Source organism: Vibrio sp. GJ43-1 (genome assembly GCF_055808835.1).
In genome coordinates, this window is the sequence record NZ_CM147884.1 from 403,700 (window position 1) to 865,072 (window position 461,373).

At 44.9% G+C, this 461,373-nt stretch carries 300 protein-coding genes, 10 tRNA genes, 9 rRNA genes, 101 pseudogenes, 1 riboswitch and 1 other annotated feature (1 of these 422 running past the window's edge); of the genes and pseudogenes, 271 read left to right on the forward strand and 149 right to left on the reverse strand.

Annotated features, from left to right (window positions below; all coding sequences use genetic code 11):
- The first annotated feature begins 567 nt into the window (after positions 1 to 567).
- The 20 genes and pseudogenes from AC0L66_RS02015 (at position 568) to AC0L66_RS02110 (ending at position 20,249) form a co-directional block, all read left to right on the forward strand.
- Positions 568 to 1,702 (forward strand): annotated as a pseudogene (locus tag AC0L66_RS02015) (polysaccharide export protein).
- A gap of 206 nt (positions 1,703 to 1,908) precedes the next feature.
- Positions 1,909 to 2,351, forward strand: a pseudogene (locus AC0L66_RS02020) (arsenate reductase/protein-tyrosine-phosphatase family protein).
- A gap of 97 nt (positions 2,352 to 2,448) precedes the next feature.
- Positions 2,449 to 2,808 (forward strand): four helix bundle protein, encoded by a 360-nt coding sequence (locus AC0L66_RS02025; protein ID WP_473568222.1) that lies wholly within the window; start codon positions 2,449 to 2,451, stop codon positions 2,806 to 2,808.
- A 143-nt stretch (positions 2,809 to 2,951) separates the two neighbouring features.
- Positions 2,952 to 5,123 (forward strand): annotated as a pseudogene (locus AC0L66_RS02030) (polysaccharide biosynthesis tyrosine autokinase).
- A gap of 295 nt (positions 5,124 to 5,418) precedes the next feature.
- The gene (gene tviB, locus AC0L66_RS02035) at positions 5,419 to 6,699 is read left to right on the forward strand and encodes a Vi polysaccharide biosynthesis UDP-N-acetylglucosamine C-6 dehydrogenase TviB (protein WP_473568224.1); all 1,281 of its coding nucleotides are present in this window, start codon (positions 5,419 to 5,421) and stop codon (positions 6,697 to 6,699) included.
- Positions 6,700 to 6,769: 70 nt separating this feature from the next.
- Entirely contained in the window at positions 6,770 to 7,867 is a 1,098-nt protein-coding gene (locus AC0L66_RS02040; RefSeq protein WP_473568226.1) for an NAD-dependent epimerase/dehydratase family protein, read from the forward strand.
- Positions 7,864 to 9,147 (forward strand): oligosaccharide flippase family protein, encoded by a 1,284-nt coding sequence (locus tag AC0L66_RS02045; protein WP_473568228.1) that lies wholly within the window; start codon positions 7,864 to 7,866, stop codon positions 9,145 to 9,147. Before AC0L66_RS02040 ends, AC0L66_RS02045 begins: the two co-directional genes overlap by 4 nt.
- Positions 9,144 to 9,521, forward strand: coding sequence for a hypothetical protein (locus AC0L66_RS02050; RefSeq protein WP_473568230.1), 378 nt, complete (start codon positions 9,144 to 9,146; stop codon positions 9,519 to 9,521). The genes AC0L66_RS02045 and AC0L66_RS02050 overlap by 4 nt, the downstream gene beginning before the upstream one ends.
- A 41-nt stretch (positions 9,522 to 9,562) precedes the next feature.
- Positions 9,563 to 10,213, forward strand: a complete 651-nt coding sequence (locus AC0L66_RS02055) for a hypothetical protein (RefSeq protein WP_473569295.1) — start codon at positions 9,563 to 9,565, stop codon at positions 10,211 to 10,213.
- A complete protein-coding gene (wzy, locus tag AC0L66_RS02060) occupies positions 10,138 to 10,395 on the forward strand; it encodes an O-antigen polysaccharide polymerase Wzy (protein ID WP_473568232.1) in 258 nt (85 codons plus the stop codon). The genes AC0L66_RS02055 and wzy overlap by 76 nt, the downstream gene beginning before the upstream one ends.
- Complete coding sequence (locus AC0L66_RS02065; RefSeq protein WP_473568233.1) at positions 10,396 to 11,361, forward strand: glycosyltransferase; 966 nt, start codon at positions 10,396 to 10,398, stop codon at positions 11,359 to 11,361.
- Between the two features lie 172 nt (positions 11,362 to 11,533).
- Positions 11,534 to 12,625, forward strand: a complete 1,092-nt coding sequence (locus AC0L66_RS02070; RefSeq protein ID WP_473569171.1) for a glycosyltransferase family 4 protein — start codon at positions 11,534 to 11,536, stop codon at positions 12,623 to 12,625.
- Between the two features lie 17 nt (positions 12,626 to 12,642).
- Positions 12,643 to 13,710 carry a glycosyltransferase family 4 protein gene (locus tag AC0L66_RS02075; RefSeq protein WP_473568235.1) on the forward strand — a complete coding sequence of 356 codons (1,068 nt, stop codon included), beginning with the start codon at positions 12,643 to 12,645 and terminating at the stop codon, positions 13,708 to 13,710.
- Positions 13,711 to 13,822: 112 nt separating this feature from the next.
- Complete coding sequence (gene gmd, locus AC0L66_RS02080; RefSeq protein WP_473568236.1) at positions 13,823 to 14,860, forward strand: GDP-mannose 4,6-dehydratase; 1,038 nt, start codon at positions 13,823 to 13,825, stop codon at positions 14,858 to 14,860.
- Complete coding sequence (locus AC0L66_RS02085) at positions 14,860 to 15,333, forward strand: NAD-dependent epimerase/dehydratase family protein (RefSeq protein WP_473568237.1); 474 nt, start codon at positions 14,860 to 14,862, stop codon at positions 15,331 to 15,333. The genes gmd and AC0L66_RS02085 overlap by 1 nt, the downstream gene beginning before the upstream one ends.
- A gap of 67 nt (positions 15,334 to 15,400) precedes the next feature.
- Positions 15,401 to 15,724 carry a hypothetical protein gene (locus AC0L66_RS02090; RefSeq protein WP_473569172.1) on the forward strand — a complete coding sequence of 108 codons (324 nt, stop codon included), beginning with the start codon at positions 15,401 to 15,403 and terminating at the stop codon, positions 15,722 to 15,724.
- A gap of 41 nt (positions 15,725 to 15,765) precedes the next feature.
- Positions 15,766 to 17,203, forward strand: a pseudogene (locus tag AC0L66_RS02095) (mannose-1-phosphate guanylyltransferase/mannose-6-phosphate isomerase).
- 85 nt (positions 17,204 to 17,288) lie between these two features.
- Positions 17,289 to 18,711: pseudogene (locus AC0L66_RS02100) on the forward strand (phosphomannomutase).
- Between the two features lie 224 nt (positions 18,712 to 18,935).
- Positions 18,936 to 19,835 carry a transposase gene (locus tag AC0L66_RS02105; protein WP_473568239.1) on the forward strand — a complete coding sequence of 300 codons (900 nt, stop codon included), beginning with the start codon at positions 18,936 to 18,938 and terminating at the stop codon, positions 19,833 to 19,835.
- Between the two features lie 189 nt (positions 19,836 to 20,024).
- On the forward strand, positions 20,025 to 20,249 hold the full coding sequence (locus AC0L66_RS02110; RefSeq protein WP_473569173.1) for a VanZ family protein: 225 nt from the start codon (positions 20,025 to 20,027) through the stop codon (positions 20,247 to 20,249).
- Positions 20,250 to 20,412: 163 nt separating this feature from the next.
- Here AC0L66_RS02110 and wecA read toward each other — a convergent pair whose 3' ends face one another.
- Positions 20,413 to 21,489 carry a UDP-N-acetylglucosamine--undecaprenyl-phosphate N-acetylglucosaminephosphotransferase gene (wecA, locus tag AC0L66_RS02115; protein WP_473568240.1) on the reverse strand — a complete coding sequence of 359 codons (1,077 nt, stop codon included), beginning with the start codon at positions 21,487 to 21,489 and terminating at the stop codon, positions 20,413 to 20,415.
- Between the two features lie 322 nt (positions 21,490 to 21,811).
- On the reverse strand, positions 21,812 to 22,951 hold the full coding sequence (locus AC0L66_RS02120; protein ID WP_473568241.1) for a UDP-N-acetylglucosamine--undecaprenyl-phosphate N-acetylglucosaminephosphotransferase: 1,140 nt from the start codon (positions 22,949 to 22,951) through the stop codon (positions 21,812 to 21,814).
- 661 nt (positions 22,952 to 23,612) lie between these two features.
- Here AC0L66_RS02120 and AC0L66_RS02125 point away from each other — a divergent pair.
- The 6 genes from AC0L66_RS02125 to proX all read left to right on the forward strand — a co-directional run bounded on the left by AC0L66_RS02125 (position 23,613) and on the right by proX (position 29,700).
- Positions 23,613 to 24,368, forward strand: coding sequence for an alpha/beta hydrolase (locus AC0L66_RS02125; protein ID WP_473568243.1), 756 nt, complete (start codon positions 23,613 to 23,615; stop codon positions 24,366 to 24,368).
- Between the two features lie 2 nt (positions 24,369 to 24,370).
- Complete coding sequence (locus AC0L66_RS02130) at positions 24,371 to 24,622, forward strand: hypothetical protein (RefSeq protein ID WP_473568245.1); 252 nt, start codon at positions 24,371 to 24,373, stop codon at positions 24,620 to 24,622.
- A gap of 33 nt (positions 24,623 to 24,655) precedes the next feature.
- Complete coding sequence (locus AC0L66_RS02135) at positions 24,656 to 26,035, forward strand: MBL fold metallo-hydrolase RNA specificity domain-containing protein (RefSeq protein WP_473568247.1); 1,380 nt, start codon at positions 24,656 to 24,658, stop codon at positions 26,033 to 26,035.
- A gap of 385 nt (positions 26,036 to 26,420) precedes the next feature.
- A complete protein-coding gene (gene proV / locus AC0L66_RS02140; protein WP_265676714.1) occupies positions 26,421 to 27,608 on the forward strand; it encodes a glycine betaine/L-proline ABC transporter ATP-binding protein ProV in 1,188 nt (395 codons plus the stop codon).
- A 3-nt stretch (positions 27,609 to 27,611) separates the two neighbouring features.
- Positions 27,612 to 28,688, forward strand: a complete 1,077-nt coding sequence (proW, locus tag AC0L66_RS02145) for a glycine betaine/L-proline ABC transporter permease ProW (RefSeq protein ID WP_473568248.1) — start codon at positions 27,612 to 27,614, stop codon at positions 28,686 to 28,688.
- A gap of 4 nt (positions 28,689 to 28,692) precedes the next feature.
- On the forward strand, positions 28,693 to 29,700 hold the full coding sequence (proX, locus tag AC0L66_RS02150; RefSeq protein WP_473568250.1) for a glycine betaine/L-proline ABC transporter substrate-binding protein ProX: 1,008 nt from the start codon (positions 28,693 to 28,695) through the stop codon (positions 29,698 to 29,700).
- 266 nt (positions 29,701 to 29,966) lie between these two features.
- Here the strand turns inward: proX and AC0L66_RS02155 are convergent, their stop codons facing one another.
- Both AC0L66_RS02155 and AC0L66_RS02160 read right to left on the reverse strand, forming a co-directional pair.
- The gene (locus AC0L66_RS02155) at positions 29,967 to 30,197 is read right to left on the reverse strand and encodes a hypothetical protein (RefSeq protein WP_428795084.1); all 231 of its coding nucleotides are present in this window, start codon (positions 30,195 to 30,197) and stop codon (positions 29,967 to 29,969) included.
- 233 nt (positions 30,198 to 30,430) lie between these two features.
- A complete protein-coding gene (locus tag AC0L66_RS02160; RefSeq protein WP_473568252.1) occupies positions 30,431 to 30,724 on the reverse strand; it encodes a hypothetical protein in 294 nt (97 codons plus the stop codon).
- A gap of 512 nt (positions 30,725 to 31,236) precedes the next feature.
- Here AC0L66_RS02160 and rfbB point away from each other — a divergent pair.
- The 22 genes and pseudogenes from rfbB (at position 31,237) to AC0L66_RS02270 (ending at position 51,625) form a co-directional block, all read left to right on the forward strand.
- On the forward strand, positions 31,237 to 32,298 hold the full coding sequence (gene rfbB, locus AC0L66_RS02165) for a dTDP-glucose 4,6-dehydratase (RefSeq protein WP_473568254.1): 1,062 nt from the start codon (positions 31,237 to 31,239) through the stop codon (positions 32,296 to 32,298).
- A 76-nt stretch (positions 32,299 to 32,374) separates the two neighbouring features.
- Positions 32,375 to 33,264 (forward strand): annotated as a pseudogene (rfbA, locus tag AC0L66_RS02170) (glucose-1-phosphate thymidylyltransferase RfbA).
- Between the two features lie 8 nt (positions 33,265 to 33,272).
- Positions 33,273 to 34,155 (forward strand): annotated as a pseudogene (gene rfbD / locus AC0L66_RS02175) (dTDP-4-dehydrorhamnose reductase).
- 12 nt (positions 34,156 to 34,167) lie between these two features.
- Positions 34,168 to 34,713 carry a dTDP-4-dehydrorhamnose 3,5-epimerase gene (gene rfbC / locus AC0L66_RS02180; RefSeq protein WP_473568255.1) on the forward strand — a complete coding sequence of 182 codons (546 nt, stop codon included), beginning with the start codon at positions 34,168 to 34,170 and terminating at the stop codon, positions 34,711 to 34,713.
- A gap of 222 nt (positions 34,714 to 34,935) precedes the next feature.
- A complete protein-coding gene (locus tag AC0L66_RS02185) occupies positions 34,936 to 35,589 on the forward strand; it encodes a class I SAM-dependent methyltransferase (RefSeq protein WP_473568257.1) in 654 nt (217 codons plus the stop codon).
- Between the two features lie 133 nt (positions 35,590 to 35,722).
- On the forward strand, positions 35,723 to 36,769 hold the full coding sequence (locus tag AC0L66_RS02190; protein WP_473568258.1) for a hypothetical protein: 1,047 nt from the start codon (positions 35,723 to 35,725) through the stop codon (positions 36,767 to 36,769).
- 3 nt (positions 36,770 to 36,772) lie between these two features.
- The gene (locus AC0L66_RS02195) at positions 36,773 to 38,128 is read left to right on the forward strand and encodes a lipopolysaccharide biosynthesis protein (RefSeq protein WP_473568259.1); all 1,356 of its coding nucleotides are present in this window, start codon (positions 36,773 to 36,775) and stop codon (positions 38,126 to 38,128) included.
- An 82-nt stretch (positions 38,129 to 38,210) separates the two neighbouring features.
- Entirely contained in the window at positions 38,211 to 38,618 is a 408-nt protein-coding gene (locus AC0L66_RS02200) for a sugar 3,4-ketoisomerase (RefSeq protein WP_473568261.1), read from the forward strand.
- Positions 38,605 to 39,066: an acyltransferase gene (locus AC0L66_RS02205; RefSeq protein ID WP_473568262.1), complete on the forward strand. Its 462-nt coding sequence runs from the start codon at positions 38,605 to 38,607 to the stop codon at positions 39,064 to 39,066. Before AC0L66_RS02200 ends, AC0L66_RS02205 begins: the two co-directional genes overlap by 14 nt.
- 1 nt (position 39,067) lies before the next feature.
- Positions 39,068 to 40,169 (forward strand): annotated as a pseudogene (locus AC0L66_RS02210) (DegT/DnrJ/EryC1/StrS family aminotransferase).
- Positions 40,169 to 41,395 carry a glycosyltransferase family protein gene (locus tag AC0L66_RS02215; protein WP_473568264.1) on the forward strand — a complete coding sequence of 409 codons (1,227 nt, stop codon included), beginning with the start codon at positions 40,169 to 40,171 and terminating at the stop codon, positions 41,393 to 41,395. Before AC0L66_RS02210 ends, AC0L66_RS02215 begins: the two are co-directional and overlap by 1 nt.
- A 12-nt stretch (positions 41,396 to 41,407) precedes the next feature.
- Positions 41,408 to 42,178, forward strand: coding sequence for a glucose-1-phosphate cytidylyltransferase (gene rfbF / locus AC0L66_RS02220; RefSeq protein ID WP_473568266.1), 771 nt, complete (start codon positions 41,408 to 41,410; stop codon positions 42,176 to 42,178).
- 3 nt (positions 42,179 to 42,181) lie between these two features.
- Complete coding sequence (locus AC0L66_RS02225; protein ID WP_473568268.1) at positions 42,182 to 42,397, forward strand: NAD-dependent epimerase/dehydratase family protein; 216 nt, start codon at positions 42,182 to 42,184, stop codon at positions 42,395 to 42,397.
- Entirely contained in the window at positions 42,327 to 43,277 is a 951-nt protein-coding gene (gene rfbG / locus AC0L66_RS02230) for a CDP-glucose 4,6-dehydratase (RefSeq protein WP_473568270.1), read from the forward strand. The genes AC0L66_RS02225 and rfbG overlap by 71 nt, the downstream gene beginning before the upstream one ends.
- Positions 43,268 to 43,720 (forward strand): dTDP-4-dehydrorhamnose 3,5-epimerase, encoded by a 453-nt coding sequence (locus tag AC0L66_RS02235; protein WP_473568272.1) that lies wholly within the window; start codon positions 43,268 to 43,270, stop codon positions 43,718 to 43,720. Before rfbG ends, AC0L66_RS02235 begins: the two co-directional genes overlap by 10 nt.
- 79 nt (positions 43,721 to 43,799) lie before the next feature.
- Positions 43,800 to 44,824, forward strand: a pseudogene (locus AC0L66_RS02240) (DegT/DnrJ/EryC1/StrS family aminotransferase).
- The gene (locus AC0L66_RS02245; protein ID WP_473568273.1) at positions 44,808 to 45,719 is read left to right on the forward strand and encodes a glycosyltransferase family 2 protein; all 912 of its coding nucleotides are present in this window, start codon (positions 44,808 to 44,810) and stop codon (positions 45,717 to 45,719) included. The pseudogene AC0L66_RS02240 and the gene AC0L66_RS02245 overlap by 17 nt, the downstream one beginning before the upstream one ends.
- A gap of 103 nt (positions 45,720 to 45,822) precedes the next feature.
- Positions 45,823 to 46,956, forward strand: a complete 1,134-nt coding sequence (locus AC0L66_RS02250; protein WP_473568275.1) for a glycosyltransferase family 4 protein — start codon at positions 45,823 to 45,825, stop codon at positions 46,954 to 46,956.
- Positions 46,957 to 46,961: 5 nt separating this feature from the next.
- Positions 46,962 to 47,894 carry a UDP-glucose 4-epimerase family protein gene (locus AC0L66_RS02255; protein WP_473568276.1) on the forward strand — a complete coding sequence of 311 codons (933 nt, stop codon included), beginning with the start codon at positions 46,962 to 46,964 and terminating at the stop codon, positions 47,892 to 47,894.
- Between the two features lie 23 nt (positions 47,895 to 47,917).
- Positions 47,918 to 48,469 (forward strand): sugar transferase, encoded by a 552-nt coding sequence (locus AC0L66_RS02260; RefSeq protein ID WP_473568278.1) that lies wholly within the window; start codon positions 47,918 to 47,920, stop codon positions 48,467 to 48,469.
- A 38-nt stretch (positions 48,470 to 48,507) separates the two neighbouring features.
- Positions 48,508 to 50,410, forward strand: a pseudogene (locus tag AC0L66_RS02265) (polysaccharide biosynthesis protein).
- 47 nt (positions 50,411 to 50,457) lie between these two features.
- Positions 50,458 to 51,625, forward strand: a pseudogene (locus AC0L66_RS02270) (nucleotide sugar dehydrogenase).
- A 164-nt stretch (positions 51,626 to 51,789) separates the two neighbouring features.
- On the opposite strand, the gene rraA reads toward AC0L66_RS02270, so the two are convergent.
- The 8 genes and pseudogenes from rraA to priA form a co-directional block, all read right to left on the reverse strand.
- Positions 51,790 to 52,305 carry a ribonuclease E activity regulator RraA gene (rraA, locus tag AC0L66_RS02275; protein WP_473568280.1) on the reverse strand — a complete coding sequence of 172 codons (516 nt, stop codon included), beginning with the start codon at positions 52,303 to 52,305 and terminating at the stop codon, positions 51,790 to 51,792.
- Positions 52,306 to 52,384: 79 nt separating this feature from the next.
- On the reverse strand, positions 52,385 to 53,314 hold the full coding sequence (locus AC0L66_RS02280; RefSeq protein ID WP_473568282.1) for a 1,4-dihydroxy-2-naphthoate polyprenyltransferase: 930 nt from the start codon (positions 53,312 to 53,314) through the stop codon (positions 52,385 to 52,387).
- A gap of 179 nt (positions 53,315 to 53,493) precedes the next feature.
- The gene (hslU, locus tag AC0L66_RS02285) at positions 53,494 to 54,828 is read right to left on the reverse strand and encodes an HslU--HslV peptidase ATPase subunit (protein WP_473569174.1); all 1,335 of its coding nucleotides are present in this window, start codon (positions 54,826 to 54,828) and stop codon (positions 53,494 to 53,496) included.
- Between the two features lie 45 nt (positions 54,829 to 54,873).
- On the reverse strand, positions 54,874 to 55,407 hold the full coding sequence (gene hslV / locus AC0L66_RS02290) for an ATP-dependent protease subunit HslV (protein ID WP_428753977.1): 534 nt from the start codon (positions 55,405 to 55,407) through the stop codon (positions 54,874 to 54,876).
- A 342-nt stretch (positions 55,408 to 55,749) separates the two neighbouring features.
- A pseudogene (locus AC0L66_RS02295) lies at positions 55,750 to 56,300 on the reverse strand (SPOR domain-containing protein).
- Between the two features lie 83 nt (positions 56,301 to 56,383).
- Positions 56,384 to 57,391, reverse strand: coding sequence for a DNA-binding transcriptional regulator CytR (gene cytR, locus AC0L66_RS02300; RefSeq protein ID WP_265676725.1), 1,008 nt, complete (start codon positions 57,389 to 57,391; stop codon positions 56,384 to 56,386).
- 216 nt (positions 57,392 to 57,607) lie between these two features.
- Positions 57,608 to 57,988 (reverse strand): hypothetical protein, encoded by a 381-nt coding sequence (locus tag AC0L66_RS02305; RefSeq protein ID WP_473568285.1) that lies wholly within the window; start codon positions 57,986 to 57,988, stop codon positions 57,608 to 57,610.
- 29 nt (positions 57,989 to 58,017) lie between these two features.
- On the reverse strand, positions 58,018 to 59,931 hold the full coding sequence (gene priA, locus AC0L66_RS02310; protein ID WP_473568287.1) for a primosomal protein N': 1,914 nt from the start codon (positions 59,929 to 59,931) through the stop codon (positions 58,018 to 58,020).
- Between the two features lie 280 nt (positions 59,932 to 60,211).
- Here priA and rpmE point away from each other — a divergent pair, with 280 nt between their 5' ends.
- Together rpmE and AC0L66_RS02320 are read left to right on the forward strand one after the other, a co-directional pair.
- The gene (gene rpmE / locus AC0L66_RS02315) at positions 60,212 to 60,427 is read left to right on the forward strand and encodes a 50S ribosomal protein L31 (RefSeq protein WP_265676727.1); all 216 of its coding nucleotides are present in this window, start codon (positions 60,212 to 60,214) and stop codon (positions 60,425 to 60,427) included.
- Positions 60,428 to 60,782: 355 nt separating this feature from the next.
- Positions 60,783 to 62,047, forward strand: a pseudogene (locus AC0L66_RS02320) (malic enzyme-like NAD(P)-binding protein).
- A 203-nt stretch (positions 62,048 to 62,250) separates the two neighbouring features.
- Here AC0L66_RS02320 and metJ read toward each other — a convergent pair.
- A pseudogene (metJ, locus tag AC0L66_RS02325) lies at positions 62,251 to 62,572 on the reverse strand (met regulon transcriptional regulator MetJ).
- 249 nt (positions 62,573 to 62,821) lie between these two features.
- Between metJ and AC0L66_RS02330 the strand changes: the two are divergent.
- The 3 genes and pseudogenes from AC0L66_RS02330 (at position 62,822) to metF (ending at position 67,683) form a co-directional block, all read left to right on the forward strand.
- Positions 62,822 to 63,993, forward strand: a pseudogene (locus AC0L66_RS02330) (O-succinylhomoserine (thiol)-lyase).
- Between the two features lie 8 nt (positions 63,994 to 64,001).
- Positions 64,002 to 66,428: a bifunctional aspartate kinase/homoserine dehydrogenase II gene (locus tag AC0L66_RS02335; RefSeq protein WP_473568288.1), complete on the forward strand. Its 2,427-nt coding sequence runs from the start codon at positions 64,002 to 64,004 to the stop codon at positions 66,426 to 66,428.
- 361 nt (positions 66,429 to 66,789) lie between these two features.
- Positions 66,790 to 67,683: a methylenetetrahydrofolate reductase gene (metF, locus tag AC0L66_RS02340; protein WP_265676731.1), complete on the forward strand. Its 894-nt coding sequence runs from the start codon at positions 66,790 to 66,792 to the stop codon at positions 67,681 to 67,683.
- A gap of 170 nt (positions 67,684 to 67,853) precedes the next feature.
- Here the strand turns inward: metF and AC0L66_RS02345 are convergent, their stop codons facing one another.
- The 3 genes and pseudogenes from AC0L66_RS02345 to argE form a co-directional block, all read right to left on the reverse strand.
- Positions 67,854 to 68,393, reverse strand: a complete 540-nt coding sequence (locus AC0L66_RS02345; RefSeq protein ID WP_265676732.1) for a PadR family transcriptional regulator — start codon at positions 68,391 to 68,393, stop codon at positions 67,854 to 67,856.
- A gap of 387 nt (positions 68,394 to 68,780) precedes the next feature.
- Positions 68,781 to 71,416 (reverse strand): annotated as a pseudogene (gene ppc, locus AC0L66_RS02350) (phosphoenolpyruvate carboxylase).
- Positions 71,417 to 71,728: 312 nt separating this feature from the next.
- Positions 71,729 to 72,869 (reverse strand): annotated as a pseudogene (gene argE / locus AC0L66_RS02355) (acetylornithine deacetylase).
- 155 nt (positions 72,870 to 73,024) lie between these two features.
- Between argE and argC the strand changes: the two are divergent.
- The 4 genes and pseudogenes from argC to argH all read left to right on the forward strand — a co-directional run bounded on the left by argC (position 73,025) and on the right by argH (position 78,341).
- On the forward strand, positions 73,025 to 74,029 hold the full coding sequence (argC, locus tag AC0L66_RS02360; RefSeq protein WP_473568291.1) for an N-acetyl-gamma-glutamyl-phosphate reductase: 1,005 nt from the start codon (positions 73,025 to 73,027) through the stop codon (positions 74,027 to 74,029).
- Positions 74,030 to 74,044: 15 nt separating this feature from the next.
- Positions 74,045 to 74,875: an acetylglutamate kinase gene (gene argB, locus AC0L66_RS02365; RefSeq protein WP_265676736.1), complete on the forward strand. Its 831-nt coding sequence runs from the start codon at positions 74,045 to 74,047 to the stop codon at positions 74,873 to 74,875.
- Between the two features lie 106 nt (positions 74,876 to 74,981).
- Positions 74,982 to 76,202, forward strand: coding sequence for an argininosuccinate synthase (locus AC0L66_RS02370; RefSeq protein WP_265676737.1), 1,221 nt, complete (start codon positions 74,982 to 74,984; stop codon positions 76,200 to 76,202).
- A gap of 263 nt (positions 76,203 to 76,465) precedes the next feature.
- Positions 76,466 to 78,341: pseudogene (gene argH / locus AC0L66_RS02375) on the forward strand (argininosuccinate lyase).
- A 256-nt stretch (positions 78,342 to 78,597) separates the two neighbouring features.
- Here argH and AC0L66_RS02380 read toward each other — a convergent pair.
- Positions 78,598 to 80,052, reverse strand: a complete 1,455-nt coding sequence (locus tag AC0L66_RS02380; protein WP_473568293.1) for a dihydrolipoyl dehydrogenase — start codon at positions 80,050 to 80,052, stop codon at positions 78,598 to 78,600.
- A gap of 167 nt (positions 80,053 to 80,219) precedes the next feature.
- Positions 80,220 to 80,948, reverse strand: a complete 729-nt coding sequence (locus tag AC0L66_RS02385) for a redoxin family protein (protein ID WP_265676740.1) — start codon at positions 80,946 to 80,948, stop codon at positions 80,220 to 80,222.
- A gap of 162 nt (positions 80,949 to 81,110) precedes the next feature.
- Between AC0L66_RS02385 and oxyR the strand changes: the two genes are divergently transcribed.
- The gene (gene oxyR / locus AC0L66_RS02390) at positions 81,111 to 81,992 is read left to right on the forward strand and encodes a DNA-binding transcriptional regulator OxyR (RefSeq protein ID WP_265676741.1); all 882 of its coding nucleotides are present in this window, start codon (positions 81,111 to 81,113) and stop codon (positions 81,990 to 81,992) included.
- Positions 81,993 to 82,185: 193 nt separating this feature from the next.
- On the opposite strand, the gene AC0L66_RS02395 is transcribed toward oxyR, so the two are convergent.
- Complete coding sequence (locus tag AC0L66_RS02395) at positions 82,186 to 84,822, reverse strand: penicillin-binding protein 1A (protein WP_473568296.1); 2,637 nt, start codon at positions 84,820 to 84,822, stop codon at positions 82,186 to 82,188.
- 145 nt (positions 84,823 to 84,967) lie between these two features.
- Here AC0L66_RS02395 and pilM point away from each other — a divergent pair, with 145 nt between their 5' ends.
- The 19 genes and pseudogenes from pilM (at position 84,968) to AC0L66_RS02490 (ending at position 105,201) form a co-directional block, all read left to right on the forward strand.
- A complete protein-coding gene (pilM, locus tag AC0L66_RS02400) occupies positions 84,968 to 85,948 on the forward strand; it encodes a pilus assembly protein PilM (protein ID WP_265676888.1) in 981 nt (326 codons plus the stop codon).
- Positions 85,949 to 86,548 carry a PilN domain-containing protein gene (locus AC0L66_RS02405; protein WP_265676887.1) on the forward strand — a complete coding sequence of 200 codons (600 nt, stop codon included), beginning with the start codon at positions 85,949 to 85,951 and terminating at the stop codon, positions 86,546 to 86,548.
- The gene (locus AC0L66_RS02410; protein WP_473568298.1) at positions 86,545 to 87,204 is read left to right on the forward strand and encodes a type IV pilus inner membrane component PilO; all 660 of its coding nucleotides are present in this window, start codon (positions 86,545 to 86,547) and stop codon (positions 87,202 to 87,204) included. The genes AC0L66_RS02405 and AC0L66_RS02410 overlap by 4 nt, the downstream gene beginning before the upstream one ends.
- A pseudogene (locus AC0L66_RS02415) lies at positions 87,150 to 87,640 on the forward strand (pilus assembly protein PilP). The gene AC0L66_RS02410 and the pseudogene AC0L66_RS02415 overlap by 55 nt, the downstream one beginning before the upstream one ends.
- 52 nt (positions 87,641 to 87,692) lie before the next feature.
- Positions 87,693 to 89,356: pseudogene (locus AC0L66_RS02420) on the forward strand (type IV pilus secretin PilQ).
- Between the two features lie 251 nt (positions 89,357 to 89,607).
- Positions 89,608 to 90,069 (forward strand): shikimate kinase AroK, encoded by a 462-nt coding sequence (aroK, locus tag AC0L66_RS02425; RefSeq protein WP_473569175.1) that lies wholly within the window; start codon positions 89,608 to 89,610, stop codon positions 90,067 to 90,069.
- Positions 90,070 to 90,098: 29 nt separating this feature from the next.
- On the forward strand, positions 90,099 to 91,184 hold the full coding sequence (gene aroB / locus AC0L66_RS02430; protein WP_265676883.1) for a 3-dehydroquinate synthase: 1,086 nt from the start codon (positions 90,099 to 90,101) through the stop codon (positions 91,182 to 91,184).
- Positions 91,185 to 91,428: 244 nt separating this feature from the next.
- On the forward strand, positions 91,429 to 92,571 hold the full coding sequence (locus AC0L66_RS02435) for an ATP-binding protein (RefSeq protein ID WP_473568301.1): 1,143 nt from the start codon (positions 91,429 to 91,431) through the stop codon (positions 92,569 to 92,571).
- Positions 92,553 to 92,879 carry an SPOR domain-containing protein gene (locus AC0L66_RS02440; RefSeq protein ID WP_473568302.1) on the forward strand — a complete coding sequence of 109 codons (327 nt, stop codon included), beginning with the start codon at positions 92,553 to 92,555 and terminating at the stop codon, positions 92,877 to 92,879. The genes AC0L66_RS02435 and AC0L66_RS02440 overlap by 19 nt, the downstream gene beginning before the upstream one ends.
- 109 nt (positions 92,880 to 92,988) lie before the next feature.
- Positions 92,989 to 93,885 carry a Dam family site-specific DNA-(adenine-N6)-methyltransferase gene (locus AC0L66_RS02445; RefSeq protein ID WP_473568304.1) on the forward strand — a complete coding sequence of 299 codons (897 nt, stop codon included), beginning with the start codon at positions 92,989 to 92,991 and terminating at the stop codon, positions 93,883 to 93,885.
- Positions 93,886 to 93,955: 70 nt separating this feature from the next.
- Complete coding sequence (gene rpe / locus AC0L66_RS02450) at positions 93,956 to 94,630, forward strand: ribulose-phosphate 3-epimerase (RefSeq protein ID WP_265676880.1); 675 nt, start codon at positions 93,956 to 93,958, stop codon at positions 94,628 to 94,630.
- Positions 94,631 to 94,642: 12 nt separating this feature from the next.
- Positions 94,643 to 95,338, forward strand: a complete 696-nt coding sequence (locus AC0L66_RS02455; RefSeq protein WP_265676879.1) for a phosphoglycolate phosphatase — start codon at positions 94,643 to 94,645, stop codon at positions 95,336 to 95,338.
- Between the two features lie 165 nt (positions 95,339 to 95,503).
- Positions 95,504 to 96,521: pseudogene (gene trpS, locus AC0L66_RS02460) on the forward strand (tryptophan--tRNA ligase).
- Between the two features lie 263 nt (positions 96,522 to 96,784).
- Positions 96,785 to 99,399: pseudogene (locus tag AC0L66_RS02465) on the forward strand (ExeM/NucH family extracellular endonuclease).
- 168 nt (positions 99,400 to 99,567) lie between these two features.
- Positions 99,568 to 100,146, forward strand: a complete 579-nt coding sequence (locus AC0L66_RS02470; protein WP_473568307.1) for an aminodeoxychorismate/anthranilate synthase component II — start codon at positions 99,568 to 99,570, stop codon at positions 100,144 to 100,146.
- 391 nt (positions 100,147 to 100,537) lie between these two features.
- Positions 100,538 to 101,748, forward strand: a pseudogene (locus tag AC0L66_RS02475) (aspartate aminotransferase family protein).
- A gap of 82 nt (positions 101,749 to 101,830) precedes the next feature.
- Positions 101,831 to 102,851: pseudogene (astA, locus tag AC0L66_RS02480) on the forward strand (arginine N-succinyltransferase).
- An 87-nt stretch (positions 102,852 to 102,938) separates the two neighbouring features.
- A pseudogene (gene astD / locus AC0L66_RS02485) lies at positions 102,939 to 104,399 on the forward strand (succinylglutamate-semialdehyde dehydrogenase).
- Between the two features lie 10 nt (positions 104,400 to 104,409).
- Complete coding sequence (locus AC0L66_RS02490) at positions 104,410 to 105,201, forward strand: 2-oxoadipate dioxygenase/decarboxylase family protein (RefSeq protein ID WP_473568309.1); 792 nt, start codon at positions 104,410 to 104,412, stop codon at positions 105,199 to 105,201.
- A gap of 96 nt (positions 105,202 to 105,297) precedes the next feature.
- Here AC0L66_RS02490 and crp read toward each other — a convergent pair whose 3' ends face one another.
- From crp to AC0L66_RS02515, 5 genes and pseudogenes are all read right to left on the reverse strand, one after another.
- Complete coding sequence (gene crp, locus AC0L66_RS02495; protein WP_009602948.1) at positions 105,298 to 105,930, reverse strand: cAMP-activated global transcriptional regulator CRP; 633 nt, start codon at positions 105,928 to 105,930, stop codon at positions 105,298 to 105,300.
- A 244-nt stretch (positions 105,931 to 106,174) separates the two neighbouring features.
- Positions 106,175 to 107,045: pseudogene (locus AC0L66_RS02500) on the reverse strand (phosphoribulokinase).
- 229 nt (positions 107,046 to 107,274) lie between these two features.
- The gene (locus tag AC0L66_RS02505) at positions 107,275 to 107,487 is read right to left on the reverse strand and encodes a YheU family protein (protein ID WP_250617910.1); all 213 of its coding nucleotides are present in this window, start codon (positions 107,485 to 107,487) and stop codon (positions 107,275 to 107,277) included.
- A 51-nt stretch (positions 107,488 to 107,538) separates the two neighbouring features.
- Positions 107,539 to 108,546: a hydrolase gene (locus AC0L66_RS02510; protein ID WP_265676872.1), complete on the reverse strand. Its 1,008-nt coding sequence runs from the start codon at positions 108,544 to 108,546 to the stop codon at positions 107,539 to 107,541.
- Positions 108,543 to 109,931 carry an aminotransferase-like domain-containing protein gene (locus AC0L66_RS02515; RefSeq protein ID WP_473568312.1) on the reverse strand — a complete coding sequence of 463 codons (1,389 nt, stop codon included), beginning with the start codon at positions 109,929 to 109,931 and terminating at the stop codon, positions 108,543 to 108,545. Before AC0L66_RS02515 ends, AC0L66_RS02510 begins: the two co-directional genes overlap by 4 nt.
- A 130-nt stretch (positions 109,932 to 110,061) precedes the next feature.
- Here AC0L66_RS02515 and AC0L66_RS02520 point away from each other — a divergent pair, with 130 nt between their 5' ends.
- A complete protein-coding gene (locus tag AC0L66_RS02520) occupies positions 110,062 to 110,658 on the forward strand; it encodes a LysE family translocator (RefSeq protein ID WP_265676870.1) in 597 nt (198 codons plus the stop codon).
- A gap of 72 nt (positions 110,659 to 110,730) precedes the next feature.
- Here AC0L66_RS02520 and AC0L66_RS02525 read toward each other — a convergent pair whose 3' ends face one another.
- Both AC0L66_RS02525 and AC0L66_RS02530 read right to left on the reverse strand, forming a co-directional pair.
- The gene (locus AC0L66_RS02525) at positions 110,731 to 111,210 is read right to left on the reverse strand and encodes a TIGR02444 family protein (protein WP_265676869.1); all 480 of its coding nucleotides are present in this window, start codon (positions 111,208 to 111,210) and stop codon (positions 110,731 to 110,733) included.
- Positions 111,210 to 113,130, reverse strand: a pseudogene (locus AC0L66_RS02530) (ABC transporter ATP-binding protein). The gene AC0L66_RS02525 and the pseudogene AC0L66_RS02530 overlap by 1 nt, the downstream one beginning before the upstream one ends.
- A gap of 145 nt (positions 113,131 to 113,275) precedes the next feature.
- Between AC0L66_RS02530 and kefG the strand changes: the two are divergent.
- The 8 genes and pseudogenes from kefG (at position 113,276) to rplI (ending at position 119,119) form a co-directional block, all read left to right on the forward strand.
- Positions 113,276 to 113,890: a glutathione-regulated potassium-efflux system ancillary protein KefG gene (gene kefG, locus AC0L66_RS02535; protein WP_265676867.1), complete on the forward strand. Its 615-nt coding sequence runs from the start codon at positions 113,276 to 113,278 to the stop codon at positions 113,888 to 113,890.
- Complete coding sequence (kefB, locus tag AC0L66_RS02540; protein WP_473568315.1) at positions 113,874 to 115,670, forward strand: glutathione-regulated potassium-efflux system protein KefB; 1,797 nt, start codon at positions 113,874 to 113,876, stop codon at positions 115,668 to 115,670. The genes kefG and kefB overlap by 17 nt, the downstream gene beginning before the upstream one ends.
- Before the next feature lie 63 nt (positions 115,671 to 115,733).
- Positions 115,734 to 115,913 carry a YheV family putative zinc ribbon protein gene (locus AC0L66_RS02545; RefSeq protein ID WP_473569176.1) on the forward strand — a complete coding sequence of 60 codons (180 nt, stop codon included), beginning with the start codon at positions 115,734 to 115,736 and terminating at the stop codon, positions 115,911 to 115,913.
- 100 nt (positions 115,914 to 116,013) lie between these two features.
- Entirely contained in the window at positions 116,014 to 116,601 is a 588-nt protein-coding gene (slyD, locus tag AC0L66_RS02550) for a peptidylprolyl isomerase (protein ID WP_428754042.1), read from the forward strand.
- A gap of 104 nt (positions 116,602 to 116,705) precedes the next feature.
- Positions 116,706 to 117,648, forward strand: a pseudogene (locus AC0L66_RS02555) (isoaspartyl peptidase/L-asparaginase family protein).
- A 188-nt stretch (positions 117,649 to 117,836) separates the two neighbouring features.
- Entirely contained in the window at positions 117,837 to 118,226 is a 390-nt protein-coding gene (gene rpsF / locus AC0L66_RS02560; protein WP_250617921.1) for a 30S ribosomal protein S6, read from the forward strand.
- A 179-nt stretch (positions 118,227 to 118,405) separates the two neighbouring features.
- Positions 118,406 to 118,633 carry a 30S ribosomal protein S18 gene (gene rpsR / locus AC0L66_RS02565; protein ID WP_000090472.1) on the forward strand — a complete coding sequence of 76 codons (228 nt, stop codon included), beginning with the start codon at positions 118,406 to 118,408 and terminating at the stop codon, positions 118,631 to 118,633.
- Between the two features lie 33 nt (positions 118,634 to 118,666).
- Positions 118,667 to 119,119 carry a 50S ribosomal protein L9 gene (gene rplI / locus AC0L66_RS02570; protein WP_265676863.1) on the forward strand — a complete coding sequence of 151 codons (453 nt, stop codon included), beginning with the start codon at positions 118,667 to 118,669 and terminating at the stop codon, positions 119,117 to 119,119.
- A 141-nt stretch (positions 119,120 to 119,260) separates the two neighbouring features.
- On the opposite strand, the gene AC0L66_RS02575 is transcribed toward rplI, so the two are convergent.
- Positions 119,261 to 120,028 (reverse strand): DUF481 domain-containing protein, encoded by a 768-nt coding sequence (locus AC0L66_RS02575; RefSeq protein WP_265676862.1) that lies wholly within the window; start codon positions 120,026 to 120,028, stop codon positions 119,261 to 119,263.
- A 174-nt stretch (positions 120,029 to 120,202) separates the two neighbouring features.
- Here AC0L66_RS02575 and AC0L66_RS02580 point away from each other — a divergent pair, with 174 nt between their 5' ends.
- Together AC0L66_RS02580 and alr are read left to right on the forward strand one after the other, a co-directional pair.
- Entirely contained in the window at positions 120,203 to 121,597 is a 1,395-nt protein-coding gene (locus AC0L66_RS02580; protein WP_265676891.1) for a replicative DNA helicase, read from the forward strand.
- Positions 121,598 to 121,606: 9 nt separating this feature from the next.
- Entirely contained in the window at positions 121,607 to 122,707 is a 1,101-nt protein-coding gene (gene alr, locus AC0L66_RS02585; protein WP_265676861.1) for an alanine racemase, read from the forward strand.
- A 90-nt stretch (positions 122,708 to 122,797) separates the two neighbouring features.
- Here alr and AC0L66_RS02590 read toward each other — a convergent pair whose 3' ends face one another.
- Positions 122,798 to 123,229 (reverse strand): secondary thiamine-phosphate synthase enzyme YjbQ, encoded by a 432-nt coding sequence (locus AC0L66_RS02590; protein ID WP_265676860.1) that lies wholly within the window; start codon positions 123,227 to 123,229, stop codon positions 122,798 to 122,800.
- Between the two features lie 306 nt (positions 123,230 to 123,535).
- Between AC0L66_RS02590 and pgi the strand changes: the two are divergent.
- Positions 123,536 to 125,189: pseudogene (pgi, locus tag AC0L66_RS02595) on the forward strand (glucose-6-phosphate isomerase).
- A 70-nt stretch (positions 125,190 to 125,259) separates the two neighbouring features.
- On the opposite strand, the gene AC0L66_RS02600 reads toward pgi, so the two are convergent.
- Positions 125,260 to 125,733 (reverse strand): RDD family protein, encoded by a 474-nt coding sequence (locus AC0L66_RS02600; protein WP_265676858.1) that lies wholly within the window; start codon positions 125,731 to 125,733, stop codon positions 125,260 to 125,262.
- Between the two features lie 193 nt (positions 125,734 to 125,926).
- Here AC0L66_RS02600 and AC0L66_RS02605 point away from each other — a divergent pair.
- From AC0L66_RS02605 to AC0L66_RS02620, 4 genes are all read left to right on the forward strand, one after another.
- Positions 125,927 to 126,014: transfer RNA gene (locus tag AC0L66_RS02605), tRNA-Leu, on the forward strand.
- A 263-nt stretch (positions 126,015 to 126,277) separates the two neighbouring features.
- Positions 126,278 to 127,237 (forward strand): hypothetical protein, encoded by a 960-nt coding sequence (locus AC0L66_RS02610; RefSeq protein ID WP_265676857.1) that lies wholly within the window; start codon positions 126,278 to 126,280, stop codon positions 127,235 to 127,237.
- Between the two features lie 41 nt (positions 127,238 to 127,278).
- Positions 127,279 to 128,055 carry a hypothetical protein gene (locus AC0L66_RS02615; RefSeq protein ID WP_265676856.1) on the forward strand — a complete coding sequence of 259 codons (777 nt, stop codon included), beginning with the start codon at positions 127,279 to 127,281 and terminating at the stop codon, positions 128,053 to 128,055.
- 126 nt (positions 128,056 to 128,181) lie between these two features.
- Positions 128,182 to 129,441, forward strand: coding sequence for an HD-GYP domain-containing protein (locus AC0L66_RS02620; RefSeq protein ID WP_473568319.1), 1,260 nt, complete (start codon positions 128,182 to 128,184; stop codon positions 129,439 to 129,441).
- Positions 129,442 to 129,452: 11 nt separating this feature from the next.
- Here AC0L66_RS02620 and AC0L66_RS02625 read toward each other — a convergent pair whose 3' ends face one another.
- On the reverse strand, positions 129,453 to 130,739 hold the full coding sequence (locus tag AC0L66_RS02625; protein WP_473568320.1) for a polysaccharide deacetylase family protein: 1,287 nt from the start codon (positions 130,737 to 130,739) through the stop codon (positions 129,453 to 129,455).
- A gap of 193 nt (positions 130,740 to 130,932) precedes the next feature.
- Between AC0L66_RS02625 and AC0L66_RS02630 the strand changes: the two genes are divergently transcribed.
- The 16 genes and pseudogenes from AC0L66_RS02630 (at position 130,933) to AC0L66_RS02705 (ending at position 147,643) form a co-directional block, all read left to right on the forward strand.
- Positions 130,933 to 131,238, forward strand: a complete 306-nt coding sequence (locus AC0L66_RS02630) for a PTS sugar transporter subunit IIB (protein ID WP_265676853.1) — start codon at positions 130,933 to 130,935, stop codon at positions 131,236 to 131,238.
- Between the two features lie 37 nt (positions 131,239 to 131,275).
- Positions 131,276 to 132,603, forward strand: a pseudogene (locus tag AC0L66_RS02635) (PTS sugar transporter subunit IIC).
- Positions 132,604 to 132,625: 22 nt separating this feature from the next.
- The gene (locus AC0L66_RS02640; RefSeq protein WP_428754063.1) at positions 132,626 to 132,937 is read left to right on the forward strand and encodes a PTS lactose/cellobiose transporter subunit IIA; all 312 of its coding nucleotides are present in this window, start codon (positions 132,626 to 132,628) and stop codon (positions 132,935 to 132,937) included.
- A gap of 4 nt (positions 132,938 to 132,941) precedes the next feature.
- Entirely contained in the window at positions 132,942 to 134,258 is a 1,317-nt protein-coding gene (locus tag AC0L66_RS02645; RefSeq protein WP_473569177.1) for a 6-phospho-beta-glucosidase, read from the forward strand.
- Positions 134,259 to 134,280: 22 nt separating this feature from the next.
- Complete coding sequence (chbG, locus tag AC0L66_RS02650; protein WP_473568322.1) at positions 134,281 to 135,000, forward strand: chitin disaccharide deacetylase; 720 nt, start codon at positions 134,281 to 134,283, stop codon at positions 134,998 to 135,000.
- 137 nt (positions 135,001 to 135,137) lie between these two features.
- The gene (locus AC0L66_RS02655; protein WP_473568324.1) at positions 135,138 to 136,283 is read left to right on the forward strand and encodes a LacI family DNA-binding transcriptional regulator; all 1,146 of its coding nucleotides are present in this window, start codon (positions 135,138 to 135,140) and stop codon (positions 136,281 to 136,283) included.
- 439 nt (positions 136,284 to 136,722) lie between these two features.
- Positions 136,723 to 138,275 (forward strand): 16S ribosomal RNA (locus AC0L66_RS02660).
- Positions 138,276 to 138,343: 68 nt separating this feature from the next.
- Positions 138,344 to 138,420, forward strand: a tRNA-Ile gene (locus tag AC0L66_RS02665).
- Between the two features lie 39 nt (positions 138,421 to 138,459).
- Positions 138,460 to 138,535: transfer RNA gene (locus AC0L66_RS02670), tRNA-Ala, on the forward strand.
- 317 nt (positions 138,536 to 138,852) lie between these two features.
- Positions 138,853 to 141,742, forward strand: a 23S ribosomal RNA gene (locus tag AC0L66_RS02675).
- Between the two features lie 94 nt (positions 141,743 to 141,836).
- A 5S ribosomal RNA gene (rrf, locus tag AC0L66_RS02680) occupies positions 141,837 to 141,952 on the forward strand.
- Positions 141,953 to 142,360: 408 nt separating this feature from the next.
- Positions 142,361 to 143,915 (forward strand): 16S ribosomal RNA (locus tag AC0L66_RS02685).
- A gap of 78 nt (positions 143,916 to 143,993) precedes the next feature.
- Positions 143,994 to 144,069: transfer RNA gene (locus AC0L66_RS02690), tRNA-Ala, on the forward strand.
- 302 nt (positions 144,070 to 144,371) lie between these two features.
- A 23S ribosomal RNA gene (locus AC0L66_RS02695) occupies positions 144,372 to 147,261 on the forward strand.
- A gap of 131 nt (positions 147,262 to 147,392) precedes the next feature.
- Positions 147,393 to 147,508: ribosomal RNA gene (rrf, locus tag AC0L66_RS02700) — 5S ribosomal RNA — on the forward strand.
- The 16S, 23S and 5S rRNA genes sit together here with 4 tRNA genes alongside, the layout of an rRNA operon.
- 58 nt (positions 147,509 to 147,566) lie before the next feature.
- A tRNA-Asp gene (locus AC0L66_RS02705) sits at positions 147,567 to 147,643 on the forward strand.
- 301 nt (positions 147,644 to 147,944) lie between these two features.
- Here the strand turns inward: AC0L66_RS02705 and lysC are convergent.
- Positions 147,945 to 149,239: pseudogene (gene lysC / locus AC0L66_RS02710) on the reverse strand (lysine-sensitive aspartokinase 3).
- A 158-nt stretch (positions 149,240 to 149,397) separates the two neighbouring features.
- Positions 149,398 to 149,575, reverse strand: a riboswitch (Lysine riboswitch).
- Between the two features lie 187 nt (positions 149,576 to 149,762).
- Here lysC and AC0L66_RS02715 point away from each other — a divergent pair.
- Positions 149,763 to 150,881, forward strand: a complete 1,119-nt coding sequence (locus tag AC0L66_RS02715; RefSeq protein WP_473568326.1) for a pyridoxal-phosphate-dependent aminotransferase family protein — start codon at positions 149,763 to 149,765, stop codon at positions 150,879 to 150,881.
- A 93-nt stretch (positions 150,882 to 150,974) separates the two neighbouring features.
- Here AC0L66_RS02715 and AC0L66_RS02720 read toward each other — a convergent pair whose 3' ends face one another.
- From AC0L66_RS02720 to pepA, 3 genes are all read right to left on the reverse strand, one after another.
- Positions 150,975 to 153,848 (reverse strand): valine--tRNA ligase, encoded by a 2,874-nt coding sequence (locus AC0L66_RS02720; RefSeq protein ID WP_473568327.1) that lies wholly within the window; start codon positions 153,846 to 153,848, stop codon positions 150,975 to 150,977.
- Between the two features lie 97 nt (positions 153,849 to 153,945).
- Complete coding sequence (locus AC0L66_RS02725) at positions 153,946 to 154,401, reverse strand: DNA polymerase III subunit chi (RefSeq protein WP_428795248.1); 456 nt, start codon at positions 154,399 to 154,401, stop codon at positions 153,946 to 153,948.
- Positions 154,402 to 154,439: 38 nt separating this feature from the next.
- Entirely contained in the window at positions 154,440 to 155,948 is a 1,509-nt protein-coding gene (gene pepA, locus AC0L66_RS02730) for a leucyl aminopeptidase (protein ID WP_265677580.1), read from the reverse strand.
- A gap of 191 nt (positions 155,949 to 156,139) precedes the next feature.
- On the opposite strand from pepA, the gene lptF reads away from it, so the two are divergent.
- Entirely contained in the window at positions 156,140 to 157,255 is a 1,116-nt protein-coding gene (lptF, locus tag AC0L66_RS02735) for an LPS export ABC transporter permease LptF (RefSeq protein WP_265677579.1), read from the forward strand.
- Between the two features lie 3 nt (positions 157,256 to 157,258).
- A complete protein-coding gene (lptG, locus tag AC0L66_RS02740; RefSeq protein ID WP_265677577.1) occupies positions 157,259 to 158,329 on the forward strand; it encodes an LPS export ABC transporter permease LptG in 1,071 nt (356 codons plus the stop codon).
- Positions 158,330 to 158,421: 92 nt separating this feature from the next.
- On the opposite strand, the gene yacG is transcribed toward lptG, so the two are convergent.
- The 8 genes and pseudogenes from yacG to nadC all read right to left on the reverse strand — a co-directional run bounded on the left by yacG (position 158,422) and on the right by nadC (position 165,778).
- Positions 158,422 to 158,619 carry a DNA gyrase inhibitor YacG gene (yacG, locus tag AC0L66_RS02745; protein ID WP_250617368.1) on the reverse strand — a complete coding sequence of 66 codons (198 nt, stop codon included), beginning with the start codon at positions 158,617 to 158,619 and terminating at the stop codon, positions 158,422 to 158,424.
- A gap of 24 nt (positions 158,620 to 158,643) precedes the next feature.
- On the reverse strand, positions 158,644 to 159,384 hold the full coding sequence (gene zapD / locus AC0L66_RS02750; RefSeq protein WP_428753412.1) for a cell division protein ZapD: 741 nt from the start codon (positions 159,382 to 159,384) through the stop codon (positions 158,644 to 158,646).
- A 32-nt stretch (positions 159,385 to 159,416) separates the two neighbouring features.
- Positions 159,417 to 160,025 (reverse strand): dephospho-CoA kinase, encoded by a 609-nt coding sequence (gene coaE, locus AC0L66_RS02755; RefSeq protein ID WP_265677573.1) that lies wholly within the window; start codon positions 160,023 to 160,025, stop codon positions 159,417 to 159,419.
- A complete protein-coding gene (locus AC0L66_RS02760; RefSeq protein WP_265677568.1) occupies positions 160,022 to 160,897 on the reverse strand; it encodes a prepilin peptidase in 876 nt (291 codons plus the stop codon). The genes coaE and AC0L66_RS02760 overlap by 4 nt, the downstream gene beginning before the upstream one ends.
- A 42-nt stretch (positions 160,898 to 160,939) precedes the next feature.
- A pseudogene (locus AC0L66_RS02765) lies at positions 160,940 to 162,168 on the reverse strand (type II secretion system F family protein).
- A gap of 78 nt (positions 162,169 to 162,246) precedes the next feature.
- Positions 162,247 to 163,938, reverse strand: a pseudogene (gene pilB, locus AC0L66_RS02770) (type IV-A pilus assembly ATPase PilB).
- Between the two features lie 3 nt (positions 163,939 to 163,941).
- Positions 163,942 to 164,388: a pilin gene (locus tag AC0L66_RS02775; RefSeq protein WP_473568330.1), complete on the reverse strand. Its 447-nt coding sequence runs from the start codon at positions 164,386 to 164,388 to the stop codon at positions 163,942 to 163,944.
- A gap of 499 nt (positions 164,389 to 164,887) precedes the next feature.
- Positions 164,888 to 165,778, reverse strand: coding sequence for a carboxylating nicotinate-nucleotide diphosphorylase (gene nadC / locus AC0L66_RS02780; RefSeq protein ID WP_265677556.1), 891 nt, complete (start codon positions 165,776 to 165,778; stop codon positions 164,888 to 164,890).
- 177 nt (positions 165,779 to 165,955) lie between these two features.
- Here nadC and ampD point away from each other — a divergent pair.
- From ampD to lpdA, 5 genes and pseudogenes are all read left to right on the forward strand, one after another.
- Positions 165,956 to 166,496, forward strand: a pseudogene (gene ampD / locus AC0L66_RS02785) (1,6-anhydro-N-acetylmuramyl-L-alanine amidase AmpD).
- Positions 166,497 to 166,884: 388 nt separating this feature from the next.
- Positions 166,885 to 167,652 carry a pyruvate dehydrogenase complex transcriptional repressor PdhR gene (pdhR, locus tag AC0L66_RS02790; protein ID WP_473568332.1) on the forward strand — a complete coding sequence of 256 codons (768 nt, stop codon included), beginning with the start codon at positions 166,885 to 166,887 and terminating at the stop codon, positions 167,650 to 167,652.
- Between the two features lie 62 nt (positions 167,653 to 167,714).
- Positions 167,715 to 170,379: pseudogene (gene aceE / locus AC0L66_RS02795) on the forward strand (pyruvate dehydrogenase (acetyl-transferring), homodimeric type).
- A gap of 26 nt (positions 170,380 to 170,405) precedes the next feature.
- Positions 170,406 to 172,316, forward strand: a pseudogene (gene aceF / locus AC0L66_RS02800) (pyruvate dehydrogenase complex dihydrolipoyllysine-residue acetyltransferase).
- A 278-nt stretch (positions 172,317 to 172,594) separates the two neighbouring features.
- Positions 172,595 to 174,025: pseudogene (gene lpdA, locus AC0L66_RS02805) on the forward strand (dihydrolipoyl dehydrogenase).
- 117 nt (positions 174,026 to 174,142) lie between these two features.
- Here the strand turns inward: lpdA and AC0L66_RS02810 are convergent.
- Positions 174,143 to 174,763: a LuxR/HapR/OpaR family quorum-sensing transcriptional regulator gene (locus AC0L66_RS02810; protein WP_265676513.1), complete on the reverse strand. Its 621-nt coding sequence runs from the start codon at positions 174,761 to 174,763 to the stop codon at positions 174,143 to 174,145.
- Positions 174,764 to 175,281: 518 nt separating this feature from the next.
- On the opposite strand from AC0L66_RS02810, the gene hpt reads away from it, so the two are divergent.
- Entirely contained in the window at positions 175,282 to 175,812 is a 531-nt protein-coding gene (hpt, locus tag AC0L66_RS02815; protein ID WP_250617381.1) for a hypoxanthine phosphoribosyltransferase, read from the forward strand.
- 88 nt (positions 175,813 to 175,900) lie between these two features.
- On the opposite strand, the pseudogene can reads toward hpt, so the two are convergent.
- Positions 175,901 to 176,561 (reverse strand): annotated as a pseudogene (can, locus tag AC0L66_RS02820) (carbonate dehydratase).
- A gap of 235 nt (positions 176,562 to 176,796) precedes the next feature.
- Here can and AC0L66_RS02825 point away from each other — a divergent pair.
- The 5 genes and pseudogenes from AC0L66_RS02825 (at position 176,797) to hldE (ending at position 184,893) form a co-directional block, all read left to right on the forward strand.
- A pseudogene (locus AC0L66_RS02825) lies at positions 176,797 to 178,465 on the forward strand (SulP family inorganic anion transporter).
- A 202-nt stretch (positions 178,466 to 178,667) separates the two neighbouring features.
- Positions 178,668 to 179,593 (forward strand): annotated as a pseudogene (locus AC0L66_RS02830) (ABC transporter ATP-binding protein).
- A 1-nt stretch (position 179,594) separates the two neighbouring features.
- A pseudogene (locus AC0L66_RS02835) lies at positions 179,595 to 180,367 on the forward strand (ABC transporter permease).
- Positions 180,368 to 180,438: 71 nt separating this feature from the next.
- Positions 180,439 to 183,288: a bifunctional [glutamate--ammonia ligase]-adenylyl-L-tyrosine phosphorylase/[glutamate--ammonia-ligase] adenylyltransferase gene (gene glnE / locus AC0L66_RS02840; RefSeq protein ID WP_473569178.1), complete on the forward strand. Its 2,850-nt coding sequence runs from the start codon at positions 180,439 to 180,441 to the stop codon at positions 183,286 to 183,288.
- A 174-nt stretch (positions 183,289 to 183,462) separates the two neighbouring features.
- Complete coding sequence (gene hldE, locus AC0L66_RS02845) at positions 183,463 to 184,893, forward strand: bifunctional D-glycero-beta-D-manno-heptose-7-phosphate kinase/D-glycero-beta-D-manno-heptose 1-phosphate adenylyltransferase HldE (RefSeq protein ID WP_265676518.1); 1,431 nt, start codon at positions 183,463 to 183,465, stop codon at positions 184,891 to 184,893.
- A 104-nt stretch (positions 184,894 to 184,997) separates the two neighbouring features.
- On the opposite strand, the gene tolC is transcribed toward hldE, so the two are convergent.
- A complete protein-coding gene (gene tolC, locus AC0L66_RS02850) occupies positions 184,998 to 186,311 on the reverse strand; it encodes an outer membrane channel protein TolC (protein ID WP_473568334.1) in 1,314 nt (437 codons plus the stop codon).
- Positions 186,312 to 186,546: 235 nt separating this feature from the next.
- Between tolC and nudF the strand changes: the two genes are divergently transcribed.
- From nudF to parC, 6 genes and pseudogenes are all read left to right on the forward strand, one after another.
- Positions 186,547 to 187,170, forward strand: a complete 624-nt coding sequence (nudF, locus tag AC0L66_RS02855) for an ADP-ribose diphosphatase (protein ID WP_265676520.1) — start codon at positions 186,547 to 186,549, stop codon at positions 187,168 to 187,170.
- Positions 187,171 to 187,172: 2 nt separating this feature from the next.
- Complete coding sequence (locus AC0L66_RS02860; RefSeq protein ID WP_265676521.1) at positions 187,173 to 187,625, forward strand: DUF1249 family protein; 453 nt, start codon at positions 187,173 to 187,175, stop codon at positions 187,623 to 187,625.
- A 29-nt stretch (positions 187,626 to 187,654) separates the two neighbouring features.
- Complete coding sequence (gene cpdA, locus AC0L66_RS02865) at positions 187,655 to 188,479, forward strand: 3',5'-cyclic-AMP phosphodiesterase (RefSeq protein WP_265676522.1); 825 nt, start codon at positions 187,655 to 187,657, stop codon at positions 188,477 to 188,479.
- Positions 188,480 to 188,500: 21 nt separating this feature from the next.
- A complete protein-coding gene (yqiA, locus tag AC0L66_RS02870; protein ID WP_265676523.1) occupies positions 188,501 to 189,088 on the forward strand; it encodes an esterase YqiA in 588 nt (195 codons plus the stop codon).
- A 229-nt stretch (positions 189,089 to 189,317) separates the two neighbouring features.
- Positions 189,318 to 191,198 carry a DNA topoisomerase IV subunit B gene (parE, locus tag AC0L66_RS02875; RefSeq protein ID WP_265676524.1) on the forward strand — a complete coding sequence of 627 codons (1,881 nt, stop codon included), beginning with the start codon at positions 189,318 to 189,320 and terminating at the stop codon, positions 191,196 to 191,198.
- Between the two features lie 5 nt (positions 191,199 to 191,203).
- Positions 191,204 to 193,484 (forward strand): annotated as a pseudogene (gene parC / locus AC0L66_RS02880) (DNA topoisomerase IV subunit A).
- An 83-nt stretch (positions 193,485 to 193,567) separates the two neighbouring features.
- On the opposite strand, the gene degS reads toward parC, so the two are convergent.
- From degS to zapG, 4 genes and pseudogenes are all read right to left on the reverse strand, one after another.
- Positions 193,568 to 194,509, reverse strand: a complete 942-nt coding sequence (gene degS, locus AC0L66_RS02885; protein ID WP_473568336.1) for an outer membrane-stress sensor serine endopeptidase DegS — start codon at positions 194,507 to 194,509, stop codon at positions 193,568 to 193,570.
- Positions 194,436 to 194,633: a hypothetical protein gene (locus AC0L66_RS02890; RefSeq protein WP_473568337.1), complete on the reverse strand. Its 198-nt coding sequence runs from the start codon at positions 194,631 to 194,633 to the stop codon at positions 194,436 to 194,438. The genes degS and AC0L66_RS02890 overlap by 74 nt, the downstream gene beginning before the upstream one ends.
- Positions 194,634 to 194,860: 227 nt before the next feature.
- Positions 194,861 to 196,229: pseudogene (locus AC0L66_RS02895) on the reverse strand (Do family serine endopeptidase).
- Positions 196,230 to 196,359: 130 nt separating this feature from the next.
- Positions 196,360 to 196,816: pseudogene (gene zapG, locus AC0L66_RS02900) on the reverse strand (Z-ring associated protein ZapG).
- Positions 196,817 to 196,958: 142 nt separating this feature from the next.
- On the opposite strand from zapG, the pseudogene zapE reads away from it, so the two are divergent.
- From zapE to sspB, 8 genes and pseudogenes are all read left to right on the forward strand, one after another.
- Positions 196,959 to 198,060, forward strand: a pseudogene (gene zapE, locus AC0L66_RS02905) (cell division protein ZapE).
- A 213-nt stretch (positions 198,061 to 198,273) separates the two neighbouring features.
- Positions 198,274 to 198,702 (forward strand): 50S ribosomal protein L13, encoded by a 429-nt coding sequence (rplM, locus tag AC0L66_RS02910; RefSeq protein WP_244358259.1) that lies wholly within the window; start codon positions 198,274 to 198,276, stop codon positions 198,700 to 198,702.
- Positions 198,703 to 198,717: 15 nt separating this feature from the next.
- Positions 198,718 to 199,110, forward strand: coding sequence for a 30S ribosomal protein S9 (gene rpsI / locus AC0L66_RS02915; protein WP_250617398.1), 393 nt, complete (start codon positions 198,718 to 198,720; stop codon positions 199,108 to 199,110).
- 458 nt (positions 199,111 to 199,568) lie between these two features.
- Positions 199,569 to 200,161, forward strand: a pseudogene (petA, locus tag AC0L66_RS02920) (ubiquinol-cytochrome c reductase iron-sulfur subunit).
- Positions 200,161 to 201,426, forward strand: coding sequence for a cytochrome b (locus AC0L66_RS02925; RefSeq protein WP_265676531.1), 1,266 nt, complete (start codon positions 200,161 to 200,163; stop codon positions 201,424 to 201,426). The pseudogene petA and the gene AC0L66_RS02925 overlap by 1 nt, the downstream one beginning before the upstream one ends.
- On the forward strand, positions 201,423 to 202,160 hold the full coding sequence (locus tag AC0L66_RS02930) for a cytochrome c1 (RefSeq protein ID WP_473568339.1): 738 nt from the start codon (positions 201,423 to 201,425) through the stop codon (positions 202,158 to 202,160). Before AC0L66_RS02925 ends, AC0L66_RS02930 begins: the two co-directional genes overlap by 4 nt.
- Positions 202,161 to 202,248: 88 nt before the next feature.
- Complete coding sequence (gene sspA / locus AC0L66_RS02935; RefSeq protein ID WP_265676534.1) at positions 202,249 to 202,884, forward strand: stringent starvation protein SspA; 636 nt, start codon at positions 202,249 to 202,251, stop codon at positions 202,882 to 202,884.
- Positions 202,885 to 202,890: 6 nt separating this feature from the next.
- Positions 202,891 to 203,391: a ClpXP protease specificity-enhancing factor gene (sspB, locus tag AC0L66_RS02940; protein WP_265676535.1), complete on the forward strand. Its 501-nt coding sequence runs from the start codon at positions 202,891 to 202,893 to the stop codon at positions 203,389 to 203,391.
- A 105-nt stretch (positions 203,392 to 203,496) separates the two neighbouring features.
- On the opposite strand, the gene AC0L66_RS02945 is transcribed toward sspB, so the two are convergent.
- The 3 genes and pseudogenes from AC0L66_RS02945 to AC0L66_RS02955 form a co-directional block, all read right to left on the reverse strand.
- Complete coding sequence (locus AC0L66_RS02945; RefSeq protein WP_473568341.1) at positions 203,497 to 204,636, reverse strand: glycerate kinase; 1,140 nt, start codon at positions 204,634 to 204,636, stop codon at positions 203,497 to 203,499.
- 9 nt (positions 204,637 to 204,645) lie between these two features.
- Positions 204,646 to 205,911: a GntP family permease gene (locus AC0L66_RS02950; protein WP_265676537.1), complete on the reverse strand. Its 1,266-nt coding sequence runs from the start codon at positions 205,909 to 205,911 to the stop codon at positions 204,646 to 204,648.
- A gap of 162 nt (positions 205,912 to 206,073) precedes the next feature.
- A pseudogene (locus AC0L66_RS02955) lies at positions 206,074 to 207,215 on the reverse strand (sugar diacid recognition domain-containing protein).
- 93 nt (positions 207,216 to 207,308) lie between these two features.
- Between AC0L66_RS02955 and AC0L66_RS02960 the strand changes: the two are divergent.
- The 6 genes and pseudogenes from AC0L66_RS02960 to AC0L66_RS02985 all read left to right on the forward strand — a co-directional run bounded on the left by AC0L66_RS02960 (position 207,309) and on the right by AC0L66_RS02985 (position 213,403).
- Positions 207,309 to 207,680 (forward strand): YacL family protein, encoded by a 372-nt coding sequence (locus tag AC0L66_RS02960; RefSeq protein WP_265676539.1) that lies wholly within the window; start codon positions 207,309 to 207,311, stop codon positions 207,678 to 207,680.
- A 208-nt stretch (positions 207,681 to 207,888) separates the two neighbouring features.
- On the forward strand, positions 207,889 to 208,227 hold the full coding sequence (locus tag AC0L66_RS02965) for a P-II family nitrogen regulator (RefSeq protein WP_250617406.1): 339 nt from the start codon (positions 207,889 to 207,891) through the stop codon (positions 208,225 to 208,227).
- An 18-nt stretch (positions 208,228 to 208,245) separates the two neighbouring features.
- Positions 208,246 to 209,478, forward strand: a pseudogene (locus AC0L66_RS02970) (ammonium transporter).
- A 173-nt stretch (positions 209,479 to 209,651) separates the two neighbouring features.
- Positions 209,652 to 210,662, forward strand: coding sequence for a Fe(3+) ABC transporter substrate-binding protein (locus tag AC0L66_RS02975; RefSeq protein ID WP_265676542.1), 1,011 nt, complete (start codon positions 209,652 to 209,654; stop codon positions 210,660 to 210,662).
- Between the two features lie 84 nt (positions 210,663 to 210,746).
- Complete coding sequence (locus AC0L66_RS02980) at positions 210,747 to 212,372, forward strand: ABC transporter permease (protein ID WP_473568344.1); 1,626 nt, start codon at positions 210,747 to 210,749, stop codon at positions 212,370 to 212,372.
- Positions 212,372 to 213,403, forward strand: coding sequence for an ABC transporter ATP-binding protein (locus AC0L66_RS02985; RefSeq protein ID WP_265676544.1), 1,032 nt, complete (start codon positions 212,372 to 212,374; stop codon positions 213,401 to 213,403). Before AC0L66_RS02980 ends, AC0L66_RS02985 begins: the two co-directional genes overlap by 1 nt.
- Positions 213,404 to 213,469: 66 nt before the next feature.
- On the opposite strand, the gene AC0L66_RS02990 is transcribed toward AC0L66_RS02985, so the two are convergent.
- The 12 genes and pseudogenes from AC0L66_RS02990 to AC0L66_RS03045 all read right to left on the reverse strand — a co-directional run bounded on the left by AC0L66_RS02990 (position 213,470) and on the right by AC0L66_RS03045 (position 229,086).
- Complete coding sequence (locus tag AC0L66_RS02990; RefSeq protein WP_265676545.1) at positions 213,470 to 213,745, reverse strand: ribbon-helix-helix domain-containing protein; 276 nt, start codon at positions 213,743 to 213,745, stop codon at positions 213,470 to 213,472.
- Between the two features lie 88 nt (positions 213,746 to 213,833).
- Positions 213,834 to 214,397, reverse strand: coding sequence for a DJ-1/PfpI family protein (locus AC0L66_RS02995; RefSeq protein WP_473568346.1), 564 nt, complete (start codon positions 214,395 to 214,397; stop codon positions 213,834 to 213,836).
- Between the two features lie 255 nt (positions 214,398 to 214,652).
- Positions 214,653 to 216,065: pseudogene (locus AC0L66_RS03000) on the reverse strand (phosphoglucomutase/phosphomannomutase family protein).
- A gap of 57 nt (positions 216,066 to 216,122) precedes the next feature.
- The gene (locus AC0L66_RS03005) at positions 216,123 to 218,528 is read right to left on the reverse strand and encodes a glycoside hydrolase family 94 protein (RefSeq protein ID WP_265676548.1); all 2,406 of its coding nucleotides are present in this window, start codon (positions 218,526 to 218,528) and stop codon (positions 216,123 to 216,125) included.
- 76 nt (positions 218,529 to 218,604) lie between these two features.
- Positions 218,605 to 220,518 (reverse strand): beta-N-acetylhexosaminidase, encoded by a 1,914-nt coding sequence (locus tag AC0L66_RS03010; protein WP_265676550.1) that lies wholly within the window; start codon positions 220,516 to 220,518, stop codon positions 218,605 to 218,607.
- A 12-nt stretch (positions 220,519 to 220,530) separates the two neighbouring features.
- Positions 220,531 to 221,408, reverse strand: a pseudogene (locus AC0L66_RS03015) (glucosamine kinase nucleotide-binding domain-containing protein).
- Positions 221,401 to 223,127 (reverse strand): annotated as a pseudogene (locus AC0L66_RS03020) (glycoside hydrolase family 9 protein). The pseudogenes AC0L66_RS03015 and AC0L66_RS03020 overlap by 8 nt, the downstream one beginning before the upstream one ends.
- 68 nt (positions 223,128 to 223,195) lie before the next feature.
- Positions 223,196 to 224,188 (reverse strand): ABC transporter ATP-binding protein, encoded by a 993-nt coding sequence (locus tag AC0L66_RS03025; protein ID WP_265676554.1) that lies wholly within the window; start codon positions 224,186 to 224,188, stop codon positions 223,196 to 223,198.
- Positions 224,189 to 224,236: 48 nt separating this feature from the next.
- On the reverse strand, positions 224,237 to 225,226 hold the full coding sequence (locus tag AC0L66_RS03030) for an ABC transporter ATP-binding protein (RefSeq protein WP_265676555.1): 990 nt from the start codon (positions 225,224 to 225,226) through the stop codon (positions 224,237 to 224,239).
- 2 nt (positions 225,227 to 225,228) lie between these two features.
- Positions 225,229 to 226,254, reverse strand: a complete 1,026-nt coding sequence (locus AC0L66_RS03035) for an ABC transporter permease (protein WP_265676556.1) — start codon at positions 226,252 to 226,254, stop codon at positions 225,229 to 225,231.
- 2 nt (positions 226,255 to 226,256) lie between these two features.
- Positions 226,257 to 227,243, reverse strand: coding sequence for an ABC transporter permease (locus tag AC0L66_RS03040; RefSeq protein ID WP_250617419.1), 987 nt, complete (start codon positions 227,241 to 227,243; stop codon positions 226,257 to 226,259).
- 159 nt (positions 227,244 to 227,402) lie between these two features.
- Positions 227,403 to 229,086 (reverse strand): annotated as a pseudogene (locus tag AC0L66_RS03045) (ABC transporter substrate-binding protein).
- A gap of 803 nt (positions 229,087 to 229,889) precedes the next feature.
- Here AC0L66_RS03045 and AC0L66_RS03050 point away from each other — a divergent pair.
- Complete coding sequence (locus tag AC0L66_RS03050; protein WP_473568348.1) at positions 229,890 to 232,616, forward strand: ImpA family metalloprotease; 2,727 nt, start codon at positions 229,890 to 229,892, stop codon at positions 232,614 to 232,616.
- 95 nt (positions 232,617 to 232,711) lie between these two features.
- Here the strand turns inward: AC0L66_RS03050 and AC0L66_RS03055 are convergent, their stop codons facing one another.
- From AC0L66_RS03055 to AC0L66_RS03090, 8 genes are all read right to left on the reverse strand, one after another.
- Positions 232,712 to 233,005, reverse strand: coding sequence for a D-fructose-6-phosphate amidotransferase (locus AC0L66_RS03055; RefSeq protein ID WP_265676560.1), 294 nt, complete (start codon positions 233,003 to 233,005; stop codon positions 232,712 to 232,714).
- 397 nt (positions 233,006 to 233,402) lie between these two features.
- The gene (locus tag AC0L66_RS03060) at positions 233,403 to 235,238 is read right to left on the reverse strand and encodes a hypothetical protein (protein WP_265676561.1); all 1,836 of its coding nucleotides are present in this window, start codon (positions 235,236 to 235,238) and stop codon (positions 233,403 to 233,405) included.
- A gap of 11 nt (positions 235,239 to 235,249) precedes the next feature.
- Positions 235,250 to 236,521, reverse strand: coding sequence for a polysaccharide lyase family 8 super-sandwich domain-containing protein (locus AC0L66_RS03065; RefSeq protein WP_473568350.1), 1,272 nt, complete (start codon positions 236,519 to 236,521; stop codon positions 235,250 to 235,252).
- Complete coding sequence (locus AC0L66_RS03070) at positions 236,457 to 236,843, reverse strand: hypothetical protein (RefSeq protein WP_473569180.1); 387 nt, start codon at positions 236,841 to 236,843, stop codon at positions 236,457 to 236,459. Before AC0L66_RS03070 ends, AC0L66_RS03065 begins: the two co-directional genes overlap by 65 nt.
- A complete protein-coding gene (locus AC0L66_RS03075; RefSeq protein ID WP_473568352.1) occupies positions 236,776 to 237,591 on the reverse strand; it encodes a hypothetical protein in 816 nt (271 codons plus the stop codon). The genes AC0L66_RS03070 and AC0L66_RS03075 overlap by 68 nt, the downstream gene beginning before the upstream one ends.
- 10 nt (positions 237,592 to 237,601) lie before the next feature.
- A complete protein-coding gene (locus AC0L66_RS03080) occupies positions 237,602 to 238,957 on the reverse strand; it encodes a polysaccharide lyase family 8 super-sandwich domain-containing protein (protein ID WP_473568354.1) in 1,356 nt (451 codons plus the stop codon).
- Entirely contained in the window at positions 238,920 to 240,020 is a 1,101-nt protein-coding gene (locus tag AC0L66_RS03085) for a hypothetical protein (RefSeq protein WP_473568356.1), read from the reverse strand. Before AC0L66_RS03085 ends, AC0L66_RS03080 begins: the two co-directional genes overlap by 38 nt.
- Positions 240,021 to 240,040: 20 nt before the next feature.
- Entirely contained in the window at positions 240,041 to 240,994 is a 954-nt protein-coding gene (locus AC0L66_RS03090) for a hypothetical protein (protein WP_265676564.1), read from the reverse strand.
- Positions 240,995 to 241,640: 646 nt separating this feature from the next.
- On the opposite strand from AC0L66_RS03090, the gene AC0L66_RS03095 reads away from it, so the two are divergent.
- The 8 genes and pseudogenes from AC0L66_RS03095 (at position 241,641) to AC0L66_RS03130 (ending at position 248,029) form a co-directional block, all read left to right on the forward strand.
- Positions 241,641 to 242,213 carry a DeoR/GlpR family DNA-binding transcription regulator gene (locus AC0L66_RS03095; RefSeq protein WP_473568358.1) on the forward strand — a complete coding sequence of 191 codons (573 nt, stop codon included), beginning with the start codon at positions 241,641 to 241,643 and terminating at the stop codon, positions 242,211 to 242,213.
- Between the two features lie 21 nt (positions 242,214 to 242,234).
- On the forward strand, positions 242,235 to 242,723 hold the full coding sequence (locus AC0L66_RS03100; RefSeq protein ID WP_265676566.1) for a PTS sugar transporter subunit IIB: 489 nt from the start codon (positions 242,235 to 242,237) through the stop codon (positions 242,721 to 242,723).
- 113 nt (positions 242,724 to 242,836) lie between these two features.
- Positions 242,837 to 243,505: a PTS N-acetylgalactosamine transporter subunit IIC gene (gene agaW, locus AC0L66_RS03105; RefSeq protein ID WP_473568360.1), complete on the forward strand. Its 669-nt coding sequence runs from the start codon at positions 242,837 to 242,839 to the stop codon at positions 243,503 to 243,505.
- 13 nt (positions 243,506 to 243,518) lie between these two features.
- Positions 243,519 to 244,334 (forward strand): PTS system mannose/fructose/sorbose family transporter subunit IID, encoded by an 816-nt coding sequence (locus AC0L66_RS03110; protein ID WP_265676568.1) that lies wholly within the window; start codon positions 243,519 to 243,521, stop codon positions 244,332 to 244,334.
- Between the two features lie 13 nt (positions 244,335 to 244,347).
- Complete coding sequence (gene agaF / locus AC0L66_RS03115) at positions 244,348 to 244,788, forward strand: PTS galactosamine/N-acetylgalactosamine transporter subunit IIA (protein ID WP_473568361.1); 441 nt, start codon at positions 244,348 to 244,350, stop codon at positions 244,786 to 244,788.
- Positions 244,789 to 244,966: 178 nt separating this feature from the next.
- Positions 244,967 to 246,015: pseudogene (locus AC0L66_RS03120) on the forward strand (glycoside hydrolase family 88/105 protein).
- Between the two features lie 339 nt (positions 246,016 to 246,354).
- A pseudogene (locus AC0L66_RS03125) lies at positions 246,355 to 247,504 on the forward strand (S-(hydroxymethyl)glutathione dehydrogenase/class III alcohol dehydrogenase).
- Between the two features lie 192 nt (positions 247,505 to 247,696).
- Positions 247,697 to 248,029 carry a DMT family transporter gene (locus AC0L66_RS03130; RefSeq protein WP_265676292.1) on the forward strand — a complete coding sequence of 111 codons (333 nt, stop codon included), beginning with the start codon at positions 247,697 to 247,699 and terminating at the stop codon, positions 248,027 to 248,029.
- Between the two features lie 353 nt (positions 248,030 to 248,382).
- On the opposite strand, the gene AC0L66_RS03135 is transcribed toward AC0L66_RS03130, so the two are convergent.
- From AC0L66_RS03135 to rpsU, 7 genes and pseudogenes are all read right to left on the reverse strand, one after another.
- Positions 248,383 to 248,712: a hypothetical protein gene (locus AC0L66_RS03135; protein WP_473568363.1), complete on the reverse strand. Its 330-nt coding sequence runs from the start codon at positions 248,710 to 248,712 to the stop codon at positions 248,383 to 248,385.
- Entirely contained in the window at positions 248,651 to 248,950 is a 300-nt protein-coding gene (locus AC0L66_RS03140) for a hypothetical protein (RefSeq protein ID WP_473568365.1), read from the reverse strand. The genes AC0L66_RS03135 and AC0L66_RS03140 overlap by 62 nt, the downstream gene beginning before the upstream one ends.
- Before the next feature lie 321 nt (positions 248,951 to 249,271).
- A tRNA-Ile gene (locus AC0L66_RS03145) sits at positions 249,272 to 249,347 on the reverse strand.
- Between the two features lie 142 nt (positions 249,348 to 249,489).
- Positions 249,490 to 251,338, reverse strand: a pseudogene (gene rpoD / locus AC0L66_RS03150) (RNA polymerase sigma factor RpoD).
- Positions 251,339 to 251,421: 83 nt separating this feature from the next.
- Positions 251,422 to 253,193 (reverse strand): annotated as a pseudogene (dnaG, locus tag AC0L66_RS03155) (DNA primase).
- A 116-nt stretch (positions 253,194 to 253,309) separates the two neighbouring features.
- Positions 253,310 to 253,753, reverse strand: a complete 444-nt coding sequence (locus AC0L66_RS03160) for a GatB/YqeY domain-containing protein (RefSeq protein ID WP_265676290.1) — start codon at positions 253,751 to 253,753, stop codon at positions 253,310 to 253,312.
- 27 nt (positions 253,754 to 253,780) lie between these two features.
- Positions 253,781 to 253,996, reverse strand: a complete 216-nt coding sequence (gene rpsU, locus AC0L66_RS03165; RefSeq protein ID WP_001145625.1) for a 30S ribosomal protein S21 — start codon at positions 253,994 to 253,996, stop codon at positions 253,781 to 253,783.
- 232 nt (positions 253,997 to 254,228) lie between these two features.
- Here rpsU and tsaD point away from each other — a divergent pair.
- Positions 254,229 to 255,245 (forward strand): annotated as a pseudogene (tsaD, locus tag AC0L66_RS03170) (tRNA (adenosine(37)-N6)-threonylcarbamoyltransferase complex transferase subunit TsaD).
- 181 nt (positions 255,246 to 255,426) lie between these two features.
- A pseudogene (locus AC0L66_RS03175) lies at positions 255,427 to 256,240 on the forward strand (alpha/beta fold hydrolase).
- Positions 256,241 to 256,270: 30 nt separating this feature from the next.
- On the opposite strand, the gene plsY reads toward AC0L66_RS03175, so the two are convergent.
- Positions 256,271 to 256,867 carry a glycerol-3-phosphate 1-O-acyltransferase PlsY gene (plsY, locus tag AC0L66_RS03180; protein WP_265676288.1) on the reverse strand — a complete coding sequence of 199 codons (597 nt, stop codon included), beginning with the start codon at positions 256,865 to 256,867 and terminating at the stop codon, positions 256,271 to 256,273.
- Positions 256,868 to 256,972: 105 nt separating this feature from the next.
- Between plsY and folB the strand changes: the two genes are divergently transcribed.
- From folB to AC0L66_RS03195, 3 genes are read left to right on the forward strand one after another with little or no spacing between them, the layout of a single operon-like run.
- Positions 256,973 to 257,332, forward strand: a complete 360-nt coding sequence (gene folB, locus AC0L66_RS03185; RefSeq protein ID WP_265676296.1) for a dihydroneopterin aldolase — start codon at positions 256,973 to 256,975, stop codon at positions 257,330 to 257,332.
- Entirely contained in the window at positions 257,329 to 257,811 is a 483-nt protein-coding gene (folK, locus tag AC0L66_RS03190) for a 2-amino-4-hydroxy-6-hydroxymethyldihydropteridine diphosphokinase (RefSeq protein ID WP_473568367.1), read from the forward strand. The genes folB and folK overlap by 4 nt, the downstream gene beginning before the upstream one ends.
- A 16-nt stretch (positions 257,812 to 257,827) precedes the next feature.
- Positions 257,828 to 258,631, forward strand: coding sequence for an undecaprenyl-diphosphate phosphatase (locus AC0L66_RS03195; protein ID WP_265676286.1), 804 nt, complete (start codon positions 257,828 to 257,830; stop codon positions 258,629 to 258,631).
- A 102-nt stretch (positions 258,632 to 258,733) separates the two neighbouring features.
- On the opposite strand, the pseudogene AC0L66_RS03200 reads toward AC0L66_RS03195, so the two are convergent.
- A pseudogene (locus AC0L66_RS03200) lies at positions 258,734 to 259,955 on the reverse strand (multifunctional CCA addition/repair protein).
- Positions 259,956 to 260,041: 86 nt separating this feature from the next.
- Here AC0L66_RS03200 and AC0L66_RS03205 point away from each other — a divergent pair.
- A complete protein-coding gene (locus AC0L66_RS03205) occupies positions 260,042 to 261,727 on the forward strand; it encodes an ExeA family protein (RefSeq protein ID WP_265676283.1) in 1,686 nt (561 codons plus the stop codon).
- 1 nt (position 261,728) lies between these two features.
- Entirely contained in the window at positions 261,729 to 262,403 is a 675-nt protein-coding gene (locus AC0L66_RS03210) for a general secretion pathway protein GspB (protein WP_473568369.1), read from the forward strand.
- Positions 262,404 to 262,589: 186 nt separating this feature from the next.
- Here AC0L66_RS03210 and AC0L66_RS03215 read toward each other — a convergent pair whose 3' ends face one another.
- From AC0L66_RS03215 to AC0L66_RS03230, 4 genes are all read right to left on the reverse strand, one after another.
- Positions 262,590 to 264,368, reverse strand: a complete 1,779-nt coding sequence (locus AC0L66_RS03215) for a PglL family O-oligosaccharyltransferase (protein ID WP_265676281.1) — start codon at positions 264,366 to 264,368, stop codon at positions 262,590 to 262,592.
- 208 nt (positions 264,369 to 264,576) lie between these two features.
- On the reverse strand, positions 264,577 to 267,414 hold the full coding sequence (uvrA, locus tag AC0L66_RS03220; RefSeq protein ID WP_265676279.1) for an excinuclease ABC subunit UvrA: 2,838 nt from the start codon (positions 267,412 to 267,414) through the stop codon (positions 264,577 to 264,579).
- Positions 267,415 to 267,581: 167 nt separating this feature from the next.
- Complete coding sequence (gene galU, locus AC0L66_RS03225; protein WP_265676277.1) at positions 267,582 to 268,451, reverse strand: UTP--glucose-1-phosphate uridylyltransferase GalU; 870 nt, start codon at positions 268,449 to 268,451, stop codon at positions 267,582 to 267,584.
- Between the two features lie 164 nt (positions 268,452 to 268,615).
- Positions 268,616 to 269,263, reverse strand: a complete 648-nt coding sequence (locus tag AC0L66_RS03230; RefSeq protein WP_265676275.1) for a LuxR C-terminal-related transcriptional regulator — start codon at positions 269,261 to 269,263, stop codon at positions 268,616 to 268,618.
- Between the two features lie 263 nt (positions 269,264 to 269,526).
- On the opposite strand from AC0L66_RS03230, the gene AC0L66_RS03235 reads away from it, so the two are divergent.
- The 10 genes and pseudogenes from AC0L66_RS03235 to tldD all read left to right on the forward strand — a co-directional run bounded on the left by AC0L66_RS03235 (position 269,527) and on the right by tldD (position 283,514).
- Entirely contained in the window at positions 269,527 to 270,087 is a 561-nt protein-coding gene (locus AC0L66_RS03235; RefSeq protein WP_473568372.1) for a single-stranded DNA-binding protein, read from the forward strand.
- Between the two features lie 269 nt (positions 270,088 to 270,356).
- Positions 270,357 to 272,350 (forward strand): annotated as a pseudogene (gene csrD / locus AC0L66_RS03240) (RNase E specificity factor CsrD).
- A 397-nt stretch (positions 272,351 to 272,747) separates the two neighbouring features.
- Positions 272,748 to 273,792 (forward strand): annotated as a pseudogene (locus AC0L66_RS03245) (rod shape-determining protein).
- Positions 273,793 to 273,853: 61 nt separating this feature from the next.
- Positions 273,854 to 274,718: pseudogene (gene mreC / locus AC0L66_RS03250) on the forward strand (rod shape-determining protein MreC).
- Between the two features lie 16 nt (positions 274,719 to 274,734).
- Positions 274,735 to 275,223 (forward strand): rod shape-determining protein MreD, encoded by a 489-nt coding sequence (mreD, locus tag AC0L66_RS03255; RefSeq protein ID WP_265676268.1) that lies wholly within the window; start codon positions 274,735 to 274,737, stop codon positions 275,221 to 275,223.
- Positions 275,213 to 275,824: a Maf family protein gene (locus AC0L66_RS03260; RefSeq protein ID WP_265676266.1), complete on the forward strand. Its 612-nt coding sequence runs from the start codon at positions 275,213 to 275,215 to the stop codon at positions 275,822 to 275,824. Before mreD ends, AC0L66_RS03260 begins: the two co-directional genes overlap by 11 nt.
- Positions 275,825 to 275,841: 17 nt before the next feature.
- Positions 275,842 to 277,311: a ribonuclease G gene (gene rng, locus AC0L66_RS03265; protein WP_265676264.1), complete on the forward strand. Its 1,470-nt coding sequence runs from the start codon at positions 275,842 to 275,844 to the stop codon at positions 277,309 to 277,311.
- A 10-nt stretch (positions 277,312 to 277,321) separates the two neighbouring features.
- Positions 277,322 to 281,224, forward strand: a pseudogene (locus tag AC0L66_RS03270) (YhdP family protein).
- Positions 281,225 to 281,227: 3 nt separating this feature from the next.
- On the forward strand, positions 281,228 to 282,061 hold the full coding sequence (locus AC0L66_RS03275; RefSeq protein ID WP_265676261.1) for a carbon-nitrogen hydrolase family protein: 834 nt from the start codon (positions 281,228 to 281,230) through the stop codon (positions 282,059 to 282,061).
- 7 nt (positions 282,062 to 282,068) lie between these two features.
- Positions 282,069 to 283,514: a metalloprotease TldD gene (tldD, locus tag AC0L66_RS03280; protein WP_265676260.1), complete on the forward strand. Its 1,446-nt coding sequence runs from the start codon at positions 282,069 to 282,071 to the stop codon at positions 283,512 to 283,514.
- A gap of 125 nt (positions 283,515 to 283,639) precedes the next feature.
- On the opposite strand, the gene AC0L66_RS03285 is transcribed toward tldD, so the two are convergent.
- Positions 283,640 to 285,016 carry a PhoH family protein gene (locus tag AC0L66_RS03285; RefSeq protein WP_473568374.1) on the reverse strand — a complete coding sequence of 459 codons (1,377 nt, stop codon included), beginning with the start codon at positions 285,014 to 285,016 and terminating at the stop codon, positions 283,640 to 283,642.
- A gap of 489 nt (positions 285,017 to 285,505) precedes the next feature.
- Between AC0L66_RS03285 and rapA the strand changes: the two are divergent.
- From rapA to AC0L66_RS03300, 3 genes and pseudogenes are all read left to right on the forward strand, one after another.
- Positions 285,506 to 288,416 (forward strand): annotated as a pseudogene (rapA, locus tag AC0L66_RS03290) (RNA polymerase-associated protein RapA).
- 149 nt (positions 288,417 to 288,565) lie between these two features.
- Entirely contained in the window at positions 288,566 to 289,303 is a 738-nt protein-coding gene (locus tag AC0L66_RS03295; RefSeq protein WP_473568376.1) for an RluA family pseudouridine synthase, read from the forward strand.
- A gap of 46 nt (positions 289,304 to 289,349) precedes the next feature.
- Positions 289,350 to 290,378 carry a D-2-hydroxyacid dehydrogenase gene (locus tag AC0L66_RS03300; RefSeq protein ID WP_265676254.1) on the forward strand — a complete coding sequence of 343 codons (1,029 nt, stop codon included), beginning with the start codon at positions 289,350 to 289,352 and terminating at the stop codon, positions 290,376 to 290,378.
- Between the two features lie 110 nt (positions 290,379 to 290,488).
- On the opposite strand, the gene AC0L66_RS03305 is transcribed toward AC0L66_RS03300, so the two are convergent.
- The 4 genes from AC0L66_RS03305 to argR form a co-directional block, all read right to left on the reverse strand.
- Positions 290,489 to 290,929, reverse strand: coding sequence for a universal stress protein (locus tag AC0L66_RS03305; protein WP_265676253.1), 441 nt, complete (start codon positions 290,927 to 290,929; stop codon positions 290,489 to 290,491).
- Positions 290,930 to 291,010: 81 nt separating this feature from the next.
- A complete protein-coding gene (locus AC0L66_RS03310) occupies positions 291,011 to 293,590 on the reverse strand; it encodes a TRAP transporter permease (RefSeq protein WP_473568378.1) in 2,580 nt (859 codons plus the stop codon).
- A gap of 364 nt (positions 293,591 to 293,954) precedes the next feature.
- A complete protein-coding gene (locus AC0L66_RS03315) occupies positions 293,955 to 294,923 on the reverse strand; it encodes a TAXI family TRAP transporter solute-binding subunit (protein WP_265676251.1) in 969 nt (322 codons plus the stop codon).
- Positions 294,924 to 295,256: 333 nt separating this feature from the next.
- Positions 295,257 to 295,727, reverse strand: coding sequence for a transcriptional regulator ArgR (gene argR, locus AC0L66_RS03320; protein WP_265676249.1), 471 nt, complete (start codon positions 295,725 to 295,727; stop codon positions 295,257 to 295,259).
- A 335-nt stretch (positions 295,728 to 296,062) separates the two neighbouring features.
- Between argR and mdh the strand changes: the two are divergent.
- Positions 296,063 to 297,001: pseudogene (gene mdh / locus AC0L66_RS03325) on the forward strand (malate dehydrogenase).
- 120 nt (positions 297,002 to 297,121) lie between these two features.
- Positions 297,122 to 297,313, forward strand: a complete 192-nt coding sequence (locus AC0L66_RS03330) for a hypothetical protein (RefSeq protein WP_265676247.1) — start codon at positions 297,122 to 297,124, stop codon at positions 297,311 to 297,313.
- A 91-nt stretch (positions 297,314 to 297,404) separates the two neighbouring features.
- Here AC0L66_RS03330 and ispB read toward each other — a convergent pair whose 3' ends face one another.
- Positions 297,405 to 298,376: an octaprenyl diphosphate synthase gene (gene ispB / locus AC0L66_RS03335; protein WP_265676246.1), complete on the reverse strand. Its 972-nt coding sequence runs from the start codon at positions 298,374 to 298,376 to the stop codon at positions 297,405 to 297,407.
- A gap of 273 nt (positions 298,377 to 298,649) precedes the next feature.
- Between ispB and rplU the strand changes: the two genes are divergently transcribed.
- The 6 genes from rplU (at position 298,650) to folA (ending at position 302,610) form a co-directional block, all read left to right on the forward strand.
- Complete coding sequence (gene rplU, locus AC0L66_RS03340; RefSeq protein WP_005437376.1) at positions 298,650 to 298,961, forward strand: 50S ribosomal protein L21; 312 nt, start codon at positions 298,650 to 298,652, stop codon at positions 298,959 to 298,961.
- Positions 298,962 to 298,981: 20 nt separating this feature from the next.
- Positions 298,982 to 299,236, forward strand: a complete 255-nt coding sequence (rpmA, locus tag AC0L66_RS03345) for a 50S ribosomal protein L27 (protein ID WP_250617468.1) — start codon at positions 298,982 to 298,984, stop codon at positions 299,234 to 299,236.
- Positions 299,237 to 299,524: 288 nt separating this feature from the next.
- Positions 299,525 to 300,697 (forward strand): Obg family GTPase CgtA, encoded by a 1,173-nt coding sequence (cgtA, locus tag AC0L66_RS03350; protein WP_250617469.1) that lies wholly within the window; start codon positions 299,525 to 299,527, stop codon positions 300,695 to 300,697.
- 131 nt (positions 300,698 to 300,828) lie between these two features.
- Entirely contained in the window at positions 300,829 to 301,596 is a 768-nt protein-coding gene (locus AC0L66_RS03355; RefSeq protein WP_265676245.1) for a threonine/serine exporter family protein, read from the forward strand.
- A 5-nt stretch (positions 301,597 to 301,601) separates the two neighbouring features.
- Positions 301,602 to 302,075 carry a threonine/serine exporter family protein gene (locus AC0L66_RS03360; RefSeq protein WP_390902950.1) on the forward strand — a complete coding sequence of 158 codons (474 nt, stop codon included), beginning with the start codon at positions 301,602 to 301,604 and terminating at the stop codon, positions 302,073 to 302,075.
- 52 nt (positions 302,076 to 302,127) lie between these two features.
- On the forward strand, positions 302,128 to 302,610 hold the full coding sequence (gene folA / locus AC0L66_RS03365; RefSeq protein WP_265676243.1) for a type 3 dihydrofolate reductase: 483 nt from the start codon (positions 302,128 to 302,130) through the stop codon (positions 302,608 to 302,610).
- A 115-nt stretch (positions 302,611 to 302,725) separates the two neighbouring features.
- Here the strand turns inward: folA and AC0L66_RS03370 are convergent, their stop codons facing one another.
- The 6 genes and pseudogenes from AC0L66_RS03370 to lptD all read right to left on the reverse strand — a co-directional run bounded on the left by AC0L66_RS03370 (position 302,726) and on the right by lptD (position 309,664).
- Positions 302,726 to 303,529, reverse strand: coding sequence for a symmetrical bis(5'-nucleosyl)-tetraphosphatase (locus tag AC0L66_RS03370; protein WP_473568382.1), 804 nt, complete (start codon positions 303,527 to 303,529; stop codon positions 302,726 to 302,728).
- A gap of 143 nt (positions 303,530 to 303,672) precedes the next feature.
- Positions 303,673 to 304,053, reverse strand: coding sequence for a Co2+/Mg2+ efflux protein ApaG (gene apaG / locus AC0L66_RS03375; protein ID WP_265676240.1), 381 nt, complete (start codon positions 304,051 to 304,053; stop codon positions 303,673 to 303,675).
- Positions 304,054 to 304,112: 59 nt separating this feature from the next.
- Entirely contained in the window at positions 304,113 to 304,919 is an 807-nt protein-coding gene (rsmA, locus tag AC0L66_RS03380) for a 16S rRNA (adenine(1518)-N(6)/adenine(1519)-N(6))-dimethyltransferase RsmA (RefSeq protein WP_265676239.1), read from the reverse strand.
- On the reverse strand, positions 304,916 to 305,908 hold the full coding sequence (gene pdxA, locus AC0L66_RS03385) for a 4-hydroxythreonine-4-phosphate dehydrogenase PdxA (protein ID WP_473569181.1): 993 nt from the start codon (positions 305,906 to 305,908) through the stop codon (positions 304,916 to 304,918). Before pdxA ends, rsmA begins: the two co-directional genes overlap by 4 nt.
- Before the next feature lie 25 nt (positions 305,909 to 305,933).
- A complete protein-coding gene (gene surA / locus AC0L66_RS03390) occupies positions 305,934 to 307,238 on the reverse strand; it encodes a peptidylprolyl isomerase SurA (protein WP_265676237.1) in 1,305 nt (434 codons plus the stop codon).
- A gap of 94 nt (positions 307,239 to 307,332) precedes the next feature.
- A pseudogene (gene lptD / locus AC0L66_RS03395) lies at positions 307,333 to 309,664 on the reverse strand (LPS assembly protein LptD).
- A gap of 153 nt (positions 309,665 to 309,817) precedes the next feature.
- Here lptD and djlA point away from each other — a divergent pair.
- Positions 309,818 to 310,665 (forward strand): annotated as a pseudogene (djlA, locus tag AC0L66_RS03400) (co-chaperone DjlA).
- The gene (locus AC0L66_RS03405) at positions 310,665 to 311,207 is read left to right on the forward strand and encodes a DUF924 family protein (protein WP_279348314.1); all 543 of its coding nucleotides are present in this window, start codon (positions 310,665 to 310,667) and stop codon (positions 311,205 to 311,207) included. Before djlA ends, AC0L66_RS03405 begins: the two are co-directional and overlap by 1 nt.
- 42 nt (positions 311,208 to 311,249) lie before the next feature.
- On the opposite strand, the gene AC0L66_RS03410 is transcribed toward AC0L66_RS03405, so the two are convergent.
- From AC0L66_RS03410 to leuA, 5 genes and pseudogenes are all read right to left on the reverse strand, one after another.
- Positions 311,250 to 311,984, reverse strand: a complete 735-nt coding sequence (locus tag AC0L66_RS03410; RefSeq protein WP_473568384.1) for a DUF547 domain-containing protein — start codon at positions 311,982 to 311,984, stop codon at positions 311,250 to 311,252.
- A gap of 250 nt (positions 311,985 to 312,234) precedes the next feature.
- Positions 312,235 to 312,837 carry a 3-isopropylmalate dehydratase small subunit gene (gene leuD, locus AC0L66_RS03415; protein WP_265676233.1) on the reverse strand — a complete coding sequence of 201 codons (603 nt, stop codon included), beginning with the start codon at positions 312,835 to 312,837 and terminating at the stop codon, positions 312,235 to 312,237.
- 10 nt (positions 312,838 to 312,847) lie between these two features.
- On the reverse strand, positions 312,848 to 314,254 hold the full coding sequence (gene leuC, locus AC0L66_RS03420) for a 3-isopropylmalate dehydratase large subunit (RefSeq protein WP_473568385.1): 1,407 nt from the start codon (positions 314,252 to 314,254) through the stop codon (positions 312,848 to 312,850).
- Between the two features lie 147 nt (positions 314,255 to 314,401).
- Entirely contained in the window at positions 314,402 to 315,490 is a 1,089-nt protein-coding gene (leuB, locus tag AC0L66_RS03425) for a 3-isopropylmalate dehydrogenase (protein WP_265676231.1), read from the reverse strand.
- Positions 315,491 to 315,548: 58 nt separating this feature from the next.
- Positions 315,549 to 317,098: pseudogene (gene leuA / locus AC0L66_RS03430) on the reverse strand (2-isopropylmalate synthase).
- A gap of 400 nt (positions 317,099 to 317,498) precedes the next feature.
- Between leuA and AC0L66_RS03435 the strand changes: the two are divergent.
- The 7 genes and pseudogenes from AC0L66_RS03435 to AC0L66_RS03465 all read left to right on the forward strand — a co-directional run bounded on the left by AC0L66_RS03435 (position 317,499) and on the right by AC0L66_RS03465 (position 327,893).
- Positions 317,499 to 318,152, forward strand: a complete 654-nt coding sequence (locus AC0L66_RS03435; RefSeq protein ID WP_473568387.1) for a TetR/AcrR family transcriptional regulator — start codon at positions 317,499 to 317,501, stop codon at positions 318,150 to 318,152.
- A gap of 17 nt (positions 318,153 to 318,169) precedes the next feature.
- Positions 318,170 to 319,483: pseudogene (locus AC0L66_RS03440) on the forward strand (efflux RND transporter periplasmic adaptor subunit).
- Positions 319,480 to 322,581 carry an efflux RND transporter permease subunit gene (locus tag AC0L66_RS03445; RefSeq protein ID WP_473568389.1) on the forward strand — a complete coding sequence of 1,034 codons (3,102 nt, stop codon included), beginning with the start codon at positions 319,480 to 319,482 and terminating at the stop codon, positions 322,579 to 322,581. The pseudogene AC0L66_RS03440 and the gene AC0L66_RS03445 overlap by 4 nt, the downstream one beginning before the upstream one ends.
- A 162-nt stretch (positions 322,582 to 322,743) precedes the next feature.
- Positions 322,744 to 323,323 (forward strand): annotated as a pseudogene (locus tag AC0L66_RS03450) (phosphatase PAP2 family protein).
- A 10-nt stretch (positions 323,324 to 323,333) separates the two neighbouring features.
- Positions 323,334 to 324,377, forward strand: coding sequence for an MJ1255/VC2487 family glycosyltransferase (locus AC0L66_RS03455; RefSeq protein ID WP_473568391.1), 1,044 nt, complete (start codon positions 323,334 to 323,336; stop codon positions 324,375 to 324,377).
- A gap of 548 nt (positions 324,378 to 324,925) precedes the next feature.
- Positions 324,926 to 325,885, forward strand: coding sequence for a transcriptional regulator LeuO (gene leuO / locus AC0L66_RS03460; RefSeq protein WP_473568393.1), 960 nt, complete (start codon positions 324,926 to 324,928; stop codon positions 325,883 to 325,885).
- A gap of 175 nt (positions 325,886 to 326,060) precedes the next feature.
- Entirely contained in the window at positions 326,061 to 327,893 is a 1,833-nt protein-coding gene (locus AC0L66_RS03465) for an AMP-dependent synthetase/ligase (protein ID WP_265676222.1), read from the forward strand.
- A gap of 152 nt (positions 327,894 to 328,045) precedes the next feature.
- On the opposite strand, the pseudogene AC0L66_RS03470 reads toward AC0L66_RS03465, so the two are convergent.
- Positions 328,046 to 329,337 (reverse strand): annotated as a pseudogene (locus tag AC0L66_RS03470) (peptidoglycan DD-metalloendopeptidase family protein).
- 129 nt (positions 329,338 to 329,466) lie between these two features.
- On the opposite strand from AC0L66_RS03470, the pseudogene tyrS reads away from it, so the two are divergent.
- A pseudogene (gene tyrS, locus AC0L66_RS03475) lies at positions 329,467 to 330,655 on the forward strand (tyrosine--tRNA ligase).
- A 162-nt stretch (positions 330,656 to 330,817) separates the two neighbouring features.
- Here tyrS and grcA read toward each other — a convergent pair.
- A complete protein-coding gene (grcA, locus tag AC0L66_RS03480; protein ID WP_250617491.1) occupies positions 330,818 to 331,195 on the reverse strand; it encodes an autonomous glycyl radical cofactor GrcA in 378 nt (125 codons plus the stop codon).
- Positions 331,196 to 331,564: 369 nt separating this feature from the next.
- Between grcA and nfo the strand changes: the two genes are divergently transcribed.
- From nfo to AC0L66_RS03495, 3 genes are all read left to right on the forward strand, one after another.
- On the forward strand, positions 331,565 to 332,416 hold the full coding sequence (nfo, locus tag AC0L66_RS03485; RefSeq protein ID WP_265676443.1) for a deoxyribonuclease IV: 852 nt from the start codon (positions 331,565 to 331,567) through the stop codon (positions 332,414 to 332,416).
- A 351-nt stretch (positions 332,417 to 332,767) separates the two neighbouring features.
- Entirely contained in the window at positions 332,768 to 333,454 is a 687-nt protein-coding gene (gene ung / locus AC0L66_RS03490) for a uracil-DNA glycosylase (RefSeq protein WP_265676442.1), read from the forward strand.
- Between the two features lie 85 nt (positions 333,455 to 333,539).
- Complete coding sequence (locus tag AC0L66_RS03495; protein ID WP_265676439.1) at positions 333,540 to 334,091, forward strand: hemerythrin domain-containing protein; 552 nt, start codon at positions 333,540 to 333,542, stop codon at positions 334,089 to 334,091.
- Positions 334,092 to 334,151: 60 nt separating this feature from the next.
- Here the strand turns inward: AC0L66_RS03495 and AC0L66_RS03500 are convergent, their stop codons facing one another.
- The 12 genes and pseudogenes from AC0L66_RS03500 to AC0L66_RS03555 form a co-directional block, all read right to left on the reverse strand.
- Positions 334,152 to 335,339, reverse strand: a complete 1,188-nt coding sequence (locus AC0L66_RS03500; protein ID WP_473568395.1) for a hypothetical protein — start codon at positions 335,337 to 335,339, stop codon at positions 334,152 to 334,154.
- Positions 335,336 to 335,962, reverse strand: a complete 627-nt coding sequence (locus tag AC0L66_RS03505) for an energy transducer TonB (RefSeq protein WP_428754563.1) — start codon at positions 335,960 to 335,962, stop codon at positions 335,336 to 335,338. The genes AC0L66_RS03500 and AC0L66_RS03505 overlap by 4 nt, the downstream gene beginning before the upstream one ends.
- Positions 335,962 to 336,366: an ExbD/TolR family protein gene (locus AC0L66_RS03510; RefSeq protein ID WP_265676434.1), complete on the reverse strand. Its 405-nt coding sequence runs from the start codon at positions 336,364 to 336,366 to the stop codon at positions 335,962 to 335,964. The genes AC0L66_RS03505 and AC0L66_RS03510 overlap by 1 nt, the downstream gene beginning before the upstream one ends.
- Positions 336,363 to 336,959 (reverse strand): annotated as a pseudogene (locus tag AC0L66_RS03515) (MotA/TolQ/ExbB proton channel family protein). The gene AC0L66_RS03510 and the pseudogene AC0L66_RS03515 overlap by 4 nt, the downstream one beginning before the upstream one ends.
- Positions 336,949 to 338,293: pseudogene (locus AC0L66_RS03520) on the reverse strand (MotA/TolQ/ExbB proton channel family protein). Before AC0L66_RS03520 ends, AC0L66_RS03515 begins: the two co-directional pseudogenes overlap by 11 nt.
- Entirely contained in the window at positions 338,293 to 339,060 is a 768-nt protein-coding gene (locus tag AC0L66_RS03525) for a DUF3450 domain-containing protein (RefSeq protein ID WP_473568397.1), read from the reverse strand. Before AC0L66_RS03525 ends, AC0L66_RS03520 begins: the two are co-directional and overlap by 1 nt.
- A 288-nt stretch (positions 339,061 to 339,348) precedes the next feature.
- Positions 339,349 to 339,618, reverse strand: coding sequence for a (2Fe-2S)-binding protein (locus tag AC0L66_RS03530; protein ID WP_473568399.1), 270 nt, complete (start codon positions 339,616 to 339,618; stop codon positions 339,349 to 339,351).
- 127 nt (positions 339,619 to 339,745) lie between these two features.
- Positions 339,746 to 340,096 (reverse strand): hypothetical protein, encoded by a 351-nt coding sequence (locus AC0L66_RS03535; protein WP_473568401.1) that lies wholly within the window; start codon positions 340,094 to 340,096, stop codon positions 339,746 to 339,748.
- 10 nt (positions 340,097 to 340,106) lie between these two features.
- Positions 340,107 to 340,388: a hypothetical protein gene (locus tag AC0L66_RS03540; RefSeq protein ID WP_473568403.1), complete on the reverse strand. Its 282-nt coding sequence runs from the start codon at positions 340,386 to 340,388 to the stop codon at positions 340,107 to 340,109.
- A 129-nt stretch (positions 340,389 to 340,517) separates the two neighbouring features.
- The gene (locus AC0L66_RS03545) at positions 340,518 to 340,787 is read right to left on the reverse strand and encodes a GyrI-like domain-containing protein (RefSeq protein ID WP_265676428.1); all 270 of its coding nucleotides are present in this window, start codon (positions 340,785 to 340,787) and stop codon (positions 340,518 to 340,520) included.
- Positions 340,788 to 340,869: 82 nt separating this feature from the next.
- Positions 340,870 to 341,121, reverse strand: a complete 252-nt coding sequence (locus AC0L66_RS03550; protein ID WP_473568405.1) for a hypothetical protein — start codon at positions 341,119 to 341,121, stop codon at positions 340,870 to 340,872.
- Between the two features lie 176 nt (positions 341,122 to 341,297).
- Positions 341,298 to 341,483, reverse strand: a complete 186-nt coding sequence (locus AC0L66_RS03555) for a DUF3545 family protein (RefSeq protein WP_250617504.1) — start codon at positions 341,481 to 341,483, stop codon at positions 341,298 to 341,300.
- A 702-nt stretch (positions 341,484 to 342,185) separates the two neighbouring features.
- On the opposite strand from AC0L66_RS03555, the gene AC0L66_RS03560 reads away from it, so the two are divergent.
- The gene (locus AC0L66_RS03560; RefSeq protein WP_473568407.1) at positions 342,186 to 343,628 is read left to right on the forward strand and encodes an alanine/glycine:cation symporter family protein; all 1,443 of its coding nucleotides are present in this window, start codon (positions 342,186 to 342,188) and stop codon (positions 343,626 to 343,628) included.
- Positions 343,629 to 343,741: 113 nt separating this feature from the next.
- Complete coding sequence (gene yaaA, locus AC0L66_RS03565) at positions 343,742 to 344,515, forward strand: peroxide stress protein YaaA (RefSeq protein ID WP_473568409.1); 774 nt, start codon at positions 343,742 to 343,744, stop codon at positions 344,513 to 344,515.
- Between the two features lie 101 nt (positions 344,516 to 344,616).
- Here the strand turns inward: yaaA and srmB are convergent.
- Together srmB and AC0L66_RS03575 are read right to left on the reverse strand one after the other, a co-directional pair.
- Positions 344,617 to 345,845, reverse strand: a pseudogene (srmB, locus tag AC0L66_RS03570) (ATP-dependent RNA helicase SrmB).
- Positions 345,846 to 345,940: 95 nt separating this feature from the next.
- Positions 345,941 to 346,664 (reverse strand): annotated as a pseudogene (locus AC0L66_RS03575) (tRNA1(Val) (adenine(37)-N6)-methyltransferase).
- 292 nt (positions 346,665 to 346,956) lie between these two features.
- Here AC0L66_RS03575 and brnQ point away from each other — a divergent pair.
- A complete protein-coding gene (gene brnQ / locus AC0L66_RS03580; RefSeq protein ID WP_473569182.1) occupies positions 346,957 to 348,270 on the forward strand; it encodes a branched-chain amino acid transport system II carrier protein in 1,314 nt (437 codons plus the stop codon).
- Positions 348,271 to 348,460: 190 nt separating this feature from the next.
- Here brnQ and fldB read toward each other — a convergent pair whose 3' ends face one another.
- Entirely contained in the window at positions 348,461 to 348,979 is a 519-nt protein-coding gene (fldB, locus tag AC0L66_RS03585; RefSeq protein ID WP_265676449.1) for a flavodoxin FldB, read from the reverse strand.
- A gap of 157 nt (positions 348,980 to 349,136) precedes the next feature.
- Between fldB and xerD the strand changes: the two genes are divergently transcribed.
- The 8 genes and pseudogenes from xerD to AC0L66_RS03625 all read left to right on the forward strand — a co-directional run bounded on the left by xerD (position 349,137) and on the right by AC0L66_RS03625 (position 357,905).
- Positions 349,137 to 350,045 (forward strand): site-specific tyrosine recombinase XerD, encoded by a 909-nt coding sequence (gene xerD / locus AC0L66_RS03590; RefSeq protein ID WP_390902956.1) that lies wholly within the window; start codon positions 349,137 to 349,139, stop codon positions 350,043 to 350,045.
- A 72-nt stretch (positions 350,046 to 350,117) separates the two neighbouring features.
- Positions 350,118 to 350,906 carry a bifunctional protein-disulfide isomerase/oxidoreductase DsbC gene (gene dsbC, locus AC0L66_RS03595; protein ID WP_265676421.1) on the forward strand — a complete coding sequence of 263 codons (789 nt, stop codon included), beginning with the start codon at positions 350,118 to 350,120 and terminating at the stop codon, positions 350,904 to 350,906.
- 37 nt (positions 350,907 to 350,943) lie between these two features.
- Positions 350,944 to 352,683, forward strand: coding sequence for a single-stranded-DNA-specific exonuclease RecJ (gene recJ / locus AC0L66_RS03600; RefSeq protein ID WP_265676446.1), 1,740 nt, complete (start codon positions 350,944 to 350,946; stop codon positions 352,681 to 352,683).
- 103 nt (positions 352,684 to 352,786) lie between these two features.
- Positions 352,787 to 353,885 (forward strand): peptide chain release factor 2 gene (prfB, locus tag AC0L66_RS03605; protein ID WP_265676420.1). Its coding sequence is split into 2 segments (ribosomal slippage): positions 352,787 to 352,861 and positions 352,863 to 353,885, totalling 1,098 coding nucleotides; the frame shifts between segments, so codons are not numbered across the junction.
- A gap of 30 nt (positions 353,886 to 353,915) precedes the next feature.
- Positions 353,916 to 355,434 (forward strand): annotated as a pseudogene (gene lysS, locus AC0L66_RS03610) (lysine--tRNA ligase).
- A gap of 213 nt (positions 355,435 to 355,647) precedes the next feature.
- Positions 355,648 to 356,976, forward strand: coding sequence for a sigma-54-dependent transcriptional regulator (locus AC0L66_RS03615; RefSeq protein ID WP_265676418.1), 1,329 nt, complete (start codon positions 355,648 to 355,650; stop codon positions 356,974 to 356,976).
- A gap of 441 nt (positions 356,977 to 357,417) precedes the next feature.
- Positions 357,418 to 357,543: a hypothetical protein gene (locus AC0L66_RS03620; RefSeq protein WP_265676417.1), complete on the forward strand. Its 126-nt coding sequence runs from the start codon at positions 357,418 to 357,420 to the stop codon at positions 357,541 to 357,543.
- 107 nt (positions 357,544 to 357,650) lie between these two features.
- Positions 357,651 to 357,905, forward strand: a complete 255-nt coding sequence (locus AC0L66_RS03625) for a DUF1127 domain-containing protein (RefSeq protein ID WP_265676416.1) — start codon at positions 357,651 to 357,653, stop codon at positions 357,903 to 357,905.
- 88 nt (positions 357,906 to 357,993) lie between these two features.
- Here AC0L66_RS03625 and AC0L66_RS03630 read toward each other — a convergent pair whose 3' ends face one another.
- A complete protein-coding gene (locus AC0L66_RS03630; protein ID WP_265676415.1) occupies positions 357,994 to 359,028 on the reverse strand; it encodes an NADP(H)-dependent aldo-keto reductase in 1,035 nt (344 codons plus the stop codon).
- Between the two features lie 155 nt (positions 359,029 to 359,183).
- On the opposite strand from AC0L66_RS03630, the gene AC0L66_RS03635 reads away from it, so the two are divergent.
- A complete protein-coding gene (locus AC0L66_RS03635; protein WP_250617517.1) occupies positions 359,184 to 359,492 on the forward strand; it encodes a DUF6482 family protein in 309 nt (102 codons plus the stop codon).
- On the opposite strand, the pseudogene mutH reads toward AC0L66_RS03635, so the two are convergent.
- A pseudogene (gene mutH / locus AC0L66_RS03640) lies at positions 359,484 to 360,159 on the reverse strand (DNA mismatch repair endonuclease MutH). The gene AC0L66_RS03635 and the pseudogene mutH overlap by 9 nt on opposite strands.
- Before the next feature lie 619 nt (positions 360,160 to 360,778).
- Here mutH and rppH point away from each other — a divergent pair.
- From rppH to AC0L66_RS03665, 5 genes and pseudogenes are all read left to right on the forward strand, one after another.
- Positions 360,779 to 361,297, forward strand: a complete 519-nt coding sequence (rppH, locus tag AC0L66_RS03645) for an RNA pyrophosphohydrolase (protein WP_250617519.1) — start codon at positions 360,779 to 360,781, stop codon at positions 361,295 to 361,297.
- A 2-nt stretch (positions 361,298 to 361,299) separates the two neighbouring features.
- A pseudogene (ptsP, locus tag AC0L66_RS03650) lies at positions 361,300 to 363,542 on the forward strand (phosphoenolpyruvate--protein phosphotransferase).
- A 32-nt stretch (positions 363,543 to 363,574) separates the two neighbouring features.
- The gene (locus tag AC0L66_RS03655) at positions 363,575 to 364,366 is read left to right on the forward strand and encodes a sulfite exporter TauE/SafE family protein (protein WP_265676412.1); all 792 of its coding nucleotides are present in this window, start codon (positions 363,575 to 363,577) and stop codon (positions 364,364 to 364,366) included.
- A gap of 32 nt (positions 364,367 to 364,398) precedes the next feature.
- Positions 364,399 to 365,214: a prolipoprotein diacylglyceryl transferase gene (gene lgt / locus AC0L66_RS03660; RefSeq protein WP_265676411.1), complete on the forward strand. Its 816-nt coding sequence runs from the start codon at positions 364,399 to 364,401 to the stop codon at positions 365,212 to 365,214.
- 11 nt (positions 365,215 to 365,225) lie between these two features.
- Positions 365,226 to 366,077, forward strand: coding sequence for a thymidylate synthase (locus AC0L66_RS03665; protein ID WP_265676410.1), 852 nt, complete (start codon positions 365,226 to 365,228; stop codon positions 366,075 to 366,077).
- Positions 366,078 to 366,129: 52 nt separating this feature from the next.
- Here AC0L66_RS03665 and AC0L66_RS03670 read toward each other — a convergent pair whose 3' ends face one another.
- Positions 366,130 to 366,870, reverse strand: coding sequence for an SDR family NAD(P)-dependent oxidoreductase (locus AC0L66_RS03670; protein ID WP_473568413.1), 741 nt, complete (start codon positions 366,868 to 366,870; stop codon positions 366,130 to 366,132).
- A gap of 99 nt (positions 366,871 to 366,969) precedes the next feature.
- Entirely contained in the window at positions 366,970 to 367,290 is a 321-nt protein-coding gene (locus tag AC0L66_RS03675; protein ID WP_473568415.1) for a hypothetical protein, read from the reverse strand.
- Between the two features lie 260 nt (positions 367,291 to 367,550).
- Between AC0L66_RS03675 and AC0L66_RS03680 the strand changes: the two genes are divergently transcribed.
- Positions 367,551 to 368,123, forward strand: a complete 573-nt coding sequence (locus AC0L66_RS03680) for a Slp family lipoprotein (protein WP_473568417.1) — start codon at positions 367,551 to 367,553, stop codon at positions 368,121 to 368,123.
- A gap of 99 nt (positions 368,124 to 368,222) precedes the next feature.
- Here the strand turns inward: AC0L66_RS03680 and AC0L66_RS03685 are convergent, their stop codons facing one another.
- Positions 368,223 to 369,368 (reverse strand): Na/Pi symporter, encoded by a 1,146-nt coding sequence (locus tag AC0L66_RS03685; RefSeq protein ID WP_265676445.1) that lies wholly within the window; start codon positions 369,366 to 369,368, stop codon positions 368,223 to 368,225.
- 405 nt (positions 369,369 to 369,773) lie between these two features.
- On the opposite strand from AC0L66_RS03685, the pseudogene nhaR reads away from it, so the two are divergent.
- Positions 369,774 to 370,666 (forward strand): annotated as a pseudogene (gene nhaR, locus AC0L66_RS03690) (transcriptional activator NhaR).
- Positions 370,667 to 370,833: 167 nt separating this feature from the next.
- Positions 370,834 to 371,133: an ArsR/SmtB family transcription factor gene (locus AC0L66_RS03695; protein WP_265676406.1), complete on the forward strand. Its 300-nt coding sequence runs from the start codon at positions 370,834 to 370,836 to the stop codon at positions 371,131 to 371,133.
- A 123-nt stretch (positions 371,134 to 371,256) separates the two neighbouring features.
- On the opposite strand, the gene rpsT is transcribed toward AC0L66_RS03695, so the two are convergent.
- The gene (rpsT, locus tag AC0L66_RS03700; RefSeq protein ID WP_102469934.1) at positions 371,257 to 371,517 is read right to left on the reverse strand and encodes a 30S ribosomal protein S20; all 261 of its coding nucleotides are present in this window, start codon (positions 371,515 to 371,517) and stop codon (positions 371,257 to 371,259) included.
- A 258-nt stretch (positions 371,518 to 371,775) separates the two neighbouring features.
- Between rpsT and murJ the strand changes: the two genes are divergently transcribed.
- The 6 genes and pseudogenes from murJ (at position 371,776) to ispH (ending at position 379,334) form a co-directional block, all read left to right on the forward strand.
- Positions 371,776 to 373,338: a murein biosynthesis integral membrane protein MurJ gene (murJ, locus tag AC0L66_RS03705; RefSeq protein ID WP_473568419.1), complete on the forward strand. Its 1,563-nt coding sequence runs from the start codon at positions 371,776 to 371,778 to the stop codon at positions 373,336 to 373,338.
- A gap of 69 nt (positions 373,339 to 373,407) precedes the next feature.
- Positions 373,408 to 374,344, forward strand: a pseudogene (gene ribF / locus AC0L66_RS03710) (bifunctional riboflavin kinase/FAD synthetase).
- A 62-nt stretch (positions 374,345 to 374,406) separates the two neighbouring features.
- Positions 374,407 to 377,249, forward strand: a pseudogene (ileS, locus tag AC0L66_RS03715) (isoleucine--tRNA ligase).
- An 8-nt stretch (positions 377,250 to 377,257) separates the two neighbouring features.
- Positions 377,258 to 377,761, forward strand: coding sequence for a signal peptidase II (gene lspA, locus AC0L66_RS03720; RefSeq protein ID WP_473568421.1), 504 nt, complete (start codon positions 377,258 to 377,260; stop codon positions 377,759 to 377,761).
- Positions 377,762 to 377,894: 133 nt separating this feature from the next.
- Positions 377,895 to 378,326, forward strand: coding sequence for an FKBP-type peptidyl-prolyl cis-trans isomerase (fkpB, locus tag AC0L66_RS03725; RefSeq protein WP_265676400.1), 432 nt, complete (start codon positions 377,895 to 377,897; stop codon positions 378,324 to 378,326).
- Positions 378,327 to 378,377: 51 nt separating this feature from the next.
- A complete protein-coding gene (gene ispH / locus AC0L66_RS03730) occupies positions 378,378 to 379,334 on the forward strand; it encodes a 4-hydroxy-3-methylbut-2-enyl diphosphate reductase (RefSeq protein ID WP_265676399.1) in 957 nt (318 codons plus the stop codon).
- Positions 379,335 to 379,499: 165 nt separating this feature from the next.
- On the opposite strand, the gene AC0L66_RS03735 is transcribed toward ispH, so the two are convergent.
- Positions 379,500 to 380,984: a carbon starvation CstA family protein gene (locus AC0L66_RS03735; protein WP_265676398.1), complete on the reverse strand. Its 1,485-nt coding sequence runs from the start codon at positions 380,982 to 380,984 to the stop codon at positions 379,500 to 379,502.
- A gap of 277 nt (positions 380,985 to 381,261) precedes the next feature.
- Between AC0L66_RS03735 and AC0L66_RS03740 the strand changes: the two are divergent.
- A pseudogene (locus AC0L66_RS03740) lies at positions 381,262 to 381,604 on the forward strand (DUF2799 domain-containing protein).
- 98 nt (positions 381,605 to 381,702) lie between these two features.
- Here AC0L66_RS03740 and murQ read toward each other — a convergent pair.
- Both murQ and AC0L66_RS03750 read right to left on the reverse strand, forming a co-directional pair.
- Positions 381,703 to 382,654: pseudogene (gene murQ, locus AC0L66_RS03745) on the reverse strand (N-acetylmuramic acid 6-phosphate etherase).
- Positions 382,655 to 382,662: 8 nt separating this feature from the next.
- A pseudogene (locus AC0L66_RS03750) lies at positions 382,663 to 383,783 on the reverse strand (anhydro-N-acetylmuramic acid kinase).
- Positions 383,784 to 383,911: 128 nt separating this feature from the next.
- Here AC0L66_RS03750 and nagZ point away from each other — a divergent pair.
- Complete coding sequence (gene nagZ / locus AC0L66_RS03755) at positions 383,912 to 384,898, forward strand: beta-N-acetylhexosaminidase (RefSeq protein WP_473568423.1); 987 nt, start codon at positions 383,912 to 383,914, stop codon at positions 384,896 to 384,898.
- 98 nt (positions 384,899 to 384,996) lie between these two features.
- Here nagZ and btsR read toward each other — a convergent pair.
- Positions 384,997 to 385,723: pseudogene (gene btsR / locus AC0L66_RS03760) on the reverse strand (two-component system response regulator BtsR).
- Positions 385,724 to 386,103: 380 nt separating this feature from the next.
- Positions 386,104 to 387,423, reverse strand: a pseudogene (locus AC0L66_RS03765) (LytS/YhcK type 5TM receptor domain-containing protein); the annotation flags it as partial.
- A gap of 259 nt (positions 387,424 to 387,682) precedes the next feature.
- Here AC0L66_RS03765 and AC0L66_RS03770 point away from each other — a divergent pair.
- Together AC0L66_RS03770 and tyrA are read left to right on the forward strand one after the other, a co-directional pair.
- On the forward strand, positions 387,683 to 388,756 hold the full coding sequence (locus AC0L66_RS03770; protein ID WP_265676391.1) for a 3-deoxy-7-phosphoheptulonate synthase: 1,074 nt from the start codon (positions 387,683 to 387,685) through the stop codon (positions 388,754 to 388,756).
- 8 nt (positions 388,757 to 388,764) lie between these two features.
- A complete protein-coding gene (gene tyrA / locus AC0L66_RS03775; RefSeq protein ID WP_265676390.1) occupies positions 388,765 to 389,892 on the forward strand; it encodes a bifunctional chorismate mutase/prephenate dehydrogenase in 1,128 nt (375 codons plus the stop codon).
- Between the two features lie 91 nt (positions 389,893 to 389,983).
- Here tyrA and AC0L66_RS03780 read toward each other — a convergent pair.
- Positions 389,984 to 390,990, reverse strand: a pseudogene (locus tag AC0L66_RS03780) (M23 family metallopeptidase).
- 148 nt (positions 390,991 to 391,138) lie between these two features.
- A complete protein-coding gene (gene ettA / locus AC0L66_RS03785; protein ID WP_265676388.1) occupies positions 391,139 to 392,806 on the reverse strand; it encodes an energy-dependent translational throttle protein EttA in 1,668 nt (555 codons plus the stop codon).
- A gap of 304 nt (positions 392,807 to 393,110) precedes the next feature.
- Here ettA and AC0L66_RS03790 point away from each other — a divergent pair, with 304 nt between their 5' ends.
- Positions 393,111 to 395,054: a transglycosylase SLT domain-containing protein gene (locus tag AC0L66_RS03790; protein ID WP_473568425.1), complete on the forward strand. Its 1,944-nt coding sequence runs from the start codon at positions 393,111 to 393,113 to the stop codon at positions 395,052 to 395,054.
- Positions 395,055 to 395,125: 71 nt separating this feature from the next.
- A complete protein-coding gene (trpR, locus tag AC0L66_RS03795) occupies positions 395,126 to 395,392 on the forward strand; it encodes a trp operon repressor (protein ID WP_473568427.1) in 267 nt (88 codons plus the stop codon).
- A gap of 48 nt (positions 395,393 to 395,440) precedes the next feature.
- On the opposite strand, the pseudogene yjjX reads toward trpR, so the two are convergent.
- A pseudogene (gene yjjX / locus AC0L66_RS03800) lies at positions 395,441 to 395,973 on the reverse strand (inosine/xanthosine triphosphatase).
- Positions 395,974 to 396,158: 185 nt separating this feature from the next.
- Here yjjX and AC0L66_RS03805 point away from each other — a divergent pair.
- Entirely contained in the window at positions 396,159 to 396,818 is a 660-nt protein-coding gene (locus AC0L66_RS03805; protein ID WP_265676379.1) for a YiaD family glycine zipper/OmpA-like lipoprotein, read from the forward strand.
- A 59-nt stretch (positions 396,819 to 396,877) separates the two neighbouring features.
- Here the strand turns inward: AC0L66_RS03805 and pheA are convergent, their stop codons facing one another.
- The 4 genes and pseudogenes from pheA to bamD all read right to left on the reverse strand — a co-directional run bounded on the left by pheA (position 396,878) and on the right by bamD (position 401,243).
- On the reverse strand, positions 396,878 to 398,059 hold the full coding sequence (pheA, locus tag AC0L66_RS03810) for a prephenate dehydratase (RefSeq protein ID WP_473568429.1): 1,182 nt from the start codon (positions 398,057 to 398,059) through the stop codon (positions 396,878 to 396,880).
- Between the two features lie 11 nt (positions 398,060 to 398,070).
- Positions 398,071 to 398,192: a sequence feature (Phe leader region), on the reverse strand.
- 106 nt (positions 398,193 to 398,298) lie between these two features.
- Entirely contained in the window at positions 398,299 to 398,637 is a 339-nt protein-coding gene (gene hpf / locus AC0L66_RS03815; RefSeq protein WP_250617550.1) for a ribosome hibernation-promoting factor, HPF/YfiA family, read from the reverse strand.
- A gap of 304 nt (positions 398,638 to 398,941) precedes the next feature.
- Positions 398,942 to 400,384, reverse strand: a complete 1,443-nt coding sequence (locus tag AC0L66_RS03820; protein ID WP_473568430.1) for an MltF family protein — start codon at positions 400,382 to 400,384, stop codon at positions 398,942 to 398,944.
- Positions 400,385 to 400,517: 133 nt separating this feature from the next.
- Positions 400,518 to 401,243 (reverse strand): annotated as a pseudogene (gene bamD / locus AC0L66_RS03825) (outer membrane protein assembly factor BamD).
- A gap of 132 nt (positions 401,244 to 401,375) precedes the next feature.
- On the opposite strand from bamD, the gene rluD reads away from it, so the two are divergent.
- The 11 genes from rluD (at position 401,376) to AC0L66_RS03880 (ending at position 412,666) form a co-directional block, all read left to right on the forward strand.
- A complete protein-coding gene (gene rluD / locus AC0L66_RS03830) occupies positions 401,376 to 402,353 on the forward strand; it encodes a 23S rRNA pseudouridine(1911/1915/1917) synthase RluD (RefSeq protein WP_265676376.1) in 978 nt (325 codons plus the stop codon).
- Positions 402,353 to 403,081: a peptidoglycan editing factor PgeF gene (gene pgeF / locus AC0L66_RS03835; protein ID WP_473568432.1), complete on the forward strand. Its 729-nt coding sequence runs from the start codon at positions 402,353 to 402,355 to the stop codon at positions 403,079 to 403,081. Before rluD ends, pgeF begins: the two co-directional genes overlap by 1 nt.
- 84 nt (positions 403,082 to 403,165) lie before the next feature.
- Positions 403,166 to 405,739 carry an ATP-dependent chaperone ClpB gene (gene clpB, locus AC0L66_RS03840; protein ID WP_473568434.1) on the forward strand — a complete coding sequence of 858 codons (2,574 nt, stop codon included), beginning with the start codon at positions 403,166 to 403,168 and terminating at the stop codon, positions 405,737 to 405,739.
- A gap of 574 nt (positions 405,740 to 406,313) precedes the next feature.
- Positions 406,314 to 407,870, forward strand: a 16S ribosomal RNA gene (locus AC0L66_RS03845).
- 67 nt (positions 407,871 to 407,937) lie between these two features.
- Positions 407,938 to 408,014 (forward strand) — tRNA-Ile (locus AC0L66_RS03850).
- A gap of 39 nt (positions 408,015 to 408,053) precedes the next feature.
- Positions 408,054 to 408,129: transfer RNA gene (locus tag AC0L66_RS03855), tRNA-Ala, on the forward strand.
- A gap of 317 nt (positions 408,130 to 408,446) precedes the next feature.
- Positions 408,447 to 411,335 (forward strand): 23S ribosomal RNA (locus AC0L66_RS03860).
- 132 nt (positions 411,336 to 411,467) lie between these two features.
- Positions 411,468 to 411,583 (forward strand): 5S ribosomal RNA (gene rrf, locus AC0L66_RS03865).
- A 58-nt stretch (positions 411,584 to 411,641) separates the two neighbouring features.
- Positions 411,642 to 411,718: transfer RNA gene (locus tag AC0L66_RS03870), tRNA-Asp, on the forward strand.
- A 36-nt stretch (positions 411,719 to 411,754) separates the two neighbouring features.
- A tRNA-Trp gene (locus tag AC0L66_RS03875) sits at positions 411,755 to 411,831 on the forward strand.
- A gap of 526 nt (positions 411,832 to 412,357) precedes the next feature.
- Positions 412,358 to 412,666 carry a hypothetical protein gene (locus AC0L66_RS03880; protein ID WP_265676109.1) on the forward strand — a complete coding sequence of 103 codons (309 nt, stop codon included), beginning with the start codon at positions 412,358 to 412,360 and terminating at the stop codon, positions 412,664 to 412,666.
- A 31-nt stretch (positions 412,667 to 412,697) separates the two neighbouring features.
- On the opposite strand, the gene AC0L66_RS03885 is transcribed toward AC0L66_RS03880, so the two are convergent.
- From AC0L66_RS03885 to rdgC, 3 genes and pseudogenes are all read right to left on the reverse strand, one after another.
- The gene (locus AC0L66_RS03885) at positions 412,698 to 412,952 is read right to left on the reverse strand and encodes a YfhL family 4Fe-4S dicluster ferredoxin (RefSeq protein ID WP_265676108.1); all 255 of its coding nucleotides are present in this window, start codon (positions 412,950 to 412,952) and stop codon (positions 412,698 to 412,700) included.
- 1 nt (position 412,953) lies between these two features.
- A pseudogene (gene trhP / locus AC0L66_RS03890) lies at positions 412,954 to 414,340 on the reverse strand (prephenate-dependent tRNA uridine(34) hydroxylase TrhP).
- A 137-nt stretch (positions 414,341 to 414,477) separates the two neighbouring features.
- Complete coding sequence (gene rdgC / locus AC0L66_RS03895) at positions 414,478 to 415,386, reverse strand: recombination-associated protein RdgC (protein WP_265676106.1); 909 nt, start codon at positions 415,384 to 415,386, stop codon at positions 414,478 to 414,480.
- 194 nt (positions 415,387 to 415,580) lie between these two features.
- Here rdgC and phoB point away from each other — a divergent pair, with 194 nt between their 5' ends.
- From phoB to AC0L66_RS03910, 3 genes and pseudogenes are all read left to right on the forward strand, one after another.
- Positions 415,581 to 416,270, forward strand: a complete 690-nt coding sequence (phoB, locus tag AC0L66_RS03900) for a phosphate regulon transcriptional regulator PhoB (RefSeq protein WP_042500693.1) — start codon at positions 415,581 to 415,583, stop codon at positions 416,268 to 416,270.
- 19 nt (positions 416,271 to 416,289) lie between these two features.
- A pseudogene (gene phoR / locus AC0L66_RS03905) lies at positions 416,290 to 417,587 on the forward strand (phosphate regulon sensor histidine kinase PhoR).
- The gene (locus tag AC0L66_RS03910; protein ID WP_473568436.1) at positions 417,587 to 418,558 is read left to right on the forward strand and encodes a PstS family phosphate ABC transporter substrate-binding protein; all 972 of its coding nucleotides are present in this window, start codon (positions 417,587 to 417,589) and stop codon (positions 418,556 to 418,558) included. Before phoR ends, AC0L66_RS03910 begins: the two are co-directional and overlap by 1 nt.
- Before the next feature lie 146 nt (positions 418,559 to 418,704).
- Here the strand turns inward: AC0L66_RS03910 and ppx are convergent, their stop codons facing one another.
- Both ppx and ppk1 read right to left on the reverse strand, forming a co-directional pair.
- Complete coding sequence (ppx, locus tag AC0L66_RS03915) at positions 418,705 to 420,216, reverse strand: exopolyphosphatase (RefSeq protein ID WP_473568438.1); 1,512 nt, start codon at positions 420,214 to 420,216, stop codon at positions 418,705 to 418,707.
- A 1-nt stretch (position 420,217) separates the two neighbouring features.
- Positions 420,218 to 422,304: pseudogene (ppk1, locus tag AC0L66_RS03920) on the reverse strand (polyphosphate kinase 1).
- 272 nt (positions 422,305 to 422,576) lie between these two features.
- Here ppk1 and AC0L66_RS03925 point away from each other — a divergent pair.
- From AC0L66_RS03925 to phoU, 4 genes are read left to right on the forward strand one after another with little or no spacing between them, the layout of a single operon-like run.
- The gene (locus AC0L66_RS03925; protein ID WP_473568439.1) at positions 422,577 to 424,808 is read left to right on the forward strand and encodes an ABC transporter permease subunit; all 2,232 of its coding nucleotides are present in this window, start codon (positions 422,577 to 422,579) and stop codon (positions 424,806 to 424,808) included.
- Between the two features lie 20 nt (positions 424,809 to 424,828).
- Positions 424,829 to 426,475, forward strand: a complete 1,647-nt coding sequence (gene pstA / locus AC0L66_RS03930; RefSeq protein ID WP_265676100.1) for a phosphate ABC transporter permease PstA — start codon at positions 424,829 to 424,831, stop codon at positions 426,473 to 426,475.
- A gap of 2 nt (positions 426,476 to 426,477) precedes the next feature.
- Positions 426,478 to 427,296, forward strand: coding sequence for a phosphate ABC transporter ATP-binding protein PstB (pstB, locus tag AC0L66_RS03935; protein ID WP_265676099.1), 819 nt, complete (start codon positions 426,478 to 426,480; stop codon positions 427,294 to 427,296).
- Positions 427,297 to 427,311: 15 nt separating this feature from the next.
- Positions 427,312 to 428,013, forward strand: a complete 702-nt coding sequence (gene phoU, locus AC0L66_RS03940; protein ID WP_265676098.1) for a phosphate signaling complex protein PhoU — start codon at positions 427,312 to 427,314, stop codon at positions 428,011 to 428,013.
- A gap of 87 nt (positions 428,014 to 428,100) precedes the next feature.
- Here phoU and AC0L66_RS03945 read toward each other — a convergent pair whose 3' ends face one another.
- The 4 genes from AC0L66_RS03945 to AC0L66_RS03960 form a co-directional block, all read right to left on the reverse strand.
- On the reverse strand, positions 428,101 to 428,583 hold the full coding sequence (locus AC0L66_RS03945; protein WP_265676097.1) for a hypothetical protein: 483 nt from the start codon (positions 428,581 to 428,583) through the stop codon (positions 428,101 to 428,103).
- A gap of 185 nt (positions 428,584 to 428,768) precedes the next feature.
- Positions 428,769 to 429,707 carry a LysR family transcriptional regulator gene (locus AC0L66_RS03950; protein ID WP_473568441.1) on the reverse strand — a complete coding sequence of 313 codons (939 nt, stop codon included), beginning with the start codon at positions 429,705 to 429,707 and terminating at the stop codon, positions 428,769 to 428,771.
- A 59-nt stretch (positions 429,708 to 429,766) separates the two neighbouring features.
- Entirely contained in the window at positions 429,767 to 430,528 is a 762-nt protein-coding gene (locus AC0L66_RS03955; protein ID WP_473568443.1) for a copper homeostasis protein CutC, read from the reverse strand.
- Positions 430,529 to 430,744: 216 nt separating this feature from the next.
- Positions 430,745 to 431,353: a peroxiredoxin C gene (locus tag AC0L66_RS03960; protein WP_250618263.1), complete on the reverse strand. Its 609-nt coding sequence runs from the start codon at positions 431,351 to 431,353 to the stop codon at positions 430,745 to 430,747.
- Between the two features lie 187 nt (positions 431,354 to 431,540).
- Between AC0L66_RS03960 and AC0L66_RS03965 the strand changes: the two genes are divergently transcribed.
- A complete protein-coding gene (locus AC0L66_RS03965) occupies positions 431,541 to 432,446 on the forward strand; it encodes a hydrogen peroxide-inducible genes activator (RefSeq protein ID WP_265676094.1) in 906 nt (301 codons plus the stop codon).
- A gap of 123 nt (positions 432,447 to 432,569) precedes the next feature.
- On the opposite strand, the pseudogene AC0L66_RS03970 reads toward AC0L66_RS03965, so the two are convergent.
- Positions 432,570 to 433,038, reverse strand: a pseudogene (locus tag AC0L66_RS03970) (CBS domain-containing protein).
- A 258-nt stretch (positions 433,039 to 433,296) separates the two neighbouring features.
- On the opposite strand from AC0L66_RS03970, the gene queA reads away from it, so the two are divergent.
- The 5 genes and pseudogenes from queA to secF all read left to right on the forward strand — a co-directional run bounded on the left by queA (position 433,297) and on the right by secF (position 438,989).
- Positions 433,297 to 434,349: a tRNA preQ1(34) S-adenosylmethionine ribosyltransferase-isomerase QueA gene (gene queA / locus AC0L66_RS03975; protein ID WP_473568444.1), complete on the forward strand. Its 1,053-nt coding sequence runs from the start codon at positions 433,297 to 433,299 to the stop codon at positions 434,347 to 434,349.
- 168 nt (positions 434,350 to 434,517) lie between these two features.
- Positions 434,518 to 435,651, forward strand: a complete 1,134-nt coding sequence (gene tgt, locus AC0L66_RS03980) for a tRNA guanosine(34) transglycosylase Tgt (RefSeq protein ID WP_250618266.1) — start codon at positions 434,518 to 434,520, stop codon at positions 435,649 to 435,651.
- Positions 435,652 to 435,821: 170 nt separating this feature from the next.
- The gene (yajC, locus tag AC0L66_RS03985) at positions 435,822 to 436,151 is read left to right on the forward strand and encodes a preprotein translocase subunit YajC (protein ID WP_265676090.1); all 330 of its coding nucleotides are present in this window, start codon (positions 435,822 to 435,824) and stop codon (positions 436,149 to 436,151) included.
- A gap of 22 nt (positions 436,152 to 436,173) precedes the next feature.
- Positions 436,174 to 438,030, forward strand: coding sequence for a protein translocase subunit SecD (secD, locus tag AC0L66_RS03990; RefSeq protein WP_265676089.1), 1,857 nt, complete (start codon positions 436,174 to 436,176; stop codon positions 438,028 to 438,030).
- A gap of 9 nt (positions 438,031 to 438,039) precedes the next feature.
- Positions 438,040 to 438,989, forward strand: a pseudogene (gene secF / locus AC0L66_RS03995) (protein translocase subunit SecF).
- 150 nt (positions 438,990 to 439,139) lie between these two features.
- Here secF and suhB read toward each other — a convergent pair.
- Positions 439,140 to 439,943, reverse strand: coding sequence for an inositol-1-monophosphatase (gene suhB, locus AC0L66_RS04000; RefSeq protein ID WP_265676087.1), 804 nt, complete (start codon positions 439,941 to 439,943; stop codon positions 439,140 to 439,142).
- Positions 439,944 to 440,120: 177 nt separating this feature from the next.
- Here suhB and trmJ point away from each other — a divergent pair, with 177 nt between their 5' ends.
- The 20 genes and pseudogenes from trmJ (at position 440,121) to AC0L66_RS04100 (ending at position 458,827) form a co-directional block, all read left to right on the forward strand.
- Positions 440,121 to 440,852 (forward strand): tRNA (cytosine(32)/uridine(32)-2'-O)-methyltransferase TrmJ, encoded by a 732-nt coding sequence (trmJ, locus tag AC0L66_RS04005; RefSeq protein ID WP_265676086.1) that lies wholly within the window; start codon positions 440,121 to 440,123, stop codon positions 440,850 to 440,852.
- Positions 440,853 to 440,964: 112 nt separating this feature from the next.
- Positions 440,965 to 441,471, forward strand: a complete 507-nt coding sequence (gene iscR / locus AC0L66_RS04010; RefSeq protein ID WP_265676085.1) for a Fe-S cluster assembly transcriptional regulator IscR — start codon at positions 440,965 to 440,967, stop codon at positions 441,469 to 441,471.
- Between the two features lie 29 nt (positions 441,472 to 441,500).
- Positions 441,501 to 442,715: an IscS subfamily cysteine desulfurase gene (locus AC0L66_RS04015; protein ID WP_473568447.1), complete on the forward strand. Its 1,215-nt coding sequence runs from the start codon at positions 441,501 to 441,503 to the stop codon at positions 442,713 to 442,715.
- A gap of 33 nt (positions 442,716 to 442,748) precedes the next feature.
- Positions 442,749 to 443,129 (forward strand): Fe-S cluster assembly scaffold IscU, encoded by a 381-nt coding sequence (gene iscU, locus AC0L66_RS04020; RefSeq protein ID WP_265676083.1) that lies wholly within the window; start codon positions 442,749 to 442,751, stop codon positions 443,127 to 443,129.
- Positions 443,130 to 443,185: 56 nt separating this feature from the next.
- On the forward strand, positions 443,186 to 443,509 hold the full coding sequence (iscA, locus tag AC0L66_RS04025; RefSeq protein ID WP_265676082.1) for an iron-sulfur cluster assembly protein IscA: 324 nt from the start codon (positions 443,186 to 443,188) through the stop codon (positions 443,507 to 443,509).
- 49 nt (positions 443,510 to 443,558) lie between these two features.
- On the forward strand, positions 443,559 to 444,074 hold the full coding sequence (hscB, locus tag AC0L66_RS04030) for a co-chaperone HscB (RefSeq protein ID WP_265676081.1): 516 nt from the start codon (positions 443,559 to 443,561) through the stop codon (positions 444,072 to 444,074).
- A gap of 23 nt (positions 444,075 to 444,097) precedes the next feature.
- Positions 444,098 to 445,947, forward strand: a pseudogene (hscA, locus tag AC0L66_RS04035) (Fe-S protein assembly chaperone HscA).
- Between the two features lie 19 nt (positions 445,948 to 445,966).
- Positions 445,967 to 446,305 carry an ISC system 2Fe-2S type ferredoxin gene (gene fdx / locus AC0L66_RS04040; protein WP_265676079.1) on the forward strand — a complete coding sequence of 113 codons (339 nt, stop codon included), beginning with the start codon at positions 445,967 to 445,969 and terminating at the stop codon, positions 446,303 to 446,305.
- A 21-nt stretch (positions 446,306 to 446,326) separates the two neighbouring features.
- Positions 446,327 to 446,527 (forward strand): Fe-S cluster assembly protein IscX, encoded by a 201-nt coding sequence (gene iscX / locus AC0L66_RS04045; RefSeq protein ID WP_265676078.1) that lies wholly within the window; start codon positions 446,327 to 446,329, stop codon positions 446,525 to 446,527.
- A gap of 176 nt (positions 446,528 to 446,703) precedes the next feature.
- A pseudogene (pepB, locus tag AC0L66_RS04050) lies at positions 446,704 to 448,000 on the forward strand (aminopeptidase PepB).
- Positions 448,001 to 448,062: 62 nt separating this feature from the next.
- Positions 448,063 to 448,488, forward strand: coding sequence for a nucleoside-diphosphate kinase (gene ndk, locus AC0L66_RS04055; protein WP_265676076.1), 426 nt, complete (start codon positions 448,063 to 448,065; stop codon positions 448,486 to 448,488).
- Between the two features lie 184 nt (positions 448,489 to 448,672).
- A pseudogene (rlmN, locus tag AC0L66_RS04060) lies at positions 448,673 to 449,798 on the forward strand (dual-specificity RNA methyltransferase RlmN).
- Between the two features lie 496 nt (positions 449,799 to 450,294).
- Positions 450,295 to 451,258 (forward strand): annotated as a pseudogene (rodZ, locus tag AC0L66_RS04065) (cytoskeleton protein RodZ).
- Positions 451,259 to 451,266: 8 nt separating this feature from the next.
- A complete protein-coding gene (gene ispG / locus AC0L66_RS04070; RefSeq protein WP_473568448.1) occupies positions 451,267 to 452,391 on the forward strand; it encodes a flavodoxin-dependent (E)-4-hydroxy-3-methylbut-2-enyl-diphosphate synthase in 1,125 nt (374 codons plus the stop codon).
- A 24-nt stretch (positions 452,392 to 452,415) separates the two neighbouring features.
- Positions 452,416 to 453,684 (forward strand): histidine--tRNA ligase, encoded by a 1,269-nt coding sequence (hisS, locus tag AC0L66_RS04075; RefSeq protein ID WP_265676073.1) that lies wholly within the window; start codon positions 452,416 to 452,418, stop codon positions 453,682 to 453,684.
- Positions 453,685 to 453,768: 84 nt separating this feature from the next.
- A pseudogene (locus AC0L66_RS04080) lies at positions 453,769 to 454,385 on the forward strand (YfgM family protein).
- Positions 454,386 to 454,395: 10 nt separating this feature from the next.
- A complete protein-coding gene (bamB, locus tag AC0L66_RS04085; RefSeq protein ID WP_265676071.1) occupies positions 454,396 to 455,553 on the forward strand; it encodes an outer membrane protein assembly factor BamB in 1,158 nt (385 codons plus the stop codon).
- Positions 455,554 to 455,724: 171 nt separating this feature from the next.
- Positions 455,725 to 457,214 (forward strand): annotated as a pseudogene (der, locus tag AC0L66_RS04090) (ribosome biogenesis GTPase Der).
- A 70-nt stretch (positions 457,215 to 457,284) separates the two neighbouring features.
- Entirely contained in the window at positions 457,285 to 458,148 is an 864-nt protein-coding gene (locus AC0L66_RS04095; RefSeq protein WP_265676069.1) for an alanyl-tRNA editing protein, read from the forward strand.
- Between the two features lie 442 nt (positions 458,149 to 458,590).
- On the forward strand, positions 458,591 to 458,827 hold the full coding sequence (locus AC0L66_RS04100; protein ID WP_265676068.1) for a zinc ribbon domain-containing protein: 237 nt from the start codon (positions 458,591 to 458,593) through the stop codon (positions 458,825 to 458,827).
- Positions 458,828 to 458,881: 54 nt separating this feature from the next.
- On the opposite strand, the gene xseA is transcribed toward AC0L66_RS04100, so the two are convergent.
- Positions 458,882 to 460,249 carry an exodeoxyribonuclease VII large subunit gene (gene xseA / locus AC0L66_RS04105; RefSeq protein ID WP_473568451.1) on the reverse strand — a complete coding sequence of 456 codons (1,368 nt, stop codon included), beginning with the start codon at positions 460,247 to 460,249 and terminating at the stop codon, positions 458,882 to 458,884.
- Between the two features lie 243 nt (positions 460,250 to 460,492).
- Between xseA and guaB the strand changes: the two genes are divergently transcribed.
- Positions 460,493 to 461,373, forward strand: the 5' portion of a protein-coding gene (gene guaB, locus AC0L66_RS04110; RefSeq protein ID WP_473568453.1) for an IMP dehydrogenase. It continues 583 nt past the right edge of the window; only the first 881 of its 1,464 coding nucleotides appear in the window; it begins with the start codon at positions 460,493 to 460,495; the stop codon falls past the right edge of the window.

Consider the following 461,373-nt stretch of genomic DNA (forward strand, 5'->3'; position numbering starts at 1 on the left):
TATAGCATATCATGCTGTAAGAGCTTGGATTTAGGTGTGAAGTAAACAGAACACATAGTGAAACAAGATAGGCAACCAGTGACTTATTGATTGTAATGGCGTTTTCAATGTGGATAATACGGGCTCAGTAATAATTGGATCGCACGCGCAATTATAAAACATCTAAAAAACATAAAAAGCGATAAGTTACACGGTGAAAAGAGCGGTTTTACCTTTTTAACCGCGAGTTCATAAGCAGTAGTGCGACATCGTTATGTCATGCTGATGACTTACGCTAACAGGACAACACGTCGTTGGGTTTCTGGCTATCAATGGTAGCGAGCTCAAAGAATGACACAATGCGAACGGATGCATAATAGGGTTATATGCTTAACACCAGCGGGCGGTAGCGTCTTTGAACGCAACATGATCGCCTGCCCAAAAAGGTAAGCAAATATCACGTAGCCCTTGATTCTGAACCCCATCCCCAGAACAATAGACCCCAAAGGACAATATTTCCAGGAACCAGGATCTTTTTCCTCATGTTCCAGGAAACTAGGAACCTAATCCCAGGAACTCAAAAGCCCCATGAATAACGTTAAAAAACTCACCATCACGGCATTATTCCCGTTGTTGATTGCTCGATTGTACCTTGCCAGGTGGCCACATTTCAACCAGCGACAAAAACGTCATTCAAGCTGAGGGCGAAACCACCGACTTATCGGAATTAGTGAATGTTTACCCACTCACACCAGAGCGTGTGGCGTCTTTTAAAATTCCAGAACCCGTGTCAACGCCAAATCCAGAATTGGATTTAGAAGTGGCCAACTACCAATACCGCGTAGGCCCAGGTGATATCCTTAATATTACTATTTGGGATCACCCAGAACTCACCATTCCAGCGGGCTCATATCGTAGTTCAGCAGAAGCGGGCAACTGGGTCAGTGCCGACGGCACTATTTTCTACCCTTATATTGGATTTGTTGAGGTAGCAGGTAAGACTGTCCGAGAGATCCGTAAAGACATGACAGACCGACTGGTGCAGTACATTGAAAGCCCACAAGTGGACGTGAATGTAGCGGCGTTCCGCTCTAAAAAAGTTTACGTCACGGGTGAAGTATCCAGCCCAGGCCAAAAACCTGTCACCAATATCCCCATGACACTGCTAGATGCGGTGAACTTAGCGGGCGGTTTAGAAACCGACGCTGACTGGCGCAATGTCACGGTAACCAGAAATGGCAAAGAAGAGCGCATATCGTTATACGCCCTCATGCAAAAAGGCGACTTAACCCAAAACCGCCTAATGCAACCGGGTGACATCATCCACGTGCCACGTAACGACGCACAGAAGATCTTCGTGATGGGTGAAGTGGGTGAGCCACAAACCCTGAAAATGGACCGCAACGGCATGAGCCTAACCGAAGCGCTAAGCACGGTAGGCGGCATCAACGAAGTCGCTGCAGCGGCAACGGGCATTTTTGTTATTCGCCCTACTCGCGTGGATGAACAAGACAAAATTGCCAATATCTACCAACTCAACATGCAAGACGCCACCGCACTGTTTCTAGGCACAGAATTCGAACTCCAGCCTTATGATGTAGTCTACGTCACCGCGACACCACTCGCGCGCTGGAACCGTTTAATGACTCAGTTACTACCAACGTTAACGGGTCTTAAAAATATCGGTGATGCGGGTAACTCTTATAGAGGGTGGGGGAATTAAGAGGAATAAGAGCGGACCTATGGTGCTATGGCCCTATGGGAGTGGCATGTCGAGAGGTGTAAGTGCTTGACATGCTGTGCGCTTGGTTTTTGCTAGAACCACAGAACCACAGAACCACAGAACCACAGAACCACAGAACCACAGAACCACAGAACCACAGAACCATAGAACCACAGAACCGTTTTTAACCAGGACCGCTTTTAACCATGTTTAACAAAATCTTAGTCGTCTGCGTAGGCAACATCTGCCGCTCCCCTATAGGCGAGCGCATGCTGGCACAACTGCTACCCAACAAAACCGTGGCATCCGCTGGCATCGCCAGCGCCAAAAGCGGCCTAGTCGGCAAACCGCATCGGACAAAACCGCTATTCAAGTCGCCGCCGAGCACGGTGTAGATGTAGAAAACCACGCATCACAGCAGCTTACAAGCGAGTTGTGCAAAGACTACGACTTAATCCTAGTCATGGAAAAAGGCCACCTAGAAGCTCTAACCAGCATTGCCCCAGAAGCCCGCGGCAAAACCATGCTCTTCGGCCAATGGATAGGACAAAAAGACATCCCCGATCCCTACCGCCAAAGCCGCGAAGCGTTTGATCACGCGTATGAGTTGATTGAGCTGAGTGCGAAGGAGTGGATAAAAAAACTGTAAGAGCGGGGTGGAGCGGACCTATGGACCTATGGCCCTGTGGGATGTGAACAAATACTTGCCCTGTTTTACTTTGGTTGGGCTTTGAGCAGAGAATGCGATGAGACTACTAGGGTTTGAACAGTTAGAATTATGGAAAAAAAGTTCTCGATTGACGGTTGATATAGTACGGCAACTTGAACATTGTAAAAACTATGGTTTTAAAGACCAACTTTCTCGTAGCGCACTTTCTATTCCTTCGAATATATCTGAAGGTGAAGAGCGAGAAACACCAGCTGAATCTGCAAGGTTTTTGTATTACGCAAAAGGTTCGTGTGGAGAGCTGATTACTCAAGTGTATATAGGAATTGAACTTGGGTATTTTAGCAAAGAGCAAGGGCTCATATTTATAAACGAGGCGAAGCATATCTCCGTGATGTTAGCTAAGCTCATCAAACTCAGAAAGGGTGTCGTAAAATGAGTGTCATTTAGGCTTGTATTTGACGTCAAGCACGAAAAAATGGACCACAGGACCACAGGACCACAGGACCACAGGACCACAGGACCACAGGACCACAGGACCATTTACCCTTTAACCGCTTAAACTCCGGAACCTATTCCCCAATGCAGAACCCAAAACCATCCCAAAACTCCGTTTCTTCCTCTTCCGACGAAATCGATCTAGGTAAACTATTCGGCATCCTCCTAGACGCCAAATGGCTCATCATCGTCACTACCTTCGTATTCACCTGCTTCGGTATCGCGTTTGCCTTGCTATCCACGCCTATCTACAAAGCCGATGCTTTAATTCAGGTCGAGCAAAAGAGTGGTGGCATGTCTTCCTTGCTAAGTGAAGGCTTAGGCGACATGTTTGCGCAGGAGTCTTCTGCCACCACAGAAATTGAGCTGATTAAATCGCGTATGGTATTAGGCCAAACGGTAGACAAGCTTAACTTAACTACTGTCGCTGAGCCTAAGTACTTGCCAGTGATCGGTAAGGGCCTAGCAAGGTTAACTGGTCAGCAAGCGTACATTGATGTGGGTCGTTTAGAGGTGTCGGAACGTTGGCACTATCTAGATGATCAAACACTATTGTTGGTACAAACCGATGATGACAATCAAGGCTTTGAGCTACGTGACGCGCAAGACAACGTATTACTAACGGGTAAAGCAGGCGCAATAGCGGAAGGCAATGGTTATCGCGTGTTTGTCACTTACTTAGAAGGTAAGCAAGGGCAAGAATATACTTTAGGGAAAAAGCCAAAAATTGATGCGATTACCGAGCTTCAGCAAGCACTTTCCATTTCTGAGCGTGGCAAACAAACCGGTATTTTGCAGCTGTCTCTTGAAGGGGAATACAAGCTTGTTATCGAGCGTATTGTTAATGATATTAGTCAAAACTACTTCTTACAAAATGTTGCACGCCAATCGGCAGAAGCTGAGAAAAGCTTAGAGTTTTTACAAGGCCACTTGCCGGATATTAAAACCAGCCTAACGGCAGCGGAAGACGTATTAAACCAATACCGTCAAGACAATGAGTCGGTCGATTTAGGGTTAGAAGCACAATCCACCCTAAAGGTAATGGTAGAGCTAGAAGCGCAGCTTAATGAGCTGACGTTTAAAGAAAGTGAAGTGAGCCAGCGCTTTACCAAAGATCACCCAGCGTATCGTTCGCTACTAGAAAAGCGTGAAACCCTGTTAGGGAAAGAGCGCGCCTAAACAAACAGATTCAAAAATTGCCAAAAACGCAACGTGCTGTATTACGTATGACGCGTGACGTAGAAGTAAACCAGCAAATTTATGTGCAGTTGCTTAATAAAGTGCAAGAGCTGCGCATTATGAAGGCGGGCACGGTAGGTAATGTACGCATTGTCGATTCCGCGCAATCACACACCCATGCAGTAAAACCAAAGAAACCGCTAATTGTGGTATTGGCTACGCTATTGGGCGGCATGCTAAGCGTGGCGTTTGTACTCGTAAAAGCGGCGTTCCATAAAGGTGTGGAATCGCCAGACGAGATTGAAGCGATTGGTCTTCCGGTATACGCCAGCGTGCCTAAGTCGGATATGCAGTTGCAGCTGACTCACCTTGCCAAACGCCACAAAGGCAAAGACAAGCTGCTAGCAGAAAGTAACCCTGCCGATCTATCCATTGAAGCACTGCGTGGCCTACGTACCAGCTTGCACTTTGCCATGATGGAAGCGAAAAACAATATTCTAATGATATCTGGCCCTGCGCCGGGCATTGGTAAATCTTTCATTTCCACTAACTTTGCTGCAGTCGCTGCAAAAACAGGCCAAAAAGTACTGCTGGTGGATGCGGATATGCGTAAAGGCTACTTACAAAAGCAATTTAACTTAAAGTGGGATGACGGCCTATCTGAACTGTTAAGTGGCAAGCTTACCACCGAGCAAGTCATTAAACCCACAGATATTGAAAACCTACACGTGATTACCCGTGGGCAAGTGCCACCCAACCCATCCGAGCTGTTAATGCACCCACGCTTTCAAGAGTTTGTGGAGTGGAGCTCAGCAAACTACGATTTAGTTATTATTGATACGCCGCTTGGTGCTTGCGGTCACCGACCCTAGTATTGTTGGCGCCTTAGCGGGCACAACCTTAATGGTGGCACGCTATGGCCAAAATACCTTAAAAGAGATTGAAGTGGCGCAAGGGCGCTTTGAGCAATCCGGTATTGAAGTGAAAGGCGTGATTTTTAATGCGATAGAGAAGAAGGCATCTAGTGGATATGGGTATGGGTATTATAACTATGCGTATACGAGTGATGAGAAATAATCGCAGGGATTTAGTTGCTAGCACTATCTTCCTCTTCGTGTTACATCGTCATCCTCGCGAACGGGAGGATCTCCCAAGGCGGATAGTGAACTAAATTGGGGTACCTATTGAGACGGTTTTAAGAAACATAGAAAAAATCTATGCTTTATAAGGGATTGCCCGCAATGGGCTGTCTCAAATGGGTAATAAGTGTCTCAGTTTGTGTAATAAAACTGAGACATTTTTGTGAGTAAGTGACTCGAAGAATTAAGAATTAAGAATTAAGAATTAAGAATTAATTATTTTAGGAATAAAAATGACATCCATGTTTGAAAATACCAAAGTAGCGATAATTGGCTTGGGTTATGTTGGCTTACCGCTTGCAGTAGAGTTTGGTAAAAAAATGCCAACATTAGGTTTCGATATCAACCAATCTCGCGTTGATGAGCTTAAAAGTGGTTCAGATTTTACGCTTGAATGCTCAGAAGAAGAACTTAAAGAAGCGGAGTTTCTTACATATACAGCAGACCTTAATGAACTCAGAGAAGCTAATGTTTACATTGTTACAGTACCGACGCCAATTGATGAACATAAGCAGCCTGATTTAACCCCATTGATCAAAGCATCAGAAGCTTTGGGTACGATTGTAAGTAAAGGCGATGTTCTCATTTATGAATCTACTGTATACCCTGGTGCTACCGAAGAGACGTGCCTACCTGTGGTAGAGCGAGTGTCAGGCTTAACGTTTAATAAAGACTTCTTTGCTGGTTACTCACCAGAGCGTATTAACCCAGGCGACAAAGAACACCGAGTGACGAATATCTTAAAAGTCACAAGTGGCTCGAATGATGAGATTGCGGAATTTGTTGATCAACTTTACAAAACTATCATCACTGCAGGCACTCATAAAGCTTCAAGTATCAAAGTAGCAGAAGCGGCGAAGGTAATAGAGAACACTCAACGTGATGTAAATATTGCATTGATTAATGAACTTTCAATTATCTTCAATAAGCTAAATATCGATACCTTAGAAGTATTAGAGGCTGCAGGCACTAAGTGGAACTTCTTACCGTTCCGTCCTGGTTTAGTGGGCGGTCACTGTATTGGTGTTGATCCTTACTATCTGACACATAAAGCACAAACTGTTGGTTATCATCCTGAGATGATATTAGCAGGTCGGCGTTTAAATGATGGGATGGGACAGTATGTCGTGTCTGAGCTAATTAAAAAAATGCTTAAGAAGCGTATTCACGTTGAAGGAGCTAACGTATTAGTAATGGGCTTAACCTTTAAAGAGAACTGCCCAGATCTGCGAAATACTAAAGTGGTTGATATTGTTTGCGAGTTAAAAGAATACAATATTAATGTCGATATCACAGATCCTTGGTGCTCTAATGAAGAAGCGCAGCATGAATATGGCTTAACGTTAACACAACAGCTGAATCAGAATTACTACGATGCCATTATTCTAGCGGTCGGTCACAATGAATTTAAAGAGCTGGGTGCTGAAGAGATCCGCAAGCTAGGTAAAATTGAGCATGTTCTTTATGACTTAAAATATGTGTTAGACAAAAGCGCAGTGGATATGCGTTTGTAGGCGGTAAGTCGATATTATTAGCGTTATTTTAATAACGCTAATAAGTTTTAAATTAGCTATTGGTATAAATATGTCTCGTTTTGATGAAATAAAAAAAGAATTACTCAGTGCACCTAAAACGTGGCTGGTAACAGGGGTTGCAGGATTTATAGGCTCAAACCTGTTAGAAACGTTATTAAAGCTTAATCAAAAAGTAATAGGATTAGACAACTTTGCAACAGGCCATCAATATAACCTTGACGAAGTGAAAGGTTTAGTCGCTTCTGAACAATGGAAGAACTTTAGTTTTATTGAAGGAGATATTAGAAACTATGACGATTGTGAACAAGCAGTTTCGAACGTGGACTATGTTTTACATCAAGCCGCGCTAGGCTCAGTACCGCGCTCTATCGCAGATCCAGTTGTGACAAATTCAGCTAATATCACCGGGTTTTTAAACATGTTGCAAGCTGCAAAAGAAGCGGGAGTGAAAAGCTTTACCTACGCTGCTTCAAGCTCTACTTATGGCGATCATCCTGCATTGCCTAAAGTGGAAGAAAATATCGGTAACCCGTTGTCACCTTATGCAGTAACTAAGTATGTTAACGAATTATATGCAGATGTATTTAACCGTACTTATGGTTTTAAAGTGATTGGATTACGTTACTTTAATGTATTTGGTAAGCGCCAAGATCCAAACGGTGCTTATGCTGCAGTTATCCCTCGTTGGACTGCAGACCTGATAAATGATGATGAGGTATTTATCAATGGTGATGGTGAAACAAGCCGTGATTTTTGTTTTATCGAAAACACAGTGCAAATGAACATTTTAGCTGCAACTGCGAGTGATGAAGCGAAAGCCCAAGTTTATAACGTAGCTGTAGGTGATAGAACAACACTTAATGCGTTATATGGCAGTATCCAAAATTCGCTTGCAAAGAATGGAGTTGATAACCAAAACAAACCCACTTATCGCGATTTCAGGGCAGGGGATGTACGTCATTCTCAAGCCGATATCAGTAAAGCAAAAAACAACTTAGGTTATGAGCCTGGCTTTAATATTCAACAAGGTATAGATAAGGCGATGCCTTGGTATATTGATTCATTAATTAATATGACTAAGCTGACAGGAGTGCCTCTATTCACTGATTATGCTTTATCATATTTTCTAGAAACGGAATTTTTATGAGCATGTCGCTTCTCGGAAGCTTAAAGTGGAGTGCAATAGGTGTAATATCTAGATATTTTCTTCAAACCTCTGCAATATTAATTCTATCTAGATTACTAGCTCCCGATGAGTTTGGGCAATTCGCGGCTCTTATGATTGTGATATCTCTAGCGTTAATTGTAAGTCAATTAGGCATGGGGCAACTAATCGGCTCTTGTAATAAGGAGGAAATAGACAAGAAATTTCCACAAAGTCTAATTATCGGGTTGTCTATTTCCTCTTTTATAGCATCCTTTATTTACATTTTTAGTGAAGAAATTGCAAGTTTTCTCAATGTAAATAATCATCATTTACTAGAGACTTTATTATGTTCAATAGTTATAAGATCGATTTATACCCCCTTTGAAGGCCTATTGATTTATCACCATAGATTTGATTGGATCGCAAGGATTGATTTTATTTCATATTTTTTAGGTTATTTTATTGTAAGCGTTGTGTTTTCATATCTTGGCTTTGGAAGCTACGCCTTAGTGTTTGCAAATATATTTCAAGCCTTTATGTCTTTATTGATTATTATACCTATGTACCTCAAACTTCAATTTAAGTGCAATCTTAATTTCTCTTATCATGAACTGATAGTTACTTTAAAAAGAGCAGGGGTAATATCTTATGGCCAATTATTAAGTGGTTTGACATCTCAAGTTGATAACTTTTTTACAAATAAGTATTTAGGTGTTTCTAGTTTGGGGGTTTATACCCGAGCATATCAACTAATGGTTGTACCTTGTAATTTTACTGGTCAAATTATTAATAGGGTAATAATCGGTAGGTTTTCAAATACTACAGATAATTATGAAAAAGTAATAAAATACAGCTTGTTTATAATTTTCTTTGTGTCAACTTTGGTTTCTTGTGTAATACTCACATTTGGCAATAATTTGATTGTAATACTGTTAGGTGAAGGATGGTCAGCAGTGCTTACACCATTACTAGTATTAAGCTTTTCAATTTTCCCTCGGATGATATATAAAATCACCGAGCCGATATTAATTGCGAATAAATGTGAAGGTAAGCTAGCTGTTGGCCTTAAATTATACCTTGTTAGTATGTGTTTATTGTGTTTTTTACTAAAAGATTTTGGACTTGTGGGTATTAGCTTTGCTGTTTTGTTGTCGACATATCTTTATGGAGCTGCTTCATTGCGAAATATAGTGAAATTATTCCCTATGCTAGCAACAAGTGCAATTATTTCTCTAGCTTCAAGTGTCTTAATGTCAATGTTGATTTGGTGGTTAAGATGAGAGTAATTCAGTTTTCAGTGCTCATGTCTATTGTTTTAATCTTAACTTTATATGCACTGATTTGTAGCGAACCTTATGTTTTTTTAGTGATATCTATAGGTCTTAGTTTTACGTTTATACTTAGAAGTAAATTCGATATTACGAACCCAGACTTTTGGTATGTTATAGCAATAAATGCCTATCATTTAAGTATATTTGCACTTGATTATATAGGCTATAGGGTTGTCGATAATAAATTAGAATTAGCATTTGTTAATTTATTATCATTGCTGGGGTATTTTCTTGCTTCAGCTATCTTTATGAGAAATAAAAATTCAAATGATGAGTTTAAGGATACTATCAATATTTCTCATGGTGTGGTTAGGTTTTTTTAATTGTAGTATTTGCTCTAACATTATTGATACCTTTAAGTTTTTTGACTTCAGGTGCTACAAATAAAGCTGAATTTGATAACCAATTCGGTTCAATATATTCAATATTTAACTTTGTTTTTATTTTGTATTTATTACAAAGAGATGAAAGTAAGCTAATATCATTCACTATCGTACTCCCTGTTATATATCTTTTTCTTTCTAGTTTGTTATTAGGGGAAAGAAATGTATTTTTCTCATTTATGTTACTTATTATATTCTTTGCTTTTAGGCGTTTGAACGTAAATAAAGTTCATTTGTTTAGTGCTTGTGTTTTATTGATGGCATTAATTCCTATACTGGGTCAGTTCAAGAACTATTTTACTAGAGCTGATTTTGATGTGGGGACTAAAGAACCTATGTATATTTCTTTGTTAAATGGAGAGTTTAGAAGCGCAGGTTATAATATAAATTACATTTTAAGTGAAAACGTTGAATTGAAGTATGGTTATAGTTTAATAAATGACATTGTTCGTAGTGTAGTCCCTAGAAGAATATACTCAGTAGAAAATAGTGTTAGTTGGTATAACAATACATACCACCCACAAATAGTAGCGCAAGGGAGGGGTACGGTTTTTCATTGGCTGCTGAAGGGTATGTTAATTTTGGTTTTCTTGGTGTTTTTATTTGGTTTTTTATTGCGGGTTTTTTTGTGATTAGTTTATATAATAAGTCTTATAAAAGCAATTTTTATTTGGCTGTATACCTGATTATGCTTCCTATTTTTATATATGCAATAAGAGGGGATTTTTCTACGATTATGTCCCCAGCATTTAAACAAATAATCCTGCCGTACTTATTTATTTATTTATTTTGTAATTTGTTAAGGAGGGTCTAATTGAATCTAATTGTAATTAGTGAGCCTGAATTGATTTTTGGTCAAGGAACAAGAAATAACGCACTAAATGAGATTCTTTCATTTTATCTTGAGCATAATAAATCGGTCACTTATCTTTCTGCTTGTGATTCGTTACAAGAATTTAATGTCAATGGTGTCGACTACCTTTCATTATCAAGTTATTCAAAAAATAGTCGGTTTATATTTAATGATTTTTTTCATATTCGTAAAAAATTCAAGTCAATCATAGATAAACATGAAGATGTACATGTACAGTTTCGTTTGCCTTCAATATATACAATGCAAATATACTTTATCGTTAGAAGTTTAATTCCAAAGAGTAACATTAGCTTTTATATAGCAGGAAATTGGCAAGAAAGCTTAAAGTTTAATTATCCTGATAAATTGTATTTAAGCCAAGTTTTGCCAGTATTTCAAAAGCAGATTATCAAAGCCGGAACATGTGTATTTACCGGGAATACCTTACTAAACCAAAATATAAATTTTGTAAAAAGGGCTTTTGCATTTTATTCAACAACACATGCTAGAAAAGATGTCCCTAACAGCATAACCGATAAAGGGGATCGTACCAGCATCTGTTTTATTGGGCGACTTGAAAAGCTTAAGAACTTTGATTTTTTTATCAAACTAGCACAATCTGAAAAAATCAATAAAAAGTATATTTTTCACGTTCTCGGCGATGGACCCGAGGCTCAAGTTGTTAAAGATATTTTAGTTAATGATGGGATATCAAATGTAATATTACACGGGCATGTAGGTGATCGGCTTGAATTCGATCAGATAATTTCAAATTGTAAGTACTTTGTTTTACCTAGTTATACTGAAGGTACATCAAAAGCACTGCCAGAAATGATGTGTCGCTCAACTATTCCTATTGCATTTAAAAATGTTGGTTCAAATAACGATATTTTAGATAAAAGTAATGGCTTTCTTACTCAGGTGTAAATGATTTAGACTCCGTTGTTGAATTTATTAATGATGTAGATACTGACCAAGAGAAATATCTGAAGCTACTTCAAGGGGTAACGATTACGCCCAAAAATATGCAATTGAAAATCAACTTAAGAGCATGTTCGAGTTCTTATATGCTAAGAATGAAGTTTAAAATGAAACTGTTATATTTTCTGCAAATACATCTTGGTATTTATATAATTTTAGGCGTTCAACAATTCAAGCTGTTCTCAATCTAGGCTATAAGGTTGTATGTTTTTCTCCTGAGGACGATTACTCCGAAGAATTGAAAAATATTGGATGTGTTTGGGAGCCTTTGCGCATGAATAATAAATCTACAAATCCAGCGCTGGATTTTTTAGTTGTAGTTCAATTCGTAATGGTTTTTTTGAAGTATCGGCCTGATTGTTGTTTTAATTTTACGATTAAAAACAACATTTATGGCACTTGGGCTGCGAAATTAATTGGTGTAAAAGCTATTAATAATATTTCTGGGCTAGGTACGGCCTTTATTCATGATAACTTAACCTCAAAAATAGTTAAGTTTTTATACAAAGTAAGCCAACCTTATGCAAAGGCTGTATTTTGCCAAAATCCTGATGACTATAAAACCTTGTTAACACACCAATTAGTCTCTAAAGATAAACTTCGGTTGTTACCTGGTTCAGGGGTTAATATTGAATTATTTAACCCTAGCTTACGTAAAGAAAAGAGCAACACATTTAACTTTTTATTTGTTGGGCGTATGTTAAGAGATAAAGGTATGATGGAACTCATCGGTGCTTTTAATCTAATCGACCAAACGCTATATCCATGCACTTTAACTTTATGTGGTTTTGCTTCTTCTGACAATGTCTCGGCTATTTCTGAAGATACCATTCATGGATGGGAAGTTAATCCTAATATCAGATGGATAGGTTCAAGTAATAATATGCCTTCTGTTTATGCTGATGCAGACTGTGTTGTCTTACCTTCGTATAGAGAAGGGATGCCCAGAAGCTTACTAGAAGCAGGAGCGATGGGAATACCCTCAATAACAACAGATGTACCTGGTTGCAGAAATGTGATCACGCACAAATATAATGGTTTGATTTGTTGTGTTAAAAATCCTAGCGATTTACATCAGTCAATGGTCTCAATGCTTAAACTTACTATTGATGAACGTACTCAAATTTCGAATAATGCTAGAGACCATGTAGTTGAATACTACAATGAAAGTATTGTTATCAATGAAGCTGTTCTAGCTATTAAACTTTAATCTCTGATAGGAATGTTATGAATATATATTATTCTTCGCTTTATTACTTGAATGATTTTTCTAGTGGGGCCAATAAGAGGTTTGATGAAATTGGCAAACGGCTATTAAGTGAATATAATACTAATTTTAAGTGTATTGTGACGATTGATAATCGGCCAGTTTGGTGCCCCTCAGAACATTGCATTTTTATTAAATGCTATTCTAATAAAGCTCAGCGGATTATTTCATGGCTTGACCTCTCTTTTAAGCTAGCTCGCTTACCTAAAGGGGTGTTTATTAGTGATTTTATGCCCACGCCTTTGTTTCTGCATAGGCACTATCATTTCCAAACCATTTATGACTTAAGAAACTTTGATGGTTTTGGTCGAGGAGGTCTTGGGATGTTGACTGAATTTTTTCAAAAACGGCAATTATCAAATGCTGATAAAGTAATAACGATAAGCGAATACACATCTTCAGCTATTCAGAATTATTGTTCAATCGAAAGCAATGATATCATAGTATCTTATTGTGGAGTTGAGGATAAAAAAATTGATAATGTTGGGGTGCGAGATATTGACATACTTTATGTCTCTACTTTTGAAGAGCGAAAGAATCATAGGAACCTAATTGAAGCCATAGAGCTTTTTGATGAAGCCTTAAATATTGTTTTTGTAGGCTCAGATAACGGCCTTAAAGAAGAGATTGTTAATTTATCTTTGTCACTTCAGGATAAGGGACATAGCGTCCTGTTTTTGGAGCAAATATCAGATAAAGAGCTCTGCGATAACTATTGTAGAGCTAAAGTGTTTTGTTTTCCCTCTTTCTACGAAGGGTTTGGTATGCCTTTAGTTGAAGCATATCAATTTGGATGTAATGTGGTTTGTTCTGATATCGATGTATTTAAAGAGGTTACTTTAAATAAAGCAATATACTTTGACCCGAATAATCCGGATGATATTAAGAATAAGTTGCAGACTGCACTCAAAAAAAATATCGTACCATCTATTAGTCGAATAAAAGAAATAGTTGATTTTTACTCTTGGGATCGTATATTTACTAATATGAATGGTTTGATCAATCATAGCATAGAGAAAAAAGATTGATATTGGCAAGTGTCGTACTTCGCAGTTGAGTTCGGGAGAGTTAACTATATGCATAATAGTTAGCTAATATTAAAAGAATAGAATGGTTAAATAAATAATTATAGGAATGGAAATGAATAAAGTAGCAGTAGTTACAGGTGTGACAGGCCAAGATGGTGCATATTTAGTTGAATTGTTGCTGGGTAAGGGTTATAAAGTCTATGGTGCATTTAGAAGAACAAGTAGCGTAAATTTCTGGCGACTTGAAGAAATGAATTTACTTGGACATGAACGTTTCGAGCTTGTGGAGTTTGACCTTACTGATTTGTCAAACAGTATTCGTTTGATTGAAAAATGTCAGCCTGACGAAGTATATAATTTGGCAGCACAAAGTTTTGTTGGTGTATCATTCGAACAACCAGTAACTACTGGTGAAATAACTGGTATTGGTGTCGTTAATCTACTTGAAGCAATAAGAATTGTAGATTCATCGATTAAATTTTATCAAGCTTCTACATCTGAAATGTTTGGTAAAGTTCAGGAAGTTCCTCAAAAAGAATCAACTCCTTTCTACCCTCGAAGCCCTTATGGTGTTGCTAAGTTATATGCACACTGGATGGTTATTAACTATCGTGAGTCATATGGTATTTTTGCTACTAGTGGTATACTTTTTAACCATGAATCACCGCTTCGGGGTAAAGAATTTGTAACCCGAAAAATTACTGATTCGGTAGCAAAAATAAAGCTAGGTAAGTTAGATGTATTAGAGCTGGGTAATATTGATGCCAAACGAGACTGGGGGTTTGCTAAAGATTATGTCGAAGGGATGTGGCGTATGTTACAAGCTGAAAAACCTGAAACTTATGTTTTAGCAACGAATAGAACAGAAACTGTAAGGGATTTTGTGACAATGTCATTCAAGGCTGTAGGTATTAATCTTGAGTGGACTGGTAAAGATGAACGTGAAGTTGCTACAGATATCTTAACGAATAAAGTGGTTGTTAGGATAAATCCGAAGTTTTATAGACCAGCAGAGGTTGAACTTCTTATTGGTGATCCTAGTAAAGCGATTGAAGAGTTAAATTGGAAGCCTCAAACTAATTTAGAGCAATTATGTGAAATGATGGTAAAAGCAGACTTAGCGCGTAATGAAGCTGGTTTTTCATTCTAATGGTAAATAAAAAAGTTTTAGTCACGGGCAGTTCAAGTTTTACTGGGGCTTATGTATTAAAAGAACTTGAACTGAATGGTTTTTCATTTATTGATTCTGCAGATAGTAAAGTTGATTTGCGTAACCTTGATAGTGTCGTTGAGATGATTGAAAGGGTTAAGCCTGACTATGTCATTCATTTGGCTGCGCTCTCATATGTTGGTCACGATAACTTAAATGAAATATATGAGACTAACTTACTTGGCACAGTGAACTTGCTTCGTGCACTAGATGAATCGCAACTGAAGTTACGTAAGGTAGTATTAGCAAGCTCTGCAAATATATATGGTAATGTTGTCGGAAAAATTAGTGAAACTCAGGCTCCCTTACCTGTAAATCACTATGGTATATCGAAATTTGCGATGGAGATGGCTGCAATGCAATGGGTAAATAAACTACCCATTACGATCTGTCGGCCTTTTAATTACACCTAGTGTTGGCCAAGCAGACCATTTCTTAGTTCCTAAAATAGTTAAGCACTTTCAAGAGAAAAAAGAGTTTATAGAGCTAGGAAACATAGATGTATATCGAGATTTCTCTGATGTGAGAGATATCGCTAAGTGGTATGTCAAGCTACTTAGCTCAAATTCTGATAGCGTTGTGGTCAATTTTTGTTCTGGAAAATTGACCTCTTTACGAGATATTGTGAGTGAGTTAAATACGTTGGCTGGTTATCATATTGAAGTGAAAGTTAATCCTGAGTTTGTAAGGCAAAATGAAATTATAAAGTTATGTGGTAATAATAAACGATTACAAAAAATTATTGATAATAATGATCACAAGTCTATCAGAGAGACGCTTTCTTGGATGTATCATAATTTTTGATTGATTTTTTTCTTTCGCAGTTAACTATATTTGGATAAGTAATGATTCTACCTATAATTATGGCTGGAGGCACTGGTTCTCGCTTGTGGCCGCTTTCTCGTGAACTTTACCCTAAGCAGTTTTTAACATTATCCGGTGAACAGTCGATGTTGCAACAAACCTTTGCTCGTTTGCAAGGGCTTGATCACCAGCCACCCTTGTTAATCTGTAATGAAGAGCATCGCTTTATTGCAGCAGAGCAAACGCGCTTAGGTGGCTTCGAGCATTCTGGAATTATTTTAGAGCCTGTTGGCCGTAATACTGCCCCTGCTATTGCTCTTGCCGCACTTCAAGCTTTAAAACACGTTGAAGGTTCAGATATTGAGCCAATACTATTAGTGCTTGCAGCTGATCACTTGATTGAAAATCAAATGGCATTTCAGCTTTCAGTGAAGCAGGCCTTAGCTCATGCAGAAGCTGGCCAGTTAGTCACTTTTGGTATTGTACCGACTGCCGCTGAAACTGGGTATGGTTATATTAAGCGCGGAGCGTTGCAGAGTAATACAGCGTTTAAAGTTGATAGCTTTGTAGAAAAGCCCGACTTAAGCACTGCTCAAGCGTATTTAGATTCGGGGGAATATTACTGGAATAGTGGTATGTTTATGTTTAAAGCTTCTCAATATATTGAAGAGTTGAGAGCGCATAACCCAGCTATACTAGAAGCTTGTGAAAAATCCATGAGTGTAACCCAAGCTGATTTAGACTTTGTACGTTTCGATAAAGACGCGTTTGAAGCTTGTCCATCTGATTCTATTGATTATGCGGTGATGGAACCTGTTTGCTCAGCTAATGGTTCAGGTAACCTTGTTGTAGTTCCTATGGATGCGGGTTGGAGCGATGTAGGGTCTTGGTCTGCATTATGGGATGTATCTGAAAAAGACAGCAATAATAATGCTCATAAAGGCGATGTGATTGCGGTTAAATCGACGAATAACTACGTACATTCTGAAAACAAGCTTATAGCAACTGTAAGCGTCGATAATTTAGTGATTGTTGAAACTAAAGACGCCATTTTGGTCGCTGATAAATCACAAGTTCAGGATGTCAAAGCCATTGTGCAGCAACTAAAAGACACAGAGCGTTCGGAATATAAGATTCATCGTGAAGTTTATCGCCCTTGGGGTAAATATGATTCGATTGATTTTGGTGCTCGCGACCAAGTGAAACGCATTACGGTAAATCCGGGTCAAAAACTTTCGATTCAAAAACACTTTCATCGTAGTGAGCACTGGATTGTTGTTGCTTAGTACCGCAAGTGTGACCAATGGCGATGAGGTGGTTTTGGTGACAGAAGATCAATCAACTTACATTCCTTTAGGGACAATTCATGCTCTAGAGAACCCAGGTAAGATCCCATTAGAAATGATTGAAGTGCAAACGGGCTCATACCTTGGTGAGGACGATATTGTCCGCTTTGAAGACAGATATGGTCGTATTTAAGGGGCCGAATTATAGTCGCTCGTTTTAAGGTGCCTATAATCACCTATAGTTATTCAGTATTTCACAATATGTGTAGATTTTACTTATGTTAATTAGCTCGAAAGTAATTAAAGAATCCGGTATTCAATTTGGCACCAGTGGTGCGCGTGGTTTGGTAGAGCAGTTCACTGCTGATGCCTGCGCTGCTTTTACTCATGCATTTATGCAGTGTATGCAAGGGCAGTTTCAATTTAAAACCGTTGCACTTGCCATTGATAATCGCCCGAGTAGCCCTGAGATGGCAAAAGCTTGCGCTAAAGCCTTAGAGCAGCTAGGCCTTGAAGCGGTTTATTATGGCGTGGTTCCCACACCAGCGCTTGCCTATGTGGCCATGCAAGACAATATCCCTTGTATTATGATTACTGCAAGCAGTCATATTCCTTTCGACCGCAACGGTCTTAAGTTTTATCGCCCTGATGGTGAGATCAGTAAAGCGGATGAGCAAGCGATCTTAAACGCAGAGGCATCATTTTCTGCAATTAGTGATTTACCTGAATTGGTGGTCAGCCAACGTGCAGCAACGGACTATATTGCTCGTTACACGGAGTTATTTGAGCCGTCATTGTTAAGCGGGAAACGTATTGGTATTTATGAACACTCAAGTGCTGGTCGCGATTTATATGCGCCGCTATTTACCAGCCTTGGCGCCGAAGTGGTGTCACTAGAGCGTAGTGATGAATTTGTCCCGATTGATACTGAAGCGGTAGCTGAGGCGGATAAACTCAAAGCACTGAATTGGTCTAAGCAATATCAATTAGATGCGATTTTCTCGACAGATGGGGATGGTGACCGTCCGCTTGTGGCTGATGAGAACGGAGAGTGGTTGCGCGGTGATATTCTTGGTCTGTTATGTTCAAGTGCAATGAACATTGAAGCACTAGCCATTCCTGTTAGTTGTAATACTGTGGTTGAGAGTATAAAAGCGTTTAAACATGTCGAGCGTACAAAGATTGGCTCGCCTTATGTGATTGCTGAATTTACGTCGCTCGCAAAGACTTATACATCTGTTGCTTGGCTTTGAAGCTAATGGTGGCTATTTACTTGGTAGCGATGTCCAAGTAAATGGAAAAACACTAAAAGCACTGCCAACGCGGGACGCCGTGTTACCAGCACTAATGCTGCTTGCTACTGCGGGTAACGATAGTATTTCTCCACTGGTAGGTGCCTTACCTCAACGAGTCACTGCCAGTGACCGCATTCAAAACTTCGCCACGGAAAAAAGCCTGCAAATTTTAGCTGACGGCCAGACTAATCCAGAGCTATTACTCGCTAAGCTTGGTTTTGAAAATGCAGTGATTGAACATCTAGATATGACTGATGGCTTACGCTTAACTCTTGATAATGGTGATATTATTCACCTTCGCCCTTCTGGTAATGCGCCTGAGTTACGTTGCTATGCGGAATCTACGTCTATCACGAGCGCGACACAGTATGTTGATAAGGTTTTAGCAGAAATACAGTCCATCTAAACGATAGTAATACAAAATATACAGGACACCCATGTATTTGACGCCCTCTCAATCCCCAACTAGGCTTACTTTATCTGTTTAGATTTTGTTCACCTTGGTGGTTAGGATGACGCAAGCTCGCTCAACTCAAGTTTCCCTTCAAGACACGGCGCACTATCACTGTATTTCACGGTGTGTGCGCCGTGCTTTTTTGTGCGGCGAAGATGCTTACTCAGGAAAAAGCTTTGAGCATCGCTGAGCTTTGGCTGGTAGAACGCATGCGTTTGCTAAGCCAGGTGTTTGCCATTGATGTGTGTGCGTATGCCATTATGTCCAATCACTATCATTTAGTGCTGCATGTGAATACGGCTTCGGCAGAGTCTTGGAGCCATCAAGAGGTCGCACAGCGGTGGACAACGTTATACAAGGCGCCTTTGTTGGTCAGTCGCTGGCTGGGTGATGAGTTAACGTCCAAAGCTGAAATCAACAAAATACTGGCGCTTATTGACGAATGGCGTGAGCGCTTAACCGATATCTCTTGGTTTATGCGCAATATTAACGAGTTTGTCGCTCGCGAAGCCAATAAAGAAGAAGGGTGTAAAGGCCGCTTCTGGGAAGGGCGCTTTAAGTCTCAGGCGTTGTTGGATGAAAAAGCACTGCTAAGCTGCATGGCTTATGTGGACTTAAGCCCCGTTCGAGCGGATATGGCGCAATCACTTGAAGAATCTGAATTTACTTCCATTTATGAGCGTATTCATTCGGTGGCCTGCAAAGGCGATGAGGGAAAAGGTGAGGTTGCCTCTTTACCTACTAAAGGGCTCTCTGGCTTTTTAGGGAATGAGCGAGAAATGCAACCCTCGGTGTTTTCCAAGATAGGTGGTATTGAGTTCTCTTTGTTGGATTATTTAGCGCTAGTAGAAGCATTAGGCCAAGCGGTGCGGCCAAACAAGCGTGGTTATATTCCGCCATGTAATAATACGATTCTTGAACGGTTAAATATGAGTGCTGATGAATGGCTAACACTGTCTGCAAGCTTCGGAGGGAAGTTTCGTTGTGCCGTGGGAACAACCAAAGAACTAGAAAACTATGCATTGCATACAAACCGAGCCTGGGTGGCAGGAAAGTGTTCAATGATGTCTAGTTAGCAATTTAAATCAAGTCAGTAGAAAATTGAATAATATGAATGTCCCAAACTCTATCAGGCAGCGCTGGCGCACCCGCGCTATTCATTAATCAGTAAGCTATGTCTAGCTTGTGTTCTTGTTGCCATTGTTTACTTATCACTTACCCCAAATAATGCTGCACTCATTATTGCGTTTGATGGGGCAGATAAAATCAAGCATGCCTTTGCCTATTTTGTATTAGGAGTGACCGCTTCTTTCGCGTTGCCAAAGCGCTACTATGTTCTGGCGCTAATCGGCTTTTGGTCGATGAGTGGTGTGATTGAGATTTTGCAAGGGATGCAACCAACAAGAACGGCTTCTGTTTACGATTTAGTGGCCAACACCGTTGGGCTAACGTTCGCTTATGTGACAGTAAAAGCTTTTAGCAAAACGTAAGATAACTAGTTTGATGTCTGTCATTCATAGCGATGATCGTTAATTCAAGTCAAATCATTAACATCTAAAAAGCGAGTAGAGGAGAATATCCTTTACTCGCTTTTTTCGTTTATTCCGCTTGCTCGCTGACAAAATTTACAGGAATAGGGCGGATGCGGGGCTGTTAATTTTCCGCCAGCGACGGTTCATCAGCCTTTCCCAGCTTTTTTCTAATAAAGCGGGTGACCTTAAAGATGTGTGATAGGCACAGTGCGTAGGCAATAAAGCACACAATAAAGCCGTAGAACATAATCGGCTCTGGGATTTGCGCCATTTCACCATAAATACCAAAGCCAGTGAGTAGCGAAGCTAGGCTACAGATGGCCAGCAAGGTCTGACGTGAGCTTAACCCTAAGCGTTGGCAGATATGGTGCAAGTGCTCACGGTCTGGCTTGAAGGGTGAGTCGCCACGGCGCACGCGTCGAATCATAATTGCTGCCATATCCATTAATGGTAAGGCAATAAGCCAAAGGGCCGTCACAGGGCGCATGATGGTACCCGTTTCGCCTTGGCTGCTGCTAAGCAGTAACCAAATCACGGTAAAACCAATCATCATACTGCCAGCGTCGCCCATAAAGACTTTACGCTCGCGTCCAAGTAAGCCTAAGTTCATGCCAATGTAAGGAATCGCGGCCACAATGAAAATAAGGCACAGTAAACCCAATTCATGATGGCTTTCCTGATACAGTAAAAAAGCCAACGCGCTAAAGGAAACAATCGCCAGCCCACCTAACAGTCCATCAATGCCATCGACCATGTTAAAGGCGTTAATCGCACCAATGACACCAAGTACCGTGATAAGTACCGCAAAGCCACCCAACTCTGTGTGGCCTAAACCAAACATATTACCGAGTGTGTGCAGCTCTAAATCGGCAAAGTGCATCATGGCTAATGACAGTAGTGCTTGGCACAGCATGCGGGCTTTAAAGCTGATGTCGTATTTGTCATCCAGTGCGCCTAATACGGTAAGCGCACAAATAGAGAGAAGAAACAGTGGCGCATGCTCTATGGGCACGTTAAACAGTAATACCGTTAATGTCACTGTGGTGCAAATGGCGATCCCCCCAACGAGAGGCACGACCCCTTGATGGTGCTTGCGGGCGTTGGGCTTGTCGACTAAGCCAACCATTTTGGCCAGCCTACGTGCGAAGAAGAGCGTGATAAACGCGGTGATGAAAACGAAGCCGAGAGTTGAAATCATGTTAGCCACTGAGTTATAAGGTTTTAGTTGTTTTAGTTGTTTTAGTTGTTTTAGTTGTTTTAGTTGTCAGTGTTATCTGACGCGAAAAATTGTACAGTATTTGTGGGATAATATGAAGCGAAACACGTATTTACGACTGTTAGATATCTCGCATAATGATACATGATACATGATGCAGTCAGATATGACCTTTAGTGCACGAGTGAGCGTAGCTATGTTTAGCTATATTTAGCTTAGGTATGCTGATCTTCGCGATGTTGAGATTAGGTGTCTTACATCAGATGAAGAAGTGGTTTATTGCGCTTCGTTTTACAGCTCGCTTTCATAGCTTGGAGCATGGGTTTTTCTGCGCATAAGCCGGATAAATGCCGTGATTCTGAAGATTTTGCTGAGTAACCAGTAATACACAGCGAAGCTTATAATAAATAGATAGAACATGGTGCTTTCCGCCGCTCCTGCAAGTTCGTGCGGTAATGCCAACCAAAGCAAAGCTGGCAGCTACGATGGAAATTAACACCAGGGTTTGACGTGAGCTCAAGCCGATACGTTGGAAAATATGGTGAAGGTGCCCTCTATCAGGGGTCATTGGAGATCGTCCTTTTTTTATGCGCCGACACATAATGGCCACCATATCCATAAGGGGAACAGCAATAAGCCACAATGCCGCGACCGGACGAATACTCAGTTCTGTTGGATTATTTTGAGGGACATAGTAAGCCCAGGTGGCACTATTACTTGCGTTAGCAATCGAATGAGCATTAGAGGAAGGTTGCGTTAACGTAAACAGTAACCAAATCACCACAAAACCGATCACCATACTGCCCGCATCGCCCATAAAGATGCGATAGCGCGTCCCAAATAATCCTAAGTTCAGAGCGAGATACGGCAGCAGTGCGGCAATAAAGAGCAAGCAAAGCTGTAGATGAGCAAGGTTATTTTCTAGATAAAACAAAATCCCCAAGCTAGTAAAGGTAATGATGGCCAGCGAACCCAGTAAGCCATCAATACCATCCACCATATTAAAGGCGTTAATGGCGCCGATGACGGCAATGATGGTCATGGGTATTGCCAGTAATTCAAATTCAACATAGCCGAGACCAAAGGCATTACCGAAGGTGAGTAACTGAATGTCGGCGAGCATGGCCACGCCAGCGGCTAGACTGGCTTGTACCAATAACCGAGCACGGCAAGACAAATCAAAACGGTCGTCCAGCACACCCATAAGTAAAAGCACAAGCATAGTGATGATTAACAAGGCCTGGTGCGGAATAATATTAGGAGAAAAAAGTAGGACTAGGCTGATTACTACGCCCATGGAAAGGCCGCCAATCAGTGGGACTTGTCCCTGGTGGCGTTTACGGTTTGTGGGGCTGTCGACTAAGCCAACAGCAGGGGCGAGTTTGTGATTGAAAAATAGCACTAAAAACGTGCCAATGAAGACGCAGGTGATTTGCCAAGCCATAATTGAACCAACTTCCGTGTTAAGTCTATTATTTTATTGCTTATTTTATTGCTTATTTTATTGCTTAATTTATTGCTATCTGGGGCCCTTGCTCTTCACATGGCTACCCGTCGATAAAGGCAGCATTTTTGCTACAGGTTAAGGTGCAGTCACTCGCAGACGAGACGAGTAAAAAGCTTTGATAATTTATGTTTAGGTTTTTTAGATATTATCGTTTGCCATGACAGATAGAGATTAAAGAATAATTGATATTTTTAGAGTTACAAGTGGGGGGGAACGGTAGACTGGTACGTAATATTGCACTAACTATCTAGAACACAAGCAGTAAGTGTCGTTTTTTTATGCATTGGCTTGGTTATGAAAAAGTGACTTGATGTTTAATAGTGGGATCTATGTCGATAATTGTCGGAGTAAGTTAAGTGCGTTCAACTCTCCCCTCTACACGTTCCCCTTCAAGACAAGGCGTACTACCTCGGCATGTCACGGTGCGTACACCGTTGTCCGCTCACTCTTTATGTGAGTCATTGTAACGCCACCTTCTCGAGTGCTCCTTCACTCGCAAATATTGACTAGCTTCGCGCTAATGCCCGGTTTTTTCCTATGCTCTCTAGATGTTTAGACTAGGTGTTTAGAGCAGAGCTTTAGAGCAATAGGAAGCGACATGTTATTCATTACCAACCGAATTCCCATCCAATCAGCGCGTTCTAGAAAGCACCGTCCCATTTCGTTTAATGCGCAAAATACCGATATCTCTAAATGGCTTTATTTCTGTGAGCGGCGTGGGAAGGGGGAATATGTGGAAATCTTATCAAGCGCGTTATTCGCTAGGCTGAAAGCGCTCCCTGCCCACACTCAGATCCTATTTTACTTGCATGGCTTTAATAACAACATGGAGCCAGAAGTCTTTGAGCGCAGCGCCAAGTTGCAAGCATTATTAGACGCGCAGCAACCAGGTTTGGCATTCGTCGTGCCGATCATTTGGCCCTGCGATGATGACCATGTTGTCGCGATTGCAGACGATTATTGGGACGACCAAAAAGCCGCCGAGCACTCTGGCGTGGCGTTTGCGCGGTTATTGTATAAGTTTGATCGGTGGCGTCGGGAAGCCAGCCAGCAGCAATTTCCGTGTTTAAGGCGAATGAATGTACTGGCGCATTCCATGGGAAATCGGGTGTTGAAAAGTGCCATGACATCGTGGGTGAATGATGAGCGGCTTGGTGGCATGCCCCAGCTGTTTAGAAATGTCTTTATGGTGGCAGCCGATGTGGAAAATCATTGTTTAGAAGAGGGGCAAGATGGTCGTCATATTATTGATTCGGCGAAAAACGTGCTGGTGTTTTATGCCAGTGATGATTTGGCGATGTCGGCGTCTAAAGTGGCGAACTTAAGGCACATGACGGCGTCTCAGCTAGGTTAGGAATGACAGGCCCTGAGCGGTTAAGTGCGCTGCCAAAAAACGTGTGCGAGTTTGACTGTGACGGCTTTAATCAACGCTTTGATTACCCCGCGGGGCATAGCTACTTCTTAACGGACAGCAAGGGCAATGTCAGCCCTATTATTTCAAGTATGGTCAGTGCGATGAAAAACGGGTATGTGGAAGGGGAACGAAGCCTGCGGCTAGATGTGACAGAGCCAGAGCTAGAACCAGTAACCGCGGGTCAGTCATCATAAGGTGATAGACAATGTCATAAAGAAGGAGAAGGAATGAGACAGGCGAGCAAATTTGTCACGCTGACGGATCAAGTATGTGTGACGCATCATGGTGGTAAGTCGTCGGTCACAGGCTCTTGCCATGAGTTAACGATAAATGGGCACTCACTGCTGATTGATTGTGGCTTATTTCAAGGTTGCGACGCGGCGAATCGCTCGCTCGATATTGAGTTTAATATCGGCCATATTCAGGCGTTAGTGCTTACTCACGCCCACATTGATCACATAGGCTGGCTACTACCTTGGTTAGTGGCGGCGGGCTTTCAAGGTCCGATTTATTGCACGCACGCGACGGCGCACTTAGTGCCGTTGATGCTAGATGATGGCTTAAAGCTGCAATTAGGCTTAACACGCCAGCAACGAGTGCGCATTCTAGAGCGAATTAAACGCCAGCTACGGCCAGTGGATTATGCGACCTGGGTGCCGGATAAAGCTCGGCGACAAGGCTACTTTACCTACCTGCGTTTTAGCCCAGCAGGGCACATTTTAGGGAGTGCGTACGTGGAAATAAAGCTGCCTAACCATGAAATAGCGGTATTTTCCGGCGATCTTGGCCCGAAAAACACGCCATTATTGCCCGATCCTCAGCCGCCAAAACGCGCCGATTATCTGTTTATTGAAAGTACCTATGGCAACAAACAGCATGAAAGTGTGCAAGCGCGAAGTGAGCGACTACTTACGGTTATCACCAAGAGTCTACAAAACGGTGGAACCATTATTATTCCGGCATTTAGCGTAGGACGAACCCAAGAATTGCTGTATGACATTGAGTCATTACTGCATCAACGGCAGTTATCTCAGTCATTGCCAATCATCATTGATTCCCCAATGGCAGCAAAAATTACCACGGCGTATCGACAGTATCGAAAATTGTGGACGAGCGAGGCGAAGAATAAGCGCAATGTTGGTCGTTATCCGCTTAATTTTAGTCAGTGCGTGGTGATAGATAACCATAAAGCGCACCGAGCCTTAGTGAATCGCCTTGCGTCTACGGGTGAGCCCGCGATAGTGATTGCTGCGTCGGGCATGTGCATGGGTGGGCGCGTGATGGATTATCTGCAAGCACTGCTGCCCGATGCTCGAACGGATGTGATTTTTACTGGCTACCAAGCCAAAGGAACAGTCGGCCGATCATTACAAGAAGACGTGAATTCGGTGTGGATAGATAACGTGAAAGTGGCCGTGCAAGCCAGTATTCACACGATGTCTGGGTATTCGGCGCACGCTGATCAGCGTGATTTGCTGGACTTTATTATCGGCGGTAAAAGCCACTTAAAGCAGCTGCATCTCATTCATGGTGAAACGCAGGGTAAAGCCGCGCTGGTGGCGCATATTACGCCGCATTTAGCGCCTTCAACACGCGTCTTTTGCTAACGTCTGATGGATGACTTTTTGAAGACGTTGCATGGAACTTGGCTATCAGCGATCAGACGATTGAAATGACGCTCGGTACTCTTGGTTGAAATTTAATTAGTACTCAAACTATTATTGCGCCTTTAATGTCAGCGCTGTGTCATGGCGTGGCGGCTTGTTCCCTGATTGCGGTATTGTTTAAAAGGATAATAATGAAAGGCTAAGGATGATTCTTGGATTAAACTCCTTTTAATCAATGCTTTAATATGATGTTAATGCAAAATAATATCTTGTGTGGATAAGGTTTATGCAGTGGAAGTGAATGATGCACCTTGATTATTAAAGGTAAATTACTTAGAGTACTAACCGTTTATTATGATGGCGACACCTTAAAAGGACAAACAATATGGATCCCATACTGGAAGTTAAGGGACTGTACAAAGTGTTTGGAGAAGACACTGACCGCGCATTTTCAATGATCAACGAAGGTGCCGACAAAGACGAAGTATTCGAAAAAACGGGCTTAACCATTGGGGTTAACGACGTTTCTCTCAGCATTAATGAAGGCGAGATTTTTGTTATCATGGGGCTGTCTGGCTCTGGAAAATCGACGCTCGTGCGCCTGCTTAACCGACTCATCGAACCCACTCGTGGCAACGTGCTACTTAAGGGCAAAGACATTGCCCACATCTCTGAAGATGAACTTCGCCAAGTGCGCCGCAACAATATCTCTATGGTGTTTCAAAACTTTGCCCTCATGCCTCACATGACGGTGATTGAAAACGCGGCCTTCGGTTTAGAGCTGGCGGGCATTGAATTAGAAAAACGTCATGAAAGTGCACTGAGTGCGTTAGAGCGCGTTGGCTTAGGCGCTTACCCAGAATCGTATCCAGATGAGTTGTCGGGTGGCATGAAACAGCGTGTCGGTCTGGCCAGAGCGCTGGCGTGTGATCCTGATATCTTACTCATGGATGAAGCCTTTTCCGCGTTAGATCCGTTGATTCGTACCGAAATGCAAGATGAGCTGATTCGTCTGCAAAATGACGACAAGCGCACCATTGTGTTTATTTCTCATGACTTGGATGAAGCCATGCGTATTGGTGATCGTATTGCCATTATGCAGCATGGTGAGGTGGTGCAAGTGGGCACACCGGATGAGATTCTAAATAACCCAGCCAATGATTATGTGGAAGCCTTTTTCCGAGGCGTCAATGTGGCTAGCGTACTGACTGCTAAAGACATTGCTCGTAAAAAGCCTGCCGCAGTATTTAAAAAATCTGAACACGACGGTCCGGCGTCGGCTTTGCAAATCCTTATGGATAACGATAGGGATTACGGCATCGTTGTAGAAAAGACCAGCCACTATTCTGGCATTGTGTCTGTTGACTCGTTGCGCCTAGCGCACAAAGAAAACCGTACGTTAGTGAGCGCTCAGCTGGAGACAGGGTTAACCCTTAAGCCGAATCAACCCATTAACGATATTTTGGGTGCAGTCGCGAGCGTGCCGTATTCCGTCCCTGTGGTGGATGAAAACGGCCACTACTTTGGGGTTGTGACCAAATCACGACTGCTTCAGACGTTAGATAAGGGATAAATCATGTCATCAGAAACAAGCAACGATCCGTGGTCACAGCCTGCCAGTCAGCCTGCTGCGGATCCTTGGGGTCAAACGGCGGAGTCTCCGGCAGCGAATGACTGGTTAAGCAGTGAAACGGTGGAAGAAACCGCCTTTGATATCTTGAACCCTTTTGAAGAGGCGGTACTTCCCGTCGATAACTGGGTTGAATCTGGTTTAAATTGGTTAGTGGAACATGGCCGTCCGGTGTTTCAAGCCATTCGCGTGCCGATCGACTTTATTCTTAGTTCATTTGAAACGGCATTAGTGTCTACACCTGCGCCGTTCATGCTGGTGCTATTGTTTTTATTAGCGTGGCAATTTTCTAACTTAAGGTTAGGCCTGGCGACGGCGGTGTCGTTTACCTTTATTGGCTTAATTGGTGCTTGGTCTCAGGCAATGGTGACACTCTCGCTGGTCATGACGTCGGTATTTTTCTGCCTGCTCATTGGCTTGCCCTTAGGGATTTGGTTAGCGCGGAGTGATACCGCGGCTAAGTTTGTACGCCCTATCTTGGACGCGATGCAAACGACCCCTGCCTTTGTTTATCTGGTGCCTATTGTCATGCTGTTTGGCATCGGTAACGTACCGGGTGTGGTCGTGACCATTATTTTTGCGCTGCCACCTGTGGTTCGTTTGACGATTTTAGGTATTCAACAAGTGCCGGAAGAGCTCATCGAAGCGGGTCACTCGTTTGGTGCCAGCAAGAAACAGATGCTTTATCGAATTCAGCTGCCACTCGCGTTGCCAACAATAATGGCAGGCGTGAATCAAACCTTAATGCTGTCGCTGTCTATGGTGGTGATTGCCTCCATGATTGCGGTGGGGGGGTTAGGTCAAATGGTATTACGCGGCATTGGCCGTTTAGATATGGGCTTAGCCGCGGTGGGTGGCCTTGGCATTGTTATTTTAGCGATTTTACTCGACCGCATCACTCAAGTGCTAGGGGTGAATGCAGGCAATACCAAGTTGCGTTGGTATCACACCGGGCAAGCATCGATTGTGTTGAACTTGTTTGCTCAGAAACGTACTCAAAAAACTGAAATTTTGGAGAAATAAAGAAATGAAGACTTCATGGAAGAAAAGCTTAGCGGTTGGCGTTGTGTCTGCCTTAGCAGTATCAAGCAACGTTTGGGCTGAAAAGCTACCGGGCGAGGGCGTAACGGTGCAACCGGTACAATCGACAGTAGCCGAAGAGACGTTTCAAACCCTAATTGTTAACCGTGCGCTTGAAGCGCTGGGTTACGATGTAAAAGACACCAAAGAAGTCGACTACAACGTGGGTTACACCTCGATTGCTAAAGGCGATGCGACGTTTCTAGCGGTGGGTTGGTTCCCGCTTCATGGCGATAAGTACACCAAAGCGGGGGGCGATGAAAAGTTCTACCGTAAAGGCCAGTACATCAGTGGTGCGGCGCAAGGCTACCTCATTGATAAAAAGACCGCCGAGCAATACGGCATTACCAATATTGGTCAGCTAAACGATCCTAAAATTGCTAAGTTATTTGATGCAGACGGTGACGGCAAAGCAGACCTAACGGGTTGTAACCCAGGTTGGGGCTGTGAAATGGTGATTGAAGAGCAGCTAACGGCGTTTAAATTGCGCGATACCGTGAGCCACAATCAAGGTAACTATGCGGCGATCATCGCTGATACCATTTCACGTTATAAGAATGGCGAGCCCGTGCTTTACTTTACGTGGACACCGTATTGGGTCAGTGGTGTATTAGTACCAAATAAAGATGTGGTGTGGCTAGAGGTCCCATTCTCGGCATTACCGGGTGAGCGTAAGGGTGTGGATACCACCTTACCAAATGGCAAAAACTACGGTTTTGAAATGAACGCGATGAACATTATCGCGAATAAAGCGTTTGCTGAGCAAAACCCAGCAGCGGCTAAGCTTTTTGAAATCATTAAACTTAACATCAATGACGTGAGCGCGCAGAATATGATGATGAGTAACGGTAAAAACAGCACCGCAGATATTGAATCGCACGTGAATGGCTGGATTAAAGCCAACCAAGCTCAATTTGATGCATGGGTAGCGGAAGCGAAAAAAGCGGCGCTGTAGTGTCCGATTATATGCGGTAAGAGCTATCAGCGACCGCATATAAAAACGACCACTTAGTAAAAAACCAGTGACGTAAAGTCGCTGGTTTTTTTGTGGACGATTTATAGAACTGGTCTTATTAACCCGTTGTTTATCGTAAGTCGTTTTTTACTCGTGGTGTGTTTGCGTTCTATCCTAGTATCTAGTATCTAGTACCTAGTACCTAGTGCCTAGTACCTAGTGCCTAGTACCTAGTACCTAGTACCTAGGAACCAGGAACTTAAAACCTAGTCCGGCATGGAGCGGCGCATGTCGTCAGACTTTTTGAAAAACCAAAATGATCCAATGCAAAAGAAAAGTGCACAAAGTGAAGCGAGGATGATTTGGATATTGTCGGTCATTAACAGTGACCCAATTGCGGCCATGGCCATGGTAATCACGGCAAGTTCAATAAAGCGTCCAGCGCCTTTGTTTTTGTGGCGAAATGACGCATAACGAAGTGTAAGTGCAAATCCCATGGGTAATAGACTCCTAGTGTTGGTAACTGCTCACTTCCTTGGTGCAGTATTCATGAGTGATTAATATTATTAATTAGTAACATTATTAGAATACGGCAGTCAGAATCGATTCATTAACTCAACCCACTAAAAGTGGAATGAACCTCTAATTTATAACATTATCAGTTATAGGTTGTGCGCAATAACTACTCACACCAGAGCGTTGTATTTATTCTGATTATGCCTTTGGTCTATTACCAGTGTAGATCAAGATCTTGCCCTGTGAGTACTTCTACTTCTATGGTTTGCCAGCGTTCAATGAGCATTGAGACGTCTTGGGCGTTCAAGCGCTTTTGTTTGAGCTGACCTTGTTTTGTTTTGAGTTCAAGCATGAACTGGCTAGTGTTTGAGGTCGAGGCTGAGGTTGCGTCATTTTCGATGCTTTTCCAGCATAGACTCGATGCGTTGGGGTCTTCTATTGGTCCCCAAGCAAGAGCAAATCGGGTGGTGGGGAGTTCTACCCATAACGTCAGAGAGCTGCATTCCATAAATCTTCCTTGATAACGGTCTGTAATGGGACGATACGCTATCGCCTTTAATTATATTGCACATGAGGTAACGGCTAATGTTTATGTGGTGCTTGTTATAATTGTTGCGCAATTGTTAATGTATCGTCTTTGGCTTTTATTGTCTAGGGAGAGATCGCCAGGGCCATAAATCTAGTCAACAAGAGATGAGTTAAATGGCTAATGTTGAGTGCTCAAACATCGTAAGTAATGACATTTCATGATTAGTGAAACGTAGGACAAAGAGGCATGAGTGTGGAAAATGACCGAGCGGCTTCTTTCAACTAAACTTATCAGGTAGATACTGGTGTAAAGCATCAATTTGGCGTTGGGATAAGGTATCGCACTCAACAATGAAGTCAGGTACAATTTGGGCAGTTTAACCTTGTGTGATGCGTCTAATGCAAACATTAAGGTTTCCAATTAAATCGCAGGAATATGGCCTTTGGGAGCGTAACCTAAGGGCGGTAGCGTGCTTAACGATAAGGTAGGGTATGAAAATATTGGTCACCGGTGGCGCTGGATTTATCGGCAGCGCCGTTATTCGCCACATTTTAGACAATACAACGGACAGCGTGGTGAATGTTGATGCATTAACGTACGCGGGGAACTTAGAGTCACTGCCTAGTGCTGAAGCCAATGAACGTTATGCCTTTGAGCACGTTGATATTTGTGACCTTTTATCTTTAGAGCGTGTCTTCGCTAAGCATCAACCGGATGCCGTCATGCACTTGGCTGCGGAGTCGCACGTTGACCGTTCAATAGACGGCCCTGCGGCGTTTATTCAAACCAACTTAGTTGGCACCTTTAACCTGCTTGAAGTGGCGCGCCAATACTGGAAAGCACTAGACAGTGAGCAGCAAGCGGCATTTCGATTCCACCATATTTCTACCGATGAAGTGTATGGCGATTTAGAAGGCACGGATGACCTATTCACCGAAGACACTTCTTATGAGCCAAGCAGTCCGTATTCTGCCAGTAAAGCGGGTTCCGATCATTTAGTGCGCGCATGGGGGCGAACGTATGGTTTCCCTATTTTAGTGACCAACTGTTCGAATAATTATGGGCCTTACCACTTCCCTGAAAAACTGATCCCACTCATGATTTTGAATGCCTTAGAAGGTAAACCTCTCCCTGTTTATGGTGATGGCATGCAAATTCGCGATTGGTTGTTTGTGGAAGATCACGCGCGCGCCCTTTATAAAGTGGTCACGGAAGGTGTAGTAGGAGAAACCTACAATATTGGCGGTCATAACGAAAAAGCCAATATCGAAGTCGTGAAAACGATTTGTACCTTGCTAGAAGAGTTGGTACCGAATAAACCCAAAGGTATTGCACAGTATCAAGATCTCATTACTTATGTGACCGACCGCCCTGGACATGATGTGCGCTACGCGATTGATGCTTCTAAAATTGAGCGTGAGCTTGGCTGGACGCCAGAGGAAACCTTTGAGTCAGGCATTCGGAAAACCGTTGAATGGTATCTCAATAACCGTGAGTGGTGGCGTCGCGTTTTAGACGGTTCTTATTCCGGTGAGCGTCTAGGCACAAAATAACCGACTTCATTTATTTCAACTCTGTGTTAGGGCTCTTCCCTAGGACCGAGCACTAAGAACCAAGGACCGATTTCTCATGAAAGGCATTGTTCTCGCGGGTGGCTCAGGCACCCGTTTGTACCCTTTAACTCGCGGTACCTCTAAGCAGCTACTTCCTATTTACGACAAGCCAATGGTGTATTACCCGATTTCGACACTGATGCTTGCTTAGGTATTCGTGATATTTTGGTCATTACTACACCAGAAGACCAAGCCGGTTTTCAGCGTCTACTTGGTGATGGTTCCGATTACGGTATCAACCTTGAGTATAAAGTTCAGCCAAGCCCGGATGGGTTAGCGCAGGCGTTTATTATTGGTGAAGAGTTTATTGGTGAAGATTCCGTTTGCTTGGTTTTAGGTGACAACATCTACTACGGTCAATCATTCTCGCAAACACTAAAAAATGCCGCGAGCCGCGAGTACGGTGCGAGTGTCTTTGGTTATCAAGTGAAAGATCCGGAGCGTTTTGGTGTTGTCGAGTTCGATGACAACATGAAAGCAATTTCGATTGAAGAAAAGCCGACACAACCTAAGTCTGATTACGCGGTAACGGGTTTGTATTTCTATGATAACCGTGTGGTGGAATGGGCCAAGCAAGTTAAGCCTTCTGAACGCGGTGAACTAGAAATTACCACATTAAATCAGATGTACCTTGAAGATGGCTCGCTTAACGTTGAGCTTCTTGGGCGAGGCTTTGCGTGGCTTGATACGGGCACACATGAAAGCTTGCATGAAGCGTCTTCTTTTGTTCAAACCATTGAAAATATCCAAGGGTTGAAGATTGCGTGTTTGGAAGAAATTGCTTGGCGCAATGGCTGGCTAAGTGATGACGAAGTACTCAACATCGCGAAACCCATGATGAAAAATGAATATGGTCAGTATCTGGCGCGTTTGGTTGAAGAAAAGCGTAAGAAGGCGTCACGATGACAGCGAAGATGAAAAAGGTATTAATTACTGGCGCACATGGTCAAGTAGGGTATTGCTTAGTCACGCTGTTGTCACAAAGAGCGGATGTCGAGGTGGTTGCCTATGATAGGGCTGATCTTGATATTACCAATGAAGATCAGGTTAATGCGCTTGTACGAGCGCTTCAACCGGACACTATTATAAATGCGGCCGCTCACACGGCGGTCGATAAAGCGGAAGACGACGTTGCCCTAAGCTATGCGATTAACCGAGACGGTCCTCGATATTTAGCGCAGGCTGCAGAACAGTGTGGTGCGGTCTTATTACACATATCAACCGACTACGTGTTTGATGGCACGAAGCCTGAACCTTACACTGAGAATGACGTAACCAACCCACCTAGCGTTTACGGGCAAAGTAAGTTAGTCGAGCGAACAAGCTGTCGCTGAGAGCTGCGTGCGTTATGCGATTTTACGTACCGCTTGGGTGTTTGGTGTGCATGGTAACAACTTCGTGAAAACCATGTTGAGATTAGGCAAAGAACGTCCAGAGCTGGGCATTATTGGCGACCAATTTGGCGGCCCAACGTACGCGGGTGACATTGCGACGGCACTTATCACCATGATGGATGAGTTTCAGCGTGGTGAAGCAGATATTTCGGGTGTTTATCACTTCTCCGGTTCGCCTCACGTTAGCTGGTATGAGTTTGCTCAGGCTATCTTTGCTGCAGCGGGTGAGCATGGCGCGCTAAGCTCGCTCCCAACAGTGAATGAAATTACCGCCGACCAGTACCCACTTCCTGCGCCACGCCCTGCAAACTCACGTTTGGATTGCACTAAAATCGAATCCGTATTTGGTATTAAGCCAAGTGACTGGAATCAGGCTCTAAAACATATAAAAGCGTATTGCTAGGTGTAAATTGTCATGAAAGTTATTGATACCAATATCCCAGAAGTCAAAATAATTGAACCACAAGTGTTTGGTGATGAGCGTGGTTTCTTTATGGAAACCTGGCAGCAAAAGAAATTTGAAGAACTCGTAACGGGTAAGCCAACGCCATTTGTGCAAGACAACCATTCTAAGTCCAGTAAAGGTATTTTGCGTGGCCTGCATTATCAAACCGAAAATACGCAGGGCAAGCTAGTGCGTGTTGTTTCCGGTGAAGTATTTGATGTCGCTGTGGATGTGCGTAAAGACTCGCCTACGTTTGGTCAGTGGGTTGGCGTGTATTTATCGGCGGAAAACAAACGTCAGCTTTGGGTGCCGGAAGGCTTCGCCCATGGGTTTTACGTGACCAGTGACGAAGCTGAATTTGTGTATAAGTGTACGGATTACTATAACCCTAGCGCGGAGCATTCAATTCTTTGGAATGATCCGGAGATTGGGGTTGAGTGGCCCGTTGAAGGCGAGTTGCTGCTGTCAGATAAAGATGTTCAGGGGCTTATATTGCATCAATCACCATGCTTGTAGCCAACTAAAAGACACGTTATAAACTCGGTGTCATTATCAGAATATTCATGAAAGTTCCTATTTAAAAGGTTTGGTGGCATATCAAGAAAGAGGTAATAGCGGTGATTTTGGGTTTTTAAATTAGTTGAATTGACATGAATTTTCGGTGTTCTGGGTAGTTTTGAAGGTTAAGCCTTTGTCGACCGAGATGTTTACGAATTTTCCGAAGGGAAGAAAACGAATATGATTAAATTAGATAATACGTATAGACATGACATCATAAGGCTAATCGAGGGCGATGATCTTGTCGGTGTTGAGCTAGGTGTTGCGTCAGGGGAATTTTCCAAGAGAATGGTCAATACAGGGCGTTTCTCACATTTTTACGGCGTCGATATGTATGCAGATATGCATGATATAAATGAGTATAAAAAAGCGCTGTTAAACGTTGGGATGAAAAGCAATTATAAGCTGTTAAAAATGACGTTTGATGAAGCTTTGGAGCTGTTTGAAGACAACAGTTTAGATTTTATCTATGTTGATGGTTATGCTCACTCCGGTGAAGAGGGCGGAAAAACGATTATTGACTGGAGCCGTAAGGTCAAGATTGGTGGATTGATTGCTGGTGATGACTATCATGAAAGGTGGCCGCTAGTGGTTCAAGCTGTAGACTCGTTCGTTGAATCTATTGATGGAGAGTTGCACATTACCGATTTGGTGGAGAATGGACCGACAAGTGAGTTTCCTTCTTGGGGAGTGATTAAGAAGAACGAGAGCAATATCAGCTACGATGAAGACTTAGTTAAAAAAGGCGCGTTGGAGAATAAGAAGCATCAACTCATCTACTTAACGCAAATTATTAGAAATATACTTACTCCAAACTTCATGAAGAGAAAGTAACCACTATTCTTGTTAACTAGGTGCATCCGAGAAACCAATGGATTCCTAATAGCTTCTTGATAATCAGATCAATCTGCCAACTGAATAAAATAGTGTATGTGCAGTGGCTTGTTATAGATAAAGGCGATAAATAATGTCTGAACATGAGAGTGAAATAAGCGCTCGTAAAATAGTTGATGTTTCCGGTTACATGATGTCGGGAAAATCCTCTGCGTCCGATTTGCTACGTGAGTTTTCTGGTGTTTATGTTCCTGATTATACCCATGAATTTGATCTTCTTCGAATGCCTGATGGATTGTGTGATTTAAGGCGCAATATCGTTGATAACTGGAATCCAATGAGAGCTGATGCATCTTTGAGAAGGTTTGAAGCACTGATTGAAAAGTTAGCGAGGAGCCCGACAGGTTTTAGAAAAATCTTTCAGATTGGCTTCGGTTATGAATCGAGATACCCTGGGATAAATGCAGCGACAAAAACGTTTCTTGAAGGCATCACCGATCAATCATGGAGGATGAAGTGGCCTTATGTATTGATGGAAATGTCGAACCTTGAAGCGTTGCTTGTACGTGTTATTTCTAAGCTAAAAGGGCAATTTCCGTGGCCAGAAATAGAATATCGTATGGTGAAATCGTCGACTTTTGACCACCATGCTAAGCGGTATGTTTCTAGTTTGCTTTCTCATGATGATAATACAGATGCCAGTACTATTGTTACAATGAATGCTTTAGAGCCATTCAACCCCACATATGGCCTTAATTTTCTAGAAGGTGGGCGCTCTATTGTTATTGACAGGGATGTGAGAGATATCTATATCAACTCCATTACCCAAGATGATAAATATAATTCAGATGTTTCTACTTATTCAAAAATATCGGGCTCCTTTGATATAGATGTCTTTATTGCAAGGCAGAGAATGCTTCGCGATCATGTGTCTAAATCAGATGATAACAATGTATTGCGACTGAACTTTGAAGACCTTTGTTATTCTTATGAAGAATCGGTAAACAGAATTATGAGCTTAGTTGGGCTTTCAAGTGATATGCATTTGAGAAAAAACGAGTTTTTTGACCCAACTAAGTCGATAAAGAACACCAAACTCTGGGAAAACACTTCTGGTGATACGCTTAAAAAAATAGCACGTATTGAAAAAGAGTTACCACACCTCTGTTATGATTACTGATGTATGAGTAATGCGAATAATATAAAAAAGGCCATTGTTTACTATACGTTAGGAAGTCTTTTTACAGCGTTGGTTGGTTTTATCTTTATCCCGTATTACATGAGAGAATTCTCTACGTTTGAGTATGGGGTATTATCTTTGATTCAGTTGCTGGGTGTGATCTCTTCAGCTGTATTTTATTTTGGTATTTCAGCTTCACTGAATCGTTACTATTTCGATGTTGATGACTCTGAGGAACAGAATCATTGCGTATACACTGCGATTGTTCTTTCCTTCATGGGTGTTTTGTTGCAAACAGTTTTTGGGTATTTTGTCTCATCATTTGCTTCTAATATGTTGTTCTCTAATGTTACATGGAGTTGGGCTGTTTTTCTTTCTCTTGCCAATGCAGCATTAATTTTTTACAACCAGATTTTCTTGATACTGTATCGGTTGAAAAACAAGCCGAGCTCTTTCTTTTTATTCAGCCTTCTGAATTTAGTCTTCAATGTCGGCTTTATCTATAGTCTTGTTGTGGTAGATGGGCGCGGTGTTAATGGTGTCTTTGAGGGTGCAGCTATGTCACAGTTGTTGATGGCAACAGTATTAACCTGGTGCAACAGAGAGCTGTTATTTAATGGTAGGTTTTCAACAAATATTGCTAAGAAACAGCTACGTTATGGTGTGCATTTTATATGGTCTAGTATCGCGGCGTTATCCATACTTTGGATAGATCAGTTCTTTATCAATAAATACCTTTCTATAGAAGATGTCGGTGTCTACGCGGTTGCTGCTAAATTTGCAACGGTAATGACCGTTCTTTTCGTCAATCCGTTCTCTCAGGTCTTACAGCCAGTGGTAATGGAAGCGATTAAGGATGACGTTAAAGCACGTGAAAAGATAGAGAACGGCTTCAAAGCATACGTTGTAGTCGGTGGTATATTGTCCTTTTTAGCTCCAGTATTTTTAGAAGAAATTATATATTTATTCAAACCTCACCAGGATTACCTTCAGGCAATTTCGTACATGTTTCCGCTGTTCTTTGCAACGACGGTATATGGAATGGTAAATGTCGTTACGTTAGGTTTTTTGATCAAGAATAAACTTGGCCCGCAGTCCAAGGTATACCTACTTTTGATGATATTGAACATTGTCCTCAACATTGTCTTGATTCCAAACCTTGGTGTTTGGGGAGCTGTTGCTAGTACTTTAATAACCTACTCTTGTTCTATTCTAGCGCTCGGAATTTTTCCAATAGAGTGTTCTATGCTCGATATTCATATGGTACAGCGATTATGGCAGTATTGTTGTATTGTTTCTGTGCCTATTTTAATACTGTTTTTTTATCTGAACTTGATGTCATTTATCGATTGGCGCTAAAGTTTACTTTATTTTTATTGCTTCCAAGCTTATTACTTTATTTTTTGATTAAGAATCACAAGCTGAAAATTCGAGGATAGTTATGTCATTTACTGAAACTATTGATTTTGGTGTACTCGGTGATCATCGTGGTAGCTTGATCGCGCTTGAATCGATGAACGATATACCATTTGAGTTTAAGCGCGTTTACTACATCTTTGGTACAAAACCTGGTGTGGCTAGAGGATTTCATGCCCACAAGAAAACTCGACAAGTCGCTGTTTGTATCAGTGGAGAATGCGAATTGTTGATGGATAACGGTGTAGGGAAAGAGTGGATTCAGCTCAACTCTAATTCTCGTGGCGTCATGATTGAACCGCTTGTATGGCATGAGATGCATAATTTCTCAGAACACTGTGTGTTGCTGGTTATTGCAGATGATCATTACGATGAGAGTGATTACATCAGAGATTACGATACGTTTTTAGGAGTTATCGATGTTCATTCATGAGTTAAGTGACGTAAAATCATCCAAGATTGGTAAAGGCAGCAGAGTTTGGCAGTTTGCTGTGGTTTTTCCTGAGGCGACTATCGGTCGAGACTGCAATATTTGTGCACATACCTTGATCGAAAACGATGTCATTTTAGGAAATAATGTGACCGTTAAGTCTGGCGTCTATTTATGGGATGGGCTTAGAGTCGCTGATGAGGTGTTCATTGGTCCTAATGTGACCTTCTGTAATGACAAATATCCACGCTCTAAGCAGTATCAAGATGCATTCCCACTGACAACACTTGAACAAGGAAGCTCTATTGGGGCAAATGCGACGATTTTGCCCGGAGTTACAATAGGTAAAGGTGCCATGGTAGGGGCCGGAGCTCTAGTCACGAAAGATGTACCAGAAAATACGTTAGTTGTGGGCAACCCTGCGAGAATAGTTAGGAATATTGGTAAGTAAAATGGTTTCATTTCTAGATCTAAAAGTAGTAAATGCTCAGTATCATGAAGAGCTTAAACAGGCGAGTGCTCGAGTAATTGATTCAGGCTGGTACATTATGGGCAAAGAGCTTAACGCTTTCGAACGTGAATTTGCAAAAGTGACAGGCAGTCAACATTGTATTGGTGTTGCAAACGGTTTGGATGCGCTTACCCTAACCTTACGTGCATGGAAAGAACTAGGTTTGATGTCGGACGGAGACGAAGTATTGGTGCCTAGCCAATACATACATAGCCACAGTACTTGCCATCACAGAGAACAATTTAAAACCCATACTCGTTGACCCTAATCCAGCGACGTTTAATCTCGACATTGAAGGCTTGAAAGCTAAGCTAACCACTCGCACCAAAGCAATATTACCTGTGCATCTTTATGGTCAGATTTCACCGATGCCAGAAATTTTTGACTTTGCTCAGCAACATGGTTTACTTGTTTTGGAAGATTGTGCTCAATCTCATGATGCATCAATCAACGATAAGAAGGCTGGGACATGGGGTAATGCCGGGGCTTTCAGCTTCTATCCGGGCAAGAATTTAGGTGCGCTTGGAGATGCTGGTGCTATTACCTCTGATGATCCAGAATTCATTGAGGTTATCCAGGCGCTCAGAAATTATGGCTCGCATGAAAAATACAAGAATAAGTACCAAGGTCTCAACAGCCGACTAGATGAAATGCAAGCTGCGCTGCTTCGTGTAAAACTCAAGTATTTGTCCAAAGAAACAGAAACAAGGCGCGATATTGCCCAGTATTACCTTGCAAATATTCATAACGAAAAGCTGCAGCTTCCGACGGTAAGCAGTAGGGAGTCACATGTTTGGCATTTGTTTGTCGTTCAAAGTGAGCAGCGACATGACTTACAACAACATTTAGCAAGCAAAAACATCCAAACACTCATTCATTATCCTATTCCTCTGATGAATCAGGAAGCGTATTCTGGTTTGTGGTCGACGTCGGACTTTCCGAGAGCCGTTGGTATGAGTGAGCGTGTCTTATCGCTACCGATGTCACCTGTGCTGAGTGAGGCTGAGGTGGCTGAAGTTGTTGAAGCTGTAAACTGTTTCTGATGAATATTGCTTTTTATTTCCCATACCCATCTGTTGGCGGTGTCTCAATCCTGTTTTTGAGATACGCCCAGCTTTTGTCAGCTAGACACAATGTCATCATTATGGACCTCGATGATGGTTATATGGCGCAGAACGTGCCACAGGACTGTTCTTTTTTGTCTTATGACAAACTGGATTACTTACCTGAAGATACGATTCTGGTAACGCAGTCTTGTCCGCTGTGGCGTATTCCTTATCTAGAAAATGCTCCTAGATCGACAAAGCTTTTTTATTGGAACCTGCACCCTGATAATTTATCACCTTTTATTCATATCAAAGCTGGTTACATAGCGAGGGCTGTGCGAAAAGGGATCAATGGGCTTGCTGTTTTTCGCAAACGTAAGCTGCGAGCATTGCTTGCTGATCTTGTGGATACAAATGGCATTGTGTTTATGGATGGTGAGAACCGTTCTCAAACAGAGAGGTGGCTTGGGGTGTCGATACCTGAGCCAGTTTACTGCCCAATAACGAATCAAACCGAAGCATCAGAGACGAATCTATTTTCGCCTCTAGGTCTCGAGAAGAGTGTCAGGGTAATATCTATAGGTAGAACTGAAGGGTTTAAGACCTCCATTATCTTGCACCTCATAGAGCGACTCGATGCGATTCAAGCACACAATATTCATCTGACATTGGTAGGGTCTGGGACAGATGTCGAATTGGTCAAGTCGGCATTGAATAAAACCACCAAACTGACGTTTGAACATATCGAAGAGGTTCATTACTCAGAGATCCCGAACTTAGTGCAGAAACAGCATCTATCTTTTGCTATGGGTACCTCTGCATTGGACAGTGCGAGTATTGGCATCCCTACGATTGGGTTGGATTTCAGTAATGAGCCTATTACAGGGCTTTACCGCTTTCGGTATTTGTTTGATGCTAAGCTATATAATGTCGGCTGCAATATTGATGGCCCTGATTTTTTCGAGCAAGAAGACACTCTTGCTTCCCTCATCAATGAGCTTTGTGTCAATGGGAAAAATATTTCCAATAAAACGATGAACTATTATCAATCACATCACTCTGTAGAAGTGGTTGAACGATTAGAACATGCTCTTGAACACAACGGTGCGAGTCTAGCTGAACTCTTGGATAAGGGTTATCACTGCGCAGACATAGTCACTTCAGTTGTGATGGCTCTTATGAACAAAAACAAGATTGATGATTCTGGTCTTGTTAAGTACTAAATAGAAGGTTATATGAAAGTTCTACTACTAGCAGGTGGTTTCGGTACGCGTTTAAGTGAAGAAACCGACCTAAGACCGAAGCCTATGGTGGAGATTGGTGGTAAACCAATCTTGTGGCATATCATGAAAATGTACTCTCAGTATGGCTATAACGACTTCGTAGTCTTGCTGGGTTACAAGGGGTATTACATCAAGGAATACTTCGCGAATTACTTCTTACATCAAAGCAATGTAACGATTGATTTGTCAAACAATGAAATGCAAATCCATAAGAACACTTCTGAGCCTTGGAAGGTAACTCTGCTTGATACAGGTTTGAACTCGATGACTGGTGGTCGCGTCAAACGTGCACAAGAGATCGTGGGCAATGAACCCTTTATGCTCACATATGGAGATGGCGTTTCCGATGTCAATATCGATGAGCTAATGAAGTTTCATAAAAGCCACGGCAAGTCGATCACGATGACATCGGTTCAACCTGATGGCCGTTTTGGGGCAATTGAAATTGAAGGAGACAAAATCACTCAGTTTTTAGAAAAGCCAAAAGGTGATGGTTCCTGGATTAATGGCGGCTTTTTCGTTTGTCAGCCTGAAGTCTTTGATTATATTACTGAGGGTGATAGCACGGTTTTTGAACAAGCTCCTTTACAAAACTTAGCGACAGCTGGGGAACTGTTTTCATATAAACATGAAGGGTTTTGGAAGTGTATGGACACTCTCAAGGATAAAAATGATCTTGAAGGCATGCTAGAAACAAACACAGCAAAGTGGAAAAGTTGGTAAATTATGTTTAATGATGTTTATCGCGGTAAAAAAGTGTTGGTCACAGGGCATACTGGTTTTAAGGGCACCTGGTTGACAACTTGGTTGTTGGAGCTTGGGGCGGATGTATGTGGTCTCTCTATTGATATCCCAACCTCACCATCAATGTTTGAAGAACTTAAGATCGAAGATAGCATTCAACATCATTTTGCTGATGTTCGTGATAGAATCGGCTATTGAAAAAATTATTAATGACTATCGCCCAGACTTTATATTTCATTTAGCGGCACAACCTATAGTGTCTCTGTCTTATACTGACCCACTTGCAACGATATCAACGAATGTTATGGGTACAGCGAATGTACTTGATGTCCTTAGAAGCGTGGACTTTGAATGTAATGTTGTCATGATTACAAGCGATAAGTGCTACGAAAATGTTGAGTGGGTGTGGGGATATAAAGAAACCGATGCCGTGGGTGGCAAGGATATTTACAGTGGTTCTAAGGGGGCTGCCGAGGTTATTTTTCACGCGTACCATCAATCATTTTTCATGAATAGTGGTAAGGTTCGCGTAGTCACTGGGCGAGCAGGGAATGTAATTGGCGGTGGAGACTGGGCGGCTGATAGGATTGTCGCTGATTGTGTTCGCGCATGGAGTTCTAACAATAAAGTTGAAATTCGTTGCCCAGAAGCAACACGACCTTGGCAGCATGTTCTGGAGCCTTTAAGTGGTTATCTTATGCTGGGTGAAAAACTTGCTAATAATCCAAAACTGAACGGCGAACAATTTAACTTTGGCCCTCGAGCGGAACAAAATCATACTGTGTTAGATTTACTGTCTAATCTGAGTGATAAATGGGGTTTTAGTGACTCAGAAAAGGCATTTACGGTTACGGATAATTTACCTTTTCATGAGGCTGGTTTGTTAAAATTAAACTGTGATAAGGCCCTGTTTCATCTTAAGTGGGAAGCAACACTAAACTACGTTGAATGCACTCAGTTGGTGAGTGATTGGTATGTTAATTTCTACAAAGGCGGTGAAAGTGCGCTGGATTTCACTATAGCGCAAATCAATGAGTATGCCCAAATTGCGAGAAAGAAGAATATTCAATGGTTATGAGTCTAATTGATGGCGTTATTGTTACTCCTTTAAGGGTTATTCCTGTTGATAAGGGGGATGTATTGCATGGAATTAAAGCCTCAGAAGAGAGCTTTGCTGGCTTTGGAGAGGCTTATTTTTCGACCGTTCACTACAAGCAAATAAAGGGATGGAAAAAGCATACTGAAATGACAATGAATATTATTGTTCCAGAAGGAGCCATCAAGTTTGTCATGTATGATGATCGTTTGGGTAGTCCCACTAACCAGTGTTTTTTTTCGATTACAGTTGATAAGCAAAATTATTGTCGCTTGACTGTGCCCCAAGGGGTTTGGATGGCATTTAAAGGCGAAGGTATGGGTACTAATTTACTGATGAACTTTGCCAATATGGAACATATTCCCCAAGAGGCTGAAAATCAACCGATTGAGGCTATTTCATTTAATTGGAGTGATGATGAATAAAATTAGATTATCCAAATCCTCGATGTCTTCCCTTGAAAAAGCCGCGGTTGTTGATGTTCTTGATAAAGAATATCTAGGTATGGGGGCTGAGACACAAAGGTTTGAAATGGAGATTGCTTCATTTTTAGGGGTTGACTTGGATTGTGTTGCGGCTGTGAATTCTGGGACGTCAGCTCTTCATATAGCATTGGCGGCTATAGGAATTGAACCGGGTGATGAAGTAATTGTACCATCGCTAACCTACGTCGCTTCTTTTCAAGCCATTACTGCGTGTGGAGCTGTGCCTATTGCCTGTGAAGTAAATCCAGACACTCTGTTTGTGGACGTTGAGGATGCAAAAAGTAAGATTACAGTAAATACAAAGGCAATTATGCCAGTTCATTACGCGAGCTCTTCTCTTGGAATCTCACAAGTTTACGACTTAGCCAGAGACTACAATCTTAGGGTGATTGAGGACGCTGCTCAAGCATTCGGATGTTACTCATTGGGAAAAAAGTAGGCAGCATAGGCGATGTGATTTGCTTTAGTTTTGACGGTATAAAGAATATTACGTGTGGCGAAGGTGGAGCGGTCGTCGCATTTGATAAAAAAACAATCAACAATATCAAGGATATGCGCCTTTTAGGAGTAAAGAAAGATACCGAGCAACGTTATGCTGGTCAGCGTAGTTGGGATTTTGATGTTGAGCTACAAGGGTTCCGATATCATATGAGTAATATTAATGCAGCAATAGGGTTAGCGCAGCTATCTCGTATTGATGAATTCACGGTGAATCGCCAAGCAATCTCAAATAAGTATCTTTCAGCATTAAAAGATGTACCAGAAATTATGCCTTTAAAGCTTGATTATGAAAATATAGTCTCACATATTTTTGTAACGTTAGTAGAGCGTCGTGATGAGCTACGAAACTTTTTACTGTCCAAAAATATTGAAGTCGGCATCCATTATAAACCGAATCATTTGCTTAGTAAGTTTTCAACGGGCGCATCGCTTCCATTGACAGAAGGCATATATGATAAATTACTGACACTCCCGATACATAACGATCTGACGGATGAAGAACAAGATTACGTAATAGATAGTATTTATGAATTCTTTAACTAACAAGCCTTTAGTTTCGATTATTATTAATTGTTTTAACTCCGCGACCTACTTGAGAGAAACGATTGAAAGTGTACTAAACCAATCTTATGAAAACTTTGAGTTGGTATTTTGGGATAATCAATCAACGGATGCTAGCGCAGATATAGTGAAAAGTTACGATGATGATCGAATTAAGTATTTCTATGCAGCTGCTCATACGTCGTTAGGGGAAGGAAGAAATCTTGCTTTAGCTAAGACTAGGGGTGAGTTTGTTTCTTTTCTTGATGCCGATGATGCTTACTCTCCAAACCGTCTTGAAGTTTGTGTAAATGCATTTAGCGATAATACGATTGGCCTTGTCTACACGAATGGTGAGATTGAGAACTCCGGGAAGCGTTCACCGTTTTATAACGATAGTCAGCAATCTGGAAATGTTTTTGAACTCTGGCTAAAAAGTTATAAGGTTATGATTCCTAGTGTGATGTTTCGGCGTGAATGTTTGAGTACTCTAGGTCATTGGGTTGATACTCGATTTTCAATGGTTGAAGAGTATGACTTTTTCCTAAGAATTGCAAAGCAATGGCAGATAGCCTACTGCCATGAAAATGTATGTATTTGGCGTGAGCATGCAGGGAGTATGACGTGGTCAAAAACAGGTCGTTGGGGGCAAGAATTTGCTTTGTTATCATCAAAAATGTTTGATGAGGGACTTGCTACTGTTGAGCAACTCCAGACTCTAGAGAAGAAATCAGCATACTATTTGTATTTAGGTGGATTAAAAGAGCATATGCTAAAGCGAGTAGTACTTAAGCCTTATATATTGAAAGATGCGAGAGTTTTTATTTTATATATTTCTTCATTTTTAGGTATTCAATGCAATTTGTTTCTTCTTAAATTTGTAGGTTTGATAAAGTAGGAACAGACTCGTGATCTATTTGTTTGTAAATTTAAACGCGTGGCTAGGCAGTGGTTATCTTTCCGCTGCTAAAAGTTTATTTAAAATTTTATGAGGTAAACGAATGAGGCTTGTATATGTCGTTAACGTCTCTTGGTTTTTTCATTCCCACTTTATCCGCTTGGCAAAACACAATTTAGAGAAAGGCTACACGGTCCACATCATTACCGGTGATGAAGAAAAGCGCGAAGAATATGAAGCCCTAGGTTTTCATTATCACAATTATGGTGTGACTCGTGACGGTACTAATCCACTTAACGAGTTCAAAGTTATATGGACGTTATTTAAGCTGTTGAAGCAAATCAAGCCTGACCTTCTTCATGCGTTCACAATAAAACCAGTGCTATATAGCGGATTTTTAACGAAGCTCTTCAAAAGTATTCGACCACGTCGATCTGTATTTTCGATTACTGGACTTGGTTCGCTGTCTCTCGCTGAAACCCCAAAAGCTCGTCTATTATGGCGTGTCGTTGAGTCTATTTATCGGTTTGTTCTTTCACAGCGTCAAGCTACTGTCGTGTTTGAAAATGATGATGATCGCGCTCTATTTGTTAATGATGGCATTGTACCTGAATCGCGTGCAGCATTGGTTAACGGAGTAGGTATTGACACCCAATACTTTGTTCCAGCTGATGTTAAAAATGATAAACCCGTTGTCGTTTTTTTAGCGAGAATGCTTAAAGATAAGGGGGCTCGAGAGTTTATTGAAGCTGCTCGCATCTTGAAAGAGCGTCAAGTTAATGTGCGACTGCGTATGGTGGGTGGTGTTGATGATGAAAACATTTCCTCGCTCAAAGAATCTGAACTTGTTGCCGCGAATGAGGCTGGTCTGATTGAATTTCTAGGGCATCGAACTGATATAATAAATATCTATCAGGCGGCAGATATCGCTTGCTTGCCATCTTACCGAGAAGGGTTGCCAAAATCACTTATTGAGGCTGCATCATGTGGGTTAGCTATCATTACCAGTGATACACCAGGATGTAGGCAACTGATTGATTCAGTAGGGCCAAATGGTTTACTCGTGCCTGTCAAAAATCCCTATGCGCTTGCCGATGCCATCCAACAGCTAGCTGAAGATCGGGCATTAAGAAGCCAATACGGGAAACGTAGTCGTATGATGGCACTGGAAAAATTTGACTATAAAAGTGTACTCGCATCATTTGACGTCATTTACGAAGAACAAAGGAAGCGATAGCCAATATGATGAAAGTTTTTCTTACCGGGGCTAGTGGATTTGTTGGTCACCATATTCTGTCTGCATTTAGTCTTAAGTATGAAGTAACCTGTTTTGGTCGTCAGCGGCCAATTAGTTGGCAAGGCGACTTTGTAAAAGGACAGCTGCAAGATATTGAAACGGCAAAATTAGAACTTGCTAACGTTGATGTTGTCGTTCATAGCGCCGCACGTGCTCATGTTATGCAAGACAGTTCCAATAACCCATTGGATGAATATCGAAAGGTTAATACGGTTGGCACGCTGGAACTTGCCCAACAAGCTGCTTCTCAAGGAGTAAAGCGTTTTATTTTCATTAGTTCGATAAAAGTAAGCGGTGAGGCCACCACTTCAGATGCTTTTGTTGCGGATGGGATGCGATCGCCTCAAGACGATTACGGACTATCTAAGTCAGAAGCGGAAACTCAGCTTTTAGAGTTGGGAGAGCAAACTGGAATGGAGATTGTGATCATTCGTCCTCCTTTGGTTTATGGGCCGGGAGTGAAGGCTAATTTTGCTTCGCTATATAAGTTAGCAGGGAAAGGCTGGCCCTTACCTCTCGGTTGTGTAACGAATAACCGTCGTAGTTTAGTGTCGATATACAATTTATTAAGTCTTATTGAAGTTTGCCTTGAGCACCCTAATGCTGCGAATCAGGTCTTTTTAGTATCTGATGGGCAAGATGTATCGACTCGAACGTTGATTGAACTAATGGCGAGAGCTCAAGGACGTAAACTCTTGATGCTTCCAGTGCCAACTCGTTTGTTTGAATTTGCAGGACGATTGACGGGGAAATCCGCTATGGTTGAACGTCTCACTGGTTCTTTACAAGTCGATATTCATAAAAATGAACGTATGTTAGACTGGAAGCCTCCTTTTACTATGGAGCAAAGTCTTACTCTGATGAGCAAAGCGCTTTAATTACAATATATTGCGAGAAAGTGATGTTACGTCTTTTGGATTTTTTGATTGCGTTTTTTGGGCTGTTATTTTTGTGGCCTATTTTGGCTATTGTTACGGTCATTGGCCTATTTGATACTGGTTCCCCGATCTTTATCCAAGAGCGTGTAGGTCGAAATAAAAGGCCATTTAACCTGATCAAGTTTCGAACTATGTCGCTGGAGACCAAGTCCGTTGCTAGTCATTTAGCAAGCCGTAGTTCTATTACTAAGCTTGGTGCATTTTTACGTAAAACCAAAATTGATGAACTACCACAGCTTATCAATGTCGTGAAAGGTGAGATGAGTTTAGTCGGTCCGCGTCCAAACTTGTTCAATCAAGAAGAGCTCATATCTGCGCGAGATGCTGTAGGTGTATACGATGTTTTACCCGGTGTGACGGGATTAGCACAGGTGACTAACATTGATATGTCCACACCGGAGTTGTTAGCTAAAACGGATAAAGAAATGATTGATACCTTAACGTTATCACATTACTTCCGTTATATTTTAGCCACGGCAACAGGTAAGGGCATGGGCGACCGCGTTTCCAAGTAGACAATATTTTCGTTATACCTTTATAGTAAGGAGCCTCAGTGCTTTCTCTTAACCCAATATGGGCGATGCCAAGGCCATTAAAAAGAGTCGTGAGTGTTGCCTGTGATTTATTGTTTATCTTCCTCTCGTTTTGGGGCGCATTTTACGCCCGTATGGGCTATATCGATGAGTTTTGGTTTGATATTGACTATTGGTTTGTCTTAGCCGCTGTATCTGGTGTGACAGTGCTAACTTTTATCAATACGGGCTTGTATCGAGCGGTTTTACGATACTTGAGTTTGCACGCTGTTATTACCATTGCATTTGGCGCCATCATTTCATCGCTTTCTATCGTTCTTTTTGCTCATTATTTTCAGGCTTTCCTGCCCCGCTCTGTCCCTATTATTTATGCGACGTTTTTAGTGTCATTAAGTGGCGGTGCTCGATTATTGGTTCGAATGCTAGTCTCTGATTTGATTGTGAGGGGGCGAACACCTGTTCTCATTTACGGGGCTGGAAATGCTGGAAGGCAGTTGTATAACTTGATTGCACAGGGAGAAGAGTATCGCGTTGTTGCATTTATCGATGATGATCGGAAAATGCACAAGACGACCATTCAAGGCGTCACTGTTTTTCGGCACAAATATTTAAGTAAACTGATAAAGAAAGAAAAAGTTGAAAAAGTATTGCTGGCAATGCCGACGGCATCAAGAAATGAGCGTAAGCGCGTTATTGAAAGTGTGTCTCAGTATCCCGTAGAAGTGATGACCATTCCAAATTTGGTAGATATCGTTAATGGTGAATATCAAATTGATCAGCTTAAAGAAGTGGCGATCGAGGACTTGCTAGGGCGAGATCAAGTTGCACCGAATCAAGCGTTATTGGAAAAAAACATTAAAAGCAAAGTGGTGATGGTGACTAGGTGCGGGTGGGTCGATTGGCTCTGAGCTTTGTCGTCAAATCATAAAACATCAACCCACAGCTTTAGTCTTGTTTGAACTATCAGAATATTCACTGTATCGAATTGAACGTGAGCTCCAGCAGCTCGTGCCACATATTGATATTGTGCCGATCTTAGGTAATGCGCAAGACCAAACCCGATTGGTTCGCACTATGTCTGCGTATCAAGTCAAAACAGTTTATCATGCTGCGGCATATAAGCATGTGCCTTTGGTGGAATACAATGTGGCTGAAGGGATGCAGAATAACGTCCTTGGCACCTATCGTACGGCGTTGGCTGCGATTGAAGCGGATGTAGAGTCTTTCGTATTGATCTCTACAGATAAAGCGGTTCGTCCGACGAATGTTATGGGAACAACTAAGCGTTTGGCTGAATTAGGCCTTCAATCGTTGGCAAAAGAATATCAAATATCGCATAACACGATTTTTTCTATGGTACGTTTTGGTAATGTACTTGGGTCATCTGGGTCTGTGATCCCATTGTTTAAGTCTCAAATTGCAGGCGGGGGGCCCGTTACGGTGACGCATAAGGATATTATCCGTTATTTCATGACGATCCCTGAAGCGGCGCAGTTAGTTATCCAAGCTGGGGCGATGGGAACGGGGGGCGATGTCTTTGTACTTGATATGGGCGAGCCAGTTCGAATTTCTGATCTTGCTAAAAACCTGATTCACTTATCTGGTCTTGAAATCAAAGATGAGCAAAACCCAGATGGCGATATTGAGGTGATTTATTCAGGGTTGAGACCGGGCGAAAAACTGTTTGAGGAGTTATTGATTGGTGATAGCGTTTCCAAAACGAGTCACGATCGAATAATGATGGCGCAAGAGGTCTCTATGGACACTAAGCAATACAAAGCGTTACTTGACGAAGTCCAGCAAGCCGCAGACAATTTTGACCAAGAAACATTAAGACGTTTGATGCTGGAAGCGCCAACTGGATTTGTGCCAACAGATGGCATTGGTGATTTAGTCTGGAATCAAGCGAATCAAGCGAATTAACTATAACTGGATGTAATGTAGTCCAAACCAATGTGTAAGATGAAACTATGAAAATTGCTGTTGCAGGAACCGGCTACGTAGGCCTATCTAATGCGATGCTCCTATCTCAAAATCATGAGGTAGTGGCGGTCGATATTAATGAAGAAAAAGTGGCGCTGTTATGTAACGGTCAGTCTCCAATCGTCGATACTGAAATTGAGGCGTTTCTGAAACGTGATGATCTGAATTTTACCGCGACGTTGGATAAAAAATTGGCTTACTCGAATGCCGATTATGTCATTGTCGCGACGCCTACGGATTACGACCCACAAACTAACTACTTTAATACCGGTTCCGTAGAAGCGGTGATTAAAGATGTGCTTGCGGTGAACCCAAGCGCGGTTATCGTGATTAAGTCGACGGTGCCTGTTGGGTACACAGTGCGGGTACGCGAAGAACTAGGCACAGAAAACGTCATTTTCTCGCCAGAGTTTTTACGCGAAGGCAGTGCGCTGTTTGATAACTTGAATCCGTCTCGCATCATCATTGGTGAGCGTAGTGAACGCGCAAAAATCTTTGCTGATCTGCTGGTTGAAGGCGCGCAGAAAGAAAACATCGATGTGCTGTTTACTGACTCCACCGAAGCAGAAGCGGTTAAGCTGTTCTCTAACACTTATCTTGCGATGCGTGTGGCGTATTTTAACGAGCTGGATTCTTACGCAGAAGCGGCGGGCTTAGATACTCGCCAAATCATTGAAGGGGTGGCGTTAGACCCTCGTATTGGCGGGCATTACTGCAATCCTTCGTTTGGTTATGGCGGTTATTGTCTGCCAAAAGACACCAAGCAGCTGCTGGCAAACTACCAAGAAGTGCCAAATAACATTATCGGTGCCATCGTAGACGCTAACCGTACCCGTAAGGACTTTGTCGCGGAATCGATTATGAAGCGCAATCCAAAAGTGGTGGGCGTGTATCGTTTGATCATGAAGTCGGGTTCGGACAATTTCCGCGCGTCGAGCATTCAAGGCATCATGAAGCGTTTAAAAGCCAAAGGCATTGAAGTGATTGTTTACGAGCTAGGTGTTAGAAGAAGAGCATTTCTTCCATTCACGTGTTATTCGTGATGTGGCGGCGTTCAAGCAAGAGGCCGATGTCATCATCTCTAACCGTATGTTGCCAGAGCTTGAGGATGTGGCTGAGAAGGTATACACCCGAGATTTGTTTGGTAACGACTAGTTATTGCTAAAGAGACGACTAGCTATTGCTACAGAGATTAGTGATTAGTGATTAGTTTCGACTGATATAAAAAACGAGAGCAATGTGCTCTCGTTTTTTTTGATTCAATTTTTATCATCTCTGCGTAGACTGGGAGCTTGTCAGCTTGTACTTAGCTTTGCGGCTTACTCTTCTACGTCTTTTTCATCTATCTCTAAATTCACATCAAGCGGCTCTTGAGACAGGATGATGCCCGTGTTATCGGCGTACACATAATCTTCTGGTAGGAAGGTTACTCCGCCAAAGTTGACGGGTACGTCAATCTCGCCAATTTCGCTCTGCGCCGCACCTACAGGGATAGACGCCAGAGCTTGTATGCCAAGGTTCATCTCTTCAAGTTCATCGACTTCACGGACGCAGCCATAGACGATGATGCCTTCCCACTCGTTATCTTCCGCCAGCGCCGCAATTTCTGCATCAATGAGTGCTTTACGCAGTGAACCACCGCCATCGATTAATAGGATTCGACCTACGCCATCTTGCTCTAGGATGTCGCGGATTACACCGTTATCCTCAAAACATTTTACCGACGTCACTTGACCAGCAAAGGAGGCACGACCGCCAAAATTGCTGAACATAGGTTCGACCACGTCGACTTGGTCTAGGTAGATATCACATAGTGCTGAAGTACTGTATTCCATGGCGATTCTTCTGTTCAGTTAGCAAAGGGTATGTTTCGAGTATATCGGGTGACTAAGTCAATGCAATGACAAGGCGCAATTAAGTCATCAGAGTTTGAGCTATAACAATTCCAGAAAACAAGATATTAGTGACAAGTGAACATTTTACCACGACTGGCATCATCGGGGCGATCTGAGCAGGCTCAGTGGCACGCCATACGGCACTGGCATGGCGCCCAACCACGATAGCGCTCAGCGCAAAGGGCAGAATCACCCAAAGTGGGGCAGAATGTGTCAGGGATTGGGCGACTAAATACAGAGCAAAGGCAATGATGGCGCTGCTGAGTAGCAAGGTATGGTAGCGCTTAGCTCGTTGCGCGCCCAAGCGAACGGCCACGGTGCGCTTTCCACATGCGTTATCATTGTCAATATCGCGCATATTATTGACGTTTAACACTGCGACCGCGAGCAACCCACAGCCAATAGCTGGCAGTGCTAACAACGAGTCGATGTGACCTGTGTGTAGAAAATAGGTACCAGTAACGCCAAGTAATCCAAAAAAGATAAAAACAGAGATGTCCCCAAGGCCGACATAGCCATAGGGCTTATTGCCAACGGTATAAGCAATGGCAGCAATGATGGCCAGTACGCCAAGGGCGATAAAGGCGAGAATGTTTTGCAGTGAATCTAAGGCGTGAAAGATGAGCCCAAGACCAGCGAATACCGTGAGCACAATATTAAAGATGATGGCTTTCTTCATCTCTTGCTGTGTCACTTCGCCAGATTGAATCGCACGCATCGGCCCTAAGCGATTTTCGTTGTCTGTCCCTTTAACAGCATCGCCATAGTCGTTGGCTAAGTTCGACAGTATTTGTAACAAGGTGGCGGTGACGAGCGCCAGTAAGGCGATACTCCAAGACATGCTACCCGTTGAAAAGGCGAGGGTGCTGCCAGTGACGATGGAAACCAAAGCGAGGGGCAGTGTTTTTGGTCGGGCTGCATCGAGCCAGATTTGGACTGATTTATTCATAATTGCTTATTTCTGATACGCGTACAAAGGAGTATACGCAATTTTGGCAGAGCACCAAATTCTCAGCGACAAATAAAAAGTGAGGTTAACAGTATGCCGTTAACCTCACTCCATTTATTTATTGCACTTGCAAGGATCTACATAAATTTAGATACCGTGCGCATGGTCGATATTTGAGATTAAAGAATGAATCGGCTCAGATCTTCATCATCAACAAACTCGCCAAGGCGTGAGGTGACGTAAGCGGAGTCAATGACTAAGCTTGCGCCAGATTTTTCTGTTGCATCGAATGAAATCTCATCCATTAAGCGTTCCATTACTGTATGCAGTCGGCGAGCACCAATGTTTTCTGTGGTTTCATTAACCTTCCATGCCGCATCGGCAATTTGCTGGATGCCGTCTTCGGTAAACGAAACATCGACGTTTTCGGTCTTCATTAGCGCGGTATATTGCTCGGTTAACGACGCTTTTGGCTCGGTAAGGATACGTTTAAAGTCGTTGCTGCTTAGTGCTTCAAGTTCAACACGAATCGGTAAGCGGCCTTGCAGCTCAGGGATTAGGTCTGATGGCTTCGCCACTTGGAAGGCGCCTGAGGTGATAAATAGGATATGGTCCGTTTTTACCATGCCGTGTTTGGTTGACACCGTACTGCCTTCAATCAGTGGAAGCAGGTCTCGTTGCACCCCTTCACGTGACACGTCAGGGCCTGAAGCTTCGCCGCGCTTACAGATTTTGTCGATCTCATCGATAAAGACAATACCATTGTTTTCAACGTTATAGATGGACTGCTCTTTCAGCTCTTCTTGATTAACCAGTTTCGCGGCTTCTTCTTCAGTGAGCGCTTTGAAGGCATCTTTGATCTTCAGCTTGCGCTTTTTCGTAGTATCGCCGCCTAAGTTCTGGAACATGCTTTGCAACTGGTTGGTCATTTCTTCCATACCAGGAGGCGCCATGATTTCCACGCCCATTTGCGAGGCGGCGACATCAATTTCAATTTCTTTGTCGTCTAGCTTACCTTCGCGCAGTTTTTTACGGAACGTTTGGCGAGTATTGGAAGCCGTGTTGTCTTGTTGTTCATTCTGGCCCCAAGCATCGCGTGCTGGTGGCAGTAGGGCGTCAAGAATGCGCTCTTCAGCTTGCTCTTCAGCGCGGAATGTCACCTTTTCCATTGCCTGCTGATGAGTCATCTTAATGGCCACATCGGTCAGATCACGAATGATGGTTTCGACTTCCTTACCCACGTAACCCACCTCAGTGAATTTCGTGGCTTCGACTTTGATAAAAGGCGCGTTGGCTAATTTTGCAAGACGGCGAGCAATTTCGGTTTTACCGACATCGGTAGGACCGATCATCAGAATGTTTTTTGGAGATACTTCAACACGCAGACTTTCTTCAAGCTGCATACGACGCCAGCGGTTACGTAGTGCAATCGCCACTGAGCGCTTTGCGTTATCTTGGCCAATAATATGGCGGTTAAGTTCGTGAACAATTTCACGAGGGGTCATTTCAGACATCATTATTCCTTACAAAGATTGGACACTATTTTTGTTTTTATGGCGTTACTTTTCGCCGCTTTCTAGTTCTTCAATAGTGTGGTTGTGGTTAGTGAATACGCAAATGTCACCTGCGATTTTGAGTGACTTCTCTGCGATTTCGCGAGCATCAAGATCGGTGTTTTCAAGCAGAGCCATCGCTGAGGCTTGCGCAAAGTTACCACCAGAGCCGATGGCAATAAGGTCATTTTCTGGCTGAACCACATCACCATTACCAGTAATGATCAGAGACGCCGTTTCATCGGCAACCGCCAGTAACGCTTCTAATTTACGTAATGCGCGGTCGCTACGCCAATCTTTAGCCAGTTCTACAGCGGCCTTGGTGAGGTGGCCTTGGTGCATTTGCAGCTTGCTTTCAAAGCGCTCAAATAGTGTGAAGGCATCCGCAGTGCTGCCAGCAAAGCCTGCAAGGACTTTATCGTTGTAGAGGCGGCGAACTTTACGGGCATTGCCTTTCATTACAGTATTGCCAAGGGACACTTGCCCATCACCAGCAATTACAACTTTGTTATTTCGACGTACAGATACAATAGTAGTCACGGTGTATGCCTCATAAATTTTAGATTTTATTTCCAGTATGAAATGGATATGCGGACGAGCGAAAAGAATTTCAAGGGAAGAGGTGGGGTTATTGGAAAAGCGGTTCTATGGTTCTATGGACCTGTGGCCCTTCTATAGGTGTGACTTATGGTGTGTAACGGCTGGCTTTTTCATTAAGAGCGATAGCTCTGTTTTATGACATCCCTCCAGCAGAGGAGGGATGCTCTGATTAGGTTTTTTAGCTCATCATGGTTTACAGTTCAAACCGTAGTGTGATTGGTTAGAACCATAGAACCATAGAACCATAGAACCATAGAACCATAGAACCATAGAACCATAGAACTATTGCGTTTCTTTCCAAATCGCACACGGCTCTATCTTAGCGCGTTGTAATTTGTGCTTATCTCGCTCGGCATCGCGTTTGAGCTTGTATGGTCCAAGAACCACGCGGTACCAGCTGCTGTTTTCTTTCTTTCTAATTTTACTCGAGAGGCCTTGGAAGGCGATGTCCAGTTTACGAGCGTCAGCTTGTGCCATGGTTTTATACGCGCCGCACTGCATGATGTAAGGGATAGCAGAGACAACTTGCTCTTTTGCTTTTACTTCCACTTCACGTTTTGGCAGGGTCTCAACATAGTCCCACTTCTCTTCTGGAGGCGGCGGGATAGGCTTAGCCTGCTTTGCTTTAGGCTTGCTGACTGTTTTCGCTGGTGGTGTCGGCTTTGCTGGCTCTGGGTCTTGATTGAGCAGATATAAGCCGTAGCCAAATCCGCACGTCAAAATGATGGCAAGCAGTCCGCTACGCCATGGCTTTTTACCTGTTGGTTTCTTTTTGCAGGACGACGGCCAGTATTCGCACCTTTGCCTCGTCTAACGTAATCTCGGTTTGCCACTGATGACACTTCTAATGTTGAAGTAAATAACTGACCTCATGGTAAATACCACGAGGTCAACTTGCAAGTCAGCAAATGGTTGGTTAGATGATTCTTGGAGGAGCCGCACTGTCGCGTATCACAAGTTCGGTATCCAGTAGGCGAGACCCAGCTCTAACGTCTACACCTTGCAGTACTTCTAGCATGGTATACATGGCTTGACGGCCAATTTCATACCTAGGCTGTGAAATGGTCGTCAGTGGTGGATCGCAGTATTGAGCGAATTGAATATCATCAAAGCCGACAAAGGACAAATCTTGCGGAACGCGCAAGCCAAGTTTTTTGGCCTCTTGCATCGCGCCAATGGCCATAATGTCGTTGTGGCAGAAAATAGCGGTGGGTGGCTCGGGTAGCGCTAATAACGTCCGAACAGACTTAGCCCCCGCTTCAAAGGTAAAGTCACCTTTGGCAGTGTAAGAAGGGTTCATCGGGATACCTGCACGACGCAGCGCCTGCTGGTAACCTTGCTGTCGGAAGCGACACAAAAATGCGGTGTCGGGTCCGGATATTTGTGCGATACGCTTGTGACCCAATTGCGATAAGTAGTTCACTGCCTCAAAAGCAGACGTCAGGTTATCGATATGAACGGTAGGCAACTCCAGTTCAGGCGCAAATTCGCACGCCATCACAATGGGAGGGAGGTTTTTTTGCTCTGGCTTACTAATGTCAAACGGAAGATCCGTTCCGAGCAATAGCATGCCATCAGCTTGCTTGGTGAACACCAAATTAACAAAGGAGTTTTCGCGTTTTTGCGATTGTCCACTGTCGCCCAATAGCACTAAATAGCCATGCTCGATTGCTGCATCTTCAATACCACGGATGATCTCTGAAAAATACGGATCGCAGATGTCAGGTACAATAGTGACGATGGTTTTCGATTCGTTACGACGCAGGTTTCGAGCTAGGGAGTTTGGTGAATATCCAGCTTCTAATACCGCCTCTTCCACTCGTTTTCTCGTGCTGGATGAGACCTTTTCAGGGTTCATTAATGCACGTGAAACGGTGGCGGTAGAAACCCCTGCAAGCTGGGCAACATCCTTCATTGTCGCCATACAATACTTTCCTCATGTTTTGCTAATTTAATGAAATACCTATTTCACTGATTGCTTTTCAGTGCACTTTTTGGCGGTTTTCGCCACACTTTGCTATTTAAGTTATCTTTCTTGTTATGCCATTTTACTGAGTTTTTAATCAACGAATCGTCGTCAATTAATCAGGATGGCTAGGATAAACAAAGCGAATAAACAGGTCTTGATTATCATGACGCATTAATGGAAATTATTCATTTCCAAACAAAAAGTTACGGTCCATTTAACAGAAATTGCATCATAGTTGTGAAGTATATCACATCTGAAGCGGATGATATTTCTATAAGTAAACGTTTGCGATGGTCTAGCTAAGGTCTTGTGGCTCGATATCCATCGACCAGCGCACTTTTTCGCCAATGGTAATTGAGTGATCACCAGCTTCGCACTGGAAATGATTTTTTGCATCACGCTACGTGACGGTACCTGCAAAATCAGTTGCCACCGTGACTTACCTGCTCGTTTGGCGATAGGGGCTGGGGTTGGACCCAGTACCAGGCAGCTATTATCAAACAGTGGATGCGCTTCCAAGGAGTAGCGAACCTGACGTAGAAACGTCTCCACATCTGCGGGGTTATTGGCTTCACAACGGATTAACGTGAGGAAGCTAAATGGAGGCAGCTGTGCCAGTTTTCTTTCTTGCAGAACGGTATCGGCAAAGTGTCGATAGTCCTTGTTGAGTAATGACTGCAGTAAAGGGTGATCGGGGTGGTGGGTCTGCAGTAAGACTTCCCCGGTTTACTCGCTCGTCCGGCTCGGCCTGCGACTTGAATAAATAACTGAGCTAAGCGCTCTGACGCGCGAAAGTCGCTGCTATAAAGAGACCCATCCACATCAAGTAAAGCAACGAGTGTGACATTGGGGAAGTGGTGTCCTTTCGCCAGCATTTGCGTACCAATTAGTATTTGGTATTCGTTTTTCTTTATCGCATCTAGCGCTGCTTCAAGGCTGCCTTTTCGGCGCGTACTGTCTCTATCAATTCGAATGGTTTTGTATTCAGGAAACAACTCGCCGAGTTGAGATTCCAATTGTTCAGTGCCTACACCTACAGTGACCAGTTGATGTGAGCCGCAGCCTTGGCATTGGTGGATAACGGGGTGTTGGGAGCCGCAATGATGACAACGAATTTCATTACTGGCCTGATGATAGGTGTAATAGGCATCACAGCGCTTACATTCGGCGATCCAGCCACACTCGTGACACATTAACGCTGGGCTGAAGCCTCGTCTATTGAGAAACAGCATCACTTGATTGCCTGCGTTTAAATGGCGACGCAATTGCGCAATTAACGGGGCTGAAAGCCCACTCTCTAAATACTGACCTTTTACATCAATGACTTTATTGGTGGTGGGGACCGCAAGTCCTGCTCGCTGACTCAATATTAAGTGGTGGTATTTACCACTTAACGCGTTTTGCAGCGTTTCCAATGACGGAGTTGCAGAGCCAAGAATAATCGGAATCTGTGCTTTGTTAGCACGCATGACTGCGACGTCACGGGCATGGTAGCGTAGGCTGTCCTGCTGCTTATAAGAGGTGTCATGTTCTTCATCGACAATAATGATACCCAGATCAGCAAAGGGCGTGAGTAATGCCGAGCGTGTGCCGATGACAATACCCGCGACTTTATCTCTTGCGCTGAGCCAAGCGTTTAAGCGTTCAGTATCATTAAGCCCTGAATGGATGACTTCCACTGGCACATTAAAACGTTTACGAAAGCGATTAATTGTTTGTGGCGTTAAGCCAATTTCTGGCACCAGTACGAGAGCTTGTTGTCCTCGCTCAAGTATGGGCTTGATCATATTTAGATAGACTTCTGTTTTACCAGAGCCTGTCACGCCTTCTAGTAAGTAGCAGCCAAAGTCGGTTTGGCTATTCACTGAAGCAATCGCGATGGCTTGCTCTTCATTGAGTCGAAGATCGGGCGGAGTATTGGTTAAGTCGCTCGGCCATTGTAGCGTGGGTGCCTGTTTTTCATGAGCGCGGACCCAGCCTTTCTCATCAAGGGTTTTTAACACCGTGCTACCGATGTCATTATCTAATAGCGCTTGATGCGAACAGGGCCCATTTTCTAGAAAATGCATCGCTTTGGCTTGTTTAACAGCTCGACCAAAGCCATGCATTAATTGATTTTGGCCCGCTTCCGTTAATTGCCACTCAACGGTGGTGGCAAATTCCGCGGGTTTGCCTTTTCTCAGCGCCGCTGGTAGAGCGTTGTGTAACGTATCGCCTAATGGGTGCTGATAATAAAGGCTGCACCAAGTGATGAGTTCATATAAAGGCTGTGACCAAATAGGACGGCTATCAAGGGCGGCTTTTATCGGCTTGAGTTGATCAATGGGAAAGTCCGATTGATGGCTGAACTGAGTCACGATACCGACGAGTGTTTGACGTCCAAACGGCACAGATACGCGTCCTCCCACCACTGGAAAGAGGTGAGTAGGAACAATGTAGTCGAACTGTTTATCTAGTGGCACGGGCAGTGCAACACGAGCAACGTTTGGGCGCATAGTAAAATCGGTATTGATAAAATAGAGGACTATTCTACCTAGCTATGTTGGGTTCGATAAACAGTTAATTAAATAAACTGAATGACGCCACCTAAAGGTGGTGAAAAAAGTGGCAATTTTAGTTGATTCAATCTCGACTATTCATTACTATACTGCGCCTTGATGGTATGGCTTATTTGCACCTTTGAGTGTAAAAAGCGGTAACACAGGTATTTTTTTCACTACGTGTGGTGTCCGGCAAAGATTCGGATAGCGACACGGCCTAAATTTGAGGTTTCCCATGAAAGTTGGTATCCACCCAGAATACAAAGCTGTAACAGCAACTTGTTCTTGCGGCAATACATTTGAGTTCAACTCTACGCTAGCGAAAGATTCAATTCACCTAGACGTATGTGACAAATGTCACCCATTCTACACTGGTAAGCAACGTATCGTTGATACTGGTGGTCGTGTTGATCGCTTCAACAAGCGTTTCGGCGCACTATCTAGCAAGTAATGATATTACTTACGTAGATATAAAAAGGGCGCTTCGGCGTCCTTTTTTGTTTCTATCATTTATCTTTGCTGCTTCTTTTCTCCCTTAGCCTGTCCCATACCCTCTTTATTCCCCCCTTTAATGCATAGCGTGTTGCTATAGCTTGACTGACCACTAGTATAAATACCTATGTATCCGTTCAAAACTGCTGATAACTAGCGTAGTATGATTGGTCAAAGTTGCGACGCACTGAACATAACATGCGCGCGCTTGTCCCCCTTTTAGGCGAGCGAAATACGCTTATTAAGCGGGTTATACTAAAACAATAAACCATCACACTCAGTCTTTCATACTCGAAAAAGCAGGATCACATACCATGTCCGATGACCACCAAATCGATGAATTCCGTCAACAAGCTCTGGATTATCATGCCTACCCAACCCCTGGGAAAATTGAAATCGCTCTGACTACCCCCGCAGATTCTGCTAAGGACCTTGCTCTTGCCTACAGCCCTGGTGTGGCGGAGCCGATGCGAGAGATCGCTCAAAACGCGGAAAATGTGTATAAATACACAGCGAAGGGCAATATGGTCGCCGTGATTTCAAATGGTACTGCGATTTTAGGGTTAGGTAACTTGGGCCCTCTTGCTTCGAAACCTAGTGATGGAAGGTAAGGCGTTATTGTTTAAACGTTTTGCAGGGTTAGATTCTATTGATATTGAAGTGAAGCATCGCACAATAGATGAGTTTGTTGATACGGTAGCGAATATTTCAGACACCTTTGGTGGTATCAACTTAGAAGACATTAAAGCGCCAGATTGTTTTGAAATTGAACGTCGCTTGATTGAGCGTTGTGACGTGCCTGTTTTCCATGACGATCAACATGGAACGGCGATTGTAACTGCGGCTGGTATGTTGAATGCGATTGAGCTGCAAGGCAAAGAGCTAAGTGAAGCGACGATCGTATGTCTGGGTGCAGGCGCCGCCGCGACGGCGTGTATGGAGCTGTTGATCAAATGTGGTGCGATGCGTGAAAAGATCTACATGCTGGATCGTAAAGGTGTGATTCACACGCGACGTGAAGGTCTAAACGAATATAAACAGATGTTCGCGAATAACACGGATAAGCGTACTCTTGAAGATGTTATTGAAGGTGCTGATCTTTTCCTTGGTGTATCGGGGCCTGATTTGCTTCCTGCAGAAGCATTGAAACTCATGGCAGAAAAGCCAGTTGTCTTCGCATGTTCAAACCCAGATCCTGAAATTAAACCAGAACTTGCCCATGAAGTTCGTGATGATCTCATTATGGGTACCGGGCGCTCGGACTACCCGAACCAAGTGAATAATGTGTTGTGTTTTCCGTTCATTTTCCGCGGCGCACTCGATGTACGAGCCAGCGAAATTAATGATGCGATGAAACTTGCAGCTGTTGAGGCGATTCGTCAAATCGCTAAAGAGCTTAGTACCTCAAGACGTATTGGATGCCGCTGGCGTCTCGGCGTTGTCATTTAGTAAAGATTACATTATTCCAAAACCAATGGATCCACGTTTGTTACCGCGAGTAGCAAGAGCGGTCGCGGTCGCGGCAGTAGAGTCCGGCGTGGCAAGAATTGAAATGCCTGAAAATTATATGACTGAGTAGGTCGTTTAGGTTTTGGAGATCGTAAGGTTTTGGGGATATTAGGGCTTTGGGAAAAAAAGTACCTAGTTCCTGGAATTTGCTTCAAAAAAAACGTTGCTCGAGAGGGCAACGTTTTTTTTATTTTTCCCAGGACCCAGGACCCAGGACCCAGGACCCAGGACCCAGGACCCAGGACCCAGGACCCAGGACCCAGTTTCTAGATTTTATTCTTCATCAAACGCTTCAAACTCAATGCCCATCGCCGTCATCATCGCTTTTACTTCCGTAGGGATATCATCTGGGCGGTCTTTTCTCAGGTCTTCATCGGTCGGTAGTGGCTGACCGAGTATAGGCATGCAGAAACGCTTCACACAATAATTCACTATTGGTAGCATGGCGTAGGTTGTTGATTTGGCGGCGAGTTCTTTCATCCGTCAATATCTTTAGCACTTTTAACGGAATGGATACCGTGATCTTCTTAACCTGCTCACTTTTCTTGCCGTGCTCCGCGTAAGGGCTAATGTATTCGCCATTCCAATCTGCCATTGCACACCTTCGTTTATTGATCGTAAATTTGTTTAATAAGAAAGGTGCAATTTTAGCGGCATTTACTGCCATAAGCAAAGACATATAGACGTCTAGAAGTGTTGACGTCTCACAAAATGGACAGTAAAGTGGGGCTTAGTTTAACGGACTGTTAATTTTTTCAAAGATTGATGCTTTTCCCTGTCGGTTCAAGCATGATGAAAACCCTATTTAGTCTTCACTTTGCGCGCGTTAATAAAGGATGTTTCTATGAGCAATCGGAAGCCAGCGACCATCGCGGTACGAACGGGTATCGAGTCAGATACCCAACACCACGCTGTCGTCCCCCCTATCTACCTTTCTACCAATTATGGCTTTCCTGCTTTCGGCGACGTGCCTAAGTACGATTATACCCGTTCTGGTAATCCCAATCGTGGTTTGCTAGAGCAAGCACTATTTGAATTGGAATCAGGCAAAGGGGCAGTGGTGACGAACTGTGGGACATCCGCACTGAATTTATGGGCATCGGCATTTCTTGGACCTGACGATCTTATTATCGCGCCACATGACTGTTATGGCGGGTCTTATCGTTTATTTAATACTCGCGCTCAAAAAGGCGATTTCCAGGTTCAATTTGTCGATCAAGGTGATGAGGCGGCATTAGATGCCGCTATCGCTAAAAAGCCCAAGCTTATTTTACTTGAAACCCCCTCTAACCCGCTAGTACGCGTGGTGGATATTGCTCGAGTATGTGAAAAAGCCAAACAAGTTGGCGCGCTGGTGGCCGTTGATAACACCTTTTTGACAATCGAGATACCAAAAGCCTTTAGAGTTGGGGGCTGACTTTGTTATTCATTCAACCACCAAGTATATCAATGGTCACTCAGATGTGATTGGCGGCGTGGTGATTACCAAGACCGAAGCGCATGCTGAAGAGTTGGCATGGTGGGGCAACTGCATTGGTGCAACGGGTACACCCTTTGATAGCTATATGACGCTACGTGGCATTCGTACTTTAGGTGCGCGCATGCGTGTCCATGAAGAGAGTTCGCAAGTGATCCTTGATTACTTGAGAAATGAAGCCTTGGTCAAGGTTATCTATCACCCAAGCTTACCAGAGCATCCTGGTCATGAGATTGCCAAAAAACAACAGTCGGGTTTTGGTTCCATGCTGAGCTTTGAGTTTGCTTAGTAGCTTTGAGCAACTCAAATATTTTGTTGGTCAACTTGAGCTATTTTCTCTTGCCGAGTCACTGGGCGGCGTGGAAAGTTTGATTTGTCACCCTGCTTCTATGACGCATCGCGCAATGGGTGAAGAAGCGCTTGCAGAGGCGGGCGTGTCACAACAACTCTTGCGTTTGTCTGTTGGCTTAGAAGATGCGCAAGATCTAATTGAAGACTTACAACACGCTTTTGATAAAGCAAGAACGTTTGAAGGGTAAAGACGGCGATGAGCAATACTAACGTACCGACAACGAAGCAATTACATAAATTTGGCGGCAGCAGTCTGGCTGATCCAGAGTGCTATCGTCGTGTGGTATCGATTCTAAAAAATTACTCTCATTCAGACGACCTTATCGTCGTGTCAGCGGCAGGGAAAACCACAAACCGTTTAATTAACTTTTTAGATGCGTTAAACAAAGACGGTCGTGTCGCGCATGAACACTTACAAGCCTTACGACAGTTTCAATTGGATCTAGTTGAAGCGTTGATTGAAGGTGATGACGCCGAAGTTCTGCGCGTACAGCTAGCGGATGAATTCAGTACGCTAGGCGAACAAGTCGCGCCACTAACGGAAGCTCAGAAAGCCGCTGTGTTAGGTCATGGTGAGGTGTGGTCTTCTCGATTGCTGGCTGCATTGTTGCGACAACACGATTTACCTGCTGTGGCGCAAGATGCCCGCGCATTCTTGCGGGCCGAGTTTGGCGCTCAGCCTGAGGTAGATCGTGCTCAATCTTACCCATTGATAAAAAGTACCTTAGCTCAGCATGCGCATCACCGTGTGGTGATTACTGGTTTTATGGCGCAAAACAGCGAGGGCGAAACAGTCTTGCTGGGTCGCAATGGCTCAGATTATTCGGCGACTGTGATTGGTGCGTTAGCGGAAGTGGCGAGCGTAACCATTTGGAGTGACGTGGCAGGGGTCTACAGTGCCGACCCTCGAGTCGTGTCCGATGCGTGCTTGTTGCCGTTACTTCGATTAGATGAAGCGAGCGAATTGGCGCGTCTGGCGGCGCCAGTATTGCATAGTCGTACCCTTCAGCCTGTGGCGCAAAGCACCATGGATCTGAACTTACGTTGCAGTTATTTACCCGAATCTGGATCCACGCGAATTGAGCGTGTTTTGGCATCAGGTCGCGGTGCCAAAATTATTACTTCATTAGAAGAAGTGCTACTCATAGAGTTGTCATTTGGTAACGGTCATGATTTCGAACGTGCCAAAGCGGAAGTATTAAATGGCTTAAAGCGAGCGCAACTCGAACCGTTAGCCTTTGAAGCGCAGGCCGACCAATCGCGTTTGCGTCTAGCGTATACCCCAGAGATTGCCTCAGGAACGCTCAATGAATTGCAAGATTTGGCGATTGAAGCGGAAATTAAGCTGAAAGAAGGCTTTGCCATGCTTGCGGCGGTTGGCGCTGGTGTGACGAAAAATGCCAATCACTGTTTTGGTTTTTACCAGCAGTTGAAACATGCTCCGGTAGAATTTTTCTGTGAAGCAGATTCAGGCTTGAGTTTGGCCGCCGTACTGCGTCGATCCGAGGTGATGCCGATGGTGAAATCGGTTCATACTCAACTCTTTCAAGCTCAGAAGCGTGTTGCCGTCGCCTTATGCGGTAAAGGTAATATTGGTTCTTCATGGTTAGAGCTTTTCAAGCAGCAAAAACCTGAACTCGAAAAACGTCGTGGCATGAGCTTTGATCTTGTGGCCGTGGTCGACAGTCAAAGCTATTGGTTTGATGAAAACGGCCTGGATGAGCTTACCGTGCTCGAGCGTTATAAAGATGAAGCGGTAGCCCATGAAGGCGATCGTTGGCTCAAGCAAATCGCAGCATTACATGGCTACGATGAAGCGGTCGTATTGGATGTGACGGCGAGTTCAGTGCTGGCACAAAAATACGTATCCATTGCAGAACATGGCGTTCACCTGATTTCTGCAAACAAAGTGGCGGGCTCAGCACCAAGTGCTGATTATCATCGCGTGCAAGATGCTTTCGCGAAAACCAGTCGTCATTGGCTGTATAACGCGACCGTGGGTGCGGGTTTACCTATTAACCATACCGTGCGTGATTTGCGCGAAAGTGGTGATGATATTGTGGCGCTGTCGGGGATCTTCTCAGGCACGTTATCTTGGTTGTTCCAGCAATTTGATGGCAGTGTTCCGTTTGCTGAGTTAGTCGACTTAGCGTGGCAGCAAGGGTTGACTGAACCCGATCCTCGCTCGGATCTAGATGGCTCTGATGTGATGCGAAAGCTAGTTATTTTGGCTCGTGAATCGGGCTTGGATATTGAACCCGATAGTGTTGTGGTTGAGTCTTTGGTTCCAGAGGCACTACAAGAGCTGACACTTGATGGTTTCTTTGAGCAGTCTGGGTTGCTGAGCGAATTGCTTCAAGAGCGTCTAGACAAAGCACAGCGAGAAGATAAGGTGCTACGTTATGTGGCGCGCTTAGATCGCTTTGGTAAGGCTCGTGTGGGCATTGAGGCGCTATCGAAAGAGCATGCGCTTGCTAACTTGCTACCGTGTGACAACATCTTTGCGATTGAAAGCAAGTGGTATAAAGACAACCCATTGGTGATTCGAGGTCCTGGTGCTGGACGAGAAGTGACGGCGGGAGCGATTCAGTCGGACCTAAACTTAATATCGAGTTTCTTCTAAATCCGGTGTTGCTTCGTCTCAATCAATGGTTGCTTCGTCTGAATTGATTGTTGTTTCTGCTGAGTGAATGGCTGCTTCTGCTGAGTGAATGGTTACCTCTGTTCAATCCCCCCTTTTCTTATCATAGAGACGGGGGATTTTGTTTCTAACGTCATACATCTTCAATTTCCCTAACATTCAACATGAAAAAAATTCATTGTGATGCTATTGACTTTAAATGCCATTCATTTCATTCTACAGACATATAGACGTCTAAACGTCAAAAAGAATGACAAATTTAGATTCATCACTTTTAATGACAGACAGGTTTTAGTCTAAGGTTGGCTGGGATAACCAACTTTGGCAATTTAGGGAGAGAACCATGGGATACACGCATGCTGGGCATATTGATGCCTTAAACCAAAATATTGCTGAGCTTTCGGACAATATTAATGTTTCTTTTGAATTCTTTCCGCCAAGCACACCGAATATGGAAGAGACGCTTTGGAAGTCTGTTCATCGCTTGAAAGCGCTTAAGCCTAAGTTTGTTTCTGTTACTTATGGCGCTAACTCAGGTGAGCGAGATCGTACGCACTCCATCATTAAAGAAATTAAGAATGAAACGGGTTTAATCGCCGCGCCTCACTTAACGTGTATTGATGCTTCTCGTAGCGAGCTGATTGATATTGCCGATGATTACTGGGCGAATGGCATTCAGAGTATTGTTGCTTTGCGCGGTGACATCCCAGAAGGTGGTGGTCAACCGGACATGTATGCTTCAGACTTAGTTGAGTTACTGAAATCACGCCATGATTTTGATATTTCGGTGGCAGCATTTCCAGAAGTGCACCCAGAAGCAAAAAGTGCCCAGTCTGATCTGCTGAACCTAAAGCGTAAAATTGATGCAGGCGCGAACCGTGCTATCACTCAATTTTTCTTTGATGTTGAGAGCTACCTTCGATTCCGTGACCGCTGTGTGGCGGCGGGTATTGATGCTGAAATCGTCCCAGGTATTTTGCCCGTTTCTAACTTTAAGCAAGCGTCTCGCTTTGCTGCGATGAATAAAGTAAAAGTGCCAGGTTGGATGCAAAAGCAGTTTGAAGGTCTAGACGATGACCCAACAACGCGCCAGTTAGTGGGAGCAAGCCAAGCGATCGATATGGTGAGAACACTAAGTCGTGAAGGCGTAAAAGATTTCCACTTCTACACGCTTAACCGCTCAGAGATGACGTATGCACTTTGCCATACATTAGGTGTGCGTCCACAAGGGGCATAGTACACGTAAGCATTGCCAATGAATTGTCGAGTCATTGGCAAAAGTAGCTAGAAAGGCAATAAAAAAGCGCTGGATGCAAATCCAGCGCTTTTTTTATTTTTGATAGCTTGGCCTTGAAGGTGTTGACCGAATAACACTGCCGTTCAAGGCGCTTGCCGCAAGGTATTGCGTTAAGCGATAGCTTCCAGCTCTGCCAATGTCTCTTCAGCCCAGTCTAGCCAAGCCTGACGTGAGAATAGGTTACGACGCAGTGTTAGGCGCTCCAAACGAGCGTGCGTATCTAGCGTGCTTGGTGTTGCGTAGTACGCGGCTTCGATTTCGCGATAGTGTGCAACCAGCTTTTTAGAGTCTTCAATCAGCTCTTCTAGTTGTAGACGAAATGCGGCTGAAGGTTGAACTGCACAGGCTGCGAGTTTCGCTGAAAACTCGTCACGGACTGTCGGGTGAACGGTTGGTTGTTCAAACCAATCACTGAGTGTCCCACGTCCAGATTCGGTAATGGAGTACACCTTGCGATCAGGCTTGCCGTCTTGTGGCTCTAATTTGCAAGTCACAAGACCTTTGTCTGCCATTTTGTTTAATTCACGGTACACCTGCTGGTGGCTCGCTTTCCAAAAATATCCGATGCTTGCAGAAAATTCCTTAGTGATGTCGTAGCCAGTCGCGTCGCGAGTGCTTAATACAGTAAGGATAACGTGTGGTAGTGACATGATAAAAATCCAGATCAATAACTTAATAGTAATTATGGCGCTTGTTACCGTCATCTAAGTTGTGACGCGGCCAAAGCTAACGTTCATCAGTTGAAAAGTTAGAATGGTCTTGTGTAAGAAGCATGGTCTGTGTGGTTAACACAGTCGCCTTATATAAGCCTTTGTCACCTAGGAGGTTGTATGAACACACAACCCATGTTGTCGATAGATACTTTTATTATTTTTATCGGACAACAGGATTTAATTATATAGAACTTTATAAGCATTAAGTGGAATAGAGGCTAGTGTCACTAGAAAAGAACTAACAAAAGACTCAATAAGACACTTCGGCAAAATTAAAGGTCGCAAAATGCGACCTTTTGTCTTTATTTTGAAATATTACACTGGCTATCCGGTGTTTCGCATGCCTGCTGCGATGCTCGGCAATCGTCACCATGAGCGCTTCTTCTAGCTCAGTTTCTGTCTCTTCGCTCTGACGTGTGCGATAGAGAAGTTCGGCTTGCAGCATGTTAAGAGGTTCAACATAGGTGTTACGTAGACGAATAGACTCTTGTCCCCATGGGTCGCTTTGCATGAGGTGATCGTTATTTTCTACGTTCAATACCGCTTTAATATCTTGCTGCAGTTGTGCGCGTAGTTTATCACCTAATGGTAGCAACTCCGGATCCGCCAAACGCTGGTCATAGTAGCGTGATATTTCCATGTTGCACTTGGTGTACACCATCTCCAGCATGCCTAAGCGAGTAGAGAAGAATGGCCACTCGCGACACATTTCTTCTAACAGAGCTTGATGGCCTTTATCGATAGAGTACTGAATCGCTTCACCTGCGCCTAACCAAGCAGGAAGCACAAGACGGTTTTGGCTCCAAGAGAAAATCCATGGGATAGCGCGTAAGCTCTCTACGCCACCGTTAGGGTTACGTTTCGCAGGACGAGAGCCTAGCGGAAGCTTGCCTAACTCTAGCTCTGGAGTCGCTTGACGGAAGTAAGGAACAAAGTCCGGCTCATCACGAACAACACGACGATAGGCATCACAAGATACTTGTGATAGCACTTCCATGAGGTCACGCCAATCTTGCTTTGGCTTCGGTGGCGGTAACAGGTTGGCTTCTAGGATCGCACTGGCATACAGGTTGAAACTGTTAATGGCAATTTCCGGGAGTCCGAGCTTAAAGCGGATCATTTCGCCTTGCTCAGTGACTCGTAGGCCGCGTTTTAGACTCTTTGGTGGCTGGGACAATAGCGCGGCATGTGCAGGTGCACCACCACGACCAATAGAACCACCACGGCCATGGAACAGGGTGATTTCAATGCCTGCTTGTTCGCTGACTTCGACCAGAGATTCCATTGCACTGTATTGCGCCCAGCCTGCAGCCATTACGCCAGCGTCTTTCGCTGAGTCGGAGTAACCAATCATCACCATTTGGTGATTTTGGATATAACCACGGTACCAATCAATCTCAAACAGCTGCTTCATCACGGCTTCTGAGTTGTTTAAATCTTCAAGCGTTTCGAACAGTGGGCACACATCCATACGGAATTTACAGCCACACTCTTGCAAAATTAGGTGAACCGCCAGAACGTCTGACGCCGTGCGCGCCATTGAGATGACGTAGGCACCAAAAGCATCACGTGATTGAGAGGCAATAACACGACAAGTATCTAACACTTCTTGTACTGACTCTGACGGCTCCCAGTCACGAGGTAGTAGCGGACGTTTAGAGCTGAGTTCGTTGATAAGGAAAGAAACTTTATCTTGTTCGCTCCATTGGTCGTAGTCACCAAGACCCAAATGACGAGTCAATTCAGAGATCACGTCAGAGTGGCGTGTGCTTTCTTGACGAATGTCCAAGCGAACAAGGTGAACACCAAAGGCTTTCACGCGGCGGATGGTATCAAGAAGTGACCCATCAGCAATAATGGCCATGCCGCTTTCGCGCAGTGATTGGTAACACGCTAATAGGGGTTCCCACAGCTGTGCACTGTCTTCAAGAATTGGTTTGTTTGGCACATCTTGGTGGTTGATCTGCGCTTCTAGCACTTCCAGTGTATTGACCAGCAGCTTACGCACTGGTTTTAGGATCGCTCGGTAAGGTTCATGTTGTTCACCGCATGAGATCTCTCACGTGGTCGTTACATTTCACCATAGACAGCTCAGTGATGAGCTCTTGGAAGTCTTGCAGATAAAGTTCCGCCGCTTTCCAGCGAGAGAGCAGCATCACTTCACGAGTAATTTTGTGTGTTACGAATGGGTTTCCGTCGCGGTCGCCACCCATCCATGAAGAGATGTGAACTGGGCGAGCATCAATGGGTAGCCCTTCACCTAAATAGTTTTTCAGGCGATCATCCATTTCACGTAGGAATTCAGGAATGGCTTCCCACAGCGAGTTTTCGACAACGGCAAAGCCCCACTTAGCTTCATCAAGCGGGGTTGGGCGTTGCTGGCGAATAACATCAGAGTGCCAGCTTTGCGCGATAAGTTGCTCTAAGCGACGCTCTATTTTGCTGCGTTCTTTGTCTGATATTTCACTGAGTTCAAGCTTAGAGAGACACTCGTTAATTTTCACCAGTTTATTGATCATGGTGCGACGAGTGATTTCTGTTGGGTGCGCGGTTAGTACCAATTCAATATTCAGATCGCGAACCGCTTGTGCAGTATCGAGCTTGCTGATGTTCTCTTGGCTTAATTTCGAAAACAACGTATAGATAGGGTCGGGTTCACAGACATCAGCCTCACAGCTTCGTGAGATCGTGTGGTATTGATCGGCGATGTTGGTGAGGTTGAGGAATTGGTTAAATGCGCGAGCGACTGGCGTTAATTGCTCATTAGGCAGGCTTTTAATCTCATCGATTAAAATCTCACGATCGGCCTCATTGCCTGCACGTACAACGGATTTGGAAAGTTGACGAATTTTTTCAACTTTCTCTAAAATCGCCTCTCCGTGTGCTTCCTTGATGGTATTCCCCAACAAGTGCCCAAGCATCCTAACATTGCTTTTCAATGGGGCGTATTTTTCGTTCATAGTCGTCCTGCCTTGTAATTTAACTACATCCATTATTCCGTTTCAGCTTAACAATCTAGCGAAAAATGCTAGGCGTAGTCAAATAAAGTAATCCATGTTTGCAATAATCGCATTGGAATGAAAAGCGCACGCAAACCTTTAACTGCTTAATGTAGCATGCCTTTTTTCATAGAATTCGTTATTGATTTAGGGTAATGATTTTGTTGATTGTTGCGATGCTGAAGTGTTGCTGATTTATTGTACAGTAACACCCAGCCAATCGGCAATGTTGAAAATTTATTACATTGTGTGAGTGAATTGAGTCAAATTTCGTTACTCAAAGCAATACTTATTGATGGCTTTAGCAAGAATATTGATGGTTGGGTCGACAAAGTCTCAGGCTAAGAAACTCATCGGGCTGGTGCGCCTGATCAATCGAACCAGGACCTAACACCAGAGTTGGGCACAACGCCTGTAAAAATGGCGCTTCAGTACAGTAGTTGACGGTGTCTGATGGCGTGTCACATAAGCGCTCCATACCACCAACAAAAGGATGTTGATGATCGCACTCATAGCCTGGAATAGGTTCATGCAGTGCGGTGATGGTTAAGCGCCCTGGCCACTTTGCTTCCACCTCTTTCAGCGCACTTCTTAGCATGTTGTCTAGGCCATCCAAGCTGATTCCTGGCAGTGGGCGGACATCGTAATGTAATTCGCAGCAGCCACAAATTCTATTCGCGCTATCACCACCGTGGATGTGGCCGAGATTCAGTGTGGGACTAGGGATAGCGAATCCAGGGTGGTGATACTCTTTCACCAATTTATCACGCAGTGTCATCATCGCGTACATCACTTCGTGCATGATTTCGATGGCGTTGACACCGAGTGCAGGATCAGACGAGTGACCTGACTTACCTGTGACTCTGATGGCGTTTGCGACGTGCCCTTTATGTCCACGGATAGGCACAAGGTTAGTGGGTTCACCAATAATGCAATAATCTGGTTTGAAGGGCGCGGTGTCGGTAAAGTGACGCGCACCCAGCATGGTGGTTTCTTCGTCACAAGTGGCGAGAACATAGAGGGGCTTGGTTTGTTTGCTCCAGTCGATTTTTTTCACGGCTTCATAAATAAAGGCAAAGAAGCCTTTCATATCCGCCGTGCCTAGGCCGTAAAAGCGATTGTCTTTTTCTGTGAGGTCATGAGGGTTGAAGCTCCAGCGTCCTTCATCAAAAGGCACGGTATCACTGTGACCAGCTAGAAGCAGTCCCCCTTCACCTTGGCCTTTTTTGGCGATCATATTGAATTTGTTCGGTTCCACTTCTTCAACTTCGACCTCAAAGCCAAGATCTTTCATCCAGGTGGCCAGTTTCTCTATCACTTTTTCGTTGCCGTGATCCCAGCTTGGGTCAGTCGAACTGATAGAAGGGGTGCTGATTAGGCCCTTGTAGACCTCTAAGAACGTTGGCAATTGCATATTATCTTCACTTCTACTGTTGACAGATTAACTATAAGACGGTAAAACACATATTAAATCAAAATTAATGAATAAAAAATCATTTATTGACTGTTTTTTTAGATTTATAGTCAATGGCTGATATGTTCAAGTCTAACGGAAATGGATGTAGATAGATGCTAAAAACCACCATTATTGGCGCCACCGATTACACAGGAGCAGAACTGGCTCTGATGGTCACGAAACACCCGGAGCTTACGCTATCAGGTTTATACGTGTCCGCCAATAGTGTCGATGCAGGTAAGTTGGTTTCACAGGTTCATGGAAAATTGGCGGGCATTGTGGATGACCGTATCCAACCGCTTGTTGATGTAGAAAAAGTCGCCAATGAATGTGATGTGGTGTTTTTAGCAACCGCCCATGAAGTGAGCCATGACTTAGCGCCCGTTTTTCTTGCGCAAGGTTGTCAGGTGTTCGATTTATCTGGTGCGTACCGTGTGAAAGGTGATGACTTCTACACCACGTATTATGGCTTTGAACATCAGCATGCACAGTGGCTTGATAAAGCGGCTTACGGCCTTGCCGAATGGAATGCTGCGGACATTCAAGCGGCGCAGCTGGTGGCAGTGCCGGGTTGTTATCCAACGGCTTCGCAGTTGGCGATTAAACCGCTGGTTGAGTCGACACTGATCGATACGCAAGTTTGGCCTGTCATCAATGCCACAAGTGGTGTGACGGGGGCTGGCCGTAAAGCGACAACGAATAATAGTTTTTGTGAAGTGAGCTTGCAGCCTTATGGATTGTTTACCCATAGACATCAGCCTGAGATGGCGACGCATTTGGGCTGTGAAGTGATATTTAATCCTCATTTAGGCAACTTTAAGCGTGGCATTTTGGCCACGATTACCATGAAGCTAGCGGATGGCGTAAAGGCGGAGCAAGTTCAACAAGCCTTTGAGGTGGCATATGCCGAGCAACCTTGTGTGCGCATTAAAGGTGACACGATTCCAAGAATTCAAGACGTAGAGAACACGCCGTTTTGTGATATCGGTTGGAAGGTACAAGGTCAACATATTATTGTCGTATCGGCGATCGATAATCTGCTAAAAGGTGCTTCAAGCCAAGCGATGCAGTGCCTAAACATTAAAAACCAATTTTCCCAGCTGACATCGTTGGTATAGGGCGAGGAGAGAAGCATGACGCAGAACAACGCATCAACACCACTAGTATCGACAGAGCTTGCATCCACGCCATTACCACTGGTGATTAAATTGGGCGGTGCCGCGCTTTCGTGTACAAATACGTTGAATCAACTGTTTGTGGCGATTTCAAACTATAAAAAACAAGCTCAACGCGACATCGTGATTGTGCACGGTGGAGGCTATCTTGTGGATGATCTGATGCAGAAACTTAATCTGCCAACAGAGAAGAAGCAAGGATTGCGCGTGACCCCTTATGATCAAATCCCGCTAATTGCTGGCGCCCTTGCGGGGACGGCGAACAAATTACTGCAAGGTGATGCGATTAAGGCGGGTTTAAATGCAGTGGGCTTAAGTCTTGCAGATGGCGGCCTTTGTGAAGTGACCGAACTGGATCCTGAACTTGGTGCAGTTGGTAATGCCAAGCCAGGAAACCCAGCGGTATTGCAAGCCATCTTGAAAACAGGCGCGCTACCTATTATTAGTTCGATCGGCTTAGACAATCATGGTCAATTGATGAATGTGAATGCCGACCAAGCGGCTGTGGCGGTTGCGGGCGCTCTGGATGCAGAGCTCGTGTTACTTTCCGATGTGAGCGGTGTATTGGATGGGAAAGGACATTTATTGCCAAGCCTAACTCAAGAGCAAGCCGATGCCTTAATTACCGGGCATGTGATTACTGACGGCATGATTGTGAAAGTTCAGGCGGCGTTGCAGGCCGCCAGTGAATTAGGTCGACCTATCGAAGTCGCCACATGGCGTTACCCAGAAAAATTAAATGATTTGTTTGCAGGTAAAAGCATCGGCACGCAATTCGTCCCAAATTAAAGCTGAGTGGCTGTTTGCCACGCAGCAACATGAATAGAATAAATACCAAATTTAACACCCGAGATACTGACCGCCAATTCAGGCTCGGACACAAGGAGAAAGAACCATGAGCAAGAAAAGCGTAAAGAAAGTTGTTGTAGCCTATTCTGGCGGTCTTGATACGTCTGTGATCATTCCGTGGCTAAAAGAGAATTACGACTGTGAAGTTGTCGCGTTTGTCGCGGACGTGGGCCAAGGCGAAGAAGAGCTGAATGGCATCGAAGAAAAAGCCAAGGCATCAGGCGCGTCTGAATGTTACATCGCTGACCTAAAAGAAGAGATGGTTGCTGAGTACATTTACCCAACCCTAAAAACAGGGGCGTACTATGAAGGCAAATACCTGCTAGGTACGTCAATGGCTCGTCCGATTATTGCTAAAGCACAGGTGGAAGTGGCGCGTAAAGTTGGCGCGGATGCGTTGTGCCATGGCTGTACGGGTAAAGGTAACGACCAAGTACGTTTTGAAGGTGCGTTTGCCGCGCTTGCCCCTGATCTGCATGTTATTGCGCCATGGCGTGAGTGGGATCTGGTTAGCCGTGAAGAGTGTCTAGATTACCTAGCTGAGCGTAACATCCCTTGTAGTGCTTCACTGACTAAGATCTATTCTCGTGATGCTAACGCATGGCATATTTCAACAGAAGGCGGTGTTTTAGAAGATACTTGGAACGCGCCAAATGACGATTGCTGGGCGTGGACCGTTGACCCTGAACAAGCACCGAACGAATCTGAAACGGTGACGCTACAAGTGGCTAAGGGTGAAGTGGTTGCGGTTGATGGTGAAACGATGACGCCATACAACGCATTGGTTTACCTCAATGAAAAGGGCGCTAAACATGGCGTGGGTCGTATTGATATCGTTGAGAACCGTTTAGTAGGTATGAAGTCTCGTGGCTGTTACGAAACTCCGGGTGGCACTATCATGATGGAAGCGTTGCGTGCGGTTGAGCAATTGGTTCTGGATAAAGCGGCGTTTGAATTCCGTGAAGAGCTAGGCGTGAAAGCGTCTCACCTTGTTTACGATGGTCGTTGGTTTACACCGCTTTGCAAATCGATTCTTGCTGCAACGGAAGAGTTAGCGCAGGACGTGAATGGCGAAGTGGTGATCAAACTTTATAAAGGTCAAGCGACGGTGACTCAGAAACGTTCAGACAACAGCTTATACTGTGAAGAGTTTGCGACCTTTGGCGAAGATGAAGTGTATGACCAAAGCCATGCCGAAGGCTTCATCCGTCTTTACTCACTTTCAAGCCGTATCCGTGCATTGAATGAAGTTAAGAAAAACAAATAACAAAGTGAAGAAAAACAAATAATGCCAACCTAGGCTATTTGGATTAAGGTAAACCCACTTGCAGTGCAAGTGGGTTTCTTGTTTTATAAGGATAAAGAAAACAAGAATACGAAATGGTGTGAATAATTATGTGAAATAAGTGAATTTTTACTTTATTTTCTTTTTGATTTGCCGTAAGTTGAACCTATCAAAAAAACAAACTGACTTTGATTAGATTCCATCGTTAGACAAGCAGTGAATACCGAGCAGTTAGGAGAGTGATAATGGCATTATGGGGCGGAAGATTTACCCAAGCAGCAGATACGAGATTCAAAGACTTTAATGACTCATTACGCTTTGATTATCGATTAGCTGAGCAAGACATTGTCGGCTCGATTGCTTGGTCTAAAGCACTGGTTTCAGTGGACGTGTTAACCGTTGATGAGCAGCAAAAGCTGGAATTGGCGTTGAACGAACTGAAACTTGAAGTGATGGAAGATCCTGAGCAGATTTTACGTTCTGATGCGGAAGACATTCATAGTTGGGTTGAACAGCAACTGATCAGCAAAGTCGGCGATTTAGGCAAAAAGCTGCACACAGGTCGTTCACGTAACGATCAAGTCGCGACGGACCTTAAATTGTGGTGTCGCCAGCAAGGGCAACAATTGCTGCTCGGTTTGGATAGGCTGCAAACCCAAATGGTCGATGTGGCGAGAGCACACCAAGAAACGGTACTGCCTGGTTATACTCACCTTCAGCGTGCTCAGCTATATGACATTTGCGCACTGGTGTATGGCATATGTAGAAATGTTTGAACGGGACTATTCTCGTTTAGAAGATGCGATTAAACGCTTGGACACTTGTCCGTTGGGCTCGGGCGCGCTGGCGGGTACCGCTTATCCAATGGACCGTGAAGAGCTGGCACATAACTTAGGTTTTCGTCGTGCCACGCGCAATAGTTTAGATTCTGTTTCTGATCGTGACCATGTGATGGAGTTAATGTCGATCGCGTCTATTTCGATGCTGCATCTTTCTCGTCTCGCAGAAGATATGATTTTTTATAATTCAGGTGAATCCAACTTCATCGAATTGGCAGATACGGTAACCTCTGGTTCATCGTTAATGCCACAAAAGAAAAACCCCGATGCACTGGAACTGATTCGTGGTAAAACCGGGCGTGTTTACGGTTCGCTTGCGGCGATGATGATGACGGTAAAGGCATTACCACTGGCATACAACAAGGATATGCAAGAGGACAAAGAAGGCCTGTTTGATGCGCTCGATACATGGAATGATTGCATGGAAATGGCGGCGCTTTGTTTCGATGGCATCAAAGTGAATGGTGAGCGTACGCTAGAAGCGGCGAAGCAAGGTTACGCCAACTCGACAGAGCTTGCTGACTACTTGGTAGCAAAAGGTATTCCTTTCCGTGAAGCACACCATATTGTCGGTGTGGCGGTGGTCAGTGCGATTGCTAAAGGCTGCGCACTAGAAGAGCTCTCCATTGCTGAGTTGCAAGAATTCTCGTCAGTCATTGAGCAAGATGTTTACGATATTCTGACCATTGAAAGCTGCCTTGAGAAGCGTAACGCTTTGGGTGGGGTCGCACCTCAACAAGTCGCTTACGCCGTGGACCAAGCGGAGAAGCGCCTAAGTTCTCGTGATAACTCGGCAGTGAAGGTTCGTTCTGCTCGTCTGACCGACATTGATGCGCTAGAGAGTATGGTGGCGTATTGGGCAAATCAAGGTGAGAATTTACCAAGAAACCGCAATGAGTTAGTGCGTGATATTGGCTCCTTTGCTGTCGCAGAACACCATGGTGAGGTCACAGGTTGTGCTTCCTTGTATGTGTATGACTCAGGGTTAGCCGAAGTTCGTTCTCTAGGGGTTGAAGCTGGCTGGCAAGGTCAAGGGCAGGGCACTGCGATTGTTCAGCACTTGGTTGAGAAAGCCCGTAAGATGGCGATTAAAAAGGTCTTTGTACTGACTCGTACCCCTGAGTTCTTTATGAAGCATGACTTCATTCCAACATCGAAGACGTTATTGCCTGAGAAAGTGCTAAAGGACTGCGATCAATGCCCAAGACAACATGCGTGTGATGAAGTGGCGCTAGAAGTGAACCTGGCAGAGCAAATTATCGCAAAAATGAATGTTGCCTAAGTTGCTGAAATTAAATGGTTTAATAAAAAGATCGAAAAAGTTTTAAAAAAAGATCATTTTTAAGGGAACAAATGAGAAAAAGCCCGGTCTATTAAAGTACCACTGCTTTTTCTTAGAAGAATCTAAGAAGGCCCCAAGTCAGATTTGACTTTGGGGCTTTTTTCTTTTTAGCGCTCTAGAAATGTCAGTGTGAATCTAGGCTACTGGGAATCTCATTTCCTATAAAAGTGCGACATCACTTGCCGTGAGTGAGTATCTAGCACCCTGGACCGCAGTCTAGGCAATGTTTAATCATTTCTGGACCAAGATGTAGCTTAGCATTGAGATCTCGCAACGCGGTTCGTACGCCTTCTTCAATCACTGGGTGGTAAAACGGCATATCCAGCATTTCTGATATCGTCATCTTGTTTTGATGCGCCCAGGCCAGTAAGTGAGCCAAATGTTCGGCATTCGGTCCCATCATTTCAGCCCCTAAGAATCGTCCTGTTCCTTGCTCACCATACACATGCAGTATGCCTTTGTTACGCAGCATCACACGAGAGCGACCTTGGTTTTCAAATGAGACTTCGCCTGTAGCAAAACAGCCGCAACCACCGAAGCGTTGTTCGAGTTGCTTAAAGGTTTCCCCGACCATGGCAATTTGTGGGTCGGAAAATACGGCAGAAATAGAGCTTCTTCTTAGTCCGGCGCGAATATCTGGGAACCGACCCGCGTTGTCGCCAGCAATACGCCCTTGATCGGCCGCCTCATGCAGTAATGGGATTTGGTTACTGGCATCACCAGCAATGAAAATATTTTTCGCCGATGTCTGAAGCGTGTAATGATCCGCGCTTGGCACCCCTCGTTCATCTAGGACAACCGTGGTATTTTCGAGTGACAATCTATCCACATTGGGGCGACGGCCTGTTGCCGCTAATACATAGTCGACAATAAAGGTGTCGGGTTCGCCATCAAGATTAATAAATTGGATTTCAACTTTTTCACCGTCGATTCGCTTCATGCTCTCGACTTTGACGTCTGCATCAAGGTAAAACTCTTCTTGGAATGCCTGATTGGCGTAGTTCATGATCTCGGGGTCAGTTAACGGACCTACCTGCCCACCAAGTCCAAAGACTTTGGTTTTGACTCCTAGGCGATGTAATGCCTGGCCTAATTCTAACCCAATCACTCCCGGACCAAAGACGGCAATTGAATCTGGAAGGTCATCCCATTCAAAGACGTTATCGTTAACGATCAGTCGATCACCAAGATCGTTCCAGATCGCCGGATAAGCGGGGCGAGATCCTGTCGCGATAACGATTCGCTCTGCGATAATGGTTGTGTGATCGTCAACCACTAATGTGTGGTCATCAATGAAATTGGCATAGCCTGAAATTTTATCTGCCGCCGGGATCTCATCCACCCCTTCAAGGACAAAGCCAACGAATCGGTCGCGCTCGCTTTTTATGCGAGCCATCACTTCTTTACCGTTGATGAGGGTTTCACCTTGTGGGTAAATCCCAAACCCTGGTGCTTTTTCGATTTGATGTACGCTTTCCGCCGCTGCAATTAGTAGTTTAGAAGGCATGCAGCCAACACGTGCACAGGTTGTCCCGTAAGGACCACCTTCGATCAGGACAACATTATCGGTATGGGCTTTGGCGGCGCGATAAGCGCCTAGGCCTGCGGTGCCGCCGCCAATAATGGCGACATTTACATTTAACTGTTTCATAGCGGTATCTCTTTAAGCAACGTGGGTAGACAAGCAGCAATGCCAGACTAAACAACAGTGATTTATTATTCGGAAGTGATAGAGCGTAACGGTAGAACCGAAAAAGAAGAGCCGGAAGTTGATCCACTCATATGCGCATGGCATTTGAGTGGATCACGATGAAATGATTAACCGAGGTAGGCTTCTAATTCTTCGCTACCACCGATGTGTTTACCGCCGATGAAGACTTGAGGAACCGTTGTACGACCACTAATGGCGCGTAGGCTTACTGTGGTTGCATCTTTTCCTAGAATCACTTCTTCATATTGAAGACCGTGATCAATGAGGTTTTGTTTCGCTTTCGCACAGAATGGGCAACCTGGCTTAGAGAATACTGTGATGGAATCTTGCGTTTTGTACTCTGGTGCGAGGTACTTAAGCATAGTATCCGCATCTGATACTTTGAATGGGTCGCCTGGCTCATTAGGTTCAATGAACATTTTTTCGACCACGCCGTTTTTAACCAACATGCTGTAGCGCCATGAACGCTTGCCAAACCCAATGTCATTTTTCTCAACCAGCATACCCATACCGTCGGTAAAGTCGCCATTACCATCTGGGATAAAGGTGATGTTTTCTGCTTCTTGGTCTGCTTTCCATGCATTCATCACGAAGGTGTCGTTGACCGATACACACACTATTTCATCGACACCATGCTCTTTAAAGACAGAGAATAGCTCGTTATAACGTGGCAGGTGACTTGATGAACACGTTGGTGTAAATGCGCCAGGTAGGCTGAATAGAATCACGGTTTTGTCTTTAAACAGTTCATCGCTTGTTACGTTAACCCATGCGTCGCCTTGGCGAGTTGGAAAGGTAACTTGTGGAACCGCTTGACCTTCTTTTGATGCAAACATAATGATGTCCTTTAAAATTCGTAGATTTGAATTTGTTAATAATTCTTAGAGAGCTTAGCTTGATCTGCTCTGTTTCGTTGAGACCATTATTAAAAAAATACGTTGATAGCTCCAATCGTTTATTGTTATGGTATTGATAGTTATTTTCTATCTAGGACTGTAATGAACATTCGAGACTTTGAATACTTGGTAGCATTGGCGGAGCATAAGCATTTTCGAAAAGCGGCAGAGGCATGCTTTGTTAGCCAGCCCACATTGAGTGGGCAGATTCGCAAACTGGAAGATGAAATTGGTACGTCGCTGTTGGAACGTAGCAGTCGACGTGTGTTGTTCACAGATTCTGGGTTACAGTTGGTTGAGCAAGCTAAGCGTATACTGAAGGAAGTCAAAACCTTCAAAGAGATGGCTGCGGGTCAAAGCGGTGAAATGACTGGGCCTATGCATATTGGATTTATTCCTACGGTTGGTCCTTATTTATTGCCAAAAATTGTCCCAAAACTCAAAGAGGCCTATCCGGATCTCGAGCTTTTTCTTCACGAGGCGCAAACTCATCAGTTGGTGAGACAGTTGGAAGAAGGCAAGTTAGACTGCCTCGTTTTAGCCTCGGTTGCTGAAACGGCGCACTTTAAAGAAATTGAAGTGTACAATGAGCCACTCAGCGTAGCGGTCCCTTGCGGCCATGAATGGGCCGATCAGCTTGAAGTTGATATGCATGAACTTGAAGGGCGAACAGTACTGGCGCTAGGAGATGGACATTGCTTGCGAGATCATGCTCTTGGTTTCTGTTTTGCGGCCGGAGCAAAGGATGATGAACGCTTTAAAGCGACGAGCTTAGAGACGCTCAGAAATATGGTGGCAGCTGGAGCGGGCATTACCTTGCTTCCTGACCTTTCATTGCCGAAAGAGCGTGAGAAGGATGGGGTGTGCTATGTCAGGGCGGTCAACCCAACGCCTTCAAGAAGTTTGGTATTAGCGTATCGTCCCGGCTCACCGTTACGAGTTCGATTCGAAAAAATAGCGGCGGCGATCGCCAGTTATTTATAGCTGGTCTGATTCAGCACGTTAGACCTAACTTTGCTTGGTGCGCTCATTCGGCATAGCGTACTAATTCGGGATGTGCACTAATACGGGATAATGCACTAATACGGGATAGTACAAAAAAAGCCCTCTGAAAGAGGGCTTTAATGATGACTTGCCAACGATTAGTTTTGGCGGTGTCTGATGAAATACATCATCGCTAAAACAGGCTTTCCCCTTCCGAGGTATCACTGGAGTACAAAGTATCCGTGAGACTTTCTTGAACGTATTCTTTTGGTTCAGTGCCAATCTCAAAGTACTCAAACATAGACGATGAATCGGTTTTGTTTGATAGTAATCCTGAGTCACGATCAATACGCACTCGAGATATCCCATTAGGGATAGCTTTGGAAGCTTGTGGTTTATCATCCAATGCAATGCGCATGAAATCGACCCATGCTGGTTGCGCCGTTTTCGCTCCTGCTTCCGCGCCCGTGATTTGCTCTTTGCCTAAGTTACTGTTGGTTGTGGTTCGGCCGAGCTTTCTTTGGTGATCATCAAAACCAACCCAAGCAGTCGCCACAATGCCTGGTCCATAACCGTTGTACCACGCATCTTTAGAATCGTTTGTGGTACCTGTTTTTCCGCCAATATCGCGGCGTTTTAACACTTGAGCTCGCCAACCGGCGTCGTTCCATCCCGTGCCATCACGCCAGTTTCCACCGCCCCAAATGTTGCTATACATCATTTCACGAGTGAGGAATGCCGTTTGCTCAGAGAGAACCTGTGGCGCGTAATTAGGCTCGTTTGTATCAACATCTTCCTCATTGAAACGGGTCATGTCGATAGGCTCAAGCGCTGTTGCACTCGTCGCTTCTTCAATACTTGGAGCATTGTCATCGCTATTTGATGTGAATGTCTCGGGTGTTGGCACTTGTGCACAGCCAGTTTGGCAAATGACATTCGGGTGCGCTTCATATTCAACCTTACCAAATGGGTCTTCCACTCGGCTGATGTAGTAAGGCTCAACATAGTATCCGCCATTAGCAAAGACCGAGAAGCCTTGCGCCATTTGAATCGGCGTTAAGCTCCCCGCGCCCAGTGCGATAGTCTCTGAACGTGGCACCTTGGTTTTATCAAACCCGAAACGTGTTAAGTACTCACGGGTATCATCCAGCCCCACTTCACGCAAGACACGGACAGCCATAACGTTTTTAGACTGAGCTAGACCGATACGAAGTCGAGTAGGACCAGTATACGTCGGAGGTGAATTTTTTGGACGCCAAGCGGTGCCTGCACTCTTGTCCCATTTGTTAATTGGTGCATCATTCACCAAGCTTGCCAGTGTCATGCCTTTATCGAGCGCTGCAGCGTAGATAAAGGGTTTGATACTTGATCCGACTTGACGGACAGACTGTGTCGCACGGTTAAACTTGCTGTGAACAAAGTTGAAACCGCCTACCAGCGAAAGGACAGCGCCGTTTTCTGGATTGATCGCGACAAATGCAGTGTTGGCATTAGGTACTTGACTCAAACGCCATGTGATGGCTTTTTCTGGAGCCACTTCTGCGTTTTCTGTTGGTTCAACATCCGTGACGTCTTCAAGAGTATCAATGTGGCTTGCACGTACCCAAATTTGTTCGCCGACGGCGGTGACGTCACCTGCTGATTTCGGTGCGGCACCTTGGCGGTCATCGGTTCTGAACTTACGAGCCCATTTGATGTTATCCCAATCTATGGTTTGCTCTTGGTAACCCTTCACCCAAACCTTAATAGATTTGGCGTTAACTGCAGTGACAATGGCAGGACGCAGTTCACCATAAGTGGGTTGTTTGCGTAGGTACTTTGTCATGTCTTCCGTTGACATCGCTGGCTGGTTCGCTTTCCAAACCACTTTTTCCGCACCACGATAACCGTGTCGCTCATCGTAGGCCAAAAGGTTGTTGATGGCTGCCGTGTGCGCGGCTTTTTGCAATTTAGAATCTACCGTCATAGTGATGCGCATACCAGATTCATAGGCTTCCTCACCGTAACGATTGACCATCCATGCACGAGCGATTTCAGCGACGTATGGCGCTCTTAGTTCGATTTCAGCACCATGGTACTGCGAAATAATCGGCTCTTCTCGGGCTTCATCGAACTGTGCTTGAGTGATGTACTTTTCACTGAGCATTCGAGCGAGTACTACATTTCGACGATGAGTGGCGCGCTCGACTGAGTAGATTGGGTTCATGGTTGACGGCGCTTTTGGCAGTCCGGCGAGCACGGCAATTTCACTCAGCGTTAACTGATCAAGATCACGGCCAAAATAGGCTTGAGCAGCGGCGCCAAACCCGTAGGAGCGGTAGCCAAGAAATATCTTGTTAACGTACAGCTCCATGATCTCTTGCTTGCTGAGCAGTTGTTCAATATGCACGGCAATGAAGATTTCTTTCACTTTCCGCATAATTTTCTTCTCATTAGACAAGAAGAAGTTACGGGCTAGCTGCTGAGTAATGGTACTTGCGCCTTGTGACGCGCTGCCAGAAGCAATAACGGCCACTGCGGCTCGAGTGATACCAATAGGATCAAAGCCAAAGTGGTCGTAGTAACGACTGTCTTCTGTGGCGATTAACGCATGGATTAAATCCTGCGGGATTTCGTCATAGGAAAGCGGGATGCGTCGTTTTTCGCCAAATTGTGCGATCAACTTCCCGTCTTGGCTATATACCTGCATTGGGGTTTGGAGCTGAACGTCTTTCAGTGTCGCGACGTCAGGCAGTTCTGGTTTTACATAGTAGTAAAACCCAAAAATTGTACTCACTCCAAAGAGTATGCAAATAAATGCAAATACCAACAGTCTCTTTATGAACTTCACCGGAGATTCCCTGATTGATTAAGGTTATGGGTAGGCAGTTACTTGTACTCTAGTCCAAAAACTACCTATAGGGTTAATTAACGCTTATTTGGGCGTCAATCTCAACCTTTTCACATGGTTATTGTATTTGTTGAGGTTATTTCTTATGACTAAGAAATGGATTACGGGCATTGATATTGGACATTACAGCGCCAAAGCCGTTGTGCTGATGCTTGATGGTGTCACGCTGACCGTCATCAACCACCTCGAATTAACAGGCTCTGACGCTATTTTCTCCGATTCTCATACATTAAAGCATCAAGAAACTGTAAAGAATCTAAAAAAATTTAAGACACTGCCACCGATTTTTCGGAAAAAAGCGGCGATCGCCATTCCCGATAGCGCGGCAATCAGCAAAATCATCTCAGTTGAAAGGGGATTGGAGGGGCAAGAGCAAGAGTTTGCTGTGTTTCAAGCCATGAGCCACCAATCCCCTTATCCATTAGAAGAGTTGGCCCTCGATTTTTATAAAGCGTCGCCAATATCTGAAGGACAAACCGACGCCTATCGAGTGCACGTGGTGAAGCAGTCCATTGTTGATAATTGGAGTGGAACTATTAAGGCGCTGGGCTATCAGCCGCAGTATATGGATACCAATATCAACGCACTTCGTGGGCTGCAGAGCATGTTGAGCAACCATCAAGACGTATTTGATAATTGGGGAGTATTAGATTTAGGGTGCCAGCAAGCCGCACTATGTCCACCGAAAAATATGCCGCTGGATATGGCAAAACAATGGCTCTATGACACCACTCATCAACATGGTCTAGACGCGAGGGGAGTGAATCCCAAAAGCCAGGCAGAGCAGGCATTTGAGCAGATAGCCAGCAAAGTGATGTCACAAATTCAGCTGTATCGTTCTGTGCAGGGCGGTTTGATTCTGGAGGGGGTATTGGTGTGTGGTGGGCATGCGAATGCGCCTCAAATAATGGACTTCATTGCGCGTAAGTTGGGTATACCAGCTAGACCTTTAGCACTGCACAACGCTGTGGGGGTGAGCAGTAAGGAAGCCACATTATTAAGTGGTTCATTTGCAGTGGCATTAGGCGTGGCTTATAACGCCGCGCAATGGATGGAGGCGCATTAGATGGAGATGGTTAACCTGCTTCCTTGGCGTGAGAATAGGCGGCATCAACATCGCCGACGTTTTGTCGTTGCACTCATTGTTTCGGTGGTCATCGCTGCGGCGACGGTGCAAACGGCTATGTGGTACGTGTCGATGCAAATTGAGGAGCAGCAGGCGAGGCAGCGTTACCTTCAGCAAAAGGTGACGGAGTATCAAAAAGATATAGCATCATTGGTGAAAGTGACTCAATCCCACACTGCATTGGAGCAGCGGCTTGGTTACGTGGAAATGCTGCAGATACAGCGCAATAAAACCACATTAGTGATGAATGCGTTACCGACTTTAGTTCCCAATGGTGTTTATGTGGACAAAGTTCGTATGGAGGGGACGAATTTTAAGCTTAGCGGTATTAGTAGCAGTACCGCTAAGCTTGCTCAAATGCTGGATCGATTTGAGAGCTCTGGTTTACTGCAAAATGTCGACATGCATTCGATTGTCCATGGCAGTCAACGTTTTGGACAAAGCTACCAGTCTTTCAATATTTCTTTTCAATTCAACTCGAATTCATTAATGGATAGCACCTCAGCGGCCCCTAGGACGGGTGGGGACCGCCTAAAATGAGTTTTGCGGACCTAGAGCTTGATGACATGCCGGATTGGCCTTGGGCTCCCCAAGTGCTGGTCGCGTTGTTACTGTTAATATTGGTACTTGTTGCTGGAACGTTTTTTGTCGTAAAACCAGCGTTAGATGAGCTGGAACATTACAAGCAGCAAGAGCTGGAGCTGAAACAAACACTAAGTCGGGTGGCTAAAAAAGCCGCGTTACTGCCGCTGATGCAAGCGCAACTCAATGAGCTTAATAGTCACTATGATTTCTTACTGCAGCAACTGCCAGAGCAGAAAGAGTTAGCCAGCTTATTGGCCGCGATGAATGAAGAGGGGCTGAATAACGATTTAACCTTTACTCGAATTGATTGGGGAAAGCGCGTCTCTCAGGACTTTTTATTGAAACTGCCTCTCGATATCGAGTTGACGGGCAGCTACAACAATATTGGTGATTACGCACAGTCTATTGCTCAATTACCGCGAATTATCTTGCTTGAAAATGCCGAGTGGCAAAGGGTGAGTCAAGAGAGTAGTACGCTGCACTTTCGTGTTAGGGCTTACACCTATCAGTTTAAACAGGGCGAAAAAAACAGGAGTAAGGGCATGGGGGCTAGCCGTTGGATGTTACTTTTTTTGGTTTGGTGGGATGTCAGGCTAACGATGACTCTTTAACAGACTTTGTCGCAAAAACAGAGGCGGAAATTGTCATTGAAGTGGCGCAGCTTCAGCCTCGTTATTCATTTGATGCCGTGCCATTTACGTATTCTAAATACGGTACGCCTTTTGATTTACCTAAGATAGCCCAAGCGCAAAGACCTAAGCCAATAATCGAGCTTGTTGGCAACCCAAAGCGAGGGGTAAAGGGAACTTAGAGCAATATCGTTTGACGGAGCTGAAGCTCAAAGGGGTGATGAGTAAAGGGAAAGGGTTAACGGGTCTATTGCAATTGCCTAATCGCCAATTGGTTAAGGTGAGTGCAGGGCAATATATTGGCGAAAATAATGGCCAAATAAAACAAGTGACCCCAGATGGCCTTATTGTCAATGAAACCTTATCAGACGGTTTGGGCTGTTGGTTTCAAAGGCAAGTTAAGCTCGCGTTGAATTAATGGAGAAGTGGTAATGCCAAGGGCTGTGAGCAATGTATTCAAAGGGCTATTGATGATGGTGACCCTGTGGTGGGCGGGGGAAAATTTAGCCGCGGAACCCATGAACGCCATTAAAGGGGTTTCGTTTGAACTCAATGAGTTAAAGCAAGGGGTAGTGATTGTTAATTTAGCTGAAGTTGGCAGCGTGGTTGATGTGGAAACCATAACTAATGGGGTTAGCATTGTCTTGAAACAGACCAAGATACGCCCTGAGCAATTGTCTATTATCGATGTTAAAGATTTTGCTAGTGAAGTGAATCAGTTAGAACTGTTTGATGATACGCCGGATGTTAGGTTATTGGTGGAAACCAAAAATAATGTGGATTACTCATACGACATAACTAACAAGCAGTTAAGAGTGACGCCGCTGCCGTTGTCCAAAGAGAAAACCGATGAAAAAAATGGCTGCTCGCACATCAGGGAAAATTAACGTCTATAAATTTTCAAGACATCCCAGTTAGAAACGTATTGCAGTTGCTCGCCGACTACAATGATTTCAACCTTGTGGTGTCAGACAGTGTCCAAGGCAACCTCACTCTTCGATTAGATGATGTGCCATGGACCGAGGTGTTAAACATTATTTTACGTGTGAAGGGGTTAGATAAGCGGGTAAGTGGCAATGTGGTGCTCATCGCGCCTAAGGCGGAGCTTGATCAGCAGGAAAAAATGGCATTGGAGAAAAGCCTACTCACGGAGCAGATTGGGCAACTTAGATCGGAAATTATTAAAATTAGCTACGCTAAGGCCTCAGATGTTGCAGCAATGCTGGGCGGTGAAGGGGAGGTGAGTATGTTATCGGAGCGTGGCTCAATTGCGATTGATGAACGAACCAATTCCTTGTTGATCCGTGAATTGCCAGACAATATCGCAGTGATTCGTGACATTATTGCTTCCTTAGATGTGCCGGTAAAACAGGTTCAAATTGAGGCTCGGATTGTCACCATTAATGAGGGCAATATGGATGAACTTGGCATTCGCTGGGGGGTCACCAAGGTGAGTGGCGATACCACGATTGGTGGTTCGATTGAAAATAATCTAGGTACCATAGGACTGTATGATCCAGAAGACGGCGATGCGTTTGTTAATGATTTCCTTAATGTCAATTTAGGCGCGACATCCGACAGTGCTGCGCGATTGGCGTTTCAAGTGGCAAGTCTAGGCTCTAACGTGTTGCTTGACCTTGAGTTATCTGCGCTACAACAAGAATCCAAAGCGGAAATTATTTCCAGCCCAAGGTTAATTACTACCAATAAAAAATCGGCTTACATTGAACAGGGAACAGAGATTCCTTATCTAAAAGCTGCGTCAAGTGGGGCTACGTCGGTGGAGTTTAAGAAAGCGGTATTATCACTCACCGTGACGCCACAAATTACCCCAGATAATCGTTTAGTGTTGGACCTTAATGTGACTCAAGATAGACCCAGCCAGGTGGTAAAAACAGAGGAAGGGGAGGCCGTTGCCATTGATACGCAACGAATAGGAACACAAGTTCTGGTGAACAATGGAGAAACCGTCGTACTAGGGGGGATTTTTCAACATAGTATTACCAATAGTGTGGATAAAGTTCCTTTGTTAGGGGATATTCCCGGTTTAGGCGCATTATTTAGGCGAACCTACGAAAAAGTAGGGAAAAGTGAATTACTAATCTTTGTGACGCCAGAAATAATAGTTAACTAAGTTATTGTAAAGGTAGAACTTATTGAAAATAGTGAAAATTAAAGTTGCATTCAGGTCACCTAACCTTGATAATTTCGGGTCTTATCACGTCTTGTCTGTGAGGAATCGGTGTCACAAGCCCTTTTCCCGATGCTTTTATTCGGTATTTTCTTGTGGCGATGTCATTGAATTAACGTTGTAAATTACTGCTAAACATGGCTGAAAAACGTAATATTTTTCTTGTTGGCCCTATGGGCGCTTAAGAAAGCACTATCGGTAGACACCTAGCTCAACAACTTCATATGGAGTTTGTTGATTCTGATACCGTTATTGAAGAACGCACTGGTGCAGACATCTCTTGGGTGTTTGACGTTGAGGGCGAAGAAGGCTTCCGCATTCGCGAAGAGTCGGTCATTAATGATCTGACAGAGGAGCAGGGCATTGTCCTTGCGACTGGTGGTGGTTCGGTTAAGAGTAAAGAAAACCGTAACCGTCTCTCTGCGCGCGGAATCGTTGTATATTTAGAAACCACAATTGAGAAACAGCTTGCTCGCACAAACCGCGACAAAAAGCGCCCATTACTGCAAACGGATGATCCGCGTGAAGTATTGGAATCGCTTGCGGATGAACGCAACAATTTGTATAAAGAAGTAGCTGATTACACAGTTCGCACTGATGATCAAAGTGCAAAAGTGGTCGCTAACCAAATCGTAAAAATGCTAGAAGAAGGTTAATACAACCTTCTTTGAAAGGAGAGCAAACCATGGAACGGATTACGGTTAATCTTGGTGAGCGTAGCTACCCTATTTCAATTGGTGCCGGGTTATTTAATGACTCGGCGCAATTTTCTCAAATTCCAGATGGAAAATCGGTGGTACTGATTACCAATACCACGGTTTCCCCTCTTTATAGTCAATCTATTCTTGCCCAACTGGATAACAAAGGTTGTCAAACCTCTTTGTTAGAGCTTCCAGATGGTGAGCAGTACAAAACCCTCGATACCTTTAATACCATCATGACGCATCTACTGTCTGGCAACTATGGCCGAGACGTTGTGGTTGTCGCGTTAGGCGGTGGCGTTATTGGTGATCTAGTTGGGTTTTCTGCGGCGTGCTATCAGCGCGGTGTGGATTTCATTCAAATTCCTACCACATTGCTTTCTCAAGTGGACTCATCTGTGGGTGGGAAAACGGCGGTTAATCATAGTTTAGGTAAAAATATGATTGGGGCTTTTTATCAGCCTCAGTCGGTGATTATTGATATTGATTGCTTAAAAACGTTACCCGAGAGAGAGTTTGCTGCGGGAATGGCGGAAGTAATTAAGTATGGAATCATCTATGATGCCGAGTTCTTTGATTGGTTGGAAGCAAACTTAGACAGCTTATATCAACTGGATCAAACGGCGTTGACGTACGCGATTGCACGTTGTTGTGCCATTAAGGCGGAAGTCGTGGCACAAGATGAGAAAGAGTCGGGTATTCGAGCATTATTGAACCTAGGTCATACATTTGGTCATGCCATTGAAACGGAACTAGGGTATGGTAAATGGCTACACGGAGAGGCGGTGTCATCGGGAACGGTTATGGCTGCTCATACGGCTCATTTGCTCGGCGATATTTCAGCGCAGCAAGTGGCGCGTATCATTGCCATACTTGAGCGAGCTAAATTGCCAGTTCATACACCAGAGTCAATGACATTTGATGACTTTATGAGTCATATGATGCGAGATAAAAAAGTCTTGTCTGGTCAATTACGTTTGGTATTACCAACGACGATAGGCGATGCACAAGTTGTCTCTGATGTGCCCAATGAGTTGATTGAAAAAGCGATTGATCTCTGTCGCCTCTAATCTTTTATTAGATTAGCGCACGGTATCCATCGACAAAAGGCTCCTATTTGGGGCCTTTTTTAGATCTTGAGCTCATTAAGTTGTCGCCTCTGTGAGAGGTGAGTCACCTTGGTGAAGAGACACATGAATTTTTAAACTAACGGCTTTTTATTAAAATTGTTAAAGCTACCTATTTTTTAAGCTACTTGTTTTAAAGGTTGCGGTATTTACTGCTACTTGCTTTGTAGGCTAAGAGTGATCGCCAATGAGTTTGTCTTATGAAATGCGAGTGATGGAGTTGGACTCGCAAACCCATTTACTGGAAAGGCTGCAGTTGTTAACTCAGTTTTCGTCCAATTTTGTCTCGATTATTGGTGAAGTAGGTATCGGAAAAACCTGGCTGGCTCATCGTTACTTGGAGTCATGGGCGCACGGTAAGAATCAGTCATTGGTGACGTGCTTTCCTCATCAAGATGAGCAGGTGATCCGCGGTAATATTTTGCGTCAGCTCTTTCCTCATGCGTTGTACAGTGAAACAGATACGCTGCAAGACAGTATTGAGCGTATTTTAGACGGCGAGGCGTGCGACATTGTTATCGTTGTCGATGAAGCGCAGCATTTATCTCAAGCTTTACTGGCAGAGCTTTGGTTACTGGTGCTCGCGACGCACAGTGTTGGGCAGCAAAATGTGAGTGTCGTGGTTTTTAGCGCGAGCCATGCCACGCACAGTCGCGTGTCCCGTCTTAGCCATGGTTTGGATATTAAACCTATTGAACTCGAAGTTGATGAACTTTCTCATTCGGAAGCAACACAGTTTTTTGAGACATTAGTACTGCGCTACCTTGATGAAAGTGTTGAAAAAAGAATCAAAACTGCGTTTACTAAGACGAAGCCCATTCCAGGGAATATATTGGCGCTCGGGGAGCAAACAATGGAAAAGAAAGTGATAATTCGTTCGCTGGTTGGCTCGCCGACTAAGATTGCCGCGTTGGTTGTGGTATTACTGATTATAATTTTTATGGGCTATCGTAGCTTATTAACATCGCCAGATACGGCGGATGATGCACAATCGCTTGTCGTTGTGGAAGAGACAGAAAATCCAGCGACTGAAGCCAAACTAGACGCGTCATCCGCAGAGCAAATTGCTAATGCCAACCAAGATATGCCAGAGGTAGCAGCGACAACGGATGATTCTATGGCGCTACCTCCACAAGTGACTTCCGAGACTGCCAGTGTTGGGGTGTCTGAAACGGGAGAGCGAGTGGTGATTACCTCTGACGTCGTTGATGCTTTGTTGGAGGATAACACGGCGGTAGCCGTGGCAAATGCCGCAGAAATTCAAGCCGTGGTGTTACCAAAAATACCGTGGTTGATGTTGAGAGTTCTCCAGTGTTGCAGACACCCATAACGTTTTCGTTTGCCCGCGACGAGCTCAAGGCGATGGCCGCTAATACCTATACGCTACAGATCTCAGCGATGACGCAGCTGGATGATGTGCAACAGTTCCTGAACAAGCATACTTTTGATAAACCAGTACGTGTTTACCCGACCATTCGTAATGATGAAAAATGGTATATCGTGACGTACGATCAATACGTCAGTATTCAGGCGGCTCGTGATGCGGCTGAAGCATTGCCTAAAGAGCTACGCTCATTAGGCGCGTGGGCCAAATCGCTAAGCCAAGTTCATCGTGAAATTGATCGCTGGCAAGAGTAGAACCGCAGTGAATCAAAGCTGGTGTTGATGCGAGAAAGGTCAACATAACAGATTGAATTATGATATATTCCCTCCCTTAAATTTTGGGTGGCAGTAAATAGAGCAAGCAATGAAAAAGCAACGCGCCTTTCTAAAGTGGGCTGGTGGAAAATATGGCTTAGTCGAAGATATCCAAAAGCATTTGCCAGACGCAAGAAAGTTGGTGGAGCCTTTTGTTGGCGCCAGTTCGGTATTTTTGAATACGGACTATGACCAGTATCTGCTTGCCGATATTAATCCAGATTTAATTAATCTCTATAACCTGCTCAAAACTGAGCCGGAAAAGTACATTGAAGAGGCAAAACGCTTCTTCACGCCTGAGTATAACCAAAAAGAGGTGTATCTTGGGGTTCGCGCTGATTTCAATCAAAGTGATGACGTACTCTTTCGTTCGGTTGCCTTTTTGTATATGAACCGCTTCGGTTTTAACGGCTTATGTCGTTACAACAAAAAGGGCGGATTCAACGTCCCGTTTGGTTCTTATAAAAAGCCCTATTTTCCTGAAAAAGAACTCATTTTCTTTGCGGAAAAAGCCAAGAAAGCCACATTTGTTTGTGAAGGTTATCCTGAAACCTTTCGCCGTGCTCGAAAAGGCAGCGTGGTGTATTGCGATCCACCTTATGCACCGTTGTCGAATACCGCTAATTTTACCTCGTATGCGGGTAATGGTTTTTCATTAGATGACCAAGCGGCGCTCGCGGATATAGCAGAACATACGGCATTTGATCGTCACATCCCGGTACTGATTTCGAATCACGATACTACGCTCACGCGTCGCCTTTATCACGGTGCACAGTTGAATGTGGTGAAAGTGAAACGCACCATCAGCCGTAACGGCTCTGGACGCAACAAAGTGGACGAACTGCTGGCATTATTTGAAGCCAAAGCTGAGCCTGAAGCGAAAATCCAACTTGAATCTAAAGCCGACATTGCAGCAAAAGTGATATCGGATTTGGATAAGCGCTAGGATTTAGCCACTGGCTTCGGTAGAATTGCGCGCAATTATTGCTCGCTAATCCATTCTATTGAGGTCAGGTATGACAGATTTTCTAATTGCGCCATCCATTTTATCCGCTGATTTTGCTCGTCTTGGTGAAGACGTCGAGAAAGTCCTTGCCGCTGGCGCTGATGTTGTCCACTTTGATGTGATGGATAACCACTACGTGCCTAACCTCAGTTTTGGTGCACCTATCTGTAAAGCGCTGCGCGATTACGGTATTACCGCACCTATCGATGTGCATTTGATGGTGAAACCTGTTGATAGCCTAGTGCCAGAGTTCGCTAAAGCGGGTGCATCGATGATTACGTTCCACGTTGAAGCAACAGAGCACGTTGATCGTACATTACAGCTAATCAAAGAACATGGCTGTAAAGCAGGCGTGGTACTTAACCCTGCCACACCATTAACGTGTCTTGATTACATCCTTGATAAAGTCGACATGATTTTGTTGATGTCAGTGAACCCGGGTTTCGGTGGTCAATCTTTTATTCCTTCAACACTTGATAAACTGCGTGCGGTTCGTCGCCTCATTGATGCGTCTGGTCGTGATATTCGTCTTGAAATTGATGGCGGTGTTAAAGTGGATAACATTCGTGAAATCGCCGAAGCGGGCGCGGATATGTTTGTGGCAGGCTCTGCGATTTTCAATCGCCCTGATTACAAAGAGGTCATTGATGAGATGCGCGCAGAGCTTGCGAAAGTACAGAAGTAAGAGAATTAATGAATGCAGTCTATCAAATTAGTCGTTTTTGATCTCGATGGTACGCTACTCGATAGTGTGCCTGATCTTGCCCTTGCCGCTGATCAAGCGGTGCAGGCGTTGGGCTATCCAAGTGTCACCGAAGAGCAAGTCCGTGATTATGTTGGTAATGGCGCGGATGTGCTTATTGCTCGCTCATTGAGTCAGAGTGTGAACGTTAACCCAGAATTATCGGCTGAGTTGTGTGAGAAAGCGCGCACATTGTTTGATGATTTCTATCAAGCAAGTGGTCATAAGCTGAGTCATTTGTATGCCAATGTTCATCGTACATTGGATACTCTGGTCGCAGGTGGATACACCGTGGCTTTGCTGACCAACAAGCCGTCTAAATTTGTCCCTGAATTGCTAGAGCAGCATCAGCTTGAAAAGTATTTTAAGCATGTATTGGGTGGCGATGCGTTCCCCAATAAAAAACCGGATCCCGTGGCACTGAATTGGTTGATGGATCAAGAGCAAGTGTCGCCAAGTGAAGTGCTGATGGTTGGCGATTCACAAAATGACATTCTGGCTGCGCGCAATGCAGGTTGTTTGGCATTTGGCCTGACGTATGGCTATAACCACGGTGAGCCGATTGCCAATGCGAAACCAGACTTTGTTGCCGATGATGTCTTAGATGTCCTAAATGCGGTCAAAAATGGCGGGCCAACTGCCGTAAATTAGCGGCGAAGGCGGTGCTCGGGGCTAATTCGCTTCCTGAGCAATAAAAAAGTCTTCATGGCTATAGCAAAAAATTGGCTAATGGGTACACTGCTAAAACCGCGTAAGAAATTGCGCGGTTTTTCATTATCCTAATTATCTCATTAAGAAGTCGAAGGAATCATAGTTATGAGCAAGCCCATCGTATTGAGTGGTGTTCAACCATCTGGTGAACTAAGTATCGGTAACTACTTGGGTGCTCTACGTCAATGGCAACAGATGCAAGACGATTATGATTGTCAGTACTGCGTGGTAGACCTTCATGCGATTACGGTTCGTCAGGACCCTAAAGCGCTGCATGAAGCGACGTTAGATGCATTGGCAATTTGTCTCGCGGTTGGTGTTGATCCTAAGAAGAGCACGCTATTTGTCCAGTCTCATGTACCGGAACATGCTCAGCTTGGTTGGCTTCTTAATTGTTACACCCAAATGGGTGAACTGAATCGAATGACTCAGTTTAAAGATAAGTCACAGCGCTATGCCAATGATGTTAACGTTGGTCTTTATGATTATCCTGTATTGATGGCGGCTGATATCCTGCTTTACGGTGCGCACCAAGTGCCAGTAGGAAGTGACCAAAAGCAACACCTCGAGTTAGCAAGAGATATCGCAACGCGCTTCAACAATATTTACACGCCAGAAGCGCCACTGTTTACGGTTCCAGAACCGTACATCCCAACGGTGAATGCACGTGTGATGAGCTTGCAAGATGCAACGAAGAAAATGTCTAAGTCGGATGATAACCGTAAAAACGTGATTACCTTGCTCGAAGAGCCTAAGTCGATTTTGAAGAAAATCAACAAGGCACAAACCGATGCAGAAACGCCACCTCGCATTGCTCATGACTGGGAAAGTAAAGTCGAGTATCTCTAACCTGATGGGTTTGTATTCAGCCGCGACGGGTAAGTCTTTTGCTGACATTGAAGCGCAATATGCTGGCGTGGAAATGTATGGTCCATTTAAGAAAGATGTAGGTGAAGCTTTGGTAGCGATGCTAGAGCCAATCCAGAGCGAATATAAGCGTGTTCGTGCGGATCGCGCTTATATGGATGACGTAATGCGTCAAGGTGCGGAGAAAGCGTCCGAGCGCGCGGCGGTGACGCTGGCAAAAGCTTACAAAGCGGTGGGTTTCGTGACTCGTCCATAGCGGCAACAGCAACCTCTTTAAAGCCTAAAAACGTCAGTGCCTTGCGCACTGGCGTTTTTTTATTTCTTGGTAACCATTTCTGTTTATAGTTTGGCACACCCTCAATACTTTCGATTTCAAATGAGAGCATCCTCTCATTTATCTGTGCATTAATTACCCATTTGCAATAAAAATGACAACACTCGTCTCGAAAATACACATTCTCATATTCAACAATGTGCAAAAAGGCAAGGACAGCATTGCCAGTTAATTCGAGGTGAATAATGACAAGCACAAATAAAAAGCAGTGGTTAGCGTTAGTGATTTCTTCCATTTTGAGTGGAGGCGCGAGCGCGGAAATCTTTCTTTCGCAATATGTGGAAGGAAGCGGGTATAACAAAGCAATCGAAATAGCTAATAGCAGTGACCAAGAGGTGTCACTTTCTGGGTATCAGCTCGCCAAATCTCCCAATGGTAACGGGACGTGGAATACGTTGGATTTGTCGGGTTATACGATTCCCGCTCAATCGGTACTGGTGTTTGCTAATGCCAAGGCTAGCGCGGCTGTAACGGATATCGCTACCGTGACAACGGCGAACCAAGTGTTAAACTTCAACGGTGATGATCCTATTGCACTGCTCGATAATCAAGAGCAAGTAGTCGATATGATTGGCGTGATGGGAGAGCTGTTTGGTCAAAATAAAACCTTGGTTCGTTATCAGCCTTATCAGAAACCTTCAGTATCTTATCAACCTAAGCAATGGGCAACGCTTGCCAGTGATGATTTTAGTGGCTTGGGACAGTTGGATACATTATTACCACCGCAAGCATTTCAATGTCTCGACAATGGAATAGAACCGACTTTTACCTCAATACAAAGCATTCAAGGAGAAGGCAGTCATTCGCCTTACATTAGCGGTTACCCGTACATAACGACTGAGCAATATTTTGTACAAGGTGTGGTGTCTGCCGTGACTACTGGTGTGAACCAGGGCTTCTATCTACAAGCACTTGAGGATGACCACAACCCATTGACTTCCAATGGTCTATTTATCTATACCCAAGCGAATCCGGAGCTATCTGCAGGCGATGTGGTATGCGTAAGAGGCAATATTCAAGAATACTATAGCCAAACCCAGTTGAAATTAAATGAGCGAGATTGGCATAAGTTGGGGCAACAAGCGGCACCAGCGGCAACGGCCGTTGAAGTGATAGATTCCGACGAAAGTTTTGAACAAACGCTTGAGCGCTATGAAGGGATGTTGGTGAGTTTACCTCAAGCATTGGATATGCGCGTAAGCCGCACGTTTGGTTATGATTATTCCGCACGTCGCAATAATATGGTGTTGGCTCACGAGCGAGTGAACCTGCATCCTAATCAGCAATATGCGGCAGGCTCAAGTGAGGCAAAGGCACAAAGTGAAGATAATGCCCAGCGCCGTCTTTATGTTGAGTCGGTGAGTCCAGCGGCGAATGGTGAAATCCCTTACTACCCAGAATTTGGTCGCAGTGATATTGATCAAGATGGCAGTACAGAAGACTACGTGCGTATTAATGACACCTTGTTTGGCATAGAAGGTGTGGTTGGTTACAGCTATGGTGATTATCGCCTCTTTGTGACCAATACCCTCTCCAGTGATAATTTTGTGCGCAATACCCCAAGAACGATGACACCAGAACTGCATGAATCGCCATGGAATAAAGCCGATTTACGCGTGGCAACCTTTAATGTCCTTAACTATTTTACCTCTCCTTTTGGTGGCGATGAAAACCGATTTGGCGGCAATCGTGGTGCGAACACGGTTGAAGAGTTTACTGCGCAGCAGCAAAAGATCATTAACGCGTTAATTCAACTTGATGCTGACGTGATTGGTTTGATGGAAATCGAAAATAATGGCTTTGGCGACAACGGCGCTATCGCGCAATTAGTGAAGGTGTTAAACGCGCAGCTTGAGCATAAAAAGCAGCACTATGCTTATGTGTCGGTGGACAGTAATCAAGATGGCCAGATTGATGCCCTTGATGCAGTCGGGACGGATGCAATTACCACCGGGGTGATTTATCGTCCGAAGGCGGTGAAGCTTAAGCAGGTCAATGTGTTTGAAATGCCTCGTCAGGTTGCACCTGAAGTGCTTGATGACAACGGTAACGTCATTGAAGACGGCAAGAACTATCAACGCGACACACTGGCCCCGACGTTTAAAGTTAAAGGTAGCAAGGAAACGCTGACGGTCGCAGTCAATCACTTTAAATCGAAAGGGTCAAAATGTTGGGAAGATGCAGCGCCTGAATCTGCTGGCGGTCAAGGGGGCAGGACTTGGATCAGCAAGGCGCTTGTGAGCAATTTAGAGTGGCAGCCTCTGTGGCGCTCGGTGAGGCGTTGACGTCCATTGAAGGACATAAAATTGTGTTAGGGGACTTCAATGCTTACGGCAAAGAAGACCCAATGCTAATTTTGACCGATTATAGCCAAGAGAAGTACGGCAAATCGATTCGTGCGGCGCGCAATACCTTTATTGGTGAAAAGCAGCAGTTTGGCGATGAAGGGGCGGTGATCACTCACAACTATGGTTACATTAATGTCCTTTCAGAGATGCACCCTCAAGGCTGGAGCTATTCATACAATGACGAAGTCGGTGCGCTGGATCATATCTTAATTAGCCCAAGCCTTAGCAAGCGCGTGGTTGATGCGACGGAATGGCACATCAATGCAGCGGAATCGACGCTGTTTGACTATAACGATGAGCGTAAAGGGGATTTACCTAAGTATCTCGATCATTATCGTTCATCTGATCATGATCCAGCGGTGATTGACTTGAATATGAATGGCGGCTCCATCGGCTTGATAGGGCTTTCTATCATGGGTGTGATGGGATGGCGCCGACGTAAGCAGTATTAATATCGATGTAAATATATCAACACCAACGTAAATAACATCAACACAGACCAGCAGTAAAGTCGTTATCGGCTTTGCTGCTGCCTTTCTTCCTCTTTTTACTTGCCTTTCTGTCATCTTGTTGCAAAATACCGCCTTATTTTGGGCAAATTCAATTTTACAGCGAGCGCTATGCTACTCATCATTGATAACTACGACTCCTTTACCTACAACCTATTTCAGTATTTCTGTGAATTGGGTGTAGACGTTAAAGTCGTGCGCAATGACGACATTGATATTGCTGGTATTGAAGCACTTAACCCCTCTCACCTTGTCATTTCTCCGGGTCCTTGTACGCCTAATGAAGCTGGGATCTCACTGGATGCTATCCGATACTTTGCCGGAAAGCTGCCACTTCTTGGGGTCTGCTTGGGTCGCCAGGCGATTGCTCAAGTCTTTGGCGGCGACGTTGTCCGTGCTCGCCAGGTGATGCACGGTAAAACCTCACCAATTAAGCATAACAACCGCAGTGTCTTTGCCGGACTCAATAATCCGCTGACTGTCACTCGCTACCATTCACTGATCGTGAAGCGAGAGACGCTCCCAGACTGTTTTGATATCACGGCGTGGACCGTGCTGCCAAATGGTGAGTTTGATGAAATTATGGGTTATCAGCATCGAACGCTGAACATTCATGCCGTACAATTTCACCCTGAATCCATCAAAACGGAACAAGGTCATGAGCTATTGAGTAATTTCTTACATGCTTAGTTTCTGATCAAGATCACCCTTTCATCTTTTCTTATCCTTCATCAGTTTTACTTATGAAGATGCAAAACTATTCGCTAATTCTGATACAGATAGCTGACAGAGCCCTGCCTGTTCATTTATTTGATAAATCATGAAAAAACACTTCATTTAAATTCAAAAATAACGCATAAATACTCATTGAGTTGTGCCTTGATTGAGTTGATTGATGGTGGAAAAGCATTTTCTGCTATTGTGTTAGTTAAATAATTGTAAATACAATGCTGCATCTATGAGGAGTGGTGAGAAGTTTCTTCTTTGCTAGAAAGCGTGAAGGTTTGCTCTATATTTGTATTAGATCTCACGTGAATAAGAAGCCCCCTTTCTCATGCGCAGTAATTAAAAGGAACGTGTTATGACAATGGAAAAAACAGTATCCCGTGAATGGTTTGATGAGGTAATGGTACCTTGTTATAACCCAATGGAAATGATTCCGGTTAAAGGTGAGGGTGCACGCGTATGGGATCAGCAAGGTAATGAGTATATTGATTTTGCTGGTGGTATCGCGGTGAGTTGTTTGGGGCATTGTCACCCAGCGATGGTCAATGCCGTGACTGAGCAGGCGAATAAAATTTGGCATTTAAGTAATGTGATGACGAATGAACCTGCACTGCGCTTAGCAAAAAAATTAACCGAAGTCAGTTTTGCTGAACGCGTGTTTTTCGCTAACTCTGGCGCGGAAGCCAATGAAGCAGCATTAAAACTGGCTCGTCGTTGGGCGGTGGATGTACATGGTCCGGAAAAATCAGAAATTATTGCATTTAATCAAGGGTTTCACGGCCGTACTTTCTTCACCGTTACTGTAGGTGGGCAAGCGGCGTATTCCGATGGGTTTGGACCTAAACCCGGTGATGTGAAGCATGTACCTTACAATGATATTGCCGCGCTAGAAGCGCAAATGTCGGACAAGACTTGTGCCATTATGATGGAGCCACTGCAAGGGGAGGGGGAATTATTTCGCCAGAACCGGAGTTTGTACAAGCGGTTCGAGAGCTCTGTGATAAATACAACGCACTGCTGATTTTCGATGAAGTACAAACGGGCAACGGTCGTACTGGACAATTTTACGCGTATCAAGGCCTTGGTATCACGCCAGATATTCTTAGCACGGCGAAGTCACTAGGGGGCGGTTTCCCTATTGGTGCGATGCTCACAACGAAAGCATTAGCGGCTCATATGAAAGTGGGTACGCACGGTTCAACCTATGGCGGTAACCCATTAGCGTGTGCCGTTGCTGAAGCGGTAGTGGATGTGGTGTCTTCCCCTGACGTTCTAGCGGGTGTTGCTGAGCGTGAAGCCTGGTTCCGTGAGGGACTAGAAGCTATTAATGCGAAATACGATATCTTTAGCGAAATTCGTGGCAAGGGGCTATTGCTCGGCGCAGCACTGAATGAACAGTGGCAAGGGCGCGCTCGTGATGTATTAGTTGCGGCTGGTGCACAAGGCTTGATGGTACTCGTGGCGGGTATGAACGTGGTGCGTTTTACCCCATCACTTGTCATCACCAAGCAAGAAGTTGAAGCAGGTTTAGCGAAGTTAGATAAGGCGATCAGTACTCTCGTTTAACGGGTACTCTAGTTTAACTCGTATTTGAATGGCTCTCTTGGGTGTGGATGTACCAAGAGAGTTTGCGTCGGAGGGATTATTGATGCTTGTTGTTCGTCCTATTACGATGTCGGATTATGATGCCCTGCACACTTGTGCAGTTGAGTCTGGTCACGGCTTTACCTCTCTTCCCGTTAATGAAGAGCTTCTTACCAATCGCATTACTCACTCAGAATACAGCTTTAGTAAGCCGGACGTCTTAGGGCCGACGGACGAAGGCTACCTGATGGTGGGCTATGACCGTGACACTGGCGAGGTGGCTGGTACTACGGGTATCGAAGGGGCGATAGGTTGGGATGTGCCGTTTTACTCCTATCATATCAGCACAGTGGTGCACTCTTCTCCTAAGCTAGGTGTGAATAATGTGGTGAAATTGCTGACGTTTGGCAATAACTACACCTGATTGTAGTGAGATCTGCACTTTATTTTTACGACCTGATTATCGCGCGGGGCTTAACGGCCGCTTGATGTCGAAATCTCGTTTTTTAATGATGGCTGAACACCCGCATCGTTTCTCCAAAACCATTTTTGCCGAGATGCGTGGCGTGTCTGATGCCGAAGGTAACTCGCCATTTTGGCAATGGCTACAAGAGCACTTTTTCTCCATTGATTTTACCATGGCAGATTATTTAACGGGGATCGGTAAGAAAGGCTTCATCGCGGATTTAATGCCGAAGTTACCGATTTACGTCAACCTGTTAAGCAAAGAGGCGCAAGCGGTGATTGGTCAAGTGCATGACAATACCAGACCCGCTTTAAAGTTATTGGAAAGAGAAGGTTTTACGTGCCGTAACTATGTCGATATTTTTGACGCAGGTCCGACGGTGGAGTGTGACTTACAGAACATTCAGGCGATTCGTAACTCATTCCGTGCCAAGGTCACTATTGCCGAGCATGCCAGTTCGCAAGATTACCTTATTGCCAATACGTCATTTGAACACTTTAGAGCGACGGCGGCAAAAGCGGCCTATGATGCTGAAAGTCAGCATGTATTGCTAGCACCTGATGTCGCTGACGCCTTGAACCTTTCTGAAGGCGATATGGTTCGTATGTTGGCGCAATAACGCGGGTTGCTGCATCTTTGTCGTACTTATCACGACACAATATGAAGATGCAGACTCTTCACTATTTACTAGGTTAAGGAACTTTTGATGACGCAATGGATCGCAGGACAATGGATCGCAGGAATGGGTGAGCAATTTCACTCGCTGTCGCCGTACAACAACGAGGTGATTTGGCAGGGACAATCGGCTACGCCAGTGCAGGTTGAATCTGCGGTCTCTTCGGCTAGACAAGCTTTTGTCAGTTGGAAAAAACGCTCGTTTGAAGAGCGTGAAGCGGTGGTGCTTGCGTTTGCGGAAAAACTCAAGGCTCGTAGTGAAGATATTGCAGTTGCGATAGCCAAGGAGACGGGTAAACCATTGTGGGAAACCCGAACGGAAGCCGAGCGCAATGGCAGGTAAAATCGCCATATCAATCCGAGCGTATCATGACAGAACGGGCAGTTCTCAGCGAGAGGCTGCGGGTAATCAAATTGTACTGCGCCATCGTCCTTTAGGAGTAATGGCGGTCTTTGGTCCCTATAACTTTCCAGGGCATTTGCCTAACGGACATATTGTTCCGGCGTTATTGGCTGGCAATACCGTGGTGTTTAAGCCTTCAGAACAAACGCCATTAGTAGGTGAGCTTGCTATGCAACTTTGGCAAGAGGCTGGGTTGCCAGATGGCGTGATTAACCTTGTGCAAGGCGGTAAAGAAACCGAGCATTGCTCTGGCTGACGCTAAAGGTATTGATGGGGTGTTGTTTACTGGTAGCGCGAATACTGGGCACGTATTACATCGTCAATTTGCTAGGTCAGCCTGATAAAATGTTGGCGTTGGAAATGGGTGGCAACAACCCGTTGGTCGTGAGTGATGCCTATGGTGATCTTGATGCGACGGTCTACACGATTATCCAATCTGCCTACATCAGTGCCGGACAGCGTTGTACCTGCGCTCGTCGCTTGTATGTGCCGTTTGGTGATAAAGGTGACCAGCTTGTTGACGCATTAGTGGCCGCGATAGCCAAGATTCGGATTGATGAACCATTCGCCACGCCTGCGCCTTTCATGGGGCCGCAGATTTCCATACAGGCTGCTCAGCACATTATTCAGGCACAAGCGACATTGCAATCGCTAGGTGGCAAGAGTTTAATGGAATCGAAACAATTACAGGCCGCGTTTGTGACGCCTGGTCTGATCGATGCTACGGCAATAAAGGCGCTACCGGATGAAGAATACTTCGGTCCATTATTGCAGCTTGTGCGTTACGAAACGCTACAACAAGCCGTTGAGCTTGCTAATGACACTCGATTTGGTTTATCGGCGGGCCTGATTTCAACCAATGATGATGAGTGGCTGTATTTTGTTGACCATATTCGTGCAGGTATTGTGAATCGCAACCGTCAGCTAACGGGCGCAAGTGGTGATGCACCATTTGGTGGTCCGGGTGCGTCGGGGAACTTGCGACCAAGCGCCTATTATGCGGCGGATTATTGCGCATACCCTATGGCGTCGATGGAAGGGGAGCACACCGTGCTACCTGCGACATTAAGCCCAGGTCTCGATCTTTAAGGAGCGAAAGATGACGGCAGAACAATTATTTGCGCAGTTGTGGCAAGATTACACTCAGCGATTATGCCCTTCAGCGGCAAAAGTGCAGGCGTTGTTAAAAGAAGGGGAGGCACTGATTAATGATCATATCGCGTTACGCACCTTCAATCTCTCGCCTGTGGGTATTGAAACATTAGCAAAGCCATTTCTTAAGCTTGGTTATCAACAAGCGGGTGAGTATGACTTTGAAGCGAAAAAGCTGTCTGCGATTCATCTACAACACAGTGACGAGTCGTTGCCGAAAGTCTTTATTAGTGAGCTTCGTGTTGAACAGTGCTCAGCAGTGCTGCAAGCTATCGTAGCGAAGCTAGTAAGCCAAGTGGACAGTTCGCAATTAGTGGTTGGTGATTTCTTGTTTGGCGGCCGTATGTGGACGTTAAGCTCAGAAGACTACCAAACATTAGCCAAAGAGAGTGAGTATGCGGCATGGCTTGCGGCACATGGCTATGGCGCTAACCATTTTACCGTTAGTGTTAACCAACTTAATCGTTTTGTAGAGGTGACGGAGGTGAATGACTACCTGCGTAAAGAAAGCTTCAATATTAACGAGTCGGGTGGTGAGGTGAAAGGGTCTCCGGAGGTTTTACTCGAACAGTCTTCGACGATGGCTGATAAAGTATCGGTGATGTTTAGTGATGGCGAGCAGAGTATTCCTGGCGGCTTCTATGAATTTGCCAAGCGCTATCAAATGGCAGATGGAAATTACTATCAAGGGTTTGTTGCGGCGTCAGCCGACAAAATTTTTGAGAGTACCCATCAATAAGTTTGAATTTTTACTTTAACTAGCGCGACTTGTTGGAATTAACCACCAATAAAAAAGCCACCTTGCGGTGGCTTTTTGAATGTCTAAAGGCGTCGATTAACGAGTGCCGTAGACCACAATAGTCTTACCGTGAGCAGAAATAAGGTTCTGCTCTTCCAGCATCTTAAGAATACGTCCTACTGTCTCACGAGAACAACCAACGATTTGGCCGATTTCTTGACGAGTAATCTTGATTTGCATGCCGTCAGGGTGAGTCATTGCATCAGGTTGTTTCGCTAGGTTAAGTAGCGTCTGAGCAATACGACCCGTTACGTCAAGGAACGCAAGGTCACCCACTTTCTGGCTTGTCACTTGTAGGCGACTTGCCATCTGAGAAGATAAGCGCATGAGAATATCTGGGTTAACTTGGATAAGTTGACGGAATTTCTTAAATGAAATTTCAGCCACTTCACAAGGTGATTTAGCTCGCACCCAAGCTGTACGTTCTTGGTCTTCTTCAAATAGGCCTAGTTCACCGATGAAGTCACCTTGGTTAAGGTAAGACAAGATCATCTCTTTGCCTTCTTCATCTTTAATAAGCACTGCTACTGAACCTTTTACGATGTAGTAAAGGGTTTCAGCCTTCTCGCCCGCATGGATCAGCGTGCTCTTTGAAGGGTACTTGTGAATATGACAATGTGAAAGGAACCACTCTAGCGTTGGGTCGGTTTGAGGTTTACCTAGAACCATATTTCTTACTTCCTCTGCAGGGTATGCTTGCTGCTTTCCATATATTATAGCAAGTCCATTGTGTTAGGACTTACTAGCATAAAAGCACTTTGAAGATGGCGCAAGCGATCTTCTGTTTCAAAGAAATAGTATCCTTTTTTGCGCGGACTTTCTTGATTTTAATCGTGTCATCAGACCATTTTTCTATACAAAACTGTGCACATGATCACGGTATAAAAAATCATCTAAGTTTAGGCGCAAAAAATTAACCTATTTTCCCTGTTTCTATTAGCTGCTGTAGTATAGGTCGGACGATTAATTCCATCGCGAAGCTCATTTTTCCGCCGGGCACAACGATGGTGTTATGACGTGACATAAACGACCCATCTATCATGGCAAGCAGGTAAGGATAGTCGACATTTTTAATCCCTCGTAAGCGAATGACCACAAAACTTTCATCAAGGCTTGGGATTCCCTTGGCATTGAGAGGGTTTGAGGTGTCGACAGTCGGAACGCGCTGAAAGTTAATATGAGTACGCGAAAACTGCGGGGTAATGTAGCTTAGGTAGTCATCCATTGAACGTACGATGGAGTCGGTTACCGCTTCACGAGAGTGGCCTCTGTCACGCGTATCACGAACGAATTTTTGAATCCACTCAAGGTTGACGATTGGCACCATGCCAATCAGCAAATCCACATGCTGAGCCGCGTTGATTGCTCCATCAACCACGCCACCATGTAGCCCTTCATAGAATAAAACGTCTGAATTTTCTGGTAGGTCTTGCCACGGCGTAAATGTGCCCGGCATTTGGTTATAAGGAACGGCTTCATCAAATGTATGTAGGTAACGTCTAAATTGCCCCACCCCGTTTTGTCCATAGTTTTTAAAGAAGGTTTCGAGTGCAGGAAAGTCATTCGCTTGGGGGCCAAAATAACTGATGTGCTTTCCTTGTTCTTTCGCTTTTCGGATCTCTACGTCCATTTCTGGACGCGTAAAGCGGTGGAAGCTATCACCTTCAATGAAAGCAGGCTTGATGCTCATCATATTGAACATCTTGCGGAACGCTTCTGACGTTGTTGTGGTACTGAGCTCCTGAGGAGCCAGTCACCGCGATAATCGGGTGTTTGGCTGACATAACACTTCCTGTGTAATTTTCTAGTTATTGTCTCTTCCTGTGTGTGGGAGAGAGTTATCGTGAAACTGATGCCGAGTCTTAAAGCTTAAATCTTTAAATCTTAGAGCTTAAACCATGGCGCCGCGATGTTAGCGCCAATGGGCATCGCTATCGTCGATGTGGCATTTTCTAATAATGAGAGGCTTACTATAGCACTTCATTACGTGACGCGTGTTCAAAGGCGAGACATTTACAGCGAGTGACGCAATTTGATGTCGACCGTTTCATGCAGTTCAGAGAAAACAATGACGGCTTCGCCTGACTCGAGCTGGCCTCTGACGTGCGCTAATTTGTCGGCGAGACTGAATTCGCTTTCACCGTAATCCGTTCCTTCACGCAGCACAAATTCTTGGATTAAGTTATCCAGTGTTTCAGGTGCGATTTGTTGCCATGGAATGATCATAAATACCTCTCTCTTTCATGATGGCGTGAGTATACCAGAGTTAGCGAGTTCTTAAGTTAAATCACGGCTCGGTGTGACTTGTAGGTGGTGATAGTACTTAGGTAGCACCTCCTCAAGCCAAAAGGTAGGCTTTAACCAACTGCCAGACAAAAAGCCAACATGACCGCCTCGTTCGAGTAAGTGATAGCTGAGGTGTGTGGGCAGTTCATAGCGAGGAATGACGTCATCGTTCATGAAAGGGTCGTCTTTGGCATGGATGAATTGAGTCGGAATCACGATGTCGCTCAACCGAGGCAATGCTGAGCATTGTTGGTAGTAATCGTCGGCGTTTTTAAACCCATGCAGTGGGGCGGTGATTAAATTATCGAACTCATAAAGCTTCGTCATGCCCCGGACGTGCTCAGCGGTGAGATCAAGAGCCTCGCTCAAAAGGTGTATTTTTTTTAACGCGTTCTTCTTTAATGAGGACACGAGATACTTACGGTAAACCTTTGAAAACCCTTGTTCGATACGTTTAGAGCAGGCCGCAAGGTCAAGGGGAGCAGAGACGATGGTCGCACTGGTCAGTTTGGTGTCATGCTTATAATAGGCAAGATAATTACTCAGCATATTGCCGCCAAGCGAAATGCCTACGGCAACCTTATTGGCATTTGGGTAACGATGTTCTAAAAGCTCAATGAAGTGTCGAGCATCGCCAATTTCGCCAGAATGATACGCGCGAGCCAGTCGGTTTGGTGTTGGACCACAGCCGCGAAAGTGCATCATGACTGCTAGCCAACCCTGACTGGCAAACGCGTGCATTAAGCCATTCGCGTAAGGGCTATCAAAGCTGCCTTCTAAGCCATGAAACAGGATGAAAATAGGTTTATTTTTGGCGCTTTCATGGTGTGGTTCTTCACTCCAAGCTAACTCGACAAAGTCACCATCTGGCGTATCGAGCGTCTCCCAGACAGGGGTGAATAGTGTACCTCGACGAATGAAGCGCGGAATTAAGGTCTGAATATGAGCGTTGCCAAGCCCTTTGGCGGCGATAAACGGCAGTAATTTTGGTGTGTTCATAGCGTAAATTCACTGATTGGATTAGATAATAATAGTGTCTTAAGTTTTTCTACGCCGACGTTAAGCTGTTCGATCGTTTGTGGTGAGCTTAACGAAAGGCGAATGGCGGGTGCCACTGTACCGCCCGGTGGCGCGAATAATTCCCCTGATTTTACAATCACGCCTGATTCTGCCGCTTTTTGTACAAACTCACTCAGTCGCCACTGTTCAGGTAGCGTCAGCCAAACGTGAAAGCCGCCTTGTTCGTAGCGAAGGTTAAATGCGCCAAGCACTTGGGTTGTCGCGGCCATTCGTTGGCGCATTTCGTTACGAATCATGACAATGTTGCGCTCTGCATCTCCGGATATCAACATTTCGCATGTCAAAGCAATCAGCAAAGGGCTGATCATCCAACTGTGGTTTTGCAAGGTGACGACCAATGGTGGGTAAAGTTTTTCTGGGGCGCAAAGGTAACCAACGCGAAGACCTGGTGCCAAACATTTTGAGAACGCACCAATATAAATGACATGGTCGGGTGCCAAGTTCACCAGAGGTTCTGGCGCAGAATCTAGCAATAATCCATTGATGTCATCTTCAATAATATAAACGTTATGCGCTTGGCAAATGGTGACGATAGCCTGTCGTCTCTGCGGTGACATAATGGCTGTCGTCGGATTTTGTAATGTCGGTGTTAGATAGAGAAAACGCGGCGAGTAGCGATTGCAGCATACTTCTAATGATTCGGGAGTGATTCCCTCATCATCCATCTCCACGGCCTTGAGTGTCAGCTGATTCTGCCGAGCAAGGCTGATCACACCGGGGTAGGTGTATTGTTCGACCAGCACGGTATCGCCGGGGCGTGTAAAGGTGTCTAGCACCATTTGGATGGCGTGTTGGGCACCAGAGCTAAACAGCAGCCTATTAACATCTAAGTGGACGCCTTTTTCTTTGAGCCACTGGCTTACGATGGTGCGATGGCTATCAAACCCAGCTGGTGGTTGATAGAGCATGAGTTGATTCAGGTGCTGGGGGGATTGACTAATACGCTGCATGGCCTGTTTCAACATATCACTGCGATCGAGGCGCGGGGGAATGTTGTAACTAAAGTTACACTCGCTCGCGTCGTCGGCGATCTCTTCAAACAACCAAGTTGGTTTGTTGTTATCCGTGACATAGGTACCCGCCCCGACTCGTGCTTCGACTAAACCTCGGCGTTCGACTTCCGCGTAGGCTCGGGTGATGGTGCCCACAGTAACGGATAGCTTGTCGGCTAACCAACGATGAGTAGGGAGCTTTTCATTGCTTTCAAGGCGGCCACTTTCAATCTTTTCACTGATTTGATCGGCGATCTGTTTATAGATCGGCACAGGATCTTGCTTGAGTACGGTAATATTTTCGATTGTCATGGTGACAATAAACCTTTTGCGTCGAGTTTAATCCATTGTTATGGTTATTTTGTCGGCTATTTTACATTTTATCAACACTTATTTGTAAAATTGTATCGGTACAATTTAATTTTGGATTAAGGAGAGTGTGATGGAGTGGTCATTTATTGTTTCTGTTGCTTTATTTGCAGCAGTCATGACAGGAACTCCGGGGCCAAACAACGTGATGTTGACCGCTTCTGGGGCGAATTTTGGTTATGTAAAAACCCTGCCGCATTGCTTGGGGATTGGCCTAGGACTCATTAGCTTGATATTACTCAATGGCGCTGGGTTAGGAGTGGTATTTACGAACTACCCTGTGGTCCAAACCTTATTGAAGTGGTTAGGGAGTGGCTATTTATTGTATTTGGCGTGGCGGATTTTATCGGCGGGGATCAATAAAACCGGTCAAGATGATCAAGCGAAACCGATGACGTGTCTTGAAGCTGTGCTGTTTCAATACTTAAACCCCAAAGCGTGGTTAATGTCGGTCACAGCGGTGAGTTCATTTTCATTATCGGGCGAGCACTATTGGTTTTCATTGTTGGCTATTTCAGTGATTTTTTTATTGATTCAACTTCAGACGTCATCGGTGTGGATTGGGTTTGGCACTGTGATTCGCCGCTGGTTGTCGACACCAATCGCGTGGAAGCGTTTTAACTCGAGTATGGCCATGCTGACGGCATCATGTGTGCTTTTTATTTGGTAAGACGTTTATTTGGTAAGAACGCGATTCGTTACGAGAACATACGCGCTAACAAAGCTCGTCGGGTTGGTAAGATTATTTGCGAGAAAAGTACACTGAGCACGGCGTAGAAAATATGGGGCTGAGATGCTCAGCACCGAGCTGTTGGCAATATTTACTGACTAAGGGTTGCTGTTGATTGGTGGTGAGGGTAAGTGAATTGACGCAATCGACAAGATCGGATTGCTGCTGTTTCTCTACGCTCAATTCAAAGGCGAGTGCTTCGCGATAGAGATTATCACTAACATTGTTTTTAAGCTGTCGACGCAGTCGGCGGAAATGATGAAGAAGCTGTTCGGTGCGACCCAAACAGCTTTGAATGAGGTGCCAATCTTCGGCAGCAAAGTGGCGCTGTTGTTCATCAAGCCATTTGAGCATCAACAGTAGGTTCACGTTGCCATGGTAGTGATTTTGGATAGTCAGACACGCCTCTTTTATCTCTCTCACACCATAGTATTGCAGACTAAACTGCCATAAGTGTTCGAGAGATAGATGTTCGAGGTGTGCTTTATCCATTATCCACAGAACTCCTGTTCCATTGCTTCTAGTTCTTCTTGAAGCCCCATCCACTCCATTTCAACCTCTTCAAGTTCAGATTTACTTGTGGATTGTTGTGCGAGTACTTTAGTCAGTTTAGCTTTGTTTTCGGCATCATACAGTGATGATTCGGATAATTGCGTTTCCGCCTCACTTAGCAGCGCGCTCAGTTGGTCCATTTTCTTTTCAAGCTTTTCAAGCTGTTTACGAATAAGCGCGGTTTGTTTACGAAACTCGGCCTCTTTGCGTTTTTGCTCTTTTTTTGATGCTGCGCTGTGTACGGAGGTTTTGTTTGGCTCGTTGTCTTGGGTTTCTTTGCGCTCAAGCTTTTGTTGCTCGGTTAGCCATTTATAGTAGTCCGTTAAGTCGCCATTGAATGGTGCAACTTGGCGATCATGGACTAAATAAAGATCATCGGTGGTTGCACGTAATAAATAGCGGTCGTGACTGACAATAACCATTGCCCCTTCAAAGGTTTGTAGTGCAAACGTCAAGGCTTGACGCATGTCTAAATCCAAGTGGTTGGTTGGTTCATCAAGCAGCAATAAATTCGGTTTTTGCCAGACAACTAAGGCTAACACTAAGCGCGCTTTTTCTCCGCCAGAGAATGGCGCCACTTTATCGAGCGCTTTTTCACCTTGGAAGCCAAAGCTGCCTAGATAGTCGCGAAGCTGTTGCTCGGTTTGGTTGGGCGCAATTTGCATCATATGCTGCAACGGCGTTTCTTCTGGATGAAGGGTTTCAAGCTGATGTTGGGCGAAGTAGCCAATTTTTACGCCTTGAGAGTAAGTAAAATCACCGCCTTTCGCGGCGAGCTCTCCAGATAGCAGCTTGATCAGGGTGGACTTACTCGGCGCCATTGCGACCAAGTAAGCCAATACGGCTACCCGGTACTAAATTAAGTCTAATCTTTTCCAAAATGAGGTTGTTGTCATAGCCTGCTGAGACGTCGTCCATCATCATAATAGGATTAGGTAGTGCGGCTGGCTCTCTAAATTCAAAGCTAAATGGGTTATCTAGCTGAGCAGGTAAGACTTTTTCCATACGCTCAAGCGCTTTAATACGGCTCTGTGCCTGACGAGCTTTAGAGGCTTTATAGCGGAAGCGATCGATGTAGCTTTGCATGTGCGACATCTGCTTTTTCTGCTTTTCAAACATCGCTTGTTGCAAGATGAGCTTTTGCGCCCGTTGCTCTTCAAATGAAGAGTAGTTGCCAGTGTATTCATTCAGTGCTTGATTTTCGACATGAATAATTCGGCTGACGATCGGATCAAGAAAGTCGCGATCGTGCGAGATCAGGATCAAGGTGCCCGGATAGTTTTGCAGCCAGCGCTCTAGCCACATGACGGCATCGAGATCCAAGTGGTTGGTGGGCTCATCAAGTAGCAATAGATCTGAGCGGCATAGTAGCGCTTGTGCCAGGTTAAGACGCATGCGCCAACCACCGGAAAACTGCGTCAGATTCCAGCTCATTTGCTCTTGGGTAAAGCCTAAGCCGTCCAGCAATTCTGCCGCTCGGGCGCGAATGCTGTAACCACCAATGACTTCAATTTTTCCGTGTAATTCAGCGACAAGGTTACCGTTGTCGGCTTGCTCGGCTTTTAGCAGATCTTGTTCTAATCCGCGGAACTCTCTATCGCCATCAATCACATATTCAATTGCGCTACGGTCTAGGGCAGGTGTTTCTTGTGCGACCCAAGCCAATTCCCAATGGGAAGGCTGATGGAACGTGCCCGCATCAATAGACAATTCATCTTTTAGTAATGCAAATAGAGTAGATTTGCCACAGCCATTTTTCCCAACGAGACCGACTTTGTCTCCTGGATGAATGGTGGCAGAGGCTTGATCGAGGAGAGGCTTTCCACCTCGAAGCAATTGAATGTCGGAAAAGGTGATCATAAGGCTATAACTAACGGTGAGTTTGAACTTTGGAATACTAGGGGCAAAGTGGATAAATGTCGATCATTATCCGTTTTGCGTTATGATGGATCAAACTTATAACAATTATCTTACTGCTAGGTAGTACAAGGAACGAATTCACGGAATGACGTCTTCACAAATAAGCTCAGTTCCCTCTCCGAAAGTTCTGGTCATTTATGCCCACCCAGAGCCGCAAAATTCGATTGCCAATCAAGTCATGCTTAACAAAATCCAATCGCTTGATAATGTGACGCTGCGTGATCTCTATGCGCTTTATCCTGATTTTTTTATTGATGTGAATGTCGAACATCAGCTGTTGCTTGAGCACGATGTCATTGTCTTCCAGCATCCTCTTTATATGTATTCATGCCCCTCATTACTCAAAGAGTGGATAGATCGTGTCTTGGGTAAAGGCTTTGCGTTTGGCGATGAGTGTGCGTTAGAAGGTAAATATTGGCGCAGTGTGATCACTGCAGGAGGCAAGGAAGAGGCTTTCAGTCAAACGGGGTATAACAAGTATCCTCTTGAGCAAATTTTGCAACCTTTTGAGTTATCGGCGGCGCTTTGCAAAATGCACTGGGTAGAGCCTTTGGTGTTGTATTGGTCGCGGCGAGTCGATGATATCGAGCGCTATCAGCATGCCGATCAGTATCGACAGTGGCTGACGAACCCTTTGGGCAATGCGCATATTCTTCCTAGCTATTTATTACCGGAGGACAAAGATGGCAGCGACGAGTGATCTTTTGCAAAACAGTGTCATCTTTTTATCGGCAGCGGTAGTAGCAGTGCCCATTGCCCAGCGGTTTGGCTTGGGTTCAGTTCTAGGGTACTTGTTGGCTGGAGTGGCCATTGGTCCTTGGGGGCTTGGTCTTATTAGTGATGTTAGCGAGATCTTGCACTTTGCTGAATTTGGCGTAGTACTGCTGCTTTTTCTGATTGGTTTGGAGCTCAACCCCAAAAAACTCTGGCAAATGCGAGTACCCATATTGGGTTTAGGTGGGGCGCAAGTGCTGCTGACGACGTTGGTATTATCCGCTATTGCTTCTCTGTTTGGACTAAGTTGGCAAACCAGTTTAGTGATTGGTATGGGATTAGCGCTGTCATCGACGGCGATTGCTCTCAAGGTGATTGAAGAGCAAGGGCTAGCGGGTGGCGAAACCGGACAATCGGGCTTTGCGGTGTTGCTATTTCAAGATATCGCAGTGATTCCGATGCTGGCGTTATTACCCTTGTTGGTCGGTAACACATCGGGCAACTGGGCGGACATTGCGTGGATGTTGGCTGGTGTGATTGGCTTGCTGGTGGCGGGACACTTTTTAATTCGCCCTTTATTTCGCTATGTCGTGATGAGCGGTGTACGAGAGTTGTTTACGGTCGCAGCGTTACTACTGGTTGTTGGCATTGCCGTATTTATGCAAAAGCTGGGGTTGTCGATGGCGTTGGGTACGTTTTTAGCCGGCGTTTTATTGGCAGAAAGCGAATATCGCCATGAGTTAGAAATTGCTATTGAGCCATTTAAAGGTTTGTTACTAGGTTTGTTCTTCATTGCCGTGGGGATGGCGGTTAACCTTGGACTGTTGGTTTCAGAGCCGTTTAAGGTCTTGTTAGCCGTGACTGCGCTGGTGGTGATTAAAGGCTTGCTGCTGTATGTCTTAGCGCGTTTGTTTGGCACTCGCCCTAAAGCGCGCAGTAAGATGGCGGCGATTTTGAGCCAAGGCGGGGAGTTTGCTTTTGTTATTTTCACTGCGGCAAGTTCTCAAGGTCTATTGTCGAGAGAAGAGTCTGCGTTTCTTTTGGTCGTGGTGAGTTTATCCATGGTTACAACGCCACTGTTATTGATGGCACAGAAAAAGTGGTTTGAGAAATCGTTAAATAATACCGAAGAAGCGTCTATTGAAAGTGATGTCCATGATAGACAGCCTCGCGTCATCATTGCTGGCTTTGGGCGTTTTGGGCAGATTATTGGCCGATTGATGTACGCCAACAAAATCAAAATTACGGTTTTGGAAAGTGACGCTAGCCAGATTCATTTGTTACGTAAGTTTGGCTACAAAGTGTTTTATGGTGATGCGACACAACTTGATTTGCTGCGAGCGGCAGGTGCGAGCAGTGCTGAGGCTATTATTATCTGTACCGATTCTCCTGAGGAGATTATGGAGGTGGTCGATATTTGTCATGCCCATTTCCCTAAACTCAAGGTACTAGCGCGGGCACGCAGTCGTGTTGAGGCGTATCAATTAATGAACCATGGCGTCACTAATTACTCGAGGGAAACCTTTTTAGGTGCCCTTGATTTAGGTCGACAAACACTCATTGAGTTAGGGTTTCACCCTTATGAGGCTAAGCGCGCAGAAGCACACTTTAGAAAGTTGGACAATGCGATGCTTAAAGAGCTTCTGCCACTGCATAGTGAAGATACGCAGCTGGCTCAGCGCTCTAAAGAAGCTCGTAAAGAGTTAGAAGAGATTTTTGGTAGAGAAATGGAAAATGATCGCCAATCGAGAAGTTTTTGGGATTAGCCCCAGACTTTTGGTATTAGCGCTACAGTTAGGAAGCAAAATGAAGCAGATTAAAAAAGATTTATCGCAGGAGCGAATTGCCCAAAGTGTAGCACTCAAGACAGTTTACGCTGGTGGATTGAAAATAATGTTGAATGGGTAGAGTGTGTTGAGTGCGAATTTCTAGAGCAGCGCACACCACAATCGGTCGAAAAAAGTGAGCGTGGTGAAGAAGCATTAATTGGCATTTTTAAGCCTGAGTGATTGAGTTTCTCAATTTCATCCCCATAATGTGCACATAAGCCGCACAAGCGGTGATTATTTTGTGAGGCATAGCCTCAAGTGCCAATCCTTTGGAGTTCACATGAAAATTGCTAAGAACGTAGTCGTGAGTGTCGCGTACCAAGTAAAAACTGAAGACGGTGTTGTTGTTGATCAATCAACAGTTGAAGCGCCTCTTGATTACCTTCACGGTCACAATAACCTTATCGTAGGTTTGGAAAAAGAGCTAGAAGGCAAGGAAGTCGGTAGCAAGTTTACTTCTGTTGTTGCTGCTGAAGAAGCATACGGTGAGTACAATGATGCGCTAGTACAACGCGTTCCTGCAGACGTATTCCAAGGCGTTGACGTGATTGAAGTTGGTATGCGCTTCCTAGCAGATACAGATCAAGGTCCTATCCCTGTAGAAATTACGGAAGTTGACGGCGACGAAGTTGTGGTTGATGGCAACCATATGTTAGCTGGTCAAACGCTAACTTTTGATGTGGAAGTGGTTGCACTACGTGAAGCGACAGAAGAAGAAGCGGCGCACGGTCACATTCACCAAGAAGGTGGTTGTGGACACGATCATGACCACGATCATGAAGGCGGTTGCTGTGGTGGTGACGAGCACGGTGAGAAAGCTGAGAAGAAAGATGGCTGCTGCGGTGGCGGTGGCTGCGGTTCTCACTAATAGCAAGAGCTGTTATTGAAAATATGATTTTAAAGGCCTCCTTCACGGGAGGTCTTTGTGTTTTTATCGCTTTATTTAGCTGAGAGCAGACAAGGGACGAGAGAATGACAAAGCCTTTTTCTATTGCGATTCATGGTGGTGCGGGCACGATTCTTAAAGAACAGATGTCTGCGAAACTTAAACGAGAAATTATTGAAGTATTGTCAGCATCCGTTAAAGCGGGGGAACGAGTTCTATCCTCTGGTGGGGATGCGCTTGATGCCGTGGTGGAAGCGGTAAAAGTGATGGAGGACTCACCTCATTTTAATGCAGGGAAAGGCTCGGTACTGACTCACAATGAAATGGTTGAGATGGACGCTTCTGTCATGCATGGTGCGGAAATGGATGCAGGTGCCGTCGCTGGTGTGCGTCATATTCGAAACCCTATTGAGCTAGCTCGCGATGTCATGCGCGATAGTGACCATGTTTTACTTATCGGTGAAGGCGCTGAAAAGTTTGCGTTTGAGCATCAGCATCCCTATACCGAGCAAGATTATTTCTTTACTGAGCGTCGCTATGAACAATTACTTTCCATGAAAGAAAAAGGTTTGTTTGCGTTGTCTGAGTCGAAGTACCCAGATGACAAAAAATACGGCACAGTAGGGGCGGTGGCGCTTGATAGCCATGGCAACCTTGCTGCGGCGACCAGTACTGGTGGGGTCACGAATAAGAAATATGGCCGTGTCGGGGATACCGCGATTATTGGCGCGGGTACTTTTGCTGAAAACAATAACGTAGCAGTATCGACGACGGGAATGGGCGAATACTTTATTCGTAAGACGGTAGCTGAGTGATGTCGCAGCGCGTATGCGGTATTTAAACGAAGATGTCCATACTGCCTGTGAAGTGATCATTCAAGGCGAACTCAAGACGATGGGCGGAGAGGGTGGCTTAATTGCGATGGATGCACAGGGCGATATTCATTTTGCGATGAACAGTTCTGGAATGTATAGAGCCTCCATTGATACTAAAGGTGAGTTGACGGTCAAAATCTATGCTGATGAATAAAAAGGATTTTTAGGTTCTAGCTTCTGGACCCTAGGAACCTTTGTTGTTAAGCATCGAAATTACTTGCTTATTTTCCGTTCTTTCTATAACATTCGCGGTCCTTAATTCTCGGTCTTATTTATTCGTTCCTTGCTTCCTCTGGACGACCGAGCCACTCGTGGAAGCTAATAATCCGTAAGGAGCAACCTATGCGTCATTACGAAATCGTATTCATGGTGCACCCTGATCAAAGCGAGCAAGTTGCTGGCATGATCGAGCGTTACACTGGTTCTATCACTGAAGCTGGCGGTACTGTACACCGTCTAGAAGACTGGGGTCGTCGTCAACTGGCTTACCCAATCAACAAGCTTCACAAGGCGCACTACGTTCTTATGAACGTTGAAGCACCTCAAGAAACTATTGATGAACTAGAAACTGCTTTCCGTTTCAACGATGCAGTTCTACGTAACATGGTTATGCGTACTAAAGCGGCTATCACTGAGCCTTCTATCATGCTTAAGCAGAAAGAAGAACGTGCAGAGCGTGCTCCTCGTCGTGAAGAGCGCAGCGAAGCTAAGCCAGAAGCAGCTGCTGAGTAATTTTTTGCTTGACCGTTGTCTCTGCCTTTAAGGTTTAGATAGGTCATCAAGAATACTCAACATTTGGTACAAGGTAGTGACATAGCAATGATAAGAATACGTTCTTATCACCATCTGAAAAGTTGGACCGTTATGTAACTTACCGACAACAGACTTAATTTAAGATCAGGAGATAGCCCATGGCTCGTTTCTTCCGTCGTCGTAAATTCTGCCGTTTCACTGCAGAAGGCGTACAAGAGATTGACTACAAAGACGTAGCAACTCTTAAAAACTACATCACTGAAGCTGGTAAAATCGTACCTAGCCGTATCACTGGTACAAGTGCTAAATATCAGCGTCAACTAGCTCGCGCTATCAAGCGTTCACGCTACCTAGCTCTACTGCCGTACACTGATAAGCATCAGTAATCGGCACCGTTTATTTAGATAGAGGATTAAACAATGCAAGTTATTCTACTTGATAAAATCGGTAACCTAGGTGGTCTTGGCGATACAGTTAACGTTAAATCTGGTTACGCTCGTAACTTCCTTATCCCACAAGGTAAGGCTGTAATGGCAACTAAGAACAACGTTGAGATGTTTGAAGCTCGTCGTGCTGAACTAGAAGCTAAAGTTGCTGAGCAACTAACTGCTGCTGAAGCTCGTGCTGAAAAAGTTAACGCTCTTGAAGCAGTTGTTATCGCTTCTAAAGCTGGTGACGAAGGCAAACTATTCGGTTCTATCGGTACTCGTGACATCGCTGATGCAATTACTGCAGCTGGCGTTGAAGTGGCTAAAAGCGAAGTTCGTCTTCCTGAAGGCGCTCTACGTAACACTGGTGAATTCGAAATTAGCGTTCAACTTCACTCAGAAGTTTTCGCTACAGTAACACTACAAGTTGTTGCTGCTGAGTAATCTCAGTTAAGACACCGATAAAAACACCAGCCTCGGCTGGTGTTTTTTTATGTCTGAAATAAATGAAGGCAGTGACAAAGGTTGGAGTTAGAGGTTAAGCGACGACTAAAAGTTAAGAAAATGCCAGAAGCCGAGATAACACTAGAAATTAAATAGTAAATTTACGGTAAAGATAGAGTCTCTTTTGCTTAAATCACCAGGCACTTGGTCATGATATTTGCTGCTATATGCCACTTTAAGCGCAATGGTCTCAGTGATATCGTTGGTGACGTTTAACTCCGTATCAAAACGGGTATTACTTTTACCCGCAATCACCGTGAGCTTACTGCCTATTGTTAGGTTAGTTAACGGCTTCCAGAGAACATTAACGTTGCCTCGAATGATCGCTTCGCGCACCACGTTGGGAAAGACAATGTCTTTATCGCCAATCTCGTCAATGTTAGGTTCTTGGTAACGAAAACCCGGACCGATTTCCGTCTCCAATAGTAGCGTTTCGGTGTTCGTGATCTGATAACCCAAACCACCAGAAACGGTGTGGTCTTCATAATAGGAGCTATAAAGAGACGTGAAGCCGTTATAGTTTCCGTATAAATAGGTTCGTTGGCTTAACTTATAGTCCGATTGCAGCATGTAGTTCTGCTGATTTTTGTCTTCTACATCGTCTTTATACAACTGATAGTACTTCCACTCCCCACTAGTACGGTGGCGACCTTCGGTATATTCTGCCGCGACTCGAGCGTTCAAAGAGCGTGAGTCGGTATTACCTGTGTGCGCTTGAAAGCCAAACTCTACTTCGGACTTTAATGGTGACGGTGGTGTGTCTTCGCTATCGCTCGATGGCAAAAATTCTTCAGCAAAGGCTACTGGCGATGCGAGTAAGACCAAGCTAAATAGCAAATTCTTTGACACTGAAACCTCACGACGATGAAAAGGGCTAGGATTATAATTGTCGTATATTCGGTCATCGTCAACGACAGGTCAATTGTTGATTGACGAATCTCTCTGTTCATAGCACTTTCTTTGCTTTAGCCATCTTTCATTTCGCGTATAATGAAGGGTCTTAGTGTGTTATCGAGTAAAGTCATGGCGGATATCCGAAATCAGAATGGTAAAGATGCTCAGGTGGAAGCAATTAAGCTCCCTCCTCATTCATTGGAAGCAGAGCAGTCAGTGCTGGGTGGTTTGTTATTAGATAATGAACGCTGGGACACGGTCGCTGAGCGCGTGGTGACTAAGGATTTCTATAGCCGTCCTCATCGGCTGATTTTTGACGGTATCAGAACCCTTTTAGAAGAGAGCCAACCCCTAGACTTGATTACGCTGTCTGAGTTTTTAGAGCTGCGTGAACAACTTGAAGATGTGGGTGGTTTTGCTTATTTAGCCGATTTAGCTAAAAACACACCAAGTGCGGCTAACATCAATGCCTATGCCGATATTGTGGCAGAGCGCGCTTTAGTACGTAATTTAATTGGCGTGGCGAATGAGATTGCGGATGCGGGCTACGATCCGCAAGGGCGTAGCTCGGAAGATTTGCTCGATCTTGCTGAGAGCAAGGTCTTTGCGATAGCAGAAGATCGCACCAACGAGAATGAAGGCCCGCAAAACGTCGACAACATTCTCGAAAAAACACTCGAACGTATCGAAATACTGTACAAAACGCCGCAAGATGGTGTGACAGGTGTAAATACCGGTTATGACGATCTCAATAAGAAAACGGCTGGTCTACAGGGTTCGGATCTCATTATTGTTGCGGCGCGTCCATCGATGGGTAAAACAACCTTTGCGATGAATTTATGTGAAAATGCCGCGATGTCTCAAGAAAAGCCAGTGCTTATTTTCTCTCTAGAGATGCCTGCAGAACAAATTATGATGCGTATGCTTGCGTCATTGTCTCGTGTTGATCAAACCAAAATCCGTACCGGACAGCTAGACGATGAAGACTGGGCAAAAATTTCCACCTCCATGGGCATGCTCATGGAAAAGAAAAACATGTTTATTGATGACAGCTCAGGTTTGACACCAACCGAAGTACGATCGCGAGCGAGGCGTATTGCGCGCGAAAACGGTGGGTTAAGTCTTATCATGATCGATTACCTGCAATTAATGCGAGTCCCTTCGCTGTCGGATAACCGTACACTCGAAATTGCGGAGATTTCTCGCTCCCTGAAGGCGTTAGCCAAAGAGCTCAATGTGCCTGTTGTTGCGCTTTCTCAGCTGAACCGTTCCTTGGAGCAGCGTGCGGATAAGCGCCCTGTAAACTCGGATTTGCGTGAATCGGGTTCGATAGAGCAAGATGCGGACTTGATCATGTTTATCTATCGAGATGAAGTGTATCACCCTGATAGTGCACTAAAAGGAATTGCTGAAATCATCTTAGGTAAGCAGCGTAACGGTCCTATCGGTTCCATTCGACTCACGTTCCAAGGGCAGTATTCGCGGTTTGATAACTACGCAGGCCCTGCGTTTGATGAAGAGTAGGGTTGAACGATGAGTTATATGAAAGCGGCGACGGCGCATATTGATTTATCCGCACTGGCACACAATCTGAATTGCATTAAACAGCAAGCGCCTAACAGTAAAGTAATGGCTGTAGTTAAAGCTAATGGCTATGGACATGGTCTGAAACATATTGCGAAGCACGCTAAAGGTGCCGATGCTTTTGGTGTTGCGCGCATTGAAGAGGCGCTACAATTGCGTGCCAGCGGTGTGGTTAAACCTATCTTGTTATTAGAGGGTTTTTACTCACCTAGTGATTTGCCAGTTCTCGTCACCAATAATATCCAAACCGTTGTGCACTGTATTGAGCAATTGGAAGCGTTGGAACAAACGGAATTAGAAACTCCTGTTATGGTGTGGCTGAAAGTTGATAGCGGTATGCATCGACTTGGCGTGCGTGAAGAGCAGTACCTGGAATTTGTTGAACGTCTGCACGCTTGCAGTAATGTTGCCAAACCACTGCGTTATATGAGTCACTTTGGTTGTGCTGATGAGCTGGATAAAACGGTGACAACGGAGCAGATCAACACGTTTTTGTCTTTGACGGAAGGGTGTAATGGTGAGCGTTCCTTGGCGGCTTCGGCGGGTTTGCTTGCGTGGCCAACAAGTCAACTTGATTGGGTTAGACCAGGTATCATTATGTATGGCGTCTCGCCGTTCGGTGAGCGAACCGCTGAAGATATGGGTTTTAAGCCCGTCATGACGTTAAAGTCACACCTTATTGCGGTACGTGAAGTGAAGCAAGGGGAGAGCGTAGGTTATGGCGCAAACTGGACCAGTGAACGAGACACCAAAGTGGGTGTGATCGCGATTGGTTATGGCGATGGTTACCCTCGTATGGCGCCAAATGGCACTCCTGTATTAGTGAATGGCCGCAAGGTGCCAATTGCTGGACGTGTCTCTATGGATATGTTGACGGTAGATTTGGGGCCAGAAGCATCTGATTGTGTTGGTGATGAAGCAATATTATGGGGTGACGCATTACCATCCGAGGAGGTAGCGGAGCATATTGGCACGATAGCGTATGAGTTGGTGACCAAGCTAACGTCTCGAGTTGAGATGAGTTACTCCTCCGATAAATCGCACCTTTAATCGACGTCCCTCACCAACGCTAGGTGAGGGAGCATCATTTTTGGGTATTAGCCTTATCGGTCACCCATATTCTCCCCAGTTGTAGACATATCATTCTAAGTACGTTTGCCCTTGTAACGTGGCAATAATACGTCGTTCACCACCATGATCCCTGTGCTCCCCTAGGTAAATACCCTGCCATGTTCCTAGAGCTAAATAACCCTGACTGATAGGGAGCGAAATACTGGCTCCAAGCAGTGCACTTTTTATATGCGCAGGCATATCATCACTCCCTTCATAAGTGTGCTCGTAGTAAGGGGCGTCTTCCGGCACATAGCGATTGAAGTGGCGTTCCATGTCTTTTCTTACGGTGGGGTCGGCATTTTCATTTAAGCTTAAACTTGCCGAGGTATGCTGGATGAATAGATGTAGTAAACCTACAGAGTAGCCTTGAAGTTGGGGTAGCTGTTGTTTAATTTCATCAGTAATGAGGTGGAAGCCTCGAGGTTTTGCTCGGATAAGTAGGCTCTGCTGTTGCCACATAGACTGTCCTGTGTATTATTGAGGATTGATAGGTCGAGTGCATAAAATGTATTGCTTATATTGTGAACCGTTACGTGACTTAACTCAAGGAGCGTGCTGACGCTCTGGTTCATAATACGACCTGAAAGTTTATTACTAAATTTAAGCCATCGATTTGTAAATGGCAGAGAAATTTTGCTGTGAGTCGCGTGACGTTTACGCGCCCCAGCTATATTTAGATTTACACGTTTTATTTTCGCTAACCGGGGGTTCCTTTTCCTTGGGGGGATAGGGAACAAAAACCGACAAAAAATTGGGATAGAGACCATGTTGAAAAACATTAATCCAACGCAAACTGACGCTTGGAAAGCACTGACAGCACACTTTGAATCTGCGCAAGATATGGATATGGCAGCGTTATTTGCTCAAGATGCAGAACGCTTCAATACATTCTCTACAAGCTTTGGCTCAGACATTCTTGTTGATTACTCTAAGAACCTTATCAACGAAGAGACCATGAAGCACCTGTTTGCTCTCGCTAACGATACTGAGCTAAAAGCGGCAATCAGTGCGATGTTCTCTGGTGAGGCTATCAACCAGACGGAGGAGCGTTCGGTACTTCACGTCGCGCTACGTAACCGTAGCAACTCACCAATTATGGTGAATGGCGAAGACGTCATGCCTGCAGTGAATGCTGTGCTAGAAAAAATGAAAGGCTTCTCTGAGCGCATTATCTCAGGTGATTGGAAAGGCTATACCAGCGAAAGCGATCACAGACGTGGTGAATATTGGTATTGGTGGTTCAGATTTAGGTCCGTACATGGTGACAGAAGCGCTGTCTCCTTACACTAACCACCTCAACATGCATTTTGTTTCTAACGTCGACGGTACACACATCGCCGAAACATTGAAGAAAGTCGATCCTGAAACCACGCTTTTCTTGGTTGCATCAAAAACATTCACTACTCAAGAAACCATGACGAATGCACATTCTGCACGTGATTGGTTCTTGGCAACTGCAGCAGATGAAGCGCACGTCGCGAAGCATTTCGCGGCACTGTCTACCAACGCAAAATCAGTTTCTGAGTTTGGTATCGATACCGACAACATGTTTGAATTTTGGGATTGGGTTGGTGGTCGTTATTCACTATGGTCGGCAATCGGTCTATCTATCATCCTAGCGGTTGGTTATGACAACTTTGTTGAGCTTCTTGCTGGTGCTCATGAGATGGATAATCATTTTGCTAACACTGAACTAGAAAATAATATTCCAGTTGTACTTGCTCTGATCGGAATTTGGTACAACAACTTTCATGGTGCTGAATCAGAAGCGATCCTACCGTACGATCAATATATGCACCGTTTTGCTGCTTACTTCCAGCAAGGCAACATGGAATCAAATGGTAAGTTTACTGACCGCAATGGTGATGCTGTCGATTACCAAACGGGTCCAATCATCTGGGGCGAGCCTGGTACCAATGGTCAGCACGCATTTTACCAGTTGATCCACCAAGGCACGAAGCTTATTCCTTGTGACTTCATTGCACCTGCGAACACTCACAATAAAGTTAGCGATCATCATCAGAAGCTGATGTCTAACTTCTTCGCTCAGACGGAAGCATTGGCATTTGGTAAGTCTAAAGAAACCGTGGAAGCTGAGTTCATCGCAGCAGGTAAAACAGCGGAAGAAGTGAAAGATTTAGTTCCATTCAAAGTGTTTGAAGGCAACCGCCCAACGAACTCAATCTTAGTGAAGCAAATCACACCTCGCACGCTAGGTAACCTAATCGCGATGTATGAGCACAAAATTTTCACACAAGGTGTCATTTGGAACATTTTCAGTTTTGATCAGTGGGGCGTGGAACTGGGTAAGCAACTGGCTAACCAAATCCTTCCTGAGCTAGCTGATGATAATAATGTGGATTCACACGACAGCTCGACAAATGGCTTAATCAACGCATTTAAGGCGTTTAAAGCTTAGTGATTACGAGGCATTAGATCGAAAAAGGTGCCATATCGGCACCTTTTTTATTGTTACGTTTCATTCAAATTTATTGCGCTTTAGGCAATACGACAACTTGTGTTTTTGCCCATATATCTTGAAACCCGCGCTTTTTAGTATCGATAGGAACGGCGAGGTTAGCGAGTCCAAACGCCGAAGTGGCAAGGCGGATTAATGCTTGAGTGACGGTAATGCGCCCACCTTGTAAATTTTGAACTTGCAGTTTCCACGCACGCATTCCTAATGTTTGTCCTGCTTTCGTCCAGAAATAAACAAAGAAATAGACCCAAACAATCGCAAGATACGCTGTGTAAATAGGGCTCCAAATGGGGTGACGACTGAGTAAATCGCTTGCATCGGTATAAGAGCCATAAGAGAGCAGCCCAGCTGCGACCAGAGCCTCAAGAATAGCGACCACGAGACCGCCCGCCATCATCACTAACGCTAAGACGACTAAGCTATCGTAAAACAAGGCACCAAGTCTGCGAAAAAGGCCTGCTGGAGGCAAAGGTTGTGTTTTCATTTCATCTACTTTTAAAATGTATAATCTGACCACAGAATAGCGATTCTAAAGGGCTTGTGAAACCCTCGACTGTGGAAATACATCACGTTGTGACCAAAAAAACAGCAAACAAATGAATAAACAGTGTTTTGTTCTTGCACGTCATCCAAGCTTACGTATAATGCCAAACATCAAAGGGCAATAGCCTAAAGATGCTTAGGTGTGGTGAAATTGGTATACACGACGGATTCAAAATCCGTTGCCTTCGGGCGTGGCGGTTCAAGTCCGCCCACCGAGTACCATATTTAAACAAAAAAGCCTCGACGAAAGTCGAGGCTTTTTTGTATCTTCTCAAAAGCTTATCTGTATTATTATACGTCACTGTCGACAACGATGGCGTCCACCAGAGAGTTGGTATTTCTCCTTAGCGACTGCTGAAAATCTCTTACTTTCAATAAACGGTTTAACGGATGTTAGTGGCCTAAAACTGACGGAGAGGTTCTGGCTGTACTCGTCTTTCAAGGCGAAAGGCGCTAAAATCAAAGTACTAGATAGGAGAGTGATTGTGAGCGCGAAGTTTACCCATATTGCATGGCAACAAACGAATGTGGAAGCGAGTGAAAAACTTGTATTGCTGAAGCTAGCGGATCTCGCTGGTCACGATGGGAGTGTGTCAATTGCTCTTGCCGATATCGCAACTGAATGTTTATTGGGTGAGTTTAGGTTGGCTGATTTGTTTACATCGTTGGTCAACAAAGGTGTCATGACTAAGTCTCATGTGGAAACGAGAGGCAGAAAGCAAATACATCATCTTAAACTGCTTGCGCCAGAGGGAGAGTCTGTCTCGATTCCTGTGGTGTCGATGCCCGTTGAGCAAGCTAGTGCTCCGATTAAGGTCAGTGCCCAGAATGAATCCAGCGCCCCTGGTTGGTCACACCAGCAACTTAACCTATATAAAGTACCAGCAAATCGTCGAGATGACGTTTGGCAAAGCTTTATGCAAGAAAGCAATCCATCGCCTACGATGAATATTAACCGACTCGCGGGCCAGTTAGATAATTGGCTTGAATATGCGAAGCAGTCTGGAAATCTTCGTTCAATTGTCGGCGTGCCTGCGAAACAACAATCGACAAACACATTTCCTTCCGCATCGACAAGGCGTAAACAAGGTCAAGTACAGGGTGAAAGCCAGCAGTACATTTCAACTCATGAACTGAATGAATTTGTGGTTCCTGAGTGGGCTCAGCAGCCACTGGCATTTTCTCGCTTAGAAATCGATCCGAATCTCTTTTGGGAGAAATTTGTGGTGTACTATAAAGCTCGAGCGAATGAGTATACCTCAGTTACGCAGATGCTGAATAAGCTGCGTCTGTGGATTGTAAATGAGAAACAGGCTGAAGATCGCCGAAAACAGGCTGAAGAAAGAAGACGTCAATCGTATCAAAGCAATAAGTCAGTTGATGTTAGTCCTTCTGAGGAATTTAGAGAATTTTTGAGAGGGCAGGGCAAGAAGCCAGACTTTTAGAATGATGGTTGCTTCCTTTTTCTATAACGTAGGTGCTTAATATGGGTAACGGTAATAAACCAAAAAATGTGGACTTTGGCTCTATGGAGAAAAAACTCCGTGAGATGGGCGTGAGTGGCAGTTTAGAGCATCTTAAGGCTTCAGGAGCGAAGGCAACAACACCTGTTGCTCCTAAGTCCCCTTCATCTGCTCCGTCTAAGCCCGTGGTTTCTCAACAAAGAAGCAGTGTGCCAAAATCTTTAGTCGATGAAACGCAGCATGAAAGAATACCAAGTGATTGGTGTAACTATATTTTTGGTACTCTACTTAGCATCTATGAGTCGACGTGGCTGAAATCTTATGGTCGTCGGCCAACAGGTCGATTTTTAGATTTTGCGGATAGCGTGACTGAAGCCGAATTGATGAGAATCATGCAACATTGTCGGGAACGCCTTCAGGCCGGAGAGAAATGGCCACCTATTATGGGCGAATTGACGTTACTCAAAAGTCAGTTAACCGAATCAGAGCTTATGGAAGCGATGAATCGAGTGGTAGCGAAGACGCCGCAAAATCAACTCGAAACATGGATCATTCAGAATAAGGGATACGAACTGAGACGGGTTCCCCAATCCATGATCATTCGACGCTTTAAAGAGTTTTATCGTGAAGCAATGAGCCTTCAAGAAAAAGGCAAGCTAGTGACAGAAGTACCGAAGGGCATTGCGCAACACTCTGTGAAGAATCTCATTGATATTAAGCGGGAAGAATTTGAGCAGTCACATGGCAAGAGTCTCGATCCTAGAATAGCCGCACTATTAAAAAGTAAACCAGTAGAATAAGTGCTATTAATGAGTCTAGTTTGACGAAATGCACATAATCCGTTGTGTTTTTTAACTTATAGATGAAGATTGACGAGGAGTTCATTAGACTCCTCGCGTGTTTTACTCATTGTTGCATGTGACTTTGTGGCTAGTATAAAAATGTCGGTGAGCCGACTTCAACCAGGCTTACACATTAGGCTCCCCGTAAGGTGGAATGACCATCCTTTCCTCTTCAATACCTTCAAAATAAAATCAGACGAGCAAGTACGAGTTATCAAGCAACTCGGAATCAAGTATGTGTATGTTACGCCTGAGTTGAGTGACACAATACCGCTTCCTGCAGAAGAGTCGATAAGTGAACCTTCACATCTATCAACGAATGAGGCATCTGATGAAGCGGAAAAGTTGTGGGCGGAAAAGCAAGAGCGAATCGAAACGTTAAGTAAATATCGCCGCAGGGTTTCTCAGTGTGAGAAGGAATTTGATAGATCGCTTGCGCGTATTCGCAGTATTATGGCGAAGTTACGCAGCCGTCCTGAGCTAGCGATTCAAGAATCAGAGTCACTGGTAGAAGATATTGTCGATTCTCTGTTGTCGGAAGATGAAGTTACGCTGCATTTGATGGGCAGTAAAAGTGAATTCGAAGATCTCTACTTTCACTGTCTCAATGTATCCGTGCTTTCGATGATGATAGCCAAAGCGAAAGGATTTAGTGGAGAGAAAATTAAAGATGTCGGTATGGGGGCACTTTTTCACGATATCGGCAAAGTGAAAATCCCATCGGTTATCTTACGAAAAACAACCCCGCTTTCTGAGCCCGAGTATAATTACCTGAAGCTGCATACTAAGTATGGTGCCGACATTGCAAGAGCAATAGGTACACTACCTGATGATGTCATTACGGTTATTGAGCAGCATCATGAATTACTTGACGGCTCTGGTTACCCGCTAGGGTTGAAGGGGGACGAGATTGATTCAGTCACTCAAATTATTTCAGTGGCTAATGCTTTTGATGGTTTGTGTCATCATCAGAACCCGAGCGAGAAAAAAATACCGTATTCCGCGCTTTCCTATCTCTATAAGCATAGTAAACATCTTTACAACGCTGAGAACCTGAATATGCTAATCAAGTATATGGGGGTTTATCCGCCGGGCACGATCGTTAAGCTTTCGAATGATATGGTTGGCTTAGTTATCTCTATCAATAGCGGTAGTTTGTTGTGCCCAAATGTCTTGCTGTACGACCCTAGCGTCCCCAAGCTACAAGCACCTATCATTACGTTAGCACCAAAAGAACTCACCATTGAATCAGTGATTCATCCAGAGAAATTACCAGAAGAGATCCGAGAGTATCTGAATCCTCGAGCTCGAATCTCCTATTATTTTGAGGGTAATACTACTTAATTAACGATAAATTATTGAGTAGCTGTTAGTAAAAATAAAGATGGTTCTGAATTTGGGGTCCAACTTGCTTGTGATACGTGAGCGGTAATGACAGTGTATTGCAAGCCGTTATATACCACAGAGTCCCCTTGTTCGTAGTTAACGTTTAATTTCCAGTTTGTTGCAGGATCGGCGTTATACCATAGTGTTGATTGTAAGGACGGTGCCCAGTCGCTTTGAGAGTAATGAGCCTTTTGTGCAATGTAAATGGTACCTTCGTGGTTCACATGTTCTCCCACAGAGTACTGCACTTCTGGTTTCCAGCTAGGAATATAGTTATCTAAAGTATCGAACACATACCCAGCCTTTAGCGCAAGCTCTAAGAATTTATCCAGTTTTGGGATATTTTGGGTTTCGCCCATGCCTCTGTGCCCATCTTCAAATAGGAACTCATGGGTGAGGACAATGACCTTGTCTTTATGGAGTGGAGTGTCACATGGAAAATTCTGTGATTTGGAATTAACAGGCTCAATAGTGACAGGTGCACATGTATTGATAGAGGCCTCGACATACTCAAGAAATGGTTCCGGCTCCGTTAAGCTGTTAGCGGGCATTTCGATCCCCCAGTTTTCAGGTGCCCAATCTAGATCCCAGCCGAATAGCTGATAACTGTCATTGGTCAACATATCGGATAGTGTCATAGCATTGCTTGAGCTATTTGATGGATTGTCAGGGTCGCAAACATAGTTAGGATCCCAAGGTAAATAGTCATCTGAAGTTGCACAGAGCCCATCAGCTTTAAAACTTTTTGCTACTCGCCAGCCATTGGTATACGGCAAACGAGCGTACTGATCGGCGACATAATTGTCATAGCTGCTGATGTTAGTTACATGCTGCTCAAGTTTAGCCAGATTTAACGGGAAAAAGGTGTAATCATAGGCGGGATCACGATAAGAGTTAACGTTGTGCATACCTGTCGCATTACATGCCGCAGCGGTATTCTCACCGTTCGCACCGTCGCAGTTGTGTACCATATGATCATAGCTATGGTTTGCCACCATATGGTCGGTATTGAGTGCAAGCATCAGAGCCTCTAATGCTCGGTCTTCATTTTCATCCCCGATACCATCAAGGTGCCACGCATTGAAGAAAAACGATCCTTTTACATTGTGCTTATTGAGTGTTTCGATCACTTTAATTGATGCATTTATGGGGCCATCGTCAAAGGTGAGGTAGATAGTGGCTTTAGGATCTTGCGCTATAGCATTGAATGATAGAGGGATAAGTAAGCTACCGATTAAACTAGTGACCTTTCTCATAAATAGTCCTTATTTTATGGATTAATAATAACGAAATGGAAAAAGCTGATATTTAATCTAATGAAATAGTTATAGTAATAAATCAGGTGTTTTTATTTTTGCGATCCACTTCAATCAAAAACGCAATCGGATTGCGCTTTAATGTTAAAGTTGTTTTTGTTAGGGTGGTTATATCACTGTGAATGGAGGTTATATGAAGAGAATACTACTTTGCTGCAGCGCTGGAATGTCGACCAGTATGTTGGTGAAAAAGATGCAAGTGGCAGCGAAAGAGCGAGGTGTTGAATGTGAGATTCAAGCAAAGTCTGTGTCGGAGTTTGATGAAGATATTGCTCACTACGATGTATGTCTACTCGGCCCTCAGGTAAGGTTTCAACTTGATGAGTTACGAAAGGTAGCGACTGAACATGGTAAAAACATCGAGGCAATTTCACCACAAAATTATGGAATGATGAAGGGAGAAGAGGTTCTTGAACAAGCGCTCGCTCTCATTGATTAATTGATTATTAGTTTAACGTGAAATAAAGGAATATATTATGAAGCTTTATGATGCGATTATTAATATCGTAGAAAAGCATATTGCCCCCCTTGCGACTAAAGTGGGTAATCAGCCCCACGTTAGAGCGATGAGGGATGGTTTTATTGTTGCAATGCCATTTATTATTGTGGGTAGTTTTATTCTCGTTTTTGCTTTTCCTCCTTTTACTGAGGAGACCACTAATTCTTTTGGTCGAGCATGGCTCGATCTAGCGACGACTCATTTTGATACCATTATGATGCCATTTAGTATGTCGATGGGGATCATGACGATTTTCGTGTCTCTTGGTGTTGCCTATAGTTTGGCGAGGTCCTATAAAATGGATGGCATAACGAGTGCGACCTTGTCATTGATGTGTTTTCTTTTAGTGGCTTCTCCGGCAAAAGATGGTGGACTCCCTACTGCTCACATGGGGGGCACAGGGATCTTTACCGCTGTTATTTGTGCCTTCTTTGCGGTCGAGTTGTATCGCTTTATGAAAAAGCACAACATCACGATTAGAATGCCAGAGCAGGTGCCACCCGCGATTGCTCGCTCGTTTGAAGTCTTATTGCCTGTCCTCGCCGTTTTTTTGATTCTCTATCCACTCAGCCTTTTTGTTCAGACTCAATATGACATGCTCATCCCTGATGCTGTGATGGCGATGTTTAAGCCTCTTGTGAGTGCTTCAAACACACTGCCTGCGATTATTGGTGCTCTGTTAGTGTGTCAGCTTCTTTGGTTTGCTTAGCATTCACGGTGCTGCGATTGTTGTTGGTCTACTATCGCCAATTTTCTTAACCAATATTAGCGCTAATATTGATGCGTTTGTTGCGGGTGAGCCAGTTCAAAATATCTTTACTCAACCATTCTGGGACTTCTATATCTTTATTGGTGGTTCTGGTGCGACGTTCGCGTTGGTTATTTTGATGATGTTTAGTCGTTCTGCGCACCTTAAAAGCTTAGGTCGTATGAGTGCCGTCCCTGGCTTATTCCAAATAAATGAGCTTGATCATTTTTGGTAGCCCGGTCGTGCTGAATCCAATTTTGTTTATCCCATTTGTTTTCGCGCCAGTGATTAATGCCACCATTGCTTATTTTGCTGTACACGCAGGCTTAGTAGGTATGGGGGTCGCGACGACACCATGGACAGCACCCGCCATTATTGGAGCATCTTGGGGGTCTGGTTGGACGTTGTCACCCGTATTACTAGTGGCAATCCTGATGGTCATCGATCTATTTATCTATCTTCCATTCTTCAAGATGTTCGAGAAACAACTGCTAGAGCAAGAGCAGCCTCAAGATGAAAGTAAGGTAGTCACTGCAGATAAACCTGCAACAGCATAAAGATAAGGACGAGGAGATTATTATGGATCAAGAATTGGTTGTTATGGAGATTATCTGTAATGCAGGTGAAGCAAGAAGCCTTTGTTTTGAAGCGTTAAGATCAGCTAGGAATCTGGACCTAGCCTCTGCAGAGGGCTCACTAGAAAAAGCAAAAGAGTGCTTGAACAAAGCTCATTTAATTCAAACACAGTTGATTGAATTAGATCAAGGCGAAGGGAAAATCCCAATGACCTTAGTGATGGTTCACGCTCAAGATCATCTTATGACGACCATTCTTGCTCATGAGTTAGCGACGGAAATCGTTGAATTACGAAAGGGCTTACCACAGGGGTAATATGATGACGTCAGGTTCATTGAAAATTGCAGTGATCGGTGGTGGTAGTAGTTATACCCCCGAACTAATAGAAGGGGTTTTATTACGTCTTGATCGCTTACCGGTAACCGAGATTTGCTTAACGGATATTAAAGCGGGTGAGGAAAAGCTGTCTATTATTACAGCTTTGACCCAGCGTATGGTATCAAAGGCGAAGGCGGACATTGTTGTAACTCAAACATTGGATCGAAGAAAAGCGATTCAAGGTGCGGATTTTGTTATGACTCAGTTTCGAGTTGGTGGCTTGGCTGCAAGGCAAAAAGATGAAGCTATACCACTTCGTTACGATAGGGTCGGGCAAGAAACTACGGGCGCTGGTGGATTTGCCAAGGCGTTAAGAACTATACCTGTCATTCTTGATATCTGCAGAGATATTGAAGAGCTCGCTCCAAATGCATGGATGCTTAATTTTACAAATCCTGCAGGCCTTGTGACAGAAGCGATTCAAAAGCATAGCCAAGTTAAAACCATAGGGCTGTGTAATGTACCCGTTTCCATGCAGATGATGGCGGCGGATATGTTAGATTGCCAACCTAGTCGGTTGAAAATGAAGTTCGCAGGATTGAATCATTTAGTATGGGTGACGAGTGCCTATTTAGATGGTGAGGATGTTACCCAGACCCTACTTAAAAAAGTGGGAGATGGCGCTAACTTCTCAATGAAAAATGTGTTTGAGGAGCCTTGGGACCCCAACTTTTTGGATGCTTTAGGAGTCATCCCCTGTCCTTATCATCGTTATTATTATCAAACGGACGCAATGCTTGCTGAAGAGCAAGAATCTTATCGAAATCAAGGCAGTAGAGCGACCCAAGTCATGGAGACGGAAGCGGCGTTGTTTCGGTTATATCAACAAGACTCGTTAGATAGTAAACCAAAAGAACTCGAAGAGCGTGGTGGAGCATATTACTCAGATGCTTCACTCGATTTGGTAGATTCTATTTACAATAATCGTAATGCGTTACATGTGGTAAATGTGAAGAACGGTGGTGTCATTGCAAGTTTACCGAATGATGCTGTAATTGAATGCTCTGCGGTCGTAGGAAGCGAGGGAGCAACCCCGCTTGCCACAGACCCTTTACCACACTATGTCGACAGTCTCATTGCACGAGTAAAAAGTTATGAGATGCTGACTGTGGATGCAGCTGTTTCTGGCAACAAAGAGACGGCGTTATTAGCGTTGGCAACTCACCCACTGGTAAATGATATTCAAGTAGCCAAATCTTTACTTGCAGATATCTTAGTGGAAAATGATAACGACCTGCCGCAATTTAGTGCACGCTAGTTCCAACGTAAGGAGGATATAGGTGAAGTTAATTTTCAATGCAGATGACTATGGATTATGCCGAAAGGTCAATGAAGGAATTATTGATAGTCACCTTAATGGTGTTGTGTCGTCAACTACGATGATGGTAGCGATGCCCGGAGAAAGTGATGCGTTGCTGAGATTAAAGCAAGCACCTGAACTGAGCGTCGGTATTCATCTGAGGTTAACAGCTGGTTCGCCTATGTCTTCGAATTACCCACTAGTCAATGAAAACGGACTCTTTTTAAGTTATCAGCAATTGATGCTAACAATAACGCCTGAACATAAAGCGGATATATACAAAGAGTTGCGACGTCAGATTGAGCACTTTTTGAATTATGACATTCAGCTTAGCCATATAGACAGTCATCACCACGTCCATTTACATCCTGTTGTACATGAGGTTGTCAAAAAATTGAGTGAAGAGTTCGGTGTTCCCTATCGTGCTCAGCCTGAATTGAAGCAGTATTTATTTACTGACGGTTTTTACGATGTCACGGCGACACTTGATTGGTTGATTCCGAATTTACGAAAGTGGGCACTATCGCATTCTGTTGTGGAAGTCATGTGCCATCCGGGTATCGCTGACAAAGAATTGGTTTCGATGAGCTCTTATAGCACCTGCCGAGAGCATGAATTGGAGGTTTTAAAATCGGCAGAGTTACGCTCTTTGCTTACTAGCAATGCGATAACGCTGTCTAACTATAGTGCTGTTGTTTGATCGACACGGTTGTCGATAACCGTGAGTACGTTCCCTAGCATTCACCTTGTACTCATGGTTACCTCTTTTTGTTACCCAATGAATTAACGTACTATTGGGCCTGCCACTTAGTTATCAATCACAAGGAAATAATGTCAATGGCAAGTATTAAGGAAGTTGCTGCATTGGCGGGGGTCAATCGCTCAACCGTCTCTCGAATCATCAATGGTGAGGGAAGTTTTCGTGCTGACACCAAACGTCGTGTTGAGGAAGCGATGGCTGAGCTGGATTATAGACCGAGTGCCATTGCTCGCTCTCTAGCGAAATCAAACTCAAACATGATTGGGTTAATGGTTACCTACTATACTGGTGGTTTCTTTGGTCAGATGATGAATCAAGTGCAGTTAGAACTTGATGAGCAACAAAAGTTTTTAATTACAGCGCAAGGACACCACAGCGCTGAAGGAGAAAAGAAAGCCATCGATAAGTTTCGTGATTTACGTTGCGATGGTTTTATTTTGCATAGTCGTAATCTCAGCGATGAAGAATTGATTAACTTGTCTAAGACGACATCATCATTTGTTCTTTTAGATAGGTATATCGCTGGTATTAAAGAACGCTGCGTGACATTTGATCATCAAGCAGCATCTGCGTTAGCAACGAGCTATCTAATAGATAGAGGTCACCGTCATATCGTATGTGTAACAGGGCCGTGCGATAGGGACAGCACGAAAGTTCGCTTAGCGGGTTTTATTCAAGCTATGTCTGAGTATCAGCTCGTGGCGTGTCAAAGTCATATCATTGAAGGCGACTATGAGTTGGATAGTGGCTATGATGCAATGGCGGCCATAATGGCACTACCGAAAAAGCCGAGTGCAATATTTTCCACAGGTGAAGAGATGACCCGTGGAATAATGAAGTATTGCTATCAACATGGTATACAATGTCCGGAAGACATATCTATTATCAGTTATGACAGCGTTGATAGCTGTCGGGGATTGTATCCTCAAGTAACGACAATTGAGTTTCCTATCAGCCGTATGGCACATGAAGCCGTTTTACTGTTAACTGAACAGCTTGCTTCTAATGTGTCTCACAGCAAGAGGTCTTCTATTGAGCCATGTATTAAAGAGGGTCAGAGTGTGAAAGAAATAGGTGTTTTTGAACAGTTAATCTGCGATTTTGGCTGGTTTTGTTTGATATTCAATCAAAAGTGCTTATTTTTGATTTTTATGGTGAAAAACACTTGCCAATGTGACTTCTATCTCTATAATGCGTCCTCACTGACACGGCAGAGCCCATAAGGGTTCAAGGCAATGTTCAGCAAGGCTTCTAGCCAAAAGAGAGTTCGAGATTTGTTTTTGAAATAAGTAAAAAATAAATCAATAAAGTGTTTGACACGAAAGAATATCTCGCTAGAATAGCCGCCTCTTCAAATGGAAAGCCAAGTGCTGACCAAGTGAAGAAATGTTCTTTAAAAATTTAGACCTATATCAATCTGTGTGGACACTTGTTGATGATAATCATTATGTTTGCTTCTGCTGCAAAGCAGAAACGAACCACTTCTTCGGAAGTAAAATGGTTTTCAATGAACACGTGACCTAAGGGTAGTAAGCTCGCTTACTGTCACACAGTCAAAATTCATTATCGTTCTGTTGGAACGATAATAGCTTTAAAATTACTTCTTACTTTTTAAGTAAGGGACAGTTTTGAAGTCAGTATTCATTGAGCCGACAAAATCTTAAATTGAAGAGTTTGATCATGGCTCAGATTGAACGCTGGCGGCAGGCCTAACACATGCAAGTCGAGCGGAAACGACAACATTGACCCTTCGGGTGATTTGTTGGGCGTCGAGCGGCGGACGGGTGAGTAATGCCTGGGAAATTGCCCTGATGTGGGGGATAACCATTGGAAACGATGGCTAATACCGCATAATGCCTTCGGGCCAAAGAGGGGGACCTTCGGGCCTCTCGCGTCAGGATATGCCCAGGTGGGATTAGCTAGTTGGTGAGGTAATGGCTCACCAAGGCGACGATCCCTAGCTGGTCTGAGAGGATGATCAGCCACACTGGAACTGAGACACGGTCCAGACTCCTACGGGAGGCAGCAGTGGGGAATATTGCACAATGGGCGCAAGCCTGATGCAGCCATGCCGCGTGTATGAAGAAGGCCTTCGGGTTGTAAAGTACTTTCAGCAGTGAGGAAGGTTCATACGTTAATAGCGTATGGATTTGACGTTAGCTGCAGAAGAAGCACTTAGCTAACTCCGTGCCAGCAGCCGCGGTAATACGGAGGGTGCGAGCGTTAATCGGAATTACTGGGCGTAAAGCGCATGCAGGTGGTTCGTTAAGTCAGATGTGAAAGCCCGAGGCTCAACCTCGGAACTGCATTTGAAACTGGCGGACTAGAGTACTGTAGAGGGGGTAGAATTTCAGGTGTAGCGGTGAAATGCGTAGAGATCTGAAGGAATACCAGTGGCGAAGGCGGCCCCCTGGACAGATACTGACACTCAGATGCGAAAGCGTGGGGAGCAAACAGGATTAGATACCCTGGTAGTCCACGCCGTAAACGATGTCTACTTGGAGGTTGTGGCCTTGAGCCGTGGCTTTCGGAGCTAACGCGTTAAGTAGACCGCCTGGGGAGTACGGTCGCAAGATTAAAACTCAAATGAATTGACGGGGGCCCGCACAAGCGGTGGAGCATGTGGTTTAATTCGATGCAACGCGAAGAACCTTACCTACTCTTGACATCTAGAGAAGCCAGCGGAGACGCAGGTGTGCCTTCGGGAACTCTAAGACAGGTGCTGCATGGCTGTCGTCAGCTCGTGTTGTGAAATGTTGGGTTAAGTCCCGCAACGAGCGCAACCCTTATCCTTGTTTGCCAGCACATAATGGTGGGAACTCCAGGGAGACTGCCGGTGATAAACCGGAGGAAGGTGGGGACGACGTCAAGTCATCATGGCCCTTACGAGTAGGGCTACACACGTGCTACAATGGCGCATACAGAGGGCAGCAAGCTAGCGATAGTGAGCGAATCCCAAAAAGTGCGTCGTAGTCCGGATTGGAGTCTGCAACTCGACTCCATGAAGTCGGAATCGCTAGTAATCGTGGATCAGAATGCCACGGTGAATACGTTCCCGGGCCTTGTACACACCGCCCGTCACACCATGGGAGTGGGCTGCAAAAGAAGTGGGTAGTTTAACCTTCGGGAGGACGCTCACCACTTTGTGGTTCATGACTGGGGTGAAGTCGTAACAAGGTAGCCCTAGGGGAACCTGGGGCTGGATCACCTCCTTATACGAAAGATTATCTTGATGAGTGTTCACACAGATTGATTAGGTTTATAAAGTAAAAGAGACGATATTGGGTCTGTAGCTCAGCTGGTTAGAGCGCTCGCCTGATAAGCGGGAGGTCGGTGGTTCAAGTCCACTCAGACCCACCACTATCTCCTTTGGAGATACGGTACGATATCGACACAGATGGGGCTATAGCTCAGCTGGGAGAGCGCCTGCCTTGCACGCAGGAGGTCTGCGGTTCGATCCCGCATAGCTCCACCATCTTTAAGTATTTTCTTTAAATAGAAAGTCTCTTGAAAGTATTTAAAAATGGTTACTGTTTAAGTAACACATGCTCTTTAACAATTTGGAAAGCTGACGAACAACATTTGATTTAATGTTGTTCAAATAAAAGTTCTCAAATCCTATGTCTTTAAGATGTAGGTACCAACACACATTCAAGTGTTCTTGGAAACAGCACAACTTCGGTTGTGAGGTTTATATTTGAGTCCGGCAAAATCGAATGCTATCTCGCTCATTCAAATAATGAGATAGCGACTTTGGTTGTTTGCCATACATAAGACCTTTTGGGGTTGTATGGTTAAGTGACTAAGCGTACACGGTGGATGCCTTGGCAGTCAGAGGCGATGAAGGACGTAATAACTTGCGATAAGCCCAGATTAGGTAGTAATAACCTGTGAGTCTGGGATTTCCGAATGGGGAAACCCACGTGCATAAGCACGTATCATTAACTCAATACATAGGTTAATGAAGCAAACCGGGGGAACTGAAACATCTAAGTACCCCGAGGAAGAGAAATCAACCGAGATTCCGAAAGTAGCGGCGAGCGAAATTGGACTAGCCCTTAAGCTTTTAATGATGCAGGTGAAGGCTCTGGAAAGTGCCGCAGTAAAGGGTGATAGCCCCGTAACCGACACATCATAATCAGTGAAAACGAGTAAGGCGGGACACGTGATATCCTGTTTGAATATGGGGGGACCATCCTCCAAGGCTAAATACTACTGACTGACCGATAGTGAACCAGTACCGTGAGGGAAAGGCGAAAAGAACCCCTGTGAGGGGAGTGAAATAGAACCTGAAACCGTGTACGTACAAGCAGTAGGAGCCCACTTGTTGGGTGACTGCGTACCTTTTGTATAATGGGTCAGCGACTTATATTCAGTGGCAAGGTTAACCGTTTAGGGGAGCCGTAGGGAAACCGAGTCTTAACTGGGCGTTCAGTCTCTGGATATAGACCCGAAACCAGGTGATCTAGCCATGGGCAGGTTGAAGGTTGAGTAACATCAACTGGAGGACCGAACCGACTAATGTTGAAAAATTAGCGGATGACTTGTGGCTAGGGGTGAAAGGCCAATCAAACCTGGAGATAGCTGGTTCTCCCCGAAAGCTATTTAGGTAGCGCCTCGGACGAATACTACTGGGGGTAGAGCACTGTTAAGGCTAGGGGGTCATCCCGACTTACCAACCCTTTGCAAACTCCGAATACCAGTAAGTAATATCCGGGAGACACACGGCGGGTGCTAACGTCCGTCGTGGAGAGGGAAACAACCCAGACCGCCAGCTAAGGTCCCAAAGTATAGCTAAGTGGGAAACGATGTGGGAAGGCTTAGACAGCTAGGATGTTGGCTTAGAAGCAGCCATCATTTAAAGAAAGCGTAATAGCTCACTAGTCGAGTCGGCCTGCGCGGAAGATGTAACGGGGCTAAGCTATACACCGAAGCTGCGGCAATATGATTTATCATATTGGGTAGGGGAGCGTTCTGTAAGCCGTTGAAGGTGGACTGTAAGGTCTGCTGGAGGTATCAGAAGTGCGAATGCTGACATGAGTAACGATAAAGGGGGTGAAAAACCTCCTCGCCGGAAGACCAAGGGTTCCTGTCCAACGTTAATCGGGGCAGGGTAAGTCGACCCCTAAGGCGAGGCCGAAAGGCGTAGTCGATGGGAAACGGGTTAATATTCCCGTACTTCTTATAATTGCGATGGGGGGACGGAGAAGGCTAGGTGGGCCTGGCGATGGTTGTCCAGGTTCAAGTACGTAGGCGGGTGGTTTAGGTAAATCCGGACCACTACTAACGCTGAGATACGATGTCGAGCTACTACGGTAGTGAAGTCATTGATGCCATGCTTCCAGGAAAAGCCTCTAAGCTTCAGATTATAAGAAATCGTACCCCAAACCGACACAGGTGGTCGGGTAGAGAATACCAAGGCGCTTGAGAGAACTCGGGTGAAGGAACTAGGCAAAATGGTACCGTAACTTCGGGAGAAGGTACGCTCTTGGCGGTGAAGTCCCTTGCGGATGGAGCTACTAGGAGTCGCAGATACCAGGTGGCTGCAACTGTTTATTAAAAACACAGCACTGTGCAAAATCGTAAGATGACGTATACGGTGTGACGCCTGCCCGGTGCCGGAAGGTTAATTGATGGGGTTAGACTTAGGTCGAAGCTCTTGATCGAAGCCCCGGTAAACGGCGGCCGTAACTATAACGGTCCTAAGGTAGCGAAATTCCTTGTCGGGTAAGTTCCGACCTGCACGAATGGCGTAATGATGGCCACGCTGTCTCCACCCGAGACTCAGTGAAATTGAAATCGCTGTGAAGATGCAGTGTACCCGCGGCTAGACGGAAAGACCCCGTGAACCTTTACTACAGCTTGGCACTGAACATTGACCCTACATGTGTAGGATAGGTGGGAGCCTTTGAAGCATGCACGCTAGTGTGTGTGGAGGCAATCTTGAAATACCACCCTTGTATGCTTGATGTTCTAACGTTGGTCCCTAATCGGGATTGCGGACAGTGCCTGGTGGGTAGTTTGACTGGGGCGGTCTCCTCCCAAAGAGTAACGGAGGAGCACGAAGGTGGGCTAAACACGGTTGGACATCGTGTGGTTAGTGCAATGGCATAAGCCCGCTTGACTGCGAGAATGACAATTCGAGCAGGTACGAAAGTAGGTCATAGTGATCCGGTGGTTCTGAATGGAAGGGCCATCGCTCAACGGATAAAAGGTACTCCGGGGATAACAGGCTGATACCGCCCAAGAGTTCATATCGACGGCGGTGTTTGGCACCTCGATGTCGGCTCATCACATCCTGGGGCTGAAGTCGGTCCCAAGGGTATGGCTGTTCGCCATTTAAAGTGGTACGCGAGCTGGGTTTAGAACGTCGTGAGACAGTTCGGTCCCTATCTGCCGTGGGCGTTGGAAGATTGAAGGGGGCTGCTCCTAGTACGAGAGGACCGGAGTGGACGAACCTCTGGTGTTCGGGTTGTCATGCCAATGGCATTGCCCGGTAGCTAAGTTCGGAATCGATAACCGCTGAAAGCATCTAAGCGGGAAGCGAGCCCTGAGATGAGTCTTCCCTGGCACTTTAAGTGTCCTAAAGGGTTGTTCAAGACTAGAACGTTGATAGGCAGGGTGTGTAAGTGCTGCGAGGCATTGAGCTAACCTGTACTAATTGCCCGTGAGGCTTAACCATACAACACCCAAAGGGTTTTGATGGACTCAAAGCAAGAACATAATTGAATGTGTATTAAGAACTTTTATTAAGCTTTCCGAATTTTAAGAATTTGCTTGGCGACCATAGCGTTGCAGACCCACCTGATCCCATGCCGAACTCAGAAGTGAAATGCAGTAGCGCCGATGGTAGTGTGGGGTTTCCCCATGTGAGAGTAGGACATCGCCAGGCTTTAATTTCGACTTTGCTTCTTATAGAAGCAAGTCACCATAAAGTTTTAAGTTTTCTTAGAGTTTTATGTTGACTTTCAAAGTAGATAGCGTATTATACGCGTCCTGCTTAGGTGCTAAGGCATTGAAAGCAAAGCTCTTTAACAATATAGACCTATATCAATCTGTGTGGACACTTGTTGATGATAATCATTATGTTTGCTTCTGCTGCAAAGCAGAAACGAACCACTTCTTCGGAAGTAAAATGGTTTTCAATGAACACGTGACCTAAGGGTAGTAAGCTCGCTTACTGTCACACAGTCAAAATTCATTATCGTTCTGTTGGAACGATAATAGCTTTAAAATTACTTCTTACTTTTTAAGTAAGGGACAGTTTTGAAGTCAGTATTCATTGAGCCGACAAAATCTTAAATTGAAGAGTTTGATCATGGCTCAGATTGAACGCTGGCGGCAGGCCTAACACATGCAAGTCGAGCGGAAACGACAACATTGACCCTTCGGGTGATTTGTTGGGCGTCGAGCGGCGGACGGGTGAGTAATGCCTGGGAAATTGCCCTGATGTGGGGGATAACCATTGGAAACGATGGCTAATACCGCATAATGCCTTCGGGCCAAAGAGGGGGACCTTCGGGCCTCTCGCGTCAGGATATGCCCAGGTGGGATTAGCTAGTTGGTGAGGTAATGGCTCACCAAGGCGACGATCCCTAGCTGGTCTGAGAGGATGATCAGCCACACTGGAACTGAGACACGGTCCAGACTCCTACGGGAGGCAGCAGTGGGGAATATTGCACAATGGGCGCAAGCCTGATGCAGCCATGCCGCGTGTATGAAGAAGGCCTTCGGGTTGTAAAGTACTTTCAGCAGTGAGGAAGGTTCATACGTTAATAGCGTATGGATTTGACGTTAGCTGCAGAAGAAGCACCTAGCTAACTCCGTGCCAGCAGCCGCGGTAATACGGAGGGTGCGAGCGTTAATCGGAATTACTGGGCGTAAAGCGCATGCAGGTGGTTCGTTAAGTCAGATGTGAAAGCCCGAGGCTCAACCTCGGAACTGCATTTGAAACTGGCGGACTAGAGTACTGTAGAGGGGGGTAGAATTTCAGGTGTAGCGGTGAAATGCGTAGAGATCTGAAGGAATACCAGTGGCGAAGGCGGCCCCCTGGACAGATACTGACACTCAGATGCGAAAGCGTGGGGAGCAAACAGGATTAGATACCCTGGTAGTCCACGCCGTAAACGATGTCTACTTGGAGGTTGTGGCCTTGAGCCGTGGCTTTCGGAGCTAACGCGTTAAGTAGACCGCCTGGGGAGTACGGTCGCAAGATTAAAACTCAAATGAATTGACGGGGGCCCGCACAAGCGGTGGAGCATGTGGTTTAATTCGATGCAACGCGAAGAACCTTACCTACTCTTGACATCTAGAGAAGCCAGCGGAGACGCAGGTGTGCCTTCGGGAACTCTAAGACAGGTGCTGCATGGCTGTCGTCAGCTCGTGTTGTGAAATGTTGGGTTAAGTCCCGCAACGAGCGCAACCCTTATCCTTGTTTGCCAGCACATAATGGTGGGAACTCCAGGGAGACTGCCGGTGATAAACCGGAGGAAGGTGGGGACGACGTCAAGTCATCATGGCCCTTACGAGTAGGGCTACACACGTGCTACAATGGCGCATACAGAGGGCAGCAAGCTAGCGATAGTGAGCGAATCCCAAAAAGTGCGTCGTAGTCCGGATTGGAGTCTGCAACCTCGACTCCATGAAGTCGGAATCGCTAGTAATCGTGGATCAGAATGCCACGGTGAATACGTTCCCGGGCCTTGTACACACCGCCCGTCACACCATGGGAGTGGGCTGCAAAAGAAGTGGGTAGTTTAACCTTCGGGAGGACGCTCACCACTTTGTGGTTCATGACTGGGGTGAAGTCGTAACAAGGTAGCCCTAGGGGAACCTGGGGCTGGATCACCTCCTTATACGAAAGATTGTCTTGATGAGTGTTCACACAGATTGATTAGGTTTAGAAGTTAAGAGTAAGGAAACCTTTTCCAGATGGGGCTATAGCTCAGCTGGGAGAGCGCTTCGCTGGCAGCGAAGAGGTCTGCGGTTCGATCCCGCATAGCTCCACCATCTTTAAGTGTTTTCTCTTGAAAGTATTTAAAAATGGTTACTATTTAAGTAACACATGCTCTTTAACAATTTGGAAAGCTGACGAACAACATTTGATTTAATGTTGTTCAAATAAAAGTTCTCAAATCCTATGTCTTTAAGATGTAGGTACCAACACACATTCAAGTGTTCTTGGAAACAGCACAACTTCGGTTGTGAGGTTTATATTTGAGTCCGGCAAAATCGAATGCTATCTCGCTCATTCAAATAATGAGATAGCGACTTTGGTTGTTTGCCATACATAAGACCTTTTGGGGTTGTATGGTTAAGTGACTAAGCGTACACGGTGGATGCCTTGGCAGTCAGAGGCGATGAAGGACGTAATAACTTGCGATAAGCCCAGATTAGGTAGTAATAACCTGTGAGTCTGGGATTTCCGAATGGGGAAACCCACGTGCATAAGCACGTATCATTAACTGAATACATAGGTTAATGAAGCAAACCGGGGGAACTGAAACATCTAAGTACCCCGAGGAAGAGAAATCAACCGAGATTCCGAAAGTAGCGGCGAGCGAAATTGGACTAGCCCTTAAGCTTTTAATGATGCAGGTGAAGGCTCTGGAAAGTGCCGCAGTAAAGGGTGATAGCCCCGTAACCGACACATCATAATCAGTGAAAACGAGTAAGGCGGGACACGTGATATCCTGTTTGAATATGGGGGGACCATCCTCCAAGGCTAAATACTACTGACTGACCGATAGTGAACCAGTACCGTGAGGGAAAGGCGAAAAGAACCCCTGTGAGGGGAGTGAAATAGAACCTGAAACCGTGTACGTACAAGCAGTAGGAGCCCACTTGTTGGGTGACTGCGTACCTTTTGTATAATGGGTCAGCGACTTATATTCAGTGGCAAGGTTAACCGTTTAGGGGAGCCGTAGGGAAACCGAGTCTTAACTGGGCGTTCAGTCTCTGGATATAGACCCGAAACCAGGTGATCTAGCCATGGGCAGGTTGAAGGTTGAGTAACATCAACTGGAGGACCGAACCGACTAATGTTGAAAAATTAGCGGATGACTTGTGGCTAGGGGTGAAAGGCCAATCAAACCTGGAGATAGCTGGTTCTCCCCGAAAGCTATTTAGGTAGCGCCTCGGACGAATACTACTGGGGGTAGAGCACTGTTAAGGCTAGGGGGTCATCCCGACTTACCAACCCTTTGCAAACTCCGAATACCAGTAAGTAATATCCGGGAGACACACGGCGGGTGCTAACGTCCGTCGTGGAGAGGGAAACAACCCAGACCGCCAGCTAAGGTCCCAAAGTATAGCTAAGTGGGAAACGATGTGGGAAGGCTTAGACAGCTAGGATGTTGGCTTAGAAGCAGCCATCATTTAAAGAAAGCGTAATAGCTCACTAGTCGAGTCGGCCTGCGCGGAAGATGTAACGGGGCTAAGCTATACACCGAAGCTGCGGCAATATGATTTATCATATTGGGTAGGGGAGCGTTCTGTAAGCCGTTGAAGGTGGACTGTAAGGTCTGCTGGAGGTATCAGAAGTGCGAATGCTGACATGAGTAACGATAAAGGGGGTGAAAAACCTCCTCGCCGGAAGACCAAGGGTTCCTGTCCAACGTTAATCGGGGCAGGGTAAGTCGACCCCTAAGGCGAGGCCGAAAGGCGTAGTCGATGGGAAACGGGTTAATATTCCCGTACTTCTTATAATTGCGATGGGGGGACGGAGAAGGCTAGGTGGGCCTGGCGATGGTTGTCCAGGTTCAAGTACGTAGGCGGGTGGTTTAGGTAAATCCGGACCACTACTAACGCTGAGATACGATGTCGAGCTACTACGGTAGTGAAGTCATTGATGCCATGCTTCCAGGAAAAGCCTCTAAGCTTCAGATTATAAGAAATCGTACCCCAAACCGACACAGGTGGTCGGGTAGAGAATACCAAGGCGCTTGAGAGAACTCGGGTGAAGGAACTAGGCAAAATGGTACCGTAACTTCGGGAGAAGGTACGCTCTTGGCGGTGAAGTCCCTTGCGGATGGAGCTACTAGGAGTCGCAGATACCAGGTGGCTGCAACTGTTTATTAAAAACACAGCACTGTGCAAAATCGTAAGATGACGTATACGGTGTGACGCCTGCCCGGTGCCGGAAGGTTAATTGATGGGGTTAGACTTAGGTCGAAGCTCTTGATCGAAGCCCCGGTAAACGGCGGCCGTAACTATAACGGTCCTAAGGTAGCGAAATTCCTTGTCGGGTAAGTTCCGACCTGCACGAATGGCGTAATGATGGCCACGCTGTCTCCACCCGAGACTCAGTGAAATTGAAATCGCTGTGAAGATGCAGTGTACCCGCGGCTAGACGGAAAGACCCCGTGAACCTTTACTACAGCTTGGCACTGAACATTGACCCTACATGTGTAGGATAGGTGGGAGCCTTTGAAGCATGCACGCTAGTGTGTGTGGAGGCAATCTTGAAATACCACCCTTGTATGCTTGATGTTCTAACGTTGGTCCCTAATCGGGATTGCGGACAGTGCCTGGTGGGTAGTTTGACTGGGGCGGTCTCCTCCCAAAGAGTAACGGAGGAGCACGAAGGTGGGCTAAACACGGTTGGACATCGTGTGGTTAGTGCAATGGCATAAGCCCGCTTGACTGCGAGAATGACAATTCGAGCAGGTACGAAAGTAGGTCATAGTGATCCGGTGGTTCTGAATGGAAGGGCCATCGCTCAACGGATAAAAGGTACTCCGGGGATAACAGGCTGATACCGCCCAAGAGTTCATATCGACGGCGGTGTTTGGCACCTCGATGTCGGCTCATCACATCCTGGGGCTGAAGTCGGTCCCAAGGGTATGGCTGTTCGCCATTTAAAGTGGTACGCGAGCTGGGTTTAGAACGTCGTGAGACAGTTCGGTCCCTATCTGCCGTGGGCGTTGGAAGATTGAAGGGGGCTGCTCCTAGTACGAGAGGACCGGAGTGGACGAACCTCTGGTGTTCGGGTTGTCATGCCAATGGCATTGCCCGGTAGCTAAGTTCGGAATCGATAACCGCTGAAAGCATCTAAGCGGGAAGCGAGCCCTGAGATGAGTCTTCCCTGGCACTTTAAGTGTCCTAAAGGGTTGTTCAAGACTAGAACGTTGATAGGCAGGGTGTGTAAGTGCTGCGAGGCATTGAGCTAACCTGTACTAATTGCCCGTGAGGCTTAACCATACAACACCCAAAGGGTTTTGATGGACTCAAAGCAAGAACAGATTGAATGTGTATTAAGAACTTTTATTAAGCTTTCCAGATTAATTTTGCCTTCAGTTTTTATGAAAAGCTGAAAGTAAAAGAAGAATTTGCTTGGCGACCATAGCGTTGCAGACCCACCTGATCCCATGCCGAACTCAGAAGTGAAATGCAGTAGCGCCGATGGTAGTGTGGGGTTTCCCCATGTGAGAGTAGGACATCGCCAGGCTTTGAACAGACATCTATTTGAAGCACAACTTAGGTAAGACTTTAGATAGAGCCACTGCGGAGTGGTAGTTCAGTTGGTTAGAATACCGGCCTGTCACGCCGGGGGTCGCGGGTTCGAGTCCCGTCCACTCCGCCACTTATACTAAGCCCTAGTCGAAATACTGGGGCTTTTTTACGTTTGAAGAAAATGGTCAGTAATGGTTCAGTTATTTTTCTTTTAGTCAGAGAGGTGGTTGGTTACACCGTTTCGAGCCCTGCCCACTTATACCAAGCCTTAGATTAGGCGTCCCTGTCAAAAGGTTAGGGAATTAGGTTAGGGAATTTTGACGCTATAAAATAGTATTTAATACTAAAAGCTTGCTTTAAGTTTAGAGTGTATAAAAAAGCCTAAGTTATGAACTTAGGCTTAGTATGGGACTTATTTAACTATATGATAACTATTCAAATAAGTCGATATGCAGCCTTTTAACGGCTTCTTTTGCAACACCTGAGTCAAGTAAGAAACATAAGTTGTGAGGGCTAGCACCGTAGCAGATCATACGGAGATTAAACTCCTCAAGTGTTCCAAATACCGCTTTAGCGGAACCTTTCTTTTCGCTCATTTTATTACCAATCAATGCGATTAGGCTAAGATCCTGCTTCACTTCGACGATACACAGTTCTTCGAGTTCTTTTTTCACATCTAAAGGCAGCTCAGGCGCTTTTCCGCTGGTGTCTGTTTGGTCAAGAGTCAATGAAACACTGACTTCAGAGGTTGTAATAAGGTCTACCGATATTTTGTGCTTGGCCAGTATAGTGAATACATCGGCTAAGAAACCGTATGCTTGGAACATTTTAGGGTTCCGCAGTGTCACCATTGTTTGGTTATTTCTTAAAGCTAATGCACGAAATAGCGGGGCACTTTCTACTGTTTGGCGTACCCAAGTTCCGCCTTCTTGTGGTGCTTTAGAAGATCCGACAAAAACTGGAATTTGATGCCTTAACGCTTCGGCAATAATGTAGATGGATGGAGGATCTTGGCACCAAAGTTAGCCATTTCAGACGCTTCACTAAAGCTGATCTCAGGAATTGGGCGAGCGTTAGGAGCTATTCGAGGGTCAGTAGTATAGATCCCAGGGACGTCGGTCCAGATCTCTAAGCCACTTGCTTCGACAGCCTCTGCAATAAGGGCAGCACTATAATCGCTGCCGCCACGGCCCAGAGTTGTGGTTTCACCGTCAATATCAGCGCCAATAAAGCCTTGAGTGATGACAACATGTTTTTTACACAAAGGGATGAGGTTTTGCTCTGCAAGAGTTCTGGTTTGCTCTAGGTTCGGTTCCGCTTTTCCATAAGTACTATCGGTCCTTAGTACTTGGCGAATATCAAATCGAACGGCATCAATGCCACGCTCTCGCATGAGCTGTGCGAAAATGTGTGTCGACATTCTCTCACCACATGCCACTAAGTGGTCAGTCAGCTTGGCGGTGACATCAATACAGGCGACTTCTGATAACGTTGCTACTTTTTCAATGAGCGCGTTGATACGGGGCTCAATGGAGGTTGCATCATTGAGTTGACTCAGTATAGCAACGTGAATCGCTCTGAGCTTTTCGATAAGTTCTAATCGTTCGTTATCATTTTTTACGCCATTAGCCAGTGAGACCAAGATATTGGTTACCCCTGAACATGCACTGCTTACCACCAGTCTCGTCTCAGGGTTATTTTCGATGATTTCAGCACAACGGCTCATGGCTTCGAAGTTGGCAACACTTGTGCCACCAAATTTAGCTACATTGAATGCGCTCACAGTTTTCTCCAGGATATTCCAATAAGTAAAATTACAGGGTTAAGACCCAACGTCCGATGTTTGAAGAGAAATAAAGAGTAGAGGCATATTGATAATGAATCGACCTCAGAAGCTCTTCACCAATTTGGTTTGGTGACAGTTAAAGGGATTCAGCCCAATTAACCGATAAACTAACCCATCAAATTTAGTTTATCTCGGCACTGCTCCCCATGAGTGAAATGTGTTGGAGTTGAGGCTCCACATCATCACTTGCCTGGGCAGTGCTCCTCTTCTGCTTGATAGCCTGTTTATTCAACGTTTTTGTGATGCAAATGTCAATGGAGTGAGGCAATTTAATAAAAATATGACCCCTCAAATTTGTTGCAAATTTGTTGATCTCATGCGTATTGTAGAACAAACTATTTAGCCTTTAAGATTCTTTACACCCAAGTAACCTCATTATTATTAGAAAACAAAAGGACTTTCGATGACGATTTCTAGCTTTGTACCCCCCCACAGGACACTCATGGGACCTGGCCCTTCAGACATTTACCCACAGGTATTACAAGCACTTAGCCGCCCGACTATTGGTCATTTAGACCCGTTATTTATTGGTATGATGGATGAGCTTAAGGCGTTACTTAAATATGCCTTTCAGACAGAGAATGACTTTACTATTGCCGTCTCTGCTCCTGGCAGCGCAGGGATGGAAGCTTGCTTTGTCAATTTAATTGAGCCAGGAGATAAAGTCATAGTTTGTCGAAATGGTGTCTTCGGTGATCGTATGAAAGAAAACGTCATTCGTTGCGGTGGCGAAGCTATCCTCGTTGACGATGAATGGGGAAAGCCTGTTTCTGTTGAAAAAGTGCAGCAAGTCATCTCAGATAACCCTGACGCGGTATTGTTGGCTTTCGTACATGCAGAGACTTCTACTGGAGCGGTAAGCGATGCTAAGCAGCTAAGTCAGCTTGCCAAGCAAAATGGTATGCTTACGATTGTCGATGCCGTGACGTCGCTTGGCGGTGTTCCATTACTTGTGGATGAGTGGCAACTTGATGCTGTGTATTCAGGTAGCCAAAAATGTTTGTCTTGTGTTCCAGGGTTATCCCCCGTTACTTTATCGCCTCTTGCTATTGAGCGAATTAAAGCGCGTAAAACACCCGTTCAAAGTTGGTTCTTAGACCAAAGCTTAGTGCTAGGTTATTGGAGTGGTGAAGGCAAGCGTAGCTACCATCACACAGCGCCAGTGAATAGCCTTTATGCTTTGCATGAATCCTTAGTGATACTGAAAAATGAAGGGCTCGAAAACGCATGGCAGCGTCATAAAGAGATGCATATTTTACTCGCTGATGGGCTAGAAAAATTAGGGCTGACTTTTGTGGTAGAAAAAGAGAGTCGATTGCCACAGCTTAACGCAGTGTACTTCCCAGAGGGCATTGACGATGCGGCAGTGAGGCAGCAATTGCTGGAAGGTTATAATTTGGAAATCGGTGCTGGTTTAGGTGCATTAGCAGGTAAAGCTTGGCGGATTGGCTTAATGGGCTATGCGGCAAGAAAAGAGAATGTTGCTTTGTGCCTTAAAGCACTGGAAACCGTGCTTAAATAGTTGATGATATTAAAAAGACCGAAAGCGTTAGCTTTCGGTCTTTTTCTTTAAACTACAAATACAGAGGAATAATATCTGTTTAACGGTTAACCGTTATAGAGATGCAATCGTCTGTTTTTGCTCTTCAAGTTTAACTAAGGTTTCTTTGTAACCGTCAAGCTTTTCACGTTCTTTAGTGATAACAGCTTCTGGTGCTTTGGCAACAAAACCTTCATTGCTTAGCTTGCCTTCGGTACGCTTAATTTCACCTTGAATCTTAGCCATTTCTTTATCGAGACGAGCAAGTTCGGCGTCTTTATCGATAAGCCCTGCCATTGGAATCATTAGCTCAGACTTACCAACGAGCTTAGTCGCACACGCAGGTGTTGCTTCGTTGTCGGCAAGAACTTTAATATCATCAAGCTTAGCAAGCGCATTAAGAACGATCTTATTTGCTTCAATACGATCCGCATCTTTCTCATCAGCGACTTTGATCATTACTTCTAAGCCTTTGCTTGGTGCAATGTCATATTCAGCACGCAAGTTACGGATTGCGGTAATGAAAGTCTTCACCCACTCGATGTCGTCAACGATCTCAGCATTGAAGTTCGCTTCATTAAACTGAGGAAGCGCTTGAGTCATGATCGTCTCGCCTTCTACACCGTCTACTAGCGGCTTAACGCTCTGCCAGATAGACTCTGTGATGTAAGGCAACACTGGGTGAGCAAGACGTAGCGTCTTTTCAAGAACCGTGATAAGCGTGTAACGAGTCGCTTGTTGCTGCGCTTCAGAGCCTTTCCAAAGAACAGGTTTAGTGAGCTCTAAGTACCAGTCACAGAATTGGTTCCAGATGAATTCATAAAGCGTGTTTGCTGCCATGTCTAGACGGTAGTTGTCTAGGTGAGCGTTAAACTCTTTCGCTGCAACTTCAAACTGAGATTCAATCCACTTATCAGCAAGAGAGAACTCCATGTTTGCACGATCTAGAGCAGACAGTGACATGCCACAATCGTGTTCTTCTGTGTTCATCAGTACGTAACGGCTAGCGTTCCATAGTTTGTTACAGAAGTTACGGTAACCTTCAAGACGCTTCATGTCCCAGTTGATGTCACGACCCGTTGAAGCCATCGCAGCAAGTGTGAAACGTAGTGCATCAGTACCGTATGGTTCGATACCATTTTCGAACGTCTTACGTGTCGCTTTTTCGATCTTAGCTGCCAGCTTCGGTTGCATCATGTTGCCACAACGCTTTTCGACTAGCTCTTCAAGGCCGATGCCATCAATCATGTCGATTGGGTCAAGTACGTTACCTTTCGACTTAGACATCTTATCGCCATTTTCATCACGGATAAGACCTGTCATGTACACGGTTTTAAATGGTACTTGAGCTTTGCCATCTTCGTCTTTCACGAAGTGCATGGTCATCATGATCATACGCGCAACCCAGAAGAAGATAATATCAAAGCCAGATACCAGTACTTCAGATGGGTGGAAGGTTTTCAGTGCGTCTGTATCTTCAGGCCAGCCTTGTGTGCCGAACGTCCAAAGTGCAGAAGAGAACCAAGTATCAAGAACGTCGTTGTCTTGCTTAAGGACAATAACAGGCGCTAGGTTGTTCTTTTCACGCACTTCTTCTTCTGTGCGACCAACGTAAACTTTACCATCGTTGTCGTACCATGCTGGGATACGGTGGCCCCACCAAAGTTGACGAGAGATACACCAGTCTTGCACGTCACGCATCCACGCAAAGTACATGTTTTCGTACTGTTTAGGGACGAATTGGATTTGACCATCTTCAACGGCTTTAACTGCCGGTTCAGCAAGAGGCGCTGTGCGCACGTACCATTGGTCAGTCAGCATTGGTTCGATAACCACGCCGCCACGGTCGCCGTAAGGAACGGTTAGGTCGTGATCTTTGATCTCTTCAAGCAGGCCAAGTTCATCGAATTCAGCAACGATAGCTTTACGTGCAGCAAAACGCTCCATGCCTTGGTATTTAGCTGGAATGTCTGTTGAGTAAACATCGCTTTCTTCGCCGTTCGTTGTGAATACTTCAGCAGCATCACGGATATCAGCGTTGAACGTTAGGATGTTGATCATTGGTAGGTTGTTGCGCTTGCCCACTTCGTAATCGTTAAAGTCATGAGCTGGTGTGACTTTCACACAACCCGTGCCTTTTTCCATGTCTGCGTGCTCATCGCCTACGATAGGAATAAGACGGTTTACAACAGGAAGTAGGATTTCTTTGCCGATAAGATCTTTGTAGCGAGGATCTTCTGGGTTTACGGCAACACCAGTATCACCAAGCATGGTTTCTGGACGAGTCGTTGCGACAACAATGTAGTCTTTGCCATCGGCGGTTTTAACACCGTTCGCTAGTGGGTAGCGGAAGTGCCACATGAAACCTTTTTTGTCTTTGTTTTCAACTTCAAGATCAGAAATTGCAGTGTGCAGTTTAGGATCCCAGTTTACTAGACGCTTACCACGGTAAATTAGGTCTTCTTCATACAGGCGAACAAACACTTCTTGAGTTGCAGCCGATAGGCCGTCATCCATAGTGAATCGCTCACGATCCCAGTCTACCGATGCACCAAGGCGACGAAGCTGTTGAGTGATGGTGCCGCCAGATTCAGCTTTCCATTCCCAAATTTTGTCGATGAAAGCTTCACGGCCGTAGTCGTGTTTTGTTTTGCCTTCTTCAGCGGCAATTTTACGCTCTACAACCATTTGTGTCGCGATGCCTGCGTGGTCAGTACCAACCTGCCATAGCGTATTTTTACCTTTCATGCGCTGAGCACGGATAAGGGTATCCATGATTGTATCTTGGAAGGCATGGCCCATGTGTAGGCTACCAGTGACGTTCGGTGGCGGGATCATGATGCTGTATGCTTCTTTTGAAGTGTCACCGTGTGGCTTAAAGTAGCCTTTCTCTTCCCAAGCTTGGTATAAAGCTTGTTCGATTGATGTTGGGTTATATGTCTTTTCCATAGCGTTCTGGATACTTAACTTATTAATACTGTGAAAGAAATCTGTCAAACCTTATAATTAAGCGTGATTATCGCTTACCTATAAGGATTGACCGTGATTAGGATTCAGTGTGCTGAATCTTGATGGTCTGTAGCTGGTAGCCTGCTTGACGGTAAATTTTATACCTTTCTCGAGCAAGTTGCTTAGCTTTTTCTTCGCAAGGCACGAAGTCTACCACTTGAGCGAATGTCTGGGCAAAGGTTGCGTGCGTCTCGGCAACATTTATCACCAGCTGACGGTTCCAGCTCGGTTTTAAGCCGTCAAATCCAATCTCTACAGGGGTACCATTTTTAGGACCCTCACCCACTAAATTGTGAGCGATAAACGCGCTCGCATCAACTTGCCAAAAGTATTCAGCCCAGGCTTCTGCGGAGACTCGGTCGGTGGCATTGAGATAAATTTTGGCACCTTGGCCAGTAAAGTGTCGGCAAAGATAGTGAACATAAGCAAAAAAGCCTGGCTGTGTATCTTCCAAGCTTTCTTCTTCAACGATATAAAATGTTGCAGTTTGCATAGCTACCTAAAAAGTAAAAGGGCCGTTAGGCCCTTTTTTTATTCTTCAGTTTCGTGGCCACTTCGATTCAGTAAGAATTGGACAAGTAGGGAGACAGGACGACCCGTTGACCCTTTCGCTTTACCCGATTTCCAAGCGGTGCCTGCAATATCTAAGTGCGCCCAATGATACTTCTTAGTGAAGCGGGATAAGAAACAACCTGCGGTAATTGTGCCACCCGGACGGCCGCCAATGTTTGCCATATCGGCAAATGGGCTGCTGAGTTGTTCTTGGTACTCATCGGCCATTGGTAGGCGCCAAGCGCGATCGCCAGCTTGCTCTGAAGCGTTAACTAACTCATGAGAGAGTGGGTTATGGTTAGAAAGGACACCACTGATATGATGACCTAGTGCAATAACACAGGCACCAGTTAGCGTAGCAACATCGACCACACACTCAGGCTCAAAGCGCTCAACGTAAGTGAGAGCATCACACAGTACTAAGCGACCTTCTGCGTCGGTATTCAGTACTTCTACAGTTTGGCCAGACATAGTCGTTAGAATGTCACCAGGGCGATAAGCGTTGCTGCCTGGCATGTTTTCACAGCCAGCAAGAATACCAATAACATTGATAGGCAGGTTCAACTTTGCCAAGGCTTTCATTGTACCCATGACAGAAGCCGCACCACACATGTCATACTTCATTTCATCCATGCCTTCACCCGGCTTGAGTGAAATACCGCCTGAATCGAATGTTAAACCTTTACCAATAAGTACGATAGGTTTTGCGTTAGAATCCGGGTTGCCTTTGTACTCCATGATAGACATCAGGGATTCATTTTTAGAACCGCGTCCAACCGCTAGATAAGAGGTCATACCGAGCTTTTCCATCTCTTGCTCACCAATGATCTTGGTGGTCACTGTCTCGTAATCGTCAGCAAGACGACGAGCCTGAGAGGCTAAGTAGGCTGGGTTTGCAATGTTCGGTGGCATGTTGCCTAGGTCTTTCGATGTTTTTACACCTGACGCAATAGCAAGGCCGTGAGAAATGGCTTTTTCACCAAGGTTGAGCTCACGACGTGTCGGTACATTAAACACCAATTTGCGTAACGGGCGACGCGTCTCTGGTTTGTTGCTCTTGAATTGATCAAAGGTGTAAAGGCCATCTTTTGTCGCTTCAACCGCTTGGCGCACTTTCCAGTACGTATCGCGACCTTTAACGTGCAGTTCTGTCAGAAAGCATACCGCTTCCATAGAACCGGTTTCATTTAAGGTGCTGATGGTTTTTTGGATAATCTCTTTGTATTGACGCTCCCCCAACTCTCGTTCTTTGCCACAACCGACCAGTAGAACACGCTCAGAAAGCACGCCTGGTACTTGATGCAACAGTAGCATTTGCCCTGGTTTACCTTCTAGGTCACCACGACGTAGCAAAGAGCTAATATAGCCATCACTGATTTTATCGAGTTGCTCTGCAACCGGAGAGAGACGACGTGGCTCAAATACGCCGACGACAATGCAAGCACTGCGTTGCTTCTCTGGACTGCCACTTTTAACACTAAACTCCATGCGTACTCCTACATCCTAAAGACAAATAGAACTAAATGTTGGATAATCAATTATCAAAGTTTGAATCATAGCCGTTAGTTCGGCCTATAATTGTAAGATAAAAATTGATCCAAAAAGTAAAAAATAAAAGGTTTATCCGAAAACTATAGCGATTCAACCAAAAAAACAAGTTTTGTATAGGTGTTTTCACTGTGATTATTGTTAGATATTTGATCAGAGAAACAGTTAAGAGCCAATTAGCCATATTTTTTGTGCTCTTTTTAGTGTTTTTCAGCCGTCAATTTATCAATGTGCTTGCGGATGCTTCTGATGGAGATATTCCCGCTGGACTTATTATGACTCTCGTTGGTATTAGCATGCCTACGATGGGCTTATTGATGTTTCCATTAAGTATTTACATCGGAATTTTGGTGACTTTTGGGCGACTTTACGCCGAAAGTGAAATAACGGTGATGAATGCGACGGGGATAGGGAACAAATTTCTCATTCGCGCGGCGATGTACCTCGCCGCGATCACCTGCGCGCTTGCTGCATTTAATGCGTTTTGGTTAGCGCCTTGGACACAAGAACAAGAAGTACAAATACGGGAGAAATTGGCCTCAGAGAATTCAGTAGAACTGCTACAGACGGGACAATTTCAACGCACTCCCGATGGCACTTCGGTGGTTTTTATCGACAGCATTAAAGATAAAAAGCTCGAAAACGTGTTTGTTGCACAACTTAGCCCCCGTGATACGGTTTTGCCAAGTGTCATTTCATCTAAATCAGGTGAAGTGAAAGAGCTCAGTGATGGTCGCCAGATTATCGCTTTGTATGATGGTGTCCGTTATGAAGGTGCACCAACACGTTTAGAGTACATGGTGACGGAGTTTTCTGATTACGAAGGCATGATCGGACAACGAGAAGCGCAAGCTCGAGGGCGCTCTTGGATGGCGATACCGACGTTGGATTTGCTTTCTAATCCAGATCCGAAAGCTCAGGCTGAATTACATTGGCGAATTTCACTGGTGATCTGTATCCCGCTTCTGACGATGCTCGTGGTCCCGCTCTCTGCTGTGAACCCAAGGCAAGGGAAGTTTGCCAAAATGGGCCCGGCTATTTTGGTTTATTTCACCTACTTTTTGGCGATTAGTGCCATGAAGTCATCGCTAGAAGATGGCTCTGTTCCGTCTTACATTGGATTATGGCCAATTAATATCGCTCTTTTGTTCACGGCCATCATGGTCAACGCTTACGACACGGTGGGTATGCGCAAGTTTCGGGAGAAATTTAGGCAAAAGCGTTACAAACGAAAAGAGGCAGCCTAATTCATGTTTAAAATTTTAGATGTCTATGTTGGTCGTACCATCATTACCACCATCTTGTTGGTGCTTGCGGTATTTGTTGGTTTGTCAGCCGTCATTAAGTATGTGGAGCAACTGCGCTCAGTCGGCGAAGGCAGCTACGATCTCTTGTCGGCACTGTACTTTGTACTGTTAGGTATGCCTCGTGATATAGAGCTATTCTTCGCAATGGCATCACTGTTAGGGGCGTTGATCGGCTTAGGGATGTTAGCCAGTAGTTCCGAGCTTGTCGTCATGCAAGCGGCGGGTATCTCGAAAGTGCGGATTGGTTTATCGGTGTTAAAAACCGCAGTACCATTGATGATTATCGTGATGGCGCTGGGTGAATGGGGCGCTCCAACGACGCAACAGATGGCGCGAGATCTACGCTTACAAGCGACTTCGGGGGGCAGCATTGTTTCAGTGAGAAACGGTGTGTGGGCGCGCGACGGTAATGACTTTATTTTCATATCGAGCGTTAGCGATAACACCCTAACAGGGTTGAATCTTTGGCGGTTTGATGAAAATAAAAAGTTAACCAGCACCATTTTTGCTGAAAGCGCCGATTACATTGGAAAAAATGGCTGGGTCATGAACGATGTTCAGGTAACCAATTTGGAAAATACGGAAGCTTTCACTAAAGAAATGTTTCCGACATATCAATGGGAAACGTCCTTAGTTCCGGATAAGTTGAAAGTCGTGACGGTTGATTTGAATGAATTGCCGATCAGTGGTCTATACGATTATATGAAGTACCTAGAAGCGTCCGAACAAGACTCTTCTCGCTACGAGTTGGCGTTTTGGCGCAAAGCCACGCAGCCTATTTCGGTCGGTGTCATGATGTTGATGGCGTTATCGTTTGTGTTTGGTCCATTACGTAGTGTGACGATGGGCGCTCGAATTCTGTCTGGTGTTGTTGCTGGGTTTACCTTTTATATTTCTAGTGAGTTCTTTGGACCACTGAGTTTGGTGTATGGCATTCCGCCCGTTTTCGGTGCTCTGGGACCCAGTATCATTTTCTTATTGATTGCTACCCTGTTATTGCGAAGAAAGCTGTAGCGACATAGAGAGATAGCAAAATAAGGCAAGTTAAATAAAAAGGCTGAGATGATTCTCAGCCTTTTTATTATCTGTGCGATGGTACATGTAAACTAGTACTGGTCTTCTGACCAACCGTCGCTGTCAGACATATCGGGCGCGCCAGCGATAGCATTTTCTTCGTCAGCCCATTCGCCGAAATCAATCATTTGGCACTGTTTAGAGCAAAAGGGCCTGAACGGGCTTTCTTCTGCGCTCCATATCACATCGACCTTACATTGAGGGCACTGAACGATGGTTGGTTTACTCATAATTGGATCCATACTTCATATTGTTTAGCTGCAAACAGCCAGTTCAAATTCAACATCGTTAGGGTAGGCTTGTCCCGACTCAAAGGCAATAAACTTAATGGCAAAACGGTTCTTGTGGCCCGAAATCATAGGATAAACACCGCACTCCATAGGAATAGTGAGTCTTAGAATATTGGCTTCTTCGGCATCGCTTTGATAAAAACCAGAACGTGCAATCTGAGGTTTCATCCGCCCAGTTTCTCTGGTGAGCTTTAGCCACATGCTGAGGGCATTCATGAGTGGCTTGAGATTACCGAGCCACTTCTCCGCGTCGTGCATGCGCTTTTCTAAAGGCAGGTGAAGCCAATAGTGTAGGGACGGTAAATCGAAGCAGCATGAGCCGCCTGGCAAGCCAAAGCGTTGACGTATGGCGCTGAGGAAACGGTCTTCTCGAAGTGACTGACCAAAACGTTCAGCCATCATAAGTTCTTTATGAACAACGTCGATATCTCGGAGCAGGTTACCAAGCATTTCTTGATCGACATCGTCGATGTTTAACCACGAACGATAGGTCTGTCTTTGTTTCTCAAGATCTTTTGCTAATTCACTCTTGAGTTGCATCTGTTCAAATATCTCCAATAAATCAAATAGTGATTTAAAGAAAATTTGGTACTGATGACTGTCCGAAAATGACGAAGAATGCTGAAGCTGTCTCAGGAGAGATTCAACTCTTAGGTAAATTCTAGTTTTTTCATTAAGAGGATGTTCGAATCTATTTGTTGTCATTTCACTAGCCTTTAAACGCTTCCCTATTATTTTCACCGATTTTGACTGCACAATGCTAGGTACTTTTGGTGTAATTGTGTGACTTGGGACAAAAGTTGAGCGTTGTTCGTATTATTATCAATCACATCATCGGCATACGCTAGTCGAGTTTCTCGGTCAGCTTGTGAATTGAGTATAGAACGCACTTGTGATTCTGGTACACCGTCCCGTGTCATGGTTCGGTAAATTTGCGTTTCTTCATCAACATCAACCACCAAGACGCGATCAGCCATGCTATTTAAGCCGTTTTCAACTAACAGCGGAACAACAAAAAGTGTGTAAGGGCTTGTTGAGTTATCCAGTAACACTTGCATGCGTTGGCGAATCATAGGGTGGAGCAACTGATTGATCCATTGCTTATCCTGTTCGCTAGCAAAAATACGTTCTCTTAGAGCTGTGCGATTCAACTCCCCACTAGGCAGCAGTATTGATGGACCAAATTGCGCAGTTATTGCGTTGAGTCCAGTGGAGCCTTTTGCCACGACTTCTCGCGCCACCACATCGGCATCGACCAACTCGATATTAAACTCATCACGAAAAAGGTTCGCCACGGTGGTTTTCCCACTCGCTATCCCCCCGGTTAGTCCAATGACATAACTCATAAACTGGCTCCCACAAAAGCGGTTAAATAGTAGTTGATGATGGCATCTCCCCATAGTGCGCATACCCAACCCGCTATGGCTAAATAAGGGCCAAAAGGGAACGCCATATCAATGCCTTTTTTTTGTAGTCGAAGCTGGATGAGGCCGAATATGACCCCGACTACAGAGGAAAGTAATACAATGATGGGAAGATGCGCCCACCCTAGCCATGCACCTAAGGCTGCCAGCAGTTTAAAGTCACCATAGCCCATGCCTTCTTTACCTGTGAGCAGTTTAAATGCCCAATAGACAGACCAAAGACAGAGATAGCCAAGCATGGTACCAATAACGGAATCCATTAGAGAAATGGGAGAAATGCCAAATAATGCCAGTGAGATACCTGCCCACATAAGCGGCAGTGTAAGCTGGTCGGGCAGCAGCATAGTATCAAGGTCAATAAACGTTGCAGCGATGAGCGTAAAAGTAAACGCAATCAAAGCAACGCTGTAAAGGCTGTAGCCTAATTCAAATGCTACGACAGTGGCAAGTACGGCGCTGAGTAATTCAATAATAGGGTAGCGTGCGCTTATTTTATTACCACATTGGCGACATTTACCTTGTAATAATACCCAGCTTAAGACGGGAATATTATCCACTATTCGTATTGCGGTTTGGCAGTTAGGGCAGGTTGAACGAGGAATACTCAGGTTATAGTCACCTTGAGGTGGCTCAATGTGATATTCGGGAAAGGCCTCAGCACATTCTTGGCGCCAACCTCTTTCCATCATGATGGGCAGACGGTGTATCACCACATTAAGAAAACTGCCAACAATTAGGCCAACAATGGCGGCGAAGACCGAGTAAAGCCAAGGATAATAGGTAAAAACGTCCATTTTTGAGTGCTAGCCTAAAGAATCAACAGGTTATTGCCTATGTTAGCCTATTACCGACATTAAGTTAAAGATAGGAAGGTACATTGCGACCACTAACCCTCCCACCATCGTCCCTAGAAACACAATAATGAATGGTTCGAGTATTTTCCCGAGATTATCGACGGTGTTATCCACCTCAAATTCATAGATGGCCGCAATTTTATTCAGCATGTCATCGAGTTGCCCTGACTCTTCACCTATCATGACCATTTGTAGCACCATCTCGGGGAAGGCATTAGCATTGCGCATGGCTAGGTGAATAGGGGTGCTTAGCGACCACATCGCCATGAATCGAAAGAATGGATTGCTGATAATAGGTGCAGTCAGCGGTTTTTGCACTGGCTTGAATGCTCGATAAAATAGGGATCCCTGAGCTAAAGCTGGTGGCTAGGGTACGGCTAAACTTAGCGATTGAAGCCTTAGTGATGATAGCTCCTATGATGGGGATACCAAGAGACAAACGGCTGGTATGCAGTTTAAATGCGGCATTTTGTTTTCTTAATAAGCGAAACATAACAAGGGCGACGCCGATACTGATGATGAGCATGGACCCATTAGCTTGCAACCAATGCGAGGCTTGCAGAACTTGCAAGGTAAACCAAGGTAAGGTGGCGTTAAATCCTTTGAACATGCTTTCAAACTCTGGGATCACTTGTGTCAACATTAAAAAGGTGACGATGAACGAGACCAAAAGTACCATGCCGGGGTAGATAAGAGCTTTAACGACTTTTGATTTCAGAGCTTCTTGTTTTTCTCTATACAGTGCGAGACGCTCGAAGACAGCAGGTAAGTTTCCCGATGTTTCACCTAGTGGCGACCATGTCGACGTAGAAGCTATCGAAATGCACACTGGCCATTTGCATGGCTCGTGAGATAGGTGTCCCAGCTTCAATCGCTTTACAGATTTGCCCGAGCACCGACTTCATTTCTGCTTTAGTGTGATTATCTGCGACCAACTTAAGCGCATGAATAATGGGAATGCTCGGTACTCAACATGGTGGCGAGCTGACGTGTTAGTGTGGTGATATCTTGTCGTTGGATGCGATGCGTGAGCTTAGTCCAAAGGGATACGCTATGGCGGGTGATTTTCTTAATTTGAACATGCTGGCTTTTAAGCTTATCCCTAACCTCACTTTCTGTCATGGCAAGCGTATGACCCGACACTTTTTTCCGGTGCTGTTGATGCCTTTCCAGCGAAAGGTTTTTAGCGGAATAGCTTGTATTTTAGCCATTATCGTTCCCTTCAAAATGATACAGAGCTTGCAATGCAAAGGTAGTAATGCTGAATCTAAGTACTTAAAGTACCTGGCCTAGAAATAGAGAACACGCTGCAGCTCCTTAAAGCTGGTGATCCCTTGCTCAAGTTTCGTGATCCCTGATTGTTTTAAGGTGAGCATACCTTGCGACTTGGCGATAGACTCTAGCTCTTGGATACTGGCATTTTGCATGACCGCCTCCGCGAGCTCAGCCGTAAAGGGCATCACTTCATAAATGCCTGTCCGTCCTGAGTAGCCATGATTGCAGGCGTTGCAGCCTTTTTCATTGGCTTGATAAATGGTGTTCGCTTGGTGATAAAGCGAGGTTGTGCTGCAATCCAATGGGTAGCACTTCAGGCGTTTTACAGTGATTGCAGAGTTTACGAGCCAGTCGTTGTGCGATAATTAGGGACAGCGACGATGCAAGGTTGAAAGCGTCGATGCCCATATTTTGCAGCCGAACGACGGTTTCAATCGCAGAGTTGGTGTGCAGGGTGGATAGGACTAAGTGACCAGTTTGCGCCGCTTTCACCGCAATTTCTGCGGTGTCGAAATCTCGAACTTCCCCTACCATGACAATATCAGGATCCTGTCTTAAGAACGATCGCAGCGCTTCTGGGAAACCAAAGCCGATTTTGGGGTTAACTTGCACTTGGTTGATGCCATCAAGATGGATCTCGACCGGATCTTCTGCTGTTGAAATATTGCGATCCGCAGTGTTGAGAATACTCAATCCGGTATACAGCGAGACGGTTTTGCCACTGCCAGTCGGACCTAGGTGATAAGGATCATGCCTTGCGGCTTTTTAAGTGCATTTAGGTAAAGCGTGCGTTGTTGTGACGTATAGCCAAGTTGATCAATGTTCAAGTTGGCCGAGCCGCCATCCAGGATCCGCAAGACTATTTTTTCGCCCCACATTGTCGGTAGGGTGGAGACTCGCATGTCTACGGCGGCGCTGTCGGAGAGCTTGAGTTTAATTCGCCCATCTTGAGGCAAGCGACGTTCGGCAATATCGAGTTTGGCCAAAATCTTAATGCGGGCAGAGAGGCGCCTGCTAAGGTGACTGGCGGGCTGGTGGGTTTCAATTAATATTCCGTCACAGCGCAAGCGAATACGGTAGACGTGCTCATAAGGCTCAAAGTGAATATCAGACGCTTTTTTACGAACCGCATCAATGAGGACTTGTTGAATAAAGCGGCTAACTGGGGATTCATCGAGACTTAAATCTTCGATGTTATCCAGTTCAGCATCGGTGACTTGCACTAAGTTGGCTAAGTCATCGGAAGTGAGATCCTTACTGCTATTTTGCCAACTGTCACCAGTTTCTCCGTACATACGCCGAATTGCGGCGCGAATGTCTTGATGACACGCTAAAACCAGCTCAATCTGCATGCCAGTGGCAAAACGAAAGTCATTTTCAACATGCTGTAAAGTAGGATCGCCAATAGCGATGGTAAGTACACCATTAAATTGAGATAAGGGTAAGGCATTGTGGGTCGTGATGGCGTCGCGTAGCCCTAAGCGTTGGCAAAGCTCGGTAAAATCAAAGCTATGAATAGGCGTCACCGCCAGCCCGAATAACAAACTCAGCTGGTGGGTGAATTCCTGTGGCGTGAATAGATTCAGCTCAAGCACCGCATCGGGCGCGGAACAGCCCGATGTGGCGATGAGGTCTAACACCGACTCCGCTTGCGACGCACTAATCAGGCTAGCGTGCTGCAAGATAGAGGGGAGGTTAGATTGCATTGTTTATTGAACGCCGATTGTTCCCCCACCTGTACAGTTTTTTGGTAGTTCATCCGCACCACTATCGATTGTACTAATGCAACTCCAAGAGCCTTCATTATCTCTTTTTAGAGCGATTTTTTTGCCTTTTATAGCTGGTGAAGAATCATTTGGAAATGCATAAACAACCGTTCCAGATCCATCGGTTATATCTCCGGTTTTTATATAATTACTAACGCTACTTGGAATTGACGCTGAGGCCGTCGCTGGAAAAGTTCCATTTTCAAGTGTATGTGTTTCAAGGTTAGTTTTTAAACCAGAAAGGGTAGCAAGTGCTGATGCAGCTTCAGCTTTTGCCACATATTTTTGATACTGAGGAAGAGCAACTGCCGCCAATACCCCAATCACCGCCACTACAATCATCAACTCAATCAAGGTAAAGCCTTGTTGTTTATTCGTTTTTCTCATCATCTTGTCCTTAGAATAGTGATACTTAGCTACAGTAGGTATCAGCCCATACGCAATAAAGCGCACAATGATTGAGCTACGAGTGAGTTGGGAAATTTTTGGAGTTTGTTGCAAGGTATGCAGGAGAGGTTGCGAGTGGGGTTGAGTTTTGGGTTGTAGGTGGAGGAAGAGCGGTTCTATGGTCCTGTGGCCCTATGGTTTAGGGGAAGAGCAGTTCCTAGTTCCTAGATGGGGATAGTGAATTAACAGTATTATTTGACAGGTTGAGCATTAAGCGTAGTCTGGGACCACAGGACCACAGGACCACAGGACCACAGGACCACAGGACCACAGGACCACAGGACCACAGGACCACAGGACCACAGGACCACAGGACCACAGGACCACAGGACCACAGGACCACAGGACCACAGGACCACAGACATAAAAAAAGCGAAGTCTAATTAGACTCCGCTCAGTTTAATTTTCCTCTAGGACCTAGGACCCCGCTCTTAAACCGCTCCTATCCCTTAAACCTCATCGACAAATCCATCGCTTTTAAATGCTTAGTCAGCGCGCCAACAGAAATATAATCTACGCCTGTCTCGGCAAACTCTTTGATGGTGTCCATCGTGACGTTACCTGAGTTTTCTAGTGCAGCGCGGCCTGCGTTGATTTTCACCGCTTCACGCATCATGTCAGTAGTAAAGTTATCCAGCATGATGATGTCTGCACCAGCTTCAATAGCTTGGTTCAATTCTTCAAGCGATTCAGTTTCGACTTCAACGGGTTTGCCCGGATTTAATTGCTTAGCTGTGGTAATGGCTTTGGTGATACCGCCACAAGCGATGATGTGGTTTTCTTTAATTAAGTAGGCATCAAAAACCCCAATACGATGGTTCAAACCACCGCCACAGGCGACCGCGTATTTAAGTGCGCTACGCAGACCTGGAATAGTTTTACGGGTGTCTAATAAACGGCACTGTGTGTGGGCGATTTTTTCAGCGTATTGGGCAGTAATGGTTGCGCAACCAGAGAGTGTTTGGATAAAATTCATCGCATTGCGTTCGCCAGTTAATAGAATGCGAGCCGGGCCTGACATGGTACAAAGGACTTGGTTGGGCTCAACTTTATCACCATCATCAACATGCCAATCAATGGCCACTTCACCACCAAGTTGCTTGAATACTTCGTCCGCCCACATTTTTCCACAAAAAACACCGTGTTCACGAGTAATGATAGTCGCGACATTTTGTGTGTCTGCTGGGATCAAGCTGGTGGTGATGTCTGCGCCTGCGTCTAGCGTTCCACCCAGGTCTTCACGCAGTGTATCGGCGACGGCACGAGTAATTTCAGTAGGAAGTTGCTGCTTTAAATACTCAAGGCGTTCTTGGCTGTTATGTGTGTTTTTCATCGCTTAAGGAATCTATGTGGGGGAACAAAGTGGGCATGATACTCTGGCTTGTGTGTAATTTCAGCATCAATTCTCGCATTTTATTGGTTGTTGGATAAAATCATAGCGAACCTTATGCAGATGGACATCATTAGTATGCAAAACCCCAATACGACTCAGTGTGAAAGCATGGCACCTATTGTTGATGAACAGGGCTGGTATTTACTCGGCTCGACGCGTGCCATCACCACATTTTGATGCCCGTAGTGATGAGCAAGATATCTCTTTGCTGGTGGTACACAACATCAGTTTACCGCCAGGTCAGTTTGGTGGTGGTCATATAGAATCATTTTTCCAAGGCACCTTGGACGCGAGCCTTCATCCATTTTTCAAGGTCATCGAGAATATGCGTGTTTCCGCCCATTGTCTCATTCGCCGTAACGGCGAGGTAGTGCAGTTTGTTCCGTTCTCTGCTCGTGCTTGGCATGCGGGTGTGTCGAGTTTTGCTGGGCGAGATAAATGTAATGATTATTCAATTGGGATTGAGCTAGAAGGGACGGACTTTTTACCGTACAGCCCAGAGCAGTATCAGAGCTTGGCTGAATTAACTAAGGTTATTTTGTCGTATTATCCGCAAATTACCCCTGAGCGGATAACTGGACATCAATATATTGCCCCTTTGAGAAAGACTGACCCTGGATTGGTTTTTGACTGGGTGCGGTTCAAACAAGGGCTATGATTAAATACTAATACCACCAATGGGTTAGACCTCCTCAACATCGATATATTTATTTTGTTACTTAAATTATTAAAAATAGCTTGTCTCATCCTGCAAGCTTTTTTTGATTTCGATCAACTTCCCTCACTCAATTATCACGTTCTTACCTGTTGATTTATAATGATTTTTCTAGCACGAAAAACGCCCGATAGGTTTCTTGTATGTAATTGGTATGACCAAGTCTGTTGGTGTTTTAATCAATAAATGTTTCATTGCTGTTAATGTACCGTCGCTTCTATGATGTGAATCAATTTTTAGCTAGACATTTGCGTTTTAAATGTGTTAATTTTTAGCCCAACTTGAAATTGGTAATACCAATTGACTGCATAAGAAAAGTAGAACTATAGCCATGGCTTATCAAAGGATTCGTCAGCCCAAACTTTCGGATGTTATCGAACAGGAACTTGAGCGGTTGATCGTCGAAGGAACGCTTTCAGCGGGGCAACAACTGCCTCCTGAACGTGAACTGGCAAAACAATTTGATGTTTCTCGACCTTCAATTCGAGAAGCAATTCAGCGCTTGGAAGCAAAGCGCCTGCTGACCCGTAGACAGGGTGGCGGTACGTTTGTTAGCGACAATATATGGAAAAGTTTTTCAGATCCTTTGCTAGAACTCCTTTCATCTCACAATGAAACTCAGCTTGACTTGCTAGAAGCGCGTCATGCAATGGAAGGTATTTCAGCTTATTTTGCAGCGTTGCGTGGTACAGAAGAAGATTTCGCTCAGATAGAAAGTTGTTTAGCTAATATCAGTGAAGTGCAAGAAAACAGTGACGTAGAGGCGGAAGCGTCTGCGGTTATGGCTTTTCTTATTGCCTTAACAGAAGCCGCTCATAATGTGGTTTTATTGCATATTATTCGAAGCTTAGCGCCACTACTTGAGCAAAATGTTCTACAGAATTTAAAGTTATTACATCGCCGCACTGAAGTGTCGGAGAAAGTCAGTAAACATAGAGCTAATATTGTAGATGCGATTGTTTCTGGTCAGCCTGAAAAGGCGCGAGAAATGTCTCATTCACATTTAGCGTATATCGAAGAAACATTGTTGGATTTGACGCGCGAAGAATCACGCCGAGAGCGTTCTCTACGTCGAATTCAGCAGGGTAATGAGTCGTAATAAAACGACGCATTAAATGTTTAGTATTTAGTAGAATCTAACTAACAAAAGGATAGATCGCCATGTCTGACATGAAGCATGACGTTGATGCTCTAGAAACTCAAGATTGGTTACAAGCACTAGAGTCAGTAGTACGCGAAGAAGGCGTAGAACGCGCACAATATTTACTAGAACAAGTTCTAGATAAAGCGCGTTTAGACGGTGTTGACATGCCAACCGGTATCAACACTAACTACATCAACACCATCCCAGCAGCACAAGAGCCCGCTTACCCTGGTGACGTCACTCTTGAGCGTCGTATTCGTTCGATTATTCGCTGGAACGCAATCATGATCGTATTGCGTGCTTCTAAGAAAGACCTAGACCTTGGTGGTCACATGGCTTCTTACCAGTCAGCAGCAGCGTTCTACGAAGTCTGTTTCAACCACTTCTTCCGTGCTCCAAACGAGACAGACGGTGGCGATCTAGTTTACTACCAAGGTCACATCTCTCCAGGTATCTACTCTCGTGCATTCGTTGAAGGTCGTCTAACTGAAGAGCAGCTCGATAACTTCCGTCAAGAAGTGGATGGTAAAGGTATCCCTTCTTACCCGCACCCTAAACTGATGCCTGAGTTCTGGCAGTTCCCGACCGTATCGATGGGTCTTGGCCCGATCTCTGCTATCTATCAAGCGCGCTTCCTTAAGTACCTTGACGGCCGTGGCTTGAAAGAAACCTCAGCGCAACGCGTATATGCGTTCTTAGGTGACGGTGAGATGGATGAGCCAGAATCACGCGGTGCTATTTCTTTCGCTGCGCGTGAGAAGCTAGACAACCTATGTTTCCTCATTAACTGTAACCTGCAGCGTCTAGACGGCCCTGTAATGGGTAACGGTAGCATCATCCAAGAACTTGAAGGCCTATTTAAAGGTGCAGGTTGGAACGTTGTTAAAGTTATCTGGGGTAGCAACTGGGATTCGCTACTAGCTAAAGACACGACTGGTAAGCTTCTTCAACTAATGAACGAAACTATCGATGGTGACTACCAGACATTCAAATCGAAAGATGGCGCCTACGTACGTGAGCACTTCTTTGGTAAGTACCCAGAAACAGCGGCACTTGTGGCTGATATGACGGATGACGAAATCTTTGCGCTTAAGCGTGGTGGTCACGATTCGTCTAAACTGTTTGCTGCATTCAACAATGCAAAAGAAACAGGTGGCAAGCCAACGGTAATCCTAGCTAAGACAGTTAAAGGTTACGGTATGGGTGATGCAGCTGAAGGTAAGAACATTGCTCACGGTGTTAAGAAAATGGACATGACTCATGTTCAACACCTGCGTGATCGCCTAGGCCTGGAAGACATCCTTTCAGATGAGAAGATCGCTGAACTTCCTTACCTGAAATTGGAAGAAGGAACGCCTGAGTACGAATACATGCACGCTCGTCGTAATGCCCTACATGGTTACACGCCAGCACGTCTTCCTAAGTTTACTCAAGAGTTCAAGGTTCCTGAGCTAGACGCATTCGCACCTCTACTGGGTGAACAGAAGCGTGATATCTCTACTACTATGGCTTATGTACGTACGCTAAACATCCTTCTTAAGGATAAGAACATTGGTAAGAACATTGTTCCTATCATCTGTGATGAAGCTCGTACATTCGGTATGGAAGGTCTATTCCGTCAGGTAGGTATCTATAACCCACATGGTCAAGAATACACACCTGAAGACAAAGGCATCGTTTCTTATTACAAAGAAGCAACGTCTGGTCAAGTTCTTCAAGAAGGTATCAACGAGCTAGGTTCAATGGCGTCTTGGGTTGCTGCGGCAACGTCATACAGCACCAACGATCTACCAATGATCCCGTTCTACATCTACTACTCAATGTTTGGTTTCCAACGTATTGGTGACATGGCATGGCTAGCAGGTGACCAACAAGCGCGTGGCTTCCTACTAGGTGCTACCGCAGGCCGTACAACGCTAAACGGCGAAGGTCTACAGCACGAAGACGGTCACTCGCACATTATGGCGAACACGGTACCTAACTGTATCTCTTATGACCCAACGTTTGCTTACGAGCTAGCGGTAATCATGCAAGACGGTATTCGTCGCATGTACGGTCCTGAGCAAGAAAACGTTTACTACTACCTAACTGTAATGAACGAAAACTACGCAATGCCAGCAATGCCAGAAGGCGCTGAAGAAGGCATCCGTAAAGGTATCTACAAGCTTGAGTCTCACGCTGGTACGAAGGGTAAAGTTCAGCTAATGAGCTCTGGTACTATCATGAACGAAGCGCGTAAAGCCGCTGAAATTCTAAGCGAAGAGTACGGCGTTGCCTCTGATGTCTTCTCTGTCACGTCGTTCAACGAACTGACTCGTGACGGCCAAGCGGTAGAGCGTGACAACATGCTTCACCCAGAAGCTGAAGAGAAAGTCCCGTATATCACAACCGTTCTTGGTAAAGAACCTGCTATCGCAGTGACTGACTACATGAAGAACTACGCTGAGCAAGTACGTGCATTTATGCCAAGCGAATCATACAAAGTACTGGGTACTGATGGTTTCGGTCGCTCTGATAGCCGTGAAAATCTACGTCGTCACTTCGAAGTTAACGCCGGATTACGTCGTAGTAGCAGCACTGACTGAGCTAGCCAAACGTGGTGATGTTGAAAAATCAGTGGTTGTAGAAGCGATTGCTAAATTTGGCATCGACACTGAAAAAACTAACCCGCAATACGCATAAGACTTCCATTAAGGTAGGAAAATACAATGACAATCGAAATTAATGTACCAGACATCGGTGCAGATGAGGTTGAAGTAACTGAGATTCTGGTTAACGTTGGCGACAAGGTTGAAGAAGAACAGTCACTGATCACTGTTGAAGGCGACAAAGCTTCTATGGAAGTTCCTGCGTCTCAAGCGGGTATCGTTAAAGAGATCAAAATAGCGGAAGGCGATTCTGTTTCTACTGGCTCTCTTATCATGATCTTTGAAGAGGCAGGCTCTCCTGCGGAAGGTGCTGCAGCAGCACCAGGCTGCGCCAGCAGTTGAAGCGGCGGCACCTGTTGCAGCTGCTCCTGCGGCCGCTGAACTTAAAGAAGTTCACGTTCCTGATATTGGCGGTGATGAAGTTGAAGTCACTGAAATCATGGTCGCTATCGGCGACGCAGTAGAAGAAGAGCAATCGCTTCTTACTGTTGAAGGCGACAAGGCTTCAATGGAAGTGCCTGCACCATTCGCAGGCATCGTTAAAGAAATCAAGATCGCTTCTGGTGATTCAGTGTCTACTGGTTCTCTAGTGATGGTTTTGAAGTGGCAGGCTCTGGCGCACCCGTTGCAGCAACGCCTGCTCCAGCAGCAGCTCCTGTTGCCGCGGCACCAGCCGCTTCTGCGGAGAAAGAAGTCAACGTACCAGATATCGGTGGCGACGAAGTCGAAGTGACTGAAATCATGGTAGCGGTTGGCGATACAGTAGAAGAAGAGCAATCTCTCATTACTGTTGAAGGTGACAAAGCTTCAATGGAAGTGCCTGCACCATTCGCTGGTACAGTGAAAGAAATCAAGATTGCAGCTGGCGATACCGTGTCAACTGGCTCTCTAATCATGACGTTTGTCGTTGAAGGCGCAGCACCTGCTCCTGTTGCAGCGCCTGCACAAGCAGCCGCTCCAGCGGCGGCGGCGGCCGCATCGGCGGACCGTCCTAAATCAGAAGCACCAGCAGCAGCTGGCGACTTCCAAGAGAACGGTGACTATGCTCACGCTTCTCCAGTTGTTCGTCGTCTTGCTCGTGAATTTGGCGTTAACCTGTCGAAGGTGAAAGGTTCAGGTCGTAAGAGCCGCATTCTGAAAGAAGATGTTCAGTCTTACGTGAAAGAAGCGCTTAAACGTCTTGAGTCTGGTGCAGCAGCATCTGGTAAAGGCGGTGATGGTTCAGCACTTGGCCTACTACCTTGGCCAAAAGTTGACTTCAGCAAGTTTGGTGAGACGGAAGTTCAAAAACTGTCTAAAATCAAGAAGATCTCTGGTGCTAACTTGCACCGCAACTGGGTAATGATTCCACATGTTACACAGTGGGATAATGCTGATATCACGGCGCTTGAAGCATTCCGTAAAGAGCAAAATGCGATTGAAGCGAAGAAAGACACAGGCATGAAGATCACACCTCTTGTGTTCATCATGAAAGCGGTCGCGAAAGCACTAGAAGCCTTCCCTGCATTTAACTCTTCACTATCTGAAGATGGTGAGAGCATCATTCTGAAGAAATACGTGAATGTTGGTATTGCGGTTGATACGCCAAATGGTTTGGTTGTTCCGGTCTTTAAAGATGTGAACAAAAAAGGCATTTACGAGCTATCTGAAGAGCTCGCAGTAATTTCTAAGAAAGCACGTTCTGGTAAACTGACTGCAGCCGATATGCAAGGTGGTTGTTTCACTATCTCTAGCCTAGGTGGCATTGGTGGTACTGCATTTACGCCAATCGTTAATGCACCAGAAGTGGGTATCTTAGGGGTATCTAAATCTGAAATGAAGCCAGTATGGAACGGGAAAGAATTTGAACCGCGCCTACAGCTTCCGCTTTCTCTATCCTACGATCACCGCGTGATCGATGGTGCAGAAGGTGCACGCTTCATTACCTATTTAAACAGCTGCTTGAGCGATATTCGCCGTTTGGTACTGTAACAAATAAATAGAAACTAGGGCGGCTGAAACAGCCGCCCTTATTGACAAAATTCAATGACAATTTGATGATACTGTAATTTTTACAAATCGAATTGTTGTCTAGCTCACAGGCTAAATTGATTTACTTTTCACACCATTAACATCTCTGTAAACTGTTGGCGGTCTGAATTACATTGTTTAAGCAACATACTTTAGATAATGTTGTTTAAAACAACGTCTCAATATAAGAAATCAATACCCACTCAGCCTGTTAGGGATAATGACTACAAGAGGTCAAAATGAGCAAAGAAATTAAAGCCCAAGTGGTAGTACTTGGTGCCTAGGTCCTGCTGGTTACTCCGCTGCATTCCGTTGCGCCGATTTAGGCCTAGAAACGGTTCTAATCGAACGTTATAGCACGCTTGGTGGTGTATGTTTGAATGTGGGTTGTATCCCATCTAAAGCACTACTTCACGTATCTAAAGTTATCGAAGAAGCAAAAGCGCTTGCTGAGCACGGTATCGTATTTGGTGAGCCGCAAACTGATATCGACAAGATTCGTCTTTGGAAAGAAAAAGTAATCGGTCAGCTTACTGGCGGTCTTGGTGGTATGGCTAAGATGCGTAAAGTGACAGTGGTTAACGGTTTAGGCCAATTTACCGTATCCTAACTCTATCGATGTTGATGGCGAAGATGGTAAAACAACCATCAACTTTGACAACGCGATCGTTGCGGCGGGTTCTCGTCCTATCAAGCTACCATTCATCCCGCATGAAGACCCGCGTATTTGGGATTCAACGGATGCACTAGAGCTTAAAGAAGTTCCGGGCAAACTGCTTATTATGGGCGGTGGCATCATTGGTCTAGAAATGGCGACGGTATACCACTCTCTAGGTTCTAAGATTGACGTTGTTGAGATGTTCGATCAACTGATCCCAGCAGCTGATAAAGACATGGTTAAGGTTTACACAAAGCGTATCAAAAACAAGTTTAACTTGATGCTTGAAACCAAAGTAACCGCAGTTGAAGCGAAAGAAGATGGCATCTACGTTTCAATGGAAGGCAAGAAAGCACCTGCTGAAGCTGAGCGTTATGATGCGGTTCTTGTTGCGATTGGTCGAGTGCCTAACGGTAAATTGCTTGATGCTGAAAAAGCAGGTATTGAAGTTGATGAGCGCGGCTTTATCAATGTTGATAAGCAAATGCGTACTAACGTGCCTCATATCCACGCGATTGGCGATATCGTTGGTCAACCAATGCTTGCGCATAAAGGTGTGCATGAAGGTCATGTAGCGGCAGAAGTTATTTCTGGTAAGAAACACTACTTTGACCCGAAAGTGATTCCATCGATTGCCTACACTGAACCAGAAGTGGCGTGGGTAGGTAAGACAGAGAAAGAAGCGAAAGCAGAAGGTCTAAACTACGAAACAGCAAGCTTCCCGTGGGCTGCATCTGGTCGTGCGATTGCTTCTGACTGTGCTGACGGCATGACTAAGCTTATCTTCGATAAAGACACGCACCGTGTTATCGGTGGTGCTATTGTTGGTACTAACGGTGGTGAATTGCTTGGTGAAATTGGTCTGGCAATCGAGATGGGTTGTGATGCGGAAGATATCGCATTGACGATTCACGCTCACCCAACACTGCATGAATCTGTTGGTCTTGCAGCAGAAGTATTTGAAGGCACGATCACTGACCTTCCAAATGCCAAAGCGAAGAAAAAGAAATAATTAAGATTTCTTAAGCACCTAAAAAACCGCTCATCTGAGCGGTTTTTTTATGCCTAAACGTTTATCGTGAGACGTTATGTCTGAATAATGCTTAGGCGACGATTTAACGAGCGAAGGCTAGTGATTCGCTTCGTTTTTATAGATACATACCATGTCCATATAGCAATCTGTTAAAGACTTAATGCCGTCACTATCCGTATTACGGTTAGCTTCAATGAACAGTGAATAACAAATGCCATGGAACAAACTAGTAAGATGTTTCGGATCATGGTGTGGGCACACTTCACCGCGCTCAACCGCTTTGATGAACATATTTTCAATCAATGCTTGGCTGGTCTTGTTAGAAGAAATAAACAAAGGCCAAACTTCTTCGCGAGTAGATGTACTCCATTCGAACCATACTTTATTCCAATGACAATCTTCCATCACCATATCGACTACTTTATCTAAGATGTTCGTCAGGTTGTCTTTAATATCACTATCAAGGTCGATGGTGTTAGATAAGAAGTTAGAGTATTGACAGACGACGTGATTGAGCACCTCATCGACAAGATCCTCTCGGGTTGGGAAGTAATTGAAGACAGTGGCGACAGAGACTTGAGCAATTTCTGCAATATCAGCGTGTCCGCCACGGCCGATGCCGCGTTTTGCAAATACTTCTAAGGCTATTTCCATCAACTGCAGTTTACGCTTCTGAGGAGATAGGCGAGTTCTTGGTCTTTTAACGATTGAGTCCATTTGATTTTCCTTGCCAACGTTGTATGAGCATATGACGTTAAAAATGCTCAGATTATTGTGCTGAGTCAGTGGCCCCTATGCTGGGATGGTCGTTTGGCATGACGACTACGCATCATGAATCAACCACTTTTCCATTTTGGAAATATACTGCTTAGCTTTTTCTATTGAGTGATAAGTGTAATGGTGCATATATCATTTGGTCAATGCCCATTCACTGATAATTATGATAATTAGTGGGTATTTACCTGCACATCACACTTTTATTGAAAGTGTAACAGTTTTTCAACAGGTTACGTTAACAAGACACACGGCTGGTTTAGACCAGTCGTGTGTTTGTCGTATCAGGATGAGTGCTATTTTTATCGAAACACAGAAAGTGTTACCATACCGCCACTTTAAGAGAGGCTCCTCTGCTTCAGAGTGGAGTTCATTTTATTCTGCTCCTAGGGTTTGATTTTGCTGAGTTCAAAGCGGTTAGAATCGCATCGTTTGAGTACACCACAATAATCGAGATCGATATGAAACATACTATTGAAGTGATGATTTCCGAGAAAGAAGTGCATGACCGCGTTCAAGTCTTGGGTAAAGAAATTACTGAGCATTATAAAGGCAGCGAAGATTTGGTCATGGTTGGCCTGTTAAGAGGCTCATTTGTATTTATGGCTGATTTAGCCCGTGCGATTGATATTACACACTCAGTGGACTTCATGACCGCGTCTAGCTACGGCAACACCATGGAAAGCTCTCGTGATGTTCGTATCTTGAAAGATCTTGATGACGACATCAAAGGTAAAGATGTCTTATTGGTTGAAGATATTATTGATACTGGTAATACCTTAACTAAGGTGAAAGAAATTTTGTCATTGCGTGAACCTAAGTCTATCCAGATTTGTACGTTGTTGGATAAGCCTTCTCGCCGTGAGGTCCCTGTTGATGTTAAGTGGATTGGCTTTGGCATTCCAGATGAGTTTGTGGTCGGTGTGGGTATTGATTACGCACAGAAGTATCGCCACCTGCCTTACATTGGTAAAGTTGTTCCTCAGGAATAGTAAAAACGCCCGCTTCTTCTAGTTAAGAGTGGGCGATTTTTATTCTAGTGCAGAGGGGGGACGATCGTTCGAGTACTTGCCGTATGCTTTACTTCAGTATTCCGCTATTTAAAATTTTTGCCATGGCAGCTTGGTAGTTTACTTCGAGAGTTTCACGGCTTGAGCAGCGCACACCAAGATCTTGCAACTTGCCATCGCCAATACCGTATACCACGCCGTGGATTTCGGTCTCTTGTCCGCGTTCCCAAGCATTTTGCATCACGGTAGAGTTACCTAAGTTGTACACTTGCTCAGCCACATTGATTTCACAAAGCTTGTCTCCCCACATTTCACGAGGAAGTTCACCAAGCCAGTTTCTGTGCTTAAGGTATAAATCACGGATATGCAGTAGCCAGTTGTTGATAAGACCAAGTTGTGGGTTGTCAATCGCGGCATTTACACCACCGCAGCCATAGTGGCCACAAACAATGATATGTTTGACTTTCAATACGTCTACGGCGTATTGCACCACAGAGAGACAGTTAAGGTCAGTATGAATGACCTGGTTAGCAACGTTGCGGTGTACAAACAGTTCGCCAGAATAAAGGCTTCATGAGGCGCTCTGCGGGGACGCGACTATCTGAACAACCGATCCAAAGAAAGCCCGGGTTCTGACCTTCTTCCAGTTTGGCAAAATACGCTGGGCGCTCTGCTTTTATTTGCTCTGACCACTTTGAGTTATTTTCAAAGAGTTGTTTGATTTCTGGCATGGTTATTCCCTTAATTGATTCGAATTACTATACACAATGTTACAATTTGAATCCCGTAAAAATTACGTCAAAAAGCACTCATCTGACGTCTTCATGTCGCTAAAATCAACCACTTATACACAAAGTGACATTTTGTATATGAGATATAACAATTGAATTAACCACTAACACTTCTTCATACACTATTACATTTGCTATCGTACGGCGGTTTTCGAGTGATTGAACAAGGATGGATATGCAGTTAACACATCGTTTTCGTGAAATAAGCCTCAAAGGCGACCTTTTTGGTGGTGTCACTACCGCGATTATCTCCCTTCCTTTGGCGTTAGCATTTGGTGTTGCATCAGGAGCTGGTGCTGAAGCAGGGCTGTGGGGGGCAATCATGGTGGGGTTATTTGCTTCACTATTTGGTGGCTCTTCAACACTCATTTCTGAGCCAACCTAGTCCTATGACGGTAATTATGACCGCCGTTCTCACCAGCATGATGGCTAAGTACCCTGAAACCGGGCTCGCCATGACGTTTACTGTGGTGATGATGGCAGGTGCATTTCAGATTCTATTAGGCACGCTTAAACTGGGTAAGTATGTGACGCTAATGCCTTACAGTGTCGTCTCTGGTTTTATGTCTGGAATTGGGGTCATTCTTATTATTCTTCAGTTTGCGCCACTATTGGGGCAGGCAGCACCCGCTGGAGGCGTCGTTGGAACGCTGCAAGCAGTGCCGGATATTCTCAGTAATATGGATATCGCTGAGCTTTTCTTAGGTCTATTGACGCTGGCTATTTTGTTTTTATTCCCTAAGTCGTATCAAAAATACGTACCACCGCAACTGGTTGCTCTGGTGGCCGTGACGCTATTGTCGGTGCTGTTTTTTGATATGGACAGCATTCGTCGAATCGGTGAAATTCCCGCAGGACTGCCAAGTATCGTGCTGCCACATATCAACGCCGATATGCTGACGACGATGGTGATTGATGCATTAGTGCTCGGCACACTTGGGTGCATTGACACCTTGTTGACGGCCGTCATTGGCGACTCATTGACCAGGAAAGAGCACGATTCGGACAAAGAGTTACGTGGACAAGGGCTCGCGAACTTAGTCGCGGGGCTCTTTGGCGCCTTACCTGGTGCAGGTGCAACAATGGGAACCGTCACCAATATTCAAGTTGGGGCGCGTTCGCCATTATCTGGGGTAGTTCGTGCATTAGTGTTGGCGCTTGTAGTATTGGTTGCGGGTGGACTAACAGAACCGATCCCGATGGCGGTATTAGCGGGTATTGCGGTATTCGTAGGCTTTAATATCTTAGATTGGAGCTTTATTCAGCGCGCCCATAAGGTCAGCATTCAAGGTATGGCCGTCATGTATGGGGTGATGTTATTAACGGTATTTGTCGATCTTATTGTCGCGGTCGGGTTAGGGGTATTCATTTCTAATATCATCATTATTGAGCGTTTAAGCCGTGAACAGGCACGTCAAGTTAAGGCGATTAGTGATGCCGATGAGGACGATGTACCGCTGACGCCCAATGAACGACGATTGCTTGATCAGGCCAATGGTAAAATATTGTTCTTTTATCTGTCAGGACCCATGATATTTAGTGTCTCCAAAGCGATCTCTAGACAGCATTCTAGCATTGCCGATTACGAGGCGATGATCCTCGATTTAACGGACGTACCGATGATCGATGTGACGGTTGGTTTGGCGTTGGAGAACGCCATTAAAGATGCATTGGATGCGCATTGCCAGGTGTATTTATTGTGTCCGAATGCGCAGACCCAACAGCAGCTTGAAAAATTCCACATCCTAGATTTAGTGCCAAACACTAATATGTACCCGTCGCGTGAATTAGCGTTAAGCGCCGCTTCAAATCAACTTGAACAAGACATTCAATTAACGATGTAGCAGAGCTCTATCGCAGATAAGTGCAATAAATAGCGGGAATTTAATCATGATGTCGCTTTTACTATTGAAAATAGCCCAAAGCGACATCATGTTGAGTGGTACAGTGTTTACTGGTGTTATTTATTATTCGATATAATCGGAAGTATCAAATTATAACTATTTGACGACCAATTATAGTATCTGACCACAATTGGTGCACAACATGTACGCATTAGAGATAGAACAGTTACGTAAAACCTATGCTCGCGCGGCTTTGAAGCGCTGAAAGGGGTGACTCTGACGGTTGAAAAGGGCGACTTTTATGCCTTGCTTGGCCCAAATGGGGCAGGAAAATCGACCACGATTGGTATCATCACTTCTTTGGTGAATAAAACCTCGGGCAAGGTAAAAGTCTTCGGCCATGACATTGATGAACAGCTGGAATTGGCAAAGCAGCAACTCGGGTTAGTGCCGCAGGAATTCAACTTTAATCCGTTTGAGACCGTGCAACAAATCGTCTTACAGCAAGCGGGATATTACGGAGTGCCGCGTGATGTGGCAAAGCAGCGTGCCGAAAAGTACCTGACTCAGTTAGATTTATGGGAAAAACGTGAAGAGCGCGCAAGGAATTTATCAGGCGGCATGAAACGACGTCTGATGATAGCTCGAGCATTAATGCATGAACCTAAGCTGCTTATTCTTGATGAGCCGACTGCGGGTGTCGACATTGAGTTACGTCGCTCTATGTGGGACTTTCTTAAAGAAATTAATAAACAAGGTATTACGATTATTTTAACGACTCACTACTTAGAAGAAGCGGAGTTGTTGTGTCGTAATATCGGGATCATTCAACGTGGTGAGTTGATTGAAAATACTTCCATGAAGTCATTATTGAATAAGCTTCATGTCGAGACATTTGTGCTCGATATTGAGACCAACCAAACGATCCCAGAGTTGTCGGGTGTAAACTCACAGCAAGTCGTCAATGGCTCTTTGGAAATCGAGCTAGATAAGACACAAGGGCTTAATCATGTATTTGAGCAACTCAGTCGAGCTGATATCAAAGTGTTGTCCATGAGAAATAAAGCCAACCGATTGGAAGAGTTGTTTGTGTCTATTGTTCGCCAGCCAAAGCAAGGAGAGCAATAATATGTATTCAATTTATTGGACCGCATTTAAGAGCTTACTCACGAAAGAAATTAACCGTTTCACACGTATATGGGTACAAACACTGGTACCGCCAGCTATCACTATGACCTTGTACTTCATTATTTTTGGTAGCCTCATTGGCTCTCGAATTGGCGAAATGAACGGGTTTAGCTATATGGAATATATTGTTCCAGGCCTGATTATGATGTCGGTGATCACCAACTCTTATTCCAATGTGGCCTCTTCTTTTTTCAGCGCTAAGTTCCAGAAAAATATTGAAGAGTTGTTAGTAGCACTATAGTGCCTAACTATGTGATAATCGCAGGATTCGTGATGGGCGGTGTTGTGCGCGGTCTGTTGGTCGGCACTATTGTCACCTTTGTTTCCCTGTTTTTTGTCGATCTGCAAGTGCAGCACTGGGGCATTATTATCGCGACGGTATTTTTGACATCGGTGGTGTTTGCTTTAGGCGGTTTGATTAATGCCGTGTTCGCAAAAACCTTCGATGATATTTCTATAATCCCAACGTTTATTTTGACACCGCTTACCTATCTAGGTGGGGTATTTTATTCCATCAGCTTGTTGCCTGAGTTTTGGCAGGGCGTATCAAAAATCAATCCGATTGTTTATATGGTTAACGCCTTCCGCTATGGATTTTTAGGTGTTTCGGATGTCGGGATTGTGACCTCATTTAGCGTACTATTGGTGTTTATCGTGGTACTTTATGGGGTAGCACATCATCTAGTGACAAAAGGCATTGGCCTGAGAAGCTAGGCGTCAACGTGACAAGTAAAATGGTGGCATTAGCCACCATTTTTGTTTTTGAGTCGAGACAAGGACGACGAATGCAACTGCCAGCACCATTACAACACCATGCTCAACAGTCTATTGAGCGAATTAAAGAGCGCTATACAGATATTTCTCATTGGACGCCTGTTCGATATGAGCAATTGCAACGGGTATTGTCAGTCAGTGAGTTTGTGGAAGAGGCACTGCTGAAAGACGAGACACTGTTCCAGCAGCTTCCTGAGATGCTCGAGCATGGCGAGCGCGCGGAGTCTTATCGTGACCACTTACATGCTTATTTATCGGAATGCAGCATAGAAACCGATGGTCACAGGGTATTGCGACGGTTTCGTAACCGTGAGATGACCTATATTGCTTGGCGTGACATGGTGGGGGATTGGTCGCTTGAGGAAAGCCTGCATCACTTGTCTATGCTTGCTGAAGCGATGATATTTGAAACCTACAATTGGCAATATCAGGCTTGCTGTCAAGAATGGGGCACGCCTTGTAACGCAGAAGGTGAAGCTCAGCCGATGTTGATCATTGGTATGGGTAAACTCGGTGGTGGTGAGCTGAATTTTTCTTCAGATATTGACCTGATTTTTACTTATCCAGAAAACGGTGAAACACAGGGCGCAAGACGCTCTATTGCCAATGCGCAGTTTTTTACTCGCCTAGGACAGCGCATTATTAAAGCGCTTGATCAGCAAACTTTTGATGGTTTTTGCTATCGCGTTGACATGAGACTTCGACCATTTGGTGAAAGTGGACCATTAGTGATGAGCTACGCGGCACTTGAGGATTATTATCAAGAGCAAGGTCGTGATTGGGAACGCTATGCCATGATCAAAGCGCGAGTCATGGGGCGGGAGATGTACCCAGAGTACCAAGAGCTGCGCCAAATGTTGCGCCCGTTTGTTTTCCGCCGTTATATCGATTTTAGCGCGATTCAGTCTCTGCGCCGAATGAAGTCGATGATCAGCAGTGAAGTGAGACGCCGAGGCCTAGCTAACAATATCAAACTTGGTCCCGGTGGCATTCGAGAAGTTGAATTTATTGCCCAAGTTTTCCAGCTGATTCGTGGTGGACGCGAACCGAGTTTACGAGGCAGAGGTTTACTTGAAACACTTGATGCCATTGAAACGCTGAAATTACTAGAACAAAGAGAAGTGACGCACCTGCGAGAGGCGTACTGCTTTTTGCGCCGCCAAGAAAACTTACTGCAAGCCATGGGCGATAAGCAGACCCAAACGCTGCCTGAAAAGGAAGATGATCAGATCAAATTGGCCTTTGTGATGGGGTTTGATTCGTGGGAGTTGATGTTAGAGGCAACCTCACAGCATATGCTCAACGTGCATTGCGTATTTGGTGATTTGATTGGTGAAGACGATGAAGAAGAACCTAATCCAATACAAAAACACTTTCATGAATTATGGGACATGGCTCATGATGCTGAAGTGGTTGAGCATATCCTTGAGCATGATTTGAACGTTGCAGAGGCAGAACAAAAGCGAACCATTATCTGCCAGTTTAAAAAAGATCTAGCAAAAAAGACGTTGGGGCCGCGTGGCCGAGAAGTGTTAAACCGCCTCATGCCGAAAGTGTTCAATGCGATTTATGCTCATAAGGACGCGGAATTTGGCTTGTCTCGAGTGTTGTATGTGTTGCACCGCATTGTGACCAGAACAACGTATCTTGAGTTGCTCGATGAGCACCCAGCCGCACTAGTCCAGCTGGTGCGGTTATGTACCGCCAGTCCAATGATTTCCGAGCAGTTAGGTCGTTATCCGATCTTGCTGGATGAGCTGTTAGATCCTTCCCACCTTTATAACCCTGTGCCATTAGAGTCGTATAAAACAGAGTTGCGCGACTACCTTGCCCGTATTCCAGAAGAGGATATGGAGCAGCAAATGGAAGCGCTGCGTCAGTTTAAGCAAACTTGTATTTTACGTATTGCCGCGGCAGACATTGCGGGTGTGTTACCTGTAATGAAGGTGAGTGATCACTTAACGTATTTGGCTGAAGCGATCGTTGAAGCTGGTGTGAATCAAGCTTGGCAGCAAATGGCCGAAAAGTTTGGTGAACCGACGCACATTAAAGATCGTGGCAGTAAAGGTTTTGCTGTGATTGGTTACGGCAAAGTGGGTGGCTGGGAGTTGGGCTATAACTCGGATCTGGATATTGTCTTTATGCATGACTGCCCGGTTAATGTATACACCGATGGAAAAAAAGAGCTGGATGGTCGCCAGTTTTACCTACGTTTAGCGCAGCGCATCATTCATATTTTTTCAACGCGTACCGCGTCAGGAATTTTATATGAAGTGGATACGCGACTGCGTCCTTCAGGCGTGTCTGGTTTGCTGGTCAGCCCGACCGATGCTTTTGATGAGTATCAACACAATGATGCATGGACATGGGAGCATCAAGCTTTAGTCCGGACTCGCTTGATCTATGGCGATGCTGATTTGCAGCAGGCATTCAATAACACTCGAGTTGATGTGTTAACGAAAGCGCGAGAAGAATCGGAACTGAAACCCAAAGTCGTTGAGATGCGTGAAAAGATGCGAACGCATCTTGGAGGAAAGAAAGCGGGACGGTTTATGCTCAAGCAAGATCCCGGCGGGATCACTGACATCGAGTTCTTGGCTCAGTACTTAGTGCTACGTTTTAGTCATGATAAACCAAAGCTGACTCGTTGGTCGGACAATGTCCGTATCTTTGAAACCATGCTTAAGCAAGGGGTGATGGAAGAAGAGCAGGCAATGACGTTGATTCGAGCCTATACGACGCTGCGAGATGAAATTCATCATCGTAATCTGTTAAATTTGGATGCGGATGTCGCCGAGGACAAGCTTCTTGCTGAGCGTGAAGCGGTGATTCAAGCTTGGAAACAGTGGATGATCTCATAACGCGAATTTGGTGTCGGCAGTAGGAGTTGTGCTACTATCTTTTCAAAGCTTTAACCTGACGCTTGTTCCTACTATCGGTTGTGAATCGAGCATGAGTGATGCGTCAGGGATTACGCATACAAAACAATTTAACGTGGTGAGGTAGCTTGCCGCGGTCGTTATTTGGAGTAAGAAATGAAACCCATCCTACCTGATTACAGCGATTCAGGCGTACTGATTGTTGGTGATGTTATGTTGGACAGATACTGGTATGGTCCAACCGGGCGCATATCTCCTGAAGCTCCAGTACCTGTGGTTAAAGTCGAAAATAATGAAGAACGTCCCGGCGGCGCTGCAAACGTAGCGATGAACATCGCATCTTTAGGTGGCCACGCCCATACTATTGGCTTAGTCGGACAAGATGAACCAGCAAAAGTACTCACCGATACACTGACGTCTTTGAAGGTAAAATGTGACTTTGTAGAGTTAGAGAACTACCCAACCATTACTAAGCTGCGTGTACTTAGCCGTGGACAGCAATTAATCCGTTTGGATTTTGAAGATAAATTTGAAAATACCAACCCAGAGCTAGTGCTGACAAGAATGCAGAATGCGTTGCCTAATGTAAAAGCGGTGGTGCTGTCTGATTATGCTAAAGGGGCGCTAGAGCACGTTCAAGCCTACATTCAACAAGCTAAGTCAGCAGGAGTGCCAGTCTTTATCGACCCGAAAGGTGCGGACTTTGAACGCTACCGTGGTGCCACATTACTGACGCCAAATATGCTTGAATTCGAAACGGTTGTTGGCAAAGTCAAAAACGAAGAAGAGCTAGTAGAAAAAGGCTGCGCGTTAATTGAAGAGTTTGACTTTGAAGCGCTACTTGTCACGCGCAGTGAGCATGGTATGACGCTACTTCGCCGTGGTGAAGCACCATTCCACCTGCCTACTCAAGCCAAAGAAGTCTTTGATGTGACGGGTGCTGGAGATACGGTTATCTCGGTATTAGCTGCCTCTGTTGCAGCAGGTAAGCCGCTCGATGAAGCGTGTGCGCTCGCCAATGCAGCGGCTGGTGTCGTAGTGGGTAAGCTAGGAACGTCAACACTTTCTACTATTGAGCTAGCTGAAGCGGTACACGGTAGTCAGGATACGGATTATGGCGTGATCAGCGAGTCGGCTTTGATTGAAGCGGTGAAAAAAGCGCGCTCAAAAGGCGAGAAAGTGGTCATGACAAATGGCTGTTTCGACATTCTTCATGCCGGTCACGTGTCTTATTTAAACCACGCAGCCGAGCTAGGTGACCGATTAATCGTCGCGGTGAACACCGACGAATCAGTGCGAGCGCTGAAAGGACCGGGTCGCCCTGTGAATCCAACGGATCGTCGTATGGCCGTTCTTGCGGGATTGGGTGCGGTAGATTGGGTTGTCCCGTTCTCGGAAGAAACACCGCAGCGTTTAATTGCTGAAGTATTGCCGAGTTTATTGGTTAAAGGCGGCGATTATAAACCTGAAGAGATCGCTGGCGGAACCGAAGTGATTGCGGCTGGTGGCGAAGTGAAAGTGCTTAACTTTGAAGATGGTTGCTCAACGACGGAAATTATCGAAGCGATCAAGGGTGGTCAGGGTTAATCCCTTTCTATAGCACGAGAGAACGCTGTAATTAAAAAGGGACGCCATGGCGTCCCTTTGTTCTTCAACTGATTTGTTCTTCAACCGATTTATTTTTCAATCAATTAGTTTGTTCGCTTAAGACCAGCATTGATATCAATAATATCTTGCTCGCTTAACGTACCGACGGATTGGCGTAGGTTCAAGATGCTGACGATGTAATCGTAACGAGCATCAGAGAGGTTACGACCTGCGTCGAACACAGATTGCGTTGCTTCTAGTACATCGACAATAGTACGAGTGCCCACATCAAAACCGGCTTTGGTTGCTTCTAGTGCTGATTGCGCAGAAATAACCGTTTGCTCGTAAGCGCGGATAGCACCAATGGACGAGTTAATGTTGTTATTGTTAGCGCGAACATTTTTCACAACCGAGCGGTAAGTTTGCTCTAGCTGCTCACTTGCTGCCACATAAGCGTACTCTGCTTGTTTAGTTTGTGACGTAATGTTGCCACCGCTATACAAAGGTACAGATAGGTTGATACCAGCATTGAAAGAGTTACTACCATCAAATGCGCTTGCGACGTTGTTGCTATTACGCTCGTTGCCGTAGTTGTAACCACCATCAAGCGTTAGCTTAGGAAGGTGACCAGAGCTTGCTAGTGTAATGTTGTCTTTAGCGATGTCTTGTCCGATACGAGCCGATAGCAAATCAAGGTTTTTGCTTTGTGCTTCTTCAATGAAGAAATCAACCGAATTGGTCGGGCGCTGAGCAGAGAAACGATCCGTATCTAGCTCATCGATATTAGTGTGCTCTTGTCCGGTGATTTCACGTAGACCTTCGTACTTATTTAATAAGTCGTTTTCAGCCACGACTTCATCAGCCAACACTCGGTCATATTGCGCTTGCGCATCATGAACATCGGTAATCGCGGAAAGACCTACTTCAAAACGTTGCTTGGTTTGCTCTAATTGACGAGCCACCGCCGCTTTATTCGCTTTGACAAACTCTAGACTGTCTTTAGAACGTAACACTTCAAAGTACGCTTGGGCCGTACGTAGGATTAAGTTTTGCTGGGCAGCGGCATAAAGTGAATCAGATTGACGAGCATTTTTTTCCGCCGTATCAAGCGTGATCCAACTTGCGCGGTTGTAGAGTTCTTGAGAGAAACCAATACCGCTGTTGAGTTTATCGCTGTCTGCGGTGTCTACATCACTACGAACTGCGTTGTAGCCAGCAGTGAGGTTAATTTGCGGTAGTAAGGTGCTTCGAGCAGAGTTGATGGCTTCAAATGCACGATCTCGCTCAGCCGCTGAACGCAGTAGTTGAGGATCGTTCTGTTTAGCTTGATCATAGACTTCGGTTAAAGAGTCGGCCCATGTCGCTGCACTTACGCTTCCTAATGCAGCTGTGATGAATAGTGGAAGCAGTTTTTTCATTTGTCCTAATCCTGCCTGAATACTGAATAAGAGGTATGATTCACAGTTTAACTTAAAACGAGCGTAATTTACTCGAAACTTTGCAAATTTTTACGCTACAACCTGCAAAAATGCGACAATAAATTAACCAAAACCCAATGTTTTTTGAATTATTACGTAAAAAGTTGAAGCTGGTCGTTGGTAGTTGGGCTAATCGTTGAGTAAACTGTAAGATTCATTTTTATTGGGGGTCGTCATGGAAGGTTCAGAACAACCGTTGCCTAAATATACATCACAAGATGTCGAAATAATCTCGAAACAAACGGTGTTTAAAGGTTTTTTTGAAATGGTGTTGTATCGATTTAAGCATCGCCTTTTTGACGGCGGTTGGAGTCCTGAAATTCAACGAGAAATGTTGGTTCGTGGCGGCGCGGCGGCATTGCTGCCTTATGATGCCAAGCGCGATGAAGTCGTACTCATAGAACAGATTCGAGTGGGTGCTCTTGAACATTCTTCACCTTGGCAAACCGAAATTATCGCTGGAATTGTTGATAAACAAGAGTCTGTTGAAGAACTTGTGCAGCGAGAAGCGGTCGAAGAAGCAGGTGTTGAGGTGAATAAACTCACGCGTATCACCGCTTACTATCCATCATCAGGTGGTTGTTCGGAAAAAATTGAAGTCTTTGCGGGTCAAGTTGATGCCTCGACAGCGAGTGGTATTCACGGATTAAAAAGCGAAGGTGAAGACATTCGCGTAAAGGTTGTTTCACGACAAAAGGCGTATCAAATGATAGCCAGTGGTGAAATTGAGAACGGCGCATCTATTATTGCGCTGCAATGGCTTGAATTGAATTATCGTCAGCTACAGCAAGAGTGGTAAACATGGCAACAACACGTCACATCGATGGTAAAGCGTATCATGTTGATCTTGCAGAGCTCATGCGAGTCTATGAGACTAATTACGCCAAATTAAATCGATTGATCCCGACGGATCCCATTGTGGGGGATGTGCGCTGTTATCAAGCTGGGTCATTAACTTACCAGCTGGAGATTATAGAAGTGACCAAGTACACAACATTGGTCGAAATTTGCCAAGATGATGAGCTTCCTGTTTTCCCTTTGCCTAAAATGGTAGTAAGGCTCTACCATGACGCAAAAGTTGCCGAAGTTTGTCATTGTGAGCAAACCGCTAGAGTGAAAGCAAGGTATGATTACCCCAATACTAAAATGCTTCAGAAAGATGAAAAGTTTCAGTTTAATCAGTTTCTTAGTGATTGGCTGACGTTTTGTCTAAAAAATGGAATTAGTCGAGCTCCGATTATGTATCGAAGTTAAACAATAGTAGATATTCAGGTCTTATTATTTTGAAAACAACACCCAGTGGTGAATCTCAGTCTAGTGCCGTCAGGTTACTGCAATTGACCGACACGCATCTATTTGCGCCTCAGGATGGCTGCTTACTGAGTGTGAACACCCACGACAGCTTCAAAGCTGTTGTGTCTGAAGTGTGCCAGCAAGGCACGCATTTTGATGCATTATTGGCAACGGGCGATATCTCTCAAGACCATACAGAGTCATCTTATCGAAAGTTTGTTGACGGCATTGTGCCGCTTAACCTCCCTTGTTTTTGGTTGCCGGGTAATCACGATTTCAAACCCAGTATGAACAGTGTATTGGATTCACCTCTGATACAAACCGCAACGCATAAGTTGCTGGGCGAGCATTGGCAAATAGTGTTGCTGGACTCTCAAGTGGTGGGTGTACCCCATGGTCGATTAAGTGACAGTCAGCTGGAGTATTTGGATAGAAAACTCAGTGAACACCATGATCGACATACGTTGGTGTTGCTCCATCATCATCCAATACTGGTGAACAGTGCTTGGCTTGACCAGCATTCACTAAAGGATTCACAAGAGTTTTGGGATATTGCCGATAAACATGACAATGTGCGTGCTGTGTTATGTGGTCATATCCACCAAGAACTTGATTTAATGCACCATGGTGTAAGGGTATTAGCAACACCGTCAACATGCGTTCAGTTTAAGCCCAACTCCAATGAATTCTCTTTGGATATCTTGTCGCCAGGATGGCGAGAGCTGGAGCTCTTTAGTGATGGTCAGCTAGACACCATCGTTAAACGTTTACCACACGGCGCATTTCGTCCCGACTTTAATGCTGAAGGTTACTGATTTTAATGCTGAGGGTTACTAATGGATAAAAAGCCGTCGCTATTGCTCTACATTCATGGTTTTAACAGCTCACCTCAATCACATAAAGCGCGTGTCATGCAGCAGTTTTGTCAGGAGCATCGCCCTGATATTACGGTTGTGGCTCCGCAAATGCCGAGCTTCCCTAAGCAAGCTGCTAGGTATTTGACTGATGTTATACATCGCTATGAAAAGACGCATCGAATTGGCTTAATTGGTAGTTCATTAGGTGGTTATTTGTCGACGTGGCTAAATGCGCAGTATGGTTTTAAAGCCGTGTTGATTAATCCAGCGGTTAAACCTTATGAGTTGTTAGTGGATTTTCTTGGTGAGCAAGAAAATCCTTATACTTATGAGCGATACACATTAGAATCTCGCCATATCGATGAATTGAAAGCGTTAGACGTAGTGGTCATTCATTCACCTCGTGATTTCTGGTTGTTGCAACAAGAAGACGATGAGGTATTGGACTACCGTCAAGCTGTCGCTAAGTATTCGAACTCAAAGCAAACAGTGGAAGCAGGTGGCGATCATAGTTTTGTTAATTTTGAGCGTTATCCAGAGCAAATTATCCACTTCTTAGAGTTGTAGCTTTTTCACTAATAAGCGTGTAGCTGAGGAGGGAGTCATAAATTTCCCCCCAACTTTGGTGCGAAACTTGACAACACTTCCTTTGAGCCAGACTATGATGTGTCTGTACTTACGCGTGTGCCTTAAGACTTGTTGGTTACGAGTCAAATGAAGGCCGATGGTGCAATGCATCATCGACTCTCTTTTTGCTGCTAAGTATCAATCTTTATTTGAGTAAAATTTCCGTATTATGACAGAACAATATAATGCTGGAGCCATTGAGGTTCTCAATGGTCTTGAGCCAGTACGTCGCCGACCAGGGATGTATACGGATACAGCGCGTCCAAACCATTTGGGCCAAGAAGTTATCGATAACAGTGTCGATGAAGCGCTAGCCGGACATGCCTCGAAAGTGCAAGTAATTCTCCACGCCGATCAATCTTTAGAAGTGATTGATGATGGTCGAGGTATGCCCGTAGATATCCACCCAGAAGAAAAAGTGTCGGGTGTTGAACTGATTTTTTGCAAGTTGCATGCTGGTGGCAAGTTTTCTAATAAAAACTACCAGTTTTCTGGTGGTTTGCATGGAGTCGGTATCTCTGTGGTCAACGCGTTATCGAAACGTGTTGAAGTCACCGTTCGCCGTGATGGTCAAGTCTATGAAATGGCGTTTGAGCACGGCAACAAGGTTGAAGAGCTGACAGTAACGGGGACTTGCGGGCGTCGTAATAAAGGGACCAGTGTTCACTTCTGGCCTGATACGAGCTACTTTGATTCCGGCAACTTCTCCGTGACTCGCTTGGTAAATAACCTGCGTGCTAAAGCCGTACTATGTCCTGGGTTGGAAATCACCTTTAGCGACAAAGTGAACGGAAAAGATCATAAATGGCATTACGAAGATGGTCTGAAAGATTACCTTGCTGAAGGGGTGAAAGGCTATACCGTTTTGCCAGAAGTCCCTTTTACTGGTGAGTTTTCTGCAGAGACAGAAGCGGCGACTTGGGCGCTAATTTGGCAGCCTGAAGGCGGCGAAATGATCACCGAAAGCTATGTTAACTTGATTCCTACCGCTCAAGGTGGCACGCATGTTAACGGCTTACGTCAGGGGCTTCTTGATGCCATGCGTGAGTTTTGTGAGTTCCGAAACTTGCTGCCACGTGGTGTTAAGTTAACGGGCGATGATGTGTTTGATCGCTGCTCGTATGTCTTGTCCGTGAAAATGCAAGATCCTCAGTTTGCTGGGCAAACCAAAGAACGCTTATCGTCACGTCAGTGTGCAGCTTTTGTTTCTGGCGTTGTGAAAGATGCTTTTAGTCTGTGGTTGAATGAAAAGCCCCAGTTGGCAGAGCAACTCGCTGAAGTATGTATTGCTAATGCTCATCGACGCATGCGTGCGAGTAAAAAAGTCGTGCGTAAGAAGGTCGCGTCGGGCCCAGCTCTACCTGGTAAATTGACCGATTGTTCACAGCAAGATCTGAACCGCACAGAAATTTTCTTTGTGGAAGGGGACTCTGCTGGAGGCTCAGCGAAACAAGCTCGAGATCGTGAATTTCAAGCCGTGATGCCACTACGAGGTAAAATTCTGAATACTTGGGAAGTGTCGACGGACCAAGTGTTGGCCTCTCAAGAGGTGCACGATATCTCGGTTGCGCTGGGGATTGACCCTGATAATGATGATTTGAGTGCTCTGCGCTACGGTAAAGTGTGCATTCTTGCCGATGCGGACTCGGATGGGCTACACATTGCAACCCTACTATGTGCCCTGTTTACCAAGCACTTCAGAGGACTAGTCTCGGCGGGGCACGTGTATGTTGCCATGCCACCACTTTATCGAATCGACTGTGGTAAAGAAGTCTTTTATGCCCTAGATGATGACGAAAAAGATGGCATTTTAGAGCGATTGAGTAAAAAGAAAGCGAAGATCAACGTACAGCGATTTAAAGGTCTGGGTGAAATGAACCCATTACAACTTCGCGAAACGACGATGGATCCGAATACTCGCCGCTTGGTGCAACTGACGATTGACGATGACAGTGCAACCGATGAAATGATGGATATGCTGCTAGGTAAAAAACGAGCGGATGACCGCCGTAGCTGGCTGCAAAGTAACGGCGACATGGCCGAGGTATAACGATAATGTCGACTGAAATATCTTTTGATGGCGTTGAACAGCTGCCAATGCGCAAGTTCACCGAAGATGCCTATTTAAATTACTCAATGTACGTGATTATGGATCGTGCATTGCCTTATATTGGTGACGGCCTTAAGCCGAGTACAGCGTCGTATTATTTACGCCATGTCTGAGCTGGGTTTATCATCAGCGGCCAAATATAAGAAATCCGCACGTACCGTTGGTGATGTACTGGGTAAGTACCACCCGCACGGTGATTCTGCGTGTTATGAAGCCATGGTATTGATGGCACAGCCGTTTTCTTATCGCTACCCGTTAGTAGACGGTCAAGGAAACTGGGGTGCACCTGATGATCCTAAATCGTTTGCTGCGATGCGTTATACCGAAGCGAAATTGTCTAAGTTTGCTGAAGTATTACTGAGCGAAGTCGGTCTAGGTACGGTTGAGTGGCAACCAAACTTTGACGGCACGATGAAAGAGCCGAAGATTCTTCCTGCGCGCTTACCTCATATTCTACTAAACGGAATTACGGGTATTGCGGTGGGTATGGCAACGGATATCCCGCCTCATAACGTCCGTGAGGTTGCGGATGCAACCGTGCACTTAATTGATAATCCAAAGGCGGAATTGTCGGATGTCATGGCGTATGTCAAAGGGCCTGATTACCCAACAGAAGCGGAAATTATTTCCCCGCAGACGGACTTAGAAAAGATCTATCGTACTGGACGCGGTAGTGTGAAAATGCGTGCGGTTTGGCATAAAGAAGGCGCAGATATTGTTATCACCGCGCTACCTCATCAGGTCTCTGGTGCCAAGTTGCTAGAGCAGATTGCCAACCAGATGCGTGCGAAAAAGCTGCCTATGGTGGATGATCTTCGTGATGAATCGGATCATGAAAACCCGACTCGCATTGTGATCGTGCCACGCTCTAATCGTATTGATTGCGATCAGTTGATGAATCACTTGTTTGCTTCAACAGATCTTGAGAAGAACTTCCGCGTTAACCTCAACATGATCGGTTTGAATAATCGTCCACAGGTGAAAGGGCTCGTTACCATTTTATCAGAGTGGATTGCTTACCGCCGTGAAACGGTTCGTAAACGCTTGCAGTATCGTCTTGATAAGATCTTAGCTCGCTTGCACATCTTGGAAGGTTTGCTGATTGCGTATCTCAACCTTGATGAAGTGATTGAGATTATTCGTACTGAAGATGAACCTAAAGCCGTTTTAATGGCGCGTTTTGGTATCACCGACATTCAAGCTGATGCGATCTTAGATACCAAGCTTCGTCACCTTGCGAAGCTGGAAGAGATGAAAATCCGCGGTGAACAAGATGAGCTTGAAAAAGAGCGCCAAAAGCTAGAAAGCTTACTGGGCTCTGAGCGTCGCATGAATACTTTGCTGAAAAAAGAAATTCAAGCAGATGCGGAGAAATACGGTGATGATCGTCGCTCGCCATTAGTTGAGCGAGCAGAAGCGAAAGCGATGACAGAGCGTGATCTTGTTCCTAGTGAGCCGATCACCGTGGTTCTATCGGAGAAAGGTTGGATTCGTCATGCGAAAGGTCATGATGTTGATCCATCAGGGCTAAACTATAAATCCGGTGATAACTACCTTGCAGCCGCGCGCGGCAAAAGTAGTCAACCAGCGGTATTCCTAGGAAACGATGGACGCAGTTATTCACTTGAATCGCATTCATTGCCTTCTGCACGAAGCCAAGGTGAACCAATTACTGGGCGCCTTAATATCAATGCGGGTACGAGTATTCGCCAAGTCATCATGGGTGAAGAATCGCAGTTGTGGTTGATTGGTTCTGATGCGGGTTATGGGTTTGTTTGTAAAGGCTCTGATCTTCTGTCGAAGAACCGAAGCGGTAAAGCTCTGGTGACCTTACCACAAGCTGCTGAAGTGATGACGCCAAGTATGGTGGGCGACTTAGATTCCGATGAAATCATGGCGATTACCAATCAGGGAAGAATGTTGTTGTTCCCGATAAAAGACTTGCCACAATTAGGCAAAGGTAAGGGCAATAAGATCATCAATATCCCGTCTGCTAAAGCCAAATCGAGAGAAGAGTTTGTTTCTCACCTAATGGCATTACCTCAAGGTGCGTCAGTGACGCTTTATGCGGGTAAGCGTAAGTTAGGTCTCAAACCTGCAGACTTGGAAAACTTTAGAGGTGAGCGGGGTCGTCGCGGTGGACTTCTACCAAGAGGTCTACAGCGTGTCACTCGAATTGACGTAGAGGGCTCTGTGTCATTTGATAGTGAAACAGTTGATGAATAATTGGTTTCGTTCGCTATAAACAAAAAATGCCGCTGAGAAATCAGCGGCATTTTTTTATCGGTGGTTTTTATGCGTTATGAGGTCTATTCGCGGCTATCTTCAGCAACGGTCACAGGTAGTGTCATCTCTTTACCGTCTCTCAATAAGGTAACGTCGACAGTGGTTCCTGGTCTTAAGTCTGTGACGAGGTCTAATACGCCCTGTCTACCATTTAACTTTTTACCGTTAATCGTCAGAATAATATCTTGAACTTCAATGCCGCCTTTCGCAGCGGGTCCTTGTGGGTCCAGTCCGAGAACAATGATGCCACCAATGTGCTCATTGCCTAATAGGCGAGCCGTGACAGAATTGATATCTTGCCCATCAATGCCGATATAGCCGCGAATCACTCGACCATCAGCAATGATTTTCTCCATTATCTTACTGGCAAGCTTATACGGGATAGCAAAGGAAATGCCATAGGTTTCTAAGTCAGTAGCTTGTTGGAATGACGCGGTATTGATGCCGACAAGCTCACCTTGGGTATTGACTAAAGCACCACCAGAGTTACCTTGATTGATAGCGGCATCGGTTTGAATAAAGGCTTGAATACCTCCGGCACTAATAGATGAACGGCCAGTGGCGGAAATAATGCCAAACGTTGTGGTTTGTCCCAAGTTATAAGGGTTGCCAATTGCCAAAACGACATCACCGACTTTAGGGCTGTAGCTTGGGTTGAGAGGAATGACCGGGAGATCTGAGCCTTCTACACGTAATATGGCGATATCAGTGCGCTGATCTTTACCCACCAGTTGCGCAGCGGCAACACGACCATCTTGCAGTGCGACAATGATTTGATCGGCATTGGCGACCACATGGTAGTTAGTGATGATATAGCCTTTTTCGCTCACGATGACACCAGAACCCAGGCCTTGTGTGGACAGTGTTGTACGGTCGCTTTCTTTATATTGCTTAGCTATAGATGTTAACGACGGCTGGTGCCGCTTTACGTACCGCTTGATTAAAAGAGACTTGCAATGAAGCATCTTGCGTCGGCGTTGCGTCAAACTGCTCTGAGATGATCGTAGGTCTTAGCGACGGAACGGCAATTAAGACTAACAGAGCCGTAATCAGCCCCATTGATACAGATCGTAATAAAAAGTTCAGCATTGCTCTCTCTAATGGATACCGGTGTGGGTGGTCTATTGGACAAAATAACAATCACTGAAGCTAGCATAGTAGGGAATGGTTCGATAACGAAACCAATGACCATGGGACTAAATACTTTTTTGAGCAACAGCTTGCGAGCAAAGCATATCACTTTGTGAGCAAATAATAAAAAAGGGCAGTCACGTCCGGCTGCCCTTTCACTAAGAATTTACATAAAGTGTGTCATGTTACCGTACAACAAGATAAATAGTGCGGTCATCTCGTTGAATATTTAGCGCGAGAACGCCTGGCTTTGCTTCGAGTATTTTACGAAGCTCACCCACATTCTTAACACGCTGGCGGTTCACACCCATGATGATGTCGCCTTGTTTAAGTTCATATTGGGCAGCAGGCGAGCCTTCAACTACGGAGGTGACTTTTACACCATCGACGTTGTCGCTTTTCTCTGTATTGGCAAATTCAGCGCCTGTTAAACCTTCATGTAGTTTGTCGGCTTTCGTGATGCTCTTCGCCCCTTCCGTTAACGTTGCTTGGGTCGTCATTGTTTTACCGTCTCGGACAAGTCCGAGTTCGATAGTCTTACCAGCACCTAGTGTGGCGACTTTTGCTCGCAATTCGCTAAAGGTAGTGATTTTTTTACCATTGACAGAGACGATAATATCAGCTGGCCTTAAGTCCGCCTTTTTCCGCTGCACTGTCAGGCATGACTTGGCTAACAAAGGCGCCTTTGCTGGAATCATAACCCAGCGCTTCAGCCAACTCAGACGTGACTTCGCCACCTTGCACGCCTAACATGCCACGTTTCACTTCACCAAACTCAATAATTTGTTCGGTTAGGTTATTCATCATATTCGATGGAATAGCAAAACCAATACCCACATTGCCACCATTAGGACCCAAAATCGCGGTATTGATACCAATGAGCTCACCTTTAAGGTTAACCAGTGCACCGCCTGAATTACCGCTATTGATTGCTGCGTCGGTTTGAATGAAGTTTTCAAAATTTTCTAAATTGAGACCGCTGCGCCCTAGAGCCGAGACGATGCCAGATGTGACGGTTTGTCCTAAGCCAAACGGGTTGCCGATGGCAACAGTAAAATCCCCCACACGGAGTGCGTCCGAGTCGGCGAGTTTTATCTCGGTGAGATTTTTGACATTATCAAGTTTGAGTAAGGCGACATCTGACATTTCATCGCCGCCAACCAGTTCAGCATCGTATTCGCGCCCGTCTTGCAATTTAATACGTATTTCTTCTGCGCCATTGATAACGTGATAGTTGGTTACGATGTAGCCCTTCTTAGCGTTAATAACAACCCCAGACCCCAAGCCGCGGAAAGGTCGCTCTTGCAGTTGTTCTGTTGGAAAGTCTGGACCGAAGAAGAATTTAAATTGCTCTGGATATTGCTGTTTAGAGACCTGAGTGCCTTCAACGGCAATACTGACAACCGCGGGTGTCACCGTCTCTAGCATAGGCGCAAGGCTTGGAAGTTGTTCGCCGTTGACCGCAAGGGGTAATGCTGCTGAGACTGACATGGGTGTGATGATGGCACTCAAGCTTAACGACAGAACAGTTAAGGCAAGCGTTGGCTTCTTCATCATAAAACTCCTCTAAGGTTTAGTAAAAGTTATGACTAGGCAATTGGGATAAAGTTCATTCGAAATGGGGAGGTGATATCAGATTCACTCAACAGGTTGAGTGAATCTGTCGTACTTGCTTGTTGAGAATTTAAGACGCTTTTGCCGTGACAGGTTCGCTGGCGACAAGCTCTGGTGACTCAATCACTTGCTTTTGCTCTCCTCTCAACAAACCAGTTGCGCCATTGGCATAGTCTTTTGGTTGCTCATCAATATCTGAGTCTACCGCTGACTCTACGTTGTGCTCCGCGACTTTTTTAACAAATGGATTGTCTTGCTCTGGCAAGTTAGGCAGCAACTCGGCTGAGGTTTTTGCCATATGTTGATAGAGCTTGGTGTAATCTTTGCCTAGCGTATCTAGCATTTCTGCGCTTTGAGCAAAATGGTCAGATAACTCTTGACGTTGTTGTTCTAAAGCAAATTTTGCAGATTCGAGATCTTTTTGTATGGTTTTTTGTTTTTTTGTACTGTGGGGTAGTGAGGCGAGAAATCACAATTCCTAAAATAGCGCCCACAAGCAGACCGACAACGGCGTAAATCCAAGGCATAGCAGCTTCCTTAATTATTGTTTATTAACATGTGCGTTACCTGATGGTTACACACGTTGTTCTGTCATGGTACTATGAGAGTTCTTACCAATAAAGCAAAATACACCATTTATGGTTGTTGGATCTGTGCTGCGAGTTATCCATGACGCCGATAGAAAAGTATAATAATGATATTGAAACAAATGGTTTTCAACGCGATGCCGCTCAGCATCAGGCGGTGGAAGCATTAGACCGCCTTCATCATGAGTTCATCGATTATCTGAATTTTGAAGCGCCAGCGCTGACGATGATGCAAAAATTATTAGGCAAGTCACCAGAGGAAGCGATTGCCCCACAAGGGCTGTATTTTTGGGGGGCGTTGGGCGAGGGAAAACGTATTTAATGGATGCGTTCTTTGATAGTTTGCCTTCTGAAAAAAAATGCGCGTTCACTTTCATCGCTTTATGTATCGAGTCCATGATGAGCTGAAGAAATTAGGGGATATTGAGAATCCGCTTGAGAGTGTGGCTGATATTTTTCATGCTGAAGCCAACATTATCTGTTTTGATGAGTTTTATGTCTCTGACATTACCGATGCAATGATTTTGTCTTCTTTAATGCAGGCGCTATTTAATAGAGGCGTCGTGTTGGTTGCGACATCAAACATCCCACCTGAAAATTTATATCGTAATGGCCTGCAACGTGCGCGGTTCTTACCTACGATTGCCTTGATTCAAAAACATTGCCACATACTGAATGTTGATAGTGGTATCGACTACCGATTGAGAACCTTAGAGCAAGCCGAAATTTACCATTATCCACTGGATAACTCAGCGAATGAAAATCTTCATCGTTATTTTAAGCAGTTGGTAATGGAAACGCGGCAACCAGACACTTCAATCGATATTAATCATCGGGATATTTCTGTTATCGCGTCGGTGGACGATGTTTTGTTCGCGACTTTTGAACAATTGTGTCAAACCATGCGCAGCCAAAATGACTACATTGAGATGTCTCGGCTTTATCACACCGTATTACTGGCGGATGTGAAACAGATGGACAGCAAGCTTGATGATGCTGCGAGACGGTTTATTGCGCTGGTGGATGAATTTTATGAGCGCCGAGTGAAATTGATTATTTCTGCGGAAGTCGAATTAGAGGCAATTTATACAACAGGGCAGCTAGAGTTTGAGTTTAAACGTTGTATTTCTCGCCTAACAGAAATGCAAAGTCATGATTATTTAGCCTCTGAGCACTTGGCGTAAGGGTTTTTACCTATTTTGTCTAAAAAATAGGTGATTTTTTCCTCTAGCTTCTCTATAATCCTGCGACCTACCGTTACTGCGAGCCTCTAGTTATGACGAAAGTCTAACTATGCCAAGTGTTTCCAACACTCGAAGGGGTGATGAATGGGACTCTTAGACAGTGGGAACAGTTTGTTCCTTAAGTGTAAATTTTTTTAATAGGTAATTATTAGCATGAAAACTTTCGTTGCTAAACCAGAAACTGTAAAACGTGACTGGTATGTTGTAGACGCAGAAGGCAAAACTCTTGGCCGTATCGCAAGTGAGATCGCATCTCGTCTTCGTGGTAAGCATAAAGCTGAATACACTCCTCACGTAGACACTGGTGATTACATCATCGTTGTTAACGCTGAGAAAGTTACTGTAACTGGTAACAAGGCTAAAGGTAAAGTGTATTACCGTCACACTGAGTTCCCAGGTGGTCTTAAGTCTATCACTTTTGAAAAGTTGATCGACAAGAAGCCAGAAATGGTAATCGAACTAGCTGTTAAAGGTATGCTACCACGTGGTCCTCTAGGCCGTGCTATGTACCGTAAGCTAAAAGTTTACGCTGGCGCTGAGCACAATCATGCTGCTCAACAACCACAAGTACTAGACATCTAATTGGGGATATCAGAAATGGCAGAGAATCAATACTACGGCACTGGTCGTCGCAAAAGCTCAGCTGCTCGCGTTTTTATTAAACCAGGCACTGGCAACATCGTAATCAACAAGCGTGAACTAGAAGTTTACTTCGGTCGCGAAACTTCTTGCATGGTAGTTCGTCAGCCTCTTGAGCTTACTGAACTAACTGAGAAGCTAGATCTATTCGTTACTGTTAAAGGTGGCGGTATTTCTGGTCAAGCTGGTGCAATCCGTCACGGTATCACTCGCGCGCTTATGGAATACGACGAAACTCTACGTCCTGCTCTACGTGCAGCTGGCTATGTTACGCGTGACGCTCGTTGCGTTGAGCGTAAGAAAGTTGGTCTACGTAAAGCACGTCGTAAGCCACAATTCTCAAAGCGTTAATTTTTCGTTCTTCGAAAAATCTACGCTCCAGTTTATACTGGTTTGTGGTCCAAAAGCTCAGCCTCTCGGCTGGGCTTTTTGTTTTTTCAGTCCGGTATAAATCCTCTAGATTCATCAACTCCCCTAATAGACTGTGCTTTTCCTCCCTTTTGTGAACTGGTAAACGATTTCCTGCGATAGATGTTACGAAAAGGTAGCTTTATCTTGTCAAAAAGTAGGGTTTTCTTTATCATTTGCTATCAAATAAATACAACTAAAATTCTTATTTTGTTAGCCATGCTTTATTGGTGATAACTAATATCGGAATGGACTCAAGTGTGCAGGTTTTAATTATAAAATATGCACGTTCAATTCAAGGAAGATAACCAAAGGAATGGTTCCCCCGCGGTTATTTAACATGACAGAGCAGCTTGGATTCGCTTGATATTGGCCCAAGGAGCATATGGGAGAAATGTTGGATGAGCAATGCGCCTTTAAATAACGGTCGTAGGCGTTTCCTTACTGCCACAACTGCGGTTGTCGGTGGTTTGGGAGCAGCTGCAGTCGCCGTTCCTTTTATTAAATCTTGGAACCCAAGTGCCAAAGCAAAGGCCGCTAGGTGCTCCTGTAGAGGTTGAAGTCAGTAAACTTGAAGAGGGCCAAATGGTTCGTGTCGAGTGGCAAGGCAAACCGGTATGGGTTGTTAGGCGAGCACAGTCTGTTTTGGATAATCTGGGGACGTTATCAGATAAATTACGTGACCCACAATCTCAAGAAGAACAGCAACCGGAATATGCTCAAAATGGTTATCGCTCGATTAAACCAGAGTATTTTATCGCGGTTGGGTTTTGTACTCACCTAGGATGTTCGCCAACTTACCTTGCGGATTCTTTTAGTGAACAAGTCCAAGGTGTGAAATCAGGCTTCTTCTGTCCTTGCCACGGGTCTAAATTTGACATGGCAGGCCGAGTATTCCAAAACGTGCTTAGCACCACTGAATCTAGTGATTCCTAAGCATATGTATTTGAGTGATACAAAAATTCTTATCGGCGTGGATAAGGGGGATGCATAATGCAAGCTGTACTTGATTGGGTAGAAAAACGATTACCCGCAATGAATGCTTATAAAAAGCATTTATCAGAATATCCAATGCCAAAGAACTTTAACTTTTGGTATTTATTCGGCTCTCTTGCTATGTTGGTCCTTGTTAACCAAATCCTAACGGGGATTTGGCTTACCATGAACTACGTACCATCTGGTGAAGGCGCATTTGCTTCTGTGGAATACATCATGCGTGATGTGGAATACGGCTGGTTGTTGCGTTATATGCACTCAACGGGTGCATCTGCTTTCTTTGTGGTTATTTACCTTCATATGTTCCGCGGCCTGATTTATGGCTCATACCAAAAACCTCGTGAGTTGCTTTGGGTTTTCGGTATGCTGATTTTCTTAGTGCTAATGGCTGAAGCCTTTATGGGCTACCTTCTTCCTTGGGGACAAATGTCTTACTGGGGCGCTCAAGTAATTATTTCACTGTTTGGTGCCATCCCAGTTATCGGTGATGATCTTACATTGTGGATCCGTGGTGATTACATCATCTCAGGTGCGACACTAAACCGATTCTTTGCATTGCACGTTATTGCGCTACCAATTGTGCTACTGCTACTGATTGTCTTGCACGTTTTGGCGCTACATGAAGTGGGCTCAAATAACCCGGATGGTATTGAAACTAAGCTACCTAAAGGTTCAATGGGCGATGACTACAAAACGCAGTTCAAATTCCATGATTACTACAGCAAAAAATACGACATCATTGATTCGATACCTTTCCATCCATATGGAACGGTAAAAGATATGGTGGGTATAGCAGGCTTCTTCTTCTTGTTCTGCTACGTGTTGTTCTTTAACCCTGAAATGGGCGGTTATTTCCTTGAGCCACCAAACTTTGAAGCGGCGAACCCTCTGAAAACACCAGAGCATATTGCCCCAGTTTGGTATTTCACGCCGTTCTACGCCATCTTACGTGCGGTTCCTGATAAGCTGCTCGGTGTGGTTGCAATGGGGGCTTCAATTGTGTTCTTGTTTCTACTTCCGTGGTTTGACCGTTGTAAAGTTCGTTCTTACCGTTACAGAAGCAAAATCCATTTGATTAATATCATTCAGTTTACGATCAGCTTTATTGCGTTAGGCATTCTCGGTGCGCTTCCAGCAACGGCAACGTACACCTTGATGGCTCAAATCTTTAGTTTGGGATATTTCATGTTCTTCATTTTGTTGTATGTCTACAGTAAAAATGAGAACACCAAGCCACTACCGAAGAGGGTGACATTTAAATGAAAAAGTGGATTGTAGTACTTTTTGCTCTGTTGCCGTCTCTTGCGCTAGCAGCTGGTGGGAACGTGCATCTTGATAAAGCAAATAATGATCTGACGGATCAAGCATCACTGCAAAATGGTGCGAAGTTGTTCATGAACTATTGTTTTGCTTGTCACTCAACTCAATATCAACGTTATGAGCGTGTTGCCAATGATCTAGGTATTCCGGTTGAACTGGCTAAGGAAAACTTAGTCTTTGACCCGGAAGCGAAAATTGGTGATCTGATGGTGAACTCTATGCCACAAAAGCAAGCTGCGGCTTGGTTTGGGGCTCCGCCACCGGACTTGACCTTGGTTGCTCGTGTACGCGGTGCTGATTGGTTGTATACGTACCTTCGTTCATTCTATGCAGATCCAAGTCGTCCATTTGGTGTGAATAACATCACTTTCCCAAATGTCGGTATGCCGCACGTGCTTGAAGAGCTGCAAGGCATTCCAACCGCTATTGTGGAAACACATACGGTTGATGGCCAAGAGGTCGAAGTGATCGTTGGTACGGAGACAAACGGGCGTGGTGAATTGAGTTCAGCGGAATACGATGATGCGGTTCGTGATTTAGTGAACTTCCTTGAGTATTCGGGTGACCCAGTCAAACTTGAGCGTCATGCAATGGGTTGGTGGGTAATGGCATTCCTTGTGCTATTTACTATTGTCGTTGTGTTGCTGAAGAAAGAGTATTGGCGTGATGTACACTAATTGTGCTATCATGTCGCGCTGATTCTAAATTTTGTTAACAATGGAGGCCTTGCCTCCATTGTTTTTTGTAAGTATGCCGGAGGGCTCCATGGCTGTAGCTGCCAATAAACGTTCTGTGATGACTCTTTTTTCTAGTGCTACTGATCTATACAGCCACCAGGTTCGTATCGTTCTAGCTGAAAAGGGTGTCAGTGTTGAGGTTGAGTTAGTGGATGAGTCAAACATCCCTGCAGAGCTTGCTGAACTGAATCCATATAAAACTGTACCAACTTTGGTTGATCGTGAGCTTGCGCTTTACGATTCAAAGATCATTATGGAATACCTAGATGAGCGTTTCCCTCATCCACCACTAATGCCGGTTTACCCAGTTGCTCGTGGTAACAGCCGTTTAATGATTTACCGTATTGAACGTAACTGGTATACGCTTGCAGAAAAAGTAGTGAAAGGTACGGCTGAAGAATCTGAAGCTGCACGCAATAAACTGCGTAATGACTTGCTAACACTTGCGCCGATCTTTGCTGAATACGAGTACTTCATGAGTGAAGAGTTCAGCCTGATCGATTGCTACCTGGCTCCACTATTGTGGCGTCTGCCAGAAATGGGTATCGAGCTGGTTGGCCCTGGTGCAAAAGAGATTAAGATTTACATGAACCGTGTATTTGAACGTGATTCATTCCTAGCTTCGCTAACAGAAGCTGAGCGTGAGATGCGTTTAGTTCGCTAATTATTCATGGATATCACTAAAATGACGCCCCGCCGTCCTTATATGCTTCGCGCATTCTATGACTGGCTGGCAGAAAACGACCTTACTCCGCATATCGTTGTCGATGCAATGTTACCAGGAGTACGAGTGCCGCTAGAGTTTGTTCAAGATGGCCAAATTATCTTGAATATCGCTTCTAGAGCGGTGGGTCAATTAGAATTAGGTAATGAAGCCATTACCTTTCACGCTCGATTCGGTGGCAAGCCGCATTCGGTTATTGTTCCGCTTTATTCTGTGCAAGCTATTTATGCACGAGAGAATGGTGCTGGAACAATGTTTGAGCCTGAAGATGCATACTTGTCTATTGAAGAGGAAGACGTTGCAACAGAGACGCCGGTATCTGGTTTGTCTGTAGCGGAAGCGCCTGTCACAGAGTTACCAGTAGACTCGGCTGTTGAATCCGAACCTGATGGTGATGATGAGCCTCCTAGAGCTAAAGGGCGACCAAGCTTAAGAGTTGTGAAATAGTTTGATTCCATAAAAAAGACTGCTAATTAGCAGTCTTTTTTTGTCTAGATAACGCTGTGGTTCATTCTGGGCATGGTCTGATTATACATGCCCAGATTGCCATTGTTATCGTGGTAAGGTCATTGTGAGGGCAGCAGCGATATTGCGCGACGTCATTTCTACATTAAACGCGGCTTCTTCCAACGCTGTTGCCAGATCCGTTGCGCCAAGCACGACACTGTAAACCGCATCGATACCGTGCTCATAAACAACGTGACAGTCTTTTGCTGTGCTACCTGCAATTGCAATGACGGGAATATCATACGCTTTTGCCGTTCTCGCGACCCCAATCGGCGTTTTACCGTGAATCGTTTGGCTATCGATACGTCCTTCACCAGTAATGACAAGGTTGGCATCTTTGACGACATCACTGAGCTGAATCGCATCCATTACTATCTGTATACCGGGACGTAGTTCAGCATTAAATAGCCCAAGGAATGCCGCACCTAGTCCATGCGCAGCGCCAGCGCCAGGGGTGTGCTTAACATCACGGCCATTGGTTAATCGGATAACATCAGCGTAGTGCGAAAGGTTGGTGTCAAGTGTTGCCACCATGGCAGGTGTCGCTCCTTTTTGTGGGCCAAATACAGCGCTGGCACCTTTATCGCCACAAAGTGGGTTGTCGACATCGCACGCGACTTCGAGCGTGATCTCTGCTAATCGTGAGTCGACGTGGTCCATGTTAATGGAAGTCAGTTTATTGAGCTCGCCACCACCGTAACCGAGTTCGCAACCCTCACCATCAAGCAACTGCGCGCCCAGTGCTTGAGCCATGCCTAAGCCACCATCGTTCGTGGCACTACCACCAATGCCGACAATGATGTGTTTTACGCCTTTGTCTAGTGCGGCTTTAATCAACTCTCCGGTGCCGTAAGAGGTCGTGATCAGTGGATTACGTTTTTCTGCCGAGACCAAGTGAATACCGGAGGCGGCTGCCATTTCAATGATGGCAGTGCTGCCATCACCGAGTAGCCCGTAGAACCCTTCAACACGTTGACCCAGTGGGCTGATGACGGAGGCTGAGACCAGTTCCCCTCCAGTTGCATCGATGAGAGATTGCACGGTGCCTTCTCCACCATCAGCCATCGGTAACTTGATGTATTCGGCATTAGGCAGTATTTGTTTGAATCCGTTTTCAATGGCTTGTGCCACTTCCATTGCCGTTAAACTTTCTTTATATGAATCAGGAGCAATTACAATTTTCATGACAAAACCTTATACAAATAAACCAAATACACCAAACATCATGACAGAGACAAAGGCGATAACTAGACCGACAGCCGACTCGTAAGGAATGAGTTTTAGGCGCTCGTGAATGTCCATATGAACAGCACCGCCCGTCGCGTGGAAGAAGCTACCATGTGGCATGTGGTCGAGTACGGTTGCACCCGAGTGAATCATTGCCGCCCCTGCTAATGCGGGAACGCCGAGTTCAAGTATGGTGCCTGCAAAGACGCTGGAAGCGACGGCAGTACCAGCCGTGGTGGATGCTGTTGCCAGTGACATCATGGCGCCAGAAATAGGCGCAAGGAGGTAAGAAGGCAATCCGGAAGTGGTAAGAACATCGATTAATCCATCTTTTAGCCCTGAGTTAGCGATGATGCCTGCTAGCGTACCCGTACCTAATAACATCACTGCCACTGGGGCCATTCGGCTGAGGCCGGAGACGGCAAAGTGGTTGGTATCGGCAAAGCGTCCCATCACGACAGCACCGATAAGACCACCGAGTGGTAACGCGATGAGAGGATCAACGTTAATACCTGCAATCGGGCGCAGTGATAGCAGCGCAATCGCAACCATAGGAGCCGTGATAGAAGCGACAAAAGAAGGGAGCTTAGAATGGTCAACCGCAACGACTTCGCTCGCTGCCACTTTTGATCCTTTGTTGATTAATTTTTTTGCGATGAAGTACGCGACAATCATACCGCAAATCCCCGGAATAACGCCGGCTGCCATTACCGAGGTCAGTGGGACGTTAAAAGCGTCAGCGGCCGCAATGGTATTTGGGTTGGGTGACATGACGTTACCTGCCTTACCGCCCCCAACCATCGCAAGTAAAATAGCGGCTTTGGAAATATCGGCACGGTGTGCAATCGCCAGTGCGATAGGGGAAACGGTAATAACGGCAACGTCAACGAAGACACCAACAGCGGTGAGGATCATGGTTGCGATTGCTAGTGCAAGTAGTGCACGAGTTTCACCAACCTTTTTGACTATGGTTTCTGCGATGGAAGTTGCGGCCCCAGATTCAATGAGCACACCTGCTAACACGCCTGCCGCGAGAATACGAAGTACAGCGGTGACAATACCTTGCGCACCACCAATCATTAAGCTGACGGTTTCTGTTAGCGAGACACCGCCAATCACGCCACCAATGAGAGCACCGATAATCATGCCGTATGCGGGTGGTACTTTCTTGAGAATGAGTGTTATAGCGACGACCAATGCCGCTAAGGCACCGAGAGTAGAGACTTCTATCATTTTGAGTTTTCCGCGTAAGTTATTAGAATTCTTGTCGGTGTAGAGTTTCACCTTGTTGAAAACAGACTACCGACAGAATAGGGCTAAAGCTTTATGCGAAGTGACAGATTTATAGATAGGAATGATAACGTATTTGTGCAGATGAACAGTTTTGTGATTTATTTAGATACATTTCAAAGCAAGATAAAGTTGAATCTTATCCTCTAACTTATTGATATTTAGTGTTGTTTCTTGCTCTATTTTGTCTAGTCGATAACGCAGCGTGTTTCGATGAATATGTAGCAGTTCACAAGTTTGAGCTAGATCGCAATTCTGTTCAAAAAAACACGCAGCGTTTTTACTAGCACGTTTTTGGTGTCTGACTGTATGAGCTTATTCAGTGGATCGGTTAATTGCTGTGCTCGCCAAGGGTCTCTTTTAATGCTACTGACCAACACTGATAACTTGTGATCGTGATAAAAAAGGATCGACTTTGCTTTTGGTTGGCAGATTTCCATTGTGGATTTAGCCGTTTCGTAAGATTTCGCCAATCCAATGACGCCAGGGAAATAGTCACCAATGGTCATTTGAATAGAAAAGTCGCACTCGTGGTCGATGCGCTTCATTAATTTGGCAACGCGCTTTTGTTCTTCTTGTCGATTCCAAATAGTTTGCTGAACCGTAATCGGCTTAAGTACCACAATTTCGTTCATAGACACCGAGACAATGCCGACAATATTGTCGCGCTCAGGATATTCGAGTAAATGAACCAATCGTTGTAGATGTTCCAGTGTTAGCGTTTCATTCGCTTTGGGAATCACCTTAATGACGGCTGCAACGCGTGGTTGGTCTAGGTCTAGATCTAATCGCTGAGCAATGGAGAGTAACTGTCCCTCGTTTAAGCTGGTTCCTTGGATAAGCTGTAGCAATAACTCTTCACGGTGGCGCTTGTTCCATTGGATTTGATGCATCAACGCCGCTTGTTCTACGATGAGTTCAGCCGTCATTTTGACTAGCTCGCCATAGCTGCGGACTTCATCGGGTGTGCCAGAGATTCCGACGACACCAATGACGTTATCATCATAAAGAATGGGTAAATTAATGCCTTTTCTTACCCCTGAGAGTGTCGACGCGACCGCATCATTAATTTCAATAATACGATTGTCCTTGATTGCCAGTAACGCACCGTCATGGGTGTGATGCAAGCGTGAAGGATCGCTTGATCCAATAATCACGCCGTTATCATCCATAACGTTGATTGAGTGTTGAATGATCTTCTTCGCTCTATCAACAATTTGTTTCGCTATCAATGCGTTGAGTTGCATCTCGTTGTCTCGACTACTAGGAATCTTTTGAGTATACCCGAGAACATTGGAATTTAAGGTATAATCATCCGGTTATTGCTAAGAGACAATGTGATGGAATTCGAATTTATTAAAAACTCGCTCACCGGAGAATATATGGTCCGGTGCGAAATGGGACATGAGGTACTGGCACGTTTATTCCAAGAGGAGATCTCTACGTGTGATCGCACCATTGCGGAAATTAAAGCTCAAATGGCTTTAGCATCGCAATACCCCAGTAAGGAATTTCGTTGGGAAGGCAAAGAAATTTCGTTAAGCATTCTTGAGTCAGAGGTCCATGTATTTGAAAACTGTCTGAATTTTGATGTAACTAGCGATAGTGTCGAAGACTTTGAGCTTTACAGTAGTGAAAGCTTTAGTGAGTCAGGTCTTGAGGACTTTAGTTCTGTTATCGCTCAGTGGGAGCGATTTATTCATAACCGATAGGTTGCTTTACCACTCTAATGCACAGTTCTAGTGCTTAACCGAATGCTTGCCTTATTTTTGTGAGCGTATTGCACCAATTGGGTGCAATGCGTTTTCATTTTATTAACATATATCCATTCATTCCTTATATATCAATGTGTTAAAAACTTGGCACGCGCCTTGAAAGTGTTATTCCAACAACAGGGATACATACGGCGAAGGGGATGCCATGAAACTTATTAACGCAATCATTAAACCATTTAAATTAGACGACGTACGTGAAGCGCTGGCTGATGTCGGCATAGAAGGTATGACGGTTTCTGAGGTCAAAGGATTTGGCCGTCAAAAAGGACACACAGAATTGTACCGCGGTGCTGAATACCAAGTGGACTTTTTACCGAAAGTGAAGTTAGAGATTGCCACTCACGCCGATAATGTTGATCGAGTTGTCGAGGCCATTTCAAATGCCGCGCAAACCGGAAAAATTGGTGACGGTAAAATTTTTGTGTATGACTTGTGCCAAGCCGTTCGTATTCGTACGGGCGAAATGGATGCTGAAGCACTTTAAGGGATTGGAGACATTATTATGGAATTAGCAACAACAGTAAGTGAACTACGCTACGCGCTGGATACGTTTTACTTTCTTATTTCAGGCGCTTTGGTTATGTGGATGGCAGCGGGTTTTGCCATGTTAGAGGCGGGGTTGGTCCGTTCTAAAAATACCACTGAAATTTTAACAAAAAACTTCTGCTTGTACGCCATTGCTTGTACTTGTTACTTGGTTGTCGGTTATCACATTATGTATGTCGATAATGCGGAAGCTGGCTGGTTACCATCATTTGGTGCACTCATTGGAACACAAGCGGAAGGCGCGGACCACTCGTTAGAATCTGACTTTTTCTTCCAGGTTGTGTTCGTTGCAACGGCAATGTCAGTGGTCTCTGGTGCGGTTGCTGAGCGAATGAAGTTATGGTCATTCTTAATCTTCTCTGTCGCGCTAACCGCCTTCATCTACCCGGTGGAAGGGTATTGGACATGGGGTGGTGGTTTCCTCTCTGAAGCTGGATTCAGTGACTTTGCAGGGTCTGGTATTGTACATATGGCAGGCGCAGCAGCAGCACTAGTCGGCGTGTTACTCCTAGGTGCTCGTAAAGGTAAATATGGCAAGAACGGTGAAATCTATCCAATTCCAGGTTCAAACATGCCACTTGCAACGTTAGGTACGTTTATTCTTTGGTTAGGTTGGTTTGGCTTTAACGGCGGCTCTCAACTAATGGTCTCTGACTTTGAGAATGCAACAGCGGTTGGACAAATTTTCTTAAATACCAATGCTGCCGCTGCTGCTTAGGTGCGATTGCTGCGATGTTAGTGTGTAAGACAACGTGGGGCAAAGCAGACTTGACGATGATTCTTAACGGCGCACTTGCAGGCCTAGTCGCAATCACTGCGGATCCACTCTCGCCATCACACGGTTTATTCTGTGGCAATTGGTGCCGTCGCTGGTGCACTCGTGGTATTTAGTATTATCGGCCTTGATAAAATTAAGATTGATGATCCAGTCGGTGCGATTTCAGTTCATGGTGTGTGTGGCTTCTTTGGCTTGATGGTCGTACCACTGAGCAATGGTGATGCGAGCTTTGGTGCTCAGTTACTTGGGGCGGCAGTCATCTTTGGCTGGGTATTCGGTGCAAGCCTGGTCGTTTGGGCGGTAATTAAAGCAACGATGGGTATTCGTGTATCAGAAGATGAAGAGCTGGAAGGGATGGATATGCATGATTGTGGTGTAGGGGCGTACCCTGAGTTTGTTACTTCAAAGTAGCGACTAAAACCTAATTCAGAGCGTCATATTTAATATACACTTTGTTACATAATTGCTGAAAAACCTGCCCACCGTGGCAGGTTTTTTTATGTCAGATCATTGTTTTCTATCCGGAGATGAATATAATAACGCAACTGATAAACGTTCTCATTTTGAATTAAAGGAACTAAATAATGAAAAAACTGCTAGCCCTATCAGCAATCGCCGCAGGATTTGCTGCCCCAGCAATGGCCGCTGAAGAAGTCAACGTTTACTCTTACCGTCAACCGTTTCTCGTTGAGCCTATGTTCAATGAGTTTACGAAAGAGACTGGTATTAAGGTTAATGTAAAGTTTGCTAAAAAAGGCTTAGCAGAGAAGCTTCAACAAGAAGGTGAATATAGTCCTGCCGATGTCGTATTAACAACTGACATTAGCCGCCTTGCTGAACTCACAGATAAAGACGTGGTTCAAGCCGTTGAAAGTGACGTTATCAATGCCAACGTTCCTGCTCAATATCGAGACAAAGAAAATGAATGGTTTGCTCTGACATTACGTACTCGTAATGTGTATTCATCAAAAGACCGTGTAGGCAAGCTTAGTGAAGATTTTAACTATGCTGATTTAGCGAACCCTGAATACAAAGGTAAAATTTGTACTCGTAGTGGTAAGCACCCTTACAACGTTTCTCTAGTATCTTCAATGATTGCTCATCATGGTGAAGCGGAAACGAAAGAGTGGTTGGAAGGCGTAAAAGCTAATCTAGCTCGCAAACCTCAAGGTAATGATCGTGCTCAAGTAAAAGCGATTAAAGAAGGGCTTTGTGATGTATCACTGGGTAATAGCTATTACCTAGGTAAAATGGTTAACGACAAAGAACAAAAAGCATGGGCAGACGCGGTTTACATTAATTTCCCGAATCAAAAATCGGAAGGTACGCACGTAAACATCAGCGGTATGGCGATGGCGAAATACGCACCAAACCAAGATAATGCACTTAAGTTAATGGAATTCTTAACGGGTGCAACAGCACAGCAGATGTACGCAGAAGTGAACTATGAATACCCGGTTAAAGAGGGTGTGAAGCGCTCGGAGTTAGTTGAATCGTGGGGCGACTATAAAGCAGACACGGTTTCACTTGATGACATCGCGGGTTATCACAATGCGGCAATCAAATTGTTAGATGAAGTTAAGTTCGACCTTTAATCGGCAAAAAGGGGTATAATACCCCTTATTGAATTCCGGTTACTGAACGTCTCGACTTCGTGTCGCCTGATGTATGTTTAGGCAATGAAAGAAAAAAATGCAGTTTGGAAAACCAGTAGTGGAGTGCTTACTCTGTTACTGGTTTTACCTATTTTAGCGATCTTCTATACAGCGCTTGGTGAAACAAGTGATATCTTCTCGCACCTAATAAATACGGTGATGCCCACTTACACCATAAATACAGTGCTTCTTGTTGTTGGTGTACTGATACTTTCTCTTATCCTTGGTGTGCCCAGTGCGTGGTTTATGGCCATGTGTAAGTTGCCATCAGAAAAAGTATTGCAATGGGCGCTGGTGCTTCCTCTCGCGATGCCTGGCTACATTATTGGCTATATTTTTACCGATTGGTTTGATTTTGCTGGCCCAATACAAATATGGCTAAGAAACGTATTTGAATGGGGAGTGGGCGACTATTGGTTCCCGGACATTAGAACCGTGGGTGGTGCTACGGTGGTATTGTCACTTGTCCTTTATCCGTATGTCTATCTTCTATGCCGTGCAGCATTTATGGAGCAAAATGTCTCGCTGTTGCAATCGGCTAGGTTACTAAAATGCACACCACTTGAAAGCTTTTGGCGAATTTCTCTGCCATTGGCCCGTCCTTCTATTGCGGTGGGTTTGTCGTTGGTGGCAATGGAAACCATTGGAGACTTTGGTACCGTCAGTTATTTCGCTGTGAATACCCTCACGACTGCGGTTTATGATACTTGGTTAGGTTACTCTAGCTTAAGCGCTGCAGCCAAAATATCCGCATTAATGATGATGGTGATCGTGTTACTGTTGGGGGCTGAGCGATACAGCCGTCGTCGTCAAAAACTGTTTCAAAACCAATACAATAGCCATGAAGATTTTCGCTATGAGCTTCAAGGTTGGAAAAAGTGGTTTGCCGTAATATGGTGTTGGGGGTTGGTGTCGATAGCCTTTATTTTCCCTCTTGGTCAACTGGTTATTTACGCATATAAGTACTTTGCTCAAAGCTGGACACCTGAATTTCAGCTCTATGCAATGAACAGCCTCAAGGTATCGATTATTGCTGCCGTGATTGCTGTCGCTATCGCGATAGTGGTGAATTTTTATCGTCGTTTAGCATCCAATACATCCAGCCAAGTTTTCATGAGAGCCAGCTCATTAGGCTACGCGGTTCCGGGAACGGTATTGGCGATTGGTGTCATGGTGCCTGTGCTATTTATGGATCATGCGATTAACGACTTTGCCGTCTGGATGGAATGGAAGCGTCCTGGATTGCTGTTCTCTGGCTCTATGTTTGCGATTGTTTTTGCTATGGTGGTGCGCTTTTCAGCCGTCGCCATTGGTAGTATCGAAACCAGTTTAAGCAAGGTTTCGCCTTCACTAGATATGGCCTCACGTACGATGGGCTGCAAGCAAAACCAAATGTTGGCCCGCGTGCACTTTCCTTTGATTAAACGCGGGATTTTGATAGCAGGTCTTTTGGTGTTTATTGAGTCGATGAAAGAGCTCAATGCGGCGCTGTTATTGCGACCATTTAACTTCGAAACATTAGCGACTTACGTTTATAACTTTGCCTCTGATGAGCACTTAGAGTTGGCGGCTATGCTTACGGTTTTATTAGTATTGGTTGGGCTTATCCCTCTCATCATTGTTAATCGATCTTTGGAGCAACCCCACTAATGACGACCGCATTATCGATTGAAAACCTCTCTTGCCAATATGACTCTCAAATGGTGTTGGAAGCGTTGTCGCTGCAAGTGAATCACGGTGAGATTGTTTGTTTGCTTGGTGCGAGTGGCTGTGGCAAAACCACACTACTAAAAGCGATTGCTGGTTTGCTGCCTTTGTCCGGTGGGTTAATGACGTTAAATGAAAAAGTCATTGATGATGGTAAAACATGGTTACCGCCAGAGCAGCGTAATATTGGTATGATCTTCCAAGACTATGCGTTATTTCCGCATTTGACGGTGGCAGAAAATGTTGCGTTTGGACTCAAGGGGCAACCTAAAGAGCAACAAGATTCTATTGTGGATGAAGCGCTTCGTCTGGTTCATCTTGAGGCGTTTAAAGCCCGTTACCCACATCAACTTTCTGGTGGTCAGCAGCAGCGCGTGGCGATAGCAAGAAGCCTAGCTTATAAGCCAGATCTGCTTCTTCTCGATGAACCATTCTCAAATATTGATACGCAAGTTCGTCATGAGTTGATTCGTGAGATCCGTAAGATATTTAAGAAGCAAGGCATCACGGCTATCTTCGTGACTCACAGTCGTGAAGAGGCTTTTGCTTTTGCCGATAAAATGGCGGTGATGAATGAGGGCGTGATTGAGCAATATGGCAGTGCGTCAGAATTGTACTTCTGTCCATCCAGTAAATTTGTCGCCGATTTCTTAGGGGGCGGCAGTTACCTTGAAGCGACGCATATCGCAAGCTCGACGTTTGATACTGTAATAGGGCAGATTGCTGCGACATCGTGTACTTTTATTGCGGAAGGTGCAAAGTGTCAGTTGTTGGTTCGACCACAACAGATTCAATTATCCTCTTCTGAGCAAAGTAGCATTCATGTTGTAGAGCAACAATTCATGGGTGACCACTGCCGTTATGTGGTGGATATAAAAGGCACGCGAGTGCTTGCGACGTCAATGGAGGCATTGAATGTCGGCCAAAGCGTGGCAGTAAGTGTTGAATCTCAAGGGATCGTGGCTTTTAGTTAGCGACATTAACCAAATGGTGACTTGGAGTTTTTATGGCCATTAGCAATGATAAGCCCCGGCTTGACTCTAAAGTACAATACGCTTGCCATTATTGAGATAAGTGGTACATGCGACGCGAAGTAAAGAGGTGAAATTGCCTATTTCACCTCTTTTTGTGATGACCTCTTTATAAATACGCGTGAGAAACTCTGCCACGGAGAGGTCTGCGTCAGAAGCAATATCCTCAATTACTTTCCAAAATACGGCTTCTAGCCTGATACTAGTGACCACGCCATCCAAGCGCACAGAGCGTGACTTTAGCTCAAATAATGCGAGCTCTGTCCCTGAGTATAGTTCACACATAGCCTGACCAATTTGTTGAGGTTCTACCTGCTAGCATAGTCGACTTACCGCTTATGTCTGTTAGGCTTTGGTCGTAATCGTTATATGATTAGCTTGGTAACAAAGTATTAAATTGTGCAAGCCAACGAGGGTGAGCTGGCCATGCGGGGGCTGTTACAAAGATGCCATCGGTATACGCTTCAGTGACATCAATATCGATATATTCCGCACCCGCTAGTGTTACTTCTGGGGCGCAAGCAGGGTAGGCTGATATCTTGGCACCTTCGATAATGTTGGCAGCCGCGAGGAGTTGTGCTCCGTGGCAAATGGCGGCAATGGGCTTCTTGGACTGAGCAAAGGCTTGCACCAATGCGATGACGCGAGGGTTAAGGCGCAGGTATTCTGGAGCTCGGCCACCAGGGATAAGCAACGCATCAAAGTTATCGTCATGGATGTCGTTAAAAGTTGCATTCAGTGTAAATAAATGACCAGGCTTTTCAGTGTAAGTTTGATCGCCTTCAAAGTCGTGAATCGCGGTCTTTATTGTGTTTCCTATTTCTTTGTCAGGGCACGTGACGAGTACCTCATGTCCGACCATTTCTAATGCTTGAAATGGCACCATCAACTCATAATCTTCAACGAAGTCGCCAGCAATAATTAATACTTTAGCCATCTTTCAGTTCCTTTTTTGACGTTACCATTTTGCAAATAGTAAGATGCGAGAGGCTAGGTGTTAACAATATTGTTACAATGCTAGGTAGTATTGGACTACTACATGAAAAGTTAATCACCCATTCGCGCACACAAAAAAAGCCCGATGAATATTCATCGGGCAAAGATGTTCTCCACCTATAGGGAGTTCCTTGCTAGCCCATTATTTGGTAAGGCAGGTCCTTATAACAGGAAGCAAGGAGAAAGGTAACAGAGACTACAACGACAAAAAGCCTTTCATCTGTTGAAGAACATATTCTGCTTGTTCTTTATCTTCCATCTCACAAAAAATACGTAACAACGGTTCTGTTCCTGAGAAGCGAGCAATGACCCACCCCCATTTTTAAAGTAGACCTTAGCGCCATCGGCGTAGCTCACTTTATCAATATCGTAATCAAATTCAGGCAGTTGCTTTTCGATATAGAGTTTGTGGTATAGGCTATCCTTTTGTGAGGCTTTGAACGTACAGTCACCCTCGGCGGTATAGGCGTAGCCATATTGACTGTAGATTTCATTTAATAACTCAGAGAGCTTTTTGCTGGTGACACTCAGCATTTCTACCAGTAAGCTTGAGGCGAACACGCCATCTTTACCTTTAATGTGGCCTCTAATGGTTAAACCGCCCGAGCTTTCCCCACCAATAAGTGAGTCGTCAGCTTCCATTTGGGCACTAATGTGCTTAAAGCCTACCGGAACCTCAAAGGCCTTTTGTCCATAATGCGCGGCGATCTTGTCGAGTAGATGAGTGGTTGCAATATTTCGAACTACCGAGCCAGTCCAACCTTTATACTCAAGTAAGTAGTAGTACAACAGCATCAAGACTTCGTTGGGATGAATGAAGTTACCTTTTTCATCAATGATGCCCAGTCGGTCGGCGTCACCATCGGTACCAATACCGATATCATAGCCTTCAGCCGCAACAAGGTGCTTTAAACGATAAAGCGTAGCGGCATTCGGGGATGGCATTAAACCACCGAAGTCTGGATTTTTACCATCGTTGATAACATCAACATCGCATCGACCATTGATTAGTACGGTCTGCAGAGCGTTCTTAGCCACACCGAACATAGGATCAATGAGCACTCGTAAGTTGGCTTGCTTGATCGCATCAATATCAATCAGATCGATAATTGAATCGACAAACTGATTCATTGGGTTGATCTCAATGATCTTGTTTTGTTGAACCGCGGTTTCAAAGTCGAGACGTTGGATCTGTTCCGCGCTTAACGTAGCGATCTGAGATTCGATCTTTTCTGTGATGATCTCATCAGCATCCCGCCCCCCTTCGATAAACACTTTCACGCCATTGTAATCGGCGGGGTTGTGAGAGGCGGTGATGCAAGCAGAATAGGCGCAGCCCATGTGCTTAGCCTGATACATGACGATAGGCGTTGGTACAAATTTATTGATGAAGCTAACCGGGATATCATTTCCTGCGAGTACTTCGGCAAACCATTGACTAGGCTTTATCCGATAAAAAGCGTCGGTCGTAGCCGATGACAAACCCCTTATCGGCCACGCCTTCGTGGTTAATAATATTGGCTAAGGCCTGAGCCACAATCCTAACGTTATCTCGGGTAAACTCTTCGCCAATAAACGCACGCCAGCCACCCGTACCAAATTTAATCATATTTCTCTCCTAACGAGCTCCGAAGAGCTCGTATTGATAGTTGCTATTGGGTGGGAATTAGCCCAGTACCACGTGGATATGGTTGATAGAGCCTGCTTGTTGTGGTGCGATGGCTCCCGTTATCTCTGTGCCATTTAGTGTCATGGATTTCACGCCTTTACTCACACTATCTGGGTTCTCTACGGTGATGTGATAAGTGGCGTCACGCCATTCTCTTGTCACTTTAAAACTCGGCCAGTCCGTTGGAATACAAGGGTCGACAATGAGCCCCTCAAAGCTAAGGCGAACCCCTAAGATGTAATTCGTTGCGGCGTAGTAGGCCCAGCCAGAAGTCCCCGTTAGCCAAGGATGGTTGGCACGGCCGTGATCTTGATGATCGCGGCCCATAACAAACTGTACGTACGAGTACGGTTCAGTGATACGGGTTTCGATATTGTTGTTTTGATTGTATGGGTTAAGTGAGTCGTAGAATTTCATCGCTTGATCACCACGGCCTAGTTTCGCTTCGGCTACCCAAGCCCAGGGATTCGGGTGAGAAAAGATAGCGCCATTTTCTTTCACGCCTTGATAAACACGCGTCACGAAACCGATATCATCATTAGGTGTAGCAAAAGATGGGGCGTTGAGGTGCAGTCCGTAATCGGAATATAGGTATTCGTCAACGGCATCCATTGCCTTTTGACCGCGCTCTTCGCTAACGGCGCCAGAGACGACGGCCCAAGTATTTGACTCAAGGTGAACTTTCCCTTCGGTTTGTTCATTGGTACCGACTTTGTCACCATTTTTGGTGATACCGCGGATATACCAGCCACCGTCGTCATCCCAAAGGTGAGTTTCACAGGCATCTTGAACTTTCTTAGCCATGGCTTCGTAGCAAGCAACATCGTTAGGCTTATCAAGGTAATTGGCAAGGTCGACAAACTCTTGTAATGCCCAGTAGTGCAAGAAAGCCACCATAGAAGACTCTCCGCCACCGAGGTTTAAACAGTCGTTCCAGTCCGCACGTAGTCCTTTAGCAATGCCTGTTGCGCCAACATGCTCATCTGTGAAATCTAACGCCGCTTTCATATGTTCGTAGACGGTCGCATCGCCACCGTCAGCATAAGGGATGACTTCATTAAAGAACTCGGTTTCACCGGTTTCCATGACATAGCGGCAAATGGTGGGGATCAACCATAGATGATCATCAGAGCAAGTGTCGGCAATACCATGGATCTTATCTTCGTCACTCGGAGTTGGAACCACCGTTGGAGATTTTGATGGCTCAACATCGGCTTTCTCAGGATCAAACCAATCGGGATCAAACAGGTGCAAACCATAACCCGCTTTAACTTGCCCTCGAAGTAAATCGACAATACGCTTTTTCGTCATTTCTGGGTTCGAGTGTGGCACAGCCATCGCATCTTGAGCCGTGTCTCGGTAACCCAGCCCTGTGCGTCCACCGACTTCAATAAAGGAAGCAAATCGTGACCAAACCACGCAGGTTTCGGCTTGGTATAACGTCCACGCATTGAGCATGGTATCAAGCCCTTCATTAGGAGACGTGACTTGGAATTTTGCGCAGCGTTCATCCCAGTGAGTCTTAATTGCGGCAAAGGCTTGGTCAACTTCATTTAGATCTTGGTACTTTTTACGCAACCGAGCACCATTCCCTTTGCCAATACCAAGCACGTAGGCAAAGCGAACCTCTTCACCAGGCTGAATTGTGAACTGTTTATGCAGTGAACCACAATGGTTGTAGCAGGTTTGAACATGGTTTGAACACTGCCCACGCTCAACGGCGATTGGGTTTGATTCATCGCGGTAAAGCCCTAAGAAGCTGTCTCGCTGACCGTCGTAGCTATCCGGTTCAAAGGTTGAAGCAAGATAGTAGAACCCTTCTTTTTCATTGGTGTTATAGAAAAGGTCGTACTCGATCACGCCATCTTGATACTCAGTGCCAGCTGAATAGAGCGACATTTGATGATTCTGGTTGTCTGAGGCAATGTGGCTAAAAGAAAACTCTACAAAAGAAAAGGTACTGATTGTGCGTGGCTTATTACTGGTATTACGCAGTACCACATCCCATACTTCGGCGTCTTCACCTTTAGGGATGAAAAGCGTTTTTGTCGCTTCAATCCCGTTGTAGTCACATTTAAATTTTGAGTAAGACAGCCCATGACGCACTTCGTACTGAGCTTCTTCTAAGCTCTTCGCAACGGGCTGCCAAGAGATAGACCAATAGTCACCCGTTTCATCATCTCTTAAATAAACGTAGTGTCCCGGTCTATCAAACGTCGCATTGGGACGAAATTTAGTGACGCGATTATATTCAGGAGAATTGTAAAATGAGTACCCCCCTGCATTGTGTGATATCACCGTACAGAACTTTTCGGTACCAAGATAATTGGTCCAAGGTGCTGGAACGTCGGGACGAGTGATAACATATTCACGGTTGTCGTTATCGAAGTAGCCGTATTGCATGAGTATTTCCTTATAAAAACTTCTAATTATTCAGTGATAGGTATGCGATGCATGATCTGTCTCTACAGAGAGTGGGTTATTCAGACCATGGGTGTCGATACCGGATGTTTTGCCTGTCGAGCAAGGTTAAATGGGGCTTTAGCCTTGCCAGAAAATAGGGGTAATCTTTACGTTGTTCATGACACCAAGCGGTTTCGGCTAGCGCGAGTAAGCGCGGGAAAACCATATAGTCTAAACGGTCCTGATGAGTGATGATTTCTGTCCACAGTGCGGCCTGTATACCGAGAATGCGCTTCTTAACGGGGTCATTATGGGCGATGTCAGATAACGGTTCGTATTGGTAAGCTTGCTCAAGAGAAATGACCGACGCCCAATCGACACCAGGCTCTTCACAGGTATAATCTTGAGCCATATCGAGATAGGTCGTTTGTCCCGGCTGAAGTACGACGTCGTAGCCCATTTTGGCACAATTGATCGCGGCTTCTTCACTTAGCCAAGAGTAGATAATGGTGTCTTTACTCACCTTGTTGCCGAAGTGTGCTTCTTCCCAACCTAGCATGCGCTTGCCAAGTGAGCGCAGCTTATCTTCTGCATAGCGCAGTAAATGCCCTTGCAGTTCTTTTGCACTACTATAGCCATGGGTTTGCATGAGTTTTTTACAGCTTGGGCTATTAACCCAAGAGCCTAGCGGAACTTCATCTGCGCCAATATGCAGGTAGGGGGCAGGGAAGAGTGCGGCAACTTCTTCTAGTACAGTATCTAAAAATTGGTAAGTACCTGCTATCCCAGGAGATAAGGTGTTATCAGTGTAGTGCTGGACGCTGCGATAAGTGGATTTATCCTCATGGTCTACTAGTAGGTGTGGCAAGGCTTTGATAGCGGCGCGACAATGACCTGGGATATCAATCTCAGGGATGACTTGAATACCACGTGCGCTAGCAAATTCCACTACCTCTTTGATGTCGCTTTGTGAGTAGTAACCGCCGTATTTTTCTGAAATATGGTGAAATTGAGGTTTAATTACTTCATCAGGTCCACGCCATGCGCCGATCTCAGTTAGCGCTGGAAGTGCTTTTATCTCGATGCGCCACCCTTCGTCATCAGTGAGATGCCAATGAAAGGTGTTGAGCTTGTAGTGTGCTAATAAATTGATGAAGCGCTTAATTTCGTTGATAGGCTGAAAGTGTCGGGCACTATCAAGCATCACGCCACGGTAGGAAAACCGCGGTTTATCTTGTATGGAAACAAAGGGTACTGAAAGTGTTTGTCGAGCTTCATCAAAGGCGCATAGCTGCAGTAGTGTGCTCGCACCGTATATAAATCCTGCAGTATCAGTGGCTTCAATAATGACACCGCCATGGCTGATATTGAGCTTGTATTCTTCGCTGCTAAGCACAGGGCTACGCTTAAAGTGCACACCTTGTTGTCCTATCGATTTAGGTGTCATCGCAAATAACCGCTCAACCTCTTCTTGAAGCCAACCCGCTGCGCCTTTATTGTCTGGATGATCCCATGAAATCTGGCTATAGCGTGAGAGTTCAAAGTGGCCATCAGTGAAAGTAATCTGTTCCGGGTGAGGGATGAGCTGATGTTTATGCGCGATTACGTTCGGTACCGTGGTGTGTTTATCGTAACCATGTTTAAGAACGATAGGTGACACACTGACCGTTTCTCTCGATAGTGAATCTGTGTCTAAATATGCTTCTTTAATCCCATCGGAAAGGAAGCGAAACGGCGCGGTTAGGATAGAAAACTCTATATACACATGGTGGTTGGAATAGAGCACAGAATCGGTAAGTTCAAGCGTGCAAAAACTGCCTGTTTGAGTAATGTGACCGACAGAAATACTGGCAGGATCGATATAGCGGTCAAAGGTAAAGCTAAGGCGCCAATGTGGGTAGCTTTTCTCAGATAGATTATGCAATGTTAAGCCAAAGCGACTGCCTTTCTTATGGCTGTCTAGTACGGCAATATCGACGCGAAAATCCATACTCGCCTCCCTTTAATATAGATTGTGTTGGCTTTGTCCAGCCATCATCAGTGCCCCATCCATAGCATCACCCTTCGGTTCTACAATCCAGCGTTGAGCGGCGGGTGATAACCATTTATGGATACGTTGGGCAATGCTGCCCATCAGGCAAATTTGTTGTGCGCCTTTTTGATTTAAGGCCGTTAAGTACATTTCAATATCGTCAGCGGTTTGTTGCAGTAATGATTTGCCCAGTCTTTCGTTAAGTAAGGCATAGTCGAAAATAGCGGGAGAAAATTGTCCATAATCACAAGGAAGCGCGCTCTTGGACCACTCAACAATGCGGTCCACATCATGCTTAAAGTGCGTCATGACTAAATCCGCTAAAGGAGAAGTAGGACGAATACCATCTTGAATGAGTAGTACTTCTTGAATAAGGCGTAGTCCCATTACCGCGCCTCCGCCTTGGTCTGAAATTGGAAACTCGCGACCACCTACGACAAACTGTTTGCCTTGTTTGAGTAGCAGTCCACAAGAACCAGTACCTAAGCAATCATGATGGCACCATCTTGACCTTGGTGTGCGCCTAAGCATGCACCGTACGCGTCGGTGTTGAGCGTCATGCTGGCAAAAGGGTGGGAGATGGCGGTAAACTTTTGATACGACGATTTATGCTCAGCACCTGCAAGTGCTAACCCAACGTCGAGATTTTTCAGGCTATCTCGATTAAGTCCACTTTGCGTCAGTGCGATGGTGAGTGCTTTGATGATCGCAGACATGGCGACATCAGCACCGAGCATGATGTTGGCGCTACCACTTTTTCCTTCACCAATCAGCTCGCCCTGTTCGTTGACGATTCGTGCTCGACAAGAGGTCCCTCCACCGTCGATACCAGCGATAAATTTAGGCATGGGAAGTCTCCTTCTGTTGATAGTGCTTATGAGTCAATGCGGTAGCCAGCAGGAACCAAGCTGCGTGGGGGATCCATTGCTCTCCCCAGCGCCAGTTTTGTAACATGTCATCTTTTTGATTTGGCGGATTAAAGGCAATGTCGCTTTCATTATCGAATCCAGCGGTGATGCCGTTACAAATGCCGCCATGAGCATTAAAAAAGCCGAGGTCTGCCAAATAGTCAGGGTTATTGTGACCGTGCCCATCTAACATGCACATGTCGTAAGGGTTGGAGCCTAGAATCCAGTTCATTGCATTAGCAGCGTAGCTTTCCAGCGCTTCTTTTAACTGTGAATCATGGAGTAGAGGTTGCACGGTCAGTGCCATCGTGGCCAAGGAGGCCAGACGGGCGTTTTCCCCTTGCCACCAATAACCGGACTCGTTGTTATGGGGAACAAAGAACGCGCTGCGTTTAGCATCATCAATGGGCTTTACATACTGGCGAGGATAGCCAAATGGGTTATACACCTCCTGCGTCACATTAAGCTCGAATTGGCATGCCTCGTGTATGAGCTCAATGAATCGTTTAGTGCGAGAAGAGTCATCTTCAATTGCGACGTATTCATTGAGCGCGATTACGGGCAGTCCCGCTTCAGCTGCGTGATAATAAGGGCGAGTTCCATCGTCATTACTCGACCAATAGAAAGTAAACTGTTCATCGTGGGCCGCTCGTTGTGCTAGCGCATCGGCCCAGTATCTTGCTTCTTTTAAGTACTGACTTTGTTTGGTAGAGCGATAAAGCTCGACGCTGGCGAGCAGTGCACAGTACTCATCTATGATGTTTTCAGTGCCGTCATTGAGGTACTGCGTATTGAATTTTTTAGGTGCGCGTAGCCTGATTCGGCTGCGGTTAAAAATTGCTGTGCTTCATCCGCAGAGAGGTTGGCTAACCGGCTTGTTTTCGCTAATGCGGCAATGGCCATCCCCCCGCCTTGACGAAACCCCGCTTGATAGTCGGATTTCTTGTGGCCCAATTGAGTTTCGTAGGCGCAGATTTCGCGTTGTTCGGTATCTTTGCTCCATTTATCAAACACGGTCATGTAGAAGTAACCGTCGGGGTGCTGCATACGCAGTAAAAACTCAGCGCCGTAACGTGCTTCCTCATGGAGTCTAGCTTGTACAAAAGAGCGTTCTAGAGAGCTATGTAATACGTCATCTGCTTTTAATAGATTCCATACCACCATCGGGGTTTGTTGAGGATTGAGATAATTGGCGTAGGACAAATGACTTAAGTACTTACTTACGTCACCAGAGGCGTCATACCAACCGCCATGAACATCAACGCGTTCGTTACTGCCAATCACTTTTGCTGCTTGGTCAGCGTTATCAAAAATACTGCCGCTGCAACGTTGAGATTTGAAGTAATGGATCATATCGGAAAAAGCGCGATCCAATAGGCGATGATGTGCAATTTGAAAGCGATGGGAACAAACCGATTGGTAGCTTAGATAATATTCGCCAGGTTGTGTCCATTCACTGAAATCAATGTCAAAAAAGTAACCTTGATGCCATTCATCAATTTGCGCACCACCGGAGAGAGGCAGTTCTGAAACGATGGTATGAGTACTGGCATCGATCAAGAATGCGTTACTCAGCTCTGTGAGTGCCGTTGGCGACATGACAACCGCACGTTTGGAGCCGATTGCTTGATAACCAATGTGGTTTGTTAAAAGTTGCATGATGTATCCCAGCGAATGGTGTTAGTCAGCTCCCTCTTGCGAGGGAGCGTTTTATTAGTTGTCGTTGATTAGTTTTCGTAAAGGTAACAACGGACGAAGTGGTTCTCTGCCAATTTAGTGACACTTGGCAGGGCTTCGTTACAGCGGCTGGTGGCATGGGTACAGCGCCCAGCAAATGGGCAACCAACAGACTGTGGTGTCCACAGTGGAATATCGCCTTTATTACCCTTCAGCTTTTCATGAATCGACTTGGATGGATCAGGTACTGCCGAGACCAGCAATTGCGTATAGGGATGCTGAGGGTTTGCGATGACTTCATCAGTATCGCCCCATTCCACCATATGTCCCACGTACATAACGGAGATGTCTTCAGCGATGTATCGCGCCGTTGCAATGTCATGGGTGATGTACAGCAGTGACATTTGTTTTTCGAACTTCATCTCCTCCATTAGGTTAAGGACACCTGCACGGATAGAGACATCCAACATTGAAGTTGGCTCATCCGCGAGAACGACTTCAGCGCCAATGGCGATGTTTCTTGCAAGGTTGACACGTTGACGCTGCCCACCAGAAAGTTGATGGGGGTATTTTGCCGCGGTTTCTTTTGCTGGAATGAGTCCAACTTGTTCCAGTAAGTCGTAGATGCGCTCTTCCAGTTCTTTCTTATTGCGCTTGCTTACTTTGTTATGGATGAGCAAAGGGCGCGCAATGTGGTGAAAAATGGTGTGTGTTGGATTGAGAGACCCAAATGGGTCTTGCCATACCATTTGTACACCCTGACGATACTGGGTTAGCTCAGCTTGCTTTTTAATCTCTTGAATATCTCGACCGCGATATTTAATTTCGCCGCCACTTGGCGCATACATTTTTGCGATCATTTTTGCAGTGGTTGATTTACCTGAGCCGGACTCGCCTACAACGGCTAAGCCGCGACTCTTATACATTTTGAATGACACGTCATTAATTGCGCGCATCATTGGTTGAGATAGCGTATTACTGTTAATTGGAAAGTCTTTTACGACATTGTTGCCTTCAATTAGCAGTTCACCATAGTTGCTCATATTCATCTCCAGAATTTATTGTGACGTCCTGTTTTTAATGGTGGTTGTCTATGACAACACGTCGGCTACCGCAATTTGCTCATTGTATAAATGGCAATTTGAGAAACGGTTTGACTCAATTTGACGCAATTGTGTCGGTACCTTTGTACAGGCTTCATGAACACGGTCACAACGAGCCTGAAAGCGGCATCCTTGTGGGATTTCCAGTAGGTTTAGCGGGTTGCCTGGAATGCCCGTTAGCTTTGTTTTTGGCCCAGTTAATGGCGGAAATGAACTTCCCAGCCCTTTGGTATAAGGGTGGTAAGGTGATTCTAGAATCGCTTTAGAAGGCGCCACTTCGATCAGCTCACCTGAGTACATGATCCCGATACGGTCTGAGAACTCGACCATTAAGGAAATATCATGGGTAATGAATAAGATAGAGAAGCCAAACTCTTCTTTTAATGCGTAGATCTTTTGTAGGATCTCGCGTTGAACCACTACATCCAGAGCGGTGGTTGGCTCATCCATAATGATCATCTTAGGGTTGAGCGCGAGCGCGATGGCAATCACTAGGCGCTGACGCATGCCGCCTGAAAATTGGTGTGGATAATCGTTGAGTCGACTTGGGTGAATATCCACTATTTCCAATAGACCTTCGGCACGTTTTTTCGCTTGTTCACGAGTCATATTGGTGTGACGCATGATGACATCGCAGAACTGCTCCTCAATCGTGAGTACGGGGTTTAAGGCATTCATGGCACTTTGAAAGACCATGGACATCTCACTCCAGCGAAACGCTTGCATACGTTCATCGCTGTATTTAAGGATATCTTCACCATTGAAGATAACCTCACCACCGCTGATGTAGGCTGGTGGCTTATGTAAACGCATCAGTGAAAAGGCGACGGTGGATTTACCACAGCCGGATTCACCCGCCAGACCAAAGACTTCTCCCGGTGCGATATCAAAGCTGACGTTGTTACAGGCTCTGACGTCGCCAGCATCGGTAATGTAATCTACGCAAAGGTTGCGGATTGAAATTAAAGGTTCAGACATAATTAACGGTCTCCGCTCCAAAGTGCATTTTGTGGTGGTAGTTCAGGCTCGCGAGTCGTCTTGTCTTCTTTCACCATTTTTTTCCAACGTTTCATCCCTTTGTGAGAGCGAAGTTGAGGGTTGGCAATTTCATCAACAGCGAAGTTGAGTAGCGCAAGACCTGTAACCAATAAGATAAGAGCAAAACAAGGGGCAAGCATTTCCCACCAAGCGCCAATCAGCATTGCCGACGACGTTTGTACGTTGTAGAGCATGATGCCCCAGCTAACGGTATTCGGATCACCCATGCCCAAGAAGGAGATAATGGCTTCCATAGAAATGGCGTACATGACCGAACCAATGAAGCTTGCACCAACAATTGAGATAAGGTTTGGTAGTAACTCAACAAAAATAATGCGCAGCTTTGACTCACCTAAGACTTCTGCTGCCTTAACAAACTCTTTTTCGCGTAAGGACAGGGTTTGAGAGCGTATTACCCTTGCTCCCCAAGCCCAGGACATAAAGCCAATGACTAAGGAGATGGTAAGCGGGCCTGCCTCACCAATAAATGCAGCGACAACAAAGAGTAATGGGTACTGAGGGATCACCAACATAATGTTCATGGCGGCGGTTAACACATCATCGACTCGGCCACCAAAGTAACCTGCCGAAATACCAATCACCGTCGCTAAGATGCACACCGTAAGACCTGCGCCAAAGCCCACCATGAGAGATACTCGAGCACCGTAGACCACTTGTGACCATACATCACGGCCCATACGAGTTGTGCCTAGCGTGTGATCGGCTTTCTTTGACATCAGCAGTGAGCGGCGGTTGTCGGCAAGGTTTTCTGCTACCCAGCCATCTGGGTTTGCTTGTGCCATTTTGACAATAAAGCCTGGATACTCGTGAGGATTACCAGTGCGCTTGTCTGGCGCGTGCTTAGTAATTAAGGGTGCTGCCACAGCAAGAAAGATAAACAGACCGATAATGACAAGTCCGATACGTGCGGTGGTATTTCGCCACACTAGAGAGAGAAATCCTTTCATGATTATTTGCCTCCTTTACGTAGGCGAGGGTCAAGCACGACATACAGCATGTCGGCGACAAGGTTAAAGAACAGCATAAAGAGAGTCATGATAAGTAGTTGACCTTGAAGAACTTGGTAATCACGAGCGTGAATAGCGTTAAGCATGACGCTGCCTAAACCTGGATAGTTGAAGATAATTTCAATGATCAATTGTCCACCAAGCGCCATACCTAACGACATGGAGAGTGCGGTGACACTTGGTAGCATGGCGTTACGAGCGGCGTAATTGAATACCACGCGGTTTTCGCTCAGGCCTTTGCCCTTTGCCATGGTGATGTAGTCTTCATTAAGAAGGTTAATCATGTTGTTACGCATATTGACGAGGAAGCCGCCAATTTGAATGATCGTCGCACAAATGAGAGGTAGAACCGCGTGATACAACACATCCTTAAGGAAAGTCCAGCTTGTCCAATCTGGCGTCGTCCCTGCGGTATACGCGTAACCTGTCGGGAACCACTTAAGACCGATTGCGAAAATGAATAGCGCTAGCATCGCAATAACGACTTGAGGAATGGCCTGAACAATCAGCATTCCGGGGGTGATAAACGTATCGAAGCGACTGCCACGTTTCCATGCAGCGAAGATGCCAAGCACTGAACCGATAGAGAAAGAAAGCACTACGGCGCAGCCTGCTAGAAATAGTGACCAACCAAATGCGCTGCCCAGTAAGCTGTTTACTGACAATGGGAAGAATTGCACAGAGGTGCCAAGCTCCCAGCTCAGAATGTTCTTCATGTAGGCGATGTATTGAACAAAATAGTTACCATCAACGAAGCCAAGCAATTCTTTCATTGCGGCAATACGTTCTGGTGTAATTTGTACCGTAGTATGCGCAAACATCATGGTGACTGGGTCGCCTGGCATTGCGCGTGGAATAATAAAGTTGATAGTGGCGGCGACTAATAGCGCCATACAATAAAAGGACAATCGTCTTAAAAAATAACCCATAACTTACACCTTGTTAACCCAGTGGTAGTATCACTGGAATTGCCGTCCATAACGTCGAGACGAGCTATCCCCTGACGACAAGCGCCACTCATTCAATTGAATACAGGAAGGGGATGAAAGCGGTACGGATGCACCGCTTTTAATTACATACTTACTTGTTTATTTTACTGGTTTTAGGTCCAGCACGTGCAATAGTCGCTCAGGAATACCAGCCCAGATATTTGGACGGCCTTGAGGGTTTTGCTCGTTCCACCAGCCCGTGTAACGAGTGGTGTTGTACTGGAACATATAAGCACCAGACATGACAGGTACTGTCACTTGGTCTTCTGCGATGATTTTCTGAATACCATGTGCGATCTTCATTTGTTCATCTTTATTTGCGGTCTTATAGAAGCTGCTTAATAGCGAATCTAACTCAGAGTTTTGGTAGAAGTGCATCGCGAAGCGAGGCATACCATCACCACTTTGTAGTGTTGAGTTGTATGCGCTGTTCCAATAAGTATATGGATCCGCACCGTGGAAATAGTTGGTATATGCGACGTCGTAAGACCCTTCAAGCATGGATTGGTTGTACACAGAGAAGTCTGGTGTACGCGCTTTTGCTTTAATGCCTACTTCAGCAAGTTGCTCAACAGCGAGTTGCACTGTGTTGTTAAAGTCAGTCCAACCATTAGGAGATTGAATTAACAGCTCAAAAGATTTGCCAGATGGAGTATCGACAAAGCCATCACTGTTTACGTCTTTGAAGCCAGCTTTTGAAAGGAGCGCTTTTGCGCCTTCCGCGTCATAAGAGTTATAACCCTTAAATTTGTTGTGTGTGGTTTCATCAGACCATGCTGCAAAGGCATAACCTAGACCAGAAGCGAAGTCATTAACCGTACCGCCACCGTAGAATGCGATATCAATGATGGTTTGACGGTCAAGTGCCATTGAGAATGCACGACGGAAATCGACATTGTTAAGCGCTTCATTTTTAACTTGATCTGGGTTCTTAAAGTTAAGCATGAAAGCTTGTGTACCTGATGGCGGGTACCAGTAGTGGTGATTTGGACTTGCTGCTGCGTAAGTACGGTCAATATCTGGGATGAACGATGAAGTCCAATCCATTTCAGAGTTAACCACTTTGCCTAGGAACTGATCGTTGTTCGCAATTTGAGGAACACGTAGACAATCTACTTCTAGGTTATCCGCATCCCAGTAGTTTTCGTTACGACATTGAACATAAAGTTGCCCTGTAAAGGTGTCGATCTCGGTAAATGGCCCCGAACCTACAGGGTTTTCATTGGTAAACGTAGCTGGATCTTTAATATCTTTCCAAACATGCTCAGGGACGACAGGCACTTTAACGATTTCGTAAGGCACGTTTGAGTTTGCTTCGGTGAGGTAGAACTTCACTTGGTGGTCGTTAACTTTTTCTACTTTCTCTACCCAAGAGTTAATGCCACTTTGGTCAAGTTCAGGTTTTGATTTAACAAGATTGAATGAGAACAGGACATCGTTAGCATCAAAAGTTTCGCCATCTGACCATTTCACACCTTTACGAATGTCAAAGGTGACCGTCATTAGGTCGTCGGACATTTCGAAGCCTTCAGCAAGACGGAATACTAGGCTTGTTCCCGTGCATCTCATTGAAAACAACCAACGGTTCATAAATAAAGTCCGTTGTTGTGTGTAGGTTCGTCGCACCCAAGTATGGGTTAAAGTTACGAACAAAAGTATTGAACTCTTTTGGGTGAACGGTCAGTTCATTACGTTCTGCTGCAGTTGCAACAGAGCTAAACCCTGATACTGCAGTGGCGATAATTGCTGTCGCGAGTGCTGTTTTTTTAATATGCGCAAGCATAGCTATTCCTTACTATTTGCTTTTGTTTCACTGGGTAAATATTGGAGACTTACCCTCACGTTTTGCTAAAGCCTACCTCTTATCTGATTCCTAAAGAGTGGCCTGTAAGCCTTAGGCGTTACTAAGAAAACACCTTAAAGAAGAATTTATCAATTAGCTTCTCCGTCAAAAACGTTAATTTGCCGTGACTGGTTGTTAAAAACGTCAAAGTGGCACTTTTTTGAGTGTTTTTTGAACGAGTTGTTAAGGTGATGAACGTCACGAATTACAGACTATTGAGAGATTAATGTTAGTGCTTACTATCATTTTTTCCTTTGTTAATGGTGGTTGTAAGTCTACAAATTAAATAGGTGATACTTATCACACCATAAAATGACACGTTAATTTGATTTGGAAATTAGTAATGGCAATTTGTTGTGACTATCATCGCAAAGTCACTATTATCTCACTAATCACCGATGGTTATTACCATGTGAACGTATAAATTTTTCGCTAGATAGGCAGACAATGCGCCCTTTTTTTTATTGAATATAAAGTGAGTATTATCATTTATTTTTCATACATGACGCTCTCTATGGGCATACGTTTTGTTCAAGTTTTTATGGACGAATTGAGGTTCAGGCGTGCTTTTGGTTTGGTTGTTTCTTGTCGCGACTGTTTGTTATTTTGTAGGAGTATTCGTGATACAAAGTAAAAAATCGTATTTCAGGCAAGTTATTGCGTGATCTTAAGTCCAATCATAGAGAGGGTGAATGGCTGTATCAGATTTATGATTTAGCCTTCCACTTTTCGTGGGAGGTAAAATGAAAAAAAGTGCAGTAATGATAATCTTACTGGCGGGGTTAGTGGGTTGTGGTGGTGGGTCTGACTCTGAGACCGCGACACCCAACAAAACACCCGTCCAGCTAGCATTAGAAAGTGGTGATGCATCATTAGTTGATAACGCCAATGACTTTATTGATGCGAGCCAATCTTTGGTGGCGAGTTATAAGCGTACGTATAACGGCATTAAACGTGAATTAGCGCAAGACACCAATGGCAACAATTTGTCTGATTTATATTGGGACCCTACCCATGATGCCGCAATACTCTCGCCTACTTATGGGTTTAATGACACTATTTTAACCACCAATAAAGCAATGAATACTGGGTATGATGATCAGGTATTGACCATTGGTGTTGCGGGTATTACGTCAGACAATGTGCGTTACGCAGCGCTTGGCAGCAATCCATTTCGTACTAAGCAGCGCTTTCCTAACTCGGTGAACCAGTCAATGGAGAGGTGGCTACAAAATCTTGTGCAATGGGTCATGTCTTCAACTCAAGCACCGAGACGTATTGTATTAGCTCAGCTTGACCAGTCCCACTATTTCCCCGACGCCCAAGCGACTCGACATTGGTTAACGGAAACCTATTCAGATTCATTGCTGATGAATGCTGATAATCAATGTGATGGTGAGCAATTACTTGCGTGTTTACAAGCAAAGCCTGATATGTTGATTCTATCCCAAAAGTTAAATGCCGGAGACAGTGCTGACTCAGTACTTCACGGGGTGGAGTATGCGTTAGAGCATGGTATTCCAGTGTTGTATCTACATTTAGATGGCGGCATGACCGAACTAGGTAGCCGATTACTTGAGCGCTTACACATTAATTACGTTGGTGATAACTATTGGCGTAAGCTTGGCTTAACGAATTGGGATCCGACCTCGCTTATCGACAAAGTACCAGATTCAATATTGCAGCAGCAAGCGCTATTACAGCGACTGCAGCGTGATAGTTTTAGTGTCGACCTTAGTTTATGCGATGATAAATCGTGTCGTGCAGATTCGATGATGGCCGAGCAGTTCTACCCAGCAGCTGAGGGTATACGCCAGCATCTAAATCGGCTTGATAGTAATAAAGTGGATCTCTTTTCAAGCCCGGATTATGCCTATGAAAAATTATTGCTGCTACTTGCCGATCATTACCGTCAATCGGTTCTATTTCCTATGGATAAAGACAGCACAGAAACGCTTGATTTTTTGAAATCTTATTTCAGTGATTATACTCAATACCATACTCGCAAGCTTAATCATGCCCAGCCAAGTTTAGGGAATTTTAGTACTCGATCTTTTGAAAATATGCCGTTAATAAATAAGACGGTGTTACTGGAATCAAAACGCAGTTTCCGTTCAGCAGGTGTGTATGCCATTCCCGGTCAAACCTTTAAGGTGACACGTCAAGATAATCAACCCGTTACGACCTCTATTGTGTTAAATACTTTGCGTAGCGGGGCAACGCATGAATTTTCTAGTAATGGGGGGTACGCAAGACCTAAGTTTCTGACATCAACGAGTTACCGAGTTGAGCCAGGAGAAACGATTTATTTAACTTCAGCGTATGGCGGTACTGTTCAGGTTCAGTTTGATGCCAATGATATTCCAGTTGAGCTCTCCTTCGAAAATGTGGCCCAGCACCCAGTGTGGCGAAGTGGAGTCGATAACGAGGCGTTTATCGCACAACTTAAGTCCGCTCAGTTTGATTGGGCGGAGTTGATTACTCCGGGATTTGAGGTGCACGCTAAGGCTGACAAAATGTTGGAATCTGTGAGCTCAACAGATTGGGCGCAGCATCAAGATATGGCGGCAGCTACCGAACGCTATGTGCATAACTTCCCGCACGCACTGGCTGGTTTTCAGGGGCCGGGCATTGATACGATCGATGAGATCCACCAATACGGTAAAGATCAAGGTTGGACCATTGAGACCATTGATATCGTTAAGCACATGAATGCCGACCAAGCAACCTGTGGTTATGGTTGCTCGGGCAATCCATATGATGCTTACTGGTCGTTTCATCCGCTTGGTCATGGTGATTTGCATGAACTCGGTCATGGCTTAGAGAAAGGGCGCTTTCGATTTACTGGTTGGGATGGCCACTCCACCACGAACTATTACTCCTACTACAGTAAGTCTCGTTATTATGTCGACACAGGAAAGGTCTCTTCCTGCCAAGGGCTCGACTTTAAAGGGCAATTTGAATTACTGCAGCAAAGCCGATTGCAAACCGACCCAAATGCTTTCATGGCGGCGCAAAATCAAACTGGCTGGAGCTGGGGAGCGCGTATCTACATACAAATGATGATGTCAGCTCAGCAGCAAGGGGTATTGAAGAACGGTTGGCACCTGTTAGGCCGTTTGCACCTTATTGAACGTGAATTCAATAGATTGAAAGCGAGTGAGGTCCTTTGGGAAGAGCGTAAAGCCTCGATTGGTTTTACTCATTACTCTCAGGCTGAAGCGAATGCGTTGAATAATAATGATTGGCTGTTGGTGGCGTTAAGCTACATTACTCAGCGAGATATGCGTAGCTATCTTGATATGTGGGGTTTTAGTTTTAGCGATAAAGCCAAGCAACAAGTGGCCGCGATGAGCTTAGATGTCATGCCAATGACTTATTTTGCTGCAACTTCACAGGGTTATTGTTTGGACGAGTTTGCTACCAATCCTGTCAGTATTAATGGCAGCAACCTTTGGCCACTTAATTAGTGGAAAAACTGCCGAGCATCAGCGTACTAAAATTATAAGCATAGAGTGACAGATAGGCAGAGGTCTATCCTGAACAGATTGACCTCTGTCACCCCCTACACCTCAGCACGCGGTTGTTCATGTTGAGCAGAGTTTCTTAGAGAATCGCTTAGTCGGGTGTTTGGTAATTCAATGCGCATAAGGGCTCTGGCAAGGAAGTAGGGCGGTATAAGGAAAATCAGAAAGCTGTATGATTCGTGAAACAGCAATGTAGCGATGGTTGCTTCATTATTGACATAGGCAAGCACACCTAAAATATCGAGCAATATACTCAGTGACGCCAACGCGACGGAAATAATTAGCCCCAGGCCTAATGCATCTCTTAATATTGGTTTAGATAGCCTCATCATTAATCCTCATTCCTTGTTTATTTTCCTATAAGCTACTCTTCAAATACGCGGTATTTATTGAGTTGCATCAATATTCATATTGGATAAATTGCAATCTAATAGTGCGATAATTGCTGCTAAATGACTGTGCTAGATGACTTTGCGAAATAGATTAGTGAAAGTGTTTTATAGGTGAGCGGATTATTGATGTAAGGGTATAGGGCTAGCGGATCTGAGGTTGCTACACGTATTCACCGTGACATATCACGCTTACTGAGAAATCATGGCAACAAATCAGCACAGTCTAGCTGGGCTGATTTATTTTGAAGCCGTGTCTATATTGAAATTGTGTCTATGTTAAAACCGTATCTAAGCAAAGACTTAAATGGCTTAGACACGGTTTCACCGCTCGCGTTGATTACTTCCAGCCAATCGCGATATTTTTAAAATAGAACGCTTGATTTTCTACACCTGAACGCGCCGCGTCTGGACGGTATGAATTAAAGCTTGCTACCGCCCCAACATTTCCTATTGCGTCTCCTGTGACAAGCGGGTATGCCACTTGGTTAAACTCTACTCCGTTTATTGGTTTAAAGTGCGTGTCGTTATTTAATAAGCTATCGAGTGTGCCTTGTCCGCTATGTTCATCAAAGTTGAGGGTTTGTGAAATGCTAGACCAGCGATTAGGCGCCCAGTATTTGGTTGAGCCATCGAACCAAGTTAGAAACGAGGCGTTGAATTTCGTGCCCAAACGCTTGTTGTGATTGATCACGTAGTTGTGTTCAGCCAAAACGGTATTGGTTGTGGTGTCTGTTAAATAAAGACTAGGTAAAATGACAAGATCATTATTTTGACTTGCGTGTACGTCTTTTTCGTATTGTACATCGTAGGCAATACAGGCGGATGAAATGCTTGCTGATGCAGGGAAATTGACGAGTAAGCTAGTTCCATTTTCCGTATTATCCTGGCCGACTGCGCCTGCCGCATAAGTTACCTTGAGCGCAGGTTCATCCCCTAACGTGACAACACTGATGTTATTGCGATCCACAGAGAATAGCGCAGCACCGTGTTTAATATCACCAAGTTGACTTGAAATAGCGTCCATGATCTTTTGGTGGTCACTGCCTTCTAAGCCAGTAAGATCAACGATGCGTGAATGAGTAAAGCCTTGATCAGAGCACACGTTATCCGGTGTCGGATCTGGGTTCACTGGTGGCTGTTCAGGGAGTTCAACAGACTCATCTGTCCAAGCAAAAGTGATGTCTTTGATTTGTAACGTTTGCTCTAACAAATCTTCCGGTTGGTCTGCACTGTGTTTATAGTGGCGGTAAAACTCCATTAATCCCGCGAGTTGGTAATTATGCAGCTCATCAATCATGACTCGCTCGGTGACAGGGTAGAAGCCTGTACTACCATCCGTCGGGATAGCCTCCTTAGCGTTGTAGTGCATCGCCAAGCTTCCATCTTCTACCGGGAGTCCTTCAGGCGTAAAACTATTCGCTGTTAGATCAAACTGAACTAAATTCCACTGACCATGCTGGATACGAAAACGTTCACCATCTTGGGAGAGTGCTTTATTGAAGAACAGGTTATCTTTGGCATCACCAAAGCGGGTGTTCATATAGATGTAGCGGTCGGTGCTGAGTTTATAAGTAAAGCCTTTGCCGTTAGTCAGTGGTTTATTTTCGACAAGAGGATCCCCGCTGGTGAAGCCGCCAAGAAAAAGATAATCGGGTGTCCGAGATCCATCTCCGCCATAGCCTAGTGGCGTACTGAGTTGGTAGTTGTATGCTAAAACGGCTTCTTTTACTAATCCATTTGGCATCTCGACTAGAAAGCTGAATCCATTCTTAACCGCATTGCTGGCTGATGGTATACCCACGGCTTGCGGTGCAATGGTGGTCTCAAAGACGTATTCGCCATTATCGCGTTGTATCACATTAAGGTTGAGTTCATCCCAATCTCCAGCAGTAGTCATTCCCCATTTAGGCGTGACATTAAATAGGCCAGAACGAGCCGTTAACCCATTGTTGAGCTGATCTTCGATCCCCTGAACTAATTCTTGCCCTTCTAAACCCGCAAGAGGTGCAATGTCGAGCTCTATCACATTGGTGTATTGGTCACCAATATTTGGCGGGTGGCCTTCTGATGGTGGTGGTGGGATCACTGGAGGTGGATTGGGTTTATCGCTACTATCATTACCGCATCCAGCTAACGAAAGTAAAGCTGCAACTGTCAGGATTTTTTTAAACATAGAATTGTCCTTTAGTATTTAAATTCTTTTAGTGAAAAGGTGTAGGATTGGCCATCTAAGTCACCGACATCGACGGATATGATCCCGGAAGCATCGATTGACACTCGATTGTCTGCGTCATGACTAATGGTTATATTTTTATCAAGAGAAAAAGCGATGACGTGTGAAGACCATTTGGGATCGGAAACCGATACTGTCATGTCGCCATTGCCGTGTTGTTTCATCATCATGGAGAGCGGGGTTTGTGCTTCAATATTGCCGACTTTGCCACTTGTCCAGAAGTTGGCTGCGATGAGGTCGAGAGCCTGATGAGCGACAACGTGCGCCGTCGCATCATTACTTAGCACCTCAATTTCAGGGACATAGCCTGATGCGGCATTGGGTACAATGGCATACTGATAGTTGTTGTGGAGGTCGCTATCGAATGTCGCGCTGACAAAGCAGCCTTCGACTTTGCCGCTGTTGACGCCAATATCAGACCAATCACCTTGGCGACAGGTTTGTTTTACGTTGACCGTGTTGTCGGATAGCGCGATATATTGGATCGGATGTTGAGTCGTATCGTACTGAATCTCCAAACGTTCCAAGCGACCAGTAAACCCGTCAGGCCCAGAAAGCGGTTCTCCATTGACATAAATAGAGGCGTTATGAACCACTTTTCGGTTTTCAATCACGGTTAACGCATTACTGCTGCTGTTATTGGTGATGTTTGAGCCAAGCGCAATGATGTCTTGGTCGAATAAAAACCATGACTTCTTCGCTGACAGAAGATTGTTGTAGTTTGTGAAGTTGAATCCGACACTACCGTATTGATCTAATTGGCTACCACCAGACCAAGTAATCGCATCTTGTCGTCCTTCCCGTTGTTCGCTGCGCTGACCAGAACACGGATTACGGACTTGATCCAGTACAGTAATACCGGGCAATTTATAGGCATCTACCACAGGCCAGTATTGATTGTAATGATCTTGCTGGTTGTAAAGGTAGGTGACACCATCTCCGCTATACCATCCTTGGGTATTTTCACTATTAATACACTCGTAATTGCCCACTCGATTCGAATGCATGGCGATACTAAATGACCAATCAGGTCGGTGATGAACCACGCGATCCATCGCTGGAAATTGAACATGCTCACTGCGATGCGTAATGACATCAATCGCGCTATCTTCGACGATCGTTCTAGCCATTTGATACGGATAGAAAAGACCAATAGAGTCAAAGAAGTCGCCTTGTAGATCCGTGAGGATTTGGCTTTTTATGACTCGGAGAGAGCTGTTCATGCTGGGAATCCGGCGTAGAAGCGACATAAAGCAACATGGCGTTAAGAGTGGCATGCCCCAGTTTATCGTTTTGACCATTGATACGTGAAATAGCGCGTCCATTTACGCTGTCCATCATTCGCCCATTGACGAGGAAAGGGTAAAAGGACTCGAGTAGAATTGGGTAAATACGCTCTAGGTTAAGGTTATCGAGAGCAGGTAATTGTGCCGCCTCAGCAGAACCAACGATGAGGCCAAGACCTTTAATCAACTCGTTACCGTATGTACCGATGATAGGGAATGTCGGTATGTTGAATAAAGGAGTGATCGAGATAGAATCCATCACCTTGGTTCACCGTATCAATGACCGTTGACACCGATTGCAATGCGGCATCAATATCTTGGTCGTTTTTGTCTAAGATGCCACGAACCAACACGACTTGAGACGTGTCGACAAGGTTTGCACCGACAGAGGGTTTGATGTTACCTCCGACATTTATTGTTGTTGGATCGGGCACAAAGTGTCGCGTCGCTAAAATGTATTGGCTAATGAGATCGGGGTCGAGATCATCTTTCATCAGCATCAATATGTCATTGATGACTTTTGGTGTACCGATTTGCCAATTCCACCAGTTTCCCGGTTGTTCGGTTACATTTGCGTGGTAATAGTGCTGGTTTAAGCGAGTTAAACTGCTTTCTATGGTTGTTTTTAACGTCACATTACCGAAGAGATCACCTTGGGGAAGGGTGTAGCTTTTCGCCATAGCCAGTAGGCGCAAATAGTTGGCGCGCAACTGGCTATCGATATTACTTGGTGTGATCACCAAATCGGCAAATGTGCCGTCTGCTCGTAAAGGTTGGCTATTGAGCCAACCTTCTGTTTGGGTATTGAGAGTCGCAATTTTTGCTTGCAGTGCGCTGTCATACTCGAGGGCAGGATCACCAATTAAATAGTGATTCCATTTTGCTCGAAAGACTTCCATCGCTTTCTGATCTTCAGGTTCTTTTATTGGGTTGTTGGACTCTGATCCACACCCGAACAAGAGGCCTGAAATAGCGATGGCAAGCAGCGGCTGTTTGAATGATGTCATAGGATCACCATCATTTAATACGCTTAAGCGTAAAGGTATAGCTTGAACCACTAAGGTCATCGAGATCGACAGAGACCTCATTGCCGTTAGTGACTTTTACGCGCGGATCGTCATTGGTCAGTAATTCAAACTGGCCGTCGATAGTGAAGCTTCTATTGAACCAAGATCGAGTTGGATTAGACACGGAAACTTGCACGAGACCGTCGGATTCTTGCGTCATAATCGACATCGCTGATTTGCTTGTAATCGCTCCTGCTTTACCTTTACTCCAAAAATTGGCTGCAAATAAGTTGAGTGACTTATGCTCAACAGCATGCACTGACTGATTGTTCGCTAAAATTGAAATATCTTGGCTTGGTGTCGCCATACTTGGCGTGATCATGTAAGCGTATTGGTTGCGGTCTTGGTCATGGCTCATTGTTGCTTCATAGAAACAGCCAGAAACAGTCCCTTTGCTGGTGCCGATATCAGACCAATTACCCTCACGGCATTGTTTGACAATCTCGATAGGGGTGTCAGTCAGTAGTGAGTACTGAATCGTCGACGCATCGTTAGATTGCTCTTTTATCGTAAAGTGGTTGGCGATACCTTTAAAGTTGTCCGTTACTGTCTCACCATTGACTTGTAAGGATGCACCGTCTGCCACCAGTCGATTATCAATCGTCGTGATTGCAGGCGCATCACTGCTATTTTCAATATCTGAACCAAGGGCAATGATTTCATTATCGAACATGAACCATGACTTATGGGCAGACAGATCGCGAGTGTGGTTAACAAATTTCATACCAGCGACGCCATATTGGTTGAGTGCGGCACCGCCCGTCCAATTCATCGCCCCATTGCGACCATTGCGTTGTGCAGACAGTTGCCCGTCCCCAAGCTCACGTTCAATAAGTAGCGTCGTGGTACCTGGCAGTTTATAAGGGTCGACAAGTGGCCAGAATCCTTGGTGATAGCGATCGTTTGGAGTGTATAAATACGTCATACCATCAGCGGTATGCCACCCTTTCAGGTTCTCACCGTTGATGGATTCATAGTTGCCGACGCGATTGGAGTGCATGGCTACGCCAAACGTCCAGTTGTCTCGGTGGTGAACAACCCGATCCATATCAGAAAATTGAATATGGGAGGCCGTTGGTGTTGCTTTTATATCACGTGTCGCCAGCATGCTCTGTGCGAGTTGGTAGTTGTTAAAGTTACGTGATGTTTGTAGTCCATTGGTGCTGTGTAGCTGAGAAGCGATAACGTCGATAAAGTCATCACGGTATTGCTCAGGGGCGCCGTCTACGTATAGCAGCATGGCACTTAAAATAGCCTGCCCAACAACGTCATTTTGCTCCCCAGCTCTTTGATGTCGCGCGCCCATTCACAAAATCCATCATGCGGCCATTCACCAAAAGTGGCGCATAAGCTTTTAAAATGAGTGGATAGATTTTTTGTAGGTTTGGATCCGTGGCTTGCCAGGGCGTATTCGCGACTAAGCTTAGCTGCATACCTAAGCCTTGTAGCATCACTTGGCCATAGGTACCGGAGTACGGCAGATCTTTGTGCTGTATGTAGGAACCGTCTTGGTAGAAACCGTCACCCGATTTAACGTAAGGAATGACGCTAGAAAGTGCAAACACTGCGGCTTTTATTTCTTGCTCGTTATTGTCAAGTAAGCCACGAACTAATACGACTTGTGCGTTATCTGTTCGGTTCCCTCCTGTCGACTTCCAGATCATAGGCGCACTAGAATAAGGCGCTCCATAGCCTTCACTGAGGTGCGTTGGGCGTGGGACAAAGTAACGTGTGGCATCGACATAGTTGCTGACGATTTCGTATGGAATGTCATCGTATAAAATGACCAGCGTATTATTGACGACACGTGAGATACCTAATTCCCATTGCCACCAGTTACCATACTCTGGCATACCCACGTGATAAAACTCTTCATTAAGGAACGCCAATGATTCGACGAGAGTTTCCAGTAGTGCCGAGTTTCCTTCTAGTTCACCACCAGGTAATTTATAGGCGCGAGCCAGTTTAAATAGACGCTGATAAGTGGCGAATAGTGGTACACCGAGAGTTTGGCGCCCATCATGTGATTTGATATCTAGTGGTAAGTCGTCCCAAAGACCGGTTTTCTCTATACGAATGGTATTTAATAGTTGTTGAGCGTGTTTATTAATCGCCACAATTTCTGTTTGTTGCTGCTTAGTGGTCGCTTCACTTGGATCGCCCAAGAAGTAAGTTGCCCAGCGATGTCTTAGTTGAGAGAGTAGCTCTTGCTTAGAGGCCACGTTATTTAAAGACGCTTGCTCAGACGTTATTGGTTGCGAAGCCGCCGTATGGTTAGGTGTGGTTGATTCTGCCAAAGCAGGCTGGCTTATACTGAAAAATCCTATCGCCACAGAAATGGATAGCATTGAAAGTTTGAATTTTTTCAAGAGAGTATTCCTGTCTTTGGTTAGAAAATATATTGGACGCCGAGTTTGGCAAAAAACTTATCACGATCAGGTAAAGGTTCGATCGTGCCATTGGTGTAATACTCGTTGTTTTCAATTTGGTAATAGGTTTCGTAGATGACATTCCATTTACCTGAAATACCAACGTTGCCAAAGACGCCAGCACGACTATAGTTTTTATCTAGTGTCGTTCCCCATCGTTGATAGTCGACATGTGATCGCTCAGTGACAGAGCGCCCTAATCCCAAGCGCATAAATGGATTAATGGTGGCACGCCCAATTTTGTGGCTATACACCAAACGAAACTGCCAGTAGTCAACATCATAGTTATTTTGGAATTCATCGTATTCGGTATAAAAGCTGGGACGAATGTAAGAGTGCGAATTGAATCGATGCAGTAAACCAAAATCGAATTCATAACCCCAGTCGGTGTAATCTTGCGCTTCACTGTCGCCGGAGCGTTGACCTCGACCATCGCCTAGGTAGACATGACCATCGAAGAAGAAACGGTTTTTACTGTCAAAAAAGTACTCTACCTGAGGGTAAAGACGGTACTCCACTTCATAGCGATCGATGGCGTAGCCGTTGTAGCGCACCCCAACCCCAGGACGAAAACGCCAATCACCAACGCGATTGATTTTTGTGTAGTGAAGTTCATAACGTTTATCCATAGCGGTGACAACACCGTTATTAAACAGATCTTTATTGATGTACTCTTTGGAGAAGTATCGCCCCCAAATATTCCACTCATTACTGCTTGGTGAATGGCTAAAGCGAATATAAGGTACGTAGTTGGTTAGCGAAGCGTACTTATGCTCCTTTCCTTTCTCGTCGGTTACGTTGTAGTACTCTTCGTATTCGGACCCTATTTCTACGATAGTTTGGGCAACCAAAGGTGTAGTAGCGATAGCAACCGAGACCCCTAGAAGAGCAGCGGTATAAGCACTAAGTTTCATTTTAATCCCTCAAATGGAGCTATTGATTGGGGCAATAGTAGCGATGATTTTTATTACGGCTACTGATATTTTCATTTGTTTTTATGTTCATCACAAAAAATGAAAAAATGGTGGTATTTTCGCCACAAATGAAAAAAACGCTATTGAGTGACACGGAGGATGGGCGGGAGGTTAACAAAAATTGGTTTTAGAAAGGCCCTCGCCAAAAATGGAGGTGTAGTATTAAATTTAAGCGTTAATGGGCGATTTGTTGCATTTATACGCAACTAATGACAAAAAAATCCGGATTTTGTTACGATATGTTCGGCTATGCGATATTGTGTGATTGAGATCAAGAATGCAATACAAAGGGTTTGTTTGGTGTTCTGACATGATGCAGACTTCAATCAAAATGAAAAAGAATGAAAATTAGGTGTGAAAGAGCACCCCAAGAGTTAGTCATGACAACAGCACTTGAAAGAAGAATGGAAATAGCCAACTTAGTTGGTGTACGCGGTAAAATGCATGTAGACGAGTTAGCCGAATATTTTAATGTGACTTAGGTGCAACCATTAGAGCCGATTTACGCTTTTTAGATGACAATGGCTATATCGTACGCTCTCATGGTTATGCTTTAGTTAACCGGACGGTACTTTCTCAACTCGCCATGTCTGCGACATCGAAGAGGCAAGGAAAAACGTCGGATTTCGGTGAGCTAATTGCTAATACTGTGTATTGTGGGCTCGAAGAGCGGAGTACTGTATTTATCGATAGTAGCTCGCTAATTAGAAAATCATTACGCCATTTAACTGATTTAAAAAGCTCGACGATTGTTACAAGAGATTTAAACTTAATACAAAGCTTACCACAGATAAAAGATAGTAACTTCTTTGTTACTGGCGGACGAGTGAATACCGAACTCATGAAAATGACGGGTTCACATATGATTAGAAGTTTAAAACAATATCGCTTTAATAGCGCTATTGTAAAAGTGAGCAGCTTTAACCCTAAATTAGGGGTGTTTGCACGCAGTGAGTTTGATGCAGATATGATTCGTTTATTATGCGAATTATCTGAAAAAATTATTGTCGTCGTCGAATCAGAAGCATTTAATAATAATGATGCGTTTTGGGCTTGTGAACCAAGTAATATCGATATGGTGATAACTGATTGCAACCTAGATGATGAAGTAGAGGATTCACTAGCGTTGAATAATGTAAGAATAATCAAGTTAATCTAATATAGTAAATAAGGGAAAATAATGGCTAACATCGTTCTAGCTCGTATTGATGAGCGTCTCATCCATGGGCAAATTCGTTTGCAATGGGGTAAGCATTCTGGCGCAAATACTATTCTTGTCGCAAATGATGAAATCGCGCAAATGGAAGCGCTTCAAGCGCCATTTAAAGCCTCAGCTGGTAGCGATTTTTCTGTGCTATTTAGAACGATTGACCAAGCTATTACCAATTTACCTAAAGCCGGACCAGACCGAAAAATATTAGTACTTTGTAAAAACCCAACAGATTTTGCAAGAATTGTTGTGGGTGGAGTGGAATTACCTGAAATAAACATTGGTAATATGCATTTTCATGAAGGTCGCACTGCTGTTAATAAATATATTAATGTTGACAAAGAGGACATGCGTGCTTTTGAAGTACTTAGTGAGAATGGTAGTGTTTGCACGCTACAACATATGCCTGAAAGTTCAAAAGAGTGCATTTTTGAAGCAACGAAAAATCTTGTGATTTAAGGTATTTAATATGTTGATGGAAGCAGTATTAGTCGCTATTTGGGCGGCGTTATGTGGTATCGATAAATTCGATATTTTCACAGGTATTCACAGACCATTAGTTACCGAGTACAGTGGTTGGATTTATTCTTGGCGATTTACAAATGGGGTTGATCGCTGGTGCGACATTCGAGCTAGCTTGGCTTGGTCTCGTCTCAAACGCGGGTGTTCAACCGCCGGACACCACGATAGGCGCTATTGTTGGCACCATGTTTGCGATAAAGCTAAATATGACCCCTGAAGCGGCCATTGGTATGGCAATACCTTTTGCTCTAGCGATGCAAACTTTGGTTATTTTCCTATTTACTTCATGTGCACCTATGATGCAAAAGGCGGATCAATACGCAGAGGACTTAAACCTCTCAGGCATTGATAAGCTGATTTATATTGGTCTTAGCGCTCGTGCACTACTGTACGGTATCGTTGGCTTCTGCGCGATTTACTTTGGTGCGACTGGCGCAACGTTTATCCAAGAATATTTACCAGAGAGTATTGTGAGTGGTATGGCCATCGCGGGTGGCATGATGCCTGCTGTCGGTTTCGCGATGTTACTGCGTACTATGTTTAATATCGCTATTCTGCCGTACTTCTTCTTAGGCTTTGTATGTTCTACGTATTTTGATATGCCTATCCTTGGTGTGGCTTTAGTGTTTACGTGTGTGGCGATTCTAGATTATATGAATAACAAGAAAGCGGACACTCCTCAGGTTGCAAACGCACAGGTATTTGATGATGAACTGTAAGACAAACATAAATATGAATGCAGATAGCTACCAAGATAAATCTGTAAATAAGGTTATTACTAAAAATGATCTTTGGAAAATTGGTTTCCGTGGTTTATTGATGGAAGGTAACTTCAACTATAACCGTATGCAGGCTGGTGGTTTTTGTTATTCGATTAGCCCGGCGCTTAGAAAAATACACACTGATCCAGAAGACCTTAAGAGAGCGCTAAAAAACAACTTACAGTTCTACAACGCTAACCCTAAGCTCTTTACTTTACCTCTTGGCCTTGCTATCGCAATGGAAGAGAGTAAAGAGAAGCCATCGACTATCGCGTCTGTGAAGGCTGCGACGATGGGGTCGGTTTCTGGAGTAGGCGATGCACTCGACCACTCGGTGATGTTACCACTGACGCTAGCTATTGGTAGTTCAATTGCGCTGCAGGGCAATCCACTTGGTGTTTTGGTATTCTTTATTCTCTACCAAGCCTACCGCATTCCAATGTATTTCTGGCTGCTATTTTTGGGCTATAACGCAGGTGTATCGGCATTAGAGCGCTTGTCAGATCATGCGGAGAAGCTTGGTCGAGCTGCGAATATTGTTGGTCTCGGAGTGATTGGCTCCATGGTAGCGAAATACGTTAAAGTCGAAACCGTGATTGAATTGGAGGCTGGCGAGACAATGATTAGCCTACAAGAAGGGATGCTGGATAAGCTGATTCCGAACTTGTTACCTATGCTCTTAGTTTGGTTAATGTATTACCTGGTTAAGAAAGGGAAATCACCAACGGCATTGATTTTTGGAACGTTATTTGTTGGTGTCGGTGGTCATTTATTGGGTATTCTTTAATTAAGGTTGAGTTATGATTGGTATTATAGTTTCAGGGCATATTAACTTTGCCTCCGGTATGAAATCAGCAGTAGAAGCGATTGTTGGTGAACAAAGTGGATTAGAGTTTATAGATTTTGTGCCACCAATGACGACCGAGCAACTAGAAGCATCTATGTTGACGTCGATTGAAAAAATAAATAGTGGTTCAGGCGTATTAATTCTAACGGATGTTCCAGGTGGTTCACCTTGTAATCGCGCTGTCTCTATTATGCTTAAACGAGATGACGTAAAAGTTATTGCTGGCGTTAATTTACCGATGATTACTAACGCCTGTTTTGAGCGCGATGGTGTAACAATAAATGAACTCGTAGATATTGTTTCGGAAATCGGAAATGAGTCGATAAAAGACATGGAAAAAGAACTAGATCAACTTGAAAGTAATAATTCTGACACGTTCGAAGATGAATTATAATTAACAAAGCTTAAACTATTAATTTGGTACGACTGAATTTAATCTAACTCCCTCCTATTTAGATTATCTTAGTCAGGTTTAGTCGTGCCATTTTGTCACTTTTCAATATCGACTCAGTATTAACATTATTAATTTGAATATTAGCAATGGTTTTATTGTTAAGAGGTAAGGCTACCTGATGAACAGTAATAAAATTTTAGAACAAATGAAACGTGTCTATTGTTGGCAACGTGATAATCGAACTCGCTACGTTGTTCGCAGTACGGGTAAGAAACGTTTTCTTAAAGCGACCGACTGGGAACGTGGTGTATTTTGGCTATCCGTGGCAGATGCGTGGAAAGCGACACAAGATGATGATTATCTTAACGGCTTACTCGATTTTACCTTGAACACCGTAGCTTCCGTCCTGGCCCTCTTCCACGCTTTGCCGATGATCATGTTTGTTTACAAGCGTATCTACCGCTTTACCCATTGATTGATGTTGCCGAAGCGCAAGAGTACGGTAAGGGCGCGCTTGAGCTCATGATTAATGAGCCTAAAGCTGGTCGCGAAGATTGGTGGTGGTGTGATTCGCTATTTATGGCACCTCCGGTATTTGCTGGGTTCTCAGCGCTTACTGGCGATAGTAAGTACATCGACTATATGGACACAGCGTGGTGGGATGCCGTCGAGAACCTCTTTGATTCTGAAACGGCGTTGTATTACCGCGATAAGCGCTATATTCCAAATGCTGATGGCACTGAAATGCGAGAAGCGAATGGTGAAAAAGTATTTTGGAGTCGCGGAATTAGTTGGGTATTGGCCGCCATTCCTCGAATCCTTGCGTTTATGCCGCAAGATTACCCAACACGTTCTCGTTACGTGACGATGTTTACTGACCTTGCTGCTGAAGTGATTAAATACCAGCAACAAGATGGCTTCTGGCGCACGAGCTTGCTTGATCCTGACAGTTTCCCTGCACCCGAAAGCAGTGCCACATCGTTATTCTGTCATGGCTTGGCGTGGGGAATTAACGCCTTACGTCACCTTGATCGCGATACTTATTTACCTGTCGTAGAAAAAGCATGGGCGGCACTGGAAACATGCATCCATGACAATGGCATGATTGGCTGGGTGCAATTGCCTGCTTATAACCCTCGTGACGTTGAATTTGAGCACAATATTGATTATGGGGCTGGTGCGTTTTTACTTGCGGCCAGTGCGATGCTTTCCCTTAGCGACGCTTAGATTTGCCGCTCACACGGCAGGATCCTCTGTTGTGAGTAGCAGAAAAACAATGGCTTTCTTCGGAAGGCCATTTTTGTTTCAGGTTATCGCCCAACCCCGCCTATAAGGTATTTCCACTTAGCCCTAGTTTTCGATGCGATGAGGTTAGGATGTGTAGATTATTACCTATATGTAATAATCAATTTCAAAACGGTGGGATTATCAAATATCTGTAACCACCTATACTAACCCCAACAACGAAGCAGCGAGAGAAGCTTTCCTCCTCGAGGTTATTCGAAACGAAATAAATCTAATGTCGGCAATGACACTTTGTCGACAAAGCTAACAAAGGAAACTCCAATGACGCTTGAAATTAAACCAGGTCAAACTCACATTAAATCAAAAGCTATGGTTGCTTGGGCGGCGGGCGAACCGCTAAAAATGGAAGAGGTTGATGTACAGCTTCCTAAAGCTTATGAGGTACTTGTTCGCATCGTGGCAACGGGTGTATGCCATACTGACGCGTTTACGCTTTCTGGCGACGATCCAGAAGGGATCTTCCCATCAATTTTAGGTCACGAAGGTGGCGGTATTGTTGAAATGATCGGTGAAGGTGTGACTAGCGTTTCCGTTGGCGACCATGTTATTCCTCTATATACCGCTGAATGTGGCGAATGCAAGTTCTGTACTTCTGGCAAAACAAACTTATGCCAAGCGGTGCGTGAAACGCAAGGTCAAGGCCTAATGCCAGACGGCACAAGCCGCTTCTCTATTAATGGCGAAACAATCTTCCATTACATGGGTTGTTCTACATTCTCTGAATACACAGTACTTCCAGAAATTTCATTAGCGAAAGTCGCTAAAGAAGCACCTCTTGAAGAAGTCTGTCTACTTGGCTGTGGTGTCACAACGGGTATGGGTGCTGTGCTAAACACGGCTAAAGTACAGCAAGGCGATACGGTTGCGGTATTTGGTCTTGGTGGTATCGGCCTTTCTGCCATTATCGGTGCACGTATGGCGGGGGCAAAAACAATCATCGGTGTAGACATTAATGAAAGCAAGTTTGAGCTAGCGAAACAGCTTGGCGCGACTGACTGCATTAACCCAATGAAGTTTGATAAGCCAATCCAAGAAGTGATTGTTGACATGACGGATGGCGGTGTTGACTACTCGTTCGAGTGTATTGGTAACGTTAACGTGATGCGTCAAGCGCTTGAATGCTGTCACAAAGGGTGGGGCGAGTCTGTCATCATCGGTGTGGCTGGCGCGGGTCAAGAGATCTCCACGCGTCCATTCCAACTGGTTACTCGATCGTGTATGGCGTGGTTCTGCTTTCGGTGGCGTGAAAGGCCGCTCAGAGCTACCTGAAATCGTTAACCGCTACATGGCAGGTGAGTTTGGTCTTCAAGAGTTCATCACTCATACCATGGGTCTACAAGATGTAAACGAAGCGTTTGAATTGATGCACAAAGGTGAGTCAATCCGTACCGTTCTACATATGGATAAATAGTCGTCGAAACTGACTTCAATGAGCCTTTCTTAGGCTCATTATTTGAAAGCCCGAGATCTCAACGTTTATCTCGGGCTTTTTTATGTAAGGCTCAAAGCTTTTGAACCTTGAATACCATCGACTGAATATTGCTGCTCGCTTGAAGACGGCTTGATTCACCCCACTGTGTTGTAAATAAATAGGAATAGTTTGATGAGTTGGTTATTTATAGCGTTAGCTGTTTTGGCGGAAGCTATGTCACATGTGGCCTTAAAGGCTACCGATGGTTTTAGTTTGTCAAACCCCCTGCCAGCGACACTGGTTATTGTCGGTCATCTAGCGGCATTTGCATTTTTAAGCCAAGCGATGAAAGGGATGCCTGTAGGTATTGTTCATTCGCTGTGGGCCGGGTTAGCGATTGTTGCTGTGAGCCTTATCTCAACAGTCGTTTATCGTCAGCATCTTGATCCTATGGTCTGGGCGGGAATTTTGTTTGTGGTGGTTGGAGTGGCGATGATCAACTTCTCTCAAGGGCATGTTCATTAAAGACCAGCTTCATGCGCGTGTAGCACTCAATAGAGTATTAAAACGTAAATGAAGGGCGTACTACTGTTGTGAAGATTGGGGAAATAGATGGCCGAATGTGACTTAAGAGATAGAGCTGCATGCTCTTTGATAGTCGCGGTAACTGGTTACCTGAGTCTCTTAGTTCGCAACTACTCAAAGGTAATTTACATGCAGTCAGACTCATTATCTGATTCAGCAGAAACGAAAAAGGCTTGAGAAACGAATCGCTTCTCAAGCCTTTAAATTTGGTGGCCCCTCGCAGACTTGAACTGCGGACTGATTGACTATGAGTGAGTCCCAAAAGCGTCTGTCGAGGCGGGCGCTACAAAACTTTAGAAGTAGGCTTTGATGCCTAAGCCCATAAAGTTTACTTCGCTATAGCCTTCGTAATTTGCTTCAACTGAAAAATAGTCATTGAACTTGTATCCTGCGGCTGCAATGGCGCCGATACGAGTATCACTATCGCGATAGCTAATGGTATTACCTGTCATATCTCCGGTAAACTCAGATTTGAATTCAGCGTGAGTGACAACAGGAGCGATGCTTAGGTAAAAACCATTGTCAAAAGCATATTTAGCGTTGACTGCGAGGCCAATCGAACTATTTAGACCTGGTTTTATTAGATGCGGGTTCCATGCTGCCATCAATATAGATGAGTGCACCTGGATTGTTTGCTTCCCCGATGCCAAAGCCGATACGAGCTTCAGGAGCGATAGACCAGTTGCTTTCTTCAAGCTGAAATTCGTAGCCAAGGTTGATACTAGCGACATCAATCTCGCTATTTCCATTTTTAAGTGGCTTTACGTCTCCTTGTTTGAGATCTAAGCCTGCATAGAAACCATCAGCTATCGCTGAAGAGGATAGTGCAGTTACGATTGCCAGTGTGATAGTTCTTTTCATTTCTAGTACCCTTTAGCTATCCACATTTTGAGTGAGGGGTGCGGATAGATGTTCTGATTATTAAATTTCTGGGCATTCTAAAGACTTAGAAGAAAATGATAAGTTTATATTTTGCATGGACTGGAAGCTCGAATTGATGTGAGAAATCATATTCTTAGTGAAAATCTATTTGGCGATATGAATGTAGGGTGTTTTATGAAATTGGATGGAGCACTAGAGCACGTACGATTGATGGTTTAGAAAGGCAGCTAGCTAAGTAGTTCAGATAAACGTGGAAAAATAAAAAAGGCTCATGGATTTCTCCATGAGCCTTCTAAAATTTGGTGGCCCCTCGCAGACTTGAACTGCGGACCAATCGATTATGAGTCGACTGCTCTAACCACTGAGCTAAGGGGCCTTATAGGGCAATGATTATAGGGGATGGCAGGTGAGCTGTCTAGACGTAACTAGGGCTAATTGCGCTTGCTTTTTAATCACTTAAACCGATAGAAACAAAAAAGGTGAGCTAGTGCTCACCTTTTGTTTGATTTTTACCTGACTTACTCGTCTAGGAAGCTACGCAGAGTTTCTGAGCGGCTAGGGTGACGCAGTTTACGCAATGCTTTTGCTTCGATTTGACGAATACGCTCACGCGTTACATCGAACTGTTTGCCCACTTCTTCAAGCGTGTGGTCAGTGTTCATATCGATACCAAAACGCATACGCAGTACTTTTGCTTCACGAGGCGTTAGACCAAGCTAGAACGTCTTTTGTTGCGACTCGTAGGCTCGTCATTGTTGCAGAGTCTAGAGGCAGTTCTAGTGTGGTATCCTCGATAAAGTCACCTAGATGCGAATCTTCGTCGTCACCAATTGGTGTCTCCATTGAGATTGGCTCTTTAGCAATTTTAAGTACCTTGCGGATTTTATCTTCAGGCATTTGCATGCGTTCAGCCAACTCTTCAGGAAGAGGCTCACGGCCCATTTCTTGAAGCATTTGACGAGAGATACGATTCAGTTTGTTGATCGTTTCGATCATGTGAACTGGAATACGGATCGTACGCGCTTGGTCGGCGATTGAACGAGTGATTGCTTGACGAATCCACCATGTTGCGTATGTCGAGAACTTGTAACCACGACGGTATTCAAATTTATCAACGGCTTTCATCAAACCGATGTTACCTTCTTGGATAAGATCCAAGAATTGAAGACCACGGTTGGTGTACTTCTTAGCAATCGAAATTACTAGACGTAAGTTCGCTTCAACCATCTCTTTTTTCGCACGACGAGCTTTCGCTTCACCGATAGACATGCGACGGCTGATGTCTTTGATGTTTTGTACTGAAAGTGACGTTTCTTCTTCGATGATATCCAGCTTTTGGATAGAACGACGAATGTCATTTTCGTAACGTCTGATCTTTTCTGCGTATGGCTTATCAGAAGCGAGAACTTCATCTAACCATGCTTCGTTCGATTCATTACCTGTGAATAGCGTAATGAAAGATTTCTTAGGCATTTTGCCGTATTCAACCGCTTGACGCATGATCAAACGTTCTTGAGTACGTACACGATCCATTGACGTGCGCAGTTCGTTCACTAGGTGATCAAACTGTTTTGGCGTTAGACGGAACTCTCTAAAGACTTCTTGTACCAAGCCGTGCGACTTAGCCACTTGCGGGCTATCGTAACCATGCTCATTGATGACAAGCTGAAGGTCTTGGTAAGTATTGCGCAGCGCTGTGAACTTCTCTAGAGCAAGCTCTGGGTCAATACCTACATCTTCTTCTTCGTCGTCTTCATCAGAGTCGTCTTCACCTTCTTTGTCTTCATCTTCAAGATCAGATTCTGCTAGTTCTGAACCGATATGAGTCGCCGTAGGAGCGGTGGTGCCATCGTCATCTGGATCAACGAAGCCAGAGATTACGTCAGTAAGACGTAGCTCTTCTGCTTGAACTTTATCAAACTGCTCAAGAATGTAAGGAATCGTACCAGGGTACTCAGCAACAGAGGCTTGTACTTGGTTGATACCGTCTTCGATACGCTTAGCAATATCGATTTCGCCTTCGCGAGTCAATAGCTCAACGGTACCCATTTCACGCATGTACATACGGACTGGGTCAGTCGTGCGGCCAATTTCACTTTCTACGCTTGAAAGTGCAGCTGCAGCCGCTTCGGCTGCGTCTTCATCGGTGATAGACTGTTCATCACTCAGAGCAAGGTCATCGGCATCTGGGGCAGTTTCTACTACCTTGATACCCATGTCATTAATCATCTGAATAATATCTTCTACCTGCTCAGAATCGACAATCTCTTCAGGTAGGTGGTCATTTACTTCTGCGTAGGTCAGATAGCCTTGTTCCTTGCCCTTGATGACAAGCAGTTTTAGCTGTGACTGCGGATTTTGCTCCATAGACGATATCCAACTTAGATCTAGTGAAGGGTTTAGTATGCGAAATGCAAACCATTAATAGTAACAAATTTATTTGTTGCTGACTAAATAAATAGGGTTACGCTTTTTAAATCTAGCATCAAGGCTAGCAGCTCCCGTTTTTCATCGACTGATAAGCCGACGCTTCTTTCTTTAGCCTGCAGGTTTTCGATTTGTTGTTCTACGCATTGGGCGAGTATTCTGTCCAATGAGTCAATAAATACATCTTCTTGGTTGTCATCGTCGACCTGGAGATCCCAACTCGCGAGACGAGACAGAAGCGCCTCATTTTTTGTATTACGCCAATGCTCAAGCAGTTGACCTGTAGTCATATGGGGGTGTGTTTGACATTTATCAACCACTTCACCCAATAAATTTAATCCAGGAAGTGATAAATCTCTCACTGTGGATAGATCCGGTACCATTTCAGCATAGCTCGGATTTTGCAAAAGTAGAGCGATAACATCACGCATAGGGGTGCGTTTTATCGCTTTCTGCGGTTGTGGTCGCGTTTCTACAGACGTTTTTCGTGCTCGCCTTAATTGATTATCAAAGCCCGTACGCTCATCTAAACGTTTTTCCAATAGCTCTTGGAAGTAGACGTCTGGGATCTTATTAATTAGTTCACTCGAGAGCGCTCTTAATGCAGACTTACCTTCATTGGATCCTAGATTGAGTTTATTTAATTCAATGAGGTTATCGAATAAGTAAGAGGACAGGGGCGTCGCATTCGCAATTTGTTCTTCAAGCGCCGCTTTACCGTATTTACGAACGTAGCTATCCGGATCTTCACCATCGGGCAAGAACAGGAATTTTAATGTATTGCCTGATTTTAGATGAGGTAAAGCATTTTCAAGGGCACGCCAAGCGGCATCACGGCCTGCCCGGTCACCATCGTAACAACACACAACGGTATTGGTTTGGCGAAATAAAACTTGCAGGTGATCACCAGTGGTGGAGGTGCCAAGTGAGGCGACAGAGTAATCTACATCGTATTGCGCAAGGGCGACCACGTCCATATAGCCTTCAACGACGAGGATCTGAGGTGGCTCTCGATACGCTTGCAGCACTTCGTAAAGGCCGTAAAGTTCTTTGCCTTTATGGAAAATGGGTGTTTCAGGGGAGTTGAGGTATTTCGGTGTATCGTTGCCGAGAACACGTCCCCCAAAGCCGATAACACGTCCACGTTTGTCCCTGATAGGAAACATAATACGACCACGGAAGCGATCGTAGCGGTTGCCTTTGTCGTTCTCTATTAACATACCACCCGAGACAAGCATGTCTTGAGTGGCTTTTTGTTGGCCAAAGTTTTTACGTACGTTATCCCACTCATCGGGAACATAACCAATACCAAACTTTTGAACGATTTCACCAGAAAGCCCACGTCCTTTTAAATAGTCGATGGCAATTTTATTTGCCGAGACTTTTAATTGATCTTTGTAGTACTGCCCAATGGCGGTCATAAGATCATATAAGGATCGTTTTTGTTCACTGTTTGCAGTGGGCCCTTTGGTGAAAGCGCTGTTGCCGTTTCTTTGTTCTCTTGGTACTTCCAGCCCGATAGATGAAGCAAGATCTTCAATGGCTTCAACAAACTCAAGACGGTCATATTCCATAAGGAAATCAATGGCATTACCATGTACGCCACAGCCAAAGCAGTGGTAGAACTGCTTCTCTTGGCTCACGCTAAAGAGGGGGTTTTTTCGTTATGGAAGGGACAGCATGCGCCGTAGTTCTTGCCTTGTTTTTTCAGTTTTACACGCGCGTCAACAATATCGACAATATCCAGTCGAGCTAATAGATCGTCAATAAAGTGGCGAGGAATAATTCCGGACATAAAACCTTTTACAAGAAACGTTTACAAGAAAGATATCACCCTTTTATTAGGGTTGAGATACAAACAAGCCGTGCACTCCAGAGGATAGCACGGCTTGCTGTAATTTGGTTGGGTGACTAAGCCAGTTTAGCGCGAACTAAACCACTTACTTTCCCCATGTCTGCTCGGCCTTGAATTTGCGGCTTCAGCACGCCCATTACTTTGCCCATGTCTTGCATGCCAGCTGCATCTGATTCGGCAATAGCGCTAACAATAAGTGCTGTTACTTCATCTTCCGTCAGTGGTTGAGGCATAAAGTCCTCAAGAACGGTAATTTCGGCTTTCTCTGCATCCGCTAGATCTTGACGATTCGCAGCTTCAAACTGAGAGACAGAATCGCGACGTTGTTTAACCATTTTTGTCAGGATAGCAAGGATGTCGTCGTCGTTCAGAGTAATCCGTTCGTCGACTTCACGTTGCTTAATAGCTGACAAGGCTAAACGAATAGTGCCAAGGCGAGCTTTGTCCTTGGCTTTCATCGCAATTTTTTGCTCTTCTTTGAGTTGTTCAATAAGAGCCATAACTAAATTCCTACTGGGACCTAGTTATTAGTACAGGCGAACGCGACGTGCGTTTTCGCGAGCTAGCTTCTTAGCGTGACGCTTTTGAGCAGCTGCTTTAGCGCGTTTGCGTACTGTAGTAGGTTTTTCATAGTGCTCACGACGACGCACTTCAGAAAGGATACCTGCTTTTTCGCAAGAGCGCTTGAAACGACGTAGTGCAACGTCGAACGGTTCGTTTTCACGTACTTTAACTACTGGCATATGCCTTTCACCTCAGGGTTTAACTGTTCATTAATGCTGGTGCTTTTGTTGTTAGGGCTAAGGATTCCCTTAGTTCTAAGCGGTAAACCAGCTAAATCAAAAATGGTGCGGAATTTTAATCCGATCAGATAGGCTTTGTAAAGCACTTTTCCGCCTATGTCTTGTACAAAATTTGTTTGAGACGCGATGACGAGGTAATATTGCGCCAATTTCGAAATAAGTCGAGAACATTATGCGCATTCTAGGTATTGAAACCTCTTGTGATGAAACTGGTATTGCCATCTATGATGATGAAAAAGGTTTACTCTCACACCAACTTTATAGCCAAGTGAAATTGCACGCTGATTACGGAGGTGTCGTACCTGAATTGGCGTCTCGTGATCACGTTAAAAAAACGATCCCGTTGATCAAAGCGGCATTAGCCGAAGCCAATTTAACGCCAAAGGATCTTGATGGTGTTGCTTATACTTCCGGTCCAGGGTTGGTCGGCGCGTTGTTGGTTGGCACGACAATTGGCCGTAGTATGGCTTACGCTTGGGGGGTTCCTGCGGTGCCAGTGCATCATATGGAAGGGCACTGACTGGCACCGATGCTAGAAGATAACCCACCGCAATTCCCTTTTATTGCTTTGTTAGTCTCTGGCGGTCATACCATGATCGTTGAAGTCAATGGTATTGGTGACTACAAGATCTTGGGTGAGTCGATTGATGATGCCGCCGGGGAAGCCTTTGATAAAACCGCGAAGCTGATGGGGTTGGATTACCCGGGCGGACCTTTATTGTCTAAGCTTGCGGACAAAGGGACAAAAGGGCGCTTTAAGTTCCCACGACCGATGACAGACAGGCCGGGTTTGGATATGAGCTTTTCCGGTCTTAAAACGTTTGCGGCGAATACGATTAGGGCGAACGATGATGATGAGCAGACTCGCGCTGATATTGCCTACGCGTTTCAGGAAGCCGTGTGCGATACATTGGCGATAAAATGTAAGCGTGCACTAAAGCAAACAGGCATGAAACGTATCGTGATTGCGGGTGGCGTGAGTGCCAATACCTTTTTGCGCCAAGAGCTTGAAGCGCTAGCAAAAAAAGTCGGTGGTGAAGTTTATTACCCACGTACTGAGTTTTGTACCGATAATGGTGCGATGATTGCTTATGCGGGGATGCAACGTCTAAAAAATGGCGATGTTGCTGATATGGCGGTTGAAGCCACACCGCGCTGGCCCATTGATCAGCTAACGCCGATCAAGTGAGCAGTCACTAATCGAGCGAAGCATAAGGTGGCTGATAACCATTGTGCGACGTTAAGAAATAAGGTCACGTAAGTGGCCTTTTTTATGACAGTTTTAAACAAAAAGCCTAAGGTCTGTGACGAAGCAAACGTGTTACATTAGTGAAAACGACATTAGCGAAAAACATAGGGAATAAAGAAACATGAAGCAGTTTTCTATTGATGGCCATACGATGGCTTATCAAGATATAGGCTCCGGACCTGTTGTCATTTTCGGGCATAGTTATTTATGGGATAGCAAAATGTGGGCCCCTCAAATTGAAGTGCTGAGTCAACATTATCGCTGTATTGTGCCTGATTTATGGTCTCATGGAGAATCAGAGTCAGCGCCCGCCTCTATGCGTAATCTAACAAACTATGCCGAACATATTTTGGCTCTAATGGATGAGTTAGAGGTAGAATCCTTCTCTATTGTCGGTTTGTCCGTCGGCGGTATGTGGGGCGCAGAGCTGACAGCTCTTGCACCATCTCGTGTAAAAAGTTTGGTCATGATGGATACGTTTGTTGGGTTAGAACCTGAAGTTATGCATACCAAATACTTTGCGATGCTCGATACCATTACGCAAGTTAGAGCGGTGCCAGAGCCAATATTAGAAGCGGTTGTACCCATGTTTTTTGCGCAAGATGCTAAAAATACAACACCTAAATTGGTTGATGAGTTCGCGACTCAATTGTCGAAGGTGCAAGGCGAGCAGGCTGTTGAGATCGCTCGTATCGGGCGGATGGTCTTTGGGCGACGCGATCTATGTGATGAAATTGAAAAGTTTGCTCTGCCTACCCTTATCGCGGTAGGAGCAGAAGATAAGCCAAAGTACGGTACTCGAGTCTTATTTGATGCAGGATTTGGTTTCAGGCAGTGAACTCATGGTGATCCCAGCCGCAGGACATATTAGTAACCTAGAGCAACCAGAATTGGTGACCAACAAACTTGTTGAGTTTTTAGCTCAGCACGCCTAATTCAGTAAGATAGGCATGACGAGGCACCGTTTACGGTGCCTTTTTTTGTCCTACTTTTGGCTCGGTTCCATCAAACAGGCGTCGAATATTTTGATGGTGGCGCAAAATGATTAAGCAGCTCAGCATTGCTACTGGAAAAGTAAAGACGGGTCTGACCATCCAGGTATAAACCGGGGCAAGCATGACCGTTGTAATGGCGGCGAGCGAGGAATAGCGAAAGATCAATGCGACCAATAGCCAAGTACCTGTAATAAGCCCGGTTAAATCCCAGCCAATAGGCGCAATCGCCCCCAATGCCGTCGCCACGCCTTTCCCCCCCTTGAAGTGGAAAAATAATGGGTACATATGCCCCAAGCAAGCGGCAATCGCAATGACGCCTAGAATGACAGGGTCGATATTAAAGTAGTAACCACTCCAGACAGGGATCGTGCCTTTGAGCATATCGCAGAGTAACACCGCCACGGCGGCACCTTTGCCTCCCAACCTTAGTACATTGGTTGCACCAGGGTTTTGCGAGCCGACAGTTCTAGGGTCAGGTAGGCGTAGTAGACGGCAGATCAGCACTGCACTCGACACTGAGCCGAGCAAATAAGCGATGATGATCATAGCGAGCGCTAACGGTGTCATTGCATACCTTTTCTCAAGAAATTATCAATGGGGACTGATATCATATCGGCAATAGTACGTTTTTTCCCAGCAAATGGGTATCCGACCTCTAATAAAGGACAAATCATGGCATTGGACAAAGTATTTATCGAGCAACTTGAAGTCATTACCACTATCGGAGTGTATGACTGGGAGCAAGAAATCAAACAGAAGTTGGTTCTAGATATTGAAATGGCACACGATAATGCGCCAGCCGGGAAAAGTGACAATGTTGAAGATGCGCTTGATTACTCGCAAGTCTGCACTGCAGTCCTTGAGCATATTGAAACGGGGCGTTTTCTGTTGGTTGAGCGTGTGGCTGAAGAAGTGGCTACTCTTATTCAAACGCAATTCTCTGTGCCTTGGGTTAAGATTCGTTTAACTAAGCCTGGTGCGGTCGCACAGGCCAAAGGCGTAGGCGTGGTGATTGAACGAGGCGAGGCATGATCACCGCCTTTATTGGTATTGGTTCGAATGTGCAACGTGAGAAACACATTCGCGCCGCGTGCCATGAATTATCGCTGATCACCAAGAACCTGCACTACTCGCCAGTATACGCTTGTGAATCTTTTGGTTTCTCTGGCAACGATTTTTTCAATATGGTGGTTCGTCTGGATACCACATTAACGTTGACGGAACTCAGCGCTGCACTAAGAGAGATCGAGGTGAAGTGGGGACGTGATGTGGATGCCGCCAAGTTTCAAGATCGCACTATTGATCTTGATATCTTGTTGTTTGGAAATGAAATCACACAAAAGAAACCATTTGTACCGCGTGAAGATATTTTTAAATATTCATTTGTCACACAGCCTCTGTATGATCTAGACCCGAACTTGGTGATCCCGAATGATGGTCGCACTGTCGGTCAGATCTTAGAGACAATGTCAGATCCGGTAGCACTTAGAAAAATCGATTTTCAATTTTAGTTGGTAGTAAATAGTAATGAGTTATTTTGAAGCCTTTATTTTGGCCCTTATTCAAGGGTTAACGGAATTCTTACCTATCTCCAGTTCTGCGCATTTGATCTTACCTTCCGCCATTCTTGGCTGGGAAGACCAAGGGCTCGCTTTTGATGTTGCGGTGCATGTGGGTACGTTAGCCGCCGTGGTTATCTATTTTAGAAAAGAAGTGGTGACTTTATTTCGGGCGTTGTTTGCTTCGATCTTTAAGGGCGAACGCAGTAAGGAATCAAAGTTGGCATGGATGATTGTCTTAGCGACGATCCCAGCTTGTATCTTTGGCTTACTGATGAAAGATCTCATCGAATTGTATCTACGTAGTGCCTACGTGATTGCCACCACCACGATTATCTTTGGTTTGTTATTATGGTGGGTAGACAAGCATGCCAAACAAAATGCGGATGAGTACCAAGCGGGCTGGAAAAAAGCCTTGTTTATTGGTCTTGCTCAAGCGATGGCGATCATTCCGGGTACGTCACGCTCAGGAGCGACAATTACAGCGGCTTTATATTTAGGTTTTACTCGCGAAGCGGCGGCTCGATTCTCGTTTTTAATGTCGATCCCTATTATTACCTTAGCGGGCGCTTACTTAGGTTTGAAATTGGTGACAGGCTCTGAACCGATACATGCGGGCTACTTGTTAACGGGCATCGTGGTCTCGTTTATCAGTGCTTATATCTGCATTCACTATTTCTTGAAGCTCATTTCTCGCATGGGAATGATGCCGTTTGTCATCTATCGATTACTGTTAGGTGTGGGACTGTTTGCATTTTTGCTGATGAGTTAATCAGGCATGATATTGCTGGCACCTAGTCATTAGGTTGCCAGCGTTCATGGCGACTCAAGATCGACGATTTGGTCGGTATAGATGATGTTTATTCTTAGCTTCTTAGCTTCTTAGCGCTTCAGCAATGGCGCTTGTTTTGCGCTTCTCTAGCTCTTCTCTAATTGCTTGGCCTTTAAAGCCATCAGCAATGATTGTTTGTACATTCACGTTAATGGCGGCGTGATAGGCTTGCTTTACTCTTTCTGCTTGTCGGTAAGGCTGGTTTTCAAGACCTTTTCTCCCTCTATGGTCAGCTTCACAACACAATAAAACTTGCGCAAGTTTTGCTAGGTTTTCGCCATACATCCAGTTGCGAAAATATTTTCACAAAAGTCGCGGGTTTAAGCTCATGCGCACGGTGGATATTAGAGTGCTGAGCACACACGGCGAGAGCAAGGTCTCGGTATTCATTTGGCACTCGAACGCGTTGGCACAGCTGTTTAATCAGCTTTTGTCCAGTGTGGCAGTGCAGTTTATGGCTTGGCCATTCGTCGCGAGGTGTGACGCCCTTGCCTAAATCGTGAACTTGAGCTGCAAAACGAATGGTCGTCTCCGTACTCAATTTACTCGCTTGTTGAGCCACTAATAACGTGTGGATGCCAGTATCTATTTCCGGATGCCATTTTTCTGGTTGTGGGACGCCAAATAGAGCATCAATCTCAGGTAATACAACCTTGAGTGCGCCACACTGTCGCAGGATATCAAGAAAAACCTCTGGGTGCGGCGCGGATAGTGACTTGTGCCACTCTTGCCAAACCCGCTCTGGCGTTAGGTGTGCGAGTTCACCATCATCGACAATGCGCTGCATCAAAGACAAGGTTTCTGGCGCGACGGTAAAACCTAAGTGTGCTAACTTCGCTGCAAAGCGAGCGACGCGTAGTACTCGTAACGGATCGTCGACAAATGCAGGTGAAACATGGCGCAATACACGCTGTTCAAGGTCTAGGCGCCCTTGGTAAGGATCGATGATATCGCCCTGTTGGTTTTGTGCCATGGCATTAATGGTGAGATCACGACGTTGCAGGTCTTCCTCTAATGTCACATCGGGGGAAGAAAAGCACTCAAAACCCGTGTAGCCATGCCCGGATTTTCGCTCTGTACGAGCAAGCGCATGCTCTTGTTTGTTCTTTGGGTGTAGGAAGACAGGAAAGTCTTTACCAACGGCTTGAAAACCCGCATTAAGCATTTGTTCTGGTGTGGCGCCGACCACAACCCAATCTTTATCATAGACATCAAGCTTGAGTAATTGATCGCGCACTGCACCACCGACAAGATAGACTTGCAAATTGGCTCCCCTTTTTCATACTTTGCCGTTGGCATTCATTGAGCTCAATGGTACTTTGCTTTTTGTCATAATGTAAGGACGAGAGAATGTATAAGGATTTTTTTGGTTTTCATGAGGTACCGTTTTCGATAGTGCCTAGCTCTCGTTATCTGTTTCTCAGTCAACGACACCGTGAAGCCATGCAACACCTCCAGGCCGGATTAGGCCAAGGTGGAGGGTTTGCTATGTTGACGGGGGAAGTTGGAACTGGAAAAACCACCGTTGCTAAAGCCATGCTGGCAGCGCTTGACGACAAAACGGCGTCAGGTCTTATCCTCAATCCCACTTTTTCGAGCCAAGATTTACTAGAAGCGATCTGTGATGAGTTTGCGATTGTTTATCCAGAAAGTGCCTCTTTAAAGCAGCTGAGTCAGGCTATTTATCGTTACCTGCAACAAAACGAAGAGCAAGGGATCAACACCTTAGTCGTCATTGATGAAGCTCAGCACTTATCTGCAGACGTTCTTGAGCAGTTAAGGCTTTTAACTAATTTAGAGACGGATGACCGTAAATTGCTAAAGGTACTACTTATCGGGCAGCCAGAGCTGCAAGATAAGCTGCGTACCACGCAATTACGTCAACTCGCTCAGCGCATTACCGGGCGCTATCACCTGCTACCGCTGACAGAAGGGGAAACTCGTCAATATATTGAGTTTCGTTTGTCGATGGCTGGTGGAGAAGCGAGTCTATTTTCAAAAGGCGCAGCATCGGTGATTAACCGTGCCAGTCAGGGGATCCCAAGACTGATTAACCTCATTGGTGATAAGTCATTGCAGTACGCTTATCATTCAGGTCAAAAGGAGGTTTCAAAATCGTTGGCACAAAAAGCCAGTGAAGATATTTTGTCTTTTCAAGCGCCAGGTTTTGCAAATGCTGCCAGTGATCATTCCTCACAAAAGATCGCATTCCGATGGCGGCCTATCGCCAGTTACGTCGCCTTAGCGACGATCGGCGTTGCGCTTGCATCGTTGATGTACTTTAAAGGAGCGGATGTGATGACGGCGCTGCAGGCGAGTCAATCATCCACAAGCCTTGAAAATGATAATCGTCACGCACAGCTAGAGAGTTCTGCGGTGCAAGAGCAGATAGCATCAGCCCCTGTTGCAGAGCCACAACCGTATTCAGAAGCGCTGCTTCAGTCGGTGTTTTTGAGGCAGGATAAGGTCGCCGCGATACAAGAGCTTTATAACGTGTGGGGCTATCAAGCGAGCGTGCTTGACGGTATGTGCGAGAGCGAAAGTAACAGTTTGTTTATTTGTCAAAAGCGCTTAGGGACATTGCAGCAGGTCGCGTCGACGAACCTACCGGTAGTGATGCCAATGTATTTTGATGGCAAGGAGAGTTTTGTTGTGTTGTATAAGCTTTCCCAGACCCATGCAGAGCTACTTAATGGAGCCGAGCGTTTTCAAATCCCTATCGCCACCCTTGAGAGTTTATGGACCGGGGAGTTCTACTTTATTTGGCAACGCGCGCTAACCAGCACGCTACGGTTAAATCAGCAAGGGGAAGCGGTGCGACTATTGGATGAAAAGCTTTCTCAGGTGCTCGGCAGTCGCCCTTCGGGGAGTGATGTGTTTGACCAGCAATTACAGCGTAAAGTGGAAGTGTTTCAACGTTGGCAGAAGATGGACGTTGATGGGATCGCCGGACGTAATACCTTACAGAAACTGGAACTATTAACTCAGGTCGATGCGCCTTCTTTAAGCGGGAAGCTTGTCGGGGAGGAAAGCTAGTATGTCTATGAATTTCACGAGGGCTGCCGTTTCAGTGTCTTTGATGGTAGCAATGGGCATGCCGACTGCGATGGCTTCTGAAAGTCGCGGCGCAGTAAAATTGCCTACTATTGAACAAGTGTCCCAATCGCACAGTGAAGCACAGCTCTCTGCGGACTATGTCGCATTGGCATACCCTGATTTTGGGGTGTTGAAAGTGCCACCAGAAAAAAAGGTTGCGCCTATTCACTACAGCCAAAAACCTTCAGAAGCTTACGTAACCGAGGTGCAGACGGTAGAGAAAAATACTGCTGACGCCCCATTATTAGAGCAGCCTTCATCAGATGAACCGTTTACGTTGGACAACTTAGATTTGAGCGGACTTGACCCTGATATCGCTCGTAAAGTGGCGTCAGCGATGAATAAAATTGATCAACAGAGTACAGCATCATCGAGTCATATCTCGCTAGAGGAGAATATCAGTAAATATCAAGGCCGATTACCGCCATTGAATTTGCAAACCCATATGTATTCTTCAGATTCTCAGCGTCGTTGGATTAAGATTAATGGTCAGGAGTTAAGAGAAGGCGATCGGCTTAATAATATCCAGATTGTTGAGATCACGCCGCAGTTAGTGACGATTCGTTTCGATAATGAACTGATTGATATTCCTGCGTTGTATGAGTGGGGAGGTTAGGGACTCGTCCAGTTACGGCCATATTAATTGGGCGATATCAACGAAAAGTCTATCGGTTAGACGCTTATTGTTTAGCCCCCCTTCAAGGAAAGGCCGCTGTGAGCGCGCGGCCTTTTGTCAGTAGAGTCGCTAGCAATAAGCGATGACTCGATTAAGCACCAGCGATGTGGCAACTAACGATGTATGTTATTGAGCGCTTGAGGCCTCTAATGCACCAGAAGAGACCGCAAGGCTGTTTCCTAGCGAATACTCGGTCGTAAAGGTCTCATTTGGAAATAAATACTCAGCTTCAGTCAGCACCTGTAAGGCTCGACTGCTATCCCCAATGGCGTCATACGCTAAAATCAAATTTTGATAAAACGCCGGTCGTGGCTTACGTTTTATGATATCGACAGACCAATCAATATACGGCTGAATGTGTTGCGGTTGCTGGGTACTTAAGCCTATTTTTAAGTAGGTGCTGTACACGTCCCAATCGTATCGGTCTTTCCACACGACAGGGTTACTCACTTGCTGAAGAATGTCAGGGTCAGCTGGTGTGGTTTGTTCAAACTTGGTCAGCACATAATTCGTATGCAGAGCTGCGCCCATATAAAGCGTTGTTACAATTGGAATAACAAGCGACATAACACGCAGCGAGGTTTTTGTGATGCGAGAGAATGACGTTTGTTTGAGTTGTGAACCTCGTTGATCCACCCAGTAGATAAGAACGATAAACGTTATCCAGTGAATCAAAGAGTGATAGAAAGGGTATTCAAGCTGAGTGTGCAGCACCAGAGGAATAAAGAGGGCGAAGATCGCCAGTCGGGTACCCGGCTTAGAGGTATAGATGCGGCTCAAGACAAACCCCGCCGCCAATAAAATACCCAGAATCGTGACGACGCCCCCCTCAACTCCCCAGTAAAGCAGCTCATTATGTGGGTGATCGAGCGCAGGGAGACCGGGTTCAAATCGGTCATTAAGTTGATGTTGGCGCGCGGTATACAACATGTATTGTGATTCAAACTTACCCAGTCCATACCCCGTAAACGGCTTTTCAATCAACATATCAATGGATTGACTAAATAGCGTAGGACGAATGTCGTGCAGTTGAGCTTTGTCTTCCACAAGTGTTTGATTGCCATGACCAGAAAACAGTAACACCATACCCAGTGCGACACCGGTTAAGTTTGCGAGAGTCCAACCTCGGAAGCGCTTACGAGTTGAATGGCGATACAGATAAGGGACCAAAAAAAGTACGCCAATACTGGCGCCTAACCAGCCTGTTCTGGACGCTAACGAAATGAGTAATGGAATCAGGATAATCGGTGTGACGTACAATAATGAAACGTCACTAATACGGCGATGGTACTTGTGCTTTTGACGGGCCAATAAATACCCCGATATGACTAAGCCAGTGGCAAGGAAGCTGGCCATGACATTGGGTTGCTGAAAGATGCCATAAGGGCGGTTTAGCTTGGTGTCGTAACCGAAAATATTGTCACTTGGTAAGTAAAAAAGCTGGACGTAACCAATCAGCGCTTCAATCAAACAGGCGAGAACCACTAACCAAAGGAGGCGCTGCTTCTGTTTATTAGTGAATTGGAATTGTTGAAGTAATACAAAAAATAAAAAGCCGCCCCACAACGTAATGAAGCGTGGTAGCACATTGGTAAAATCCGGCTGGCTATAAATCAGCGGTAGGGTTAAAAACACGCACGATACCAGCAAGCCAATGGTAAGTTTGCTAAATCGTAAGTACTGGTTGCTGCCCATTTGGTATAAACCAATGGCAAACGCCAGACTAAATGCTACCCAAGCCGTATTGTTAAACGACAGCGCAAGACCGACACCACCGGGGTTCGGCCAGAAAAAATGCATGGCGATGAGATAGAGCAGTGCCATCACAGTAAGGAACTTTCGGTTTAACGGTGGACGAGTGAGGCTTACGCCTAACTCCGTGCCATTAATTAATGTGGTTGCCATCGTTGATGTTGTTTCACTATATCTAAGGGAAAATGAGTGCCTCACAGGGTAGGCACTCAAGGTAATAGGGATCAATTTACCTTTTTAGCATAGTTTTTAATAACTAACCTAGTTTTAAGCCCGCAACTTTAACCTAAGAAGCCATGGGACTTCTTAGAAGTATAAATCGCCTCGCAAGTATGAAGGCTACCAGCAAGGCGCATATGTATTACTTAGCTTTAGTGCTCAGCATGGGTTTTAAAAATCTAGCTGTGTGTGATCCGTCGACTTTTGCCACTTCTTCTGGTGTGCCCTCAGCAATAATTTCGCCACCGCCTTGACCGCCTTCAGGCCCTAAATCAATCACCCAGTCAGCCGTTTTAACGACATCCAAGTTATGTTCAATCACCACCACGCTGTTGCCATGATCGCGTAAGCGGTGAAGGACAGAAAGCAGCAACTCAATATCATGGAAGTGCAAACCGGTGGTTGGTTCATCCAAGATATAGAGTGTTTTGCCCGTATCGCGTTTAGAAAGCTCACGAGCCAGTTTGACGCGTTGCGCTTCACCGCCTGAGAGCGTTGTCGCCGCTTGGCCTAGGCGAATGTAAGACAACCCAACATCCATCAGTGTTTGCAACTTACGTGCGATAACAGGCACAGGATCAAAGTAAGCGCGAGCATCTTCGACGGTCATTTGTAATACTTCGTCTATCGTCTTGCCTTTGTAGCGGATCTCGAGTGTTTCACGGTTATAACGCTTACCTTTACAAACATCGCAAGGGACATAAACATCGGGTAGGAAGTGCATTTCAACTTTAATGACCCCATCCCCTTGGCACGCTTCACAACGGCCGCCTCGGACGTTAAAACTAAAGCGACCTGGCTTATAGCCACGAGAGCGAGATTCTTGAGTTCCCGCGAAAAGCTCACGAATTGGCGTAAATATGCCAGTATACGTCGCCGGGTTAGAGCGTGGCGTTCGGCCTATTGGGCTTTGGTCGATATCGATAACTTTATCAAAGTGCTCCAAGCCTTCGATCTTCTTGTAAGGCGACGGCTCTGCGGTCGTCGCGCCGTTAAGTTGCGTATGAGCAATCTTAAAGAAGGTGTCATTGATAAGGGTGGACTTCCCCGAACCTGATACACCAGTAATACAGGTGAATAAGCCGACAGGGATCGTTAAATCCACATTCTTCAGGTTGTTGCCCGTCGCACCGGATAAGGTGACGAGTTTTTTAGGGTCAACAGGTGTGCGTTGCTTTGGTATTGATATTTCACGCTTACCACTTAGATATTGCCCTGTTAACGATGCCTCGGATGCCAGAATGTCATCAATCGTTCCTTCCGCCACAATTGACCCACCGTGTACGCCAGCGCCAGGGCCAATATCGATGACATGGTCAGCGGTACGAATGGCATCTTCATCGTGCTCAACGACTAGTACGGTGTTGCCTAAATCTCGTAAGTGGATCAAAGTATCGAGTAAGCGCTCATTGTCTCGTTGGTGAAGACCGATAGACGGTTCATCCAGTACGTACATCACACCAACCAGTCCTGCGCCGATTTGGCTGGCGAGTCGAATTCGCTGCGCTTCGCCACCGGATAATGTCTCGGCACTGCGTGATAAGTTCAAGTAATTGAGGCCGACATTAATTAAGAACTGAAGTCGGTCATTAATCTCTTTCATCACTTTATCGGCGATTTGAGCACGTTGACCTTCTAAGCTTAATGAGCGGAAAAACGCCATTGAATCGCTGATGCTCATTTCGACAATTTCGGGCAACGTCGTGTCTTGGATAAAGACATTTCGAGCTTCTTCTTTTAAGCGAGTGCCGCCACAAGATGAGCAGGATTTAGTGGAAATATACTTGGTCAGATCCTCGCGAACCGAGTTTGATTCAGTGTCACGGTAGCGACGCTCAAGGGTATTAAGGATCCCTTCAAACGGATGACGCTTAACTCGGATATCGCCACGGTCGTTGACATAATTAAATTCAATTTCTGTTCGGCCAGAGCCTTTTAATACCACATCTTTAATTTTCTTAGGTAAGGATTTAAAGGGTACGAAAAGGTCAAAATCGTAATGCTTGGCCAGCGACGATAGCATTTGGAAATAATAGTAATTCTTTTGATCCCAGCCTCGTATTGCCCCTTCAGCAATACTGATGGTTTCGTCTTGAATCACGCGGGCAGGGTCAAAGTACTGTTGTACGCCAAGTCCATCACACGTGTGGCACGCGCCAGCAGGGTTATTGAAAGAGAACAGTCTTGGTTCAAGCTCTTGCAGGCTGTAACCACAGTACGGGCAGGCAAAGTTAGCCGAAAATATGATGTCTTCTTTTTCGGAGTCATCCATCCAACCCACCGCGACAATGCCACCAGAGAGTTCTAATGCCGTTTCAAAGGATTCTGCCAGTCTTTGCTGAAGATTATCACGTACTTTAAAGCGATCGACGACGACTTCAATGGTGTGTTTTTTATGCAGTTCAAGTGTTGGTGGATCGGAAAGATCGCAGGTCTCGCCATCGATCCTTGCGCGAATAAAACCTTGGGCGGCGAGGTTCTCTAGCGTTTTAACGTGCTCCCCTTTTCGTTCTTTCACGATAGGCGCAAGCAACATCATTTTAGAGCCTTCTGGCAGCTCAAGTACTTTATCGACCATTTGGCTAACGGTTTGTGCAGCCAATGGCGTTTTATGCTCGGGACAACGGGGCTCGCCGACACGTGCGTATAGAAGACGCAGATAATCGTAGACTTCAGTAATAGTACCGACGGTTGAGCGTGGGTTATGAGAGGTGGATTTTTGCTCAATGGAAATCGCGGGCGATAGCCCTTCAATATGGTCGACGTCAGGCTTTTCCATTAAAGATAAGAACTGTCTCGCGTAAGCCGATAATGACTCCACATAGCGCCTTTGCCCTTCTGCGTAAAGGGTATCGAATGCTAGCGATGACTTACCTGAACCAGAAAGGCCGGTAATCACGGTGAGTTTATCGCGAGGAATCGTCAGGCTGACGTTTTTTAGGTTATGGGTTCGAGCACCCCTAACTTCGATCTTATCCATTGTTGCCACTCATGTAATACGTAGTGCGATAAGTATTACATAGTGTGAAGTTTGTGCAAAGAAATACTGGATAAAAAAACAGGGTAATATAGAAGGGCTGGGGAGAAATAAAAACGCCACGTTTCTAAGAGAAAGTGGCGTTAATGGGGAGCGGTTGTCGAGCGTAATTAGGCTTTCTTTGTTGCGTGTTTGCCTAGCTCAGAGGTTTTTTCGTCTTTTAGATATAGGTTTTCGAAACAGTAGTTTGTTGCTTCAATGTAACCTTCGACACTACCACAGTCAAAGCGTTGGCCTTTAAATTTATACGCAAGGACACAACCAGATTTTGCTTGTTTTAGTAGGGCGTCGGTGATTTGAACTTCGCCACCTTTGCCTGGTTCTGTTTGCTCGATAAGCTCAAAGATATCCGGAGTAAGAATGTAACGACCAATGATGGCAAGATTGCTAGGTGCGGTACCCGCCTCTGGTTTTTCAACCATGTCGTCAACGCGGAATAGATCGTCTTTGATCATTTCACCAGAAATGACACCGTATTTGTGAGTTTCATTGTCTGGAACTTCTTGAACAGCAACAATTGAACAACGAAATTGCTTGTACAGGGCAACCATTTGCGCAAGTACCCCTTGTTCTTCGTTGACGCAAAGATCATCGGCTAGCACGACGGCAAAAGGTTCATCGCCGATGAGCTCACGGCCCGTTAAAATAGCATGGCCTAGGCCTTTCATTTCACGTTGGCGAACATAGGTAAATTGCGCAGAATCGATGATATCGCGGATCTCAACCAGCAGCTCTTCTTTGTTGGTGCCGCTAATCTGATGTTCTAGCTCATAGTTTTTATCAAAGTGATCCATGATCGAGTGTTTACCACGACCCGTCACAATGCACATTCCATCCATACCTGCTTGAATCGCTTCTTCGACACCGTATTCAATAAGCGGCTTGTTCACCACTGGCATCATTTCTTTTGGCATTGACTTTGTTGCTGGAAGAAAACGAGTTCCGTACCCAGCTGCTGGGAATAGGCACTTTTTAATCATGATAAAACCCTTTATCTTTATAGTCTTTAGTTTGCGTTACTGACGAATATTCTGCCGCTAGTCTACCGCTAATTAAATCCAGATAACAGCCTTATCCTAAGTTGGGTCGGTGTGTCTTTCATGATTGATTTTTCGATGTTTTGTGATGGCAATTATTGACTTCGTTAAGAGAGTAAGTGTTGGTTTGCCCATGCAATAGCTTGTAAGCGGTTTTTAACCGACAGTTTTCTAAATATCTGATAAAGATGTGATTTTACGGTGGATTCGGTAATGAATAGATCTTCAGCCATTTGCATATTCGTCGCGCCTGATTGCAGACTGCGCAGGATATCAATTTCGCGAGCGGTTAGGTCAACCACTGCTGGAGACGTATTGGCGGACACAACGTGTCGATAGTGATGTAATAATTGGCTCGAAACATCCCGAGGTAACCAGTTTTTGCCATTAATGATTTCATCAAAGCCTTTGACGATCTTCTCTGGCGATTCATGGCTATAAAATAAACCTTTAATGTTGCCGTAGCGCAGGATCGTTTCCGTGGTGAGTCTATGCGGAACGTTGATTAAAATGGTTTCAAAGTGCTTACTCACTAAAGGGAGGTTAAGTACTTGCTGGAAGATGTCCAGCGAGGCGTGGTAATCAAACAGTAATATTCGGTTACGCACTTTGTCTCTCGCCACCATCAGGGCTTCCGGTTGAATAACATCGATGGCATTGATACTTAACTTGGAAAGTTGTTCCACAAGAGGATCGGGCGAACTCGTGCTTAGTGCCACATGCTGGATGATGCGTTTGTAGCTATTTTTTCTCATAAGAATGACTTAGTCCGATTGTTTTTATGCATGCTGACGAGTATCGGAGTTAGGTTCTAGACCGGAAGGATACATTTGAGACTCAGTTAAAAAATCTAAGTAACTGATATAAATCTTATGTTGTCGGTGATGGTGGTCAGTTCAAGAATTAGAGCTTGATCCCTATCATTGGATTGATTCATTAAGCGCTGTTGTCGAAATGAAGTATCGTGTTATCCTATTGTGCTAAATTTAAAATATCTATTGTGGTTACGGAGCAAAACATGGCAAGCCGTGGAGTAAACAAAGTCATTCTAGTGGGTAACTTAGGTAACGACCCAGAAATTCGTTACATGCCAAACGGTGGTGCGGTAGCGAATATCACAATCGCAACGTCAGAATCTTGGCGAGATAAAGCAACAGGTGAACAGCGTGAAAAAACAGAGTGGCATCGTGTTGCTTTGTTTGGAAAGCTGGCAGAAGTTGCTGGTGAATATTTGCGTAAAGGCTCTCAAGTTTATATTGAAGGTCAACTACAGACTCGTAAATGGCAAGATCAAAGTGGTCAAGACCGTTATACAACAGAAGTGGTTGTACAAGGCTTTAATGGCGTGATGCAAATGCTTGGTGGTCGTCAAGGTGGCGGTGCTCCAATGCAGCAGGGCGGCATGAACCAAGGTGGTATGCAGCAGCAATCTCAACAGCCTCAGCAAGGTTGGGGTCAGCCACAACAGTCGGTTCAGCAGCAGTCTGCGCAACAGCAGCCAGCACAGCAAAAACCTGCGCAACAACAGCCACAGTACAATGAACCGCCAATGGATTTTGATGACGATATCCCGTTCTAAATCGGCCGTTCTTGCGAGTAGATATTCTACTTGCTGCTCGAATTGAAAAAACCGCGAGTAATCGCGGTTTTTTTCGTTTATTAGAGTTAGAGCAATTATTAGAGTCTGGGCATTGGATGAAGCTTAACCCTGTTGAGTAAATTTGATATAACAATCAGTTAGCGTACTCAGTTGTTTATCCGTGTGGCAAAGTGATGATTGATGGATAACGCGCATATTTCTCTTATGATTAAGAGAGGATAAATGGGTCAAAAAGGACTTGAACATTTATGAGACAAACTCCCACCCTTAAATTAAGCACTCGCTTGGTTGCCTTTGTGACCGTGATTGTACTCAGTGCGGTTTTTATTTTGTTTGTCGGTGGCACATTGTCGATAAAAAAAATGGGACAAGAGTATCTTAATCATCACCTGTCGGGCATCGTTAAAGTTATTGATAAGGAACTTGAAGATCCTGATGCCGCTTATATGATGCAACGTTGGATGCCAAAAATGTTGCAGGCAAGCAACATTATTGAGATGCAGCTTTCTTCATCTGTCGAAGTGTGGTTTACCGCTACAAAAATACCTCCCCTATGATTGATCGTACGATCATCTATCAAAGAACCTACACGTTAGAACGCAATGACGGCTACACCATTAGTTTTACCGCGCTGCCTCCTTACCTTGGTGTTCGTTATTCTTTAGAGGCGATGTGGTCAGTGACGTTAGCGTTTGGGCTAATCGTCTTTTGTTTAATGCAAGGTGTGAAGTGGCTACGGCTACAGCTGATTGGTTCAGAGTTGCTTGAAGAGCGTGGTCGAATGATCTTAGGGGGCCGCGTTGAGCAATACGCGAAGGGAGACTTACGTGAATGGCCGTATACCGCGAGTGAAGCACTCGATATTCTGATCGAAGAATTGCAAGATGCTAGGCAAGAGCGCAGTCGCTTTGATACGTTTATTCGTACTCAAACTTTCCTCGACCCTTTGACAGGCAGTGCAAACCGAATGCTTTTCGACAGTAAGCTTGAGTCAGCTCTGCTAGAAAGTGGCGCACAAGGTGGCGTGATGCTGTTTCGTATCGAGGATTGGGATCAGGTGACTGAGCACAACAGTAAGGCGGTTTCTGATGACTTCTTAATTGAGGTCGGTGAGGTACTGTCTAATGCGGTACAAAAATACCCTGATGCCATTTTCTCTCGTTATTTTGATGCCGATTTTGCGGTATTTATCCCCCATCAAAGTGCAAAAGATGTCGCTACGCTTGCTAATCAGTGCTTACGTCAGTTAGCCAAGGTGACACCACCATTGCCTCTGGATGAAGACAATTGGTGTCACATTGGGGTCAGCATGTATGCGGAATCTGAGCGCCAAGGCCGAATTATGGAAGAGGCTGAGACAGCACTGAAAAGCGCCCAGCTGCAGAAGGCGAACAACTGGAGCCGCTACAGTAAACAAACACAAACGATGGATGAGCGTGGCAGTGTGCGTTGGCGAACCTTATTTGATAAAGCGCTGTTGCCTGAAAATTTACTGATCTTTTCCCAGCCTTGTTATCTCTACGAAAAGGGAAAAGATCTACAAGTTCTGCACCGTGAGCTATTTGCTCGAATTGAAGACCCTGAGCGTGGCGTGGTGAAAGCCTCCCGTTTTCATTCCGCGCTTATTCAGGTGGGTTACGAGTCCAACTTGGACCGTTCAGTCTTGAACAAAGTGATTCGTAACATTAAGCAAGGAAAGGCAATATTACCGATTTCGATAAATTTATATGTGGTTCCGTTTGCTCATAAACGCCACTTTAAATGGTTTAGAGATGAGCTGCTTCAATTGCCCATCGCGCAGAGACAACAGTTGGCGTTTGAGTTTTCTGAAGCAAGAGTCATCCAACATTTGGATTATATTCGTCCGGTGATTAGGATGTTATCGGGGTTAGGTTGTACCGTCATTGTTGGTCAAGCAGGGCGCTCGATTGTTAGTACGCATTACATTAAAGACCTTAAAGTCGACTACTTAAAACTACACCGCAGCTTGATTAAGAAAATCGATCAAAGAGATGAAAACCAGCTGTTTGTCCGCAGTATGGTGGGTGCTTGTGGTGATTCGACCACCAAGGTTATTGCTGTTGGCGTAGAAACGAAAAAAGAATGGCATACCTTGATTGACCTTGGCGTAAGTGGTGGTCAAGGCCGTTATTTTGCCCCTGAAGTTCAATTGCTACCGGAAGCAAGCAAGAGAATCGCTGCAATCAAACCGGGTCGCCGAAACCGTTGGCGAAAGACATAACGACGTTGTGTTGTTAGTAAAGTGTATGGAATATTCCCTTTCTGAATAAATGCGCCCTCTATTGGGGGCGATGGTGCTTTCTCTTGGTGACGCGTCGAGAGCACACCATGATGAACCCTATCGGCACTCGCTCTGTCACTTCTCTCTATTTTTGTCATAATGTGCCATTACTACGATGTTGAAAAATAATGGCTCACCTAAAACATCATGTCTTTTTAACCAGAAACTGGTTTGTCTAGCGACGAATTAGTGTCAATTTTTTGCGTTAAGTAAGGAAACTGTAAGAAAATGAGGTTTTCAGCCCATGTTTCTGCTCCAATGCCTTGCTGATATGGCAAGGCATTGGTACATTTAGTGCAATTTTTGTCTTCTCATTCTTGCAGGACGAGCGAAGAATATGTTTAAAAAACTGCGTGGCATGTTTTCTAACGACCTATCGATAGATCTAGGTACTGCCAACACACTGATTTATGTAAAAGGCCAAGGTATCGTCCTAGACGAGCCTTCTGTAGTTGCTATCCGTCAAGATCGTGCGGGTTCGGCGAAAAGCGTGGCAGCAGTAGGACACGCTGCTAAGCAAATGCTAGGTCGTACTCCGGGTAACATTTCGGCAATTCGTCCAATGAAAGATGGCGTGATCGCTGACTTTTATGTGACTGAAAAAATGCTTCAGCACTTTATTAAGCAAGTGCATGACAATAGCGTATTAAAACCAAGCCCACGCGTGTTGGTTTGTGTTCCTTGTGGCTCTACTCAAGTAGAGCGTCGTGCGATTCGTGAGTCAGCACTAGGTGCTGGTGCTCGTGAAGTGTATTTGATCGATGAACCAATGGCAGCTGCGATTGGCGCGGGTCTTCGTGTATCAGAACCAACGGGTTCGATGGTTATTGATATCGGTGGCGGTACCACTGAAGTCGCGGTGATTTCACTTAACGGTGTGGTTTATTCTTCATCTGTGCGCATCGGTGGTGATCGTTTCGATGAAGCGATTATCAACTATGTCCGTCGTAACTACGGTAGCTTAATTGGTGAAGCGACAGCTGAAAAAATCAAACATGAGATTGGCTCTGCTTATCCGGGTGATACCGTTGAAGAGATTGAAGTCCGTGGGCGTAACCTTGCTGAAGGTGTGCCACGTAGCTTTAGTCTAAACTCAAATGAGATTTTAGAAGCGCTTCAAGAGCCGCTAACTGGTATCGTTTCTGCTGTAATGGTTGCGCTAGAGCAATGTCCACCTGAGCTTGCGTCGGACATCTCTGAGAACGGTATGGTATTAACCGTGTGGTGGTGCCCTACTTCGTGATCTCGATCGTTTGATTACGGAAGAAACGGGTATTCCAGTGGTTATCGCGGAAGACCCACTAACGTGTGTGGCTCGTGGCGGCGGTAAAGCATTAGAAATGATCGACATGCACGGTGGCGATCTGTTTACTGAAGAATAATGGTTTCACTCTGGTTTTAGTGTGGCACTGAAACCAGAGTCCACACTAGGATAATGAGTACATGAAACCAATATTTGGTCGAGGTCCTTCCTTACAACTTCGCCTATTTCTTGCGGTATCCCTATCAGCTCGGCTTAATGCTGGCTGATAGTCGTTTAGATACATTCTCTCACTTCCGTTACTTACTCAATAGTGCCGTTGCGCCCATTCAGTACGCTGCTAACTTGCCTCGAAGCATGTTTGATGGTGTGTATGAGCGATTTAACACACGGCAGGGTCTAGCAGAGCAAAATATTAATCTTAAACGAGAAGTTTTACGTTTAAAGAGCGATTTGATTTTGTTGGATCAGTATCGAGAAGAAAATCAGCGATTTCGTGAATTACTGGGCTCATCGTTTGTCCGAGATGAAAAGAAGGTTGTGACTGAAGTCATGGCGGTAGACACGTCTCCATATCGTCACCAAGTTGTGATTGATAAAGGCAGAATTGATGGTGTTTACGAAGGGCAGCCAGTGATTAACGAAAACGGCATCGTTGGACAAGTCACATTTGTCGGCGCTCACAATAGCCGGATTATGCTGCTCACGGATTCAAATAGTGCGATTCCGGTTCAGGTTATCCGTAATGACATTCGCGTGATTGCCTCCGGTAATGGTGCGATTGATGAGATCCAACTAGAACACATACCGACTAGTACTGACATTCAGCAAGATGATCTTCTTGTCACGTCGGGATTGGGTGGAATTTACCCTGAAGGTTATCCAGTGGCACATGTTAAACAAGTGCAGCGCGATAATCGTAGAGAGTTTGCTAGCATCATCGCAGAACCTGTGGTTGATTTTGACCGTTTGCGTTACTTATTGCTGATTTGGCCTAATCAAGACAGGCAGCAGCAAGAAGTGGAAGCGACGCTGAATGCGCAATAAGAGACAGAAATAGACTATGACTAATCGTGGATTCCGCAGCCAGCTAGTAATTGGATTTTCATTGCTGGTGGCGCTTACCCTACAAACGATACCTTGGCCGGGCGTTCTCGACTTTATTCGACCGTCATGGCTGCTGTTAGTGATGTGTTATTGGGTGCTTGCTTTGCCGCATCGTATCAATGTCGGTACCGCGCTGTTTGTTGGACTGGTGTGGGACCTACTTGTGGGGTCGACACTTGGTATTCGTGGCATGATGATGTCCATCATTGTTTATGTGGTGGCACTTAATTTTCTTGTTTTAAGAAATATGGCGTTGTGGCAGCAGGCAACGGTAATTGGTTTGCTGTCTATGGGGCTAGAGGTTGCAATATTTTTCGGTGAGTATTTGATCCAAGACGTGACTTTTAATCCGATGTCGCTGTGGAGTGGACTGATTAACTGTATACTTTGGCCATGGCTGTTTATGTTGCTGCGTCGCATTAGAAGACATTGGCATGTCAGATAACTCAGAAGAGCATATCGCAATGAAACATAAGATCGTACTCGCTTCAACGTCACCGCGACGTAAAGAGTTGCTTAACCAATTGGGTTATGAATTTTCAACCATTAGCCCAGATATTGAAGAGCTTAAAGGCGAGCGAGAGAGCGCGGAAGCGTATGTTGAGCGCCTATCACTTGAAAAAGCACTGGCTGGTCTCAATGCGATTGAAGGTGGCGCTAATAATGACGCTATCGTGATTGGTTCTGATACCGTTGTTGTCCAAAACGGAAAGGTCTTAGAAAAGCCTATAGACTTTGACGATGCACAACGAATGTTGCAATTATTGGCGAACAATCAGCACCAAGTGATGACCGCAGTAAGCGTTGTCTCTACTGACAAACAAGCGTCTGTCGTTGTGAAAACGGACGTTTGGTTTAAACCACTAACTGAAAATGAAATACAACAATACTGGTTAAGTGGTGAGCCACAAGATAAAGCTGGCAGTTATGGAATTCAAGGACTCGGAGGACGTTTTGTCTCTCGTATCGAAGGAAGCTACTACGCGGTAGTAGGATTGCCACTCTATGAAACTGACCAGCTCTTGCAAGAATTTATAAATAATTAAAAAATTGAGGTGCGCTCATGAGTGCAGAGCTGTTGATAAATGTGACTCCAAGTGAAACAAGAGTCGCAATGATAGAAGGTGGAATTCTTCAGGAAGTTCACATTGAACGCGAAGCCAAGCGTGGCATTGTTGGCAATATCTATAAAGGCAAAGTCAGTCGAGTCTTGCCGGGGATGCAAGCTGCTTTTGTTGACATAGGTTTAGAAAAAGCTGCGTTTTTACACGCTTCAGATATTGTACCGCACACGGAGTGTGTGGCAGAAAATGAAAAGAAACAGTTTCAGGTTAGAGATATTTCTGAGCTGGTTCGTCAAGGGCAAGACATTGTTGTTCAGGTGGTGAAAGATCCACTTGGCACTAAGGGTGCTCGTTTAACTACGGACATCACTTTGCCTTCTCGTTATCTTGTCTTTATGCCCGGCGCAAGTCATGTCGGTGTTTCTCAACGCATTGAAAGTGAAAAAGAAAGAAATCGCCTTAAGAGAGTGGTGGCGGACTATTGTGATGAGAATGGCGGCTTTATTATTCGTACTGCAGCAGAAGGTGCGAATGAAACAGAATTGGCGCAAGACGCTCAGTTTCTCAAGCGCTTATGGCTCAAAATCAATGAACGACGAACTAAATATAAAACACGTTCTACCTTATACGGTGAGCTTGGTTTAGCCCACCGAATCTTACGTGATTTTGTTGGCACTGAATTGACCCGAATTCAGGTCGACTCTCGCCTTGTTTATGAAAGCTTGAAAGAGTTTACTCGTGAATTTGTACCAGAGTTGGAATGTCTACTCGAGCTCTATGAAGGTGACAAACCAATCTTTGATATGTACGACACGGAAAACGAGATTCAACGCTCCCTAGAGCGCAAGGTGAACCTCAAATCCGGTGGTTACTTGATCATTGACCAGACGGAAGCAATGACAACCGTTGATATTAATACTGGTGCGTTTGTCGGGCGTCGAAATTTAGAAGACACCATATTTAATACCAATGTGGAAGCGACTCAAGCCATCGCTCGGCAATTAAGGTTGCGCAATCTAGGCGGAATTATCATCATTGATTTTATCGATATGATGGTTGAAGAGCATCGCCAGCGCGTACTCACTTCACTTGAGGCTGCCTTAGCTAAGGACCGAGTCAAAACCAACATTAATGGCTTTACTCAGCTTGGTTTAGTTGAGATGACACGTAAAAGAACACGTGAAAGTATTGAACATGTTCTTTGTAGTGGTTGTCCAACTTGTGAAAGCCGTGGTTCGGTGAAGACGGTAGAAACGGTGTGTTATGAGATCCTTCGCGAGATTACTCGTGTCAACCGAGCTTATGATGCTGACAAGTTTGTCGCTTATGCATCTCCAGCCGTAGCCGAAGCGCTAGAGGGGGATGAGTCTCATGCGTTGGCTGAGCTTGAAGTCTTCATTGGTAAACAGGTTCGTATTCAAGCGGAACCTTTGTATATTCAAGAACAATTTGATGTTGTTATGATGTGATGAGTAGTGTGTGAGCCCTCGCGTTAATCAATTAGTACGTTTTTTCCTTTGGATATTGTTGACCGTGTTAGTGCTGCTTGCTACCACGGTCACAGTGTTGCGCGTCACTTTGCCTCAGCTTAATCGCATACAGCCCGAAATCGTTGCTTGGATCAATCAAGGAACAGGGTTCGATGTGTCGATCAGTGACGTTCGTGGTTTTTGGCGCAATACCCATCCTTCCATCTCCTTACAGGGGGTCGTGGTTGGTCTACCAAAAAATGAACAAAGTAAGTTTGAAGTTGCCAATCTGGAACTTGAGTTTGATTTGGTGCAAACGGTAATCCAGCGTCAGCCTGTTATTGCTGATATGTCGATTAACGGCATGATTCTAGATATTCGCACGGTCGATCTGCTTAAAGCGACAAGTAATAAAAGTGAGCTTAAGCCGCCAGCGAATAATGAGTCTGCTAAAAATGCTGAAGATATTATTAATCGACTAGATAATATTTTATTGCGACAACTTGATCGTTTCTCTGTCGTTGAGTCGACGATTTTCTATCAAGCCCTTTCGGGAGAGCCCCGCGAGCTAGACATTGCCAATTTGCAATGGCGAAACGAAAACGATCGCCATCTTGCACAAGGGACGGTATCCATTGCTGATGCCAATCTCGACTCATTGGAAGTACGTGCGGATTTTATTGATAACGGCAGTCTCAGTGATGTCACCGGTTCGTTTTACGTGACATTAGATAAAATGTCGGTGTCTCCATGGCTAACTGACGAAACCGCAAAAAAAACGGGGATAACTGGCGGGGATACTAGCCTTAGAGCTTGGTTGACCCTTGAAAAAAGCACCGCTAAAGACGCGTATGTTGAAGTATTACCTTCCGAATTGATGTGGGAAAAGGAGGGTGTTGAGAATCAGTTATTGCTTGAGTCGGCTCTGCTTCACCTTCATCCTTCGAAAACAGGCTGGCAAATTAATGCCCATGAAATTACTGCCAGAACGAATGATACCCCTTGGCCTGAATTGGATGTTGCCCTTGATTGGAATCGTCAAAATCAATGGCAGGTGAATCTGTCTCAGCTGGAGATTGACGCCCTAAAACCGCTGGCTTCCTTGGCTCCGGATGCGACGGTAACTGAATGGCTAGATAAACTAAATCCAGGCGGACGAATTGAAGACATTCGTATCGCACAGAAAGAAGGTCCGGGCTCGCTTCAATATTCAGCAAGCTTTGAGCAAATGTCGTTGTCGCAATGGGCATTATTGCCGGGATTTTCTCATGTGTCTGGCAGTGTGGCGGGCAACCTGAATAAAGCCAAAGCGACGGTGATGGTCATTGATGATAAATTCCCTTATGGCGATGTGTTTCAAGCTCCGTTGAATATTAAGCAGGGCTTAGTGGATATTCATTGGGAGAATCATGGCGATAAGGGCTGGTCACTATGGTCTGATAAAGTGACAGCCGCAACGGCTGATATTCAGGTGTTAGGCGCATTTCGACTCGACTTTCCTAAGGATAGTAGCCCATTTCTCTCATTTTATGCTGAGGCAGATCTTTATAACGCAGGCGAAACTTGGCGTTACCTTCCTACACTGGCTCTTGGTCAGAGTTTAACGGACTATTTATCTGCGGCTATTCAGGCTGGGCGCGTTAATACCGCGAAGCTGCTTTGGTACGGGCAACTGTCTGACTTCCCGTATCATGACAACAATGGCATGTTTCAAGCTTGGGTTGGCTTGCGTGATGCTAAGTTTAGTTTTGACACTAATTGGCCACCGCTGACTGATCTTCAATTGGATTTGTTGTTCCAAAATGAAGCTATGCACATTGACTCGAAAGCGGCGACGCTTATGGGGGTGAAAGGCAAGCGGATTACTGGTCGAATCCCTGAACTTCGAGGTGACGGGCATTTAGAAATTGAAGCGAAAGCGGCAGGAAGTGGTAGCGCTGTTCGTGACTACATGATGGCGACACCATTAGTTGGCTCTGTTGGCGCGGCGTTAACTGCGGTTCAAGTCAGTGGTGAAGTCGACGCAGATTTCCAGTTGTATATTCCGTTTTCAGGTGATACGACGCCGTCGAGAGCATGGGGTTTTGCCGAACTGAAAGATAACCATGTTGAAATCGATGCGCCGCCGATGACACTAGAGAAAGTGTCGGGCAGAATCGCATTCGATAACGATGTGGTGAATGCAAATGGACTATCCGCCACGCTACTCGACCAGCCAATAACCCTTGACTTTGATGGTCAAAATTCAGGTAAAGGGTATGGCGTGAATATTGATGCGATTGGCGATTGGACGATGGGGCCGTTGGAACCATATGTGGGTGAGCGTTTTGTCAGCGGCCTAAGGGGGCACGCGCCTTGGAGCCTAGATGTTGACCTACAGCTCAATGATGTTGGCTTTACCTACCAGTTAGACTTAAATGCCAATTTGGTGACGCTCGCCAGTGACTATCCTTACCCATTAAAAAAAGCATTTGGTGAGGCAGGGAAAGCTAGGTTACAGGCTTCTGGTAATCAACAAGCGATCTCGGCTCGATTGCAGCTCCCCGCTGTGAAATATCAAACTGAAATTGATATCACAAAAGAAACGCCTGTATTGAAAGCGACCAACTTAGTGTTGGGCAAAGGTGGTTTTAAAATTAGTCCTATAGTGGGACATGACTTTCAAGTTCGCTCCGATCGGTTCAGCTTTGATGAGTGGAGCGCTCTCGCGAAACAGCCCCAAGCTCTAAAAAGGCTCTGTTGGATGACTTGAATACCCCAACCATTCCGCTGCCTACGCGGGTTTATATTGAAGCAAAAGAGCTGACGCTCGCGGGAATCGAGTGGCATGACGTCGACTTTAATGCCCGCCATAAGCAAGGTGGTTGGCAGTTTGAACTGGATAGCCAAGAGGCGAAAGGACAGGCTAATTACAGTGATGATAACGAACTTTATGTAGCGTTAAAACGATTGCACATTTACTTACCCTCGTTAAATGAAACGTCTGATAAAGATGAGCCGATCATATTGCAAGAGGACTTGTCAGCGCCATTAGTGAGTGAGTTTGATCGTAATTTCTTTAACTTGTTGCCTGACAGTAAGCTTAAAATTGATGATTTTTGGTTCCAGGGTTATAAAGTCGGCAAGGTCGATATGGACGTGTCTCGCCAAGGAAGCAAGTTAGTTTGGAATAAGCTCAATCTTAGTAGTGGCAGCAATACTATCAATATAGATGGTGACTGGATGGTGGCTGGTCAGCAAAGTAGAAGTCACGTCAATCTTAGCGTTGAGGGTGAAAATAATAGCGATCTGATGGAACGCTTTGGAATTACTTCAGGGATACAACGAGCGCCTTTTGAGTTAAATTCCACCTTGTCATGGGATGGCGCGCCTTGGTCAATGCGAGTCGATACTGTGAATGGCGAGATTAATACTGAGTTGGGTAAAGGGGTGATTTCGGATGTCAGTGGCGCGGCGCGTTTATTGGGGCTATTTAGCTTGGACTCCATCATTCGTAAGATGCAGCTAGACTTTACTGATGTCTTTGATAAAGGGATGGCGTTTAACTCCATAACCTAGTAGTGGCAAGATACGTGATGGTATTTTTGTTACCAATGACATTGAGATGGACGCCGTTGCGGGTGACATGAAAATAAAAGGCTTAGCAGATTTATCGGCTCAAACGGTGGATGCTGAAGTCAACTTTACCCCTGATATGACATCAGGGATCCCGATTATTACCGCATTTGCCGTGACACCACAAACGGCATTGGTGGTATTGGCTGTGACCACAGTAATTTCACCTGTGGTTGAAGTTGTCACTCAGGTGAATTACTCAGTGAAAGGAAAGCTCGATTCACCCGTCGTGAGTGAGATATCGAGAAGTAAGGGGGAATACACACTCCCTGATAACTTAAAAAAGGAGCAAAAGTAATCCATGAGCAAGGAACGCTTCGGTATTATTCAAATGACTTCTGGCCCAGATCCTAAGCAGAATTTAGCCTTTATAGATAAGCAAGTTCAATTTCTTGCCAACAAAGGGGCGACGTGGATTCTCACGCCAGAAAATTCATTAGTATTTGGTAAAAAAGAAGAGTATCACCACCATGCTGAATCGCTTGGAGAGGGGGAGTTACAACGGCAGTTAGCGGCAGTAGCAAAAGCCAATAAAGTGAATTTAATTGTGGGTAGCTTTCCCATTCGACGCTCTGACACAGAAGTTACAACGACGACATTGGTGTATGACTGTAACGGGCAGCGACTAAATCACTATGATAAGCTGCACATGTTTGATGTCGATGTTGATGATGGATTTCAGCGATATAGAGAGTCTGAGACATTCAAGCCCGGCAACAGCCTAGCCATGGTGCCTGTGAATTTTGGCGCAATAGGCCTGACAATTTGCTATGACTTGCGTTTTCCTCATCTCTATAGTGCATTGCGAGCACAAGGTGCCACTGTTCTTGTCGTCCCTGCCGCATTTACCGCGGTGACGGGGCAGGCTCATTGGGAAGTGTTGCTGCGAGCGCGAGCCATCGAAAACCAATGTTGGATTGTCGCAGCGAATCAGTGCGGTACACACCCTTGTGGGCGTGAAACTTGGGGCCACTCGATGGTGATTTCTCCATGGGGAGAAATACAAGGTCAACTTGAGGGTCAGGTTGGTACCATCATTGCCGATTTAAATTTTGATGTTGTTAATGAAGTCAGGCAAACCATGCCTGTTGCGAAACATATTCGCTTCGAACAACACCTACACTCATTACCATAATAAGAGTATGAATATGGAACGCATAGAAGATGCGCTACTTGGACCAACCGGTCTTACAGAGCAAGATATCGAAGCTACACTAGCCAGCATTGCGACTCGCCAGATCGACTATGCGGATATTTATTTTCAGTCTAGCTGGCATGAATCTCTTGTCCTTGAAGACAGCATTATTAAAGATGGTTCGTTTAATATCGACCGTGGTGTTGGTGTTCGTGCTGTTACCGGAGAAAAAACGGGTTTTGCCTATTCTGACCAATTGACCCTCGATGGGTTAAAGCAAAGTGCGATGGCGGCTCGTGGTATTGCTCAGCAAGGGAAAAGCGCGTCCGTTAAGGCGCTAACTCGTCGTGATAATCAAATGTATTACGCCGCGGTTAACCCATTAGAAAGCTGGGAAAAACAGCAAAAAACAGAGCTGTTAAAAGAGTTGGATGCTTACATCCGTACTAAAGAGCCGCTGGTTAGTGAAGTGTCGGTTAGCTTAAGTGGTGTCTATGAGCAGATGTTGGTTGCAGCAACGGATGGGACATTAGCGGGCGATGTGAGACCTTTGGTTCGCTTGTCTATCAGTGTGTTGGCTCAAAAAGGCGATCGCCGAGAGCGTGGTAGTGCTGGTGGTGGTGGTCGTTACGGTTATGACTTTTTTATCTCAGATGAAAATGGCAGACAAGTCGCTTATCACTATGCCGATGAAGCTATCCGTCAGGCGCTAGTTAACCTAGAAGCGATTGATGCTCCAGCTGGCACCATGCCAGTGGTATTGGGATCAGGTTGGCCAGGTGTCTTATTGCATGAAGCGGTGGGTCATGGCTTAGAAGGGGACTTTAACCGCAAAGAGTCATCGGTTTTCTCGGGTAAACTGGGTCAGCAAGTGACCTCTAAGCTTTGCACCATAGTTGATGATGGTACGCTTAAAGATTTGCGTGGTTCACTCAATGTGGATGACGAAGGGGTACACGGTCAGTACAACACCTTAATCGAAAATGGTGTGTTAAAAGGCTACATGCAAGATAAGTTGAATGCACGCTTAATGGGTGTGAATCCAACGGGTAATGCCCGCCGAGAATCTTACGCTCATTTACCTATGCCGCGCATGACGAATACTTACATGTTACCAGGGCAACATACACCGGAAGAAATCATTTCGACAGTGAAAAAGGGTCTATACGCGCCTAACTTTGGTGGTGGCCAGGTCGATATCACATCGGGTAAGTTTGTATTCTCTGCCTCTGAGGCATACTTGATTGAGGATGGTAAAATTACCACTCCAGTGAAAGGGGCAACCTTGATCGGTTCTGGTATTGAAGCGATGCAACAGGTGTCGATGGTAGGTAATGATCTAAGCCTAGACCGAGGCGTTGGCGTGTGTGGTAAGGCAGGCCAAAGCGTGCCTGTTGGTGTGGGTCAGCCAAGTCTGAAAATCGATGCGCTTACCGTAGGCGGCACAGACTAAACTTATGTGAAGTCACGACAACGCCTTTGGGCGCTTAGTGATAAGATCTTGAAAATCGCGGCTAAATGCCGCGATTTTTATTGAAGTTGGCTTAATAATAGACACTATCCTGCAGGGCCCAGGACCTACAAATTCTCTTCCGCATATTCAGCCAGTCGGCTTCGAACCACACCATTTAAATGTATATTGGCGCTACCTGAAAAGTTTTTGAATCGTTCTACCATGTAGGTAAGCCCTGAAGTGACAGGGGTAAGGTAATGAGAGTCTATTTGCGCAAGGTTGCCCGAGCAGACGATTTTTGTTCCTTCGCCACAACGAGTGATGATGGTTTTAATTTGCGATGCTGTAAGGTTTTGGCACTCGTCGAGCAACACAAAGGCATTTTGTATCGAGCGCCCACGCATAAAGTTAATCGATTTAAATTGAATGTTAGCTTTATCGCAAATGTATTTTAATGATCCTTCAGTGCAGTGATCATGCTTATGCAGCGCTTCTAACGTATCCGTAATCGCGGCCAACCAAGGCATCATTTTTTCTTCTTCGCTCCCAGGAAGAAAGCCTATCGACTCGCCGATATCTGGCGTGTTACGTGTCACGATGATTTTATCAAACATGTTTTTTTCGATAGTCATTTCAAGCGCAGCAGCCATCGCGAGCAGTGTTTTACCGCTCCCTGCCGCGCCAGTTAAAATAACGAGATCGATATCAGGGTCAAGCAAGGCATCCATTGCCATTCCCTGATAAGTGTTTTTCGGGCGAATCCCCCAAGCTTGGCGAGACAGCAAGCGCTCATGACTGAGGTCTTTAATCGTGATGTCTCCCTCATGAATATCCGCGACCCTACCAGCAAAGTCACTCTCTTCATCAACCAGATATTGATTCACATATGAAGGGGCGATAGCATCTCTATTTATCGTATGGAAGGTGTTGCTGCCAAGTACACTGGTCTCTACGTTTTCAATGCCATCCCAAAAATCGCCCGGTATTTTTTGAAAGCCTTTGGTTAGGTATTCCACGTCATCAATGAGCTGATCGGTACGATAGTCTTCGACAAACAGCACACCTGCGCCTTTGGCTCGCAGTCTCATGTTGATGTCTTTGGTGACTAGGATGATATCGCGCGGCGCGCGTTTATTTTGCAGATATAGAACCGCATTCAGGATACGGTTATCGCCTTCCTTGTCGGCAAATGCTTTGAAGGTTTCTTGCAGCATATAATCAGCCAGTATAGAGATGGTGCCTGTCGCTTGCTGCTCATGAGAGAAGGGGATCCCTTCAGATATTTCATCGGGCGTGGCGTCTTTAAATAGGTTTTCAAGCGCCCGAATAGCGACACGCGCGTCACGCGCAACGTCCCGTTTACTGTCTTTTATGCGGTCGAGCTCTTCTAATACCGTCATCGGAATGACGACGTCGTGTTCTTTAAATGAGTAAATGGCGAAGGGTTCGTGGAGGAGGATATTGGTATCGAGAACAAAAATTTTACGGTCAGTGTCGCCCATAGAGTCTCCTTGCCGCATTCCGCGGTTATCCTGGCAAGTTGCTCACAGCTGAGACGAATCAGGTTTTGGATCCTCGCTGGCTCGTCTGTGTACACGGTGAGTCAACTTTGGTTGCTTCAATCAAAACGAATAAGATTGAATGGCTTATCCTTGTATACGTTCACAAGCTCATGATGGTTTAACATCTTTGTAACGTTTACACTTTTAGTATAAGTGAAAATTCTCACCTTACCGTTAACAAATGCCACTATTTTTTTTCAGTTTTATGTCAACGTGACCAAAACAAAAAAAACTGAGGTTTTCCGTGCAATTGGCGTGACCTAAATCACGCCTTCAAGTAAGATGAGCGACCTTTCATCTAGTGGTAGGGATGCGCAATTTGTGTGTCATCATCTACTATTATTTGGGCGGAGTTGTGAGCTCAATAATGTCTCTGAGCTACCGCCAAATAACCGCAAAAGATATCGAAAAGAGTGAGGTATTCGTTCTATGACATTTGCTTTAGGGCAGCGCTGGATTAGCGATACGGAAAGTGATTTAGGTTTGGGTACGGTCGTCGCATTGGATGCGAGAACAGTATCATTGATGTTTGCTGCATCGGAAGAAAATCGTGTTTATGCACGTAGTGATGCACTCGGTAACCCGAGTCATTTTTAATGTCGGCGATGTTATAGATAGCCAAGAAGGCTGGTCTTTAGAGGTTGCGGATGTGTCGGAAGACCAAGGCGTTTTGACGTATATTGGTACGCGCCAAGACACGCAAGAACCAGACATGGCATTGCGTGAGATCTTTTTAAGCAACCATATTCGTTTTAACAAGCCACAAGATAAATTGTTCGCAGGGCAAATTGACCGCATGGACAACTTTGTGCTGCGTTATCGTGCACTGACTAATCAACATCAGCAGCATAAAAGCCCAATGCGTGGTCTTTGTGGTATGCGAGCTGGTTTAATTCCACACCAACTTTTCATCGCTCATGAAGTTGGGCGCCGTCATGCGCCTCGCGTATTGCTAGCTGATGAAGTCGGTCTAGGTAAAACGATTGAAGCGGGCATGATCATTCATCAGCAGGTGTTATCTGGCCGTGCTGAGCGTGTTCTTATTGTGGTCCCTGAAACATTGCAGCATCAATGGTTAGTTGAAATGATGCGCCGTTTTAATCTTCACTTTTCAATTTTTGATGAAGAGCGCTGTATTGAAGCGTACGCCGAGGCGGATAACCCATTTGATACCCAACAGTTTGTGCTGTGTTCATTGGATTTCTTGCGTAAGAGTCGCAAGCGCTTTGAGCAAGCCTTGGAAGGTGAGTGGGACCTATTGGTCGTCGATGAGGCGCACCATTTAGAGTGGAGCCAAGAAAAACCAAGTCGTCAGTATCAAGTTATCGAAGCATTAGCGGAAAAGACACCAGGTGTATTATTGCTGACTGCCACACCAGAGCAACTAGGACGTGAAAGCCACTTTGCTCGTTTACGCTTGTTAGATGCTGACCGTTTCTTTGATTATGACGCGTTTGTAAAAGAAGAAGATCAGTATGCTCCGGTTGCAGATGCGGTGACCGCTCTGTTCTCTGGTGAAAAATTGGCCAATGAAGCCAAGAATCAAATTACAGAATTGCTTTCAGAACAAGACGTAGAGCCTTTGTTTAACGTCTTAGAAAGTGGCGCGGATGATGATGAAAAAAGCACGGCACGTCAGGAACTGATTGATAACCTGATGGACCGACATGGCACGGGACGTGTACTGTTTAGAAATACGCGTGCGGCGATTAAAGGCTTTCCAACGCGTAATGTGAATTTGGTTCCGATGCCGATTCCGCAGCAATACACCACTTCAATGCGTGTATCTGGCATGATTGGTGGCAAAATGGCACCAGAAGCTCGCGCGATGAAGATGCTTTACCCAGAAGAGATCTTCCAAGAGTTTGAAGGTGAAGAGTCAAGTTGGTGGCAGTTCGACTCACGTGTGAATTGGTTGATTGAAAAAATCCAAGCAAAACGCAGTGAAAAGATTCTGGTTATCGCATCACGCTCAAGCACGGCTTTGCAGCTTGAACAGGCACTTCGTGAGCGAGAAGGCATTCGCGCGACTGTGTTCCATGAAGGCATGTCAATTCTTGAACGTGATAAAGCGGCGGCTTACTTTGCTCAAGAAGAGGGTGGCGCTCAGGTACTCATTTGTAGTGAAATTGGCTCCGAAGGTCGTAACTTCCAGTTTGCTAATCAACTGGTTATGTTTGATTTGCCATTTAACCCGGATTTGCTTGAGCAACGTATTGGCCGTTTAGACCGTATTGGGCAAAGTCGCGATATTGACGTGCACGTGCCTTACCTAGAGGGGACGTCTCAGGCGATCCTGGCGCGTTGGTTTGACGAAGGGTTGAACGCTTTTGCTGAAACCTGCCCAACGGGTCGAATGGTTTATGACCGTTATCAAGAGTCGATTGTGAATATGCTCGCCTCTGGTGATGTGACTGAATTGGACGAGGTTATTGAAGGTTCGCGTCAGTACAATCAAGAGCTGAAGCACGACTTAGAGCAAGGGCGTGACCGTTTATTAGAGATGCACTCTAATGGTGGGGAAGCGGCGCAAAAAATAGCGGATGATATTAAAGCGACCGATGGTGATACCAACCTCGTAACGTTCGCGTTAAGCTTATTTGATACCATTGGCTTGAACCAAGATGATAAAGGTGAAAATGCTTTGGTGGTGACGCCGTCTGAGCACATGATGGTACCGAGTTATCCTGGTTTGCCTTACGAAGGGGCAACCATTACCTTTGACCGCGATACCGCGCTTTCTCGTGAAGATATGAACTTCATCAGTTGGGAGCACCCAATGATTCAAGGCGGTATCGATCTGCTGATGAGTGAAGGCGTTGGTACGTGTGCCGTTTCATTGCTGAAGAACAAGGCGTTGCCTGTCGGAACTATTTTGCTTGAGTTGGTGTACGTGGTGGATGCGCAAGCGCCGAAACGTAGCGGTATTAGCCGATTCTTGCCACCAGAGCCGATTCGTTTGATGATTGATGGGCGAGGTAATGACTTGTCTGCTCAAGTAGAGTTTGAAGGCTTTAATCGTCAGCTAAGCCCTGTTAATCGTCACTTAGCGAGTAAGCTTGTGACATCGGTTCAAGGTGAAGTTGTACGTTTGATTGAAGCGGGCAATGCTGTCGTGGAGCCTAAGCTTACTCAAGCGAAAGAGCAAGCGCACAAGGCCATGTACTCTAGTCTCAATGGTGAACTGGAACGTCTTCAGGCATTGAAAGCGGTGAACCCAAATATTCGCGATGAAGAGATCGAGGCGATTGATACTCAGATTAAAGCGTTAGATGGTTATATCAATAACGCACAATTGCAATTGGATTCGCTACGTCTGATTGTCGTGAGCCATAACTAAGCTTGGCATGATAATAAAAAATGCAGCGTAGGCTGCATTTTTTGTTTCTGCGCTTTGCATAAGATAAAGACACACCACAAAGGGTTACCTTTATCTGTATTTAACCTCCTTTATATCTGTATTTAACCTCCTTTATATCGGTAAGCACTATGGCGATGTTAAGCTATACCCCACCCACTGACCCTTGGATTGATATCGTCTATGAAGACGAGGACATCCTGGCGGTAAATAAGCCCTCTGGATTGTTGTCAGTGCCAGGGAGAGCCGCAGAGCACTACGATAGTATGTGGAGCCAGCTGCGTGCTGAGTATCCGGAAATCCAAGTTGTACATCGGCTAGACATGTCCACATCGGGGTTGATGCTACTGGCAAAAAATAAGCCAGCAGAGTGTGCGATCAAGAAGCAATTTCAGTATCGACTGACCCATAAAATTTACTATGCGCGAGTATGGGGCACGCCTGAAACCAAAGAGGGGTTGATTGATGAACCTCTGATTTGCGATTGGCCGAATAGACCAAGGCAAAAAGTATGTTATCAAGACGGTAAGCCATCACAGACCTACTATCAGGTGGTGGCAGAAGAAGGGAAAACCAGCATTGTGCGCTTGTTTCCGATTACTGGTCGCTCTCATCAGTTACGTGTACATTTGTTGGCAATCGGGCATCCGATTGTGGGGGATGAGTTTTATGCGCATGATGAAGCAAAGCAGTATTCAGACACGTTGGCACTTCATGCTACGGAGCTTTCTTTTTATCATCCAGAAACGTTGGCGCTGAGTGCTATTTTTGTCCCGTGTGAGTTTTATCCGCAAGCGGAGCAAATGGTGATTGAACATTTTGACCCTGCGCCAGTTTTACCGGATTATAGAACTCTACCCAAATGTTGATTTGACCGGATTGAGACTATCGGTCAGTGCCAGTTAAGGATGCTCTATGACCGATACACATCACGATTTATCTAAACCACCGTCCTATGAAAAGTGTTTGAACTCGCACGAACCTAGTGCACCAACTGTCGTGTTTTTGGATCGAGATACTATCCCGTCTCATATTAAAATAGCGCCGTTATCATTTGAACATCAGTGGTTGAATTATCCCGACACCACGCCGTCGCAGATTGCAGAGCGGATCGTGGATGCAGATATTATCGTGACGAATAAAGTGGTACTAAGTGAAGAGGTGTTAGCGCAGGCAAGCAAGTTACGGCACATTGCAGTGACGGCAACGGGCGTTAATAATGTTGATCTTTCTTACTGCCAGTCTCGGAGTATCGCCGTTTCTAATATTCAAGGTTATGCGACTCAATCGGTTCCCGAACACGTGATAGGGCTATTGTTTGCTTTGTTTCGAAACATTAGCGCTTATCATAATGATATTGCTCAAGGTGAGTGGCAGAAACAGGGTAAGTTTTGTTTCTTTACGCACCCGATTCGAGACGTGGCTGGGTCAACCTTGGGTATTATCGGCTCAGGTACACTGGGACAAGCAACGGCCAAGCTGGCATCCGCGGTAGGGATGAAGGTGGTGTTTGCTGAGCGAAAAGGCGCATCGGAGGTTCGAGCGGGCTATCAGACGTTTGATAGCGTCCTTAAACAGTCTGATGCAGTGTGTTTGTTGTGTCCTTTGACAGAGTCCACTGTAAATCTGATTGATAAGCACGAACTCGAGTTAATGAAGCCAACGGCGGTGCTAATTAATACCGGACGGGGTGGTTTAGTCAATGAACACGCGTTAGTGGATGCGTTACGGCAAGGTGTGATTGCTGGGGCAGGCGTTGATGTTTTTATTCAAGAGCCAGCTCCAAAAGATAACCCTTTGATTATGAATCAAGACTTGCCGACATTGTTACTAACGCCTCATGTGGCATGGGGCAGCGACTCTTCGATACAAAAGCTCTGTAATATATTGGTTGATAACTTAGAGGCTTTTCAGCAGGGCTCAGAATTAAACCGAGTGGTGTGATTTATATCGTTTATGGGATGGTGACGAGTAAGGCTTAGTATAACGCTGCGATGCTTTAGCAATAAAAAAGGTAGCATATGCTACCTTTTTTATTGCTACTGATCTTAGGGTTAGTCTGTTTGTGGTTTGACGACCAATACGTTAATTGGGGAGTTTTGTACGACCTTACTCGCCACAGAGCCAAGCACCACTTTATCAATTTTTGAGCGTTTATGGCTTGGCATAACAATCAAGTCAGCGCCAAGGCGTTCGGCAAAGTCTAAGATAGTCGCGTAGGGTTTACCTTCGGCGACATGAACTTTAAAGATCACTTCGTCATCAATATGTTGATCAGCGAATGCTTTAAGTTGTGCTTTTACATCGCTTTTCATTTTAGCTGCGGCATCTTTAGGAAAGTATGTGGCGACCATCGACATGTGAATGCCTGGTAGTACATTCAGAAGGTGGATTTCCGCATTGGAATGTTTGGCGTGCCAAACCGCGATCTCTACAGCTTTATCGGAAAAGCCTTTATCATTTAGATCGACAGGAACAAGGATCTGTTTATACATGTGATTTCTCTTCTTAATTCACGCTAGGTGAGGTCGCTTTGTCCTTATTTAAGGCTCCCTACATTGGGAGCCTTATCTGTCTTACGCGCTTAACGCTTCCCTACGAGCACGACGTTTTTGATTCATAGCCATGGCTAAGAGTATGAGTAGCGCTGGGACAAACATCCACTCTTTCATTGGTCGTTCCGCATCTTGTATGATGGATTGGATTTCCCAATCAAAATCAAGTCCGGAAGCTTCCGCAGGACTACCAAACTCAACCATGTCGATAATCATTTTACCGTCATTTTCTGTGAGCATGAGTCCCATCGAGGCGATTCTATCTTCGGCTGTGGTAGCGCGGTCATCAAATGGTAGGCGAACCGTTTTTTCTACGGCTTTGCCATCAAAGGTTTCACCAGCTACTCGTAATTCGATGGATTGTCCAACATTTAGCTCTTTAGTGATTTGCGCTATCTCAATCCCGGGTGAAACAACTTTTGCTGGGTAAACCATGTCCCACCAAAAACCAGGTCGGAAGAAGGTAAAGGTGAGTACCAATAGTAATACCGTTTCCCACCACTTATTTTTGGTCAACCACCATCCTTGAGTCGCGGCAGAGAAAATAAGCATCGCGATGATGGATGAAATAACCGTGAGCGCGAGATGCCACCATGAATCTATACCCATCAACAGAAGCTGAGTATTAAAAATGAACATGAATGGCAAAATAGCGGTACGAATATCGTAGGTAAAGCCTTGTATACCGGTACGGATTGGGTCTGACTTAGCGATCGCAGCAGCGGCAAAAGCCGCGAGACCAACCGACGGGGTATCATCGGCCAAAATACCAAAGTAGAACACAAAGAGATGGACGGCAATAAGCGGAATAATTAGACCATGGGCCGCGCCTAAGGTGACAATCACCGGCGCCATCAGGGTTGATACCACGATGTAGTTGGCCGTGGTCGGTAAGCCCATACCGAGAATCAAGCTAATTACCGCGGTAAACAACAACATTAATATGATGCTACCACCGGAAATAAACTCAACGAAGTCGGTCATGACAAGGCCAATGCCGGTTAGAGTAACGACACCAACCACAATACCAGCAGCGGCTGTCGCGACACCGATACCAATCATGTTACGAGCACCAGATACCATGCTTTCGGCAAGGTCAACAAATCCGGCTTTTGCTTGTTGTACAACATCATCCGATTTGCTCATTATTGCGATCAGCGGACGTTGAGTAATCAAGATGAAAATCATGAACACTGTTGCCCAGAACGCGGATAAGCCTGGAGAGAATCGTTCAACAGTAAGGCACCATACTAGGACAACGATTGGCAGCAAAAAGTGCAAACCAGATTTAATGGTTGGTCCTGGGTCTGGGACTTCGGTTAACTCAGCGTCAATCTCCATCACACCTTCTTTAGCGTAACGGGCAGAAATTCTCAGCAAGCCAATATAAGAAGCAAGCAAGGCTACGCCAACAATCGGTGTTGCAGCATCACCAAATACCCCTTTAGTCCAACCAATCCCATAATAGACGGCGGCACTAATGACGCAAAGCCCTAAAATGGTGCCCGTAAATGATAATAGGCTTTGAACCAGCGTCGGGTTATGGCGGCGAGGTAGTCCTGTCATACCCGCTTTGCAGGCTTCTAAATGTACGATATAAATTAGGGCAATGTAGGAAATGAGCGCGGGAAGTAGTGCCGCCTTAATCACTTCTACATAGGAGATACCTACATATTCGACCATTAGGAATGCCGCCGCACCCATAATTGGTGGTGTTAGCTGGCCATTGGTGGAAGCGGCAACTTCAACAGCGCCGGCTTTGGTTCCCGGGAAACCCACCCGTTTCATGAGCGGAATAGTAAACGTACCTGTGGTCACCACGTTGGCGATGGATGAACCAGAGACCAGTCCAGATAGACCAGAAGCGACAACCGCCGCTTTTGCTGGTCCACCACGCATATGCCCAAGCAAAGAGAATGCAACTTTAATGAAGTAAGCACCAGCACCAGCTCGTTCTAGCATCGCGCCAAAGAGTACAAACAAGAAAACAAACGAGGTGGATACGCCTAGAGCGACACCGAATACCCCTTCAGTGGTCAGCCAAAGGTGTGACATGGCTTTGTTTAAACTTGCCCCTTTATGTGCGATGACGTCAGGCATATAAGGACCACCAAAGGTGTACAGCAGAAAGACTGCCGCAACAACCATGAGCGGAGGACCTAATGCGCGTCGTGTCGCCTCAAGGAGTAAGATCATCCCAGTGACAGCTGCGACAATATCCATGGTCGTAGGTGCACCAGAACGTTCGGCGAGTTGGGTGTAAAAGAGAAAGATATAGGCGGCAGAAAAGCTGCCCAACAATGCTAATACCCAGTCTATCGCTGGAATTCGGTCTCTTGGGGAGGATTTCATCGCTGGATAAGCGGTGAAAGCTAAGAAAATAGCGAACGTTAAATGGATTGAACGCGCTTCAGTGTCATTGAGAACGGCAAAATTAAAAATAAATGGTAGCGGAGAAGCATACCAAAGTTGAAATAGCGACCAACACAAAGGTACAAACCAGAGGATCTTCGCTGGTATTCCTTGTGGGCTTCGTGCTCCAGTATCGGCTTGCGCGACCATTTCTTGCACATCTTGCGACGGTTGTGATGTCTGCGTCATGTACTTTATCCTTTATTATTCATGGTCCAATGTTTCCCAACAACGGATTATCCCTTTTTACTTGTAGCGGTGGTGAGTCGGTGCGCTTTTTACTATCCCATCGTTTCTTATGTCGATTGAGATCTCGTGAGCATGACCAACTTGTCTCTGCAAGTCATTTAGGTATAGAGCCCTATTTCGCCTCTAAACAGTGTAGTCAAAGGATACGAAGGTGTGGCTGTTGTTGTGTATATTTGGCTAGAAAGTAGTGGGCTGTGAACGTTGAGCCCAATTAGCCAAACCAGATAAGACATCTGGTTTCATTTATTTTGAGTAATGGTATTTAAGAAAACAGTAGGGAAGCGATGCTTCCCTACTTGGCGTATTACTTAAGAAGACCGACTTCTTTGTAGTACTTTTCAGCACCTGGGTGAAGAGGGATTGAAAGCCCTGCTTTAACCATGTCTTCTTTTTTCAAGTTTGCAAAGGCTGGGTGCAAGCGCTTGAAGGTGTCAAAGTTTTCAAAGACAGCTTTTGCAACATTGTAAGCTACTTCGTCAGACACGTCTGATGTTGTCACCATAGTTGCGGCTACACCGAAGCTCTTCACATCTTGATCAGAACCGCGATACATACCTGCTGGAACCGAGCTGTATGCGTAGTATGGGTTGGCAGAAACGATTTCGTCGACTTCAACACCTGTTGCTGGGATCAAACGAGCATCACAAGATGTGGTGGCTTCTTTGATTGATCCGTTTGGATGACCGACGACATAAACAAATGCGTCAATTTTGTTGTCACACAGAGCTTGTGAACGCTCAGAGCCTTTTAGCTCTGAAGCCAGTTTAAAGTCACTGTTTGTCCAACCCATGGCATCCATGACCACGCCCATTGTTGCACGGTCACCAGAACCCGGGTTACCAATGTTGACTCGCTTGCCTTTTAGATCGCTAACATTTTCAATGCCAGAGTCGGCGCGAGCAATGATATTGAAAGGTTCTGTGTGTAGAGAGAACATAGCACGAAGTTTTTTGTAAGGACCTTGGTCTTCAAATTTGCTCGTACCATTATAGCCATGATATTGCCAATCTGATTGAACAACACCAAAGTCTAGCTCACCAGCACGCATCGTGTTCACGTTGTAAATTGAACCGCCCGTTGACTCAACAGAACAACGAATGTTGTGATCTTTACGACCTTTATTGACCAGCTTACAAATTGCACCGCCAGTAGGGTAGTAAACCCCCGTTACTGAACCAGTACCAATAGTGATGAACTCTTGAGCATTAGCTGCGCCCGCGCCCATAACGGCAGCTGCAATAACGCCGATTTTGATAAGTTTCTTCAATGCCATGAATTTCCCTTCCTTTATTCATTACTAACCCTGAATAACTATAGTCGTCTTCAGAGGTTTCCTATGCGGAAACGGCATCTTTTTCAATCCGTTTGTTGAAAAAGTAGCGCAATCATACCAAATAATTTGGAAGAAAATTATCATATTGTTAATAAAAATAGGTGATTTATCTGTGCCAGAAGGTTGTAGGGGAGTTGGGTTGGAGTGGTATAGATTATTTAAAACAATAAGTTAAGTGTATTTTTGGGAGCGATGTTGGATTATTTAAGATGTGATGTGTATCACGAAACCCAGTGTTCCGTGACACATTATTCTGAATGTTACTGTTTGAAACTAGCCCGCGTATTCGAATAAATCGCAGACTGAGTCAAAGAGTTGTTCGGTGGTAATGTTGAGCGTAGGGGTGATAAAAATAGTATCGTCGCCTGCGACAACACCAAGAATGCCTTCCGCTTTACCAAGCGAGTCAAGTAGCCTTGCTATAAGCTGTGCTGCGCCAGGCCCGGTGTGAATGACAACAATCGCGTTGTTATGATCAATATCGAGTACAAGCTCGCGTAGTGAACTAGAAACGGTGGGTACCCCGAGTTCTGCGGGTAAGCAGTAGACCATTTCCATTTTGGCATTTCGCGTTCTCACTGCGCCGAATTTTGTTAGCATGCGTGACACTTTTGATTGGTTGATGTTTTCAAACCCTTCAATTTTTAGTGCATCAACGATCTCGCCTTGTGAGCCAAAGCGTTCTTCTTTTAGCAGTGCTTTAAATGCACGAACGAGATTGTCTTGTTTATCATTATTGCGCATAAACGCCTCTTAAATTGGTCCGACTTGCAGTGATCCGTCTATTGTTGCACAGAACCCGTTTGTTGACCAAATAATCCATAGTTTATGTCGACAGTATCACTATTATTTATAGCTAAATAAAGTGCTATAACTCCATAAAAACCAAGAAAAAAGAAGGTTATTATTCGAGGGATATCGTGCTAATTTAGTAGCACGTATTTGGTGAGGTGCGCGACCTCGCAAAGCTGAGGTTAATTGATTGTAATCGATTAGTGAATATTATAGATTTTCTTTAACTGATGAAAAATTACCCTACAAAACTATTAATAAGAGAACCTCTCTCAAGGAGAACGCCCATGAAAGTAGCTGTCATTGGTGCCGCAGGTGGCATCGGTCAAGCTTTAGCCCTTCTATTGAAAAACCGCCTTCCTGCTGGTTCAGATTTAGCCCTTTACGACATTGCACCAGTCACTCCGGGCGTTGCTGCTGACTTAAGTCACATCCCGACTCCTGTCTCTATCAAAGGTTATGCTGGAGAAGACCCAACGCTGCGGCGTTAGAAGGTGCGGACGTTGTGTTAATTTCTGCTGGTGTGGCTCGCAAGCCAGGCATGGATCGTTCGGATCTGTTTAATGTAAATGCTGGGATCGTCAAGTCTTTGGCGGAGCGTATTGCGGCAGTATGTCCAGAAGCGTGTATCGGGATTATCACGAATCCAGTGAATACAACGGTACCTATTGCAGCAGAAGTGCTGAAAAAAGCTAAGCGTTTATAATAAGCGTAAGCTGTTTGGTATTACGACATTGGATGTTATCCGCTCTGAAACGTTTGTTGCGGGCTTAAAAGATAAAGATCCAGGCGACGTTCGTGTTCCTGTTATTGGTGGTCACTCTGGTGTGACAATTCTTCCTTTGCTATCTCAAGTAGAAGGTGTGGAATTCACCGCTGAAGAAGTAGAAGCGTTGACCAAACGTATCCAAAATGCCGGTACTGAAGTTGTAGAAGCGAAAGCGGGTGGTGGTTCGGCAACGTTGTCTATGGGACAAGCGGCTTGTCGATTCGGTCTCGCGCTGGTGAAAGGCCTACAAGGTGAAGAGAATGTCATTGAATGCGCTTATGTTGAAGGTGAGGGTGAGCATGCTCCATTCTTTGCACAGCCTGTGAAGTTAGGTAAAGATGGCGCGGAAGCCATCCTAAGCTACGGCGAATTGAGTGACTACGAGAAAGCGGCCCTTGACGGCATGCTAGAAACGTTGAATAAAGATATTGAACTTGGTATCGAATTCGCTAAATAGGCATTCTTGCTGTACCACGCGTAATTAAGACTAAAACCGATCTTTTTAAGATCGGTTTTTTGATCTATACCCTATCTATATCGGTATGTAGAGATACGATGATAAAGAAGGAGTAGGGGTATGGATATTAAAGATGTGAGTCAAGGGATGTGGGTAGAGTCTCAGCATGGGGTGGGTAAAGTGTTAGTGATTGATGAGGTGTCAGGGTCTGTACTGGTGGCACCATCAGGCAGTGAACTGCAATGGGCATTGTCCATTGATGAGATTGATGAGAATCTGCAACTTCATAATGGCTGCGACCAATACTACTAAATCACCATTCGATGATTGAAAGAGCGAAAAAGAGACAATGTGGAATTATCTCTTTTTCGCTCTTTCATTTTTAATTGTCTCAGGAGGCATTTTAAGCGCTTCGTTTTACCGCCATATAGGCCAAGGCAACAAGGGCGTCTTTGTAAACACTTTCAGGGAGGACATTCAGCTCAGCAATCGCTTTGTCAGCTTCTTTATAAGCCTGTTCTTCGGTATAGGTTAACGAACCAACGCGCTTCATTGTTGCAAGAATGGCGTCAATCTTGTCAATACCATTTGATTGCTCGATGGCCTCTCTAATCATCGCTGTTTCTTCAGGCTCACCGTGTTGCATGGCGTGAATCAGTGGCAGTGTTGGTTTGCCTTCTGCAAGGTCATCGCCGACGTTTTTACCCATATCATCACCCGATGAGGTGTAATCCATCACATCGTCGATAAGCTGGAATGCCGTGCCTAAGTATTTACCATAGTTTTGAAGGGCAGTTTCTACCTCTGGTTCTGCGTCATTGAGGATAGCGCCAACTTGCGTGGCCGCTTCAAAAAGGCGAGCGGTTTTTGAATAGATAACTTGCATGTAGCTGGCTTCAGTGGTGTCAGGATCGTTACAGTTGATTAATTGCTGTACTTCACCTTCGGCGATAACGTTTACCGCATCACTCATTAATTCAAGAATTCGTAGTGATCCTAGGCCTGTCATCATTTGGAACGAGCGGGTGTAAATGTAATCACCGACTAAGACACTGGCCGCATTGCCAAAGGCGGCATTTGCGGTGGCTTTACCACGGCGCATATCTGACTCATCAACGACATCGTCATGAAGCAGAGTAGCGGTGTGAATAAACTCTATAAAAGCGGCTGCCGTCGTGTGAGCTTTCCCGTCATAGCCTAGGGCTTTTGCTGACAATATAGCCAAAAGTGGTCTGATGCGTTTCCCACCACTGTTGACAATGTAGAAGCCCAATTGATTGATAAGGCTGACCTCAGAGTTCAATTGTGCCTGAATCGTTTCGTTCACTTTTACCATGTCACTAGCAGTTAGTGATTGGATAGCTTTAAAATCCATTACGTACCCGGTTGAGCATAGAGCCTATAAGGCTTAGTCGATCATTATAATTTGGTGAATAATACACTAAAAAACGTTGATTAATACATGCTTAAAAGGCATTATTGCCGCACTTTTCTTTGGCGATTAGCTTTTCGCCAAAATTTTTAAAATATGGCTTGTCATAGGTTAATGGTTCGCGTAGAATCTGCGCCCTATTGATGATTAGTTTAGCGCACACCCTCATTGTTCAAATAACAATCAAAAGGCTGTGCGGAAAAAGCGGAGTAAAATATGTACGCTGTTTTCCAATCTGGTGGCAAACAACACCGAGTAAGCGAAGGTCAAACCCTTCGTTTAGAGAAATTAGACGTTGAAACTGGCGCAACTGTAGAATTTGATAAAGTTCTTCTTGTTGCTAACGGCGAAGAGATCCAAGTTGGCGCTCCTCTAGTTGAGGGCGGCAAAGTCGTTGCTGAAGTAGTACAACACGGTCGTGGCGATAAAGTTAAAATCGTTAAGTTCCGTCGTCGTAAGCACTCACGTAAGCAACAAGGTCACCGTCAGTGGTTCACAGAAGTGAAAATCACTGGTATCAACGCTTAATCGATTAGGAGAGTTTAACAATGGCACACAAAAAAGCTGGTGGTTCTACTCGTAACGGCCGCGATTCAGAAAGCAAACGCCTAGGTGTTAAGCGTTTTGGTGGTGAAGCTGTTCTTGCAGGTAACATCATCGTTCGTCAACGTGGTACTAAGTTCCACGCTGGCACAAACGTTGGCATCGGTAAAGACCACACTCTTTTCGCTCTTACTGAAGGTAAAGTGAAATTTGAAGTTAAAGGTCCTAAAAACCGTAAGTTTGTAAGCATCGAAGGTTAATAATTGGCCTAGTGCTCAATTATTAAATTAGCTTTCTAGCTGAATTCAAAAGCCCTGCCGATTCGGCAGGGTTTTTTATTTATAAGCAGTCGATAGAGACAAAGTTCTACTTACTCGAATTCGCATAGGTTAAGTGGGGAATCGTCTCTGTCATCTGCTAAAATGTAGTGATAATTGTTTTAGCCTAGAAGATGGGTTTATTCGTAGTTCGTTGACGTAATATTGAGTCGCGCAGAATGCACATCAAGTCTCTAGGATATACACGCGAAGAAGTAGTCGGAGTAAGAGATGAAGTTCGTAGATGAAGCGGTAGTAAAAGTCCAAGCTGGTGACGGCGGTAGCGGCGTTGTGAGTTTTTGGCGTGAAAAATTTGTGGCTAAAGGTGGCCCTGACGGTGGTGATGGCGGCGATGGTGGCGACATTTACATCGAAGCAGATGAAAACCTTAACACATTGATTGATTACCGTTTTCAGCGTTTTTATGATGCGGAACGTGGTCAAAATGGTCGCGGTGGAAACTGTACTGGTAAACGCGGTAAAGATAAAGTAATGAAAGTGCCAGTAGGTACTCGCGCCGTTGATATTCATACCAATGAAATCGTTGCTGAAGTTGCCGAACATGGCAAAAAAGTGATGGTAGCAAAAGGGGGTTGGCATGGTCTTGGCAACACTCGTTTCAAATCTTCAGTTAACCGAGCACCCCGTCAAAAGACACTGGGTACTAAAGGTGAATTACGCGAGCTAAGACTAGAGCTTTTGTTGCTGGCTGACGTGGGTATGCTAGGTCTACCTAACGCAGGTAAATCGACGTTTATTCGTGCGGTGTCAGCAGCCAAGCCTAAAGTGGCAGATTACCCATTTACGACACTAATCCCAAGCTTGGGCATGGTGAGTGTTGTTCCTGAGAAAAGTTTTGTTGTTGCCGATATTCCTGGTCTTATTGAAGGTGCAGCAGATGGTGCAGGCTTAGGTATTCGCTTCTTGAAGCACCTAGAGCGCTGCCGAGTGCTGTTGCATGTGATTGATATCATGCCTATCGATCAGTCTAGCCCTATTGAAAATGCGCTAACCATCATTGATGAGCTTGAGCAATACAGTGAAAAACTAGCGGGTAAGCCTCGTTGGTTAGTATTCAATAAGGTCGATCTAATGTCTGAGGAAGAAGCGGACGAGATCATCCAAGAAGTGATTGATGCACTAGGTTGGGAAGATGATCACTTTAAGATTTCAGCAGTGAACAAGCAAGGTACCAAAGAACTGTGCTATAAGCTGGCTGACTTTATGGAGACATTACCTCGAGCTCAGGAAGAGATTTCTGAAGAAGAGAAAGTTGACTTCATGTGGGATGATTACCACAAAGATGCGATTGCTGGTAAAGACGTTGTGACCGAAGATGGTGATGACTTCGATGATTGGGACGATGAAGAAGATGATGGACACGTCATCTATGTTCGTGACTAATCGCGATTCGCAAGATAGTTAAATAAGGCCGCAATATTATATTGCGGCTTTTTTGTACCTAAATCATTTTTACTCAACCTAATATAAGGCAAACTGACGAACCCAAATTATTGTGCATGCTGGAAGGAACCATGGCATCAAAACAAAGAAACGTATCAAGACTGATCGCTCAAGCAGGTCAAATGCTGTTAGCTCACGGTGCAGAGAGCACATTGGTCGGCCATATCACCCATCGTATAGGCATTGCAGCGGGCATGGATGAAGTTGAAGTCTCACTGTCGGCAAGTTCTTTAGTTGTGACAACCGTTTATCAACAGCATTGCGTGACGACGGCGCGCAGGAGCCCGGATAAAGGGCTCAACATGCGTGTTGTCACACAAGTTCAGCGAATTTGTATCATGATGGAGAAAGGTATTCTCGATTATGAGTTGGCGCAAAAGAAACTCAATGCTATTAGCCCCGAGCGCTATAATCGTTGGTTAGTCGTGATCATGATTGGCTTGTCGTGCGCGGCATTTAGTCGCCTTGCAGGTGGGGATTGGTCGGTATTTATGATGACATTTTTAGCTTCATCCATAGGTATGATTGTGAGACAGGAAGTCGGCCATCGCCACTTCAATCCGTTACTTAACTTCGCTGTCACGGCTTTTGTTACCACGTTAATATCCGCTCAAGCGGTGATCTATAGTATTGGTGCTCAGCCTCAATTAGTGATGGCTTCTTCGGTATTGATGCTCGTCCCGGGTTTCCCGCTCATCAACGCCGTTGCCGATATGATTAAAGGTTACATCAATATGGGCATCGCTCGCTTTGTGATGGCCAGTTTATTAACCCTCGCAACCTGTTTAGGGATTGTTGGTGCAATGAGCGTCACGAACGTATTAGGATGGGTGCAATAATGGCTATGCCGGGGTTCGATCTTATATTCGCGTTACTCAATGATATGTTTTTTGCAGCCATCCCTGCCGTGGGTTTTGCTTTAGTATTTAATGTGCCTCAGAATGCTTTAGCTTACTGTGCAGTAGGAGGTGCGATAGGACATGGCAGTCGTTTTATTATGCTGCATTATGGCGTGCCCATTGAGTGGGCATCGTTTTTTGCGGCCACGATTGTCGGCTGTATTGGTGTCCATTGGTCGCATAAATTTTTAGCACACCCTAAAGTATTTACGGTTGCAGCACTGATCCCCATGGTTCCCGGTGTGTTTGCCTTTAAAGCGATGATAGCTATGGTAGAGATCAACCATTTGGGTTTTACGCCGGATCTATTAGCGACCTTGATGGAGAACTTCCTTAAAGCGATGTTTATTATCGCTGGGCTTGCTATTGGCTTAGCCATGCCGGGGCTGTTATTCTACCGTCGTCGTCCCGTCGTTTAAGCCTTGAGCGCTTAAGTGTGATTTGTCTCAGTCGTATATAGGAACAATAACAATGATCATCAGTATGATAGCCGCCATGGCCAGTAATCGTATTATTGGTAAAGACAACCAAATGCCTTGGCATCTTCCTGCCGATTTTATGTGGTTTAAAAAATGCACCATGGGTAAACCTGTCATTATGGGCAGAAAAACCTATGATTCGATTGGACGAGCGCTACCGGGAAGACGCAATATTGTTGTGACCAGAGATGAGACGCTGATCATTGATGGTGTAGATACGGTGACATCATTGGATGCCGCATTAGCATTAGTGCATGAAGAGGCGGAAGTGATGATCATTGGTGGTGGGGCGTTTTACCGTCATTGTTTACCAATGGCCAATAAGTTGTACTTAACGTTCATCGACGCCACTATAGAGGGGGATACACAGTTCCCTGAGTGGGGAAGTGAGTGGCGTGAAACCTACCGCGAAGCGTTTACTGCCGATGAAAAAAACCGATACGATATGAGTTTTGTGATACTTGAAAATCAGTAGGCAGATTGTCTATAGATTGAGTCCATAGGTTGTTAAGTCGTTCCGACCTATGGGCTGATTCTTTCGCCGTTGCACACGCTAAGCGAAAGAGCCTCTAGGATGAGCTCTTCGAGTGCTAAAGCGCTGCTTGGGAGAATAATTGTTTATCTTCCCAGCGAATCATAGTAAGCGTTCCTCCCCATACGCAGCCAGTATCTAGCCCAATCACTTCGTCATTCATATAACCACCTAACGCTGCCCAATGACCAAATAAAACGGTTTTTTGCAACGGGATTCGCTGTGGAACTTGGAACCAGGGTAGCAATTGATCGTCCTTTATCTCCTCTGGAGGAAGCTTACATGCCATGTCAAGGCGCCCATCAGGGAAACAAAATCTCATTCGAGTAAAGGCATTAATCGTGTATCGCCAGCGATCTATCCCGATTAAATCTGAGTGCCATTTGTCTGGCTGATTGCTATACATATCGGCAACTAACTGCTGCCAACGGTCTGAGGATAACTCGACCTCAACCTCGTGGGCACATGTTCTTGCGGTAGATAGTGACCAGTCTGGTGAAATGCCTGCGTGGCAGACAACAAACTCATCATGCTCAAGAAGCAATGGCTGTTGGCGAAGCCACTCTAATAATTCAATGCGATCGTCTGCGTCGAGGATGGGGAGTGTTTTATCTTTCGCTTTGGCTCGATGAACACCTAAAGAGACCGCAAGGAGATGAAGGTCATGATTCCCTAGACAGATCTTGGCAGCTTTTCCTAATCCCTTTAGAAACCGAAGGGTTTCTAAAGACTTATTTCCTCTGGCGACGAGATCGCCCGCAACCCAGAGTCTATCGACACTGGCATTAAACTCGGCCGATGTAAGCAATAGCTTAAGCTCATCAAAGCAGCCTTGAATGTCACCGATAATATAATTGGCCAAACTGTACCTATAATGTTGGGAGATTAAAAGGGTATGGTTAGTCGTGTAGTTAGAGTTAAAGTTAGAGTTAAAGTTAGAGTTAGAACAACGCCATGCTACACGAGATAAAGCGTGAGGTGAATTTATGCGGCTAGTATATAGTTTTAATTGAGAATATTTGGCACGGCAAGGCGAAAGGGTTCAATTTCCGCGTTGAACGCTGTTCCCTTTCCATCAATCATGACGTAGTGACCTTGCATGACTCCTACCGGGGTTTCTATTGCGGTACCACTACTGTATGTGTATTCGTCATTGCCCTCAATTATCGGTTGTTGCCCAACAACGCCATCACCTTCAATACTCATTTGTTTACCATTTGCATCGGTGATTAACCAGCGGCGACTAAGTAACTGGATTGTCTCTTTGCTAAGATTTTTAATGGTGATGATGTAAGCAAAGACAAAGCGTTGATTATCGGGATCAGACTGCTCTGCAATGTATTTGGTATGTACTTGGCATTTAACACAAGGGGAAGAAGTATCCATGTCTCTCTCCTTTGCTTAAAAAAAACGCCCAACATTATAAATGTTAGGCGCAGCGTTCATTATTTGTGGTTGTCTTCTAGCCAGTTGGCCATGGCAACAAATTGCTCCAGAGTGAGGTTTTCTGGGCGCATGCCTGGGTTAACCCCAAGCTCTTCGAGTATTTCAGTAGACAGAAGAGACTTGTAGCAATTTCGAACTGTCTTTCTGCGTTGGTTGAAGCCATCACGGCATACACGCTCTAACCACTTAATGTTTTTGGCTGGGTGCGGTAACACTTCATAAGGCATTAAGCGCACAACGGCTGAGTCCACTTTTGGTGGTGGAACAAACGCCGTTGGTGGCACTTCTAGTACAGGGACGACTTTACAGTAATATTGTGCCATAACCGTTAAGCGACCATAGGCTTTACTGCCTGGACCTGCTGCTAAGCGGTTGACCACTTCTTTTTGCAACATGAAGTGCATGTCTTGAATATCTTTATGAAATTCAAATAGGTGGAACATCAGTGGTGTTGAGATATTGTATGGTAGGTTACCAAAAATACGCAGCTTGTTATTCGGCTTCACCAGTTGAGTGAAATCGAAGCGCATAGCATCGCCTTCGTGGATGGTCAGCTTATCTGCCAAATCTGGGTGGTTACGTAGGCGTTCAGCCAGGTCACGGTCTAATTCGATAACCGTCAGTTTATCCACTTCTTTACCGACTGGCTCAGTGATCGCACCAAGGCCTGGACCAATCTCAACAAGGTTTTGACCTGGTCTTGGATTGATAGACGATACGATACCATCGATGATGTACGGATCGTTAAGGAAGTTTTGACCAAAACGTTTTCTCGCTTTGTGCCCTAAGTGGACATCATTTCTCATTGTCTGCTCTCTACTAAATCTATCGCGTATGCTAATGCTGTCTCAAAGCTGCCAAAATCTGCAAGGCCAGTGCCTGCAAGATCTAAAGCAGTGCCATGATCAACCGATGTCCTTATAAAGGGTAGACCAAGTGTGATATTTACTGAACGACCAAAGCCTTTGTATTTTAATACAGGAAGCACTTGGTCGTGATACATACCTAAAACAGCGTCTGCATCGCGCAGGTATTTGTCATTGAAAATCGTATCGGCAGGTAGTGGGCCGATAAGGTTATAACCTTTTTCCCTGCGAAGGGTGTCTAGCGTTGGAGTAATCGTTTCGATTTCCTCCGAACCTAGGACTCCATCTTCTCCCGCGTGGGGGTTGAGTCCACACACATAAATGGTTGGATGATCAATGCCAAATTTACTGACGAGGTCGTGGTGCAGGATCTCAATGATACTTGCAACGCGCTCTTTGGTTATTGCGGCAGAGACGGCTGTCAAAGGCAAATGGGTCGTTACTAACGCAGTACGTAGGCCTTCGGTAGCCAGCATCATTACAACGAGCGGTGTATTTGACACTTCAGCAAAGAACTCTGTATGGCCGCTGAAGCTGACACCAGCACGGTTGATCACCCCTTTATGCACAGGGTAGGTGACAATAGCATCAAACTCGCCATTCATACAGCCTTTTGCTGCTTTTTCTAGCGTATTTAATACGTACTGACCGTTAGACTCATCGAGCTTTCCCGCTTGTGCTGGGGAGCTTAATGGTTCATGCAGGATAACGAGAGTACCAACCTGATGCTTCTCCTGACATGCCTTATCGTAATCGATGAGCGATAAATCCGTATTAAGCTGTTTTGCTCGCTCGGCTATCAGAGACTTATCGGCGCAGACCACGATCTGATAAGGCCATTCGCGTTGGGATAGGGCGACAACCAGATCGGGGCCAATACCAGCAGGCTCTCCCGCGGTGATGAGGATTCGTTTTGTTTTTCTTAACATAGAATCGGCTTGCTCAGTGGCTTGATTAGTTGCTGTCATCATCTGTGTCTTCATCTTTGATCATTTCAACAAACGCGCTAGCGCGGATTTCTTGCATCCATGCGGAAGCTTCTTCGTTGAACTTACGGTTAAACAAAATGCGATAAGCACGGTTTTGCATCGCAGAACCCGTTTTATCGACATCACGTCGGTCTAAGACTTCGACGATATGCCAACCGTGAACGGTTTTAAATGGAGCACTGATTTGACCGATAGGCAATGTTTCTACCTGGTGTTTAAATTCAGGCACATACAGTTCAGGGGTTTGGTAACCAAGTTCGCCGCCTTGAGCGGCAGAGCCAGGATCGGCGCTGTATTGCTCGGCAAGTTCTGCGAAGGTAGCATCACCGTTTTGAATTTTTTGAATGTAGCTGTTGAGGGCACGCTTAACGCCTTCATCGCTCAAAATGACGGTTGGTTTTATTAGAATATGACGCGCGTTCACTTCAGTGACCGAAACGGTTTCTAGGCCTTTAACGTCTTCAATCTTCAGGATATGGAACCCTACACCACTGCGGAATGGACCAATAATGCTACCTTTAGTTTGCATTTTGATTTGGTCAGCAAAAATAGTGGGCATTTCTTCTTTTCGCATCCAACCCCAATCACCGCCCTCTAGGGCTTTGGGACCTTTTGAGTAGGTGTAAGCCATGGTGGCAAAGTCTTCACCATCTTTAAGCTTGGCGACGATATCTTTTGCCTGCTTCTCAACGTCACTTTTGTCTTCACCCTCTTTGAAACGTAATTGAATATGGCGAATGTTATAGGTGACGGTGGCATTGCTTTCTTGTGCAAGTAGCTCTGCGAGGTTGTCGACTTCTGCTGGTAGGATGTTAATACGCTGTCTAACCATAGCGTTGCGCGCTTCACTAGCGGCAATTTCGTCACGAATTTGCTCACGAAATGATTCCCAACCCAAGCCTTCCTCTGCGACAGTTTGGCGAAGCTGAGCCACGCTTTGTTGGTTGTTTTTTGCAATGTCCTTTAACGTTTCTTCAAGGCGATTATCATCGATTCGAACCCCAATTCTTTCCGCTTCTTGAAGCTGCAGCTTTTCTAAAATTAACTTATCGAGGATTTGCTCTTGAATGATGTCTTGTGATGGCAACTCTTGGTTGTTTTTTTTCGCATTGGCAAACAGAGTCTTTGTGGCTGACTCAATGTCGCTTTGTAAAATAACGCCATCGTTAACCACGATGCGTACTCTATCTAGTTCAACCGGTGCCGCAAGCGCGTGCAGTGCGACGGTCGCGCATAATAAGGTAGAGAGAATTTTGCTAATAAATTTCATCGATATTCCTAGTGTAAACTTCTCCAACTAAGAGTTGGAGAAGCGTATAAAGTTCCTAACATGACGTCTTTCCGTGAGACGGATCGTAAGGGAATTAATCATTGAGTATAAAAGGTCGGCCATATTTAAGTGCGTTACCGTTTGGTGGCTCAGGTGCTTTTGAGCTGCCACCTAGGCCTGTAATACCAAAGCTAAAGCGCACATTGTCTTCAAAGTTCGCAGCACCAATCCCTACAATACCAGACTCCCAGCTTCTTAATTGACGGCTGTAATCCACACCGAGATACCAACAATCAGAGTGATATTCGAGTTTTGCTAGCCATTCTACCGAGACTTTTTCGGTCATGTCATAGTAATACTGTCCAGTAGCAAGCCAGCGTTGATTGATTTGATACCCACCCATAAAACCGACTTGATTGATGCCATTTCGGGTCAGTTTTTCTAACTCATCGGTGGTGTAGCTGTTGACGCTTTCAATGTACTCTTTGGTGACGTAGCGATAGTTGGCCTGAATAAAATCATCATTAACGCGATATTCAATGGCACTGTTTGCGAGGGCAACCGTTGACGAGTCTATGTCGTACTGTATGCCACCGTGGTAAAAGACACGGTCGTTGTAATTAAAGTCCGTTTCTACCGCCCAAGATGAATAGCTAGACTTGGCATCTGAGTTAGGTGAATTGGGGTTCTTATTGGTTGCATCTAGGTAGTAGATTTGTCCAAATGAGAGCGCTAGACGCTCTTTTTGTCCACCATCGTAAAAGCGCGACGTGGCTCCATAACTAATTTGATTAGCAGCAGCGATTTTGTCGACGCCGCTAAATCGACGGCTGCGAAACAGGCCGTAGTAATCTGTTTGGAGTAACGTGGTGTCGTAGTTATAGATGTCGGTTTGATCGACTTCTGGTACATAAAGGTACTGTATCTGGGGCTCAAGTGTTTGGGTATAGCCTTCCACAAATGCGGTGTCACGTTCTAATACGACATTGGCATGAGTTCTGAATTCAGGTAAGGAACGCGTAACGTTTTCTTTTAATCCCAGCAGATCACTGTTGCTGCTGGTATCAAGTCCTTCAATATCTTGTTGATATTGAGTCAGCATATAGCGTGCTTCAGTCGTCCAAGTACCCCAAGTCGTTGATAAGGGTAAAGTCAAACCCGGCTCGACGTGAACTCGAGTCGCAGAGGGCTTGTTTTTGTCCTCAGTTTCAAAACGAGACACATGACTGACAAGGTCAAAATTAATTGTTTTATATACTTCAGGGCGATAATAGTTAAATTCGAACTGCGGCATCAGTTGATAAGGCTTAGTATCATCAACTAATATTTGGAAGTCTTGCACGGTCAGAGCTGCATCCCAGAACTCTTCACGGTAAGCAACCGTGCCGCGTTGAGACAATTGGCCTTCTGAGCGGCTACCAATACTGGAGTCGAGGTCTTGAAAGTAATCATTATCACTGACTTGTGAGTAGTCGAGGTCTAACTTCCAGTGTGAGCCAAAGTTACTGATGTTCTTATACTGAACGGCCCAGCGGTCGCCTCTTTCTGGGTATTTACTATCACTGGCAAGGTACTCTGAGCGAAGATCTCCGGTGCTAGTATCGGTTAAGTAGCGAAAATCGGCTTTTAATTGCAAGCCACGAGTTTGCATGTAGTGGAATGTAGTCAACAAGTCGTAGTTGGGAGATAAATTCCAATACACGGGAACTTGCAGCTCTAAACCATTTTTTGAGCCTAGAGACAGCGAAGGAAAGAGGACGCCCGTTTTTCGCTTGTCACTCGTCGGCATACTCATATAGGGCATGTAAAAAATGGGCACATCCTTGACTTCGACTCGGCTGCCATAGAGCGTTGCCACTTCGTTGTCTTGATCCACTTTTATGTCGTCAGCGAGAAATCGCCAAGAGTTATCATCTTCTGGGCAGGTCGTGATGGAACCGTCTTCGATTTGATACATCGACTTGCTAGGTTTTAGACACATAAACGGCGTCACCACGACCGCCACCACAGAGCATTTTGTAGCTGGTGTTCTCGGCGGTAATTTCATCTTTATTAAGATTGTTGGTGATTTTGTCAGAGACGGTTTTTAGCTGTCCGTCATTTAAAGTGACATTGCCTTCTGCAACCACGACGTTCTCATCTTGGTGCAGCGTTACTTGATCCGCGGTGATGGTTTTATTGCCTTGAGTGACAACCACATCCCCTTTATAGGTCGCGCGCTGACCATTGATCGCCTCTAATGAGTCGGCTTCAATATTGATTGGCTCTTGATTGGAATCAGAACTTTGTGCAGTATCAACAGAGCACTGGTCTGTTGGAGGCATAGTTTGCCCATTATTTTTCGATGTATCTTCGGCGTGTGCGTAGGACGCGAGCAGCGCAGCAGCGACAGAAGCCGCTAGATATGAGCGTGAATAACGTGACATCGAGTTGTACTATCCTGTTTAACTTGATTCATTCTATTGAAAACGATTGATATTGAATCGTATATAAGACGGTTCCTATCATAAAGGAAATTGACCTTACAGACACTAGTAGACTGCGAATCAACGCAAAAATTCATAGATAGAGAGCACATTATACAAATGATAGGAAAAATTTTAGGTGTATTCTTTGGCATACTCTTCGGCGGGCCTCTTGGTGCCTTGTTTGGATTGTTCCTTGGGCACCAGTTTGATAAAGCAAGGCGCTTGAACCGTGCTGGGTTCAATCGCAGTGGGTTTGGTGGAGTTAATCAGGAAGAGCGCCAGCAAGAATTTTTAAATTCTGCTTATGCAGTCATGGGGCATGTGGCCAAAGCAAAAGGCCAAGTGACTCAAGAAGAGATTCAGCTTGCAACCATTATGATGGATCGCATGAACCTTAATAGTGAGCAAAAAAAGCAGGCTCAGAATGCATTTAGACTAGGAAAAGAGGCGGATTTTCCCTTAGAGCGCACACTTGACAAGGTGAGAATCTCTTCTGGTGGCCGTCATGACCTGTTGCAGTTTTTTTAGAGCTGCAGATTTCCGCCGCCTTTGCGGATGGCAGCATCCACCCAACTGAGCGTGATGTGTTGCATCGTATCGCACAGGGGTTAGGTTTTTCTGCGGAACAGTTAGAGCAACGACTGCGTATGCAAGAAGCGGCATTTCGATTCCAACATGGTGGATTTGAAGGGGGTCAATATCAAGGCGGTCAAGGTGGCAGTTGGCAGCAGGCGAGCAGCGCGTCTCAATTATCAGATGCCTATAATGTTCTAGGGGTTGATGAATCGGCGGATGCAAAAACACTTAAGCGTGCGCATCGTAAATTGATGAACGAGCACCATCCTGACAAGTTGATGGCGAAAGGTTTACCGCCAGAAATGATGAATGTAGCAAAAGAAAAGTCTCAGGAAATTCAAAAAGCCTATGACTTAATCAAAAAGGTAAAAGGATTTAAATAATGATGGAATACAAGGATGTATTAACATTTTGGTTCGATGAATTGACGCCGAGTGATTGGTTTTCTGGCGGGGCGTCGATTGATGCGGTTATTGCTAAGCGATTTACTCAATTACATGCTGCTGCCGCTGCTGGTGAATTGTCTTCATGGAGAGAGTGCGCGCAAGGGCGCTTGGCTGAAGTGATCGTGCTGGATCAGTTTTCTCGAAACCTGTATCGCGATCAAGTGGGTGCGTTTTCTTGCGATCCCATGGCTCTTGTTTTAGCGCAAGAGTGTATTGCGCTTAAGTTAGATGCCGCGCTCAGTACACAAGAGCGTACCTTTTTATATATGCCATTCATGCACAGTGAATCAATAGTGATTCACGAGCGCGCAGTTAAATTATTTACCCAAAATGGTGTTGAATCTACCCTTGATTTTGAACAGCGCCACCAAGCCATTATTGCGCGTTTTGGGCGCTACCCACATCGAAATGACATTTTAGGACGCCTGTCTACACAGGAAGAAATCGAGTTTTTAACGCAACCTGGGTCGAGCTTTTAGCTCGGCGGTTGTTTCTCCCTATGCAAATAACGCTAGTTTGCGTTATTTTGAATTCAATGCCCAGTCATAATCGTAGTCAAGTTTCCCTTTGAACTGAGCGACTTCTGGACGGTATTGGCTGATATGTGCCATCACCCCACCTTGCGCAGAAAAATCTTCGGCAAACCACTCGTAGATGGAAGACAGAGTCGCTTTGTCTCCCTGTATGTTAATGCCTTTGCTGCTATTTATGTATGTTGCCGCTGCTTGATCGAGTAGCGCATTGCTGTTTTGCGCGTTAAAGGCTTGAGTCTGCAAATTAGGGCAGCCTAGACTGGCACAATTTACCGCGTAGTGTGTGCGTGGGTCGTTCCAAATTGGTCGCAAGATCCGGTGTTCAATATCATTCAGTGTCAGTGTTTGACCTGCGATGGTAATGACATCATCTCCCCAAGGACCAAAGCTAAATAGCCCACCAAGTTTGGTGATGGATTTTACTGGATAACGGTCAAGAATAAGGTCTACAGTGATCGCGTTATAAAGGTTTACCCAGTAAGCATACTGCTCTGCTTGATTCAGTGTTCTTGGATCGATACTGGCAAGTTGTTCTAGATAACGCTTTAAGTTTTGCTTGTCATCGCTAGACACGCGTACGTAGCGAACTAAAGTATTCTCGCCCTCAGTCACAAGATAGCGGTCAAGAAACTGTTGCCAAGGCTGATGAGAAATCACCTGGGCATTGGACTCGTCACTTATATTCCAGAAATCCCAAAGTTCGGATTTTGGGGCGGCCAACACGTTGGTCGCCAGGAAAAGAGGCAATAAATGAGAATAGTCGAAACATAATGAACATCCGTATTGATAGTGGCTGGTTTAAAAGACCTTTGCCAGCGTGATAAACTTTCATCCTGAAATAATTATTGTCATGGATGGCAGGAAAGCAAGCCACGGCTTCGTGTACTTAAAAGCGAAATAAGCGTCGGTGATAGATGTAAAAATCCCGGCTAACGAGCCGGGATTGATGCCAAATCAATGCTGATTGAAAAGCTTATTTTAAAAAGCTTGGAATTTGCGCTTCATAAGCGGCTATCTTATCGGCGTGTTGCAGTGTCAAACCAATATTATCCAAACCGTTTAGCAAACAGTGGCGACGGAATTCATCAATTTCAAATGAATATGTTTTACCATTTGCTGATACCGTCATTGACTCTAAATCGACGGTAATGTCCGCCCCTTCATTGTCAGCAACAAAGTGAAACAGTTCATCGACTTCTTGCTCAGTTAGGCGAACGGGTACCATTTGGTTGTTGATGGAGTTACCGTAAAAAATATCGGCAAAGCTTGGGGCGATCATCACTTGGATACCATAGTCTGCCAATGCCCAAGGAGCGTGCTCTCGTGAAGAGCCACAGCCAAAATTTTCACGCGCGAGCAAAATGCTAGCGCCTTGATAACGTGGTGCATTCATGATGAATTCTGGGTTAGGTTGCTGACCAGCGTCATCCAGGAAGCGCCAGTCATTGAACAGGTGCTGACCAAAACCAGTACGGGTGACTTTTTGCAAAAATTGCTTAGGAATAATCGCATCAGTGTCGATATTAGCGATATCTAAAGGGACGACTAACCCTGTGTGTTGTTTAAATCCTGACATGTGTTATTCCTTATGAGTCCAATTCTCTGATATCAACAAAATGGCCAGCAATAGCGGCGGCTGCAGCCATCGCAGGGCTGACTAAGTGAGTACGGCCATCACGGCCTTGGCGACCTTCGAAGTTACGGTTACTGGTAGACGCGCAGCGCTCTTGAGGACCCAATCGGTCATTGTTCATCGCTAAACACATAGAGCAGCCAGGTAGACGCCACTCAAATCCAGCTTCTTTAAAGATAACATCTAAGCCTTCTGCTTCTGCTTGTGCTTTCACCTGTTCAGAGCCTGGAACAATTAATGCTTGTACGTGGGACGCAACGCTGCGACCTTTCGCAACAGCGGCGGCGGCGCGCATGTCTTCGATGCGAGAGTTAGTACAAGAGCCGACAAAGACTTTATCGACGTTATAATCGGTTAGGGATTTACCCGCTTCAAGTCCCATATACGCTAATGCTTTTTCCGCAGACATTTTCTCTACTGGGTCTGCAAAGCTTTCTGGTGCTGGAATGGGTTGATCTACTGCGATCACTTGACCCGGATTGGTACCCCATGTGACTTGAGGCTTAATGTCGGCACCATTGAGTGTCACAACTGCATCAAACGTCGCATCAGCATCGGTTTTAAATGTGTTCCAATACTCAACGGCTGCATCCCAGTCGCTGCCTTGCGGGGCAAACTTACGACCTTTGATGTATTCAAATGTCGTTTCGTCTGGGGCAATGAGACCCGCTTTTGCACCGAGTTCAATGGCCATATTACACACGGTCATTCGACCTTCCATAGAAAGGTCGGTGATGGCTTCACCACAAAATTCGACCACATAGCCAGTGCCGCAGCAGCGGCGAGTGGTTTTACCGATAATAGCCAGCACAATATCTTTGGCCGTCACGCCAGGCGCGACTTTGCCTTTTACTTCAATCTTCATGGTTTTCGCACGAGACTGTTTTAGAGTTTGAGTTGCTAATACGTGCTCAACTTCAGACGTGCCAATACCGAATGCTAATGAGCCAAAAGCGCCATGTGTTGCGGTGTGAGAATCACCACAAACAATGGTCATCGCCGGAAGAGTGATGCCAAGTTCAGGGCCCATTACATGCACAATACCTTGGTATTTATGATTAAGGTCATACAGTGTGACACCAAACTCTTCACAGTTTTTTGATAGTGTTTCCATTTGGATACGAGCCATCTCACCTGATGCGTTAATGTCTTTCGTCGTAGTGGAGACGTTATGATCCATGGTGGCGAAGGTTTTATTGACTTGGCGAACTGGGCGACCTTTCTCGCGCAAGCCATCAAAAGCTTGTGGAGAGGTCACTTCATGGACTAGGTGACGATCAATATAAAGAATTGGGTTTTCACCTTCGGCTTCTACGGCGACGTGCGCATCATAGACTTTTTCATACAGTGTTTTCGACATTGCTAATTCCTTGCTGTTGGGTCTGCGCGAACTCTTTCATCACGCAAGCAGAATATTCTTATTATGATGTCGCGATGACATGATTTGCCATCGCGCAATTGCGAACCATTATTGGTGGCAACCTAATTGGCTATTAGCTATTAGCTATTAGCTATTAGCGATATAGCTAGCAATTTTATCGCCCATCTCTGATGTGCTCAGTGCAGGCTTATCACCAGATAGATCAGCAGTAAGCTCGCCAGCAGACAGTGCCTTACTGACTGCAGATTCAATATCTTGAGCCGCGGCTTCTTCACCTAAGCTGTAGCGAAGCATCAGTGCAGCCGAAAGGATTTGTGCGACTGGGTTAGCAATGTTCTTACCCGCGATATCTGGCGCAGAGCCGCCTGCAGGTTCATATAAGCCAAACTGACTTTCATTTAGACTTGCTGATGGCAACATGCCCATTGAACCGGTAATCATCGCGCATTCATCAGAGATGATGTCGCCGAAGATGTTTGAACACAGCATAATATCGAACTGAGATGGGTCTTTAATAAGCTGCATCGTCGCGTTATCGATGTACATGTGGTTAAGCGTAACGTCTGGGTAGTCTTTTGCCACTTCCTCAACGACTTCGCGCCACAAGATAGAGCTTTGTAATACGTTCGCTTTATCGATGGAATACACGTTTTTATTGCGCAAGCGAGCCGACTCAAAGGCAATTTTAGCAATGCGTTCGATTTCGTAGCGGTGATACACTTCGGTATCAAATGCTTTTTCTGTTGGCCCTTCACCTTCACGGCCTTTTGGTTGCCCAAAATAGATGCCGCCAGTCAATTCGCGTACCACAACAATGTCAAAGCCTTTGGCTGAGATGTCAGCACGCAGCGGTGAGAAATCTTCTAAGCCACTGTGAATTTGTGCTGGACGCAAGTTACAAAATAATTGGAAGTGCTTACGTAAAGGAAGCAGGGCACCGCGCTCTGGTTGATCATTCGGTGCTAGGTGTTCCCATTTAGGGCCACCGACGGAACCAAATAGAATCGCATTTGAGTCCTCACAACCTTTGACCGTGCTTTCTGGAAGCGGGCAACCATGGTTATCAATGGCAATACCGCCCACATCAAATTCTTCGCAATCAAATGTGATGCCATGTTTAGTTTCAATTGCATCCAATACTTTGTGTGCTTGAGCCATTACTTCTGGGCCAATGCCGTCGCCTGGTAATACTGCAATTTTGTATGTGCCTGCCATGGTGTCCTGTTCCTTACTTGTTGTATTTGCGTTAATTTTTAATGTTTTTGATAAAAACTTAAACCGTCTCTACTTTCTTCTGTTTTATTTCTTCTACTTGATTGGCTCGGTGAATGCTGTTGATCACGTGCAGTAGTGCTTGACCGGAGGCTTCGACAATGTCGGTTGAAACAGCCGGTTCCGTGGTATTTACGTCCTTTGTAGTTGGCAATAATATCGGCTTGCCCTAAACCATCCTCGCCTTCACCTTTTGCAGTCAAATCAAACTTATCTAGAACAATGTCGTAACCCGTTACACGGTAAATACATTGGTAAAGCGCGTCAACCGGACCGTTGCCTACCGCCGCTTCGCAACGCTCTTCATCGCCACATTGAATTTTGATGCTGGTGGTCGCCATGATGCTACCAGACTGAACACTCAAGTAGTTAAGCTTATAGAAGTCGTCTTCTTCACGAAGATTTGAGAAATGCATCAAGGCTTCTAGGTCGTAGTCAAAGACTTGCCCTTTGCGATCCGCCAGTTTCAAAAAATCTTCATACAATGCATCTAGGTTATATTCAGCTTCGTTGTAACCCATTGAATCCATGTGGCTCTTCACAGCTGCTCGACCACTACGACTGGTTAGGTTTAAGGCCTTGTTTTTAAGACCGATGGACTCAGGCGTCATGATTTCGTAAGTATTTTTATTTTTGATCATGCCATCTTGGTGGATACCGGAAGAGTGGCTAAATGCATTGGCACCAACAATCGCTTTGTTATCTTGAATCGGCATATTACAAAGCTGGCTAACCAATTTACTTGTGCGGTGCAACTCTTGATGATTGATACTAGGTTTGCACGCCCAACAACTCTTGGCGAGTTTTGATGATCATGGCGATTTCTTCTAGTGAACAGTTACCAGCGCGCTCACCAATGCCGTTAATGGTCCCTTCAATTTGACGTGCGCCCGCTTGGACAGCTGCAATTGAGTTAGCAACCGACATGCCTAAGTCATCGTGGCAATGCACAGAAATGATGGCTTTGTCGATGTTAGGGACTCGGTTAAACAAGGTTTGGATAATGCCGCCAAATTCATTGGGCACGGTGTAGCCGACCGTGTCCGGAATGTTGATGGTTTTTGCGCCAGCGTTGATTGCCGCTTCAACCATGCGACACAGGTTGTCAATAGGCGTTCGTCCAGCATCTTCACAAGAAAATTCCACATCGTCAGTATAGTTACGGGCATGTTTTACCGCTTTTACTGCCATTTCGACCACATCATCGTAACTGCGGCGAAGTTTGTCTTGTACGTGGACTGTCGAGGTTGAAATAAACGTGTGGATACGGAATGCATCGGCAACTTTTAGCGCTTCAGCTGCCGCATCAATGTCTTTTGCGACTGCGCGAGACAAGGCACAAACTCGGCTGTTTTTGATGTTCTTCGCAATGGCCTGTACAGACTCAAAATCACCTGGCGATGAAATTGGGAAGCCAGCCTCGATAACATCCACACCTAGGCGTTCGAGAGCGAAAGCAATTTGCAGTTTCTCTTTTACTGTCAAACTGGCTGAAAGAGCTTGCTCGCCGTCACGCAACGTGGTGTCAAAGATAATTACCTGGTCATTCATATTTGCTTCCTCTTTGTACAGGTTAATCGTTTACGTCCTGTTCGATTGATATAAAAAAGCCCGCATCTCGATGCGGGCTTTAAGAAAATTCTTAGTGGTGTTTTTCAGACACTGGCTACCCGCGCGTTTTGGTCACGATAAGGAGGAGGCTCAGCAGGAGAGAAAAACGTAATGTCATTGTTATACATTCCACGAAATTTGGTTAACAAATTAGTACCGCACTCACACTTCAGCGTCAAGTGTTTCCGCTATTTTTTGTGGTTATCGGATGAGTCAGACTGAAATGAGGCAAATTCATCACTATTTAATCAATTGATTAAATAGTGATGAATTTAAATACTCTCAATATGTTAATCAATTGTTCTATAATTAATCGCTTGATTAATAAAAGAGATAAGAGATGCAAGAAAACGATGTGGCGATAAAAAGAAAGGTTGGACGACCGAGTAAGCAAACCGACACCAGAGAAAAGCTGTTAAGTCATGCTCGAGATTTGTTTGTCGTCATGCCTTATGACAAAGTTTCCACTCGTTTAATCGCCCAACGAGCTGGCGTTAATATTGCGATGATTCGTTACTACTTTGGTAATAAAGAGGGGCTGTTTGAGTCGATGATTCGGGAAACAATTCAGCCGATGAAGCAGCAAATGGAAACCACTTTTGCCTCAGATGATCACAAAAATATCTTTGAGTTTATGCGAATCTACTATCACGAAATGAATAAAGTACCGCAGTTCCCAAGGTTGATTTCTCAAGTCATGCATATGCCGCCATCGGCCACGCAGCGACGCCTGTTTGAAAAAGTCTTTAGCGATATTGGTCGACCTGATCACGACTTAATCTTTGGTAAATTACAAGCGGCGGGTTACTTACGAGATGGCGTGGATCCTAAGTTGTGTAAGGTCTCCTTTATTGCCCTCATGGTTTTCCCGTTCCTTGCGCCTCCTGCGATGTTGCAACTGCATGGTATTGAGTTAACGGAAACGTTCCTCGATGAGTTACTCGATCACAACATCCAACTTCTTACGCGTGGCTTGCTGCGTACTAATTATTAAAAATCAGAATGTTAACGATGAAGCCTATGAATAAGAAATTACTGTTTTTTCCTGCGTTTGCAGTGGGAGTGGTGGTGTTGATTGCCGCGATTAATTTAAGACCAGATATTCCAACAAAACCTGCTAGGTGATCGTGCCAGAGTGGTGGATATTGTTACTATGCAGCCACAACTTTCTTCCCCTTTTGCTGTGGGTTTTGGTCGTGTGACGCCAAAACTGGAATGGAAGGCCATATCAGAAGTATCGGGTGAAGTGGTGTACAAGCACCCAGCGTTAGAAAAGGGCAATATCGTTGCAGCAGGAACGGAAGTACTGCGTATCGACCCGCTCGATTACCAACTTAGATTATCGCAGGCTATTGCCGATGTGAAATCCAGCCAGACGCAACTTGCGCGTATTGATCAAGAAGAAATCAACTTAAAACAAACACTAACCATCGAGCTTAATCGCCTGACGTTAACAAAAAACGAGTATCAACGACGAGTTGACCTTAATAAGCGAGGCCTTAGCTCGCAGTCGGATGTGGATACCCAGAAGCAAAACATGCTGTCACAGCAAAAATTGGTGCAAGAGCTACAAAACCAATTGGCATTATTACCGGATGAAAGAGAGGTGGCGCTTGCGGTGGTCAATGTGAATAACGCAAAAGAGCAAGAAGCGCAGCGCCTGCTTGCCAAAACGCGTATTTATTTACCCCAGACATTGCGGATTTCGGAAGTGGATGCCGAGGTCAATCAAGTGGTGAATCAGCAGCAAGCCATGGTCACCGCACACGGTACTGACATGATGGAAGTGGAAGCTCAGTTATCCATACACGATCTTCAATTGATCGCCAATACCTTTAATGGCAATGAACAAAACCCGTTACAAAACCCGTTACAAAGCCTAAATGCGGTCATTGAATTAAGTAGTGGCAACCTGTTATCCACATGGCCTGCAAAAGTCGTGCGCGTGAGTGAAACGGTGGATCCTAACCAAGCAACGGCAGGGGTGATCCTTGAGATCCCACAAACTACTACAGGAAATGGTTTGTCTGATACTCCGCTGTTGGTCAATGGAATGTTTGTTAAAGCCATCATTGAAGGTAAGCCGCAGCAAGCGTGGCTGATCCCAGAGCGTGCGTTGCACGGCGATAAAGTGTACCTGATGGATGATGAGCAGCGTCTTACTATCATGCCAGTTACGGTAGTGTATCGACGTGACAACCAAGTTTCAGTGGCAGGGGCTTTTCAAGGGGGAGAGAAACTGATCCTGAATGACTTATTGCTTAAGCGATTGAAGGCATGTTGCTGAGAGATTCGAGCATGAAACAGGGGGAACCTGACTCATGATTCGTTTTTTCGCAAAACATCCCACCGCTGCCAACTTGTTGATGTTGGCGCTGGTAATACTGGGTCTATCTTCACTCTCGACGATTAAACGTGAGACGTTTCCCGAGTTCAGTCCTCCTTACATCATGGCGGCGATCACCTATCCCGGCGCGTCACCTCAAGAGGTGGAAGAGAGTCTATGCATTCGTATGGAAGATGCCGTTGATGGCTTAGCAAACATTGAAGAGACCAAATGTGAAGCAATTGAAGGCTCCGCCCGCTTGACGTTAAAGCTATCTGAGAGAGCGGATATCGGTCGTATGCTGGTGGACGTTCAGACTCAGATTAATTCTATCAATGATTTTCCCGATGAGATCGAGTCTCCAATTGTCCAAGAACTGGATTGGAATGAGCCCGTGGTCGATATTGCGATTACCGCGGATATAGGATGGCCCGAACTCAAAGCTTACGCCGAGCAACTCAAGAGAACATTGAAACTCGATTACGGCGTGTCATTGGTTGAGGTCAGTGGCTTTTCTGATCATCAATATCGTGTTGAACTCAATACCCAGGTAATGCGACAACTAGGGCTGAGCGTGAATGATATTGCCGCTAAAATTGGCAAACAGAACGTGAAGCTACCCAGTGGTAATGTAGAGACCATCGACAAAAATTTTCTTATTCGTTTTGATGAACGTCGAGTGTCGCCGCAAGAGCTTGCCTCGTTAGTGATTGGTTCCAGCTCTTCTGGTGCGTTAATTCGTCTTAACGACGTGGCCACGATTACCGACAGGTTTGAGTTGGATGAGCAGAAAGTGTTGTTCAATGACAAGCCTTCGGCAGTGCTTAAAATTAGTAAAAACAAGGAAGACGATGCCCTGCGAATTAAAGACAATGTGGTGCAATTTGTTGAGGACCAACGCGCTATAGCACCGGAAGGCGTGACGCTAGAAATGACCAACGATCTCTCATCTGTGTTGTGGGATCGTTTGACCATGATGGTGAAAAATGGCTGGCAAGGGATTGTCTTAGTCTTTGCCACCATGTGGTTATTCTTTAGTTTCCGTTACTCATTTTGGGTGGCGGCAGGTTTGCCCGTTGCGTTTTTAGGTGGGTTGTTCTTAATGGCGAGCCTTGGATTATCCATCAACATTATGTCGTTAGTCGGGCTATTGATGGCGATAGGGATCATGATGGATGACGCCATCGTAATTGCAGAGTCGATTGCCTCGCATCTTGACCGAGGGCAAAAAATTGATGACGCGGTCATTAATGGCGTTAAGAAAGTGCTACCAGGTGTGATCTCCTCATTTTTAACCACCGTGTGTATTTTTGGCAGCTTACTGTTCCTTGATGGCGAAATGGGCGCGGTATTGAAGGCGGTGCCACAGGTACTGATTTTGGTGTTGTCGTTGAGCCTCATCGAAGCATTTTTGATTTTGCCGAGCCACCTATCTCACTCGTTACATAAACAGAAAAAAGAAAAACCGCCGATTAAATTTAAGCGTGTTTTACTCGAGCGCTTTGAGAACTTTAGAAATACGACACTAGTTAATGCGGTCGATCGGGTCGTATCGCAGCGGTATGCCTTTATGGGGGGAGTGCTGTCACTGCTCTTGGTTTCTATTGCGTTAATTGCTGGTGGTGCGGTGAAGTTTGTCCCATTCCCTGAATTAGATGGCGATACTGCGGAAGTTCGTATTATTTTGCCACCTGGCGCGTCGCTCGCGCAAACGGAACGAGTGGTTGATCGCGTGGTTGCTTCCGCTAAAAAGCTCAACCTGGTATGGAGTGAAAATAATGAAGGAGGGCGAACGTTAGTTCAACAGATCACCAGCCAGTTTAACACCAATCAAGATGCAAACGAGTCGGGGCCTCATCTTGCGACGGTTCGGCTTGACCTTCTTGGTGCGGAAGAACGAAATACGCTGATTGACGATTTTGTCGATGCGTGGCGGGATGATGTCGGCGAGCTGGCCGATCCTATCTCGTTGGTATTTAAACAACCTACGATGGGACCGGGTGGTCGAGCGATTGAAATTCGCATTAAGCATGACAACCTTGAGCAGCTTAAAGCGGCGTCCATTGATATTCAGCAGTATCTCAATGAATTCGATGGTGTGCATGGTGTTCTCGATGACATGCGATTGGGTAAAGAAGAAATTCTGGTTAAGTTACGTCCGGGAGCAGAGACATACGGGGTAGATGGTCAGCTCATTGCTAATCAATTACGAGCGGCTTTCTTTGGTCAAACGGCCGATGAGATCCAGCTTGGTGTTGAGAACATCAAAATCGAGGTGAAACTCAATAAGCACGATATCGCCGATGTTCAGCAATTGGCTAATTTCCCGATCATTCTCCCTGATGGCGCGCAATTGCCGTTAGGTGCCATCGCCACCATGGATTTTCAGCGTAATTATGTCAGGATCCAGCGAATTGATGGGCTGCGAACCATTAGCGTATTTGGCGACACCGATAACAGTAAAGTCAGCTCATCTGACATTATCCGTCAATTCCAGAATGAGGAGGTCCCGATCCTTAAGCAAGCTTACCCTGGACTTCGTTTTGATTTTGAAGGTTCAGCAAAAGATACCGCTAAAACGGGCTCCTCGATGGGCAAAGGGTTCTTGCTCGGACTGTTTGGTGTATTTTGTATTTTAAGCTACCAGTTCCGCAGTTACTTAGAACCCTTTGTGGTTATGTTGGCCATTCCACTCGCATTCATTGGCGTGGTGTGGGGGCACTTATTGCTTGGGCACTCATTAAGCATGCCAAGCATCATGGGCTTTGTGTCATTAGCGGGGATTGTGGTGAATGATTCTATTTTGCTAGTGCAATACATTCGTCATCATGTCGATGAGGGGGAGTCGGTTCACGAGTCTGTAGTGAAAGCCAGTCGGGAGCGGTTTAGAGCGGTGTTCCTAACCTCGATGACAACCGCTGCTGGGTTACTGCCACTGCTGATGGAAACCAGTTTGCAGGCTCAGGTTATCCAGCCGTTAGTGATCTCGATTGTGTTTGGTATTTTCGCTTCCACGTTACTGGTGTTGTTCATGATTCCATCCGCTTACGCCATATTAGCGGACTGGGGATTGGTGCATAAACACGAAGACATTTAACCGTTAGTCGCGCTACTTCCTTGATAGCGTGCTAAGTAAAATGAGTGAGGTAAGCTCTTACCTCACTCACCTTCATCATATCTCCAACAATTCGTCACCTAACTGTCATGCAACCTGACTATTTTTTGATCATACGAGATTATCTATGACAAGGAGTAGGTCATGCGTACTATTGAACCGATTGCTCGTTTCGATTTAGCGTTTTCATTGTTTTGTTTGGATCACCGTTTTAATGCTCAAGTCGCGCGACTGGTAGCGGTTAATTTCTAGAAGTGGTGATGGTCCCCTGTATGCTTGTTTAGCTGCCTTCGTTTGGTTTTTTGATGAGCGTGTCGGCGAGGCATTTTTGGCGGTGGCCTTACTCGCTTTTGCTATTGAACTCCCTATCTATTGGGTGGCAAAAAACAGTTTTAAACGTCGCCGTCCCCAAGAACTCTGTCAGTTTGTTCAGCCTTTCATTACCCCCTCCGACCGTTACAGTTTGCCGTCAGGGCATACCGCGGCTGCGTTTTTAATGGCAACCGTTATTGGTCATTTCTATCCAGACTGGTTCTTTGTGTGCCTTGTGTGGGCCACCTTGATTGGGGTGTCGCGTGTGCTGCTCGGGGTGCATTTTTTAACGGATGTTGTAATAGGTGCGGTGCTTGGTGCGTTGTGTGCCATGTTGGCGCTGAACTGGGTGTTTTCGAACTATATAACGTCAAAATCGGTCGTATTGGATTACGTCGAACTACTGGCTTAAGGGGATGTGCGTGAAGATTCTATATGGAGTTCAAGGAACCGGGAATGGTCATATCGCTAGAGCGAGAGCCATGAGTGAAGCACTACGATCTCATGATGTCGAGGTTGATTTTTTATTCTCTGGTCGTGACAAAGATAAGTACTTTTCAATGGAGCAATTTGGGCAATACCAAACTCGGCGCGGATTTAGCTTCGTAACGAAAAATGGCAAAGTTGACTATCTGCAAACGGCGACGGATAACAACATACTCCATTTCATGCAAGAAACGCGATCACTGGATGTCAGCCATTATGATTTAGTGGTGAACGATTTTGAGCCGATTTCGGCTTGGGCAGCGAAGCGCCAAAAAGTGCCGACGGTGAGTATCAGTCATCAAAATGCTTTTCGCTTCGACGTACCTCAAAAAGGCTCAAGTTGGTTGGACAGCCAAATTATCCAACATTTTGCACCCTCGGATCACCAACTAGGATTGCATTGGTATCACTTTGATCAGCCTATTTTGCCACCGATTGTGCATACTCAATCGCATGAGGTGACGTCAGAAGAGATGGTTCTGGTTTATCTGCCGTTTGAAAGTCTCGATGTCATCATTGATCTTTTGGTTCGCTTTGTTAATCAGCCATTTGTTTGTTATCACCCTGATGTCGTTGAAATCGCAACCATTGAGAATTTGACGATGAAGCCCTTGAGTCATCAGACTTTTCAAGTCGACTTACATCGATGTAATGGTGTCATCGCAAATGGCGGTTTTGAATTGCCTTCTGAAGCATTGAGCTTAGGTAAGAAGTTATTGGTAAAGCCTTTAGAAGGGCAGTTTGAACAACAAAGTAATGCTGCAACATTAGAAAGCCTTGGGTTAGCTCATAGTATGGATACATTAAACGCGTCTATGGTTAGGGATTGGTTAGATGAGCAACAAGCGGAGCGCGTGGTTTATCCTGATGTGGCGAGCGAGATAGCTCATTGGTTAATGTCAGGTGAGTGGCATTGCAGCCAATCTTTGCGCCAACGCCTATGGGAGAAAGTGGATTTCCCAAGTTATGTGTCGATGTGAGTACGATTCTTATGGATACGTTTACTTGATATTCCGAAATTCAAATACGTCTTACCGGATAAAGACATAAACGGCAGGAAAAAGCGACGATAAGTCGCTTTTTTTCGTATGGGAGGATAGCGGGTTATCTTTATTTTGAATGATTGGTCTTGCTATCATTTGTCTGACCTATGTGTTTTTGTTGTAGTTCGGGTGGTGACCTATAAGATATAGCGATGAAGGGGCTCTATCATTAAATTGCACTCATATAGCGTTCGTTTATCATTTTAGAGGTTCTTTGCAACAAAAGTTATCAAAAATATAATTTATCTTTTTTTATAATACATGTAAGCTATTGTTGTTTATGGTTATTGTATTGTTGTCGGTAAAATATGATGATTCTTTATCAATCTAGTTGGTGTTGAAGTTATTATTAGTGGATAGTTTGCTTCGTCCTCGAACTATGCAGAGGATTAATAGAACATTGTAGGGTACAGAAATGGACAACATACGTTTCTGCTTAATCCTTACCCACATATTCGAGATTGAAATTTAACGAGGCTTACTAAATGTTAGACAAAAAAGATGCTATGAGCGCAATCGCTAGCTACCGCATGGAAAGCACATTACGTGGCGTAGATCTAAACCTATTAACCGTATTTGACGCAGTAATGCAGGAACAAAACATTACTCGTGCAGCGCACAACTTAGGAATGTCACAACCAGCAGTTAGTAACGCCGTTGCGCGTCTAAAAGTGATGTTCAATGACGAGTTGTTTATGCGCCAAGGTCGCGGTATTCAGCCGACTCAACGCGCTCGTCAGTTGTTTGGCCCTGTTCGTCAAGCATTACAATTGATTCGCAATGAACTACCAAGCTCAATCTTTACACCAGAGACATCAACCCGTCTGTTTAAGATGGCGATTTGCTCTCCATGCGATATGCGCTTTGCGCCAAAAATCATGCAAAACATTGGTGAGCAGGCGCCTCACGTACAGTTGCATTTAGATGCTGAAGCGGACCGCCAACTGGCTGATCGTATGCGCTACCAAGAAATCGACTTTGTTATCGATTATGCACGCTACGATGCACAAGGTTTCTCGAGCACAGAAATCTTCCAAGATGAGCTAGTGGTCGTGGCGTCGAAAAACCACCCAAGCATTCATAATGCGGTGAGCGTTGCTCAACTAAGTAATGAAAAGCACGCGAAACTGTCAAAAGTACACGGTGTTCGCAGTTTCTCTGAGCATGCTTATAAAGATTTAGAGTGCCAAGCATCTTATGAAGGCACAAGCCTAAGCAACGTCCTATACGTGGTTGGACAATCTGAACTTGTGACAATCGCACCACGCTGGATGGTAGAAAACGCGGTCAACAAAGATCAATTACAAGTCATTGCCTTGCCATTTGATAATGCGATGATTAGCGGCTACCTAAGCTGGCATGAGTCGAGTGAAAAAGATAAAGGTCACATTTGGTTGCGTGATCAACTGATGATGATTTGCGGTGAAGTTGTCGCACTAGCGTAATTCACACCCAATGAGAATAAGCCCTTGATATTAGCTTTGAAGCCTAGTATCAGGGGCTTTTTCGTTACATTATTTATTGATAACTTTGATTTGAGTCTGTTGCCTTTTTTACCATCATAGGTACACTTGTTCGCTGAAAAAGCTTACATGTGTACGCTTAAAGGTAAGATAGAACATGGCTAATTTAGAATTCCATATTGTAAAAAAGATTCGCGACAGGATCACGCAAGGTGGCGACAAGATCGCCTTAAAACACAAGATTAACAATGTGTGGCAAGGGATAAGTTGGAAAGAGTTTGGCGCTAGTATTGACGCGCTGTCTCTCGCTTTGCTGAATAAAGGAATCCAACCTCAAGATAAGATCGGTATTATTGCCAATAATATGCCGAAATGGACAATCGCTGACTTCGCCTCGCTCCAACTGCGGGCGGTGACGGTACCCATTTACCCAACAAATACCCCAGCTCAAACGAGTTATATTCTTCAAAATGCTGACGTACGCATTCTATTTGTTGGCGAGCAAGAGCAGTTTGACGCTGCACTTTCTATTTATGAAGAGTGTCCACAATTAGAGTGGATTGTCGCGATGAGCGACGACATCGAGATCACAGATGACTCCTATGTCACACGTTGGGATGACTTTATCGCCACGCCAAGTGTTCAACCAGAGCACCTTGAACAAACGCTGCAAGAGCGAATTGAACAGGCTAATTTTGATGATCTTTTGACGCTTATCTACACATCAGGAACAACGGGACAGCCAAAAGGCGTCATGTTGGACTACCAAAACATTGGCGCTCAGTTAAAAGGGCATGATGAACGTTTGAGCTTATCAGAAGACGATGTGTCGCTGTGTTTTTTACCGTTATCTCATGTATTTGAGCGCGCTTGGACCTTCTATGTTTTATACAAAGGGGGAACCAACTGTTACCTGCAAGACACAATGCAAGTCAGGGATGCGTTAGGTGAAATTCGTCCAACCGTGATGAGCGCCGTTCCACGCTTTTATGAGAAGATTTTCTCAGCTATCCATGAGCGAGTCTCTAAGGCCCCTGTGCATCGTAAGGTATTGTTTACTTGGGCGGTGAATATGGGGGCCAAAATGGCACAATGTCGCCAAGATAATGTTCAGCCTTCTTTTATGTTAAAAAAGAGCTATGCATTGGCGGATAAAATCGTACTAAATAAGCTACGTGAATTGCTTGGTGGTCAAATAAACTTTATGCCATGCGGTGGTGCAAAGCTTGATGAAACCATCGGACGTTTTTTCCAAGCGATTGGGATTAACGTTAAGCTTGGCTATGGTATGACTGAAACCACGGCAACCGTGTCATGCTGGGATGATACCTGTTATAACCCTGACTCTATTGGTATGCCGATGCCGGGAGCGGAAGTTAAGATTGGCGAAAATAACGAAATCTTAGTTCGTGGTCCTATGGTGATGCGTGGTTATTACAAAATGCCAGAAGAAACGGCGAAAACCTTTGATGCCGATGGATTCTTAAAAACTGGCGATGCTGGTGAGTTTGACGTTAATGGTAACCTGTTTATTACCGACCGAATAAAAGAATTGATGAAAACCTCTAATGGTAAATATATTGCTCCTCAAGCGATTGAAGGCACCATTGGTAAAGATCATTACATTGAACAAATTGCCGTGATTGCTGATACCAGAAAGTTTGTTTCGGCGCTTATCGTGCCTTGTTTTGATACGCTTGAAGAATACGCCAAAGAACTGAACATCAAATACCACGATCGCATTGAGTTGATTAAGCACAATGAAGTGGTTGAGATGTTCGAAAAGCGTGTATTTGAGCTGCAAAAGGGTTTGGCTAAATTTGAACAAGTGAAGAAATTCAAATTGTTGCCACGTGGCTTCTCGATGGATAAAGGTGAATTGACACCAACTCAAAAATTACGTCGTAAAGTGATTAACGATCGCTACCAAGACGAAATTGAAGAGATGTACAACGATCATCCTCATAAGCACGATAAAAAAGACAAGTAATCGGTCGATAACAAAAAAGCCCTCAGAACTCTGTTCTGAGGGCTTTTTTGCTTTTATGGCGTCAGAGTCAGTGCGTGCTAAAAATACGCACGCTGTGCTTTACAGGGAGTGATTCAGTCATGTTCTATATCTAATAGAACCATAGAACCCAATTACGGTTTAGCTAACAGCAACTCGCTGTAACGCTCCATTTTGTTTAGGCGCACTTCTGCATTGGCTAAGAAGGTTTGCTTAGCTTTACCTGCGAGCGATTTTGATTGCGGCAGTTTGACCGTTCTTGCGTTTTTGTGCACGCCGTTGACGAGGAACTCGTAATGCAAGTGAGGTCCGGTAACCCGTCCTGTGCCACCCAATGTACCAATAGTTTGCCCCTGCTTAACCCTTTGTCCTGTTCTTACTGTACGTTTGGTCAAATGCAGGTACTTAGTGATATAGGTATTACTGTGCTTAATGAAGACGTAATTACCATTAAATTGGTTGTAACTGGATTTTTGTACCACCCCGTCTCCGGCCGCCCAAATAGGCGTTCCCACTGGTGCTGCGTAATCCGTTCCTCTGTGCGCCCTTACTTTTCCGGTGACCGGATGGCGACGAGTGGGGTTAAAATTGGACGTAACGCGACGGAAATCAAGCGGAGAGCGCAAAAAGGCTTTCTTCATGGCGCGACCATTTTCATCATAATAGCTGCCAGTATTGTCATCGAGGATAGCTTTAAACGTATCACCTTGGTTCTTAAATACCGCCGCGATAATTTTACCTCGCCCAATCACTTCACCTTCCACCACTTTCTCTTGATACAGCAACTCAAAATGGTCACCTGAGCGAATGTCTAGAGCGAAGTCGATGTCCCAACCAAATATACTCAAGCAAGCTCCATGATTTGATTGGCGGTTAGTCCTGCCCCTATGCCCGCGTTCCAGAAGTTTGAGGTGATATCCGCTTCAGCATAGTTATATTGGTAATCAATCTCTTTCTTGCTGAGCTCAGAGCGAAAACCATTGTCAGTGCGAGTGATAACAAACGTTTCGTAGTCGCTGATCTTTCGTTTTAGCTGCAGTAACTCATTATTTTCATCAAAGCCAAATATCAGCTTGTCACCTGGTCGAAGCCTGGATAACTGTTTTTCAATGTCTTTGTTGGTATTCACGAGATCGTAAAGCAGTCGAGCGGACAAACCGACCCGTTGAAAAAGAATCGCTGCGCTTTCACCTGAGCGAACAGAATGCTCTTCCCAATTGAGTACAACGGTAGGGACTTGTTCGTTAACAATGCTTAACGCCGACGCTTTGATTTTCAGAGGGTAGTACTTACCTACCTCCAGTTTATTGGGGTCGTCGTGAAGATCGGCGGCGTCGGGCAGAAAGAGTGCCACAACAATTAGCGCCGTAAAAAAAGCGATAAGAGCTCGGTGAAGCCAAGGGAGGCGCTTAAAAACAGATACCATGAGTGATTAATTCAACATTATTTTCTAAATTTCCTGAACCATTTAGTCTAACTGGTTTCAAAAAACATCGCTATTCAAGTAAGATGTCCAACTATTATATTTTTGCCAAATCTGTGGGAGTGAACAAGAATGGCGAACCTAGAAGCAGCATTGGCTGAAATTAAACGTGGTGTTGATGAGCTAATTCCAGAAGAAGAGCTCATTGCAAAGCTTAAAGAGAACCGTCCTCTACGTATTAAGCTAGGTGCCGATCCTACAGCACCGGATATTCACTTGGGACACACTGTTATTTTGAATAAGCTGCGTACGTTCCAAGATTTAGGTCATGACGTGACGTTCCTTATTGGTGATTTTACGGGCATGGTCGGTGATCCGACGGGTAAAAACACAACTCGACCACCACTGACTCGTGAAGATGTGCTTCGTAACGCAGAGACGTATAAAGAGCAAGTATTCAAAATTTTGGACCCAGCGAAAACAAAAATTCAGTTTAACTCTGAATGGCTGTCTGAGCTTGGTGCAGAAGGCATGATTCGTTTAGCGGCAAACCAGACGGTTGCGCGTATGCTTGAGCGTGATGACTTTAAAAAGCGTTACAGCAATGGACAGCCAATCGCGATTCATGAATTTATGTATCCGTTGCTGCAAGGCTATGATTCAGTAGCGATGGAAACGGACGTAGAGTTAGGCGGTACTGATCAAAAGTTCAACCTGCTTATGGGTCGTGAACTGCAAAAAGCACATGGTCAAAAGCCACAGGTTATCTTGACGATGCCACTGCTGGTAGGCTTGGATGGCGAGAAGAAAATGTCTAAGTCGGCTCACAACTACATTGGTGTGAGTGAAGTCCCAACTGAAATGTTTGGCAAAATCATGTCAATTTCAGATGTACTGATGTGGAGCTACTACGAGCTGCTGTCTTTCCGTCCACTAGAAGAGATTGCGCAATTTAAGGCTGACGTTGAAGCGGGCAAGAATCCACGTGATGTTAAAATACTGCTAGCAAAAGAAATTATTGCACGTTTCCACTCACAAGCGGATGCTGATGCGGCTGAGCAAGAGTTCATTAACCGTTTCCAAAAAGGCGCAATGCCGGACGAAATGCCAGAGCTAGAGCTGGAAGCGGGAATTGCGATCAACAACCTGCTAAAAGAAGCTCGGTTTAGTCGGTTCAACCTCAGATGCGATGCGCATGATTCGTCAAGGCGCAGTGAAAATTGATGGTGAAAAAGTAGAAGATACCAAATTAGTCCCTGCTGCAGGGCAAGCGGTTTACCAAGTTGGTAAGCGTAAGTTCGCTCGAGTGACGCTAAAGTAATGTTCTTCTCTTGTTTGTATGTCTAGTCGCTACGGCACTGGCGCGAATAACTAAGACGTAAAAGCCTCCTTTTAAGGAGGCTTTTTTACACCCTCGATTTATTCAGGGCATAAAAAAACAGACGCTGAAGCGTCTGTTTTTTCTATATCTGCGATCTCTAAATTATAGAGACTCAGTAAAGGTACGAGCGATTACGTCACGTTGCTGCTCTACCGTTAGAGAGTTAAAACGCACAGCGTAACCCGATACACGGATCGTTAGCTGAGGGTAGTTCTCTGGGTGTGCAACCGCGTCTTCTAGTGTTTCACGTTTAAGAACGTTGACGTTTAGGTGTTGACCACCTTCAATGCGAGGTGCAGTTTCAATCGCAACTTCACGGCTTTCGTATTCGCCAAGGTCACTGATTGCAATGACTTGGTCTGCTTCAAACCCTGTGTTTGCTGCAACACAGCGAGCTTCGTTCTTTTCACCGTCAAGCAACCAGATTGAATTTAGTAGGTCGTCGTTTGCTGCTTGAGTAATTTGGATACCTTGAATCATCACTATCTCCTGAACCACTTTAAAGCGGTATTGTTGTGGTGTTAATTTTCAAATTTTGTTGAGCTGAGCTATATATACCTAATAATAGGTATTCTAGTATTGATTTAGATCAAATTACAACAAAAAACATTAATCTAAGTAAGGTTATTTTGTTGACCTATATCAATAAACCCTCTTAAACAAAGGCTTTAAAACAATATTTTATACATTAAAATTTATTTTAAGTGTCAAATGTAGTAATAAAACTACATTTTGAGTGATTCATGGCGCTAGGTGACCGAAAAACAAGGGCTTCAATAGTTAAATGTGAAAGTATAAGATCGCTAAATAACAGTTTTAAATATGTGACATAGATCGGGTTGATAAAGTATGAATAAATTTATAGGGGCGCACTTATCGGCGGCTGGTGGAGTAGATAATGTGCCACAGAGGGCGGCGGAAATTGGCGCGAATGCTTTTGCTCTTTTTACCAAAAATCAAAGGCAATGGGCAGCAAAGCCACTAACCGAAGAAACCATTAATAGGTTTAAGCTTGAGTGTCGTAAATATGACTTTCTTCCTGAGCAAATCCTGCCCCATGACTCTTATCTGATTAATTTAGGGGCACCAGAGCAGGATAAGTTGGCAAAGTCTCGAGAAGCGTTTGTCGATGAGATGGCACGTTGTGAGCAGCTAGGTTTAACACTTCTGAATTTCCACCCTGGCAGTCATTTGAAAAAGATAGCTGAAGATGTGTGTTTAGATCGGATTGCGGAATCGATCAATATCGCACATCGGCGCATTCCCAACGTCGTTGCGGTGATTGAAAATACGGCTGGTCAAGGTACTAACTTAGGGTGGCGCTTTGAGCATCTTGCTCACATCATTGATAAAGTTGAAGATAAAAGTCGTGTAGGGGTTTGTATTGATACCTGTCATACCTTTACTGCGGGTTATGATTTACGAACCAAGCAAGCGTGCCACTCAACATTTTCAGAATTTGATAGGGTGGTTGGTATGCACTATTTGCGCGCGATGCACCTTAATGATTCAAAGATAGCCCTGGGAGACCGTGTTGACCGTCACCAGTCCTTAGGTAAAGGTGAGATTGGCTGGGCATGTTTTGAGTATATTATGCAAGATGAGAGATTTGATTCTATCCCATTGATTTTAGAAACGATTGAGCCTGAAATTTGGGCTGATGAAATCCAACAATTGAGACGATTTGCCATTAAAAGATGATTTTTTTGATCACTACATGGATCTTTGGCATCTTTCTTTCATACTTAGTTTCATGCACGTTGCATAAAAGTGTGATTCTGGAAAATGAATCATCAACAATAATAGTGTGAATTTAAGTAGTGTGAATAAGTAGGTGCCATTATGTCTCGAACTGTTGCTTCCCAACCCCATGCCATGCGCGCAAGCCGCTATCCTGTTCCCAATCGCCACGTGACGGGGCAGGGACACTTTCGAACCCCACAGCAAAAAGGTCATTAAAAGTGCCGTTCGAGTCTACTGTTGTTAAATCTGTAGTGATGGTGACTTTTGCAATGATAAACTCCCCAGGGTTTTAAATTCTGGGGAATACGAATGACGACACTTACATGGCGTGATGTTATAGAAAGCCAGCATCAGCAAGCGTACTTCAAGCAGACGTTATCTTTCGTCGCGCAAGAAAGGCTAGCGGGAAAGGTGATTTATCCACCTGAGGAAGACGTGTTTAATGCTTTTGAACTGACCGATCTTGATGCGGTTAAAGTCGTGATATTAGGCCAAGATCCTTATCATGGGCAGGGGCAGGCTCATGGTTTGTGCTTTTCTGTTTTACCTGGTGTGAAAACGCCGCCTTCGCTGGTCAATATCTATAAAGAATTGGCTGAGGATATCTCTGGGTTTGAAATTCCTACGCATGGCTATTTAAAAAGCTGGGCACAACAAGGCGTATTGCTGCTAAATACGGTCTTAACTGTCGAGCAAGGGGCTGCTCATTCTCATTCCAAAGCAGGTTGGGAGGTATTTACCGATCATATTGTGGATACCCTTAACCAACAGTGTGAAGGCGTTGTCTTTCTACTCTGGGGCGCGCATGCTCAGAAAAAAGGTATGATGATTGATCGTGAACGCCATCATGTGCTTACCGCCCCACACCCTTCTCCTCTCTCTGCACGGCGCGGATTTTTTGGCTGCCAGCACTTTTCTCAAACTAATATGCTGCTGAAAAATATGGGTAAAACCGCTATTGATTGGCAGCCTAAGCTTGTTAGTTGCGAAGGCTAATTGTCTGTTTTTCGAGCATAGTCAAAGCACACTTTCTAAATCTCCTATACACTTATTAAGAATAAGGACTTAAGGGAGATAGGCGATGATGATCGAAAGAATAAGGCGCGAGCACGGCTATATGGTTCGTTTGCTCGCGATACTGAATCGTAAGTTGCACCTGCTGGAACGTGAGGAGCCCGTCAATTATTCACTCATCAAAGAGATTGTCGATTATCTGACGGTGCACTCTGAAAAGATACACCACCCGAAAGAAGATATCCTCTATCGTTATTTTATTGAGCACTACGGGCAGCAAGTGACGATTTCAAATCTTGAAATAGAGCACCACGAATTGTCGGATAAAACCCATGATTTTCTCGCGATTGTCGAGATGATTTTACAAGACGCGGTGGTGCCTCATGAGATTTTTTCCACTAAGTTAGCGGAATTCATTCGCAATCAAAAGCAACACCTTGATCTTGAAGAGCAGTCGGTGCTGCCGTTGATTGAGAAAAAGTTTACGACTGCGGATTGGCAAGCAGTAGAAGCGTTGTGGACCGAAGTGGATGACGATCCGGTATTTGGCGACACCATTGCTGATCAGTACAAGCAACTTGCGGATCGGGTGAGACAAAATGAGAATGAGAGCGTGTAATTCACGGTTGAACTCTTATAAAAATGGCACCACGACGGTGCCATTTTTTGTGGTTTTCTGTTAGCGCGTCTTGGTCATTTGGTCTAGATAGTCCAGCCAATCAGAGGTTTGAGAGCTAGGCTTTTCTCTGTGTGCTGCTTGCGCGAGTTTTTTTGCTGCCTCATATTGCTTCAGGCCCACATACGCTCGTATCTGTAAAATCTGTTTTTCTTGCAAGCTTATGCCTGTCACTTTACTCAGTGATATTAAGGCTGCGTCAAACGCGCCTTGCTGAAGTTCAAGTCGCGAAACTTGCTCGTAATATTTTGCATTTAAGCGCGCCGCGGCTTGCCATGAACGCTGAGCGTTGTGCCATTCCCTTGCCATCTGCCAATGTGTCGCTTGTTTGATGATGGTTTCAATATCAGTGTCATTAACTTGCAAGTCAGAATAGAGGTGAGCGGACTTTTCAGGAATGCCTTGTTGGGCATACAATTGTGCCATGCTAACTTGCATCGATTCCGGCATATCAATGCCAGCTCGTTGCGCGGAGACCAGTGTCGCGAGTGCCAGTTTATACTGTTTAGTCTGCATATAGAGGGCACTGAGCTGCTGCCACCACATGGCATTGTTAGGCTGAAGAGCCAGCAGCTTTTGACTGGTGATGATCGCGCTTTTTAAGTGAGACAGTTGCAGCTCGGCACTGAGTTGTAGACTTAGTGGCTGTAGCTTCGGAGTGCTATCTAATTTGTGATACTGCTTAATAGCCGTCAGCAATGGTGTCCATTGTTGTAATAGGTAGTGACTTCGGGCGGTATTGAGCCAGACGTTTGTTATCTGTTCTTTAGGAATATCAAGACTGCCCGCTGATTTCGCTAGAGCGTTAAAGTGGACAAGCGCTTGTTCAGCCTTAGTTTCTGATAATAACAGTTCAGCTAGCATTCGTTCTGTTTGCCAGCCTTGCTCACCAGCAAAGGCGCCAGTATTAACGGCAATTTGTAACTGTTTGATTGCCAGTTCACTTTTCTCGGCTTGCCAGTAATAAATACCGAGCATTCTTGCTACGTAAGCTTGGTCATAGCTAGCGCTTGGCTTGAGTTTCTCTAGTAAGACAATGGCATCGGCAAGTTTGTCTTCTTGCTCCAACGAATAGGCTTTTGAGACCTGCGTTGCGGTGCGCATCCCGAGTTCTTGTTTTGCGATGACCGATGGGGCAAACCAAAGGCTGCAAACCAGTACTAGCCCAATATGCGAGATTAGTTTGTTCATTGGTTTAATTTAAACTCCAATTTAACCGTTTGGCCTACTCGTGGCTGCGCGGTGCCATTGACGACCATCGGCTGATACTTCCACTGTTTGAGAGCCACCATGGCTTCACGCTCAAAGATCCGCTTTGGTTGGGCTTCAACCACTTTAATGTCGGTTGGGCGGCCATTGACGTCAATAGTAAATGACATCACGACGTAACCTTCCATATTTCGTTGAATGGCTCGGCGCGGATAGCGTGGCTCTTTGCGGTGAAGCGGCATGACTTGTTGGTTGCGACCAATATCGGGCACACTTGGTGCGTTCATCGCCACGCCAGCAACTTGTGTTGATATCGCAATATTCGGCAGTTGCGGTGTGCTAGGTGTCTGTACCGACGAGGTCTGTGAACTTTGCTCGACTGCGGCTGCCGCTGGTGGTGTCGCTGGCATTTTGGGAGGTTCAGGAAGCACGCGTGTACGTCGTGCTGTTTCACTTTCCGGTTCAATCATCACTAAGTCATAGCTAAGGCGAGCAGACTCTTCTGGCTTGGATTTAGGACCAATGTCTATCATCCAACTCATAAAGGAAAACAGCGTAAATGCGAAAGCGATAGCAAAAGGAATGCTTAATAGAAAGCGCACCATTATCGGCTCTCCGTTGCCAAAGCAATTTTGGTTACCCCAGCTCCTTTTGCACTGTCCATCACCTGTACGACGGTACCATTGAAGGCATGCTTGTCTGCTTGAATGACCATGGACGCGCTAGGTTGCTCGAGAAGAAGCTTCTCAATAGTGGCTTGTACACGTTCAACGTCGACACGACGTTTATCAATGAACACTTCGTTATTGGCGGTGATCGCGACAAAAATTCCCGCGTCTTTTTGGCTTACCGCGTGGCTGGCCTGCGGGCGGTTCACATCGACGCCAGATTCTCGAACGAAGGAGCTGGTGACAATGAAAAAGATCAGCATAATGAAAACGATATCAAGCATTGAGGTCATGTCGATATTGGCTTCTTCTTGCTGTTTTTTACGGTGGCCAAGTCTCATTGTGTATTTCCTATGCGATTATCTGTGACCGTTTGCAAGTCAGTCGCTTTGCTTTGGTCACTTCTCAGTAATTGTTCTAATTGGAACAAATGCTTATTGCTCCACTTTTGGATACGGGAAAAAGCTAACATTCCTGAAAGTGCAGCGACCATACCATAGCCATGGTTGGAATCGTTGCCATGGAAATGCCAGCCGCCATAAGGCGAGGCTGAGCACTTCCTTGGGCGGCTAAGGTATCAAAGACGGTGATCATGCTAGGTTACGGTTCCCAGCAACCCAAGCATAGGGCACAACGCCAGTAGGCACTTTAGTAAGTTGAGGTGCTGTTTTAATTGGTTTTCAGCGTCGCTAAGTATGGCGTCACGCTGAGCGCGGGCATACCATGAAAAGTGGTCGCTACGTTGAGACCACTTTTGTGTCCAAACACGCTTTTGCTGTGGGAAGTATCGAGAAAAGTAGAGCACGCGTTCAAATGCGACCATCCAAAAAACGATAACAACCGCAGCGAGCCACCAAAGAATAGGCCCGCCTTGATTCATAAATTGGCTCAGATGCTCTGAGCCAGGTAGCCATTGGGCCAAATTATGCAGCATAGCTCGCTCTCTGCTCGGTCGAGTGCACTTCGGCCTGCTCAGCAACAAGGCCAACACTTTGACGCTCTAGAATATTGCGAATTGCGTCAGCTTTTGAACTCAATAAGTTATGGGCTAGCAGCAGTGGCATAGCGGTAATCAAACCGAGGACGGTTGTCACCAGTGCCATGGAGATGCCACCTAGCCATGACACGAGGCTCGGCGTTACCAAACTGTGTGATAACTTGGAACGTTTCAATCATGCCAGTTACCGTACCAAGTAATCCCAGCATTGGCGCGAGTGCGGCAATCAATTTAAGCATACTAAGACCGCGCTCTAGGTGTTGTTGTTCGTCCATTATTGATTCAAGAAGACGTAATTCAAGCGCTTCAACATTCATCTTTTTATCGTGGTTATATACGCTAAGAACGCGACCTAATGGGTTATTTGTTGGGGCTTCAGGTGTTTTTAGCTGCTTGCCAATTTGTTGCTCGATGCGCAGGAGTACCACGGCACGATAAAGCGCAATGACAAGACCAATTAGGAATAGGCCTGCAATGATCTTACCCACGACACCACCGTGCTCAAAACGTTGGGTAAGCGTCGGGTTTTCAGCCAGTTGGTGGTAAATATCGCCACGACTTGGATCGATAATAACGGCGGTCTGTCCAGTGACTATGTTATTAGCGTCCTCATAGCGAGATACATTATCAGGTAGGCGGGGGAAGTCGCTGGCTAGTTGCCCGTCCCAGTTAATCGGCCCTTGTTTAGCAAGTAGAGCGAAGTTACCTAATCGTACGGCGTCAATAGTCGTGACTTCACCTGCGCCTGTTACGAATGGAACCGTGATAGTCGCGTAGGTTCCGCTGCTAATAATTTGAGCGTTAAAAGCTTGCCATAACGTGGTTAGCTCTTGGATGGATGGCAAGGTTTTCGCAGCCACAATCGTGTCGATGTCAGCACGTTGTTGGGTTTGTTCTGTGTTGGCGACAGAGCGGCTCAGTTCGACTTGAAGCTCTTTAGCTGATTGACGGACGACACCAAAAAGCTCACCCAAACTGCCCGTTTGCAGGTGAAGCTGCTTTTGTTGCTCAGCTAAAGTTTTCTCATTGGTTGAAAACTGATCACTGAGCGAAGTAATGGATGCATCCAGTTGTGCTTTGCGTTCGGCAAGTTGCTTTTTCTTAGCTAAAAGCGCTTGCTGCTCTTGCTTAAATTTAGCTTCACGCGATGCGTTATGCTGCTTCTCTTGTTGCTGCGCCGTTTTTGCTTCGCTGGTGAGTGTGCCTGCTGCAAGGGTCAGTGGTGAGAAGCTAACTGTGAATAGGACGATCAATAAAGTTAGGTAACGCATTAGCTCGGATCCTTAGCAAGAGAAACAGGAAGCGTCATTAAGGTTGGTGACGTTTGTTTGTTTGCAATCGCAAACGCTTGGTCGATATAGGATGAGAGCGAAGCTTCAACATTCACCCACGCTTTTTTGTTGTGATCCCATGACCAGTACTGATTTCTGTCTAGGCTGCGAGCGACGAGCGATAGGCGCCCAAGGTAAAGCTGTTCTGCTTCTATGCCACTGCCCACATCGATTCGTGAGCGGTAGCTGCCTAGCTTGATGCCGTAATCCATTTCAATTTGGTAAGCTTCTAAGATACGACGATATTTTTCGGCATCACTGACATCAGCTTGCGGCATCAGAGATTTGAGTTCATCTAAGCGGGCGAGGCGAGCATCGATACGAATCGGCTTGTCTTGCTGAATGTGCTGTTCAAGGCCAGCTAACATCTTGTACATCAGAGGGACAACCCCTTGACGGGTATCGTTGATCTGAACTAATTGTGTTTCGATGCTCGATAGCTCTTGCTGTTGGTTATCCACCACTGATTGTAGGTGACGCTGGTAAACTTCTAAGTTGGAGACTTCTTGTTCCAGTGCGGCGATCTCTGATTTCAGCTCAAACGCTTTATCACTACTTTTGTTGATTCGCTGTTGGCTTTGCGCGCCTTGAGTAATGGTTTGAGCCTCAACATTTCTTGCGTTGTTGAGGTCGTTGGCAAACGTCTGCCCACTGCTAAGGAGCAGAGGGAGGGTGCACAATGCGGCGCGAACGAGCGTTTTGTTCATTTCAAGAGCCTTCTTCTACTAGAAAGTACCAGTTGTTTAATTGAATTCTGATGGCAAACACACTCAATAGGCTTGGTGAGTCTGTCTATTTAATCGCGCTATCAAGCACGGCGCGTTAGAGGTGCTGTACTACCTTTATGCGCTTTTTAAGCGCGCTTATTGTATTGCAACTCCTATAAGAAATACAGTCTAAATGATATTGATATGAGTTATCATTTGTTATCTCTTAATCACCTGGATGTAAAAAAACGTCACTAACTTCGTTGTGGTTTTTATAACTTAATGAAATTAAATAATTTTAGTAGATGGTGTTTGCTTTTTTTGAGGACAGCCATGGCAATAAGTGCCATCGGATCTTCGGTAGTGCATACAACACACGCGTTTTTGTATGAAAAACTCCCCATCGCTCACCACGTTTAGTTGCCCAAAACGGGCTGAGGGAAGTTGAAGTGCTTGCTGCCAATGCTTGATCTCGTGGGAGAAGGTGACGGGTATATGCTCGTTTACTAATTGTTGATTGACGACCATTTGCTTTAAACCACGAAGCAGCATTTCCATTACGGTATCAGCGGTCAGTTTCTCTCGAGTGGATGGACTTATTCTGCAGACGTTATCGAGTTGATTTGCTAAGTCATCTAAAAGTACGGTCAGCTCATCAGCGGCAAAGCTCAGACGTTCATGTTGATTACTCAGCCTGCCAATTGTGAACTAGGAAGTCAAACGTGCCGACTACGCCTGTTTCTCGATTGACACCTTGCGTCATTGAGCTCAGCGTGGGTACGCGTTTTGAGTAGTAGCTAGCAATGAGTGCGACGGTGACAGGTTGCCAGATGAGCATTGTCCAAGTCCGAGTCTGCCAATAAATGCGCCCCGCCTCTGGATGGCGGCTTTTCCAAAAATGATAAAGGGTATGGATTTCGCTATTGGCGCAGACTTCAGGGGTAATGACGCAACCGTTTTCAGATAAGGCACTTAGCAGTGGGGAAACTTGTGCCGAAATGTTGGTTAGCGCTTGTAGGTTGTGTGTATGGGCCATAACACTGAGCTCAGATAATAAGATCACGCAGTGCCTGCATGACGGACTTGGCTCCACGTTGTTCCATTTCTTTGCTTTTAATAATGTTGAGCGTTTGTGGTGTTAGATAGGTTTTGGTTGCGGTATTACGATACGTTTTCCCTAAAATGGTCATCTGTTCATCTGTTGTTGTGGACGGATGAGCAGAGTTAGACGTGGTTGCCAATACGTCTGGCGAAGACAGTACGTTGGTTGAAGGCAACAATATGGCGACCATTACAGTGATTTGGGATAGTTTTCTGTTTAGCATCATTAGAGAATTTACTTAACGAGTTGTGAGTGTGATTGATAATTAGTTTTATTTGCATTACATCGCTCTAATTTTGTGATACTTAACCATTTGGTGCAAGTTTTATTGATAGTGAGCTAATAAGTAGTGGTGCTATTTGTTGTCTTCAGAGCGAATCGGAAGCCAAAATTCCATACTTACGTCTACCCCCGTAGGGTCATAATGGCTTGGATAACTCTCCAGTTTATATCCCTCTTCTCCGTAATAGCCAGAGTGTGGTAACCAATTGTGCAGTACCCAATCTAATGTTTTAGGAAAATTCGCAATGGGACCAATATGCGTGATAACCGCATAAGTTTGTTCGGGAATGCTCAAGCAATCGATGTGTGCTTTAGCGTATTCGACGTGCTGGCTATTGAGCATGCGTGGTCACTGGCTGCCCTTTAGAATACCTTGCTGCTTGTATTGTCGCGGTGAAACAGAAAAAAGTTGTTTAAAGGCGCGGCTATAACTGACTTCTGAGCTTTTGTTGACGAACGTATTGAGCGATATTCTGCTTTGCTTGCTCTTGAAAGACGCGTTGGAGTTGCCAGCGAGAGCTGCAACTAATGCTGGCCAGCTCGGCGATGGTCAATGGCTTATCCAAATTGTTGTTGATGTACTCAACCACTTTTTCAACTCGATTGAGGAGAATCGGTTTTCGTTTGAAGACCATGGAACGTACTTGCTCGGTGGCTAGATTCGGGTATTTTGACACTTTTGAAACCAGTCATCGAATAAATGTACGAGCTTGACGAGTTCCATCTATGATGGCGTGCTCAGTCTTTCATTAGGCAGGTGAGTGACTAGATAAGGTAACGCCCTCTATCGAGGGCGCTATTTCAAGTTCAGTGAATAGGGTTCAGGCTCCTCAATCACTGAAAATTAGGTGAGTTAAAGCTTGATATCTTCGTATGCGAAATCCAGTCCGATATCCATATCGTTGAGTTCTTTTTGTAAACGTCGTTTGTCTTTTATTGCTTCTATTTCGCGCCATTTACGCTTTAGTGGTTTTGATCGAGACGCTCGAGTCCGGGGAGCATCCATTTCCATAATATCGTTTAGTTCAAAGCCATCCATAAGCTACCTCTTAGTATTTATCTCCTTGCGGAGACTTTTAAGTACCATACTCCTAGGCAGAATAACTTTGATTTATTTCTCATTTGTTTCTTTAGTATGAATGTTTTATGCCAAATTGAACTCAATCTCACAGTTTTACTGATATCGTTAGATTAAAAAATAACCGTTTGAATCACATAATGAAAAAGAATTGATTAGCGATGTTTGTTAACGTGCCCCCCATGCGAGCTCACTAAAGTGCACTGGTGTGTGCGAGAAACATTCTCATTCGACAAGAATGATTAAAAAGCATTCCATTCTATAAATATGTCTCGACCTTTGATGAACAAAGGTTTAATTGCGAGTCTCACGGTAAGATCCGTTTTCATTGCTATGCTTACTAGTTGTTATTGAACAGAGGGGGAAATGATGACAGCTGGTAAAGCAAATGTTGCGGTTAGTGTTAAGGGAACGTGATGGTATAGTGAAAAATAACTTCATTATAAGTCTAGTTGCGTATTGATTTTTGTCGAGCATCCCTGCAAAATCCGCTCCGTCAAACGATATGTCGATTTGTATTCCGTTCCCAATAGGTGAGAAATACAAGCTAAGTTGCCGTGAAAAACAGTGAATTAATCAAAACCACACGGATGGGTATAACCTCAGCAACTTAGCTAGCACAGGGTGTGCTGGCGGCGCTCTAATTTTAAAAGAGGTTTTAAAGTGACAGACATTATTAGCTTAATGAATGATCTTCTATGGGGATCGATTCTGGTTTATCTACTCGTAGGCGTAGGGATTTATTTTACAGTTCGCCTTGGGTTCATTCAGTTCCGCCACTTCGGTCACATGTTCAGTGTGCTGAAAAACAGTCGTAAATCCGACGCTGCTGGTATCTCATCTTTTCAAGCACTTTGTACTAGTTTAGCGGCACGTGTTGGTACAGGTAACATGGCTGGTGTTGCCGTTGCCCTGACATTTGGTGGGCCGGGTGCCATTTTCTGGATGTGGTTGATTGCTATGCTGGGTATGGCAACGTCATTCGCAGAAAGCACATTGGCGCAGCTGTATAAGACACGCGATGACGACGGTAATTACCGTGGTGGTCCAGCGTATTATATGGAGAAAGGTCTAGGCATGCGTTGGATGGGGGTCTTGTTCTCTGTCTTCCTTATCATTGCGTTTGGCCTGGTATTCAATGCTGTTCAAGCCAACGCCATTGCTAATGCTATGCAAACGGCTTTTGGTTTTGAACCATTGTACGTAGGTATTGTCATTGCTTTGATTTCTGCGTTTGTCATCTTTGGTGGTATCCGTAAGATTGCTCGCACAGCGGAACTGATTGTCCCTGTGATGGCACTCGCTTATCTTGTGCTGGCGTTCTACGTTGTTTTCATGAACATTGAAAAAGTGCCAGAGATTCTAGCGTATATCTTTAAGAGTGCGTTTGGTCTACAAGAAGCGGCGGTAGGTGGTGTGGGTTACGCCATTGCACAAGCAATGATTCAAGGTATTAAACGTGGTTTGTTCTCTAACGAAGCGGGTATGGGTTCTGCGCCTAATGCAGCGGCATCGGCTACGCCATACCCACCGCATCCAGCATCTCAAGGCTATGTTCAAATGCTAGGTGTCTTCGTTGATACGATCGTTATCTGTTCAGCAACAGTGGCTATCATTTTGATGTCTGGCGAATACGTCCCTCACGGTGAAGTGACGGGTATTGAGTTGACGCAGCGTGCATTGAGCTCACAAGTGGGCGATTGGGGCGGTATTTTCATTGCGGTCGCCATTTTCTTCTTCGCGTTTACTTCAATCATTGCTAACTACTCGTATGCAGAGACGAACTTGATTTTCTTGGAGCATAACCATAAAGCAGGACTAGGTTTATTCCGCCTTATCGTGTTAGGCATGGTACTGTTTGGTTCAGTCGCGACACTACCTATGATTTGGGCATTAGCGGACGTTTCGATGGGCTTAATGGCGTTGGTTAACTTGGTGGCGATTATTTTGCTGTCGGGCATCGTGGTCAAATTGGCTAAGGATTACAACCAACAGCTAAAAGCTGGCAAGGTGCCAACGTTTGATGCCAATGATTATCCTGAACTAAAATCTCAGTTAGAACCTGGGATCTGGGACAACACGAAGGCTGACGATACGACGAAATAGCCTTAATCGTTTCTTTCTATCTCAGAAATAGAATAAGCCACGCATGATTTCATTGAAGATCAGGCGTGGCTTTTTTTATACTAGGAACAAATAATCATGATAAGAGTAAAGTTATGCTAATTGTTGTCTCACCAGCGAAGACGTTGGACTACGAATCGCCATTGGCGACCGAGCGTTACACTCAGCCGGAGTTTATTGATCAATCTGCTCAATTGATTGAAGTATGCCGTAAGCTGACACCTGCTGATGTATCAGCACTGATGAAGGTGAGTGACAAGATCGCGGGGCTCAATGTCGCGCGCTTTGAACAGTGGGATACGCGCTTTACTACTGACAATGCACGCCAAGCTATTCTTGCATTTAAAGGGGATGTGTATACCGGGTTGGATGCAGCAAGTATGTCAGAAGCAGATTTTGACTACGCTCAAACGCATTTGCGTATGCTATCGGGTCTGTATGGACTATTAAAGCCTTTGGATTTGATGCAGCCATATCGCCTCGAGATGGGAACGAAGTTAGCGAATGAGCGTGGTAGCAATTTATACCAGTTTTGGGGGAGTCTCATTACGGATAAATTGAATGAAGCACTGGCGGAGCATGAGAGTGACGTTTTAGTTAATTTAGCTTCTAATGAGTACTTCAAGGCGGTAAAAGTAAAGCAATTAAACAGCCAGGTAGTGACCCCTGTGTTTAAAGATTGCAAAAATGGCCAATACAAAGTGATCAGCTTTTACGCGAAAAAAGCGCGCGGAATGATGGCTCGATACATCATTGATAACCAAATCGATTCCGTTGAAGCCCTACAGAACTTTGATGTCGCTGGTTATTACTTTGTTGCGGATGAATCAACGGCAAATGAATTGGTGTTTAAGCGCGAGGAGCAGTGATTTAAACCATTTTGAGTCTGATTATAAAAAATGCCCCACTCATGAGTGGGGCATTTTTTTAAGAGTACTGTTCTTTTGAAAAATACGGTTCTAAGTGCGAGTTACTTCTTTTTCGCTGCTTTTTTCTTGACGGTCTTTTTCTTGTCGTCTTTTTTCACTTTCTTCTTTTTCTTGAACGTTGGCTTTTTGTGCGTAGGACGAAGCCCGTCGATGAAGCGCTCTTTGATGGTTTCGCTGGTGTAGCGAGCTACGCGTTCCATCATTGGCTGATCGTGTGCTTCGACAATAGAAATCGCGATGCCTTTCTTGCCTGCGCGAGCAGTACGACCAATACGGTGTAAGTACACATCTGCAGTACGAGGTAAGTCGTAGTTGATTACGTGTGACACATCTGGAAGGTCAATACCACGAGCGGCGACATCAGTGGCAAGTAGAACATTGACTGAGCCATCTTTGAATCGGCTGATCGCGTTATTACGGCGATCTTGTGGCATCTCACCTTGAATCCAAGCACAAGGGATTTGCGCACTATCAAGTTGCTGACGAAGATCGGCGAGGCGCTCACGCGTTTTCAAAAATACAATGGTGCGTTCCGCTTGCTCGGTTAAAATGTGCTTAAGCAAAGTGAGTTTGTGCTCAGCTGTGTCGGCGCGGTGGTACCATTGCGTGATTTTTTTTCGTTCACGTAAAGACGGCTCGGCTTTAATTTCTGCTGGGTTCTTTAGAAGATCAGTCGTAAACCCTTCTACACCACGGCCTTCCAGTGTCGCTGAAAATAGCAGTGTTTGTTTACGCCAACGACATTCTGCCGATAGGCGATCAACCGTTGGTCCAAAGCCCATATCGAGCATACGATCCGCTTCATCTAGCACCAGCCACTCAATAGCACGACAATCAAAGCGTTCTGCCTCGATGTATTCCATCAGACGACCTGGAGTCGCCACCACGATATCTTGCGTTTGTGCCAAGGTATCGGCGTGAGTGTCGTAGGTAACACCACCAGTGATGGTGGCAACCTTTAGGTGTGTATTCTTTGCCAGTGCTTTAGTGTGCTCAGCAACTTGCATCGCAAGTTCACGTGTTGGCGTTAACACAAGGATACGTGCAGGACCGGCTTTTTTCTTGGGAAGTCAAGCAGGTACTGGATAGCAGGGATCGCAAAAGAAGCGGTTTTACCCGTTCCAGTTGGAGCGGATGCTAAGATATCTTTTGCCTCTAAAGCTTGTGGAATGGCTTCTGCCTGAACCTGAGTAGGGCGCTCATAGCCCATGTCTTCAATCGCTTCTAAAAGGATTGGGTCTAAATCTAATTCGGCGAATGTTCTGATCACTATCGTGTCTCCACAAGACTGAGGGTGTACCTGCACAAAAAAACGACACAGGAAAAGTAGGGCGGCTATTATACTCAAACGCTCGCTAAGCGCACTTACATTTTAAGGTAAAAGTCACCAGTTAGCTGAATAAAGGCGTCAGAATAGCCTCCATGAGGACTATGAATGACCAATTGCTCTTCGGTGATCGGGGTTTCTTGTTTGCGTAATGTGAAAAGAATTCGGCTGATCAGCTTCGTCTGTGTTGGACGAACTAAGCAGCGTCGGCTGAGAAACCATCCCTTATTTTGAGCGATTGTGATGAAATGCTCTCCCTCTGTAATCGGCAGGATAAAGCTGGCTTCACCGTCGTTGTTGAGCAGTTGATAGCAGCGCGACAGCAGCTCGGTATGATTGAGGCTAGAGGTATGTCGGGCAGTGGCTCTTTGCTGGAGGGCGGCTTGCTCGCCAGAATTAAAGTAAGGAGGATTACAGATAATGCCAGAAAATGCGTGTTCAAAATTATGACGTAGTATGTCCCCTTTAATGATATGAATTCTGTCTTGCCATTGAGAGTGTGCCACGTTGTTAGTCGCATCTTCGATTGCACTGTTTTCGATGTCAATGGCGTAGATTATTCCTTCAGGATAACGCTGAGCCAGCATTAATGTCAGCAATCCGGTGCCCACGCCAATATCAAGGATTGGATCAGTATGTTGAAACGTTGCCCACGCACCTAGCATCACGCCGTCGGTGCTGACGGGCATACTAGGCTCCGCCTGAATGGATCTTGAACTGTTTGAATGCAAAGCTTTTTATTGTACTGATTTTAGAGGTCATGATTATATGGTCAATCGATTGCTATTAAGTGAATTAATCTATTGTTAATTATTTGTATGGGTATATGTTCTGATTGTGTTTGTATTGTTTTTATAAATGATCGAGATTATATTCCATGTTTTTAATTAAAGGTGGTGAAATCAGCTGCTTTTATCTTGTATGTGTAAATTAATGTAGTGTTTTTTTCTGGCTCTATTGCTAATCCTAAGCCTATTCGTCATCATGCCGCCCTAAATTATACGAGTAAACAACGATTTTCTCGATAACACACAACATTAACTTACAGGGGTATATCTGTGAATCAGAGTTTAAAAACAACAGATATTATAGCAGTCGGCTTTATGCTGTTTGCGTTTTTTCTAGGTGCGGGCAACATTATATTCCCCCTCTTGCTGGTCAATTAGCAGGTGAGAACTTGTTACCTGCAATGACGGGCTTTCTTCTCACTGCGGTAGGTCTGCCTCTTATTACCATTATTGCTGTCGCAGTTGCTGGGGGCTCTTGGGAGCACCTAACTAAGGATCTTCCAAAACGTGCAGCAATGTTAATTGCAGTACTTATCTTTATCATCATTGGTCCTGCATTTGCAGCACCGCGTACAGGCCTTGTGGCGTATGAAATGGCGATTCGTCCTTTCTTCTTAGAAGCGACGCAAATACACCTAACGGTGTTCTCTATTCTGTTCTTTGCAGTAGCGATGTGTTTTGCATGGTCGCAAGGCAAGTTGATTGATGTTATTGGTAAGGTGCTGACGCCTGCGCTTTTTGTTGGCCTAATCATTCTTGCTGTTGCAGTATTTGTTGACCCACAAGGGGACATGATTGCACCAGTTGGTGATTATGCGACCCAACCATTAACAACGGGCTTTCTTGAAGGCTATAACACTATGGATACCTTCGGTTCTTTGATGTTTGGTATGCTGATTGTTGATGCGTTACGTAAAAAGGGCATCACGGAGCAAAGTGCAACAACGAAGTACTTGATCAATGCCGCTTTCATTGCCGCTGCAGGTTTGGCATTTGTATACATTTCACTGTTCTATCTTGGTGCGACAAGCGCAACAGTTGCTGCGGGCGCGGATAACGGTGGTGCCGTGTTAAGCCAGTACGTCCAAGCGCTGTTCGGTCCGTATGGACAAATCGTACTGTCGGTTATTGTATTACTTGCTTGTTTGACAACAGCGATTGGTCTTATTTCAGCGTGTTCTGACTACTTTAGTACTATTACTTCAGTCACTTATAAGAAGTGGGTTGTTATTCTTGGTGCTGCTTGTGCACTCGTTGCGAATATTGGTCTTGCTCAACTTATTTCGTTGTCAGTTCCAGTGTTATTTGCCCTTTATCCTGTTGCGATAGCCTTGGTTGCATTGACATTTGTACGCAAATTCTTGCCAAACCCTAAGCTAGCATACCGCGTAGTAATTTTAGTTTCGCTGGCATTTGCATTAATTGATGCGGCTAAAGTCGCGGGTCTAGATGTATCGTTCTTCAATGTCCTACCACTCTTTAGCGTTGGTATGGGTTGGGTACTGCCAACGACTGCAGCAATCATTTGCATGGGCTTTATCGGTCGCAATGCTGATGAGCTTACTGAAGAAGTCGCGTAGTTGAATACTCCGCATTGATACCATCAAGCACATGATGTTATTCGACATTGTGTTGATTCGAGATTGTGTCGAGATGAATTATTGATGAATAAAAAAACGGCACTTCGAGTGCCGTTTTTTTGTTTTCTTGTTTAGGCTACTAACCTGTAGCACCAGCAATCAGTATTGACCCTGAGTGAGGTGTTACCGTTTATAGTGAGGCTTGGTACTCAACAAGGATCTGTTCGCACCACGTTGCAATACGCTCTTCGCTTAGTTCGTATTGTGAATCTTCATCGAGAGCTAAACCGACAAACTTACTGTTGTTGTCGATGAGGGCTTTGGATGCTTCGAATTCATAACCCACATTCGGCCAATAGCCGATAAAGTTAGCGCCAGTGGGTTTGAGTTCATCATGAAGCATTCCCATCGCATCCAGATACCACTCTCCATAGCCTTCTTGATCGCCGAGTCCGAACAGCGCGACGTACTTGCCTTTTAGTGGTACGCCAGCGATTTGATCCCATATCCCGCCCCAGTCTTCTTGGAGTTCACCAAAATCCCATGTAGAGATCCCTAAGATAAGTAAATCATAGTCGCTCATTTGCGAAATAGGGGTATCTTTTACATTAAATATATCAACGATATCTGGGCCAATAATATCGCGTATCTTCTCTGATGCCATCTCGGTGTAGCAAGTCGATGAGCCGTAAAATAGTCCTATTTTCATAATCGTTCGCATGGTTTGTGAGTCTGTTGTATCGGATTCTACCTCTAATTTGCTTAGCGTTGCAGCGGTTATCGAGGATTTATTGAGTTTTATTGGCATTCTCACCTTAAGTCGAATATTCTGTTTTTAGTACTGTATAAACATACAAGAGGTTGCTGTGAGTGACGTCAATATTCAAGACCAAGGGTTGGTCGAGCAATTTTTGGACTCAATGTGGATGGAGAGAGGGTTAGCTGAGAATACGTTGTCGTCGTATCGAAATGACCTTATCAAATTACTGGTTTGGATGAATAAGCATCACTATAAACTGCAATTCATCAGCTTCTCGGGTTTACAAGAATACCAAACATGGTTAGTTGACCAAGATTATCATCAAAGCTCTCGAGCTCGGATGCTGTCTGCCATTCGTCGTCTATTTCAATATATCCATCGTGAAAAATTGCGTGCTGATGATCCTACCGCGCTACTTATTAGCCCTAAGTTGCCCAAACGTCTTCCTAAGGATTTATCGGAAGATCAGGTGACGGCGCTTCTTGATGCTCCGGACTTGAATAATCCACTTGAGCTTCGTGATAAAGCCATGCTGGAGTTACTGTATGCGACAGGGCTTCGTGTTACTGAGCTCGTCAGTCTCACTATGGAAAATATCAGCCTTCGACAAGGAGTAGTTCGTGTTGTCGGTAAAGGAAATAAAGAAAGATTGGTACCCATGGGTGAAAACGCCATTGATTGGATTGGTGAATTTATTGAAAATGGGCGACCAGACTTACTTGGAGAGAAAACGTCGGATGTGGTTTTTCCGAGTAAGCGAGCTAAGCAAATGACGCGGCAAACATTTTGGCATCGTATTAAGTACTATGCTGTACTAGCAGGTATTGATACTGAATTGCTCTCACCGCATGTGCTTAGACACGCGTTTGCGACGCACCTATTGAACTATGGGGCAGATTTACGTGTCGTACAGATGTTGTTAGGACATAGTGACTTATCAACCACACAAATTTATACTCATGTTGCAACTGAAAGGTTGAAAAACATTCATAGCCAGCATCATCCAAGGGCTTAATTTTACCTTTTTGAACGCTTTGTTTGTTCGAAAACCGTATAAAATCTATTTTTTGAAATCATGGTGACTTTAATGAGCGTAATGCGCTGTTTGACTCTTTTTTCTCTTCCTTTCTTTGTCACCGCTTGTGGTGCAGAAGAATCTCAACCAACCTCACCGCCAGCGAAGGTTGAAGTGGCAGCAACGATGTCTGCCGATGAAGCGGCAATCAAGTCTCGCTTTGCCAAGATAGGCATTGAAGTGCTTGAAGTTGTTCCGTCTGACATTAATGGCTTGATGGAAGTTCGTACGGAAGGAGGGGTATTGTTTACCTCACCAAATGGTGACCACTTTATTGCAGGGACCTTGTATGCGTTGGACAAAGATGGCAACTACAAAGACATCATTGCTGAGCGTCAAGCGCCGCTAAATGCAGAGAAAATCGCTCAATATCGCGATAGCATGATTGAGTATAAAGCGGATGATGAGAAATACGCCGTCACCATCTTCACTGACATTACTTGTGGTTATTGTGTGCGACTACATAGTCAGATGCAGGGCTACAATGATCTTGGGATTACTGTGCGTTATTTAGCGTACCCTCGGGAGGGCGCTAATGGTCAAGTCGCAGAAAATATGGCAAAAATCTGGTGTGACGAGAATCCAAATACCGCTATGCATGACGCTAAAGTTAACCGCAAGCAACCAAGCTTTGATGGGGATTTGACCCAATGTAAAGCCACGATCGCGACGCATTATAATTTAGGTCGTGAGTTAGGCATTAGCGGCACCCCCGCTATTTTCTTACCGAATGGTGAAATGGTAGGAGGGTATTTACCGCCTGCTGATCTTCTTAAACGCCTTGAAAGCATTAAAAAATAATTAGGAAATGGGCTCATTATTGAGCCCTTTTGATTTTATGATAGAAATTCAACGTCGCGATCCTGTCGATGTCTCTGCGCTGCCTGAGACGATTCCTGAAATTCTTAGACGCTTGTATCTTTCTCGAGGTATTTCCAGCCTTGAAGAGTTAGAAAAAGCCGCGAAGGGTTTGCATTCTTATACCGAATTAGCCGGTATTGATAAGGCTGTCGAACTGCTGTTCCAAGCGATTCGTGAGCAAAAGCGTATTATTGTTGTGGGAGACTTCGACGCGGATGGTGCGACGAGCTCTGCGTTATCAGTATTAGCACTGCGTATGCTTGGTAGCCGTAATGTGGACTATTTGGTGCCGAACCGATTTGAAGATGGTTATGGCTTGAGCCCAGAAGTCGTTGACCAAGTGTTAGATATTGGTGCCGAAGTCATTATGACGGTGGATAACGGCGTCTCTTCCATCTCGGGCGTAAAATATGCGAAAGAGAAAGGGCTACAAGTAATTGTTACCGATCACCATCTTCCAGGTGGTGAGCTTCCTGACGTCGATGCAATGGTTAACCCTAACCTCAATGAGTGCAGCTTTCCTTCTAAGGCGCTCGCCGGAGTAGGAGTGGCTTTTTACCTGATGATGGCGTTATGCGTGGCAATGAGAAAGCAAAATTGGTTTGCCACACAAGGAATGGCTGAACCTAAACTCATGGAACTGATAGACCTTGTTGCGCTTGGTACAGTGGCTGATGTAGTACCGTTAGATAAAAATAATCGGATACTCGTTCATCAAGGTTTACAGCGTATCCGTGCAGGTAAAGCGCGCCCAGGTATTCAAGCGTTGATTGAAATTGCCAAACGGGACCCGAGAAAATTGGTGGCAACCGATTTTGGTTTTGCGCTTGGACCCAGAATTAATGCTGCGGGTCGACTCGATGACATGTCATTTGGTGTTGAACTTTTAATGAGTGACAACATTCATGCGGCGAGACGCATGGCCAGTGAATTGGATGGATTGAACCAAACTCGAAAAGAAATCGAAGAGGGCATGAAGCAAGAAGCGCTGGCTTTTTGTGAGCGTCTTCAGATCAGCGATAAGGCCACTATGCCTTATGGCTTGGCGCTATTTCAACGCGATTGGCATCAAGGTGTCATTGGCATTCTAGCATCACGAATAAAAGACAAATTTCATCGCCCAGTGATTGCATTTGCCGACGGTGGTGAGGGAACCATTAAAGGCTCTTGCCGATCAATCCCAGGTTTGCACATGCGTGATGCTCTTGATCGTATCGACACACAGAATCCAGGGCTAATTGCCAAATTTGGCGGCCATGCTATGGCGGCAGGCTTAACGATTCAAGAGAAAGACTTTGAACGTTTCAGTCAGCTATTTGATCAAATTGTTCGTGATGAGCTTGGTGAAACAGCGTTAAAGGGGGTGATTTTATCGGATGGAGAATTATCACCGGAAGAGTTTTCTATGCATACCGCGGAAACACTGCGTGCTGGTGGACCATGGGGGCAAGCTTTCCCTGAGCCTATTTTTGATGGTGAGTTTAAAGTACTGCATCAAAAACTGGTGGGCGAGAAGCATTTGAAGCTAATGGTTGAGCCTATGCATAAAGGCTTTGGCACCAATATTATGTTAGATGCCATTGCTTTTAATGTGGATTTACGTCGCTGGCCTGATGCGTCGGTAAAAACAGTGACACTCGCCTACAAGTTGGACATTAATGAGTTCCGTGGAAATCAATCTCTGCAGCTCATGGTGGATCATATTGAGCCTCGATAGAGGCTCTTTTAAACCGCAAGCTAAATCGATATTTTTCTGTATCTTCATCACATTTTTGAGTAGAATTCTTCGGTTAAATTCTACTCATAAATGCTGAGCGAATATGTTTGAAATCAATCCTATTAAAAATCGCCTACAGGACGTGACTGAGCGCACGAATATCCTGAGGGGGTATCTTTGACTATGATGCCAAGAAAGAGCGTCTAGAAGAAGTCAACGCAGAACTAGAACAACCAGATGTATGGAATGAGCCAGAGCGCGCACAAGCGCTGGGTAAAGAACGTTCATCACTTGAAGCGATCGTCGAGACTATCGATATACTTGACCAAGGGGTTGAGGATGTTGCTGGATTACTCGAGCTTGCGGTTGAAGAAGAAGACCAAGAAACCTTTGACGAAATTGAGCCAGAATTGGCAGAGCTAGAAGCGAAGCTTGAAAAGCTTGAGTTTCGTCGTATGTTTGCTGGTGACCACGATGCGTCTGATTGCTATATCGATTTGCAATCGGGTTCTGGTGGCACTGAGGCACAAGATTGGACATCAATGTTGCTGCGCATGTACTTGCGTTGGGCGGAAGCCAAAGGCTTTAAGACGGAAGTCATTGAAGTGTCTGACGGTGATGTGGCTGGTTTGAAAGGGGCGACGGTCCGTATTAGCGGGGAATACGCATACGGCTGGCTACGGACTGAAACGGGTGTGCATCGCCTTGTTCGTAAATCACCATTTGACTCAAGTGGCCGACGTCATACCTCTTTTGCTTCTGCGTTTATCTATCCTGAGATTGATGACAACATTCAGATCGACATTAATCCTTCTGATCTTCGTATCGACGTATACCGTGCGTCTGGCGCGGGTGGTCAGCACGTCAATACCACAGAGTCGGCGGTACGTATTACCCACGTGCCAACCAATACCGTGGTTCAGTGTCAAAATGATCGTTCTCAGCATAAGAACAAAGATCAAGCGATGAAGCAGCTTCGAGCGAAACTGTTTGAGTTAGAAGTTCACAAACAGAACGCTGAAAAACAAGCGAACGAAGATGCAAAATCAGATATCGGTTGGGGCAGCCAAATACGCTCATACGTATTAGACGACTCACGAATCAAAGATTTAAGAACAGGCGTTGAAAACCGTAATACACAAGCGGTTCTTGATGGTGATTTAGACAAATTTATCGAAGCTAGCCTGAAATCAGGTCTGTAAGCTTTTAGCAACTTAACAGGGTACATTCAAATGACTGATGCTGTTCAAAATGAAAATCTACAAGAAGAAAATAAGTTAATTGCTGAGCGTCGTAGCAAGCTGGATCACATCCGCAAAAGCTGCAAAGCGAATGGCCACCCAAATGATTTCCGTCGTGAGCATCTCGCTGGCGATCTGCAGGCTGAGTTCGGTGAAAAATCGAAAGAAGAGCTAGAAGAGCTGAACCACATTGTGTCTATTGCTTAGTCGTGTAATGGCAAAGCGTGGTCCATTCCTAGCGATTCAAGAGACCTCTGGCCGTATCCAAGCCTATGCAGCAAAAGATGTTCAGAAGGTTTTAAAAGAAAAATATCAAGGTCTTGATATTGGTGACATCATTGGTGTTAAAGGTGCACTTCATAAGTCAGGTAAAGGTGATCTTTACGTGAATATGGAAGAGTTTGAACTGCTAACTAAAGCACTTCGTCCGCTACCTGAGAAATTCCACGGTCTAACGGATCAAGAAATGCGTTACCGTCAGCGTTACGTTGATTTGATCGTTAACGAAGATTCTCGTAGTGCATTTATTATTCGCTCTAAGCTGGTGTCTTCTATTCGTAACTTTATGAGTTCAAAAGGTTACTTAGAAGTTGAAACGCCAATGATGCACGTGATCCCTGGTGGCGCAACAGCTCGTCCATTCGTGACTCACCATAATGCGTTGGATATCGACATGTATCTACGTGTGGCGCCTGAGCTATACCTGAAGCGTTTGGTTGTCGGTGGTTTTGATCGTGTATTCGAGATTAACCGTAACTTCCGTAACGAAGGTCTGTCTCCTCGTCACAACCCTGAATTCACCATGATGGAATTCTACCAAGCGTACGCAGACTACAAAGATCTTATGGATTTGACTGAAGAGATGCTAAGCACGGCAGCAATGGATGTGCTGGGCTCTACATCAATGCCATACGGTGATGAAACGGTTGAGTTTGGTGGTACTTACGCACGTCTAAGTATGTTTGACGCGATTAAGCAGTACAACCCAGATCATGCGCAAATCCAAGCGCTAACCGAAGCAGATTTGCAAGATCGTGAGCTTATGGTTTCTATTGCTAAATCGGTCCATGTCGATGTTGAAACGTTCTGGACATGCGGTCAGCTACTAGAAGAAATCTTTGGTGAGACAGCTGAGCCTCAGTTGATGCAACCAACGTTTATTACTGGCTACCCAGCAGATATTTCGCCATTGGCTCGTCGTAGCGATGATAACCCGTTCTTTACTGACCGTTTCGAGTTCTTTATCGGCGGTCGTGAAGTGGCAAATGGTTTCTCTGAGCTAAATGATGCAGAAGATCAAGATGCACGCTTTAAAGCGCAAGTGAATGCAAAAGATGCGGGTGATGATGAAGCAATGTACTACGACGCTGACTACATTACCGCGCTAGAGCACGGTTTGCCGCCAACGGCGGGTCAGGGTATCGGTATTGACCGTTTGGCTATGCTGTTTACGAATACTCATACTATTCGTGACGTTATTTTGTTCCCAGCGATGCGTCCTCAGCAGTAATTAACTGGCAATAAATATTTTAAGCCTCTCTATTGAGAGGCTTTTTTTATGCCAAAAAATCAAGAACTTTTGTAGAAAAATAAAAAACTGTGCACTAGTCTTAAATATGAGACAGGTAAAGTCGGCAATAATGTAAGAGTTACCTTGTGAGAATAGTCCTATTCAATAGAATTAACCAGTTGAATCCTAAAAGTAATAATAAGGAATGATGTAATGGGAACCGAGTTTAAGATGGATTCCATCCCCGGCGCTTTAGTGGTAGTGGGGGGGACCTACGAGCCATGGTTATCAGTTTTAGAACAAGCTGGTTGGCGGTGTACGCAATGTTCTGATTTACGAAAAGCAGATGCCATTTTCTCCGAAATAGGTCCTTGTATTGGTATCGTGGATTTAACACGAGATGACTTTAGCTTAAATGGGATTGCAAAGCTGGTGAGCACCCATAAGCAGGTGAGGTGGATTGCTTTTATTCGAGAGTCTCAATTAAGTTCAGACACCATATGCCAATTTATTGTGAATTTCTGTATCGACTTTTTTACTGTCCCTATCCCAGATTCACGCTTAATGGGCACGATAGGCCATCAACTTGGTATGCTTAAACTTGAGCAGAAAGTCTGGCCGCATAATGGTAATAACCACGACCTTGGTCTTGTAGGGCAATCGCTACCAGTAAGGCGATTGAGAGACCAAATTAAGCGCATTGGTCCCACAGATGTCAGTATTATGATTCATGGTGAGGTGGGGTGCGGAAAAGAGACGGTCGCGAAAGCGATTCATCGCTGTTCTTCTCGTTCACAGAAACCTTTTATATCGGTTAACTGTCGTGCCTTTTCGGATGCTCGCTTTGAAAATGAGTTTTTTGGCTTACATAATCCAGATCAGGTTTCCTTACTTGAACAGGCGGCGGGAGGGACGATCCTGCTTAATGACATATTTACTTTACAGCCTAAACAACAAATGAACTTATTGAAGTTTTATCAAGAAGGTAAAGTAGAGACGGTCAATGGCTGGAAAGACTATGATATTCGAGTATTGGCCGCTGATTCATCGGATATAGAAAAAGCGCTCGGAGACGGTTTATTTAATGATGAGCTATTCCATTGTATTAACGTTCTTAGGATTAATGTTCCTAGCTTAAAAGAACGGGCAACCGATATTGGGTTGTTAGTAAATCATTATATTGGTCAGTTCTCCAAAGAGTTCAATTCCCCAGTTAAATCGATTGACGATGACGCCCTTAAAACACTGACTTATTATCATTGGCCTGGAAATGTAAAAGAGTTGCTGAATCAAGTTAAGCGAGCGGTGCTAATGACTGAAGAAGAAGTGCTGTCTAAAAAACACTTTGAATTACCTGGCACCTACTCTGGCAAGCGTAGCTTAAAGAGTATTAGAGAGCGCTCTGAGCGAGATGCACTCATATTGGTACTCGACAGCCACAATGGCCAGGTGACACTTGCTGCCAAGGAGTTAGGCATATCTCGAGCAACGATGTACCGCTTGTTAAATAAGCACAATTTAATTGCGGAAGAAACGTTGTAATTAGCCTCCGGCGTTCGTTATAAACCATTGCTTGATCGCGATGGTTTTTTTCCGCTATTCTAGACTGTGCACATTCAGTTCTTTATGTTGACGCCAACTTAAAATGTATGAGCGGTTTTTAGCGTGTGTCGGATGGCTATTTGTATGCTCTCAGCCTCAAATTACATTATTTTTGTGAAGTGTGTTTTATCAAAAGAATTATTTCATTGATTCGGTTGTTATCTGTTTGATTGAAATTAATCACTACTAAAGCTTGCATCTGCAATGTATTGCTTCGTCTTGGCGTGGATTAGTCGCAAGAAGATAGAATATTTCATGTTATTGTTTTTTTTTGTAACAATTATGTTGAAAATAGCGACGCTTTGGTTGAAAATTGACCGTGAGTTTCAAGCTCATACCATTCAAATTATTTCGGATTATTAAGTTAACGTGGAGGCGTAAATGATGAATCGTAACATTACTATCAAGACTATCGCACTTTCACGTGAGTGTATGAAACGACAATGGATGCATATTGCGCTGTTCTCAGCCAGTCCTGTATTTATGTCTGATACCAATAAACTTTAATATCCGTACCTCTAGAGGCTGCGGAAATAGCAGTCTCAAAGTCACTGAAAATTTTCTTTAGATCGCTATTTCTCTCCTCAATATTTGTAAAATTAGGAGACACTATTATGCGTACATCTGTTTATCTGACTCTTGCTACTTGGTTAATTAAAGCGGATCTTCACCATGAAGAAAGAGAATGGAAACGTCGCTATCGCCGTAATGCTTATCAGCTTCCTTTGCACAATGAGCATTTGCTGCGAGATATTGGTTTAGATAGCCAAGGGCGCCCACTTGGCACTGTGACGGTTGCCCCTGCTGTTGTTGCCAAACGTAAAACTCGTCATCTTCGAAGGGTGTTACGGTCAACAATAGCAACGTAATTCTAGGCGGGCTGTATATTGCCCGCCTAGAAATGCAGTTTTGCTTAGTTAGCAGAGCACGAGCTTAGTCTCAAAATGTTAACGTCAATTAGGGGCACGGGTTTGAATAGCGTGTCCCTAATTCTTGAATATCGCTCATAAGTTCATCTGAAAGCGTAATATCAATACTATTAATATTTGCGTCAAGTTGAGCTAAATTTGTGGCTCCAATAATATTTGATGCCACAAACGGACGTTGATTAACAAATGCGAGTGCCATTTGTGAAGGGTCAATGTTATGTTTATTTGCGATATCAATATACGCTTGCGTTGCTTCAATTCCTTGAGGTGTAAAGTAACGAACGAAGCGTTCAAACTCGCTACAACGAGCACCTTTTGGCCTTTGACCGTTTAGGTACTTACCACTTAAGCATCCAAAGGCAAGAGGGGAATACGCGAGCAGTTCAACGCCTTCGTGATGGCTTATTTCAGACAAACCGACTTCGAAGCTGCGATTGAGCAAGTTATAAGGGTTTTGTATGGAAACAATTCTCGGTAAGTTGTGTTTTTCAGCCAGCTTTAACAAGGACATGACGCCCCAAGGGGTTTCATTTGAAACGCCTATATAACGGATCTTTCCAGCGTTAATTAACTCATTGAGTGCTTCTAATGTCTCGATTAAAGAGACTTCTTCATTCCCTTCCAGATAAGGGTAATTTAATTGACCAAAGCAGTTCGTTTGTCTTTGAGGCCAATGAAGTTGATAGAGATCGATATAGTCAGTTTTGAGCCGTGTGAGACTATCGTCGATGGCTTGATGGACGTTACGACGATCTAAACTCATATTATCTCTAATATAAGGAAGGGATCTTGGGCCTGCGACTTTAGTTGCAAGTATGATCTTTTGCCTTTTCTCTGATTGAGATAACCAATCACCGATATAGCTTTCGGTTAGTCCCTGCGTTGTTGAGTTAGGGGGAACAGGGTACATTTCGGCGGTATCGATAAAGTTGACGCCGCGCTCTAGAGCAAAATCAAGCTGGCCAAATGCGTCTTTTTTAGTATTTTGCTCACCAAACGTCATTGTACCGAGCGCAATTTTACTGACTTCAAGAGAGGAATGAGGGAGTACATGATATTTCATTGAGCCTTCCTTGTTACGATGGTTTTCTTTCACTATACCGCTTTTATCTAAAACTTCAGTTTAATTCCGACACTTCTGAATTTCTTTTACTAAACTGTAGTTTATTAATAAAGAATTAAAGCATTATCTAAATAGATGAGTAAAGGAGGCGGAATATGCAAAAACATCAGCTCGATCGGTGGTTACATGGGTATCATAAAGACAGCTATACCCCACCTAAAGTCTTTGTAATTGGTTGTGCTGATATTTCACATTATTTATTAGCAGTGGAATATAAACATAAACTAGAACCTATTAAGGAAGACGATGAACCTATTCATTTTGAATCCCTTGATTCAGTAAAAGAAGTGCTACAAAAACTGGGTGTTGAAAAGGCTTATCTTCGTTTACATAACGCTTATGATGAGTGTGGTAGTGCGGGGGAAATGAATCGCTACTGCGACATTGAACTGAAACTACACTGAATGACTAAAGTAAGTCTCAAGAATGTAGGCCGTGAACTTAGCTCTTAGGTAGAAACCACGCGGTAAGGTTTTAATCGGTTGTCCGTTTGCTCCATAAGCGCTAGGTCGTTACGCGGCTGTTAGCGGCTTTTGGTCGTATTTGCAAAATTTCACCACTGTGCGCAGTCAGTTGATTGATTTGACCTAGGGTGATGTGCTCCATCAACTCTTCCCAGTCATTTTTTAGCATCAATTCTTCTTCTGTTGATGGGCTCCAAATTAGCGGGGATCCCACGCGTCGATCTGCGACTGGAATTTCTCTTTCGCCCTCTACCGGCAACCAAAGGACGCGCGATAGTTTATTGCGAATGTGGCTGCGCTCCCATGTTAGACCGTGAACACCCACCAACGGAGCTACACAGACGAACGTGGATTCTAGTGGTGTACCTGCATAACTAATAGGAATGCTTTTTAGCTCTATACCAATTTCTGGAAAATCTTGGGTTGGCTTACTTCCCGCTTTTGCACCAAGGTGCCATTCCAATAACTGTCCAACCCAACCTTTATCCCGTTTCAGCGTTTCTGGAACGTTCATTTCCGCTTCTTGTGCGAGTTCACCAAATGTCAGGCCTGCAATATTTCGGGCTCGAGCCATCAATTCGGCTTCAGATGTTGGGGTTGCTTTCATAGTAATGAATGTAATAAAGATGAATGACCAGTTTAGTTTACCATGGAGTTTAGAGACTGCCTGTACAAAAAAAGATCACAAGAGTGGTGATTTAGATCGATGTATTAGTTATCCACAGTTTGATTTTTAATTTCTTTTGCTCACGGTTTTCTGTATGAATAAACAGGTGTTACCTTGAAAGTAGTGCTTGATTATTCGTGATTGATAAAATTGTTAGCTTGCTTGGTGTGGATAAACTCGTCTTTGGTTGATCTTTAACCGATCTGAGATCCAGCTTTAAAATACAGAACGATAAACGATTGTATTTTGCTGGGTTTGATTTAATTCTTTGTTATTTAAGGCTTTATTTTTTGTTTCCAGTTTTGGTTTTTCCTGTTCGTAAGAAAGTACTGACGAGTTAGAGTAGAAGATCAAAGATTCTTCACATGGTTATTCACAGAAAAGGTGAATAAATGTGGTCTAGGTCTCATTGTGGTGTTGATAAGTTCTGTAATGGGTAAAACTTATCCATAGAAGTTCGATTAACTGGTAAATGTTCAAATTTACGGATGTCTACGTTTGCTCAACTTGGGGATATGTGGAAAAATCAAGGTAATGAAAATTTAATTGAGGTTGGCCAGTGATAGATGGCGATGGTTACCGACTAAATGTGGGTATTGTAATCTGTAACAACCATGGTCAGGTCTTCTGGGCTAAACGATACGGGCAACACTCATGGCAGTTTCCTCAGGGCGGTATTGACGAAGGTGAATCCCCTGAGCAGGCCATGTTCCGAGAATTATATGAAGAAGTCGGGTTAACAAAAGATGATGTAAAAATTGTCGGTGTTAGTCGCCATTGGCTAAGGTATAAGCTACCGAAACGATTGGTTCGTTGGGACTCGAAACCTGTCTGTATTGGACAAAAACAGAAATGGTTCTTACTGCGTTTAGATTGTGATGAATCTAAAATTAATATGCAGCGTGGTAGTACCCCTGAGTTTGATGGTTGGCGTTGGGTAAGTTATTGGTATCCTGTTAGGCAAGTGGTCTCTTTTAAGCGTGATGTTTATCGTCGTGCGATGAAAGAATTTGCTTCTCTCGCAATGCCTTTTAAGGAACGTAAGTTTAAAGGCAAAAGAAAACACCGAAGAGGGTAAGTATGCTTTCGCAACTAAGGGAAATAGTTGAGCACGTATCAAAAGAAGATAACGTGCATGTGGCCCTCGAGATTTTAGTTAGACAAACTTGTGCAGCCATGCATACGGAGTGCTGCACAATTTATCTGGCTAATGAGCAGCAGCAGCGCTTAGAACTGATGGCGACCCAAGGCCTGACATTTCAAGGTGATACTATCCATATCAACTTTAATGAGGGCTTGGTAGGGTTAGTAAAGCGCACAGCTGAACCAATCAATATCGCACAAGCGGCGAAGCATTCCGCATTTAAATTTTTCCCTCAGTTGGGGGAAGATACCTACAATGCCTTTTTAGGTACCCCTATTATTCATCGCAAGCAGGTGCTTGGGGTGCTTGTTATCCAGCAAAAACAATCTCGCCAATTTAGTGAAACGGAAGAGTCATTCTTAGTGACACTTGCTGCGCAAGTCGCAGTGCTTATTGCTCACGCTAAATCACAAGGGTTGAGTTTTTTCGATGATAATCAACTAACGGTGATTAAGGGAATTGCAGCGTCCTCTGGTGTTGCCATTGGTCCCATGTGGTGGGATAACACACAGCCAGAACTGAGTGATGTGTTTCCTGCCTCTGCGCTCGATATCAATCGTGAACAAGAACTCCTTTCGCTTGCTATTGATCACGCGCTGGCGGACTTTAAGCGAATGCGTAAGAAGTTGGATCTTGAGCTCAACAAAGACGCACTAGCAATATTTGATCTTTTTACGCATTTACTGAACGATCCGATGTTGCGAAAAGATCTAAAAATGCAGATAGCAAAAGGGGATAGGGCTGATTGGGCACTTCGTCAAGTGGTTGAGAGTTATGCGAATCGCTTTGCCAAAATGTCGGACATTTATCTTCGTGAACGAGCACAAGATGTACGAGAGCTCGGTCAGCGATTATTGTTTTTCCTCCACAATTCAGAGCAGCCCATACACGAATTTTCTGACCCGATCATTTTGGTGGTTAGAGAGTTGACGGCATCCATTTTAGCGTCAGTGCCAAAAGATAAGCTGCTTGCGGTTGTGTCGCTTGAAGGGGCGGCGAACTCCCATGCGGCCATTTTGTCCCGAGCGATGGGTATACCTGCTGTCATGGGCGTGAGTATCAACCCTGAGTTATTGAGTGGCAAGCTGTCTATTGTTGATGGTTATAGCGGTGAGATATTTCCGGATCCAACCACAGAGCTATTAACCGAATATCGTGAACTGGTGACGGAAGAGAGTGAGCTGTCTCACATGGTTGAGCAGACACTTGATCTGAATGCGGCAACGAAAGATGGTCAACGTATTCAGGTGCTGCTCAATGCTGGATTAAGCGCAGATACCAGTATTTCATTGAATAAAGGGGTAGACGGTGTCGGGCTTTATCGAACCGAGATTTCCTTCCTACTACAGCAGCAATTCCCCTCAGAGGAAGAGCAGGTGCAGCAATATCGTGCGGTATTGCAGGCTTACCCAACCAAGCGTGTTGTGATGCGAACGCTGGATATTGGCGGGGATAAGGCGTTGCCGTACTTACCGATTGAAGAGGATAATCCATTCCTAGGATGGCGCGGCATTCGATTTACTCTTGATCATCCGGATATTTTTCTTATTCAACTGAGAGCGATGCTAAGAGCGAGTCAAGGGCTCGATAATTTAAGTATTTTGTTGCCAATGGTTTCTTCGGTGCAGGAACTTGATGGTGCGATTACGCTGATCAACCAAGCTTATGATGAAGTTGCACAATTGCAACATGATATTGTTCCACCGCAGATTGGTGTGATGATTGAAGTTCCGTCCATGCTTTATTTACTGCCATTTATGGCGGAAAAAGTCGATTTTGTTTCTGTGGGAACCAATGACTTAACACAATATTTGCTGGCAGTTGATCGAAATAATGCACAAGTCGCTGATATCTATGAGACATTGCATCCATCGGTGTTAGCTGCGATGAAGCATATTTTTCAAACATGTCAGTCTTACCAATTGCCCGTTTGTATCTGTGGAGAATTGGCTTAGGTGACCCGATAGGCGCCTTATTGTTGGTTGGTTTAGGCTATGACACCTTGAGCATGAATACCTCGAATGTTGCGAAAGTGAAGTACCTTCTTCGACAAACCACAATGGAAGAATTGCAACACTTAGCCAGCCAAGCATTACTGCAACCTTATGGCGATGCGATTTATAATCAGATGCGTGACTATTTTGAGGAAAAAGGTTTAGCTGGCTTTATTCGTGCTTGAGTAAATCTTAGTGCCCGCCTGTTGGAAAAATTATGAACTTTGAACTTCTTTTTATACTGCTCATTTTAGGAGCGGTCGTTGGTACGATGTCTGGTTTGCTGGGTATCGGCGGTGGTTTAATCGTAGTGCCAGCATTGGCTTATCTATTGCCGATGTTCGGTATTTCTGCTGAGTTGGTGATGCAAATCGCGTTGGCGACGTCACTGGCGTCCATCATTATTACGTCTGGCTCATCTGCTCTGAATCATCTTAAGCTCGGCAATGTGGATATTTTCGTCATCAAGTGGTTATTACCAGGTGTTATTGTCGGCGGTCTGATTGGCTCATTTGTCGCAGATTGGATTCCGTTTCAATACCTACCTAAACTCTTCGCGTTGATTGTACTGGCGTTAGCGATACAGATGATTTTATCTATCTCTTCCTCATCCTCGCGTCCACTGCCTTCCCCTGGCGCAACAAGTTGTTATGGCGCAATAATTGGCATGGTGTCAAGCCTAGCTGGCATTGGTGGTGGTTCGATGTCGGTGCCGTTTTTAAGTAAGCATGGTGTAGAAATGCGCCGAGCCGTTGGTTCGTCCTCTGTGTGTGGTTGTGTGATTGCGATCTCAGGTATGATAGGCTTCATCTTCCATGGCACTAAGGCTGATGGGTTACCAGAATATAGCCTTGGTTATGTGTATGTTCCAGCATTGTTAGCGATTGCGATAACCTCGATGCTGACGACGCGATTTGGCGCTAAGTTGGCCACAACAATGCCAACTCCGAAACTTAAAAAGATTTTCGCGGTCTTCTTAGTATTCGTATCATTTTCAATGATGTTTTAGCCTTTATTACCCAAACGTTAAGAGAGCAGTTTATGTCTCAGGGATTTATTGAATTTCCTAGTATTGACCCCGTTTTATTCGAGATTGGCCCTATTTCAGTTCGCTGGTATGGCTTGATGTATTTAGTTGGTTTTGCTTTCGCGATGTGGTTAGCGAATAGGCGTGCAGATAAGCCCGGTTCTGGCTGGACTCGTGAGCAGGTGTCCGATTTACTGTTCGCTGGTTTCTTAGGGGTGGTGATTGGCGGTCGAGTTGGTTACGTATTGTTTTATGGATTTGATACCTTAATACAAGATCCATTATACCTATTTAAAGTCTGGACTGGCGGTATGTCTTTCCATGGTGGGCTACTTGGTGTGATTACTGCCATGCTGTGGTATGCCCGTAAGAATGGTCGTACATTCTTCAATGTCGCTGATTTTATTGCGCCGCTTGTCCCGTTTGGTTTAGGGATGGGGCGTATTGGTAACTTCATGAACAGTGAACTTTGGGGGCGCGTAACAGATGTGCCGTGGGCGATCGTATTCCCTAATGGCGGCCCGCTTCCAAGACACCCTTCTCAGCTATATGAGTTCGCGTTAGAAGGCGTGGTACTGTTCCTTATTCTTAATTGGTTTATTAAAAGACCACGGCCTGAGGGGGCGGTATCTGGCTTGTTCTTGTTAGGCTACGGTTGTTTCCGGTTCCTTATTGAATACGTCCGTGAACCTGATGCGCATTTAGGCCTATTTGGCGGCTTCATTTCAATGGGGCAGATCTTATCATTGCCGATGGTTATCTTAGGTGCCTTGATGGTGGCATGGGCCTACAAGGTCAATAGCAACACGACACATAACGCAGCAAAGTAGTAGGAATTGTTATGAAGCAGTATTTGGATTTATGTCAGCGTATTGTTGATGAAGGCGTTTGGGTTGAAAATGAACGAACAGGGAAGCGCTGTTTAACCGTTATCAACGCAGATCTTACTTATGATGTCGCGGGCAATGCGTTTCCTTTAGTGACGACGCGTAAAAGTTTCTGGAAGTCTGCGGTTGCTGAATTGCTTGGTTATATTCGTGGCTATGATAATGCGGAGGATTTTCGCAAACTTGGCACAAAAACTTGGGACGCAAACGCGAACCTTAATGAAGCTTGGTTGAACAATTCATATCGTAAAGGTGAAGACGATATGGGACGTGTGTATGGTGTTCAAGGGCGCGCTTGGGCGAAACCCGATGGGGGGCATATCGACCAACTTGGCAAAATTGTGGATGATTTAACGCGTGGTGTTGATGATCGTGGTGAAATCTTAAATTTTTATAATCCAGGTGAATTCCACATGGGCTGTTTACGCCCGTGCATGTACAGCCACCACTTTTCATTGCTTGGTGATACTTTGCATTTAAATAGCACGCAGCGTTCATGTGATGTACCGCTGGGGCTGAATTTTAACATGGTGCAAGTCTATGTCTTTTTGGCCATCATGGCGCAGATCACTGGTAAGAAACCCGGTAAGGCTTATCATAAAATCGTCAATGGGCATATTTATGAAGACCAACTTGAGCTCATGCGTGATGTGCAACTGACGCGGGAACCGCTGTCACCCGCAACATTCCATATCAATCCAAAGATCAAATCGCTAAAAGATTTGGAAACGTGGGTGACAATTGATGACTTTGAGGTGCGTGATTATCAGTGTCACGATCCAATAAAATATCCGTTTTCAGTGTAATAAAAATGGCCGAGCATTGCTCGGCCATTTTTATATGGTGCTAACGGAGAGGCTACCAATCAATACGAGTTCGATCGGTAAAGAATCCTGCCGTTGGGCCATCTTCGTTGAGTGTCGCTAACCAAACGGCGGTATCTGCGCCTTCTCGTGGTGTCTTTGGTCGTGCATTATCACCGTAGTCAGGCAAGTCATCGCTATTCATTGCTGAGTCAACCCAACCTGGACAGCAGGAGTTGACTTTAATGCCATGCGACTCTAACTCTTTAGCAAACAGCACGGTGTTGGCATTAATGCCTACTTTGGAAGCTTGGTAGGCGGCGCAAATATCCTCTTTCAAGGGGGAGTTCATATCCGAAAGTTGCGCGAGCTGACCAACTTGGCTTGAGACGTTCACAATACGTGCGTGTTTTGCTTTCTTCAAAAGAGGTGTCAGTGCTTTTGTTAATAAGAAAGGGCCAATTTGGTTGATTTCAAGCACTCTACGGTATGTATCTTCATCAAGCTGGGAAGGGTGGCTGCCCATATCCACTAAGAGTGCGGCATTGTTGATCAAGACATCCAACTGACCAAATTGTTCATCAATTAGGTTAGCGATAGCGGGAAAGATTGATGACATGGCAAGGTCGAGTTTTAAATGTGAAGCAGAGTAGCCTTGTCGTCGAAACTGATTGGCAAGTGTGCTACAAGATTGCACATCGGCCATAATGACATGGTAATCTTGTTCCATGAGTAGAGCAGAGGTGGCGAGTCCGAGACCTTGATAAGCACCAGTAACTAAAGCAATCTTTTTCATTATGACCATACTCCCGTTTTGATTGGTAGGGAGTGTAAAATAATTTATTCATTTCAGTCAGTAACAAACGCAAGGTTACTTTAGTTACATAGGTAACAGCTAGTCGTAGTATTCGTCTTCGATGATTTCTTCTTCGACTATCTCTTCCTCAATCACATCTTCTTCCACGACGTCGCCGACTACTTCACAGGCCTCTTCATCGTAAGCACCGTCGATAGCGCCGCCTACTGCACCTGCACCACCACCAATAGCAGCACCTGCTGCTGCGCCTGAACTACCATCTACGATACCCCCGACGACAGCACCAGTAATCGCGCCATCAACCGCGCCATCGATAGCTCCATCAGAGGTTTGATCACAGTAATAGGCATAAGAAGGCGAGCTCAACATCGCGATAAAAAGAAGTGTTTTGATTTTCATAAGGAATTCACATTGTTATTGGACTTTGAGGTAGGGTAAATAACCGCTGAGAAAAACATAACCCATCGCAGGTAAACGTTTAGTCAGCATCGTGTGTGTTTATTGCTGTTGGTGATAATTCGCTTGCTTGTATCGGGTGCTCGCATCACTGTCGGCGTTTTGGGGCTGAGACATTAATAGGCTGAATAGCCCCTTCACCTTGCGAGCAACGGTCTGTGTCGCTCATAATAGTAAAAGAGGCGTTTGCAAAGGAGCATATTATGCGATGGTTTGGACTTGTATTATTGGTGGTGTTAGCGGGTTGCAGTAGTGCACCCTCGGAAATAAAAGTCGCGGATGAAAAGCAATTAGTGGCCTATAAAACGGCAGTGAGTGATGGAAATAGTGTCGTTGGTCAGCCAGCCAGATGGGGAGGGGTTATTGCGAAAGTCAGCAACCCTACAGCGGGTTCAAGTGTAGTAGAAATCAGCCAATTTGAACTCGATGACAAAGGAAGACCAGATGAAACACAGCAAGGCTCTTCGCGTTTTGTCGTTAAGGTGGAACGATTTTTAGACCCTGCGGTGTTTATGCAAGGAAAAGCGATGACATTTGTCGGTGTCATCGACCCAAGCGAGACGATTAAGGTTGGTCAGCAAGAGTTGCAAGCACCAGTACTTAATGCGTCTAATTATTATTTATGGACGAATGATAAGCGCATTAAAACTTATTATGTCGGCGATCCCTATTATGATTATTACTATGACCGTAGTTATTACTGGGACTATGTGGATGAAGTGGACTTAATTGAACACTATGACGCATACGATGCCTATGATTATGATGACTACTGATCCTTACTACTTTCATCGTAACGCACAACGAAAAACCCCAACTCATTATGAGTTGGGGTTTGTTCTATTCTTTATCGCGTTGAGTCGATTACGTTACGTCTATGCCGTCAGTGCGAGGATAGTACCCGGAATCACAACAAAGATAGATGCAAGGTACCCTGCGACCACAGCCTTGTTTTTGATCGCCATGTCTGAGAGGTAGTCTGCTCCTTTAATTGGCAGCTCTCTTAAAAATGGAATACCAAAGATAAAGATGGTTGAGAATACGTTAAAGACTAAGTGAACTAGGGCAATCTGAAGAGCAAAAATTGCGTATTCTCCAGAAACAGCCGTCGCAGCAAGTAGACCTGTGATACATGTGCCGATATTTGCACCCAATGTAAATGGGTAGACATCACGTACTTTCAAGGTACCAGTACCAACAAGTGGAACCATTAAACTTGTTGTTGTGGAAGAAGACTGAACCAAGACCGTTACGATAGAGCCAGAAACAATACCGTGGATAGGGCCACGGCCAATTGCATTCTTTAAGATTTCACGAGCACGACCTACCATCAGGCTCTTCATTAGTTTACCCATTACGGTAATAGCGATAAAGATGGTTGCGATACCAAGAACAATCAGTAGAACACCACCTGTCACGTTGCCAAATTGCATTAATGGGTCTTGGATAGCTGACACGACAGGCTTTGTGATTGGTTTGATAAAGTTCAAACCGCCCATGCTGACATCACCAGTAGAAAGCATTGGTGAAACTAGCCAGTGAGATACTTTTTCAAAAATGCCAAACATCATTTCTAGCGGTAAGAAAATAAGGACGGCTAATAGATTAAAGAAATCATGGATGGTGGCACTTGCAAAGGCACGTTTAAATTCAGTATTACAACGTACGTGACCAAGGCTAACCAATGTATTGGTTACTGTTGTGCCAATGTTTGCACCCATGATCATCGGAATAGCAACGGTGACAGGAAGTCCGCCCGCAACAAGACCAACAATGATTGAAGTGACGGTACTTGATGACTGGATCAAAGCCGTAGCGACGAGACCGATCATTAACCCAGCAATAGGATGAGATGCAAACTCAAACAAGACTTTAGCCTGTTCACCAGTAGCAATCTTAAATCCACTGCCTACCATAGATACAGCAAGAAGTAGTAAATACAGCATGAATGCCAAGTTAGCCCAGCGTAGCCAACGTGTCGAATTCGACGTAGGTGTCGCAGCTGTCGTTGCTTGGTTAATCATAGTTTTCTCCGTGTGACCTTAATAAGTTTGTTGTAGGTCTGTTGTTGAATCTGCAGCGATAGTAGATCTGAATTATGACAGTAATATGACGATATTATGTCGTTCATCAATTACTGCGATATTTGTTGTAATTAAAACCTATAATTCTCAATATTCAATCGTAACCTTTTGATTTTATTTAATTTTATCTGATTGAGTTGATGTTGAGAAAAATAGATAAATAGACGTTTTTTAATGAGTAAATTCGATTTTATCGTTTTTTACCGATAGTAATATTACAGCTGTGACAGTGTTAATTTCGTAAAAAACGAATTATATGACCGTTTGTTTCGGTTTTGTCGATAATTGATGGGGTCGGGAGATTTTGTTATAAAGGTGGGGAGAATTTTAAGGCGGTAAGTCATGTCACATTTAAACTATAACCACGTGTACTATTTTTGGATGGTGTGTAAACAAGGGTCGGTAACTAAGGCGGCAGATGCTCTATTTTTAACGCCTCAAACCGTCACTGGGCAGATTAAAGCACTAGAAGAGAGAATGGATGGTAAGTTAACGAAGCGCAACGGAAGAAGCGTTGAACCGACAGAGTTAGGTCAACTTGTTTATAAATACGCGGATCGTATGTTTGGCTTGAGTTATGAAATGCTCGATATTGTCAATTATAGTCAGCGCTCAAATATTCTTTTTGATGTCGGTGTCGCAGACGCATTATCAAAACGTTTAGTGAGCAAAATACTCATGACCACCATTCCTGATGACAATAGTATTCACTTAAGGTGCTTTGAGTCGACTCATGAAATGTTATTGGAGCAGCTTTCTCAACATAAACTCGATATGATTTTGTCGGACTGCCCCGTTGACTCCAGTCAAAGCCCTGGTCTGTTTAGTAAGAAGCTTGGAGAAAGTCGTATGAGCTTTTTACTTCCGGCCATGTTGAGAGTGGACACTTTCCTGAAATATTAGAGCAAAGAAAGCTTCTTATTCCAGGTAGTCGAACATCGATGGGGCGGAAAATTCATCAATGGTTTGATCGCCAAGGTATCCAGCCTAATATATTGGGTGAGTTTGATGATGTCGCTTTGATGAAAGCTTTCTCTATGTATAAAGACGATGTCATCTTTTTAGCACCAAGTTTGTACATGTCCGAGATCTCCGATCGGCGCCCATTGCAACATATTGGTGATATCGATGATCTTAAAGAAGAATACTATGTCATTTTTGCTGAGAGAATGATTCAGCATCCCGCGGTAAAAGGGGTGTGTGAGGCAGACTTTAGTGAGCTACTCAACGTTTAGCGACGGATGTAAAGCTGTCTATCGTTAAGGGATAAAGAATTTGTTTAAAAACTGTTACGCAGTTTGATTATAGCCATGTAAAATGTGATGAATTGTACTAATCGACAAGACATGGCTATTAAGACAAAAGCTCGTGTCTGATGTTGCTGAAAATAAAGAGGTAAAATATGAATTTGCAGGAGATGGAAAAAAACGCACCACAAGCGGTTGTTCTCCTAAAAGCGATGGCCAACGAGCGTCGTCTGCAAATACTTTGCATGCTACATAATACTGAGTTGTCGGTTGGTGAGCTGTGCGATTATTTAAAGCTAAGCCAATCCGCGCTTTCTCAGCACTTGGCATGGTTGCGTCGGGATGGACTGGTTTCAACACGAAAAGAGGCTCAGACGGTATTCTACACGTTGAGCAGTGTCGAAGTTCGTCAAATGATAGAACTATTGCATGGCTTGTATTGCAAAGAAGAGTAAAGCGGTGAGGTGCTGTTGGGGATGTTAAGTGAACGCAGTCCTTCATTAGCAAATAAATAGAAAAGTAATAGATACAAAAAAACCGACCTAAGTAGGCATTTTTTAATGCAAATCTAGTTCTAATTAAAGAGCTTTGATTGCTGCAGTGAAGCGAGACTTATGACGAGCCGCTTTATTCTTATGAATAAGGCCTTTAGTCGCCATACGGTCTAGAAGAGGTGTAACTTCAACTAGTGCCGCTGTTGCTGCTTCTTTATCGCCTGCTTCAATAGCAGCGATAGTTTTTTTCATGTAAGTGCGCATCATAGAACGACGGCTAGCATTGTGCTGACGACGTTTCTCAGCTTGGATAGCGCGCTTCTTAGCAGATTTACTGTTTGCCAAGGGTCTAACTCCCAAAAACTTAGTTCGGTGACAATTTAAGGGCGAGGAATATCCTCTATTTGCACTTAAATGTCAACTGATTTGTGCAAAAACCCAACGATAAAAAACAAGTTTTGATATCTGGAGGTCTTCGCGGTTAAGATGGCGGGGATTCTAACAGTATTTTTCAACCAATGCTAATACTAATCCGCTCTTCAATAATAAAGACGATAGAAACCTATCTGTGACAAGGTATTAGCAAGGTAATTAGGGGTTCAAGTGAGTAAAAGGCTTCTTAAGTCAGGCATGATTGTGAGTGCAATGACACTTGTGTCCCGAGTATTGGGACTGGTTCGCGATGTTGTGGTCGCCAATTTAATGGGCGCTAGCGCTAGCGCCGATGTGTTCTTTTTTGCCAATAAAATCCCCAACTTTTTACGTCGATTGTTTGCTGAAGGGGCATTTTCTCAAGCTTTCGTACCTGTTTTAACCGAGTACCATGCCGCTGGTGATAAAGATAAAACTAGAGATCTTATTGCTAAAGCGTCAGGGACACTTGGTGTGCTCGTGTCGATTGTGACCCTGTTTGGCGTGCTCGGCTCTGGGGTCGTGACAGCATTATTTGGCTTTGGCTGGTTCCTAGATTGGCTAAATGATGGACCCGCAGCACCTAAGTTTGAGCTCGCCAGCTTAATGTTGAAAATTACTTTCCCATATTTATGGTTTATTACTTTTGTCGCCTTGTCTGGTGCCATTCTCAATACCTTAGGGAAATTTGCGGTCTCATCGTTTACGCCTGTTTTTCTAAATGTGATGATTATCGGCAGTGCATGGTTTATTGCGCCTGGTCTTGAACAACCTGAAATTGGTTTAGCGATTGGCGTTTTTCTTGGCGGCTTTGTACAGTTTGTGTTTCAAATCCCCTTCCTCGTTAAGGCTGGGGTATTAGTGAAGCCTAAGTGGGGGTGGAGTGATCCTGGCGTGGTTAAAATTCGCACACTCATGATCCCTGCTCTTTTTGGTGTATCGGTTAGTCAAATTAATTTGTTGTTTGACACCTTCATTGCCAGCTTCCTTGCTACTGGCTCCATCAGTTGGCTCTATTATTCCGATCGTTTACTTGAGTTTCCGTTAGGGTTATTCGGTATCGCGATTGCCACCGTTATTCTTCCTGCCTTATCTCGAAAACATGTTGATGCTCAAAGCCAAGGGTTTGCCTCGACAATGGATTGGGGAGTAAGGATGGTGGTGTTGCTTGGGTTACCAGCCATGCTTGGTTTGATGGTGCTCGCTAAGCCCATGCTCATGGTGTTATTCATGCGAGGAGAGTTTACCCCTCATGATGTAGAGCAAGCCTCGATGTCTTTGTTGGCTTATGCGTCAGGGCTGCTCAACTTTATGTTGATTAAAGTGTTGGCTCCGGGTTATTTCTCGAGACAAGACACGAGAACTCCGGTTAAGTACGGCATTATCGCCATGGCTTCGAATATGGTGTTTAACGCCATATTCGCTTATTTCTATGGCTATGTTGGTCTTGCGATGGCGACAGCGTTATCGGCTTTGGTCAATATGGTTCTGTTGTATCGAGGTCTTCATATTCAGCAGGTATACCGAGTAACCAAGCAAACGCTGATTTTTATTACCAAACTTGCAGTCAGTGCCATTGTGATGGTGGCGGTGGTGGTGTGGCGTTTAGATGACATGCAACAGTGGTTATCTTGGGGGCTTGCACAACGCGCTACAACACTAACAATGTTGATTGTGCTTGGTGGGGCAACCTACCTATTTACACTCTTGCTACTTGGCATTAGAGTGAAGGATTTAAAAGCAGCGACAGATTAGCAATGTTTCGCTATAATCCGTCGGTTTCACACTGCTATTATTAACTTCAACAGGTGGTTTAGTCGTTTCATGGAACTTATTCGAGGCATCCACAACCTAAAAGGTCAACATCATGGCTGTGTGTTGACGATTGGTAATTTCGATGGTGTACATTTAGGTCACCAACGTGTGCTCGAACAGGTAAAGGAGAAAGCTCAGCTTTTGAATTTGCCTTCTGTTGTAATGACATTTGAACCACAACCGATGGAGTTATTTGCCAAAGATAAAGCACATGGCGCGGTTAACACGCTTACGTGATAAATTTGAACTGCTTGAGCAAATGGATATAGATCGTTTGCTTTGTGTTAACTTCAATCGTCACTTTGCGGATTTGTCACCAGAATCATTCGTACGTGATTTATTGGTGGATAAGCTCGGTGTTAAGTATTTGGTAATTGGTGATGATTTTCGGTTTGGTAAAGGCCGACTAGGTAACTTTGACATGCTTAAGCAAGCTGGAGAACAGTTTGGCTTTGAGGTCGTCAATACACATAGTTTTCGTGTCGGTGAGGCGCGAGTAAGCAGTACGGCGATTCGTCACGCATTAGCGAATGATGAGCTTGATGCGAGTGCAAAAATGTTGGGGCGGCACTATACCTTATCGGGTCGTGTTGCTCATGGTCAAAAATTAGCACGTGACTTTGGGTTTCCAACGGCTAATGTTTCTTTGAAGCGCCATGTTTCACCCGTAAGTGGTGTCTATGCCGTGCAGGTGATGGGGGTAGACTCTACACCGCGAGGTGGCATAGCTAACATCGGGAATAAACCAACCGTCAATGGTACTAAGCAAGATTTAGAAGTGCATGTGTTTGACTTTGATGGCGATCTTTACGGAAAGCAAATTGAAGTCGCATTGCTTCATAAGATACGTAATGAGAAGAAATTTGGCTCATTGCAGCTGTTAAAACAGCAAATAGAATTGGATGCTGAAGTCGCAAGGGTGTGGCTACTTCAGTGTATGGGTTAGTGGAAGATTCCACCGCTAACATAATGTCTAACTGTCGCCCAATACAACGGAATTAAGAATCGATGAGTGAGTATAAAGATACCCTGAACCTACCTGAAACAGGGTTTCCTATGCGCGGTAATTTGGCTAATCGTGAGCCAGAGATGCTGAAGCGTTGGTATAAAGAAGATCTTTACGGTGAAATCCGTAAGGCTAAGAAAGGCAAAAAGTCATTTGTTTTACATGATGGCCCTCCATACGCGAACGGCGATATTCATATCGGCCACGCACTGAACAAGATTCTTAAAGACATTATTATTAAATCGAAAACCCTTTCTGGTTTTGATGCGCCTTACATTCCGGGGTGGGATTGTCATGGTCTTCCTATCGAATTGATGGTAGAGAAGAAAAAAGGCAAGCCTGGTCAGAAAATTTCAGCGTCTGAATTTCGCGAAGAATGCCGCAAGTATGCTGCAGGACAGGTTGAAGGTCAGAAAGAGAGCTTTAAGCGTCTGGGTATCATGGGCGAGTGGGATAAACCTTACCGCACGATGGACTTTGGCACCGAAGCGAACATCATTCGTGCGTTAGGCAAAATTGCCGACAACGGTCACTTGTTGAAAGGCTTTAAGCCCGTTCACTGGTGTACGGATTGTGGTTCAGCACTGGCTGAAGCAGAAGTTGAGTATAAAGATAAAGTTTCTCCGTCGATTGATGTGAAATTTACCGCTGCTGATGAAGCTGCTGTGCTTGATAAATTTACTTTAGCGGAAGGCCATGCTGGTCAAGGTGAGTTGTCGATTGTTATTTGGACAACGACGCCATGGACGCTGTTGAGCTAACCGTGCGGTTTGTTTACGCGACGATTTAGAGTATGTATTGGTTCAAGTTGAAGCCAAAGGTGAACAACAAGAACAACGTATCATCGTGGCATCTGAACTTGCGAAAGATGTAATGGATCGTGCGGGTATTGAGCACTTCCACAACCTTGGCTTTGCTAAAGGTGAAGATCTTGAATTAGCGCAGTTTAATCACCCGTTTTACGACTTTACGGTTCCTGCAATTCTTGGTGAACACGTAACGACAGATTCTGGTACTGGTGTCGTTCATACGGCACCGGGTCACGGCCAAGAAGACTTTGTTGTGGGTAAAAAATACGGTTTAGAAGTGGCGAACCCTGTTGGCTCTAACGGTGTGTATTTGCCTGATACAGAGCTCTTTGCGGGTCAGCATGTCTTTAAAGCGAACGACTCTGTGTTGGAAGTACTAAAAGAGAAAGGCGCGTTATTGCATCATCACGCGTATGAGCACAGCTACCCGCATTGTTGGAGACATAAAACACCAATCATCTTCCGTGCAACACCACAGTGGTTCATTTCAATGGATCAAAGTAGGTCTGCGTGCTAAAGCACTAGAGTCGATTAAGAATGTTGAGTGGATGCCTGAATGGGGTCAAAGCCGTATTGAAGGTATGATTGAAGGTCGCCCTGAGTGGTGTATCTCTCGTCAGCGTACTTGGGGTGTGCCAATTGCTCTGTTTGTTCACAAAGAAACTGCAGAACTACACCCGGAGAGCCCAGCTCTTATCGAGAAAGTGGCTAAATTAGTTGAAGAAAAAGGCATTCAAGCGTGGTGGGATGTTGATCCTGCAGAGCTGATGAGTGCTGAAGACGCTGATAAATACGAAAAAGTATTGGATACGCTAGACGTATGGTTTGACTCAGGCGTGACGCACTACTCGGTAGTGGATTCTCGCGAAGAGTACAACGGTCACAGTGCCGATCTTTACCTAGAAGGTTCAGATCAACACCGTGGTTGGTTCCAGTCTTCATTAATTTCATCCATTGCGATGAAAGACGAAGCACCTTACAAAGAAGTGCTAACGCACGGCTTCGTTGTTGATGGTAATGGACGTAAGATGTCTAAATCCATCGGTAACGTTGTGGCACCGAAAGATGTCACTAACAAGCTTGGTGCTGATATCCTTCGCTTATGGGTTGCTTCAACGGACTACACTGGTGAAGTCGCGGTTTCTGATGAAATCCTTAAGCGCTCTGCGGATGCGTACCGTCGTATTCGTAACACAGCACGTTTCTTCCTGGCTAACCTAAACGGCTTCAACCCTGAGACCGACTTGGTGCCTGCTGAAGAAATGGTGGCGTTGGATCGCTGGGCTGTGGGTCGTGCATTTGCGGCGCAAGAAGAGATTGTTAAAGCTTACGGTGAATACAACACTCACGGTGTGACTCAACGTCTTATGCAGTTCTGCTCCATCGAAATGGGTTCTTTCTACCTGGATGTGATTAAAGATCGCCAATACACAGCAAAGCAGGGCGGTCACGCTCAACGCAGCTGTCAAAGTGCGCTTTACTACATTGTTGAAGCGCTTGTTCGTTGGATGGCGCCAATCATGTCATTTACTGCAGATGAAATCTGGAACGAAATGCCAGGCGCTCGTGATAAATTTGTATTCACTGGCGAGTGGTATGAAGGTCTGTTTGACCTTGCTGAAGGTGAAGAGCTGAACAATGAGTTTTGGACTCAAATTCAAGCGGTTCGTGGCAGTGTGAACAAGCTGTTAGAAGACGCTCGTAAAGAGAAAACGATTGGTGGTTCACTGCAAGCAGAAGTGACTATTTTTGCTGATGATGCTTTAGCAACGACGATCAACAAGCTAGAAGATGAGCTACGATTTGTTCTTCTGACGTCGAAAGCGCAAGTGAAGCCGTTGAGTGAAAAATCACAGGCAGCACACAGTACAGATGTTGAAGGTTTGTTCGTTGAAGTCGCGGCGACGGAAGCTAAGAAATGTGATCGTTGCTGGCACCACACGCCTGATGTTGGCACCATTGCTGGTCATGAAGAAATTTGTGGTCGTTGTGTGACTAACGTAGAAGGTGAAGGCGAAGTTCGTAAGTTCGCCTAAACGATATAATGACAGAGCAGACGTTTTCATTAAAACAATCTGGAGTCCGCTGGCTATGGCTAGCGGCACTCATCTTCGTTGCTGATATTGCTATCAAGTTAGTTGTGATGGACAGTATGGGGTATGGATGGGCAAATCGTATTGAGATATTGCCATTTTTCAACCTCTTATATGTTCATAACTACGGCGCTGCATTTAGCTTTTTAAGTGACCAAGCAGGTTGGCAGCGCTGGTTCTTTACTGGCATCGCTTTTGTTGTGACAGGAATGCTGACCTACTGGATGAGCAAACTACAGGCAACGGAAAAGTGGAACAACATTGCTTACGCCATGATTATTGGCGGCGCTGTTGGCAACGTATTTGACCGCGTAGTACATGGTTATGTCGTAGATTACCTAGATTTTTACTGGGGAACGTACCACTGGCCAGCTTTTAACCTGGCTGATATGACCATTTGTATTGGTGCGGGCCTGATTATTCTCGACAGTTTCCGCAAAAAACAGCCGAGTTAGTGACATAATTTGAATAACCTTAAGCGCTGTACGTTGATTCGTACGGCGCTTTTTTATATAACAGCGTTTGATAACAGTAATTTTGAAAGTAAGTCGTTTGATAGTAAGCGCTTGATTACAAGGAAGCCGTAACGTGACAACAATAAAGCAAGATAGCGCAGTAACGCTGCATTTCACCATTAAACTTAAAGATGGCTCCGTCGCAGATAGCACTCATAACATGGGTAAGCCCGCGAAGCTTGTGATTGGTGATGGTAGCTTGAGTGAAAATTTTGAGCAGTGTTTGATTGGAATGGCTGAAACAGATCAGCAAGCGATAGAGCTAAAAGCCGAAGACGCGTTTGGTCTGCCAAATCCAGATAACATCCACCATATGGATCGAGCTAAGTTTGTGGGTGACTCTGAGGTTGAAGTCGGTACAATAATGGCCTTTTCTGGTCCTGATGGGATGGAGATCCCTGGCATTATTACTGACATTGCTGGTGACTCTGTGACGGTGGATTTTAATCATCCGCTTGCAGGACAAGATGTAACATTTGAAGTCGAGATTCTCACTGTAGAATAACGTTTCGTCGCCCTGTTTTTTAAAAAAATAAGCAAAAATCGGTGTGTACTGATGAGTAATAACATGAAAATTAAATTAGCAAATCCACGCGGCTTTTGTGCTGGGGTCGATAGAGCAATTAGTATCGTAGAGCGCGCGCTTGAGCTATATCAGCCACCGATTTATGTTCGCCATGAAGTGGTTCATAACCGTTTTGTTGTTGAAGGTCTTAAGCAACGTGGAGCCGTGTTTGTCGAGGAGTTAGCGGAAGTACCTGATGACAATATCGTTATTTTTTCGGCACATGGCGTTTCGCAGGCTGTTCGTAAAGAAGCGAAAGAGCGTGAGCTCACGGTCTTTGACGCGACCTGCCCGTTGGTGACAAAAGTACATATGGAAGTAGCTCGTGCGAGCCGTAAGAATATGGAAGTGGTGCTTATTGGTCATGCCGGGCACCCGGAAGTTGAAGGGACGATGGGGCAGTATGCCAGCAGCACAGGCGGTATGTATTTAGTTGAGCGCCCAGCGGATGTTGATTTATTGCAAGTCAATGATCCAAGTAACTTGCACTATGTGAGTCAAACTACGCTGTCTGTTGATGAAACCGCCGATGTGATTGAGCGCCTGCGAGAAGTCTTCCCAGAGATCCAAGGACCACGTAAAGATGATATCTGTTATGCCACTCAAAACCGTCAAGATGCGGTACGTGAATTAGCTGAAGCGGTGGATGTGATGGTTGTTGTGGGCTCAACGAATTCATCTAACTCGACTCGCTTAAAAGAGCTAGCGGAAAAGTTAGGCACTCCAGCTTATTTGACCGATACCGCAGACCTTATTGAAGCTGAATGGTTTGAAGGCAAGGCAATTGTTGGCGTGACAGCTGGAGCTTCGGCGCCGGAAGAGCTGGTCAATCAAATTATCGATCGTATTCGAGATTTAGGGGCGAGCGATGTTGAAGAGGTCTTGGGTCGTGAAGAGAACATGTTCTTTGAAGTGCCAAGAGAGTTGCAGATTAAGCAAATCGATTAACATCAAGTTTTGAATACGTTGAACGGGCCCCAACTGTACTACAGTTGGGGTTTTTTTATTACTGGTGGTATAGAAATGCAATCACGGGGTATCGCATACAAAAAATCCGAGCCCATAAACTGGACTCGGATTGAATAGCGTCTTTAGGGGGAAGCGCTATAAGGCTTAGGCTGTTTCAGCTTTACCTTGTGGTTTTTCTTCTTCCTCAGCTTCAATATCGCCTTTTCCTTTCGACTTCTTAATCACGTATGCAGTGATAGAAAGTGAACCTACGATACCAAGGATGGTGGATAGCTGCATTGGTAGTCCAAAGCCTAGCGTGCTGTTATTCAGGATGAAAGTGATAACAACCGTTGTCATAAACATGGCTGGAACCGTCGTTACCCAGTGCAGTTTGTTGTGACGTAGCAAGTAAGCGGAAGCCGTCCACAGCATCATTACCGCTGTTGTTTGGTTAGCAAAGCCGAAGTAGCGCCAGATTATACCGAAGTCCACTTGAGTCAAGATGCCGCCGATAACAAATAATGGCAGTGCCATGAGCAGGCGGTTACGCAGCGTCTTCTGTTCCATGTTGAAGTATTCAGCAAGGATAAGACGGCTAGAGCGGAAAGCGGTATCACCAGAGGTAATCGGTAAGATAACCACACCTAGGAAGGCTAGGATGCCGCCAAACACACCGAGTAGGCCAAATGAAGCGCTGTAGACAACATTACCTGGGCCGCCATTTTTCACGGCTTCTGCTAATGAATCGACTGAACCAAAGAACGACAACGCAAGTGCACACCAGATAAGTGCGATAATACCTTCACCAATCATCGCTCCGTAGAAAACAAAGCGGCCGTTCTTCTCATTTTCCATACAGCGAGCCATTAATGGAGACTGCGTTGCGTGGAAGCCTGAAATAGCACCACAAGCAATAGTGATGAATAGCGCAGGCCATAATGGCAAGTCATTCGGATTCATATTGCTAAACATGTCGCTGATTTCAAAGTTGCCCATGACTGTGTGCTCACTGGACATCGCTACGGCAGTAATTAGACCGACAGACATAAAGATAAGCAGAGCGCCAAACAGTGGGTAGAAGCGACCAATGATTTTATCAACAGGAACAATGGTTGCGATGATGTAATAAGCAAAAATGGCGATAACCATGGTCGTCATGCTCATTGACATATCAAATTGGTCATTGACCAAGTTGGTGATCATGCCAGCAGGGGCTGAGACAAACACGACACCGACGAGCAATAGCAGGACAATGGCAAAAATGTTCATAAAATGTTTGGCGCCATTGCCTAGGTATCGACCTGTGATAGTGGGTACGGAAGCGCCGCCGTTGCGAATAGACAGCATGCCAGAGAAGTAATCATGCACTGCGCCAGCAAAGATACAGCCAAGTACAATCCAAAGCATCGCAGCAGGACCATAGAGCGCACCCATAATTGGACCAAATATTGGACCCACACCTGCAATGTTGAGAAGTTGAACTAAGTATACTTTCTTTGTCGACATTGGAACGTAGTCGACGCCGTCAGCTTTGGTATGTGCCGGAGTTTGACGCTTTTCGTTAATGCCAAACACTTTCTCGATAAAAGCGCCGTAAAGAAAATAACCGCCAATCAGTGCGGCAACGCAGGTTAAGAACCACAACATAGTTTGTTATCCTTTGTTTGTAATTGTATTAAAATCTATAGGGGATGATAACGTGACTTGATGGACGGGGTTGGTTGTTATTCGGTGAGTGGTGTAATAGCTGATTAAGTGGTCAATAGCTAGGTTAAGTGGTTTTATGACGGCTTAAGAGGTCGAAATAATAGGGTGAGCGGTCGTAGAGAAGCGTGAGTTGCATCACTAAAGCTTGTCAACAGTGGCTTTCTTAAAGGAATACTGGCATTGTGTCAGCATTCATATGTGATACAAAAGGATGACGATGAAAGCCATTATTACTGTACTTGCTGGGTTATTATTATTTGGGTGCGCCAATGGTATTGAAGAGCTCGCCAAGCAGGGAAGCTGGAATAAAATAGGGTATCAAGATGGTGTCAGAGGGCAACTACCTCGCACGTACTCTGCGTTACAAGAGCTAGGCCCTGCGAACCATGCCGAATATGAACGTGGCTATCAAATCGGTGTCATTGAGTTTTGTGATGCGGATTTTGCTTATCAGATTGGTCTTTCTGGGCAGTATTATCTCAGGCGCTTGTGAAGGGCTTCCCGACGCACAGCGCTTTCGCATGGAATGGCAGCGCGGTTGGAGCGAGTACTCGAATTAAGCCTCAATTTGAAAGAGTAATGGGACCTAATGGTCCCATTACTCTTTCAGCGGTAGGTTGTTTTTTAGCGCATAATCTGGCTTGAGGCCGGGCGCTTATCAGTCTTGAGAAGTCTTCGTGTTGGAAGTATTTGTATTGGCGTTGACGGCCTTTCGTAAGAAGCCTTCTTTTTCCATTAACTGCTGTTGTGCGTCTTGTTTGTTCAGCCCTGTTAGGAGCATTAAGATGGTAAGTTTAACATTGTGATCGGTGTCCTTTAATGCTTGCTTGGCAGCGTGTTCAGTACAATCTGTCGCTTGCATGACGATACGAGCAGCACGGGCGATTAATTTCGCATTGGTGGCTTTCACGTCCACCATAAGATTTTCATAGCTTTTACCAAGACGGATCATACTGGCTGTCGTTAACATATTTAGCACCAGCTTTTGTGCTGTTCCAGACTTTAGTCTTGTCGAAGTACGGTTAGCGCTTCAGGTCCCACAACCGGGCTAATAGCAATAGAGGCGATAGTCGCCAATGTCGAATCTGGGTTACAACATAGTGAGACAGTTGCTGCTCAATCTCATTGGCATACTCGAGTGCACCAATCACATAAGGGGTTCGTCCGCTAGCCGCAATACCGACAACGACATCATTAGCCGTCAGCGTGATATTAATAAGATCGCGTTGTCCCAACATAGGATCATCTTCCGCGCCTTCTTTTGCTTTAAACATGGCATCATTGCCGCCCGCGATAATACCAACAACCATATCCGGTGACGTCCCGAAAGTCGGTGGGCATTCAGAGGCGTCAAGCACACCAAGTCGTCCACTGGTATCGGCTCCAATATAAATGAGTCGACCATTATTTTTAAAGGCATGGGTAATGGTGTCTACTGCGCGGGCAATGTCGGGAATGACTTGTTCTACAGCAAGTGGTACGAGACGATCTTGTTGATTGAGGCGTTGAACAATGGCCTGGCTCGATAATAAATCGATATCCATAGTTTCTGAATTTCGCCCTTCAGAGACAAGTTGAGTGAGGGCGTGCAGTAGTGCGTCGTTAGTCATAATGTTTCCTAATTTGCCGAGTAAAGTACGCCAAGAGGGACGGCCTTGCTCGCACCTGTTACTGAAGGCAAGTTGCTGGGGATACTGTGAATGTAGCAATGCGCTAACCATGCAAACGCCATGGATTCCATATAGTCACCACTGATGGCTTCGCTGTCAGTTTTTGCCACGATGCCAATCGGTGAGAAGCTCATTTAAGCGCTGCATGAGGATTGGGTTGTTTGCGCCGCCACCACACACCAGTAATTTCGGCTGTGTGCCCATTTGATACGGAGTTAGCGCATCGACAATCGTTTGTACGGTAAACTCAGTGAGCGTTCTTAGCGTATCATGCTCCGATAAGGGAGAGGTCTGTTGAGCACATTGTCGGTTGAGCCACTCTTGATGAAAGTATTCACGGCCAGTGCTTTTCGGGGCTGGGCGCGATAAGGTATTCGTCGGTCAGGAGTTGTGTCAACCATGGCTGATTCACGTGACCTTTTTTTGCTTCTTTAGCATCAATATCAAAGGCTTTGTTGAAGTGCGTTGCGCACCATGTATCCAGTAAGGTATTACCTGGCCCGGTATCAAACCCGATAACAGAACCATCCGGTTGAAGAATCGACACGTTGGCGATACCGCCAATATTCAGGATCACTTGTGATGAGGCATTGACGCCAAAAAGATAGCGGTGAAACGCAGGAACGAGTGGAGCACCTTGCCCGCCAAGCGCCATATCCCTGCGCCTAAAATCGCCAATAGTATTGATGCCTGTTTTCGCTGCCAATAAGTGGTTATCACCTAATTGAAGGGTAAAAGGTGATGCACCATCGGGTTGATGAAATACGGTTTGACCGTGATTACCGATTGCAGTGATTTGCTCGGGAGAATAGTGAGCTTTGTGCAGCAGTTGCAACGTGGCTTGAGCATACAAGTGTCCCAACTGGTGATCGAGCTCACCAATGGAGCGTAAGTCAGTCTGTTGGCCATGACACATAGCAAGCACGCTCGCCTTTAGATGAGCGGGATAGCTAAGAAAGTGCGTCTCTATCAGAGAGATTTGTTGGCCGTCAATGGAGACTAACGCTACGTCTACACCATCTAAGCTCGTGCCAGACATGACACCAATATAATACTCGGCTTGACTCATCGCGATATACTCCTTGCTATCTGGTGCGAAAACTCAGTCGTTACTTAGCGATAGTCATTGTAAATCAAAAATAAACGGAATAATCTTTTCGCACCCCTATTTGATAATAAAATTGCAGAGGACAACTAATGGGACCGTTATGGCTAGATGTAGAAGGTTTTGAACTGAGCGCGGAAGATCGTGAGGTTTTAGAGCACCCTACGGTTGGAGGTTTGATCCTATTTTCTCGCAATTATCATGACTCAAAGCAGCTCATTGAGTTAAACCGTCAAATACGAGCGGCAGCGAAGAAGCCTATCATTATTGGTGTTGATCAAGAAGGTGGTCGTGTACAGCGTTTTCGAGAAGGCTTTACGCTCTTACCAGCGGCGCAACGTTATGCAGAGCTGGGTGACGAGGCGCTAGCTAAGCAAGCGGGTTGGTTAATGGCGGCGGAGCTTATTGCTCATGACATTGATTTGAGCTTTGCTCCGGTATTGGACCAAGGGCACGCTTGTAAAGCCATTGGTAACCGTGCGTTTGGTGAAGATATTGCGAGTATTATACGCTTTAGTAGTGCATTTATTTCTGGTATGAAACAGGCTGGTATGGCAACAACGGGTAAGCACTTCCCAGGCCATGGGGGAGTGGTTGCTGATTCGCATTTGGAAACGCCATATGACGAGCGAACTGATCTGTTTGAAAAAGATATTTTAATATTCAAACAGCAAATCGAAGCAGGGCTACTTGATGCGATGATGCCAGCCCATGTTGTTTATCCTCATTACGATGAGCACCCTGCGAGTGGTTCGCCTTATTGGCTGAAGACAGTGCTAAAAGAGCAAATGAATTTTAACGGCATTGTTTTTTCTGATGATTTATCTATGGAAGGCGCAGCCATAATGGGTGGCCCTGCCGAGCGAGCACTGCGATCCATGCAAGCTGGGTGCGATATGCTCCTCATGTGTAATAACCGACAATCAGCTGTAGAGGTATTAGATAACTTGCCGATCACAGCGGTACCTAAAGCGCAGGTGATGCTTCGTAAGCAAAATTATCACTTATCGGAACTATTCAAGTCAGAGCAATGGCGACGCGCTAATGATAGGGTCAGACGAGCGCTGAATGCAGAATAATAGTGCAATGAACGCTTGAGATCTTAATAGTATAAGAGCTTGAGCGTTCATGATTTTTGGGGTGTGGTGGCAAATAGATGCGCCCCAAAAAGTGGAAATTATTGAAAACCTAATGTTTCTTTCAGGTTTTTCAGGTAGCGCCGACTTACAGGAACAGAGAAGTCACTATGGGTGATGATTTCTGCCAGCCCATGTTCTAACAGTTTTATCTCTTTTATACTTTTTACGTTAATAAGATATTGACGGTGGCAACGTAATAGCGGTGTTTTTTCTTCGAGTATTTTCAGAGACAGTTGACTATTGGCTTGTTGTGTCGCGGTTTTTACTTGGACGCCCGTAATATCGCTAAACGCGCACTCAACTTCTAAAGTCGGAATTATGACGATTCGGTTGTGTCCGACACAAGGGATCTGATCTAACGTCGCAGGTGACATAGACTGAACGAGATCGTGAGTTTTTTGCTCGTGTTTTAGTAATCGATTAACGGTTTTGTTGAGCCTCGCAGGATCAATAGGTTTAAGCAGGTAATCAAAAGCATTGTCTTCAAACGCTTGTACCGCATATTGATCATAGGCCGTAACGAAGACGACGTTAGGCATGGAGTCAGGATCTAACATTCCTAGTAGTTCTATCGCAGGTAATCTGTGGCATTTGTATGTCTAAAAAGACGACATCAGGCTTTAGGCTATTAATCTTTTTAAGCCCTTCAATAGCATTGCTTGCCTGATCAATCACGTTAATGCCTTCCATATCGGCCAGCAGCTCAACGAGCTCTTCGCGGGCAAAGCACTCATCATCAATTATTAAAGCAGTCATAGTGGTCATGAGGTCACAGTGTTCCTTGTGTGAACGTGATTTTCTTGCGCGGGAATAATAAAGCTCATTCGAGTGTAGGTGTTTTTTTCTACCTCAATTTTTAGCGCTGCGTCACGACCAAATTTGTTGCTTAGCCGTTTATCGACGATTTGCATTCCCAGTCCTTGATGATCGTTTTTGGGTGCACAATAGGTTCCAGCGTCATCTTCAACAATAATGCGATGCCCTGTCACTGATTTCACGCTATAAATTCGTACGCTGCCCCCTTCTATTTTGGTGGAAACACCATGTTTGATAGCATTTTCAACCAATGGTTGCAGTGTGAAACTCGGGACTTTTCGGTCGAGTAGTGACGGTTCGATATCAATATCGACAGTGAGTCTGTCAGTAAATCGAGCTTTCTCGATCGTCAGATAGGCGTTTACATGCGAGAGCTCATCATGCAGTGATACGGTATCGATATTTTGCTTTAGGTTACTGCGGAAAAACTGCGAGAGGTGCTGAATTAGACTGCGCGCTTTGTCTGGGTCACGACGAGTGATGGCGCTAATCGTATTAAGGGCATTAAACAAAAAGTGAGGGTTAACCTGTGCATGCAGCAATTTGATCTCTGATTGGTTAAGTAATGTCTGCTTATGAATATACTCACCATGGAGGATTTGGCTCGACAGCAATTGCGCGATACCTTCAGCCATTGACATGTTTATAGTCGAGAACAGCTTTCGTTTGGGTTCGTACAGCTTAATGGTACCAATGACTTTATTCCCTGCACGAAGGGGGATGATAAGTGCAGAACCAAGTTTACAGTCTTGGGAGATGGAACATTGGTATGTGTTGTCTTTACCATCAAGGTAGATGATGCGATTCTCGGTAATGGAATCCAATGTGCTCTGAGATGAGATAGGTCGGTTGAGCTTATGGTGGTCATCACCGATGCCAACGAAGGCGAGAATTTTATCATTGTCGGTTATTGCGACTGCGCCTACCTTCGTCTCTTCGTAGATAATACGAGCAATCTTACTGGCATTTTCAGAGTTGAAACCATGCACAAGGATACCAACGGAGCGCTCTGCGATGTTTAAAGCGCGTCGAGAAAATGTTGCGGAGTATTCTTCGAAGATGGTTTTACGATCTTGTAGGATACTCATAAAGAGCGCGGCACCGATCGAATTTGCAATAATCATAGGTGCGGCAATGTCGCTAACCAGTGACGCTGCTTGGTCGAAAGGTTTGGCGACAGCGAGAATAATCAACATTTGGATAATTTCGGCGCTAAATGTGACATAGAAAACAACAAGAGGATTAAAAAGCGCTTCTTTTTTTGATTTCTTAATGAAATAGAGATGCACCATTCCGCCAATCAACCCTTCTGCTGTCGTTGAGATTGTACAGGCAAGGTCGGTAAAGCCACCCAAGGTGTAACGGTGTATTCCTCCTGTTAACCCCACCGCAAACCCCACAAGAGGACCACCGAACAACCCACCCATGACGGCCCCGATAGCGCGAGTATTGGCTATTGCATCGTTGATTTGTAAACCAAAATAGGTGCCAAGTATGCAAAATGAAGAGAACAAGATATAGATACTGAGCTTATGGCTTAGGTGGTTCGACAGGCTAAATAGTGGGATGAAAATAGGTGTTTTACTCAGCATGTATGCGAGCATGAGATAAACACACATCTGTTGAAGTAAAGAGAGGATTAAGTCCATCGAAAGTTACCTAGAGTGCAAGTATTGATATTGTATACCGAAATGATGGGAGAGGCGCGACTCTTGTTTTAGTCTGCAAGTGTTGCGGTCTGCTGCCGTAAGAATAATGTTGAACAATGAATGTAAATTTAATTTTACGGCAATTGTTTTTTAATGTTTACACTTGCATGTCGTTTGTATTTTAGTATATTGGTTTTCATTAGCTGGCTGGGTAAAGTGACTGCAAGTCTGGCGTAAATTAATTTGTACAGGTAGAGTTATGAAGAAGAGTGAATTAAGTAATATTAACATTAGCGATGAACAGGTACTGATCACGCCTGAAGCACTAAAAGCGAAGTTACCACTAAGCGAGAAAGCGAGAAAGTTTATTCAAGAGTCGCGAGATGCTATTGCTGATATTATCCACAAGCGTGATCATCGACTATTGGTCGTTTGTGGTCCGTGCTCGATTCATGACATTGACGCCGCTAAAGAATACGCGAAACGTCTCAAAGCGCTCTCTGCTGAGCTCAATGATCAATTGTACATTGTTATGCGCGTGTACTTTGAAAAACCTCGTACCACCGTTGGTTGGAAAGGCCTGATCAATGATCCGCAATTGGATGGTACCTTTGATATTGAACACGGCTTGCATGTTGGGCGTGAACTATTAACGGATCTTGTTGAGATGGATATCCCACTAGCAACGGAAGCGTTAGATCCCATTAGCCCACAGTACCTCGCCGACACATTCTCGTGGGCGGCAATTGGCGCCCGTACTACGGAGTCTCAAACTCACCGCGAAATGGCCAGTGGCCTTTCTATGCCGATTGGTTTTAAAAATGGTACGGATGGCAGTTTGTCCACCGCGATTAATGCGATGCAGGCCGCGTCTTCGAGCCACCGTTTCATGGGAATTAACCGAGAAGGGCAAGTGGCATTGTTGACGACACAAGGGAATGTGGATGGTCACGTTATATTGCGAGGTGGCAAGCAGACGAACTACGATTCAGTTTCCGTTAATGAATGTGAGCAAGAGCTCGCAAAGCACAACTTAGATGCATCATTGATGGTGGATTGCAGTCATGCGAATTCACGTAAAGATTACCGTCGTCAGCCGTTGGTTGCAGAAGACGTCTTACATCAAATACGCGAAGGGAATAAGTCGATTATCGGTCTGATGATAGAGAGTCATTTGAATGAAGGGAATCAAAGCTCAGATATTCCATTAAGTGAAATGCAGTATGGCGTGTCTATCACCGATGCGTGTATCAATTGGGATGCAACTGAGGCACTATTACGTCATGCTCATAAAGAGCTTGTCCCATTCTTGGAAAATCGTATTAAGGAATAATCGTATCCATGTCTGCTGAATTGACCCCGCTTCGTAACAAAATTGATGAAGTTGACAAGAAGATGCTTGAGCTTTTAGCTCAGCGTCTCTCTCTAGTCGAGCAAGTTGGTGAAGTAAAAAGCCAACATGGTTTGCCAATTTATGCCCCAGATCGAGAGGCGGCGATGTTGGCTTCTCGCCGTGCTGAAGCGGAGAAGGTGGGGGTGCCTCCACAACTTATCGAAGATATTCTGCGTCGTACGATGCGAGAATCTTATGCGAGCGAAAAAGACTCTGGCTTTAAATGCTTAAATCCAGATTTACGTTCAGTGGTGATTGTTGGTGGTAACGGTCAGCTAGGTGGACTGTTTGGTAAAATGTTCGCCCTATCTGGTTACCAAGTGAAAATCCTAGGAAGCCAAGATTGGCATCGTGCTGATGAGATTCTTGACGATGCTGGGTTGGTGGTGGTGACGGTACCGATTCACCTGACAGAAGGTGTGATAGAGAAGCTCTCTAGCCTGCCTAAAGACTGCATATTATGTGATTTAACGTCAGTGAAAAAACGTCCACTCAGTACCATGTTGCGAGTGCATCAAGGCCCTGTTGTTGGTTTACACCCGATGTTTGGTCCAGATGTGCCGAGTATGGCGAAGCAGGTGATTGTTTACAGTGATGGTCGTGGTGAAGAACAATACCAGTGGCTACTACAGCAGTTTAAAATCTGGGGAGCCAGCTTGTGCCAGATGGACGCGGATAAGCATGATAATGGCATGACGTTGATCCAAGCTCTCCGCCACTTTACCTCGTTTGCTTACGGTCTACATTTGAGTAAAGAAAATCCAGACTTAGACACCTTAGTGACATTGAGTTCGCCAATTTACCGTCTCGAATTAGCGATGGTAGGTAGGCTCTTTGCACAAGACCCAAACTTGTACGGTGACATTATTCTTTCATCGGAAGAGAATATTGCGATGATTAAGCGTTTCCATCAGCAGTTCGGTGAAGCGTTAACCTTGTTAGATAACAAAGATAAGGCGGGTTTTGTTTCGCAGTTTGAGCAAGTGAGTGCGTGGTTTGGTGATTACTCTCAGCAGTTTATGTCAGAGAGTCAGAATCTACTTAAACAAGCCAATGATGCGATTCATCGAGCTTAATTATTAAAAATATTAACGACATAGAATACATAGAAAAACGCAGCTTACGCTGCGTTTTTTAGTATTTGTGGTTGCGTGAGCTCGCTAGCCTTTAATGCGTATGTGATTCTTCTGATGAAGACTCTTCGTTGCCCGCTGTTTTCATTGAGGCATCGACATAAGGTGCATTGGTTAAGTTAATCTGCAGTTTAACGACACTGGTGATCAAATCGACTAGTGGTGCCCACTGTACTTTTTCTCTTTCTCAAATACATAATCAAAGTTCTCTGGGCTCCAGTCCATTAGGTACTGTGGATTAAGCGTACGGCCTAGAAAGCGAACTTCGTAGTGCAAGTGTGGTCCTGTAGAGTTACCACTATTGCCACATTGCGCGATCACGTCGCCTTTGCGAACAAATTGGCCACTCTTAGCTTTAAATCTATTGAGGTGTGCGTAAGAACTCATAAAACCAAAAGCGTGACGAATAGTCATGTAATTGCCATAGCCTTTACGGCTTGGACGAACCGTTTCCACGACGCCATCGGCAGGGGCTAGGATCTGTTCTCCGGTTTTACAGGTTAGATCAATGCCTGCATGCAATTGTCTTTTTCCGGAGATAGGGTTAGTTCTACGGCCATAAGATGAACTAATTCGCTGATATGTCATCGGGCTGTCATTTGGGATAAGCCTAAACATGGTTGCACGCACGGCTGAATCAATAGCGGCAGCGTCAATGCGCTGTTCCAGTGGCATTTCTGCGTCGTATAACTCTTCATCAACAAGCCCTAGTACTGCTTCTACATCATTGACGCGTTTGCCAAGTAATTGCAGCTCGTCACGCTTCTCTTCGAGCTCTTGAGAAAGGTCATGGGTGGCGTTTACTTGATCTTCAAGCTTTGCTTCTAGTAGGGCGTTTTCTGCTTGCAGGCTAGATACGGTGACTTCTGTTGAGGTCAGCTCGGTCTGTGATTGTTGATACGAATAGCTCACTAAGCCAAAAGCAATGGGAAAAGCAGCAGCTATTAGAATCGCGGTATACGTTCGCTTTCTTCCTAGACGTAGCGTTTTTTGAGTCTTTCCCTGAGTTGTTGGTATAACAACCTTAATTTTATTTGGCATGATGATTTCAGTTTGAACTGTCAGGATTTGATGAATTTATTGATTTTTTCGTAAATTCTGACCAAAAAGGAAGGCAAATCACAAAAAAACAGGCCGCTATTATTAGCGGCCTGACGTTAAAACACAAGTTTATCTCAAATTCGAATGACTATTTTGAGATACGCTTATATTTAATACGGTGTGGTTCTGCAGCTTGTGGACCCAGTGTTTTCTTCAGCCAGTCCATGTATTCGGTATAGTTACCTTCATAGAAGTTCACTTGACCTTCATCACGATAGTCGATGATATGAGTCGCAATACGGTCTAAGAACCAACGGTCGTGCGAGATAACCATGGCACAGCCTGGGAACTCAAGCAGAGCTTCTTCAAGTGCGCGTAGCGTTTCAACATCGAGGTCATTGGTTGGTTCATCGAGTAGCAACATGTTGCCACCAGCTTTAAGCAGTTTTGCTAGGTGAACACGGTTACGCTCACCACCAGACAGTTCACCGATGATCTTTTGTTGATCAGAACCTTTGAAGTTAAAGCGAGAGCAGTAAGCTCGAGCTTGGATTTCAAAGTTATTGATCTTAATGATATCTGAACCTTCGGAGATCTCTTGGAATACCGTGTTCTTGTCATTCATTGAATCACGGAACTGTTCAACTGATGCTAGTTTCACGGTATCGCCAAGCTCAATGGTGCCAGAGTCTGGCTGCTCTGTTCCACTTAGCATTTTGAAGAGTGTTGATTTACCTGCACCGTTGGCACCAATGATACCGACGATTGCCCCTTTAGGGATGCTAAAGGATAAGTCGTCAATCAGTACACGGCCATCGAACGACTTGGTTAGGTTAGTTACATCCAGTACTTTGTCACCAAGACGTTCGCCTGGTGGGATAAAGAGCTCATTGGTTTCGTTACGTTTTTGGTGGTCACCACTTTGCAGTTCTTCGAAGCGAGCCATACGCGCTTTTGATTTCGCTTGGCGGCCTTTAGGGTTTTGACGAACCCATTCAAGTTCTTTTTCAATGGTTTTTTGACGAGCTTTTTCTTGCGACGCTTCTTGTTGAAGACGCGCATCTTTTTGCTCTAGCCAAGACGTATAGTTACCTTCCCAAGGAATACCTTCGCCACGGTCAAGTTCAAGAATCCAACCCGCGGCATTGTCTAGGAAATAACGGTCGTGGGTAATCGCTACGACGGTACCTGTATAGTCAACAAGGAAGCGCTCTAGCCAAGCAACAGACTCTGCGTCCAAGTGGTTGGTTGGTTCGTCGAGAAGGAGCATGTCAGGTTTTTCTAAAAGCAGGCGACAGATGGCCACACGGCGGCGCTCACCACCGGATAGAAACTCTACTTTCGCGTCCCACTCTGGCAAACGCAATGCATCGGCAGCTCGCTCTAATGTATTGTCTAGGTTGTGACCGTCTTTCGCTTGAATGAGGGCTTCAAGTTCACCTTGCTCTTTTGCTAGAGCATCAAAGTCTGCATCCGGTTCGGCGTAGGCGGCGTAGACCGCATCAAGACGTTTCATTGCGTCCGCAACATCCGATACCGCTTCTTCGACGATTTCACGTACCGTTTTTGATTCGTCTAACTTAGGTTCTTGTGGCAGATAGCCCACATTCAGTCCTGGCTGTGGACGAGCTTCACCGTCGATATCGGTATCAAGACCGGCCATGATACGAAGTAAAGTCGATTTACCCGAACCGTTGAGGCCCAAAACACCAATCTTAGCGCCAGGGAAGAAGCTCAAAGAAATGTCTTTAAGTATTTGTCGTTTCGGTGGCACAATTTTGCTCACTCGCGACATGGTATAGACGTATTCAGCCATTACCGATCGTTCCTAATATTCAGTCAATAGAACCTGTATTTTACACCACGCAGTCACTACCTTTCAATTTTCCTTGGCTAGCAACATGAACTCATTTTGGTACTGATGAGTCGAATCGCTCGAAATCTACAGCTATGAAGCAAAAAGAAACAAATTCTTAATGAGAAAGAGATTGGCATAAGCCGAGTAATCGTCTTAAATTGAAGATTAACCGTATCTTATATGCGTGTAGCAAGAGCGGAAAAATAATAACAATAATGTTTGTAGTGGTCGGGTTACCAGCACTTCAAAGGGATAAGGTTAGATGAATAAACAAGGAAATCGTTGCTTGCTATGGACAGCGCTGTTGTCGTGTCTATTAGGGACAAGCCTGGCTCAGGCACAAGGTGAGGACAAATCACGGCTTAAGCAGCGAGAGGTCTACGATAAAGCGCAAGCGCTAATAGATAAAAATGACATCGCTGGCTATCAAGCATTGCGGCCACTAATTGCTGATTATCCATTAACACCCTATATCGATAATCGAGTGTTTTCGTTACAGTTGAAGGATAAGTCGGTCGCTCAGGTCAATACATTTATCGAGAGTAATCAGTCGTTTCCATTTTCTTACCGTATTCGAGCCCCTTACCTGGACAGATTAGCTCAGCAGAAGCGTTGGCGTGAACTACTTGAGTTTCAAACTACGTATCCAAATGGCGAGCGATACCAGTGTCTTTATCATGTTGCTCAGCTAAAGACGGGTAATAAGGAAGCGGCGTACAAAGGCGCGGAGAAGCTGTGGAAGAGTGGTGAGAGTGTCTCTGATGCGTGTGATCCTCTATTTTCAGCATGGAATAAAGCGGGCTTTCGAGCCGATGAACATATCATTGAACGCATGACGTATGCCTACCAGTCACGTAATGGTTCGCTGATCAAATATCTCAATAAACAGCTTAAAACGAGTACTGGAAAATCACAGGGTAAGCAAGTCGCCTCTTTATTTGCCTCTCCTAAAACGGTGACATCGTTCATTAATGAGTCCTTCCCCGCGCCATATAAAGCGCGATTGATTGAAGCCGCCTTTCGTAAACTCGCTCGCTCTGATAGTGAGCAAGCCTATTCTTTATGGCCAAGCCTTGAGTCGAACAGCAACATGTCTGCGGATTCAAAGCAATCTATGGCGGAATATTTGGCGATGCGTTTCATTAATACTGAGTCGCCATCGGAAGCGAAATGGCGTGATTCAGTGCTAGTGAAAAGTGTCAATGACACCAATATCGAACGACGAGCGCGTCTTGCGATTCAGGAGGTAGATTGGCAAGGGCTCTCGGCTTGGATAGCAAGGTTGTCTGAGGCGAAAAAGCAGAGCAGCCGCTGGCAGTATTGGTTGGCGCGTACAGAAATTGCGTTAGGGAACCCATCGGGCGGTGAGCAACGCTTGCAGGGCTTGGTTGGCGAACGGAATTTTTATAGTGCAGCGGCAGCGATCTATTTGCAGCACTCCATCGTGTATCCAATTTCTCAAGTTGTCATCGATATGGAGACGCTTTCGCTATATAAAACAAGCTTGATTCGTATTGGAGAATTAATTGATAGGGATAAGATTGCTGCCGCAAAATCCGAATGGCGCTACTTGCTGTCCCGTGTCTCTAAAGAAGAAAAAACAATGTTGGCAGCTTATGCTGGGCAGCAACGCTGGCATCATTTTACGGTAGTGGCAACGATTTCAGCAAAAATGTGGGATACCATGAACTTACGTTTTCCACTCGCCCATCGCTGGTGGTTTGATTTTTATGCGAAAGAGCTCAATATGGACAGCGTTATGCTGATGTCTTTAGCAAGACAGGAAAGCGCAATGGATGTAGAAGCCCGTTCTCCCGTAGGGGCTCGCGGGGTGATGCAAATCATGCCAGCAACGGCAAAATATACCGCTAAGAAACATAAGATTCCTTATAAAAATAGCCAAGAGCTCTATCGCGTGGGGAAAAATATTCAGATTGGTTCTCACTACTTAAATGAACTATTAGGCAATTATGAGGATAATCGTATCTTTGCTTTTGCCGCTTATAATGCCGGACCAAACCGAGTAAAACGTTGGCGTCAGCGCTCGGATGAACAACTTGATGTGTTTGCCTTTATTGAAACCATTCCATTTAAGGAAACTCGTGGTTATGTCCAAAATATCCTGATGTTTCAAACCTATTATCGAGATCGGCTCGGTGTTAGCGGGGATTTTTTAACGCCGGATGAACTGAATCGTCGATACTAGACGACTAGGCTACCAATGTTTAGGTGCTTAAGGGTAGAATACTCACTGGAACGTTTCTGATGGAAAAGTGAATGGAACCTCAATACCAAGACTGGCAACAAGTGCTGGATTTGATTCAACGAACCGATGGTCCAGAGCAACAGGCGGCATTAATGACCATGCTCCTGACTCCCGACGAAAGAGAAGCTGTGACCGCGAGGGTAAACATTTTATGTGAGCTACTCAAAGGTGAGTTGTCTCAGCGACAGATCAGTCAAATGCTTGGAGTAGGCGTCGCCACAATTACACGTGGCTCCGCTGAAGTAAAACGCTTAAGCGACGCTAAAAAGTGTCACTGAGCGATTTACTGCTCAAATAGTGAAGCGAAACGTCGTTTCCTGAGGTACTTATCCTCCTGAAGTACTTGGGAAGTGGTTTGGATTCATGAAGGGGATCAGGGCAAGAATAAGAGCTTGGTGATAAACGGAACTGCGAGTTAATTGATGATTGGTGAGCAAGGCAATTGCCCCGCCTTTCTGTTTGATATTTTTTGTTCCAAACGTTGAATCCATGACATCTCCCAACTCAATATCTGGCGCAAGCTGTGCGATTACACTTGGTGGTAGCATTAAGCTTGCGCTTCGTATTTTCCTACCTTGCCATTTGATTCGATGACCATCCATGCAAAAGTAGAGTCAGCATCTAATCCTGCTTCAATCCCAACATAAAAATGTCCATCTTCTACCGCATGGCGGGCATTGCTTACTCGATTGCATGCCCCTAATAGTGTCTCGTCGTTATTCATAGGCTGTTCGGAGACGTTACTTGGGACACGAATACCTTGAAAATTGAAAGCTAAGCCTGGAAAAGCAGCGTCGAAAGCACTTTTTACCGCATTGATTTTTGCTGGATTGAGTGACGCGATGACGACTTTTTTCATGATATTGAATTCCATTTTTCTAGTTAACAAACTCAATTCTAACGTAAATTTTCCTTGTTTATGTCATTAATTTATTCCAGCGGGGTTACCCTAAAAGTGAACTCGAAGAGGTTCATTAAAGGAAAATAATAATATATAGTACGTCGTTCTATTTGTTGCGAACGTAATGACAAGAGATAATGGAAATGAAAATTAAAAAAGTAGTGGTAGTGGCTGGTTTAGTGACTTTAGTTGGGTGTCAGGCTACGCAGCGACAAAATGCAACAACAGGAGAATACGAAACAAATTCCGCAACAAAAGGTGCGGTGATCGGTGCTATAGCAGGTACTGCAGTAGGAATTGCCTCTGGTGGCGACAGTCGAGGTATTTTGCTCGGAGCTGCAAGTGGTGCTGCTATTGGGGGTGGTGCGGGGTACTACTTTGACCAACAAGAAAAAGCTTTAAGGCAAGAACTGCTTAACTCCGGCGTTCAAGTCGAGCGAACAGGCGATAATCAACTGATACTTAGGTTGGAAAATGGAATCGGCTTCAATAGCAACTCTTATGCATTGAATAACAGCATAAACAGTACATTAAAAGGTGTTGCTCGAGTGTTAGTCGAATATCCAGATACCAGTCTTGTTATCGATGGGTTTACCGATAGCTCGGGCAATGCACAGTACAATCAAGAGCTCTCAGAGAAGCGAGCTGAGCAAGTGCGCTCGTTTTTGGTTAGCCAAAATGTAGCAGCAGGCCGAGCGGTTGCTCGAGGTAATGGTGAGCGATTCCCAATTTGCTCTAATTCTACTTCTGAAGGGCGAAAGTGTAACCGCCGCGTAGAGATAAAAATCATGCCGTTGAGTTAATATAACGCGATGATAATAAATATAAACAAAGCCCCAGTGTGATGACTGGGGCTTTGTTTTTATGCGTTTAAATCGGGAATGACAGGTTTCACGTTGTCGATGGGGTAACAACCTAACACTTTTAGATACTTAGTGATTTTGATTAGCTCTTGAGTGGCAAGTTGCATCGATTCTGAGTCTTTATGCGCTTCAACATCCACATAAAACATCTCCTCCCACGGGTTACCCATAATAGGGCGAGATTCCAGCTTCGTCATATTAATGTCGTAGCGTTGCAGCACGAGCAATGTTTCCACTAACAGAGCAGCTTCTTGCGAGGTCGACATAATGAAGGTCGTTTTTGCTGGGATCTGCGTAGAAACTTCGACAGGCTTTCTTGCAACAATAATGAAACGGGTATGATTCTCTGTTTGGTTGGCAATATCACTTTGAATGGATTGTAGACCATAAAGCTTACCACTGGATGCATGCCCAATGGCTGCAACGTCATCACGAGCTAATTCTTGTACTTTCTGCATCGCATCGGCGGTACTTGCACATGATTCGAGAACAACGCCAGAAAGTCGGCTTAAGAATTCACTGCATTGCTGGTGCGGCTGAGGGTGTGAGTAGAGTGTTTTGATTTTCTCTAGTTGTATATCTTTAGTCGCCACCAAACAGTGGTCGATAGGTTGAGTCAGCTCGCCAACAATATGCAATGTCGTGTGTTGAAGTAAATCAAACACTTCGTTGATAGAGCCTGAACTGGTATTTTCAATGGGTAGCACGCCGTAATCCGCATGACCTGATTCTACGGTTTTTATGACTTCTTTAAACTGATCGCAGTTTAGCTCTATCAGTTCGGTATTTTTACGAGAAAAGAACTCTCGGCTTGCTAAGTGAGAGTATGACCCTTTTGAACCAAGGAACGCAACGCGAGCAAGTGGCTTCCGGCTTTGTTGTGGGTTGGCTAAGTTCTGTAAGTAGTTTTGCTGTAATAAAACGGAATCTTCAATGATAGTGTGAAAAATCTTAGTAATATAAGGCGCATCGAGTTGGTATTTGTCTTTACCGTTATTGATGAGTTTGACGAGCAGTTGTTGCTCTCTAGAGGCATCTCGTACTGGCTTCGATGTTTCTACCTTACTCTTGGCCACCTCTATACTGAACCTGCGGCGTTCAGAGAGAAGTTGCAGTAATTGGTCGTCTAGTTCATTAAGACGTAGTCGAATCTCATCAAGAGAATATTTAGTATCGGTCATCGAATTATCCTTATAAAAAAGCCTCCCTTTTGGGAGGCTTTCCGTTCGTTTTTGACTTTTCTTTCGTAAACGACGATGCCCCCAAGTTTATTGGAGGAAAAAGAAGTCAAAAAGGAACGGAGGTGTGTATAACATTTCAAATTACTTTTTATTGAACCCAACCACACAATAGGGAAGCAGGCATAGACCGTCAAGCAAAAAAATAGCGCCCTTAGGCGCTATAGAAAGAATTGTGGTCGTTATTCGACTTCAGCTTCAATCTCTTCTTCGAATTCAAGTTTTTCCGAACGACGTGCTTCAGGCTTATGTCTTAATTTATTCAGTTGTCGTTCTAGCTTCTGTTCAACTTCATTGACTGCTGTGTAGAGATCTTCATGAGAAGCGGAAGCGACAAGTTTGCCTTTGGGTACCGTTATCGCAGCTTCAAATTTCATTTGTTTGTTCGGCTCTTCACTGAAAGCGGTTTGGCAACTAATGATATCAACTTGCCACTTCTCAAGTTTTTTAAACTTACTTTCAATGTGTTCACGGATTGCAGAGGTTATCTCAATATTTTTGCCAGTAATGTTTACTCTCATATGCGTTTCCTCTGTGACATCCCTTATGGGTTAACTCCAGATTACTCATTCAATAGTAAAAAAATGTGATATAGATCACTAAAGTAACAGGGCATTATTCAATGAGAATTAAATGTGATCTATCGCAAAAAATCGAATGGAATCGTGTTAAAAAGGCTTCCCTTTATTCGAAAATTCATTAAATTTGAAAGAGTAATACGCTAAAAATCCACTGTTTTTGGGGCATTGTTACGACCTGAAAATCCCGCCGCACAAAAAGTGCACGACACGAAAGTGTGATTTAAGTCACGCACTCTCCCCCTTTTCAGTCATTCAGCATCTTATAAAACGAAATATCACTATTTTTAGCTTGTTGTTCTTGCCGGATCTCTTTTAACGACTCAAGTTGCTTGTAGATAACGAAGTAACGGTTGATATTCATCACATAGGTGACAGGTTCTGAACTGATGTTACGCCTTGCCATTAACTCAACGTTACCAAACCACTTGTTTGCATCGTAGCCATGCTTTGTTGCCAGACGTCTCATTTTTGAAATATTGCCAGGCCCTGCGTTGTAGGCGGCAAGCGACAAATAGACTTTGTCGTCCTCACTGATGGCATCATCATTAAAATAGCGATCGCGAATAAATCTTAGGTACTTCACCCCTGCATGAACGTTGTTATCGATTTTGTTGATATTCTTGATGTTAACGTTTCTATCTCTCGCCGTACTCGGGAGGACTTGCATGATGCCGACGGCACCTTTTGGGGAGACTTTGCTTTGGTCGAGTTTTGATTCTTGAAAAGCTTGCGCCGCAATCATGAGAAAATCGAATTCATATTTGTCTGCGTATTTCTTAAATAGGTCAGTCATGCCGTTTAACCGCTCAAGCGACTTAGGATCGAGCGCTCTTGCAAACCATGAGGTGTTGTCTAAATATTTGTTATAGATAACATTACCAAGCAAGGTGCCTCCTTTTGCTGTTTTGATATAAGCATTCACCTGTTTGGCGAGTTGCGGTGACTCTTTTCTCATTGCCCAAGCTATTTTACCGTTACTTCGCAATGGCATGTCGGTATGTATATTTAAATCCTTGAACGTTTTACGCCAAAACTCGGCTTTATGGCTATCTAGAATCGTCGCTCCAATATAGCCCTGCTTTATCATTTCAATGAGCTCATAGTCTTGCAGTGTTTCTTCTAAATATTGAACAAAAACAGGCGGCAGGTTGTTGTCGGTCAATTTTTTGTTGAGTGTTTGAAGACTTTCAAAATAGCTTGAACTTGCCCTTACCCACACTTCTTTGCCGCTTAATGCCTCAATCGAGCTGAGATTAGGGTAGTCTTCAGAGGTAATAATCAATTCATTGATATCAGTAAGTATTGGGTTACTGAATTGAATGACATCTTCTCTACGGCTGGTAACGGTTAAGTTAGCTATGATGAGATCACCGTAACCTCGGACGAGTGATGGAATGAGATCGTCGCGAGGCACGGGAATAACTTGTACTTTTAAATGGCGATATTTCTTTTTGAGTTGTTTCTCGAAGTGATACAGCTGCTCTGCACCGATGCCTTTGGGTTGCCCTTTGTCGATATAGTAAAAGCCAAGATCAGCAGCGACAAGTACTCGCAACACGCCACGTTTAGTGAGGCTATCCAGATCGCCAGTATAGGGGTCGTTAGATAGGGGAGTGAGTTCCAGTGCAACTGATGGAAAGCTAGTGAAAGCCATCATCAAGCATAATATAAATGTTTTCACATACAATCCTTGTTACTACTGTGTTAAAGATAAATATATAAATGAAAACGATATTTTTCCAATTTATGACATAAAAAAACGCTGTCCAATGGACAGCGTTTTTTTATGTTTTTGTTTAAGCGTAGATTTGACTCAGTGTTTACTCGGGATTGAGTTCCATTAATGTTTCGGTGCGCTTAACTTGATCTTCCATTCCTAACTTTTCATAGGCTTTCTTTTGAATGGTGAGAGATTTTCTCGCGGCCTCTGTGTCTGGAAAGGTCTTTTGTATTTCTTAGTAGCGATTGATCGCTGCGATCCATGCTTCGCGACGCAGATAAAAATCAGCGGTAGCGAGGTCATAATTCGCTAAGCGGTTCTTTAGAGCCACTAGGCGTTTTTGTGAGTCTTCAGCGTAAGCACTATTTGGGTAGCGTTTTAGTAGGCGGTCGAAATCAGAAAAGGCAGCTTTAACTGGCTCAGGATCTCGATCTGAGCGATCGATCTTGAAAATATCATGCATAAAGTTTCGGTCTTGGGCCATGTGAGTTAAACCTCGCATGTACAGTACCCAGTCTGAACGATTATGTGTTGGATTTAATCGAGAAAATCGCTCTATGGTCGCTAAGCCCAAAGCTAAGTCATCATTTTTGTAGTAAGCATAAATGAGATCAAGCTGAACTTGTTCAGTATAAGCGCCAAAAGGGTAGCGAGAATCTAGCGCTTCCAAACGCTCAATAGCTGAAGTCCAATTACCACCTTGTAGTGATTCTTGTGCTTCTGAGTACAGTTGTGATGGTGGGACATCTGGAACGGTGACTTCTTTGTCAGCACAACCAAACAGCAAAGCTAGGGAAAGTAAGCTTGTCAGTTTAAGCAGTTTCATACTAAAACGAGATTCCTTGACGTAAATATTTGTCAGTCTCCATTACTTTTCACTCAAGTAACAGATACAATGTTGGGATACATTATCCACACTAGTGGTTACTTAGTCCCAAGGTTTTTTAAAAAGTTCGATATGGCTCAGCAGATTGAATTAACAAATACAATAAAAGACAGCCAGTTAGGTCAAAGATTAGACCAAGCTGTTGCTGAATTATTCACAGATTTTTCTCGCTCACGCTTAAAAGAGTGGTTACTTGAGGGAAAAATCTCCGTAGACGGAGAGGTTATCACCAAGCCGCGTACTCGTGTAATGGGCGGAGAATCGATCACAATTCAAGCTGAACTAGAAGATGAAGAGCGTTTTATTGCGCAAGACATTCCTCTAGACATCGTGTTTGAAGATGATGACATCATTGTGATCAATAAGCCAAGAGATTTCGTTGTTCACCCAGGAGCTGGTACTCCAGACGGCACGGTATTGAATGCACTATTGCATCATTTTCCGGCGATCGCTGAAGTTCCGCGAGCGGGTATTGTCCATCGCTTGGATAAAGATACAACGGGTCTTATGGTTGTCGCGAAAACGGTGCCAGCACAAACACGCTTAGTAAGAGCGCTACAAAAGCGTAATATTACCCGTGAATATGAAGCGATCGCGATCGGTAAAATGACGGCAGGTGGCATGGTCGATAAAGGCATTAGCCGTCATGCGACCAAGCGAGTGCTAATGGCAGTGAATGAACTGGGTAAACCCGCGGTCACTCACTACCGAGTTGCAGAGCACTTCCGAGAGCATACGAGACTTCGTCTACGCTTGGAAACTGGGCGTACTCACCAGATCCGTGTACACATGTCTTACTTGCAACATCCATTGTTAGGCGACACGGCTTATGGCGGTCGTGCGCGTATTCCTAGAGGAGCAAGTGAAGAGTTAACGACGATGATTCGTGCGTTTGATAGACAAGCACTACACGCTGTGATGTTGAGGTTTGCTCACCCAGTTTCTGGAGAGGAGATGGAGTTCCATGCGCCAATCCCTCAAGATATGGTCGTCATGACAGAAGCATTGAGACAAGATGCCAAGCTTAATAAGGAAGAGGACGACTACTAGTGTCCACGCTTCAACCAACTTGGGTCACTCATCCTTCCATCACTTCCGTGACGTCAACGCGAGAGGAAGGGGTTTCGAAAGCCCCTTTTGATGGATTGAATATCGGTACCCATGTTGGTGACTGTGCATCAGATGTGATGATGAACCGTCAAAAGCTAATGGAGAGGGCAAGTATGCCTTCTTCACCTATCTGGCTAAATCAAACCCATTCGACAACTGTCGCCATTATTACCTCCTCTACGAATGACGTGATTGACGCGGATGCGGCTTTTACTCGCCAGCCTAATGTTGTGCTATCTGCAATGACAGCGGATTGTTTACCCATACTGCTTGCTTCCAAAGACGGAGATGAGATTGCTGCTGTTCATGCAGGATGGCGGGGGTTGGCTGATGGTATTGTTGAAAATGCGATAGATTGCTTCGCCGGAGATATTCAAGCTTGGATTGGTCCAGCGATTAGTCGTGATGCTTTTGAGGTCGGAGACGATGTCAAGAATGTGTTTTGTCGACTAGACACTAGATTTGAGCTTGCGTTTCAAGCGAAGCAAGAGCCGGGCAAGTGGCTAGCTGACCTTGCATTTATTGCCCAACTCAAATTAGAACGAGCAGGAGTGATGGATATTACGCAAAGTGGTTTATGCACGTATGCTGATCCTAAACGTTTCTTTTCCTATCGTCGTGATGGTCAAACGGGCCGAATGGCGAGCTTTGTTTGGATCAATCGCTGATTTTTATCTCTTAATCTTGAAAAATGCCTGCCGTGTAACCATCTTAATTTCATATAACGTCGTATGTCATTTGAGGGGGTTGCTATGCGCCTTGACCGTTTTACTAGCAAATTCCAAACCGCTATTTCTGATGCTCAATCTCTCGCGCTAGGGAGAGATCACCAATATATCGAACCTGTTCACTTAATGGTTGCCTTGCTTAACCAAGAGGGCAGTTCAATTCGTCCCCTGCTAACCATGCTTAATGTAGACGTGGTTCAGTTACGTTCAAAATTAGCTGAGCTATTAGATAAGTTACCTAAAGTGACAGGCGTCGGCGGCGATGTTCAGTTGTCTAGTGCAATGGGACAACTCTTCAATCTGTGCGATAAGGTGACGCAAAAGCGTCAAGATACTTATATCTCATCAGAAATATTCTTGTTGGCTGCCATTGATGATAAAGGACCCTTAGGGCAATTATTGAAACAAATGGGCCTATCTGAAGCGAAAATTAATCAAGCTATTGAACAAATTAGAGGCGGTCAGAAAGTTGATGACCCTAATGCAGAAGAAAAGCGACAAGCATTAGAAAAGTTCACTATTGATCTGACTGAGCGAGCTGAACAGGGCAAGCTTGATCCCGTTATTGGTCGTGATGATGAAATTCGTCGTACGATTCAAGTCTTACAGCGCCGAACTAAGAATAATCCCGTGATTATTGGTGAACCTGGTGTGGGGAAGACGGCCATTGTCGAGGGACTTGCCCAACGCATTATTAATAATGAAGTACCAGAAGGGTTACGAGGGCGCCGCGTGCTTTCTCTTGATATGGGATCGCTTATCGCGGGTGCCAAGTACCGTGGAGAATTTGAAGAGCGTTTGAAGTCGGTACTGAATGAGCTTGCCAAAGAAGAAGGCAATATTATTCTGTTCATTGATGAACTGCATACCATGGTTGGTGCAGGTAAAGGTGAAGGGGCGATGGATGCAGGGAATATGTTAAAACCTGCACTTGCCCGAGGTGACTTACACTGTGTAGGGGCAACGACATTAGATGAGTATCGTAAATATATTGAGAAAGATGCTGCGCTAGAGCGTCGCTTTCAAAAAGTTATCGTTGATGAACCTTCTGTTGAAGATACCGTTGCGATCTTACGTGGTTTGAAAGAAAGATATGAACTACATCATCACGTAGAGATTACGGACCCGGCAATTGTTGCGGCGGCGAGTCTATCACACCGCTATATTACCGATAGACAATTACCAGATAAAGCGATTGACCTGATCGATGAAGCTGCATCGAGCATTCGATTACAAATAGATTCAAAGCCGGAATCTTTAGATAAATTAGAACGCAGAATTATTCAGCTGAAAATTGAACAGCAAGCCCTTAAGAATGAACAGGATGAGGCGAGTGAAAAGCGTTTAGTCATTCTTAATAGTGAATTAGTAACGAAAGAGCGTGAATACGCTGAACTTGATGAAGTCTGGAATGCTGAGAAGGCAGCCTTATCGGGTACGCAGCATATAAAAACAGAATTAGAACAAGCTCGAATGGATATGGACGTTGCCCGTCGTGCTGGTGACTTAAATAGAATGTCCGAACTTCAGTATGGGCGTATTCCTGAGCTGGAAAAGCAACTTGACTTAGCGACCCAAGCTGAAATGCAAGAAATGAGTCTATTGCGAAATAAAGTGACTGACGCTGAGATAGCTGAAGTACTGTCCAAACAGACTGGGATCCCAGTTTCCAAAATGTTGGAAGCAGAAAAGGATAAGCTATTGCGGATGGAAGAAGTGCTGCATAAGCGAGTCATAGGGCAGGCAGAAGCGGTTGAGGTTGTCTCAGATGCTATCCGACGCAGCCGAGCGGGTCTATCTGATCCTAACAAACCAATAGGTTCATTCCTTTTTCTTGGTCCAACAGGCGTAGGTAAAACTGAACTTTGTAAAACACTGGCGAACTTTATGTTTGATAGTGAAGATGCAATGGTGAGAATCGATATGTCTGAGTTTATGGAAAAACATTCTGTTGCTCGTTTGGTCGGCGCACCTCCAGGTTATGTTGGTTATGAAGAAGGAGGTTATCTGACGGAGGCTGTTCGTAGAAAACCTTATTCGGTAATCTTGCTTGATGAGGTAGAGAAAGCACACCCAGATGTGTTTAATATATTACTTCAGGTATTAGATGATGGTCGTTTGACTGATGGACAGGGGCGTACGGTCGATTTTCGTAACACCGTCGTGATTATGACTTCGAACCTTGGTTCCTCTCGAATACAAGAAAACTTTGCTGTCCTGGATTATGAAGGGATCAAAAGAGAGGTTATGGAAGTCGTGACATCACACTTCAAACCCGAATTTTTAAATCGAGTAGATGAGAGTGTTGTATTCCATCCGTTGGGAGCGAAGCATATTGAATCTATCGCAGCAATACAATTACAGCGTCTAGCGCAGAGAATGGAAGACAGTGGCTATCAGCTTTCAGTTTCAAAACAAGCGCTCGAGTTTATTGCTAAGGTTGGTTTTGACCCCGTATATGGGGCGAGACCATTAAAAAGGGCGATACAGCAAAGTGTTGAGAACCCACTGGCGAAAGAAATTCTTGCCGGAAAGCTCGACCCATCGAAGCCAGTGAGGCTGGTCGTGAGTAATGATAATGTCATTGCTAGTCAATAACTCACTCTAAATCGTCAAAAAGGGAGCTTTAGCTCCCTTTTTGTATTTTAAATAGACGACTTGGTGGAATTGTGTGCGAACGAGCGCTAATGTGCATTTTTGCTTAATTTAGTACTTGCCAAGACGGAATCCTTCCCTATAATGCGACCCCACTGAGACGGGAAAGGTTCAACAAAAACCAATAACGAATCAGAAGGCTATCAAGCTCAATGAGCTTAGCAAAATAAGTTTTAAAAAGTGTTTGACACTGAAGCTTATCTAGCTAAAATGGCCGTCCGTTTTGAGCAAGCCTCGAAACAAGCTCTTTAACAATATAGACCTATATCAATCTGTGTGGACACTTGTTGATGATAATCATTATGTTTGCTTCTGCTGCAAAGCAGAAACGAACCACTTCTTCGGAAGTAAAATGGTTTTCAATGAACACGTGACCTAAGGGTAGTAAGCTCGCTTACTGTCACACAGTCAAAATTCATTATCGTTCTGTTGGAACGATAATAGCTTTAAAATTACTTCTTACTTTTTAAGTAAGGGACAGTTTTGAAGTCAGTATTCATTGAGCCGACAAAATCTTAAATTGAAGAGTTTGATCATGGCTCAGATTGAACGCTGGCGGCAGGCCTAACACATGCAAGTCGAGCGGAAACGACAACATTGACCCTTCGGGTGATTTGTTGGGCGTCGAGCGGCGGACGGGTGAGTAATGCCTGGGAAATTGCCCTGATGTGGGGGATAACCATTGGAAACGATGGCTAATACCGCATAATGCCTTCGGGCCAAAGAGGGGGACCTTCGGGCCTCTCGCGTCAGGATATGCCCAGGTGGGATTAGCTAGTTGGTGAGGTAATGGCTCACCAAGGCGACGATCCCTAGCTGGTCTGAGAGGATGATCAGCCACACTGGAACTGAGACACGGTCCAGACTCCTACGGGAGGCAGCAGTGGGGAATATTGCACAATGGGCGCAAGCCTGATGCAGCCATGCCGCGTGTATGAAGAAGGCCTTCGGGTTGTAAAGTACTTTCAGCAGTGAGGAAGGTTCATACGTTAATAGCGTATGGATTTGACGTTAGCTGCAGAAGAAGCACCGGCTTAACTCCGTGCCAGCAGCCGCGGTAATACGGAGGGTGCGAGCGTTAATCGGAATTACTGGGCGTAAAGCGCATGCAGGTGGTTCGTTAAGTCAGATGTGAAAGCCCGAGGCTCAACCTCGGAACTGCATTTGAAACTGGCGGACTAGAGTACTGTAGAGGGGGGTAGAATTTCAGGTGTAGCGGTGAAATGCGTAGAGATCTGAAGGAATACCAGTGGCGAAGGCGGCCCCCTGGACAGATACTGACACTCAGATGCGAAAGCGTGGGGAGCAAACAGGATTAGATACCCTGGTAGTCCACGCCGTAAACGATGTCTACTTGGAGGTTGTGGCCTTGAGCCGTGGCTTTCGGAGCTAACGCGTTAAGTAGACCGCCTGGGGAGTACGGTCGCAAGATTAAAACTCAAATGAATTGACGGGGGCCCGCACAAGCGGTGGAGCATGTGGTTTAATTCGATGCAACGCGAAGAACCTTACCTACTCTTGACATCTAGAGAAGCCAGCGGAGACGCAGGTGTGCCTTCGGGAACTCTAAGACAGGTGCTGCATGGCTGTCGTCAGCTCGTGTTGTGAAATGTTGGGTTAAGTCCCGCAACGAGCGCAACCCTTATCCTTGTTTGCCAGCACATAATGGTGGGAACTCCAGGGAGACTGCAGCTTGTGATAAACCGGAGGAAGGTGGGGACGACGTCAAGTCATCATGGCCCTTACGAGTAGGGCTACACACGTGCTACAATGGCGCATACAGAGGGCAGCAAGCTAGCGATAGTGAGCGAATCCCAAAAAGTGCGTCGTAGTCCGGATTGGAGTCTGCAACTCGACTCCATGAAGTCGGAATCGCTAGTAATCGTGGATCAGAATGCCACGGTGAATACGTTCCCGGGCCTTGTACACACCGCCCGTCACACCATGGGAGTGGGCTGCAAAAGAAGTGGGTAGTTTAACCTTCGGGAGGACGCTCACCACTTTGTGGTTCATGACTGGGGTGAAGTCGTAACAAGGTAGCCCTAGGGGAACCTGGGGCTGGATCACCTCCTTATACGAAGATTATCTTGATGAGTGTTCACACAGATTGATTAGGTTTATAAAGTAAAAGAGACGATATTGGGTCTGTAGCTCAGCTGGTTAGAGCGCTCGCCTGATAAGCGGGAGGTCGGTGGTTCAAGTCCACTCAGACCCACCACTATCTCCTTTGGAGATACGGTACGATATCGACACAGATGGGGCTATAGCTCAGCTGGGAGAGCGCCTGCCTTGCACGCAGGAGGTCTGCGGTTCGATCCCGCATAGCTCCACCATCTTTAAGTATTTTCTTTAAATAGAAAGTCTCTTGAAAGTATTTAAAAATGGTTACTGTTTAAGTAACACATGCTCTTTAACAATTTGGAAAGCTGACGAACAACATTTGATTTAATGTTGTTCAAATAAAAGTTCTCAAATCCTATGTCTTTAAGATGTAGGTACCAACACACATTCAAGTGTTCTTGGAAACAGCACAACTTCGGTTGTGACGTTTATATTTGAGTCCGGCAAAATCGAATGCTATCTCGCTCATTCAAATAATGAGATAGCGACTTTGGTTGTTTGCCATACATAAGACCTTTTGGGGTTGTATGGTTAAGTGACTAAGCGTACACGGTGGATGCCTTGGCAGTCAGAGGCGATGAAGGACGTAATAACTTGCGATAAGCCCAGATTAGGTAGTAATAACCTGTGAGTCTGGGATTTCCGAATGGGGAAACCCACGTGCATAAGCACGTATCATTAACTGAATACATAGGTTAATGAGGCAAACCGGGGGAACTGAAACATCTAAGTACCCCGAGGAAGAGAAATCAACCGAGATTCCGAAAGTAGCGGCGAGCGAAATTGGATTAGCCCTTAAGCTTTTAATGATGCAGGTGAAGGCTCTGGAAAGTGCCGCAGTAAAGGGTGATAGCCCCGTAACCGACACATCATAATCAGTGAAAACGAGTAAGGCGGGACACGTGATATCCTGTTTGAATATGGGGGGACCATCCTCCAAGGCTAAATACTACTGACTGACCGATAGTGAACCAGTACCGTGAGGGAAAGGCGAAAAGAACCCCTGTGAGGGGAGTGAAATAGAACCTGAAACCGTGTACGTACAAGCAGTAGGAGCCCACTTGTTGGGTGACTGCGTACCTTTTGTATAATGGGTCAGCGACTTATATTCAGTGGCAAGGTTAACCGTTTAGGGGAGCCGTAGGGAAACCGAGTCTTAACTGGGCGTTCAGTCTCTGGATATAGACCCGAAACCAGGTGATCTAGCCATGGGCAGGTTGAAGGTTGAGTAACATCAACTGGAGGACCGAACCGACTAATGTTGAAAAATTAGCGGATGACTTGTGGCTAGGGGTGAAAGGCCAATCAAACCTGGAGATAGCTGGTTCTCCCCGAAAGCTATTTAGGTAGCGCCTCGGACGAATACTACTGGGGGTAGAGCACTGTTAAGGCTAGGGGTCATCCCGACTTACCAACCCTTTGCAAACTCCGAATACCAGTAAGTAATATCCGGGAGACACACGGCGGGTGCTAACGTCCGTCGTGGAGAGGGAAACAACCCAGACCGCCAGCTAAGGTCCCAAAGTATAGCTAAGTGGGAAACGATGTGGGAAGGCTTAGACAGCTAGGATGTTGGCTTAGAAGCAGCCATCATTTAAAGAAAGCGTAATAGCTCACTAGTCGAGTCGGCCTGCGCGGAAGATGTAACGGGGCTAAGCTATACACCGAAGCTGCGGCAATATGATTTATCATATTGGGTAGGGGAGCGTTCTGTAAGCCGTTGAAGGTGGACTGTAAGGTCTGCTGGAGGTATCAGAAGTGCGAATGCTGACATGAGTAACGATAAAGGGGGTGAAAAACCTCCTCGCCGGAAGACCAAGGGTTCCTGTCCAACGTTAATCGGGGCAGGGTAAGTCGACCCCTAAGGCGAGGCCGAAAGGCGTAGTCGATGGGAAACGGGTTAATATTCCCGTACTTCTTATAATTGCGATGGGGGGACGGAGAAGGCTAGGTGGGCCTGGCGATGGTTGTCCAGGTTCAAGTACGTAGGCGGGTGGTTTAGGTAAATCCGGACCACTACTAACGCTGAGATACGATGTCGAGCTACTACGGTAGTGAAGTCATTGATGCCATGCTTCCAGGAAAAGCCTCTAAGCTTCAGATTATAAGAAATCGTACCCCAAACCGACACAGGTGGTCGGGTAGAGAATACCAAGGCGCTTGAGAGAACTCGGGTGAAGGAACTAGGCAAAATGGTACCGTAACTTCGGGAGAAGGTACGCTCTTGGCGGTGAAGTCCCTTGCGGATGGAGCTACTAGGAGTCGCAGATACCAGGTGGCTGCAACTGTTTATTAAAAACACAGCACTGTGCAAAATCGTAAGATGACGTATACGGTGTGACGCCTGCCCGGTGCCGGAAGGTTAATTGATGGGGTTAGACTTAGGTCGAAGCTCTTGATCGAAGCCCCGGTAAACGGCGGCCGTAACTATAACGGTCCTAAGGTAGCGAAATTCCTTGTCGGGTAAGTTCCGACCTGCACGAATGGCGTAATGATGGCCACGCTGTCTCCACCCGAGACTCAGTGAAATTGAAATCGCTGTGAAGATGCAGTGTACCCGCGGCTAGACGGAAAGACCCCGTGAACCTTTACTACAGCTTGGCACTGAACATTGACCCTACATGTGTAGGATAGGTGGGAGCCTTTGAAGCATGCACGCTAGTGTGTGTGGAGGCAATCTTGAAATACCACCCTTGTATGCTTGATGTTCTAACGTTGGTCCCTAATCGGGATTGCGGACAGTGCCTGGTGGGTAGTTTGACTGGGGCGGTCTCCTCCCAAAGAGTAACGGAGGAGCACGAAGGTGGGCTAAACACGGTTGGACATCGTGTGGTTAGTGCAATGGCATAAGCCCGCTTGACTGCGAGAATGACAATTCGAGCAGGTACGAAAGTAGGTCATAGTGATCCGGTGGTTCTGAATGGAAGGGCCATCGCTCAACGGATAAAAGGTACTCCGGGGATAACAGGCTGATACCGCCCAAGAGTTCATATCGACGGCGGTGTTTGGCACCTCGATGTCGGCTCATCACATCCTGGGGCTGAAGTCGGTCCCAAGGGTATGGCTGTTCGCCATTTAAAGTGGTACGCGAGCTGGGTTTAGAACGTCGTGAGACAGTTCGGTCCCTATCTGCCGTGGGCGTTGGAAGATTGAAGGGGGCTGCTCCTAGTACGAGAGGACCGGAGTGGACGAACCTCTGGTGTTCGGGTTGTCATGCCAATGGCATTGCCCGGTAGCTAAGTTCGGAATCGATAACCGCTGAAAGCATCTAAGCGGGAAGCGAGCCCTGAGATGAGTCTTCCCTGGCACTTTAAGTGTCCTAAAGGGTTGTTCAAGACTAGAACGTTGATAGGCAGGGTGTGTAAGTGCTGCGAGGCATTGAGCTAACCTGTACTAATTGCCCGTGAGGCTTAACCATACAACACCCAAAGGGTTTTGATGGACTCAAAGCAAGAACATAATTGAATGTGTATTAAGAATTTTTATTAAGCTTTCCAGATTAATTTTGCCTTCAGTTTTTATGAAAAGCTGAAAGTAAAAGAAGAATTTGCTTGGCGACCATAGCGTTGCAGACCCACCTGATCCCATGCCGAACTCAGAAGTGAAATGCAGTAGCGCCGATGGTAGTGTGGGGTTTCCCCATGTGAGAGTAGGACATCGCCAGGCTTTGAACAGACATCTATTTGAAGCACAACTTAGGTAAGACTTTAGATAGAGCCACTGCGGAGTGGTAGTTCAGTTGGTTAGAATACCGACTTGTCACGCCGGGGGTCGCGGGTTCGAGTCCCGTCCACTCCGCCACTTATTTAGACAAAGTTAAGTCTTAAAAACAACTACAGGGGTGTAGCTCCAATTGGCAGAGCAGCGGATTCCAAATCCGCGTGTTGGGAGTTCGAATCTCTCCACCCCTGCCATATTCAAAGGCTCTGACTTAGGTCGGAGCCTTTTTCGTTTTCACTTTTTCAAAGCGATGTGCTGGGATCTGAGTCACCAACCCGGTCGAGTTTCTCCACCTCTGCCATATTCAAAGGCTCTGATTTAGATCCGAACTCCTTCTGTTTTTCCGTCTTTAAACGTTAGTCCTAGCATGCTATTTACGGTTTGATAGTATATAGCACTTGTATCACATTGGTATTGTGCTATTTGGTAAGTCTGTATCTCATTGATAAATAGTCATATTTATCAATGTATACCATTAATTGTAAATGCAAACTTGACCCTGACGAACTCCTTCCTAGTTTATCTTTATAGATAGTTGTCACAAATAAATGAATGTCAGTCCTCTCATTTTTGGGACTGGAGAAGTGACTTTTGCTTGACTATATTTATCAGTAATTCAGTGGATTAGTTGTTTGTTATTGACCTTTCTGTCACGGTTTAGGCTACTCTACTGCTTTTCTTTGGCGCAAGCCTTTTAGAGTTTAGGTAAGGAATACCGTTATGACTATGATTTCAGCACGGCAATTTTCCCGTTGGCTGAGGGAGAGGTTTTCTTCAGAAAAAGAGGGAGTGATCTTGACGAGAGAAGACATTAATCAGCTTTCAGGCCGTCAAGGGTTCACTTTGGGATTTATCAATGATATTCACTACGAATTGATGCAGCATGGTATCGCCTTTGTTACTGATACCAGTAGAGAGAAGTTTTATTTAATCCCTGTTAACTCTGCCGAAAACTGGCGTAAAAAACTTGAAATACAATACGAAAAAGAGCTGTATTGTAATGTGTTTCCCATTGAAAAATCAGGATAAAAAGAAGCCTCCAAACAGGAGGCTTCTTTCTTTAGGCCATGCCTTGAATAATGACAAACTTCTCTAAAAGTTCATCTTCTGTTTCCACGTTATTGGGATCAGTGATGATGCAGTTAGTTATAGGACAGACCGATTGGCATGTAGGCTTATCGTAATGGCCTTTACATTCGGTACATAGGGCTGGATCGATTTCATAGATCTCTGCTCCCATCGCGATTGCTTCATTCGGACACTCTGGGTCACACATGTCGCAGTTAATGCATTTTCCTGTAATTAACAGAGCCATATTATTTGCCTGTGGGGTTACGAGTATCCTGACCGACATTTAGATTACGCATAAGTAACGCGAAATCTAGTTCCATATCCTCAGGAACTGGAATGAAGACAAAGTGACCATTACCTTTGGCATCCTCGATAACTTCTGACTTACGGTTTTCCATGACTTCTAGACTAAACACTACGTTCCCTTGGGGAGTCATGATTTCTAAGCTATCACCGACGATAAATTTGTTCTTCACTTCTACTTCCGCTAAAGCGCCACGACGCTTACCGAGTAAACTCACCAACAAACTGCTGAGCGTCCGAAACGGAATAACCGTAGTCGTAATTTTGATAACTATCGTGAGTGTGGCGACGCAAGAAACCTTCGGTATAACCACGATGTGCAAGGCTCTCAAGTGTACCCATTAATGTTTCATCGAATGGTTTACCAGCAACGGCATCATCAATCGCTTTGCGGTAAACTTGAGCGGTTCTTGCGCAGTAATAAAATGATTTAGTACGACCTTCAATTTTAAGGGAGTGCACACCCATCTTGGTCAATCGCTCGACATGTTGAATAGCACGAAGATCTTTGGAGTTCATGATATAAGTACCATGCTCATCTTCAAAGGCCGCCATTTTCTCTTCTGGGCGGTGACTTTCAGAAAGAAGAACCACTTCGTCAGTTGGTTTACCTAAACCTAAAGTGTTATCAGGACGCTCATCTTGAACTTCGATAGCACTCGGAGTATTAGGATCGAATTCTTCGACAATTTGACCTGCGTCGTTTTCTTTGCCTTTTTCGACGTTGTACTCCCAACGACAAGCATTGGTGCAAGTCCCTTGGTTAGGGTCGCGCTTGTTGATATAGCCAGATAATAGACAGCGACCAGAGTACGCCATACAAAGTGCACCGTGAACAAAGACTTCAAGCTCAGTTTCAGGGCAATGCTCGCGAATTTCTTCAATCTCTTCAAGCGATAGCTCACGAGACACGATGACACGCTCGACGCCGTTTGCTGCCCAAAACTTAACGGTTGCCCAGTTTACGGCGTTTGCTTGCACGGATAAATGAATCGCCATATCCGGGAATGCTTCACGTACCATCATGATAAGACCAGGGTCTGACATGATAAGTGCATCTGGACCCATCTCAACAACGGGTTTAAGGTCTCGAATGAAGGTTTTTAGCTTAGAGTTATGTGGCTGAATATTACATACCACATAAAATTGTTTACCCAGTTCATGAGCTTCGTTAATACCGATTTGAAGGTTTTCATGGTTAAATTCATTGTTACGGACGCGAAGGCTATAACGAGGCTGACCCGCATAAACGGCATCTGCACCATAGGCGAATGCATAACGCATATTCTTAAGGCTGCCAGCGGGGGATAAGAGTTCTGGAGTAAACATTGATAAAATCTCTATTCTGATTATAAGTCAGGGAAGTACCACCTGGTGGCACTAAGGGGCGCAAATTCTACGCTAAAATTGTGGGTATTCCAAGCGCAGAAATAGGCCCGGAAGTACCGGGCATTGATTTGAAAGGGTTATTGCTGTGGCAAGCCACCAAATGCGTCGTATAAATTGGGTAAGAACGTACTCAATTCGCCACATAGTAAAGAAAAATCGGCGTCAATTCGTGCAGCCGCATCTTCTCTAGGGATATCCTCGTTTTGATCTTTGAGTTCATCACTAAACTTCAGGCGCTTAATGCTGCCATCATCCGCAAAGATAAACTCAATTCGTTCTTGCCAGTTAAGGGCCAGTTTGGTGACAAATTTATTGGCTTCGATGTGGCCAAGAATTTCATCACTGGACAGTTCTTGTTTTTTACAGCGAATGATACCGCCGTCTTCAAGTACAGATTTAAGCTCGGCCTCGTCTAGCATATTAAAGCCCGCTGGGGTGCTGCCCGTTTTTACCCATTCCGTTAGCGTATTTTCTATTGGCTGTTCTGGGAATGCAGGGATAACAGGGAGGCTGCCCATCGTTTTACGAAGTAGCGCGATCACATCTTCTGCTTTTTTAAAGCTGCTAGAGTCCACAATAATGAAGCCATCTTTTGGCATGATAACCATATAGGTGAGATTGCTTCGGCTAAATGCACGTGGCAGTAAATCAATAATAATGTCTTCTTTGAGGTCGTCTTTTTCTTTTTTCTTCAGTGGACGACCTTCTTGTGTTTCAAGCAGGTCTACCTTGTTGTTCAATGATTCTTTAATCACTGAAGCGGGCAACATTTTTTCTTCTTTCTTAGCGCAAAGCAAAATACGGTCTTCAGATACATGAGTCATCATGTCGCCATGTTTGCCCAGAGCGGTCACCCAGCCAAACTTTTGTTTGTCTTGACTGCCACATGGCGTGAAACGAAACTCTTCAAGCTGCTGTTCTAGCTTATCAGCGTTAAACTCAAGTTCCTTATTGAAACGATAGACCAAACAGTTTTTAAACCACATATTACTCTCACATTAATAATTGAACGCTGCACATCATAGGCAATTTTGGCCAGAATGTCTTAGCCTAAATATGGATTCTGACAATGGGATTTGTGCGAAACTTATATGAAAAATTGTTTTCAATGGTCACAAAAGTGTCATAATAATTATTGATAATGCATGCAGTTGATTAGATTCCATAAGGTTACGCCGTTATGTCTAGAAGGATCCTGGTTGTTGAGGATGAAGCACCTATTCGCGAGATGTTGTGCTTTGTATTGGAGCAAAAAGGCTATCAAGCCGTAGAAGCTGAAGATTACGATACAGCAGTCAATAAATTGGCTGAACCATTCCCCGACTTAGTACTTCTGGATTGGATGTTACCTGGTGGTTCTGGCATTAATTTTATCAAGCATATGAAGCGAGAAGAGTTGACTCGTAATATTCCAGTTGTGATGCTGACTGCTCGCGGCGAGGAAGAAGATAAAGTTCGTGGACTTGAGGTTGGGGCCGATGACTACATCACCAAGCCGTTTTCACCTAAAGAATTGGTCGCACGCTTAAAAGCGGTGATTCGTCGTGTTACGCCTACCGCGCTAGAGGATGTGATTGATGTTCAGGGATTGAAACTAGATCCAGTTTCTCACCGAGTAACGGCGAACGATCAACCATTAGATATGGGGCCGACCGAGTTTAAGATGCTGCACTTCTTTATGACCCATCAAGAGCGTGTCTATAGTCGTGAGCAACTACTTAATAACGTGTGGGGTACCAACGTCTATGTGGAAGACCGCACAGTAGACGTACATATTCGTCGGTTGCGTAAAGCACTAGAATCAGCAGGACATGATAAGCTGATTCAAACAGTACGAGGTGCTGGCTATCGATTCTCAACCAAAGGCTAGTATTGAACCGGAGAGGTAGATGGTTGAACGTTTAACATGGAAAAAGCTAGCTTGGGAGCTGGCTTTTTTTACACCCCTTGGATTGTAGTTGGATGGATATTTGGCTATATGCCCTGGCTACTGCTTGCTGCGACGGTTATGCAGTTGATTTGGCATCTGCATAACCAATTGCGTTTATCGGCATGGCTTTGGGACGAGAAGCGACTAACACCGCCATCAGGAACGGGTAATTGGGAGCTGCTCTTTAATGGTATTTATCGTTTGCAGCAGCGGCAAAGACGAAAGCGTAAAGAGCTGACAAATCTGATTCGCCGATTTAAAAACGGAGCGGAATCGTTGCCAGATGCTGTTGTTGTTTTCCGCAGTGAAGGCAACATCGTATGGTGTAACAAATTAGCCCAACACTTACTTGGCTTTCGGTGGCCAGGAGATTCTGGGCAGCCTATTTCGAATCTTATTCGCACCCCTGATTTTATCAAATATCTCAATAAGAACGATTTTTCTGAGCCGTTAGAAATGCCTTCGCCCTTAAATGTGGAGCGAATGTTGGAATTGCGTATTGTGCCTTATACCGAAGGTGAACACTTGATGGTTGTGCGTGATGTCAGTCAGTTAAAGCAGCTAGAAGGAATGCGCCGAAACTTCTTTGCGAATGTCTCTCATGAGCTGCGTACGCCAATGACGGTATTGCAAGGTTACCTTGAGATGACAGAAGACCCTGACATGATCGTTGGACCTATGTGGACAAAAGCCCACGGGGTGATGACAGAACAACTTAACCGTATGAATAGCTTGGTCAATCAGTTGCTCACGCTTTCTAAGATAGAAGCGGCTCCGATGCACGAATTGGATGAAGTAGTGAATGTGCCAGCGATGCTAGAAATTCTTGAAAAAGAAGCCGTCAGCTTAAGTGGTGATGAAGGGCATGTTATCGAGTTTGATATTGATAATCGCTTGCGGGTATTTGGTGATGAGGATCAATTGCGCAGTGCTATCTCTAACCTTGTTTACAATGCGGTTAAGTATACGCCGCCAGGAGCAGGCGTAAAAGTCCGTTGGTATCAATCCTCCCAAGGTGCATGTTTAGATGTAGAGGATACTGGGGACGGTATAGAAGCTCAGCATTTACATCGTTTGACCGAGCGATTTTATCGAGTTGATAAAGCCCGTTCACGGGATACTGGTGGCAGTGGTTTAGGTTTGGCAATAGTAAAGCATGCCTTGTCTCACCATGACTCTCATTTAGAAATCCATTCTGAAGTGAATATTGGCAGTAAGTTCTCCTTCATTTTACCTGAACGATTGGTTGTCAATTAATGTTAAACACTCCACGTATCGCAGTATGGGTTGGCTTAGTGTTGGCTTCATTCAGCGTTGCTGCTGCTGAGTTGCCTCGCTATCAAAAAATCCCCGGAGTCTCAGGAAATCTATCTTCGGTGGGTTCCGACACGCTGTCAGGGATGACGACATTATGGTTAGAAGAATTTAAAACGATTTACCCGAATGTAAACGCTCAAATTCAAGCGTCGGGTTCCTCTACTGCTCCTCCTGCTCTTGCTGAAGGCACCGCGCAGTTTGGCCCAATGAGTCGCGCAATGAGGTTACAGGAGGTGAATGCTTTTGAAAGAGAGTATGGCTACAAGCCCACGGCACTTAGCGTTGCAATTGATGCGATCGGGATCTTTGTTCATAAGGATAACCCTATTCAAGGGCTTAACTTTGAGCAGCTTGATAGTGTTTTTTCAGCTACGTTAAGGTGTGGCGCATTAGCGAGTGTGCAGACATGGTCTGAGTTAGGCGTTGAAAGCAATTGGAATCAACGAGCGATTCAAATGTTTGGCCGCAACTCTGTGTCAGGAACTTACGGCTTCTTTAAAGAGAATGCGTTATGCGGTGGCGACTTCAAGCGAAATGTCAATGAACAACCGGGCTCAGCTTCTGTGGTGCAATCAGTCGCATCATCGGTAAATACAATCGGTTACTCGGGTATTGGTTACCAAGTTTCAGGAGCAAGACTTGTCCCTATTGCCAAGCAAGGGAATGAGTATGTTTTTCCTTTGCAAGAGCATGTGTTGTCAGGTGATTACCCGCTGTCACGTTATCTTTATGTCTATGTAAATAAAAATCCGAACAAACCCCTAGAGCCTATAGAAGAAGCGTATATTCGCTATATTTACTCTCTTGAGGGGCAGCGCATTGTAGAGAAAAATGGTTATGTGCCTTTAACTCGGGAGTTTGTTGAGCATGAACTGGATAAGGTGGGTTTAAGGCTCAAGACAGAGAAATAGATCGTAGCTGTAGATCGTAACTATGGCTCGTAATGATGGCTCGTAATGATGGCTCGTAATGATGGCTCGGAATTATAGGTCAGTCGTTATTGTTTATCCCCTATGCGTAAACGTATTGTATGGATAGGGGGGCTCAATTTGTGGTGTCACGATAGAGTGAGTGTCCAACCTACCATTCGCCAATAGGTTTGTTCAGTCTGCAGATCAGCGTGAAGTAATTTATTATTTATTAACCAATGCTCCTCTGTGCTTGAGAGCAACCAGTTATCCTTCTCTTCTACAATTAACCTCATAGTCGGTCTAGGCTCTTCACTTCTCTGGCCATGAAGAATAATGGACAGCCTTAGTACTCGGATTAGCACTTCTAAATGTTTTTTTTTGTACAGTGAGAACTCAGGTAATTCTTGTCGTTTCAACTGCTTTCGTTGGAAGCGTGCTAATGTCGCAAGCACGAGTTGCTCTTCGCTGTTAAAACCAGGCATCGTTGTGTATCTAAGTAAATAGCTAGAGTGACGATGAAAGCCTTGATAACTGATACTGAGGCCCACTTCATGAAGTAATGCACCCCACTCGATTAAACTGTATAGCTTGCTTTTCTTTTTCAGGTTGAAAGTATCGTGCAGTTGATACAAAAAGTCACGAGCTTGTAATCGAACATTGTTGGCGTGCACCATATCAACAAAATGTTTTTTTGCGAGGTTTTCTGCCGTACGCATTCGAATGTCTGTGCGTTGCAGTTGGTCATCCATTTCATAGAGCAACCCTTCACGTAATGCTGCCGTTGAAAAATGCATATCATCTAAAGAGAGGCTATCAAAAATAGCGGTTAGTATCGCGACACCAGCGGCAAAGACGGGTTGCCGTTCAGCGGTCAGACCGGAGAGCGACACCTGAGCAATAGAATTAAAATCGCAGAGTGTATCAATCAACTTGTGTAGACGCTTAAGGGTGATGACCCCATCATCGTAACCCATACCAACTAAGACCGCCTTAATGGCCTTAATGGTGCCTGATGAGCCGAAAGCCACCTCCCAACCTAATCTTCTATAGCGTGGTGCGAGTGCTTCTAGACGTTGTTGAGCTGACAATATGGCTTTCGAGAAGTTTTTTGAAGAGAGTTTTCCGTTGTCAAAGTACTTTTTCGTGTAACTGACACACCCCATTTGAGTACTATTGAGCAAGGTAGGCCGAAAGGCTTCACCAATAATGAGTTCGGTACTTCCACCGCCAATGTCTACGACAAGCTTTGAACTCGATTCTGTCTGAGTATGCGCCACACCAGTATAAATAAGCCGGGCTTCTTCTTCTCCTGGAATGATTTCAATCGAGAAGGGGAGAATCTCTTTGGCGCGTTGAAGAAAACTGGCACTGTTGTTGGCAATGCGTAAGGTGTGTGTGGCGGCAATCCGTACGTTACCAGTATCAAAGCCGTGGAGCCTTTCTGCAAACATAGCTAGGCACTCTAGCCCACGTTCAATTGCACCATTGTCTAGATTATTTTCGCTGTCTAGGCCCAATGCCAGGCGAACCCGTTGTTTGTGTCGGCTGACAATCTGTAAATCTTGGTCGACAATTTTTGCAACGACCATATGGAAGCTATTGGAACCTAAATCAATCGCAGCGACTTGCTTATTGGTGTCTATGTTGTTCAGGCTCATCTTATAACCGTCGCTTATTCGCTTTTTTTGTTTGTTTCTCTACGTGTTTAAGATAGTCGTAAATAGCAACTTGCGAACGAATTTTCTTTTTATTGCCACGCAAAACATAACGATTACTCATCTCTTTGTCGATACGACGAGCTTTGACGGTGTCAGTGAAGTGGATATTGATAATGTCGATGATGCGCTGTTTCAGGCGCTCATCTTTTACTGGAGTCGCGACCTCAATGCGATGGTCAATGTTTCGTGTCATCCAATCTGCGGAGGAAATAAACACTTTTGTATCACCATTGTTATGTGCGATGAGCACTCGAGGATGCTCAAGGAAGCGATCAACGATACTAATGATGGTGATATTGTCGCTTATCCCTTCAAGCCCGGGCACTAAAGAACACATTCCGCGAACGATCATGTTTATTTTTACGCCTGCTTGGCTAGCCAAGTAGAGTTTGTTGATTAACCCTTTATCCGCTAGGTTGTTGAGCTTTAGGGTTAGGCGTGCTTTTTTTCCTGCTTGTGCATTGGCGATCTCATTGTCGATGAGTCGGTACAGTTTGTTGCGTGAGTTACGTGGAGACACAATGAGTTGTTCAAATTTGACCGGACGATAAGGGTTTTCAATATAACCAAAGACATGTCTGACCTCATCAGCGATATCTTGGTCGGCGGTAAGTAGGGAGAAATCGGTGTAGAAACGTGCGTTATTTTCATGGAAGTTACTCGGTGCCAATATGGGCATAACGTACCATGTTACCGTCTTCTACTCGGCTAATAAGCAGTAATTTTGAGTGTATTTTTAGCCCTGGAGCACCAAAGATCACGTGGACACCGTTATCGGTGAGGACTTTTGACCATTCAATGTTTGCTTCTTCGTCAAAGCGAGCTTGTAGTTCTACGACAACGGTGACGTTTTTTCCATTGTGAATCGCATCGATGAGGGAGTTCATTAAGCGTGAATCTTTAGCTACGCGATAAATGTTGATTTTGATACTTCGTACTTTCGGGTCAAAAGATGCCTGACGAACTAACTCGGTGACATGTCCAAATGAGTGGTATGGAAAGTGAAGTAAGATATCTTGTGCTCGGATGGCATCAAATTGATTGTCATAGCCATCGAAATCGGCGCAGCGCATCGGTGGTAGCGGTTTATTTTCTAAGTAGTCACGCCCTACGTTAGGGAAGCGGATGAAGTCTTTAAAATTATGATATCGGCTGCCCTCAATTAAACTGTCGTAATTAGAAATACCTAGCTTTTTACAAAGAAAGGTTAGCATTGTATTGGGCATGCCTTTTTCATAGATAAAGCGGACCTAGCATTGCGCTTAGGCGCTGATTCACCCCCTCTGACATCTGTTCTAGTAGGTTGTGTTCTATTTCATGGCTAAGATCATATTCGGCATCGCGCGTCATTTTGATCGAGTAACCATTTAGCTCATCATAATCAAAAAAGCCCCGAAAGATATCGTTTAGACAATAACGGATAATATTGTCGAGTAAGATAATGGTCTTCCGACGCTCTCCTTTTTGTTCTGGCACCATAATAAATCGAGGGAGGTGATCGGTTGGGATCTCGAGTAGTGCGTACTGCGAACTCTGCCCTTGTTTTATATCAACCCCAATGTAGGCGTACTCATCTTTTAAAAACTGCAATACATCAATTTCATCTTTAAGTAATAATGGAGTGAGGTGAGGGAGCACTTTCTTTTGAAAGTACTTTTGAATCCATTTTATTTGGGTTTCAGTCAGTTGGGTTTCATTGACAAGAAAGATGCGCCGACGTGCCATCTCTAAAATGAGTTCATTGTAGAGTTCATCAAATTTGAAGTTCAGCTTACGCACTTTACTTTGCATCTTAGAAAGGAGGCGTTTGGACTTATCACTATTGCCACTTTCTTGATTGATCAAAATACGACGCTTGACATCGGAGAAGCGAACTTTATAGAACTCGTCAAGGTTATTGGAGAAAATGCCTAGAAAACGGATCCTTTCTATCAGCGGAACGGTTTTATCAGCCGCCTCTTGTAGGACTCGCTCGTTAAATGATAACCAGCTAAGCTCCTTTTCAACATAGAATTTTTCTGCACTCATAGGATCAACCATTGTTAGTACCCTTGTAGGGCGAGATAATAAAACCTAAACCGTGCACCTTGGTTGGCTTCTGTGACACTTTTATAGAAGCTCTAAGGCAACCAACGACAGTTTATGATTTTCAGTACCTTAGAGGCCGTGTAATATAATTGTCACGTAAACGACATATTATGTTGAGGCATTTCATGCAAGCTTGTATTTTATCCCATAATCTAATGTGGGACGGATTCCTCTTAGAGCCTCAAACATCATCAAGAGATAGAATGTAAATTATGGCAAATGCCAGCTTTTCATTGCATACCAAAGATCGTAAACGTCAGATTCAAGATCGGCTTGCTCGAGGGATCGTCTCGTTTGGTGGACTTAGTGTACTTGCTGGATTGATCTTTATTTTTGTTTACTTAGCTTTTGTCACACTCCCTATCTTTTCCGGGGCGACCACGACTTGGTTGCAGCCCGTACCGATGATCACCAGTACCCCTATTATAGCGTCGGTTGTCGATGATAATGCTGAGAATGTGCGTTTCTATACTCAAGATGGCTTAGTTACTCAGAGATCGTTGGCGACAGGAGAGAGCACGACAGAGCGATATGCCGAAAATAATGATGTCGTCACCGCCTCATCTAAACTGTTAATTTTGGCTCGAAATAGCAATGAAATTACCGCCATTGAGCCCTCGATTATTCAAAGTGAAAATGACGATGCGCTAGCATCACATAAGAGAAATGAGAGGAAGTGGATTACGGCTAGCACGGATGACCGACCGATTGAATTAGCGTCAGCAGTGCGAAATAACAATATCATCTCTTTCGTTACTCTTGATAATTTAGGGCGAGTTCACCTAATACAAGATGCCTTATCGATGGGGCACGCCACAACGGAACAGACAACAGTGGCGACGCCTCTAACTCAATTTGAGAGCCAACCAGAAATACAAAATAACATCATTACCACGTCTTTTGTTCTTCCTGAGGTTGAGCAAATTCTGTTAACGCCTAGTGCAGATGTCGTGTATGCGCGAGCGGCGAATGAATTGTATGTCTTAGTGTTGCAGGATAAGGCGTTAGTATTGAGAGAAGTGGTGGATTTATCAGCTGTTTCTCAATCTCCAGTGATGAGTATGGAACTGCTTTCTGGCGCATATTCTTTGCTGATTCAGTATCAAAACCAACAGATCTGGCAATGGTTTGATGTGTTGGCGAATAGAGAGCGAACGCTGACACCCATACGTTCGTTTGACTTCTCAGCACCTGTCGAGCGTGTGCTTCCAGAAACGTTAAGTAAAGGCTTCTATGTTCAATTGGCGAATGGCGAATTGGACGGGCGCTATACAACAAGTGAAAGGGCGCTCTTGAATATACCGCTCCCAGCTGGGGACGTGCATAGTATCGCCTTATCAAATAATAATCGTTATGCGGCGTTAGTAATTGGTGATGCACTTCATGTGGTAAAAATAGACAACGATCATCCGGAAATTTCTTGGAGCGCTTTGTGGGGAAAAGTATGGTATGAAAGCTACCCAGAACCAGAGTTTGTGTGGCAGACCACTGCAGCCAATGATGACTTTGAACCCAAGTTCAGTCTCGTTCCTATCGCGTTTGGTACCCTTAAAGCCGCTGGGTTTGCCATGTTATTTGCCGTGCCTATTGCGATATTTGGTGCGATTTATACCGCTTACTTCATGTCGTCAAGCATGCGTAAAGTCGTCAAACCAACCATTGAGCTGATGGAGGCGCTACCAACCGTCATCATCGGTTTTCTCGCCGGATTGTGGTTTGCTCCCATTGTTGAAAGTCATTTACCAGCCGTCATGATGCTACTTATTTCTTTGCCATTGTTATCATTGGCGACGGGCGTAGTCTGGTATTTGATCCCAAGAAAGTTAACGACAAAGTTACCGAGTGGTTTACACCCTTTTACCCTAATTCCAGTCATCTTAGTCGCCATTTATCTAATGATGACGTACTCCTATGACATGGAGGTATGGCTATTTGGAGGGGATGTTAGAGTGTATTTAGCTCAGCATGGCATCGATTATGATCAACGTAATGCCTTAGTTGTCGGGTTTGCAATGGGTTTTGCCGTAATACCGACGATCTTTACTATCGCCGAAGACGCCATTTTTTCCGTTCCGAAGCACTTATGTGACGGCTCACTGGCATTAGGGGCGACACAGTGGCAGACCCTATTGTATGTTGTGCTGCTAACCGCCAGCCCAGGGATCTTTTCCGCTGTGATGATGGGGCTGGGCCGAGCGGTTGGAGAAACCATGATTGTACTGATGGCAACGGGCAATACTCCTATTTTAGATTGGAATATTTTTGAAGGAATGAGAACCCTCTCTGCCACGATGGCGGTAGAGTTACCCGAATCTGATGTAGGCAGTACCCATTATAGGTTGCTGTTTTTAATAGCATTGATTTTGTTTAGTTTTACATTTGTGGTGAACTCCATGGCCGAATGGGTGCGACAGCGATTGAGAGATAAATACAGTGCACTGTGAGCAGAGTAAGGAAACGCGCTATGTTTAAGTGGTTTAAGTCTGGCGCTCCATGGGTCTGGCTTACTGGCGGCGCGGTGAGTATCAGTTTGATTTCCGTGTTGGGTCTATTACTGCTGATTGGCTGGAAAGGCTTGGCGTATTTTTGGCCAGCCCCTTTATATCAATGGCAAGACATCAATGGCGAGCGCTTAATCGGCCAAGTGTATTCTGAAACATGGGTCTCGACGCATACCATTCCGAACGCGAGTGACATTTTGCCAACGTCGGTAGTTGAATCCGGTAAAGTGAAGCGTTTGAGCATTAAAATTGCCAATCGCGATTTGTATGGAATGGACTTTCTGTCAGTACTTAAGCCAGAGCTCTATCAACAACAAACGCCAGCAGATCTTGTTGTTATTGAGCGAACAAGAGGCGGCAACTTTTTTGGTGAGATTACCGCGTTTAGTACTTTTGATGGTGTCGTGGTGTCTAACATCCGGCAGCGGCTTGATGACGCTTTGATAGACGCTCAGCAGACTCGCCAAGATATCGATACGATCATAGAGCGAAGAATTCGAGGTTTAGGACACCAGTTGGAATCTATGCGCTTAAAGCAGCGTAGGGAGGCGTTGAATGGTACATTAACGGAAGAGGCTTCTGCGAAGTACGAGCAACAAAAAGCGATAATTCAACAGCAACTTGCACAGCATGAATTGGAACTGGATGAGTTAAGAAAGATCTTAAATAGCCAACTATTAGTTGTGTCGGATATGAAAGGGGATCGAGTTGAGATCCCGTTAAGTCGCATTGTCGATTTTTGGTACCCTAATCAGATGTCAATGTCTGAAAAGCTGACTCATTGGGGTGGACAGGTGTGGAAGTTTTTATCGGATGAACCGCGAGAATCTAACTCTGAAGGCGGAGTGTTCCCCGCGATTTTTGGTACGGTTTTACTGGTATTGATTATGTCCGTATTAGTGATGCCACTCGGGGTAATCGTCGCGTTGTATTTGCATGAGTACGCCGAAAATAACTGGCTCACTCGATTGATCCGCGTCGGGGTGATTAATCTGGCGGGTGTGCCGTCAATTGTATACGGCGTTTTTGGCCTTGGCTTTTTTGTTTATACGATCGGCGGGTCAATTGACTCACTGTTTTATGCTGAGCGTCTACCAGCACCGACATTTGGTACACCCGGTCTGTTATGGTCCGCCTTAACTCTGGCGATACTCACTCTACCTGTGGTTATTGTGACCACGGAAGAAGGGTTAAATCGAATCCCAATATCAGCTCGACATGGTTCGTTGGCATTGGGCGCGACACAGTTTGAAACGGTGTGGCGAATTGTGTTACCCATGGCTAGCCCTGCTATTATTACAGGGCTGATATTGGCCGTCGCTCGCGCAGCAGGTGAAGTTGCTCCCTTGATGCTAGTCGGCGTGGTGAAATTGGCATCGAGTTTACCTGTTGATGCTCAATTTCCATTTCTGCATTTAGAGCGAAAGTTCATGCATTTGGGCTTTCATATTTATGATATTGGTTTTCAAACGTCCAATATTGAGGCGGCACGTCCGCTGGTTTACGCCACCTCTTTTTTATTGGTGACAGTGGTTGTTGGGTTGAACTTAACGGCGATCGCTATTCGTAATAATTTAAGAGAAAAATACCGAACGCTAGGGCAAGATTAACGATGTTTTCTATCAACCAAACTTTAGGTTATCCCACACCACTTGACGTCAATGATCTCACCGATGATCAGACGGCCATTGAAATAGAGAATTTAAACTTGTTCTATCGCAGTACGCAGGCCCTGCATAATGTATCGATGCGAATTCCTAAAGGGCAAGTTACGGCGTTTATCGGTCCGTCTGGGTGTGGTAAATCGACGCTACTACGCTGTATGAATCGTATGAATGATTTAGTTGAAGGTTGCAGTGTGCAAGGGGATGTACGACTGCATGGTAATAATATTTATCACCCTAAAGTGGATGTGGCGACGTTACGACGACGAGTAGGGATGGTATTTCAACGGCCCAATCCTTTTCCTAAATCGATTTATGAAAATGTTGTCTACGGCTTGCGTTTGCAGGGCGTGCGCAACAGTCGCAATCTCGATGATGCCGTTGAGCGTTCGTTACGTGCTGCTGCGTTATGGGATGAAGTGAAAGATCGCCTACATGAGAATGCATTTGGTTTATCGGGAGGCCAGCAGCAACGGTTAGTGATCGCTCGGGCCATCGCGATTGAACCCGAAGTATTATTACTCGACGAGCCAACTTCAGCGCTTGATCCCATTTCAACTCTGACGATTGAAGAGCTGATTAACGATTTAAAGAGAAAGTATACGGTTGTAATGGTGACTCATAACATGCAACAAGCGGCAAGAGTTAGCGATCATACTGCGTTTATTCACTTAGGAAAGCTGGTAGAGTACTCAGATACAGATTCCATCTTTACATCTCCGCTGCAAAAGCAAACAGAAGACTACATTACTGGTCGTTACGGATAGAGGAACACAATACTCATGCACTTTGGTCGTCATATTTCAGGTCAGTTTAACGCGGAACTCGAGTCAATCCGTACCCACGTTCTCACTATGGGAGGGCTGGTGGAGCAACAACTCTCGTTCGCACTACAGGCGTTGCATAACGATGATATTGATCTGGCTAAAAAAGTGGTTCGTGACGATCATAAAGTGAATGCCATGGAAGTGTCTATTGATGAAGCGTGTACCCGTATTATCGCTAAACGCCAACCGACAGCCAAAGATCTTCGCTTAGTGATGGCAATAATTAAAACCATTACCGATTTAGAGCGTATTGGTGATGTTGCTGCGCGTATTGCGAGAGTGGCGATTGAGACCCCTTCCACGAAAGAGCAAAGTTTTCATGTATCTCTCGAACCATTATGCCGCCAAGCGATTAGCATGTTACATCAAGTTCTTGATGCGTTTGCTCGCATGGATGTCGATGCGGCAGCTGAGGCGTATAAGCTGGATGATAAGCTCGATGCTGAATATGAGGCCGTGATTCGTCAGTTAATGACTTACATGATGGAAAATCCGAAGAATATTCCGAGCGTATTACAGGTGATGTGGTCGGCGAGAGCAATTGAAAGAGTCGGTGACCGTTGTCAGAATATTTGTGAGTACATTATTTATTTCGTGAAAGGAAAAGATGTTCGCCATCTTGGTGAGCAGAGCATTGACGACTTACTTAACTCTTAATAACTTAACGCTTAATAACTTAACTTTAAATAGTGATTGTTAACCTCTAGACCGAATTACGATCTAGAGGTCGCGATAACTCTGACGCTAGAAGCGTAGGATGAAACCTAAATTCCAGTTTGATAAGATGTCTGCTGGTATATAGGTTTGTTGATTATCGAACACATTGATATCAAGTCCGGTTCTTACCGCTAAATTATCGGTCATCTGATAGACGTAGTTGGCACCAATGCTAACGCCAGTCGCACTGCGACTTTCTTCTCTTTTGCTTCCATCGTACTGCACACCACCGATACTTACCTGAAAACCATGAGTCGCAGCTTGACCAAACATTTGCTGCAGTCCGACACGGTAGCTATGTAACGTCTCGTCATAGGCATTGCTGGAGTAGCGAGTGTGCCCATAGTCAAAGAAGACAGCGTCAAAACCTAACGTATTTGGTAGACCAACCTGAAGACCAGCACCACGGTATGCGCCGATCTTTAGTTCTGGGGACACTTGAATTGTATGCGCGTGAGTGAGAAACGGAGCTGCGAGCAGGCTAGCCATTAATAAAGCTTTTTTCATCATAATCTTAACCATATAAGTAAATAGGATTTAACTTCTCGTCGTTCCGTTGACTTAGATAGAAGATGCGGCTTAGTGTAAATTTTTGAGTCATTAGAGACTAAGTAGTATTGCTTATGACTGTAATAAGAGGGAGAAAAGGGGGGTCGGAGGGAAGGCTACAAGGCTGCCCGGTGAATTGAGTGGGATTAGTCAGTATTTATTGTTATCTGCTGCTTGATGGCGTTAATCAGCACGGAATCAATCCACTTTCTAGTGGGTGAATTTCTGTCTTTATTGTGGGTGTAACTATAGAGACTGTAGTGTGGGATGGTGTTATCAATCAGAATGATAATAGAGCGGAGTTCTGGAAAATTTTTGATTGGAAATAGGTTGGAATGGGGAAGGACGAGGTCAGTGTTACGCACTACATCAATAAGTGCGAGTAAAACTTCAGAACGAAATCCCACCCGAGTCTTACAGCCGAGTGAGTTGAGAATGTTGGCGGCTAGGCAGACGTTATCATTAAAACCGGGTAGCAACTGAGAGGCTATCTCGAAGCCATCAAAAGACTGCGGTGTTGTTATGTTGTCAGTGATAGGGTGCCCCTGTCTAACGATGGCTCGACCTTCTATATCAATTAGTCTATTTCGGGAAATTTCTTTCGAAATACCATCTAAATCGTAATGGGCACCGTAAAAAACATCCCCCCTTAGGATATCCTCATTGGTGTTGCCCCCCCAGTTCACTAACTCAATATTGAGATTGGGTGCGTCACGGCGCAATGCAGTGAACAGCGTCCCTGTAATGGTAGAAAGAATATGAGGAGAGAGAGCAATCTTCATTGTTCCTGATAACTCTTCAGGTGAGAACTCATTGAGCTTTCCTAATGCCAACTCTAAATTATTGAGATGGGGGCTGACTGCACGTTCCAAGTTGAGAGCAAAGGGGGTAGGCTCTAATCCCTGTCTTACCTTTACAAACAGTTCGTCGTTAAAATGGTGCCTAAGCTTTTGCAGAGTCTGACTTATCGCGGGTTGCGAAACTAACAAACGTTCAGAGGCTTTACGCATGTTTTTTTCTTGCATGAGAACAATAAATATACGAAGTAAGTTGAGATCAATGTTATAAAAATGATTGTTTAGCATCGTAATGTTTTCTCATGGTCATCAGTATTGAACGACTGACCGAACCATCGCTGACGCTTTTAGCGTTTAGCAATGGTGGCTCTAATCATGTCGGCGGTCTGCTTAATAGTGCTCTTATCTGTAATCGGCACGGCGTAGTCGTCGGTGTCTTCTGTACCCATTTTAGCTTGTGGTGCGCGAAATGACATGGTGCTTTGTCGAGTAGTTTTTCCTGATAAATGGAGTTCAGTAATGCCTGTTTGACGGATGATGTGAGCAACGTTTTCTGGTGATACCCCAGCCCCTGCCATGATACTGATACGCCCTTTTGCTTGCTGGTGTAATCTCTCCAAGCATTCAATACCTGCGAGTGCAGAGCTTGCCAGTCCGGAAGTGAGTACTCTCTCGCATCCAAGCGCAATAATTTGCTCAAGGGCCTCTGGCGCATTGTTACATTGATCAAACGCTCGATGAAAAGTGACGCCTAAGCCGAGTTGCTGCGCCTGCGAAACCAAAGCGGTTAAGTTTTTGATATCTAGGTAGCCATCGTGTGTCAAGAGGCCTAATACCACGCCATCCATCCCCATATTGGCTGCAATGCTGATGTCTTGCGCCATCATTTCAACGTCTAGTGGGCTGTAGAGAAAGTCACCTTGTCGAGGCCGAATCATGGCATAGACAGGGACTTGGCTATATTTCGCGGCTTGCATCATAAACCCCGCACTCGGAGTGAGACCGCCTAAAGCTAAAGAGGAACAAAGTTCTATGCGAGTAGCACCGCCTTCGATGGCGTATCGCAGTGACTCAATATTATCGATACAAACTTCAAGTTGGTAGGTCATTGGTTGGTCCACAAATTCCGAGGGGTAATTAATATAGCCTTCTCGCAGTGGAGATACTAGCAGAGGATAGTGAACACTGGGCAACAAATGAGAAAAGCCCGAGTAAAAACTCGGGCTTGGATTCGGCTAACTGAAAATCTCTTCAATGATTGGCTGCGGTGTCCGCTTTATTATTTCCAACCATCAACCCCGTGAGCATGGGGCGGAAGGTTTCAATTATTTAGATAGGTCTTCTGCGTGCTCAGATAGGAAAGCTGCAACACCTTTTGGAGATGCGTCCATACCTGCTTTGCCTTCTTCCCATTGTGCAGGACAAACTTCACCATTCTTCTCGTGGAAGTTTAGTGCGTCTACCATGCGAAGCATTTCATCGATGTTACGACCAAGTGGCAGATCGTTCACTACTTGGTGACGAACAAGGCCGTCAGCATCAATTAGGAAAGAACCACGGAACGCAACGCCAGCTTCTGGGTGCTCTACGTCGTATGCTTTGCAGATTTCGTGCTTAACATCAGCAACGAGAGGGTATTTAACTTGACCGATACCGCCATCTTCGATAGCAGTGTTACGCCATGCGTTGTGAGAGAACTGAGAATCGATAGAAATACCGATAACTTCTGCGCCTTTAGCTTGGAAGTCAGCTAGACGGTTATCAAACGCGATAAGCTCTGATGGGCAAACGAACGTGAAATCTAGTGGGTAGAAGAAAACAACTGCTTTTTTACCTTTAGTGAATTCAGCGAAGTTGAAGTTATCAACGATTTCGCCGTTACCAAGAACAGCTGCTGCAGTAAAGTCTGGGGCTTGACGACCAACTAGTACCATTTTTTTGCTCCTAAAATAGGTTAATTCAAACCGTGTTCGGTTTGGTCCGTGTTTGTACGAGACAAACTATAGTACACATTGTAGTATTGAAAAAAGCGAAATTAATAGATTGATTTAATCGAAAAAAACGATGAGTCGTTCTTGCTCATTCCTTTTTTGAATGCAGCGAAAAAAGTAGGCAGTAAATATGAATAAATGGCCCAGTTTAAAACAAATCCACTACCTCGTGACGCTCAGCGAAACTCGGCATTTTAGTGAGGCGGCAGAGCGTTGTTTTGTGAGTCAATCTACCTTGAGTAAAGGCATTCAAAACCTTGAGGAGCTTATTGGCTGTCCTCTCTACGAAAAAAAGGATAAGAAAAGCCCGTTAGTCTTCACTCAAGCCGGAGAGATGGTCGTTAAGCAAGGAAGAGAATTGCTAGCGAAAGGGCAAGATTTGATAGAGTTAGGTGATTTTTGCCAAGGTGATGCGATGCAAGGGCAGATTAAGTTAGGTTGTATCCCCACCATCGCTCCTTTTCTGCTGTGCGACTTAGTACAAGAAGTGAATGCACGCTATCCGCAACTCAATTTGTTACTTAGAGAGGATACGACATCGAATTTGTTGGCGGCACTAAAGCATGGTGAGTTAGATGTTTTGATTCTGGCACTGCCGATGGAAATTGGCAATATGGAGAGCTGTATCGTTGGCCAAGACCCTTTTAAAATGGTCATCAGCAGAACGCAGGCCGATCGTATTCAAGTGCCGATTAAATATGACGATCTTCCCGATGAATCGGTCTTCCTACTTGAAAATGAGCATTGCTTAACTGAGCATGCCGTGTCGGCTTGTAAATTGACAAAAAAAGAAAAAATTAACCCATTTAGCGCCACCAGTTTACATACTCTAGTACAAATGGTTGCTAATGGTTTAGGTACGACGTTTATCCCGCAAATGGCGATTGAACATGGCTTACTAGACAACCAGAATTTAATTGTCATAGAACCACCCGGTCAGCAAGCCCATCGAGAGATTGGTTTGGTGTGGAGACCGAGTTCCTCGAGGCGTGAGTCGTTTATGCATCTTGCGGACGTGGTATCCGAACTGCTTTAAATGTGCTGGGGAATGCTTACATCGAGGCGTCTATAGGTATGGTTGGTATAAAGTATACCTATAGACTAATTGACTTCAATTTACTGAATTGCTCGCCCACCAGATATAACGCGTACACTATCTTTATTCTGTGACGCTTTGTACTGGCTCAACATCACTTTCTTCAGGCTCTGCCTCTTCTTGTAATTCTAATAAATTAATGGCGATAGCGACAAAATCGCTGTCAGTGATAATTCCGACTAACTCTCCTTTTTTAACGACAGGTAAGCAGCCTACTTTGTGCTTTTGCATGTACATGGCACTTTCACGAAGACCGTACTCTAGGTTCGATGGTCATAATGTTAACGTGCATAAAATCGCTTATAGGTGTCGCCAGCGTGTAAGATTGGTCACTAGGAATGCGTTGTAAGATGGATTCTTGAACTGCGAGTAAATCGCGCTGAGATACAATACCTAATAGTTGTTTATGGGCATCAATTATAGGGATATGCCGGATATCGAGCGCTTCCATCATGTGCTTGGCATCGGCAAGGGAGTGAGACCGCAAAAGGGTGTGAGGGTTGCGGGTCATCATATCTTCGACCTTAATCATAGAGGGCCTCCAACTCATTTTGATTGTCTGTTTTAACTATAGAATCATCGCGGCAATAAAGTTGAGAACTCGGTCATTTTTTGATGCGAATCATTAAAAATGGATCGCAAAATTGCAGTGATTGTCACGTGGCGATAATTTGCTTAAAAATACAACACGATTAATCTTGTTCAACTTGCTATTCCATGCTGTAAGCCTATACTTAGCGGCTGCGAAATTTTTCGTTCTTTATGTCATAGATCAACAAAGATGGGTGTTATGCAAGTTTCAGATTTTCACTTTGACCTACCTGATGAGCTTATTGCTCGTTATCCCACCGCTGAACGTAGTGCGAGCCGATTATTACAGCTCACTGGTAATACAGGTGAAGTGGCTGATAAAACCTTTACTGATATTGCCAGCCTTGTTCAACCCGGTGATTTACTTGTGTTTAATAACACTCGGGTTATCCCAGCGAGAATGTTTGGACGCAAAGCATCTGGCGGCAAATTGGAAGTGTTGGTTGAGCGTATGCTTGATGATAAGCGTCTGTTGGCCCATGTTCGTTGTTCGAAATCACCAAAAGTAGGCACAGAGCTGCTTCTTGGTGAAAATGATGACTACCAAGCTATTATGGTCGCTAGGCACGACGCCCTGTTTGAAATTGAAATTCAATCAGAGAAAACGGTGTTGGAAGTGTTAAACGACATCGGTCACATGCCATTACCGCCTTATATTGATCGTCCTGATGAGGATGCAGATAAAGAGCGTTACCAAACCGTTTACAATGAGAAACCGGGGGCTGTAGCAGCCCCAACTGCGGGACTTCATTTTGATGACAAAGTCTTGGCCGACATAAAAGCGAAAGGCGTGAACTTCGCCTACGTGACTTTGCATGTTGGAGCTGGAACCTTTCAACCCGTTCGTGTCGATAATATTCACGATCACCACATGCATTCCGAATATGTTGAAGTGACCGATGAAGTGGTTAAAGCCATTGCTGAAACCAAAGCGAATGGTGGCAGAGTGATTGCGGTTGGAACAACATCGGTACGCTCTTTAGAAAGTGCAGCCCAAGATGCGAAATCGAAGGGAACAGAATTCGCGCCATTTTTCGGCGATACTGAAATTTTCATCTTTCCAGGCTATGAGTATCAAGTTGTCGACTGTCTAGTGACTAATTTCCACTTGCCAGAGTCAACGCTGATTATGTTAGTAAGTGCATTTGCCGGTTATGACCATGTTATGAACGCTTATCAGCATGCCGTGGATAACAAGTACCGCTTCTTTAGTTATGGTGATGCGATGTTTATTACCAAGAAAGTAAACTAACGACCGGCATCAAAGGTTTAATTTCACTCAAGGAGCCAGTGAGAGTTTAGGTAAGGAATACCAGTAAGCGCTTGGCAGAAATGTCGGTGCAATCGAGTGCGACAAGCTACGCTTGTTAGTGCGTTTTGATATTGAGTCAGACTGTGTCTCTGGCGAATTGGAGGCTTCGTGAAATTACAATACGAACTTAAAAAGAAAAATGGTCACGCGCGTCGTGGTCAATTAACGTTTGAACGCGGGACAGTGCAGACACCTGCATTCATGCCTGTAGGTACTTACGGAACGGTGAAAGGTATGACGCCGGAAGAAGTGAAAGATACCGGAGCAGAGATTCTGCTTGGTAATACTTTCCACCTTTGGCTTCGTCCTGGTCAAGAAATCATGAAGCTGCACGGTGACTTGCATGACTTTATGAACTGGCACGGTCCAATCTTGACAGATTCAGGCGGTTTCCAAGTATTTAGCTTAGGTGCAACGCGTAAGATCACTGAAGAAGGTGTCCATTTCCGTAGCCCGGTAAATGGTGACAAAGTCTTCATGGACGCTGAGAAGTCAATGGAGATTCAAAAAGACCTTGGCTCTGATGTTGTGATGATCTTTGATGAGTGTACGCCATACCCTGCGACGCATGATGAAGCGAAGAAATCCATGGAAATGTCACTGCGTTGGGCACAACGCTCTCGTGATCACTTCGATAAGCTAGAAAACACCAATTCGTTGTTTGGTATCGTTCAAGGTGGTGTTTACGAAGATTTACGTGATGTTTCTGTTGAAGGCTTAACGAATATTGGCTTCGACGGGTATGCGGTTGGTGGTTTGGCGGTAGGTGAACCTAAAGAAGACATGCACCGCGTTCTTGAGCACACAACGCCAAAACTTCCAGAAGATAAACCTCGCTACCTAATGGGTGTAGGTAAACCGGAAGATCTCGTTGAAGGTGTTCGCCGAGGTATTGATATGTTCGATTGCGTTATGCCAACGCGTAATGCACGTAATGGTCACTTATTTGTCACTGGTGGCGTTATCAAGATCCGTAATGCAAAGCATAAGACGGATACGACGCCATTGGACCCTGAATGTGATTGTTACACCTGTAAGAATTACTCAAAAGCGTACTTGCATCATCTTGATCGCTGTAACGAAATTTTGGGTGCACGTCTGAACACTATTCACAACCTTCGTTACTATCAGCGTCTGATGGAAAGTATCCGTAAGTCGATTGACGAAGACCGTTTTGATGAATTTGTTCAAGAGTTTTACGCACGTCGCGACCGCGAAGTAATACCAATTGATATGAAATAGTTGGTTAATTTTAAGGCTATCCTTGCAACTGGTGACAAATCCTAGCGCTGGGTCACACTTTTTGTGCTCCGAACAGGCGAAGAAACATTGAGTTACGGTTTGCTTCTTGAAAAGATAAGGGGATAGCCCAATTTTGGATATGTATTTACATTTAACGAGGATGTTTTCCAATGAGTTTGATTAGTTCAGCTTACGCTGCTGAAGCCGCTCCACAAGGCGGTGGTTTTGAAATGTTAATTATGCTTGGTATGTTTGCGGTAATTTTTTACTTCATGATTTACCGCCCACAAGCAAAACGCGCAAAAGAGCATAAAAACCTAATGTCTTCTATGGGCAAAGGCGATGAAGTTCTGACTAACGGTGGTCTAATCGGTAAAATTACCAAGATCGCTGAAGACAACGACTACATTGCTATCGCACTAAACGATAACAACGAAGTGGTTATCAAGAAAGATTTCATCACTGCAGTGCTACCAAAAGGTACACTGAAGTCTCTATAAAAACAGCTAAAGGATCCTCGCTGTGCTAAACCGTTATCCTCTGTGGAAGTACTTAATGGTGATTTTCGCCATTGCTATCGCAGCATTATATGCGCTTCCCAACCTATACGGTGAAGATCCGGCTATTCAAATTACAGGGGCGCGTGGCGCCTCTGTTGATATGTCGACGCTGGATACTGTCACTCAAGCTCTTGATAAAGAGCAGCTCTCTCATAAGTCTATCGCCTTAGAAAACGGCTCTATCTTAGTTCGTTTTACCAGTACTGATACTCAAATTAGTGCGCGTGACGTGATCAGCGAAGCGTTAGGCAAAGATTCCATTGTTGCTCTCAACTTAGCGCCAGCGACACCTCATTGGTTAGAAGCTATTGGTGCCGCACCCATGAAACTGGGTTTGGACCTTCGTGGTGGTGTTCACTTCTTAATGGAAGTTGACATGGACGCTGCGATGGAAAAGTTAGTTGGACAACAAGAAGAAGCATTTCGAAGTGAATTGCGCGAAGACCGCATTCGTTATCGATCTATTCGTCCTTCAGGAAAGGACGGGGTAGAAGTCTTACTTCGTGATGCAGAACAACTGGCACAAGCTAAAGCCGTACTTGAATCTCAACACCCTGATATGGACTTTTTTGATTCAGACTCCAACGGTCGCTTTGCTATTGTGGCTCGCTTTAAAGAAACACGCCTACAAGAAATACGTAACTACGCCGTTGAACAAAACATCACTATTCTACGAAATCGTGTAAATGAACTCGGTGTTGCTGAACCTTTGGTACAGCGTCAGGGCGCAAGTCGTATTGTGGTTGAGCTACCTGGTGTTCAGGATACTGCTCGAGCAAAAGAAATTCTTGGTGCAACCGCGACGCTTGAATTCCGTGAAGTTGACAGTAGTGCAGATTTAGCTGCTGCAGCTAGTGGTCGAGCGCCTGCTGGCAGTGAAATCAAGTTTGACCGCGATGGTCGTCCGGCCGTTCTGAAAAAACGTATTATCCTTGGCGGAGCCAGTATTACTGATGCGAGCTCCAGTGCGGATGAATATGGTCGCCCACAGGTTAACATCTCACTTGATAGTGAAGGTGGTAACAAAATGGCGGCGTTCTCTCGCCAAAATATCGGCAAGCTAATGGCGACGGTATTTGCAGAGTACAAGGATAGCGGTAAACGTACGCCTGAAGGCAAAGTCATTCTGGATAAACATGAAGAAGTCATCAACCAAGCAACGATTCAGTCAGCGCTAGGTCGTAACTTCCGCATTACTGGCATCGACTCCGCTGCTGAAGCGCATAACCTAGCACTATTACTTCGTGCTGGTGCGTTGATTGCGCCTATCTCGATTGTTGAGGAAAGAACCATTGGTCCATCAATGGGTCAGCAGAATATCGATATGGGTATCATGGCGTGTATCACTGGTATGATTGCCGTGATGCTCTTTACATTGGTTTATTACCGTGGCTTTGGTCTATTCGCTAACTGTGCATTAATGGCTAACATCGTCCTAATTATTGGTGTGATGTCAATGATCCCAGGGGCGACAATGACGCTTCCAGGTATTGCCGGTATTGTACTGACCGTCGGTATGGCGGTAGATGCGAACGTACTGATTTTTGAGCGGATCCGGGAAGAGCTAAAAGAGGGACGTAATCCTCAGCAAGCGATTCATCAAGGTTACGCGAACGCATTTAGTACCATTGCCGATGCCAACATCACCACGCTTATTACCGCGATTATATTATTTGCTGTCGGCACCGGTGCCATCAAAGGCTTCGCTGTGACACTTTCAATCGGTATTATTACTTCAATGTTTACTGCAATTATTGGTACTCGCTGCTTAGTGAATCTGGTATATGGCGGCAAACGCGTTAAGAAACTGTCGATCTAGGAAATAGTTATGTTTGAGATAATGAAAGCAGACAAAACGATCGACTTTATGCGTTGGTCAAAAGTAGCATTCATGTTTTCCATTGCGATGATTGCTGCTGCAATATTTACCCTATCTACTAAGTGGTTGAACTGGGGCTTAGATTTCACCTAAGCGGTACGCTGATTGAAGTGGGTTTCGAGCAGCCTGCCAACCTTGAAGATGTGCGAAGTGCATTGGATGCGGAAGGTTTTGGTGATGCGACGGTACAAAATTTTGGTTCTTCACGTGATGTGATGGTGCGTTTACGTCCACGTGATGGTGTACAAGCCGAAGCGTTGGGCAACCAAATCTTAAGCGCAATTCAGCAAGGAACAGGTGAAAGTGTTGAGATGCGTCGTATCGAGTTTGTCGGTCCGAACGTGGGAGATGAGCTTACGGAAGCGGGGGGGCTAGCGATTTTAGTCTCTCTTATCTGTATTTTGATCTACGTATCAATACGATTTGAGTGGCGTCTAGCTGCTGGTGCGGTAATGGCCTTGGCTCACGATGTTATTATTACCTTAGGTATTTTCTCTTTATTGCAAATTGAAGTGGACTTAACCATTGTCGCGGCCTTGCTGACGGTTGTGGGGTACTCCCTCAATGATACCATTGTTGTATTTGACCGGATTCGTGAGAACTTCCGAAAAATGCGTAAAGGTGACCCGTCTGAGGTGATGAATAACTCCATTACACAAACACTGAGCCGTACATTAATTACCTCGGGTACGACATTGTTCGTAGTCATCGCATTGTTTACGCAAGGCGGTGCAATGATCCATGGTTTTGCACTTGCACTACTGCTTGGTATCACGGTTGGTACATACTCTTCTATCTATGTTGCTTCGGCGCTGGCTCTGAAACTGGGTATTCAACGTGAACACCTAATGCCAACGCAAATAGAGAAAGAAGGCGAAGAGCTCGACGAAATGCCATAAGCATTTTCTATTGCTATATAAAAGCCGCTCAAAATGAGCGGCTTTTTTGTATCGAGTTTTTAGGCGATGCTTTTCTCAAAGCGAGATACAAAAAATCCCAGCCTAAAAGCTGGGATTTGAGAAACTCAGTGAACGCTAAGTAATGATAAATTACTTAAGCATACCTTCATTGGAGTTTTCGCGAATGTGCTTAAGCATTGATTTAACGCCACGTGCACTAGATGCTACGATGTTGCCAGATTTCATGTGGTCAGTGCCACCAGCAAAGTCAGTAACAATCGCGCCAGCTTCACGAGCAATCAGATCGCCTGCTGCCATGTTCCAAGGCTTAAGTCCAAGCTCGAAGTAACCATCGACACGACCTGCAGCTAAGTAGCAAAGGTCAAGTGCTGGAGAACCAGTACGACGGAAATCAGAACATTCAACAAACATTGAAGACATGATTTTGAAATAGCTTTCAGAATGCTGCTTTTGTTTGTAAGGGAAGCCAGTACCGATGATGGTACCTTTAAGGTCTTTTAGAGGTGTTACACGAATACGAGCGTTATTAAGTTGAGCGCCAGAACCGCGTTGTGCAGTAAATAGCTCGTTACGCATTGGGTCGTAAACACACGCAACTTCTGTTCTGCCCTTCATGCGAACAGCAATAGAAACACAGAAGTGTGGTAGACCATTGATAAGGTTAGTGGTGCCATCCAGTGGGTCGATGATCCATTGAACATCACTATCTTTACCTTCAATCATACCGCTTTCCTCAGCAACAATGCTGTGTTCAGGATAAGAGGTTTGAATAGTATGGATAATGAGTGCTTCAGCTTCTTTGTCTACGTTAGTAACAAAGTCATTAGTGCCTTTCTGTACTGACTCAATGTTGTCAGTGTTTTCAAGTGATTTAGCAATATGGTTGCCAGCTTTACGCGCAGCGCGTATAGCGATATTTAGCATTGGATGCATACGAATTTTCCCAACGGATGTTAAAGAACAAAAAGCGGCGGCGAGTATATCAAAGATTTGGGAAAAGGGAAGTGGTTATTTTTTGTTCTGTCATTCGGGTGAATAAAAAGACCCTGACTATTTTAGTCAGGTTTATGTTATTATTCGGCGGTTTTGTAATCTTGGTGCTATTTGACAATGCTAGACAACGTTAAGATCATTCTCGTCGGAACTTCTCATTCTGGAAATATAGGCTCTGCTGCTCGTGCGATGAAAGTCATGGGATTAAGCCAGATGGTATTAGTTGATCCTCAATGTGAAGTAGATGCGCAAGCTGTCGCGTTAGCCGCAGGTGCAAGTGATATTGCTTTGGGTGCCACCATTGTGTCTTCGTTAGAAGAAGCGGTCGAAGACTGTGGTTTGGTCGTGGGCTCAAGCGCGCGCTCTCGTACCTTGGATTGGCCTATGATTGAGCCACGTGAATGTGGACAACGCTTTGCTATTGAAGGGGAGAAGCATCCCGTCGCGTTAGTTTTTGGACGTGAACGTACCGGTCTTACCAATGATGAGCTGCAACTGTGCCATTTCCATACTTGCATTCCAGCGAACCCAGAGTACAGCTCACTGAATTTGGCGATGGCGGTTCAAACGTTAAGTTACGAAGTTCGTGTGGCTCATTTAGAGCGTGAGAGTCAACAGTTTCCTGCTCAAGACGAACCAGATTACCCTCGCCATAAAGAGTTGGAATTATTTTACCAGCACCTTGAAAATGTGATAACCAATACCCAGTTTATCTCTAAGGATAAGCCTAATCTTGTCATGAATAAGTTGCGTCGACTGTTCAGTCGTGCTCGTCCTGAGTCTCAAGAAATCAACACATTACGTGGTATTTTGACGTCGATTGATAAAATACTGGCGGACAAAAAGTAACCGCATTAAGTGTGTGGGTGAATACCTGACTATTTTAGTCAAATAAATACTTGATTAAAATAGTCAGGTATGGAAAAATTGAATCCACAAAGACAATGTGGAAACGTGTGATATGAGATTAACATCAAAAGGAAGATACGCAGTAACAGCGATGCTCGATGTCGCGCTGCACTCACAGCAAAGCCCAGTCCCACTGGCCGATATTTCTGAGCGTCAAGGGATTTCCCTTTCTTACTTAGAACAGCTGTTTTCTAAACTGCGTAAAGCCGGATTGGTCTCAAGTGTACGTGGTCCTGGTGGTGGTTATCGCCTAGGTACTGACGGCGCCGACATTTCCATTGGTACGGTTATCGCTGCTGTGGATGAATCGGTCGATGCAACCAAATGCGCTGGCAAAGGCGATTGTCAAGGTGGTACGCGTTGTCTGACTCACACGTTGTGGCGAGATTTAAGCTCTCGCATTAGCGATTTCCTGAACAACATCACACTCGGTGAGTTGATGGTTGATAATGAAGTCCTTGAAATTTCTGATCGTCAAGACATAGATCTTACGGTCAATAATGGGTTTTCCAGAAAAAATAATAACGCTGCCCCCATCGGCATTAATGTTCGCTCGTAAGTAGTGTTGCTTTTACATTGGAGTAAAGAATGAAACTGCCTATATATTTAGACTACTCTGCCACTTGTCCAGTAGACCCACGTGTTGCTGATAAGATGGTTAAATTCATGACTATGGACGGAACGTTTGGTAACCCAGCGTCACGTTCGCACCGTTATGGATGGCAGGCAGAAGAAGCAGTAGATAATGCACGTGAGCAAATTGCAGATTTGCTGAATGCAGACCCTCGTGAAATTGTCTTCACATCGGGCGCAACAGAATCAGATAACCTTGCGATTAAAGGTGCAGCGCATTTTTATGGCAAGAAAGGCAAGCACGTTATTACGTGTAAAACTGAGCATAAAGCTGTTTTGGACCCGTGCCGCCAACTAGAGCGTGAAGGGTTCGAAGTGACTTACCTTCAGCCTGAAAGCAACGGTATTATTGATTTAACGAAGCTAGAAGCAGCGATGCGTGAAGACACGGTATTGGTGTCTATCATGCATGTGAACAATGAAATTGGTGTCGTGCAAGACATCGCGGCAATCGGCGAGTTGTGTCGTAGCAGAAAGGTTATCTCTCACGTTGATGCTGCTCAGTCTGCTGGTAAATTACCGATTGATGTAAAAGAACTGAAAGTGGATCTTATCTCACTCTCAGCGCATAAAGTATATGGTCCTAAAGGTATTGGTGCTCTGTATGTCAGCCGTAAACCACGTATTCGCTTAGAAGCGCAAATGCACGGTGGTGGTCATGAGCGCGGTTTCCGCTCTGGTACTCTCGCAACTCACCAGATTGTGGGAATGGGCGAAGCATTTGCTATTGCTAAACAAGACATGCAAAAAGATTACGAACATGCGAAAGCTTTGAGCGAACGTCTTTATGCTGGTGTAAAAGGTCTTGAAGCAGTAACCGTGAATGGCGACTTAGAAATGCGTGTACCGCATAACTTGAACATCAGCTTTGCTTTTGTTGAAGGTGAGTCACTGCTCATGTCTTTGAAAGATCTTGCCGTTTCATCGGGTTCAGCCTGTACTTCGGCGAGCTTAGAGCCTTCTTATGTGCTACGTGCACTTGGCTTAAATGATGAGCTTGCGCATAGCTCAGTACGTTTTTCCTTCGGCCGTTTTACAACGGAAGAAGAGATTGATTATGCCATTGAGCAAATCAAAACCGCAGTTAATAAGTTACGCGACATGTCTCCTCTATGGGATATGTATAACGAAGGGATTGACCTAGATACGGTTGAGTGGGCACACCACTAATCTCAAGGATATAGAGGATTCGAGGAAAACATTATGGCTTACAGCGAAAAAGTAATTGATCACTATGAGAACCCACGTAACGTAGGTTCATTTGACAAGAATGATCCAAATGTTGGTAGCGGCATGGTTGGTGCTCCGGCGTGTGGTGATGTAATGAAGCTGCAAATCAAGGTAACACCAGAAGGTATTATCGAAGATGCGAAATTTAAAACCTATGGTTGTGGTTCAGCTATTGCGTCGAGTTCACTTGTAACAGAGTGGGTGAAAGGCAAGTCAGTGGATGAAGCCGCAGCAATTAAGAACTCAGAGATTGCAGATGAGTTAGAGTTGCCACCCGTCAAGGTGCACTGTTCTATCCTTGCAGAAGATGCAATTAAAGCTGCCGTTGCTGATTACAAGAAAAAGCACGACTAAATCCTAGGTTAATACCTAAAGAATTGATTCAATAGATTAAAAGATAAGGTTGTAGTATGGCCATCTCCATGACAGACGCAGCAGCAAGTCGCGTAAAAACATTTCTAGATAACCGTGGTAAAGGCCTTGGTTTACGCTTAGGTGTTAAAACCACTGGGTGTTCAGGAATGGCGTACGTACTTGAGTTCGTTGATGATCTAGACGATGGTGATGAGGTATTTGAACACGCTGGTGTAAAAGTCATCATTGATGCTAAAAGCCTTGTCTATCTAGATGGAACAGAATTGGATTACGTAAAAGAAGGTTTAAACGAAGGTTTTGAATTCAACAACCCTAACGCGAAAGGCGAGTGTGGTTGTGGTGAAAGCTTTAATGTTTAACCGATAAGGAGCTCAGTTATCTGAGCTCCAATAATACGAGTCATACGATATGAATCATTTTGAACTTTTTGGGCTACCTGTTCAGTTTCCTCTGGACGGTAGCCTTCTTTCTTCTCAGTTTCTTGAGCTTCAAAAGCGTTTTCATCCTGATAATTTTGCCTCCGCTTCAGAGCGCGATCGATTATTAGCGGTGCAAAAAGCAGCACAGATTAACGATGCATACGAAGTATTGCGACGTCCTATTTCACGAGCAGAATACTTACTTGCCGAAAATGGTATCGATATTCGCAGCGAGCATAAAACCCTTCAAGATCCTATGTTTCTTATGGAACAAATGGAACTTCGAGAAACTCTCGAAGACGTAGCAAGCTCAGCGAATGCAGAAGAAGAACTTTTTGACTTTGAACGTCAGGTAAGCAAAATGTTTAGCGAGCATCTAACCGAGTTAACTCATGAGTTGGAACAGGCTCGTTGGGATAGCGCTGCTGACAGCGTTCGAAAACTCAAATTTATCGCCAAGCTTAAAAACGAAATCGAACAGTTAGAAGAAAAATTGCTTGGCTAATGACAGCCTCCAAGGATATTTGAATGGCATTACTTCAAATCGCAGAGCCGGGACAAAGTTCTGCACCACACGAACACAAACTGGCAGCAGGAATTGATTTAGGGACAACTAACTCACTGGTTGCTAGCGTAAGAAGTGGCGAAGCGGCAACGCTCGCGGATTCTAATGGTAAAAAAATCTTACCCTCTGCCGTCCACTATTCACAAGAACAGGTGACCATTGGTTGGGATGCAAGAAATAATGCATCCCAAGATCCTGAGAATACCATCGTGTCGGTGAAGCGATTACTTGGCCGTTCTTTAGCTGATGTTAAAGCTCGCTACCCTTCATTGCCTTATCGACTGTCTGAAAGTGCAAATGGATTGCTTAGGTACTGCAAACGGCTGCTGGGGACAAAAACCCAATCCAAGTGTCTGCTGATATTCTGAAAACACTCGCTGAACGTGCTCAGGCCTCGCTAGGGGAGTTAGCTGGTGTGGTTATTACTGTGCCTGCGTATTTTGATGATGCGCAGCGTGTCGGGACAAAAGATGCCGCTAATCTAGCAGGATTGCATGTACTTCGTTTACTCAATGAACCTACCGCAGCAGCCATTGCGTATGGCTTAGATAGTGGTCAAGAAGGTGTGATTGCGGTTTACGACTTAGGTGGTGGCACATTTGATATCTCTATTTTACGCTTATCAAAAGGCGTATTTGAAGTATTAGCAACGGGCGGTGATTCTGCGCTTGGTGGCGATGACTTTGATCATCTTATTGCCGATCACTTCCAAGCACTAATTGGACTCACTGAGCTGACGACGGCACAGCAACGTGAGCTTCTTGACGCAGCGACTCAAGCAAAGATAGATTTAAGTGACGCAGAAAGTACCTCAGTTTCTGTACTTGGCTGGCAAGGTGAACTCACGCGTTCAACATTTAATGACATCGTTCGTCCTTTATTAAAGAAAACGCTTATGTCATGCCGTCGCGCGTTACGTGATGCAGAAGTCGATGCTGAACACGTTCTTGAAACCGTGATGGTCGGTGGATCTACCCGCACGCCACTGGTTCGTGAAATGGTAGGTGAATTCTTTGGCAAAACACCATTAACATCGATCAATCCAGATGAAGTCGTGGCAATTGGTGCTGCGATTCAAGCGGATATTCTAGCGGGTAACAAACCGGATTCAGAAATGCTGCTTCTCGACGTGATTCCATTGTCTCTTGGCATTGAAACCATGGGTGGGCTGGTTGAGAAGATCGTACCTCGTAACACCACAATTCCAGTTGCTCGTGCACAAGAGTTTACCACGTTTAAAGATGGTCAAACGGCGATGTCGGTACACATCGTTCAAGGCGAACGCGAGTTGATAGACGATTGCCGTTCCTTGGCTCGTTTTTCTTTAAAGGGCATTCCTCCAATGACGGCGGGTGCGGCGCATATTCGTGTGACTTACCAAGTTGACGCCGACGGTTTACTCTCAGTAACCGCGATGGAAAAAAGCACCGGAGTGCAATCTGAAATTCAGGTGAAACCATCTTACGGCTTAAGTGATGATGAAGTCACAAACATGCTGAAAGACTCGATGACGTTTGCGAAAGAAGACATGTTAGCGCGAGCGTTAGCAGAGCAACGTGTTGAAGCGGATCGCGTGATAGAAGGGTTAGTCGCAGCAATGCAAGCCGACGGTGATGAGTTATTGGATGATGCCGGTAAACAATCGCTAGTCAGCGCGATCGAAGCGTTGATTCAGTTACGCAATGGTGACAACGCTGACGCCATTGAGCAAGGTATTAAAGACACTGATAAAGCAAGCCAAGATTTTGCCTCTCGTCGCATGGATAAGTCCATCAGAGAAGCATTAGCTGGCCAGTCAGTTGACAATATTTAAAAGTAAGGACCAAGTAGTCATGCCAAAAATTGTTGTATTACCTCACGAGGACCTCTGTCCAGACGGTGCGGTTTTAGAAGCGAACCCAGGTGAAACGGTATTAGACGTTGCACTCAAAAATGGTATCGGAATTGAGCACGCTTGTGAAAAATCATGTGCGTGTACCACTTGTCACATCGTCGTACGTGAAGGCTTTGATTCTCTAGACGAAAGTGATGAGTTAGAAGATGACATGCTTGATAAAGCATGGGGTCTTGAGCCTGAATCACGTTTAGGCTGCCAAGCAAAAGTGATGAATGAAGATTTGGTTGTAGAGATCCCTAAATATACCCTTAATCACGCATCAGAAGATCATTAAAGCGTCTGCTAAGGAGAGCTTATGAGTTTAACATGGACGGATTCACGTGATATCGCCATTGAGTTGTGTGACAAGTTTCCAGACACGGATCCTAAAACGGTGCGTTTCACCGATTTGCATCAGTGGATCCTTGATTTAGAAGAGTTTGATGATGAACCAAATCGCTCTAATGAAAAAATTTTGGAAGCGGTCATATTATGCTGGATGGATGAGTTCGAGTAAGTCGATTATCTAACGTATTGTAATGAAAACGGGCCTATGGCCCGTTTTTTTGTATTCAGTTGTTACATTGTTATTAATTCAGATAGGCATGTCATTGGTATTGACTCTACATAATGCTAACATCTTGATAATTACAAATACGACGAAACATATAATGGACCAGACAAGGAGAAACCATGTCTAATGCACTGTCGGTATTTCTGAGCCAAGAAGTTGCACCATCACAATGGGGAGAGGGGGCGACACTCTCTTATTCAGAATCAGGCACGACAATTCATCTCGCCGAAAATCTAGATTTAGATGTTATTCAAAGAGCGGCTCGAAAATTAGACTCACAAGGCATCACATGCGCGAGTCTACAGGGTGATAACTGGGATTTAGAAGCGACGTGGGCGTTTTACCAAGGCTATCGCAACCCGAAGAAAACCACATCAGTGGCGCTTCCCACGCTAAGCGAAGCCGATACTCATGAGTTGAATGCTCGTATTAAAGCCGCTGACTGGACGCGCGATATTATTAATAAAAGTGCGGAAGAAGTGGCACCTCGCCAGCTTGCCACAATGGCGGCGGAATTCATCAAGTCCACAGCGCCAGAGCATGTTACTTATCGCATTGTTAAAGACAAAGATTTGTTGACTGAAGGCTGGACGGGCATTTTTGCTGTTGGCCGAGGCTCTGCTCGTACTTCTGCCATGTTGCAACTGGATTTTAACCCGACTGGAGATCCTGAAGCGCCAGTGTTTGCTTGTTTAGTCGGCAAGGGTATTACTTTTGACTCTGGTGGTTATAGCTTAAAACCGTCAAACTTCATGACCGCGATGAAAGCCGACATGGGTGGCGCAGCGACCATTACTGGCGGATTAGGCTTAGCGATTCTTCGTGGCCTAAACAAGCGAGTGAAGCTTATTCTTTGTTGCGCTGAAAACATGGTGTCAGGCAGAGCATTAAAGCTTGGCGACGTCATTACCTATAAGAACGGCAAAACGGTAGAGATCATGAATACCGATGCTGAAGGGCGTTTGGTCCTTGCCGATGGTCTGATTTTTGCGAGCGAGCAAAACCCAGAAATGATCATCGACTGTGCAACATTAACCGGTTGCTGCGAAGAATGCGCTTGGTAATGACTACCACGCGATTATGTCGTTTGATGATGAATTGACTCATCAAGCTCTGACGAATGCTAATCAAGAGAAAGAAGGGCTTTGGCCACTGCCACTTGCCGATTTTCATCGCAATATGTTGCCATCAAACTTTGCCGATCTTTCTAATATAAGTAGTGGGGATTATTCTCCTGGTGCTAGCACGGCAGCCGCTTTCTTGTCTTACTTTGTTGAAGACTATAAAAAAGGCTGGTTGCATTTTGATTGTGCAGGCACATACCGTAAGTCTGCTTCAGACAAGTGGGCTGCAGGTGCGACAGGTATGGGAACACGTACCTTAGCTCGATTACTAGTAGAGCAAGCTAAAAAATAGTGGCATAGGCCAACAAATTGCGAATAAAAAGCAATAGATAACAAAAACTGAAAGGAAGAACGATGACCCTAGAAAGAACATTTTCAATCGTTAAACCCGATGCTGTTGAGCGTAACCTTATCGGTGAAATCTACCACAGAATAGAGAAAGCAGGTTTGCGTATCGTAGCGGCAAAAATGGTTCGCTTAACGGATGAGCAAGCGAAAGGTTTTTATGCCGAGCATGACGGTAAACCTTTTTTCCCGGCGCTACGTGAATTCATGACATCAGGACCGATTATGGTTCAAGTGTTGGAAGGGGAAGATGCGATCAGTCGTTACCGTGAGTTGATGGGTAAGACCAACCCAGAAGAAGCAGCTTGCGGTACGATACGTGCCGATTACGCTCTAAGCATGCGTTATAATTCGGTTCATGGTTCAGATAGCCCAGAGTCAGCGGCTCGAGAAATTGAATTTTTCTTTCCAGAGTCAGAAATCTGCCCTCGTTAATTAAGGGCATAATAGGAAGGAGGCAGTCGCCTCCTTTTTTATTGCCTGTGTAGTGGCTTGTATAAAAAATGTTCACTTATAAATGAAAGCCTTATTATTTTAGGGTTTTGTTGCGCTTGTTGCAGGAGCCTAAAGGCTGTACAATTCGCGCCCTTAACAGAATCTTCGTCATTTAAGAGGCAACATGACCGTACAAAAAGTCAATCTACTCGATTTTGATCGCAAGGGCTTGCGTAAGTTTTTCCAAGAAGAGCTCGGCGAGAAAGCCTTTCGTGCTGATCAGGTAATGAAGTGGATCTACCATTTTGGTTGTGATGACTTTGAGAAAATGAACAACATCAACAAAAAACTTCGTGAGAAGTTGTTGAGAGTGGCGGAAATCAAAGCTCCGACCGTTTCTGAAGCTCAACATTCATCGGATGGCACTATTAAGTGGGCGATGCGAGTGGGTGATCAAGATGTTGAAACGGTTTATATTCCGGACGAAGATCGTGCCACATTGTGTGTGTCATCCCAAGTAGGGTGCGCACTTGAGTGTAAGTTCTGTTCTACTGCCCAACAAGGTTTCAACCGTAACCTAAAAGTGTCTGAGATTATTGGACAAGTTTGGCGTGCTGCAAGAGAAATTGGCTTACAAAAAGAAACTAGGTCGTCGTCCTATCACTAACGTCGTGATGATGGGAATGGGTGAGCCACTTCTTAACATGAAAAACTTGCTACCCGCACTAGAGCTAATGCTTGACGATTTGGGTTTTGGGTTATCAAAGCGACGTATTACCGTCTCGACTTCGGGCGTAGTTTCTGGACTTGATCAAATGACGGGTAACATTGATGTTGCATTGGCCATTTCACTGCATGCTCCAAATGATAAGCTACGTAGCGAAATCATGCCAATCAATGACCGTTGGGATATCCAAGACTTCTTAGCGTCAGTTCAACGTTATATCGCTTCATCAAATGCAAACCGCGGCCGAGTTACCGTTGAGTATGTGTTACTTGATCACGTCAACGATGATATGGATCATGCGCGTGAGTTAGCGGAGTTACTTAAAGACACGCCAGCTAAGATTAACTTGATTCCATTTAACCCATACCCGGGTTCGCCTTACAAGAAACCAAGTAATTCACGAATCGATCGCTTCATGAAAACCTTGATGCAATATGATTACACGGTTACGGTTCGAAAAACACGTGGTGATGATATTGACGCCGCTTGTGGTCAGCTCGTGGGTGATGTGATTGACCGTACCAAACGGACTAAACAAATGACTCAAAAAGGCGCAGAAGCGATACCTGTTAAAACGCTGTAACGCTCTATATTCTAAAGCCAAGTTTCGACTTGGCTTTTTTGTACTTAGTGTCTAGAGAATAATCTGACGAAATTATCCGATCGCTGCCACAAAGCTATACAAATATTTTTGCTATTAGGGAACAAATATTGTTTTTATTAATCAAATAGTTCAAAGCGTCGCCTGATCAAGGTAAGTATTGTTATTTTTTAATCAAAATAGCCAGTATTCGCATTGATTTACGATTGGTTATTTTAACTCATGAATAGAATCGACTATCATGGGGCATTAGAGATGGTAAATCTCAGATATTGAGAAAAATTCTTAGTGTGCGAACGCACGTTAATGTCGACGATTTAGCAACGGATGTCGTGTCGACGATGACCACCATTAGGGACTAGTCTGTATATACAGTTAGTGCATACGATTTACTAGACTGATGACAAATAAACACCGATAAATAAAATGAAATAAGCGTGTGTGAATCTCGGTCACAACCATAAGAAGTACAGAATTAATGAGTACAGATAGCAATCAAAGCACAGAGCGTGTCCTAGAAGAAAAAGACGTTGTCTTAGCTGGAACCATTTTAAAGCAAAAGCGAGAAGCATTAGGGCTGACTCAAAAGCAGATTGCTGATCGACTTCGTTTGCGAGTGGCCATCATTCAAAAAATAGAATCCAATGAGTTTGATGGTGAGCTGGTCGCAACGTTTACCCGAGGTTACCTTCGTTCATATGCCAAAGCGGTAGGTGTAGCAGAAAAAGAAGTACTGGGTGCGATTGATCATCATGGTGAAGCTCAGCACAGTGAACAAGAGATGCAAAGCTTCTCGCAGAAAACCAACAAAGAAAAACACGATAGCCGAATCATGAAACTCACGTGGGGCATTTTTGCTGTCATTATCGGAATTTCATCGGTTTGGTGGCTACAAAACCAACAAAAAGACACCTTATCTGAAATCGCGGATACCAGTGAACCCGCTGTGGAAGTCGCAGAGACAGAGCTTGATGCTCATTCTGCACAAGACACGACGTTTGATACCTTGCCCGCTGAGGCTACCGAGCAAGTCAAAACGTTGGATGTTTCCGCTGTACTAGAAAGTTCGGAGACGGAAGCGGCACAAGAGCAATCAGAAACTGTCGTGGATGCCGTTGTTACAGCCGATGATTCGGTCGCAACGGACGCCGACGTAAAAGAGTCGACCACGGCACAAGTGAAAGAAAAAAACAGCTGAAAACGGATTAACCAATTTAACTATGTCGTTTAAAGGTGATTGTTGGATCCAAGTTAAAGATGCCAATGGAAAAACCGTGACGACAGGAATCAAGAAGCCGGGAGAGCTGGTTGATGTGAATGGTAAAGCACCATTTAAAATCATCTTAGGTGCTCCAGAGAAGGTTTCTATGACATTTGCGAGTGAACCTGTTGACCTTTCTGGGTATACTTCAGGCAAAGTAGCTCGATTCACCTTACCTTAGAACTCAATATGCATCACGAATCTCCAATTAAACGTCGCCCATCTACGCGTATTTATGTGGGTGATGTACCTATCGGTGACGGCGCACCAATCGCCGTTCAATCCATGACAAACACGCGTACAACCGACGTGCAAGCGACGGTTGCTCAGATCCGAGCGTTGGAAAATGTCGGGGCAGATATTGTCCGCGTTTCTGTTCCAACGATGGACGCTGCAGAAGCCTTTCGAGAAATTAAGAAGCAAGTTTCGATTCCATTAGTTGCCGATATTCATTTTGATTATCGGATTGCCTTAAAGGTGGCTGAATATGGTGTAGATTGCTTGCGTATTAACCCCGGTAACATTGGTAACGAAGCACGTATTCGCTCCGTGGTCGACTGTGCTCGAGATAATAATATTCCTATTCGAATTGGTGTGAATGGCGGATCGTTAGAAAAAGACATTCAAATGAAGTATGGCGAACCAACACCTGAAGCGTTGGTGGAGTCTGCTATGCGTCACGTGGATATTTTAGAACGCCTGAACTTTGATCAATTCAAGATCAGCGTAAAAGCATCCGATGTTTTTCTTGCGGTTGATTCTTACCGATTGCTAGCAAAGAAAATTGATCAGCCTTTGCACTTAGGCATTACCGAAGCGGGTGGCGCACGAGCAGGTGCGGTGAAATCTTCTGTTGGTCTAGGCATGCTGTTAGCTGAAGGTATCGGTGACACGCTGCGAATTTCGTTAGCGGCCGATCCGGTAGAAGAAATTAAAGTTGGCTTTGATATTCTTAAATCCCTGCGAATTCGCTCTCGCGGTATTAACTTCATTGCCTGCCCAAGTTGCTCTCGCCAAGAATTCGACGTTATTGGCACCGTGAATGCACTGGAGCAGCGCCTAGAAGATATCATTACACCAATGGATGTTTCGATCATTGGGTGCGTAGTGAATGGTCCAGGCGAAGCGGAAGTATCTCACTTAGGGTTAGCAGGCAGTAATAAAAAAAGTGCTTTTTACGAAGATGGTAAACGTCAAAAAGAGCGCTTAGACAACGATGATCTTATTAGTAAGTTAGAAGCTAAAATTCGCGCGAAAGCCTCAATTTTAGATGAAAACAATCGAATCAATATTAGTCAGATAGACGACAAATAATCTCAACGATAACGGTATTTAACTGTGGCAAAAACTATACAAGCAATACGAGGCATGAATGACTGCCTTCCTACACAATCTCCTCTTTGGCAAAAAGTAGAGAATACGGTTAAACAAGTTGTCAGTGCATACGGCTATAATGAAGTCCGCATGCCAATTGTTGAGATGACAAACTTATTCCGCCGTGCGATTGGTGAAGTCACCGACGTGGTAGAAAAAGAAATGTACACCTTTGAGGACCGTAATGGCGATAGCCTGACACTGCGTCCAGAAGGGACAGCTGGCTGTGTACGTGCAGGGATTGAAAATGGCTTGCTCTATAACCAAGAGCAGCGTTTATGGTACATGGGCCCTATGTTCCGTCATGAACGCCCTCAGAAAGGTCGTTACCGTCAATTCCATCAATGTGGTGTTGAAGTGTTTGGTCTTGATGGCCCTGATGTCGATGCTGAATTGATCATGATGACAGCGCGTTTATGGCGTGAGCTAGGTATCCATGAACATGTTCGTTTAGAACTTAACTCTATCGGTTCACTGGAAGCGCGTGCCAACTATCGTACCGCGTTGATAGCCCACTTAGAGCAGCATATCGACGTGCTGGATGAAGACAGCAAGCGTCGTATGCATACGAACCCATTGCGCGTACTTGATAGCAAGAATCAAGACGTTCAAGCGATTTTAGTCGATGCACCGGAACTGGCGGATTACTTAGACGAGGAGTCTAAAGCGCATTTCTCAGGTCTGTGTGAACTATTAGATGCGGCGGGTATAGCGTATACGGTCAACCAACGTTTAGTTCGTGGTTTAGATTACTATAACCGTACCGTTTTCGAGTGGATTACAGACAGCTTGGGTGCGCAAGGCACCGTTTGTGGCGGTGGACGTTACGATGGTCTTGTAGAGCAACTTGGCGGTAAAGCAATGCCTGCAGTTGGCTTTGCTATGGGCCTAGAACGCCTTGTACTGATGATGGAAACATTAGAGCTGACTGAAGTACGCCGTAGTGTTGATGCATACGTCGTGACGTCAGGTGAAGGCACCATGATTGCAGGCGTGAAATTAGCTGAGCAGTTACGTGAAGCGATGCCTGGTATTCGAGTGATGAATCACTTTGGTGGCGGTAACTTTAAGAAACAATTTAAACGTGCAGATAAAGTGGGTGCGGTCTACGCACTAGTGCTTGGCGAAAATGAAGTGGCTGAGAACACGGTCGTGGTCAAAGATTTGCAAGGTGGCACGCAGGAAACTGTTGCGCTAAATGAGTTAACCGCTAAATTAGCAGATATTATTTAAATCCTGTCTTGGTAACGAAGAAGAGGTGGTGGGTAACGACCTCTTTATTAGACAGTGACGATATTATTTTTAAGAGGACAGGAAGTGGAACTCTACGATTCTGAAGAGCAACAAGTAGAAGCGATCAAAGATTGGTGGCAAGAAAACGGCAAGGCCGTTGTATTGGGTGTTGTCGTTGGTTTAGGTGGCTTGTTCGGTTGGCGTTTTTACCAAGATTCAGCGATTCAAGCTCAAGAAGCAGCGTCTGAACAATATACCAGCGTCGTCGAAGCGATCGCAGCACAAGGTGTTGAAGCAGGTGCTGAAGTTCAAAGCTTTATCGATACAAGCAAGGCGACGGAATATTCAGTATTAGCGGCACTGCAGTTGGCAAAAGCTCAAGTTGAAGCTGGTGAGCTTGACCAAGCACTAACACAACTTCAGTGGGCACAAGCGAATACCAAAGATGCAGCGGTTTCTCCGTTAGTGACTTACCGTATTGCACGAATTATGGCAGAGCAAGAGAATATCGACGGCGCGAGAGCGGAACTTGATAAAATCACCGATGAAGCGTGGGCAGGTCGAGTTGCTGAGCTTCGTGGTGACATTGCTATTAAAGCTGCGGTGAACGTGATGTGGCATATTCTGCGTATACTGAAGCGCAACAAGCGCAAGATGCCAGCCAAGCGTTGCAAATTAAGCTGGATGATCTTGCCAAGTAAGGGCTAGCCGATGAATAGATTCGTTAAGAAGGTTTTACTTTCTATTTCGGTGCTGGGCGTGCTGGCTGGTTGTTCGAGTGAAGAAGATACGGTCATCATGGCACCATTGCCAGTCGTTGACAGTGAGTTTTCACCTGCAACCGAATGGTCATCAAGTATTGGTAGCGGCATAGGGCAATTTTTTTCCAAGCTGTCGCCAGCGTATGCCTATGATAAATTGTTTGTTGCCAGTCGAGATGGTGTCGTAAAAGCGTACGATCCTGAAAGTGGTAATACACTCTGGCAAGTTGACCTAGAAGAGGATGACTCAGCTCGTTTGTCTGGCGGCATTGCAACGGCTTATCAAAAACTCTATATCGGTAGCGAAAACGGTGAAGTTATCGCTTTGGATGTCGAAACGGGTGAAGTCGTATGGCGTGCTGAGGTGAACGGTGAAGTGTTGGCGAAACCCGTTGCGGATGCCAACCTCATCATGGTGCACACAAGCCAAGGCTTATTGGTCGCGCTAGAGCAAAGTAATGGTGAAGAACGTTGGGCGATTAGCACAGACGTTCCAAACTTAACGTTACGTGGTGATAGTGCACCAGCGGCCATTTCTGGTGGCGTGTTCTGGGGAACGGCAAACGGACGTCTCGCCGCTGCTATCGTAGAGCGTGGTCAGTTGATTTGGCAGCAACCTGTGGGCACACCAAAAGGGGCGACCGAAATTGATCGTTTGGTAGATGTGGACGCATCGCCGATTATTCTTGGCGGCACGTTATATACGATTGGCTTTAATGGTCAATTGATTGCGATAGACTTACGTTCGGGTAACCCAATCTGGAAGCGTAACTACTCTTCTGCAACGGACATGGCAACGGACAGTCGTACTTTATATCTCATTACCGATAATGATCATATCGTGGCTGTCGATGCTCGAAGTGGCACAGAACTATGGGAAAACAAACTGTTAGAGAACCGTTTGTTGACCGCACCTGTGATTGTAGATGGTTTTGTGGTTGTTGGAGATAGCCTAGGTTACCTGCATTGGCTAGATAGAGAGACGGGATATTTTGTTTCTCAGCAAATGACGAATGAAAGTGGTTTGTCGGTTGGTCCAACCATGGTGCCAGGTGGTTACATCATCGTGAATCGTGACGGTGAAATAAAGAAACTGACGATCAAATAAAAAATCGTGATATAATTCACATAAGGCTCCTTGCTGATTTCAGTTAGGAGCCATTTTATTGCTGCGAAGCAAAAGGATCTTTTCGTACGCGGACAGATGGATAATGGTGTGGTTATAGGAAAGCTCGAATTTTACCTATAACCACATAACAAGATAAGTATAGAGGTTATTATGGTACCTGTTGTTGCCCTAGTGGGACGCCCAAACGTAGGTAAGTCGACCCTGTTTAACAGGCTAACTCGCACTCGTGATGCGTTGGTTGCAGATTTTCCTGGACTGACTCGAGACCGTAAATACGGTCAGGCGAAGCTAGGTGAGCATGAATTCATTGTGATCGATACTGGTGGTATTGATGGCACTGAAGAAGGTGTTGAAACAAAAATGGCAGAGCAGTCATTAGCCGCCATCGATGAGGCTGATGTCGTGCTGTTTATGGTTGATGGCCGCGCTCGAGTCTCACACCATCAGATGAAGCAATCGCTCAACATTTACGTAAGATTGAAAAACCAGCGATCTTAGTAGTTAACAAGGTTGATGGTATTGATGCCGATGTTGCCAGTGCTGAATTCTGGAAGCTTGGCGTTGATGACATGTATCAAATCGCAGCGGCTCACGGTCGTGGTGTATCCGTGCTGATAGACCGTGCGTTAAATCCTTTTGCGGAAGCTCTTGAAAAAGAAAATGGTGAGATTGAAGATCTGACTGATTTTGAAGATGAAGAAGAAGAGCAACTGGAATACACGGAAGAAGAAGCGGAGAAAGAGTTTCAGCGTCTGCAAGATCAGCCAATCAAGTTAGCGATTATTGGTCGCCCTAACGTTGGTAAATCAACGTTGACCAACCGTATTCTTGGTGAAGAGCGTGTGGTTGTTTACGATATGCCAGGCACGACTCGTGACTCTATCTATATCCCAATGCAACGTGATGAGCGCGAATATGTATTGATCGATACTGCGGGTGTTCGTCGTCGTCGTCGTATTAATGAGACCGTTGAAAAATTCTCTGTGGTGAAGACACTTAAAGCCGTAGAGGATGCCAACGTTGTATTATTGGTTATTGATGCGCGTGAAAATATCTCAGATCAAGATCTTAGCTTACTTGGCTTTGCATTGAATGCGGGACGCTCTATCGTTATCGCCGTCAATAAATGGGATGGCTTGGATAACGATGTTAAAGAGCATGTTAAAAAAGAACTCGATCGCCGCTTAGGTTTCGTTGACTTTGCTCGTATTCACTTCATTTCTGCATTGCATGGTACAGGTGTCGGTCACTTATTTGAATCGGTACAAGAAGCGTATAAGTCAGCGACAACACGTGTGGGTACTTCTGTACTTACTCGTATTATGAAGATGGCAACGGATGATCACCAACCACCAATGGTTCGTGGTCGACGTGTTAAGCTTAAATACGCGCATGCTGGTGGCTATAACCCACCAATCGTTATCGTTCATGGTAACCAAGTGAAAGAACTACCAGACTCTTACAAGCGCTTCTTGATGAATTACTATCGTCGTGCCTTAGAGATTATGGGGACGCCGATTAGGATTCAATTCCAAAACAGCGAGAACCCATTTGAAGGTAAGTCGAACAAGATGACGTTGTCGCAAGAGCGAAAACACAAACGCTTAATGACCATGATGAAAGGTCGTACTAAGAAATAAAGCGTAAGAAAAAATAGAGACGCCCGCTGATTATCAGTGGGCGTTTTTTTAGTTTAAGGGAAGCTAAAATATGATTACAGCAACGAAAACCTTTTTTTGCCATGACATGACTACGCTTGAAAGCGTCGTTCAATTGCGAGTAGAGGGTCAAGAGTATACGGATGTGGTGGTTGAAAGTACGCCGTTTCATCCTGTTAGTCACATATGGCCCGACCATCCAGCCGATCGTGGTTGGATGACCATCGATGGCAATCGTATGGACGTGAGTGATTGTTTGGTTGGTGCAATAGAGTTAGCGACGAGTGAGCTTTATGTCGCTGAAGCGATACCCGTAAAGCGTGATACGGAAGGTTGGGTGTTTGTTGTGGTTCATCGCCTCTCTCAAAGGTTAGCGCTGACACAAGGACAAACCGTCACGTTAGAGATTGATGCCGATTATCAAGCGAGCCTGAGTCGTGGGCATAGTGCTGGTCATATTGCTTCTTTAGCACTAAATAAAGTGTTGGCTGATAAATATTGGAGAAAAGTCGCGGATCGAATTGATGGGTTAGGGCACTATGATTTCAATAGCTACGCACAAGAACAAAGTGAGGTTCTTCCTGATAGGTGTGTGGATCTATATCGCTTGGGTAAAACATTAAAGAAGCGTGGTTTGAATACGGCAGATGTGCTTTCAGACATTGTAGAAATAGAGTCGGCCGTGAATACATTGCTAACGCACTGGTTATCTCAACCATCGCCGATCCAGATGCAACTCGAGGGCCCTTATTTGACCAGTTCTCGATTTTGGCATTGGAATAAGTGTGACGCACTTGTGGTTATGCCTTGTGGTGGCACGCATGTGACATCCACATCTTCAATTTCAAAGACACAGATTAAGCTTGAAACAATAGAATCAACTTATATACGTATGCATACCTATGTAATCCACTAATGCTAGAAATGATCTTTTTATTAAATTCTATCAAGTGGTTGAATGTGGGGTTTAATTAAGTTGATTAATCTGCTTGTAGTCCAAATGCAGGATATGTAACTTATGCTTTCGGTGTGTGGTTATATAAATGTTCTTTTTGTAGCAGATCGCTGATCAACATAGCTTTTGGGTAGGATCGAGATAAGATCGTGAAAAGCATCGCTAGGGTGTCGAGTGATAAGTGATACTTTTAATACCTATTTAGAGTAGTGTCGAGGGTAAAGAACGTCAAAGTATCGGCAAATTTACCTGAGCTGATAGAGAGGCAAGTTTGGGTGATAAAGCGATAGGGCATCAAGATCAAAAAACTCTCGCACTAAAGTCATTAAGATCGTGCTGAGTGAAGCGCTCCTAAATTCACTGTAACTTTGTACTCATCATATTGATTGATTAAGGAGATGGCATGCAAGGCCAAGAAAATCCATGTCCGAGTTGTCATTCGGCTCTTACTTGGGATGGACAATATTACTGTTCATCATGTAGCAAGCATTATAGAAAAGTGGCGTTTTGCCCAGATTGTTCTGCCCTGTTGGAAAAGCTGCAGGCGTGTGGGTCAGCTAGCTACTTTTGCCATAGTTGTAACGAATTGAAGTCTAAATCAAGAGTAAAGATTGAATTTCAATTGTTAGGACTGTCTTAATAAACAGATAAACAGAGCCCAGTAATCGCGTTATTACAGGGCTCTGTCTGTGCTCTAATTGATGTGGATTTGTGCTAGCTGATCTAATCGAGTAGTGATTGTTGTAACCGTGGCTTCAATCGAGCCTTTATCGAGTTTAGTCGTTATTGTCTTACCTACTTCCACTTGCGAGGCAGATGTAATGACATTGCCCTGCGAGTCTTGGGTAATTGAATAGCCGCGTTTTAATGTTGCCAGTGGACTTACTGTGTCTAGCTTTTCTACACTGAGCGTATACTGATGGCGAAGCTGAACGAGTTGACGCTGCATCGCTTGCTTTAAACGTTGCTCACTTTGTTGCAGTAAAAATTGCTGTTCACTTAGTTTTTTGACCGGAGAATTTAGTGCTAAGCGATGTTCTTTTGCTTTTAGGCGCATCGTTTCTTGTGACAAGCGCCGACGGATAGCAGCAGTTAATCGATATTCGGCTTCGTCGAGTCGCTGATGTTGTCGCTGAAGTTGATGCTTAGGGTGCAAGGCGTTTAAGGCCTGAATATTGTGTTGTAGCTGATGCTTTCGCTCAGCAAGGTACACTCTGAATACATTGTGCAGTTGCTGTACTTTTGTGGTTAGCGATTGCTTTTTATGCGAGGTGTCATTGCTGACTAACTCAGCAGCGGCACTTGGGGTCGGCGCACGAACGTCAGCAACATAGTCGGCGATGGTGACATCAATTTCGTGACCTACCGCGCTAATGATCGGGATCTGACTCGCGGCGATGGTTCGTGCGACGATTTCGTGATTAAAGCACCATAGATCCTCTAAAGAGCCGCCGCCACGACCGACGATCAGTACGTCACATTCATTTCGGCTATTCGCGCGTCCTATCGCTTGTGCGATTTCAATCGCGGCATGTTCTCCTTGAACGGTTGTCGGGTAAACGACGACGGGCAAACTAGGATCACGGCGTTTGAGAACGTCTAAGATATCGTAAAGTGCCGCACCAGTCTTAGAGGTAATGACTCCCACACGTTTAGGGTGGGCAGGAAGTGGGTGTTTTAATGACTGCGCAAAGAGCCCTTCTGCGGCCAATGACATCTTCAGTTTTTCAAACTCTTGCTGTAGACGACCATCCCCTTCTGGTTGCATCGACTCGATGATAAGTTGATAGTCACCACGTGGTTCGTATAACGATAAGCGCGCTTTAACTAATACTTGGTTACCATTGACGGGTTTAAACGAGACATGGCGATTACTGCCTTTAAACATCGCGCATTTAACTTGTGCGCGCGCGTCTTTAAGCGTGAGGTACCAATGGCCTGAAACCGGAGAGGAAAAGTTAGAAATTTCACCAACTAACCAGACAATACCCATTTCATTTTCAAGCAATAAGCGCACTTCTGCATTGAGGCGAGAAACAGTAAAAATGTTCTGATTTTTCACAGAGGAATTCGATACGGAACGTGGAGAAAGGGACACAGCTAATCTCTAAGACGTGAGTATGGAAATTAGCGACAACATAATACATATCAAGGCCTATAATGCAAATAAAAAATGGAAAAATGAGTAGCCAAGCGATTACGCGCAGCGTATAATCCCACCGCAATATCTAGCCCAAACCCCTTATTATGCGAAACGATAAGGGCGGGTTAATTCCTTAAACTCCTCTGTTGTGAGATATTGCAAATGCTAAGAATTGCCAAAGAAGCGCTGACGTTCGATGACGTTTTACTCGTTCCAGCACACTCCACCGTTCTCCCGAATACAGCCGATCTTCGCACTCGGTTGACCAAGAATATCAATCTTAATATTCCGATGATCTCTGCGTCCATGGACACAGTGACTGAAGCTCGCCTAGCGATTGCGCTAGCGCAAGAAGGTGGTATTGGTTTCGTTCATAAAAACATGTCTATCGAACAACAAGCTGAGCAAGTTCGTCTGGTTAAAATCTTTGAAGCAGGTGTGGTCACTAACCCTGTAACGGTTCGCCCTGAAGCAACCATTGCAGACGTTAAAGCACTGACTGAGAAACATGGCTTTGCTGGTTTCCCTGTGGTAACAGAAACAAACGAGCTTGTTGGTATCATCACTGGTCGTGATGTTCGTTTTGTTACTGATTTAAGCAAAAAAGTTGAAGTCGTCATGACACCTAAAGCGCGCTTAGCCGCGATTAAAGAAGGTGCATCACGTGAAGACGTACAAGAAGAAATGCATCGTGCCCGTGTTGAGAAAGTCCTTGTCGTAAATGATGAGTTCCAACTAATAGGCATGATTACTGCGAAAGACTTCCATAAAGCTGAGCGTAAGCCTAACGCATGTAAAGATGCACAAGGTCGTTTACGCGTAGGTGCAGCCGTTGGCGCTGGTGCAGGCAACGAAGAGCGTGTTAAAGCGTTAGTTGAAGCTGGTGTTGACGTACTACTGATCGATTCTTCACACGGTCACTCTGAAGGTGTACTTCAACGCATCCGCGACACTCGTGCTCTTTACCCTGATCTAGAAATTATTGGCGGTAACGTGGCAACAGCAGCTGGTGCACAAGCATTGATCGATGCGGGTGTGAGCGC

Bases quoted from the DNA above. Each gene is read 5' to 3' on its own strand.
- AC0L66_RS02025 (WP_473568222.1), top strand. From the start codon at position 2,449: ATGAGACTACTAGGGTTTGAACAGTTAGAATTATGGAAAAAAAGTTCT.
- tviB (WP_473568224.1), top strand. From the start codon at position 5,419: ATGACATCCATGTTTGAAAATACCAAAGTAGCGATAATTGGCTTGGGT.
- AC0L66_RS02040 (WP_473568226.1), top strand. From the start codon at position 6,770: ATGTCTCGTTTTGATGAAATAAAAAAAGAATTACTCAGTGCACCTAAA.
- AC0L66_RS02045 (WP_473568228.1), top strand. From the start codon at position 7,864: ATGAGCATGTCGCTTCTCGGAAGCTTAAAGTGGAGTGCAATAGGTGTA.
- AC0L66_RS02050 (WP_473568230.1), top strand. From the start codon at position 9,144: ATGAGAGTAATTCAGTTTTCAGTGCTCATGTCTATTGTTTTAATCTTA.
- AC0L66_RS02075 (WP_473568235.1), top strand. From the start codon at position 12,643: ATGAATATATATTATTCTTCGCTTTATTACTTGAATGATTTTTCTAGT.
- gmd (WP_473568236.1), top strand. From the start codon at position 13,823: ATGAATAAAGTAGCAGTAGTTACAGGTGTGACAGGCCAAGATGGTGCA.
- AC0L66_RS02085 (WP_473568237.1), top strand. From the start codon at position 14,860: ATGGTAAATAAAAAAGTTTTAGTCACGGGCAGTTCAAGTTTTACTGGG.
- wecA (WP_473568240.1), bottom strand. From the start codon at position 21,489: ATGATTTCAACTCTCGGCTTCGTTTTCATCACCGCGTTTATCACGCTC.
- AC0L66_RS02120 (WP_473568241.1), bottom strand. From the start codon at position 22,951: ATGGCTTGGCAAATCACCTGCGTCTTCATTGGCACGTTTTTAGTGCTA.
- AC0L66_RS02125 (WP_473568243.1), top strand. From the start codon at position 23,613: ATGTTATTCATTACCAACCGAATTCCCATCCAATCAGCGCGTTCTAGA.
- AC0L66_RS02130 (WP_473568245.1), top strand. From the start codon at position 24,371: ATGACAGGCCCTGAGCGGTTAAGTGCGCTGCCAAAAAACGTGTGCGAG.
- AC0L66_RS02135 (WP_473568247.1), top strand. From the start codon at position 24,656: ATGAGACAGGCGAGCAAATTTGTCACGCTGACGGATCAAGTATGTGTG.
- proV (WP_265676714.1), top strand. From the start codon at position 26,421: ATGGATCCCATACTGGAAGTTAAGGGACTGTACAAAGTGTTTGGAGAA.
- proW (WP_473568248.1), top strand. From the start codon at position 27,612: ATGTCATCAGAAACAAGCAACGATCCGTGGTCACAGCCTGCCAGTCAG.
- proX (WP_473568250.1), top strand. From the start codon at position 28,693: ATGAAGACTTCATGGAAGAAAAGCTTAGCGGTTGGCGTTGTGTCTGCC.
- AC0L66_RS02155 (WP_428795084.1), bottom strand. From the start codon at position 30,197: ATGGGATTTGCACTTACACTTCGTTATGCGTCATTTCGCCACAAAAAC.
- AC0L66_RS02160 (WP_473568252.1), bottom strand. From the start codon at position 30,724: ATGGAATGCAGCTCTCTGACGTTATGGGTAGAACTCCCCACCACCCGA.
- rfbB (WP_473568254.1), top strand. From the start codon at position 31,237: ATGAAAATATTGGTCACCGGTGGCGCTGGATTTATCGGCAGCGCCGTT.
- rfbC (WP_473568255.1), top strand. From the start codon at position 34,168: ATGAAAGTTATTGATACCAATATCCCAGAAGTCAAAATAATTGAACCA.
- AC0L66_RS02185 (WP_473568257.1), top strand. From the start codon at position 34,936: ATGATTAAATTAGATAATACGTATAGACATGACATCATAAGGCTAATC.
- AC0L66_RS02190 (WP_473568258.1), top strand. From the start codon at position 35,723: ATGTCTGAACATGAGAGTGAAATAAGCGCTCGTAAAATAGTTGATGTT.
- AC0L66_RS02195 (WP_473568259.1), top strand. From the start codon at position 36,773: ATGAGTAATGCGAATAATATAAAAAAGGCCATTGTTTACTATACGTTA.
- AC0L66_RS02200 (WP_473568261.1), top strand. From the start codon at position 38,211: ATGTCATTTACTGAAACTATTGATTTTGGTGTACTCGGTGATCATCGT.
- AC0L66_RS02205 (WP_473568262.1), top strand. From the start codon at position 38,605: ATGTTCATTCATGAGTTAAGTGACGTAAAATCATCCAAGATTGGTAAA.
- AC0L66_RS02215 (WP_473568264.1), top strand. From the start codon at position 40,169: ATGAATATTGCTTTTTATTTCCCATACCCATCTGTTGGCGGTGTCTCA.
- rfbF (WP_473568266.1), top strand. From the start codon at position 41,408: ATGAAAGTTCTACTACTAGCAGGTGGTTTCGGTACGCGTTTAAGTGAA.
- AC0L66_RS02225 (WP_473568268.1), top strand. From the start codon at position 42,182: ATGTTTAATGATGTTTATCGCGGTAAAAAAGTGTTGGTCACAGGGCAT.
- AC0L66_RS02235 (WP_473568272.1), top strand. From the start codon at position 43,268: ATGGTTATGAGTCTAATTGATGGCGTTATTGTTACTCCTTTAAGGGTT.
- AC0L66_RS02245 (WP_473568273.1), top strand. From the start codon at position 44,808: ATGAATTCTTTAACTAACAAGCCTTTAGTTTCGATTATTATTAATTGT.
- AC0L66_RS02250 (WP_473568275.1), top strand. From the start codon at position 45,823: ATGAGGCTTGTATATGTCGTTAACGTCTCTTGGTTTTTTCATTCCCAC.
- AC0L66_RS02255 (WP_473568276.1), top strand. From the start codon at position 46,962: ATGATGAAAGTTTTTCTTACCGGGGCTAGTGGATTTGTTGGTCACCAT.
- AC0L66_RS02260 (WP_473568278.1), top strand. From the start codon at position 47,918: ATGTTACGTCTTTTGGATTTTTTGATTGCGTTTTTTGGGCTGTTATTT.
- rraA (WP_473568280.1), bottom strand. From the start codon at position 52,305: ATGGAATACAGTACTTCAGCACTATGTGATATCTACCTAGACCAAGTC.
- AC0L66_RS02280 (WP_473568282.1), bottom strand. From the start codon at position 53,314: ATGAATAAATCAGTCCAAATCTGGCTCGATGCAGCCCGACCAAAAACA.
- hslU (WP_473569174.1), bottom strand. From the start codon at position 54,828: ATGTCTGAAATGACCCCTCGTGAAATTGTTCACGAACTTAACCGCCAT.
- cytR (WP_265676725.1), bottom strand. From the start codon at position 57,391: ATGGCGACAATGAAGGATGTTGCCCAGCTTGCAGGGGTTTCTACCGCC.
- priA (WP_473568287.1), bottom strand. From the start codon at position 59,931: ATGCGCCCAAACGTTGCTCGTGTTGCACTGCCCGTGCCACTAGATAAA.
- rpmE (WP_265676727.1), top strand. From the start codon at position 60,212: ATGAAAGTTGGTATCCACCCAGAATACAAAGCTGTAACAGCAACTTGT.
- AC0L66_RS02335 (WP_473568288.1), top strand. From the start codon at position 64,002: ATGAGCAATACTAACGTACCGACAACGAAGCAATTACATAAATTTGGC.
- metF (WP_265676731.1), top strand. From the start codon at position 66,790: ATGGGATACACGCATGCTGGGCATATTGATGCCTTAAACCAAAATATT.
- AC0L66_RS02345 (WP_265676732.1), bottom strand. From the start codon at position 68,393: ATGTCACTACCACACGTTATCCTTACTGTATTAAGCACTCGCGACGCG.
- argC (WP_473568291.1), top strand. From the start codon at position 73,025: ATGCTAAAAACCACCATTATTGGCGCCACCGATTACACAGGAGCAGAA.
- argB (WP_265676736.1), top strand. From the start codon at position 74,045: ATGACGCAGAACAACGCATCAACACCACTAGTATCGACAGAGCTTGCA.
- AC0L66_RS02370 (WP_265676737.1), top strand. From the start codon at position 74,982: ATGAGCAAGAAAAGCGTAAAGAAAGTTGTTGTAGCCTATTCTGGCGGT.
- AC0L66_RS02380 (WP_473568293.1), bottom strand. From the start codon at position 80,052: ATGAAACAGTTAAATGTAAATGTCGCCATTATTGGCGGCGGCACCGCA.
- AC0L66_RS02385 (WP_265676740.1), bottom strand. From the start codon at position 80,948: ATGTTTGCATCAAAAGAAGGTCAAGCGGTTCCACAAGTTACCTTTCCA.
- oxyR (WP_265676741.1), top strand. From the start codon at position 81,111: ATGAACATTCGAGACTTTGAATACTTGGTAGCATTGGCGGAGCATAAG.
- pilM (WP_265676888.1), top strand. From the start codon at position 84,968: ATGACTAAGAAATGGATTACGGGCATTGATATTGGACATTACAGCGCC.
- AC0L66_RS02405 (WP_265676887.1), top strand. From the start codon at position 85,949: ATGGAGATGGTTAACCTGCTTCCTTGGCGTGAGAATAGGCGGCATCAA.
- AC0L66_RS02410 (WP_473568298.1), top strand. From the start codon at position 86,545: ATGAGTTTTGCGGACCTAGAGCTTGATGACATGCCGGATTGGCCTTGG.
- aroB (WP_265676883.1), top strand. From the start codon at position 90,099: ATGGAACGGATTACGGTTAATCTTGGTGAGCGTAGCTACCCTATTTCA.
- AC0L66_RS02435 (WP_473568301.1), top strand. From the start codon at position 91,429: ATGAGTTTGTCTTATGAAATGCGAGTGATGGAGTTGGACTCGCAAACC.
- AC0L66_RS02445 (WP_473568304.1), top strand. From the start codon at position 92,989: ATGAAAAAGCAACGCGCCTTTCTAAAGTGGGCTGGTGGAAAATATGGC.
- rpe (WP_265676880.1), top strand. From the start codon at position 93,956: ATGACAGATTTTCTAATTGCGCCATCCATTTTATCCGCTGATTTTGCT.
- AC0L66_RS02455 (WP_265676879.1), top strand. From the start codon at position 94,643: ATGCAGTCTATCAAATTAGTCGTTTTTGATCTCGATGGTACGCTACTC.
- AC0L66_RS02470 (WP_473568307.1), top strand. From the start codon at position 99,568: ATGCTACTCATCATTGATAACTACGACTCCTTTACCTACAACCTATTT.
- AC0L66_RS02490 (WP_473568309.1), top strand. From the start codon at position 104,410: ATGACGGCAGAACAATTATTTGCGCAGTTGTGGCAAGATTACACTCAG.
- crp (WP_009602948.1), bottom strand. From the start codon at position 105,930: ATGGTTCTAGGTAAACCTCAAACCGACCCAACGCTAGAGTGGTTCCTT.
- AC0L66_RS02505 (WP_250617910.1), bottom strand. From the start codon at position 107,487: ATGATCATTCCATGGCAACAAATCGCACCTGAAACACTGGATAACTTA.
- AC0L66_RS02510 (WP_265676872.1), bottom strand. From the start codon at position 108,546: ATGAACACACCAAAATTACTGCCGTTTATCGCCGCCAAAGGGCTTGGC.
- AC0L66_RS02515 (WP_473568312.1), bottom strand. From the start codon at position 109,931: ATGACAATCGAAAATATTACCGTACTCAAGCAAGATCCTGTGCCGATC.
- AC0L66_RS02520 (WP_265676870.1), top strand. From the start codon at position 110,062: ATGGAGTGGTCATTTATTGTTTCTGTTGCTTTATTTGCAGCAGTCATG.
- AC0L66_RS02525 (WP_265676869.1), bottom strand. From the start codon at position 111,210: ATGGATAAAGCACACCTCGAACATCTATCTCTCGAACACTTATGGCAG.
- kefG (WP_265676867.1), top strand. From the start codon at position 113,276: ATGACGTCTTCACAAATAAGCTCAGTTCCCTCTCCGAAAGTTCTGGTC.
- kefB (WP_473568315.1), top strand. From the start codon at position 113,874: ATGGCAGCGACGAGTGATCTTTTGCAAAACAGTGTCATCTTTTTATCG.
- slyD (WP_428754042.1), top strand. From the start codon at position 116,014: ATGAAAATTGCTAAGAACGTAGTCGTGAGTGTCGCGTACCAAGTAAAA.
- rpsF (WP_250617921.1), top strand. From the start codon at position 117,837: ATGCGTCATTACGAAATCGTATTCATGGTGCACCCTGATCAAAGCGAG.
- rpsR (WP_000090472.1), top strand. From the start codon at position 118,406: ATGGCTCGTTTCTTCCGTCGTCGTAAATTCTGCCGTTTCACTGCAGAA.
- rplI (WP_265676863.1), top strand. From the start codon at position 118,667: ATGCAAGTTATTCTACTTGATAAAATCGGTAACCTAGGTGGTCTTGGC.
- AC0L66_RS02580 (WP_265676891.1), top strand. From the start codon at position 120,203: ATGGCGGATATCCGAAATCAGAATGGTAAAGATGCTCAGGTGGAAGCA.
- alr (WP_265676861.1), top strand. From the start codon at position 121,607: ATGAGTTATATGAAAGCGGCGACGGCGCATATTGATTTATCCGCACTG.
- AC0L66_RS02590 (WP_265676860.1), bottom strand. From the start codon at position 123,229: ATGTGGCAACAGCAGAGCCTACTTATCCGAGCAAAACCTCGAGGCTTC.
- AC0L66_RS02600 (WP_265676858.1), bottom strand. From the start codon at position 125,733: ATGAAAACACAACCTTTGCCTCCAGCAGGCCTTTTTCGCAGACTTGGT.
- AC0L66_RS02615 (WP_265676856.1), top strand. From the start codon at position 127,279: ATGGGTAACGGTAATAAACCAAAAAATGTGGACTTTGGCTCTATGGAG.
- AC0L66_RS02625 (WP_473568320.1), bottom strand. From the start codon at position 130,739: ATGAGAAAGGTCACTAGTTTAATCGGTAGCTTACTTATCCCTCTATCA.
- AC0L66_RS02630 (WP_265676853.1), top strand. From the start codon at position 130,933: ATGAAGAGAATACTACTTTGCTGCAGCGCTGGAATGTCGACCAGTATG.
- AC0L66_RS02640 (WP_428754063.1), top strand. From the start codon at position 132,626: ATGGATCAAGAATTGGTTGTTATGGAGATTATCTGTAATGCAGGTGAA.
- AC0L66_RS02645 (WP_473569177.1), top strand. From the start codon at position 132,942: ATGACGTCAGGTTCATTGAAAATTGCAGTGATCGGTGGTGGTAGTAGT.
- AC0L66_RS02655 (WP_473568324.1), top strand. From the start codon at position 135,138: ATGGCAAGTATTAAGGAAGTTGCTGCATTGGCGGGGGTCAATCGCTCA.
- AC0L66_RS02715 (WP_473568326.1), top strand. From the start codon at position 149,763: ATGACGATTTCTAGCTTTGTACCCCCCCACAGGACACTCATGGGACCT.
- AC0L66_RS02720 (WP_473568327.1), bottom strand. From the start codon at position 153,848: ATGGAAAAGACATATAACCCAACATCAATCGAACAAGCTTTATACCAA.
- AC0L66_RS02725 (WP_428795248.1), bottom strand. From the start codon at position 154,401: ATGCAAACTGCAACATTTTATATCGTTGAAGAAGAAAGCTTGGAAGAT.
- pepA (WP_265677580.1), bottom strand. From the start codon at position 155,948: ATGGAGTTTAGTGTTAAAAGTGGCAGTCCAGAGAAGCAACGCAGTGCT.
- lptG (WP_265677577.1), top strand. From the start codon at position 157,259: ATGTTTAAAATTTTAGATGTCTATGTTGGTCGTACCATCATTACCACC.
- yacG (WP_250617368.1), bottom strand. From the start codon at position 158,619: ATGAGTAAACCAACCATCGTTCAGTGCCCTCAATGTAAGGTCGATGTG.
- zapD (WP_428753412.1), bottom strand. From the start codon at position 159,384: ATGACAACAAATAGATTCGAACATCCTCTTAATGAAAAAACTAGAATT.
- coaE (WP_265677573.1), bottom strand. From the start codon at position 160,025: ATGAGTTATGTCATTGGACTAACCGGGGGGATAGCGAGTGGGAAAACC.
- AC0L66_RS02760 (WP_265677568.1), bottom strand. From the start codon at position 160,897: ATGGACGTTTTTACCTATTATCCTTGGCTTTACTCGGTCTTCGCCGCC.
- AC0L66_RS02775 (WP_473568330.1), bottom strand. From the start codon at position 164,388: ATGATGAGAAAAACGAATAAACAACAAGGCTTTACCTTGATTGAGTTG.
- nadC (WP_265677556.1), bottom strand. From the start codon at position 165,778: ATGAAAAACACACATAACAGCCAAGAACGCCTTGAGTATTTAAAGCAG.
- pdhR (WP_473568332.1), top strand. From the start codon at position 166,885: ATGGCTTATCAAAGGATTCGTCAGCCCAAACTTTCGGATGTTATCGAA.
- AC0L66_RS02810 (WP_265676513.1), bottom strand. From the start codon at position 174,763: ATGGACTCAATCGTTAAAAGACCAAGAACTCGCCTATCTCCTCAGAAG.
- hpt (WP_250617381.1), top strand. From the start codon at position 175,282: ATGAAACATACTATTGAAGTGATGATTTCCGAGAAAGAAGTGCATGAC.
- glnE (WP_473569178.1), top strand. From the start codon at position 180,439: ATGCAACTGCCAGCACCATTACAACACCATGCTCAACAGTCTATTGAG.
- hldE (WP_265676518.1), top strand. From the start codon at position 183,463: ATGAAACCCATCCTACCTGATTACAGCGATTCAGGCGTACTGATTGTT.
- tolC (WP_473568334.1), bottom strand. From the start codon at position 186,311: ATGAAAAAACTGCTTCCACTATTCATCACAGCTGCATTAGGAAGCGTA.
- nudF (WP_265676520.1), top strand. From the start codon at position 186,547: ATGGAAGGTTCAGAACAACCGTTGCCTAAATATACATCACAAGATGTC.
- AC0L66_RS02860 (WP_265676521.1), top strand. From the start codon at position 187,173: ATGGCAACAACACGTCACATCGATGGTAAAGCGTATCATGTTGATCTT.
- yqiA (WP_265676523.1), top strand. From the start codon at position 188,501: ATGGATAAAAAGCCGTCGCTATTGCTCTACATTCATGGTTTTAACAGC.
- parE (WP_265676524.1), top strand. From the start codon at position 189,318: ATGACAGAACAATATAATGCTGGAGCCATTGAGGTTCTCAATGGTCTT.
- degS (WP_473568336.1), bottom strand. From the start codon at position 194,509: ATGCTTCATTGCAAGTCTCTTTTAATCAAGCGGTACGTAAAGCGGCAC.
- AC0L66_RS02890 (WP_473568337.1), bottom strand. From the start codon at position 194,633: ATGCTGAACTTTTTATTACGATCTGTATCAATGGGGCTGATTACGGCT.
- rplM (WP_244358259.1), top strand. From the start codon at position 198,274: ATGAAAACTTTCGTTGCTAAACCAGAAACTGTAAAACGTGACTGGTAT.
- rpsI (WP_250617398.1), top strand. From the start codon at position 198,718: ATGGCAGAGAATCAATACTACGGCACTGGTCGTCGCAAAAGCTCAGCT.
- AC0L66_RS02925 (WP_265676531.1), top strand. From the start codon at position 200,161: ATGCAAGCTGTACTTGATTGGGTAGAAAAACGATTACCCGCAATGAAT.
- AC0L66_RS02930 (WP_473568339.1), top strand. From the start codon at position 201,423: ATGAAAAAGTGGATTGTAGTACTTTTTGCTCTGTTGCCGTCTCTTGCG.
- sspA (WP_265676534.1), top strand. From the start codon at position 202,249: ATGGCTGTAGCTGCCAATAAACGTTCTGTGATGACTCTTTTTTCTAGT.
- sspB (WP_265676535.1), top strand. From the start codon at position 202,891: ATGGATATCACTAAAATGACGCCCCGCCGTCCTTATATGCTTCGCGCA.
- AC0L66_RS02945 (WP_473568341.1), bottom strand. From the start codon at position 204,636: ATGAAAATTGTAATTGCTCCTGATTCATATAAAGAAAGTTTAACGGCA.
- AC0L66_RS02950 (WP_265676537.1), bottom strand. From the start codon at position 205,911: ATGATAGAAGTCTCTACTCTCGGTGCCTTAGCGGCATTGGTCGTCGCT.
- AC0L66_RS02960 (WP_265676539.1), top strand. From the start codon at position 207,309: ATGGAATTCGAATTTATTAAAAACTCGCTCACCGGAGAATATATGGTC.
- AC0L66_RS02965 (WP_250617406.1), top strand. From the start codon at position 207,889: ATGAAACTTATTAACGCAATCATTAAACCATTTAAATTAGACGACGTA.
- AC0L66_RS02975 (WP_265676542.1), top strand. From the start codon at position 209,652: ATGAAAAAACTGCTAGCCCTATCAGCAATCGCCGCAGGATTTGCTGCC.
- AC0L66_RS02980 (WP_473568344.1), top strand. From the start codon at position 210,747: ATGAAAGAAAAAAATGCAGTTTGGAAAACCAGTAGTGGAGTGCTTACT.
- AC0L66_RS02985 (WP_265676544.1), top strand. From the start codon at position 212,372: ATGACGACCGCATTATCGATTGAAAACCTCTCTTGCCAATATGACTCT.
- AC0L66_RS02990 (WP_265676545.1), bottom strand. From the start codon at position 213,745: ATGTGTGAACTATACTCAGGGACAGAGCTCGCATTATTTGAGCTAAAG.
- AC0L66_RS02995 (WP_473568346.1), bottom strand. From the start codon at position 214,397: ATGGCTAAAGTATTAATTATTGCTGGCGACTTCGTTGAAGATTATGAG.
- AC0L66_RS03005 (WP_265676548.1), bottom strand. From the start codon at position 218,528: ATGCAATACGGCTACTTCGATAACGACAACCGTGAATATGTTATCACT.
- AC0L66_RS03010 (WP_265676550.1), bottom strand. From the start codon at position 220,518: ATGGATTTTCGCGTCGATATTGCCGTACTAGACAGCCATAAGAAAGGC.
- AC0L66_RS03025 (WP_265676554.1), bottom strand. From the start codon at position 224,188: ATGAGCAACTATGGTGAACTGCTAATTGAAGGCAACAATGTCGTAAAA.
- AC0L66_RS03030 (WP_265676555.1), bottom strand. From the start codon at position 225,226: ATGTCTGAACCTTTAATTTCAATCCGCAACCTTTGCGTAGATTACATT.
- AC0L66_RS03035 (WP_265676556.1), bottom strand. From the start codon at position 226,254: ATGAAAGGATTTCTCTCTCTAGTGTGGCGAAATACCACCGCACGTATC.
- AC0L66_RS03040 (WP_250617419.1), bottom strand. From the start codon at position 227,243: ATGGGTTATTTTTTAAGACGATTGTCCTTTTATTGTATGGCGCTATTA.
- AC0L66_RS03050 (WP_473568348.1), top strand. From the start codon at position 229,890: ATGAAAAAAAGTGCAGTAATGATAATCTTACTGGCGGGGTTAGTGGGT.
- AC0L66_RS03055 (WP_265676560.1), bottom strand. From the start codon at position 233,005: ATGATGAGGCTATCTAAACCAATATTAAGAGATGCATTAGGCCTGGGG.
- AC0L66_RS03060 (WP_265676561.1), bottom strand. From the start codon at position 235,238: ATGTTTAAAAAAATCCTGACAGTTGCAGCTTTACTTTCGTTAGCTGGA.
- AC0L66_RS03065 (WP_473568350.1), bottom strand. From the start codon at position 236,521: ATGAACAGCTCTCTCCGAGTCATAAAAAGCCAAATCCTCACGGATCTA.
- AC0L66_RS03070 (WP_473569180.1), bottom strand. From the start codon at position 236,843: ATGGATTCTATCTCGATCACTCCTTTATTCAACATACCGACATTCCCT.
- AC0L66_RS03075 (WP_473568352.1), bottom strand. From the start codon at position 237,591: ATGACATCATTCAAACAGCCGCTGCTTGCCATCGCTATTTCAGGCCTC.
- AC0L66_RS03080 (WP_473568354.1), bottom strand. From the start codon at position 238,957: ATGGGCGCGCGACATCAAAGAGCTGGGGAGCAAAATGACGTTGTTGGG.
- AC0L66_RS03090 (WP_265676564.1), bottom strand. From the start codon at position 240,994: ATGAAACTTAGTGCTTATACCGCTGCTCTTCTAGGGGTCTCGGTTGCT.
- AC0L66_RS03095 (WP_473568358.1), top strand. From the start codon at position 241,641: ATGTCTGCGACATCGAAGAGGCAAGGAAAAACGTCGGATTTCGGTGAG.
- AC0L66_RS03100 (WP_265676566.1), top strand. From the start codon at position 242,235: ATGGCTAACATCGTTCTAGCTCGTATTGATGAGCGTCTCATCCATGGG.
- AC0L66_RS03110 (WP_265676568.1), top strand. From the start codon at position 243,519: ATGAATGCAGATAGCTACCAAGATAAATCTGTAAATAAGGTTATTACT.
- agaF (WP_473568361.1), top strand. From the start codon at position 244,348: ATGATTGGTATTATAGTTTCAGGGCATATTAACTTTGCCTCCGGTATG.
- AC0L66_RS03130 (WP_265676292.1), top strand. From the start codon at position 247,697: ATGAGTTGGTTATTTATAGCGTTAGCTGTTTTGGCGGAAGCTATGTCA.
- AC0L66_RS03140 (WP_473568365.1), bottom strand. From the start codon at position 248,950: ATGAAAAGAACTATCACACTGGCAATCGTAACTGCACTATCCTCTTCA.
- AC0L66_RS03160 (WP_265676290.1), bottom strand. From the start codon at position 253,753: ATGGCTCTTATTGAACAACTCAAAGAAGAGCAAAAAATTGCGATGAAA.
- rpsU (WP_001145625.1), bottom strand. From the start codon at position 253,996: ATGCCAGTAGTTAAAGTACGTGAAAACGAACCGTTCGACGTTGCACTA.
- plsY (WP_265676288.1), bottom strand. From the start codon at position 256,867: ATGACACCGTTAGCGCTCGCTATGATCATCATCGCTTATTTGCTCGGC.
- folB (WP_265676296.1), top strand. From the start codon at position 256,973: ATGGCATTGGACAAAGTATTTATCGAGCAACTTGAAGTCATTACCACT.
- folK (WP_473568367.1), top strand. From the start codon at position 257,329: ATGATCACCGCCTTTATTGGTATTGGTTCGAATGTGCAACGTGAGAAA.
- AC0L66_RS03195 (WP_265676286.1), top strand. From the start codon at position 257,828: ATGAGTTATTTTGAAGCCTTTATTTTGGCCCTTATTCAAGGGTTAACG.
- AC0L66_RS03205 (WP_265676283.1), top strand. From the start codon at position 260,042: ATGTATAAGGATTTTTTTGGTTTTCATGAGGTACCGTTTTCGATAGTG.
- AC0L66_RS03210 (WP_473568369.1), top strand. From the start codon at position 261,729: ATGTCTATGAATTTCACGAGGGCTGCCGTTTCAGTGTCTTTGATGGTA.
- AC0L66_RS03215 (WP_265676281.1), bottom strand. From the start codon at position 264,368: ATGGCAACCACATTAATTAATGGCACGGAGTTAGGCGTAAGCCTCACT.
- uvrA (WP_265676279.1), bottom strand. From the start codon at position 267,414: ATGGATAAGATCGAAGTTAGGGGTGCTCGAACCCATAACCTAAAAAAC.
- galU (WP_265676277.1), bottom strand. From the start codon at position 268,451: ATGATTAAAAAGTGCCTATTCCCAGCAGCTGGGTACGGAACTCGTTTT.
- AC0L66_RS03230 (WP_265676275.1), bottom strand. From the start codon at position 269,263: ATGAGAAAAAATAGCTACAAACGCATCATCCAGCATGTGGCACTAAGC.
- AC0L66_RS03235 (WP_473568372.1), top strand. From the start codon at position 269,527: ATGGCAAGCCGTGGAGTAAACAAAGTCATTCTAGTGGGTAACTTAGGT.
- mreD (WP_265676268.1), top strand. From the start codon at position 274,735: ATGACTAATCGTGGATTCCGCAGCCAGCTAGTAATTGGATTTTCATTG.
- AC0L66_RS03260 (WP_265676266.1), top strand. From the start codon at position 275,213: ATGTCAGATAACTCAGAAGAGCATATCGCAATGAAACATAAGATCGTA.
- rng (WP_265676264.1), top strand. From the start codon at position 275,842: ATGAGTGCAGAGCTGTTGATAAATGTGACTCCAAGTGAAACAAGAGTC.
- AC0L66_RS03275 (WP_265676261.1), top strand. From the start codon at position 281,228: ATGAGCAAGGAACGCTTCGGTATTATTCAAATGACTTCTGGCCCAGAT.
- tldD (WP_265676260.1), top strand. From the start codon at position 282,069: ATGAATATGGAACGCATAGAAGATGCGCTACTTGGACCAACCGGTCTT.
- AC0L66_RS03285 (WP_473568374.1), bottom strand. From the start codon at position 285,016: ATGGGCGACACTGACCGTAAAATTTTTGTTCTCGATACCAATATCCTC.
- AC0L66_RS03295 (WP_473568376.1), top strand. From the start codon at position 288,566: ATGGCGATGTTAAGCTATACCCCACCCACTGACCCTTGGATTGATATC.
- AC0L66_RS03300 (WP_265676254.1), top strand. From the start codon at position 289,350: ATGACCGATACACATCACGATTTATCTAAACCACCGTCCTATGAAAAG.
- AC0L66_RS03305 (WP_265676253.1), bottom strand. From the start codon at position 290,929: ATGTATAAACAGATCCTTGTTCCTGTCGATCTAAATGATAAAGGCTTT.
- AC0L66_RS03310 (WP_473568378.1), bottom strand. From the start codon at position 293,590: ATGACGCAGACATCACAACCGTCGCAAGATGTGCAAGAAATGGTCGCG.
- AC0L66_RS03315 (WP_265676251.1), bottom strand. From the start codon at position 294,923: ATGGCATTGAAGAAACTTATCAAAATCGGCGTTATTGCAGCTGCCGTT.
- argR (WP_265676249.1), bottom strand. From the start codon at position 295,727: ATGCGCAATAATGATAAACAAGACAATCTCGTTCGTGCATTTAAAGCA.
- AC0L66_RS03330 (WP_265676247.1), top strand. From the start codon at position 297,122: ATGGATATTAAAGATGTGAGTCAAGGGATGTGGGTAGAGTCTCAGCAT.
- ispB (WP_265676246.1), bottom strand. From the start codon at position 298,376: ATGGATTTTAAAGCTATCCAATCACTAACTGCTAGTGACATGGTAAAA.
- rplU (WP_005437376.1), top strand. From the start codon at position 298,650: ATGTACGCTGTTTTCCAATCTGGTGGCAAACAACACCGAGTAAGCGAA.
- rpmA (WP_250617468.1), top strand. From the start codon at position 298,982: ATGGCACACAAAAAAGCTGGTGGTTCTACTCGTAACGGCCGCGATTCA.
- cgtA (WP_250617469.1), top strand. From the start codon at position 299,525: ATGAAGTTCGTAGATGAAGCGGTAGTAAAAGTCCAAGCTGGTGACGGC.
- AC0L66_RS03355 (WP_265676245.1), top strand. From the start codon at position 300,829: ATGGCATCAAAACAAAGAAACGTATCAAGACTGATCGCTCAAGCAGGT.
- AC0L66_RS03360 (WP_390902950.1), top strand. From the start codon at position 301,602: ATGCCGGGGTTCGATCTTATATTCGCGTTACTCAATGATATGTTTTTT.
- folA (WP_265676243.1), top strand. From the start codon at position 302,128: ATGATCATCAGTATGATAGCCGCCATGGCCAGTAATCGTATTATTGGT.
- apaG (WP_265676240.1), bottom strand. From the start codon at position 304,053: ATGGATACTTCTTCCCCTTGTGTTAAATGCCAAGTACATACCAAATAC.
- rsmA (WP_265676239.1), bottom strand. From the start codon at position 304,919: ATGAGAAATGATGTCCACTTAGGGCACAAAGCGAGAAAACGTTTTGGT.
- pdxA (WP_473569181.1), bottom strand. From the start codon at position 305,908: ATGTTAAGAAAAACAAAACGAATCCTCATCACCGCGGGAGAGCCTGCT.
- surA (WP_265676237.1), bottom strand. From the start codon at position 307,238: ATGAAATTTATTAGCAAAATTCTCTCTACCTTATTATGCGCGACCGTC.
- AC0L66_RS03405 (WP_279348314.1), top strand. From the start codon at position 310,665: ATGATGGAATACAAGGATGTATTAACATTTTGGTTCGATGAATTGACG.
- leuD (WP_265676233.1), bottom strand. From the start codon at position 312,837: ATGTCAGGATTTAAACAACACACAGGGTTAGTCGTCCCTTTAGATATC.
- leuC (WP_473568385.1), bottom strand. From the start codon at position 314,254: ATGTCGAAAACACTGTATGAAAAAGTCTATGATGCGCACGTCGCCGTA.
- leuB (WP_265676231.1), bottom strand. From the start codon at position 315,490: ATGGCAGGCACATACAAAATTGCAGTATTACCAGGCGACGGCATTGGC.
- AC0L66_RS03435 (WP_473568387.1), top strand. From the start codon at position 317,499: ATGCAAGAAAACGATGTGGCGATAAAAAGAAAGGTTGGACGACCGAGT.
- AC0L66_RS03445 (WP_473568389.1), top strand. From the start codon at position 319,480: ATGATTCGTTTTTTCGCAAAACATCCCACCGCTGCCAACTTGTTGATG.
- leuO (WP_473568393.1), top strand. From the start codon at position 324,926: ATGTTAGACAAAAAAGATGCTATGAGCGCAATCGCTAGCTACCGCATG.
- AC0L66_RS03465 (WP_265676222.1), top strand. From the start codon at position 326,061: ATGGCTAATTTAGAATTCCATATTGTAAAAAAGATTCGCGACAGGATC.
- grcA (WP_250617491.1), bottom strand. From the start codon at position 331,195: ATGATTCAAGGTATCCAAATTACTCAAGCAGCAAACGACGACCTACTA.
- nfo (WP_265676443.1), top strand. From the start codon at position 331,565: ATGAATAAATTTATAGGGGCGCACTTATCGGCGGCTGGTGGAGTAGAT.
- ung (WP_265676442.1), top strand. From the start codon at position 332,768: ATGACGACACTTACATGGCGTGATGTTATAGAAAGCCAGCATCAGCAA.
- AC0L66_RS03495 (WP_265676439.1), top strand. From the start codon at position 333,540: ATGATGATCGAAAGAATAAGGCGCGAGCACGGCTATATGGTTCGTTTG.
- AC0L66_RS03500 (WP_473568395.1), bottom strand. From the start codon at position 335,339: ATGAACAAACTAATCTCGCATATTGGGCTAGTACTGGTTTGCAGCCTT.
- AC0L66_RS03505 (WP_428754563.1), bottom strand. From the start codon at position 335,962: ATGGTGCGCTTTCTATTAAGCATTCCTTTTGCTATCGCTTTCGCATTT.
- AC0L66_RS03510 (WP_265676434.1), bottom strand. From the start codon at position 336,366: ATGAGACTTGGCCACCGTAAAAAACAGCAAGAAGAAGCCAATATCGAC.
- AC0L66_RS03525 (WP_473568397.1), bottom strand. From the start codon at position 339,060: ATGAACAAAACGCTCGTTCGCGCCGCATTGTGCACCCTCCCTCTGCTC.
- AC0L66_RS03530 (WP_473568399.1), bottom strand. From the start codon at position 339,618: ATGGAAATGCTGCTTCGTGGTTTAAAGCAAATGGTCGTCAATCAACAA.
- AC0L66_RS03535 (WP_473568401.1), bottom strand. From the start codon at position 340,096: ATGGCCCATACACACAACCTACAAGCGCTAACCAACATTTCGGCACAA.
- AC0L66_RS03540 (WP_473568403.1), bottom strand. From the start codon at position 340,388: ATGATGCTAAACAGAAAACTATCCCAAATCACTGTAATGGTCGCCATA.
- AC0L66_RS03545 (WP_265676428.1), bottom strand. From the start codon at position 340,787: ATGCTCAATAGCCAGCACGTCGAATACGCTAAAGCACACATCGATTGC.
- AC0L66_RS03555 (WP_250617504.1), bottom strand. From the start codon at position 341,483: ATGGATGGCTTTGAACTAAACGATATTATGGAAATGGATGCTCCCCGG.
- yaaA (WP_473568409.1), top strand. From the start codon at position 343,742: ATGCTAATTGTTGTCTCACCAGCGAAGACGTTGGACTACGAATCGCCA.
- fldB (WP_265676449.1), bottom strand. From the start codon at position 348,979: ATGAAAATAGGACTATTTTACGGCTCATCGACTTGCTACACCGAGATG.
- dsbC (WP_265676421.1), top strand. From the start codon at position 350,118: ATGAGCGTAATGCGCTGTTTGACTCTTTTTTCTCTTCCTTTCTTTGTC.
- recJ (WP_265676446.1), top strand. From the start codon at position 350,944: ATGATAGAAATTCAACGTCGCGATCCTGTCGATGTCTCTGCGCTGCCT.
- AC0L66_RS03615 (WP_265676418.1), top strand. From the start codon at position 355,648: ATGGGAACCGAGTTTAAGATGGATTCCATCCCCGGCGCTTTAGTGGTA.
- AC0L66_RS03620 (WP_265676417.1), top strand. From the start codon at position 357,418: ATGATGAATCGTAACATTACTATCAAGACTATCGCACTTTCACGTGAG.
- AC0L66_RS03625 (WP_265676416.1), top strand. From the start codon at position 357,651: ATGCGTACATCTGTTTATCTGACTCTTGCTACTTGGTTAATTAAAGCG.
- AC0L66_RS03630 (WP_265676415.1), bottom strand. From the start codon at position 359,028: ATGAAATATCATGTACTCCCTCATTCCTCTCTTGAAGTCAGTAAAATT.
- AC0L66_RS03635 (WP_250617517.1), top strand. From the start codon at position 359,184: ATGCAAAAACATCAGCTCGATCGGTGGTTACATGGGTATCATAAAGAC.
- AC0L66_RS03655 (WP_265676412.1), top strand. From the start codon at position 363,575: ATGAACTTTGAACTTCTTTTTATACTGCTCATTTTAGGAGCGGTCGTT.
- lgt (WP_265676411.1), top strand. From the start codon at position 364,399: ATGTCTCAGGGATTTATTGAATTTCCTAGTATTGACCCCGTTTTATTC.
- AC0L66_RS03665 (WP_265676410.1), top strand. From the start codon at position 365,226: ATGAAGCAGTATTTGGATTTATGTCAGCGTATTGTTGATGAAGGCGTT.
- AC0L66_RS03670 (WP_473568413.1), bottom strand. From the start codon at position 366,870: ATGAAAAAGATTGCTTTAGTTACTGGTGCTTATCAAGGTCTCGGACTC.
- AC0L66_RS03675 (WP_473568415.1), bottom strand. From the start codon at position 367,290: ATGAAAATCAAAACACTTCTTTTTATCGCGATGTTGAGCTCGCCTTCT.
- AC0L66_RS03680 (WP_473568417.1), top strand. From the start codon at position 367,551: ATGCGATGGTTTGGACTTGTATTATTGGTGGTGTTAGCGGGTTGCAGT.
- AC0L66_RS03695 (WP_265676406.1), top strand. From the start codon at position 370,834: ATGAATTTGCAGGAGATGGAAAAAAACGCACCACAAGCGGTTGTTCTC.
- lspA (WP_473568421.1), top strand. From the start codon at position 377,258: ATGACAGAGCAGACGTTTTCATTAAAACAATCTGGAGTCCGCTGGCTA.
- ispH (WP_265676399.1), top strand. From the start codon at position 378,378: ATGAGTAATAACATGAAAATTAAATTAGCAAATCCACGCGGCTTTTGT.
- AC0L66_RS03735 (WP_265676398.1), bottom strand. From the start codon at position 380,984: ATGTTGTGGTTCTTAACCTGCGTTGCCGCACTGATTGGCGGTTATTTT.
- nagZ (WP_473568423.1), top strand. From the start codon at position 383,912: ATGGGACCGTTATGGCTAGATGTAGAAGGTTTTGAACTGAGCGCGGAA.
- AC0L66_RS03770 (WP_265676391.1), top strand. From the start codon at position 387,683: ATGAAGAAGAGTGAATTAAGTAATATTAACATTAGCGATGAACAGGTA.
- tyrA (WP_265676390.1), top strand. From the start codon at position 388,765: ATGTCTGCTGAATTGACCCCGCTTCGTAACAAAATTGATGAAGTTGAC.
- ettA (WP_265676388.1), bottom strand. From the start codon at position 392,806: ATGGCTGAATACGTCTATACCATGTCGCGAGTGAGCAAAATTGTGCCA.
- AC0L66_RS03790 (WP_473568425.1), top strand. From the start codon at position 393,111: ATGAATAAACAAGGAAATCGTTGCTTGCTATGGACAGCGCTGTTGTCG.
- trpR (WP_473568427.1), top strand. From the start codon at position 395,126: ATGGAACCTCAATACCAAGACTGGCAACAAGTGCTGGATTTGATTCAA.
- AC0L66_RS03805 (WP_265676379.1), top strand. From the start codon at position 396,159: ATGAAAATTAAAAAAGTAGTGGTAGTGGCTGGTTTAGTGACTTTAGTT.
- pheA (WP_473568429.1), bottom strand. From the start codon at position 398,059: ATGACCGATACTAAATATTCTCTTGATGAGATTCGACTACGTCTTAAT.
- hpf (WP_250617550.1), bottom strand. From the start codon at position 398,637: ATGAGAGTAAACATTACTGGCAAAAATATTGAGATAACCTCTGCAATC.
- rluD (WP_265676376.1), top strand. From the start codon at position 401,376: ATGGCTCAGCAGATTGAATTAACAAATACAATAAAAGACAGCCAGTTA.
- clpB (WP_473568434.1), top strand. From the start codon at position 403,166: ATGCGCCTTGACCGTTTTACTAGCAAATTCCAAACCGCTATTTCTGAT.
- AC0L66_RS03880 (WP_265676109.1), top strand. From the start codon at position 412,358: ATGACTATGATTTCAGCACGGCAATTTTCCCGTTGGCTGAGGGAGAGG.
- AC0L66_RS03885 (WP_265676108.1), bottom strand. From the start codon at position 412,952: ATGGCTCTGTTAATTACAGGAAAATGCATTAACTGCGACATGTGTGAC.
- rdgC (WP_265676106.1), bottom strand. From the start codon at position 415,386: ATGTGGTTTAAAAACTGTTTGGTCTATCGTTTCAATAAGGAACTTGAG.
- phoB (WP_042500693.1), top strand. From the start codon at position 415,581: ATGTCTAGAAGGATCCTGGTTGTTGAGGATGAAGCACCTATTCGCGAG.
- AC0L66_RS03910 (WP_473568436.1), top strand. From the start codon at position 417,587: ATGTTAAACACTCCACGTATCGCAGTATGGGTTGGCTTAGTGTTGGCT.
- ppx (WP_473568438.1), bottom strand. From the start codon at position 420,216: ATGAGCCTGAACAACATAGACACCAATAAGCAAGTCGCTGCGATTGAT.
- AC0L66_RS03925 (WP_473568439.1), top strand. From the start codon at position 422,577: ATGGCAAATGCCAGCTTTTCATTGCATACCAAAGATCGTAAACGTCAG.
- pstA (WP_265676100.1), top strand. From the start codon at position 424,829: ATGTTTAAGTGGTTTAAGTCTGGCGCTCCATGGGTCTGGCTTACTGGC.
- pstB (WP_265676099.1), top strand. From the start codon at position 426,478: ATGTTTTCTATCAACCAAACTTTAGGTTATCCCACACCACTTGACGTC.
- phoU (WP_265676098.1), top strand. From the start codon at position 427,312: ATGCACTTTGGTCGTCATATTTCAGGTCAGTTTAACGCGGAACTCGAG.
- AC0L66_RS03945 (WP_265676097.1), bottom strand. From the start codon at position 428,583: ATGATGAAAAAAGCTTTATTAATGGCTAGCCTGCTCGCAGCTCCGTTT.
- AC0L66_RS03950 (WP_473568441.1), bottom strand. From the start codon at position 429,707: ATGCTAAACAATCATTTTTATAACATTGATCTCAACTTACTTCGTATA.
- AC0L66_RS03955 (WP_473568443.1), bottom strand. From the start codon at position 430,528: ATGACCTACCAACTTGAAGTTTGTATCGATAATATTGAGTCACTGCGA.
- AC0L66_RS03960 (WP_250618263.1), bottom strand. From the start codon at position 431,353: ATGGTACTAGTTGGTCGTCAAGCCCCAGACTTTACTGCAGCAGCTGTT.
- AC0L66_RS03965 (WP_265676094.1), top strand. From the start codon at position 431,541: ATGAATAAATGGCCCAGTTTAAAACAAATCCACTACCTCGTGACGCTC.
- queA (WP_473568444.1), top strand. From the start codon at position 433,297: ATGCAAGTTTCAGATTTTCACTTTGACCTACCTGATGAGCTTATTGCT.
- yajC (WP_265676090.1), top strand. From the start codon at position 435,822: ATGAGTTTGATTAGTTCAGCTTACGCTGCTGAAGCCGCTCCACAAGGC.
- suhB (WP_265676087.1), bottom strand. From the start codon at position 439,943: ATGCATCCAATGCTAAATATCGCTATACGCGCTGCGCGTAAAGCTGGC.
- trmJ (WP_265676086.1), top strand. From the start codon at position 440,121: ATGCTAGACAACGTTAAGATCATTCTCGTCGGAACTTCTCATTCTGGA.
- iscR (WP_265676085.1), top strand. From the start codon at position 440,965: ATGAGATTAACATCAAAAGGAAGATACGCAGTAACAGCGATGCTCGAT.
- AC0L66_RS04015 (WP_473568447.1), top strand. From the start codon at position 441,501: ATGAAACTGCCTATATATTTAGACTACTCTGCCACTTGTCCAGTAGAC.
- iscU (WP_265676083.1), top strand. From the start codon at position 442,749: ATGGCTTACAGCGAAAAAGTAATTGATCACTATGAGAACCCACGTAAC.
- iscA (WP_265676082.1), top strand. From the start codon at position 443,186: ATGGCCATCTCCATGACAGACGCAGCAGCAAGTCGCGTAAAAACATTT.
- hscB (WP_265676081.1), top strand. From the start codon at position 443,559: ATGAATCATTTTGAACTTTTTGGGCTACCTGTTCAGTTTCCTCTGGAC.
- fdx (WP_265676079.1), top strand. From the start codon at position 445,967: ATGCCAAAAATTGTTGTATTACCTCACGAGGACCTCTGTCCAGACGGT.
- iscX (WP_265676078.1), top strand. From the start codon at position 446,327: ATGAGTTTAACATGGACGGATTCACGTGATATCGCCATTGAGTTGTGT.
- ndk (WP_265676076.1), top strand. From the start codon at position 448,063: ATGACCCTAGAAAGAACATTTTCAATCGTTAAACCCGATGCTGTTGAG.
- ispG (WP_473568448.1), top strand. From the start codon at position 451,267: ATGCATCACGAATCTCCAATTAAACGTCGCCCATCTACGCGTATTTAT.
- bamB (WP_265676071.1), top strand. From the start codon at position 454,396: ATGAATAGATTCGTTAAGAAGGTTTTACTTTCTATTTCGGTGCTGGGC.
- AC0L66_RS04095 (WP_265676069.1), top strand. From the start codon at position 457,285: ATGATTACAGCAACGAAAACCTTTTTTTGCCATGACATGACTACGCTT.
- AC0L66_RS04100 (WP_265676068.1), top strand. From the start codon at position 458,591: ATGCAAGGCCAAGAAAATCCATGTCCGAGTTGTCATTCGGCTCTTACT.